The organism is Propionivibrio sp., assembly GCF_047602565.1.
Taxonomy (GTDB): domain Bacteria; phylum Pseudomonadota; class Gammaproteobacteria; order Burkholderiales; family Rhodocyclaceae; genus Propionivibrio.
Window position 1 is genome coordinate 2,459,746 of record NZ_JASGGX010000001.1, and the last position, 455,869, is coordinate 2,915,614.

The 455,869-nt window shown below is 67.1% G+C and carries 408 protein-coding genes, 2 tRNA genes, 21 pseudogenes and 4 riboswitches (2 of these 435 running past the window's edge); of the genes and pseudogenes, 190 read left to right on the top strand and 241 right to left on the bottom strand.

Annotation, left to right across the window (positions count from 1 at the left end; genetic code table 11):
* The 7 genes and pseudogenes from QM701_RS11530 to QM701_RS11560 form a co-directional block, all read right to left on the bottom strand.
* Positions 1-7,221, bottom strand: partial view of a retention module-containing protein gene (locus tag QM701_RS11530; protein ID WP_415167204.1) — the 5' portion only. Its footprint begins 2,361 nt before the window's first position; the window shows 7,221 of its 9,582 coding nt (coding positions 1-7,221); the start codon lies at positions 7,219-7,221; the stop codon falls past the left edge of the window.
* Positions 7,222-7,421: 200 nt separating this feature from the next.
* Positions 7,422-7,736, bottom strand: a complete 315-nt coding sequence (locus QM701_RS11535) for a type I secretion C-terminal target domain-containing protein (protein ID WP_415169387.1) — start codon at positions 7,734-7,736, stop codon at positions 7,422-7,424.
* A gap of 109 nt (positions 7,737-7,845) precedes the next feature.
* Positions 7,846-8,574, bottom strand: a pseudogene (locus tag QM701_RS11540) (PA14 domain-containing protein); the annotation flags it as partial.
* Positions 8,575-9,148: 574 nt separating this feature from the next.
* A pseudogene (locus tag QM701_RS11545) lies at positions 9,149-16,126 on the bottom strand (retention module-containing protein); the annotation flags it as partial.
* A gap of 293 nt (positions 16,127-16,419) precedes the next feature.
* A complete protein-coding gene (locus QM701_RS11550; protein ID WP_415167205.1) occupies positions 16,420-17,046 on the bottom strand; it encodes a helix-turn-helix transcriptional regulator in 627 nt (208 codons plus the stop codon).
* A gap of 2 nt (positions 17,047-17,048) precedes the next feature.
* Positions 17,049-18,467 (bottom strand): HlyD family type I secretion periplasmic adaptor subunit, encoded by a 1,419-nt coding sequence (locus tag QM701_RS11555; protein WP_415167206.1) that lies wholly within the window; start codon positions 18,465-18,467, stop codon positions 17,049-17,051.
* Entirely contained in the window at positions 18,464-20,641 is a 2,178-nt protein-coding gene (locus QM701_RS11560; protein WP_415169388.1) for a type I secretion system permease/ATPase, read from the bottom strand. The genes QM701_RS11555 and QM701_RS11560 overlap by 4 nt, the downstream gene beginning before the upstream one ends.
* A 440-nt stretch (positions 20,642-21,081) precedes the next feature.
* Here QM701_RS11560 and QM701_RS11565 point away from each other — a divergent pair, with 440 nt between their 5' ends.
* Together QM701_RS11565 and QM701_RS11570 are read left to right on the top strand one after the other, a co-directional pair.
* Positions 21,082-24,963, top strand: coding sequence for a DUF3683 domain-containing protein (locus QM701_RS11565; protein WP_415167207.1), 3,882 nt, complete (start codon positions 21,082-21,084; stop codon positions 24,961-24,963).
* A 108-nt stretch (positions 24,964-25,071) separates the two neighbouring features.
* A complete protein-coding gene (locus tag QM701_RS11570; protein ID WP_415167208.1) occupies positions 25,072-26,661 on the top strand; it encodes a hypothetical protein in 1,590 nt (529 codons plus the stop codon).
* Here the strand turns inward: QM701_RS11570 and phoR are convergent.
* Together phoR and phoB are read right to left on the bottom strand one after the other, a co-directional pair.
* On the bottom strand, positions 26,658-27,959 hold the full coding sequence (phoR, locus tag QM701_RS11575) for a phosphate regulon sensor histidine kinase PhoR (RefSeq protein WP_415167209.1): 1,302 nt from the start codon (positions 27,957-27,959) through the stop codon (positions 26,658-26,660). The genes QM701_RS11570 and phoR overlap by 4 nt on opposite strands.
* A gap of 19 nt (positions 27,960-27,978) precedes the next feature.
* On the bottom strand, positions 27,979-28,671 hold the full coding sequence (gene phoB / locus QM701_RS11580; RefSeq protein WP_415167210.1) for a phosphate regulon transcriptional regulator PhoB: 693 nt from the start codon (positions 28,669-28,671) through the stop codon (positions 27,979-27,981).
* Positions 28,672-28,854: 183 nt separating this feature from the next.
* Between phoB and QM701_RS11585 the strand changes: the two genes are divergently transcribed.
* The 4 genes from QM701_RS11585 (at position 28,855) to QM701_RS11600 (ending at position 31,637) form a co-directional block, all read left to right on the top strand.
* On the top strand, positions 28,855-29,286 hold the full coding sequence (locus QM701_RS11585) for a gamma-butyrobetaine hydroxylase-like domain-containing protein (RefSeq protein WP_415167211.1): 432 nt from the start codon (positions 28,855-28,857) through the stop codon (positions 29,284-29,286).
* Positions 29,287-29,325: 39 nt separating this feature from the next.
* Positions 29,326-30,066, top strand: coding sequence for a bifunctional demethylmenaquinone methyltransferase/2-methoxy-6-polyprenyl-1,4-benzoquinol methylase UbiE (ubiE, locus tag QM701_RS11590; protein WP_415167212.1), 741 nt, complete (start codon positions 29,326-29,328; stop codon positions 30,064-30,066).
* A 64-nt stretch (positions 30,067-30,130) separates the two neighbouring features.
* Positions 30,131-31,021 carry a Tim44 domain-containing protein gene (locus QM701_RS11595; protein WP_415167213.1) on the top strand — a complete coding sequence of 297 codons (891 nt, stop codon included), beginning with the start codon at positions 30,131-30,133 and terminating at the stop codon, positions 31,019-31,021.
* A 10-nt stretch (positions 31,022-31,031) separates the two neighbouring features.
* Entirely contained in the window at positions 31,032-31,637 is a 606-nt protein-coding gene (locus QM701_RS11600) for an SCP2 domain-containing protein (protein WP_415167214.1), read from the top strand.
* A gap of 77 nt (positions 31,638-31,714) precedes the next feature.
* Here QM701_RS11600 and QM701_RS11605 read toward each other — a convergent pair whose 3' ends face one another.
* From QM701_RS11605 to QM701_RS11625, 5 genes are all read right to left on the bottom strand, one after another.
* Positions 31,715-32,452, bottom strand: a complete 738-nt coding sequence (locus QM701_RS11605) for a PhnD/SsuA/transferrin family substrate-binding protein (protein WP_415167215.1) — start codon at positions 32,450-32,452, stop codon at positions 31,715-31,717.
* A 209-nt stretch (positions 32,453-32,661) separates the two neighbouring features.
* Complete coding sequence (locus QM701_RS11610; protein ID WP_415167216.1) at positions 32,662-33,024, bottom strand: roadblock/LC7 domain-containing protein; 363 nt, start codon at positions 33,022-33,024, stop codon at positions 32,662-32,664.
* Between the two features lie 102 nt (positions 33,025-33,126).
* Positions 33,127-33,777, bottom strand: coding sequence for a hypothetical protein (locus tag QM701_RS11615; protein ID WP_415167217.1), 651 nt, complete (start codon positions 33,775-33,777; stop codon positions 33,127-33,129).
* 14 nt (positions 33,778-33,791) lie between these two features.
* Positions 33,792-34,331 (bottom strand): GTP-binding protein, encoded by a 540-nt coding sequence (locus tag QM701_RS11620; RefSeq protein WP_415167218.1) that lies wholly within the window; start codon positions 34,329-34,331, stop codon positions 33,792-33,794.
* A gap of 42 nt (positions 34,332-34,373) precedes the next feature.
* On the bottom strand, positions 34,374-35,660 hold the full coding sequence (locus tag QM701_RS11625) for a hypothetical protein (RefSeq protein WP_415167219.1): 1,287 nt from the start codon (positions 35,658-35,660) through the stop codon (positions 34,374-34,376).
* A 229-nt stretch (positions 35,661-35,889) separates the two neighbouring features.
* On the opposite strand from QM701_RS11625, the gene QM701_RS11630 reads away from it, so the two are divergent.
* Positions 35,890-36,387, top strand: a complete 498-nt coding sequence (locus QM701_RS11630; protein WP_415167220.1) for a hypothetical protein — start codon at positions 35,890-35,892, stop codon at positions 36,385-36,387.
* A gap of 117 nt (positions 36,388-36,504) precedes the next feature.
* Complete coding sequence (locus QM701_RS11635; RefSeq protein WP_415167221.1) at positions 36,505-36,642, top strand: hypothetical protein; 138 nt, start codon at positions 36,505-36,507, stop codon at positions 36,640-36,642.
* 434 nt (positions 36,643-37,076) lie between these two features.
* On the opposite strand, the gene QM701_RS11640 is transcribed toward QM701_RS11635, so the two are convergent.
* The 13 genes and pseudogenes from QM701_RS11640 to mnmG all read right to left on the bottom strand — a co-directional run bounded on the left by QM701_RS11640 (position 37,077) and on the right by mnmG (position 48,315).
* Complete coding sequence (locus QM701_RS11640; protein WP_415167222.1) at positions 37,077-37,499, bottom strand: F0F1 ATP synthase subunit epsilon; 423 nt, start codon at positions 37,497-37,499, stop codon at positions 37,077-37,079.
* Between the two features lie 14 nt (positions 37,500-37,513).
* Positions 37,514-38,915 (bottom strand): annotated as a pseudogene (atpD, locus tag QM701_RS11645) (F0F1 ATP synthase subunit beta).
* Between the two features lie 34 nt (positions 38,916-38,949).
* Entirely contained in the window at positions 38,950-39,816 is an 867-nt protein-coding gene (atpG, locus tag QM701_RS11650; RefSeq protein WP_415167223.1) for a F0F1 ATP synthase subunit gamma, read from the bottom strand.
* Positions 39,817-39,835: 19 nt separating this feature from the next.
* Positions 39,836-41,374, bottom strand: coding sequence for a F0F1 ATP synthase subunit alpha (gene atpA, locus QM701_RS11655; protein ID WP_415167224.1), 1,539 nt, complete (start codon positions 41,372-41,374; stop codon positions 39,836-39,838).
* Positions 41,375-41,383: 9 nt separating this feature from the next.
* The gene (locus QM701_RS11660) at positions 41,384-41,920 is read right to left on the bottom strand and encodes a F0F1 ATP synthase subunit delta (protein ID WP_415167225.1); all 537 of its coding nucleotides are present in this window, start codon (positions 41,918-41,920) and stop codon (positions 41,384-41,386) included.
* A 5-nt stretch (positions 41,921-41,925) separates the two neighbouring features.
* On the bottom strand, positions 41,926-42,396 hold the full coding sequence (locus QM701_RS11665) for a F0F1 ATP synthase subunit B (protein ID WP_415167226.1): 471 nt from the start codon (positions 42,394-42,396) through the stop codon (positions 41,926-41,928).
* 48 nt (positions 42,397-42,444) lie between these two features.
* Entirely contained in the window at positions 42,445-42,687 is a 243-nt protein-coding gene (gene atpE, locus QM701_RS11670; protein ID WP_415167227.1) for a F0F1 ATP synthase subunit C, read from the bottom strand.
* A 63-nt stretch (positions 42,688-42,750) separates the two neighbouring features.
* A pseudogene (atpB, locus tag QM701_RS11675) lies at positions 42,751-43,624 on the bottom strand (F0F1 ATP synthase subunit A).
* Positions 43,625-43,626: 2 nt separating this feature from the next.
* The gene (locus QM701_RS11680; RefSeq protein ID WP_415167228.1) at positions 43,627-43,971 is read right to left on the bottom strand and encodes an ATP synthase subunit I; all 345 of its coding nucleotides are present in this window, start codon (positions 43,969-43,971) and stop codon (positions 43,627-43,629) included.
* A gap of 140 nt (positions 43,972-44,111) precedes the next feature.
* Complete coding sequence (locus QM701_RS11685; RefSeq protein WP_415167229.1) at positions 44,112-44,960, bottom strand: ParB/RepB/Spo0J family partition protein; 849 nt, start codon at positions 44,958-44,960, stop codon at positions 44,112-44,114.
* Positions 44,957-45,757 (bottom strand): ParA family protein, encoded by an 801-nt coding sequence (locus QM701_RS11690; RefSeq protein ID WP_415167230.1) that lies wholly within the window; start codon positions 45,755-45,757, stop codon positions 44,957-44,959. Before QM701_RS11690 ends, QM701_RS11685 begins: the two co-directional genes overlap by 4 nt.
* Before the next feature lie 33 nt (positions 45,758-45,790).
* Positions 45,791-46,423: a 16S rRNA (guanine(527)-N(7))-methyltransferase RsmG gene (rsmG, locus tag QM701_RS11695; protein WP_415167231.1), complete on the bottom strand. Its 633-nt coding sequence runs from the start codon at positions 46,421-46,423 to the stop codon at positions 45,791-45,793.
* Positions 46,420-48,315: a tRNA uridine-5-carboxymethylaminomethyl(34) synthesis enzyme MnmG gene (gene mnmG, locus QM701_RS11700; protein WP_415167232.1), complete on the bottom strand. Its 1,896-nt coding sequence runs from the start codon at positions 48,313-48,315 to the stop codon at positions 46,420-46,422. The genes rsmG and mnmG overlap by 4 nt, the downstream gene beginning before the upstream one ends.
* 156 nt (positions 48,316-48,471) lie before the next feature.
* Between mnmG and QM701_RS11705 the strand changes: the two genes are divergently transcribed.
* Positions 48,472-50,190: a response regulator gene (locus tag QM701_RS11705; RefSeq protein WP_415167233.1), complete on the top strand. Its 1,719-nt coding sequence runs from the start codon at positions 48,472-48,474 to the stop codon at positions 50,188-50,190.
* 33 nt (positions 50,191-50,223) lie between these two features.
* On the opposite strand, the gene mutY is transcribed toward QM701_RS11705, so the two are convergent.
* Positions 50,224-51,264: an A/G-specific adenine glycosylase gene (mutY, locus tag QM701_RS11710; protein ID WP_415167234.1), complete on the bottom strand. Its 1,041-nt coding sequence runs from the start codon at positions 51,262-51,264 to the stop codon at positions 50,224-50,226.
* A 128-nt stretch (positions 51,265-51,392) separates the two neighbouring features.
* Between mutY and QM701_RS11715 the strand changes: the two genes are divergently transcribed.
* Together QM701_RS11715 and QM701_RS11720 are read left to right on the top strand one after the other, a co-directional pair.
* Positions 51,393-51,956, top strand: a complete 564-nt coding sequence (locus QM701_RS11715) for a flavin reductase family protein (RefSeq protein WP_415167235.1) — start codon at positions 51,393-51,395, stop codon at positions 51,954-51,956.
* A gap of 76 nt (positions 51,957-52,032) precedes the next feature.
* A complete protein-coding gene (locus QM701_RS11720) occupies positions 52,033-52,482 on the top strand; it encodes a c-type cytochrome (protein ID WP_415167236.1) in 450 nt (149 codons plus the stop codon).
* 39 nt (positions 52,483-52,521) lie between these two features.
* On the opposite strand, the gene QM701_RS11725 is transcribed toward QM701_RS11720, so the two are convergent.
* From QM701_RS11725 to QM701_RS11740, 4 genes are all read right to left on the bottom strand, one after another.
* A complete protein-coding gene (locus QM701_RS11725; RefSeq protein WP_415167237.1) occupies positions 52,522-54,027 on the bottom strand; it encodes a tripartite tricarboxylate transporter permease in 1,506 nt (501 codons plus the stop codon).
* Positions 54,028-54,039: 12 nt separating this feature from the next.
* Complete coding sequence (locus QM701_RS11730) at positions 54,040-54,513, bottom strand: tripartite tricarboxylate transporter TctB family protein (RefSeq protein WP_415167238.1); 474 nt, start codon at positions 54,511-54,513, stop codon at positions 54,040-54,042.
* Positions 54,514-54,628: 115 nt separating this feature from the next.
* Positions 54,629-55,891 carry an FAD-dependent oxidoreductase gene (locus tag QM701_RS11735; RefSeq protein WP_415167239.1) on the bottom strand — a complete coding sequence of 421 codons (1,263 nt, stop codon included), beginning with the start codon at positions 55,889-55,891 and terminating at the stop codon, positions 54,629-54,631.
* A gap of 66 nt (positions 55,892-55,957) precedes the next feature.
* Positions 55,958-56,872: a Bug family tripartite tricarboxylate transporter substrate binding protein gene (locus QM701_RS11740; RefSeq protein ID WP_415167240.1), complete on the bottom strand. Its 915-nt coding sequence runs from the start codon at positions 56,870-56,872 to the stop codon at positions 55,958-55,960.
* A 142-nt stretch (positions 56,873-57,014) separates the two neighbouring features.
* Between QM701_RS11740 and QM701_RS11745 the strand changes: the two genes are divergently transcribed.
* Positions 57,015-57,938 carry a LysR family transcriptional regulator gene (locus QM701_RS11745; RefSeq protein WP_415167241.1) on the top strand — a complete coding sequence of 308 codons (924 nt, stop codon included), beginning with the start codon at positions 57,015-57,017 and terminating at the stop codon, positions 57,936-57,938.
* 4 nt (positions 57,939-57,942) lie between these two features.
* Here the strand turns inward: QM701_RS11745 and QM701_RS11750 are convergent, their stop codons facing one another.
* The gene (locus QM701_RS11750) at positions 57,943-59,001 is read right to left on the bottom strand and encodes an Ldh family oxidoreductase (protein WP_415167242.1); all 1,059 of its coding nucleotides are present in this window, start codon (positions 58,999-59,001) and stop codon (positions 57,943-57,945) included.
* A gap of 112 nt (positions 59,002-59,113) precedes the next feature.
* Here QM701_RS11750 and QM701_RS11755 point away from each other — a divergent pair, with 112 nt between their 5' ends.
* A complete protein-coding gene (locus QM701_RS11755) occupies positions 59,114-60,007 on the top strand; it encodes a DMT family transporter (protein WP_415167243.1) in 894 nt (297 codons plus the stop codon).
* A 33-nt stretch (positions 60,008-60,040) separates the two neighbouring features.
* Here QM701_RS11755 and QM701_RS11760 read toward each other — a convergent pair whose 3' ends face one another.
* Positions 60,041-60,367 carry a DUF2917 domain-containing protein gene (locus tag QM701_RS11760; RefSeq protein WP_415167244.1) on the bottom strand — a complete coding sequence of 109 codons (327 nt, stop codon included), beginning with the start codon at positions 60,365-60,367 and terminating at the stop codon, positions 60,041-60,043.
* Positions 60,368-60,486: 119 nt separating this feature from the next.
* Here QM701_RS11760 and gcvA point away from each other — a divergent pair, with 119 nt between their 5' ends.
* Entirely contained in the window at positions 60,487-61,377 is an 891-nt protein-coding gene (gcvA, locus tag QM701_RS11765) for a transcriptional regulator GcvA (protein WP_415167245.1), read from the top strand.
* An 11-nt stretch (positions 61,378-61,388) separates the two neighbouring features.
* On the opposite strand, the gene ugpQ is transcribed toward gcvA, so the two are convergent.
* Positions 61,389-62,141: a glycerophosphodiester phosphodiesterase gene (ugpQ, locus tag QM701_RS11770; protein WP_415167246.1), complete on the bottom strand. Its 753-nt coding sequence runs from the start codon at positions 62,139-62,141 to the stop codon at positions 61,389-61,391.
* A 267-nt stretch (positions 62,142-62,408) separates the two neighbouring features.
* Between ugpQ and ugpB the strand changes: the two genes are divergently transcribed.
* From ugpB to QM701_RS11790, 4 genes are all read left to right on the top strand, one after another.
* On the top strand, positions 62,409-63,716 hold the full coding sequence (ugpB, locus tag QM701_RS11775) for a sn-glycerol-3-phosphate ABC transporter substrate-binding protein UgpB (RefSeq protein ID WP_415167247.1): 1,308 nt from the start codon (positions 62,409-62,411) through the stop codon (positions 63,714-63,716).
* Between the two features lie 146 nt (positions 63,717-63,862).
* Complete coding sequence (ugpA, locus tag QM701_RS11780) at positions 63,863-64,750, top strand: sn-glycerol-3-phosphate ABC transporter permease UgpA (protein ID WP_415167248.1); 888 nt, start codon at positions 63,863-63,865, stop codon at positions 64,748-64,750.
* A gap of 29 nt (positions 64,751-64,779) precedes the next feature.
* A complete protein-coding gene (gene ugpE, locus QM701_RS11785) occupies positions 64,780-65,631 on the top strand; it encodes a sn-glycerol-3-phosphate ABC transporter permease UgpE (protein ID WP_415167249.1) in 852 nt (283 codons plus the stop codon).
* Positions 65,631-66,653 carry a sn-glycerol-3-phosphate import ATP-binding protein UgpC gene (locus tag QM701_RS11790; RefSeq protein WP_415167250.1) on the top strand — a complete coding sequence of 341 codons (1,023 nt, stop codon included), beginning with the start codon at positions 65,631-65,633 and terminating at the stop codon, positions 66,651-66,653. Before ugpE ends, QM701_RS11790 begins: the two co-directional genes overlap by 1 nt.
* Positions 66,654-66,661: 8 nt before the next feature.
* On the opposite strand, the gene QM701_RS11795 is transcribed toward QM701_RS11790, so the two are convergent.
* The 13 genes from QM701_RS11795 to QM701_RS11855 all read right to left on the bottom strand — a co-directional run bounded on the left by QM701_RS11795 (position 66,662) and on the right by QM701_RS11855 (position 82,116).
* Positions 66,662-67,585, bottom strand: a complete 924-nt coding sequence (locus QM701_RS11795) for a hypothetical protein (protein WP_415167251.1) — start codon at positions 67,583-67,585, stop codon at positions 66,662-66,664.
* Positions 67,586-67,604: 19 nt separating this feature from the next.
* Entirely contained in the window at positions 67,605-67,919 is a 315-nt protein-coding gene (locus QM701_RS11800; RefSeq protein ID WP_415167252.1) for a DUF4387 domain-containing protein, read from the bottom strand.
* A 17-nt stretch (positions 67,920-67,936) separates the two neighbouring features.
* Positions 67,937-69,289 (bottom strand): acyclic terpene utilization AtuA family protein, encoded by a 1,353-nt coding sequence (locus tag QM701_RS11805; protein WP_415167253.1) that lies wholly within the window; start codon positions 69,287-69,289, stop codon positions 67,937-67,939.
* Positions 69,290-69,291: 2 nt separating this feature from the next.
* The gene (locus QM701_RS11810) at positions 69,292-70,536 is read right to left on the bottom strand and encodes a methylaspartate ammonia-lyase (RefSeq protein ID WP_415167254.1); all 1,245 of its coding nucleotides are present in this window, start codon (positions 70,534-70,536) and stop codon (positions 69,292-69,294) included.
* Complete coding sequence (locus QM701_RS11815; RefSeq protein WP_415167255.1) at positions 70,533-71,978, bottom strand: methylaspartate mutase subunit E; 1,446 nt, start codon at positions 71,976-71,978, stop codon at positions 70,533-70,535. The genes QM701_RS11810 and QM701_RS11815 overlap by 4 nt, the downstream gene beginning before the upstream one ends.
* 16 nt (positions 71,979-71,994) lie before the next feature.
* Complete coding sequence (locus QM701_RS11820) at positions 71,995-73,356, bottom strand: glutamate mutase L (RefSeq protein ID WP_415167256.1); 1,362 nt, start codon at positions 73,354-73,356, stop codon at positions 71,995-71,997.
* Complete coding sequence (gene glmS, locus QM701_RS11825; protein ID WP_415167257.1) at positions 73,353-73,769, bottom strand: methylaspartate mutase subunit S; 417 nt, start codon at positions 73,767-73,769, stop codon at positions 73,353-73,355. Before glmS ends, QM701_RS11820 begins: the two co-directional genes overlap by 4 nt.
* 496 nt (positions 73,770-74,265) lie before the next feature.
* Positions 74,266-76,254, bottom strand: coding sequence for a UvrD-helicase domain-containing protein (locus QM701_RS11830; RefSeq protein WP_415167258.1), 1,989 nt, complete (start codon positions 76,252-76,254; stop codon positions 74,266-74,268).
* 81 nt (positions 76,255-76,335) lie between these two features.
* On the bottom strand, positions 76,336-77,868 hold the full coding sequence (gene ubiB / locus QM701_RS11835) for a ubiquinone biosynthesis regulatory protein kinase UbiB (RefSeq protein WP_415167259.1): 1,533 nt from the start codon (positions 77,866-77,868) through the stop codon (positions 76,336-76,338).
* Between the two features lie 183 nt (positions 77,869-78,051).
* On the bottom strand, positions 78,052-79,200 hold the full coding sequence (locus tag QM701_RS11840) for an ABC transporter substrate-binding protein (protein WP_415167260.1): 1,149 nt from the start codon (positions 79,198-79,200) through the stop codon (positions 78,052-78,054).
* An 85-nt stretch (positions 79,201-79,285) separates the two neighbouring features.
* The gene (locus QM701_RS11845; protein WP_415167261.1) at positions 79,286-80,074 is read right to left on the bottom strand and encodes an enoyl-CoA hydratase/isomerase family protein; all 789 of its coding nucleotides are present in this window, start codon (positions 80,072-80,074) and stop codon (positions 79,286-79,288) included.
* Between the two features lie 10 nt (positions 80,075-80,084).
* Positions 80,085-81,305, bottom strand: coding sequence for a CaiB/BaiF CoA transferase family protein (locus QM701_RS11850; protein WP_415167262.1), 1,221 nt, complete (start codon positions 81,303-81,305; stop codon positions 80,085-80,087).
* Between the two features lies 1 nt (position 81,306).
* The gene (locus QM701_RS11855; protein WP_415167263.1) at positions 81,307-82,116 is read right to left on the bottom strand and encodes an IclR family transcriptional regulator; all 810 of its coding nucleotides are present in this window, start codon (positions 82,114-82,116) and stop codon (positions 81,307-81,309) included.
* 381 nt (positions 82,117-82,497) lie between these two features.
* Between QM701_RS11855 and QM701_RS11860 the strand changes: the two genes are divergently transcribed.
* Positions 82,498-83,727, top strand: a complete 1,230-nt coding sequence (locus QM701_RS11860) for an ABC transporter substrate-binding protein (protein ID WP_415167264.1) — start codon at positions 82,498-82,500, stop codon at positions 83,725-83,727.
* 108 nt (positions 83,728-83,835) lie between these two features.
* Here QM701_RS11860 and QM701_RS11865 read toward each other — a convergent pair whose 3' ends face one another.
* From QM701_RS11865 to QM701_RS11885, 5 genes and pseudogenes are all read right to left on the bottom strand, one after another.
* On the bottom strand, positions 83,836-84,543 hold the full coding sequence (locus QM701_RS11865; RefSeq protein ID WP_415167265.1) for an ABC transporter ATP-binding protein: 708 nt from the start codon (positions 84,541-84,543) through the stop codon (positions 83,836-83,838).
* The gene (locus tag QM701_RS11870; protein WP_415167266.1) at positions 84,536-85,342 is read right to left on the bottom strand and encodes an ABC transporter ATP-binding protein; all 807 of its coding nucleotides are present in this window, start codon (positions 85,340-85,342) and stop codon (positions 84,536-84,538) included. The genes QM701_RS11865 and QM701_RS11870 overlap by 8 nt, the downstream gene beginning before the upstream one ends.
* Positions 85,329-86,574 (bottom strand): annotated as a pseudogene (locus tag QM701_RS11875) (ABC transporter permease subunit). The gene QM701_RS11870 and the pseudogene QM701_RS11875 overlap by 14 nt, the downstream one beginning before the upstream one ends.
* 4 nt (positions 86,575-86,578) lie before the next feature.
* Positions 86,579-87,487, bottom strand: coding sequence for a branched-chain amino acid ABC transporter permease (locus QM701_RS11880; protein WP_415167267.1), 909 nt, complete (start codon positions 87,485-87,487; stop codon positions 86,579-86,581).
* A gap of 196 nt (positions 87,488-87,683) precedes the next feature.
* Positions 87,684-88,805 carry a branched-chain amino acid ABC transporter substrate-binding protein gene (locus tag QM701_RS11885; protein ID WP_415167268.1) on the bottom strand — a complete coding sequence of 374 codons (1,122 nt, stop codon included), beginning with the start codon at positions 88,803-88,805 and terminating at the stop codon, positions 87,684-87,686.
* 221 nt (positions 88,806-89,026) lie between these two features.
* Here QM701_RS11885 and QM701_RS11890 point away from each other — a divergent pair, with 221 nt between their 5' ends.
* The 10 genes and pseudogenes from QM701_RS11890 (at position 89,027) to QM701_RS11935 (ending at position 97,493) form a co-directional block, all read left to right on the top strand.
* Positions 89,027-89,743, top strand: coding sequence for a DUF554 domain-containing protein (locus tag QM701_RS11890; protein ID WP_415167269.1), 717 nt, complete (start codon positions 89,027-89,029; stop codon positions 89,741-89,743).
* A 77-nt stretch (positions 89,744-89,820) separates the two neighbouring features.
* Positions 89,821-91,584: an arginine--tRNA ligase gene (gene argS / locus QM701_RS11895; RefSeq protein ID WP_415167270.1), complete on the top strand. Its 1,764-nt coding sequence runs from the start codon at positions 89,821-89,823 to the stop codon at positions 91,582-91,584.
* A 25-nt stretch (positions 91,585-91,609) separates the two neighbouring features.
* Positions 91,610-92,278, top strand: coding sequence for an SPOR domain-containing protein (locus tag QM701_RS11900; protein ID WP_415167271.1), 669 nt, complete (start codon positions 91,610-91,612; stop codon positions 92,276-92,278).
* A gap of 15 nt (positions 92,279-92,293) precedes the next feature.
* Entirely contained in the window at positions 92,294-92,962 is a 669-nt protein-coding gene (locus QM701_RS11905) for a thiol:disulfide interchange protein DsbA/DsbL (RefSeq protein ID WP_415167272.1), read from the top strand.
* 7 nt (positions 92,963-92,969) lie between these two features.
* Positions 92,970-93,743, top strand: coding sequence for an SDR family oxidoreductase (locus QM701_RS11910; RefSeq protein WP_415167273.1), 774 nt, complete (start codon positions 92,970-92,972; stop codon positions 93,741-93,743).
* A gap of 230 nt (positions 93,744-93,973) precedes the next feature.
* Positions 93,974-94,987 carry a ubiquinone anaerobic biosynthesis protein UbiU gene (ubiU, locus tag QM701_RS11915; RefSeq protein ID WP_415167274.1) on the top strand — a complete coding sequence of 338 codons (1,014 nt, stop codon included), beginning with the start codon at positions 93,974-93,976 and terminating at the stop codon, positions 94,985-94,987.
* A gap of 4 nt (positions 94,988-94,991) precedes the next feature.
* Entirely contained in the window at positions 94,992-95,915 is a 924-nt protein-coding gene (locus QM701_RS11920; RefSeq protein ID WP_415167275.1) for a U32 family peptidase, read from the top strand.
* Positions 95,912-96,376: a ubiquinone anaerobic biosynthesis accessory factor UbiT gene (ubiT, locus tag QM701_RS11925; RefSeq protein WP_415167276.1), complete on the top strand. Its 465-nt coding sequence runs from the start codon at positions 95,912-95,914 to the stop codon at positions 96,374-96,376. Before QM701_RS11920 ends, ubiT begins: the two co-directional genes overlap by 4 nt.
* A 312-nt stretch (positions 96,377-96,688) precedes the next feature.
* A pseudogene (locus tag QM701_RS11930) lies at positions 96,689-96,763 on the top strand (hypothetical protein); the annotation flags it as partial.
* A 55-nt stretch (positions 96,764-96,818) separates the two neighbouring features.
* Positions 96,819-97,493: a tripartite tricarboxylate transporter substrate-binding protein gene (locus tag QM701_RS11935; protein ID WP_415169389.1), complete on the top strand. Its 675-nt coding sequence runs from the start codon at positions 96,819-96,821 to the stop codon at positions 97,491-97,493.
* Between the two features lie 27 nt (positions 97,494-97,520).
* Here the strand turns inward: QM701_RS11935 and QM701_RS11940 are convergent, their stop codons facing one another.
* The gene (locus QM701_RS11940; RefSeq protein ID WP_415167277.1) at positions 97,521-97,907 is read right to left on the bottom strand and encodes a YajD family HNH nuclease; all 387 of its coding nucleotides are present in this window, start codon (positions 97,905-97,907) and stop codon (positions 97,521-97,523) included.
* 101 nt (positions 97,908-98,008) lie between these two features.
* Here QM701_RS11940 and QM701_RS11945 point away from each other — a divergent pair, with 101 nt between their 5' ends.
* Positions 98,009-98,914, top strand: a complete 906-nt coding sequence (locus tag QM701_RS11945; protein WP_415167278.1) for a DMT family transporter — start codon at positions 98,009-98,011, stop codon at positions 98,912-98,914.
* Between the two features lie 58 nt (positions 98,915-98,972).
* The gene (locus QM701_RS11950; protein ID WP_415167279.1) at positions 98,973-99,758 is read left to right on the top strand and encodes an enoyl-CoA hydratase-related protein; all 786 of its coding nucleotides are present in this window, start codon (positions 98,973-98,975) and stop codon (positions 99,756-99,758) included.
* Between the two features lie 277 nt (positions 99,759-100,035).
* On the opposite strand, the pseudogene QM701_RS11955 reads toward QM701_RS11950, so the two are convergent.
* Together QM701_RS11955 and QM701_RS11960 are read right to left on the bottom strand one after the other, a co-directional pair.
* Positions 100,036-101,019 (bottom strand): annotated as a pseudogene (locus QM701_RS11955) (diguanylate cyclase domain-containing protein); the annotation flags it as partial.
* Positions 101,020-101,129: 110 nt separating this feature from the next.
* On the bottom strand, positions 101,130-102,302 hold the full coding sequence (locus tag QM701_RS11960; RefSeq protein WP_415167280.1) for a M20 aminoacylase family protein: 1,173 nt from the start codon (positions 102,300-102,302) through the stop codon (positions 101,130-101,132).
* Between the two features lie 84 nt (positions 102,303-102,386).
* Here QM701_RS11960 and rapZ point away from each other — a divergent pair, with 84 nt between their 5' ends.
* Genes rapZ through QM701_RS11985 form a run of 5 tightly spaced genes read left to right on the top strand, consistent with a single transcriptional unit; the run spans position 102,387 to position 105,422 of the window.
* Entirely contained in the window at positions 102,387-103,244 is an 858-nt protein-coding gene (gene rapZ, locus QM701_RS11965; RefSeq protein WP_415167281.1) for an RNase adapter RapZ, read from the top strand.
* A complete protein-coding gene (locus QM701_RS11970) occupies positions 103,244-103,618 on the top strand; it encodes a NusG domain II-containing protein (RefSeq protein ID WP_415167282.1) in 375 nt (124 codons plus the stop codon). The genes rapZ and QM701_RS11970 overlap by 1 nt, the downstream gene beginning before the upstream one ends.
* A complete protein-coding gene (locus tag QM701_RS11975; protein ID WP_415167283.1) occupies positions 103,599-104,141 on the top strand; it encodes a Gx transporter family protein in 543 nt (180 codons plus the stop codon). The genes QM701_RS11970 and QM701_RS11975 overlap by 20 nt, the downstream gene beginning before the upstream one ends.
* On the top strand, positions 104,134-104,751 hold the full coding sequence (locus QM701_RS11980; protein ID WP_415167284.1) for a flavin prenyltransferase UbiX: 618 nt from the start codon (positions 104,134-104,136) through the stop codon (positions 104,749-104,751). The genes QM701_RS11975 and QM701_RS11980 overlap by 8 nt, the downstream gene beginning before the upstream one ends.
* Entirely contained in the window at positions 104,748-105,422 is a 675-nt protein-coding gene (locus QM701_RS11985; protein ID WP_415167285.1) for an LON peptidase substrate-binding domain-containing protein, read from the top strand. The genes QM701_RS11980 and QM701_RS11985 overlap by 4 nt, the downstream gene beginning before the upstream one ends.
* Here the strand turns inward: QM701_RS11985 and QM701_RS11990 are convergent.
* A complete protein-coding gene (locus QM701_RS11990; RefSeq protein ID WP_415167286.1) occupies positions 105,397-106,164 on the bottom strand; it encodes a sulfite exporter TauE/SafE family protein in 768 nt (255 codons plus the stop codon). The genes QM701_RS11985 and QM701_RS11990 overlap by 26 nt on opposite strands.
* Here QM701_RS11990 and QM701_RS11995 point away from each other — a divergent pair.
* Complete coding sequence (locus QM701_RS11995; RefSeq protein WP_415167287.1) at positions 106,157-106,285, top strand: hypothetical protein; 129 nt, start codon at positions 106,157-106,159, stop codon at positions 106,283-106,285. The genes QM701_RS11990 and QM701_RS11995 overlap by 8 nt on opposite strands.
* Positions 106,286-106,360: 75 nt before the next feature.
* Here the strand turns inward: QM701_RS11995 and mnmE are convergent, their stop codons facing one another.
* Genes mnmE through rpmH form a run of 5 tightly spaced genes read right to left on the bottom strand, consistent with a single transcriptional unit; the run spans position 106,361 to position 110,148 of the window.
* Positions 106,361-107,719, bottom strand: a complete 1,359-nt coding sequence (gene mnmE / locus QM701_RS12000) for a tRNA uridine-5-carboxymethylaminomethyl(34) synthesis GTPase MnmE (protein ID WP_415167288.1) — start codon at positions 107,717-107,719, stop codon at positions 106,361-106,363.
* Positions 107,685-109,382: a membrane protein insertase YidC gene (yidC, locus tag QM701_RS12005; RefSeq protein ID WP_415167289.1), complete on the bottom strand. Its 1,698-nt coding sequence runs from the start codon at positions 109,380-109,382 to the stop codon at positions 107,685-107,687. The genes mnmE and yidC overlap by 35 nt, the downstream gene beginning before the upstream one ends.
* A 27-nt stretch (positions 109,383-109,409) precedes the next feature.
* The gene (yidD, locus tag QM701_RS12010; RefSeq protein ID WP_415167290.1) at positions 109,410-109,616 is read right to left on the bottom strand and encodes a membrane protein insertion efficiency factor YidD; all 207 of its coding nucleotides are present in this window, start codon (positions 109,614-109,616) and stop codon (positions 109,410-109,412) included.
* Positions 109,613-110,017 (bottom strand): ribonuclease P protein component, encoded by a 405-nt coding sequence (rnpA, locus tag QM701_RS12015; RefSeq protein ID WP_415167291.1) that lies wholly within the window; start codon positions 110,015-110,017, stop codon positions 109,613-109,615. The genes yidD and rnpA overlap by 4 nt, the downstream gene beginning before the upstream one ends.
* Positions 110,014-110,148 (bottom strand): 50S ribosomal protein L34, encoded by a 135-nt coding sequence (gene rpmH, locus QM701_RS12020; RefSeq protein ID WP_091932639.1) that lies wholly within the window; start codon positions 110,146-110,148, stop codon positions 110,014-110,016. The genes rnpA and rpmH overlap by 4 nt, the downstream gene beginning before the upstream one ends.
* A 312-nt stretch (positions 110,149-110,460) precedes the next feature.
* Here rpmH and dnaA point away from each other — a divergent pair, with 312 nt between their 5' ends.
* From dnaA to QM701_RS12040, 4 genes are all read left to right on the top strand, one after another.
* The gene (gene dnaA, locus QM701_RS12025) at positions 110,461-111,843 is read left to right on the top strand and encodes a chromosomal replication initiator protein DnaA (protein ID WP_415167292.1); all 1,383 of its coding nucleotides are present in this window, start codon (positions 110,461-110,463) and stop codon (positions 111,841-111,843) included.
* 221 nt (positions 111,844-112,064) lie between these two features.
* Entirely contained in the window at positions 112,065-113,177 is a 1,113-nt protein-coding gene (dnaN, locus tag QM701_RS12030; protein WP_415167293.1) for a DNA polymerase III subunit beta, read from the top strand.
* Positions 113,178-113,231: 54 nt separating this feature from the next.
* Positions 113,232-115,700: a DNA topoisomerase (ATP-hydrolyzing) subunit B gene (gene gyrB / locus QM701_RS12035; protein ID WP_415167294.1), complete on the top strand. Its 2,469-nt coding sequence runs from the start codon at positions 113,232-113,234 to the stop codon at positions 115,698-115,700.
* A 176-nt stretch (positions 115,701-115,876) separates the two neighbouring features.
* Positions 115,877-116,794 carry a hydrogen peroxide-inducible genes activator gene (locus QM701_RS12040; protein ID WP_415167295.1) on the top strand — a complete coding sequence of 306 codons (918 nt, stop codon included), beginning with the start codon at positions 115,877-115,879 and terminating at the stop codon, positions 116,792-116,794.
* Positions 116,795-116,854: 60 nt separating this feature from the next.
* On the opposite strand, the gene QM701_RS12045 is transcribed toward QM701_RS12040, so the two are convergent.
* From QM701_RS12045 to QM701_RS12055, 3 genes are all read right to left on the bottom strand, one after another.
* Positions 116,855-119,413: a DNA topoisomerase III gene (locus tag QM701_RS12045; RefSeq protein WP_415167296.1), complete on the bottom strand. Its 2,559-nt coding sequence runs from the start codon at positions 119,411-119,413 to the stop codon at positions 116,855-116,857.
* Between the two features lie 222 nt (positions 119,414-119,635).
* On the bottom strand, positions 119,636-120,736 hold the full coding sequence (dprA, locus tag QM701_RS12050) for a DNA-processing protein DprA (protein ID WP_415167297.1): 1,101 nt from the start codon (positions 120,734-120,736) through the stop codon (positions 119,636-119,638).
* 3 nt (positions 120,737-120,739) lie between these two features.
* Complete coding sequence (locus QM701_RS12055) at positions 120,740-121,768, bottom strand: LysM peptidoglycan-binding domain-containing protein (RefSeq protein ID WP_415167298.1); 1,029 nt, start codon at positions 121,766-121,768, stop codon at positions 120,740-120,742.
* Positions 121,769-121,977: 209 nt separating this feature from the next.
* Between QM701_RS12055 and def the strand changes: the two genes are divergently transcribed.
* The 3 genes from def to htpX all read left to right on the top strand — a co-directional run bounded on the left by def (position 121,978) and on the right by htpX (position 124,335).
* Positions 121,978-122,481 carry a peptide deformylase gene (gene def, locus QM701_RS12060; protein ID WP_415167299.1) on the top strand — a complete coding sequence of 168 codons (504 nt, stop codon included), beginning with the start codon at positions 121,978-121,980 and terminating at the stop codon, positions 122,479-122,481.
* Complete coding sequence (fmt, locus tag QM701_RS12065; protein WP_415167300.1) at positions 122,478-123,410, top strand: methionyl-tRNA formyltransferase; 933 nt, start codon at positions 122,478-122,480, stop codon at positions 123,408-123,410. The genes def and fmt overlap by 4 nt, the downstream gene beginning before the upstream one ends.
* 70 nt (positions 123,411-123,480) lie before the next feature.
* On the top strand, positions 123,481-124,335 hold the full coding sequence (htpX, locus tag QM701_RS12070) for a zinc metalloprotease HtpX (RefSeq protein WP_415167301.1): 855 nt from the start codon (positions 123,481-123,483) through the stop codon (positions 124,333-124,335).
* Here the strand turns inward: htpX and QM701_RS12075 are convergent.
* Positions 124,326-125,279, bottom strand: coding sequence for a S1/P1 nuclease (locus tag QM701_RS12075; RefSeq protein ID WP_415167302.1), 954 nt, complete (start codon positions 125,277-125,279; stop codon positions 124,326-124,328). The genes htpX and QM701_RS12075 overlap by 10 nt on opposite strands.
* Positions 125,280-125,286: 7 nt before the next feature.
* Positions 125,287-126,186: a cation diffusion facilitator family transporter gene (locus tag QM701_RS12080; RefSeq protein WP_415167303.1), complete on the bottom strand. Its 900-nt coding sequence runs from the start codon at positions 126,184-126,186 to the stop codon at positions 125,287-125,289.
* A gap of 139 nt (positions 126,187-126,325) precedes the next feature.
* Here QM701_RS12080 and QM701_RS12085 point away from each other — a divergent pair, with 139 nt between their 5' ends.
* On the top strand, positions 126,326-127,174 hold the full coding sequence (locus tag QM701_RS12085; protein ID WP_415167304.1) for a hypothetical protein: 849 nt from the start codon (positions 126,326-126,328) through the stop codon (positions 127,172-127,174).
* Between the two features lie 4 nt (positions 127,175-127,178).
* Here the strand turns inward: QM701_RS12085 and murB are convergent, their stop codons facing one another.
* From murB to QM701_RS12130, 9 genes are all read right to left on the bottom strand, one after another.
* Positions 127,179-128,207 carry a UDP-N-acetylmuramate dehydrogenase gene (gene murB / locus QM701_RS12090; protein ID WP_415167305.1) on the bottom strand — a complete coding sequence of 343 codons (1,029 nt, stop codon included), beginning with the start codon at positions 128,205-128,207 and terminating at the stop codon, positions 127,179-127,181.
* 20 nt (positions 128,208-128,227) lie between these two features.
* Positions 128,228-131,908, bottom strand: coding sequence for a methionine synthase (gene metH, locus QM701_RS12095; RefSeq protein ID WP_415167306.1), 3,681 nt, complete (start codon positions 131,906-131,908; stop codon positions 128,228-128,230).
* Between the two features lie 70 nt (positions 131,909-131,978).
* Positions 131,979-132,056, bottom strand: a riboswitch (SAM riboswitch).
* 222 nt (positions 132,057-132,278) lie between these two features.
* Positions 132,279-132,539 carry a response regulator gene (locus tag QM701_RS12100; protein ID WP_415167307.1) on the bottom strand — a complete coding sequence of 87 codons (261 nt, stop codon included), beginning with the start codon at positions 132,537-132,539 and terminating at the stop codon, positions 132,279-132,281.
* Positions 132,512-132,979: a sensor histidine kinase gene (locus tag QM701_RS12105; RefSeq protein WP_415167308.1), complete on the bottom strand. Its 468-nt coding sequence runs from the start codon at positions 132,977-132,979 to the stop codon at positions 132,512-132,514. Before QM701_RS12105 ends, QM701_RS12100 begins: the two co-directional genes overlap by 28 nt.
* Positions 132,980-132,988: 9 nt before the next feature.
* Positions 132,989-133,624, bottom strand: a complete 636-nt coding sequence (locus tag QM701_RS12110; RefSeq protein WP_415167309.1) for a hypothetical protein — start codon at positions 133,622-133,624, stop codon at positions 132,989-132,991.
* Between the two features lie 210 nt (positions 133,625-133,834).
* Positions 133,835-134,842, bottom strand: a complete 1,008-nt coding sequence (locus QM701_RS12115; protein ID WP_415167310.1) for a COX15/CtaA family protein — start codon at positions 134,840-134,842, stop codon at positions 133,835-133,837.
* Between the two features lie 19 nt (positions 134,843-134,861).
* Entirely contained in the window at positions 134,862-135,785 is a 924-nt protein-coding gene (cyoE, locus tag QM701_RS12120) for a heme o synthase (RefSeq protein ID WP_415167311.1), read from the bottom strand.
* A 17-nt stretch (positions 135,786-135,802) separates the two neighbouring features.
* Positions 135,803-136,507 carry a hypothetical protein gene (locus QM701_RS12125; RefSeq protein WP_415167312.1) on the bottom strand — a complete coding sequence of 235 codons (705 nt, stop codon included), beginning with the start codon at positions 136,505-136,507 and terminating at the stop codon, positions 135,803-135,805.
* Positions 136,504-137,295 (bottom strand): SURF1 family protein, encoded by a 792-nt coding sequence (locus QM701_RS12130; RefSeq protein WP_415167313.1) that lies wholly within the window; start codon positions 137,293-137,295, stop codon positions 136,504-136,506. The genes QM701_RS12125 and QM701_RS12130 overlap by 4 nt, the downstream gene beginning before the upstream one ends.
* Between QM701_RS12130 and QM701_RS12135 the strand changes: the two genes are divergently transcribed.
* Positions 137,294-137,494 (top strand): twin transmembrane helix small protein, encoded by a 201-nt coding sequence (locus tag QM701_RS12135; protein WP_415167314.1) that lies wholly within the window; start codon positions 137,294-137,296, stop codon positions 137,492-137,494. The two genes, QM701_RS12130 and QM701_RS12135, sit on opposite strands and share 2 nt — an antisense overlap.
* Before the next feature lie 38 nt (positions 137,495-137,532).
* On the opposite strand, the gene QM701_RS12140 is transcribed toward QM701_RS12135, so the two are convergent.
* Genes QM701_RS12140 through coxB form a run of 4 tightly spaced genes read right to left on the bottom strand, consistent with a single transcriptional unit; the run spans position 137,533 to position 141,731 of the window.
* On the bottom strand, positions 137,533-138,114 hold the full coding sequence (locus QM701_RS12140) for a cytochrome c oxidase assembly protein (RefSeq protein ID WP_415167315.1): 582 nt from the start codon (positions 138,112-138,114) through the stop codon (positions 137,533-137,535).
* Between the two features lie 8 nt (positions 138,115-138,122).
* Positions 138,123-138,971 carry a cytochrome c oxidase subunit 3 gene (locus QM701_RS12145; protein ID WP_415167316.1) on the bottom strand — a complete coding sequence of 283 codons (849 nt, stop codon included), beginning with the start codon at positions 138,969-138,971 and terminating at the stop codon, positions 138,123-138,125.
* Positions 138,972-138,987: 16 nt separating this feature from the next.
* Entirely contained in the window at positions 138,988-140,571 is a 1,584-nt protein-coding gene (gene ctaD / locus QM701_RS12150; protein ID WP_415167317.1) for a cytochrome c oxidase subunit I, read from the bottom strand.
* A 14-nt stretch (positions 140,572-140,585) separates the two neighbouring features.
* The gene (gene coxB / locus QM701_RS12155) at positions 140,586-141,731 is read right to left on the bottom strand and encodes a cytochrome c oxidase subunit II (protein ID WP_415167318.1); all 1,146 of its coding nucleotides are present in this window, start codon (positions 141,729-141,731) and stop codon (positions 140,586-140,588) included.
* Positions 141,732-142,042: 311 nt separating this feature from the next.
* Here coxB and QM701_RS12160 point away from each other — a divergent pair, with 311 nt between their 5' ends.
* Positions 142,043-142,429 carry a DUF1840 domain-containing protein gene (locus QM701_RS12160; RefSeq protein WP_415167319.1) on the top strand — a complete coding sequence of 129 codons (387 nt, stop codon included), beginning with the start codon at positions 142,043-142,045 and terminating at the stop codon, positions 142,427-142,429.
* Positions 142,430-142,483: 54 nt separating this feature from the next.
* Here QM701_RS12160 and QM701_RS12165 read toward each other — a convergent pair whose 3' ends face one another.
* Positions 142,484-143,143, bottom strand: a complete 660-nt coding sequence (locus tag QM701_RS12165) for an EF-hand domain-containing protein (protein WP_415167320.1) — start codon at positions 143,141-143,143, stop codon at positions 142,484-142,486.
* Between the two features lie 357 nt (positions 143,144-143,500).
* Here QM701_RS12165 and QM701_RS12170 point away from each other — a divergent pair, with 357 nt between their 5' ends.
* Both QM701_RS12170 and QM701_RS12175 read left to right on the top strand, forming a co-directional pair.
* Positions 143,501-144,214, top strand: a complete 714-nt coding sequence (locus QM701_RS12170; protein WP_415167321.1) for a response regulator transcription factor — start codon at positions 143,501-143,503, stop codon at positions 144,212-144,214.
* A 16-nt stretch (positions 144,215-144,230) separates the two neighbouring features.
* Positions 144,231-145,448, top strand: a complete 1,218-nt coding sequence (locus QM701_RS12175) for a sensor histidine kinase (protein WP_415167322.1) — start codon at positions 144,231-144,233, stop codon at positions 145,446-145,448.
* Here the strand turns inward: QM701_RS12175 and pssA are convergent.
* The 3 genes and pseudogenes from pssA to QM701_RS12190 form a co-directional block, all read right to left on the bottom strand.
* Entirely contained in the window at positions 145,432-146,841 is a 1,410-nt protein-coding gene (gene pssA, locus QM701_RS12180; RefSeq protein WP_415167323.1) for a CDP-diacylglycerol--serine O-phosphatidyltransferase, read from the bottom strand. The genes QM701_RS12175 and pssA overlap by 17 nt on opposite strands.
* Positions 146,842-146,891: 50 nt before the next feature.
* Positions 146,892-147,386 (bottom strand): benzoate/H(+) symporter BenE family transporter, encoded by a 495-nt coding sequence (locus QM701_RS12185; protein ID WP_415167324.1) that lies wholly within the window; start codon positions 147,384-147,386, stop codon positions 146,892-146,894.
* A 97-nt stretch (positions 147,387-147,483) separates the two neighbouring features.
* Positions 147,484-148,050, bottom strand: a pseudogene (locus QM701_RS12190) (benzoate/H(+) symporter BenE family transporter); the annotation flags it as partial.
* Positions 148,051-148,147: 97 nt separating this feature from the next.
* Between QM701_RS12190 and QM701_RS12195 the strand changes: the two are divergent.
* From QM701_RS12195 to QM701_RS12225, 7 genes and pseudogenes are all read left to right on the top strand, one after another.
* Positions 148,148-148,729, top strand: a complete 582-nt coding sequence (locus QM701_RS12195; RefSeq protein ID WP_415167325.1) for a helix-turn-helix domain-containing protein — start codon at positions 148,148-148,150, stop codon at positions 148,727-148,729.
* A 43-nt stretch (positions 148,730-148,772) separates the two neighbouring features.
* On the top strand, positions 148,773-150,011 hold the full coding sequence (gene purT / locus QM701_RS12200) for a formate-dependent phosphoribosylglycinamide formyltransferase (RefSeq protein WP_415167326.1): 1,239 nt from the start codon (positions 148,773-148,775) through the stop codon (positions 150,009-150,011).
* A gap of 49 nt (positions 150,012-150,060) precedes the next feature.
* Positions 150,061-150,134, top strand: a tRNA-Gly gene (locus QM701_RS12205).
* Positions 150,135-150,465: 331 nt separating this feature from the next.
* The gene (locus QM701_RS12210) at positions 150,466-151,371 is read left to right on the top strand and encodes a methylated-DNA--[protein]-cysteine S-methyltransferase (protein ID WP_415167327.1); all 906 of its coding nucleotides are present in this window, start codon (positions 150,466-150,468) and stop codon (positions 151,369-151,371) included.
* A 239-nt stretch (positions 151,372-151,610) separates the two neighbouring features.
* Positions 151,611-152,513: an ROK family protein gene (locus QM701_RS12215; RefSeq protein ID WP_415169390.1), complete on the top strand. Its 903-nt coding sequence runs from the start codon at positions 151,611-151,613 to the stop codon at positions 152,511-152,513.
* Positions 152,514-152,608: 95 nt separating this feature from the next.
* Positions 152,609-153,286: pseudogene (locus QM701_RS12220) on the top strand (MFS transporter); the annotation flags it as partial.
* Between the two features lie 58 nt (positions 153,287-153,344).
* Entirely contained in the window at positions 153,345-153,740 is a 396-nt protein-coding gene (locus QM701_RS12225; RefSeq protein ID WP_415167328.1) for a hypothetical protein, read from the top strand.
* Here QM701_RS12225 and QM701_RS12230 read toward each other — a convergent pair.
* Together QM701_RS12230 and QM701_RS12235 are read right to left on the bottom strand one after the other, a co-directional pair.
* The gene (locus QM701_RS12230; protein WP_415167329.1) at positions 153,698-154,291 is read right to left on the bottom strand and encodes a hypothetical protein; all 594 of its coding nucleotides are present in this window, start codon (positions 154,289-154,291) and stop codon (positions 153,698-153,700) included. The two genes, QM701_RS12225 and QM701_RS12230, sit on opposite strands and share 43 nt — an antisense overlap.
* A complete protein-coding gene (locus QM701_RS12235) occupies positions 154,284-154,832 on the bottom strand; it encodes a hypothetical protein (protein WP_415167330.1) in 549 nt (182 codons plus the stop codon). The genes QM701_RS12230 and QM701_RS12235 overlap by 8 nt, the downstream gene beginning before the upstream one ends.
* A gap of 135 nt (positions 154,833-154,967) precedes the next feature.
* Between QM701_RS12235 and QM701_RS12240 the strand changes: the two genes are divergently transcribed.
* The 5 genes from QM701_RS12240 (at position 154,968) to QM701_RS12260 (ending at position 159,283) form a co-directional block, all read left to right on the top strand.
* Positions 154,968-155,852: a LysR substrate-binding domain-containing protein gene (locus QM701_RS12240; protein WP_415167331.1), complete on the top strand. Its 885-nt coding sequence runs from the start codon at positions 154,968-154,970 to the stop codon at positions 155,850-155,852.
* A 130-nt stretch (positions 155,853-155,982) separates the two neighbouring features.
* Positions 155,983-157,494, top strand: a complete 1,512-nt coding sequence (locus QM701_RS12245; RefSeq protein WP_415167332.1) for a UbiD family decarboxylase — start codon at positions 155,983-155,985, stop codon at positions 157,492-157,494.
* Positions 157,495-157,506: 12 nt separating this feature from the next.
* Positions 157,507-158,109: a UbiX family flavin prenyltransferase gene (locus QM701_RS12250; RefSeq protein ID WP_415167333.1), complete on the top strand. Its 603-nt coding sequence runs from the start codon at positions 157,507-157,509 to the stop codon at positions 158,107-158,109.
* Between the two features lie 13 nt (positions 158,110-158,122).
* On the top strand, positions 158,123-158,842 hold the full coding sequence (locus QM701_RS12255; RefSeq protein WP_415167334.1) for a DUF554 domain-containing protein: 720 nt from the start codon (positions 158,123-158,125) through the stop codon (positions 158,840-158,842).
* Between the two features lie 6 nt (positions 158,843-158,848).
* Positions 158,849-159,283, top strand: coding sequence for a pyridoxamine 5'-phosphate oxidase family protein (locus QM701_RS12260; RefSeq protein ID WP_415167335.1), 435 nt, complete (start codon positions 158,849-158,851; stop codon positions 159,281-159,283).
* Positions 159,284-159,292: 9 nt separating this feature from the next.
* On the opposite strand, the gene QM701_RS12265 is transcribed toward QM701_RS12260, so the two are convergent.
* The 6 genes from QM701_RS12265 to rsmB form a co-directional block, all read right to left on the bottom strand.
* Positions 159,293-161,311, bottom strand: coding sequence for a primosomal protein N' (locus QM701_RS12265; RefSeq protein WP_415167336.1), 2,019 nt, complete (start codon positions 161,309-161,311; stop codon positions 159,293-159,295).
* Between the two features lie 378 nt (positions 161,312-161,689).
* Positions 161,690-162,760, bottom strand: coding sequence for a uroporphyrinogen decarboxylase (hemE, locus tag QM701_RS12270; protein WP_415167337.1), 1,071 nt, complete (start codon positions 162,758-162,760; stop codon positions 161,690-161,692).
* A gap of 46 nt (positions 162,761-162,806) precedes the next feature.
* Positions 162,807-164,069, bottom strand: a complete 1,263-nt coding sequence (locus QM701_RS12275) for a sigma-54-dependent transcriptional regulator (RefSeq protein ID WP_415167338.1) — start codon at positions 164,067-164,069, stop codon at positions 162,807-162,809.
* Between the two features lies 1 nt (position 164,070).
* Positions 164,071-166,224 carry an ATP-binding protein gene (locus QM701_RS12280; protein ID WP_415167339.1) on the bottom strand — a complete coding sequence of 718 codons (2,154 nt, stop codon included), beginning with the start codon at positions 166,222-166,224 and terminating at the stop codon, positions 164,071-164,073.
* Positions 166,221-166,814 carry a DUF4390 domain-containing protein gene (locus QM701_RS12285; protein ID WP_415167340.1) on the bottom strand — a complete coding sequence of 198 codons (594 nt, stop codon included), beginning with the start codon at positions 166,812-166,814 and terminating at the stop codon, positions 166,221-166,223. The genes QM701_RS12280 and QM701_RS12285 overlap by 4 nt, the downstream gene beginning before the upstream one ends.
* Positions 166,792-168,165, bottom strand: coding sequence for a 16S rRNA (cytosine(967)-C(5))-methyltransferase RsmB (rsmB, locus tag QM701_RS12290; protein WP_415167341.1), 1,374 nt, complete (start codon positions 168,163-168,165; stop codon positions 166,792-166,794). Before rsmB ends, QM701_RS12285 begins: the two co-directional genes overlap by 23 nt.
* Positions 168,166-168,321: 156 nt before the next feature.
* Between rsmB and QM701_RS12295 the strand changes: the two genes are divergently transcribed.
* From QM701_RS12295 to QM701_RS12305, 3 genes and pseudogenes are all read left to right on the top strand, one after another.
* Positions 168,322-169,071 carry a pteridine reductase gene (locus QM701_RS12295; protein ID WP_415167342.1) on the top strand — a complete coding sequence of 250 codons (750 nt, stop codon included), beginning with the start codon at positions 168,322-168,324 and terminating at the stop codon, positions 169,069-169,071.
* A gap of 57 nt (positions 169,072-169,128) precedes the next feature.
* Positions 169,129-170,008, top strand: a pseudogene (gene ttcA / locus QM701_RS12300) (tRNA 2-thiocytidine(32) synthetase TtcA).
* Positions 170,009-170,067: 59 nt separating this feature from the next.
* Positions 170,068-170,964 (top strand): FHA domain-containing protein, encoded by an 897-nt coding sequence (locus QM701_RS12305; protein WP_415167343.1) that lies wholly within the window; start codon positions 170,068-170,070, stop codon positions 170,962-170,964.
* Between the two features lie 96 nt (positions 170,965-171,060).
* On the opposite strand, the gene QM701_RS12310 is transcribed toward QM701_RS12305, so the two are convergent.
* The 18 genes and pseudogenes from QM701_RS12310 to QM701_RS12395 all read right to left on the bottom strand — a co-directional run bounded on the left by QM701_RS12310 (position 171,061) and on the right by QM701_RS12395 (position 183,546).
* On the bottom strand, positions 171,061-171,381 hold the full coding sequence (locus tag QM701_RS12310; RefSeq protein ID WP_415167344.1) for a PsiF family protein: 321 nt from the start codon (positions 171,379-171,381) through the stop codon (positions 171,061-171,063).
* 49 nt (positions 171,382-171,430) lie between these two features.
* Positions 171,431-172,375 carry an HPr(Ser) kinase/phosphatase gene (hprK, locus tag QM701_RS12315; RefSeq protein ID WP_415167345.1) on the bottom strand — a complete coding sequence of 315 codons (945 nt, stop codon included), beginning with the start codon at positions 172,373-172,375 and terminating at the stop codon, positions 171,431-171,433.
* A gap of 21 nt (positions 172,376-172,396) precedes the next feature.
* Positions 172,397-172,840, bottom strand: coding sequence for a PTS IIA-like nitrogen regulatory protein PtsN (gene ptsN / locus QM701_RS12320; protein WP_415167346.1), 444 nt, complete (start codon positions 172,838-172,840; stop codon positions 172,397-172,399).
* Positions 172,841-172,944: 104 nt separating this feature from the next.
* Positions 172,945-173,268, bottom strand: coding sequence for a ribosome hibernation-promoting factor, HPF/YfiA family (gene hpf / locus QM701_RS12325; RefSeq protein ID WP_415167347.1), 324 nt, complete (start codon positions 173,266-173,268; stop codon positions 172,945-172,947).
* Between the two features lie 129 nt (positions 173,269-173,397).
* Complete coding sequence (locus QM701_RS12330) at positions 173,398-174,819, bottom strand: RNA polymerase factor sigma-54 (RefSeq protein WP_415167348.1); 1,422 nt, start codon at positions 174,817-174,819, stop codon at positions 173,398-173,400.
* Positions 174,820-174,901: 82 nt separating this feature from the next.
* Positions 174,902-175,648 (bottom strand): LPS export ABC transporter ATP-binding protein, encoded by a 747-nt coding sequence (lptB, locus tag QM701_RS12335; RefSeq protein ID WP_415167349.1) that lies wholly within the window; start codon positions 175,646-175,648, stop codon positions 174,902-174,904.
* A gap of 3 nt (positions 175,649-175,651) precedes the next feature.
* Positions 175,652-176,098, bottom strand: coding sequence for a recombination regulator RecX (recX, locus tag QM701_RS12340; protein ID WP_415167350.1), 447 nt, complete (start codon positions 176,096-176,098; stop codon positions 175,652-175,654).
* An 8-nt stretch (positions 176,099-176,106) separates the two neighbouring features.
* The gene (gene recA, locus QM701_RS12345; protein ID WP_415167351.1) at positions 176,107-177,126 is read right to left on the bottom strand and encodes a recombinase RecA; all 1,020 of its coding nucleotides are present in this window, start codon (positions 177,124-177,126) and stop codon (positions 176,107-176,109) included.
* A 141-nt stretch (positions 177,127-177,267) separates the two neighbouring features.
* Entirely contained in the window at positions 177,268-177,789 is a 522-nt protein-coding gene (gene pncC, locus QM701_RS12350) for a nicotinamide-nucleotide amidase (protein WP_415167352.1), read from the bottom strand.
* 79 nt (positions 177,790-177,868) lie between these two features.
* Entirely contained in the window at positions 177,869-178,372 is a 504-nt protein-coding gene (locus tag QM701_RS12355; protein WP_415169391.1) for a phosphatidylglycerophosphatase A, read from the bottom strand.
* Positions 178,359-179,336: a thiamine-phosphate kinase gene (gene thiL / locus QM701_RS12360; RefSeq protein WP_415167353.1), complete on the bottom strand. Its 978-nt coding sequence runs from the start codon at positions 179,334-179,336 to the stop codon at positions 178,359-178,361. Before thiL ends, QM701_RS12355 begins: the two co-directional genes overlap by 14 nt.
* 58 nt (positions 179,337-179,394) lie before the next feature.
* A complete protein-coding gene (locus QM701_RS12365) occupies positions 179,395-179,535 on the bottom strand; it encodes a transcription antitermination factor NusB (RefSeq protein ID WP_415169392.1) in 141 nt (46 codons plus the stop codon).
* Positions 179,536-179,620: 85 nt separating this feature from the next.
* A pseudogene (locus tag QM701_RS12370) lies at positions 179,621-179,899 on the bottom strand (transcription antitermination factor NusB); the annotation flags it as partial.
* Positions 179,896-180,378, bottom strand: coding sequence for a 6,7-dimethyl-8-ribityllumazine synthase (ribH, locus tag QM701_RS12375; RefSeq protein WP_415167354.1), 483 nt, complete (start codon positions 180,376-180,378; stop codon positions 179,896-179,898). The pseudogene QM701_RS12370 and the gene ribH, both read right to left, overlap by 4 nt.
* Positions 180,379-180,402: 24 nt before the next feature.
* Positions 180,403-181,530, bottom strand: a complete 1,128-nt coding sequence (ribBA, locus tag QM701_RS12380; protein ID WP_415167355.1) for a bifunctional 3,4-dihydroxy-2-butanone-4-phosphate synthase/GTP cyclohydrolase II — start codon at positions 181,528-181,530, stop codon at positions 180,403-180,405.
* Entirely contained in the window at positions 181,531-182,142 is a 612-nt protein-coding gene (locus QM701_RS12385; protein WP_415167356.1) for a riboflavin synthase, read from the bottom strand.
* A gap of 96 nt (positions 182,143-182,238) precedes the next feature.
* Positions 182,239-183,084, bottom strand: coding sequence for a fumarylacetoacetate hydrolase family protein (locus tag QM701_RS12390; RefSeq protein ID WP_415167357.1), 846 nt, complete (start codon positions 183,082-183,084; stop codon positions 182,239-182,241).
* 27 nt (positions 183,085-183,111) lie between these two features.
* On the bottom strand, positions 183,112-183,546 hold the full coding sequence (locus QM701_RS12395; RefSeq protein ID WP_415167358.1) for a GNAT family N-acetyltransferase: 435 nt from the start codon (positions 183,544-183,546) through the stop codon (positions 183,112-183,114).
* A 124-nt stretch (positions 183,547-183,670) separates the two neighbouring features.
* On the opposite strand from QM701_RS12395, the gene QM701_RS12400 reads away from it, so the two are divergent.
* Complete coding sequence (locus QM701_RS12400) at positions 183,671-184,288, top strand: carboxymuconolactone decarboxylase family protein (protein ID WP_415167359.1); 618 nt, start codon at positions 183,671-183,673, stop codon at positions 184,286-184,288.
* A gap of 300 nt (positions 184,289-184,588) precedes the next feature.
* Positions 184,589-187,645: an autotransporter outer membrane beta-barrel domain-containing protein gene (locus QM701_RS12405; protein WP_415167360.1), complete on the top strand. Its 3,057-nt coding sequence runs from the start codon at positions 184,589-184,591 to the stop codon at positions 187,643-187,645.
* 160 nt (positions 187,646-187,805) lie between these two features.
* Here the strand turns inward: QM701_RS12405 and QM701_RS12410 are convergent, their stop codons facing one another.
* The 5 genes from QM701_RS12410 to QM701_RS12430 all read right to left on the bottom strand — a co-directional run bounded on the left by QM701_RS12410 (position 187,806) and on the right by QM701_RS12430 (position 193,020).
* Positions 187,806-189,266 (bottom strand): lipopolysaccharide kinase InaA family protein, encoded by a 1,461-nt coding sequence (locus QM701_RS12410; protein ID WP_415167361.1) that lies wholly within the window; start codon positions 189,264-189,266, stop codon positions 187,806-187,808.
* Entirely contained in the window at positions 189,263-190,030 is a 768-nt protein-coding gene (locus tag QM701_RS12415) for a lipopolysaccharide kinase InaA family protein (protein ID WP_415167362.1), read from the bottom strand. The genes QM701_RS12410 and QM701_RS12415 overlap by 4 nt, the downstream gene beginning before the upstream one ends.
* Positions 190,027-190,857 (bottom strand): lipopolysaccharide core heptose(I) kinase RfaP, encoded by an 831-nt coding sequence (gene rfaP / locus QM701_RS12420; RefSeq protein ID WP_415167363.1) that lies wholly within the window; start codon positions 190,855-190,857, stop codon positions 190,027-190,029. Before rfaP ends, QM701_RS12415 begins: the two co-directional genes overlap by 4 nt.
* Positions 190,858-191,044: 187 nt before the next feature.
* Entirely contained in the window at positions 191,045-192,166 is a 1,122-nt protein-coding gene (locus QM701_RS12425) for a glycosyltransferase family 4 protein (protein ID WP_415167364.1), read from the bottom strand.
* Entirely contained in the window at positions 192,166-193,020 is an 855-nt protein-coding gene (locus QM701_RS12430; protein ID WP_415167365.1) for a lysophospholipid acyltransferase family protein, read from the bottom strand. Before QM701_RS12430 ends, QM701_RS12425 begins: the two co-directional genes overlap by 1 nt.
* A 207-nt stretch (positions 193,021-193,227) precedes the next feature.
* Here QM701_RS12430 and metK point away from each other — a divergent pair, with 207 nt between their 5' ends.
* From metK to QM701_RS12460, 6 genes are all read left to right on the top strand, one after another.
* Entirely contained in the window at positions 193,228-194,394 is a 1,167-nt protein-coding gene (metK, locus tag QM701_RS12435; RefSeq protein WP_415167366.1) for a methionine adenosyltransferase, read from the top strand.
* A gap of 348 nt (positions 194,395-194,742) precedes the next feature.
* Positions 194,743-195,975, top strand: a complete 1,233-nt coding sequence (locus QM701_RS12440) for an HD-GYP domain-containing protein (RefSeq protein ID WP_415167367.1) — start codon at positions 194,743-194,745, stop codon at positions 195,973-195,975.
* A 51-nt stretch (positions 195,976-196,026) separates the two neighbouring features.
* Positions 196,027-196,097: riboswitch (S-adenosyl-L-homocysteine riboswitch) on the top strand.
* Between the two features lie 94 nt (positions 196,098-196,191).
* Positions 196,192-197,592, top strand: a complete 1,401-nt coding sequence (gene ahcY / locus QM701_RS12445; RefSeq protein WP_415167368.1) for an adenosylhomocysteinase — start codon at positions 196,192-196,194, stop codon at positions 197,590-197,592.
* Positions 197,593-197,669: 77 nt separating this feature from the next.
* A complete protein-coding gene (gene metF, locus QM701_RS12450) occupies positions 197,670-198,500 on the top strand; it encodes a methylenetetrahydrofolate reductase [NAD(P)H] (protein ID WP_415167369.1) in 831 nt (276 codons plus the stop codon).
* A 468-nt stretch (positions 198,501-198,968) separates the two neighbouring features.
* Positions 198,969-200,150, top strand: coding sequence for a hypothetical protein (locus QM701_RS12455; protein WP_415167370.1), 1,182 nt, complete (start codon positions 198,969-198,971; stop codon positions 200,148-200,150).
* A 51-nt stretch (positions 200,151-200,201) separates the two neighbouring features.
* A complete protein-coding gene (locus tag QM701_RS12460; RefSeq protein WP_415167371.1) occupies positions 200,202-201,320 on the top strand; it encodes a toll/interleukin-1 receptor domain-containing protein in 1,119 nt (372 codons plus the stop codon).
* A gap of 564 nt (positions 201,321-201,884) precedes the next feature.
* Here the strand turns inward: QM701_RS12460 and QM701_RS12465 are convergent.
* Complete coding sequence (locus QM701_RS12465; RefSeq protein ID WP_415167372.1) at positions 201,885-202,286, bottom strand: hypothetical protein; 402 nt, start codon at positions 202,284-202,286, stop codon at positions 201,885-201,887.
* Positions 202,287-202,399: 113 nt separating this feature from the next.
* On the opposite strand from QM701_RS12465, the pseudogene QM701_RS12470 reads away from it, so the two are divergent.
* Positions 202,400-202,564, top strand: a pseudogene (locus QM701_RS12470) (conjugal transfer nickase/helicase domain-containing protein); the annotation flags it as partial.
* A 28-nt stretch (positions 202,565-202,592) separates the two neighbouring features.
* Here QM701_RS12470 and QM701_RS12475 read toward each other — a convergent pair.
* The 4 genes from QM701_RS12475 to QM701_RS12490 form a co-directional block, all read right to left on the bottom strand.
* Positions 202,593-203,096: a hypothetical protein gene (locus QM701_RS12475; protein ID WP_415167373.1), complete on the bottom strand. Its 504-nt coding sequence runs from the start codon at positions 203,094-203,096 to the stop codon at positions 202,593-202,595.
* 383 nt (positions 203,097-203,479) lie between these two features.
* A complete protein-coding gene (locus tag QM701_RS12480) occupies positions 203,480-204,775 on the bottom strand; it encodes a hypothetical protein (RefSeq protein WP_415167374.1) in 1,296 nt (431 codons plus the stop codon).
* Between the two features lie 227 nt (positions 204,776-205,002).
* Positions 205,003-205,218 carry a hypothetical protein gene (locus QM701_RS12485; protein WP_415167375.1) on the bottom strand — a complete coding sequence of 72 codons (216 nt, stop codon included), beginning with the start codon at positions 205,216-205,218 and terminating at the stop codon, positions 205,003-205,005.
* 186 nt (positions 205,219-205,404) lie between these two features.
* Complete coding sequence (locus tag QM701_RS12490; protein ID WP_415167376.1) at positions 205,405-205,845, bottom strand: helix-turn-helix domain-containing protein; 441 nt, start codon at positions 205,843-205,845, stop codon at positions 205,405-205,407.
* Positions 205,846-205,869: 24 nt separating this feature from the next.
* On the opposite strand from QM701_RS12490, the gene QM701_RS12495 reads away from it, so the two are divergent.
* From QM701_RS12495 to QM701_RS12580, 18 genes are all read left to right on the top strand, one after another.
* A complete protein-coding gene (locus QM701_RS12495) occupies positions 205,870-206,370 on the top strand; it encodes an SHOCT domain-containing protein (protein ID WP_415167377.1) in 501 nt (166 codons plus the stop codon).
* A gap of 393 nt (positions 206,371-206,763) precedes the next feature.
* On the top strand, positions 206,764-207,396 hold the full coding sequence (locus QM701_RS12500) for a hypothetical protein (protein ID WP_415167378.1): 633 nt from the start codon (positions 206,764-206,766) through the stop codon (positions 207,394-207,396).
* Between the two features lie 108 nt (positions 207,397-207,504).
* A complete protein-coding gene (locus tag QM701_RS12505) occupies positions 207,505-207,663 on the top strand; it encodes a hypothetical protein (RefSeq protein ID WP_415167379.1) in 159 nt (52 codons plus the stop codon).
* Positions 207,647-208,054, top strand: a complete 408-nt coding sequence (locus QM701_RS12510; RefSeq protein WP_415167380.1) for a hypothetical protein — start codon at positions 207,647-207,649, stop codon at positions 208,052-208,054. Before QM701_RS12505 ends, QM701_RS12510 begins: the two co-directional genes overlap by 17 nt.
* A complete protein-coding gene (locus QM701_RS12515) occupies positions 208,051-208,464 on the top strand; it encodes a hypothetical protein (protein ID WP_415167381.1) in 414 nt (137 codons plus the stop codon). Before QM701_RS12510 ends, QM701_RS12515 begins: the two co-directional genes overlap by 4 nt.
* Positions 208,465-208,756: 292 nt before the next feature.
* The gene (locus tag QM701_RS12520) at positions 208,757-208,945 is read left to right on the top strand and encodes a hypothetical protein (RefSeq protein ID WP_415167382.1); all 189 of its coding nucleotides are present in this window, start codon (positions 208,757-208,759) and stop codon (positions 208,943-208,945) included.
* Positions 208,946-209,090: 145 nt separating this feature from the next.
* The gene (locus QM701_RS12525) at positions 209,091-209,615 is read left to right on the top strand and encodes a hypothetical protein (RefSeq protein WP_415167383.1); all 525 of its coding nucleotides are present in this window, start codon (positions 209,091-209,093) and stop codon (positions 209,613-209,615) included.
* A 12-nt stretch (positions 209,616-209,627) separates the two neighbouring features.
* Complete coding sequence (locus tag QM701_RS12530) at positions 209,628-209,795, top strand: hypothetical protein (protein ID WP_415167384.1); 168 nt, start codon at positions 209,628-209,630, stop codon at positions 209,793-209,795.
* Between the two features lie 369 nt (positions 209,796-210,164).
* On the top strand, positions 210,165-210,584 hold the full coding sequence (locus QM701_RS12535) for an antirestriction protein (protein ID WP_415167385.1): 420 nt from the start codon (positions 210,165-210,167) through the stop codon (positions 210,582-210,584).
* Between the two features lie 396 nt (positions 210,585-210,980).
* Complete coding sequence (locus tag QM701_RS12540) at positions 210,981-211,361, top strand: hypothetical protein (protein WP_415167386.1); 381 nt, start codon at positions 210,981-210,983, stop codon at positions 211,359-211,361.
* 163 nt (positions 211,362-211,524) lie between these two features.
* A complete protein-coding gene (locus QM701_RS12545; protein ID WP_415167387.1) occupies positions 211,525-211,968 on the top strand; it encodes a hypothetical protein in 444 nt (147 codons plus the stop codon).
* A 159-nt stretch (positions 211,969-212,127) separates the two neighbouring features.
* Positions 212,128-212,661: a cold shock domain-containing protein gene (locus tag QM701_RS12550; RefSeq protein ID WP_415167388.1), complete on the top strand. Its 534-nt coding sequence runs from the start codon at positions 212,128-212,130 to the stop codon at positions 212,659-212,661.
* Positions 212,627-213,286 carry a DUF4230 domain-containing protein gene (locus QM701_RS12555; protein ID WP_415167389.1) on the top strand — a complete coding sequence of 220 codons (660 nt, stop codon included), beginning with the start codon at positions 212,627-212,629 and terminating at the stop codon, positions 213,284-213,286. The genes QM701_RS12550 and QM701_RS12555 overlap by 35 nt, the downstream gene beginning before the upstream one ends.
* 125 nt (positions 213,287-213,411) lie before the next feature.
* On the top strand, positions 213,412-213,684 hold the full coding sequence (locus QM701_RS12560; protein WP_415167390.1) for a hypothetical protein: 273 nt from the start codon (positions 213,412-213,414) through the stop codon (positions 213,682-213,684).
* Positions 213,685-214,727: 1,043 nt separating this feature from the next.
* Positions 214,728-215,462, top strand: a complete 735-nt coding sequence (locus QM701_RS12565; RefSeq protein ID WP_415167391.1) for a PEP-CTERM sorting domain-containing protein — start codon at positions 214,728-214,730, stop codon at positions 215,460-215,462.
* A gap of 655 nt (positions 215,463-216,117) precedes the next feature.
* A complete protein-coding gene (locus QM701_RS12570) occupies positions 216,118-216,870 on the top strand; it encodes a hypothetical protein (RefSeq protein WP_415167392.1) in 753 nt (250 codons plus the stop codon).
* 80 nt (positions 216,871-216,950) lie between these two features.
* Entirely contained in the window at positions 216,951-218,615 is a 1,665-nt protein-coding gene (locus QM701_RS12575) for a hypothetical protein (protein WP_415167393.1), read from the top strand.
* A 430-nt stretch (positions 218,616-219,045) separates the two neighbouring features.
* On the top strand, positions 219,046-220,233 hold the full coding sequence (locus QM701_RS12580) for a tyrosine-type recombinase/integrase (protein ID WP_415167394.1): 1,188 nt from the start codon (positions 219,046-219,048) through the stop codon (positions 220,231-220,233).
* Positions 220,234-220,703: 470 nt separating this feature from the next.
* On the opposite strand, the gene QM701_RS12585 is transcribed toward QM701_RS12580, so the two are convergent.
* On the bottom strand, positions 220,704-221,081 hold the full coding sequence (locus tag QM701_RS12585) for a hypothetical protein (RefSeq protein ID WP_415167395.1): 378 nt from the start codon (positions 221,079-221,081) through the stop codon (positions 220,704-220,706).
* A 364-nt stretch (positions 221,082-221,445) separates the two neighbouring features.
* Positions 221,446-223,086: a PucR family transcriptional regulator gene (locus tag QM701_RS12590; protein ID WP_415167396.1), complete on the bottom strand. Its 1,641-nt coding sequence runs from the start codon at positions 223,084-223,086 to the stop codon at positions 221,446-221,448.
* 66 nt (positions 223,087-223,152) lie between these two features.
* Here QM701_RS12590 and QM701_RS12595 point away from each other — a divergent pair, with 66 nt between their 5' ends.
* Positions 223,153-224,070, top strand: a complete 918-nt coding sequence (locus tag QM701_RS12595; RefSeq protein ID WP_415167397.1) for a DUF2877 domain-containing protein — start codon at positions 223,153-223,155, stop codon at positions 224,068-224,070.
* Between the two features lie 35 nt (positions 224,071-224,105).
* On the opposite strand, the gene arcC is transcribed toward QM701_RS12595, so the two are convergent.
* The 5 genes from arcC to QM701_RS12620 all read right to left on the bottom strand — a co-directional run bounded on the left by arcC (position 224,106) and on the right by QM701_RS12620 (position 231,104).
* Complete coding sequence (gene arcC, locus QM701_RS12600) at positions 224,106-225,065, bottom strand: carbamate kinase (protein WP_415167398.1); 960 nt, start codon at positions 225,063-225,065, stop codon at positions 224,106-224,108.
* Positions 225,066-225,207: 142 nt separating this feature from the next.
* A complete protein-coding gene (locus QM701_RS12605) occupies positions 225,208-226,629 on the bottom strand; it encodes a DUF1116 domain-containing protein (protein ID WP_415167399.1) in 1,422 nt (473 codons plus the stop codon).
* Position 226,630: 1 nt separating this feature from the next.
* The gene (gene fdrA, locus QM701_RS12610) at positions 226,631-228,175 is read right to left on the bottom strand and encodes an acyl-CoA synthetase FdrA (protein WP_415167400.1); all 1,545 of its coding nucleotides are present in this window, start codon (positions 228,173-228,175) and stop codon (positions 226,631-226,633) included.
* 25 nt (positions 228,176-228,200) lie between these two features.
* The gene (locus tag QM701_RS12615; RefSeq protein WP_415167401.1) at positions 228,201-229,565 is read right to left on the bottom strand and encodes a tetratricopeptide repeat protein; all 1,365 of its coding nucleotides are present in this window, start codon (positions 229,563-229,565) and stop codon (positions 228,201-228,203) included.
* A gap of 18 nt (positions 229,566-229,583) precedes the next feature.
* Complete coding sequence (locus tag QM701_RS12620) at positions 229,584-231,104, bottom strand: hypothetical protein (protein WP_415167402.1); 1,521 nt, start codon at positions 231,102-231,104, stop codon at positions 229,584-229,586.
* 405 nt (positions 231,105-231,509) lie between these two features.
* Here QM701_RS12620 and QM701_RS12625 point away from each other — a divergent pair, with 405 nt between their 5' ends.
* Positions 231,510-232,325, top strand: a complete 816-nt coding sequence (locus QM701_RS12625; RefSeq protein WP_415167403.1) for a ZIP family metal transporter — start codon at positions 231,510-231,512, stop codon at positions 232,323-232,325.
* Here the strand turns inward: QM701_RS12625 and QM701_RS12630 are convergent.
* From QM701_RS12630 to gdhA, 3 genes are all read right to left on the bottom strand, one after another.
* On the bottom strand, positions 232,317-233,726 hold the full coding sequence (locus tag QM701_RS12630) for an HD-GYP domain-containing protein (RefSeq protein ID WP_415167404.1): 1,410 nt from the start codon (positions 233,724-233,726) through the stop codon (positions 232,317-232,319). The genes QM701_RS12625 and QM701_RS12630 overlap by 9 nt on opposite strands.
* Before the next feature lie 248 nt (positions 233,727-233,974).
* Positions 233,975-234,310: a hypothetical protein gene (locus tag QM701_RS12635; RefSeq protein WP_415167405.1), complete on the bottom strand. Its 336-nt coding sequence runs from the start codon at positions 234,308-234,310 to the stop codon at positions 233,975-233,977.
* A gap of 154 nt (positions 234,311-234,464) precedes the next feature.
* Positions 234,465-235,808, bottom strand: a complete 1,344-nt coding sequence (gene gdhA / locus QM701_RS12640) for an NADP-specific glutamate dehydrogenase (protein ID WP_415167406.1) — start codon at positions 235,806-235,808, stop codon at positions 234,465-234,467.
* A 293-nt stretch (positions 235,809-236,101) separates the two neighbouring features.
* On the opposite strand from gdhA, the gene QM701_RS12645 reads away from it, so the two are divergent.
* Positions 236,102-238,684, top strand: coding sequence for a PEP/pyruvate-binding domain-containing protein (locus tag QM701_RS12645; protein ID WP_415167407.1), 2,583 nt, complete (start codon positions 236,102-236,104; stop codon positions 238,682-238,684).
* Here QM701_RS12645 and QM701_RS12650 read toward each other — a convergent pair.
* On the bottom strand, positions 238,641-239,573 hold the full coding sequence (locus QM701_RS12650; RefSeq protein ID WP_415167408.1) for a DMT family transporter: 933 nt from the start codon (positions 239,571-239,573) through the stop codon (positions 238,641-238,643). The genes QM701_RS12645 and QM701_RS12650 overlap by 44 nt on opposite strands.
* 81 nt (positions 239,574-239,654) lie before the next feature.
* Positions 239,655-241,183: pseudogene (locus QM701_RS12655) on the bottom strand (helicase HerA-like domain-containing protein).
* A gap of 135 nt (positions 241,184-241,318) precedes the next feature.
* Between QM701_RS12655 and QM701_RS12660 the strand changes: the two are divergent.
* On the top strand, positions 241,319-242,044 hold the full coding sequence (locus tag QM701_RS12660) for a YebC/PmpR family DNA-binding transcriptional regulator (protein ID WP_415167409.1): 726 nt from the start codon (positions 241,319-241,321) through the stop codon (positions 242,042-242,044).
* A 48-nt stretch (positions 242,045-242,092) separates the two neighbouring features.
* On the opposite strand, the gene QM701_RS12665 is transcribed toward QM701_RS12660, so the two are convergent.
* A complete protein-coding gene (locus tag QM701_RS12665) occupies positions 242,093-242,959 on the bottom strand; it encodes an alpha/beta hydrolase family protein (RefSeq protein WP_415167410.1) in 867 nt (288 codons plus the stop codon).
* A gap of 115 nt (positions 242,960-243,074) precedes the next feature.
* On the opposite strand from QM701_RS12665, the gene QM701_RS12670 reads away from it, so the two are divergent.
* On the top strand, positions 243,075-244,931 hold the full coding sequence (locus QM701_RS12670) for a DUF6600 domain-containing protein (protein ID WP_415167411.1): 1,857 nt from the start codon (positions 243,075-243,077) through the stop codon (positions 244,929-244,931).
* 10 nt (positions 244,932-244,941) lie between these two features.
* On the opposite strand, the gene QM701_RS12675 is transcribed toward QM701_RS12670, so the two are convergent.
* Together QM701_RS12675 and QM701_RS12680 are read right to left on the bottom strand one after the other, a co-directional pair.
* Complete coding sequence (locus tag QM701_RS12675; protein WP_415167412.1) at positions 244,942-245,262, bottom strand: AzlD domain-containing protein; 321 nt, start codon at positions 245,260-245,262, stop codon at positions 244,942-244,944.
* Positions 245,259-246,053, bottom strand: coding sequence for an AzlC family ABC transporter permease (locus QM701_RS12680; protein ID WP_415167413.1), 795 nt, complete (start codon positions 246,051-246,053; stop codon positions 245,259-245,261). Before QM701_RS12680 ends, QM701_RS12675 begins: the two co-directional genes overlap by 4 nt.
* Before the next feature lie 199 nt (positions 246,054-246,252).
* On the opposite strand from QM701_RS12680, the gene QM701_RS12685 reads away from it, so the two are divergent.
* From QM701_RS12685 to QM701_RS12705, 5 genes and pseudogenes are all read left to right on the top strand, one after another.
* The gene (locus QM701_RS12685; RefSeq protein WP_415167414.1) at positions 246,253-247,425 is read left to right on the top strand and encodes an efflux RND transporter periplasmic adaptor subunit; all 1,173 of its coding nucleotides are present in this window, start codon (positions 246,253-246,255) and stop codon (positions 247,423-247,425) included.
* Between the two features lie 15 nt (positions 247,426-247,440).
* Positions 247,441-248,655: pseudogene (locus QM701_RS12690) on the top strand (efflux RND transporter permease subunit); the annotation flags it as partial.
* 52 nt (positions 248,656-248,707) lie between these two features.
* Positions 248,708-249,520: pseudogene (locus QM701_RS12695) on the top strand (efflux RND transporter permease subunit); the annotation flags it as partial.
* A 121-nt stretch (positions 249,521-249,641) separates the two neighbouring features.
* Positions 249,642-250,601 (top strand): annotated as a pseudogene (locus QM701_RS12700) (efflux RND transporter permease subunit); the annotation flags it as partial.
* Between the two features lies 1 nt (position 250,602).
* Positions 250,603-252,066: an efflux transporter outer membrane subunit gene (locus QM701_RS12705; protein ID WP_415167415.1), complete on the top strand. Its 1,464-nt coding sequence runs from the start codon at positions 250,603-250,605 to the stop codon at positions 252,064-252,066.
* 109 nt (positions 252,067-252,175) lie between these two features.
* Here the strand turns inward: QM701_RS12705 and mnmH are convergent, their stop codons facing one another.
* Positions 252,176-253,246 carry a tRNA 2-selenouridine(34) synthase MnmH gene (gene mnmH, locus QM701_RS12710; protein ID WP_415167416.1) on the bottom strand — a complete coding sequence of 357 codons (1,071 nt, stop codon included), beginning with the start codon at positions 253,244-253,246 and terminating at the stop codon, positions 252,176-252,178.
* Between the two features lie 44 nt (positions 253,247-253,290).
* Here mnmH and selD point away from each other — a divergent pair, with 44 nt between their 5' ends.
* Together selD and QM701_RS12720 are read left to right on the top strand one after the other, a co-directional pair.
* Entirely contained in the window at positions 253,291-254,334 is a 1,044-nt protein-coding gene (selD, locus tag QM701_RS12715; protein ID WP_415167417.1) for a selenide, water dikinase SelD, read from the top strand.
* Between the two features lie 10 nt (positions 254,335-254,344).
* Positions 254,345-254,695 carry a DsrE family protein gene (locus tag QM701_RS12720; RefSeq protein WP_415167418.1) on the top strand — a complete coding sequence of 117 codons (351 nt, stop codon included), beginning with the start codon at positions 254,345-254,347 and terminating at the stop codon, positions 254,693-254,695.
* 16 nt (positions 254,696-254,711) lie between these two features.
* Here the strand turns inward: QM701_RS12720 and QM701_RS12725 are convergent, their stop codons facing one another.
* The 7 genes from QM701_RS12725 to QM701_RS12755 all read right to left on the bottom strand — a co-directional run bounded on the left by QM701_RS12725 (position 254,712) and on the right by QM701_RS12755 (position 262,499).
* On the bottom strand, positions 254,712-256,202 hold the full coding sequence (locus QM701_RS12725) for a diguanylate cyclase (RefSeq protein ID WP_415167419.1): 1,491 nt from the start codon (positions 256,200-256,202) through the stop codon (positions 254,712-254,714).
* 337 nt (positions 256,203-256,539) lie between these two features.
* Complete coding sequence (locus QM701_RS12730; RefSeq protein ID WP_415167420.1) at positions 256,540-257,820, bottom strand: TRAP transporter large permease; 1,281 nt, start codon at positions 257,818-257,820, stop codon at positions 256,540-256,542.
* 14 nt (positions 257,821-257,834) lie between these two features.
* Entirely contained in the window at positions 257,835-258,341 is a 507-nt protein-coding gene (locus QM701_RS12735; protein WP_415167421.1) for a TRAP transporter small permease, read from the bottom strand.
* Complete coding sequence (locus tag QM701_RS12740; RefSeq protein ID WP_415167422.1) at positions 258,338-259,333, bottom strand: amidohydrolase family protein; 996 nt, start codon at positions 259,331-259,333, stop codon at positions 258,338-258,340. Before QM701_RS12740 ends, QM701_RS12735 begins: the two co-directional genes overlap by 4 nt.
* Before the next feature lie 22 nt (positions 259,334-259,355).
* On the bottom strand, positions 259,356-260,345 hold the full coding sequence (locus QM701_RS12745; protein ID WP_415167423.1) for a TRAP transporter substrate-binding protein: 990 nt from the start codon (positions 260,343-260,345) through the stop codon (positions 259,356-259,358).
* A gap of 97 nt (positions 260,346-260,442) precedes the next feature.
* Entirely contained in the window at positions 260,443-261,459 is a 1,017-nt protein-coding gene (locus QM701_RS12750; RefSeq protein WP_415167424.1) for a TRAP transporter substrate-binding protein, read from the bottom strand.
* Between the two features lie 50 nt (positions 261,460-261,509).
* Entirely contained in the window at positions 261,510-262,499 is a 990-nt protein-coding gene (locus QM701_RS12755; RefSeq protein ID WP_415167425.1) for an amidohydrolase family protein, read from the bottom strand.
* Positions 262,500-262,614: 115 nt separating this feature from the next.
* Here QM701_RS12755 and QM701_RS12760 point away from each other — a divergent pair, with 115 nt between their 5' ends.
* On the top strand, positions 262,615-263,565 hold the full coding sequence (locus QM701_RS12760) for a LysR family transcriptional regulator (RefSeq protein WP_415167426.1): 951 nt from the start codon (positions 262,615-262,617) through the stop codon (positions 263,563-263,565).
* Between the two features lie 87 nt (positions 263,566-263,652).
* On the opposite strand, the gene QM701_RS12765 is transcribed toward QM701_RS12760, so the two are convergent.
* The 4 genes from QM701_RS12765 to QM701_RS12780 form a co-directional block, all read right to left on the bottom strand.
* The gene (locus tag QM701_RS12765; RefSeq protein ID WP_415167427.1) at positions 263,653-265,359 is read right to left on the bottom strand and encodes a dihydroxyacetone kinase family protein; all 1,707 of its coding nucleotides are present in this window, start codon (positions 265,357-265,359) and stop codon (positions 263,653-263,655) included.
* 19 nt (positions 265,360-265,378) lie between these two features.
* A complete protein-coding gene (locus QM701_RS12770) occupies positions 265,379-266,263 on the bottom strand; it encodes a sugar phosphate isomerase/epimerase family protein (RefSeq protein ID WP_415167428.1) in 885 nt (294 codons plus the stop codon).
* A 128-nt stretch (positions 266,264-266,391) separates the two neighbouring features.
* On the bottom strand, positions 266,392-267,177 hold the full coding sequence (locus tag QM701_RS12775; protein ID WP_415167429.1) for a triose-phosphate isomerase family protein: 786 nt from the start codon (positions 267,175-267,177) through the stop codon (positions 266,392-266,394).
* A 96-nt stretch (positions 267,178-267,273) separates the two neighbouring features.
* A complete protein-coding gene (locus tag QM701_RS12780) occupies positions 267,274-267,735 on the bottom strand; it encodes an RpiB/LacA/LacB family sugar-phosphate isomerase (RefSeq protein WP_415167430.1) in 462 nt (153 codons plus the stop codon).
* 243 nt (positions 267,736-267,978) lie between these two features.
* On the opposite strand from QM701_RS12780, the gene QM701_RS12785 reads away from it, so the two are divergent.
* Positions 267,979-268,935 carry a sugar-binding transcriptional regulator gene (locus QM701_RS12785; protein ID WP_415167431.1) on the top strand — a complete coding sequence of 319 codons (957 nt, stop codon included), beginning with the start codon at positions 267,979-267,981 and terminating at the stop codon, positions 268,933-268,935.
* Between the two features lie 18 nt (positions 268,936-268,953).
* Here QM701_RS12785 and QM701_RS12790 read toward each other — a convergent pair whose 3' ends face one another.
* Complete coding sequence (locus QM701_RS12790; RefSeq protein ID WP_415167432.1) at positions 268,954-269,646, bottom strand: GntR family transcriptional regulator; 693 nt, start codon at positions 269,644-269,646, stop codon at positions 268,954-268,956.
* A gap of 215 nt (positions 269,647-269,861) precedes the next feature.
* Here QM701_RS12790 and QM701_RS12795 point away from each other — a divergent pair, with 215 nt between their 5' ends.
* The 4 genes from QM701_RS12795 to QM701_RS12810 all read left to right on the top strand — a co-directional run bounded on the left by QM701_RS12795 (position 269,862) and on the right by QM701_RS12810 (position 274,073).
* On the top strand, positions 269,862-270,878 hold the full coding sequence (locus QM701_RS12795) for a 4-hydroxythreonine-4-phosphate dehydrogenase PdxA (protein WP_415167433.1): 1,017 nt from the start codon (positions 269,862-269,864) through the stop codon (positions 270,876-270,878).
* 78 nt (positions 270,879-270,956) lie between these two features.
* Positions 270,957-271,946, top strand: a complete 990-nt coding sequence (locus QM701_RS12800) for a tripartite tricarboxylate transporter substrate binding protein (RefSeq protein WP_415167434.1) — start codon at positions 270,957-270,959, stop codon at positions 271,944-271,946.
* 69 nt (positions 271,947-272,015) lie between these two features.
* The gene (locus QM701_RS12805) at positions 272,016-272,519 is read left to right on the top strand and encodes a tripartite tricarboxylate transporter TctB family protein (protein WP_415167435.1); all 504 of its coding nucleotides are present in this window, start codon (positions 272,016-272,018) and stop codon (positions 272,517-272,519) included.
* 39 nt (positions 272,520-272,558) lie between these two features.
* Entirely contained in the window at positions 272,559-274,073 is a 1,515-nt protein-coding gene (locus QM701_RS12810) for a tripartite tricarboxylate transporter permease (protein ID WP_415167436.1), read from the top strand.
* Between the two features lie 142 nt (positions 274,074-274,215).
* Here the strand turns inward: QM701_RS12810 and QM701_RS12815 are convergent, their stop codons facing one another.
* Genes QM701_RS12815 through QM701_RS12830 form a run of 4 tightly spaced genes read right to left on the bottom strand, consistent with a single transcriptional unit; the run spans position 274,216 to position 279,033 of the window.
* On the bottom strand, positions 274,216-275,436 hold the full coding sequence (locus QM701_RS12815; protein WP_415167437.1) for a multifunctional CCA addition/repair protein: 1,221 nt from the start codon (positions 275,434-275,436) through the stop codon (positions 274,216-274,218).
* A 16-nt stretch (positions 275,437-275,452) separates the two neighbouring features.
* Entirely contained in the window at positions 275,453-276,070 is a 618-nt protein-coding gene (locus QM701_RS12820) for a glutathione S-transferase family protein (RefSeq protein ID WP_415169393.1), read from the bottom strand.
* A gap of 31 nt (positions 276,071-276,101) precedes the next feature.
* The gene (locus QM701_RS12825) at positions 276,102-277,058 is read right to left on the bottom strand and encodes a complex I NDUFA9 subunit family protein (protein WP_415167438.1); all 957 of its coding nucleotides are present in this window, start codon (positions 277,056-277,058) and stop codon (positions 276,102-276,104) included.
* 37 nt (positions 277,059-277,095) lie between these two features.
* On the bottom strand, positions 277,096-279,033 hold the full coding sequence (locus QM701_RS12830) for a transglycosylase SLT domain-containing protein (protein WP_415167439.1): 1,938 nt from the start codon (positions 279,031-279,033) through the stop codon (positions 277,096-277,098).
* A 46-nt stretch (positions 279,034-279,079) separates the two neighbouring features.
* Here QM701_RS12830 and QM701_RS12835 point away from each other — a divergent pair, with 46 nt between their 5' ends.
* Positions 279,080-279,712, top strand: a complete 633-nt coding sequence (locus tag QM701_RS12835; protein ID WP_415167440.1) for a 5-formyltetrahydrofolate cyclo-ligase — start codon at positions 279,080-279,082, stop codon at positions 279,710-279,712.
* Positions 279,713-279,793: 81 nt separating this feature from the next.
* Here QM701_RS12835 and QM701_RS12840 read toward each other — a convergent pair whose 3' ends face one another.
* Genes QM701_RS12840 through ilvA form a run of 4 tightly spaced genes read right to left on the bottom strand, consistent with a single transcriptional unit; the run spans position 279,794 to position 287,049 of the window.
* Positions 279,794-283,357, bottom strand: coding sequence for an EAL domain-containing protein (locus QM701_RS12840; protein ID WP_415167441.1), 3,564 nt, complete (start codon positions 283,355-283,357; stop codon positions 279,794-279,796).
* Positions 283,358-283,415: 58 nt separating this feature from the next.
* Positions 283,416-284,543 carry a MalY/PatB family protein gene (locus QM701_RS12845; RefSeq protein ID WP_415167442.1) on the bottom strand — a complete coding sequence of 376 codons (1,128 nt, stop codon included), beginning with the start codon at positions 284,541-284,543 and terminating at the stop codon, positions 283,416-283,418.
* Positions 284,544-284,549: 6 nt separating this feature from the next.
* A complete protein-coding gene (gene cysK, locus QM701_RS12850) occupies positions 284,550-285,488 on the bottom strand; it encodes a cysteine synthase A (protein ID WP_415167443.1) in 939 nt (312 codons plus the stop codon).
* A gap of 49 nt (positions 285,489-285,537) precedes the next feature.
* On the bottom strand, positions 285,538-287,049 hold the full coding sequence (gene ilvA / locus QM701_RS12855) for a threonine ammonia-lyase, biosynthetic (protein WP_415167444.1): 1,512 nt from the start codon (positions 287,047-287,049) through the stop codon (positions 285,538-285,540).
* A gap of 483 nt (positions 287,050-287,532) precedes the next feature.
* On the opposite strand from ilvA, the gene dctP reads away from it, so the two are divergent.
* Complete coding sequence (gene dctP, locus QM701_RS12860; protein ID WP_415167445.1) at positions 287,533-289,548, top strand: TRAP transporter substrate-binding protein DctP; 2,016 nt, start codon at positions 287,533-287,535, stop codon at positions 289,546-289,548.
* Positions 289,549-289,564: 16 nt separating this feature from the next.
* Here the strand turns inward: dctP and QM701_RS12865 are convergent, their stop codons facing one another.
* The 4 genes from QM701_RS12865 to thiC form a co-directional block, all read right to left on the bottom strand.
* Positions 289,565-290,254 (bottom strand): ribulose-phosphate 3-epimerase, encoded by a 690-nt coding sequence (locus QM701_RS12865; RefSeq protein ID WP_415167446.1) that lies wholly within the window; start codon positions 290,252-290,254, stop codon positions 289,565-289,567.
* Positions 290,255-290,258: 4 nt separating this feature from the next.
* Complete coding sequence (locus QM701_RS12870; RefSeq protein WP_415167447.1) at positions 290,259-291,032, bottom strand: 5-deoxy-glucuronate isomerase; 774 nt, start codon at positions 291,030-291,032, stop codon at positions 290,259-290,261.
* 14 nt (positions 291,033-291,046) lie between these two features.
* Positions 291,047-291,382: a cupin domain-containing protein gene (locus QM701_RS12875; RefSeq protein WP_415167448.1), complete on the bottom strand. Its 336-nt coding sequence runs from the start codon at positions 291,380-291,382 to the stop codon at positions 291,047-291,049.
* Positions 291,383-291,634: 252 nt separating this feature from the next.
* Positions 291,635-293,551, bottom strand: coding sequence for a phosphomethylpyrimidine synthase ThiC (gene thiC / locus QM701_RS12880; RefSeq protein ID WP_415167449.1), 1,917 nt, complete (start codon positions 293,549-293,551; stop codon positions 291,635-291,637).
* Between the two features lie 88 nt (positions 293,552-293,639).
* A riboswitch (TPP riboswitch) is annotated at positions 293,640-293,752 on the bottom strand.
* Positions 293,753-293,971: 219 nt separating this feature from the next.
* Between thiC and QM701_RS12885 the strand changes: the two genes are divergently transcribed.
* From QM701_RS12885 to QM701_RS12900, 4 genes are all read left to right on the top strand, one after another.
* Complete coding sequence (locus QM701_RS12885) at positions 293,972-294,220, top strand: GlsB/YeaQ/YmgE family stress response membrane protein (RefSeq protein WP_415167450.1); 249 nt, start codon at positions 293,972-293,974, stop codon at positions 294,218-294,220.
* 58 nt (positions 294,221-294,278) lie between these two features.
* Positions 294,279-294,869 carry a DUF4126 domain-containing protein gene (locus QM701_RS12890; protein WP_415167451.1) on the top strand — a complete coding sequence of 197 codons (591 nt, stop codon included), beginning with the start codon at positions 294,279-294,281 and terminating at the stop codon, positions 294,867-294,869.
* 25 nt (positions 294,870-294,894) lie between these two features.
* Positions 294,895-295,416: a GNAT family N-acetyltransferase gene (locus QM701_RS12895; RefSeq protein ID WP_415167452.1), complete on the top strand. Its 522-nt coding sequence runs from the start codon at positions 294,895-294,897 to the stop codon at positions 295,414-295,416.
* A 63-nt stretch (positions 295,417-295,479) separates the two neighbouring features.
* Complete coding sequence (locus tag QM701_RS12900; RefSeq protein WP_415167453.1) at positions 295,480-296,241, top strand: methyltransferase domain-containing protein; 762 nt, start codon at positions 295,480-295,482, stop codon at positions 296,239-296,241.
* On the opposite strand, the gene QM701_RS12905 is transcribed toward QM701_RS12900, so the two are convergent.
* The 8 genes from QM701_RS12905 to QM701_RS12940 all read right to left on the bottom strand — a co-directional run bounded on the left by QM701_RS12905 (position 296,238) and on the right by QM701_RS12940 (position 303,906).
* A complete protein-coding gene (locus QM701_RS12905; RefSeq protein ID WP_415167454.1) occupies positions 296,238-297,269 on the bottom strand; it encodes an ABC transporter permease in 1,032 nt (343 codons plus the stop codon). The genes QM701_RS12900 and QM701_RS12905 overlap by 4 nt on opposite strands.
* Positions 297,262-298,767 carry a sugar ABC transporter ATP-binding protein gene (locus QM701_RS12910; protein ID WP_415167455.1) on the bottom strand — a complete coding sequence of 502 codons (1,506 nt, stop codon included), beginning with the start codon at positions 298,765-298,767 and terminating at the stop codon, positions 297,262-297,264. The genes QM701_RS12905 and QM701_RS12910 overlap by 8 nt, the downstream gene beginning before the upstream one ends.
* 57 nt (positions 298,768-298,824) lie before the next feature.
* Positions 298,825-299,760, bottom strand: a complete 936-nt coding sequence (locus tag QM701_RS12915; RefSeq protein ID WP_415167456.1) for a substrate-binding domain-containing protein — start codon at positions 299,758-299,760, stop codon at positions 298,825-298,827.
* Positions 299,761-299,999: 239 nt separating this feature from the next.
* A complete protein-coding gene (gene kduD, locus QM701_RS12920; protein WP_415167457.1) occupies positions 300,000-300,770 on the bottom strand; it encodes a 2-dehydro-3-deoxy-D-gluconate 5-dehydrogenase KduD in 771 nt (256 codons plus the stop codon).
* Positions 300,771-300,781: 11 nt separating this feature from the next.
* A complete protein-coding gene (gene kduI / locus QM701_RS12925; RefSeq protein ID WP_415167458.1) occupies positions 300,782-301,618 on the bottom strand; it encodes a 5-dehydro-4-deoxy-D-glucuronate isomerase in 837 nt (278 codons plus the stop codon).
* A gap of 15 nt (positions 301,619-301,633) precedes the next feature.
* Positions 301,634-301,972, bottom strand: a complete 339-nt coding sequence (locus tag QM701_RS12930) for a cupin domain-containing protein (protein ID WP_415167459.1) — start codon at positions 301,970-301,972, stop codon at positions 301,634-301,636.
* A 219-nt stretch (positions 301,973-302,191) separates the two neighbouring features.
* Positions 302,192-302,947 (bottom strand): IclR family transcriptional regulator C-terminal domain-containing protein, encoded by a 756-nt coding sequence (locus tag QM701_RS12935; RefSeq protein ID WP_415167460.1) that lies wholly within the window; start codon positions 302,945-302,947, stop codon positions 302,192-302,194.
* A gap of 215 nt (positions 302,948-303,162) precedes the next feature.
* Positions 303,163-303,906: a FadR/GntR family transcriptional regulator gene (locus QM701_RS12940; protein ID WP_415167461.1), complete on the bottom strand. Its 744-nt coding sequence runs from the start codon at positions 303,904-303,906 to the stop codon at positions 303,163-303,165.
* Positions 303,907-304,065: 159 nt separating this feature from the next.
* On the opposite strand from QM701_RS12940, the gene gudD reads away from it, so the two are divergent.
* The 11 genes from gudD (at position 304,066) to QM701_RS12995 (ending at position 315,879) form a co-directional block, all read left to right on the top strand.
* On the top strand, positions 304,066-305,415 hold the full coding sequence (gudD, locus tag QM701_RS12945; protein WP_415167462.1) for a glucarate dehydratase: 1,350 nt from the start codon (positions 304,066-304,068) through the stop codon (positions 305,413-305,415).
* Positions 305,416-305,426: 11 nt separating this feature from the next.
* A complete protein-coding gene (gene garL / locus QM701_RS12950; RefSeq protein WP_415167463.1) occupies positions 305,427-306,206 on the top strand; it encodes a 2-dehydro-3-deoxyglucarate aldolase in 780 nt (259 codons plus the stop codon).
* Positions 306,207-306,233: 27 nt separating this feature from the next.
* Positions 306,234-307,172: a 2-hydroxy-3-oxopropionate reductase gene (glxR, locus tag QM701_RS12955; RefSeq protein WP_415167464.1), complete on the top strand. Its 939-nt coding sequence runs from the start codon at positions 306,234-306,236 to the stop codon at positions 307,170-307,172.
* Between the two features lie 10 nt (positions 307,173-307,182).
* The gene (locus QM701_RS12960; RefSeq protein WP_415167465.1) at positions 307,183-308,460 is read left to right on the top strand and encodes a glycerate kinase type-2 family protein; all 1,278 of its coding nucleotides are present in this window, start codon (positions 307,183-307,185) and stop codon (positions 308,458-308,460) included.
* A gap of 95 nt (positions 308,461-308,555) precedes the next feature.
* Positions 308,556-309,512: a Bug family tripartite tricarboxylate transporter substrate binding protein gene (locus tag QM701_RS12965; protein WP_415167466.1), complete on the top strand. Its 957-nt coding sequence runs from the start codon at positions 308,556-308,558 to the stop codon at positions 309,510-309,512.
* Between the two features lie 110 nt (positions 309,513-309,622).
* Positions 309,623-310,084, top strand: a complete 462-nt coding sequence (locus QM701_RS12970) for a tripartite tricarboxylate transporter TctB family protein (RefSeq protein ID WP_415167467.1) — start codon at positions 309,623-309,625, stop codon at positions 310,082-310,084.
* 9 nt (positions 310,085-310,093) lie between these two features.
* Positions 310,094-311,593, top strand: coding sequence for a tripartite tricarboxylate transporter permease (locus QM701_RS12975; protein ID WP_415167468.1), 1,500 nt, complete (start codon positions 310,094-310,096; stop codon positions 311,591-311,593).
* Positions 311,594-311,630: 37 nt separating this feature from the next.
* Complete coding sequence (locus tag QM701_RS12980) at positions 311,631-312,464, top strand: aldo/keto reductase (RefSeq protein WP_415167469.1); 834 nt, start codon at positions 311,631-311,633, stop codon at positions 312,462-312,464.
* A 25-nt stretch (positions 312,465-312,489) separates the two neighbouring features.
* The gene (garD, locus tag QM701_RS12985; protein ID WP_415167470.1) at positions 312,490-314,037 is read left to right on the top strand and encodes a galactarate dehydratase; all 1,548 of its coding nucleotides are present in this window, start codon (positions 312,490-312,492) and stop codon (positions 314,035-314,037) included.
* Positions 314,038-314,123: 86 nt separating this feature from the next.
* The gene (locus tag QM701_RS12990) at positions 314,124-314,846 is read left to right on the top strand and encodes a TerC family protein (protein ID WP_415167471.1); all 723 of its coding nucleotides are present in this window, start codon (positions 314,124-314,126) and stop codon (positions 314,844-314,846) included.
* 40 nt (positions 314,847-314,886) lie between these two features.
* Positions 314,887-315,879 (top strand): SMP-30/gluconolactonase/LRE family protein, encoded by a 993-nt coding sequence (locus tag QM701_RS12995; protein ID WP_415167472.1) that lies wholly within the window; start codon positions 314,887-314,889, stop codon positions 315,877-315,879.
* A gap of 57 nt (positions 315,880-315,936) precedes the next feature.
* On the opposite strand, the gene QM701_RS13000 is transcribed toward QM701_RS12995, so the two are convergent.
* Positions 315,937-317,019, bottom strand: coding sequence for an NADH:flavin oxidoreductase/NADH oxidase (locus QM701_RS13000; RefSeq protein WP_415167473.1), 1,083 nt, complete (start codon positions 317,017-317,019; stop codon positions 315,937-315,939).
* Between the two features lie 90 nt (positions 317,020-317,109).
* On the bottom strand, positions 317,110-318,006 hold the full coding sequence (locus tag QM701_RS13005) for a glutamate cyclase domain-containing protein (RefSeq protein ID WP_415167474.1): 897 nt from the start codon (positions 318,004-318,006) through the stop codon (positions 317,110-317,112).
* Positions 318,007-318,355: 349 nt separating this feature from the next.
* On the opposite strand from QM701_RS13005, the gene QM701_RS13010 reads away from it, so the two are divergent.
* The 3 genes from QM701_RS13010 to QM701_RS13020 all read left to right on the top strand — a co-directional run bounded on the left by QM701_RS13010 (position 318,356) and on the right by QM701_RS13020 (position 321,492).
* Positions 318,356-319,321, top strand: coding sequence for a TAXI family TRAP transporter solute-binding subunit (locus tag QM701_RS13010; protein WP_415167475.1), 966 nt, complete (start codon positions 318,356-318,358; stop codon positions 319,319-319,321).
* Positions 319,322-319,453: 132 nt separating this feature from the next.
* Positions 319,454-320,119, top strand: a complete 666-nt coding sequence (locus QM701_RS13015; RefSeq protein ID WP_415167476.1) for a protein-L-isoaspartate O-methyltransferase family protein — start codon at positions 319,454-319,456, stop codon at positions 320,117-320,119.
* A gap of 35 nt (positions 320,120-320,154) precedes the next feature.
* On the top strand, positions 320,155-321,492 hold the full coding sequence (locus tag QM701_RS13020) for a TolC family outer membrane protein (protein WP_415167477.1): 1,338 nt from the start codon (positions 320,155-320,157) through the stop codon (positions 321,490-321,492).
* Between the two features lie 97 nt (positions 321,493-321,589).
* Here the strand turns inward: QM701_RS13020 and waaA are convergent, their stop codons facing one another.
* Positions 321,590-322,849 (bottom strand): lipid IV(A) 3-deoxy-D-manno-octulosonic acid transferase, encoded by a 1,260-nt coding sequence (gene waaA / locus QM701_RS13025; RefSeq protein WP_415167478.1) that lies wholly within the window; start codon positions 322,847-322,849, stop codon positions 321,590-321,592.
* Positions 322,846-323,811, bottom strand: coding sequence for a lipopolysaccharide heptosyltransferase I (gene waaC, locus QM701_RS13030; RefSeq protein ID WP_415167479.1), 966 nt, complete (start codon positions 323,809-323,811; stop codon positions 322,846-322,848). The genes waaA and waaC overlap by 4 nt, the downstream gene beginning before the upstream one ends.
* 165 nt (positions 323,812-323,976) lie before the next feature.
* Here waaC and QM701_RS13035 point away from each other — a divergent pair, with 165 nt between their 5' ends.
* Both QM701_RS13035 and QM701_RS13040 read left to right on the top strand, forming a co-directional pair.
* Complete coding sequence (locus tag QM701_RS13035) at positions 323,977-325,818, top strand: polysaccharide biosynthesis protein (RefSeq protein WP_415167480.1); 1,842 nt, start codon at positions 323,977-323,979, stop codon at positions 325,816-325,818.
* Positions 325,819-325,835: 17 nt separating this feature from the next.
* On the top strand, positions 325,836-326,657 hold the full coding sequence (locus tag QM701_RS13040; RefSeq protein WP_415167481.1) for a symmetrical bis(5'-nucleosyl)-tetraphosphatase: 822 nt from the start codon (positions 325,836-325,838) through the stop codon (positions 326,655-326,657).
* On the opposite strand, the gene QM701_RS13045 is transcribed toward QM701_RS13040, so the two are convergent.
* Positions 326,593-327,399, bottom strand: a complete 807-nt coding sequence (locus QM701_RS13045) for a lysophospholipid acyltransferase family protein (RefSeq protein ID WP_415167482.1) — start codon at positions 327,397-327,399, stop codon at positions 326,593-326,595. The genes QM701_RS13040 and QM701_RS13045 overlap by 65 nt on opposite strands.
* Positions 327,400-327,421: 22 nt before the next feature.
* Positions 327,422-328,357 carry a carbohydrate kinase family protein gene (locus tag QM701_RS13050; protein WP_415167483.1) on the bottom strand — a complete coding sequence of 312 codons (936 nt, stop codon included), beginning with the start codon at positions 328,355-328,357 and terminating at the stop codon, positions 327,422-327,424.
* A gap of 245 nt (positions 328,358-328,602) precedes the next feature.
* On the opposite strand from QM701_RS13050, the gene QM701_RS13055 reads away from it, so the two are divergent.
* The 4 genes and pseudogenes from QM701_RS13055 to QM701_RS13070 all read left to right on the top strand — a co-directional run bounded on the left by QM701_RS13055 (position 328,603) and on the right by QM701_RS13070 (position 332,953).
* Positions 328,603-329,295, top strand: coding sequence for a response regulator transcription factor (locus tag QM701_RS13055; RefSeq protein ID WP_415167484.1), 693 nt, complete (start codon positions 328,603-328,605; stop codon positions 329,293-329,295).
* 6 nt (positions 329,296-329,301) lie between these two features.
* Positions 329,302-330,957: a FecR domain-containing protein gene (locus QM701_RS13060; RefSeq protein ID WP_415167485.1), complete on the top strand. Its 1,656-nt coding sequence runs from the start codon at positions 329,302-329,304 to the stop codon at positions 330,955-330,957.
* A 129-nt stretch (positions 330,958-331,086) separates the two neighbouring features.
* Positions 331,087-331,749 (top strand): annotated as a pseudogene (locus QM701_RS13065) (CHASE2 domain-containing protein); the annotation flags it as partial.
* Between the two features lie 67 nt (positions 331,750-331,816).
* Positions 331,817-332,953, top strand: coding sequence for a sensor histidine kinase (locus tag QM701_RS13070; RefSeq protein ID WP_415167486.1), 1,137 nt, complete (start codon positions 331,817-331,819; stop codon positions 332,951-332,953).
* A 13-nt stretch (positions 332,954-332,966) separates the two neighbouring features.
* On the opposite strand, the gene QM701_RS13075 is transcribed toward QM701_RS13070, so the two are convergent.
* From QM701_RS13075 to QM701_RS13105, 7 genes are all read right to left on the bottom strand, one after another.
* Entirely contained in the window at positions 332,967-333,767 is an 801-nt protein-coding gene (locus QM701_RS13075; RefSeq protein WP_415167487.1) for an FHA domain-containing protein, read from the bottom strand.
* A 287-nt stretch (positions 333,768-334,054) separates the two neighbouring features.
* Positions 334,055-335,020, bottom strand: a complete 966-nt coding sequence (locus QM701_RS13080) for a DUF3426 domain-containing protein (protein ID WP_415167488.1) — start codon at positions 335,018-335,020, stop codon at positions 334,055-334,057.
* A 113-nt stretch (positions 335,021-335,133) separates the two neighbouring features.
* Complete coding sequence (gene prmA, locus QM701_RS13085; protein WP_415167489.1) at positions 335,134-336,027, bottom strand: 50S ribosomal protein L11 methyltransferase; 894 nt, start codon at positions 336,025-336,027, stop codon at positions 335,134-335,136.
* A 7-nt stretch (positions 336,028-336,034) separates the two neighbouring features.
* Positions 336,035-337,399 carry an acetyl-CoA carboxylase biotin carboxylase subunit gene (gene accC, locus QM701_RS13090; protein WP_415167490.1) on the bottom strand — a complete coding sequence of 455 codons (1,365 nt, stop codon included), beginning with the start codon at positions 337,397-337,399 and terminating at the stop codon, positions 336,035-336,037.
* A gap of 8 nt (positions 337,400-337,407) precedes the next feature.
* On the bottom strand, positions 337,408-337,869 hold the full coding sequence (accB, locus tag QM701_RS13095) for an acetyl-CoA carboxylase biotin carboxyl carrier protein (RefSeq protein ID WP_415167491.1): 462 nt from the start codon (positions 337,867-337,869) through the stop codon (positions 337,408-337,410).
* A 308-nt stretch (positions 337,870-338,177) separates the two neighbouring features.
* Positions 338,178-338,684 (bottom strand): TlpA disulfide reductase family protein, encoded by a 507-nt coding sequence (locus QM701_RS13100; protein WP_415167492.1) that lies wholly within the window; start codon positions 338,682-338,684, stop codon positions 338,178-338,180.
* Positions 338,681-339,277, bottom strand: coding sequence for a hypothetical protein (locus QM701_RS13105; protein WP_415167493.1), 597 nt, complete (start codon positions 339,275-339,277; stop codon positions 338,681-338,683). The genes QM701_RS13100 and QM701_RS13105 overlap by 4 nt, the downstream gene beginning before the upstream one ends.
* 132 nt (positions 339,278-339,409) lie before the next feature.
* On the opposite strand from QM701_RS13105, the gene mpl reads away from it, so the two are divergent.
* The 3 genes from mpl to rbsK are packed head-to-tail and all read left to right on the top strand — an operon-like array spanning position 339,410 to position 342,749.
* Entirely contained in the window at positions 339,410-340,783 is a 1,374-nt protein-coding gene (mpl, locus tag QM701_RS13110) for a UDP-N-acetylmuramate:L-alanyl-gamma-D-glutamyl-meso-diaminopimelate ligase (protein ID WP_415167494.1), read from the top strand.
* A complete protein-coding gene (locus QM701_RS13115) occupies positions 340,776-341,792 on the top strand; it encodes a LacI family DNA-binding transcriptional regulator (RefSeq protein ID WP_415167495.1) in 1,017 nt (338 codons plus the stop codon). Before mpl ends, QM701_RS13115 begins: the two co-directional genes overlap by 8 nt.
* A gap of 60 nt (positions 341,793-341,852) precedes the next feature.
* Positions 341,853-342,749 (top strand): ribokinase, encoded by an 897-nt coding sequence (gene rbsK / locus QM701_RS13120; protein ID WP_415167496.1) that lies wholly within the window; start codon positions 341,853-341,855, stop codon positions 342,747-342,749.
* 12 nt (positions 342,750-342,761) lie between these two features.
* Here rbsK and QM701_RS13125 read toward each other — a convergent pair whose 3' ends face one another.
* The 10 genes and pseudogenes from QM701_RS13125 to QM701_RS13170 form a co-directional block, all read right to left on the bottom strand.
* Complete coding sequence (locus QM701_RS13125; RefSeq protein ID WP_415167497.1) at positions 342,762-343,820, bottom strand: ABC transporter ATP-binding protein; 1,059 nt, start codon at positions 343,818-343,820, stop codon at positions 342,762-342,764.
* Between the two features lie 88 nt (positions 343,821-343,908).
* Positions 343,909-344,730, bottom strand: coding sequence for a carbohydrate ABC transporter permease (locus QM701_RS13130; protein ID WP_415167498.1), 822 nt, complete (start codon positions 344,728-344,730; stop codon positions 343,909-343,911).
* Positions 344,727-345,629, bottom strand: a complete 903-nt coding sequence (locus tag QM701_RS13135) for a carbohydrate ABC transporter permease (protein WP_415167499.1) — start codon at positions 345,627-345,629, stop codon at positions 344,727-344,729. The genes QM701_RS13130 and QM701_RS13135 overlap by 4 nt, the downstream gene beginning before the upstream one ends.
* 103 nt (positions 345,630-345,732) lie before the next feature.
* Complete coding sequence (locus QM701_RS13140) at positions 345,733-347,064, bottom strand: ABC transporter substrate-binding protein (protein ID WP_415167500.1); 1,332 nt, start codon at positions 347,062-347,064, stop codon at positions 345,733-345,735.
* Between the two features lie 141 nt (positions 347,065-347,205).
* Positions 347,206-348,141: a dihydrodipicolinate synthase family protein gene (locus tag QM701_RS13145; protein WP_415167501.1), complete on the bottom strand. Its 936-nt coding sequence runs from the start codon at positions 348,139-348,141 to the stop codon at positions 347,206-347,208.
* 28 nt (positions 348,142-348,169) lie between these two features.
* Positions 348,170-349,819 (bottom strand): hypothetical protein, encoded by a 1,650-nt coding sequence (locus QM701_RS13150; RefSeq protein ID WP_415167502.1) that lies wholly within the window; start codon positions 349,817-349,819, stop codon positions 348,170-348,172.
* Positions 349,820-349,850: 31 nt separating this feature from the next.
* A complete protein-coding gene (locus tag QM701_RS13155) occupies positions 349,851-350,888 on the bottom strand; it encodes an FGGY-family carbohydrate kinase (RefSeq protein WP_415167503.1) in 1,038 nt (345 codons plus the stop codon).
* A gap of 79 nt (positions 350,889-350,967) precedes the next feature.
* A pseudogene (locus QM701_RS13160) lies at positions 350,968-351,441 on the bottom strand (FGGY family carbohydrate kinase); the annotation flags it as partial.
* Positions 351,442-351,593: 152 nt separating this feature from the next.
* Complete coding sequence (locus tag QM701_RS13165) at positions 351,594-352,070, bottom strand: YhcH/YjgK/YiaL family protein (protein WP_415167504.1); 477 nt, start codon at positions 352,068-352,070, stop codon at positions 351,594-351,596.
* Positions 352,071-352,190: 120 nt separating this feature from the next.
* Positions 352,191-353,096: a LysR family transcriptional regulator gene (locus tag QM701_RS13170; RefSeq protein WP_415167505.1), complete on the bottom strand. Its 906-nt coding sequence runs from the start codon at positions 353,094-353,096 to the stop codon at positions 352,191-352,193.
* A gap of 144 nt (positions 353,097-353,240) precedes the next feature.
* Here QM701_RS13170 and QM701_RS13175 point away from each other — a divergent pair, with 144 nt between their 5' ends.
* From QM701_RS13175 to QM701_RS13185, 3 genes are all read left to right on the top strand, one after another.
* The gene (locus tag QM701_RS13175) at positions 353,241-353,684 is read left to right on the top strand and encodes a DoxX family protein (RefSeq protein WP_415167506.1); all 444 of its coding nucleotides are present in this window, start codon (positions 353,241-353,243) and stop codon (positions 353,682-353,684) included.
* Between the two features lie 37 nt (positions 353,685-353,721).
* The gene (gene gstA / locus QM701_RS13180; protein WP_415167507.1) at positions 353,722-354,330 is read left to right on the top strand and encodes a glutathione transferase GstA; all 609 of its coding nucleotides are present in this window, start codon (positions 353,722-353,724) and stop codon (positions 354,328-354,330) included.
* Between the two features lie 62 nt (positions 354,331-354,392).
* Positions 354,393-355,193, top strand: coding sequence for a DODA-type extradiol aromatic ring-opening family dioxygenase (locus QM701_RS13185; protein WP_415167508.1), 801 nt, complete (start codon positions 354,393-354,395; stop codon positions 355,191-355,193).
* Between the two features lie 50 nt (positions 355,194-355,243).
* Here QM701_RS13185 and rpoH read toward each other — a convergent pair whose 3' ends face one another.
* The 4 genes from rpoH to QM701_RS13205 all read right to left on the bottom strand — a co-directional run bounded on the left by rpoH (position 355,244) and on the right by QM701_RS13205 (position 359,251).
* Entirely contained in the window at positions 355,244-356,101 is an 858-nt protein-coding gene (rpoH, locus tag QM701_RS13190) for an RNA polymerase sigma factor RpoH (RefSeq protein WP_415167509.1), read from the bottom strand.
* A gap of 108 nt (positions 356,102-356,209) precedes the next feature.
* Entirely contained in the window at positions 356,210-357,679 is a 1,470-nt protein-coding gene (locus tag QM701_RS13195; RefSeq protein WP_415167510.1) for a gluconokinase, read from the bottom strand.
* Between the two features lie 313 nt (positions 357,680-357,992).
* Positions 357,993-358,796 (bottom strand): MurR/RpiR family transcriptional regulator, encoded by an 804-nt coding sequence (locus tag QM701_RS13200; RefSeq protein WP_415167511.1) that lies wholly within the window; start codon positions 358,794-358,796, stop codon positions 357,993-357,995.
* A 152-nt stretch (positions 358,797-358,948) separates the two neighbouring features.
* On the bottom strand, positions 358,949-359,251 hold the full coding sequence (locus QM701_RS13205; RefSeq protein ID WP_415167512.1) for a hypothetical protein: 303 nt from the start codon (positions 359,249-359,251) through the stop codon (positions 358,949-358,951).
* Between QM701_RS13205 and QM701_RS13210 the strand changes: the two genes are divergently transcribed.
* The 7 genes from QM701_RS13210 (at position 359,250) to QM701_RS13240 (ending at position 365,947) form a co-directional block, all read left to right on the top strand.
* Entirely contained in the window at positions 359,250-360,116 is an 867-nt protein-coding gene (locus QM701_RS13210; protein WP_415167513.1) for an NADP-dependent phosphogluconate dehydrogenase, read from the top strand. The genes QM701_RS13205 and QM701_RS13210 overlap by 2 nt on opposite strands.
* Positions 360,113-360,664 (top strand): SIS domain-containing protein, encoded by a 552-nt coding sequence (locus QM701_RS13215; protein WP_415167514.1) that lies wholly within the window; start codon positions 360,113-360,115, stop codon positions 360,662-360,664. Before QM701_RS13210 ends, QM701_RS13215 begins: the two co-directional genes overlap by 4 nt.
* Before the next feature lie 117 nt (positions 360,665-360,781).
* Complete coding sequence (locus QM701_RS13220; protein WP_415167515.1) at positions 360,782-361,792, top strand: TRAP transporter substrate-binding protein; 1,011 nt, start codon at positions 360,782-360,784, stop codon at positions 361,790-361,792.
* A gap of 92 nt (positions 361,793-361,884) precedes the next feature.
* Positions 361,885-362,481 carry a TRAP transporter small permease gene (locus tag QM701_RS13225; RefSeq protein ID WP_415167516.1) on the top strand — a complete coding sequence of 199 codons (597 nt, stop codon included), beginning with the start codon at positions 361,885-361,887 and terminating at the stop codon, positions 362,479-362,481.
* A complete protein-coding gene (locus tag QM701_RS13230; RefSeq protein ID WP_415166653.1) occupies positions 362,478-363,758 on the top strand; it encodes a TRAP transporter large permease in 1,281 nt (426 codons plus the stop codon). The genes QM701_RS13225 and QM701_RS13230 overlap by 4 nt, the downstream gene beginning before the upstream one ends.
* Before the next feature lie 88 nt (positions 363,759-363,846).
* Positions 363,847-364,794: a helix-turn-helix domain-containing protein gene (locus tag QM701_RS13235; RefSeq protein WP_415167517.1), complete on the top strand. Its 948-nt coding sequence runs from the start codon at positions 363,847-363,849 to the stop codon at positions 364,792-364,794.
* Positions 364,795-364,921: 127 nt separating this feature from the next.
* A complete protein-coding gene (locus QM701_RS13240; protein ID WP_415167518.1) occupies positions 364,922-365,947 on the top strand; it encodes a LacI family DNA-binding transcriptional regulator in 1,026 nt (341 codons plus the stop codon).
* 1 nt (position 365,948) lies between these two features.
* Here QM701_RS13240 and QM701_RS13245 read toward each other — a convergent pair whose 3' ends face one another.
* The 7 genes from QM701_RS13245 to QM701_RS13275 all read right to left on the bottom strand — a co-directional run bounded on the left by QM701_RS13245 (position 365,949) and on the right by QM701_RS13275 (position 372,738).
* Entirely contained in the window at positions 365,949-366,731 is a 783-nt protein-coding gene (locus QM701_RS13245; protein ID WP_415167519.1) for a glucosamine-6-phosphate deaminase, read from the bottom strand.
* 20 nt (positions 366,732-366,751) lie between these two features.
* On the bottom strand, positions 366,752-367,645 hold the full coding sequence (locus QM701_RS13250) for a sugar phosphate isomerase/epimerase family protein (protein ID WP_415167520.1): 894 nt from the start codon (positions 367,643-367,645) through the stop codon (positions 366,752-366,754).
* A 9-nt stretch (positions 367,646-367,654) separates the two neighbouring features.
* On the bottom strand, positions 367,655-368,707 hold the full coding sequence (locus tag QM701_RS13255) for a Gfo/Idh/MocA family protein (RefSeq protein ID WP_415167521.1): 1,053 nt from the start codon (positions 368,705-368,707) through the stop codon (positions 367,655-367,657).
* A 13-nt stretch (positions 368,708-368,720) separates the two neighbouring features.
* Complete coding sequence (locus QM701_RS13260) at positions 368,721-370,247, bottom strand: tripartite tricarboxylate transporter permease (protein WP_415167522.1); 1,527 nt, start codon at positions 370,245-370,247, stop codon at positions 368,721-368,723.
* Positions 370,248-370,259: 12 nt separating this feature from the next.
* The gene (locus QM701_RS13265; RefSeq protein ID WP_415167523.1) at positions 370,260-370,808 is read right to left on the bottom strand and encodes a hypothetical protein; all 549 of its coding nucleotides are present in this window, start codon (positions 370,806-370,808) and stop codon (positions 370,260-370,262) included.
* The gene (locus tag QM701_RS13270) at positions 370,790-371,827 is read right to left on the bottom strand and encodes a Bug family tripartite tricarboxylate transporter substrate binding protein (protein ID WP_415167524.1); all 1,038 of its coding nucleotides are present in this window, start codon (positions 371,825-371,827) and stop codon (positions 370,790-370,792) included. Before QM701_RS13270 ends, QM701_RS13265 begins: the two co-directional genes overlap by 19 nt.
* Before the next feature lie 83 nt (positions 371,828-371,910).
* Positions 371,911-372,738: a sugar phosphate isomerase/epimerase family protein gene (locus QM701_RS13275; RefSeq protein ID WP_415167525.1), complete on the bottom strand. Its 828-nt coding sequence runs from the start codon at positions 372,736-372,738 to the stop codon at positions 371,911-371,913.
* Positions 372,739-373,309: 571 nt separating this feature from the next.
* Between QM701_RS13275 and QM701_RS13280 the strand changes: the two genes are divergently transcribed.
* The 4 genes from QM701_RS13280 (at position 373,310) to QM701_RS13295 (ending at position 378,259) form a co-directional block, all read left to right on the top strand.
* The gene (locus tag QM701_RS13280) at positions 373,310-374,608 is read left to right on the top strand and encodes a citrate transporter (protein WP_415167526.1); all 1,299 of its coding nucleotides are present in this window, start codon (positions 373,310-373,312) and stop codon (positions 374,606-374,608) included.
* A gap of 75 nt (positions 374,609-374,683) precedes the next feature.
* The gene (locus QM701_RS13285) at positions 374,684-376,810 is read left to right on the top strand and encodes a hydantoinase/oxoprolinase family protein (protein ID WP_415167527.1); all 2,127 of its coding nucleotides are present in this window, start codon (positions 374,684-374,686) and stop codon (positions 376,808-376,810) included.
* Between the two features lie 2 nt (positions 376,811-376,812).
* Positions 376,813-377,466, top strand: a complete 654-nt coding sequence (locus QM701_RS13290; protein WP_415167528.1) for a hypothetical protein — start codon at positions 376,813-376,815, stop codon at positions 377,464-377,466.
* A gap of 73 nt (positions 377,467-377,539) precedes the next feature.
* Complete coding sequence (locus tag QM701_RS13295; RefSeq protein ID WP_415167529.1) at positions 377,540-378,259, top strand: GntR family transcriptional regulator; 720 nt, start codon at positions 377,540-377,542, stop codon at positions 378,257-378,259.
* Between the two features lie 4 nt (positions 378,260-378,263).
* On the opposite strand, the gene QM701_RS13300 is transcribed toward QM701_RS13295, so the two are convergent.
* Positions 378,264-379,700 (bottom strand): PLP-dependent aminotransferase family protein, encoded by a 1,437-nt coding sequence (locus QM701_RS13300; protein ID WP_415167530.1) that lies wholly within the window; start codon positions 379,698-379,700, stop codon positions 378,264-378,266.
* A gap of 144 nt (positions 379,701-379,844) precedes the next feature.
* Here QM701_RS13300 and QM701_RS13305 point away from each other — a divergent pair, with 144 nt between their 5' ends.
* Positions 379,845-380,468, top strand: coding sequence for a LysE family translocator (locus QM701_RS13305; RefSeq protein ID WP_415167531.1), 624 nt, complete (start codon positions 379,845-379,847; stop codon positions 380,466-380,468).
* Here the strand turns inward: QM701_RS13305 and QM701_RS13310 are convergent.
* The 4 genes from QM701_RS13310 to QM701_RS13325 form a co-directional block, all read right to left on the bottom strand.
* On the bottom strand, positions 380,445-381,761 hold the full coding sequence (locus QM701_RS13310; protein WP_415167532.1) for an RNA polymerase sigma factor: 1,317 nt from the start codon (positions 381,759-381,761) through the stop codon (positions 380,445-380,447). The two genes, QM701_RS13305 and QM701_RS13310, sit on opposite strands and share 24 nt — an antisense overlap.
* Before the next feature lie 13 nt (positions 381,762-381,774).
* Positions 381,775-382,623, bottom strand: coding sequence for a nuclear transport factor 2 family protein (locus QM701_RS13315; protein ID WP_415167533.1), 849 nt, complete (start codon positions 382,621-382,623; stop codon positions 381,775-381,777).
* A 10-nt stretch (positions 382,624-382,633) separates the two neighbouring features.
* Positions 382,634-382,996 (bottom strand): YciI family protein, encoded by a 363-nt coding sequence (locus QM701_RS13320; RefSeq protein ID WP_415167534.1) that lies wholly within the window; start codon positions 382,994-382,996, stop codon positions 382,634-382,636.
* 70 nt (positions 382,997-383,066) lie between these two features.
* Positions 383,067-383,483: a YciI family protein gene (locus tag QM701_RS13325; RefSeq protein WP_415167535.1), complete on the bottom strand. Its 417-nt coding sequence runs from the start codon at positions 383,481-383,483 to the stop codon at positions 383,067-383,069.
* Positions 383,484-383,881: 398 nt separating this feature from the next.
* Between QM701_RS13325 and QM701_RS13330 the strand changes: the two genes are divergently transcribed.
* The 7 genes from QM701_RS13330 (at position 383,882) to QM701_RS13360 (ending at position 391,029) form a co-directional block, all read left to right on the top strand.
* Entirely contained in the window at positions 383,882-384,769 is an 888-nt protein-coding gene (locus QM701_RS13330; protein ID WP_415167536.1) for a DMT family transporter, read from the top strand.
* Between the two features lie 148 nt (positions 384,770-384,917).
* Positions 384,918-385,709 (top strand): ABC transporter permease, encoded by a 792-nt coding sequence (locus tag QM701_RS13335; protein WP_415167537.1) that lies wholly within the window; start codon positions 384,918-384,920, stop codon positions 385,707-385,709.
* Between the two features lie 2 nt (positions 385,710-385,711).
* A complete protein-coding gene (locus tag QM701_RS13340) occupies positions 385,712-386,767 on the top strand; it encodes an ABC transporter ATP-binding protein (RefSeq protein WP_415167538.1) in 1,056 nt (351 codons plus the stop codon).
* Between the two features lie 21 nt (positions 386,768-386,788).
* Positions 386,789-387,865, top strand: a complete 1,077-nt coding sequence (locus QM701_RS13345; protein ID WP_415167539.1) for an extracellular solute-binding protein — start codon at positions 386,789-386,791, stop codon at positions 387,863-387,865.
* 281 nt (positions 387,866-388,146) lie between these two features.
* On the top strand, positions 388,147-388,695 hold the full coding sequence (locus QM701_RS13350) for an ABC transporter permease subunit (protein ID WP_415169394.1): 549 nt from the start codon (positions 388,147-388,149) through the stop codon (positions 388,693-388,695).
* Positions 388,679-389,308, top strand: a complete 630-nt coding sequence (locus QM701_RS13355; RefSeq protein WP_415167540.1) for a hypothetical protein — start codon at positions 388,679-388,681, stop codon at positions 389,306-389,308. The genes QM701_RS13350 and QM701_RS13355 overlap by 17 nt, the downstream gene beginning before the upstream one ends.
* A 158-nt stretch (positions 389,309-389,466) precedes the next feature.
* On the top strand, positions 389,467-391,029 hold the full coding sequence (locus QM701_RS13360; RefSeq protein WP_415167541.1) for a YiiX/YebB-like N1pC/P60 family cysteine hydrolase: 1,563 nt from the start codon (positions 389,467-389,469) through the stop codon (positions 391,027-391,029).
* Positions 391,030-391,097: 68 nt separating this feature from the next.
* Here QM701_RS13360 and ccmI read toward each other — a convergent pair whose 3' ends face one another.
* From ccmI to ccmA, 9 genes are read right to left on the bottom strand one after another with little or no spacing between them, the layout of a single operon-like run.
* Entirely contained in the window at positions 391,098-392,330 is a 1,233-nt protein-coding gene (gene ccmI / locus QM701_RS13365; protein ID WP_415167542.1) for a c-type cytochrome biogenesis protein CcmI, read from the bottom strand.
* Positions 392,327-392,815 carry a cytochrome c-type biogenesis protein CcmH gene (locus QM701_RS13370; protein WP_415167543.1) on the bottom strand — a complete coding sequence of 163 codons (489 nt, stop codon included), beginning with the start codon at positions 392,813-392,815 and terminating at the stop codon, positions 392,327-392,329. Before QM701_RS13370 ends, ccmI begins: the two co-directional genes overlap by 4 nt.
* Positions 392,812-393,396, bottom strand: a complete 585-nt coding sequence (locus QM701_RS13375; protein WP_415167544.1) for a DsbE family thiol:disulfide interchange protein — start codon at positions 393,394-393,396, stop codon at positions 392,812-392,814. Before QM701_RS13375 ends, QM701_RS13370 begins: the two co-directional genes overlap by 4 nt.
* Positions 393,393-395,390 (bottom strand): heme lyase CcmF/NrfE family subunit, encoded by a 1,998-nt coding sequence (locus QM701_RS13380; protein WP_415167545.1) that lies wholly within the window; start codon positions 395,388-395,390, stop codon positions 393,393-393,395. The genes QM701_RS13375 and QM701_RS13380 overlap by 4 nt, the downstream gene beginning before the upstream one ends.
* A gap of 21 nt (positions 395,391-395,411) precedes the next feature.
* Positions 395,412-395,876, bottom strand: a complete 465-nt coding sequence (gene ccmE / locus QM701_RS13385) for a cytochrome c maturation protein CcmE (protein ID WP_415167546.1) — start codon at positions 395,874-395,876, stop codon at positions 395,412-395,414.
* Positions 395,873-396,109 carry a heme exporter protein CcmD gene (gene ccmD / locus QM701_RS13390; protein WP_415167547.1) on the bottom strand — a complete coding sequence of 79 codons (237 nt, stop codon included), beginning with the start codon at positions 396,107-396,109 and terminating at the stop codon, positions 395,873-395,875. Before ccmD ends, ccmE begins: the two co-directional genes overlap by 4 nt.
* Positions 396,106-396,855, bottom strand: a complete 750-nt coding sequence (gene ccmC / locus QM701_RS13395; protein ID WP_415167548.1) for a heme ABC transporter permease CcmC — start codon at positions 396,853-396,855, stop codon at positions 396,106-396,108. The genes ccmD and ccmC overlap by 4 nt, the downstream gene beginning before the upstream one ends.
* A gap of 15 nt (positions 396,856-396,870) precedes the next feature.
* Positions 396,871-397,539 carry a heme exporter protein CcmB gene (ccmB, locus tag QM701_RS13400; protein WP_415167549.1) on the bottom strand — a complete coding sequence of 223 codons (669 nt, stop codon included), beginning with the start codon at positions 397,537-397,539 and terminating at the stop codon, positions 396,871-396,873.
* The gene (ccmA, locus tag QM701_RS13405) at positions 397,533-398,165 is read right to left on the bottom strand and encodes a cytochrome c biogenesis heme-transporting ATPase CcmA (RefSeq protein WP_415167550.1); all 633 of its coding nucleotides are present in this window, start codon (positions 398,163-398,165) and stop codon (positions 397,533-397,535) included. Before ccmA ends, ccmB begins: the two co-directional genes overlap by 7 nt.
* 258 nt (positions 398,166-398,423) lie before the next feature.
* Between ccmA and QM701_RS13410 the strand changes: the two are divergent.
* From QM701_RS13410 to hypF, 9 genes and pseudogenes are all read left to right on the top strand, one after another.
* Positions 398,424-399,632, top strand: a pseudogene (locus QM701_RS13410) (cache domain-containing protein); the annotation flags it as partial.
* Positions 399,633-399,711: 79 nt separating this feature from the next.
* Positions 399,712-400,413 (top strand): sensor histidine kinase, encoded by a 702-nt coding sequence (locus QM701_RS13415; protein WP_415167551.1) that lies wholly within the window; start codon positions 399,712-399,714, stop codon positions 400,411-400,413.
* On the top strand, positions 400,401-401,051 hold the full coding sequence (locus tag QM701_RS13420) for a response regulator transcription factor (protein ID WP_415167552.1): 651 nt from the start codon (positions 400,401-400,403) through the stop codon (positions 401,049-401,051). The genes QM701_RS13415 and QM701_RS13420 overlap by 13 nt, the downstream gene beginning before the upstream one ends.
* 200 nt (positions 401,052-401,251) lie before the next feature.
* Complete coding sequence (locus QM701_RS13425; RefSeq protein WP_415167553.1) at positions 401,252-402,214, top strand: DmsE family decaheme c-type cytochrome; 963 nt, start codon at positions 401,252-401,254, stop codon at positions 402,212-402,214.
* Positions 402,215-402,230: 16 nt separating this feature from the next.
* Complete coding sequence (locus QM701_RS13430; RefSeq protein ID WP_415167554.1) at positions 402,231-404,387, top strand: MtrB/PioB family decaheme-associated outer membrane protein; 2,157 nt, start codon at positions 402,231-402,233, stop codon at positions 404,385-404,387.
* 81 nt (positions 404,388-404,468) lie between these two features.
* Entirely contained in the window at positions 404,469-405,461 is a 993-nt protein-coding gene (locus QM701_RS13435) for a cytochrome c3 family protein (RefSeq protein WP_415167555.1), read from the top strand.
* Positions 405,454-406,068 (top strand): cytochrome b/b6 domain-containing protein, encoded by a 615-nt coding sequence (locus QM701_RS13440; RefSeq protein WP_415167556.1) that lies wholly within the window; start codon positions 405,454-405,456, stop codon positions 406,066-406,068. The genes QM701_RS13435 and QM701_RS13440 overlap by 8 nt, the downstream gene beginning before the upstream one ends.
* 50 nt (positions 406,069-406,118) lie before the next feature.
* On the top strand, positions 406,119-406,460 hold the full coding sequence (locus QM701_RS13445; protein WP_415167557.1) for a c-type cytochrome: 342 nt from the start codon (positions 406,119-406,121) through the stop codon (positions 406,458-406,460).
* Positions 406,461-406,659: 199 nt separating this feature from the next.
* Positions 406,660-408,984, top strand: a complete 2,325-nt coding sequence (hypF, locus tag QM701_RS13450; protein WP_415167558.1) for a carbamoyltransferase HypF — start codon at positions 406,660-406,662, stop codon at positions 408,982-408,984.
* A gap of 70 nt (positions 408,985-409,054) precedes the next feature.
* Here hypF and QM701_RS13455 read toward each other — a convergent pair whose 3' ends face one another.
* The 9 genes and pseudogenes from QM701_RS13455 to QM701_RS13495 form a co-directional block, all read right to left on the bottom strand.
* Positions 409,055-410,401, bottom strand: coding sequence for a sodium ion-translocating decarboxylase subunit beta (locus QM701_RS13455; protein ID WP_415167559.1), 1,347 nt, complete (start codon positions 410,399-410,401; stop codon positions 409,055-409,057).
* 7 nt (positions 410,402-410,408) lie between these two features.
* Positions 410,409-412,193 carry a sodium-extruding oxaloacetate decarboxylase subunit alpha gene (oadA, locus tag QM701_RS13460; protein WP_415167560.1) on the bottom strand — a complete coding sequence of 595 codons (1,785 nt, stop codon included), beginning with the start codon at positions 412,191-412,193 and terminating at the stop codon, positions 410,409-410,411.
* Positions 412,194-412,236: 43 nt separating this feature from the next.
* Complete coding sequence (locus QM701_RS13465; protein WP_415167561.1) at positions 412,237-412,476, bottom strand: OadG family protein; 240 nt, start codon at positions 412,474-412,476, stop codon at positions 412,237-412,239.
* 400 nt (positions 412,477-412,876) lie between these two features.
* Positions 412,877-413,884, bottom strand: a complete 1,008-nt coding sequence (locus QM701_RS13470; protein WP_415169395.1) for a septal ring lytic transglycosylase RlpA family protein — start codon at positions 413,882-413,884, stop codon at positions 412,877-412,879.
* Positions 413,884-414,990: a rod shape-determining protein RodA gene (rodA, locus tag QM701_RS13475; protein ID WP_415167562.1), complete on the bottom strand. Its 1,107-nt coding sequence runs from the start codon at positions 414,988-414,990 to the stop codon at positions 413,884-413,886. Before rodA ends, QM701_RS13470 begins: the two co-directional genes overlap by 1 nt.
* Before the next feature lie 4 nt (positions 414,991-414,994).
* Positions 414,995-416,903: pseudogene (mrdA, locus tag QM701_RS13480) on the bottom strand (penicillin-binding protein 2).
* 10 nt (positions 416,904-416,913) lie between these two features.
* A complete protein-coding gene (gene mreD, locus QM701_RS13485) occupies positions 416,914-417,435 on the bottom strand; it encodes a rod shape-determining protein MreD (protein ID WP_415167563.1) in 522 nt (173 codons plus the stop codon).
* A gap of 3 nt (positions 417,436-417,438) precedes the next feature.
* Positions 417,439-418,356 (bottom strand): rod shape-determining protein MreC, encoded by a 918-nt coding sequence (gene mreC / locus QM701_RS13490; protein WP_415167564.1) that lies wholly within the window; start codon positions 418,354-418,356, stop codon positions 417,439-417,441.
* 111 nt (positions 418,357-418,467) lie between these two features.
* Positions 418,468-419,511 carry a rod shape-determining protein gene (locus QM701_RS13495; protein WP_415167565.1) on the bottom strand — a complete coding sequence of 348 codons (1,044 nt, stop codon included), beginning with the start codon at positions 419,509-419,511 and terminating at the stop codon, positions 418,468-418,470.
* 102 nt (positions 419,512-419,613) lie between these two features.
* Between QM701_RS13495 and gatC the strand changes: the two genes are divergently transcribed.
* From gatC to gatB, 4 genes are all read left to right on the top strand, one after another.
* A complete protein-coding gene (gene gatC, locus QM701_RS13500) occupies positions 419,614-419,901 on the top strand; it encodes an Asp-tRNA(Asn)/Glu-tRNA(Gln) amidotransferase subunit GatC (protein WP_415167566.1) in 288 nt (95 codons plus the stop codon).
* A 61-nt stretch (positions 419,902-419,962) separates the two neighbouring features.
* A complete protein-coding gene (gene gatA, locus QM701_RS13505) occupies positions 419,963-421,417 on the top strand; it encodes an Asp-tRNA(Asn)/Glu-tRNA(Gln) amidotransferase subunit GatA (protein ID WP_415167567.1) in 1,455 nt (484 codons plus the stop codon).
* Positions 421,418-421,423: 6 nt separating this feature from the next.
* Positions 421,424-421,972, top strand: coding sequence for a hypothetical protein (locus QM701_RS13510; RefSeq protein WP_415167568.1), 549 nt, complete (start codon positions 421,424-421,426; stop codon positions 421,970-421,972).
* 19 nt (positions 421,973-421,991) lie between these two features.
* Positions 421,992-423,446 carry an Asp-tRNA(Asn)/Glu-tRNA(Gln) amidotransferase subunit GatB gene (gatB, locus tag QM701_RS13515; protein WP_415167569.1) on the top strand — a complete coding sequence of 485 codons (1,455 nt, stop codon included), beginning with the start codon at positions 421,992-421,994 and terminating at the stop codon, positions 423,444-423,446.
* Positions 423,447-423,461: 15 nt separating this feature from the next.
* On the opposite strand, the gene QM701_RS13520 is transcribed toward gatB, so the two are convergent.
* Together QM701_RS13520 and pyrE are read right to left on the bottom strand one after the other, a co-directional pair.
* Complete coding sequence (locus tag QM701_RS13520; RefSeq protein ID WP_415167570.1) at positions 423,462-424,109, bottom strand: hypothetical protein; 648 nt, start codon at positions 424,107-424,109, stop codon at positions 423,462-423,464.
* Complete coding sequence (gene pyrE, locus QM701_RS13525; RefSeq protein ID WP_415167571.1) at positions 424,093-424,740, bottom strand: orotate phosphoribosyltransferase; 648 nt, start codon at positions 424,738-424,740, stop codon at positions 424,093-424,095. The genes QM701_RS13520 and pyrE overlap by 17 nt, the downstream gene beginning before the upstream one ends.
* A 55-nt stretch (positions 424,741-424,795) precedes the next feature.
* On the opposite strand from pyrE, the gene QM701_RS13530 reads away from it, so the two are divergent.
* The 4 genes from QM701_RS13530 (at position 424,796) to QM701_RS13545 (ending at position 426,741) form a co-directional block, all read left to right on the top strand.
* On the top strand, positions 424,796-425,611 hold the full coding sequence (locus QM701_RS13530; RefSeq protein ID WP_415167572.1) for an exodeoxyribonuclease III: 816 nt from the start codon (positions 424,796-424,798) through the stop codon (positions 425,609-425,611).
* Positions 425,612-425,701: 90 nt separating this feature from the next.
* The gene (locus tag QM701_RS13535; protein ID WP_415167573.1) at positions 425,702-426,022 is read left to right on the top strand and encodes a DUF883 family protein; all 321 of its coding nucleotides are present in this window, start codon (positions 425,702-425,704) and stop codon (positions 426,020-426,022) included.
* A gap of 10 nt (positions 426,023-426,032) precedes the next feature.
* Positions 426,033-426,443 carry a phage holin family protein gene (locus tag QM701_RS13540; protein ID WP_415167574.1) on the top strand — a complete coding sequence of 137 codons (411 nt, stop codon included), beginning with the start codon at positions 426,033-426,035 and terminating at the stop codon, positions 426,441-426,443.
* Positions 426,424-426,741, top strand: a complete 318-nt coding sequence (locus QM701_RS13545; protein WP_415167575.1) for a YqjK family protein — start codon at positions 426,424-426,426, stop codon at positions 426,739-426,741. Before QM701_RS13540 ends, QM701_RS13545 begins: the two co-directional genes overlap by 20 nt.
* A gap of 37 nt (positions 426,742-426,778) precedes the next feature.
* Here the strand turns inward: QM701_RS13545 and QM701_RS13550 are convergent, their stop codons facing one another.
* From QM701_RS13550 to QM701_RS13595, 10 genes and pseudogenes are all read right to left on the bottom strand, one after another.
* Positions 426,779-427,513, bottom strand: a complete 735-nt coding sequence (locus tag QM701_RS13550; protein WP_415167576.1) for a uracil-DNA glycosylase family protein — start codon at positions 427,511-427,513, stop codon at positions 426,779-426,781.
* Positions 427,510-429,018 carry an AmpG family muropeptide MFS transporter gene (locus QM701_RS13555; RefSeq protein WP_415167577.1) on the bottom strand — a complete coding sequence of 503 codons (1,509 nt, stop codon included), beginning with the start codon at positions 429,016-429,018 and terminating at the stop codon, positions 427,510-427,512. Before QM701_RS13555 ends, QM701_RS13550 begins: the two co-directional genes overlap by 4 nt.
* 4 nt (positions 429,019-429,022) lie before the next feature.
* Positions 429,023-429,631, bottom strand: a complete 609-nt coding sequence (gene metW, locus QM701_RS13560; RefSeq protein WP_415167578.1) for a methionine biosynthesis protein MetW — start codon at positions 429,629-429,631, stop codon at positions 429,023-429,025.
* Positions 429,628-430,755: a homoserine O-succinyltransferase MetX gene (gene metX, locus QM701_RS13565; protein ID WP_415167579.1), complete on the bottom strand. Its 1,128-nt coding sequence runs from the start codon at positions 430,753-430,755 to the stop codon at positions 429,628-429,630. The genes metW and metX overlap by 4 nt, the downstream gene beginning before the upstream one ends.
* Positions 430,756-430,797: 42 nt before the next feature.
* Positions 430,798-430,876: riboswitch (SAM riboswitch) on the bottom strand.
* Positions 430,877-430,982: 106 nt separating this feature from the next.
* The gene (ptsP, locus tag QM701_RS13570) at positions 430,983-432,734 is read right to left on the bottom strand and encodes a phosphoenolpyruvate--protein phosphotransferase (protein WP_415167580.1); all 1,752 of its coding nucleotides are present in this window, start codon (positions 432,732-432,734) and stop codon (positions 430,983-430,985) included.
* A gap of 7 nt (positions 432,735-432,741) precedes the next feature.
* On the bottom strand, positions 432,742-433,011 hold the full coding sequence (locus QM701_RS13575; protein WP_415167581.1) for an HPr family phosphocarrier protein: 270 nt from the start codon (positions 433,009-433,011) through the stop codon (positions 432,742-432,744).
* A 96-nt stretch (positions 433,012-433,107) separates the two neighbouring features.
* Complete coding sequence (locus tag QM701_RS13580; protein ID WP_415167582.1) at positions 433,108-434,169, bottom strand: FAD:protein FMN transferase; 1,062 nt, start codon at positions 434,167-434,169, stop codon at positions 433,108-433,110.
* Positions 434,166-435,149 (bottom strand): glutathione synthase, encoded by a 984-nt coding sequence (gene gshB / locus QM701_RS13585; protein ID WP_415167583.1) that lies wholly within the window; start codon positions 435,147-435,149, stop codon positions 434,166-434,168. Before gshB ends, QM701_RS13580 begins: the two co-directional genes overlap by 4 nt.
* 2 nt (positions 435,150-435,151) lie before the next feature.
* Positions 435,152-436,436, bottom strand: a pseudogene (gshA, locus tag QM701_RS13590) (glutamate--cysteine ligase).
* A 57-nt stretch (positions 436,437-436,493) separates the two neighbouring features.
* Positions 436,494-437,765, bottom strand: coding sequence for an Eco57I restriction-modification methylase domain-containing protein (locus tag QM701_RS13595; protein ID WP_415167584.1), 1,272 nt, complete (start codon positions 437,763-437,765; stop codon positions 436,494-436,496).
* Positions 437,766-438,008: 243 nt separating this feature from the next.
* Here QM701_RS13595 and panE point away from each other — a divergent pair, with 243 nt between their 5' ends.
* Positions 438,009-438,929, top strand: a complete 921-nt coding sequence (gene panE, locus QM701_RS13600) for a 2-dehydropantoate 2-reductase (RefSeq protein WP_415167585.1) — start codon at positions 438,009-438,011, stop codon at positions 438,927-438,929.
* Between the two features lie 51 nt (positions 438,930-438,980).
* Here the strand turns inward: panE and ahpF are convergent, their stop codons facing one another.
* On the bottom strand, positions 438,981-440,543 hold the full coding sequence (ahpF, locus tag QM701_RS13605; RefSeq protein WP_415167586.1) for an alkyl hydroperoxide reductase subunit F: 1,563 nt from the start codon (positions 440,541-440,543) through the stop codon (positions 438,981-438,983).
* Between the two features lie 98 nt (positions 440,544-440,641).
* Positions 440,642-441,208 (bottom strand): alkyl hydroperoxide reductase subunit C, encoded by a 567-nt coding sequence (gene ahpC, locus QM701_RS13610; protein ID WP_415167587.1) that lies wholly within the window; start codon positions 441,206-441,208, stop codon positions 440,642-440,644.
* A 326-nt stretch (positions 441,209-441,534) separates the two neighbouring features.
* Between ahpC and QM701_RS13615 the strand changes: the two genes are divergently transcribed.
* Complete coding sequence (locus tag QM701_RS13615; RefSeq protein WP_415167588.1) at positions 441,535-442,857, top strand: diguanylate cyclase domain-containing protein; 1,323 nt, start codon at positions 441,535-441,537, stop codon at positions 442,855-442,857.
* A 99-nt stretch (positions 442,858-442,956) separates the two neighbouring features.
* Positions 442,957-444,576 carry an ABC-F family ATPase gene (locus QM701_RS13620; RefSeq protein ID WP_415167589.1) on the top strand — a complete coding sequence of 540 codons (1,620 nt, stop codon included), beginning with the start codon at positions 442,957-442,959 and terminating at the stop codon, positions 444,574-444,576.
* A 7-nt stretch (positions 444,577-444,583) separates the two neighbouring features.
* On the opposite strand, the gene mutM is transcribed toward QM701_RS13620, so the two are convergent.
* On the bottom strand, positions 444,584-445,414 hold the full coding sequence (mutM, locus tag QM701_RS13625; RefSeq protein ID WP_415167590.1) for a bifunctional DNA-formamidopyrimidine glycosylase/DNA-(apurinic or apyrimidinic site) lyase: 831 nt from the start codon (positions 445,412-445,414) through the stop codon (positions 444,584-444,586).
* A 92-nt stretch (positions 445,415-445,506) separates the two neighbouring features.
* Here mutM and QM701_RS13630 point away from each other — a divergent pair, with 92 nt between their 5' ends.
* From QM701_RS13630 to ychF, 10 genes are all read left to right on the top strand, one after another.
* Complete coding sequence (locus QM701_RS13630; protein WP_415167591.1) at positions 445,507-447,264, top strand: tetratricopeptide repeat protein; 1,758 nt, start codon at positions 445,507-445,509, stop codon at positions 447,262-447,264.
* A gap of 5 nt (positions 447,265-447,269) precedes the next feature.
* The gene (gene lolB, locus QM701_RS13635; protein ID WP_415167592.1) at positions 447,270-447,881 is read left to right on the top strand and encodes a lipoprotein insertase outer membrane protein LolB; all 612 of its coding nucleotides are present in this window, start codon (positions 447,270-447,272) and stop codon (positions 447,879-447,881) included.
* Positions 447,878-448,735, top strand: coding sequence for a 4-(cytidine 5'-diphospho)-2-C-methyl-D-erythritol kinase (gene ispE, locus QM701_RS13640; protein ID WP_415167593.1), 858 nt, complete (start codon positions 447,878-447,880; stop codon positions 448,733-448,735). The genes lolB and ispE overlap by 4 nt, the downstream gene beginning before the upstream one ends.
* Before the next feature lie 69 nt (positions 448,736-448,804).
* Positions 448,805-450,463 (top strand): fatty acid--CoA ligase, encoded by a 1,659-nt coding sequence (locus QM701_RS13645; RefSeq protein WP_415167594.1) that lies wholly within the window; start codon positions 448,805-448,807, stop codon positions 450,461-450,463.
* Between the two features lie 90 nt (positions 450,464-450,553).
* Positions 450,554-450,630 (top strand) — tRNA-Gln (locus tag QM701_RS13650).
* Between the two features lie 76 nt (positions 450,631-450,706).
* Positions 450,707-451,657, top strand: a complete 951-nt coding sequence (locus QM701_RS13655; RefSeq protein WP_415167595.1) for a ribose-phosphate pyrophosphokinase — start codon at positions 450,707-450,709, stop codon at positions 451,655-451,657.
* 53 nt (positions 451,658-451,710) lie between these two features.
* Complete coding sequence (locus QM701_RS13660; protein ID WP_415167596.1) at positions 451,711-452,334, top strand: 50S ribosomal protein L25/general stress protein Ctc; 624 nt, start codon at positions 451,711-451,713, stop codon at positions 452,332-452,334.
* 89 nt (positions 452,335-452,423) lie between these two features.
* Positions 452,424-452,990 (top strand): aminoacyl-tRNA hydrolase, encoded by a 567-nt coding sequence (gene pth / locus QM701_RS13665; RefSeq protein WP_415167597.1) that lies wholly within the window; start codon positions 452,424-452,426, stop codon positions 452,988-452,990.
* Positions 452,991-453,151: 161 nt separating this feature from the next.
* Positions 453,152-453,760: a CCXG family PEP-CTERM protein gene (locus QM701_RS13670; RefSeq protein WP_415167598.1), complete on the top strand. Its 609-nt coding sequence runs from the start codon at positions 453,152-453,154 to the stop codon at positions 453,758-453,760.
* 286 nt (positions 453,761-454,046) lie between these two features.
* On the top strand, positions 454,047-455,138 hold the full coding sequence (ychF, locus tag QM701_RS13675) for a redox-regulated ATPase YchF (protein ID WP_415167599.1): 1,092 nt from the start codon (positions 454,047-454,049) through the stop codon (positions 455,136-455,138).
* Positions 455,139-455,312: 174 nt separating this feature from the next.
* Here ychF and QM701_RS13680 read toward each other — a convergent pair whose 3' ends face one another.
* On the bottom strand, positions 455,313-455,869 hold the 3' portion of the coding sequence (locus tag QM701_RS13680) for an SDR family NAD(P)-dependent oxidoreductase (RefSeq protein WP_415167600.1). It continues 205 nt past the right edge of the window; only the last 557 of its 762 coding nucleotides appear in the window; its start codon lies beyond the right edge, outside the window — the gene reads right to left on this strand; the stop codon is at positions 455,313-455,315.

Sequence of the window (455,869 nt, forward strand, 5' to 3'; positions counted from 1 at the left end):
ATCGTTGATCGACGTGGTGGCGTCGGTCACCGCCGCGACGCCGATGGCGTAGGCGGTGTCGGCCGACCACGTGGTCACCGCCGCCAGGGTGCCGTCGTTCGACGGATCGGTGACCGCGTAGCGGACCGTGATGCTGCCGCCCGCGTTGCTGTTGGCGTCGCCCTGCACGTACACGTCGGCCGCCTGCGCCGCCGTCAGTTCGTACCAGCCGCCGGCGTTGGCGGTCAGGGCCGCGCTCAGCGGCGTGCCGCCCAGGTAGAGGGTGAACGGCTGGCCGGCCAGCGAATCGGCCTTGATCCAGAGCGCGCTCAGGGTCTCGTTGGCGTCGCCGTTCTGCGCCGCCAGGCCGAAGTCGACGTGGGTGCGCGTATCCTCCAGCGCGGCGGTCTGCGTCGCCAGCGTGGCCTCGGGCGACGGCGCCACCTGGACGGTGACCGTCTGCGCCGTGCCGGACAGGCTGTTGCCGTCGTTTTCGGTCGACACCGCGCGCACCGTGAAAGCGAAGGTGCCGCTGTAGTTGGCCTCGCCGACCACCAGCGCGGCGGCCGCGACCGCCGCCGGCGAACCGGACCAGACGCGGCCGGCGCCGGTCCCGCCCATGAAGGTCAGGCCTTCGATCGAGACGCCGGACGGCAGCCCGGTGATCACCAGGTTGACCGTCTCGGAGCCGTCCGCGTCGGTCGCGGCCGCGCTCACCAGGCCGGACAGCGCGATCTTGTGGTCGCCCGCATCGAGCACGGCTTCCGTGGTATCCAGGTTGGACACCACGAGGTTGACCGGATCGGCCACGCCGCGCACGTCGACCAGCAGGGGCAGCGACTTGGCGTCCGAAACGTCGGTGGTGAGGCCGGCCACGGCATCCACCGAGACCGCCGAAACCAGGAGCGGGATGTCGGCGTTGCTGTTGGCCGGCGGGGTGATGGTCAGCGACTTGGCCGAGCTGAAGTCGGTGATCGTCACGCTGCCGCCCGCGACGGCCAGATCGACGCCGTCGTAGGTGATCCTGGCGCCGGCGGGAATCCCCGACAGGGTGACGTTGAAGGTTTCCGAGGGGTCGGCGCTGGTCGGGCGGATCACCAGCGCGATGCTGGTGTCCTCCTTGCCCACGGCCGGCGCGTCAACCGCCAGGGTGACCGGATCGGCCACCGGTTGGACGAGGAGGTTGGTCAGCGTCGCGCTGCCCGAAACGGCTTCCACCACCGTGCCCGTATTGGGGTCGGTATCGACGGTGAGCGCCTGGATCTCGATCTCGAACGCTCCGGCGACGTTGGCGGCGGCCTTGAACCAGACCGTGTCCAGCGCCGCCACCGGAATCCGCACCGGCGTGCCGGTGTAGGTCAGGGTGTGCTCGCCGCTGCCGTCGGTGTACTTGAACTGCGAACCGATGGCCGAGGAGCCGCCCAGCACCGGCGTCAGCAGGGCGTAGGTCGTCTCGCTGCCGTCGGCGTCCTGGTTCGACCAGGGCGACTTGAGGTCGAAGCCGTTCTCGTTCAGGGCGAACCACTCGTCTTCCTTGCCCTGCGAGGTATAGACGAAATCGCCGTTCATGGTCAGGTCGGGCTCGCCGTCGTGGTTGCTGTCGCCGCCGACCACCTCGGCCACGGCGGTGACCGCGACCGTCTGCGCCCTGGACACCGTGACGACGCTCGTCACTGCCACGCTGTCGACCGTCACGGTGTCGGTCGAGGTGACATCGAGCGTCAGCGAGGCGTCCGCACTGCTGTGGCCCGGCGGCGTCAGCGTGTAATCCTTGTACGCGCCGCTGGTGACGTCGCCGGCCGGCAGCGTATAGGCACCGCCGGTAACGGTCAGCGTGTTGCCGGCGGCGTCCTTGAGCACCCAGCCCGCGGGAATGCCCTTGACCTCGATGCCGGTGATGCTCTCGCTGCCGTCGGTGTCGGTGACCGCGACGCCTTGCAGGAACTTGACCGCCGTGTCTTCCGGCGTGCTCGCGCCGGAGACGCCGATGTCGCCGGCAACCGGCGTCACGTGCAGGTCGAGCGTCACGGCGTCGGTCAGCGTGGCCGTGGTCACCGTCGAATCCGCGTCGGTATCCTGGGCGCTCAGGGTGACCGTGATCCCGTTCAGGTCGCCGCTGAAATTGCTGCCGCCCTGGATCGAGATGGCGGGGAAGCCGCTGGTCGAAGTTTCCAGATCGTTGCCGGCCGCGTTCCAGGCGATGGTGTAGGACCCGCCGCCCGCCACCGCCACGCCGTTGACGTAGATCGTGGCGTTGCCGTCCGGGTTGGCGATGATGATCGCTCGCTGCTCACTGCCGTCGAGGTCGGCGAAGGACGCCGACAGCAGCGGGGTCAGGTCGAGCGCCGTGTCCTCGGCGATGGTGGTGGCATACGAGGTGTCGCTGCCGCCGATTTTCAGGTCGGGCGTGTCGGTGACGGCCTGCACGTCGACCTGCACCGTGGTCGTGGACGTCGCGCCGAGCACCCCGGACAGCTGCACGCCGGACGCATCGACCTCGTACTCGGTCACGCTCATGCTCACGGTGAAATTAGCCGCGCTGTCGGCCACCGGCAGTATCCGCAGGGCCTCGAATTCGGCCGTGGTCATGGTCAGCGTGGCCGTGCCGTGGTCGGCGACCTGGTTCGCCGCGTCCGACAGGAAGATGGTGAAGGCCGCGCCGGTCGAGGTGTAGGTGGAAGAGCCGTAAAGCAGCTGCGCGCCGCTCGGGATGCCGGACAGGGTGATCAGCGACAGGCGCTCGGGGTCGTCGCCGGCGGCCGTGCCGTTCTGGTCGGTGGCGTCCGAGACCGTCGGCGCGTGCAGGCCGAGGGCGACCGCCGTGTCCTCCGGCGTGGTCACCGTCGCCGCGTCGGGCGTCACGCCCGGCGCGTCGGACACCGGGGATACAGTGAGCGTCAGGGTGGCGGTGGCGCTGTTGGTCGAACTGCCGGCGGTGTAGGTGACCACCGGCACCGGGCCGCTGTAGTTGCTCTCGTGCGGCGTGAAGGAATAGGCGCCGTTGGCGGCCAGGGTGAACACGCCGAGCGTGCCGCCGGACGCCGAGGTGATCGTCACCGAGTCTCCCGCCGAGTAGTTCTCCGCCATGCCGTCGCCGTTGGCGTCGAGCGAGAAGCCGGTCACCTGCGTCACCTGGCCGTAATCCTGGTCGAGCACGTCGTTGGTCAGCACGTTGCCGCTGCGGCCCGCCGCGTTGGCGTTTTCGGCGATCGTCCTGGCGTCGTCGTGCAGCGTGATGCCGTCGTTGGTGCCGGTGATGGTGATGGTCACCGGCTGGTCGTCGGATGCGCCGTGGTTGTCGGTGGCGCGTACGACGTAAGTCAGCGTCAGCGTCTCCCCGACCGGCAGGAAATTGAAGGCCTGCGACCCGGAGTCGAAGGCCCAGGCGATCCCGTGCGGATTGTCCTGCGCCGTGGTGCTCGACTCGCCGCCGGTCACCGACAGCATGGCCAGCAGCTGCGCGTTCGTCACCTGCGAGGACAGCGAGGCCAGGCCGGCGTAGGTGCCGCCGGCGGTGACCGAGAACACGCTCGGGGTGACCGTGTCCAGCGTATCGACGTCGCCGATGCTCAGCGTGCCGCCGGCGGTCAGGCCGGCGTCGGTCTCCGACAGTGCCGCGGCGGCGCTGTCACCCGCCTGCACGGTGATGTCGGGCGCGTCGTTGGTTCCGTTCACGGTGAGGGTGAGGGTCGTCGTGCTCGTGTCGCCGTCGGCGTCGGTGATCGTGTAGGTGAAGGTGTCGGTCACCGTCTGGCCGGTCGCCAGCGCCTGTATCGCCGCACTGGCGTTGTCCAGCACGTAGGTGTAGCCGCCGCCGCTGGCCAGGGTCAGCGTGCCGTAGGCGCCGGCCACGCCGCTGCCGACCTGGCCCGCCGCCGAGGCGTGCGTGCCGGCCGCCACGCCGGTCACCGTCGTGGCGGCATCGGCGCCCAGGGTGTCCGTGCCGGCGCCCAGCGTGATGACGTTGCCCGAGGCCGTCGGCGCCGTGTCTTCCGTCACTGCGTTGACGTCGGCATGCGCCACGGGGACGCTGTTGACGATCCGGACGGTGAGCGTCCCGGCGGCGATCGCGTCGGCCGCATCGGTCACGCTCAGGGCAATGGCGTCCAGGCTGTCCACCGCGCCCGGCTGGTCCAGCGCGCTCTTGAGCGTGTAGCTGTAGCTCAGCGTGCCGGTCGCCGGAGCGTAGCCGGTCAGGGTCAGCGTGCCTTCGCCGGTATCGACCGGGTGGCCGGCCAGATAGGCCGCGTCGGCCAGCTGCGCCGCGGTGAAGCTGATGCCGCCGACGGCGATGCTCTTGAGGCCGTCCGGGGCGCTGACGGCGATCGTGCCGGTGGTGGTTTCGCTGGTGTCGCCCACGCTGGCCAGACCCTGCTCGTAGACCGTGGCCTGGCCGTCGGCCGCGCCGTTGCCGTCGACCGGCGCGATGGCCGGTCCGCCGTCGGTGTGGCCGTGGATGGCGATGGTCAGGGTGACGGTGCTGGCGTCGCCGTCGGCGTCGGTGAGGGTGTAGGTATAAACCTCGGACAGGCTGTCGCCGTCCTTGAGCGCGTTCACCACCGGGTTGGCGTTGTCCAGCGTGTAGCCGTAGCTGCCGTCGGCGCCGAGCACGAGCGTGCCGTACAGGCCCGCGACCGTGGTGCCGCCGGCCGCGCTGGTACTGCCCGCCGCCACGTTGTGGCCCGGCGTGCCGGTGCCGGACACGATGCCCGTCACCGCCGCGGCGTCCGCCCCCAGGGTGTCCGCGCCGGGGCCGGCCGTGATGACGTTGCCCGTGACCGGGTTCGGCGCCGCGTCTTCGGTCACCGTGTTGGTGTCCGCATGCGCCACCGGCGCCGTGTCGGTGATCTCGATGGTCAGCGTGCCGCTTTGCGTTTCGCCGCCGTCGTCCCTGACCACGATGGCGATGTCGTCCAGCACGTCGCCGCCCGAATGGTCCTGGCTGGTGCCGCTCGGATCGTAGCCGTAGCTGACCGTGCCGGTGGCCGGATCGTAGCCGGTGATGGTCAGGGTGCCGTGCGTGGTGGCGATCGGGATCGGGACGCTGCCGCTGTTTTGCAGCGCGGCCAGGCTGACCGGCGTGCCGGCGACGGTCAGGGCGGCCGCCGGATCGAGCCCGTCCGGCGCGCTGATCGTGAAGCTGCCGGTGGTGACCTGATCCTCCGGCACGCTGGCCTGCCCGCCGGCCGCGCCGTTCGTATCCGGGATGGTCAGGCCGACGCCGTCGTCGGTGCCGGTGATGGTGATGGTCAGCGTGGCGGTACTCGTGTCGCCGTCGGCGTCGGTGAGGGTGTAGGTGAACACGTCGCTGGCCGTCTCGCCCGCGTTGAGTTCCTGCACCCCCCGGCTGGCGTTGTCGAGCGTATAGGTGTAGCTGCCGTCGCCGTTCAGCACCAGCGTGCCGTGGGCGCCGGCCACGCTGCTGCCGACCTGCCCTGCCGCCGAGGCCGGCGTGCCGGGCGCCACGCCGGTGACCGCCGTGGCGTCCGCGCCCAGGCTGTCCGCGCCGGGACCGGTCGTGATGACGTTGCCGGTGGCCGTCGGCGCCGTGTCCTCCGTCACCGTGTCGGTGTCGGGATGCGCCTGGGGCAGGCTGTCGATGATGCGGACGTCGAGCGTGCCGGCGGCCGTGGCGTTCGCCAGATCGGTGACGGACAGGGGGATGGCGTCCACGCTGGACGCGGCGCCCGGCTGGTGCTGCGCGCCGTTCAGGGTGTAGGTGTAGGCCAGCCGGCCGGTCGCCGGGTCGTAGCCGGTGAGCGTCAGCGTGCCGATGCCGGTGTCGACCGGATGGCCGGCCAGCCAGCCTGCGTCGGCCAGTTGCGCCGCCGTGAAATCCACGCCGCCGACGGCGATGCTCTTGAGCCCGTCCGGCGCGGTCAGCACGATGGTGCCGGCGGTGGTTTCGCCGGTGTCGGCCGCGCTGGTAAGGCCCTGCTCGTCGACGGTGGCTTCCGCGCCCACCACGCCCCGGCTGTCGAACGGCGCGATGTCCGGCGCGCCGTCGGTATGGCCGTCGATGGTGATGGTCAGCGTGGCCGCGGCGGTGTCGCCATCGCCGTCGGTCAAGGTGTAAACATGGCTGTCGCTCAAGGTCTGGCCGGTCTTCAGCGCATTGACCTCGGGGTTGGCGTTGTCCAGCGTGTAGGTGTAGCTGCCGTCGCCGTTGAGCACCAGCGTGCCGTACTTGAGGACGAAGGTGCCGGGCGTCACCAGCGCGGGATTGGCGTCGGCGCCGACCGAGTCGTTGCCCAGCACGCTGCCGGCGACCACGTTGGACACGGCGTCCTCGCCGATGCGCGCCGCGTCGTCGGCGGCGGCCGGCAGACTGTCGATGATGTCGATGGTCAGCGTGCCGCCGGCCGAGCCGCCGGGGCCGGCGACGGTCAGCGCGATGTCATCGGCGCTGTGCGCCAGCCCCGGCTGGTGCTGCGCCGCGTTCAGGGCGTAGGTGTAGGTCAGCACGCCGGTCGCCGGGTCGTAGCCGGTGAGCGTCAGCGTGCCGATGCCGGTGTCGACCGACTGCGGCGCCGTGGCCAGGGCGCCGAGCTGCGCGGCCGTGAAGGTGGCGCCGCCGACGCCGAGGCTGGTCAGTCCGCCAGGCGCGTGCAGGGTGATCGTGCCGGCGGCGCTGGCGCTGGTGTCGTCCGGGTCGAGCAGTCCGCGTTCGAGCACCGTGGCCTGGCCGACGTCCAGGCCGTTGCCGTCCGCCAGGTCGAGCGTCGGCGTGCCGGGCGTGGTCGGCCCGGTGTCGCCCCGGCCGCCGTTGAGCGGCTCGTCCACTCCGCCGCGGCGGGCGGTATCGAACTCGAAGCGCAGGGGATCGAGGTTCTCGACGATGCGCTGCAGGCGGACGAAAGTCGGGCCGCCGCCGGCGTTCTCCTCGGGCGCGGCGCGCGGCGCGGTGTCGTCGGCACGGCCGTCGAGGCGGCGCGCCTCGTCGAGCGCCGCGACGGTGCGTTGGAACTCGCCGCCGGCGGCCAGGGCCGCCGCCTCGGCGGCGCCGGACACGGCCGGGGCGGCGGCGCCGGCATCGATGGTCAGCGCCTCGTTGGCGCCCAGGGGGAACGGCTGTCCGTCCATCGTCGCGAGGTCAACGGCAGCGCCGCTGCCGGTGACGACGATCTCGCCCGTGTAGACGAGGTCGCCGGCATGCAGGGGGCGCAAGGCGCCGTCTTCGCCTTTGGCATAGGCCCGGCCTTGAACGGCGGCGACGCGGGCGACGGGAACGGGGGCGGCCATGATGTCGGGTACTTTCGGAGTGGTAATGACAGCCGGCACCTTAAGCCGGCCCGTGGCCCTTGCCTACTGTACCAAGGTACGATGGGGCCGGATCGCGCGGCCGCCCCGGAGGCGAGGCGCGCGCAGGCGCGGAGAACGCGGGGTTTTCCCCGTCTTTTCTCCGCGCCCGCCCGAGCCGGGGCATGCCTGCGCCGGCCGGCTCAGTCGGTGACCAGCTTGCCCTTGGTCAGCAGGTCCTGGATGATCTGCTGGTCGGTGCCGGCCGTGGTCAGATCGACGGCCTGCAGCACGATCTGGAGATTCTCCTTGCCGGCGACGGCGGCCGCCGAATCGGTGGCCGCGAACTGCCCGTCCGAGCTGACGTGCACGATGGTGTCGCTGCCGGACTTCTCGAAATGCAGGTAGTGGTCGAGGTTGCCGATGCCGGTGCCCGACGACGGATGCGTTTCGCCCTGCAGCAGATCCTTGAGGTTGAGAACGTCGTCGCTGCCCGCCGCGGTGGAACTTGCTGAAATCCGTGACGGTGTCCCGCGCCGGCGCGCCGGCCGTGCCCTGGTCGCCCAGGTGCCAGGCGAAGACGTCCGAGCCGAGGCCGCCGGTCAGCACGTCGTTGCCGGCGCCGCCGTCGAGCGTATCGTCGTTGGCGCCGCCGTTGAGCGTGTCGTTGCCGGCCCCGCCGTGCAGGATGTCGCGCCCGTCGCCGCCGGTGATGTGGTCGTTGGCGAGCGTGCCCGTGTATTCCTGCCCGGTGCGGATCAGGTACTGCCCGGCGTGGGCCGGGTCGGCGATGATGTCCTGCAGGGCGCTCAGGGCCACTCCTTGCTGCGACACCAGCGCCAGGTCGCCCGTGCCGAGATCCTGGTACGCGGAATCCGGCGCGCCGGTCGGCTTGAACTGGATGTGCAGGACCGCCTGTCCCGCCTGATCCCAATAGAGGATTTCGATCGGGTGCAGGCCACCGCTCAGGTCGACGTTGGTCACCACGCTGTTCCCCGGCGAACGGATGTTGTCGTAGCTGGCGACGGTGTGGCCGTCGATGCTCAGGCTGAAGCCGTCGTCGGAATAGATGCGGATGTCGTACGAGCCGGACGGGGAGTCGAGGTAGCCGATGAAGCGGATGCCCGCGTCGGTGGTGGTGCCGACCGAGCCGGACAGGCTGGCGGCGGCGGCCGCGTCGGCGTGCAGGAAATCGACGAGCTTGCCCGAGGCGAGGCTGGCGTTGGTGCCCAGGGAGCCGTTGATCTCGCCGTAATTGATGTCGGTTGCCCGGAACACCGCGTCGGGCGCCGTATCCGCCGCCTTGATCGTCCCCACCACCGTGCTTCCGTTGCGGCCGTCGATGATCGAGCGCATGTCGGAAATGCTGTCGAGGTTGCCGTACTTGGTGTCGTCGGCGTGCGTCTTGTTGCCGGAGGTGCGCGTCTCGTTGTAGCCGTAATACTCGGCGCGCAGGCCGGACAGCGACGCGGCCAGCACCGTCGAGGTTGACGCCAGCGTCACGTTGACCGGAGAGCCGACCGTGAGGGTGGTGACCGCGACGTTGGAATCGGCCGCGCCGTCGTTGACCGTCACCTCGACGTGGCGCTCGCTCGTGCCCGGCACGGCCGAGGCGCTGCTGAACAGGATGCCGCCCAGCGCCGCCTGGTAGGTCGCCAGCGAGGCGTCGCCGCTGAGCGTGAGCACGCCGGTGGCCGCGTCGTAGGCGCTGGCGTGCAGTCCCGGGGGCAGCGCGCCGGCGCTGAGCAGGTCGCCCGCCTGCGCGTCCGTGAGATGGATGGTGGCGCTGTGGATCAGCGTCGAGTTCGACGTCGGTGATCCGCGCGTCCGGCGCCGCGATGGCGACGCCCGCGCCGCTGCCCACGGCGTACGACGCCGCGTAGCCGGTGCCCGGCGCCGTGGAATCGTCGGCGTCCAGGTCGAGCACGGGCGCGTCGTTCACCGGATTGACGGTGATCGATGCCGTCGCCGGGGCCGAGGTGGCGCCGCCGTCGTCGGTCACGGTGAACGAGAGGTCCACCCTGCCGTTGAAGTCCGGCGCCGGCCGGAAGACGAGATGCGCCGCGTCGTCCGGACTCAGCACCGCGCCCGCCGCGACCGGCGTAACGCCATCCGGCAGGTAGAGCACGCCCTGGCCGGCCGGCGGCAGCGTGGTCACGGTCACGCCCCGGATCGTGCCGTCCTCGTCGGTTCCCGACAGGTTTACCGTGATCGGCGTGTCTTCGTTGCCGCCCGCCGGCGCGGCCACCGCGACCGGGACGTCGTTCACCAGCGTCACCGCCGGGGTGGCGCTGTCGTGGCCGGTCAGGCTGCCGTCGCTTGCCGTCAGCTCGATCGCCGGCAGCGTGTGGCCGGCATTGACGTAATCCGCGCCTGCCTGCGTCAGCAGCACGCGGCCGCTCGCCGCATCCAATGTATACAGGGCATGGCCGCCGCCGTCGGTCGGGCTCGCTCCGCCGGTCCAGCGCACCGTCAGCGCGTCGCCGTCCGGATCGTGCGTGGTGAAGGTGCCGGCCACCGCGCCGGCCACCGTCCCCGCCGCGTCTTCGGTGAAGGCGTTCGCCGCCACGTCGATCGTCGGCGCGTCGTTCACCGGATTGACGGTGATCGTTGCCGTCACCGGGGCCGAGGTGGCGCCTTCGTTGTCGGTCACCGTGAAGGGAATGCCGACCGTGCCGTTGAAGTCCGGCGCCGGCCGGAAGACGAGAATCGCCGCCTCGGCCGGCGTCAGCGCCGTCCCCGCCGCCACCGGCGTGGTGCCGTCCGCCAGGTACAGCACACCCTGGCTCGCCGGCGGCAGCGTGGTCACGGTCACGGCCTGGATCATGCCGTTAACGTCCCGCCCCGCGAGATTCACCATGATCGGCGTGTCCTCGTCGCCGCCCGCCGGCTTGAACACCGCGACCGGGGCGTCGTTCACCGGATTGACGTTGATCGTCGTCTTGCCGGTCACCGTGGCGATGCCGTCCGAAACGCTGTAGGTGAAACTGCCGGCCGGCGTTCCCGCCGCATAGTCCGCCGGCGCGTCGTATTGCAGCGACGCCAGCTGGCTGGCGGTCAGGGTCATGCCGCTGGTCACCGGCGTGCCATCCGCCAGGGTCACCCTGCCCACGTTCGGCAGGCCGGTGACCCTGATGGTCAGGGCCGCGCTGTCGACGTCGGTCGGCACGCCGAGGCCGAGCGGGGTGTCGACGCTTTCCTCGTTCACCGTGATCGTGCTGCTGGAGGCCACCGGCGCGTCGTTGGTGCCGGTGACCGTGATGCGCAGTTCGGCATTCTTCGTGTCGCCCAGGCCGTCGCTGACCGTGTAGGTGAACACGTCCTGCGCGGTGACGCCTTGCGCCAGGCTGTCCGCCTTGTTGGCGGCATAGGTGTAGCTGCCGTCGGCGTTGAGCGTCAGGGTCCCGTAGGCGCCCTGCAGGCTCTGGCCCACCACGCCGATCTTGCTCACCGCGGCGGCGTCGTTGTCCGCGCCGGTGCGTACGCCAGTCACCGTCAGCGCATGGCCGTCGGCGTCGACGTCGTTGCTCTCGACGCCCTGCGCCTTGCCGACGGCCAGACTGGCGTCCTCGTTCACCGCGCCCGTGTCGTCGCCGGCCGTCAGGCCCAGGTTCTGGTACGTCGCGGAACCGGAGGCGGTCGTCGTGTCCGCGCCGTCCTGAACCGTCGCGGTCGCCACGACTTCCAGCGATCCGGTATGGCCGCCCGGCACCGTCATCGTCAGGCCCGTGACGGTCACGGCGTGCGTCACCGGATCGACGCTTACCTGATAGGCGCCGCTGCCGGCAAGCGGCAGCGTCCAGGTGCCGTCGCCGTTGTCCGTGCCGGCCGACAGGGCGGCGCCGGCGGGAACCTTGACGATCAACGCCGTGATGGTTTCGGAGTGGTCGCTGTCCGTGGGCGCGGCGACGATCGTCAGCGGGAACGTCTTGCTTTCCACGAAGGTGACCGAATGGATCAGGAAATCGTCGCCCGCGCGCGGCGCCGTGAATTCGATGCTCTTGATCGACGCGCCGTTGTCGCCGACCAGCGTGAACGCCGGGTCGACGCCGTCGGTATTGCCCCACACCGTGCCCTCGCCGATCACCGCGCCCGCGGCGTCGTAGAGGACGTAATGGGCCTGCTCGCTCGAATTCAGCCAGGCCAGCTGGACCGTCACGCTGGACGCGCCCTGGTCGAAGCTGATGCTGATCTTTTCCGACGAGCCGCCGGCATAGCCGAGTTCGCTGTCGGCCCCGGAGGCGGCGCCGGCCACGCCGAAGCCGGCGGGCGAGGCGTTGGCGGCGAGCGCGGCGGGGGTGCCGTCGGCATGGTAGGCCGTCACCGTATACCCCGCGTGCGTGTCGGCGGCATTGCCGCTGTCGATGGTCACCGCATGCTCGCCCTGCGCGCCGATCGTGACCTGCACGGACGGCGTATCGGCCACCGGCGTCACCGTGATCGCCAGCGTGTCGCTCGCCGAACTCGTACCGTCCGTCGCCGTGTAGGTCACCGTCGGCACCGCGCCGCTCCAGTCCTTGGCCGGCGTGAAGGTATAGCTGCCGTCGCTGCTCATCGTCAGCGTGCCGACGCCAGCCAGGACAACCGTCGCGCTGCCGCCCGCGGGGACGGTATAGGTCGTGCCCGACACCTCGAACTGCGCGACGGTCAGCGGTCCGTCGGCGTCGCTGTCGTTGCCGAGGACGTTGCCGCTGGCCGTTGCCGAGTCTTCCGCCACCGTCAGGGTATCCGACGCGGTGAGCGTCGGATCGGGCACCGGATCGATGGTGATCGGAGTGATCGCCTGCGTCGAAGTGGCGCCGTCGTTGTCGGTCACGGTGAAGGGAATGTCGACCGTGCCGTTGAAGTCCGGCGCCGGCCGGAAGACGAGATGCGCCGCGTCGTCCGGACTCAGGACCGCGCCCGCCGCGACCGGCGTGGTGCCGTCCGGCAGGTAGAGCACGCCCTGGCCGGCCGGCGGCAGCGCCGTCACGGTCACGCTCTGGATCGTGCCGTCCTCGTCGGTTCCCGACAGGTTCACCGTGATCGGCGTGTCTTCGTTGCCGCCCGCCGGCGTGACCACCGCCACCGGCGGATCGTTCACCAGCGTCACTGGCGGGGTGGCGCTGTCCTGGCCGGTCAGGCTGCCGTCGCTCACCGTCAGATCGATCGGCGGCAGCGTGTGGCCGGCGTTGACGTAGTCGGCGCCCGCCTGCGTCAGCAGCACTTGGCCGCTCGCCGGGTCCAGCGTATACAGGGCGTGGCCGCTGCCGTCGGTCGGGCTCGCTCCACCCGTCCAGTTCACCGTCAGCACATCGCCGTCCTGATCGTGCGTCGTGAAGGTGCCCGCCACCGCGCCGGCTACCGTCCCGGTCGCGTCTTCCGTGAAGGCGTTCGCCGTCACATCGATTGTCGGCGCGTCGTTCACCAGCGTCACCGCCGGGGTGGCGCTGTCCTGGCCGGTCAGGCTGCCGTCGCTTACCGTCAGATCGATCGCCGGCAAGGTATGGCCGGCATTGACGTAGTTGGCGCCCGCCTGCGTCAGCAGTACCTGCCCACTCGCCGCGTCCAACGTATACAAGGCGTGGCCGCTGCCGTCGGTCGGGCTTGCTCCGCCCGTCCAGCTCACCGTCAGCGCGTCGCCGTCCTGGTCGTGCGTCGTGAAAGTGCCGGCCACCGCGCCGGCCACTGTCCCGGCCGCGTCTTCCGTGAAGGCATTTGCCGTCACGTCGATCGTCGGCGCGTCGTTCACCAGCGTCACCGTCGGAGTCGCGCTGTCCTGGCCGGTCAGGCTCCCGTCGCTCACCGTCAATTCGATCGCCGGCAGCGTGTGGCCGGCATTGACGTAGTCGGCACCCGCCTGCGTCAGCAGCACTTGGCCGTTCGCCGGGTCCAGCGTGTACAGGGCGTGGCCGCTGCCGTCGGTCGGACTCGATCCACCCGTCCAGCTCACGGTCAGCGTATCGCCGTCCGGGTCGTGCGTCGTGAAGGTGCCGGCCACCGCGCCGCCTACCGTACCCCGTGCATCTTCCGTGAAGGCATTCGCCATCACGTCGATCGTGGGCGCATCGTTGACCGGAGCGATCGGGCCGAAGCTCACCGTCGCCGACGTACCGTCCGTCGTGCCATCGTTCGGCGTGTAGGTCAGGTTCGGAACCGGCCCGGTGTAGTCGGCGGCCGGGGTAAAGGTCACATCACCGTTGGCATCCACCGTGATGGTGCCGATCGGTTTGCCGCTGCCGTTGACGATCGCCGTCGGCGTACCCAGCACCAGCGGATCGGGGGTGCCATCGCCATCGGTGTCGATCGACGCCGCCGCGATGGTCAGCGGATCGCCTTCCGCGTCGGTGTCGTTGCCCAGCACGTTCCGCGTGACCGATGTATCTTCCGTCACCGGAATCGTGTCGTTCACACCTACCGGCGGATCGTTCACCAGCGTCACCGCCGGAGTCGCGCTGTCCTGGCCGGTCAGGCTGCCGTCGCTTACCGTCAGATCGATTGCCGGCAATGTGTGGCCCGCATTGACGTAGTCGGCGCCCGCCTGCGTCAGCAGCACCTGGCCGCTTGCCGCGTCCAACGTATACAGGGCATGGCCGCTGCCGTCGGTCGGACTCGATCCGCCCGTCCAGCTCACCGTCAGCGCATCGCCGTCCTGGTCGTGTGTCGTGAAATTGCCCGCCACCGCGCCGGCCACCGTCCCGGCCGCGTCTTCCGTAAAGGTGTTCGCCGTCACGTCGATCGTCGGCGCATCATTCACCAGCGTCACTGGCGGAGTCGCACTGTCCTGGCCCGTCAGGCTGCCATCGCTTACCGTCAGATCGATCGGCGGCAGTGTGTGGCCCGCATTGACGTAGTCGGCGCCCGCCTGGGTGAGTAGCACCTGGCCGCTCGCCGGGTCCAGCGTGTATAGGGCATGGCCGCTGCCGTCGGTCGGACTCGATCCGCCCGTCCAGCTCACGGTCAGCGTGTCGCCGTCCTGATCGTGTGTCGTGAAGGTGCCCGCCACCGCGCCGGCCACCGTATCCTTCGCGTCTTCGGTGAAGGCGTTCGCCGTCACGTCGATCGTCGGCGCATCATTCACCAGCGTCACTGGCGGAGTCGCACTGTCCTGGCCCGTCAGGCTGCCATCGCTTACCGTCAGATCGATCGCCGGCAGCAGGTGACCGGCATTGACGTAGTCGGCGCCCGCCTGTGTCAGCAGCACTTGGCCGTTTGTCGCATCCAGCGTGTACAGAGCGTGGCCGCTGCCGTCGGTCGGACTCGACCCACCCGTCCAGATCACCGTCAACGCGTCGCCGTCCTGGTCGTACGTCGTGAAGGTACCGGCCACGGCACCGGCCACCGTCCCGGCCGCGTCTTCCGTGAAGGCGTTCGCCGTCACATCAATCGTCGGGGCGTCGTTCACCAGCGTCACCACCGGAGTCGCGCTGTCCTGCCCGGTCAGGCTGCCGTCGCTCACCGTCAATTCGATCGCCGGCAGCGTATGGCCGGCATTGACGTAGTCCGCACCCGCCTGCGTCAGCAGCACCTGCCCACTCGACGGGTCCAGCGTGTATAGGGCTTGGCCACTGCCGTCGGTCGGGCTTGATCCGCCCGTCCAGCTCACCGTCAACGCGTCGCCGTCCTGATCGTGTGTCGTGAAAGTGCCGGCCACCGCGCCGGCCACCGTATCCTTCGCGTCTTCCGTGAAGGCGTTCGCCGTCACATCAATCGTCGGCGCGTCGTTCACCAGCGTCACCAGCGGGGTGGCGCTGTCCTGGCCGGTCAGGCTGCCGTCGCTCACCGTCAGTTCGATTGCCGGCAGCGTATGGCCGGCATTGACGTAGTCGGCGCCTGCCTGTGTCAGCAGAACCTGCCCGGTCGCCGCGTCCAATGTATACAGGGCGTGGCCGCTGCCGTCGGTCGGGCTCGCTCCACCCGTCCAGTTTACCGTCAGCGCATCGCCGTCCGGATCGTGCGTGGTGAAAGTGCCCGCCACCGCGCCGGCAACCGTCCCGGCCGCGTCTTCGGTGAAGGCGTTCGCCGCCACGTCGATCGTCGGCGCGTCGTTGACCGGGGTGACGGTGATCGTCTGGTTGCCCGTGGCGGTGCCGCCGTGTCCGTCGCTGATGGTGTAGGGGATGTTGACCGTGCCGTGGTAATCGGCGTCCGGCGTGAAGGTGATGACGCCGGCGGCGCTGACCTCGACCGTGCCGCCGGTGACGGCGATCGACTGCGCCGCGCCTGGCGTCAGGGCGACGCCGGCAATGCTCGTCACCGTCAGCGCGTGGCCGTCCGGGTCGCTATCGTTGGCCAGGGGATCGAGAGTGAGCGGCCCGCCGTCCTCCCGCATGGTGTAGACGTCCGCGGCGGCGAGCGGCGAGCGGTTGGGCGCCGCGTCGGCAGCGGTATCAGTGCCGGTGCCGGCAGCGGTATCGTTCTCCGCCACGGTGCTCAGGGCCGCTCCCAGGCCTCCGGACAACGGGTCGTCGGTGGCGGCGGCGCGGGCGGTTTCGTAGGTGAAGCTCAGCGGGTTGACGCTTTCGCTGATGCGCAGCAGGCGCACGAAGGTCGGCCCGCCGCCGGCATCGCCCGACGCGCCGCCGGCGGCGGTCTCTTCGAGCAGGTCGTCGAGGCTCCGTCCCTGACTGAGCGCCGTGACGATGCGGCTGAATTCGTCGCCGGAGACCTTGACCGCCGAATCGGCGGCGTCGGGGGCGACCTGGGCGGCGACTTCGGCGTCCATGGTCATGCCTTCGTTGGCGCCCAGGTGGAACGGCTGCCCGTCCATGGCCGCCAGGTTGACGGAACTGGCGGCGCCGGTGACGACGATCTCGCCTGCGTAAACGAAGTCGCCGGCGTGCAGGGGACGCAGGAGGCCGTCCGCGCCCTTGGCGTGGGCCTGACCTTGAACGGCGGAAACGCGGGCGACGGGAAGGGGAGCGGCCATGATGGGAAATCCTCGCGACGGAATGACGATAGCCGGCACATTAAGCCGGGGCGAGGGCCTTGCCTACTGTACCAAGGTACGATGCCCGGGCGATCGCATGAACCCCCATGGCATCCAGGGCAACGCCAAAGTGCCGGCGCCGTCATTCCGGCGCAAGCCGGAATCCAGTGGCGGCGAGGGTGTCCGCGCAGCCGCTGGCGGTTCGGCAAGGTGGTTTCTGGATCCCGGCTTGCGCCGGGATGACGGAGGTCGCGCGAGCGCCCCGGGGACGATGCCCGGCCGCGGCGCGGCGCTCAGCGCGGCGCTTCGAGGCCGTTGAGGATCAGCGAGAGCTGCAGGCGGTCGCGCGCGCCGAGCTTTTCCAGCATGGCGCCGACGTGCGCCTTGACGGTGCGCTCGGTGATCGCCATGCGCCGGGCGATTTCCTTGTTGCTGGCGCCCTGGGCCAGCAGCGCGGCGGCTTCCTGCTCGCGCGCGGTGAGCCGCTCGCGCCAGGAGGCGGCGCCGGCTTCCTGGCCGGACGGCGCGGCGGCCAGGCCGCGTGCCGTCGCCGCGAGCAGGCGCTGCATCAGGCTCTGGCCGATCCAGATGCCGCCGTTGCCGACGGCCAAGGCGACCTGCGCCAGGACGGCCGGCGCGGCGTGGCCGTTGCAGTAGCCGGAGGCGCCGGCGGCCAGCGCGGCCAGCGCCTCGTCCTCGTCCGGCACGTCGGCGAGCAGGATCAGCGGCCTGCCGGCGGCCTGCCGGCGCAGGCCGGCGACCAGCGCGGCCGCGTCGCCGTCGGGCCGCGGCGGGCGCAGGGCCCAGACCAGCGTGGCCGCCGGCGGCACATGGGCCAGCGGCCCGGCGAGCAGGTCGGGAAATGCCGCTTTCCAGGTGTCCCGGACGCGGGCGTCGTGCGACAGGAAGGCCGAGGGCACGGTCAGCGTTCCGTGAACGCGCGCGCCTTGGCGCGCAGGACCGGCTTGAGCAGGTAGGTGAGGACGCTCTTCTCGCCGGTGATGATGTCCACCTCGGCGACCATGCCGGGGATGATCGGCAGGTCGCCGCCGAGCCGGGACTGGCTGGTGCGCACGCGCACGGTGTAGAAGGCGTTGCCCTTCTCGTCGACCACCGAGTCGGCGCCGATGTGCTCGAGCTTGCCCTCCAGCCCGCCGTAGATGGCGAAATCGTAGGCGGTGAACTTGACCATGGCCTTCTGGCCGGGGCGCAGGAAGGCGATGTCGCGCGGCTGCACGCGCGCTTCGAGCAGCAGGGTGTCTTCGAGCGGGACCACCTCGACGATGTCCTTGCCCGGCTGCACGACGCCGCCGACGGTGTTGACCAGCAGGCGCTTGACCGTGCCCTTGACCGGCGAGCGCAGCACCGCGCGGTCGACCTTGTCGGCCAGGCCGACGCTGCCTTCGGACAGGCTGTTGAGGCGGGCCATGGTCTCGGCGAGTTCCTTGCCGGCCTCGTTGCGGAAGGCCAGCGAGACTTCCTCGACCTTGTGGCTGGCCTCGCTGATCGCCGACTGGATGCGCGCGATCTGCGCCGCCGCCATGTCGCGCTCGCCGCGGAAGCGGCCGACGTCGCGCTCCAGGCGCAGTATTTCGACCTCGGACACCGCACCCGAGGCGATCAGCGGCTTGGTCACCGCGAGTTCCTTGGACGACAGTTCGAAGGCCTTGGCCGCCTGCTCGTGCCGCGCGCGCGCCTCGACCAGCTCCTGCTGGCGCTGGGACAGCTGCTGGCGGGCGATGGAGCGGTTCATCTCCAGCTCGTCGCGGCGCGATTCGTAGAGGCGGCGCTCCTCCGCCGCGGTCTTCGGGTCGTCCTTGACCACTTCGGGCGGCAGCACGAAGGGCACGCCCTCGGCCAGCGCCCGCAGGCGCGCGGCCTTGGCCTGCAGCGCCAGGGTCTGCGCCCGGCTCTCGCGCACCGAGGAGACGAAGCGCGTCTGGTCGATGCGCAGCAGGATCTGCTCCGGCTCGACCACGTCGCCCTCGCGCACCAGGATCTCCGACACCACGCCGCCGTCGAGGCTTTGCAGCACCTGCAGCTGGCGCGACGGGATGACCTTGCCCTCGCCGCGCGTCACCTCGTCGATGCGGCTGACCGCGGCCCACATCACGGCGATGGCGAAGGCGATGCCGACCGTGCGCAGCACGATGCGCGCGCGCAGCGGCTCCTGCTGCAGGATGGCGTAGTCGGTGTCGGCGGCGAAGCCCTGCTGCTCGCGCGCCTTCTCGGCCATGGAGAAACGTTCCAGCCAGGCGTCGATGCCCGGCTGCACGCGCCGGCGCACCGCCTCCAGCACGCCGATCAGGCGCCCGCCCGCGGCGACCAGGCGGGGCGTCATGCCGCGGCCCTCGCCACCTGGCCGGTCTGCAGGGCTTCGATCACCTGGTCGCGCGGACCGTCGGCGACGATGCGCCCGTCGTCGACCACGACGATGCGCGTGGCCAGATCGATCAGGCTGGTGCGGTGGGTGACGATCACCAGCGTCTTGTGCGCCGCGTGGCGCCGCAGGCGTTCCTTGAAGGCGCTCTCGGTGGAGAAGTCCATGGCGCTGGTCGGCTCGTCGAAGAGCAGCACCGGCGGGTCCATCAGCACCGCGCGGGCGATCGCCACCTCCTGGCGCTGGCCGCCGGAGAGCGATTCGCCGCGCTCGCCGATGAGCATGTCGAAGCCCTTCGGGTGGCGGTTGACGAACTGCGCCAGCCCGGCCACCTCGGCGGCGTGCACGATCGCCGAATCGTCGGCATAGGGCGCGCCGATGGCGATGTTCTCGCGCAGCGTGCCGTAGAACAGCATGGCCTCCTGCCCGACGTAGCCGACGTTGCGCCGCAGGTCGGCCGGGTCGAGCTGGCGCAGGTCGATGCCGTCCATGCGCACCGCGCCCTCGCCCGGCTCGTACAGGCCGAGCATCAGCTTCTGCAGCGTGGTCTTGCCCGAGCCGGTGCGCCCGAGCACGACCACGTGCTCGCCCGGCGCGATGCGCAGCGACACGTGCCGGAGCGCTGGCTCGCCCTGGTTCGGGTAGCTGAACGAGACGTCGCGGAACTCGATCTCGCCCGAGAGCTCGGGGCGATGGACGAAGGCCGAGGCGTCCGGGCGCTCGACCGGCTGCTCCATCAGCTTGTCGAGCGTGGACAGCGAAGTGCGCGCGTTCTGGAACTGCATCAGCAGGCCGACGCCCTGCGCCAGCGGCGCCATGGCGCGGCCGCCGAGCATGGTCACGGCGATCAGCCCGCCCATGGTCAGCTCGCGCTCGCGGATCAGGTAGACGCCGGCCACGATCAGCAGCACGTTCACCGCCTGGGCGATGATCGCCGCGCCGTTGCTGGCGGAGGCGGAGAGCAGCCGCAGCTGCGCGCCGGTGCGCGCCAGGAAGGCGGTGGTGCGCTCCCACTTGTTCTGCACCACGCCCTCGGCGCCCTGCGTCTTGATCGTCTCCAGCGCGGTCAGGCTCTCGACCAGCGCGGCGTTGCGCAGCGCGGCGGCGCGGTAGGTGGTCTCGGCCAGCTCGTGCATGCGGTGCTGCAGGATGTAGGCGTAGATCAGCCCGATGGCCAGCCCGACCAGCGGGATCAGCACCAGCGGCCAGGAAATCCACAGGATCACCAGCAGGAAGAGCAGGGCGAACGGGAAGTCGATCAGCGCGGTCACCGTCGCCGAGGCGATGAAGTCGCGCACCGATTCGAACGAGCGCAGGTTCGAGGCGAACGAGCCGACCGACGCCGGCCGGCCTTCGAGGCGCATGCCCAGCACGCGCTCCATGATCAGCGCCGACAGCTTGACGTCGATGCGCGCGCTGGCCAGGTCGATGAAATGGCCGCGCAGCAGGCGCATCATGAAATCCATGCCGAACACCAGGAACACGCCGAGCGCCAGCATCCACAGCGTGTCGGTGGCGTTGTTCGGGACCACGCGGTCGTAGACGTTCATCGAGAAGAGCGGCATGACCACGGCGAACAGGTTGATCAGCAGCGCCGCGCCGATCACGTCGCGGTACACCGGCGTCTGTTCGAACAGCGCGCCCCAGAACCAGTGGCGCCCGGCCACCTTGCCGACCTCCGGCGCGCGCGCGTCGAAGGCGAAGCGCGGCCGGGCGAACAGGGCGACGCCGAGGTAGCGCGCGGCCAGCTCGTCGCGCGCCAGCGTCACCTCGCCCTGGCCGGTTTCCGGGAAGAGCAGCCGCGCGCCGTCGCCGGCCGCGTTCCAGCCGAGCAGGATGCACGCCTGGTCGCCCTTGAGCAGCAGGATCACCGGCAGCAGGGCGGCGTCGATGCCGTCCAGCGCGCGCCGCACGATGCGGCTCGACAGGCCGGCGCGGGCGGCGGCGCGGGCGAACAGCGACGGCGTCAGGTTGCCGCCCTCCAGCGGCAGCCCCGCTGACAGCGCCGCGCGCGTGCTCGGGTGGCCGTGCAGCCGGGTCAGCTCGACCAGGCAGTCGAGCAGCGGGTCGTGATGCAGCACGTCCTCGCGCAGGTCGGCGGCCAGCGCGCGCCGTTCCGTGCCTCCCCGAGCCATCGCCGCCCAAGCGTTCGTCGCCAAGAAACCTCCTCCAAAACGGCGGGCGGACCGCCCGCGGACCCCGCCGTGCGAAAAACCCTTCGCGCAACCGGGAAAACGCGCATTCTAGCCTCCGGCCCCGCCTCCAGACAGGCAGGAATTCCTCATGGCGCGCGCTCAAATGTAAAAAAAAGACATCCACTGCTTTTTCGGCTTTTCCGGAGCCGCCTTGAGTGCACGGCGTGCCCTCCCCTTCAAGGGGAGGGTTGGGGTGGGGATGGGGTAAAAGTCGTACGTCGCCTTGCCTCCGCGCCGCACCCCATCCCCCTCCCGACCTCCCCCTTGAAGGGGGAGGGGCCGGTGGCACGGCGCGCGTACGGTTGCCTCGAAGCGCGCGCCGATGCGGCCCCCCGGATACGTTAGAATCCGCTTTCGCAACACGCCTGTGCACCGCCGCCATGACTGCTCGCCTGCGGGAAATCCCGTACAACTACACCTCCTTCTCCGACCGGGAAATCGTCATCCGCCTGCTCGGCCCCGAGAACTGGGCCGTGCTCGACGAACTGCGCAGCCAGCGCGTCACCGGCCGCTCGGCGCGCATGCTCTACGAGGTGCTCGGCGACATCTGGGTGGTACAGCGCAACCCCTATCTGGAAGACGACCTGCTGGCCAACCGCGAGCGCCGCGCCGCGCTGATCGAGGCCCTGCGCCACCGCCTGCGCGAGATCGACAAGCGGCGCATGGGCAACGCCCGGGTGTTCGACCTGTGCACCGCCGCGCACGCCGCGGTCGACGCCTTCGCCCGCCATTTCGACGAGACGGCGGCGCTGCGCCAGCGCGTGCTGAAGACGCTGTCGCGCCACACCCGCCGCGACAACATCGCCTTCGACGGGCTGGCGCGCGTCTCGCACGTCACCGACGCCACCGACTGGCGCGTCGAATACCCCTTCGTGGTGCTCCATCCGGATACCGAGGACGAGATCGCGCCGCTGGTGCGCGACTGCATCGCGCTCGGCCTGACGCTCATCCCGCGCGGCGGCGGCACCGGCTACACCGGCAGCGCGGTGCCGCTGACGCCGCTGTCGGCGGTGATCAACACCGAGAAGCTGATCGACCTCGGCCCGGTCGAGGAGCTGACGCTGCCCGGCTGCGACCGGCCGTACGCCACCATCCGCACCGGCGCCGGCGTGGTCACCGAGCGCGTGGCCGAAGCGGCGGCGGACGCCGGCCGGGTGTTCGCCGTCGATCCGACCTCGGCCAGCGCCTCGTGCGTCGGCGGCAACATCGCCATGAACGCCGGCGGCAAGAAGGCCGTGCTGTGGGGCACCGCGCTCGACAACCTGGCGTGGTGGAAGATGGTCGATACTGACGGCCTACCGATGGAGGTGACGCGCCTCGGCCACAACTTCGGCAAGATCCACGAGCAGGAGCTGGTCCGCTTCGAGATCCGCCGGTTCGGGAAGGACGGCGCCACGCCGCGCGGCGAACCCGAGCTGCTCGAAATCCCCGGCCGCACCTTCCGCAAGGCCGGCCTCGGCAAGGACGTCACCGACAAGTTCCTGGCCGGCCTGCCGGGCGTGCAGAAGGAAGGCACCGACGGGCTGATCGTCGCCGCGCGCTGGGTGCTGCACCGCATGCCGCCGGTGACGCGCACCGTCTGCCTGGAGTTCTTTGGCCAGGTGCGCGAGGCAGTGCCGGCGATCGTCGAGATCACCGACTACTTCAAGCCGGGCGGCGCCGGGCACGCCGAGGGCGTGCAGCTGGCCGGCCTCGAACACCTCGACGAACGCTACGTCAAGGCCATCGGCTACGCCACCAAGGCCAAGCGCCACGGCCGGCCCAAGATGGTGCTGATGGGCGACGTGGTCGGGCACGACGAGGCCAAGGTGATGGCCGCCGCCGCGGCCGTGGTGCGCCTGTGCAACCTGCGCTCGGCCGAGGGTTTCATCGCCGTCGATGCCGACACGCGCAAGAAATTCTGGCTCGACCGCTCGCGCACCGCCGCCATCTCCAAGCACACCAACGCCTTCAAGCTCAACGAGGACGTGGTCATCCCGCTGCCGCGCATGGGCGACTACTGCGACGGCGTCGAGCGCATCAACATCGAATTGTCGATCCGCAACAAGCTGGCGCTGTGCGACAACCTCGCCGCCTTCCTGCACGGCGACCTGCCGCTGCGCAGCACCGATTCGGACATCGACCACGCCGTGCTGATCGGCGACCGCCGCGCCGCCGCGCTGGAGGCCGTGGCCGCCGCGCGCGCCCGCTGGCAGTGGCTGCTCGACGGCCTCGACCTGCCGCTCGCCGACGCCGAGGCGCGCTTCGCCGTGTTAGGCGTCGAGGCCGGACCGCTGACCAACAAGGCGCCGTCGCCGACGCTGTTCCACCGCCTGCAGGACTACTCCGTGCGCGTGTCGTGGAAGCGCGAGCTGCGCCCGCAGCTGGAAACCATCTTCGACGGCAGCATCTTCCGCCCGGTGCTCGAACGCATCGACGCCGTCCACAAGCAGACGCTGCGCAGCCGCGTCTTCGTCGCGCTGCACATGCACGCCGGCGACGGCAACGTGCACACCAACATCCCGGTCAACTCCGACGACTACGCGATGCTGCAAACGGGCTACCGCGCGGTCGAGCGTGTGATGCACCTGGCCCGCGCGCTCGACGGGGTGATCTCCGGCGAGCACGGCATCGGCATCACCAAGCTCGAATTCCTGAGCGAGGAGGAAATCCGCCCGTTCCGCGAATACAAGGCGCGCATCGACCCCGACGGGCATTTCAACAAGGGCAAGCTGATGCCCGGCAGCGACCTCGCCGCCGCCTACACGCCCTCGTTCTCGCTGCTCGGTACCGAATCGCTGATCCTCGAACAATCCGAGATCGGCCGCATCTCGACGATGATCAAGGACTGCCTGCGCTGCGGCAAGTGCAAGCCGGTGTGCTCGACGCACGTGCCGCGCGCCAACCTGCTCTACTCGCCGCGCAACAAGATCCTCGCCACCTCGCTGCTGATCGAGGCCTTCCTCTATGAAGAGCAGACGCGGCGCGGCGTCTCGCTCAAGCATTTCGACGAGTTCAACGACGTCGCCGACCACTGCACGGTGTGCCACAAGTGCTTCAAGCCCTGTCCGGTGGACATCGACTTCGGCGACGTGTCGATCGCCATGCGCAACTTCCTGCGCGAGCAGGGCAAGAAGAAGTTCGTGCCGGGCAAGGCACTGGCCATGGCCTTCCTGACCATGAAGGACGCCGGCACGATCCGCATCGCGCGCAAGCTGATGACCACGCTGGCGTATCCCGGCCAGCGCCTGGCGCACCGGCTGGCCAGGACCTTCGGCCTGATCCAGCGCCAGACCCGGCGGCCGCCGGCGACGCTCGGCCAGCCGGGCGTGCGCGCGCAGGTCATCCACTTCGTCAACAAGCCGATGCCCGGCGGCCTGCCCAAGCGCACCTCGCGCGCGCTGCTCGACATCGAGGACGCCACCGTCGTGCCGGTGATCCGCGACCCGCAGCAGGTGGCCGCGCCCGACTACGACGGCGACGCCGTGTTCTACTTCCCCGGCTGCGGCTCGGAACGCCTGTTCTCGCAGGTCGGGCTGGCCACGCAGGCCATGCTCTACGCGGTCGGCGCGCAGACCGTGCTGCCGCCCGGCTACCTGTGCTGCGGCTACCCGCAGATCGCCGCCGGCGACTCGGACCAGGGGCAGAAGATCACCACCGACAACCGCGTGCTCTTCCACCGCGTCGCCAACACGCTGAACTACCTCGACATCAACACGGTGATCGTCTCCTGCGGCACCTGCATGGACCAGCTGCAGAAGTACGAATTCGACAAGATCTTCCCCGGCTGCCGCCTGCTCGACATCCACGAATACCTGCTGGAGAAAGGTGTGAAGCTCGACGGCGTGCAGGGCGTGCGCTACCTGTACCACGACCCCTGCCACACGCCGATGAAGACCATGCCCGGCATCAAGGTCGCCAACGCGCTGATGGGGCAGCGCGTCGATCTTTCCGACCGCTGCTGCGGCGAGGCCGGCACGCTGGCCATGGGGCGCCCGGACGTGGCCACCCAGGTGCGCTTCCGCAAGCAGGAGGAAATCGAGCACGGTGTCGCCCGGCTGCGCGCCGCCGACGCGGGCGACGGCGCGCCGTTCGCCGGCGAGGTCAAGGTGCTCACTTCCTGCCCGTCGTGCCTGCAGGGCCTGTCGCGCTTCAACGACGACGCCGGCACGCAGGCCGACTACATCGTCGTCGAGATGGCCCGGCACCTGCTCGGCGGCAACTGGCTGGCGGAGTACGTGGCCAAGGCCAACGCCGGCGGCATCGAACGGGTGCTGCTGTAGCTCCGGAACGCGGGGAACGTGATTTTTTTCCTTGAAAGCAGGCGCCCGCGGCCCTAGTGTGGCGCGTCGCCTGCCTTTGGCGCTTCGTCCACTCTCCGTTCCGCCGCCATGAGCGCTTTCTCACCGATGGCCATCAGTTTTCCCGACTTCCAGACCGGCAGCGAGATCATCGCGCGCATTCCGCTCGCCAATCCGCCGGCGGCGTTCCAGGACCTCGACCGGATTCTCGACGGCCTGCTCGCCGCGCCGCCCGATCATGAAACGTATTTCCGGCTGCTCGAACACGTGCGGCTGCCGGTCACCTTCGTCGCCGAGGAACTGGCCAAGCGCTATCTCAACAAGCCCATCCCGCTCGGCGACGCCGAGGACGCCTGGTTCCGCCAGGTGGTGCTGCTCCGCCTGAAGACGGCCAAGGCCTACGCGCACTGCGCCGAAAGAAGCTCGCCGGAATCGCCCCCCGAGCGCTTCGCCACGCTGCTGCACCGCTGCCTCCACTTCACCGGCATGGCCATCCTCGAACATCACCGCGCCCGCCGGGAAGTGCCATGGGGCCTGTGGCTCGACCTGCACGGCTACTACGGCACGGCGGAGGACATACACCTGGCGACCGTGGCCGTGCCGGACGTGCTCGAAGCGCAGGCCTGCAACACGCACTGCGCCGCCGCCTACCTGTCCTTCATCCTGTGCGACATGGCCGGCAGCTACAGCCTGGGGCTGCGCGACCAGGCGCTGGTCCGGCGCTGGGCGGCCGCCTGGTCCGCGCTGGTCGGCCTGCATCCGGTCGCCGTGGGCGAAACGCTGCCGCCGTTCGTGGTCAACCTGATGCAGGACGTGGCCCTGCGCCCGGTCGCCGAATGCCTGCACACCGACCAGATCCGGCGCCTCGACACCTCGCGCCTGGCCTTCCAGATCGGCCACGTGCGGCAGCAGCTGCGGCAGCGCGTACCGCCGTCCCAGCTCGCCCTCGGCAACGACTGCACGCCGCCGCAGTGCGCCCGCCTGCTCGACCACCTGGCGCGCCAGTGGTCGCAGGCGCGCGCCGCGCGCAAGTTCCGCCGCCACGCCACCTCGGGAATCACCCAGGTATGCACCGGCTTCGAGGAGATGCACTACTTCATCTCGGGCCGGGAGTTCCAGCAGCCGGAGAACGTGCGCATCTACTCGCGCGGCGACTTCGAAAGCCTGTTTTCCTTCCGCTTCCAGGAAAACCCGCAGCAGGCGCTGCAGATCCGGCAGGAGCAGATCGAGGCGGCCTACTGCGTGGATACCTGGGAAGTGGTCAACCAGTCGGCCAACGGCTTCCGCCTGATGCGCAGCGTCAGCGGCCGGAAGATGGCGCACGGCCAGCTGCTCGCCCTGCGCCCGCACGACAGCGGGCATTTCCTGCTGGCCCAGGCGACCTGGCTGATGCAGGAAAGCAAGGGCGGCCTGATCGCCGGCATCCGCGCCCTGCCGGGCCTGCCGGTGGCGGTCTGCGCGCGGCCGGTCGATCCGGCCGGCGAGCCGAACGAGCTGTACCGGCGCGCCTTCCTGCTGCCCGCGCTGGCCGACGCCGAACGCTCGCTGGTGCTGCCGGCCGGCTGGTTCCGGCCGGGGCGGGTGGTCGAGGTGTTCACCGACGGGGCCTGGCGCGTCCGCCTGAAGAACGTGCTCGACCTCGGCCCGGACTTCGAGCGCGTCGGCTTCGAGCCCTGCTAGGCCAGCAGCCGGGAGGCGGGGAAGCGGGCGGTGAAGCGGCTGCCCTTGCCGGGCTCGCTCTCGATTTCGAGCGTCGCCTGGTGGCGCGTCAGCACGTGCTTGACGATCGCCAGCCCCAGCCCGGTGCCGCCGGTTTCCCGCGAACGGCTGCGGTCCACGCGGTAGAAGCGTTCGGTCAGGCGCGGCACGTGCTGCGCCGCGATGCCGATGCCGGTGTCGGCCACCGCGAATTCGCCGGCCCCCTGGCGCACGCGCCAGACGAGGTCGATCCGCCCGCCCGGCGGCGTGTAGCGCACGGCGTTGCCGACCAGGTTGCCAAAGGCGCTGCGCAGCTCGCTGGCGCAGCCGGCCAGCGCCGACGGCGTTTCGACCGCCAGCGTGAGCTCGTGCTTGCCGCCGGACAGCGCCCGCGCTTCATCCAGCAGGCTGCGCAGCATCGGCTCGATCTCGATGCGCTCCTCGCCGGCCAGCCCGCCGCCCGACTCCAGGGCCGACAGCGTGAGCAGGTCCTGGATCAGGCGCTGCATGCGCCCGTTCTGTTCGCAGATCAGCGACAGGTAATGCCGGACCTCGGCGTCGCTGTACTCCTCGTAGCCGTCCACCAGCATCTCGGAGAAGCCGGCGACCACCGTCAGCGGCGTCTTGAGTTCATGCGAGACGTTGGCGATGAAGTCGCGGCGCATGGTTTCCAGGCGTTCGATCTGGGTGATGTCGCGCGACACCATCAGGCGGTGGTCGTCGCCGTAGGGAATCACCTGCAGCATCAGCACCAGGCCCTCGACCCGGCCGTCGCGGTAGATCAGCGGCTCGTCGAAGCGGCCGCTTTCCAGGTAGGCGACGAAATCGGGCTGGCGGATCAGGTTGGTCAGCGCCTGCCCGCGGTCGGTCAGCGCCGAGAGCGCGAAATGCACCTCGGCCCGCGCGTTGATCCATTCGATGTGCTGGTTGCGGTCGAAGGCGATCACCCCGTCGGGCAGCGCCTGGAAGGCGCGCATGAAGCGGTCCAGCGTCTCGGAGAGCGAGCGCTGCTGGCCGAGGCGCAGGCGCACCCGCCGGTGCAGGCCGGCGAAGGCGATCTCCCAGATGCCGCGGCCGCGCGGCAGCGGCGCGTCGAGCGGGCCGTCCTGCCAATCCAGCAGCTGCGCCAGGGAAAACAGGTGCCAGGCGAGCAGCAGCGCCAGGCCGCCGCTCAAGGCCACCAGGCTCCACGTCGCGCCGAACGCCGCCCGCACTGGCAGCACCACCAGGCAGACCAGCGCCAGCAGCCACCAGAAGGTGCGTACGCAGAGCGGCCTCATGCGCCGGCGCCGCCCGCGCTCAACCGGGCAGCGCCGAAAAACGGTAGCCGCTGCCGCGCACCGTCTGGATCAGGCGGTCGTGCCCCGTCGTTTCGAGCACCGCGCGCAGGCGCCGGATATGCACGTCAACGGTGCGCTCCTCGACGAACACGTGGTCGCCCCACACCTGGTCGAGCAGCAGGGTGCGGTTGAAGACGCGCTCCGGATGCGTCATGAAGAAGTGCAGCAGGCGGAATTCGGTCGGCCCCAGTTCGAGCTGGCGGCCGTTGCCGCTCACCCGGTGCGTCGCCGGATCGACGCGCAGGCCGTCCACCTCGACGCAGTCCTCGGTCATCTGCGGCGCGCGGCGGCGCAGTACGGCCTTGATCCGCGCCGCCAGTTCGCGCGGCGAAAACGGCTTGGTCAGGTAATCGTCGGCGCCGGCCTCCAGGCCCGCCACCTTGTCCTGCTCCTCCCCGCGCGCGGTGAGCAGGATGATCGGCAGGTCGCGGGTCCGTTCGTCGCCGCGCAGCTTGCGCGCGTACTGGATGCCGCTCATGCCCGGCAGCATCCAGTCGATCAGCGCCATGTCGGGCAGGGTCGCGTTGACCAGCCCGGCCGCCTCCTCGGCGGAAAAGGCGCGCATCACCCGATGCCCGGCGTGCTGCAGGGCGGCGGCAATCAGTTCCTGGATCGCGGGTTCGTCTTCGACGACAAGGATCGTGGCTGGCATTGCATGAACGCTCTCGATGATTTTCACGCTCCCAGTTTATTAAGGACGGGTTACAGTTTGATGACAGGTCCGCCCGTGCGCAAGCGCCGCCGGACGAGGCGCGGCGCTGCGGAGCGCCGGAAACCGGCGCCGCCTTTTGAGCTATGATAGCTTCCCTTTCCCACGAACCCAGCGAGCCCGACCATGGCTGGATTGCGCCCCGAAACCCCGATCCCCGTCGAGATCAAGCTGCACAGCAAATCGCGGCTGCTCGAAATCACCTTCGACAACGGCGACCGCTTCGAGCTGAGCTACGAGTTCCTGCGCGTGTTCTCGCCCTCCGCCGAGGTGCGCGGGCACGGCATCGGGCAGGAAAAACTGCAGATCGGCAAGCGCGACGTGGACATCCTGCGCCTTGAGCCGGTCGGCAATTACGCGATCCGCCCGGTGTTTTCCGACGGCCACGAAAGCGGGCTGTACTCGTGGGACGTCCTGCACGGACTCGGCGCGCATCGCGACGAACTGTGGCAGGCCTATCTCGACCGGCTCGCCGCCGCCGGCGGCAGCCGCGATCCGGCCGAGTGCCCCGAACTTCCCCCGGCGCCCGCGCCGAAGTGCGGCCCCGGCGCGCGCTGACGCGCCGCCCGCGAACCATCGCTCAGCGAGGCACTAAACATGGACACGCAAAACCAGACCCATTTCGGTTTCGAACAGGTCGCCGAAACCGACAAAGCCCGGCGCGTCGCCGGCGTCTTCGACTCGGTCGCCCAACGCTACGATCTGATGAACGACCTCATGTCCGGCGGCCTGCACCGGCTCTGGAAGGCCTTCACCATCGACCGCAGCGGCGTGCGCGAGGGCTCGCGCGTGCTCGACGTGGCGGGCGGCACCGGCGACCTGTCGCGGGCCTTCGCCCGCCGCGCCGGCAAGAGCGGGGAAGTCTGGCTGACCGACATCAACAACGCCATGCTGACCCACGGGCGCGACCGCCTGACGGACCGGGGCGTCCTGCTGCCGGCGGCGCAGTGCGACGCCGAAAAGCTACCTTTCCCCAGCGACTATTTCGACTGCGTGTCGGTCGCCTTCGGCCTGCGCAACATGACCCACAAGGACCGCGCCCTGGCCGAGATGTACCGCGTGCTGCGCCCCGGCGGCCGGCTGCTGGTGCTGGAGTTCTCGCACGTCTGGAAGCCGCTCGCGCCGCTCTACGACTTCTACTCCTTCAAGGTCATTCCGCGCTTCGGCGAACTCGTCACCCGGGACGAAGCCAGCTACCGCTACCTCGCCGAATCGATCCGCGTGCATCCCGACCAGGAAACGCTGCGCGCCATGATGGAACAGGCCGGCTTCGAGAAGGTCGAGTATTTCAATCTGGCGCTGGGCGTCGTGGCCCTGCACCGGGGATTCAAATTCTGAGAAACGGTCTTGAAAAAGGCGCCGGGCGCTGCCATTTTCGAGACGGTTTCCATAGGAGTGAACGATGAAACGATTGACGACCGTCCTGTTTTCCGTATTCGTCGCCTGCCTGGCCGTCGGCCTGAGCGCCGGCGAGGCGGAGGCCAAGCGGCTCGGCGGCGGCGGTTCGTTCGGGATGCAGCGCCAGTCGGTGGCGCCCCGTCCCGCGCCCGTGCCGTACCGGCAAGCCGCGCCGGCCGCGCCCGCGCCGGCCACCCCGGCCCCCGCGCCGGCCACGCCCAAGCGCAGCTGGCTCGGGCCGCTGGCGGGACTGGCCGCCGGCCTCGGCCTCGGCGCCCTGTTCTCGCATTTCGGCCTGGGCGAAGGGCTCGGCAACCTGCTGGTGTTCGCCGCGCTGGCCATGGCCGCGGTATTCGTGCTCAGACTGCTGACGCGGCGCGGCCCGCCCGCCGAGGCGCCGCCGATGCGCTACGCCGGCGCCGAGGGCGCCGTGCGGCCGCCGCCCATGGCGCCGCCGGACGTGTCGCCCGCGTCGCCCGCCGGCGGCGGCGCACCGGCGTGGCCCCATGCCGCGTCCCCGGCGCTCCCCGCCGGCTTCGACGCAGATGCCTTCCTGCGCGTGGCCAAGCTCAATTTCGTCCGCCTCCAGGCGGCCAACGACGCCGGCAATCTCGACGACATCCGCGAATTCGTCACGCCCGAGGTCTTCGCCGAGATCAAGCTGCAGCTGGACGAACGCGGCAACGCCCGGCAAAGGACGGACGTCGTCACGCTCAACGCCGAGCTGCTGGAAGTCGCCACCGAAGGCGGCCGGCACATCGCCAGCGTGCGCTTCAACGGCCTGATCCGCGAGACTGAGGACGGGCCGGCGCAGGCCTTCGACGAGATATGGAACCTGAGCAAGCCGGTCGACGATTCGCGCGGCTGGGCGGTCGCCGGCATCCAGCAGGCCTGAGTCCGCCGCCATGCTTTCCGGCGTGCTTCCCGGCATCTTTCCCGCCGCGCTGAATCACCTGCTCGCCGGGGAAGACTGGGCGCTGGCGCGCCTGCAACCTTTCGCCGGACAGACCGTGCGCCTCGAAGCGCCGCCCCTGGCGCTCGAACTGACGATCACCGAGGACGGCGGCTTCGCGGCGGCGGCGCGCGACGCCACCGCCGCCGTGACCCTCACCCTGCCGGCCGACGCCCCGCTCCGCCTGCTCGGCAGCCGCATGGACGCGGCGGCGCTGATGGCCCTGGCGCACATCCGCGGCCCGGCCGATCTGGCCGACAGCCTCGGCTTCGTGCTGCGCAACCTGCATTGGGACGTGGAGAGCGATCTGGCCGCGTTCGTCGGCGACATCGCCGCGCACCGGCTGACCCGCCTCGGCCGGCGCTGCGTCAACTGGCAGCGGGAACTGGCGCGCAACGTGGCGGAAAACGCGGCGGAGTACCTCGTCGAGGAGCGCCCGACGCTCGTCGGCCGGCGCGACGCCGACCGCTTCTCGCACGATGTCGGCGCGGCAGCCGCCCGGCTGGCGCAGCTCGAACGGCGCATCGACGCACTCGAAGCGGCACGGCGCCGGCAGTAACGGAACGCGGGCGAAGAAAATAAAACTTGGAAGAAAGGGGTCGCCCGGCGGCGACCCCACGCATGTGCTGTGGCGCTTTACGGCACCAGCTGACGCAGTTTATCCAGTGCATGCGAGTCGATCGCCTCCAGCCCCTGGAAACCCAGTTCGTCGAGAATGCTCTTGCCCGCCGGATCGTCGGTCATCCCGCACAGCACGGCCTGCACGGCGGCCGCCTTGTCCTGCCATTCCGGCCCAACCATGAAGCAGTGAAACGCCGCTCCCCCGGTGGTTTCCTTCACCACCTTGAGGCCGCCGCGCGTGGTGGCGTTCAGGCCGTTCCAGGTCTCGTTGAAGACGAAGGCCATCTGCGCGCTGCAGTTGATCAGCGCCTTGACGGCATTCATGTGATTGCCGCAGAAATCGAACTCCGTGTCGCCGGCGGACAGGCCCAGCGAGTCGAGCAGCGTCAGGCCCAGGTGATGGATGATGATCTGGTCGCTAGCGCTGGCGATCTTGACCGGCCGCGCGAGCTGTGCCGGATCGGTCTCGGTCAGGCAGACGAGTAGCGCCTCGTCGTTCAGCCCGGCCGGCCGCGCCACGGGAATGTAGCCCTGGCTGGCGAAGCGGCAGGCGCTGAACGGGTTGGCATAGACGACATGGTGCGGCGAGGCGAGCACGGCCTCGCGTTCGGCGAGGATGCTGTCCTTCGGCTCGAAACGGAGGCGCACGTCGAGCTTGCGCTGCAGGTAGGTGTTGAACGTGAACCAGCTGACCTGGTTCTTGGCCGTGTCGTGCGGACAGACACTGAGATAATTGAGCGTTTCGTTGGTCATGGCTTGGCCCTTCTTTGCGGGTTGGAAAACATGGATCGGAAAACGGGGCGGCACGCCCCCCGGCGGCGAGCCATCGGGCCGTCATGGCGGCCCGATGGCGGATCGCGCCAAGGAAACACCGATTTATTCGTCGCCCCGGCGAAAGCCGGGGTCCAGTGCGTTGGCTTCCTGGATTCCGGCGTTCGCCGGAATGACGAATCAGCGCCTCCCTAAAGGACCTGCTTGATGGACGCCGAAGCGCGCTTCACGTCGAGCAGGATCAATCCCAGCCGCGCCTGCGGCTTGGCGATGACGGAGAGGACGGCTTCGCTGCCGGCGCTGGTCATCAGCACGTAGCCGTTCTCGCCCTTGACCAGCACCTGGTCCAGTTCGCCCCGCGCCAGTTCCTTGGCGATGCGGCTGCCCAGCGAGAGCATCGCCGCGCTCATCGCGCCGACGCGGTCTTCGTCCAGCCCCGCGGGCAGCAGGGACGCCATGATCAGGCCATCGGTGGAGATGACCGCGGAGGCTTCGATGTCGGCCGAACTGCCGTTGAGTTCGCTGAGGATGGAAGTGAAGATGTCTTGACGCATGCTGATTCTCCTTTTGAGTTATATGACAGGGTTGCTCGGACACTGCTCTTGCGGGATGCATCGCGCACTCGTCATAAATAAATGCGCGGGGTTGGAAAATTGTCAGCTCTGCTGGCTGTACCGCCAGCTCAGAGACCACACCAGATCGCGGAATGCCCGCTGGTTGAGGTAGGGCACGCCGCCGACGATGAGGTTGAATTCGGTCCGCCCAATGTTCAGCGACCAGAAGCCGAGCTGGCTGCCGCCGTCTGCGAAGAGCAGCCCCCAGGCGTTCGAACGCAGCCCGAGGTTGTTGTTGATCAGGTAGCCGTGGCGGGCATGCAGCGCGGCGAGGTCCGCGCCCAGGGCGGAGAGTTCCTCGGCGGTTTCGTGGGTGAAGCCGGTGTTGGCGATGTACAGGCCCTGGCGATCCGTCAGGAGCGCGCAGCCGGTGCTGGACAGCTGCCTGAGCAGCGGCGGCAGCACTTTTTCCAGCGCGCCGGAAGGCGCCTGCGGCGGCCGCGGCAGCGTCTCGATGAATTCCGCCTGCTGCAGGGTGTAGAGCAGCCCCAGGAGTTCTTCGGGCTCCGCTTGCAGCGCCCGCGCCCAGGCGGCGACGAGCGTCTCGTCGAGCCTGGCGAGGCGTTCCTTTTCCATCAGCATGAAGAGCAGGCGTTGCACGCGCTCCGGCTGCGTGGTGCAGGCGGCGTGATAAACGCCCGACGGCGTCGGCATCAGGCATTCGCCGGGTCGTAGGTCGAGGCGGTAGGACATGGCCGCGGCGCTGGTCAGCCGGCGAGCTGGGGATCGAGCTGGTAGAGCAGCGCCTGCACCAGCATCATGGTGCTTTCGCGGACGCGGGCGTCGGCCTCGAAAACCGGGCTGCCGGCAAACCCGACGCCCGCCAGTTCCTGCCGGTAGGCGGACAGGTCGGGCAGCGGATGCGCATCCGTGCGCGTGACGCCGACGACCAGCGCCGTGCGGGCGATGAACTCGCGGAAGGATTTGACGAAGAAGTGCAGATCGTTGAAGGGCGCGGGACGGCTGTTGTCGATCAGCAAGATCAGCCCGAGGCTGCCTTCGCGCAGGATTTCCCACATGAAGTCGAAGCGTTCCTGGCCGGGCGTGCCGTAAACGTGCAGGCGTCCGCCATCGGGCAGCGCGATGCAGCCGTAGTCCAGCGCGACGGTGGTGGTGTTCTTGCGCAGCTTCGTCATGTCGGAGGCGGAGGCCTCCGTCGTCAGCAGCTCCCCATGGCAGAGCGACGCCACGGCCGTCGTCTTGCCGACGCCTACGGGTCCCGCGAAGATGAGTTTGTATTGGTCCATGCTTTCCTCTGGATGACGGGTGGTGGTATGGGCATGCGCCGGTCAGTGGCGGACGGCTCCGACGAATTGCATGAGCTTGCGCAGGAAGCCGCGCTGTTCGTCGCCGGGCGGCCGGACGTCGGGCGCCCGGGCGGGCAGGGATGCGTTGGACGCGGACGAGCGGACCGGGGAGACGTCGAGCAGATCGAGCATGTCGCACAGCACGTAGAAGGCGACGACATGTCGCTGCAATATCCCGGTGCGTTCCGCCGCTTCGGCCAGCGAGCAGGGGCGTTGCGTCCACAGCGCCGCGAGCCGCATGGCGCCGTACGTTCGCGGCAGATGCGGCAGGTTGGGCCAGTGGCGCAGCCGGATCGGCGCGAAGGGATCGACGTCCCGGGGCAGATGGCCGCGCGAGCACCACAGGCCGATCTGCGCCAGGATGAATTCGGCGCGATCGCTGCGCGCCTCCTTCGGCGCATCGCCGGGGCCGCCGCCCGCCGCGCTCCGGTTTTGCGGCGGCTCGGGCAGCAGGCGCAACTGCGGCGCGGCATGCAGCGGTTCGAGGCAGAGCGCGCGCAGCGCGTGTTCGTCGAGGCTGCCGGACCAGCGGTTGCGCTTGAAGTCCAGGATCAGGACGCGGCCCGCGATATTGACTTCGAGGATGGCCGCCTTGTCCGGAAGCTTCCGCACGGCCGTGCGTAGGTGCTGGCTGAGGAAATTCTCCGGGTTGAAATACAGCTTGTTCAGCTGGGCCTGATCATGGAAGTCGATGTTGCGGAAATAACCGCCCCGGTTTTCCAGCTTGCCGAGGTCGGCTTCGATCTGTTCCGCCGCATGCGTGACATTGCCTTTCGGTTCATCCTCTCGCGCCGGGACATGGGACTTCGCCCTGCCTGCGGCCGAGGCGGCGTTTCCGCCCTCTTTTTTCGGGACGAGGACGGGCGCCGGCGGCATGGCCTGTTCGGCGGCCGGGCGGGGGACGGTCTGCAACTGGTCCGCGAGATTCCACAGCGTCTGCATGAACGCCTGCGACGACAGGGAACTGGGCAGGTAGCAGGCGTCGGGGAAGGTGTCCCCTCTGCGCATGCCGACGATCACGGTCGGCCGAGGACGCTGGGCATGCAGGCGCTGCAGCGTGGCGACCGAATCGGGCAGGTCGCCGTTGACCAGCAGGATGTCGGCCTGATCCGGCGGCTTGAACCCGAACGAAACGCCGGGCCTGCGGTAGCAGCCCAGCACTTTCTCCAGCATCGAATGCGTGCGCTGCGTGAAGCCAATCGCTCCGAGCGCAAGATGCCGTTCCTGGTGTACGGAGGGGTCTTGCATGCTGGCGGCGTGCGTATTCATCTCGCGTTCTCCCCGGCGACGATGTCTAACCAGCGTTGTGTCTTGTCCTTTCTTTTTTTCCAGAGCCGATACCACCACGCATGGGAACGCGCCGGCCCGTCTTCCAGCCGGCGATATAGACGCGCCAGCTCGCGTGCTCCCTCTTCCCATTGATCATCGTGGGTTTCCAGCAGCCACTGCTCGAGCAGGGCGCAGGCTTCGGCGAGTTGGCCGCTGTGGATAAAATTACATGCAATCCGCCTGGCTGGCTGGCTGGCTGGCTGGCTGGCTGGCTGGCTGGCTGGCTGGCTGGCTGGCTGGCTGGCTGGCTGGCTGGCTGGCTGGCTGGCTGGCTGGCTGGCTGGCTGGCTGGCTGGCTGGCTGGCTGGCTGGCTGGCTGGCTGGCTGGCTGGCTGGCTGGCTGGCTGGCTGGCTGGCTGGCTGGCTGGCTGGCTGGCTGGCTGGCTGGCTGGCTGGCTGGCTGGCTGGCTGGCTGGCTGGCTGGCTGGCTGGCTGGCTGGCTGGCTGGCTGGCTGGCTGGCTGGCTGGCTGGCTGGCTGGCTGGCTGGCTGGCTGGCTGGCTGGCTGGCTGGCTGGCTGGCTGGCTGGCTGGCTGGCTGGCTGGCTGGCTGGCTGGCTGGCTGGCTGGCTGGCTGGCTGGCTGGCTGGCTGGCTGGCTGGCTGGCTGGCCAACGGTCCTTCGTACGGATTCGATGAAGTTGCTGCGGCCTTGCCGGCCGAGGGTTAACCGCGAGCGTCCGGGCAGCGGGGTGCGGGAATCGATTTCCCTGCCGCGCTTGAGCGTCTCCTGCCAGCATTCGGGAATATGCGGCCTGGCGTACTCCAGCATCCGTTCGCGCAAGGCTTGTCCCTGTGTTCCCAGCACGATGAAGAGGTCGGCGAGCGCTTCGGCCAGCGTTTCGGATGCATCGAGCGCGGCGGCGAGGCGTATGCGCTGCACGTGCAGGCGAAGATTCTTTTCCTGCCGGGTGACGGCGTATGAGTAGCGGGTGAGCAGGGCGGGCGATCTGCGGTTTTCCGGGAAGTCGAGACCGTTGGGCTGCGGCGCGACGAATGCAGGATCGATGAATATTCCAATAGAATTTACTGCCGATCCGCCCATTCTTACAGAATTTTTCATATGGCGCCCCCCTGACCACCGGATGAATCCGTTTCCGCCATGCGGTTATGAATTATGAAATATGACAGTATCGGGGCTTATGAGCAGCCCGGCCATCGGAGTTCTCCTAATTTGAAGGAATAAAGACATGGCACTACGATGGGATATTTCGCCCCCCCATGAGGAATGGCTCTGGCGGCATTTCCGGAGAAAGCGCGGCAGATCATCGGGAATCCATGACGAGGCACGGTATTCCTGAAGGATAAAAAAAGCCGGCGAGGCCGCCGGCTTTTATCACATACGGAACAGTACGGGCGTCAGCGCGTTTTCCGGTTTTTCCTGGCCGTGTGCAGCTGGGCGATCGACTGGGCCAGTTCGGCTTCGGCACTGGCGTAGCCGACGTCCACCGTGCGGTTGCGCTGCGCTTCCTCGGCCCGCTGCCTGGCCTTGATCGCCTCGGCCTCGTCGAGGTCCTTGGCCCGGATCGCCGTATCGGCCAGCAGGGTGATCAGCGTTGGCTGGACTTCGAGAAGCCCGCCGGAGACGTAAACCAGTTCGAACTCGTCGCGGTCCGGCATCTTCAGGCGCACGGCGCCCGGCCGGACGCGGGTGAGCAGCGGCGCGTGGCGCGGGAAGATGCCCAGTTCCCCCGCCTCGCCGGGGAACACGGCGAACTCGGCCTCGCCGGAGAAGATCTGCTCTTCGGCGCTGACCACGTCGACATGAACTCTGAGTGGCATGTTCTTCCCTTCGCCTAGAGGGTCTTGGCCTTCTCGAGCGCTTCCTCGATGCCGCCGACCATGTAGAAGGCCTGCTCGGGGATGCTGTCGCATTCGCCGTCGACGATCATCTTGAAGCCCTTGATGGTGTCCTTGAGCGGCACGTACTTGCCCGGCGCGTTGGTGAACACTTCGGCGACGTGGAAGGGCTGCGACAGGAAGCGCTGGATCTTGCGCGCGCGGTAAACGACCAGCTTGTCTTCCGGCGACAGCTCGTCCATGCCCAGGATGGCGATGATGTCGCGCAGTTCCTTGTAGCGCTGCAGGGTCATCTGCACCGCGCGCGCGACCTTGTAGTGTTCGTCGCCGATGACCTGCGGGTCGAGCTGGCGCGAGGTCGAGTCGAGCGGGTCGACGGCCGGGTAGATGCCGAGCGCCGCGATGTCGCGCGAGAGCACGACGGTGGAGTCGAGGTGCAGGAAGGTGGTCGCCGGCGACGGGTCGGTGAGGTCGTCGGCCGGAACGTAGAACGGCCTGGATCGAGGTGATCGAGCCGACCTTGGTCGAGGTGATGCGTTCCTGCAGGCGGCCCATTTCCTCGGCCAGCGTCGGCTGGTAGCCGACCGCGGAGGGCATGCGCCCGAGCAGCGCGGAGACTTCGGTGCCGGCCAGGGTGTAGCGGTAGATGTTGTCGACGAAGAACAGGATGTCGCGGCCATCGTCGCGGAAGCGCTCGGCCATGGTCAGGCCGGTCAGCGCCACGCGCAGGCGGTTGCCGGGCGGCTCGTTCATCTGGCCGAAGACCATCGCCACCTTGTCGAGCACGTTCGACTCCTTCATCTCGTGGTAGAAGTCGTTGCCTTCGCGGGTGCGCTCGCCGACGCCGGCGAACACCGACAGGCCGGAGTGCTGCTTGGCGATGTTGTTGATCAGCTCCATCATGTTGACCGTCTTGCCGACGCCGGCGCCGCCGAACAGGCCGACCTTGCCGCCCTTGGCGAACGGGCAGACCAGATCGATCACCTTGATGCCGGTTTCGAGCAGGTCGACCGAGGGGGAGAGTTCGTCGAACTTGGGAGCCGGCTGGTGGATCGAGCGGCGTTCGTCGGTGGCGATCGGGCCGGCCTCGTCGATCGGCCGGCCGAGCACGTTCATGATCCGGCCGACCGTGGCGTCGCCCACCGGCACGGAGATCGGCGCGCCAGTGCCGTTCACCTTCATGCCGCGGCGCAGGCCGTCCGAGGAGCCCATGGTGATCGTCCGGACCACGCCGTCGCCGAGCTGCTGCTGCACCTCGAACATCAGGTTCGCCTCGCAGCCGCCGTGCTCTTCGGATTCGTCGAGCTGCAGCGCATCGTAGACCCGGGGCATGGCGTCGCGCGGAAACTGGATATCCACCACGGCGCCGATGCACTGAACAATGTTTCCTTGACTCATCTCGTATCCTCAATCGATAGACTGGTTCGCGTAATCAGACGGCCGCGGCGCCGCTGACGATTTCCGTGAGCTCGGTGGTGATCGCCGCCTGGCGCGCCTTGTTGTACGCCAGGCGCAGCTCGCCGATCACGCTCTTGGCGTTGTCCGAGGCCGATTTCATGGCCACCATGCGCGCGCTCTGCTCGGAGGCCATGTTCTCGGCGACCGCCTGGTACAGCATGGCTTCCAGGTAGCGCAGCAGCAGATCGTCGATCACCGTCTTGGTGCTCGGCTCGTAGATGTAGTCCCAGCGGTTGCTGGTGCTGGCGCCGACCAGATCGCCGGAGAGCGGCAGCAGCTGCTCGATCACCGGCTCCTGCCGCATGGTATTGATGAAGCGCGTGTAGGCGAGATACACGACGTCGATGTCGCCGTTCATGTAAGCGTCGATCTGCACCTTGGCCGGGCCGATCAGCCTTTCCAGGTGCGGGCTGTCGCCGAGGCCGGTGACGTGCGAAATGACCTCGGCGCCGGCGCGCAGCATGAAGCCGAGCCCCTTGGTACCGATGGCGGTCACCTTCAGCCGCTGGCCCTGCGCGTCCCATTCCTTCATGTGGCCGAGGGCCAGCCGCAGGACGTTGGTGTTCAGGCCGCCGCACAGTCCCTTGTCCGAGGTGACGACGATCAGGCCGACGCCGTCGATCCGCTCGCGCTGTTCCAGAAAGGGGTGGCTGTACTCGGTCAGCGCGTGCGACAGGTTACCGGCCACGCGCCGGATCTTCTCGCTGTACGGGCGGGCCGCGCGCATCCGGTCCTGCGCCTTGCGCATCTTGGAGGCGGCGACCATCTCCATCGCCTTGGTGATCTTGCGCGTGCTCTCGACGCTCTTGATCTTGTTGCGAATCTCCTTGCCGCTTGCCATGGCAGTCCTCTCCCGGCGATCAGGCCAACGTCGCCTTGAACGCCTCGATCGCCTTGGAAAGCGCCTGCTCGGAATCCGCGTCAAGTTCCTTGGTGGCCTCGATCTTGTCGACGAGGTCGGCGTGCTTGTCCTTGATGAAGGCCTGCATCTGGCGTTCGACGTCGAGCGCCTTCTTCACCTCGATGCCGTCGAAATAGCCCTTGTTGACCGCCAGCAGGGTGATCGACATTTCGGCCACCGACATCGGCGAGTACTGCGGCTGCTTCATCAGTTCGGTCACCAGACGGCCGCGGTCGAGCTGCTTGCGGGTGGCTTCGTCGAGGTCGGAGGCGAACTGCGCGAAGGCCGCCAGCTCGCGGTACTGGGCCAGCGCGAGGCGCACGCCGCCGCCGAGCTTCTTGATGATCTTGGTCTGCGCCGCGCCGCCGACGCGCGAGACCGAGATGCCGGCGTCGATGGCCGGACGCACGCCGGAGTTGAACAGGTCGGTGTCGAGGAAGATCTGCCCGTCGGTGATCGAGATGACGTTGGTCGGTACGAAGGCCGAGACGTCGCCGGCCTGCGTCTCGATGATCGGCAGCGCGGTCAGCGAGCCGGTCTTGCCCTTGACCTCGCCGTTGGTGAAGCGCTCGACGTATTCCTCGTTGACGCGGGCGGCGCGTTCGAGCAGGCGGGAGTGCAGGTAGAACACGTCGCCCGGGTAGGCTTCGCGCCCCGGCGGACGGCGCAGCAGCAGCGACACCTGGCGGTACGCCCAGGCCTGCTTGGTCAGGTCGTCGTAGATGATCAGGGCGTCCTGGCCGCGGTCGCGGAAATACTCGCCCATCGTGCACCCGGCGTAGGGCGCGATGTACTGCAGCGCGGCGGACTCGGCCGCCGTGGCCGCGACGACGATGGTGTAGTCCATGGCGCCGTGCTCTTCGAGCTTGCGCACGACGTTGGCCACGGTCGAGGCCTTCTGGCCGATCGCCACGTAGATGCAGACGAGATCCTTGCCCTTCTGGTTGATGATGGTGTCCACCGCCACCGCGGTCTTGCCGGTCTGGCGGTCGCCGATGATCAATTCGCGCTGGCCGCGGCCGATCGGCACCATCGAGTCGATCGACTTCAGGCCCGTCTGCACCGGTTGGGAAACCGACTTGCGCCAGATCACGCCCGGCGCCACCTTCTCGATCTTGTCGGCCAGCTTGGCGTCAACCGGCCCCTTGCCGTCGATCGGCTGGCCCAGCGAATTGACCACGCGGCCGAGCAGTTCCGGACCGATCGGGACTTCCAGGATGCGCCCGGTCGTCCTGACCGTGTCGCCCTCGCTGATGTGTTCGTACTCGCCGAGCACCACCGCGCCGACGGAATCGCGTTCGAGGTTGAGCGCCATGCCGTAGGAGCCGCCCGGGAATTCGAGCATCTCGCCCTGCATCACGTCCGCCAGCCCGTGCACGCGGCAGATTCCGTCGGTCAGGGACACCACCGTGCCCTGCGTGCGGGTCTCGGCGCCGATGTCCAGACTCTGAATCTTGTTCTTGATCAGTTCGCTGATCTCGGAAGGATTCAACTGCATCAATTTCTCCTAGTTCTTGAGCGCCGCGGCCATGGCGTCGAGCTTGCCGCGCACGGAGGCATCGAAGATCCGGTCGCCGACCGCCACCCGCACGCCGCCGATCAGGGCGGGGTCGATCTCCACCCGCCCCTGCAGGCGGCCGCCGAAATGCGCTTCGAGTTGTTTCAGCAACTCGGCCAGCTGGGCCTCGTCGATCGGGAAGGCGCTGGCGATCAGGGCCTCCTGGACCCCGTCGTCCTCGCTTTTGAGGGTTTCGAAAATCGTGCTGATCTCCGCCAGCACGTCGAAGCGCCCGTTCTCGGCGAGCAGCGCGATGAAGGAAGCCAGTTCGCGGTTCTCCGGCTCACCCGACAGCGCCATGAACAGATCGGCGATCTGCCCGGCGGAGAATTTCGGGTTGCCGACGACGTTCCCCATCTCGGGGTCGGCGGCGATCGCCGCGAGGCGGCGCAGGCGGTCGGACCATGCGGCCAGCGACCGGCCCTCCTTGGCCAGGCGGAATATTGCCTGCGCGTAAGGTCGGGCAATGGTGACTGATTCGGCCATGAGGGTTACAGATCCAGCTTGATCGCCGCCAGCAGGTCGGCATGCGCCTTGGCGTCCACCTCGCGCCGCAGGATTTTCTCGGCGCCGGCCACCGCCAGATCGGCGACGCGCTCGCGCAGCGATTCGCGCATGCGCGCTTCCTCCTGCTCGATCTCCGCCTTGGCCGCGGCCACCACCTTTTCGGCCTCGATGCGCGCGTCGGCCTTGGCCTGCTCGATGATCCGCTCGGCGCGCCGTTCGGCCTGGACGATCACTTCGGTCGCCTTCTCCTTGCCTTCGCGCATCGTTTCCGCGGCATGCTTGGCCGCCAGGGCCATGCTCTGCCGCCCGCGCTCGGCCTCCGCCAGACCTTCGGAAATCTTGGCGGCCCGTTCGTCGAGCGCCTTCACGATCGGCGGCCAGACGAACTTCATGGTGAACAGCGCCAGGATGATGAACACAGAAATCTGTGCCAGTAGCGTTGCGTTCAGATACACGTCGGATACCTCTTCCGTGGAATGGACGGGATCGTCCTCAGACGGCGATTACTTGAGGAAGGTCGAGATGGCGAACCACACGGAAATCCCGGTGCCGATGATGAACGCCGCGTCGATCAGGCCGGCGAGGATGAACATCTTGACCTGCAGTTCGTTCATCAGCTCGGGCTGGCGGGCCGAGGCCTCGAGGTATTTGCCGCCCATCAGGCTGATTCCGATGCAGGCGCCGAGCGCGCCCAGGCTGATGATCATGCCGCACGCGATGGCAACGCTTCCGAATTCGATTTCCATGAATCTACTCCTCTGAGTTTATTTACAAACAAAAGCAACGAGCGAAAAGACGACTACCGTCGGCTAGTGGCTCTCGTGAGCCTGGCCGATGTACACCAGCGTCAGCATCATGAAGATGAAAGCCTGCAGCACCACGATCAGGATATGGAACAGCGCCCACAGCGTTCCCAGGATCAGATGGCCGAGCCAGAGCAGCGAACCGCCGACCAGCGGCAGCGAGGGAAAGGCCATGCCCATCAGGGCGATCAGCAGGAACAGCAGCTCCCCGGCGTACATGTTGCCGAACAGCCGCATGCCGTGGGAGACGGTCTTGGCCGCGAACTCGATGATCTGCATCACGAAGTTCGGGATGTAGAGCAGCGGATGGTTGCCGAACGGCGCGGTGATCAGTTCGTGCGCCCAGCCGCCGAGGCCCTTGATCTTGATGTTATAGAAGATGCACAGCAGCAGCACGCCGATCGACAGGCCGAGCGTGCCGTTGAGGTCCGCCGTCGGCACCACGCGCAGGTAGGCGTGCGGATCGCCTGAGGCCTTCTGCCAGAGTAGCGGCAGCAGGTCGAACGGGCAGGAAGTCCATCGCGTTCATCAGGAAGACCCAGATGAACACGGTCAGTGCCAGCGGCGCGACGAAGCGGCGCGACCGTTCGTTGTGCACGATCGCCTTGGCTTGGTTGCCGACCATCTCGATCAGGATTTCCAGCGCGGCCTGCCCCCGGCCGGGCACGCCGGAGGTCGCCTTGCGGGCGGCCAGCCACATGGCGAACAGGCCCGCCGCGCCGAGCGCGATGGAAAAGAAGAGGGTGTCGTAGTTGATGATCGAGAAGTTGACCATCGTGTTTTGCGGATGTCCGGATGAATTCAGGTTCGCCAGATGGTGAAGGACATACTCGCCGGCATTCGGCGCGCTCGCGGCAGCTTCATGACCTGTTGTCGACATGTTCAGTTCTTTTTCCAGAAACCCCAAAAAAACAATGCCTGCGTGGCGAGCACCAGACCGATCAGCAGAGAAGGCACGTGCAGATCGTCGTACTCCTGCGCGATCACGAACAGCAAACCGACAATGAACGCCAGCTTGAAAATCTCGCCGAGCAGGAAACTGGCGAGAAAACCGGCTCCCGGGCGGACGGCGGCGAATTTCAGGTACAGCGCCAGAAACAGATTGGGGAAAAGGCACACGCCTCCTCCCAACGCAGCGGAAATGCCTCCCGGGGAGCCGGCCATCAATCCGCCCACGGCCGATGCCATTGCCACTGCCGCTGTCTGCAACAGAATCACCCTGAACATTTTGGTCTAAGTGATGCTCCGAGGAATTCCCGCGACCCGGCGTGAAACGGCATAATCATTGCACGGCAGCCCTCCCTAACGCAACCATCGGAAATCCCCAATGGATCGCACGCGAACGGCGGGACAGGAATGGGAAGCACTCAGCGGAAGCGCTGCAGAATGCCGTCCAGCTGATCCAGGTCGCCGAACTGGATCTGTATCCTGCCCGCTCCTTTCTTGTTGGCCCGTATCTCGACGCGCGCGCCCAGGATGTCCGAAAGCTCCTCCTGCAGGCGCAGCACGTCGCGGTCGGGCGCTTTGACCTCGGCCGCCTTCGGAAGTTTCAGCGAATTCTGCGCCAGCCGCTCGGCTTCGCGCACCGACAATCCCTTCTGCACCACGCGCTGGGCGAGCTGGATCTGCAGGGCGCCGGCCAGGGGCAGCAGCGCGCGGGCGTGGCCCATGTCGAGTTCGCCGGACATCAGCAGTTCCTGCACCGGCGGGGCGAGTTGCAGCAGGCGCAGCAGGTTCGAAGCCGCCGGGCGGGAGCGGCCGACCGCGTCCGCCGCCTGCTGGTGAGTCATGGAGAATTCGTCGATCAGGCGCTGCAGACCCTGCGCCTCCTCCAGCGGGTTGAGGTTCTCGCGCTGGATGTTCTCGATCAGCGCCATGGCCAGCGCCGACTCGTCGGGAATCTCGCGGATCAGGGTCGGGACCTCGGTCATCCCGGCCATCTGCGCGGCGCGCCAGCGGCGTTCGCCGGCAACGATCTCGTAGCGTTCCTCGCCGGCCGCGCTGCCGAGCGGCCGCACCAGGATCGGCTGCATCAGGCCCTGGGCGCGGATCGACGCGGCCAGTTCCGCCAGCGATTCCTGATCCATGCGCGTGCGCGGCTGGTACTTGCCGGGCTGCAGGCTGCCCACCGGCAGCGTGCGCTGCTGCTCCCTGCCCGGCGCCTCGTTGCCGGCGAGCAGGGCGTCGAGGCCGCGGCCGAGTCCCTTCATTTTCATGCCTGTGCTCCTTGTTCGGCGGCGGGCTGCGCGGCGCCGTCGCGGCGGTCGAGCAGTTCCTGCGCCAGCGCGCCGTAGGCCTGCGCGCCCCTGGACAGGCGGTCGAAGGCGATCACCGGCTTGCCGTAGGACGGTGCTTCGGCCAGGCGCACGTTGCGCGGGATGATGGTGCGATAGACCTTGTCGCCGAAGTGCCCGACGAGTTCGCCGGAAACCTGCTGCGTCAGCGTCGAGCGCGGATCGAACATGGTGCGCAGCAGGCCTTCGATCTCCAGCCGGGGATTGAGCTTGGCGCGCACCTTCTTGAGCGTGGCCACGAGGTCGGTCAGGCCCTCCAGCGCGTAGTACTCGCACTGCATCGGGATCATCACGGCGTGCGCGGCGGCCAGTCCGTTGACCGTCAGCATGTTGAGCGCCGGCGGGCAGTCCATCAGGACGAAGTCGTAATCGGCGAGGACCGGCGCCAGCGCGTCGCGCAGGCGGAATTCGCGTCCGTCCATTTCGATCAGTTCGACTTCCGCGCCGGCCAGGTCGCGGTTGGCGGGCAGGATGTCGAAGCCGAACTCGGTGTGGAGGCGCGCCTTGGCGAGCGTGGAACGCCCGATCAGGATCTGGTAGACCGTCGGCAGCGCCTCGCGCTTGACCACGCCGCAGCCGGTGGTGGCGTTACCCTGCGGGTCGAGGTCGACCATCAGCACGCGCTGGCCGAGCGCGGCCAGGCACGCCGAGAGGTTGACGGCGGTGGTCGTCTTGCCGACGCCGCCTTTCTGGTTGGTCACTGCCAGTATTCTCGCCACCTTGTTGTTCTCCTGACATTCTCCCTGAACCGCTCAATCCGCCGCGACGCGGCGCATCACGACCAGGTGCCGCTCCCCGTCGATCCCGGGCACGCGCAGCGGATGCACCGCCTCGACGCGCACATCGCCGGGCAGGCGGGTGATTTCGCCGTCCGGCCGGACGCCCTTCATGGCCAGCCAGACGCCGTCGGCGGCCAGCAGATGCCGCGACAGCGCGGCGAAATCGGCCAGTTCGGCGAAGGCGCGGGACACGATCACGGCAAAGCCATCCGCCGGATGATACTGTTCGACGCGCCCGCCGTGAACGGCGACGTTCGGCAGTTCCAGTTCGATGGCCGCCTGCCGCAGGAACGCTGCCTTCTTGGAATTGCTGTCGAGCAGCGTCACGGCGAGGTCCGGCCGGGCGATGGCCAGCGGAATCCCCGGCGTGCCGCCGCCGCTGCCGACGTCGAGCAGCCGGCCGCCGGGAACGCAGGGCAGGATCGACAGCGAATCGAGCAGATGGTGGCTGACGGCCTGGTCCTCTTCCTTCAGCGCGGTCAGGCTGTAGGTGCGGTTCCATTTGTAGAGCAGCGCGAGGTAGGCGAGCAGCTTTTCGCGCGGCGCCGGCGGCACGTCCACGCCCATGGCCGCCAGCCCGCGCGCGAGTTCTTCCGCCAGATTCATGCGTTGCCGCGCGGCGCCGCGAGCGCGGCGCGCTTGAGGTGGACCAGCAGGATCGAGATCGCCGCCGGCGTCATGCCCTGGATGCGCGAGGCCTGGCCGATGGTCTGCGGCCGGTGCCGGATCAGCTTCTGGCGGATCTCGGCCGACAGGCCGCCGATGCGCATGTAGTCGATATCGTCCGGCAGCCGCGTGTCCTCGTGGGCCTGGTTGCGCGCCACTTCCTCGGCCTGCCGCTCGATGTAGCCGTGGTACTTGGCCTGGATCTCGACCTGCTCGACGACGAGCGGATCGGCCAGGCCTGCGCCGCCGATGCTCAGGGACATCAGGCCGGCGTAGCTCACGTCCGGCCGGCGCAGCAGGTCGAACAGCGTGTATTCGTGCTCGATCGGCTTGCCGAGCACCGCCGTCAGCGCAGCCATGTCCACCCGCTCCGGGTGCACCCAGGTGGACTTCAGGCGCTCCTGCTCGCGGGCGATCGCCTCGCGCTTCTCGCAGAACGCGGCCCAGCGCGCCTCGCCGACCAGCCCGAGCCGGCGGCCGGTCTCGGTCAGGCGCATGTCGGCGTTGTCCTCGCGCAGGGACAGCCGGTATTCGGCGCGGCTGGTGAACATCCGGTACGGTTCGGACACGCCGCGCGTGATCAGGTCGTCGACCAGCACGCCGAGATAGGCTTCGTCGCGGCGCGGCGACCACGCTTCCTTGCCCTGCGCCTGCAGCGCGGCGTTGGCGCCGGCCAGCAGGCCCTGCGCGGCGGCCTCCTCGTAGCCGGTGGTGCCGTTGATCTGCCCGGCGAAGAACAGGCCCTTGACGGCCTTGGTCTCCAGCGACGCGGAGAGCCCGGTCGGATCGAAATAGTCGTACTCGATGGCGTAGCCCGGCCGCAGGATGTGGCAGTTCTCCAGCCCCTTCATCGAGCGCACCAGCGCCAGCTGCACGTCGAACGGCAGGCTGGTCGAGATGCCGTTCGGATAGATTTCGTGCGTCCCCAGCCCCTCGGGTTCGAGGAAGATGTTGTGGCTGCTCTTGCCGGCGAAGCGGTGGATCTTGTCCTCGATCGACGGGCAGTAACGCGGCCCGACGCCTTCGATGACGCCGGTGTACATCGGCGAGCGGTCGAGCCCGCCGCGGATGATCTCGTGCGTGCGTTCGTTGGTGCTGGTCACCCAGCACGGCATCTGGCGCGGGTGCTGCGCCGCCCGGCCGAGGAAGGAGAACACCGGCAGCGGATCGTCGGAGTGCTGCTCCGGCAGCGCCGAGAAATCGATCGTCCGGCCGTCGAGGCGCGGCGGCGTGCCGGTCTTCAGCCGGCCCGCCGGCAGGTGCAGTTCGCGCAGGCGCGTGGCCAGCGACACCGACGGCAGGTCGCCCATGCGCCCGCCGACCGACTGCGACAGGCCGACGTGGATGCGCCCGTCGAGGAAGGTGCCGGCGGTCAGCACCACCGCGCGCGCCGAGAAGCGGATGCCGTGCTGCGTGACCGCGCCCGCGACGCGCTCGCCTTCGACGATCAGGTCGTCGCAGGCCTGCGCGAACAGCCACAGGTTCGGCTGGTTCTCCAGCCGCGAACGGATCGCCTGCTTGTACAGCACGCGGTCGGCCTGCGCGCGCGTGGCGCGCACCGCCGGCCCCTTGCTGGCGTTGAGGATGCGGAACTGGATGCCGGCCTCGTCGGTGGCCGCCGCCATGGCGCCGTCGAGCGCGTCTACCTCCTTGACCAGATGCCCCTTGCCGATGCCGCCGATCGACGGGTTGCAGCTCATCGCCCCGAGCGTGTCGAGGTTGTGCGTGAGCAGCAGCGTCCGGGCGCCCATGCGCGCGCTGGCCAGCGCCGCCTCGGTCCCGGCGTGGCCGCCGCCGACCACGATCACGTCGAAGGAATCGGGATACTGCATGGCAATGGAAGGGTTCGGAAGGTACTGGGGAATTGCCGCGAAAGGGTCTGGATTCTACGCCAATTCGCTGAAAAATAACAGGTTTCAGGCCGATTCCGGAGGCTGGCGCGCACATTGCTTGCCTGACGGCCCGCAGTCGCGTAACGTATTTATTCCATGAGCTTACCTGTCCCCCAGAACACTCCCGACCTGCTCCGGCGGTTGAACAAAGGCCTCGAACGCCTGCGCGTGCTGATCATCGACCGGCACAGCGGCGCGCGCAATTCCTTGCGCATCCTGCTGTTGACGCTGGGCATCACGGCCATCCACAACGCGGCGGCGTCGGCCGAAGTGCTGCGGCTGGTCAAGGCCTACGACTTCGACATCGTTTTCGCCGACTACGTGCTCGAGGACGGACGCGACGGCCAGCAGCTGCTGGAGGAACTGCGGCAGAAGCAGCTCATCTCGCTGTCGACGGTGTATATGCTGGTCACCGCCGAGCGCGCCTATCGGAACGTCGTCTCGGTCGCCGAACTGACGCCCGACGACTACCTGATCAAGCCGTTCACCGCCGAGCTGCTCGAAGCGCGCCTGATCCGGGCGCTCTACAGGAAGCAGTTCTTCGAACAGGTCTTCCGCCACCTCGACAACGGCGCCTTCGTCGACGCGCTGGCGGCGTGCGAGGCGCTGCTCGGCAAGGACGAACAGCTGCTGCCCGAGGTGCTGCGCCGGAAGGGCGCCATCCTCAACGCGCTCGGCCGCCACGAGGAGGCGCGGGCCGTCTACCGGCAGGCGCTCGAATTCACCGCCGCGCCGTGGGCGCGCATGGGGCTGGCCGCCGCCCTGCGCGGCCTCGACGATCTGGCCGAGGCGGAAAACATCGGCTCGGCGCTGATCGGCGAGTTTCCCGAATACCTCGCCGCCTACGACTTCGTCGCCAGCGTGTGCGAGGAGCAGGGCAAGCTCGCCAAGGCCCAGGAAATGCTGCAGAAGGCCGCGGCCATCTCGCCGAACAATTCGCTCCGCCAGCGCTTGGTCGGCGACGTGGCGGTGCGCAACAACGACCTCGACGCCGCCGAGCGCGCCTACGGCAAGGTGCTCGAACGGCGGCGCGGCTCCTCGCTGCGGGCCGTCGACGACTACACCAACCTGACGCGGGTGATGCTGGACCGCGGCCACACCGAGGGCGCCCGCCGGGTGACGCAGGAACTGCGCCGCGACTGGCGCGGCGATGCACGCGGCGAACTCGCCGCGCTGGTCATGGACAGCCTGTGCGCCGGCCAGGAAGGCGAGCCGGCCAAGGCCCGGCAGACGCTGGAAAAGGCCCTGGCCCTGCACGAGACGATGCAGGGCGACGCCGATCCGGCCGGGCCGGCGCAGAAAATCGCCGTCGATCTGGCGCACGCCTGCCTGGCGGCCGGCGACGAGTTCAGGGCGCAGGAAATCCTCGGCCGGGTCGCCGCCGAGCACCACGAGGACCGCGACACGATCGCCCGCATCCAGTCCGTTTTCGCCAAGACCGGCAAGGAGGACGTCGGCCAGGACCTGCTCGCCCGGGTCGGGCGGGAAATCGTCGAACTCAACAACCGGGGCGTGCTGGCAGCGCGCAGCGGCGACGACCGGGCCTCGGTGCAGACGCTGATCGAGGCGGCCGAGCGCGTGCCCAACCTGCAATTCCTGACCGACGCCTGCAAGGCCATCTACGCCCTGCTCGACCGCTCCGGCTGGAACGAGGAGCTGGCCGGCCGCGCCCTGCGCTACCTCCAGCTCGCCCAGGCCAGGGACGCGCGCAGCCCGAAGGTCGTCGCGGCGCGCGAGCTCTACTTCAAGGTGGCACGCAAGTACGGCATCGAGGCCGTGTCGCTGGGCGCGCCGCGCGGGCCGGCCGGACTCTGACCCCGGCGCCGGCGTACCCGCGGACGGCGGCCGTCACCCGGCGCGCCGCAGGATGCGCAGGATCGGCGCTGGCAGCGCCGCCGAATCGATCCCGGCGAGCGCCAGCCATTCCCAGCCGGGTTCGCCGGCCTGCGCCGCCGCCGCTTCGACCCGGCACAGCCACGGCCGCAGCGTCAGGCGGAAATGGCTGAAGGCGTGGCGCAGCGCCGGCAGCTCCCGCGCCTCCAGCAGGCGGAAGCCGCGCCGCCGGACGAACTCGCCGGGGTCTTCCCCGTCCAGTTCGGGCAGGGCCAGCAGGCCGCCCCAGATGCCGACCGGCGGCCGGCGTTCGAGCAGCACGCGCCGGCCGTCGGTGAGCACCAGCACCCGCGCTTCGCGCTCGGGCAGCGTCCTGGCGGGCCGGGCCGCTGGCAGCTCGGCCTGCCGCCCGTCCCGGTGGGCCACGCAGACCGCCTGCAGCGGACACGCGCCGCACGACGGGTTGGCGCGCGTGCACACGGTGGCGCCGAGATCCATCAGGCCCTGCGTATACGCCTCGATGCGCGCCGGCGGCAGCAGGGATTCGGCCAGCTGCCACAGCACCCTTTCGACCGGCGCGCTGCCCGGAAAACCCTCGACGCCGAAGCAGCGCGCGAGGACGCGCTTGACATTGCCGTCGAGGATCGCGGCGCGGGCGCCGTAGGCGAAGGCGGCGATCGCCGCCGCCGTGGACCGGCCGATCCCCGGCAATTCGGCGAGTTGCAGCGGATCGCGCGGGAACTGTCCGGCGTGTTCGGCGACGACCGCCTGCGCGCAGCGGTGCAGGTTGCGGGCCCGGGCGTAGTAGCCGAGGCCGGCCCAGGCTTCGAGCACCGCCCCGACCGGCGCGGCCGCCAGCGCGGCGACGTCGGGAAAACGCTGCAGGAAGCGCTGGTAATAAGGAATCACGGTGGCCACCTGGGTCTGCTGCAGCATGATCTCGGACAGCCAGATCCGGTACGCATCGCGCGTCCGCTGCCAGGGCAGGTCGTGGCGGCCGTGCCGGTCCTGCCAGCGGATCAGGCGTTCGGCGAAGGAATCGGAGGAATCACGCATCTGATCGGTGAGCACGGCGCATGACGCGAATATAATGGGGACAATCCGCCCCGGACGCGGAGAAATCCTGAACTTCCCCGGACCGCGCCGATCTTAGCATGCCGACTTCTCCCACCCCGGAACCAGCGATGAGCGAAACCACGGATTCCAAGCCCCCCAAGGCCTGCGCCGAATGCGGCAGCGGCGACGCGCTGACGGCGGCCGGACTGTGCTGCCGCGACTTCCGCGCCGCGCTCGGACGCTTCGCCACCGGCGTGACCGTGGTCACCGCCCTGGCGCCGGAGGGGCAGCCGATCGGCGTGACGATCAGCTCGTTCAACTCGGTCTCGCTCGACCCGCCGCTGATCCTCTGGAGCCTGTCGGTCAATTCGCCCAAGCTGGAGGCCTTCCGCCGGGCCAGCCGCTACGCGATCAACGTCCTGGCGGCGGACCAGCGCGGCCTCTCCAACCGTTTCGCCTCGCGCGCGGAGGACCGCTTCGTCGACGTGCCGATCCGCCGCGGACCGGGCGGCACGCCGCTGATCGAAGGCTGCTGCGCCTGGTTCGAATGCACGCAGCACGCGCACTATCCGGGCGGCGACCACGTCATCTTCGTCGGCCGCGTCGAGGGCTTCGCGCGCGGCGAGGCCACCTCCCCGTTGGTGTTCTTCGACGGCGCCTACTGCTGGGTGGACATGGACGAAGCCGATTGAATCGGCCGGAAGAAAAAAAGGTACGATGGCAAAACCGCCGAACGAACTCCAATCAACGGTTTTACAGGGACTCGACATGGAAAAACCCTCGGTGTATTCCTCCCGGACGATTCTGCTGATCACGATCGTCGTGGCGATCGCCCTGGTCGTCGTGGTGTGGCCGCTGTCGCAACTCGGCAAGGGGGACGCTTCGCCGGCCGGCGGCGCCGACGACGCCGAACTGCGCATCCTGCCGGTGGCGCGGGTGGAAATGCGGCAGGCGGGACCGGCGTCGGACGGCAAGCCGCGCAGCGCCGAGGCGATCTACAACACCATCTGTAAGGCCTGCCACGACGCCGGTGTGGCCGGCGCGCCGAAGACGGGCGACAAGGCGGCCTGGGCGCCGCGCATCGCCACCGGCCAGGCTGCCCTGCTCAAGTCGGCGATCAACGGCAAGAACGCCATGCCGCCGCGCGCGGGCGACCCGACGCTGACCGACGACGAACTGAAGGCGGCCGTCGAATTCCTGGTCGGCAAGGCCAAGTAATCCGGGACCGAAGCCGCCGGCCCGGCGGCCACCGCTTGCTCAATCGTCCTCGGCGAAGGCTTCCTCGCGCTTCTTGCGCAAGGCGGGGAGGAGAATGGTGGCCATGGCCAGCGCGGCGACGGCCAGCATGGCGGCGCTCAGCGGGCGGCGGAGGAAAACGCCCGGATCGCCCTTGGACAGCAGCAGCGCGCGGCGCAGGAACTCCTCCATCATCGGCCCGAGGATGAAGCCGAGCATCATCGGCGCCGGTTCGCAGCCGAGCTTGCGGAAAACGTAGCCGAGCAGCCCGAAGACGGCCATGAAATACACGTCGAACGCGGTGTTGGCCAGGCTGAACACGCCGATCGCGCAGAACACCAGGATCGCCGGGAAGAGCAGGTGGTACGGCACCGAGACCATCTTCACCCACAGCCCGATCAACGGCAGGTTGAGGATGACCAGGAAGACGTTGCCGATCCACATCGAGGCGACGATGCCCCAGAACAGCGCCGGCTGTTCGACCATCACCGACGGCCCGGGCTGGATGCCCTGGATGATCATCGCGCCGATCATCAGCGCCATCACCGGGTTCGACGGGATGCCGAGGGTCAGCATCGGGATGAACGAGGCCTGCGCGCCGGCATTGTTGGCCGATTCGGGCGCGGCCACGCCTTCGATCGCGCCCTTGCCGAAGCTGGCGGCGTTCTTCGAGACTTTCTTTTCCAGCGCGTAGGCGGCGAACGAGGAGAGCATGGCGCCGCCGCCGGGCAGGATGCCGAGGATCGAGCCGAGCGCGGTACCGCGCACCACCGGCGCGGCGATGGCCTTGAAGTCCTCCCTGCTCAGCATCAGCCCGGTGACTTTCCTGACCATCAGGCTGCGTTCGGCCTCATGCTCCAGATTGGCGATGATTTCCCCGAGGCCGAAGACGCCCATGGCCACCACCACGAAGTTGATGCCGTCGGTCAGTTCCGGCACGTCGAAGCTGAAGCGCGCCACGCCGGAATTGACGTCGGTGCCGATGATGCCGAGCAGCAGGCCGAAAACGATCATGCCCAGGGCGTGCAGCAGCGAGCCGTGCGCCAGCACGATCGAGGCCACCAGGCCGAGGACCATCAGCGAGAAGTATTCGGCCGGGCCGAACTTCAAGGCCACTTCGGCCAGCGGCGGCGAGAACAGGGCGATCAGGAAGGTGGTCACGGTGCCGGCGAAGAACGAGCCCAGCGCGGCGGTGGCCAGCGCCTTGCCGGCGCGGCCCTGCTTGGCCATTGCATGGCCGTCGAGCGCGGTGATCACGGAGGAGGCTTCGCCGGGCAGGTTGACCAGGATGGCGGTGGTGGAGCCGCCGTACTGGGCGCCGTAGAAGATGCCGGCGAGCATGATCAGCGAGGAGACCGGCTCCAGGCCGAAGGTGAGCGGCAGCAGCATGGCGATGGTGGCCACCGGGCCGAGGCCGGGCAGCACGCCGATGGCGGTGCCGAGGGCGACGCCGATCAGGCAGTAGAGGAGGTTGACGAAGCTGGCGGCGGTCTGGAAGCCGAGCAGGAGATTGGCGAAGACGTCCATGGCGGGATCTCCTCAGGCGCCGAACCAGGAACCGAGCAAGGGCATCGGCAGCCCCAGGCCCTTGACGAAGACGAACGCGCAGAAGGCGACCAGTCCGAACGCGAGCAGCGTGGCTTTCCATTCGAGGCGGAATCTGACGCTCGCCGCGGCGCTGCCGAAGATCAGCACGAGCAGGGCGACGACCAGCCCGGCGCCCTGCAGCAGGAAACCGAACGCCAGCGTCGATGCCAGCACGAGCAGCGCCGGTTTCCAGGCGAAGCCGCCGATCGCCGGCCCGTCCCGGCGCAGGCCGCGCAGCAGCGCCAGCAGGCCGAAGCCCATCAGCAGGCAGGACAGCACCGTCGGAAAGTAGCCCGGCCCCATGCGCCCCGCTGAGCCGAAGGAATACTCCCAATACTCCCGCGAGATCGCGAACGCGATCCCCCCGAACCCCGCATACATCACTCCCGTCCAGAAATCCTTCGGACCCTTGATCAACGATGACATGCCTGTCTCCCTCACGCAGATGCGGCGTCGCCGTGCCCGCCCGCCAGGGCGGACCGGGAGCGCGCCTCGCTATCGATGTTGTTGTTGCGATGCCGAAGGCGGGTCTCTGCCGCCCTCAGAAAATGGCGTTCTGGCGCCGCAGTTCGCGGCGCACGGCGTCCGGTGCCGGCGCGCCGCCGGCCTCGGCCTGGATGGCGGCGGCGATTCCCGCCGCGTGTCCGGTGGCGAAGGCGGTGCCCATGACGCGCAGCGAACCGTAGGCCTGCTCGTCGCAGCCGACGACGCGGCCGCCGACCCACAGGTTGTCGCGGTTCAGCGCCTGCAGCGCAGCCAGCGGGACATGGTAGGAACCGTCGCCGCCCACCGGTTGGAACTGCGGCCCGCCGTTCCCCTGATGCACCTCCGCCGGCCAGCAGCCGAGTGCCACGCCATCGTCGCGCAGCCGGCCCGCCAGCACGTCGGCGTCGCTGATCCGGTAGCGCGTCTGCAGCTGCCGGCTGTCGCGCACGCCGACCTGCGGGCCGGTGGCGGCGATGTGCGCCCCGGCGAAGCCCGGCAGGCGGGCGCGCAGCAGGCCGAGAAAGCGCCAGGCCAGCTCCCGGCCCGCCCGTTCGGCCCGGGCGAGATCAGCCGAATCGAGCCCGTCCGTGAGCAGGTCGATGCCCATCCACCACAGGTCGCCGGAGCCGGGCAGGCGGATGAAATGCCCGCCGTGCGGACGCACCTGGCCGACCTCGCCGTCATTGCGGAAGTCCGGCATCAATGCCGCCAGTTCCGCCCGATCGACGGCCACCTCCGGCGGCACGCCGCCGAAGCGCACCGGGAAGGACGCCACCTGCCGCGCCCGCTCCGGCTGAAGGTCGCGCATCGCCGGCACGCCGGCGGCGAAGCCGAGGTTGGCGTCGCCGCTCGCATCGACGAAGGCGCCGGCTTCCACGTCGCAGCGGCCGGCGCCGTCGTGCAGGCTGACGGCGTGGAGGCGGCCCGCGGCGGCATGCGCGCCGACCAGGCTGCAATGCAGGCGGCAATCGAGCCCATTCACGGCGGTAACCCGGTCGATGGCGTACTTGATCGCCTCGGGATCGAGCATGACGATCCAGTTGCCGCTCGGCGCGCGGATGGGCGCGACGTCGAAGCCGAGCGCCGCCAGCTCGGCCAGCACGGCGGCGCCGATGCCGCCGACCGCCATCCGGCATGCGTCGCCGCGCACGTAGAAGCCGCAATAGGACAACACGTTGGCGTTGGCCGCCTCGCCGCCGAGAAAGCCGTAGCGCTCCACCAGCAGGGTACGCGCCCCCCGGCGGGCGGCGCCCACCGCCGCCGCGACTCCGGCCGCGCCGCCGCCGACGACGACCACGTCGTATTTTTCCGTTCGCATGTCCGGGATTTCTCAGTCGAGGCTGACCTTGGCCTTGCGCGCGACTTCGGCCCACTTGGCCGCTTCCTACTTCATGAACTTCGCCAGCTCTTCCGCCGACCCGCCGCCCGGTTCCGCACCCAGGGCGGTCAGGCGGTCGCGCACGGATTTATCCTTGAAGGCTTCGTTGGCGGCCGTGTTGAGTTTGTTCACGATCTCCGGCGGCGTCCCCTTCGGCACCACCAGGGCCGCCCAGGAGAAGACGTCATAGTCGTCGAACCCCTGCTCGGCCGCCGTCGGGATATCCGGCAGCAGGCTGCTGCGCTTGCGGCTGGTCACGGCCAGCGCCTTCATGCGGCCGCCCTTGAGGTGGCTGGAGGCGGACACCAGCGTGCTGAACATCACCGAGATCTGTCCGCCCAGCGCGTCGCCGAGCGCCGGGCCTTCGCCCTTGTAGGCCACGTGCAGCATGGTGGTGCCGGTGCGCTGGGCGAACAGCTCGCCGGCGAAGTGGGCCACCGTCCCCGCGCCGCCGGAGCCGAAACTGATCGAATCGGGCTGGTCCTTGGCCATGCGCGCCAGTTCCTTCATGTTATTAGCGGGAAAGTCCTTGCTCGCCGCGACGACGAACGGCAGCGTCGCCAGCATGGTCACCGGCACGAAGGCCTTCTCCCAGTCGTAGGGCAGCTTGGTGCGCACGGCGGGATTGATCACCATCGTCGTCGGCGCGGCGAAGACGGTATAGCCGTCCGGGTCGGCGTGCGCCGCGAGGTCGGTGGCGATGACCGTCCCGCCGCCGCCCCGGTTGTCGATGATGACGGGCTGCTTGAGGTAGACGGACATTTTCTCGGCGACCGCGCGGGTCGCCAGGTCGCCGCCGCCGGCGGCGGCGAACGGCACGATGATGCGGATCGGCTTGCTCGGGTAGTTCTGCGCCTGGACGGAGCCGGCCATCGCGCCGACCGCCAGCGCGGCGGCGAGCCTGACTGCTTTCGACAACATGTGAGCCTCCTGGGAACGGTTGTTCTGGGTTTTCCGAAGAACGTGCATGGCCGCTCTTCACGCACGCAGTGTCCGCCGCGCCCATGGCTATTACAAATATTACTTTTGTAGATTATCCATATCATTTACGTATACTTGGCGCATGGAACTCCGTCATCTGCGCTACTTCGTCAGCGTCGCCGAATGCGGCAGCATCTCGCGCGCGGCGGAAGAGTTGTTCATCGCGCAGCCGCCCCTGTCGGTGCAGATCAGGCAGCTGGAGGACGAACTCGGCACACGGCTGCTGATCCGTTATCCGCGCGGGGTGCGGCTCACCTCGGCGGGCGAGCATTTCCTGCGTGAAGCCAAGGACCTGCTGGCCAGGGCGGACCGCGCCAAACGCCTGGCCCACGGCATCGGCGACGCCGAGGGCGGGCAACTGCGCATCGGCTTCATTCCCTCGGCGGGCCACATGGTGCTGCCGCGGCTGCTGCGCGAACTGCGCAAGCGGCGGCCGCAAAGCGACATCGAGGTCGTCGAGATGATTTCCGATGCGCAGCTGCAGGCCTTGCAGCGCATGGAAATCGATGCCGGGATCGTGCGCAATCGGTTCGCTGCGGTCGGCGGCCTGGAGACGATCGGGCTGGCCGATCCGTTCTGCCTGGCCGTTCCCGAAGGCCATGCGCTCGATGGAACCGCTCCGATCGAACTGCGCGCGGCGGCGCAGTGCGCTTTCGTCAGCTTCACCCGGCATCGCGGGCAGGCCTTCTTCGACCAGGCCATCAGCCTGTGCACGGACGCCGGATTCAGCCCGACCATCCGCTACGAGGCGAGCACGCTGTTCGGCGTGCTGGACATGGTTTCCGCCGGGCTCGGCGTGGCTCTGGTGCCGGCCTCGTCGGTAACGCTCAATCCCTTGCACGTCACCCTGCGCCTGCTGCACCGGCCGACCCGGCCGGGGCTTCTGTCGCTGGTGAAGCGGGCGGACGACCCGAATCCTGCCGTCACCGTGATCTCCGAACTGGCGGCGAGCGTCTTCGCCGAGCTCGGCGACGAGCTGCGGCGCGCCTTTCCCGACCTGCCCTAGCGCATCAGCCCAGCGGGGCCGGCAAGGCGACGCCGTAGCGTCCGGCGGCGGCCGAGAGCGCTTCCAGCACCTTGGGCGTGACCTCGATGCCCGCCGCCTCGGCGTCCCGCATGCGCCGCTGCGCCATTTCGCCCGGCATGCGCACCGGCTGCGCCGGGTCGATCGGGGCGTTGGCGTGGCAGCGCTCCGTCAGGAAATCTATCTGGCGCAGGAAGGCCTCGCGGCCGGCGAAGGCGGCGGGGTCGAGCACTTGCAGGAAGACGTTGGCGCCCCAGCGCTTCTCGCTGTCCAGGCGGCCGAAGCCGCCGAGGCCGTGCGTCAGCATTTCGATCATCAGCGACAGGCCGAAGCCCTTGTGCCCGTATTCGCGTCCGCCGAGCGGCAGCAGCGTGCCGCCGGCGCCGGGATCGAGGACGTGCGGGTCGTTGGTCGGCGTGCCCTGGGCGTCCATCAGCCAGGGATGCGCGAAGGGCTCGTCGGCGGCCGACTTCTGCCGCGTCATGCCGACCGTGGTGATCGAGGTGCTGACGTCGATCCACACCGGCGCTGCCGTGCCGGGGTAGCCGATGGCGATCGGATTCGGGGTGAACAGCGGCTCGCGGCCGCCGTACGGGGCGATGAAGCCGGACGCCGGATCGGATGAGGCGAGGATCATCGCCAGGCCGCGATCGGTGGCCTGCTTGATCAGCGAAGTCAGGCAGGCGATGTGGTGGCTGCGGCGGATCACGGCGGTAACCACGCCGTGCTGCCCGATGCGCCCGGCCGCCTGGTCGAGCGCCCGCGCGACCAGCCACGGGCCGGGCAGGTAGCCGCCGTCCCAGACGAACACCGCGCCCGCGTCGCGCACGACCTCCGGCTCGCCGCGGGTTGCCATCAGGCCTTTTTCGATCTGTTCGAGGTACTGCGGGCAGAGTGCCATGCCGTGCGTGCGCTGGCCGACCATGTCGCCGGCGACGAGCACGTCGGCTACCGCCCGCGCCTTGCCGGCATCCATGCCGGCCGCCGTGAACAGATTTTCGGCGAGTTGTCCGAGCGATTCCACCGTGTAGCGCTGCGTCGTCATACGATCTCCAGGAATGTGGGGCATGCGGCCCGAGCGGCCATGTGATCTGACCAAAGATGGTATTGTATCGCCCTTCCCCGGCTCCCTTCCCGTCCGCACGAAAGTCCCGCGCATGTCCGTCCCGGCCGCCTATCTCGGCATCATCCTGATCTGGTCGACGACGCCGCTGACGATCCAGTGGAGCACCCAGGGCGTCGATTTCGCGCTGGCCGTGCTGGCGCGCATGGCCATCGGGCTGGCCACCGCGCTGCTCATCCTGTTCGCCGGGCGCACCCGCTTTCCGGTGCATCCGCGCGCGCTGCTGGCCTACGGGGTCGGCGGCGTCGGCCTGTTCACCTCGATGGCGCTGACCTACTGGAGCGCCCGCTTCGTGCATTCCGGGCTGATTTCGGTGATCTTCGGACTGGCGCCGCTGATGGCCGGGATCATGGCGACCTTCCTGCTCGGGGAGAAGTCGCTGACACCGTGGAAGATCTTCGGCACGCTGCTCGGCGTGGCCGGGCTCGGCGTCATCTTCCTGCACGGCGGCAGCGTGGGCGGGGAACGCTTTCTTGGCGGACTCGCCGCGCTGCTCGGTTCGGTCTTCTTCTATTCCGCGTGCCTGGTATGGCTGAAGCGCATCGGCGACGACAGCCCGCCGCTGGCCACCACCGTCGGCTCGCTGGCCGTGGCGACGCCGCTGTTCGCCCTGCTCTGGTTCTCCGCCAGCGCCGGCCTGCCCACGGCGGTGCCGTGGCGGACGGGCGCCGCGATCGTCTACCTGGGAGTGTTCGGTTCGGCCGTCGCCTTCACCATGTACTACTACGTGATCAAGCACATGCGGGCCACCCGGATTGCGCTGATCACCCTGATCACCCCGGTCATCGCCCTGCTGCTCGGCAGCGTGTTCAACGGCGAGCGCGTCACGCCGAGCCTGGCGGCCGGGACAGCACTGATCCTGCTCGGGCTCGCCGCACACCAGCGCGAGGCGCTGCTGCCGATGCTGCGGCGCAATCGTCGGAAGTGAGCGGACGCGCCGCCGGCTGGCGGCGCATGGAATTCAGCCGCCGAGCACCAGGTGATAGCCCGGCTTGCCGGCCACGGCGTCCGGCAGCCAATGCCGCAGCAGCGCCAGCAGGCCGTACGGCGACCGCGCCAGGACCAGCCGGCATTGCGCGCCCTCGCCCAGCGACTGCACGATGGTTTGTCCCGGCCGCGTCAGGCGGCGGCTTTCACCCGCGCCGAGCACGATGTCCCGGCCGGAGTTTTCCTCGGTGATCCAGATTTTCCCGCTCAGGCAGCGCAGTTCGCAGTGCTTCGCGCAGCGCAGCGAAGCAGCTTCGTTGACCCCGAGGTCGATTTGCAAATAGGTCGATTGAGCTAACATGACGAAGGTCCTCCTTTTCAATCAACGCCTTCGCAAAGTGGCGCATGGGAATGATTCTGGACCCGTTGCCCCGAGACGACAATTGCGCAATTTTCCCTATTTATGTTAGTTTTTCTCACATGTCGCAACGCCTGCCCCCGCTCAATGCCCTGCGCGTCTTCGTCGCGGTCGTCCGCCTGGGCGGCGTGTCGCGCGCGGCCGAGGCGCTGCACCTGACGCACAGCGCGGTCAGCCACCAGATCCGCGCGCTGCAGGAAGAACTCGGCGTCACCCTGTTCGAGAAACAGGGGCGGGGACTGACGCTGGCCAGCGAGGCGTTCGCCTTCGCCTCCCGCGTCGAAGCGGCCTTCAACGAAATCGAGCAGGCCACGCGCGAGCTGGCCGCGCGCCGCCGCACGCGCCTGCGCATCAGCACGATTCCGTCGTTCGCGGCGCGCTGGCTGCTGCCCCGCCTGGGCGAGTTCATCGCCTCCAATCCGGAGATCGACGTCGAGGTGGAATCGTCGATGCGCCTGGCCGACGTCAAGGGCGGCGAGGTTGACATCGCGCTGCGCTTCGGCTTCGGGCGCTACCCCGGGCTGCACACCGAACTGCTGATGCGCGACTGGCTGTTCCCGGTCTGCTCGCCGGAATTCGCGCGCCGGCACGGCCTCGCCGATCCGCCGTCGATCGACGGCCTGCCGCTGCTGCATTCGGACAACGAACCGTGGTCGTGGTGGTTTCCCGCCGCCGGCATCGTCGCCGAGGAACCCGAGCCGGGGCTGGTGTTCAGCGATTCGGCGCTGATGCTGCAGGCCGCCGGCGCCGGCCAGGGGCTGGGGCTGGCGCGCCAGACGATCGCCTGGGACGCGCTGCGCGCCGGCCTGCTGGTGCGGCCGTTCAGCGCGCTCGCCGAATCGCCGCACGCCTACTACTTCGTGTGCCGCAAGGAAAAACTCGACAGCGCGCCGATGGCCAGATTCCGCCAGTGGGTCTTCGATCAGGCCGCCGAATTCCCCGTGCCGGGCTGAAATGATACCGGCTAGGCGGGCGGCGGCAGGCGGTTGACCGCGTCGGTGATCACGCTGTCCACGCCCCACTCGAAAAGCGTCTGCACGCGCTCGGGGTCGTTGACCGTGTAGCAGAGCACGCGGCGGCCGGCGGCGTGCGCGCGGGCGACGATCCCGGCGGACAGCGCCTTGTGGTTGGCGTCGAGCGCCGCGCAGTCGAGCCGTTCCAGGCGTTCCAGCCAGTCGGCCGGCAGCGCGTCGAGGAGCAGCGCGCGCGGCAGCTCCGGCACGGTGGCGCGCGCGGCCTCCAGCGCGGTTTCGCTGAACGAGGAGAGCAGGGGCACGACGGCCATGCCCTGCGCCATGGCCTTGACGTCGAGCGCCACCGCCGCGCCGGTCCGCCATTCGTTCCCCGGCGAGGGCTTGATCTCGACGTTGCACGAAAAGCCGTTGGCCCGCAGGTAGCGGAAGATGGCCGCGAGGGTCGCCGGCGGTTCGCCGGCGAACGCCGGGCCGTGCCAGCTGCCGGCGTCGAGCATGGCCAGTTCGCCCAGGGTCAGCGCGTCGGCGCGGCCGGCGCCGCTGGTAGTGCGTTCGAGCGTCGCGTCGTGCAGCAGGAAGCTCTTGCCGTCGCCCGACAGCTTGACGTCGCATTCGAAGACCGAATAGCCGAACGACGCGCCGAGCCGGAACGCCGCCAGCGTGTTCTCCGGCGCCAGCTTGCCGGCGCCGCGATGCGCCATCAGGCGTGGATACGGCCAGGGAGGAAGTGCCCGCTCACTCATGATCGAAATGCCTCCGTTTGAAAACCGGCCTAGTGTAGCGCGCCGGACAAAGGTGGGGACATGGCGGCCGGGCGGTGATCTTTTTTCCGGCGCCATTGACTAATCGCTGGCGAATGCCTAGCTTTACCGCCGTGGGTCAAGTAACGGTCGTGTAACGCTGTGGTAGTAGCCTTATCGATTTGGTGTAGCCGTATGGAATCGCCGGCACCCGCGCGACGGGACGTCCGGCGCTCATTACAACGAGCCGTAATCATCTTTGGGGACGTCATGAGACACAAAATCGCTGCTGCAGTATTCGCCGGACTTTTTTCGCTGGGCGCGTCGGCCCAGGTCGAAATCCAATGGTGGCATTCGATGACCTCCGTCAATGGCGAGTGGGTCAACGATCTGGCCAAGGACTTCAACGCCAGCCAGAACAAGTACAAGGTCGTGCCGACCTACAAGGGCTCGTACGACGAATCGATGACCGCGGCGATCGCCGCCTATCGCGCCGGCAACGCGCCGCACATCCTGCAGGTGTTCGAGGTCGGCACGGCGACGATGATGGCCAGCGGCAAGGCGATCAAGCCGGTCGGCGAAGTGATGAAGGAAGCCGGGCAGAAGTTCGATCCGTCCGTATACATCCCGGCCGTGGCCAGCTACTACACCGCGCCGAACGGACAGATGCTGAGCTTCCCGCTCAACAGTTCGACGACCGTTTTCTATTACAACAAGGACGCCTTCAAGACGGCCGGGCTCGATCCCGACAAACCGCCGACGACTTGGATCGAAGTGGCGCAGGCCGCCGCCAAGCTGAAAGCCGCGGGCCATGCCTGCCCGCTGACCATCGCCTGGCAGGGCTGGACGCAGCTGGAGAGCTTCTCGGCCTGGCACAACGTCGAGTTCGCTACCCGGAACAACGGGCTGTCCGGCCTCGACGCGCGCCTGAAGATCAACTCGCCGCTGCACGTGCGCCATATCGAGAACCTGGCCAACATGGCCAAGCAGGGGCTGTTCGTCTATAAGGGCCGCGCCAACACGGCGGAGCCGACGTTCGTTTCCGGCGAATGCGCGATGATTACCACCTCGTCGGGCTTCTACGGCAACGTCAAGAAGAACGCCAAGTTCAACTTCGGCCTGTCCACCCTGCCCTACTATGCCGACGTCGAAGGCGCGCCGCAGAACACGGTGATCGGCGGCGCCAGCCTGTGGGTGATGGGCGGCAAGAAGCCGGAGGAATACAAGGGCGTCGCCGAGTTCTTCAGCTTCATCTCCAAGCCGGAAATCCAGTCGGCCAGCCACAAGCGCACCGGCTACCTGCCGATCACCACGGCCGCCTTCACGCTGACCGAGCAGTCGGGCTTCTACAAGGAAAACCCCGGCACCGAGGTGGCGCCGAACCAGATGATCCGCAAGACGACCGACAAGTCGCGCGGCATCCGCCTCGGCAACTACGTGCAGATCCGCACGATCGAGGACGAGGAACTCGAACAGGTCTGGGCCGGCAGGAAGACCGCGAAGGAGGGGCTCGACGCCATCGTGAAGCGCGGCAACGAACTGCTCGAACGCTTCGAGAAGGCCAACAGCAAGAAGTGAGCTGACTGGCGGCGAGGCGCTTCTCCGGCGCCTCGCGGCAGACCGCCGGGTTACGCAGGCCCAAGCGCCATGCCGGGAAAGCCGGCTGCATGGGTAGCCGTGTCCCAGCGAGGCCAGGAAGAGAAAAAAAACGTCGGAACGGGGTCATGGCGGTCGAAAAAAGAGTCGTCTTCAAATCGAAGTGGTTGCCCTGGGTGCTGGTGGCGCCGCAGGTGTTCATCATCAGCGCGTTCTTTTTCTGGCCGGCGGCGCAGGCCTTGCTGCAATCCGTGCAGCAGTCCGACGCCTTCGGCACGTCGATCGAATGGGTCGGCCTCGAGAACTTCAGCAATCTGTGGAACGACGCAACTTACCTCGCGTCGTTCTACACCACCGCCATTTTCTCGCTCAGCGTCTCGGTGATCGGCATCAGCCTCTCGCTGCTGCTCGCGGTCTATGCCGACCGGGTGGTCAAGGGCGCGCTGTTCTACAAGACGCTGCTGATCTGGCCGTACGCGGTGGCGCCCGCCGTCGCCGGCGTGCTGTGGCTGTTCATGTTCGCGCCGAGCGTCGGCGTCGTGGCCTACGGCCTGCGCAGCATCGGCATTAACTGGAACCACCTGCTCGACGGGACGCACGCCATGATCCTGGTGGTCATGGCCGCGGTGTGGAAGCAGATTTCCTACAATTTCCTGTTCTTCCTCGCCGGGTTGCAGAGCATCCCGCGCTCGCTGATCGAGGCGGCGGCCATCGACGGGGCGCGGCCGTGGCGCCGCTTCTGGACCATCGTCTTTCCGCTGCTCTCGCCGACCACCTTCTTCCTGCTGGTGATCAACGTCGTCTACGCCTTCTTCGACACCTTCGCCATCATCGACTCGGCCACCCAGGGCGGCCCGGGCAAGGACACGGCGATCCTCGTTTACAAGGTGTATTACGACGGCTTCAAGGCCATGGACCTCGGGGGATCGGCGGCGCAGTCCGTGGTGCTGATGGTCATCGTCATCGCGCTCACCGTCGTGCAATTCCGCTTCGTCGAAAAGAAAGTCACCTACTGATATGAAGACCCGTTCCGGAGGACCGCGGCATGGTTGAACGCCGCCCCCTGCTCACCGTGCTGACGCACGTCGTCCTGATCCTCGGCGTGCTGGTCGTCGCCTTCCCGCTGTACCTGACCTTCGTGGCTTCGACGCACACCACGCAGGACCTGATGCAGGCGCCCATGCCGCTGCTGCCCGGCCACCACATGGTGCAGAACTACCTCGACGCTTGGTACGGCGCCGGCACCGGCGCCGGCGCCAAGGCGCCCGTCGCGCGCATGATGACGGTGAGCCTGATCTCGGCGCTGATCATCGCGCTGGGCAAGATCGCCATCTCGCTGCTCTCGGCGTTCGCCATCGTCTATTTCCGCTTCCCGTTCCGCAACTTCGTCTTCTGGGCGATCTTCATCACCCTGATGCTCCCCGTCGAAGTGCGCATCGGCCCGACCTACAAGGTCGTCGCCGACTTCGGCATGCTCGACACCTACGCCGGGCTGACCGTCCCGCTGATCGCCTCGGCGACCGCCACCTTCCTGTTCCGCCAGTTTTTCCTGACCGTGCCCGAGGAACTCGTCGAGGCGGCGCGCATGGACGGCGCCGGCCCGATGCGCTTCTTCAGGGACGTGCTGCTGCCGCTGTCGATGACCTCGATCGCCGCGCTGTTCGTGATCCAGTTCATCTACGGCTGGAACCAGTATCTCTGGCCGCTGCTGGTGACCACCAACGAGAGCATGTACCCGGTGGTGATCGGCATCAAGCGCATGATCTCGGGCGGCGACTCGGAGATGCAGTGGAACGTGGTCATGGCCACCGCGATGATGGCCATGATCCCGCCGGCGATGGTCGTCATCCTGATGCAGAAGTGGTTCGTCAAAGGTCTGGTGGATACGGAAAAATAATGGCTTCGATAACCCTCAAGAACGTCGTCAAGTGCTACTACGGCATCGGCAGGAAAACCGTCAACAAGGTCATTCACGGCGTCAATGCCGAGATCGCCGACGGTGAATTCATCGTCATCGTCGGTCCGTCGGGCTGCGGCAAGTCGACGCTGCTGCGCATGGTGGCGGGGCTGGAGGAGATCACCGAGGGCCAGATCTCGATCGGCGGCCGCGTGGTCAACGACCTCGAACCGTCCGAGCGCGACATCGCCATGGTCTTCCAGAACTACGCGCTGTACCCGCACATGAGCGTGTTCGACAACATGGCCTACGGCCTGAAGATCGCCAAAGTGCCGATGGAGGAGATCCGCCAGCGGGTGGACAAGGCGGCCAAGATCCTCGAACTCGGGCCGTACCTCGCGCGCAAGCCGCGCGAGCTCTCCGGCGGCCAGCGGCAGCGGGTGGCCATGGGCCGCGCCATCGTGCGCCAGCCGCAGGTGTTCCTGTTCGACGAGCCGCTCTCCAACCTCGACGCCAAGCTGCGCGCGCATACGCGCCTGGAAATCCAGAAGCTGCACCGCGAGCTCGGCATCACCTCGCTGTTCGTCACCCACGACCAGGTCGAGGCGATGACGCTGGCGCAGCGGATGATCGTGATGAACGCCGGCGTGATGGAGCAGTTCGGCACGCCGGAGGAAGTCTACGCCCGCCCGGCCACCACCTTCGTCGCCACTTTCATCGGCTCGCCGCCGATGAACCTGATCCGCAACGCTCCCGACGCCGAGCCCGGCGTGACCGTCGGCGTACGCCCGGAACACCTCGACATCACCCCGGACGGCTGGGCCCTGACCGTCAACGCGCTGGAAACCCTCGGCGCCGAACGCCTGGTCTACGGCCGCTGGCAGCACGGCGAAGGCGGCGAACTGGTGATCATCCGCACCGACGAGGGATTCCCCGCGCCGGCGCTGGGCAGCACCATCCACGTCACGCCGCGCCCGGACCGCCTGCACCACTTCGACACGGCGACGGGCAAGCGCCGCTGAGCGGGACGCTAGCCGACGATCTTCAAGATCCGGTCGAAGCCCGGTTCCTCGCGGGCGTCGCCGACCACGCCGACCAGCAGGTGCCGCTGATCGATCGGATCGAAGCGCAGCTCGGGCAGCAAGCGGAAGGATTCGATTTCGCCGGTCGATTTCATGTGCGTGCGAATCCCGGTGCATTCCATGACTTCGTCGCCGATGCGGATGTGCTCCTCGTCGGCCGGCATGATGGGCAGGTCGCGGCGGATGTAGTCGAGGACGTCGGCTTCCAGCTTCTTCAGGTCGATGGCGGGCGGGTCGGCGAAGCCGATCACGAAGCCGTGCTTGACGTCGGAATGCAGGTCGGGGATCGGGTAACCGTACTGCCTGGACAGGATCAGGCTGGTGATGTCCTCGGCCGAATGCGCCATCTTGCGGAACTTCACCGTGCGGTAGACGATTTCCCGGATGGTCTCGGGATGCGGGCCGAAGACGTTGGGCCGGGCGACGACGACCTCCTCGCCGATGCCGAGAATGACCTGCGCGTTGAAATTGAGGTGCGGGTAGAGCAGGTCGAAATGCTCGACGACCACGCGCCGCCGGTGGCGGATGGCCGTGGCGACCGCCTCGGCGATTTCCCAGAGCTGGTGGAAGGCCTGCTCGTAGCGCACGTCGATGTGATAGGTGTGCGGGCCGAAACGGTCGGCCTCGTCGAAATCGAAGAGCGGCGCCGCGCGCAGGTTGATGCCTTCGTCGTCGTTGGTCAGCTCCAGGCCGGGGAAGACGCCGCGAATCAGCGTCGATTTGCCGGCCCCCTCGGCGCCGATGATGCCGACCAGCAGATCGGTCGGAAACAGGTGCCGTTCGGCGATGTCGCGTCCCAGGCGATAGAGGCGGAGACGGCCGCGCGGCGCGTAATACACCGCGTAGATCAGCGTTTCATGCATCACCACCATGGCCGTTCCTCCCCGCCGGTCACAGGTCGAATTCCATGCCGAGCAGCGGCGCATGCTGCTGCGCGCCGTAAACGTCCGAATCCCCCGGCGCGCCGGAGACGATGCGGCGCGGCATGACCACCTTGACCGCGTTGGCCGGTTCGAACCAGACGATGTCGCGGATTTCGGACAGCTCCACGCCGTAGGCCGCCGCCAGCCGTTCAGGCGAGAACTGCCCGCTGGCGCGCAGCGCGTCGAACAGTTCGCGGTTCTTGAGCATGACGTCGAGGACCAGTTCGTAGGGCCCGGAGTTCTTGGAGCGGACCACGCGGGCGATGTCGAGTATCTTTTTCATGGCGGTTTCCTTTCCTCTCAGCCGACCTGTTCCATACGGAACGGGAAGGCCGTGGCCGGATCGATCGGCATCAGGTGATACAGCGAAAACTCGTACACGGCGCCGGCCTGCACGTCGGACGGCGAGAACGGGAAGGCCAGGTTGCCGGCCGTCGCCACGCGGCCCGGATAGCCGTAGTGCAGAAGCGTCGAGCGCGTCAGCGAACAGACCGTGTCGGCCTCCTCCTGCGTGTCGGCGAGGACTTCGATGACGATGCCGAGCTCGTGCGCGGCCGCGTCCTTGAGCGGTTCGAGCCCGCCCATCACGCCGTTCTTGCCGTAGATGTGGAAGAACACCCGCGCCTTCGCCGCATCGCCCAGGATCAGCGCGACGCGCGCCTTGACCGCGTCGATGATCGCGTCGATGGTCGAAATCATGATCGGATCGCGCGTGCCGGCGATCGAGAGGGTGCGGTAGCCGACCCGCGCGGCGCCCTCCAGCTTGACCTGGTAGGGCGTGTGCACGTGCCGCGAGCCGCGCACTTCGACCGTGCCGTCGCCGAGCTCGGTGAAGCTGCATCCGGTCAGGTCGAGCACGCCGCCCGGTCCGGGCAGGTGGTAGGGATCGGACTTCTCGTACAGCGTGTGCGCCGCCGCCGATTCGGCGGTGAACTTGCGGTCGTCGGATAGCGCCTTGAGCACGAAGGAGTCCTCGCGCAGGATGCCCATCGCGCAGTCCGAGCCGGAACCCGGCGAGGCGGCGATCGCCGCGCATTCGAGGATCTTGCCGCAGTGCAGCGCGAGGCCCTCGTCGTAGCCGCGCATGATCGGCAGCGCCGCGAAGCAGGCGGGGTCGTAGGCGCGGCCGGCCAGCACCACCTGCGCGCCGGCCTGCAGCGCGCGGATGAACGGCTCGACGCCGGCCTGGGCGACGATGTGCGGACTGGCGTCGATCGCCGCGTGCGTCAGCGGCGGCACCAGCGCGAGCGGCTCGATCCGGCCGGCGTCGAGCACGGCGTGGATGGTCGCCTTATCGACGTCGGTCGGGATCACCGCCATCCTGAAGCTCAGTTTTTCCTCCTCGGCGATTTCCAGGATGATGCGGCGGCACCATTCGAGGTGCGGCGCGGCGCCTGAGCCGCCGCCGGTACCGATCACCACCGGGATGCCGGCCTTGACGCCGTGGACCAGCATGTAGCGCAGGTCGCGCTTGACGCCGGTGCGGTCGGTGAAGGCCTTGCCGGCGCCGAGGTAGTACGGGCCGGGATCGGTCGAGCCGCCGTCGACGGCGATGAGGTCGGGCCGTTCGGCCATGCCGCGCAGGAAGCTGGCTTCCGGAAAGCCGTAGCCGAGAATCGCGGTCGGGGAAAGGATCTTAAATTCGGGTTTCATGGTCAGGCTCTCCTTGCCTTGAGCAGCGCCAGCGTGCGGTGCATCTCGTTGTAGACGATGTTCATGCCTTCGTCGAAGCCCATGCCGGGCTTGACCAGCATGCGCATCGGCCGGGCGGCCAGCGCCAGGTGGACGCAGGCGCGCGCCGAGACGTCGGTCTCGTTGCAGGTGCCGCCCTGGTACGCCTCCATGCCCTGGCGGTTGCAGTACAGCACCGACTCGACGACGTTGTGGATGCCGCCGAGGTCCGGGGTCTTGATCTGCACCATGTGGCAGCAGCGCGCGTCGGTGAAATCGACGATGTCCTCGTAGGTATTGCACCACTCGTCCGCCACCAGCTTGACCGGCGACCCGAGCTGCACGAGGCGCCGCGTGATCTTGTCCAGCTCCTCGATCTGCGCCTCCTTGCCGCCCGCGTCGACCGGCCCCTCGATGTACAGGTCGAGCGGTCCGGCGGCCTTTTCCAGCCCGGCGACGTAGTCGGCCACGCGCGCCGCGTCCTGGTCGAAGATCAGGCCGATCGTGCCATAGACGTCGATGTGCAGGCTGGGTTTGTAGTCCGGGCGGGTGCGCAGCTTCTCGACGCGCGCCACCAGCCAGCGGATGTACTCCTCCAGCTTCTCGCCCTTGTGCCCGAGCTTGTCCGGGACATTGTTGATCAGGCCGTGCGGCAGCGCGTCGACGCCCTTGAGCAGCATCTTGTCAACGGCGGCGTAGCGGTCGTCGCCGCTCTGCCCGAACAGCGGCACTGGCTCGGCGACCAGTGGCAGCCCGTATTCGTCGAGGATCACCTCGGCCTTGGTGACGTTGCGCGCCAGCGCCGCCGCGTCGAGCAGCGCCTGCGTCAGGCCGTAGCGGATCGCCGTGTGCAGCCGCCGGCCCTCGATTTCGAGCGTATCGAAGTAGCGGGCGTTGACCAGGAAGGCGTCGACCTCCCGGCCTTCGAGCAGCGGCCCGAGGTGCCTGTCGAGGAAGGGCGCGAAGTTGGCGCCGAGGAACAGCGGATCGCGCCCGCCGGCGCCGGAGTACTGCACGGCGGCGCAATCGCCGACGGCGACGGCGCCGTTCTCCAGCACCAGCAGCACCGACACGCATTCGCCGGCCTGGCGGATGTCGCGGAAGCCCGCGGTGACGGCCTGGCCGACATAGACGAAGCCGTCCTGCCCGGCGCCCTTCTTGATGGCCTGCTGGTCGTCGAAATAGAAAGAGGAATAGCCCGGAACGAAATGGGCCTGAACAATTTTCATCGCGGTCTCCCGATCAGTTTGCTCTTGGAAATGGCGTAAATGTCGTCCACCACCATCTGGAAGACGGGGGCCCGGTTCTCGGCCCTGGCGCGCTCGGCGATCTTCTCCTGGTGATAGGCCATCACGTCGTCCGGCAGCGGCACGCGGCCGGGTTCGAAGATGCGCACGGCGCCCTCGTTGTCGCGCACCGGCATCAGCTTGCCGGCGTTGCACGTGGCCGGCGCGAAGGGCACGTCGAGCACGCCGGCCTCGAAGGCGCGCACCGCGCCGGCGGCCACGTCGCCGTGGCCGAGTTCGAAGACCTTGGCCATCACCGCGCGCACCTCGCGCTTGATCAGCTCGATTTCGCGTTCGACCACCGGGCTCTGCGGGAAGACCTGCTCGCGCACCATGTTGAGCAGTTGCGTGGTGGCGTCGAGCCCTTGCCGGTTGGCTTCCTTGGTGGGGATGCCGCTCGCTTCGTGCGGCGTCTTGACGATCACCTTGGTCGCGCCGGAGAGCGCGGCCATGGCGCTGCCCCAGGCGATCACCGAGAAGGCCATCGCCTCGTTTTCCGGGAAGCCGCCCATCCATTGGTGGAAGACGGTGGACAGCGCGTAGTCGTCGTGGCCGGCGGCGCGGAAGAACTCGTGGCCGAGTTCGCGCAGCGAGCGGATCGCCGCGATGTCCTGCACGATGTTGCCCGCCTGGCCGTAGCCGAGCGTGATGCACTTGCAGCCCTGTTCGAGCGCCAGCAGGCCCTCGATGATCGCCACGCAGTGCGAGACGAAGGGCGGCACCAGCGTGCCGGAGAGCGGACCGAAGGGTTCGCGGTTGATGCGCACGCCGCGCTCCTCGTAGAGGCCGACGAGGCGGTCGCAGTACTGCCAGTGGCGGATCGAGAGATCGAGCGGCACCTTCTTGGCGTAGGGAATGTTGTACGAGATGCCGCCGCCCTCGTAGGCGGTGAACCCCGCGGCCAGCGTGATCTCGGCGAGCAGGCGGGCGTCCGGCGTGCCGTGGCGCACCTGCACCGGCTTCGTCAGCGCCTCGACCACGCGCCGGCACTCGGCCAGGCCGTGGTTCACGGCGGGGAAGCCGTTGAGCAGCGAGGTCCCGGCCTCGACCGAGCGGGCGATGCCCTCGGCGGCCTTCTCGTAGTGGTTGAGGCGGGTGTAGGCGTCGATGGTCGACGGCAGCAGGTCGCACGACGGTTCGAGGAACTGCAGCAGCCGGATGTGCTCGTCAACCAGCGCCACGCCGGCGCGTGGCTGGCGCAGCGTCCTGCCCTCGCGTTCCGCGGCGGCCAGCGCGCTGGAGAAGCGCTTGCTCTCCGGCAGCGCCAGTTGGTAGCGCACGCCTTCCTCAAAGTCAACGTCCTGGCCGGTCGGCCAGGTCCGCACGACGTCCTCGCGTTCCCGAAGGAAGGTGTCCATCGTCATCTTTTCGTTCTTCAATTCCATTACGGCTCCAGAGTCATCAGTTCTTCAGCATGCGAACGCCGGCCAGCGCCGCCGCCCGGGGATGCGCGCGCGCCAGATTGGCCAGCAGGGGAAACAGGCCGGCTTCGTCCCGGTAATAGGTGAACCGCCGCGGAAACAGCACGGCGCGGCCGCGCGCGTCCACCGGCTGGCGGGCGAACCACGGCGCCGGATCGAAGCCGGCGGCGCGCGACAGCCAGCCGCCGGAACCGATCACCCGCGCCACCTTCCTGAGATCGCGCCCGGTCTGCACGCCGACTTCGCCGTCCGGCGTGTACACCTTCGCCAGGCGGCCGACATGACGCGCGCAGGCGTGGCCGACGCAGAGGCCGGCCAGGGCCGCATCCAGTTGTTCCTCGTCGGGCGAGGCCGGCAGGAATTCCGGCCGGGCGGCGAGCCGTCCGGCGTACGCCCGCAGCGCGTCCCGCCCGCCGTCGCCGGCCTCGGCGCCGGACGGCGCGCCGCCGGCCTCCACCGCCGTGGCCGCCGAAACGCGCATGCCCAGATCGCCCTCGACGGTGCGCTTCACTTCCGGCTCCGGCAGTCCGCGCAGGATCGTGCCGGGTTCGGGCAGTTCCTGGTGCACCGAGTACACGTCGGTCGTGGCGCCGCCCATGTCGAGCACGATGAAGCTGTCCCAGCCCGGCGCGTATTCATGGATGGCGCGCGTGTATTCGAGCATGGCGAACGGCGTGGGCACCGGCGCGGCGCCGGTCGCCGTCATGATCCGGTCGAGGCCCTTGCCCTTGACGATCGTTTCGAGAAAGATCGCGCGGATCGCGTCGCGCGCCGGATCGGGGTTCGGCTCGTTGAACACGGGCATCAGATTGTCGACCACGCGCAGGCGCTTGCCGGCCAGCAGCGCCGCCACCTCGTCGGCTGCCGCGCGGTTGCCGGCATAGACGATCTCGCAGTCGATCGCCGAACGGCCGATCGCCGCGGCGTTGGCCAGCACGTAATTGGTGTTGCCTCCGTCGGTGCCGCCGGCGAACAGCAGGATGTCCGGCGGCGAGGCTTCGAGCTCGGCGATGTCCTGGCGGGTGAGGTGGAACGAGAACGCCCGGGTCAGCTTGGCGCCGGCCGACTGCGCGGCGATCCGGCCGATCTCCACGGTCATCTCCGGGACCAGCCCGACGGCCGCGACGGCCAGCCCGCCCTTGGCGGAGGAGGAGTAGTGCAGCGCCGCGTCCTCCGCACCCGGCCGGGCCACGCTCTCCAGGACCGCGAAGAAGCCTTCGGAGAGGTTGCCGGGCGTGGTCGGACGCGCGGCCCGTTCGAGAATCTCCACCGCGTCGCCGTCGACCCGGAACGCCGCGCCCTTGGTCCAGGTCGAGCCGATGTCGATGGCCACGGCGATCATGAGCGCGCCGCGACGTCCCGTTTCAGGCATTCGGCGACGTGGGGCAGCTCGACCGTGGGCGGAAACACCCGGTCGTAGCCCATGCCCTTGAACAAGGCTTCGACCTCGGCGAAATCGCGCTTACCGATCACCAGATTGCCGCCGACGTACAGCAAGACGCCGTCCAGCCCGCGCTCCAGGCAGCGCCCGCGCAGACCGTCGCAGTCGATTTCACCGTGCCCGTAGATCGACGAGACCAGGATCGCCTGCGCGCCCGTTTCGATGGCCGCGTCGATGAATTCGTCCTGGCTGACCATGACCCCGAGATTGACGACCTTGATGCCTTCGTGGCCCAGCGCGTGTTCCAGGATCTTGTTGCCGACCGCGTGGCAGTCGGAACCGATGACGCCGAGCACGGCGGTGATGTTGTCCATGTATCGAGAAGCCTTTCTGATTCAAGTGTTCAATCGCGAATTTTGAACCAACTACGCAAAAGTAAGGAAAATATAGTGCGATAAAAGAATATATTTCCATGAAAAATTAGAACACACCAGAAAACAATTCAATAATTACAGTATGTTAATAAAAATGCAAATGACAAATCTTCAATAGATCATTCATTTATGGAATGTAATGGAAATATTCATGCGTTTAACGCACAACAAAGCGCAGGCGGTGCACATGTCACGGACATGTCGGCACAGTGGCTTTCGCCGCAACGGGGGTTTTATCGGAGGCGCCGGGGCGGGGAAAATGCGGACGAAGGGATCGATCGGCCGGTGTTCGCGCCGGCCGGCGTGAGACGTTTGGAGAATGCGGGTCGGCTTCTTCCGGCGGCAGGCGCCAAAACCCGGCGCCGACGGCGCGATGCCGCACAGCCGGCTTCACGCCGCCAGGACGGCGGCCAGTACGCGAATCAGGAGCGCGGGATCACTTGCCCGCCAGCATCGCCCGCATCGCCGCCAGGCGGGCGGCGCCGGTGGCCTTGTCCGGCGCGGCGTCGGCCTTGCCGCCGGAGAAGCGCAGGTCGTCCTTGCCCATCTCGGCGATGAAGCGCGAGGGCTCGCAGGGGATCAGCTCGCGGCCCTGCTTGCGCTTCTCGGCGTAGCTCAGGTGCAGCGAACGCTGCGCGCGGGTGATGCCGACGTACATCAACCGGCGTTCCTCTTCGAGCTTGACCGGGTCCTGCGATTCGCGGTGCGGCAGCACACCTTCCTCGACGCCGATCAGGAAGACGTGCTTGAATTCCAGCCCCTTGGCCGCGTGCAGGGTCAACAGCTGCACGGCGTCGGGCCGCTTGCCGTCCTCCTGCTTCTCCAGCATGTTGATCAGCGCGATCATCTGGGTGAGTTCGAGCAGGGTCTTCTTGTCCTCCTCGCCCTTCTGCGTCAGCCAGTTCTTCAGTTCCTGCACGTTCTCCCAGCGCGTCTGCGCGGTACGCCGCTCTTCCTCGCCGTACAGCCAGGCCTCGTAGCCGATCGCCGACAGCATGTCCTCGATCACCTGGCCGGCCGGTTCGCGGGCGGCGCGGTTTTCGCAGCGTCCGATGAAACGGCAGAAATCGAGCAGCGGCGCGAGCTGGCGCGGCTGCACGCGATGCGCGAAGCCTTCCTCGGACGCTGCGGCGAACAGCGACAGGTGCCGTTCGCCGGCGTACTTGCCGAGCGCCTCCAGCGTGGAGCCGCCGACCCCGCGCTTGGGCGTGGTGACCGCGCGGATGAAGGCCGGATCGTCGTCGTTGTTGGCCAAGAGGCGCAGGTAGGCGGTGATGTCCTTGATCTCGGCCTTGTCGAAGAACGACTGCCCGCCCGAGATCAGGTAGGGCACCTTCTGGTCGCGCAGGTGCTGTTCCAGCGCGCGCGCCTGGAAGTTGCCGCGGTAGAGGATGGCGTAGTCGGAAAACTTGGCGCGGTGCTCGAAGCGGTGCGCCTGCAGCTTCATCACCACCTGCTCGGCTTCCTTCTCGTTGTCCCGGTACGCGCTCACGCTGATCGGGTCGCCCTGTCCGAGCTCGGACCACAGTTTCTTGTCGAACAGCTTTTCGTTGTGCGCGATCAGCGTGTTGGCGGCCTTGAGGATGCGCACCGTCGAGCGGTAGTTCTGCTCCAGCTTGATCAGCTTGAGGTTGGGATAGTCGCGCGGCAGGCCGCGCAGGTTTTCGACGTCCGCCCCGCGCCAGCCGTAGATCGCCTGGTCGTCGTCGCCGACCGCGGTGAACGCCGCGCGCGGCCCGGCCAGCAGGCGGAGCAGCTGGTACTGGCAGGCGTTGGTGTCCTGGTACTCGTCGACCAGCAGGTAGCGCAGGCGGTTCTGCCATTTGTCGAGCACCTTGGGATGCGCGCGGAACAGCTCGACCGGCAGCACGATCAGGTCGTCGAAATCGACGGCCTGGTAGGCCTTCAACGTCGCCGCGTAGCTGGCGTAGGCCTGCGCGGCGAGCTTCTCGGTATCGTTGGCGGCGTGCTTGCGCGCTTGGTCGGGCGTCACCAGCGCGTTCTTCCAGCCGGAGATCAGGCCCTGCAGGCGGCGGATCGTCGCCTTGTCCACGCTGCCCGCCAGGTCGGACAGGATGCCGTAGCAGTCAGTGGCGTCGAAGATCGAGAACTGCGGCTTGTAGCCGAGCGCCTTGGCTTCCTCGCGCAGGATGCGCACGCCGAGCGAGTGGAAGGTGGAGATGGTCAGTCCGGCCGGTTTTTCCCGGAGCAGCTGCCCGACGCGCTCCTGCATCTCGCGCGCGGCCTTGTTGGTGAAGGTGATGGCCGCGATGTTGGCCGGATTGAAACCGCAGTCGGAGATCAGGTAGGCGATCTTCTGGGTGATCACGCGCGTCTTGCCGGAACCGGCGCCGGCCAGGACCAGCAGGGGGCCGTCGAGGTAGCGGATGGCTTCACGCTGGGGAGGATTGAGTAGGGCGGACATCGATTTACAAAAACATTAACCACAACGGCACGACGGAAACCGGACAGCAACCTCGGGTTCCGCGGCCCGCCGTGGCAGGAATCAAAAATACTGGACGGCCAGCCAGACCAGCAGCAGCACGGTGATCAGCGCCAGCAGGCGGTTCTGGCGGCGCTGGCCGGCGGCCAGTTCGGCGAGGAGCGGCGCGAGCTGCGCAGCGCCTTCCCGCCGCAGCGCGTGATGCACCAGGCGCGGCATCTGCGGCAGGGCGCGCGCCCAGCCGGGCGACTCCTCCTTGATGCCGCGCAGCAGCGCCCGCCAGCCGAGCTGTTCGCTCATCCAGCGTTCGAGGAAGGGCTTGGCGGTCTTCCACAGGTCGAGATTCGGATCGAGCTGGCGGCCCAGGCCTTCGACGTTGAGCAGCGTCTTCTGCAGCATCACCAGCTGCGGCTGGATCTGGACGTTGAAGCGGCGCGAGGTCTGGAACAGGCGCAGCAGCACCTTGCCGAAGGAGATTTCGTGCAGCGGCCGGTCGAAGATCGGCTCGCAGACCGCGCGGATCGCCGCCTCGAACTCGTCCACGCGCGTGTCCGGCGGCGCCCAGCCGGCCTCGACATGCGCCTCGGCCACGCGCTTGTAGTCGCGCTGGAAGAAGGCCAGGAAGTTCTGCGCCAGATAGTTCTTGTCGGTATCGGTCAGCGTGCCGACGATGCCCAGGTCGAGCGCGATGTACTTGCCCTTGTTGGCGCCGTCCACGGCCACGAAGATGTTGCCGGGATGCATGTCGGCGTGGAAGAAGCCGTCCCGGAAGACCTGCGTGAAGAAAATCTCCACGCCCGCGCGCGACAGCTCGGTGAGGCTGATGCCGGCGGCCACCAGCGCGTCGTTGTGGCTGATCGGGATGCCGTGCATGCGGTCCATGACCATCACCGTGGTGCTGCAGAAATCCCAGTAAACCTCCGGCACCAGCAACAGCTTCGAGTCCTTGAAGTTGCGCCGCAGCTGCGAGGCGTTGGCCGCCTCGCGCATCAGGTCGAGCTCGTCGTACAGGTACTTGGCGAATTCGGCGACGACTTCGCGCGGCTTCAGCCGCTTGCCGTCGGACCACAGGGTTTCGAGCACGCCGGCCAGGGTGTCGAGCAGCGCCAGATCGTGGGCGATGATCCCGCCCATGTTCGGGCGCAGGATCTTGACCGCCACCTCGTGCCCGCCGTGTTCCGGGTGCAGCCGGGCGAAATGGACCTGCGCCACCGAGGCGCTGGCCACCGGCGTCTCGTCGAACTCGGCGAAGACCTGGGCGGCCGGCCGGCCGTAGGCCGCCTCGATCTGCGTATGGACCAGTCGCGCCGGGAACGGCGGCACGCGGTCCTGCAGCTTCGCCAGCTCGTCGGCGATGTCGAGCGGCAGCAGGTCGCGGCGCGTCGACAGCACCTGGCCGAACTTGACGAAGATCGGCCCCAGATCCTCCAGGAAACGCCGCAGGCGCACCGCCTCCGTATCGTCGTTGCGCCGCCAGAGATGCAGGAAGCGGCACAGCGCCGCCAGCTTGCCGGTCGGCTCGTGCTCGACGATGATCTCGTCGATGCCGTGGCGATGGGCGACGCTGAAGATCTTGGCGAGGCGGAAAAGACGCATGGGATGACGACGCAATCGGGCACAAGTTGGCAAAGGGAGAAGTTTAGCCCGATTCGGCCGAAATCAGCCGCTTCATTTCGCTACTCTCGATGCAGCCTGAAGCAAGGTGCTTGATTACCTTGGGGAAGTCGTGACGTCTCCGGTTGACCCGCCGCGGCTTCCGGCTCGGCCATCTCGGATGTGCTATTGATCGGCCACGAGTTCGGAGAATTCCGCGTTCAACCAGGCGATCAATTCGTCGGCACCCAGTTGGTTTCTGAGGAATGCATTCATACGCCCCCCGGCCTCCTCGAAAAAAGGGACGAAGCCAGGAATGCGCGGCCGCATGTAAGCGGATGTGACGCTGCGCAGGGTTCCGGAAAAAAACCCCCGGGTTGCCTTGTCGCAATCGGCATCCGCCCACGCCTGCATCATGCCGGGCTGACCGCCATCGGCAAAATAGTGGCGCCGCTGGTAATCCGGGCCGCATAGCCAGAGACCGTACGCGACCGCCTGTGCGACATGGCGGCATCGCGCGGTCACGCCGAAACCGGCCCCGCCAAGGATCGCTCCCGAACAGGCGCGATTCCCGGCGGCAACGATGTCGGTGAATTGGATACGTCTGTCCGCATCGTCGCGCGAGTAGTTCGAGTAGCCGAACGTATAGGGGGCGTAGGCGATTTCGTCAGTCTGGCTCATCAGGTCGAGCAGCCTGATCGGATTCAAGCCGACCGAATCAGGGTGGCATACATCGACCAGGCGCTTGAGCTGCGCAAGTGTTTTCAGTCCCGGCTCCGGAGCGATGAAGCCGCCGCCGCTGTCCGGGATGGGGAATCCCTGGTTGGAGGCAAGCGTCACGAACGTGCACATGGCGTCCGTCGGGCAGGCGGTCGCTCCCAGCCACATCTGCCGTTCCCGTAGCGCCCGCGCGAGAGGGAAGATTTGTGCAAAGGTGGCGGGTGGGTAATAGCCGATGCGTTCCAGCAAATCGGGCCGAACAGCGGCAACCTGGGCGGCCACGTCGATGGGCAGCCCAAAGATCGCATCCTGCCAGTGATATGCCATCCAGGAGGCGCCCACGGCGCCTTCCGTCAACGCCGTCAGCGCTGCCGCATCGATATGCGGCCGCAGATCGACCAGCAGTTCTTTTTTGGCGGCTTGTCCGATGAAAGGGTGATCGAAAATGATCAGGTCGAATTTTTCGGCAAGGACCTCCAGCGAGGCTTTGCCAAACTCCTTCAGGCTACGCGCCGTCCACTCGATTTCGAGATCGGGATGGAATTCACGATAGCGGGCGATGCTCGCTTTGAGAGGAGCCAGTCCACGCGGGTGGTCCCAGGTAATTCCCGACAAGCGTATAGGCATATTAAGGCCGTAAAAAGCTCAGGTTTCTTTGGTTGGGCCGGGGATACGCCATGGCTGCGCCTCCGCCGTATCCCTATTTCGGCTGCCTGGCCTTGCGGCGCTCGGAACGCTCGACGAAGGCGCGGATTCTTTCCATGCCGTCTCCGGTCAGGAACAGCGCGCACACCGCGTCACGTTCGGCGGCCAATCCTGCCTCCAGGCTTCCACCTTCCGTCCAGGCGCTCTGGTTGAGCCTCTTGATGCTGGCAACGGCGCCGGCGGGATGTTTGGCAATCTGTCCCGCCAGCGCCAGGGCTTCCTCAAGCACGTTCTCGGAAACGCGATTCACCACGCCCCATTGCAGGAGCTCCGGCGCCGCCACAAAGCGGCCGGTCATCAGGAGATCGGCGGCCCGATTGGGGCCGATCTTGCGGGCCAAGCGCTGGGTTCCGCCACCTCCCGGAACCAGGCCCAGCTTGACTTCCGGCAGGCCCAGGCTGGCCGCGGGATGCGCCACGATCAGGTCGCATGCCAGCGCGATCTCGAATCCGCCGCCCAGCGCATACCCTTCGACGGCGGCGATGACCGGGATCGCCATGGCTTCCAGTCTGGGGTAGATGCGCGCCGCGCTGTCCTGAAAACCCTGGAACGCCTGGCCCGATTGCTGCGCATAATCCTTGATGTCCGCTCCGGCCATGAAATTGCCGCCGCTACCGCAGAGTATGAGCGCGCGGCAATCGGCATTTTTTTCGATGGCATCCAGCGCGTCGATGATCTGCTCGACCATGCCGCCGGTCAGCGCGTTCATCTGGTCCGGCCGGTTGAAGCGCAATACGGCGATGGCTTCTCGCCATTCCAGCAGGACTGGGACGGTTGCCTCCATGGCCTGCTCCTCAAGCTTTCCTTGCTTCCGGCCGCCAGATGCCGATGACTCCGGCGGTCTCCAGTTTTCCGATGGCTTCATCGTCCATGCCGATTTCACGCAGGACCTCCTGCGTGTGCTCTCCGACCATGGGCGCGGAGCGCGTGATCTCTCCGGGCGTTTGCGACAGCGTGATCGGTACGTTGACCGCCTTGATCTCACCGATGACGGCATGCTGATAAGCCGTGAAGGCCTGCATGTGCCGGACCTGAGGGTCCTGGGGGACATCGCTTTGATCGACCACCTCTCCGCACCAGAGGCCCGCTTCGAGCATCGTCTCGACCCAGTATTTGGTCGGTTTGCGGGCGGTGACGGCTTCGATCGCCCGATGCACCTCGTCACGCTGGTCATACAGCGTCTTGGCGTCGTTGAACCGCATCAACGCGGGTTCGCCGAGAACCTCGACCAGCTTTTCGAACGGGTTCATCGCGATATTCATGAACCCGTCCGCCGTCTTGTAGACACCGAACGGCGCCGGCATCCCCGGATGGGCGATGCCGGAATCCGGGCGTTCGAAGGAGCGCCCGGTATTCAGCGTGGCCATGAATTCCTGCGACTGATGCGCCAGCATGACTCTCAGCAGATCGACTTCAACCTTCTGTCCGCACCCGGTTTTCTCGCGATGATAGAGCGCGGCGAGAATGCCATAGACCATGTGATACGAGCCCAGTTGATCCGCGATGGAAACGCCCAGCGGCGTCGGCGACTGGCTGGCCCGGCCCGTGACCGACATCAGCCCCGATAGGCCCTGCACCAGCAGGTCCTGGCCGGGGCGGTCGAGATACGGTCCGCTCTCTCCGTAGCCCGAACCCGAGCAGTAGATCAGGCGAGGGTTGATCGCCGACAGATCCTCATAGCCGAAGCCCAGCTTGTCCAGCACGCCGGGACGAAAATTCTGGACCACCACGTCCGCCTGCCTGGCCAGTTCCAGCACGAGCCGCTTGCCTGCCGGGTGCTTCAGATCAACGGCCAGGGATCGCTTGTTGCGGTTCCAGGCCAGGAAGCTGGGGTTTTCGACGCCGCCGATTTTCTGGTTGAAGAATGGCGGCAGATCGCGGTACAGGTCCCCGCTGCCGGGACGTTCGATCTTGATGACGTCCGCCCCCAGGTCGCCGAGCATCTGCGTCGCGAACGGGCCAAAGAGAAGATGGCTGAAATCCAGTATTTTCAAGCCGGAAAGCGCACCGCTCATGTCATTGCTCCTCTGTTCCACGTTGTACTTCCTGACCGGTCTCGTTTGGCGGGCGGTATCCCAACAGACGAGAAATCTCCAGGCTGCGCTTGCGCAGCAGCTGCTCGGCCGTATCGACGCCGACCACGGAACTGGTTTGCCGGAGATAAGGAATCGTCAGCGCCGCGACGACACCACGGAAATCGAAGACGGGAAAAGCGATGTTCAACACCCCCGCCACGACCAGGCTTTCCTTGACCTCGCCCCCTCTTGCCAGAATCTCCGCGATGCGCGGCTTCAGGCCCGCCACGAATTCCGGGGTGTTGGCCTGGATATCCGCCAGGATCGATTTTTTTTCGTTGTCCTGGGCATAGGCCAGCAGCACGGCTCCCGAGCTCGTCTCGGCGATCGGAAACTGGGCGCCCAGGCGGACGGAGTAGCGCATCGGCGTAGGCGCATCGACCTGGGCGACCACCAGCACATTCTGTCCGTTCAATATGACCAGATGGCATGACTGTTCCGTGCTTGCCACCAGTTTTTCCATCTCGGGCAGGGCGACGGCGACCAGCCGGTTGATCGGTGGAAATTCGTGCGCGAGCTCGAACAGCCGCAATGTCAGGGTATAGCCTTCGGTGGCGGGGTTCTTTCGAATGTACCCCCGGCTCTCCAGCGCCAAGGTGATCCGGTAGATCTCGCCCAGAGAGCGGTCCAGAGTTTGCGCGATCTGCGTCGCCGAAAGGCTGGCGGCCGACTTGGCGAGCAACTCAAGGATATCCAGTCCTTTTTCCAGAGCAGGAGCGCGATAGTTCGTCGCTTTTTCACCCGTTGCCATTATTCGTCTCTCGTCAAGATTGAGTTGATCAGGCCCTGAAGATTAGCGCCAATGCCCGGCCACTCAATCCGCTTTGCCCGTGGGCTCAATGAAAAATTTATTCGTGCCAATAAATGCAGCGCTCCACGGGAAAAGTATCGTTGACTTATTTCATACGTGCAAATATATTTTATATATGATTTTAAGGCAAGTTCCATGGCCAAAGCGATGCGGAAAAACGTTGTCGGGCAGTACGCTCCGGCCAAGGCGGCCGGCACCTCTCCGATCGAGATTCACGAGCGGAAGCCCATGAAATAAGACGTGTTTTACAGGTAGCTCAACCGAACAGGCGGCATCTTTTGTGGAGGTTCTATGAGAAAGACACTGGTCGTGGCATCTCTGTTGGCGCTCTCCTCGCTTTGCCTTCCTCTGAGCGGCGTGGCTCAGACCAAGGAAATCCGCGTCCTGGTCGCCAACCACCCGTACGGTGACCTGCTGAAGTCGGCCATCCCCGAATTCGAGAACGCCACGGGCATCAAGGTCAACGTGGAAAGCCTGCAGGAAGGCCAACTCGCCACGAAGCTGACGACTGAATTCGCCACCAGGTCCTCGTCCGTTGACGTGTTCATGACGCGCCCGCTGCAAGACGGGAAGCTGTTCTACAAAAACGGCTGGCTTGAGCCAATCGCCGACTACGATTTCTCGGATTATCCGAAGAACATCATGCGCATCGCGACTTTCGGCGCCAAGCCGTATATCGTTCCGCTGGTGACCGAATGGGCCGTTCTTTACTATCGCAAGGACCTGTTCAAGGAAGCCGGCATCAAGGTGCCGACCAACTTCACCGAACTCGAGGCGGCCGCCGGGAAACTCAATTCGGACGGCGTGGCCGGATTCGCGGCACGCGGCAAAGGAGCCGCCGCCGTCACCCAGCTGGCCAGCTACGTCTTCAACTATGGCGGGCAATACCTGGATAAGGGCGTTGCCGTTTTCGACGCCAAGCCCGCCGTCGAGGCCATCCGTTATTACGGCAAGCTGCTCGGCAATTATGGGCCGAAGGGCGTGGTCTCGATGTCCTGGGAAAACATCATGCCGTTGTTCCAGGCCGGCAAGCTTGCCATGTGGACCGACGGATCGGTGTTTTACGGCTCGATCGTCGATCCGGCCAAGACGCAGGTAGCCGCTGAAAACGTCGGTATCGCCAAATTCCCGGCCGGCCCGAAGATGGACGCCCCCAGCATCGTGCCGTCATGGGGCCTGTCCATCGCCAAGCAATCCAAGAACAAGGATCTCGCGGCCAGGTTCCTCGACTGGGCCACCAGCAAGGACCTCGCCTCTCGCGGCATGCTGGCGAACATCACCATGGCCCGCTCCTCGGTCTGGGAAGACAAGGAAATTCTTGCCAGGATCAATCCGGAGCTCGTCGAAACACGCGCTTATGCCGCCAAGCACGGCACCCCGCTGGATCGTCCCTACATGAGCGCGGTCGGCGAGGCGCGCGACCTGATCGGCGAATTGGTGATCGAATCGATCAATACCAAGGGAGCCTCAACCAGGCTGGACAGTCTGGCCAAGGAAAAAGCCAGGCAAGTGAATGAAATTCTCCAGGACACCGGCGAATACGGGCAATGATCGGATAGGGCACCGCCCGCCTGCCATCCGGGCGTGTCCGGGTGGCGGGAATTCACCCCCGGCCGAACGCGCCGCAGGCTTTCAACCGGAAGACTTCCCCGGTACCGCTCACATCCCGAGGTAGGCGCGCTTCACGTCCTCGTTGCTGAGCAGGTTTTCGGCGCGGTCTTCCAGGGTGATCACGCCGTTCTCCATGACGTAGCCGCGATGCGCGATCTTCAGCGCCTGGTTGGCGTTCTGCTCGACCAGGAACACCGTGGTGTTGTTCTCGGCGTTGATCTGCCTGATGATCTCGAAGATCTGCTTGATGATCAGCGGCGCCAGGCCCAGCGAGGGCTCGTCGAGCAGCAGCAGCGCCGGGCGCGCCAGCAGCGCGCGCGAGATCGCCAGCATCTGCTGCTCGCCGCCGGAGAGCGTGCCGCCGGCCTGGTGGCGGCGCTTGCCGAGGATCGGGAAACGCCCGAACACCTGTTCGATGTCGGCCTTGATGCCGGACTTGTCGGCGCGCAGGTAGGCGCCCATTTCCAGGTTTTCCAGCACGCTCATCTGCGGAAAGATGTGGCGGCCTTCCGGCACCTGGCAGATGCCCAGCTTGACGATCTGTTCGGCCGAAAGCTGCTGGATCGGGCGGCCGCGGAAGAGGATTTCACCGTGGCGCGGCGGCGTCACGCCGCAGATCGACATCAGCGTGGTGCTCTTGCCCGCGCCGTTGGCGCCGATCAGCGTGACGATCTCGCCTTCGCCGATGTTCAGCGAGACGTTCTTGAGCGCCTGGATGTTGCCGTAGTAGGTCTGGATGCCGCGCACTTCAAGCATGGGCTTCCTCGCCGAGGTAGGCTTCGATCACCTTCGGATTCTCCTTGATTTCCTGCGGCGTGCCCTGTGCGATCTTCTTGCCGTACTCCATCACGTAGATGCGGTCGGAAATGTTCATCACCAGTTTCATGTCGTGCTCGATGAGCAGGATCGCCACCTTCTCCTCGTCGCGGATGCGCGTGATCAGCGCGTCGAGTTCGTGCGTCTCCTGCGGGTTCATCCCGGCCGCCGGCTCGTCGAGCAGCAGCAGGAACGGATCGGTGGCCAGCGCACGGGCGATCTCCAGGCGCCGCTGCGCGCCGTAGGCGAGGTTGCGCGAGAATTCCCCGGCCACCTCGGCGAGGCCCACCTTCTTCAAGAGCTGGTAGCTCTTCTCCACGCATTCCTGCTCCTCGCGCGCGGCCTTGCGGCTGCCGAGGATGGCGTCGACGATGCTGGTGCTGGTGCGGCAGTGGCGGCCGATCATCACGTTCTCCAGCACCGTCATGGCCGGGAACAGGCGGATGTTCTGGAAGGTGCGCGCCATGCCCAGCGCGGTGATGCGGTTCGGCTTCATGCCGTTGATGCGCCGGCTGGCGCCGCCGGGCGGGTGGATGCGCACCTCGCCGAGGGTCGGCTCGTAGATGCCGGTGACGCAGTTGAAGAAAGTCGTCTTGCCCGCGCCGTTCGGCCCGATCAGCGCGACGATCTCGCCCGCGAAGATGTCCAGCCCGACGTCGTCGATGGCGCGCAGGCCGCCGAAATCCATGGTCAGGCCGCTCACCTCGAGCAGCTTGCCGCCGTGTTCATTTGCCGCCATCGTCGTCCTCCCGCCCGGCGGTGTCGTATTCGTACTTGCGCCGCATGTCGTTGATCAGCCCCTGCGGCCGGAAGATCATCATCAGCACCATCACCGCGCCGAACACCAGCATGCGGTATTCGGCGAAGGCGCGCAGGTATTCCGGCAGCAGCTTCAAGGCCAGCGAGGCGATGATCACGCCGAGGATCGAGCCCATGCCGCCGAGCACCACCATCGCCAGGATCATCGCCGAGTCCATGAAGGTGAAGCTGTCGGGGTTGATGAAGTTGTTGTGCGCGGCGAAGACCACGCCGACCAGCCCCGCCCAGAAGGCGCCGAGCGCGTAGGCCGAGAGCTTGGTGCGCGCCATGTCCACGCCCATCGCCACGCTGGCGATCTCGTCCTCGCGCAGCGCCATCCAGGCGCGCCCGATGCGCGAGTTCTTCAGGCGCGTGGTGACCACGATGGTCAGCGCCACCAGCGCCAGCACGATGTAATAGCTGTAGAACCGCCTTGCCCCGCCCGTCCAGCTCGATGCCGAAGAGGTCCGGCCGCGGGATGCCGGCGATGCCTGCGGCGCCGCCGAAGACCGTGTCCCAGTTCTCCAGCACGATCTTGGTGATCGAGGCGAAGCCGAGGGTGACGATCGCCAGGTAGTCGCCGCGCAGGCGCAGGATCGGGAAACCGAGCACGACGCCGAAGAGCATGCCCATCACCCCGCCGAGCGGCAGGCAGGTCCAGAAGCCGAGATCGAAATTCTTGCTGAGCAGCGCGTAGGTGTAGGCGCCGACGGCGAAGAAGGCGACGTAGCCCAGGTCGAGCAGGCCGGCGAGGCCGACGGTGATGTTCAGGCCCAGGCCGAGCACCACGAAGATCAGGGCGCTGACCATGACGTTGACGTGGTAGAAGTTCTGCCCGGTGGACACCACCCACGGAAAAACCAGCGCCAGCACGCCGACGCCGATCAGCACGCGGCGGCTGAGCACGGGATCGTCGGCCAGGCGCTGCGCCAGGGTGTGCCGCTCCAGCTGCGGGTGCGCCTCGGCCGAGGCGCGCGCGCGCTTGAGCTCCCGGCGCCGGATCGAGAACTGCCAGAACCAGGCGATGGCGAAGGCGCAGACGCCGACCCAGATCAGGTTCGCCCAGCGCCACTCCACTTCGCGGCTGACGGTATTCACCCGCACCACCATCAGCGGCAGGGTGAGGAACATGAACCACAGGCTGATGCCGAGGGAACGTTTCAAGTGCGTCATGGCGTTACACCTTCTGCTTGACGGCCTTGCCGAGCAGGCCGGCGGGACGCAGGACGAGGATCAGGACCAGCAGGCCGAAGGCGAACACATCCTCGTAGGCGCTGGAGATGTAGCCGGCGCCCAGGGTTTCCGCGACGCCGAGGACCAGCCCGCCGAGCACCGCGCCGGGAATGTTGCCGATGCCGCCGAGTACGGCCGCGGTGAAGGCCTTGATGCCGGCCATGAAGCCGATCGCCGCGTTGATCTGGCCGGAGCGCGAGGCGATCAGCACGCCGGCGATGGCGGCCAGCACCGAGCCGATGATGAAGGTCGCCGAGATCACCCGGTCAACGTTCACCCCGACCAGCCGCGCCATGACCATATCCTGCTGCGTGGCGCGCATGGCCTTGCCGATGCGCGTGTACTTGATCAGCACGGTGAGCGCCACCATGGTCAGCGTGGTGACCACCAGGATCACCAGGTCGACCGAGCTGATGAAGCGCGACGCCGCCTCCATGAATTCGAATTCGGGGATCAGTTCCGGAAAGGGCAGGAAGTCCGGCGTCTGCGCCAGCTGCACGTAGTTCATCAGGAAGATCGAGGCGCCGATGGCGCTGATCAGGGGCGAGAGCCGGGGCGCGCCGCGCAGCGGGCGGTAGGCGATCTTTTCCAGGGTGAACCCGTAGGCCGCCGCGTACACCACCGCCACCACCGCGGCCAGCACCAGCACCGACAGGCCGCTGTAGCCGCTCAGCGTGAGGACGCCGGAGACGATCAGCGCGACGAAGGCGCCGGTCATGTACACCTCGCCGTGGGCGAAGTTGATCAGCTGGATGATGCCGTAAACCATGGTGTAGCCGAGGGCGATCAGGGCGTAGATGCTGCCCTTGACCAACCCGCCGCACAGCAGCTCGAACAGATAGTCGAAATCCATGGGGAAACCGTGACTGATTGATGGAAAGGTTGAAGGGACGAAAGGGCGGCCGGCGCGTCTGCCTCGGAGGGTTCGCCTGCGGCCTTGCGTGGGGAGGGGTGTCCGCCGGTCCTTTGGGAATCGATGCGCAGATTCAAAAAACGGGAGGGGGTCTGCGACGACCCCCTCCCGGTCGGGTTACCGATGCGCGCCGCGCCTACTTGACCTCGCCGAACACGCCGTTCTTGACCTGGTAGACCGAGAAGCCCACGCCTTCGGCATCGCCCTTGGCGTTGAACTTGATCTTGCCGACGGTGGTCTCGACCTCGCTGCTCTTCAGGGCCTTGCCCAGCGCCTCGTAGTCGGTGCCGCCGGACACCTTGACGGCGTTCAGCGCGGCCAGCGTGGCGGCGTAGGCCTGGTCGAAGAAGGTGCCGGGCTCCTTGCCGTACTTGGCCTTGTACGCCTCGCGGGCCTTGGCGTTCAGCGGATACTTGGTGACGTCCATCGGGCCGGTGGCGTAGACGCCCTCGGCGTCCTTGCCGGCGATCTTCAGGAAGCCGTCGCCCTTGATGCCATCCGGGCCGATGAAGGCCACCTTGATCTTCTTCTTGTTCATCTGCGACAGCAGCTTCGACGCTTCCGGATGGTAGCCGCCGAAGATCAGCACGTCGGCCTTTTCCTTGTTCAGCTTCTGGATCACCGCCGAGTAATCCATGGCGCCGGGCTGGATGCCCTCGTACATCACCACCTTGGCCTTGCCGCCCTTCTCGATCGCCTCCTTGGCGAAATCGGCGAAGCCCTTGCCGTAGTCGCCCTTGTCATGCACCACGGCGACGTTCTTGGCCTTGAGCGTGTCGGTGGCGAATTGCGCCGCCAGCGTGGCCTGATCGTCGTCCGGCGCGATGGTGCGGTAGAAGTTCGGATAGTCGCCGCTCTTGGTCAGCGGCGGATTGGTCGCAGACGGGCTGATGGCGATGATCTTCGCGCCCTTGTAGATGCCCAGCGCCGCCTTGGTGGCGCCCGAACAGACGTGCCCGATGACGATGTTGACGCCTTCGGAGACCAGCTTGGTCGCCACGTTGGTGGCGACTTCCGGCTTGCACTGGTCGTCCGCGATCATCAGTTCGACCTTCTTGCCGTTGATCCCGCCCTTGGCGTTGACCTCGGCGACGATCATCTCGGCGGCGTCCCTGGTCGGCAGGCCGTACGGCGCGAGATCGCCGGTGTGCGGCCCGGCCAGGCCGATCTTGATCGTATCGGCGGCGAGCGACGGTGCGGAGACGAACGCCGCGGCAAGCGCGGCGGCGACGAGCTGCCCCAGGATCGATTTTGACATCAGAGCGATCTCCTTCAGTTCGGTAAGTGGTTGACGGTGAAAAACCGGCTGAGATTAGTTCAAAACCCCCGGCCGGTCAAGGAAAAACCCGTTTGTTTTCAGTGTCGAATGTCCGGTGAATACGGGCTCCCCGGCGACCCGCCGCGCCGGCCGCGGGGATGGACAGGAACGGCCGCGGCAGCTTAGGCTTGCGCGTTTTGTTTACCTCCGTGGGAGCTCACATGCAGGGTCCGTTGTTCAACAGCGCGGCGCTGGTCGTCGGCGGCGTCGCCGGCGCCATGCTCGGGCGCCTCGTCCCGCGCCGCGTCAAGGAGGCCCTGCCGCTGACCTGCGGCACCCTCTCGCTCGGCATCGGCGCCGTGCTGGTCAACAAGGTCAATGCGCTGCCGGCCGTGTCGCTGGCCCTGCTCGGCGGCGCGCTGATCGGGGAACTGCTGTGCCTGGAGCGCGGCCTCGAATTCATCCTCGGCTGGGCGCGCAGGCGCCTCGAACGGTTCCGCCCGCGGCATCAGGCCGATCCGCGCGCCGACGGCTTCGTCGTCAAGTTCGTGACCATCACGGTGCTCTTCTGCGCCAGCGGCATGGGCATTTTCGGAGCCACCCACGAGGGCATGACCGGCGATCCGAACATCCTGCTGGCCAAAGCGGTGCTCGACCTGTTCACCGCCATGATCTTCGCCACCGAACTCGGCTACGCGGTCGCCCTGATCGCCCTGCCCCAGTTCGCCATCCAGGGCGCGCTCTATCTCGGGGCCACCTCGCTGATGCCGCTGACCACCCCGGCCATGCTCGCCGACTTTTCGGCCTGCGGCGGCATCATCATGCTGGCCACCGGCCTGCGCATCTGCGGCATCAAGATCTTCCCCATCGTCAACATGCTGCCGGCGCTGGCGCTGGTGATGCCCGTCTCCGCCGCGTGGGCCCGCCTGTTCGCCTGACGCCGGGCGGCGGTCCAGCAAACGGGCATGGCATCGTATAATCGCCCCCTTGCCTCGTCATCCTGAAAAGCCATGCAATGACCGTCGACATCAAGACCCATCTCGCCGACCTGATGCGCGCCGCGCTGACCAGCCTCGCCCCGCAGCAGGCGGACACGGCCATCGTCCTGGAGCGGCCCAAGCAGGCCTCGCACGGCGATTTCGCCTGCAACCTGGCCATGCAGCTGGCGCGCGCGATGAAGCGCAATCCGCGCGAACTGGCGCAGCTGCTGCTGCCGGAGATTCCGCCGTCGCCGTTCGTCGCCAAGGTCGACATCGCCGGCGCCGGCTTCATCAACTTCCACCTGCACCGCTCGGCGAAGCTGGAGGTGGTGCGCGGCGTGCTGGAACAGGGCGCGGCCTATGGTCGTTCGACGCAGGGCGGCCGCCGGAAGGTGCAGGTCGAGTTCGTCTCGGCCAATCCGACCGGCCCGCTGCACGTCGGGCACGGCCGCGGCGCGGCCTACGGCGCCAGCCTGTCCAACCTGCTCGACTACGCCGGCTGGGACGTGACGCGCGAGTACTACGTCAACGACGCCGGGCGCCAGATGGACATCCTGGCGGTCTCCGCGTGGCTGCGCTACCTGGAGCTGCACGGCACGCGCATGCCCTTCCCGCCCAATGGCTACCAGGGCGACTACGTGCGCAACATGGCGATGGAGATGAAGATCGCCCACGGCGGCAAGTACGTGCGCGCCGCCGCGGAAGTGCTCGCAGGAACGCCCGGACTGCCGGCGGCCGACCGCGCCGACGACGCCGCCAAGGCGCAGCGCGAAACCCACCTCGACACGCTGATCGCCAACGCCAAGCGCCTGCTCGGCGACGACTGGAACTACGTGCACGACCACGTGCTCAGCGAACAGCTGGAGGACTGCCGCAGCGACCTCGAAGCGTTCGGCGTGCATTTCGACGTGTGGTTCTCGGAAAACTCGCTGTTCGACACCGAGCTCGTCGACCGCTGCGTCGGACGCCTGCGGGAGGCCGGCCACGTCTACGAGCAGAACGGCGCGCTGTGGTTCAAGTTGACCGATTTCGGCGACGAGAAGGACCGCGTGGTGCAGCGCGAGAACGGGCTGTACACCTACTTCGCCTCGGACATCGCCTACCACCTGAACAAGTACGAGCGCGGCTTCGACCGGATCATCAACATCTGGGGCGCTGACCACCACGGCTACATCCCGCGCGTCAAGGGCGCCATGCAGGCGCTCGGGCTCGACCCGGACCGGCTGGACATCGCCCTGGTCCAGTTCGCCGTGCTCTACCGCAACGGGCAGAAGGCCTCGATGTCCACGCGCTCGGGCGAATACGTCACGCTGCGCACGCTGCGCGACGAGGTCGGCAACGACGCCTGCCGCTTCTTCTACATCCTGCGCAAGTCGGACCAGCACCTCGATTTCGACCTCGACCTGGCCAAGAGCCAGACCAACGAAAACCCGGTCTACTACATCCAGTACGCGCACGCCCGCGTCTGCTCGGTGCTGGCGCAGTGGGACGGCGACGCCGAGGCGCTGGCCAAGGCCGATCTCGGCCGGCTCGACGGCGCGCACGAACTGGCGGTGGCCGCCAAGCTCGGCGAATTCCCGGAAATCGTCGAGACGGCGGCGAAGGATCTCGCCCCGCACATGATCGCCTTCTACCTCAAGGACCTGGCCGCCGAGTTCCACAGCTACTACAATGCCGAGCGCATGCTGGTTGACGACGCCGCGCTGCGGGACGCGCGGGTCGCGCTGGCCGCCGCCGTGCGGCAGGTCATCCGCAACGGCATGGCGATCATCGGCGTCGGCTGTCCGCAATCGATGTAATCCGGGAAACTGAAGGAACGCCACCATGAGTCGCGACATGAAACCGCGCAAGCGCGCCAACGGAACCCGCAGGAAGTCGGGCGGCGGTACGCTGCTCGGCCTGTTCGTGGGACTGGTCATCGGCGTGCTCGCCGCCGCCGCCGTCGTCTGGTACATCCACCGCACGCCGCCGCCCTTCTCGGCCAGGACGCAGCCGCCCGCCCCGCCGGCGGCGCAGCAACAGCAGGCGGCGCCCGCGCAGCCGGCTCCGGCGCCGCAGGCCTCCCAGCAGGCGCCGCTGGCGCTGCCCGGCAAGCCCGGCGACCCGATCCCCCAGCCGAGCGACAAGCCGCGCTTCGACTTCTACAAGATCCTGCCGGGCAACAGCGAGGCGATCCCCGACCCGAAACCCGCCGCCAAGCCGGGCGAACCAAAACAGGCCGAGGCGAACAAAGACAAGGAGACGAAGGAGACCGCGCTCAAGGAGCCGGTCTTCCTGCAGACGGGCTCGTTCCAGAACGCCGGCGACGCCGACAACCAGAAGGCCCGGCTGGCCATGCTGGGCGTCGAGGCCGCCATCCAGCAGGTCATGCTGCAGGACAAGGTGTGGTATCGCGTGCGGCTCGGCCCGTTCCGCAAGCTCGAAGAGGTCAATGCCGTGCGCGCCGAACTCGCGCGCCAGGGCATCGACGCCAACGTCGTCAAGAAGGATTGAGATCGAGGAGAAGAAATGAGGAAACATCTGGGTACCTGGCTGTCGGCGCTGATCGCCGCGCTCTGCCTGCTGTCGCTGCCGACGCACGCGCAGCCGGTCGCCGGCCGCGACTACAGCGTGATCGAACCGACGCAGCCCACCGACGATCCGGGCCGGATCGAGGTGGTCGAGTTCTTCTCCTACGCCTGTCCGCACTGCAACGATCTCAACCCGCTGATCCACAAATGGGCCGAGAAGCTGCCGCGCGACGTGGTCTTCAAGCGCGTCCCGGTCAGCTTCAATCCGTTCTATGAACTGATGGCCCGGCTCTTCTACACGCTCGACACGACCGGCGACCTGGCCCGCCTCGACGCCGCGGTGTTCAGCGCCATCCACGAAAAGGGGCTGAAGCTGGTCAGCGAGAAGAACATCACCGACTGGGCCGTGTCGCAGGGCGTTGACGCCCGCCGCTTCTCCGAGGCGTGGAACTCCTTCACCGTGAACAGCAAGGTCAAGCGCGCCGATCAGGCGGCGCGCAACCACCGCATCCAGGGCGTGCCCGCCGTCGCCGTTGACGGCCGCTACCTGGTCGGCGGCAAGAGCCTGCAGGAGCTGCTGACGCTGACCGATCAGGTCATCGAGATGCGGCGCGGCGAACGCAGCGGCAAGGCCAGCGCAACGGCCAAGCCCGCCGCGTCGAAGTAAGCGGCCCTTGACCGGCCCGCGCGTCTTCATCACCGGCGCGTCGTCCGGCATCGGCGGCGCGCTCGCCCATCACTACGCCCGGCAGGGCGCCACGCTGGGCCTCGCCGCGCGGCGCGGCGACCTGCTCCGGACGCTCGCCGCCGAACTCGCCGCCGCCGGCGCGGCCGGCGTCTCCGAATACCCGCTGGACGTCACCGACGCCGACGCGTTGCGCGATGCCGCCGCCGATTTCCTGACCGGCGGCGCGCCGGACATCGTGGTGGCCAACGCCGGCGTGTCGTCCGGCACGCTGACCGAATGCCGGGAGGACCTGGCGGCGATCCGGCGCATCCTGGAGATCAACGTTTACGGCCTGGCCGCCACCTTTTCCCCGTTCATCCCGGCGATGCGCGAGCGCGGGCAGGGCCGGCTGGCCGGCATCGCCTCGGTCGCCGGCATCCGCGGGCTGCCCGGCGCCGAGGCCTACAGCGCCTCCAAGGCGGCGGCGATCGCCTACCTCGAAAGCCTGCGCGTCGAACTGCGCGGCAGCGGCGTCAGGGTGGTGACCATCGCGCCCGGCTACATCGCCACGCCGATGACCGCGCACAATCCCTACCCGATGCCCTTCATGCTGCCCGCCGACGAGGCCGCGCGCCGCTTCGCCCGCGCCATCGCCAAAGGCACGAGCTACACGGTCATCCCCTGGCAGATGGGCATCGTCGCCAAGGGCCTGCGCCTGCTGCCGAACTGGCTCTACGACCGGCTGTTCGCCAACGCGCCGCGCAAGCCCAAGGTGCTGTGATGCGGCGGCCGGCTAGCGCCGTCCCGCGCGCAGGGTGACGGCGGCCCAGGCCACGCCGCCCCCCAGCTCCAGCGAACCGAAGGCCACCGTCAAGACCAGGGGTCGGGTCATCAAGATGCGCCGATTATCGCAGAGCCCGCCGGCGGCCGATCCCGCCATTTATTGATGGGAATCATGCACCTTGCACGACCGGCCGGTATACTTGGCGCCTTCGTCCTTCGAGAATCTTCATGCCGCAACCGAAACTCCCCGAACTCGTCTGCCCGGCCGGCGGCCTGCCGGCGCTGAAGGCGGCCGTCGACAACGGCGCCGACACCGTGTATTTCGGCTACAAGAACGACACCAACGCGCGCAACTTCGCCGGACTCAACTTCGACCAGAAGGCGATGGTCGAGGGCATCCAGTACGCCCACGCGCGCGGCCGGCACGTGCTGATGGCGATCAACACCTTCCCGCAGCCGGGACGCGAAGCCGACTGGCGGCGCGCCGTTGACGGCGCCGCCGACCTCGGCGTCGATGCCGTCATCCTGGCCGACGTCGGCCTGCTCGACTACGCCAGCCGGCGCCACCCGCAGCTGCGCCTGCACCTCTCGGTGCAGGGCTCGGCGACGAGCTACGAGGCGGTCAACTTCGCGCACCGCGAGTTCGGCATCCGGCGCGTCGTGCTGCCGCGCGTGCTGACGCTGGCGCAGGTCGAACTGGTCATCAAAAACACGCCGATCGAGATCGAGGTTTTCGGCTTCGGCAGCCTGTGCGTGATGAACGAGGGCCGCTGCTGGCTGTCCTCCTACGCCACCGGCGAATCGCCGAACACCGTCGGCGCCTGCTCGCCGGCCAAGTTCGTCAAGTGGGAGAAGAAGCCCGGCCAGATGAACACCCGCCTCAACGGCATCCTGATCGACCGCTACGGCGACAATGAGCCGGCCGGCTACCCGACGCTGTGCAAGGGCCGCTTCGAGGTGAACGGCTCGACCTACTACGCGCTGGAGGAGCCGACCAGCCTGAACGTGCTGGAACTGCTGCCGGAGATCGCCCGCATCGGCGTCTCGGCGATCAAGGTCGAGGGCCGCCAGCGCAGCCCGGCCTACGTGGCGCAGGTCACGCGCACGCTGCGCGCCGCGCTCGACGAGCTCGGCAAGGGCGCCGAACGCTTCGCGGTCAAGCCGGCCTGGCAGGCCGAACTGGGCAAGGTCGCCGAAGGCACGCAGGTGACGCTCGGCGCCTACAACCGTCCGTGGAGATGAGGCGATGAAACTCTCGCTCGGCCCGCTGCTCTTCTTCTGGCCCAAGGAAAGGGTGTTGGAGTTCTACGCCGAGATGGCGCGGATTCCGGCGCTCGACATCATCTACGTCGGCGAGGTGGTCTGCTCGCGCCGGCAGCAGCTGCGCACCGCCGACTGGATCGCGCTGGCGCGGCAGCTGACCGACGCCGGCAAGGAAGTGGTGATCTCGGCGCAGGCCCTGCTCGAATCGGAGAGCGACCTGAAGGCGCTGCGCCGGCTGACCGGCGAGCTGACCGAGATGCGCGGCTGCGCGCTCGAAGCCAACGACCTCGGCGCGGTCAACGTCGCCGCCGGCCGGCCCTTCGTCGCCGGGCCGCACCTCAATATCTACAACGCCGCCACGCTGGCCACCTTCCACCGCTACGGCATGCGCCGCTGGGTGCCGCCGCTGGAAGGCACGCGCGAACTGGTCGAAACGCTGCACCGGACGCGCCCCGAGGGCGTGGAGACGGAGGTCTTCGCCTTCGGCAAGCTGCCGCTGGCGTTCTCGGCGCGCTGCTTCACCGCCCGCCATTACGGGCTGAACAAGGACGACTGCCAGTTCAAGTGCATGGAGCACCCCGAGGCGATCACGCTGAAGACGCGCGAGGGGCAGCCCTTCCTGGCGATCAACGGCATCCAGACGATGTCGGCGCAGACCTACAACCTGCTCGCCGAAATCCCGGACATGCGGGCGATGGGCATCGACATCGTGCGCCTCAGCCCGCAGCCGCAACACACCGCCGCGATCGTCGCCGCCTTCGACGCCGCCCGCCGGGGCGACGCGCCGCCGCCCGCGGCGCGGGAATGGGCGCCGGAAGGCTTCGTTGACGGCTACTGGTTCGGCGAGGCCGGCATCGTCGCCCGCCACCAGACCGCGCTCGCGGAACTGCAAGGAGCTCGACCATGACCGACGGATTCTTCAAATCGTTCACCATCCCCAGCTTCGCGCTGCCGCCCCTGGTCGCCCGCGTCGGCGCGAGGCTGCCGCAATGGCCGCATGCCGTGGCCCTGACCGCCGCGCTCAACGCCGTGGTCCGGATGAAAGTGCTGCCCGAGGACGATCTGGCGCTGCTGGAGAACCGCAGCTTCCTGATCGACGTGCTCGACACCGGCGGCCGCGCCGCGTTCACCTTCCGCGGCGGCTGGTTCCGCCCGCTGTTCGCCGTGCCCGAAACGCCGGATCTGGCCTTCCGCGCCAATCTTTCCGCCTTCCTGCAGCTCGCCGCGCGCCAGGAGGACCCGGACACGCTGTTCTTCAACCGCGCGCTGGCCATCGAAGGCGACACCGAGCTCGGCCTCATCGTCAAGAACATGCTCGACGCGGTGGAGTGGCCGAGCCTGCCCTGGAAAACGGCATTTCATCACTGACCCGCCCGCCGCCGCTCCGCCCGGCGGCCTTGCGGACGGAATAGCCGCCGCGCGAACGATCGGGGTCTGGCCGTGTCCAATCGCCGCGCCTTGCGGGGCCCGGGCGAAATTCCACCACAGTCACTTGAGGAGACCGATGCGATGACGATGCTGCGCGGAGTCAGACTTTTCGCGGGAATGCTGGGAGTGTTGGCGTGTTCGTTGGCGGCCGCGCAGAGCTGGCCGGGCAAGAACGTCACGATCGTCGTGCCCTGGCCGCCGGGCGGCCCGTCGGACATCGTGGCCCGGCCGACGGCCAAGGGGCTGAGCGAGATGTTCGGCAAGACCTTCCTCATCGACAACCGCGGCGGCGCCGGCGGCAACATCGGCAGCGAGTACGCGGCGAGGTCGCCGGCGGACGGCCACACGCTGTTGATCACCTCGGGCGGACCGATCGTCATCAATCCGCACGTTCTACAAGAAGATGACCTACGATCCGCAGAAGGACCTGATCCCGATCACCAACATGCTGCGCGTGCCCCTGGTGCTGGCCGTCAATCCGGCCGTGCCGGCCCGGAACCTGCAGGAGCTGATCGCCTACATCAAGGAGCAGAAGGGCGGCGCGCAATGGGCCTCGGCCGGCAACGGCACGCCGCAGCACATGACCGGCGAGCTGTTCCGCACCACCGCCAAGCTGGAAATGATCCACGTCCCCTACAAGGGCTCGGCGCCGGCGATCACCGATCTCGTCGGCGGCCACGTGCCGATGATGTTCGACACCACCATCGCCATCATGCCGCAGATCAAGGCCGGCAAGGTCCGCGCCATCGCCGTCAGCGGCGCGCAGCGCTCGGCGCAGCTGCCCGACGTGCCGACCTTCGCCGAGGCCGGGCTGCCCGGCGTCGAATCCTACGGCTGGTACGGCTTCTTCGCACCGGCCGGCACGCCGCCGGAGATCATCGCCAAAATCAACGAAGCGACGCAGAAGTTCATGAAGACGCCGGAATTCCAGAAGGTGCTGACCGACACCGGCTCGGACTACGTCGGCGACACGCCGGAGCACTTCGCCGCCTTCGTCAAGGCCGAAGCGGCCAAATGGGGCAGGGTCGCCAAGGAAACCGGCGCCACGCTCGACTGATGCCGCTCCCGGCCGGACCGGCCGCGTTCAGCGGCCGCGCCGGGCGAGCAGTTCCTTGAGGTCGGCGAACGGCTGCGACGTCGCCCGCGCGCCCGCCGGCCCGCCCTCCGCCGCGCCGGCCCGGCGCGCCGCCTCGGCGTCGAGTTCGCGCGCGTGCTCGTTGTCGTGACAGTAGATGCACAGCAATTCCCAGTTGCTGCCGTCCTTCGGGTTGTTGTCGTGGTTGTGGTCGCGATGGTGCACGGTCAGCTGGTGTACGTTCTCGCGCGTGAATTCGCGGGCGCAGCGGCCGCAGATCCACGGATAGATCTTCAGCGCCTGTTCCCGGTATCCCTGCTCGCGCTGCTGGCGATTGCGGATCGTCTCGGCGATCATCCGGTCGGTATGCGCTCGCTTCGCCTCGTCGGTGGCCATCGTCTTCTCCTGGCGGACAACTCCGGCCGATTGTACGGTAGTTCGATCGCGGCGAAACGAAGTCGCCGCGGCCGGCCGTTTTTTCCCGGATAATCGCTCTCATGCAGACCGACTCCCGCCCCGGCACGCTCACGTTCGTCAAACTGGTCCTCACCGCCTTCTTCTGGGGCGGCACCTGGATCGCCGGGCGCAGCGCGGTGCAGGAAATGTCGCCGCTGGCCGTCGCCAGCTGGCGCTTCCTGCTGGCGACGCTGACCCTCGGCGCGCTGCTCTGGCGGCGCGAGGGGCTGCCGCGCTGGTCGCCGCGCGACTGGCTGGTCCTGGGCAGCCTCGGGCTGACCGGCGTGTTCCTCTACAACGTGTTCTTCCTCTACGGCCTGCAGCATGTCGAGGCCGGCCGCGGCGCCCTGGTCGTGGCCTTCATTCCGGCAATCATCGCGCTGGCGGACTGGCTGGTGTTCCGCCTGCCGATGCCGCCGAAGAAGGCGTTCGGCGTGGCGCTGGCGATGGCCGGCTGCCTGCTGGTCGTCACCCGCGGGCAGCCGGCGCGCCTGTTCCTCGGCGAAGTCGGCTTCGGCGAGTGGCTGCTGCTCGGCACTGCCCTGTCCTGGACCGCCTATACGCTGATCAACCGCGGCATCACCACGCGCTTCTCGCCGCTGGCCATGACCTTCGGCGGCTGCCTAGTCGGCTGGCTGCTACTCACCGCCTGCGCCCTGGCCGACCGTTCGCTGTTCGACTTCTCGGCGGCCACCTGGCGCGCGCCGACGGGGATCGCCTTCCTCGGCGTGTTCGGCACGGCCGTCGCCTTCACCTGGTATTCCGAGGCGATCGGCCACGTCGGCAGCACCCGCGCCGCCGCCTTCATCAACCTGGTGCCGGTGTTCGCCGTGCTGCTGGGCGCGCTGCTGCTCGACGAGCGGCTCGGCGCGGGCGTGCTCGGCGGCGGCGCGGCGGTGCTCGCCGGCGTGCTCATCACCCACCGCGCGGGCCGACCGGCCGCTTGATTGAACGCCGCGCGCGGAACGCATTAAACTCGGGACTTTTGCGGCATCCGGAGCATTCATGTACCAGTCGATAATCACCGAGGTCGACGACGGCGTCGGCATTCTGACCCTCAACCGCGCCGACCGCCACAACGTGCTGGACCGGACGCTGGTCGCCGAAATGACCGCCGGGCTGCTCGACCTGGACAGCGCGCCGGAGGTGCGCGTGATCGTGCTTTCCTCGGCGGGTAGAAGCTTCTGCGCGGGCACCGATCCGGCCTGGGTGCGCGAGACGATCAACGGCACGCCCGAGGACAATCTGCAGGACAACCGCGACCTGGCCCGGCTGCTGGCCACGCTGGCCGGCACCAACAAGCCGACCATCGCCCGCGTGCAGGGCTCCGCCTCGGGCATCGGCGTCGGGCTGATCGCCGCCTGCGACATCGCGTTCACCACCTACGACGCCTCCTTCGTGCTGAACGAAGTGCGCTACGGCCTGCTGCCCGCCGTCGCCGCCCCGTACCTGGCCGCCGCGCTGGGCGAACGGCATTGCCGCTACTACATGCTGACCGCGGAGCGCTTCTCCGGCACCGACGCCTACCGCATCGGGCTCGTGCATGAGATGGTTCCCGACGAGGAGCAGCTCGACGAGGCGATCGGGGAAACGGTCGAAGCGCTGCTGAAGAACGGCGTCAACGCCATGGGCGCCTGCAAGTCCCTGCTGCGCGCCCTCGGCGGCCGCCCTCTCGACGCGGCGGCGATGGAGGAAACGGCGCAAAGCGCGACGGTCGCCCAGTCGGGCACGGAAGGCCGCCAGGGCATGCTGGCGCTCGTCGAGAAGCGCAAGCCGGAATGGGCCGAATGATCTCCTGAAACGGCCGGCGCGCGGCAGGGTGAAACGTCAGGACGCCTTTGCCGCCTGACGGCGGGCCTTTGCCAGGCGCCGCTCGACGTCGGCCAGCGGCAGATCCAGCGCCAGCGCCGCGTTCGACCTTGCGCAGCAGCGGCAGGACGGCGAGGCCCAGCGCATTCCTTTCCTCCGGCTCCAGGACCTCGCCGCCGAGCAGGCGGAACAGCGCCAGCACGCTCTCGTCCCGGTCATGCAGCGGGCAGTCGGGATGAACTTCGGTGCATACGGTGTTGCCGCCGCACGCCATCGCCTGCCGCAGGCGCGCGTCCGCTAGGGCCAGCAGCTCCGCGGGCGACGCCACGCGATCGTCGGGCGTGGCGGCCACGCCGACGCTGGCGGTCAGCCGGACCTTCTGCCCCTGGATGGCGATCTGCCCCTGCGCCATGCTCTTGCAGACGCGCCGGCCGAAATGCCCGCCCGAGCGCAGGTCGACGCCGTGCGAGACGATGGCCACGCGGTCGTCCCCGCACCGCCCGAGCACGTCGCGCGGGTCGATCTTGGCGGCCAGCAGCTTGGCGATCCGGCCGGTCAGCAGGTCCGCGACGTCCGCGCCGAAACGGGCGATCAACTCGTCCAGGCGGTCGATCCCGAAGACGAGCACGCACAGGGATTCGTCCGAGTTCACCGCGTGCGGGAGCGCGGACACCGCCGCGGCGAAAGCCGCCGCGTCCAGCAGCGGGCCGGGCGCCGCCGCGCCGCTTTCGTGCGGTTCCGCCGGCGCCTCCCCGGCCGGTGTCGCGGGCGAGCCGTCCCGGGCCGGGTCCTGCGCCTCGGGCTGCGTGTCCTGGAGAGGCGCGGACAGCATGCTCTCCAGGCACTCCGCCATCGCCTCCTTGCTCATCGATTTGGTCATGAACCCGGCGATCCCCTGGCGCCGCCAGGCGTCGGTATCGACGTCGGGATTGTCCAGATCGGACACCAGCAGCACCACCGGCGTCTCGCGCAACCGGCGCAGCGCGCTGCCCCGCATGCGAGCCAGCAGGTCGCTCGCCTCCAGCCGCGGCGGGTGCGCGCCCGAGATGACCGCCACGATGTCGCCATCGAGCATCAGGCGCTGCCAAGCGGATTCGCCGTTGTTTTCCTCGACGATGCCGAAGTCGTCCTGCAGGCGCTTGACCAGCGTCGCGCGCACCACCCTGGAGCCGTCCACCACCAGAATCCGGCGCCTGCCCGCCGCCGGACCCGCCGCCGAATCGAGAAAATCCTGCCTACTCATCACTGACACGCGCTCACGTCCCGGAATGTTCAAACCAAGACAATGTAATACCAAACCAGCGCGTTGTGAACAGGACGGCCCGACGATTTACCGTACTTGACGGCGCCGGCTCACGGCGCGGGCAGCGCCGTCTCGACCAGCCTCACCCAGTAGCTGACGCCGATCGGCAGAATCCCGTCGTTGAAATCGTAGTGCGGGTTGTGCAGGGTGCAGCCGCCCGTCCCCGGACCGTTGCCGAGCCAGACGTAGCAGCCCGGTTTTTCCAGCAGCATGTAGGAGAAATCCTCGGCCGCCATCGACGGCGCCTCGTTCTTCCGCACCTGGTCGGCGCCGAGGACGCGCGCCGCGGCCGCGCGGCAGATTTCGGTCTCCGGCGCGCTGTTCACCGTCGCCGGATAGCGCTGGTCGAAGGAAATTTCCAGCTGCACGCCGAAGGTGCTCTCGATCCCAGCGCAGATGCGATGGATCGCCGCTTCGACCAGCGCCTGAATCTCCGGCTTGAAGCTGCGGACCGTGCCGCGCAGGACGGCGTCGTCGGGGATGACGTTCAGCGCGTCGCCGCCGTGGATCTGGGTGACGCTGACCACTGCCGCCTCGCAGGGCGGCACGTTGCGCGCGACGACGGTCTGCAGGGCCAGCACGAGATGGCTGGCCGCCACCAGCGTATCGATCCCCTGGTGCGGCATCGCGGCATGGCAGCCCCGTCCGTGCAGGCGGATCTCGAACACGCAGGTCCCGGCCATGACCGGCCCGGGCATCGCCGCCATCTCGCCGACCGGCATGCCCGGCCAGTTGTGCAGGCCGAACACGGCATCCATCGGGAACTGCCGGAACAGCCCGTCCTGGACCATGACCTCGCCGCCGCCTTCGGACTCCTCGGCTGGCTGGAAGATGAAGTGGACGGTGCCGTCGAAGGCCGCGCTGTCGACGTTTTCGGCCAGATAGCGCGCCGCGCCGAGCAGCATGGCGGTGTGCCCGTCGTGGCCGCAGGCGTGCATGCGGCCGGGATGCCGCGAGGCGTGCGGGAAGGTGTTCTTCTCCGGCATCGGCAGGGCGTCCATGTCGGCGCGCAGCCCGATCGCCCGCCGGCCGCCGCCCTTGCGCAGGGTGCCGACGACGCCCGTGCCGGCCAGGCCGCGATGCACCTCCAGGCCGTAGCCGGACAGCTCGCGCGCCACGATGTCCGCCGTGCGCGTTTCCTGGAACGCCAGCTCCGGGTGCGCATGGAAATCCCGCCGCACGGCGACGAGTTCGTCGAGGAAGGGAAGGGTCAACAGATTCATGGCAAAACGGGCGAAGACGTATAACGACGGTAGTGTATCAGCCCGGCTTGCCCGCGTTCTCCATCTTCCGCTATGCTCGAAGGCATGCGCATCGTCATCATCAGCGGGCTGTCGGGCTCGGGCAAGTCGATCGCCCTCAACATCCTCGAGGACGCTTCGTACTACTGTGTTGACAACCTGCCCTCGCAAATGTTGCAGCAGCTGGTGGACCACCTCGGGCAGCGCGGCTACGACAAGGTGGGCGCGGCCGTTGACATCCGCGGCGGCGACAGCATCGCCATGCTGCCGCAGCAGCTGGCCGAGCTGCGCGCGCGCGGCTTCGAGCTGGAGTTCCTGTTCCTCGACGCCAAGACCGACACCCTGCTCAAGCGCTATTTCGAGACGCGGCGCCGGCACCCGCTCGCCGACGAGCGGCACACGCTGACCGAATCGATCGCCGAGGAACGCCGCCGCCTGGAGCGCCTGGCCGAACTCGGCCACCACATCGACACCAGCGACCTGAAGCCGAACGCCCTGCGCGACTGGATTCGCCAGTTCATCATCCCGGGCACGCGCGGCCTGACGCTGCTGTTCGAGTCGTTCGGCTTCAAGCACGGCCTGCCGCTCGACGCCGAACTGGTCTTCGACGTGCGCTGCCTGCCCAACCCGTATTACGAGGTTCCCCTGCGCGCCCTGAACGGCCGCGATCAGCCGGTGATCGACTACCTCGAGGCGGAACCGGAGGTGCTGCGCATGCGCGACGACATCGCCCGCTTCATCGGCGACTGGCTGCCGTGCTACGTCAGGGACAACCGCAGCTATCTGACGGTCGGCATCGGCTGCACCGGCGGGCAGCATCGCTCGGTCTATTTCGCCGAATGGCTCGGCCGGCATTTCCGCGACCGGGCGCGGGTGCTGGTGCGCCACCGCGAGCTGTCGCCGGTCGCCGGCGGCCCGGCCTGATGCCCTGGCTGTCGCTGCTGCGCCCCGGTGACTGGCTGGTGGCGGTCGGCGGCGCGCTGCTGTGCGCCGTCTCCTTTCCCCTGGCCTGGCAGGGCGGCCGCGCCGAAAAGGCGGTGGTCCGGCGCGGCGGCGAGGTGTTCGCCGAGCTGGACCTGTCGCGCAACCGGCGGATCGAGGTGCCCGGCCCCCTCGGCACGACGGTCGTGGCCGTGGAAAAGGGGCGCGTGCGCGTGGTCTCCGATCCCGGCCCGCACCAGTATTGCGTGCGCCAGGGCTGGCTCGAACGCGCCGGGCAGATCGCCATTTGCGCGCCGAACGAGGTCAGCGTGCAGATCGCCGGCGGCCGGGAGGCGTATGACTCGCTCAGTTACTAGGCTGGTCACCACCCCCGAGGACCACCGCATCGCCCGCTTGGCCGCCGCGGCCATCGGGCTGGCGCTGATCGACGCGGCGATCCCGCTGCCCCTGCCCGGCGTCAAGCCGGGACTGTCGAACATCGTGACGCTGGTGGTGCTGGCGCGCTACGGCTGGCGCACGGCGGCCTGGGTGACCGGCTTGCGCGTGGTCGCCGGCGGCATCCTGCTCGGCCAGCTGCTTTCGCCCGGCTTCTTCATGAGCCTGACCGGGGCGCTGTCCAGCCTGCCCGTGCTGGCCGGCGCCGCCCACTTGCCGGCCCGCTGGTTCGGGCCGGTGAGCTGGAGCGTGCTGGCCGCCTTCGCCCACATCGGCGGGCAGCTGGCGCTGGCGCGGCTGTGGCTGATTCCGCACGACGGCGTGTTCTACCTGGCGCCGATTTTCGCCGTCGCCGCGCTGGCTTTCGGTATCATCAACGGTCTGATCGCGGCCCGCCTGCTGGCCGGCCCTTCATTCGCCAAGCCTGGAATGCGCCATGCCTAAGACCGTCTGCCTCGCCTTCACCGGCGCCTCCGGCATGCCCTACGGCATCCGCCTGCTGGAATGCCTGCTGGCGGCGGGCTGCCGCGTGCAGCTGCTGTATTCCCAGGTGGCCCAGATCGTCGCCCGCCAGGAGATGGCGCTGGAGCTGCCCGGCCGGCCGGCCGACGCCGAGGCGTTCTTCAAGGCCCGCTTCGCAGGGCTGCCGGGAACGCTGGCCGTGTTCGGCCGCGAGGAGTGGTTCGCGCCCGTGGCCAGCGGCTCCAATCCGCCGGACGCGATGATCGTCTGCCCGTGCACCATGGGCACGCTGGCGGCGATCGCCCAGGGGCTCGCGTCCAACCTGATCGAGCGGGCGGCCGACGTGGTGCTGAAGGAAGGCCGCAAGCTGGTCCTGGTGCCGCGCGAGACGCCGTTTTCGGCGATCCATCTGGAGAACATGCTGCGCCTGGCGCGCGCCGGGGCGGTCATCCTGCCGCCCAATCCGGGCTTTTACCATCACCCGCAGGGCATCGACGAACTGGTCGATTTCGTCGTCGCGCGCCTGCTCGACCAGGTCGGCGTCGACCATTCCCTGATGGCGCGCTGGGGCGGCGGCGGAGACGGCGCTTGAGCTGGCTCGACCGCCTGCGCGGCATTCCCCAGGCCGCCGCCGCTGCCGGCCCGGAGCGCATCGAGCTGCCGCTCTTCCCGCTCGGCAGCGTGCTCTTTCCCGGCGGCATCCTGGCGCTCAAGGTATTCGAGCAGCGCTATCTCGACATGGCCGCCGACTGCCTGCGGCGCGCGCAACCCTTCGGCGTGTGCCTGATCGCCAGCGGCAAGGAAGTGGGCGAACCGGCGACGCCGCACCCGGTGGGCACCCTGGCGCACGTGCGCGAGGCGGACATGGCGCAGCTGGGCATCCTCATGCTGAAGGTCCGGGGCGGACGCCGTTTCCGCATCGTGTCGAGCGCGCCCCAGCCGAACGGGCTGCTGCGCGCGACCGTCGAACTGCTCGAGGAAGCCGAGGGACGCGCCATTCCCGCCGCGCTGGCGGGCGTGGTGCCGCTGCTGGAGAAGGTGGCCGGCGATCTCGGGCCGGAGCGCATGCCCGAGCCGCATGCCTTCGGCGACGCGGCGTGGGTCGGCTACCGGCTGGCGGAAATCCTGCCCGTGCAGGTGCTGGCCAAGCAGAAGCTGCTCGAACTCGACGATCCCGTTTCCCGGCTGGAAGTCATCCACGCCTATCTCGCCCAGCGCCGGCTGGTCGAACTGAGCGTCAGAACGTATCCCAGGCGAACTTGACGATCAGCACGCCGACCACGGCCAGGAACACCCGCCGCACGAAGCCGCTGCCGTGGCGCAGCGCCAGGTGCGTGCCGACGAACGAGCCGGCGATGTTGGCCGTCGCCATGACGGCCGCGGCGAGCGGCAGGAAAAAGCCGTTGGGCACGAAGTAGCCGATCGCCGCCAGGTTGGTCGCGACGTTGACCACTTTCGACGCGGCCGAGGCATGCAGGAAGTCGAAGCCGAAAAAGCGGATGAACAGAAAGATCAGGAAGCTGCCCGCCCCCGGCCCGAAGAAGCCGTCATAGAAGCCCAGCGCCCCGCCGACGAGCACGGCATAGACGAACTCCCTGGCGCCGGCGTGCTGCGGCCGGTGGATGGCGCCGAAATCCTTGCGCCGGAACGTATACACCGCGGCGCCGATGAGCATGAACAGGATCATCGGCCGCAGCATTTCGCGCGGCAGCCAGGCCACCGCCATGGCCCCGAGGTAGGAGCAGGCGAACGCCGCCAGCGCCGCCGGCAGGATCGTCCGCCACGGCATGGACACCCGCCCCGCGTAGCGCCAGGCGGCATTGGTGGTGCCGAACACGCTGGCGATCTTGTTGGTGCCGAACAGCGTGGCCGGCAGTTCGCGGGGAAGCGCGGAGAACAGGACCGGCACCTGCACCAGCCCGCCGCCGCCGACCACCGAATCGATGAAGCCGGCGAACAGCGCACCCAGCGCAAGCACGGCCAGCTGGGACACTTCGATGGACAAGGAAAAACTCCTGGCTGGTGGGATAAAAAACTACCGGATCGGCGACGCCGTTTTGTCGTTCTTGAAATCAGGCACGCCACGGAGGCAGGAACCCGAATCGAAGGCAGCCGGCAGCAAATGATACCAGCCGGGAGCGGAAAAACGGTCGGGGGCATGCCGGCGGGGTGCCGGGGCGCCTATCTCCCATGGGTCCAGGTCACTTGCCGATGCAGAAACGGCCGAATATTTCCCCCAGCAGATCGTCGGCCGAAAATTCGCCGGTGATGGCGCCGAGCGATCTCTGGGCCATGCGCAGCTCCTCGGCGAACAGTTCCAGCTGCGCGAGGTGCGCGCTTGCCGACTCCAGATGCCCGAGCGTTTCGGCGAGCGCGCGCAGGTGCCGCTCGCGGGCGATGAACACGTGCTCGGTCGGGTGCCAGCCGGCGATGCGCAGCAATTCCCGCTGCAACAGGTCGATTCCGTCGCCGCTTTTGGCCGACAGGAAAATCGTCGCGCCGTCGGCGCCGTCGCGCCGCTCGGGCGGCTTTCCGGCCAGGTCGATCTTGTTATGCACGGTGATCCGGGCCGGCTCCGGCGGCAGCTGGGCGAGGATGGCCGCGTCCGCTTCGCCGACCCCCTGCCGCGCGTCGACCAGCAGGACCACGACGTCGGCTTTCTCGATTTCGCTCCAGGTGCGCGCGATGCCGATCCGTTCGATTTCGTCGCGGGTTTCGCGCAGACCGGCGGTATCGATCACGTGCAGCGGGATGCCCTCGACCTGCAGCGTTCCGCGCACCACGTCGCGCGTGGTCCCGGCCACCGGCGTGACGATCGCCAGTTCGTCGCCGGCCAGGCCGTTGAGCAGGCTCGATTTGCCGACGTTCGGCTGCCCGGCGAGGACGACATGCAGGCCGCCCTGCAGCAGGCGGCCTTGCTTGGCGCGCTCGGCGACTGCGGTCATTTTCGCGCGCAGCCGCTCCAGCCGGCCGAAGGCGTCGGCCGCTTCCAGGAAATCGATTTCCTCGTCGGGAAAATCGAGCGTGGCTTCCACCAGCGCCCGCAATTCGACGAGCTGATCGAGCAGCGCGCGTATTTCCCGCGAGAACTCGCCCTGCAGCGAACGCGCGGCGCTGCGCGCGGCGGCGGTGGTCGAGGCGTCGATCAGGTCGATCACGGCCTCGGCCTGGGCCAGATCGAGCTTGCCGTTGAGAAAGGCGCGACGGGTGAATTCGCCGGGTTCCGCCAGGCGCGCCCCGAGATCGAGGCAGCGGGCGAGCAGCATCTGCAGGACGATGGTGCCGCCGTGCCCGTGCAGTTCGAGGACGTCTTCGCCGGTGAAGGAGTGCGGCGCGGGAAAATACAGCAGCAGGCCGGTATCGATGACTTCGCCGTCGCCGGCCCGGAAGCCGGCCAGCGTGGCCGCGCGCGGCGGCGGGGTCTTGCCGGTCAGGGCCTGGGCCAGGGGCAGGAGGCCCCGGCCCGAAACGCGCACCACCCCGATTCCGCCACGGCCGGGCGCCGTGGCGATGGCGGCGATGGTGTCAGGCCTTGGCGTCGTTGGCGGCCTTTCCGCCACGTTCGATCATCCGCGTGATCTGCCATTGCTGGGCAATCGACAGGACGTTGTTGACCACCCAGTAGAGCACCAGGCCGGCCGGGAAGAAGAAGAACATGATGCCGAAGGCGAACGGCATGACCATGGCGATCTTGGCCTGGATCGGATCGGGCGGCGTCGGGTTGAGCCTGGTCTGGATCAGCATGGTGACCATCATGATCACCGGCAGGACGTAGTACGGGTCCTGCGACGAGAGGTCGTGAATCCACAGCACCCAGGGCGCGTCGCGCATTTCCACGGCGCCCAGCAGCGCCCAGTAGAGGGCGATGAAGACCGGAATCTGGATGGCGATCGGCAGGCAGCCGCCGAGCGGGTTGATCTTCTCCGTCTTGTAGAGATTCATCATCTCCATGTTCAGCTTCTGCTTGTCGTCACCGCAGCGTTCCTTCAGGGCCTGCAGCCGCGGCGTGATGGCGCGCATCTTGGCCATCGACTTGTAGCTTGCGGCGGAGAGCGGGAAGAACAGCGCCTTGATGAGGATGGTCAGCAGGACGATGGACCAGCCCCAGTTGCCGACCATCTTGTGGATCATTTCGAGCAGCCAGAAGATCGGCGCGGCGACGATGGTCAGCCAGCCGTAGTCGACCACCAGCGGCAGCCCCTGCGCGCCGATGCCGCCTTCCGCCGCCGGCTTGGACAGCCGCTCGAGGATCGACTGGATCTGCGGGCCGGCGTAGAGCGAGGCGGCATAGCTGAGCTTGCTGCCGGGTGCGACCGCCGGCACCGGCACGATCACGCCGGCGGCCACGGCCGGATTGGCGCCTTCGAGGTTGCGCACATAGAATTCGCGCGGCAGTTTTTCCTGCGGCACCCAGGCGGAAACGAAGTAGTGCTGGACCATCGCCATCCAGCCGTTGTCGGCCTTGGTCTCGAATTTGGCGCTGCCCTTTTCGATGTCCTTGAAATCGATCTTCTTGTACTTGCCCTGTTCGGTGAATTGGGCCGGGCCGGTGAAGGTGCTGACCATGCGGCTCTCGCCCGCCGGAGCCTGGGTGTCGCGCTGCAGCTGGTAGTAGGCATGCGCCGCGATGTCCTTCTGGCTGCCGTTGTCGATCTCGTAGGCGACGCCGACCAAGTAGCTGTTGCGCTTGAAGGTGTAGATCTTGGTCACCTTGACGCCGTTGGCGGCGGGCGCCTCCAACCTCAACTCGATGGCGTCTTCCCCGCCGGACAAGTCCCGCTTGCCCGGCAGCGGCGAATACACCGTCTTGTGGTTGGGCAGGCCCTCGCCGATCAGCCCGCTCTGCGCCGCGTACCGGTGCTGCACGTCGAACAGCTTGAAATTCCTGGACTTGTCTTCGGTCGCCTTGTAATTGGCCAGTTCCAATCCGACCAGATCGCCGCCGTGCGTGGACACCTGGGCGGTGAACAGATCGGTGCGGATGTCGATGATCTCGCCCTTGGTTTCCGCCGCGGCCGGGGCCGGCACGGCTGCCGGGCCTGCCGGCGCGGCGGGAGCCGGCGCGGTCGCCGACGGGACGGGCACGGCCGGCACGCTCGATGCAGACGGGGACGACGCCATCGGCGTCACATCCTTGGGATTACTGTATTTCTGCCAGGCATCCCAGAGCATGACCAGCGAGAAGAAGAAAATACACAACAGGATGAGGCGTCGATTGTCCATGAACGACCTGCTCGATGAATGAGTGTTTTAAGGAACGGGATCAAAACCGCCCGGATTCCAGGGATGGCAGCGGAGGATGCGTTTCAGCCCGAGGCACGCTCCCTTGCATGCGCCGTGCTTCTGTATCGCCTGGGCGGTGTACTCGGAACAGCTGGGGAAAAACCGGCAGTTCTGCCCCAGCAACGGGCTGATCGCGTACTTGTACCCGCGGATCAGTACCAGCAGCAGTTTCATGGCCTAACGTCCAATATGCACATTTTTTCCAGCAGCTTTCGGATTTCCCCGGCCAGAGCCCGCTTGTCGATGGGCAAGGCCGGCTTGGCCGCCAGACGAACGATCAGGTCGCAGGAAGGCAGTTCGGGGCGCCGGCGGCGAAAGGATTCGCGCACCAGCCGCTTGACCAGGTTGCGGTCGACCGAACGGCGAAGAAGGCGCTTCGCCACGACCAGCCCCAGCCGAACGCCGTCGGTTTGCTCACCTCCACGAGGGCGGTAATGTAACAGGAAATTTGTACTTCTAATTGCCTTCCTGAAACTAAAAACGGATGAAAAATCATCCGTTCTAGTCAATCGATAGCGTCTGGGAAATCCGGCTGGGCGCTCCCGGCTTTCCTTCCCGGGCGGGATGGCGTTCAAACGGCCAGGCGATGCCGACCCTTGGCGCGGCGGGCACGAATCACGGCGCGGCCGCCACGGGTGGCCATACGGACGAGAAAGCCATGGGTGCGCTTGCGGCGAACCACCGACGGCTGATAGGTGCGTTTCATGATAAAACCCTTGAAGTCATGGCAAATTGGACCGTGGATTAAATATTGGAAAGGCCAATCTTGTCAAGTCTTTATTTTTCCCGGTGCTGTGGATAAGTGGTCCCCCGCGGGTTAAAATCATGCGATTGGAGACACTCTCGGCCGTGGTCGTCTTTGCCGGAAAACGCCGAGGCAAAAAGGATTCTTCCATATCGCGGCGATGGGGATCAGGCAGTTCCCGTTTCAGGCGCCGTGTCGAGGCCATCTGTAGCGGATCGGTGCGGGAGCGGCGCACGGCCATTCTTTTTTTCGAGCTTTGTTGAAACGCAAGCAATGAGCAGCTTCTGGAATTCTTGTCTGAGTCAGTTCGAGCAGGAACTTTCGTCCCAGCAATTCAACACCTGGATCCGCCCCCTGCGCCTGGAGGGCGAGGATGCTCCGGACAAAGGGTTACGCCTCGTGGCGCCGAACGGCTTCATCCTGAAATGGGTGAAGGAGCGCTATCTCGGACGCATCGAGGAGCTCGGCAGCCAGTATTTCTCCGCGCCGGTCAGCATTTCGCTGGCGGTCGGCATGCGCGACGCGGCGCCTGTCGCCAGCGACGCCGGAAATCCGAAGCCGGCGCTCAAGGCCGCTCGTACCATTGCCGCCGAGCCGCCCGTGGCCAAGGCGTATCCGCTTCCCGCCTACGAGAAGACGCGCCTCATCCCGAGTTTCACCTTCGACAACCTGATCGTCGGCAAGGCCAACGATCTGGCGCGCGCGGCGTCGCTGCAGGTGGCGACCAATCCGGGCGGCGGCGCGTACAACCCGATGTTCATCTACGGCGGCGCCGGGCTCGGGAAAACCCACCTCATTCACGCCATCGGCAACCACATCGTCGAGCAGAGTCCGGAGAAGGTTGTCCGTTACGTTCATGCGGAGGACTATTACTCGGACGTGGTGCGCGCGTACCAGACGAAGTCGTTCGACGCCTTCAAGCGCTATTACCGCTCGCTCGACGTGCTGCTGCTCGACGACGTTCAGTTCTTCAACGGCAAGAACCGGACGCAGGAGGAGTTTTTCTTCGTCTTCAATGCCTTGATCGAGGCGAAAAAGCAGATCGTGATCAGCTGCGATACCTACCCGAAGGATATTTCGGGGCTCGAAGACCGCCTGATCACCCGTTTCGACTGGGGGCTGACGGTGCAGATCGAACCCCCGGAAATCGAAATGCGCGTGGCGATCCTGAAGAAGAAGGCGGAAATCGAAGGCGTCGCGCTCGACGACGAGGTCGCCTTCTACATCGCCAAGCATCTTCGCTCGAACGTGCGCGAGCTCGAGGGGGCGTTGAAGAAGGTCCTGGCCTATGCGTCCTTCCACGGACGCAAGATCGACCTCGAATTGGCGAAGGAGGCGTTGAAGGATCTGATCGGCGCGGTCAACCGCCAGATCACCGTCGAGAACATCCAGAAGACGGTCGCCGACTATTTCAAGATCAAGGTGGCGGATCTGTTCTCGAAGAAACGTTCGCGCCAGATAGCGCGTCCCCGGCAGGTCGCCATGTGGCTGGCCAAGAATCTGACCTCGCAAAGCTATCCGTCGATCGGCGAAGCCTTCGGCGGACGCGACCACACGACGGTCCTGCACGCCGTGCGGACGATCGACGCTTTGCGCGCCAAGGACAACGAATTGAATCACGACGTGCATGTGCTGTTGCAGGTACTGAAAGGCTGATTGGGGACAAGGGCTGTGTGTAATGCAATGAAGAAGCTGTGGTTAATACGTCGATAACCGACCGAATCGAGGCCTGTGGATAACTTGTCAAATTTCGTCCACAACACGGTACAGAAGTTCTACAGTCGCGAGTTTTGTATTTAATACTTTGATAAATAAGTATAATTTTAAGATATCCACAGAGTTGTTTCGAAGATTATCTTTATAGGATTTGTATAAATATGATTCTTGTAAAAACCCCGCGCGATTCGCTCCTCTCCCCGCTCCAGTCCGTTTCCGGGATCGTGGAGAAGCGGCACACCTTGCCGATCCTGTCCAACGTGCTCCTGGAAAAGAAGGGCAACAGGCTGACTTTTCTGGCGACGGACATCGAGATCCAGATCACCACCTCGGCGGAAGTCGCCGAGGGCGATGGTGACGGGGCGGTGACGGTTGGCGCTCGCAAGCTGCAGGACATTCTGCGTTCGCTGCCGGAGGGCGCCGAAATCACGCTCAGCCTTGAAGACAAGCGGCTGCAGGTCAAGGCCGGCAAGAGCCGTTTCAATCTGCAGACACTGCCGGCCGAGGATTTTCCGCGCATGGCGATCTCGGAAACCGAGCCGCGCAAGATCGAGGTGACGCAGAAGCAATTCCGGCATCTGCTGGGCCAGACGCAATTCGCGATGGCGGCGCAGGACGTCCGCTATTACCTGAACGGCCTGCTCCTGCTGGTCGACGGCGGCGAGTTGCGGGCGGTCGCCACCGACGGGCACCGCCTGGCCTATGCCAGCATGGCGCTCGGCGAAGACGTTTCCTTGCCGAGGCAGGAGCTCATCCTGCCGCGCAAGACGGTGCTCGAACTGAACCGCCTGCTGGCCGACAGTGAAGATCCGGTGCATATCGAGATGATGTCGAACCAGATCCGTTTCCAGTTCGGAAACATCATCCTGGTTTCCAAGCTGATCGACGGAAAGTTCCCCGATTACGAGCGGGTCATTCCCGCCAGTCCGAAGAACCTGGTGACCTTGAACCGGGCCGCGCTGCTGCAATCGATGGTCCGCGCTGCGATCCTGACCAACGAAAAATTCCGCGGAGTGCGCCTGATCGTGACGCCGGGCAGCCTGAAGATCGTGGCGGCGAACGCCGAGCATGAGGAAGCGCAGGAAGAGATCGAAATCGAATACGCCGGGGATGCGATCGACGTCGGATTCAATGTCGGCTACCTGCTCGACGTGCTCAACAACGCATCGTCGGAACTCATCGAGTGGGGATTCAACGACGCCAATTCGAGCGCCTTGCTGACCCTGCCGGGCAACGAGCGCTTCAAGTACGTCGTGATGCCGATGAGGATTTGAGCAGGACGAACAAGGTTTTATTGTTTCACGTGAAACACGATTATTGGAATGGGAATGATTGAAGACAAAGGCCAACCGGCTTACGACGAGTCCAGTATCCAGCAACTTGAAGGCCTGGAGGCGGTGCGCAAGCGTCCGGGCATGTACATCGGCGACACGTCGGACGGTACCGGCTTGCACCACATGGTATTCGAGGTCGTCGACAATGCGATCGACGAGGCATTGGCAGGGTTCTGCGACGACATCGTCGTCACGATCCAGGCCGACAACTCGATTTCGGTGACCGACAACGGGCGCGGCATTCCGACCGGCGTCAAGTTCGACGACAAGCACGAACCGAAGCGCTCGGCGGCGGAAATCGTGATGTGCGTGCTGCACGCCGGAGGAAAGTTCAATCAGAATTCCTACAAGGTGTCGGGCGGCTTGCACGGCGTCGGGGTGTCCTGCGTCAACGCGCTGTCGAAGTGGCTGCGCCTGACGATCCGCCGCGACGGCAAGAAATATCAGCTCGATTTCTCCCGGGGCAGCGTCGTCGATCGCCAGATCGAAATCCAGCACGGCGTCGAGGTCTCCCCCCTCAAGGTGGTCGGTAGCACCGAAAAACGCGGCACCGAAGTGCACTTCATGGCCGACGAGGAAATTTTCGGACAGGTCGAGTTTCACTATGAAATCATCGCTAAACGCCTGCGCGAGCTGTCCTTCCTCAACAACGGCGTCAAGATCCGCCTGGTCGACAAGCGCAACGGCAAGGAGGAGGATTTCGCCTTCCTCGGCGGGGTGAAGGGTTTCGTCGAGTACATCAACCGTTCCAAGACGGTATTGCATCCGAACGTCTTTCACGCCGTCGGCGAATCCGCCGTACCCGGCGGAACGATCGGCGTCGAAGTGGCCATGCAGTGGAACGACACCTACGCCGAGCAGGTGCTGTGCTTCACCAACAACATCCCGCAATCCGACGGCGGCACGCACCTGACGGGCCTGCGCGCGGCCATGACGCGGGTCATCAACAAATACATCGAGGAAAACGAAATCGCCAAAAAGGCGAAGGTGGACATCACCGGGGACGACATGCGCGAAGGCCTGGCCTGCGTACTGTCGGTGAAAATGCCGGACCCGAAGTTCGCTTCGCAGACCAAGATGAAGCTCGTTTCCTCGGAAGCGCGGCCGGCCGTCGAGGAAGTCGTGGCGGCCAAGCTGGCGGAATTTCTCGAGGAGCGTCCGCAGGACGCCAAGGTCATCACGGGAAAGATCGTCGAAGCCGCGCGCGCCCGGGACGCGGCCCGCAAGGCCCGGGAAATGACCCGGCGCAAGGGCCTGCTCGACGGCGTCGGCTTGCCGGGGAAGCTGGCCGATTGCCAGGAAAAGGACCCGGCCCTGTGCGAGCTGTACCTCGTCGAGGGCGACTCGGCGGGCGGCTCGGCCAAGCAGGGACGCGACCGGAAGTTCCAGGCCATCCTGCCGCTCAAGGGCAAGATACTCAACGTCGAGAAAGCGCGCTTCGACAAGCTGATCTCGTCGCAGGAAATCGCCACGCTGATCACCGCGCTCGGTACCGGCATCGGCAAGGACGAATACAAACCGGAGAAGCTGCGCTATCACCGCCTGATCATCATGACCGACGCCGACGTCAACGGCGCGCACATCCGTACCCTGCTGCTGACCTTCTTCTACCGGCAGATGCCGGAGCTGGTCGAAGGCGGGCATATCTATATCGCCCAGCCGCCGCTTTACAAGGTCAAGCACGGCAAGATCGAGCGCTACATCAAGGACGATCAGGCGCTCAACCAGTTCCTGTTGACGCTGGCGCTCGAAAACGCGGCGCTGATCCCGCGGCTCGGCGCATCGGAGATTTCCGGCACCGCGCTCGAGGAACTGGCGCGCGAGTACCTGCTTGCCGAGGCGGTGATCAACCGGCTGGCGCACGTGATCAACCCGGAAGTGCTGCATGCGCTGGTCGATGCCAATCTCGAAGTCGATCTGTCGAGCCAGGCAAGCGCCGAGGCGTGCGCCAAGGCCTTCATGGCGGCGATCGGGGACAAGGCGGACATTACCGTCTTCGCCCGGTTCGACGAGGCGGAGGAGTGCTGGCAGCTGCGGCTCGAAAAGATGCATCATGGCAATCTCCGCGTCTGCGCGATCGACGAAGATTTCGTCGCCAGCGGCGACTACGCGCAATTGCGCAAGACGGCGATTACGCTATCGAATCTCTTCGGACCGGGCGGATACGTCACGCGCGGCGAGAAGAAGCAGCCGGTCGCCGGCTTCGGCGACACCATGAGCTGGCTGTTGAACGAGGTGGAAAAGGGAATCTCCAAGCAGCGCTACAAAGGGCTGGGGGAAATGAACCCCGAGCAGCTTTGGGAAACGACCATGGACCCGCAGGTTCGCCGCCTGCTCAAGGTGCAGATCGAAGACTTGATCGGCGCCGACGAGATTTTCACCACCCTGATGGGCGAAATGGTCGAGCCGCGCCGCAGCTTCATCGAGAGCAACGCGCTCGCGGCACGCAATATCGACGTTTGAGCCGTTTCCCGGAGCGCCGCGTCGGAGCGGCGTCCGGAAGTTCCTGATCTCGCTTGGCATCGACCGGAGCCCGTAAAATTCCGGCTGATCGGACTCGTTTTGGACCTGGACGGGAAATGTTCTGCCAAATTGCGTAAGATGATAGTTTCCGGCTATCGCAACGTATCTTTGCTCACATGACCCTTACCGAACTTCGCTACATTGTGACCTTGGCCCATGAACGTCATTTCGGGCGGGCGGCGGAGAAATGCCATGTCAGCCAGCCGACGCTTTCGGTCGCGCTGAAAAAGGTCGAATCGCGTTTCGGCATTACCCTGTTCGAAAGAACCCCGGCCGACGTTCGCCTGACCCCGATCGGAGAACGTATCGCGCAACAGGCGGAGCGGGTGCTGCAGGAGGCCGAGCGCCTCAAGGATATTGCCGGCCAGGGCAAGGACCCCTTGGTCGGCCCGCTGCGCGTGGGCGTCATCTACACGATCGCGCCCTACCTTCTTCCCCGGCTCATTCCGGCCCTGCACGTCCATGCGCCGCACATGCCGCTGTTCATCAGCGAGAACTTCACCGTCAATCTGGCCGAGCAGCTGCGGCAGGGTGAACTGGACGTGATCATCGTCGCGCTCCCGTTCGAGGAGCCCGGCATCGTCGTCCGGCCAGTGTATGACGAGCCCTTCTGCGTCGCCCTGCCCGGCGGCCATCCGCTGGCCTCCAACAAGACGATCTCGAACGCGCAGGTGGCCGCCGAAAACCTACTGCTGTTGGGCAAGGGCAATTGTTTTCGCGACCAGGTGATCGAGGCCTGCCCCAAGCTCTCCGAGCCGGGCGGGATCGAAGGCGCGCTCGAAGGCAGCTCCCTGGAAACGGTCAGGCATATGGTCGCCAGCGGCGCGGGAATCTCGGTCGTTCCCATCTCGGCCGCGAAATCGTGGCCGCAGAATCCGGAGCTGCTCCAGATACGCCGGTTTTCGCCGCCTCAGCCGATGCGCCGGGTCGTGCTGGCGTGGCGAGTCACCTTCCCCCGCCCGCAGGTGATCGACGTTCTGCACGCCGCGATCGAGGATGCGCCGCCGTTCGGCGCGCTCAAAATCCCAAAATGAGCAAAGTCCCCATGTTTCACGTGAAACATGGGGACTTAACGTTTCGGGGTACGGGCGAGTCTATTCCTTGACGGATGCCTTGGCGACGGTCTTGCCCGTTTTCTTGCCGGCGGGCGATTTTGGCTTGGCTTCCTTTTTCTCGAACTCGAAGCCCACTTTTCCGTCGGCACCGCGAACGAGGAAGGCAGAGAATTTGCGCCGGGTGCGGGCCGAGATGAAGCCGGTGAGCAGATCCGTCCGTCCGGTCGCCAGCAGTTTCGTCATCTGCGCGCGGTCGACGGGCTGTTGAAGAATGACCTTGCCCGAACGGAAGTCGCAGCTTTTGGCGTTGCCCACGGCTTTCTCGCAGACGTAAGCCATGCCGTGCTCGAACACGCGGGCGCCGCATTTCGGACAGCTGCCCAAGGGCTCCTGGTCCGAAAAATCGATTTCGTCGGCGCCGCCGTCTTCTCCGTTCGCTTCCTGGCCGAAATCGAACTCCGGTTGGTGGTTCTCATTGAGCCGGATGATGGCGTTGAAGGGACGCCCCATCTTGTTGCGAAAACCCGTCAGCGGCCCGATGACCCGGTCGGCAAGCAATTGCTCGACTTCGGCCGCTTCGTATTGCCGTCCGGCGACGATTTTCCACAGCGAAAAATCGCAGCTCTGGCACTGGAATTTCTTGTACGTTTCCTTGATCTTGCCGCCGCATTTCGGGCAGGGCGTCGCCAGCTCGCCGAAATCGCCCGGAATGGTGTCGTTGTCGTAGCTCTTGGCGCGATCGACGATGTGCTGCGTCATGGCGGCAATTTCCTTCATGAAATCGTCACGGGACAGTTCGCCCCGCTCCATGCGCGCCAGCTTGTGTTCCCATTCTCCCGTCAGTTCCGGCGCGGTCAGTTCCGGCACACCGAGTCCGTTGAGCAAGGTCATCAGGGAAAAGGCCTTGGCGGTCGGCTGGAGTTCCCGCCCTTCCCGGTGCACGTACTGCTCGCCGATCAGGTTTTCGATGATCTGCGCGCGGGTTGCCGGCGTCCCTAGGCCACGTCCTTCCATCGCCGCTTTCAGCTCTTCGTCGTCCACCATCTTCCCGGCGCCTTCCATGGCCGACAGCAGCGTGGCTTCGGAGTAGCGCGCCGGAGGACGGGTTTCCGTGGCGTTGAGCACGATCTCTTCGGCCGTCACTCGTTCTCCGGGCTCGACGGCCACCAGGTTGCCCTCCTCCCCTTCCTGGCCGGCGCGCCCGTAAACGGCGAGCCAGCCGGGGTTGACCAGCACCTTGCCCTCGGTCTTGAACGGCTCCTGCTCGACGCGCGTGATGCGCGTGGTCACCAGATATTCCGCGGCGGGGTAGAAGACCGCCAGGAAGCGCTTGACCACCATGTCATAGAGCTTCTGCTCCGGTTCGGACAGGTGCTTGGGCGCCTGCAGCGTCGGGATGATGGCGAAGTGGTCGGAGATCTTGGCGTTGTTGAACACGCGCTTGTTCGGCAGCACCCAGTTGCGGGCGAGAACCTGATGCGCGAAGGCCGAATACCGGGACAGCAGCGCCTCGTCGTGTCCTTTGCCGACGCCCTCGCCGGTCAGCATGTGCAGAGTCTGCTTGACGTTGGCGATGTAGTCCTCGGGCAGCGCGCGCGAATCCGTACGCGGATAGGTCAATACCTTGTGTTTCTCGTAGAGCGCCTGCGCCAGCCCCAGCGTGTTCTTGGCCGAGAATCCGAAGCGGCCGTTGGCCTCGCGCTGCAGGCTGGTCAGGTCGTACAGCAGCGGCGAAAGCTGCGTCGTCGGCTTGGCCTCCTCGCTGACCTCTCCCGGCTTCCCGGCGCATTTTTCCTGGAGCGCCTTGGCGCGCTCCTCGTCCCAGATGCGCTCCGGGCGCAGATGCTCCTCTTCCTCGGTCTTGCCCTTCGAGAATTTCTCGTCGAACCAGCGCCCGCGATATTCGCCGGCCTGGCAGGCGAAGACGGCTTCCAGTTCCCAGTAGGGCCGGGGCTTGAATTTCCTGATCCGGTCCTCGCGGTTGACGAGCAGGGCCAGCGTGGGCGTCTGGACGCGGCCGACCGTGGTCAGGTGGAAGCCGCCGGTCTTCGAATTGAAGGCGGTCATCGCCCGCGTGCCGTTGATGCCGACCAGCCAGTCCGACTCGGAGCGGCAGACGGCGGCATCGGCCAGCCCGCGCATCTCGCTGCCCGCGCGCAGCCGGGAAAATCCCTCGCGGATGGCCTGCGGGGTCATCGATTGCAGCCACAGGCGCTCGACCGGCTTGTTCGCCTTGGCGTGCTGCGCGATGTAATTGAAGATCAGCTCCCCCTCGCGTCCCGCGTCGCAGGCGTTGACCAGGCTGGTCACGTCCTTGCGCTTGATCAGGCGGGTCAGCAGCTTGAGCCGCGATTCGGTCTTTTCGATCGGGCGCAGGTCGAAATGCGGCGGAATGACCGGCAGATGGGCGAAGGACCACTTCCCCCGCTTGACCTCGTAGTCCTCCGGACAGGCCAGTTCGAGCAGATGGCCGATGGCCGAGCAGATGATGTGCTCATCGCTTTCGAAATAGTCGTCATGCTTCGCGAATCCCCCCAATGCGCGCGCGATATCGGCTGCGACGGAAGGCTTTTCGGCGATGATCAGCTTCTTGCTCATGGATTATCTGCGCCCGTTGTTGCGGAGTGAAATATGCTTTCGGTATTTAATCGAAATGCGATGCGGCGTTGCATGATAAGAGTTCTCCGTGAAACTTGGCAAGCAACACGCTTTGATCGCGAGGGGGTCGGGAAGAGTTCCGCAGCGCCGTGCTCATCTGCGCGGCCCTCCTTTATACGCTCCCGGAAGGCACGGTGGGAAACGATCGCGGCGGCGGCGCGTTCAGCGCTGCCGCAGGCTCTGGTAGCGCCCGCCCGGCAGGCTGGCGACGCGCCCTTCCAGTTCGAGGTGCAGGAGAAGCACCGAAAGTGCGTCGGCGGCCAGGCCGGAGCGGTTGACTAGTTCGTCCAGGCTGCAGGGGTCGTGCCCCATGAGCGCCAGGATGCCCGCGCCGTCCTCGGTTGCGACGGCCGCGGGCGCCTCCGCACCGGGCGCGGCCGGTGCCGGCACGGTCCAACGCAGCTCCTCCAGAATGTCCCGCGCGGTTTCCACCAGCTTGGCGCCCTCCTTGATCAGCCGGTGGCATCCCCGCGCCTGTGGCGAGTGGATCGAGCCGGGAATGGCGAAGACGTCCCTGCCCTGCTCGCCGGCCAGCCGGGCGGTGATCAGCGAACCGCTTTCGACGGCCGCCTCGACCACCAGCACGCCGCGCGCGATCCCGGAAATCAGCCGGTTGCGCCGCGGAAAATTGGCGGCCACGGCCGGCGTGCCGAGGGGAAACTCCGAAACGATCACGCCCCGGGCGCCGATCTCATGCGCCAGCTCCCGGTTGCGCGCCGGGTAGACGCGATCGATGCCGGTGCCGATGAAGGCGATGGTGTCGCCCTGCGCCGCCAGGGCGCCCCGGTGCGCGGCCGCGTCGATGCCGAGCGCCATGCCGCTGGCGATGACCAGTCCCGCGCCGGCCAGCGCGGCGGCGAACTGCTCGGCATTGAGCACGCCCTGCGGCGTGGGGTTGCGGCTGCCGACGACGGACAGGACCGGCCGGTTGAGCAATTCGACGCGGCCGAGCACGTACAACAAGGTCGGCGGATCGGGGATTTCAAGCAGCGCCTGCGGATAGGCCGGATCGGCCAGCGTCACGATGTACCGGCCGGGGTCCTGCGCCCATGCCGTCGCGGCGGCGATCGCGGCGGCGTTGTCGGTGTCGAGCAGCAGCCGGGCCGCCTTGTCGCCGACGACCGCACGCAGGGAAGCAAAACCGGCGGCAAAAACCGCGTCGGGCAGGCCGAAGGCGGTGAGCAGCTTGCGCTGCGTCACGCCGCCGACGCCGGGAACGAGGGTGAGTCTGAGCCAGCCGGCGAGCGTCGCGGGCTCGATCATCGGCTACGGCGTGCGGAGGAAATCGTTGACTTCGATGGTTCCGTCGGACTGGACGGCCAGCGCATAGGAAACATGCTCGAAGATGCGGAACACGAAGACCAGCCCGAAGCGCACCGCCGGAATGACGACGTTCTGATGGCGGTCGTCCTCGTCGCGCTGCACGACGGTGCGGTTCCTTTCGAGGGCGAGGACGTGTCCGACTTCTACGCCGTCCGCGCCGCCGCGATTGAGCGCGACGATCGACAGCCTGCCGCCCGAACCGACGCCGCCGTAGACCGAGACGACCCGCCCCTCGATTTTCTGGTCGGGCGCGTGCGGCACGTAATCCACGAGTTCCGGGCGGACGGCGGGCACTAGGCGATCGCCATAGCCGATCTCCTGCTTGGCGGTATCGATCTCGAACACCGCCGGGTTGCCCGGCTTCATCTGCGTGGCCGAACCGAGATGGAAGGCTTCATAGCCGAGGATCCGCTTGGGGTCCTCCGGGTCGTACAGCGGCTGTCCGTTGCGGAACACCTGCCATTGTTTCTGCGCCGGGTCGGCGCCTGCCACGTAGGCCGTATCGCCCTTGCCGAGGAAGACGCGGTCCTGCTGCGTGGCCACGATGCGCGGCGCGGTCTGCAGCGTGTTCTGCTCGACGAACAGCGGCGTGGCGATGAAGGGATCGATCACGTTGGGCGGGATCGGCGGGATGGCCTGGGACAGCGACTCCGCGCGGATCTGCGGGCGCTGCTTCGATTCGAGGCGCAGGTAGGGAGCGCCGCCGGCATCCCGTTCGAGGACGATCACGTCGCCGGGGTAGATCCGGTGCGGATTCTTGATCTGCGCCCGGTTCATGCGCCAGATCTCGGGCCAGCGCCACGGCTCCTTCAGGAAGCGGGCGGAGATGTCCCAGAGCGTATCGCCGGGCACCACGACGTACTGGTTCGGGACCGCGTCGGCAAGCCGTGGCGCGGGATCGGCGGCGTTCGCCGAGCCGGCGGAAAGTGTGCCGAAAATGGCCAGAACGAACGCTGAAAGAATGCGGATCATCGTGTTATCCTCATACGAACGGGCGGCTGGGCGTCACGAACGACAGTCCGCGGCAAGGCCGCCATGGCGAACCTTGGGCGGTTGTGCTTGTCCCAGGATCGTTTGGCCGTCTTCCACAAAAGTCGCACGCACCGGTCGCGAATATTGCGCTGTATTCATAGATGTTGCATTAGATTCTGCACGTAATTACTTATTCGATCAAGCTTTTTATGCCCCTGCTGCCGATTCTCCGCTTCCCCGATCCGCGCCTGAAAAAGTTGGCGGAGCCCGTGCGGAATATTGACGAAAACATAAGGCGCCTGGCGCGCGACATGGCCGAGACGATGTACGAGGCGCCCGGCATCGGCCTGGCGGCGACCCAGGTTGACGTGCATAAGCGCGTGATCGTGATCGACATTTCGGAAACGCGCGACCAGCTGTTCACCCTGATCAACCCGGAAATCGTCGAGAGCGATGGCCAGCAGGTGTGCGAGGAAGGCTGCCTGTCGGTGCCGGGCATCTACGACAAAGTCGAGCGCGCGGAGAACGTCGTCGTGCGCTATCTCGACCTGGAAGGTCAGGAGAGGACGATCGAGGCCGACGGCCTGCTCGCCGTGTGCCTGCAGCACGAGATCGACCACCTGAACGGCAAGGTCTTCGTCGAGCACCTCTCGCAGCTCAAGCAGATGCGCATCAAGGCCAAGCTGGCCAAGCAGGCGAAGATCACCGCATGAAACTCATTTTTGCCGGCACGCCCGAGTTCGCGGCGCTTGCCCTGCACGCCATCCTGGCCGCCGGCCATCAAGTGACGTTAGTGCTTACTCAGCCGGACAGGCCTGCCGGACGCGGGATGGCGTTGCGGCCCTCGCCGGTCAAGGAGGTCGCGCTCGCCGCCGGCATCGAGGTGTTCCAGCCGCCGACGCTGAAGGACCCGGCCGCCTGGGAGCGTCTGCGCGCGGAACAGGCCGAGGCGATGGTGGTGGCCGCCTACGGCCTGATCCTGCCGCAGGCGGTGCTCGACGTGCCGCGTTTCGGCTGCCTCAACATCCATGCCTCGCTGCTGCCGCGTTGGCGCGGCGCGGCGCCGATCCAGCGCGCGCTCCTCGCCGGCGACGCCGAGAGCGGGGTGTGCATCATGCAGATGGAAACCGGGCTGGACACCGGCCCGGTCCTGCATTCCGGGCGGCTGCCGATCGAACCCGGCGAGACGGCAGGTTCTTTGCACGACAAGCTCGCCGAACTCGGCGCGCGGCTGATCGTCGAGACGCTGGCCGGGCTGCCCGGCACGCCGGCACCGCAACCCGATGCGGGCGTGACCTACGCGGCGAAGATCGACAAGGCCGAGGCGCAGCTCGACTGGCGCCTGCCGGCCGAGCGGCTCGACCGCCAGGTGCGCGCCTTCAATCCGTTCCCGGGCGCCGTGGCGCTCCTCGACGGCGTGCCGGTCAAGGTCTGGCGGGCCGCCTGCGCGACGGACGAAAACCCCGGGGCGGCGCCGGGCACTGTCGTGTCCGCCGGTGCGGACGGCATCGCGGTGGCCTGCGGTCAGGGCGTGCTGCGCCTGACCGAGCTGCAGAAGGCGGGCGGCCGCCGCCTGCCGGCCGCGCAGTTTCTTGCCGGCCATCCGGTGCGGCCCGGCGCGGCGTTCGCCCTGCCCGCTTGAATTATCCGGGCGGCGCCCAATCTAGGACGCAACGGAATTTTTTTCCGCTTCACTCGAGGAGACCGCAGCGATGCTTGGCAACTGGCTGAAGACGACTGTCCTGATGGCGGCCATCGTGGCCTTGTTCGGCGCCATCGGTTCCTACCTGGGCGGCACCAACGGCATGATCATGGCGCTCATTTTCGGCGGCGCGATGAATTTCTTCGCCTACTGGTTCTCGGACAAGATGGTGCTGCGCATGTACAACGCGCGGGAAGTCGATGCAACCTCCGCGCCGCAGTTCTACGCCATGGTGCGCGAACTGGCGCAGCGCGCCGGCCTGCCGATGCCGCGCGTCTACCTGATCGACGAGGCGCAGCCCAACGCTTTCGCCACCGGGCGCAATCCGGAGAACGCCGCCGTTGCCGCGACGACCGGCATCCTCAACCTGCTGTCGGCGCGCGAGATCCGCGGCGTGATGGCGCATGAACTGGCGCACGTGCGGCACCGCGACATCCTGATCTCGACGATCTCGGCGACCATGGCCGGCGCCATCTCGGCCCTGGCCAACTTCGCCATGTTCTTCGGCGGGCGCGATTCGGAAGGCCGTCCCGCCAATCCGCTGGCGGGCCTACTGGTCGCCCTGCTCGCCCCGCTGGCCGCCTCGCTGATCCAGATGGCCATCTCGCGGGCGCGCGAATTCGAGGCCGACCGCGGCGGCGCCGAAATCAGCGGCGATCCGAACGCGCTGGCCGACGCGCTGACCAAGATCGACCACTACGCGCGCGGCATTCCGATGATCGCCGCCGAGGAGCATCCGGCCACGGCGCAGATGATGATCATGAATCCGCTGCACGGCGGCGGCATCGCCAACCTGTTCAGCACGCACCCGGCGACCGAGGAACGGGTGGCCCGCCTGCGCGCCCTGGCGGCGGGCTATCGCTGATCCTGCGGCCTGGCGGCGAACGCACGGTTTAATACGGCGGCCAGCCGGAAGCCGGCCTGCGTCACGCGCCGGTCGGCGATCTCCCGGCTGGCGGCGTAGAACGCCTCGGTGATCTCCGGCACGTCGTCGCTGCCGGGCTGGACGGCGGGGTACGCCTTGTCCCGCGCCAGCCGCCAGCTTTCCTCGATCCAGCGTTCGGTGTCGACCGAGCGGTTGACCCGCGCATGCGCGCCCGCCAGCGCTTGTGCCGCCGCGTCGAGCCGGTCTCCGCGCAGCCACGGCGGACCCGGCAGGTCGTCCCAGAAAGCGTGCAGCGTCGACACCGGCTTGCGCGGATTGAACGGATTGCGCACCTGCAGGCCGTTGCCCAGCTTGTCCCACCTGCCCGTGCCGCCGGGCTGGGCGCTGGCGTGCAGCGGCTGATGCGAGTCGCCGGCTAGATGGATCATCCAGGGCAGCGCGTAGACCCGCTCCGCATCCGTCTGCGGACCCGCTTCGTCCAGCGTCCTGACCAGTTCCGGCAGGCGGCGGTCGAGCTGCCCCGAAAGCGGTTTGCCGTCGAAGCCGGCGTCGAGCGGAATGCTCACGTAATGCCAGTCGGAGCGGCGCTCCATGTCGGGAAATCCGGGCAGCGCCGGCGTCGGCTCGCCCTTGCCGGCGGAATAGAAGCGCGCGTCCTTGCGTATCTCGTCGGGCCAGGTCGAGGCTTCGATGAAGACCCGCCGGTCGGCGTCCTCCGCGCCGGCCCTGGCCAGCCAGCGCGAATAGTCGGGGTGGAGCCGCAGCAGCCGGGCGGCCTCCTCCCTGGCCTTGGGTTTCATTTCGTTCCAGGCGATGGCGGCGACCAGGCGATGGCCGGCGGCGTTCCACGCCCAGGCTCCGGACGGAGCGGCGCAGAAGACGGCCGCCAGGATGAAAAGTACGGCGCGGTTGATGGCTTTCACGGCGTCCCTAACGATCGAGGGCGATGTCCTCCTGGGAGAGCGGGTCCTCCAGGGGTTCGAGGTGGGTGATCACGGTAGTGCGCGGCAGCGCGCCGCGGATGTCGCTTTCGACGCGCTCCGCGAGATCGTGCCCGCGCCGCACCGACCACGTGCCGGGCACCAGCACGTGCACCTCGACGAAGCGGCGCGCGCCCGATTCCCGGGTGCGCAGCGCATGGTAGTCGATGCCCTCGGCGCGGTAGCGCGCGAGGATGTCCACCACCTGGGCGTGATCCTCCGGCGGCAGCGCGCCGTCCATCAGCCCCGCGGTCGAGCGGTAGACCAGCTTCCCGCCGGTCCACACGATGTTGGCGGCCACCAGCAGGGCGATCAACGGGTCCAGCCACGTGCGGCCGGTCAGCACCGCCGCGCCGACGCCGGCGATGACGCCGACGGAAGTCCACACGTCGGTCATCAGATGCTCGGCGTCCGCTTCGAGCGCCAGCGAACGATGCTCGCGTCCGGCCGCCCGCAGGATGCGTGAGACGGCCAGGTTGAGCACCGACGCCACGGCCGATACCGCGAGGCCGACGCCGACGTCGGACAAGGGCCTGGGATGCAGCAGGCGTTCGGTGGCGGAGATGCCGATGGCGATCGCCGCGATCAGGATCAGCAGGCCCTCGAAGCCGCCGGAAAAGTACTCGGCCTTGCCATGGCCGTAGGTGTGCTTGTCGTCCGCCGGCTGCTCGGCGACGGTCAGCATGAGCAGCGCCATCATCGCGCCGGCCAGGTTGACGAAGGACTCCAGCGCGTCCGAAAGCAGGCCGACCGAGCCGGTGAGCCACCAGGCCGTCCCTTTCAGGATGATGGTGCCGACAGCCGCGGCGATCGACAGCCAGGCGAAGCGTTTGAGCGAGGGAGAAGGCATCGCCTCATTATGGCAGAGCCCCGGGGAAGCGTAAAAAAGTGGGCGGCGGGGCAGGCGTACGGAATCGATGCCAATGGCCGCGCGGCGACTGTGGTTAAATAGTCGCCCCAGATACGGAGCACATGTTTGCGAGGTCGCCATGGATCAGGAAATCCAACCGCTCGACGCCGACGAACTGATGGGCCTCTCCGCGCGCATCGATCGCCTGCCGGCCGAGGATGCGGAATGGGTCGGCCGGCTCTTTCAGGAGTGCCTGCGCGCGCGGATGAGCGAGGCCGAACTGCTGGAGAGCCGCGGCGCGGAGGATGCTCCGGCCACGGGCGGCCCGGCCTTCGACGCGCAGCTGGCGCAGGTCGCGCTGGATACCGCCGAATGGCTGAAGACGCTGTGGAACGTCGGCTATATGGGCGCCGGCAGCTTCCCCTCGCAGCCGCGCACGGCGTTTCCGCTGATCGGCCTGGAGGACGTGCTCAAATCGTCGCTGTTCGCCCGCATCCGCGAAGGCAAGCGTCCGTTGCCGTTTCCGCCGCCGACGCGCAACGGCCTGCCGTGGCACGATCTCGTCGAGGGGCCGGCCGAGGCGCATGTGGTGCATGCCGAGGTGATCGGCGACGGCAACGGCGGGACGGCCGGCGCCATCGTCGAAGGCTGCGCCGACTGGCAGATCGTCGAGGAGGCCGGCAAGGCCGGCGAATACGTCGTCCAGTACCGCGGCAAGGGCCCCTTGTTCCGGCTTGCCGTGAATCCGTTCTTCAGCACCCTGCAGCGGCAGCCGCCGCAATGGGCGCGGCAGATCCGTGCCCTGGAGCGCGCGGGGATGCGCAGCTATCTCCTCCTCTGGCCCTCGGGCGACGGCGCGCCCGCGCTGGAAATCCCGCTGCCGGCCGCGACGTGGGAGCGCGCCGAATCGGAAGCCGCCTACTGGGTGGCGACGAACCATCCGGAAATGTACGGCCGCATCCGCTTCGAGCAGGTCGCCGCGGACTGAGCGTTCACAGGAACACCGGTTCCGGCGCCAGTTCGACGCCGAATTTCGCGCGCACGTCGCGCTGCACGGCGCGCATCAGCGCGATCACGTCGGCGCCCGTCGCACCGCCGCGGTTGACCAGCACCAGCGCCTGTTTCCCGTACATGCCGACCGGGCCGAGATCGCGGCCCTTCCAGCCGGCCTGTTCGATCAGCCAGCCGGCGGCGAGCTTGACGCGGCCGTCCGGCTGCGGGTAATGCGCCAGGCCCGGATGCGCCGCCAGCAAGCGTGCGGCCGTGGCCGCGTCGACCACCGGGTTGTGGAAAAAACTGCCGGCGTTGGGCAGCTCCGCCGGGTCGGGCAGCTTGCGCCGGCGCACCGCGACGACCGCGTCGGCGATCTGCCGGGCGTCGGGCCGCGCGATGCCGCGCGCGGCCAGTTCGCCGGCGACGTCCGCGTAGCCGGCGATCGGCCGCCAGCGCTTCGGCAGCCGGAAGGTCACCTCGGTGATGACGAAACGGCCGTCCAGATGCCAGCCTTCCTGCTTGAACACGCTGTCGCGGTAGCCGAAGCGGCAGGCCGCGCGGTCGAAGCGGACGGTCTCGCCGGCGCGCAGGTCGAAGGCGGTCAGCGCCTGGAAGCGGTCGCCGGCCTCCAGCCCGTAGGCGCCGATGTTCTGGATCGGCGCCGCGCCGGCCGTGCCGGGAATCAGCGACAGGTTTTCCAGCCCCGGCCAGCCCTGCGCCAGCGTCCATTGCACGAAGTCGTGCCAGTTCTCGCCGGCGCCGGCGCGCACGTACCAGGCGTCGGCATCCTCGCCGGCCAGCGTCCGGCCGGGCAGCGCCACGTGCAGGACGAGGCCGTCGAAGTCGCCGGCGAGCACCAGGTTGCTGCCGCCGCCGAGAACGAAGCGGCGCCGGCCGTCGCGCGCGCGGGCCAGCGCCGCCAGCTGTTCGAGCGCGGTGATCCGCGCGTACAGCGCCGCGCGGCCGGGCAGGGCCAGCGTGTTGCGCCGGCCGAGGTCGACCCCGCGCTCGACGAATTCCGGCAGCATGCCCGAGTCCATGCGCCGGCCTACAGGATCGGCGCCAGCCAGCGCGCGGCTTCGTCCACGCTCATGCCCGCACGGCGCGCCCAGTCTTCGAGTTGGTCGCGGCCGATCTTGTTGACCGCGAAGTACTGCGCCCGCGGGTGGGCGAGGTAGAAGCCCGACACCGAGGCGGCCGGCGCCATGGCGAAGGATTCGGTGAGTTCCATGTCGGCGTTGGCCGGCGCGTCGAGCAGGCGGAACAGGCCGCCCTTGGCGGTGTGGTCCGGGCAGGCCGGGTAGCCGGGGGCCGGGCGGATGCCGCGGTACTGCTCGCGGATCAGCGCCGCGTTGTCGAGCGTTTCGTCGGCCGCGTAGCCCCAGTAGCCGAGGCGCACCTCGCGGTGCAGCCACTCGGCGCAGGCTTCGGCGAGCCGGTCGGCAAGCGATTTGAGCATGATCGCGTGGTAGTCGTCGTGCGCCGCCGCGAACTCGGCGAGCTTCGCCTCGATGCCGATGCCGGCGGTGACGGCGAAGGCGCCGATCCAGTCCGGCGTCCCCTTTTCGGCGACGAAATCGGCCAGGCAGTAGTGCGGCTTGCCGGACGGGCGCTCGTGCTGCTGGCGCAGGTTGTGCCATGCCGCCTGGACGTGTCCGCGCGATTCGTCGGCGTAGATCTCGATGTCGTCGCCGACCGCGTTGGCGGGGTAGAGGCCGAACACGGCGTTGGCCGTCAGCCATTTTTCGGCGACGATCTGCTCCAGCATGGCCTGCCCGTCGGCGTAGACCGAGCGCGCCGTCTCGCCGACCACGGCGTCGTCGAGGATTTTCGGGAAGCCGCCGGCGAGGTCCCAGGTCTGGAAGAACGGGCCCCAGTCGACGTAGCGGACGAGCGTCGCCAGGTCGACGTCGCGCAGCACGTGCAGTCCGGGCTCGGCGGGCGCGGACGGACGGTAGTCCGGGTCGGCGTTCCAGGCGAAGCGGTTGGCCCGCGCCTCGGCCAGCGCGACCAGCGGCACCGCTTTCTTGTTGGCGTGCTGGCCGCGCACGCGCTCGTAGTCGGCGGCGATTTCCTGTTTGTAGCCGGCCGACTGCTCCACCGAGAGCAGCCGGGTGACCACGCCGACGGCGCGCGAGGCGTCCGGCACGTAGACCACCGTCCCCGCGTAGTTCGGCGCGATCTTGATCGCCGTGTGCGCGCGGCTGGTGGTGGCGCCGCCGATCAGCAGCGGCACGTCGAAGTTCTGGCGCTGCATTTCGGCGGCGACGTGGCTCATCTCCTCCAGCGACGGCGTGATCAGGCCCGACAGGCCGATCGCCTGCGCGCCGTGTTCCTTCGCCGCGTGCAGGATCTTGTCGCACGGCACCATGACGCCGAGATCGACCACCTCGTAGCCGTTGCAGCCGAGCACCACGCCGACGATGTTCTTGCCGATGTCGTGCACGTCGCCCTTGACCGTGGCCATGACGATGCGGCCCTTGCTGGCCGCGCCGGTGCGCCGCTTCTCCTCCTCGATGAACGGGATCAGGTGGGCCACCGCCTGCTTCATCACGCGCGCCGACTTGACCACCTGCGGCAGGAACATCTTGCCGGCGCCGAACAGGTCGCCGACGACGTTCATGCCGGCCATCAGCGGCCCTTCGATGACCGCCAGCGGCGGCTTGCCCGCCGCCGCCAGCGCGGCGCGGCATTCCTCTGTGTCGGCCACGACGAAGTCGGTGATGCCCTTGACCAGCGCGTGCTCCAGCCGCTTGTCAACGGACAGCGCGCGCCAGGAAAGATCCGGCCCGCTCTCCCTGGCCTTGCCCTCCTTCACCGTCTGGGCGAATTCGACGAGCTTCTCGCCGGCGTCCGGCGACGTGTTGAGCACCACGGCCTCGACCTTCTCGCGCAGCACCGGATCGAGATCGTCATACACGCCGAGTATGCCGGCGTTGACGATGCCCATCGACAACCCGGCCTTGACGGCGTGATAAAGGAAGACCGTGTGGATCGCCTCGCGTACCGGGTCGTTGCCGCGGAAACTGAAGGAGACGTTCGATACGCCGCCGGAAATCTGCGCGTGCGGCAGATTGGCGCGAATCCAGCGGCAGGCCTCGATGAAGTCGACCGCGTAGTTGTTGTGCTCCTCGATGCCGGTGGCGATGGCGAAGATGTTCGGATCGAAGATGATGTCCTCGGCCGGAAAGCCCAGGCCGGTGAGCAGCGTGTAGGCGCGCGCGCAGATTTCGATCTTGCGCGCGTAGGTGTCGGCCTGCCCCTGCTCGTCGAAGGCCATGACGATCACTGCCGCGCCGTAGCGCCGGGCCAGCGTGGCCTGCTCGATGAATTTGGCCTCGCCCTCCTTCATCGAGATCGAATTGACGATGCCCTTGCCCTGGATGCATTTCAGGCCCGCCTCGATGACCTCCCACTTCGACGAGTCGAGCATCACCGGCACGCGCGAGATGTCCGGCTCCGAGGCGATCAGCTTGAGGAAGCGCTCCATCGCGGCGACCGAATCGAGCATCGCCTCGTCCATGTTGATGTCGATCACCTGCGCGCCGTTCTCCACCTGCTGGCGGGCCACCGCCAGCGCGTCGTCGAAGCGGCCTTCGAGGACCATCCGCGCGAAAACGCGCGAACCGGTCACGTTGGTCCGCTCGCCGACGTTGACGAACAGCGACTCCGGCCCGACGTTGAACGGCTCCAGGCCCGACAGGCGCAGCTTCGGCGCGACCTCGGGAAGCGCCCGCGGCGCCACGCCGGCGACCTGCCGGGCGATCGCCGCGATGTGTTCCGGCGACGTGCCGCAGCAGCCGCCGACGATGTTGACCAGGCCGTGCCGCGCCCAGTCGGCGATCTCGTCGGCCAGCATCGCCGGCGTCTCGTCGTAGCCGCCGAAGGCGTTCGGCAGGCCGGCGTTCGGGTGCGCGGAAACGTAGCAGTCGCAGACGCGCGCGAGCTCCTCGACGTACTGGCGCAATTCCTTGGCGCCGAGCGCGCAGTTGAGGCCGAACGACAACGGCTTGATGTGGCGCAGCGAATTCCAGAACGCCTCCGCCGTCTGACCCGACAGCGTGCGTCCCGAGGCGTCGGTGATCGTGCCCGAGATCATCACCGGCCAGCGCCGGCCGGCCGCGTCGAAGAACCGCTCGATGGCGAACAGCGCCGCCTTGGCGTTGAGCGTGTCGAAGATCGTTTCCACCAGCAGGATGTCGGCGCCGCCGTCGGTCAGCCCGCGGATCGCCTCCGTATAGGCCTCGACGAGCTGGTCGAAGCTGACGTTGCGGTAGCCGGGGTCGTTCACGTTCGGCGAGATCGACGCCGTGCGCGATGTCGGCCCCAGCACGCCGGCGACGAAGCGCGGCTGGGCGGGGTCCCGCGCGGTGAATTCGTCGCACGCCGCGCGCGCCAGCTTCGCCCCGGCGACGTTCAGCTCATAGACGATGCTCTCCAGCCGGTAGTCCGCCTGCGACAGCGAGGTGGCGTTGAAGGTGCAGGTTTCCAGGATGTCGGCGCCGGCGGCCAGATAACCGGCGTGGATGTCGCGGATCACCTCGGGCCGGGTCAGCAGCAGCAGATCGTTGTTGCCCTTCAGGTCGTGCGGGTGGTCCCGGAAGCGTTCGCCGCGGTAATCGGCCTCCTGCAGCCCGTGCCGCTGGATCATCGTGCCCATCGCGCCGTCGAGGATCAGCAGGCGGCGTTGCAACAGGGCGGTGAGTTCGGCGGTGCGGTCGGGCTGCATAGATAAACCTCGAATAAAAAAACCCGTTCAGCGGGGTAGGCGAACGGGTTTCGGAAAACGTATCGGAAAAGACGTATCAAACCGCGCCGCTTTAGCCATATTTCTAACGCGCCTGCAAGCTGAACCTCAAATCGGCGCGGGCTGGAAGGCCAGCCGTGGGAAGAGCCGAATCTACGCGGCAAGCCCTTGATTGTCAATATTTTCGGGGAGTTCTTCCCGGATCGCCGCCCGCCGGGGCGTTTTTGGCGGCGTCGCGTCCCACGGACCGGCCCGGAAAAGCGCCTGAGGTTCCCGGCTTCTACGGACGGATTTGAAAGTAGGCAGAATGTCTGTGGAGGTGGATAAGCAGACGGCTTCCCCGTAACCCGAATCATCCCTGGCCGGATTTCGGTAGCCATTCAAGCAGCTTGGTATAAAGCTCTTCCAGCCGTACTGGTTTGGGAATGAAGTCATTCATGCCCGACTCCAGGCACTTCTCCTTGTCCTCCCGAAAGGTATTGCCGGTCATCGCCAGAATCGGCGTTCGCTTGTATCCCGGAAGCTGGCGAATCCGGCGAGTGGCTTCCAGGCCGTCCATGCGGGGCATGCGCATGTCCATCAGGATCAGGTCGTAGGTCGTCGCGGTGGACATCTCGACGGCTTCGATGCCGGTGAAGGCCATCTCCACAGGCAGTTGAGCAGCGCCTGGGTCACCCGCACGCCGTCGCCGAGCAGGCGCTCGGGCAGCGGATCGCTGTCCACTTTCAGCTCCAGGCCCTTGGCGCCCGCATCGCGCGACACCAGGGAGAGCACACGCTCGAGAATCTCGCCGACGGTGAAGTCGCTGGTGCCCAGGGTCATCTTGCCGGCCTCGATCTTGGACAGGTCGAGGATGTCGCTGATCACGCCCAGCAAGTGCTCGGCGGCCGTGTGAATCCGCGCCAGCTGCCCGGCCTGGCCCGGGCTTACGTCGCCGCGCCGCATCACCTGGGTGATGCCCAGGATCGAGTTGATCGGCGTGCGTATCTCGTGGCTCATGTTGGCCAGGAACTCGCTCTTGGCCTGCGAGGCCTGCTCGGCCCGGGCCAGCACCTCACGGGTCTACGCCAGCAGCGACAGCCGTTCGATGCCCAGGCGCGTCGAGGTAGCGAGGGCCTGGTGGAGTTGCCGGGCGCTGCCCAGCATCGCCACCGCGTACAGCACCGTACAGGCGGCGATCAGGTAATCCAGCCGGGTTCCCGCCATCACGGTCACCACGATCAGCGGCGCGGCGAGCAAGCCGAAGAAGATCTGCACGTAGGTCAGCGAGCCCGACAGCTTGGATACGGCTCCAGCGCCCATACCGGCCAGGATCGCCGTAAGAAAGAGGCGGAATTCGATGCCTCCCGACGGCGCATAGGCGACGATTCCGACCGTCCATCCGCCGCCCATGAAGATCGTTCCCCACAGTTCGACGCGCTCCGCCCGGTCGAGCGCTTCGTCGCCTTCCAGGCTCGAAGGGTTCCTCAGGAAGTGGCGCGTGATGAAATAAAAGGGCAGGTTGAGGATGGCAACGCCGGCAAGCCAGATCAGCGGAGACAGGACGTGACCGGCGCTTCCCTGTTGCAGGGCGACGAAGGCCAGGGCGCCGGAAACCAGCAGATTCTGCAGATAGGACGACAGCGAGTTGCGGAACAGAAGCATGAGCAACTGGCGTCGCGTTTCCGTCTCGATCGATGTCAGGTTTTCCGGAAGCATGCGGCGGCGGATCTCCCTTCCCACGGCTCTCCTTGGTCAGCCGGAAAGCTCTTGTTTGCGTAGTCTAAATAAATTACGCGCACAGTCGAGTTTAGGGAACGCCGGCGAATCCGACGAGCCATCGTCGCCGGTTTTTGGAGAAAGAAGAGGGGGCGGCCTGAACGGGTGGCGAGCCGGCAGACTTTCGCGGCTTTTTGCGCCGCCCTTCGCTTACCGGGCCGGCGCCCCGGCCTCGCCGGCCGCCAGCGCGATGTTGAGCGCCAGTACGACCGCCAGCAGGACCGCCGCGCCCAGGTTGTGCGCCACGGCAAGGTGCAGCGGCAGGAACAGCAGCACGTTGGCGATGCCCAGGGCGATCTGCGCCGCCAGTGACAGTCCGAGCCAGATGCCCCAGGCGCGCCGGGCCGGGCTCCGCCATAACCGCCAGGCCAGCGTGCCGGCGAGCGCCGCGACGACCAGCGCGCCGAGCCGGTGCGACCACTGGATGGCGACCAGCGCCGCGCCGGGCAGGAAGTCGCCGGCCCCGGTGCGTCCCAGTTCGCGGTGCAGGCTGAACGCCGTGGCGAAATCCATGTCCGGGACCCAGGTTCCCAGGCAGGTCGGGAAATCGTTGCAGATGAGCGCGGCGTAATTGCTGCTGACCCATCCCCCGAGCGCGATCTGGACGACCACGGCCAGCAGCGCGAGCGCCGCGTGCAGGCGCAGCGCAGCCGTTCCGCCGGGGCTCTCCACTTTGGCGGCCGCGCCGCTGGCCAGCAGCAGCCAGACGAGCAGGGCCAGCGTGGTCATGCCGCCGAGCAGGTGGGCGGTGACGACCACCGGCCGCAGCAGCAGGGTGACCGTCCACATGCCGAGCAGCGCCTGCAGGCCGACGATGCCGATCAGGCCGGTGGCGATCCACGGTGACCGGCCCGGCGTCCGCCGCTGCCGCCACGCCAGGACCGCGATCGCCGCGATCAGCAGGCCCAGCGTGCCGGCGAAATAGCGGTGCGTCATTTCCTTCCAAGCCTTGTGCGTTTCCACCGGGCTGCCGGGAAATGCCTGCTGCGCGGCGGCGTGCTCGTGCGCGGTGTCGGGCACGCCGAGCAGGTGGCCGTAGCAGCCCGGCCAGTCGGGGCAGCCAAGCCCGGCGTCGGACAACCGCACGTAGGCGCCGAGCGAGATCACGCCCAGGGCGAGCAGCGTCGCGGCGAGGAGCAGCGCGCGATAGAGGCGCATCGGCACGGCCCGGCGCGGCTCAGCGCAACTGCGCGAAATGGTCGACCAGCAGGGCGGCGAAGAGCAGCGTCAGATAGACGATCGACCAGCGGAAGGTGCGCCTCGCCAGCGCGTCGCTGTAGCGGCGGCAGAGAGCGATCGAATGGCCCAGGAAGATGGCGCCGAGGATCGCCGCGGCCGCCAGGTAGCCCGGCCCGCTCATGCCGATCGCGTAGGGCGCGGCCGATGCCGCGCACAGCAGCACGACGTAGATCAGGCTCTGCCGGCAGGTGAAGGCGATGCCGTGGGTGACCGGCAGCATCGGCAGGCCGACCTTGGCGTAGTCGTCGCGGCGGTAGCAGGCGAGCGCCCAGAAATGCGGCGGCGTCCACACGAAGATGATCAGGAAGAGCGCCAGCGCGCCGGCCGCAACCGTGTCCGTCATGGCGGCCCAGCCCAGCAGCGGCGGCATGGCGCCGGCCGCGCCGCCGATGACGATGTTCATCGGCGTCGCCGGCTTGAGCAGCAGGGTGTAGATCACCGCGTAGCCGAGGAAGGTGGCGAGCGTCAGCCACATGGTCAGCGGGTTGACCAGCGCATGCAGCAGCCACAGCCCGCCGCCGCCGACCAGCGCGGCCAGCGCCAGCGTTTCGGCGGCGGAGACGGCGCCGCGCGCCGTCGGGCGCCAGCTGGTGCGGTCCATCAGCGCGTCGGCGGTGCGTTCGACGAGGCAGTTGATCGCCGCCGCCGCGCCGGCGACCAGCGCGATCCCGGCCGACGCGGCGAGGAACAGCCCGAGCGGCGGGAAATCGGGCGAGGCGAGGAACATGCCGATCATCGCGGTGAACACGATCAGGCTGTTGACGCGCGGCTTGCACAGCGCGAAGAAGTCGGCGAGCCGCGCCCCGAACCGGCGTGGCGCGGCGGCGGCATTGACCGTGCTGTTTCGTGTCGCGGCGGACATGGCGTACCTCCCCTCGTTCAACGGACCCACGAATACTTCAGCAGACGCTCCATGTCCCTGAGAACGTGGCGGGCGTCGATTGGTTCGTCGTAGCGCATCATGACGTTGCCCAGCGGATCGGCGACGAAGACCGCCGGGGCATAGCCGTCGAGCGCGCGGCGCCAGGCCGCATCGTCGGCGGCCGGCGAGACGATCGTCAGGCCGGAAAACGGCGCCCGCGCTCCCTCCCCTTCAAGGGGAGGGCTGGGGTGGGGATGGGGTACAAGGCCGTCGGCGATGGCATCGGCCCCATCCCCCTCCCGGCCTCCCCCTTGAAGGGGGAGGAGGTCGGCAGGAATCCCGGCGCCGACGAGGACGCGCTGCACGCGGTCCCGCTCCTTGCCGAGCGCGGCGTGGGCCTGCCGCAGCCGGTGCAGCGTCTCCTGGCAGGCCGGCCCGCCGCCGTCCCGCGCGGGCACGATCAGCAGCCATTTGCCGTGCAGCGCCGCGACGCCCGCCGGCAGCGCGCGCGGCGGCTGCACCAGTTCGCCGTGGTTGCGCAGCGCGGCGGGACGCCAGCCCGACCAGAACAGGCCGGAACCGACGGCGAACGGCAGCACGAACACCGCGGCCAGCGCCAGCAGCATGACGCGGGACGCAACCCGGCCGGGCGGATCGGCGCGGCGCGCTCCGGCGCCTTGCAGTCCGACGCGGTCCACCAAATCTCCGGGCGCGGTCTTCACGTTTTTCTCCGGAAACCGAGATACAGCCAGAGCGCCACGGTGGTGGCGGCGAAGCTCCACCACTGGAGCGCGTAGCCGAGATTCATCAGGCGGCGGTCGTCTGGCTGCGGCCATTCGCGGACGAAGCCGCCGGCCGCGCTTTGCGGGTCGAGCCGGATGACCACCGGCTGGACCGGAAAGCCGGCCAGCGCCGCGTAGCGTTCCATGTCGAGGTTCTGCCAGACGCGCGGCCAGGCGCCATCGCCGCGCTCGTCCTTGAGCGTGAAGAAGCGGGAGCCCGGCACGACGGCCAGGCCCGACACCTCGACGGTTCCCGCCGGCGTGTCAACCTCCGGCACCCGGTCGTGTTCGGGGAGGCCGGGAATCCAGCCGCGATCGACCAGCACGCGCATGCCGCCGCCCTCGATGCGCAGCGGCGTGACGACCTGGAAGCCGGCGCGCTGCCGGTACGTCTGGTTGTCGATCAGGATCTGGCGCCCCGGCTCGTAGGTGCCGCGCGCCGCGACCCGGCGATAGCGCAGCGACTCGGCCGCGACCAGTTCGGCGGGAACCTGCACGGCCGGTCCGCTGCCCAGCGTCTCGTACTGCCGCTGCAGCTCGGCCTTGGCGCCGGCCTTGTGCCACTGCCACTGCCCGGCGGCGATGAACAGCGGGACGAGCAGGACCGCCGCCAGGGTCGGCAGCCAGCGGGGCCGAAAGCGGCGCGGCGGCGCCGCGGGCGGGCGGGTTGTCCCGCCGTCTCCCGAGCGCGCATAATCGTCGCTGCCCGCCCTATCGGAGCCGTTCATGCTGAAGCTGGTCATCGTTCTCATGCTGGTTGGCGTCATAGGCAGTCTGTTCTCGGCGCTGTTCTTCCTCCTCCGCGACCGGGGCGCCAGCCGCCGCAGCGTCAAGGCGCTGACCCTGCGGGTCGGGCTGTCGATGCTGCTTTTCGCGCTGCTGATGCTGGCCTTCCGCGCGGGGTGGCTGCCCGGCCACGGCCAATAGGAACGGCGAACGAGCGCCGGCGTCGCGGCCCGGCATGATCAGGGCGTCCCCGTCGCGGGCGCGGGCTGCGCCGCGTCTTCCACCTTGAAGAAGGCATACGCCAGCGTGATCGTGCGCACGTCCTTGTCCACGTCCGCCTTGACCGTGAATGCCAGCGGCAAGTCCTTGGTTTCGCCCGGTTCCAGCGGCTGGCGGCTGAAGCAGAAGCATTCGAGCTTTTCGAAGCTCGCGGCGGCGACGCCCGGCGAGACGCTCGGCACGGCCTGCGCCACGATGGGCTTGTCCGAGAGGTTGTGCACGCGATAGCTGACCTGGTGCAGTTCGCCCGGATGCACGTCGAGCCGCGCGGTCAGCGGCGTGATCGCCCAGGGCAGGCCGGGCATCGCGGTGTGGGTGAACTCGACCGTCAATACGCGGCGCGCATCGTTGGTCGCGCCGCCGGCCAATGCGGCGGCCACCTTGCCGGGGCCCGGCGTCTTGCCGTTCAGGCCGGTCAGCTCGCAGAACACGTCGTAGAGCGGCACCAGCGCGAAGCCGAAGGCGAAGGACGCCGCGATGACGCCGAGCAGCTTGAACGCCGTGCGGCGGTTGCTGGCCGTGGATGCGGATTGGATCGGCATGCCGGGGCCTACAGCCAGTAGACGAACACGAAGAGCAGCAGCCAGACCACGTCCACGAAGTGCCAGTACCACGCCACCGCCTCGAAGGCGAAATGGCGCCGCTCCGTGAAGTGCTCCAGCATGGCGCGGAAGAAGATGACGATCAGCATGGCCGTGCCGAGCATCACGTGGAAGCCGTGGAATCCCGTCAGCATGTAGAACGTGGCGCCGTAGATGCCGTCCTTGATCGAGAAGGCGGCGTCGCCGTATTCGTGGATCTGCAGGCCGAGGAAGGTGATGCCGAGGAGGATGGTCAGCGCCAGCCCGAAGGTGAGCTGGCCCTTCCGCCCGCGCAGCACGCCCCAGTGCGCCCAGGTCACCGTGGCGCCGGAGGTCAGCAGGATCAGCGTGTTGATCGCCGGCAGGCCCCAGGCCGGCACGGGCGTGATCGCCGCGTGCGCGCCGGGGCCGGCGGTCGGCCAGGCGGCCGAGAAGCCCGGCCACAGGATCTGCGCCTCGGCCAGCATCGGCACCGCGAGGTTGCGGGCGTAGAAAAGCGCGCCGAAGAATCCGGCGAAGAACATGACTTCCGAGAAGATGAACCACACCATGCCCCAGCGGAACGACGTCTCGACCTGGCTGGCGTATTTGCCCGACAGGGTTTCGTCGATCACGTCGCCGAACCAGCCGATCAGCATGATCAGCAGGATGCCCGCGCCGATGGCGACCAGGTACGGCCCCACGGCCTGCTTGTTGAGCGCCAGGGCGAAGCCCCCGCCCAGCAGGAGCAGGGCGAACGAGCCGACCAGCGGCCAGATCGAGGAGGCCGGGACGTAGTAGGTGTCCGGCGCGGCGTGCGGATCGGAATGTGCCTGCATGATGGCCTCCCGCTGGCTATCTCACCGTCGGCGGCGTGACGAAGGAGTGGTACGGCGGCGGCGAACTGAGCGTCCATTCCAGCGTGTCGGCGCCCTCCCACGGGCGGTCGCCGGCCGGCGCGCCGCGCCGGATGCACTGGATGACGTTGTACAGGAACAGCAGCTGGCTGGCGCCGAGCAGGAAGCCGCCGAGGCTGGAGATCATGTTGAAGTCGGCGAACTGCAGCGCGTAGTCCGGAATGCGCCGCGGCATGCCGGCGAGGCCGAGGAAGTGCATCGGGAAGAAGGTGATGTTGAAGGCGATCGCCGTCAGCCAGAAATGCACCTTGCCCAGCGTTTCGTTGTACATGTGGCCGGTCCACTTCGGCAGCCAGTGGTACACGCCGGCCATGATGCTCATCGCCGAGCCGGAGAAGAGCACGTAATGGAAATGGGCGATGACGTAGTAGGTGTCCTGCAGCTGGATGTCAACCGGCACCAGCGCCAGCACCAGCCCGCTGAAGCCGCCGATGGTGAACAGGCAGACGAAGGCGATCGAGAACAGCATCGGCGTCTCGAAGGTGATCGCCCCGCGCCACAGCGTGGCCACCCAGTTGAACACCTTCACGCCGGTGGGGATGGCGATGAGCATCGTGGTGTACATGAAGAACAGCTGCCCGGCGATCGGCATGCCGGTGGTGAACATGTGGTGCGCCCAGACGATGAACGAGAGGAAGGCGATCGAGGCCACGGCGTAGACCATCGAGACGTAGCCGAACAACGGCTTGCGGGCGAAGGCCGGGATGGTCGTCGAGATGATGCCGAAGGCCGGCAGGATCATGATGTACACCTCGGGATGGCCGAAGAACCAGAAGATGTGCTGGAACATCACCGGGTCGCCGCCGCCCGCCGCGTTGAAGAAGTGCGTGCCGAAATGCCGGTCGGTGAGCAGCATGGTGATCGCCGCGGCCAGCACCGGCATCACCGAGACCAGCAGGAAGGCGGTGATCAGCCAGGTCCACACGAACATCGGCATCTTCATCAGCGTCATTCCCGGCGCGCGCATGTTGAGCACGGTGGTGATGATGTTGATCGCGCCCATGATCGACGAGATGCCCATGATGTGGATGGCCAGGATCGATATGTCATAGGCCATGCCGCCCTGGATGTAGAGCGGCGGATACATCGTCCAGCCGCCGGCGACCGCCCCGCCGGGCACGAAGAAGCTGCCGATGAGCAGCACCCCGGCGGCCGGCAGCAACCAGAAGCTCCAGTTGTTGAGGCGCGGAAAGGCCATGTCCGGCGCGCCGATCATCAGCGGAATCTGCCAGTTGGCGAAGCCGACCAGCGCCGGCATGATCGCCCCGAAGATCATCATCAGGCCGTGCATCGTGGTCAGCTGGTTGAACACTTCCGGCTGGAATAGCTGCAGGCCGGGCTGGAACAGCTCGGCGCGGATCAGCATGGCCAGCGCGCCGGCGAAGAAGAACATGAACAGGCTGAACCACAGGTACAGCGTGCCGATGTCCTTGTGGTTGGTGCTGGCCAGCCAGCGCATGATCCCGGCGGGCGCGTGTTCCCCGTGGTGGGGCGCGGTGTCGGATACTGCCGTCGTATTCATTCCCGGACTCCTGTTCACTTGCGCCGCGCGGCGACGTCGGCGGGCTGGATCGCGTCGCCGGTGCGATTGCCCCAGCTGTTGCGCTCGTAGGTGATCACCGCCGCCAGGTCAACGTCGGAAAGCTGCTTGCCGAAGGCCGCCATGGCCGTGTTCGGCTTGCCGTTCAGGACGATGTCGATGTGCGCGTTCCTGTCCCCGGTGGCGATCGGCGAGCCGGCCAGCGCCGGGAAGACGTTGGGAATGCCCATGCCGTTGGCCTGGTGGCAGACCTGGCAGGTGGACGCGTAAACCTTTTCGCCCATGGCCTTGAGCTCCTCCGGGGCGAACGTCTTGGCCGCGTTGGCGGCGGCCGCCGCCAGCAGCTGCTTCTGTTCCTGCTTCCAGGCCTCGAATTCCTCCGGCGTGACGACGCTGACCACGGCCGGCATGAAGCCGTGCCCGACGCCGCACAGCTCGGTGCATTGCCCGCGGTAGACGCCCGGCTTGTCGGCCCTGAACCAGGTGTCGCGGATGAAGCCCGGAATCGCGTCCTGCTTGATGCCCAGGGCCGGAACCGCCCACGAATGGATCACGTCGCTGGCCGTGGTGATCAGGCGGATCTTCTGCCCGACCGGGACCACCAGCGGGCGGTCAACCTCCAGCAGATAGTGCTCGCCCTTGGGCTGCGTCCCCTGGATCTGCTCCCTCGGCGTCAACGTGTTGCTCATGAAGCGGATGTCTTCGCCGAAGTATTCGTATTCCCACTTCCACTGGTGGCCGGTGACCTTGATCGTCAGGTCCTCCTTGTCCGTGTCCTTCATCGCCACGACCAGGCGCGTCGCCGGCCAGGCCATGCCGATCAGGATGAGGGTGGGCACCACGGTCCACACGATCTCCACCGTGCGGTTCTCATGGAACGTCGCCGGTTCGCGGCCGAGCGACTTGCGGTGCCGGACCAGGGCGATGCCCATCGGCACGAACACGACCACGAAAATGCCCAGGATGATCCACAGGATCAGCGCATGCAGGTCGTGGACGTCGCGGGCGAGGCCGGACGCCGGCGGCGGCAGGTTGACCGCATACTCCGCGCGGGCCGGCAGCGCCGCCAGCGCGAAAAGCGGGACGAGGCTCCCGCGGGAAAACGGACCGATCCTCCGCTTGGAGGAGTTCCAAATCTCCAAAGCGCTCCCTCCCAGTCATGACGTGATCCCACCGCCAAATCGGGAATGACCCTGTGGACTTCGCGTGGCCGCGATGCGCCTTCGTGTCACTGGCGATTTATGAATGGAATAACTTGGGGCAACAGATGAAGCAGGCTCAACGACTCTGACCGCGCTTGCCGGGAAAGTTCAGCGGGGGCGCGGCGGCTCCGGGCGGGCGGCCCGGAAGGCCCTGCGCGGCTCCGGGGAATGCGGCGGCGCCCGCTCCCGGCCGCCTCGCGCCGACAGGGGTACAATCGTCGCGGTTTCCAAACGACCCCCTGGGAGGCGGCATGCTGGTCCGACTGACATCGAGCACTTCCGGCGAAATGATCATGTTCGCCGAACATGCCCGGGTTTTCTTTGGATGGATCGGCAAGGAGTGCACCGCGCGCGGCGTTTTCCTGAAGGAGCAGCTGCCGGAGGCGATCGCCCGTCTGCGCCAGGGCGTGCGGGAGGAAAGCGTGGCGATCCAGCAGCGGCTGCAGGAAAAGGCCCGCGAAGCCCGCGAAAAACAGCGCGCCGGCCACGGGGAAGACGGCAAGGCCGGGGAGCGCAAGGACGACGCCCCGACGGAGGACGTCACGCTGGTGCAGCGGGCGCAGCCGCTGATCCACCTGATGGAGTGGACGCTGAAGGAGGGCGGCTTCATCCTCTGGGAAGCGCCCGGAGATTTCTGACGGGCGCAGCGGCCGGAATTTCTCCGCCCGCCGCGGACGCCCCCGGTGCGGCCGTCAGGCGCTGGTCGAAATCGTCGAGCTCAGGGTCGATGCGAAATCGCTGCCGCCGGCCGGAACGCCGTAGGCGCGCATCAGTTCCATGATCTGCTGGAAAACCTTGGCGTCGGCGACGCTCGTGCTGCCGGTGCTGGAACTGGCCGTGGCCGAGGCGTCGTCTGACGCGGACGTGGCGATGTCGTTGGTCTGCGCATAGGCCATCGCCTCGGCGTTGCTGACGGTGCCGTCCTGGTTGGTGTCCGCCGCGTCGAAATTCTCGACGATGCTGCTGATCAGCGTCGAGCGCGCCGAATCCGTGTCGCCGATTTCCTCGAGCTGGCTGCTCAGTTCCTCCTTGGTGAACCCGGTGTCGTCAGCCGGCGGCGGCGGGAGCGGCGGCATCGCGCCCTGCATGCGCGAGGCATCGTACTGGCTGTTGAGCGTCTCGCTCAGCTGCTGCAGGGCGGTGGAGAACTCGCTCTCCGTGACCTTGCCGTCGCTGTCGCCGTCGAGCTGGGTGAAGACGTCGCTGGCGTCCGTTCCTTCCGTGGACGACAGGCTGGAAAACGCCGACACCAGATCGTCTTCGTCGATGTAGCCCTTGCCCGACGTGTCGAGCCTGGAAAACAGATAGCTGGCGGCGCTGCTGTAGCTGCTGATGCTGGTCAAGGTACTCATGATGGATTCCTGTGAAGTAGTTGAATGGGGAACATGGCGCGTTTGCCCGCCGGCCATATCCGGTCGTCTACGGGCAAGATATCGGCCAGAACGCCCGGCCAACGACGGCGTTTCGCGTAAAACGCGGTAAAAGTCCGTGAAGAAAAATGCCCTTCGGGGCACGGCGGGATGCCGTCATGCCGGCCCTTCGTCCCGGCGTGCCGCGCCGGCTCGTTCCGGCGGCGGGAACGACGATAAAAACCTTTGTCAAATCAGCCTGTTGCGTGTTTATTGCCGGTTCTCCGGCAAGAATTTCCGGCGGGTGTAAATCCCGGTAAACTCCACGGTTCGCGCCGTTCCCGCGGTTACCATTGCGCCATGTCCGATACGCCGATCAACATCAACCCGGTTCCCGCCTCCGTCCTGCTGGTCGACGACGACGTCGAGCTGGTCGGGCTGTTGCGCGACTACCTGACCAGCGACGGCTTCAACGTCACGGTGGCGCACGAGGGGGAAGCCGCCCTGCGGCAGTTCACCGCGCAGCCGCCCGACATTGCCGTCGTCAACGTGATGATGCCCGGGTTCAGCGGCATCGAGGTGCTGCGCCGGATTCGCGCGCGCGGCAGCCTGCCCGTGCTGATGCTGACGGCGCGCGGCGACGATGAAAGCCGCATACTCGGCCTGGAGCTCGGCGCCGACGACTACGTCGCCAAACCCTGCTCGCCGCGCGAGCTGAGCGCGCGCCTGCGCGCGATCCTGCGCCGCACCCAGGCGCGCGCCGCCGTGTCCGATTCCATCATCATCGGCGAGCTGGCGCTGTACTCCGCGCAGCGGCGGATCGCCTGGGCGGGCAAGGACATTCCGCTGACCAACGCCGAATTCAACCTGCTCGAACTGCTGATCCAGAACGCCGGCCAGGTGGTGAGCAAGAGCCTGCTGTCCGAGCAGGGGCTGGGGCGGCCGTTCCAGCGCTACGACCGCAGCATCGACGTGCACCTGAGCAGCATCCGGCACAAGCTGCCCTGCCTGGCCGACGGCCGGCCGCGCATCCAGGCGGTCCTGCGCAAGGGCTACCAGCTGCTGACCGACTGAAGTCAGGAGCCTCTTCATGCGGCCTTTTCCGCGGGGACGCCTGTTCTGGAAGATCCTCTTCTTTTTCTTCCTGGCCCAGGCGGTCACCGTCATCGGCACGGGCCTGGCCATCTGGGCGGCGATGCCCGACGGCGGCATGCCGCCGCTGGCTCCGCCGGGGAGGGAAGGGCGTCCGCCGGCGCCCATGCCCGGCGCCCACCCGCCGCCGGACGGGCGGCCCGAGCGGGCGGGCGAGCCGGGCGGCCCGCCGCCGCGCGACAGGCCGTTCGAGCGGCGCGGCGAGCCGCTGGCGCCCCGGCTGCTCGATCCGCCGCTGCTGCATCTGGCGGCCGGCGCGGTGGTCAGCCTGGTTTTCGCCGCGCTGCTGGCGGCCTACATCGCCCGCCCGGTGAGGCGCCTGCGCGAGGCGCTGCAGGCCGGGGCCAGCGGCCAGCTGGTCACCGATCTGGCCGAGGCGATGGGACACCGGCGCGACGAACTGGCCGACCTGTGCCGCGACTTCGACCGCATGGCGCACCATATCGACCAGCTCATGCAGGGGCAGCGCCGCCTGCTGCACGACGTTTCGCACGAGATGCGCTCGCCGCTGGCGCGCCTAAGCGCCATCGTCGGCCTGGTCCGCCAGCAGCCGGAGCGGCTCGACGATTGCCTGAACCTGCTGGAGCACGAATCGGCGCGCATGGACCGGCTGGTCAGCGAACTGCTCACGCTCTCCCGCCTCGAATCGGGCATGCTCGATCCGGGCGAAGAGATTTTCGATCTGGCCGAGGTGCTCGCCGACGTGGTCGCCGACGCCGCGCCGGAAGCCGGGCAGACGGGGTGCCGCGTCGAGCTGGCGGCGAGCGCCGAGGCGCCGGTACGCGGCGACGCCGAGATGCTGCATCGCGTCTTCGACAATCTGCTGCGCAACGCGCTGGCCTACGCCTCGGGCGGTGGCTGGATCGGCCTGCGCCTGGAGGCGCGGGCGGAGGCGATCGAGGTCTGCGTGGAGGATCGGGGCCCCGGCGTGCTCAGCGCCGACCTGGACCGGCTGTTCGAACCCTTCTTCCGCGGCAGCCAGGCGCCGGCCAGGAAGGGGCACGGGCTCGGCCTGGCCATCGCGCGCCAGATCGTCGCCAACCATGGCGGCAGCATCCACGCCGAGAATCGCCGCGAGGGCGGCCTGCGGGTCTGTGTCCGCCTGCCGCGCGCTACCGTCGGCAGCCCCGCCGGAGCGGTCAGAGCACCTGATTGACCAGCCGGTCGGCACGCACGCGCGCCAGCCGCTTGATCAGCCGCTGCGCGGGTTCCGGATAGGCTTCGACCGGGTCCAGGGCTTCATGCCCCGGCAGCCGCTGCGCGTGCGCCAGGACGCGCTCCAACTCGGCCTGATGCTGCTCGACCAGCAGCCTGTTGGGATCGTGGATCAGCAGCCCGTTTTCCAGGTCGAGCCGCCAGGCGCGCGGGTTGATGTTGTTGCCCGTCAGCAGGGCGTAGCGGTCGTCGACCAGCAGGCCCTTGAGATGGAAGGTGTTGTCGCCGTGCCGCCAGAGGCGCACGTCGAGCTGGCCGGTGTCGATGAATCTCTGGCGCGCCTTGCAGAAGCGGCGCAGGTTGGCCTCGTAGAGATACGGCAGCGCGCCGATGGCCTTGAACGGCTCGTCGGGCGGGATGTAGAAGTCGTTGGCGGTCTTGTCGCCGAGCACGATCATCACCTGGCAGCCGGCCCGCAGGCGGGCGTCGAGCGCGCGCTGCACCGGCCCCGGCGGATTGAAGTAGGGCGTGAACAGGACCAGCCGGGTCTGCGCCTGGCGGATCAGTTCGACGATCGTCCGATTGAGCTCGTTGTCGCGGATGCCCAGGCCGAACAGCGGCGTCACCCCGATCTCGCCCTGACGGATGCGGTCGCCCGCGAAGCGGTAGCGGGTGCGGGCGAGTTCGCGGCGAAAGGCGATGATCGCCGGCCGGATCTCCGCGGTCTTCGGCGCGCCCGGCGTGTTCAGCGGATGCACGGCCGGGCTCCGGCGCAGCGTCCGGTCGAGCACGCCGGCCAGGCAGTCGGCCAGCGCGCGGCTGCGGATCAGATGGTAGCGGTCGAGGCGGTAGCGGTCGTGCCGCTGCAGGTAGACGTCGTTCAGGCTGGCGCCGCTGTAGAGCACGGCGTTGTCGACGACGAAGCCTTTCAGATGCATGACGCCCATGAACTCGCGGCGCTGCACCGGCACTCCGAAAATCTGCACGCCCGGCCCGAAGCGTTCGGCCAGCGCGCGGTACATCGCGGCGTTCCCCGCCGAGCGGGCCTTGCCGATCAGGCCGCGCTGCGCGCGGTGCCAGTCGACGAAGACCGCCACGTCCAGTTCCGGACGCGCCGCCTTGGCGGCGTGCAGCGCCTCCAGCACCTCCCGTCCGCCGTCGTCGTCCTGCAGGTACAGCGCGGCGAGCAGGATGCGCTGGCGCGCCCCGGCAATCAGTGAAAGCAGGGTGCGGCGATACGCCTCGGGACCTTCCAGGACCTCGAAATTCTCGGCCATGACCGGAATCGCCGGCAGGTTGTCCAGGGCTTTCCAGTGCCGGGTCTTTTCCCGCCAATTGCGCCAGACGGCAGGCAGGCTGCGAGGGCCGGGCGGTTGCGCTTGAGTATTTTCCACGTACGGATTATACCGGCAGCCGCCGCCGCACGCCGAAATCCCGGTCCGTTCTAGGTACGGCCGGGAAGGGCCCGCCGCACCGCCAGTCCGAGCACCAGGCCCCAGAAAGCGCCGCCGATCCCGAACAGCGTCAGCCCGGACGCGGTCACCAGGAAGGTGACCAGCGCCGCTTCGCGCTCCTTCTCCTCGGCCAGCGCGCCGGCCAGGCTGCCGCCGATCGTGCCGAACAGCGCGATGCCGGCGATCGCGGCGACGAGCTCCCCGGGCAGCGCTGTGAACAGGCTGGCGACGGTGGCGCCGAGCAGGCCGGTGATGACGTAGAAGATGCCGGCCCACACCGCCGCCAGGTAGCGGCGCTGCGGATCAGAATCGGCCTCCGGGCTCATGCAGATGGCCGCCGTGATCGCCGCCAGATTGAACTGGTAGCCCCCGAACGGTGCGAGCACGAGCCCGGCCAGGCCGGTCCAGGCGATCAGCGGCGAGGCCGGCGTCCGGTAGCCATTGGCGCGCAGCACGGCGAGGCCGGGCACGTTCTGCGAGGACATGGTGACGATGAACAGCGGCAGTCCGACGCCGATGGCCGTTGAACAGGCTGAAGGTCGGCGCGGTGAACACCGGCGCCGCCAGGGCCAGGTCGACCGCGTCGACGCGGATCAGGCCGTTCGCCCCCGACCACGCCAAGCCGGCGAGGAAGGTCAGCGGAACCGTGTAGCGCGAACGCAGACGGCGGCCGGCGAGATAGACGGCCAGCATCAGGCCGACCAGCGCGGACTGCCGGCCGAGCGCGGTGAACGCGTCGATGCCGAAGCGCAGCAGCACGCCGGCCAGCATGCCGGCGGCCAGCGCCTTGGGAATGTGCCGCATCAGCGCCTCGACCCAGCCGGTGACGCCGCACAGCGCGATCAGGGCCGAGGCGAAGAGGAAGGCGCCGACGGCCTCGCCCATCGGCAGGCCGACGAGCGACGTGGCGAGCAGCGCGGCGCCCGGCGTCGACCACGCCGTGAGGATGGGGCTGCGAAAACGCAGCGACAATCCGATGCAGGTGACGCCCATTCCCAGGCCGAGCGCCAGCAGCCAGGAACTCACGTGCGCCGGACCGGCTCCCGCCGCGGAGGCGGCCCGGAAGACGATGGCCGCCGAGCTGGTATAGCCGACCAATACGGCGATGAAGCCGGCGGAAATGTGCGAAAGCCCGAAAAATCTGCGCATGGCGGCTCCGGCGTGTGGTGTAATGACGCAGCGTGCGCTTTAACGCACGTCCGTGCCATGTTAATGCCGTGCGCTATAACGTACAAGTGCTTTCGCCATGCCGGAAATCTTCGACGAACCCACTCACCATCTGCCGACTGCGTTGCGCGCGTTGCGCCAGGCGCGCGGCTGGAGCCTGGACAGGACGGCGGCCGAGACCGGCGTGAGCAAGGCCATGCTCGGGCAGATCGAACGCGGCGAGTCGAGCCCGACGATCGCCACGCTGTGGCGGATCGCCAGCGGCTTCCACGTTTCGCTCTCCAGTTTCCTGCAGCCGTTGCCGCCGTCGGCCGGCGAGGGTGCCGTTTTCCGCAACGCCGATGCCCTGCGCTACACGCCGGGCGCCGACGGCATGCTCGTCGCGCCGCTGTTTCCCTACGAACCGCGCTTCGGCTTCGAACTGTTCGAACTGACCCTGCCGCCGGACTACGAGCGTCGTTCCGAAGCGCACGAACCCGGCGTCACCGAGACCGTCGTCGTTCTGCACGGCGCCATGGAGGTCCTGGTCGACGGCGACTGGAAGCCGTTGAGCGCGGGGGACGCCGTGCGCTTTCCGGCCGACCGGCCGCACGGCTACCGCAACCCGGGCGGCGCGCCGGCGGTGTTTCACAATCTGATCCATTACCGCACGCCGAGTTGATAGAATCGCGCCTTCCGTGACGCCTTCCAGGATGCCTTACGCCATGCCCGACACCCTTTCCGCCGGACTCCAGCCGGCCCTGCGCCGTCTCGGCACTCCGCTCAGTCCGTCCGCCACGCGCGTGATGCTGCTGGGCGCCGGCGAACTCGGCAAGGAAGTGCTCATCGCCCTGCAGCGCCTGGGCGTCGAGACGATCGCCGTCGACCGCTACGCCGACGCACCGGGCATGCAGGTGGCGCACCGCGCGCACGTGGTGGCGATGACCGACGGCCCCGCCCTGCGCGCGCTGATCGAGCGGGAACGGCCGCATCTCGTCGTCCCCGAAATCGAGGCCATCGCCACGGACATGCTGCTCGACGTCGAGCGCGAGGGACTCGCCGAGGTGATCCCGACGGCCCGCGCCACGCGCCTGACCATGGACCGCGAAGGCATCCGCCGGCTGGCCGCCGAGGAACTCGGCCTGTCCACCTCGCCCTACGCCTTCGCCGGTTCGCTCGCCGAACTGCAGGCCGCGATCGACGCCGGCATCGGCTACCCGTGCCTGGTCAAGCCGACCATGTCCTCGTCCGGCAAGGGGCAGTCGCTGCTGCGCGGCCCTGAAGACGTGGCCAAGGCGTGGGACTACGCCATGCAGGGCGGCCGCGTCGCCCGGGCGCGGGTGATCGTCGAGGGCTTCATCGATTTCGAATACGAGATCACCCTGCTGACGGTGCGCGCGCTCGGCGCGTCCGGCGCGGTGGAAACGCATTTCTGCGAGCCGGTCGGCCATCTCCAGGTCAACGGCGACTACGTCGAATCCTGGCAGCCGCAGGCCATGAGCCCCGTCGCGCTGGCACGGGCGCGCGCCGTCGCCGGGGCGGTCACCGGCAATCTCGGCGGACGTGGCCTGTTCGGCGTCGAGCTGTTCGTGCGCGGCGATGAGGTCTGGTTCTCCGAGGTCAGCCCGCGTCCGCACGACACCGGGCTGGTGACGCTGGCCTCGCAGCGCTTCTCCGAATTCGAACTGCACGCCCGCGCCATCCTCGGCCTGCCGGTGGACACGTCGCTGCGCGCGCCGGGCGCCTCGGCCGTGATCTACGGCGGCGTGGACGCCAGGGGCATCGCCTTCGCCGGCGTTGCCGAGGCCTTGAGCGTGCCGGGTGCCGACCTGCGCCTGTTCGGCAAGCCCGAGAGCTTCAAGAAGCGCCGCATGGGCGTCGCCGTGGCCACCGGCGACGACACCGACGAAGCACGCAGCCGCGCCCGGCAGGCGGCCGGCAAGGTCCGGCCGGTGGCCGGTTGAAGCGGAACGATTGAAGCGCGGCGCCCAAACGCATAAAATAGGCGCCGTTGCGGGCGTCGTATAATGGTAATACCCAAGCTTCCCAAGCTTGTGCCGTGGGTTCGATTCCCATCGCCCGCTCCACCCCGACTTTCCGGGGTTTTCTGTTCCACTCCGCAGAATGTTGCCAGCCATCGCCACGGTTCAAATTTTTCCGGGGTATTGAGCCTGTGACGTCCGGCAAAATCCGCTGACACCCGGCCCGGACTGCTCTCGGCAACATGCGGGATTTCCGCACTTGGGCCGCCTGCCGGCTGAACCAATGCCCATGCTCGTTCGTCATCGGCTTTTTCTCGCGGCGGCCTGTCCGGTTTCAAGTTCGCAAGAATCGGATTGAAGCGAGCCGAGACGGTGACATACTGCGGTCGTATCCGGCCTTTTCCGGAAATCACGTCTATCCACCGGAGGCAACGCCATGCCCGATACGACTGAACAATCGCGCCATTACGACACCGTCGCGCAAGCCATCCGCTACATCCGCAGCCATGCCGGAGGACAGCCCCGGCTGGAGGAAATCGCCGCCGCCGTGCACATGAGCCCGCATCACCTGCAACGGGTTTTTTCCGACTGGGCCGGCATTTCGCCGAAACGTTTTCTTCAGTATCTGACCAAGGAATACGCCCGGCAGCGGCTCGGCGCGGCGGACGACACGCTGTCGGTGGCCATCGAGGCGGGTTTGAGCGGCACCGGCCGCCTGCACGACCTGATGGTCAGCTGCGAGGCGATGACGCCCGGCGAGATCCGTGCCGCCGGCAGCGGATTACGTATCGGCTACGGCTTCGCGCCGTCCCCGTTCGGGGAGGCGCTGGTCGCCTGGACCGGGCGCGGCGTCTGCCATTTCGCCTTCTGCACCGGTGGGCGGGAAGAAATGATCGCCGCGCTGGCGGCACGCTGGCCGGAGGCGACGCTGACGCCGGACGACGGGCACGCGGCGGTGCTGCTCGGACAGATCTTTCCGGAAAAACCGACGCGGGGAAGAATCCATCTGGTGCTCAGGGGCACGAATTTCCAGATCAAGGTGTGGGAGGCGCTGATCCACACGGAATTCGGCCAGGTGATCTCGTATAGCCAGCTGGCGCGGCGACTGGGGATGCCGCGCGCCCAGCGCACGGTCGGCAGCGCCGTCGCCGCCAACAGCATCGGCTTCCTGATCCCATGCCACCGGGTCATCCGCGAAGGCGGCGTGGTCGGCGACTATCGCTGGGGCAGCGAACGGAAGCTGGCGTTGTTGGGCTGGGAAGCCGCGCAGGCGGGCGAACGGAGTGCGGGCAGGGCCGCGCCCGGCGACGGGCGGGAGGCCGCACTGCGCGCCGCCCCGTAGCGCACGGCGCGCCGGCCGCCGGGGCGAGTGCCGGCGGCGGTACCGATGTCCGCCGCCGGACTCCGGCCGCGATGCGCGCCCCGGAATCCAGCAAAAGCGGCCGGGGCCACGTAAAATACGCGCTTTGCACTGCCGCCATGACGGCCGCCGCGCCGATGCGCGGCAGGCACGGTTCCTCCCGCGCGACGGGCGGCATCGCCGGAAAACGTACAACAACCCGCTTGCCCTCTTACGACGACATGATTCGTTTCGGCATCGACCTCGGCGGCACCAAGATCGAAATCATCGCCCTCGATGCCGCCGGCCGCGAACTGCTGCGCCGGCGGATCGCGACCCCGCAGGGCGATTACGCGGGCACGCTGCGCGCCATCGCGGCGCTGGTCGCGGCGGCGGAAAGCGAGCTCGGCGAGCGCGGCCGCATCGGCGTCGGCATTCCGGGCGCCGAGTCGACCATCGACGGCCGCATCAAGAACGCCAACTCCACCTGCCTGAACGGCCAGGCGCTGCGCCTTGATCTGCAGGCGCTGCTGCGGCGGGACGTGCGCGTCGAGAACGACGCCAACTGCCTGGCGCTGTCCGAAGCCACCGACGGCGCGGGCGCCGGCGCGCCGACGGTCTTCGCGGTGATCCTCGGCACCGGCGTCGGCGGCGGGCTGGCCGTGCAGGGCCGGGTGCTCTCCGGCGCGAACCGGATCGCCGGCGAATGGGGGCACAATCCGCTACCCTATCCCGAGGAGGACACGCTGGCGCCGCCGCGCTGCTATTGCGGCCGCCAGGGCTGCATCGAAACCTGGCTGTGCGGGCCGGGGCTGGCCGCCGACCACGTCCGTCACGCCGGCGACGCGCTGCCGCCGCCGGCGATCGTCGTGCGCGCGGAACAGGGCGACGCGGCCTGCGAAGCCACGCTGCAGCGTTACGAGCGGCGCCTCGCCAAGGCGCTGGCGGTGGTGATCAACATTGTCGATCCGGACGCGGTGGTGCTCGGCGGCGGGCTGTCCAACGTGGCGCGGCTGTACCGGAACGTGCCCGCCCTGTGGCCGGCCTACGTCTTCTCGGACGCGGTGCACACCCGCCTGCTGCGCAGCCTGCACGGCGACTCGTCGGGCGTGCGCGGCGCGGCCTGGCTGTGGGGGCGCGAGTGACGCCGCAGGCCGCCTGGTTCCGCCTCTTCCTGCCCTTTGCCGGCGGCTATTTCCTGTCCTACCTCTACCGCACGGTGAACGCCGTCGTCGGCCCCGTGCTGAGCAACGAACTGTCGCTGGGCGCCGCCGACCTCGGCTTGCTGACCAGCACCTACTTCATCGCCTTCGGCTCGACCCAGCTGCCGCTCGGCCTGCTGCTCGACCGCTTCGGCGCGCGCCGCGTCGAGGCGGCGCTGCTGCTGGTCGCCGCGGCGGGCGCGGCGATCTTCGCGGTCAGCGACGGCATCGGCATGCTCGCCGTCGGCCGGGGACTGATCGGCCTGGGCGTCTCGGCCTGCCTGATGGCCGCCTTCAAGTTCTTTTCGCAGTGGTTCCCGGCCGAACGGCAGGCTTCGCTGACCGGCTGGATCATGACCTCCGGCTCGCTCGGCGCGCTGATGGCCTCGGCGCCGCTGGACGCCGTGCTGCACGTCGCCACCTGGCGCGAGGTGTTCGCCGGGCTGGCCGTGATCACCGCGGGCGTCGCCTGGTGGCTGTGGCGCGGCATCCCGGAAAAACCGCCGGCCGCGCCGCCGCAGTCGTTCTCGCAACTGGCCGGCGGCCTGCTGCAGATCGTCGCTCACCCCCACTTCTGGCGCTTCGCCTCGCTCGCCTTCGCCCAGACCGGCGGGTTCATGGCCGTGCAGAGCCTGTGGTCCAGCGCCTGGCTGATCCACGTCAACGGCTATCCGCGTTCGGAGGCCGCCGTTTACCTGACGGTGATGAACGCCGCCATGGTGGCCTCCTATTTCCTGATCGGGCTGCTGTTCGACCGAACTCGCCCGGCGCGGCGTGCGCACCGTGCATCTGCTCGGCGGCGGCCTGACGCTGGCGCTGCTGACGCTGCTGGCGATCGTCACCCAGGCCACCGACCGGCACTATCTGCTGTGGGCGGCCTACGGGCTCTTTTCCAGCACCGGCACGCTGAACTACGCGGCGGCGGCCGCCGGCTTCCCGGTGGCGCTGTCGGGGCGCGTCAATACCCTGCTCAACCTGCTCGCCTTTGCCGGTGCGTTCAGCCTGCAGTGGGGCATGGGCATCCTGATCGACGCGCTGCAGGCGGGCGGCCGTTCGGCGGCGGACGCGCACACCGGCGCCTTCGTCCTGCTCTTCGCCCTGCAGGCCGCTTCGCTGGTCTGGTTCTATTACTGCGGCTGGCGGGCCGCCGGCAGGTCGCGGCCGAGGTAGCGCAGGACCGGGGCGAGCAGCTCGATCCTCGGCGCCGACCGGCACACGGCCTCGGCCGACGACCACGGGTAGTCGAGCGCCAGCAGCCATGCCAGGATCTCCGGCAGGCGCCGCGCGGGCAGCGTCTGCATGGCCTCGATGGTGATCGCCAGGCGTTCCGCGCGGCACGGCGGCTGCTGCCGGAAGACCCACTCGTAGCGGCCGCAGCCGACGCGCACGGCGCCGCCGTCCTTCTCCGACATGCCGACCAGCCAGTCGCAGGCGAACACCGGCGGCCAGTCCGCCGCCTTCCCCGGCCCGGCCGCCGGCCGGTCGAGGTAGAAGGTGTAGATGTTCTCGTAAGTCTGGTTGAAGCGCCGGGCCAGCACGTCGGCGATCGCCGCCGCGCCCTGCGACACCGCCGGGAAACGGATGTCCGCCGTCTTCACCCGCATTTCCAGGCACGCCGAGGCGCAGAACACGGAATCGATCAGGTGCGCCCGGTTCTCGTCCTTGGCGCGGACGTAGTCGCGCAGCAGGGCTTCCGGCGTGCCGTGCCGCGCTTCACTCATGCGCGTCTCCCGTCTTGCCGGCCTCGTTCGCGTCGGCGTCGAGGCATTTGCGAATCCGCGCCTTGATCGACGCCTCCTCGTCGCGCAGGCCGGCTTCCAGGATCGCCGCCGCTTCCCCGGCGAAGCGGGGGTGCCGGCCGGCCAGCCAATGGAAGCCGTTGTACGCCCAGGCGCGCACGAACTTGTTGCCGTCCGCCAGGCAGGTGCGCAGGAACTGCTCCACCGCCGCCACGCCGTCGTCATCGTCGTCGAGCGGCAGATGGGGCAGGCACTGCAGCACGTTGAGGCGGCATTCCCAGTGTTCGAGCTTGTCGAGCCGGGCGAACAGTGCGCGGGCCACGGCGTGCGGGTCGGGCAGCGGAATCTCCGCTTCGAGGTGGCGTTTGAGCAGGCGGGTGGCGGCCATGCGGTAGCGCAGCGAACCGATCAGTTCGACCAACTCCGGCGCCAGTTGCGGATCGTCCCGGTGCGTTTCGTGGATGCGGCAAAGCGCGGCGGCCGATTGCCCGTCCCACGCTTCGATATCGGACTTGAGACTCATCGTTGGGCTCCTTGCGTTCTGGAATCCGACAATCGCCGGAGACACGATGTTGAGGTCCGATTATGCAAGCCGAGGCGGGAGGCGGCAAGTCGGGACGCCGACGCTACAATGGCGCCTCACCCCGGGGGCACGATCTTGGACCTCAAACGACTGCGTTATTTCTGCGTGATCGTCGAGCAAGGCTCGATCAGCAAGGCGGCACAGCTCCTGTGCATGTCCCAGCCGCCGCTGAGCAAGCGGCTGCAGGAACTGGAGGAGGAAGTCGGCACGGAACTGATCGTGCGCACCGGGCGCCGGCTGGAACCCACCGAGGCCGGGCAGTTCCTGTATCAGAAGGCGTGCGAGATCCTGCGCGGCGTCGAGGACGCCAAGCGCACCGCCGTCAAGATCGCCAGCACCGAACGGCGCATGCTGCGCGTGGGCATCTCCTACCTGTTCCTGCGCCACTTCCTGCCGCTGGCCAAGGCGCTCTATCAGCAGAATCCGCGTGCCGAGATCAGCGTGTCGGTTTCGGATTCGAGCCACCTCGAACAGCTGCTGCACCGCGGCCGCCTGGACATCGCGCTGATCCAGCGCCCGCGTTCGCCGGAGGGCTTCGACCTGATCGAGTTCGCCCCGCTGCGGCTCAAGGCGCTGGTCGCGCGCAGCCTGCTGCCGGACGGCACGGCGGACGCGCTGCCGCTCGCCGCGCTCGGCCGGCACCCGCTGATCCTGCTGCGGCGCGTCGAAGGCGTCGGCACCTTCGAGGCCTTGCTCGGCCACTTGCGCAAGTCCGGCATCCAGCCTAACGTCAAGATGCACGTCTCCGATCCGGCGATCGCCATCGAAATGCTCGATGCCGGCGTTGACGCCGTGGCCTTCGTGCCGGAATCCGAGGCCGTCGCCTCGCGCAGCGGCCGCTATGCGTGCGTGCACATCCGGCCTAATCCGCTGCAGTTCCATCCGGTCGCCGCGCGCCTGTCTACCAGCATCGAGATTCCCGAGGTCACGGCGACCCTGGCGGGGTTCCTCAAGCATTGAACGCCTCCCGCCCTTACCGGATACCGCAACTTTTTTGGTATGGGCGGCGCAATGAAAACGGTATTTCCCCGGCTCTCCCGACGCGGCCTATAGTTCGGCCCGCTAAAAAACCACGTCTTCAGGAGAGATGATGAACCGCGTGACCGAAGGAAACCTGGACGCAGTCGCGTCCGGGATCGCCGTGACCGACCTGCGCTCCGCCCTGCAGTTTCTCGCATCGCTGCCGGGCGAGCTGGTGAGCACCGACGTCGAGATCGACGCCAACGCCGAGATTTCCGGCGTCTACCGCCACGTCGGCGCTGGCGGGACCTGCATGCGCCCGACCCGCAAGGGGCCGGCCATGCTGTTCAACAACGTGAAAGGCTATCCGGGGGTGCGCGTGGCCATCGGCCTGCTGTTGACGCGCCAGCGGGTCGGCCGCCTGCTCGGCTGCGCGCCGGAACGGCTGGGCTTCCTGCTCAAGGATTCGGTGCAGCATCCGGTGCCGCCGGTGACCGTCGGGGCGGACCGGGCGCAATGCCAGGAAGTCGTGCACCTGGCCAGCGATCCCGCGTTCGACCTGCGTACCCTGCTGCCCGCGCCGACCAACACGCCGGACGACGCCGGCCCCTACGTCACCATGGGCATGTGCTACGCCTCCGACCCGGACACCGGCGAATCCGACATCACCATCCACCGCCTGTGCGTGCAGAGCCGCGACGAGCTGACCATGTGGCTAACGCCGGGCCGCCACATCGACGCCTTCCGCCAGAAGGCCGAGGCCGCCGGCAAGCCGCTGCCGATCTCGATCAGCATCGGCGTCGATCCGGCGATCGAGATGGCCGCCTGCTTCGAGCCGCCGACCACGCCGCTGGGCTTCGACGAACTGAGCGTGGCCGGCGCCATCCGCGGCCGCCCGGTCGAGATGGCCAGGTGCCTGACCATCGACGAGCGCGCCATCGCGCACGCCGAGGTGGTGATCGAGGGAGAACTGCTGCCCGACGTGCGCCTGCGCGAAGACCAGAATACGCACACCGGCAAGGCCATGCCGGAATTCCCCGGCTATACCGGCGAAGCCAAGGCCGAACTGCCGGTGATCAAGGTCAAGGCCGTCACGCATCGCCGCAACCCGATCCTGCAGACCACCATCGGCCCGAGCGAGGAGCATGTGAACATGGCCGGGATTCCGACCGAGGCCAGCATCCTGGACATGGTCGGCCGCGCCATGCCGGGCCGGCTGCAGAACGTGTACGCGCACTCGTCCGGTGGCGGCAAGTTCCTCGCCATTTTGCAATTCAGGAAGGCCTCGCCGGTGGACGAGGGCCGCCAGCGCCAGGCCGCCCTGCTCGCCTTCTCGTCGTTCCCGGAGCTCAAGCACGTGATCCTGGTGGACGAGGACGTCGACATCTTCGATACCGACGACGTGTTGTGGGCGATGCAGACCCGCTACCAGGGCGACGTGAGCACCGTGTTCATCCCCGGCGTGCGCTGTCACCCGCTCGATCCGTCGCAGACGCCCGCGTTCAGCCCGTCGATCCTGCAGGAAGGCATGTCGTGCAAGACGATTTTCGACTGCACCGTACCGTTCCATCTGAAGACGCAGTTCCGGCGCTCGCAATTCCTGGAGGTGGACGTGAAGCGTTTCCTGCCCGACTTCGCCTGAGGAGCAACCGCCATGAAGCCACGGCGCATCATCGTCGGCATCAGCGGGGCCTCGGGCTTCCAGTACGGCCTGAAAGCCCTGCAACTGCTCTCCGGCATGGACCTGGAAACGCACCTGGTGATCTCCAAGGGCGCGGAACTGACCCGCGCGCTGGAAACCGGCATTTCCCGCGAGGAAGTCCTGGCGCTGGCCGACGTCGCGCATCCGATCGACGACCTGGGCGCGGCGATCTCCAGCGGCTCGTTCGCCACGCTGGGCATGCTGGTCGCGCCGTGCTCGATGCGCAGCCTGGCGGCGATCGCCCACAACCTGTCCGACAATCTGCTCACCCGCGCCGCCGACGTCGTCCTCAAGGAACGGCGCCGGCTGGTGCTGCTGGCGCGCGAAACGCCGCTCAACCTCGGCCACCTGCGCAACATGGCGCTGGTCACCGAAATGGGCGGCATCGTGTTCCCGCCCGTGCCGGCCATGTACCAGCGGCCGGCCTCGCTCGACGAAGTCGTCACGCACAGCGTCGGGCGGGCGCTGGATCTGTTCGGGCTGGAACTGCCGCAACTGCCGCGCTGGGGAGAACCCGCCGGGCGCGCCCGGCCGCTGCCCGAATCCATCAATTGAGGAAAAAAACACCATGCTGACTCTCGTTGGACCTTACGTAAACGGCACCGCCGTGGCGGTGGGCGGACTCGCCGGCGCCTTCCTGGGCACGAAACTGCCCGAACGCCTGCGCGTCGCGCTGCCGCAAACCTTCGGGCTGGCGTCCATGGCGCTCGGCGTGTCGATGATCGTCAAGGTCAAGTACCTGCCGGCCGTCGTGCTGGCGCTGATCGTGGGCGCGATCATCGGGGAACTGATCCTTCTGGAAGGCAAGATCGGCCGCCTCGGCACCCGAACCAAGGGCGTGGTCGAGCGCGTGTTTCCCCCGCAAGGCGATCTGAGCCACGAGGAATTCATCGAGAAATTCGTCGCCATCCTGGTGCTGTTCTGCGCCAGCGGCACCGGCATCTTCGGCGCCATGAACGAGGGCATGACCGGCGACCCGCAGATCCTGCTGGTCAAGTCCATCCTGGACTTCTTCACCTCGGGCATTTTCGCCACGGCGCTGGGTTACGCGGTCGCCGCGATCTGCATGCCGCAACTCGCCATCCAACTGGTGCTGGCGTTCACCGCCGGCTGGATACTGCCGATGACCACCCCGGCGATGATGGCCGACTTCTCCGCGGTGGGCGGGATCATCATGCTGGCGACCGGCTTCCGCATCTGCGGCATCAAGCCGTTTCCGGTCGCCAACCTGCTGCCGGCGCTGGTGCTGGCCATGCCGTTCTCGCACCTGTGGTCGCTGGTCGTCTGATCCGCCATGCCCCCGCTGCCCGACGCCGTCCGGCGCTTCCTCCTGCGCCACCACGTGGTCGGGCTGGCCACGTGCGACGCGCGGGGCGAACCCTGGGCCGCCAGCTGCTTCTACGCCTTCGATCCGGCCGATGTTGACCTGATCGTCCTGACCGACCCGTCCACCCGCCACGGACGGGCCATGCTCGCGCATCCCCGAGTGGCGGGCACCATCGCCGGCCAGCCGCGCACGATCGCGAAAATCCGGGGCGTCCAGTTCAGCGCCTATGCGACGCTCCTGGCGGGCGACACCGCCGAGGCCGCCTACGCGCTTTACTGCCGGCGACATCCGGTCGCCCGGCTCAAGCGCGGCGAGGTATGGCGGCTGGCGCTGCGGCAGGTCAAGTTCACCGACAACGCGCTGGGCCTGGGAAACAAGACGCACTGGCAACGCGGCGCGTAGGCGCGTGCCTCAAAACTCCAGCGGATCGACCTCCAGGTGCCAGCGCAGCCTCGACGGCGCCTTGATCGCGTCGAGCAACTCGCCCCAGCCGCAGAGAAAGGCCTGCAGCGCCCGGCGCGACGGCGATTCGACGAGCAGTTGCGCGCGTTCCAGGTTGGCGAGCCGCGCCAGACGCATCGGTACCGGGTCGTACAGCGTCACGTCGGCATGCCCGGCGGCCGCCGGCCAGGCGCGCGCCGTGGCCAGGAAGGCGATGGCGTCGGCCATCTGCGGCGCCTCGGCGCGCAGCATGGCCTGATAGGCGTACGGCGGAAAGCCGGCCTGCCGCCGCTCGTCCAGCTGCGCGGCGGCGAACGCCGGGTAGTCGTGGCGCACCAGCGCGGCGTAGAGCGGATGCTCCGGGAACTGGGTCTGGATCAGCACTTCGCCGGGCAGGTCGGCCCGCCCGGCGCGGCCGGCGACCTGCATCAGCTGGGCGAACAGGCGTTCCGGCGCGCGCCAGTCGGCGGCGAACAGGGCCGCGTCGGCGCCGAGCACGCCGACCAGCGTCAGCTTCGGAAAGTCGTGCCCCTTGGCCAGCATCTGCGTGCCGACCAGGATGTCCGCCTCGCCGGCGTGGATGCGCGCGAGCAGGGCTTCCCACTGCCGGCGGCTGCGCGCCGAATCGCGGTCGACGCGCAGGATGCGCGCCTGCGGAAAGCGTTCCGCCAGCACTACTTCCAGGCGCTGGGTGCCGCGTCCGAACGGCTGGATGTCCTGGTTGCCGCAGGTCGGGCAGGCGCGCGGCACGCGGCACTCGAAGCCGCAGTGGTGGCAGCGCAGCCGCCCGTCGGCGAGGTGCAGCACCAGGTTGGCCGCGCAGCGCCGGCAGCGCGAGACCCAGCCGCACTGGGCGCAGGCCAGTACCGGCGCGTAGCCGCGCCGGTTGAGGAAGACCAGGCTCTGTTCGCCGCGGCCGAGGCGCTTTTCGATGGCCTGCAGCAGCACGCCGGAGAAGCCGTCCTGCAGCCTTTCCGTCCGCGTGTCGATGCGCTGCACGGCCGGCAGCCGCGCGCCGGACACGGCGCGCTCGCGCAGCGTGAGCAGGGCGTAGCGCGCCGGCGTGCGCGGATCGGTGGCGTTGGCCCAGCTTTCCAGCGACGGCGTGGCCGACCCCAGCACGATCGGAATCCCCCGCTGGTGCGCGCGGAAGACCGCCACGTCGCGCGCCGAGTAGCGCATGCCGTCCTGCTGCTTGAACGAGGCGTCGTGCTCCTCGTCGACGATGATCAGGCCGAGCTCCGGCATCGGCGTGAACACCGCCAGCCGCGTGCCGAGCACGATGCGCGCCCGGCCCTCCAGCGCCGCCTTCCAGTTGCGCGTGCGCGCGGCCTCGGCCAGCTCGCTGTGCAGGCCGACCAGCCCGGCGCCGGGAAAGCGCGCCGCGACGCGCGCCTCCAACTGCGGCGTGAGGTTGATCTCGGGCACCAGCAATAGCGCGCTGCGGCCGGCCGCCAGCGCGCGTTCGATCAGGCGCAGGTAGATTTCGGTCTTGCCGCTGCCGGTGACGCCGTGCAGCAGGTAGGCGTGGAAGCCCGGCCCGTCGGCGGCGATGCGCTCCAGCACCTGCCGCTGCTCGCCGGTCAGCTCCGGCGCCTCCTGCGCGGCGCCCGGCTTCGCCGCGCGCCGGGCCGCGCGCGCCTTGGGCGGATCGACGCGGCGCAGGCCGGCGGGCAGCGTGGACAGCATCACCTCGCCGAGCGGTGCCTGGTAGTACGAGGCGCAGAACTCGGCCAGCCGGAACCAGTCCGCCGGCAGCGGCGGCACGTCGCGCAGCACGGCCTCGACCGGCTTGAGCTGCGCGTCGGGAATCTCGGAGGCGTCGGCCAGGGCGGCGATGACGCCGATGCAGGCGCGCGTGCCGAAGCCGACGCGCACGCGCAGCCCGACGTCCGCCGGCGTCAGCGTCTCCTCCGGCGGCGCTCGGTAGTCGAACAGCCGGTGCAGGGGCACGGCGAGCGCGACGCGGACGATGGACGCTACGGGCATCGGGCGCCTTGCGTCTTCCGCGCGGCAGGGCGTGGCCTTGCGCATCTAACTTTCGTCATAGGCCGCAGGCGACTTGGCGTAACTTGCTCGTCTAATTTCTGTAAAGTCACTGTAACTTCTTAGCCTGTCAGGCGATTCCGGGTTGTGCACATTTTCTGTGGATAAGTCTGTGGACCGTCCATGGCGAAACCATCCGAAGCCGCTCGCCGCAAGGATTCGCCACACTTTGCCGCAAAAAGCGGCAACCATAAAAACCAATAAAATCAACGAGATAAAAATAAGTCTCTGATTTTCCTGGTTTCCCGTGACAATCGGTAACGGCTGCACGACTTCTGTGCATAAGTCAACCCCGAGATTGACCGCGCAGCGATTTTTCCGCTAGTTCCCGCGCAGGCGCCGGCTGTGCTCATGCACCGTGTTGACCAGCGCGGTCACGTGCTCGGGCGGGGTGAACTGCGAAATGCCGTGCCCGAGATTGAAGACGTGCCCGGTGTCGGCGGGCCCGAAGCTGTCGAGCACCGCCCGCGTCTCGCGGGCGATGGCCTCCGGCGAGGCGAACAGCACGTTCGGATCGAGGTTGCCCTGCAGGGCAACCCGCTCCCCGACCCGGCGCCGCGCCGCGCCGATGTCGATCGTCCAGTCCAGCCCGAGCGCGTCGCAGCCGCAATCGGCGATGGCTTCCAGCCACAGGCCGCCGCCCTTGGTGAACACGATCGACGGGATGCGCTGCCCGTCCTTTTCCCGGATCAGCCCGGCGACGACGCGCCGCATGTAGGCCAGCGAAAACTCGCGGTACGCCGCGTCCGCCAGACAGCCGCCCCAGGAATCGAAGAGCATCACCGCCTGCGCGCCGGCCTCGATCTGCGCGTTGAGGTATTGCGTGACCGCCTCGGCGTTGATCGACAGGATGCGGTGGGCGAGGTCCGGCCGGTCGTAGATCATCGTCTTGAGGTGCCGGAAGTCGCTGCCCGAGCCGCCCTCGACCATGTAGCAGGCCAGCGTGAACGGGCTGCCGGCGAAGCCGATCAGCGGCACCGAGCCGGCCAGCGCCCGGCGGATCTCGGCGACCGCGTCCATGACGTAGCGCAGACGATCGTACGGGTCCGGCACGGCGAGGTCGCGGATGGCCCACTCCTCGCGCAGCGGCCGCTCGAAGCGCGGGCCCTCGCCTTCGGAGAAGTACAGGCCGAGCCCCATCGCGTCCGGCACCGTCAGGATGTCCGAGAACAGGATCGCCGCGTCGAGGGGATAGCGCGCCAGCGGCTGCAGCGTCACCTCGCAGGCCAGCGCCGGACTCTTGCACAGCTGCAGGAAGCTGCCCGCCCGCCTGCGCGTCTCGCAGTATTCGGGCAGGTAGCGTCCGGCCTGGCGCATCAGCCAGACGGGCGTGTACTCGGTCGGCTGGCGCAGCAGCGCGCGCAGGAAGGTGTCGTTGCGGGGTCGATTCACCGGAATGCCTCCAGGAAGGGCCGTCGGCCGGCCGTGCGCGGGCGGATCATTGCTCGGACTCTTCCAGGCGCCGCCCCAGGTTCAGCCCCAGCTGCTTGAGCTTGCGGTAGAGGTGCGTGCGTTCCAGCCCGGTCTTCTCCGCCACGCGCGTCATGTTGCCGCGCTCGTTCTTCAGGTGGTGCTCGAAATACTGGCGCTCGAAGGCCTCGCGCGCCTCGCGCAGCGGCTGGTTGAACAGCGGCAGCGCCGGCACGGCGCGCGGCGCGGCGTCGGCGTCGCGCTGCAGGACGCCCTCGACGTCCTCGGCGGTGATCTCGTCTTCCAGCGCGGCGATGGCCAGGTTCTTGACCGTGGCCAGCAGCTCCATCCATTCGCCCTGCCAGTGATGCAGGCGCAGCGCGTTGAGCGCCGCCGTGGAGAAGCGCCGCGGCGGCATGCCGTGGCGCTCGACCAGGTGCGAGAGGACCAGCGTGGCGATCTCCGGGACCTCGTCCACGTGCCCGGACAATTGCGGCAGGGCGACCCACACGTCGCCCAGCCGGGCGATCAGCGAGGGGTCCCAGCCGGCCTCGGCCAGCGCGTTGAGCGGCCGCGACATGGCGGCCACCAGGCGCAGGTTGTATTTCTCCAGCCGTTCCAGGGCGAACGCCAGGTTTTTCTGCTGCAGCCGGCCGAACAGCATCAGGTCGGCGATGAACAGCATGCCGCCGGAGGCGTTTTCCAGCATTTCCTGGGTCAGCGGCGCGCTCGACGCGGACAGGTCGAGCCACGGCGTCTTCGGCGCCTGCAGGGTGCGCGCGCAGATTTCGGCGATGCTGCCGGTGGCGCTCTTGAGCAGCAGCACCGGGGTGTTGGCCGCGGCCTGCTCCAGCCGCTTCTTCAGGTCCTTGAGCAGCGGCGAGCGGGCGAAGGCGTCGAGCGTCAGCGGCGAGCGCGACGAGGCCACCTCGTGCTTCAAGGCCTTCTTGACCGTCTGCAGCAGCTTCTGCAGGGCGATCGGCTTTTCCAGGAAGTCCACCGCGCCGACCCGCGTCGCCTCGACCGCCGAATCGATCGTGCCGTGCCCCGACATCATCACCACCGGCATGGTCAGCAGGTTGGCGGCCGACCATTCCTTGAGCAGCGAGATGCCGTCCGTGTCCGGCATCCAGATGTCCAGCAGCACCAGGTCCGGCCGCTTGTCGCCGCGCGCCTTGCGCGCCGCCGCCGCGTTCTCGGCCAGCGCCACGCTGTGCCCTTCATCGGTGAGGATTTCCGAAAGCAACTCGCGGATGCCCATTTCGTCGTTGACGACCAGTATTTGCGCCATGTCAATTCTCTTCCGATGTTTCCCTGAGACTCGATTGTGTCACGCGATCCGGCGCGAGCGGCAGCCGCAGGCTGACCTCGGCGCCGGCCGGGGGACGGTTGTTGATGCGGATCTGGCCGCGATGCTCGTCGACGATCTTCTTGACGATCGCCAGCCCCAGCCCGGTGCCGCCGGCCTTGGTCGTGACGTAGGGCTCGAAGACCCGCGCCATCATCTCCTCCGGGAAGCCCGGCCCGGCGTCGGTCACCGCGAATTCGGCCATGTCGCCGACCCGCCGCGTGCTCAGGCGGATGGACGGCGCGGCCGTGGCGACCTGCGCGTCCTCCGCGTTGCGCAGCAGGTTGTGGATGATCTGCCGCAGCTGCGTGGCGTCGCCCAGGATCGGCGGCAACGCCGCGTCGAGGTCGAGCGTGATGACCGCCTGCGACGTCTCGTACAGGCCCAGCACCTCGCGGATCAGCGCGTTGAGGTCCAGTTCGGCCAGCGTCGGCGCGGGCAGGCGGGCATAGTCGGAGAACTCGTTGACCATGCGCTTCATCGCCAGCACCTGGTTGATGATGGTCTGCGTCGAGCGCTTGAGGATCTCGCCGTCGCCCTTGACCAGCTTGTCGGCCAGCTTGAGCTGCAGGCGTTCGGCGGAGAGCTGGATCGGCGTCAGCGGGTTCTTGATCTCGTGCGCCAGGCGCCGCGCCACCTCGCCCCACGCCGCGCTGCGCTGCGCCGCGACCAGGCGCGTCACGTCGTCGAAGACCACCACGAAGCCGCCGCTGGTGCCCTCCGGCAGCTGCGTGCCGCGCAGCGAGAGGATCTGCGGCAGGCCGCCCGGCCGCGCCAGCTCGATCTGCGTCTGCCATTCCTTGCGCCCGAACTCGGTGAACGCCTTGCGGATCGCCTGCCCCACCGCCTGCTGCCGCCCCCAGGCGTCGACCACCTCGCCGAGCAGCCCGTTGAAGGCGTCGTCCAGGATGGTCTGCGCGCCCTCGTTGACCGTGCGCAGCCGGAACTGCCGGTCGAACACCAGCACCCCGGCGGACAGGTTGGCCAGGATCGATTCCAGATAGGCGCGCGCCGATTCGACCTCGGCGCGGTGCCGCTCGGTGTCGCGGCGCGCGTCGTCGAGCTGGCGGGTCATGCGGTTGAACGACTGGGTCAGGATGCCCAGTTCGTCGTGGCTGTAGATCGCCTGGCGCGGCGTGAAGTCGCCCGCCGCCACGGCCTGCGTGCCCTCGGCCAGGATGGACAGCGGCGCTGACAGGCGCCGGGCCAGCACGAAGGCCACGGCGATGGCGGTGAACAGGGCGAACAGCACGGTCAGCGTCAGCGTCATCGCGTAGATGCGGGTCAGCCCCTGCCGGCCGAGCGAGAGCTCCTGGTAGTCGCGGTAGACGTCCTGCACCCGTTCGGCGTTGAGCGCCAGGTTGCTCGGCACCGGCTGGGTGAGCTGCAGGATGCGCGTCTCCATGCCCAGGCCCGAGGGAATCACCGGCACCAGCACGCGCAGCACCAAGTCCTGGCCGCCGGCGCTTTCGATCTCGCGGTAGCCGCGCCCCGCGCGCGCCTGGCGCAGCGTGTCCGGCGACGGCGCCGGCGGCAGGAAGACGGACAGGTCGCTGGTCGCCGTGGCCAGCAGCTGCCCCGACACGGAGAACAGCGCGATGTACTGCACGCCGATCTGCTCGCGCAGGCGGGAGAGCGCGGCGCGGCGCTGCGGTTCGGGCAGATCGCTCAGCTCCAGCGCGATGGTGCGCCCTTTTTCGGAAAGGTCCTCCAACAGCGAATCGAGCGCGCTGCGGCCGAGGTTGAGGCCGGATTCGAGCGCCTTTTCCACGCGCACGTCGAACCAGCTTTCGATGCTCTTGGTGACGAACTGCACGGAGACGGCGTAGATCAGCACGCCGGGCAGCACCGCCATCAGGCCGAAGACCACCATCAGCCGGAGCTTCAGGCGCGAACCGAACATCTTGGCCCGGTGTTCCTGCCACAGCAGCCGCACCTGCCAGACGATCAGCGCGAACAGCGCCAGCGCGACGACCGCGTTCAGCCCGAGCAGCCACGGATAGTGCTTGGCGAACAGCGCGGTGTTGGCGCTGGCCGAGGCGAGCAGGAAGAGCAGGATGCCGCCGAGCGACGAGGCGATGACGATCAGCGTCTTCACTTGCCGTCCCCGCTTGCCGCGGCCGCCGCCTCGGACGGCGAGAAATCCCACACCAGCCAGTCGGACGACTGGCTCCAGTCGCGGTTCGACAGGGCGCTGACCTGGAAGGTCTTGGGCATCTGCGACGGGTCGAGCCGCAGGCGGGTGCTGGCCACGTACTCCACCTCGGCGGCGACCTCGCCCTTCTCGATGACCTGCCAGTGGCGCAGGTGGGAGAGCACCTGCAGGGCCTCCTCCAGCGACGGGAAGCTCTGGTGCAGCGCGCCGGAGGACAGCCGGTACTGCCGGGTCAGTGCGTGGTAGGACAGCTGGAAGGTCTTGCTGCGCCGCACCACCGCCTGGTCGAACCAGTACCAGCGCGAGCGCGTCAGTTCGAAATCCGCGGTGAAATAGAGCACCACGCCCTTGTTGACGGCCTCCTCCAGCCGCTGGTTCAGGCTCAGCTTGAAGTCCGCGGACAGGCTGTAGCCGTCGTCGCCGGCGACCAGCCGCGCGTTGCCGGCGACGATGTCGGCGGCGTGCGCCGCGCCGACCGCGAACAGCAGCGCCAGGCCGAGGAGGAAGGCTTCAAGCTTTTTGCAGCAGCGCATAATAGAAACCGTCGTGCCCGTCGTCAGGCAGCCATTGCTCCTCGCCGACGCGCCGCGCCTCGGTCCGCCGCGCCAGGAACGCATCGATCTGGCCCGCGTTCTCCTCGACGAACACCGAGCAGGTGGCGTACAGCAGCCGGCCGCCCGGCTTGAGCAGCGGCCACAGCGCGTCGAGCATCGCCGCCTGCGTGTGCACCAGCTTGCGGATGTCGCTCTCGCGCCGCAGCGTCTTGATGTCCGGGTGGCGGCGCGCCACGCCGGAGGCGGAGCACGGCATGTCGGCCAGGATGGCGTCGAAGGGCCGCCCGTCCCACCACGTGTCCACGGCCAGGCAGTCGGCCGCGCGCACTGTTGCCGTCAGGCCCAGGCGTCGCAGGTTGTCCTCGATGCGCCGCGTGCGCGCGGCGTTGACGTCCAGCGCCAGCACGTCCGCGTCGGCGCGTTCGAGCAGATGCGCCGTCTTCCCGCCGGGCGCCGCGCAGGCGTCGAGAATGCGCATGCCGGGCGCCGGATCGAGCAGTTCGGCCGCGCGCTGGGCGCCGGCGTCCTGCACGGACACCCAGCCCTCGGCGAAGCCGGGCAGGCGATCCACCGGCAGCGGCGCCGCCAGCCGCAGTCCCGCGCTGCCGACCGTTGCCGCCGCGATCCCCGCCGCCTGCAATTGGCCGAGGTAATCGCCGACGGCGATGCGGCGCGCGTTGACGCGCAGCGTCATCGGCGGCGGACTGTTGCCCGCCGCGACGATGCGCGGCCAGTCCTGCGGATAGGCGCGGCGCAGGCGCGCCAGCCACCACGAGGGATGCTGGCAATGCGCCACGTCGTCCCGTTGCACTTCCGCGAGCAGTTCTTCGCGCCGCCGCAGGAAATTGCGCAGCACGCCGTTGACCACGCCCTGCAAGGCGCGGCCCGTCAGTTCGCCGGCCGCCGCCACGGCTTGGTCGACCACCATCGGCGCGGCGTCGGGGCGCGTTTCCAGGCGGTACAGCGCGGCCAGCAGCAGCGCCTGCGTCTCGGCATGGGACAGCGGATGCGCCATCAGCCGGCCGAGGATGAATTCGCCCCGCCCGTAGCCGCGCAGCACGCCGTAGGCCACGTCCTGCGCCGCCGCGCGCGCTGCCGCCGGTTCGCCAGCCAGCCGGGCAAGCGCTTCGTTCAGGCTCCTGCCGGCATGCACCGCGGCGAGCGCGCGCGCCGCCAGCAGCAGGCTGTAGCCGAGCGCGTCGGCGGCCAGCGCGGCGGGCACGGCGCTTCCGGTCGTCTGCGGGGTTTCCGATTCCCGGCCCGGCTTGCGGATGCGGACGATGCGTTTGCCGGACGGGCGCTGCGGCGCGGACGAAGAGGATGAAGACAAGGTCGGTAAAAAATAATCGTTTATTTTTCGGAGTTTAGCACGGCTCCACCGAGCGGACGCCAGGGAAGGCCGGCGCGCGCCGGCGAAAAACGAAATCCCGGTGAAATCCGCTAGAATTTCCACGGTTGCCAAATCGATTTTTCTCGGGAGCGGATCTTGATCGGAAAGACGGTGCTGATCACCGGCGCGGCAAAGCGCGTGGGCCGTTCGATCGCCCGGGAACTGCACGAGGCGGGCGCCAACGTGGTGGTGCACTACCGGGCGGCGGCCGATACCGCGCGGCTGCTGGTCGGCGAAATGAACGCGGCGCGCGCCGGCTCGGCGCTCTGCCTGCAGGCCGATCTGCTCGACCGCGGCGCGCTGTCGGCGCTGGTCGAGCAGGCCGTGGCGCACTTCGGCCGTCTCGACGCGCTGGTCAATAATGCGTCGAGCTTCTTCGCCACGCCGCTCGGCGCGATCGACGAGGCGGCCTGGACCGACCTCGTCGGCAGCAACTTCAAGGCGCCGCTGTTCCTGACGCAGGCCGCCGCGCCGCATCTCCGGCAAGCCCGCGGCGCCGTGGTCAACATCACCGACATCCACGCCGAACGGCCGCTGGCCGGCTATCCGCTCTATTGCGCCGCCAAGGCCGGGCTGCTCGGCCTGACCCGCGCGCTGGCCGTCGAACTGGCCCCGGAGGTGCGCGTCAACGCCGTCGCGCCCGGGCCGATCCTGTGGCCGGACGACGCGGCGTTCGACGAGGCGTTCGACGAGGCGGCGCGCGCGCGCATCGTCGACCACACCCTGCTCAAACATGCCGGTAGTCCGCAGGATATTGCGCGCGCCGTGCGTTTCCTGTTCAATGACGCACCTTACGTCACCGGCCAGGTGATCAACGTCGATGGCGGCCGGACGACCCACCTGTAATAACGCAATTCTCATGGAGCCGCTCGCGGTTCCGCTTTCTGCCTCATTCGCATCAAGATGCCCGTGGATACATCGAAGAACCTGCAACGCTTGAAGCGTCGCCTGGAAAGCGACGTCGGCAAGGCAATCGCCGATTACAACATGATCGAAGCCGGCGACACCGTGCTGGTCTGCATTTCCGGCGGCAAGGATTCGCACGCCCTGCTGTCGATCCTGATGGCGCTGCAGCGGCGGGCGCCCGTTCAACTTCCGGCTGATCGCCATGAACCTCGACCAGAAGCAGCCCGGCTTCCCCGCCGACGTGCTGCCGCGCTACCTGGCCGGGCTCGGGGTCGAGTACCGCATCGTCGAGCAGGACACCTACTCGATCGTCAAGGAGAAGATCCCCGAGGGGAAAACGACGTGCTCGCTCTGTTCCCGCCTGCGGCGCGGCGTCATCTACCGGACGGCGAAGGAGCTCGGCGCCAACAAGATCGCGCTCGGCCATCACCGCGACGACATCGTGCACACGCTGTTCCTCAACCTGCTCTTCGGCGGCAAGCTCAAGGCCATGCCGCCCAAGCTGGTGACCGACGACGGCGCGCACATCGTGATCCGGCCGCTGGCCTATTGCGGCGAGGCCGACATCGCCCGCTTCGCGCGCGGCATGGAATTCCCGATCATTCCCTGCAACCTGTGCGGTTCGCAGCACAACCTGCAGCGCCAGAAAATCCGGGAGATGATGGCCGAATGGGACCGGCGCTATCCGGGACGCACCGAATCGGTGTTCACCGCCCTGCAGAACATCGTCCCGTCGCATCTGGCCGACGGGTCGCTGTACGACTTCAAGGGGCTGAGCGTCGGCGAGGTCGGCGAGGACATGGACGGCGGCGACATCGCCTTCGACGATCCCCGGCTCGACGCGCCGGCGTCCCTGCTCAAGTTCGTCGCGGCGTAGGACGCCTTGGCCATGCTCTCTTCAATGCTCGAAAACGAGGCTCCGACACGGAAATGACGATGAATTCCACGAATCCGTTCCTCTCCGTGCTGGCCGTCGGCATCTCCGGCAGCGCCCGCCTGCACGAAAAACTCGGCGGCTCGGAGGCCGCGCGCGCCGTCGATCGCTGTCTCAAGCGGATCGAACGCGCCGTCGAAGCCTGCGGCGGGCGCGTCGTCCGCCTCGGCAGCGACGAGGCGATGGCCGCGTTCGACGCTGCCGACGCCGCGGTCCAGGCCGCCATCGAAATGCAGCAGCGCATCGCCGACCTGCCGCCCGTGTCCGGCGTGAAGACCGCCATCCGCGTGGGCATCGCCTGCGGCTGCGCCACCTGTCCCGGCCCGTCGGCCGAAGACGGCCTCGCCCGGGAAGCCGCCCGGCTGGTCGGCGTGGCGAAATCCGGACAGGTCCTGGCCGTCGCCAGGATTCGCGAGGCGCTGCCGGAAACGCTGCGGGCGCTGGCGATCGATACGGGACTGGCGCTGCCGGACGAAGCGGCCGGCGGCATCGTGGAAATATCGCTCGCCGAAACGCCCGGCGCCGCCTCGGCGGGCAGCGCTCCGTGGCGGGAAGCGGATGCCGCCTGTCCCGCGAACGGCTGGCTGCGCCTGCGCTACGGCGGGGACACCCTGGTGCTCGACGAGCGCCGGCCGGTCGTCGACATGGGCCGGGACGGCGCCTGCGATCTGGTCATCCGCGACCGCCGCGCCTCCCGCCGCCACGCCACGATCAAGCGCCGGGGGAACCTCACCGTGCTGGTCGACCGCAGCACCAACGGCACCTACGTGACCATCGGCAGCGGCGCCGAGCAATTCGTCAAGCACGGCGAATGCGTGCTGTCCGGCAGTGGCATCATCACCTTCGCCGCGTCGTCGTCCGCGCCCGACGCCGACTACGCGGAATTCGAGTGTTCCTGAAGCGGCACGTCGCCGCACCGGCCGGGTAAACGAAAAACGCCCGGCGCGGCAACCGCGCTGGGCGATTCGATCGTCCGGAAAGGAACGGCGGCGGAGTTACTTGCCGGCCTTGAGGCACTCGCTCATGAACTTCTTGCGTTCGTCGCCTTTCAGCGCCTGCTTGCCGGCCTCGGCGTTGCAGGTCTTCATCTTGTCCTGCTGAGTGGCCGGCGCGGCCTTGGCGCCGAGGCAGTCGCTCATGAATTTCTTGCGTTCGTCACCCTTCAGTTCCTGTTTGCCGGCTTCGGCATTGCAGGTCTTCATTTTTTCCTGCTGCGCTTTCTGGGCCGGGGAAGGCGCTTTCTTCTCCGCGTCCCCCGCCCCCCAGGCCAACCCCGTCAACAGCACGAATACGGCTACGGCAGCCATGACTTTCATTCTTATCTCCTTGAAAGGATTATGAATCGAGCCCCGACTATCACGCGATTCAGATATTCCCGTCAAGAACGGCCTGCTGCTGGCGGTTGATGAACTCGCTCATGCTGTCGATTCCACGCAACTGGAGGATGCAGTTGCGCACCGCCGCTTCCAGCAGGACCGCCAGATTGCGGCCCGGCGCGACGTGGAAGCAGACCTTGCGCACCGGAATGCCGAGGATTTCCTGCGACTGCGCGTCGAAGGGCAGGCGTGCCATGTCGTCGTTGGGCATGTTCCGTTGCAGATGGACGATCAGTTTCAGCTTCATCTTGCGGCGCGCGGCCGTCTCGCCGAAGATCGTGCGGATATTGAGCAGCCCCAGTCCACGCACTTCCAGATAGTCCTTGAGCATGCCCGGGCAGCGCCCCTCGATGGTGGTCGGCGCGGTTCGCGCCAGTTCGACCACGTCGTCCGCGACCAGGCCGTGCCCGCGCGACACGAGTTCGAGCGCCAGCTCGCTCTTGCCGATCCCGGAATCCCCGGTGATCAGCACGCCCATGCCGAAGACGTCCATGAACACGCCGTGCGCCGACACCGTGTCGGCGAAGCGCCGCGCCAGGTACAGGTGCAGCAGGTCGATGACCGCCGAACACGCCTTCGGACTCTTGAACAGCGGCGTGCCCGTCGCCTCGCAGGTTTCCTGCAGGCCGGGCATCGGTTCGAGGTCGTCGGCCAGGATCAGCGCCGGCGGCTCGCAGGCCATCAGGTCCTCGATCTGCCGGCGCCAGCGTTCCTCGCCGACGCGCGCCGCCCAGTCCTGCTCGGCCTTGCCGATGACCTGGACGCGGTGGCTGTAGATCAGGTTGAGGTGGCCGACCACGTCCGGGCCGTAGGTCTCCATGTCCTTGAGTTCCACCTCGCGTTCGACGCCGACGGCGGCGATCCAGATCAGCTTCAGCTTCTCGAGATGGTCCTGGTAGAGTTGGGTGATGCTCAGCTTGCGCGTGGAGATCATGCTCGCAGGCCTCCGGGGTCGTCAGGCGAAGGTCTGGCGGACGGCTTCCGCGTCGCGTGCCGCCGCCAGGGCTTCGCGGCAGGAACGTTCGGAGAAGCGCTCGGCCAGTTCGGAAAGAATCTGCAGATGCTGCTCGGTGGCCTGCTCGGGCACGAGCAGGACGAACAGCAGCGATACCGGCTCGCCGTCCGGCGAATCGAACGGGATCGGCGTCGCCAGCCGGATGAATGCGCCGCAGGCCTTCTTCAGGCCCTTGATGCGTCCGTGCGGAATGGCGATGCCGCGCCCCAGTCCGGTCGACCCCAGTTTTTCCCTTGAAAACAGGCTGTCGAAGACGGTGCTGCGCGCCACTCCCTGGTTGTTCTCGAAAACCAGTCCGGCGTGCTCGAAGACGCGTTTCTTGCTGCTTGCCTCGAGGTCGAGAACGACGTTCTCCGGAGGCAATAATTGGGAAATCTGGCTCATGGAATTACGATTGAGAGGTTTGGAAAAGGCGGATGGAGACCCGGCCGGTTTAGTCAAAAGCGGATTTGACCACGGCGGTCAAATCCGCTTCGTACCGGCGACGCTTATTCAGCGGCGGTATGGCCGAGTTTCTGCCCGCGATGGTGATCCTGCAGTTTCTGCTTGTGCTTCTGGACCTGCCGGTCGAGCTTGTCGGCCAGGATGTCGATCGCCGCGTACAGGTCCTCGTCGATCGATTCCACGTAAATGTCCTTGCCCGACAGGTGCACCGTGACTTCGGCCTTCTGCTTCAGTTTTTCCACGGACAGGATGGCGCTCACGTCGATGACATGATCGAAATGGCGCGTCACCCGCTCGAGCTTGCCACTCACGTAGTCGCGCAGAGCCGGCGTTATTTCGAGATGGTGTCCACTGATTTGCAGGTTCATGGTGTAACTCCTTTCAAAAGATGGCCGCACGGGCGACCGTCGATATCCCTCCCCGCACGCTGGCGCGGGCGCGGAGGGGTAAGGGGGTGAGGGCCGAGGTCTTCATGGTCGGCGGCAGAGTGAAAGAGGCTAGAGCGTCTTGCGCAATTTGACGGGAGGGATGCCGAGCGATTCGCGGTACTTGGCGATCGTCCGGCGGGCGACGACGATGCCCTGCTGGCCCAACAGGTCGGCGATTTGGCTGTCGGACAGCGGCTTCTTCGCGTTCTCCGCGCCGACCAGCTGCTTGATCAGCGCCCGGATGGCGGTGGCCGAGCAGGCGCCGCCCGCCTCGGTGGCCACGTGGCTGCCGAAGAAGTATTTCAGCTCGAAGATGCCGCGCGGCGTGGCCATGTACTTCTGCGTCGTCACGCGGGATACCGTCGATTCGTGCAGACCCAGGATGTCGGCGATCTCGCGCAGCACCAGCGGCCGCATGGCCACCTCGCCGTGGTCGAAGAACTGGCGCTGGCGGTCGACGATGGCCTGCGCCACGCGCAGGATAGTGTCGAAGCGCTGCTGCACGTTCTTGATCAGCCAGCGCGCCTCCTGCAGCTGGCCGGACAGGCCGGAGCCGCGCTGCCGCGACAGGATCTGGGCGTACAGGCTGTTGATGCGCAGGCGCGGATAGGCGTCGGAATTGATGTTCACGGTCCACTGCCCGCGCACCTTGCGCACCACCACGTCGGGCGTGATGTAGCGCGCGTCCAGCGCCGCGTACTTGGCGCCCGGCCGCGGGTTCAGGCTGCGGATCAGGAACTGCGCCTCGCGCAGCCGTTCGTCGTCGCACTCGACGCATTTCTTCAGCTTGGCGAAGTCCCGCCCGGCCAGCAGGTCGAGATGGCCGGAGACGATGCGCAGCGCCAGCATCTGCGTGTCGTCCGCGGGCAGGGCCCGCAGCTGCAGGGCCAGGCATTCCTGGGCGTTGCGCGCGCCGACGCCGGTGGGGTCGAAGTGCTGCAGGTGGCGCAAGGCGATCTGCAGTTCGTCGGTATCGATCTCCAGCTCGGGCGGCAGCGCTTCCGCCAGATCCTCCAGCGACTGGGTCAGGTAGCCGTCGTCGTCCAGCGCCTCGATCAGGCACTGCACCAAGGTGCGGTCGCGCGGCGGCAGGCCCATCAGGCCCAGCTGCCACGACAGGTGCTCGCGCAGCGAGGTGGTCGCCGCCTGGACATCCTGGAAATCGTTGTCGTCGTCGTCGAACGACCCCGACGAGTTCGCGTACCCGCCGTCGGGCTCGCCCAGCCAGCTTTCCTCCTCGCCGGACGACGAGGCCACCGGCTCCGTCTCTTCGGGCGCCTTCTCCCCGTCGCCGGCCGGCGCCGTCGGCGGCTCGGCAGCCACCGGCGCGTAGGCGTCGTCCTCGCGTTCGAGCAGCGGATTTTCCAGCAGGTACTTCTCCAGCTCCTGTTCGAGTTCGAGCGTGGACAATTGCAGCAGCTTGATCGATTGCTGCAATTGCGGAGTGAGCGCCAGGTGCTGGGAAAGCTTGAGCTGGAGGGATGGCTTCATTTACCGGGAAGAACGGCCGCCGTGAAAGGATGGATCACACCGTTTCGTTCTGCAAAACGCCTGAGGAAACGCAGCGCCTGCACTACAGGCGGAAATTCTCGCCAAGATAGACCTTGCGTACGTTTTCATTATAAATGATTTCATCAGGCCGGCCAGCCGCCAGCACCCCGCCTTCGTTGAGGATGTAGGCATGATCGCAGATGCCCAGCGTCTCGCGCACGTTGTGGTCGGTGATCAGCACGCCGATGTTGCGCTCCTTGAGAAAGCGGATGATTTTCTGGATGTCCAGCACCGCGATCGGATCGACCCCGGCGAACGGCTCGTCGAGCAGGATGAAGCGCGGATCGGTGGACAGCGCCCGGGCGATCTCCACCCGCCGCCGTTCCCCGCCGGACAGCGACGCCGCCGAGCTGTTGCGGATGTGCGCGATGTGCAGCTCCTCCAGCAGCTGCTCGGCGCGCTGGTCGACCTCGTCGGCGGGCAGCCGGCGCAGTTCGAGCACGGCCTTGATGTTCTCGATCACCGTCAGCTTGCGGAACACCGAGGCTTCCTGCGGCAGGTAGGAGACGCCGAGCTTGGCGCGCTGGTGGATGGGCAGATGCGTGATCTTGCGGTCGTCGAGGTACACGTCCCCCCCGTCGCAGGCGATCAGGCCGACCACCATATAGAAGCAGGTGGTCTTGCCGGCCCCGTTCGGCCCCAGCAGGCCGACCACTTCGCCGCTGCGCACTTCGAGCGAGGCGTCCTGGACCACGGTGCGCTTCTTGTAGCGCTTCCTGAGGTTGTGCGTGGTCAGCGTGCTGCTCTGGGTGGAATTCGTTTCGGCCATCGTTCAGTCGTCTTCATGGCCGCCGCGCAGGACGCGGCGGATCGTTTCGCCGGAAAAGCCCCGGCGCATCAGGAAATTCGTCTGGCGCGCCCGGCCGGCGGTGTCGGCGGGCAGGCCGACACTGCCGTACTTGCGTTGCCACACCTCGCGGGCGCGCGCCAATTCATCCTCGGCGGCGGCCAGGCCGCTTTCCACCAGTTCGCCATCGACCCCCGCCGCGCGCAGTTCCTGGGCCAGCCGCGCGTTGCCGTAGCGCGCGCCGCGCGCCGCCACGCGCATCTCCACGTAGCGCGCGTCGGAAAGCAACCGGCGCGCCGCGAGGTCGTCGAGCAGCGCGTCGAGTTCTGCGGCCGATTCGGCGTGGGGCGCCAGCTTTTTCGCCAGCTCCGCGCGGGCGTGCTCGCGCCGGGCCAGCAGCCGCAACGCCCGCTCGCGCAGCGTCGGGTCCATCGGACGGGTTATTCGGCGGCGCTGCGCGGCTGCGGCGAGGGCACGTTCACCGCGGCGCGGATTTTCGTCTCGATCTCCTCGGCGATCTGCGGATTGGCCTTGAGGAATTCGCGGGCGTTGTCCTTGCCCTGGCCGATCTTCTCGCCGCCGTAGGCGTACCAGGAACCGGATTTCTCGACCAGCTTGTGCGCCACGCCCAGCTCGATGATCTCGCCCTCGCGTGAAATCCCCTCGCCGTACAGGATGTCGAAGATCGCCTCGCGAAACGGCGGTGCCACCTTGTTCTTGACCACCTTGACCTTGGTTTCGTTGCCGATCACCTCGTCGCCCTTCTTGATGCCGCCGATGCGGCGGATGTCGAGGCGCACGGAGGCGTAGAACTTGAGCGCGTTGCCGCCGGTGGTGGTCTCCGGGCTGCCGAACATCACGCCGATCTTCATGCGGATCTGGTTGATGAAGATGACCAGCGTGTTGGTCCGGTTGATGTTGGCCGTCAGCTTGCGCAGGGCCTGGCTCATCAGGCGGGCGTGCAGGCCGGGCAGCGAATCGCCCATTTCGCCTTCGATTTCGGCCTTGGGCACCAGCGCCGCGACGGAGTCGATGACCACCACGTCCACGCTGCCCGAACGCACCAGCATGTCGGCGATTTCCAGCGCCTGCTCGCCGGTGTCGGGCTGCGAGATGAGCAGGTCGTCGAGCTTCACCCCGAGCTTCTGGGCGTAGCTCGGATCGAGCGCGTGCTCGGCGTCGATGAACGCCGCCGTGCCGCCCAGCTTCTGCATCTGCGCCACCACCTGCAGGGTCAGCGTGGTCTTGCCGGACGATTCCGGGCCGTAGATCTCGACGACGCGGCCGCGCGGCAGGCCGCCGACGCCGAGCGCGATGTCCAGGCCGAGCGAACCGGTGGAGACGACCTGCAGGTCTTTCTCGACGCTGCCCTCGCCCATCTTCATGATCGATCCCTTGCCGAACTGCTTCTCGATCTGGGCCAATGCGGCGGCCAGTGCCTTTGCCTTGTTGTCGTCCATTGCGCTTCCTTTTTGAAATTGCGGGGATTATCTCATGTTCGACGCGCGTCCATGCGCACGGGCGCGGCGTCGGATACTGTGATTATATACAGTCTTTACGGGCGGCGATACGGCGGGAGAGACGCCGCTCGCAGCGAACGTTCAGGCCAGCAGGCCCTCGGCCGGCGGCGTCAGCCGCTCGATCAGCCCGGCCAGCGCGCAGGCCGCCGACTGCGCCCGGACCGCCTCGCGGCCGCCGGCGAAATGGCGGGTCTCGGTGGTCGTGGCGCCGCCGCGCACCGCCCAGGCGAAGCAGACCGTGCCCACCGGCTTTTCGGCCGAGCCGCCGTCGGGACCGGCGATGCCGGTGACGGCCACCGCCCAGTCGGCGCGGCTGTGGCGCAGCGCGCCTTCGGCCATGGCCACGGCGACGGGCTGGCTGACCGCGCCGTGCGCGGCCAGCGTCGCCTCCGCCACGCCGAGCATCTCCTGCTTGGCGGCGTTGGAGTAGGTCACGAAGCCGCGCTCGAACCACGCCGAGCTGCCGGCGATCGCCGTCAGGCACTGGCTCACCCAGCCGCCGGTGCACGATTCGGCGGTGGCCAGCATCAGGTGCTCGGCGAGCAGGGCCGCGCCGACGCGCGCGGCCAGCGCCTCCAGGGCGGATTGCTCGGGAAAGCTCACTGGACTACCCTCCTGTCGCTACGCGACATCCTCCCCCAGGGAGGCAGAGCGCCTCCTGCGGGCGGCCGGGCGGCGGCGCTCATGCGCCGAACCACGCCAGGACGTGGCGCAGCACCGCCAGCGCCAGCACGGTGTACAGGCCCGCGACGAAGTCGTCGGCCATGACGCCGAAGCCGTTCTTGACCCGCTCGTCGAAGAAACGCGCCGGCGGCGGCTTGACGATGTCGAAGAAGCGGAAGGCCGCGAACGCCGCCGCCTGCCACGCCCAGCCCGGCGGGCAGACGAACAGCACCAGCCAGAACGGCACGATCTCGTCCCACACGATGCTACCGTGGTCGACCGCGCCGAGGTCGTCGCCGGTGCGCCGCACGACGAAGATGCCGATTACAGCGCAGACCAGCAGGAAGGCCAGCAGTTCGGCATCCGCCATGCCGTTGCGCAGCAGCGGATAGGTCGCCCACGCGAGGAGCGTGCCGGCGGTGCCCGGCGCGAACGGCGACAGGCCGCTGCCGAAGCCGCAGGCCACCAAGTGCGCGGGGTGCGAAAAGAGAAAGCGCAGCGACGGCGCCTTACTGGTCTTGATCTTGGCCAAAGTGATCGAATCCTTTCCGGCCGACCGCCACCGGTTCGCCTCGCTCGCCGATCAGGCGGACTGCTCCCCGGCCCGCGGCGGCGACGAGCCGGCCGATGCGCCACAGGGGCAGGTCGAGTTCGGCCGAGAGGGCGGACAGTTCGTCGCGCTGCTCCGGCGCCGCCGAAAACACCAGTTCGTAATCGTCTCCTCCGGCCAGCTGGCACTGGCGGGCCAGCGCGGCGTCGACGCCCGCCGGCAGTTCCGGCAGCTGCGCGACGAAAACCTCGGCGTCGAGCGTCGAGCGTTCGCAGATATGCCCGAGGTCGGCCAGCAGGCCGTCCGAGACGTCGATCGCCGAGCGGGCCAGCACGCGCCGCTGCAAGGCCAAGCCCAGCTCGACGCGCGGCAGCGGCTGCTGCAGCAGGCCGACGCACAGCGCGCCGAGCTCGCCCGGCAGCGCGGTGCGGCCCTGCAGGTGCGCGAGGCCGAGCGCCGCCAGGCCAGGGCGTCCGGACACCCAGACGTCGTCGCCGACACGCGCGCCGTCGCGGCGCAGGGCGCGGCCGGCGGGCACTTCGCCCAGCGCGGTGACGCACAGGTTGAGCGGCCCGCGCGTGGTGTCGCCGCCGATCAGGTCGACTCCGTAGCGTCCGGCGCAGGCGAAAAAGCCCCGGCTGAACGCGCCGAGCCACGCCTCGTCGGCCGCCGGCAGGCTGCCGGCGAGCAGCGCCCAGCGCGGCTGCGCGCCCATCGCGGCGAGGTCGGAGACGTTGACCGCGAGCGTCTTCCAGCCCAGCTGGAACGGGTCGGTGTCGGCGAAGAAGTGCGTTCCCGCCACCAGCATGTCGGTGGTCGCGGCCAGCTCCATCCCCGGCGACGGCGCCAGCAGAGCGCAATCGTCACCCGGCCCGAGCACGGCCTGCGGCGTCGGGCGGGCGAAATGGCGGTCGATCAGGTCGAATTCGGAAGGCATGGGAGGAAAACCTCTTCCGGCACGGAGCAGGCTTCGCGGAAGAAGGCAGCGGCGGCGGCTAGCTGCGTCCGCGCTGCTGCCGCTTGGCCTCGACCTCGACCGGGCGGACCTTCGCCGCCAGCTTGTCGAGCACGCCGTTCACGTACTTGTGGCCGTCGGTGCCGCCGAAACTCTTGGCCAGCTCGATGGCTTCGTTGATGACTACGCGGTAGGGCGTCTGCGGGCAGTTCGACCAGCTCGTAGGCGCCGGTCAGCAGGACGCTGGCCTCGACCGGCGAGAGCTCGGCAAAGGGCCGGTCGAGGTAGGCCTGGAGCTGTTCCTGCAGGCCGCCGTGCTGCGCCAGCACGCCGCGCAGCAGGCCGACGAAGAACTCGCGGTCGGCCCGGTCGAAACCGTCGCTGTCGGCGAGGTGCGCCTCGATGGCCGCCTCGTCGCTGCCGCCGACCCGCCACTGGTACAGCCCCTGCAGGGCGAATTCGCGGGCGCGGCGGCGCGGCGACTTGGCCGGTTTCTTCGCCGCCGCCGGGGCGTTCGCGTTCACCGCATCCGTCGCGCCGCTCATGGCCGGCGCTCCCCGATGGCCCGCATCAGCCGCGCCATCTCCACGGCCGCCTGGGCGCAGTCCGTGCCTTTCTGGCGCGTGCGCGCCAGCGCCTGGTCGTCGTCCTCGCAGGTCAGGATGCCGTTGGCGACGGGCACGCCGGAATCGAGCTGCACTTCCATGACCGCCCGGCAGGAATCGTTGGAGACCACCTCGAAATGATAGGTGTCTCCGCGAATGACCGCGCCGAGGGCGACCAGCGCGTCGAAGCGGCCGGTCTGCGCCAGGGTCTGCAAGGCCAGCGGAATCTCCAGCGCGCCGGGCACGGTGGCGATCTCGACGTCGCCGGCAGCCACGCCCAGGCGCGTCAGTTCGGCCACGCAGGCGGCCAGCAGGCCTTCGCAAGCGTCCGGATTGAAGCGGCTCATCACGATGCCGACGGACAATCCCCGTCCGTCGAGATCGCTCTCGTATTCATAGATGTCGTCGAAGCGGGGCATGGGAAATCCAATCCAGCAAACGGGTTATTCGAGTCCGGCCGTCGGGGGGACGAAGCCGGTGATTTCCAGGTCGAAGCCGGTCATGCTCGGCATGCGGCGCGGGCTGGCGAGCAGCCGCATGCGGCGCACGCCGAGGTCGCGCAGAATCTGCGCGCCGATGCCGTAGATGCGCGGGTCCCACTTGGCCGCCGGGTGCGCCGGCGCGTCCGGTTCGGCGAGCGTGGAGAGGATGTCCTGCCCGGTCTCGGGGCGGTGCAGCAGCACGGCCACGCCCGTCTCGGCCTGCGCCAGCGCCTGCAGCGAGGCATCGAGCGAAAAGGTATGGCGGCCGCCGCCCGGATTGAGGAAGTCGAGTACCGACAGCGGCTCATGCACGCGCACCAACGTCTCCTGCTCGGGGCGGATGTCGCCCTTGGCCAGCGCCAGGTGCACCTCGTTCGACGTGAGGTCGGTGAAGGCGTGCAGCGTGAACTCGCCGAACGCCAGCGCGACCGGGCGCGAGTGGCTGCGCCGGACCAGCGTTTCGTTGCGGCTGCGGTAGTGGATGAGGTCGGCGATGGTGCCGATCTTCAGGCCGTGCGCGCCGGCAAATTCGATCAGGTCCGGCAGGCGCGCCATGGTCCCGTCGTCCTTGAGGATCTCGCAGATCACCGCCGAGGGTTCCAGGCCGGCGAGCTGGGCCAGGTCGCAGCCCGCCTCGGTGTGCCCGGCGCGCACCAGGACGCCGCCCGGCCGCGCGGTGATCGGGAAGATGTGCCCCGGCTGGACGATGTCCTCCGGCCGCGCGTCGCGCGCCACCGCCGCCTGCACCGTGCGCGCGCGGTCCTGCGCGGAGATGCCGGTGGTCACCCCCTCGGCCGCTTCGATCGAAACGGTGAACGCCGTGCTGTACGGGCTCTTGTTGTCGCGCGCCATCGGCGTCAGGCCGAGCTGCCGGCTGCGCGCCTCGGTGATCGTCAGGCAGACCAGCCCGCGCGCGTGCGTGACCATGAAATTGATGGCTTCGGGCGTCACGTGCTCGGCGGCGAGGACCAGATCGCCCTCGTTCTCGCGGTCCTCCTCGTCGACGAGAATGACCATGCGGCCCGCGCGCATCTCGGCGACGATTTCCTCGGTCGGCGAGATGGACGACGACTGGTTCAAGGGACTCATTTACCGCTCCTGCGAAGCGTCGGGATTCAGCATGCGTTCGACGTAGCGCGCGATCAGGTCGATTTCGAGATTGACGCGGGCGCCGGGCTGCAGGCCGCCGAGCGTCGTCGCGGCGAGCGTATGCGGAATCAGGTTGATGGAAAAACACGCGCCGTCGACCGCATTGGTCGTCAGGCTGACGCCGTTGACGGTGATCGATCCCTTGCGCGCGATGTATTTGGCCAGCGCCGCCGGCGCGCGGATTTCCAGCAGGCGGTTGTCGCCCAGCGCATCGAAGCGGAGGACTTCGCCGACGCTGTCGACATGGCCGGCGACCAGGTGCCCGCCGAGCCGGTCGGCCAGGCGCAGCGCCTTTTCCAGATTGACCGGGCCCGGTGCGGACAGGCCGACGGTACACGACAGCGTCTCCGGCGACACGTCGACGCAGAAGCTGTGCTCTCCCTTGTCGACGACGGTCAGGCAGACCCCGTTGCAGGCGATCGAGTCGCCTAGCGACACGTCGCCGAGTTCCAGCCGGCCGGCGTCGATCGACAGGCGCACGGTCGGCGTGCCGTCGTTGCGCGGGGTCGATGCGATGATGCGGCCCACGGCCGCGACGATTCCAGAGAACATGGCGGGGATCGGTCCGATTGGTACGGGAAAGGGGCTGCCATTTTAGCACGCCGGCCGGGTTCCCCGCCGGCACTGCCGAACCGGCCCGCGTCGCAATCAGCCCGCCACCACCCGCTGCCGCTGCTTCCCCAGCCCGGCGATGCCCAGTTCGACCACGTCGCCGATCTTGAGGAACTGCGGCGGCTTGCGGCCGAGGCCGACGCCCGGCGGCGTGCCGGTGATGATCAGGTCGCCCGGCTCCAGCGTCATCACCCGGCTGCAATAGCTGACCAGGTGGGCGCAGGGGAAGATCATCTTCACGGTGTTGCCGGTCTGCATGCGCTCGCCGTTCACGTCCAGCCACATGTCGAGGTTCTGCGGATCGGGGATTTCGTCGCGCGTCACCAGCCAGGGGCCGACCGGGCCGAAGGTGTCGAAGCCTTTGCCCTTGCTCCACTGCCCGCCGCTGCGGTCGAGCTGGTAAGCGCGCTCGGAGACGTCGTTGGCCAGGCAGTAGCCGGCCACGTAGTCCAGCGCCTCGGCCTGCGGCACGTTGCGCGCCCGCCGGCCGATCACGATGCCGAGTTCGACCTCCCAGTCGAGCTTGGTCAACTCCGGCGGCATGATCGTGTCGTCGTCCGGCCCGCACACGCAGCTCAGCCACTTGGTGAACATCGTCGGCTCCTGCGGCGGCGGCATGCCCGATTCGGCCGCGTGGTCGCTGTAGTTGAGGCCGATCGCCACGTACTTGCCCATGCCGCTCCACGGCACGCCCAGGCGCGGGCTGCCGTCGACCTTCGGCAGGCGCTCGGGATCGAGCGCGCGCAGCACGTCGAGCGCCGCGGGCGAGAGCGTGCGCGGGCAGAAGTCGTCGAGCAGTCCGGACAGGTCGCGGACGTTCCCGGCAGCGTCGAGCAGCCCCGGCTTTTCCCGGCCCGGCGGGCCGTAACGCAAGAGTTTCATGGTTTTCCTCCGTCGGTTGAAAAGCGTTCAGGCGTTCGGCCCGCCGCCGCGCACGATCGAAAAGCGGTACGTGTCGTCGCGCCGCGACCAGCCGGCATTCCGCCAGAAAGCGTTGCCCGCCGCGTTGTCGCGATAGACGTCGATGTGCGTCTTGCGGATGCCCTCGCATTCGAGAGCGGCCAGGCAGCGCTCGACCAGCTCCGCGGCGACGCCCCGGCGGCGGCATACGGCGTCAACGGCCAGGTGGTGCAGATGCCCGCGCCGGCCGTCGTGCCCGCCCATCAGGCAGCCGATCAGCCGCCCGTCCAGCTCGGCGACGAAACTGAGCCCCGGATTGCGCGCCAGGAAGCGCGCGAGCCCCTCCGGCGTGTCGGCGTCGCGCACGGACACGCCGGGCGTGCAGCGCATCAGGTCGAGCAGCGCCGGGTAGTCGTCCGGCGCCATCGCGCGGAAGGAGAGCATGGGTTTCCGTTCCATGGTCGTGGCGGGAAATGCACGTATTTTGCCACCGCGCCGGGAAACGGCGCCTTGAATTACACTTCGTTCCTGTCCGCCGGCGTCCGGTCCGCTGCAGCGAGGAGCATTCATGAGCCAATCCGCACACCTCCCAGGATTCCCACAGGGATTCGGTCCGTCGACGGCGGAGCGCCTGCCCGTCCCCGAACGCGACGCCATGAGCGAGGCCCAGCGGGCGGCCGCGGACGCGATCATCAACGGCCCCCGCAAGGCGCTCTTCGGCCCCTTCGTTCCCCTGCTGCAAACGCCCGAGCTCATGGAGCGCATCGGCAAGACGGGCGAAGCCCTGCGCTTCGCAGGAACGCTGTCCGACCGGGTCCGGGAACTCGTCATCTGCGTCGTGGCGAGGGAAACGGGCAACCAGTTTGAGTGGCAGACGCATGCGCCGCTGGCCATCAAGGCCGGAGTGGCGGCGCCGGCGATCGATGCGCTGGCGGCCGGCCGGCGCCCCCGCCAACTGGCGGCCGACGAGGAGTGCGCGGTCGATTTCGTCGGCGAGCTGATGCGCCGGCACGGCGTCAGCGACGAAACCTATGCCGACGCCGCGAGCCGCTTCGGCGAGCCGGGGACGGTGGAACTCACCGCCCTCGCCGGCCACTTCGCCATGGTCTGCTGGATCATGAACGTCGCCCGCACTCCCGGTCCCGCCGGTTCGGCCACGTCCGGACTGAGCTCCTTCCCGGGGTAGTCGCGCGGGCGACAACAGCCCGGACGTTCTCCAGCACGCCAGCGACACGCGCCCGCGCCGTCCCGCGCAGCAATCCGGAACGGCGGCGCCGCGCGTCCCCCTGCGCCATTCGCCGCATTCCCGGATGCGCCGCTCTCGCGGGTTCTCTAGCCAGGAACCGGCCTGTAATGATATAGGATTATTCTTATATCATTAAAAAGAGGGTCGGCGGTATGATCCGGCGCAGCCCGCAGCAGATGCCCAACGGCACATATTTCCCTTGGAAATACTGGTCAAGCGCGGGAAAAGGGGAGGCGGCAAATGACCCATCAATCCACGCGGCGGCACCGCGGATTCCGAACGGCCCTGCTGGTATCGGCCGTCAACATGGCATCGGCGGCATTCAATGCCAACGCGCAATCGGGCGCGGTCAGCGTCACCGACGGCTCGACATTGAATCTGCCCAATCCAACCTATCCGAACCCGGGGTACGACGTCAGCAGCGGGCACGGATTTTACGTGAGCGGAACAGGCAGCACCATCATCGGGCAAAGCCTGTCGATGACCACAGGCCCTTCGGGCTACCCCGCCTATGTCCGTAACGGCGGCACGCTGATACTGCACGACAGCAGGCTGCAAGGCAGGTCAGGGGTGGTTGTCGACGGGGCCGGAGCCTATGCCGAACTGAACCGGGGTTCGATCACCGCGTCGGAAGAGGCCGTCCGCGTATCCGCTGGCGCAAGGGCATCGCTCAACGGCACGACCGTCGAGATAGGCAAACAGACGAACTTTCTGAGTGTCGACGGCAGCGGCTCGGTGCTGACGGTACGCGATGCCCGGATCACCGCCAGGCAAGGCGGCTCCCTCGGGGCCTACACCGGCGGCAAGCTGGTGCTCAGCGGCGGCCGCCTGCACATCGGGCAGGACGCCCCGGACGCATACAGCGGCATCGTCATAATCGACAGCACGCTGGAAATCGACGGCACGACGATCGAGATCTGGAGCCGGTATAAAGATGCGATCAATCTGACCAGTCACGCGCATGCAACCCTTCGCAATGCTTCCGTCACCACGCATGGCGAAAGCGCGAGCGTCTTGTCGGTGCCATCGACCAAGGCGTCGGCGACCGTCACCAACACCCGCTTCGAGACATTCGGCGCACGGGCGGTGGGCGTCGATGCGCGTACGGGCGCGCAGGTGACCTGGGATGGCGGCAGCATCGTCACCCACGGCGACGCCGCGCACGGCCTGTATGCCTCGACCGTATTTTACGATTGGCAGACGCAGGGGATTCAGGCATCGATCCGCGCCAGAAACCTGGACATCACGACGACGGGGGCGGGCGCCTACGGCGTCATCTCGCGCACCAGGGACGCCAGAATCGAACTGGACGATGTGCGCGTCACCACCATGCAGGACCGGAGCACCGCGCTGTACGCCGGCCTCCAGGGCGCGGACCTGCACGTGCGGAACAGCACCGTGCGCACCTACGGCGCTCAGGCCTACGGCATCGATGTGAACGACCGTGCCACTTTGAGCGTCGCCGATTCGCAGCTGTACACCTCCGGCCGCAACGCCGCGGCGCTGATCTCGCGCATCACCACCACCGATGACCATACCAACGAGATCCCCGTCACCGGCAGCGTGCTCGATACGCAAAATGCCCCGGCCGTGCTGGTGCTCGGCGGCGGCATGGAGCTGACGCTGCGCGACTCCCGGGTCATTGGCCGCAGCAACGGCGGGGACGGCACGGCCATTCTGGCGGACGACGCCATCTACACCAACGGCACCGTCATCCCGTTCAACAAGGCGATCGTCACCGCCGACACCAGCCGTTTGACCGGCGACGTCCTCGTCCGCTCCGGCAACGCCGCCAGCACCTTCAGCCTGTCGCTGCGCAACGCCTCGACCCTGACCGGCGCGGTCAAGGCGCGCAACGGCACGCTGACGCTGGACGATAGTAGCCAATGGCACGTGCGCGGCGATTCGACCCTGGGCACGCTGGACAACGGCGGCACCGTCCATTTCATGGCCCCAGCCGGCGGCATCTTCAAGACGGTGACGGTGAATGGCAATTACACCGGCCACGGCGGCCTGCTGGTGATGAACGCCGCGCTGGGCGGCGACAATTCGGCCACCGACCGGCTGGTCGTCGCCGGGGATACCGCCGGCAGCACCCGGGTAAGGATCAACAATGCCGGCGGCAGTGGCGGGCTGGCGGGGAACGGCATCGAACTGGTCCATGTCGACGGCCACTCGGCCGGGGTCTTTGCGCAGCAAGGCCGCGTCATCGTCGATGGTTATGAATACACGCTCTACAAGGGCTCCCTGAGCGATCCCGGCGACGGCAACTGGTACCTGCGCTCGGTCGCCCTGCCGACGCCGCCCGCGCCGGGCGGCGGCACCGACCGGAAATGGGCGTCCCCGCTGGTGGGCGCCTATCTGGGCAACCAGACCGCCGCCGTCAGGATGTTCGATCATTCGTTGCGCGACCGCATGGCCGCGCCGCATCCGACGGAAAGCGACAAAAGCGGCGACGGCCGCGCGGTCTGGCTGCGGGTCATCGGCAACAGGGTGGACAGCGAGGCCGCCCGGCGGGAGCTGGACCTGCGCACCGATACCGCCATCGTCCAGTTCGGCGGCGATCTGGCGCAATGGTCCGGCAATGGCGACGACCGCTGGCATCTCGGGCTGATGGCCGCGTACGGCCACGGCACGACCGACGCGACCAATCCGGTGGATTACGGCAACAGCCGCCTGCGCAAGGCCCGCGGCAAAGTCGACGGCTACGGCGTCGGCGCCTACGCCACGTGGTACGGCGACGCCGCCCTATCCGCCGGGCCTTACGTCGATGCCTGGCTGCACTACGGCTGGTTCGACAACGAAGCCTCCGCGTCGGGTGGGAAAGCCGACAGCTACAGGAGCCGCAACCTGAGCGCCTCGTTAGAGGCCGGCCATGCCTTCACGCTCAGCGACGACGGCAGCCGGCAGTTGATGATCGAGCCGCAGGCGCAAGTGATCGTCAACCGCTACAGGGCCGACGACCACCGTACCGCGCATGGCGCTGAAATACACCATGCGGACGGCGACGGCGTCACTACCCGCCTGGGCGCCAGGATGCATGGCAAGACGACGACGGGCCACGGCGTGCTTCCCTTCGTCGAACTGAACTGGCTGCATGGCGGCGCGGACGATTCGCTACGTTTCGGCGGCGGCGCATTCGCCCATGACGTGCCGAAAGACCGTTATGAAATCAAGGCGGGGTTGCGGGCGCGACTGGCCGGAAACTGGCAGGGCAGGGCCAGCGTCAACTGGCAGACCGGCAATGACGGCTACCGCCGCCTGGGCGGTCTGGTTGGGCTGCGATACGCTTGGTAACGAGTCGGTCCGAGTTTACAAAAATAGTCATTGTGGTGGTTTCCTCTGCGGCCATTGCAAAACCCGCATGCTCTTTGCGCCAGTACCTCCGACTCCAGGACTTCCGCGCCTGCTTTCAGCGCCAGGAAATCGTGGTGCTCGATGATGCCCGGCCGGTGCGTCATCCCCCCTCCGGCAGGTTGGCGTCCAGCCAGCGGTAGAGCGCCGAGTGCGCCGGCCAGTTGCGCAGGAAGCGCAGCCGGTCGCGGCGCCAGTCGCGTGCGAAGGCGGCGTGGCTGTCGTGCTGGACCATGGCGTCGAGGTCGATGAGCGCGAGGCGCCCTGCGTGCCAGATGAAGTTCGTCGCTTTCGTGTCGCCGTGCGAAATCCGCAGCCGGCAGAGCGCACCGAACAGTTCCAGGATCGCCGCGGCCTCATCCACGTCGGGCTCGCGGTCGGGCGAGAGGCGCTGCATGAGGCTTTCGCCCGGACAGAACTCGGTGACCAGGAACGCGCGCCGCCGCAGCGGCCCGACGCGCTCTTCGAGCATGGCCAGCGGCGCGGGCGTGGCGATGCCGTAGAACGCCAGGCGGTGCCCGGCCACCCAGGAATGCCACGCGCGGCTCGGACGCCAGAAGCGGGAAAGGGCGTGGCGGAAGCTCTTCAGGTTGTAGCGCTTGACCACCAGCGCCCGCCCGCCGAGCTCGACGCGCGCGACGGTGCTGGTGTTGCCGTCCTTGAGCATCTGGCCGCGCGTGATCGCGCCGTCCGGATAGGCGAGCAGTTCGGCCAGACGCTGCTTTTCGGTCCGGACCACCGCCGAGAACAGGCTGGTCGTCGAGCGCACGGCGAACTGGCCGCAGTCGCGCAGCGTCTTGCCGAGAAAATGCGTCAGGCGCTGCGCGCGCGCGTCCTCGACGGCCCGCAGCAGGGTTTCGCGATCGGGCCGCAGGCGGTCCTGTTCGGACTCGTAGGCCGTGGCCAGCACGTCGAGGCAGGATTCCCACGCGAGCGGCAGCTGGGCGACCAGCAGCGCCAGGTTGTCCAGCGTCTGCCGCTCCTGCGCGGTCGGGCCCTTCGCCACGTGCTCGATGCCGTCGCCGTCGATCAGGAACAGTTCGTTGCCGTGTTCGAGGAAGTTGCCGAGGTGCAGGTCGGTCTGCACCAGTCCCGCCGCGTGCAGGCGGCCGAGCAGCGCGCAGGCCGGCTGCAGGATTTCCAGGGCCGGCGGGGCGCCGGCGGGCAGGGCTGCCACGGCCGACCAGCGTTCGGCCAGCGTGCGCGAGCCGTCGAGGAATCCGGTCAGCAGGAAATGGCCGCCGCCGGCGATCCGCCCGGCGCACACCACTTCGGGCGTCGGCAGACCGGCGGCCTGCAGGGCGGCGATGCCCTGCCGTTCGCGCTCCCAATGGCGGCTGTTGCGCCGGGCGACGAACAGCTTGGCCAGCACCCGCCGGCCGCGCCATTGCGCCTCGCCGACGATGCGCTTGCCCGGCAGGACGCGCAGCAGGCGCAGCACGGTGATGGTCGTTCCGTCCTCGCCGCGCACGTGGAAGGGTAGCGCCGGCGCGCGCCCCTGGTGGCGCAGCTCGGCGGCCTGCAGCAGGGGGATTTCCGCCGCGCCCACGGCCTGATCGGTCATTCCCGCCCCTCGAAGAACCGGACGATCCGGCGCACGCGCCGCTTGTCGCCGGCGTTCAGCCTGTCGCGCCCGGCGTAGTCGAGATAGAAACGCAGGCGCTGGCCGCGCGTGAGATGGTACTTGCCCACCTTGTCGAGGCAGGCGAGGTCCTTGACGATACGATGTTGGAGGAAAGGTCCCCACCAGAATCTGCCGCTCGGACAGTCGATCAGGTATACCACTGGCGCGTCGCCGTTGGTCACCAGCAGGTTACGCCACATAAGGTCGTTATGCACGAAGTTCAAATCGTGCATGCGCCGCGCGATGCGCGCGACTTGCGCCGACACCTCGGCCACCCAGCGCCGGTCGCGCAAGCGGGGATCGCATCGTTGAGCCAGCTTTGCAAGGTCGGTCGTGTTTGGAATTTCCTCCGTCACCACGGCGCCGCGCCGGAATCCGCCGCAGCGGCGTTCAAGGCCGTATGCGGCTAGTTGCGCAGTCGGGATTTCCCAGTCATGAAAGAGTAATAGATTCTGCCATTCCTTTTTTACGCGCGGAGGCGCCAGCCACTGGCGTAGGCCGAACCAACGCTTCCGAGCATTCTTGCCGTTGCCCGAATATCGCTTGACGTAGTAACGCCGACCTTCGCGTTCGAGAAGCAGTACCTCGCTCAGCGAGTCTTGCGTAATGCGTTCCCCCTCCAGCGAAAACACCTGCTCCAGGTCGGCGAACGCGCGCCCGGCAACGCCGCCGTTCAGCTCCGGGTCGAACCACCACGAGCTCATCCCGGCGCCTTCCGGGCGTACTTGCGCAGGTAGCGTTCCCGCAGCCGCTCGGCCTCGGCGGCGAGCCGCAGCAGCAGGGGCGCCTCATCGCGCAGGACGGCGCGCACGGGACGGTCGAAGTACAGCCGCAGGAAGCGCAGGACGTCCCGGCGGGTCAGGCCGATGTCCAGCGCCGAAAAATACAGCGCGGCGAGGTCCTTGTCGCGCCAGCGGCGGGGCGTCTTTTCCCGGATCTGCGCGCGGTGCAGGTCGATCAGCGACAGCTTCAGGTCGTCGGGCGTCGGCGCCGGATCGAGGTGCAGCAGGAAATGGCAGATGTAGAAGTCGCGATGATTGACGCCGCCCTGGTGCATGCGCCGCGCCATGCCGGCGACGCGGTGGATCAGGGCGCGCTTCATCGCCGGCGGGGGCGGCTCGGCCGGCCAGCCGCGGCAGTAGTCTTCCAGGCTGATCGTCGGCGCCAGGTCCTCGGTGACGATGAACGAATGCCGCGTCGCCGGATCGCGGCCGCGCTGCCCGAAGGCGATGCCGCGCATGGTATCGACGCCGAGCCGCCGCAGCCGCGCGATCGCCCGCCATTCGTTCTCCGCGCCGAGCACCGGCAGGCGCAGGCAGAGCAGGTTCTTGACGATCTCGGCCCAGCCGACGCCGCGGTGGATTTTGACGAAGTAGCTGCGCCCGGCGACCTCGGTGCGCAGCGTGCGGCGCGCTTCGAGTTCGCGGAACACTTCCCCCGTCAGGGCTTCGACGGCGACGAACGGATCGCGCCCGGCCCACAGCGAGCGGAAGGGTTCTTCCAGGATCACGGTCGGTTCGTTCGCCGTCACTGCGTAACCTCCACACCAAGGCAGTCGCAAGAATGCCCGGCCGGCGGCCGCTCCCTCCCCTTCAAGGGGAGGGATGGGGTGGGGATGGGGTAATGGGCTCGATCCCGCGACGGCGCTACTCCCATCCCCCTCCCGGCCTCCCCCTTGAAGGGGGAGGAGCGGTGGACGGGCGATCGCGTTAAGGCGTTCACGCGCGCTCTCCGAGGATCAGGTCGGCCGCGCGCTCGGCGTTGCTGTAGATGTCCGCTGTCTCGGCGAAGCGCAGCGCATTGGCCCGCCAGCGCCGCCGCGCCGCCGGGTCGGACAGCATCTGCGCCAGCGCGGCGTCGAGCGCCTCCTGCGCGAACGGTTCGCCGACGACGCGGCCGCCGTCCGCCTCCTCGATGTAATGCGCGTAGCCGCACACTGCGGTCGCCAGCACGGGCAGGCCGGCGACCAGGGCTTCGAGCAGCACGGTGCCGGTGTTCTCGTTGTACGCCGGGTGGATCAGCAGGTCGGCGCCGAGCAGGAAGCGCGGGATGTCGCTGCGCCCCGGCAGGATGGCGACGCGCTCGGCGACGCCGAGCGAACGGGCCAGGCGCAGGAACGGCGCCGGGTCGTCCTGGCCGATGACGATCAGCCGCGTGCGCGCGCGCAGCGCCTCCGGCAGGCCGGCCAGCGCCTTCAGGCTGCGGTCGAGCCCCTTGGTCTTGAAGCCCGAGCCGACCTGCAGGAGCAGCAGGTCGTCCTCGCCCAGGCCGAACTCGCGGCGAAAGTCCGCGCGGATTCCGGCGGCGTTGGCCGGCGCGCGGCGGTCCGGCGAGATGCCCGGCGGCAGCAGATGGAAGCGCGCCTGCGGCGTGCCGTAGTGCCGCTCGAAAAAGGGTTGCTGGACCTGCGAGATCATCAGGATTTCGGTCCGGCTCTCCGGCGCGAAGACGGCGCGCTCGTGCGCGGCGAAATGGCGGTAGCGCGCCGAGAGCCGGTAGAGCGGGTTGCGCAGCGTGCGCGCCTTCTCCTCGTAGCAGGGATCGGCGGCGAAATAGACGTCCAGTCCCGGCATCTTGTTGAAGCCGATCACGCGGTCGGCCGGGCGGCGGGCGAGATCGCGCGCCACCCAGTCGCCGAAGCGCGCGTAGCGGCGCACGTTGCTGAACGCGGTCACCGGCACGACGACGAGTTCGAAGCCGTTCGGAACCTCGCCCTCCCATGCGAGCGTGTAAACGCGAATCGCGTGCCCGCGCGCCTGGCAGGCCAGGGCGATGCGCAGGAAGTCGCGCTGCAGCCCGCCGAAGGGGAAATACTTGTAGAGGCAAAAGGCCAGTTGCATCAGTCTCTTTCCGGTGGCGCTTCGACGCCGCGCGGGCGCTTGTAGCGGTTGTAACCCCACAGGTACTGCTCCGGGCATTGCAGGATCAGGCGCTCGATCTCCTGGTTGATGCGCCGGGCGCGTTCTTCGAGCGTCCCTTCGATCGGCTGCGCGGGCGCCTGCACGTGCACGTGGTAGCCGGCGCCGCCGGGCATCCGCTCGGCCCAGATCAGCAGCACCGCCGCGCCGCTTTCGCTGAGCCGCGCGGCCAGGGTCATGGTGTAGGCCGGCCGGCCGAAGAAATCCAGCCAGCGCCCTTCGCCGCGCCTCGGCGCCTGATCCGGCAGCATGCCCACCGCTTCGCCGCGCTTCAGCGCCTTGAGCAGCGCGCGCACGCCGGAAAGGTCGGCCGGCGCGATGCGCAGCTGCGCGCGCACGCGCCCGGTCTCGATCATCGTCTGCAGCCACGGCTGCTTGGGCGGCCGGTAAAGCACGGTGATCGGCGCCTGGGTCGACAGGTATTGCGCGGTGATTTCGAAGCAGCCCAGGTGCGGCGTCAGGTACAGGATGCCGCCGCCCGCGCGCCTGGCCGCCTCCACCAGCTCCCAGCCGGAGACCTTGGCGACGCGCCCGGCGACCTCCTCCAGCGGCCGCAGCCAGATCTTCGGCAGTTCGAAGGACTGCCGGCCGGCGTGCGCGACGGCCGCCGCGCAGGTACGCTTCTCGCCCTCCCTGCCCAGCGCCAGCCGCATGTTCCGGCGCATGTTGCGGCGGTAGGTCGGCGAGAAAAGCCACGAGAGCCAGCCGACCGCCGCACCGAGCCGGTGCAGCCAGGCCAGCGGCAGATGGCTCAGCAGACGAAAAACCAGGATCACGCGGTCACTCCAATAACCCTACCGGCCGTGGGTTTGACCCGTGCCGGCCGAAAAAATACAATTATCCCATTCGCCGAGTTAATCAGGACAACTTGCAGGGCGAAAGACACCTTCCCAGGTGCCGTGAAATACTGCTAAAGCGTCGTCTGCTCAAACCCCGGAGCCGGCCACGCCGCCGTACCGGGGTTTTTGTTGGAGCAGACATCAATGTCCAGAGAGCATCTCTTCACGTCGGAATCGGTCAGCGAAGGCCATCCCGACAAAGTCGCCGACCAGATTTCGGATGCCGTCCTCGACGCCATCCTGGCCGAGGACCCGCACGGCCGCGTCGCCTGCGAAACGCTGGTTTCCACCGGTCTGGTGGTGATTTCCGGCGAGATCACCACCCGCGCGCACATCAACTACCGCGAGCTCGCCCAGGAGGTCGTGCGCCGCATCGGCTACGACGCCTCCGAGATCGGCTTCGATTACAAGAGCTGCGCCATCCTCACCGCCATCAACCGCCAGTCGCCGGACATCGCCCAGGGCGTCAACGAAGGACAGGGGATCGACCTCGACCAGGGCGCCGGCGACCAGGGCCTGATGTTCGGCTACGCCTGCCGGGAGACGCCGTCGCTGATGCCCTTCCCGATCTACTACGCGCACCGCATCATGCAGCGCCAGGCCGAGGTGCGCAAGGACGGGCGCCTGCCGTGGCTGCGCCCCGACGCCAAGAGCCAGCTCTCCGTACGCTACGTCGACGGCCGGCCGGTGGCCATCGACACCGTCGTGGTGTCCACCCAGCATGACCCGGACGTCTCGCACGCGCAGATCACCGAGGCGGTGATCGAGGAAATCGTCAAGCCGGTGCTGCCGAAGGAGATGCTGACCGAGGCGACCCGCTACCTGATCAACCCCACCGGGCGCTTCGTCGTCGGCGGCCCGCACGGCGACTGCGGATTGACCGGACGCAAGATCATCGTCGATAGCTACGGCGGCACCGCCCGGCACGGCGGCGGCGCCTTCTCCGGCAAGGACCCGTCCAAGGTCGACCGCTCGGCCGCCTACGCGGCGCGGCACGTGGCCAAGAACATCGTCGCGGCGGGCCTCGCCGAGCGCTGCGAAGTGCAGATCGCCTACGCCATCGGCGTCGCCCGGCCGGTGTCGCTGATGGTCGACACCTTCGGCACCGGGCGGATCGCCGACGAGAAGATCGTCGAACTGATCGGCCAGCATTTCGACCTGCGGCCGAAGGGCATCATCCAGGCGCTCGACCTGCTCCGCCCGATCTACGCCAAGACCGCGGCCTACGGCCATTTCGGCCGGGAAGAGCCGGAATTCACCTGGGAAGCCATCGACAAGGCCGCCGCCCTGCGGGCCGACGCCGGACTCTGAGGCGCCGGAGCGTCAGCCACGGCCGGCGGGCGACGAGCCCGCCGGCTTTTTTACAATCTTTGTACGGCCCGGCGTATCGGCCAGGATGGCAGAAGCGGCGGTTTTCTGATAAAAGTGCCTGGCTCGACCGGGGCTGCACGCTACCCCCGATCAGGCTCCCTGGAACTTCCCCGCGCCCGGCGGTTGCGTAGTCGTCTTGCTCGGGCGGTTCGCAGGAAAGGAAATTGTTCGAATACGCCGGCGGGCGCTTCGGGTCGCGGGCATCGCACGCAGGCGCGTCAACGGACGCCGGCCCTGCCGTCCGTCCGTTCGAAGTCCGCACCGACCGACTGAACGGTAAAAAGCGCCATGCTCAAGAAAATCAGCGTCAAGCAGCTCACCGTGGGAATGTATCTCAAGGAATTCTGCGGGTCGTGGATGGAACATCCCTTCTGGCGCAATTCCTTCGTGATTTCCGACCCCAAGGACATCGAGCGCATCCTGGCCAGCAGCATCCAGGAAGTCTGGATCGATTCCGCGCAGGGGCTCGACGTTTCTCCCCATGAACCGGCGATTTCCGAGGCGGAGACGGAGGCCCAGGTCAACGCCGAGCTCGACGCCGCGGCGCGGGCGGCACGCGACGTCGCGCCGGTATCGATGCAGAAGGAAATGGTGCGGGCGGCGAAAATCTGTGCGCAGGCCAAGCAGGCCGTCACCTCGATGTTCAAGGAAGCGCGCATGGGCAAGGCGGTGGACGCCGGCAACGCGCGCAAGCTGGTCGAGGAAATCTCGGATTCGGTGACGCGCAATCCCGGCGCGCTGATCAGCCTCGCCCGCCTGAAGACGGCCGACGATTACACCTACATGCATTCCGTGGCGGTCTGCGCGCTGATGATCGCCCTGGGCCGCCAGTTGCGCCTCGACGAGGCGCTGATCCGCCGGCTGGGCATCGCCGGCCTGCTGCACGACCTGGGCAAGGCCATGATGCCGCTCGAAGTGCTGAACAAGCCGGGCAAGCTGACCGACGAGGAATTCCGGATCATGAAGAGCCATCCGGAAGAAGGCTGCAAGCTGCTGCGGGAAAGCCAGGGCGTGGACGAGATCACCTTCGACGTGGTGCTGCACCACCACGAGAAGACCGACGGTTCGGGCTACCCCAAGGGGCTCAAGGACGGCGAGATCAGCCTGTACGCCAAGATGGGCGCGGTCTGCGACGTGTATGACGCGATCACCTCGAACCGCCCCTACAAGGCCGGCTGGGACCCCGCCGAATCGCTGCGCAAGATGGCCGAATGGGCCAACGGCCACTTCGATCCGACCGTCTTCCAGGCGTTCGTCAAGAGCCTGGGCATCTATCCGATCGGTTCGCTGGTCCGGCTCGGCTCCGGCCGCCTCGGCATCGTCGTGGACCAGTCGCCGAAGTCGCTGCTGACGCCGCGCATCAAGGTGTTCTTCTCCACGCGCAGCCTCGCGCGCATCCTGCCGGAGCTGATCGATCTCTCGGCGCCCGGCTGTACCGAAAAGATCGCCAGCCGCGAAGATCCGGCCAACTGGAATTTCCCGGACCTCGACGAACTCTGGTCGGCGCACATCGGCGCCTGAGGGCCGCCGAAATCTCGACCGGTTCGTGAAAACCCGCGTATAATCCGCGTCTTATCCGAGGAGCGCTGCAAAACCGCCGCCGGCGGTTTCAGGCTCGGAATCACCAACGGCGCTCACCTGACCAACCCGTGCCGGCACGGGGAGACGGGTGGGCCGCGCGAAGTCCGTTCCGCCCCATCTCTTCCCGCTCCGGCTACAGCTTCAAGGAGAACTGCTGTGGCTGAATTCCAAGATTGCGTCGTCGCCGACCTCTCGCTCGCCGACTGGGGCCGCAAGGAAATCCGCATCGCCGAAACCGAAATGCCCGGCCTGATGGCCATCCGCGAAGAGTTCGCGGCCAGCCGTCCGCTACAGGGCGCGCGCATCACCGGCTCGCTGCACATGACCATCCAGACCGCCGTGCTGATCGAGACGCTGACCGCGCTCGGCGCCGAGGTGCGCTGGGCCTCGTGCAACATCTTCTCGACGCAGGACCACGCCGCCGCGGCGATCGCCGCGCAGGGCATCCCGGTCTTCGCGGTCAAGGGCGAGTCGCTGCAGGACTACTGGGACTACACGCACCGCATCTTCGAATGGCCGGACAGCGGCCATTCGAACATGATCCTCGACGACGGCGGCGACGCGACCCTGCTGCTGCACCTGGGCGCGCGGGCCGAAAAGGACCTCTCGGTGCTGGACAAGCCCGACAGCGAGGAAGCCACGGTGCTCTTCGCCGCGATCAAGGCCAAGCTGGCGAAAGACCCGGGCTGGTACTCGACGCGCCTCGCGCAGATCAGGGGCGTCACCGAGGAGACGACCACCGGCGTGCACCGCCTCTACCAGATGCACGAGCGCGGCGAACTCAAGTTCCCGGCGATCAACGTCAACGACTCGGTCACCAAGTCCAAGTTCGACAACCTCTACGGCTGCCGCGAATCGCTGGTCGACGGCATCAAGCGCGCCACCGACGTGATGATCGCCGGCAAGATCGCCGTCGTCTGCGGCTACGGCGACGTGGGCAAGGGCTCGGCGCAGGCGCTGCGCGCGCTTTCGGCGCAGGTGTGGGTCACCGAGGTCGACCCGATCTGCGCGCTGCAGGCGGCGATGGAAGGCTACCGCGTGGTGACCATGGACTATGCCGCCGACCGGGCCGACATCTTCGTCACCTGCACCGGCAACTACCACGTCATCACGCACGAGCACATGCTGCGCATGAAGGACCAGGCCATCGTCTGCAATATCGGCCACTTCGACAGCGAAATCGACGTCGCCTCGATCGAGCAGTATCCGTGGGAAGAGATCAAGCCGCAGGTCGATCACATCGTCATGCCGTCGGGTAACCGCATCATCCTGCTCGCCAAGGGACGGCTGGTGAACCTCGGCTGCGCCACCGGCCACCCGAGCTACGTCATGTCCTCCTCGTTCGCCAACCAGACGATCGCCCAGATCGAACTGTTCACGCAGGGTGACAAGTACCCGGTCGGCGTCTACACGCTGCCCAAGCATCTCGACGAGAAGGTCGCCCGCCTGCAGCTGAAAAAGCTCAACGCCCAGCTGACCGTGCTCACCGAGCAGCAGGCGGCCTACATCGGCGTGCCGGTGGCGGGACCGTACAAGGCCGACCACTACCGTTACTGACAGATCGGCCACGGCCGGCGCGGCGTCCGCCATCGCGGCGTGCCGCCGCCCCGGCCGGACCGCTTTCCGGGATACCCATGAAAACCGAAATCTCGATCGAGTTCTTTCCGCCGCAGACGCCGGAGGGTGTCGAAAAATTGCGCGCGGTGCGCGAACGGCTCGCCGTGCTCAAGCCGGAATTCTTCTCCGTCACCTTCGGCGCCGGCGGCTCGACGCGCGAACGGACCTTCGCTGTCGTCAAGGAAATCGTCGCCGAGGGCCACCAGGCGGCGCCGCATCTCTCGTGCATCGGCTCGACGCACGCCAACATCCGAGAAATCCTCCACGACTACATGGACGCCGGCATCCGCCGCATCGTCGCGCTGCGCGGCGACCTGCCGTCCGGCATGGCCGAGGCCGGCGAATTCCGCCATGCCGACGAACTCGTCGCGTTCATCCGCGCCGAAACCGGCCGCCATTTCCGCATCGAGGTCGCCGCCTATCCGGAATGGCACCCGCAGGCCCGCACCCCGGACGATGACCTGAAAGCCTTCGTGGGCAAGATCAAGGCCGGCGCCGACTCGGCGATCACGCAGTATTTCTACAACGCCGACGCCTATTTCCATTTCGTCGACGCCGTGCGCGCGCGCGGCGTTGACGTCCCGATCGTCCCCGGCATCATGCCGATCGGCGGCTTCTCCAAGCTCGCCCGCTTCTCGGACGCCTGCGGCGCCGAACTGCCGCGCTGGATGCGCCGCACCTTCGAAGGCTTCGGCGACGACGCCGAGTCCATCCGCGCCTTCGGCCTCGACGTCGTCACCGAACTGTGCGAGCGCCTGCTGGCCGGCGGCGCGCCGGGCCTCCACTTCTATGCCATGAACCAGTCGGGTTTGGTGCTAGAGATATGCCGGAGACTCGGCTGGAAGTAGCTTTGGCTGGGTATCTTGAGAGGTACTGCGAACGGGCTTTCGGAAGGGAGTCCGTTTTTCTTTGGTGGAAGCGGGTTTGGCGGGGCAATGTTGCTCTACTTACGATAGGGGCTCTGTGTCTAGTCGCTGCAACAGCGTTCGGTGAATCATGCGGTGGACATTTTACGCATATCACTAGAACGAAGTACCAAATAAAGGCTCCGATTGCAATGAGCATTGAAGTACTCAGGAGAAAGGCCAGTCGTTACGTACAAAAGTAAGAATCGGATAGTCTCCTTGACATGCAGCACGCTGCACCCCTAACCTAGTAATTGACCCATATATTAGAAATGTCATAAGACATTCACAGCAGACTTTTGGGAGTTCATTGTGACATCAGAAACGATACACCGAACTGCGGACGTCTATGGAATCGGACGCGAGTTGCCGCTCAACTATGTGTCTCGAAAAGAAGTAGACGAGTATTTCGTGGCGAACCTCACCCGCGACAAACATGTCATCATTTATGGCAGTTCTAAGCAAGGCAAGACATCTCTGCGCAAGCATTGTCTCCATGATGACGACTATATCGTTATCCACTGCTCCAATAAATGGGGTATTGCTGATCTTCACGCCGCAATTCTAAAGCGTGTTGGTTACGAAGTAACGCAATCGTCAACGCGCACGACTTCTGGTCGAAATAAAATCGTTGCAGCATTCAAGGCTGGCATTTTCGGTGTCGGAGTAGATACAGCCGGCGAGAAGGAAATGTCTAATACTAATGCGGTCACTACGTCTCCACTCGAACTCGACCCAGAAGATGTGAACGACATCATCTCTGCCCTTAAGGGTTTTTCGAAGTTCATAGTGTTGGAAGATTTTCACTACCTATCTATTGACACCCAGAAGGATTTTTCGGTCGCCCTCAAGGCCTTCCATGAACAGTCGAAGCTTTGCTTCATAATCGTTGGCGTTTGGTTAGAAGAAGGGCGCCTTACTGTTTACAACGGCGACTTGACAGGCCGTCTTGTTGGCGTAAATGCAGACAAATGGACCAACGAAGAGCTTCGAGAGGCTATTGCCCTAGGAGAAGCGCTTCTTAACATTTCCTTTGCATCCTCTTTTAAAGATGCTCTCATCGACGGTTGCCTGGATAGTGTTTACATTGTTCAAGAGGCTTGCTTTCAAGCCTGCATAAAAAAGGGGATTAACTTTACTCAGGGTACGCTACGCGAAAACATCGGAATAGACATAGACGTTCCAGAATTAATTCGTGAGGTTGTAAACCAGCAAACTGGGCGATATAACTCGTTCATCACACTCTTCGCGAGCGGTTTTCAAGAAACAACTCTCCATATGCACAAGTGGCTTCTGTATCCTGTGCTTACGGCAGCGATTGACAACCTTGAGTCCGGCTTAACTTACCGCCACTTGCGTGACGACTTACGTCATCACCACCCAGAAGGCAATGCGCTCAATATCGGAAACCTCACTCAGGCACTTCAATCAACAGCTTCGCTTCAAGTTAAAAAGGAGATAAAACCAATCGTGCTTGATTATGATCAGACAAACCTTAAACTTAACGTGGTTGATCGTGGTTTTCTCATTTGGCTAGAAAATCAAAATCGGCTTGATCTGCTGGAACTTGCAGACCTCCCCATGCTTGCGTAGCCAGAGAGATTGTGCCCTTCTGTTTTCATTACTCACTGGTGAGGCAGCGCGATGCTCGGAAAGAAATCTACCGCAAATAAACCAGCGCTTGAGCCAAGTGAACCGATTCCACAAGCGACCTTATCGAAACGCGGTAGAGTTCTAGTTTTCATTAGCCATGATAGTAGAGATGCAGACTTAGCAGAAGCATTCGCAAATTTACTATCTGACGTCAGCGCAGGGACACTGAAGTCATTCCGTTCATCAGATAAAAGGGGAAGTTCTGGCATTGAGTTCGGAACTGAATGGTATAAGGCCATTATGTCTCAATTGGGTGACGCTACCGATGTTGTTGCCCTACTCACTCGACATAGCATTGACCGCCCGTGGATTTTATATGAGGCAGGTGTTGCCAAAGGGAAACTTGACACAAACGTCCTTGGTGTCGCTTTAGGGGTTCCCCTGGAAAAAGTTAGTACTGGTCCATTTGGTCAATTTCAGAATTGTGGGGATGATGAAGATTCGTTCACCAAGTTAGTCATCCAGTTGCTTCAACGTAATCCAGATGCATCTCCCCGAGAAGAAGCTGTGCGCCTGCAGGTCCGCGTCTTTCTCGACGGAGTAAAGAATCTACTTGCTGCAAAAGGTAAGGCAATGACCTCTACTGGGACTGATGAAACCAGTGTCGCCAGACTTTTTGAAGAAGTAAAAGTAATGGTTCGAGAATTGCCGGAACGTATGGAAGATCGTATTCGCTCTGCTACAAAGCGTACCTCACAGAAGCGTATCCATCGTTTTCACCCTATGATGTTTGAAGAGCTTTTGTTCCACCCCGCGCTGACCGAGACACGTCATGGTCCAGCAACGGCTTGGCTACTCTTCATCTCTATCCTCCGGGACGATTTACCGTGGATTTATGAATTGGGACTTGAGTTATATCAAGCATTGCGAAGCGGTGATCCCCATAAAATATCTGAAACTCGGAAAGAATTGATAGCCATCATCGAAGCGACTGCCCAAGGCCCCTTCCTCCATGAAATCCTTCGCCCCGATGATGAAGAGCTATATTTTATGGTTAGGCATTTGCCCGAGATGATTCAAGGATTTCTCGAACACGTCCCTATCCGAGTTGAACGGCGTCCTCGCAGAAGAAAAATCTCTGAAGCCCCCGGTAATCCTCCCGGCCAATAGAGGTGGTTAGAAGTAGAATTTTCTCGTTAAGAGGGAGTTCTGCATGGAGAAGTCGAAATTTTCGGACAGCCAGATCATTGAGGCGTTCGAAGCTAGTGCATCGCCGAGGGGCGAAAGCGCATCGCCGTGAAATCTTCTAACCGATAATACTCACTCTCACCCGATCCAGTCAGCCGCACGGTTGGATCGGGTGGCGAGCTTGATTTTTTCCTAAAGGAGACGTTTATTTCTTTGGCTTACTAGGCTTAAGAGCAGGCGTATTGCCAGGAGTTTCCTTGTTGTCGCGACGACGTTGATCAGGCTTGCCAGTTGATTTGGCGATTGGCTTTGGACCAGGCTTAAGTGTCATGAGTACTCTCCTTTAAACAGCCGTAATACATAGTAACTATTAGTAGATTCCATTGCAAACACCGAATCGCCCCGGGAATGGCCAACCGCTATTTTGGCTTGATGCGACGTCTCTCCGCCTTGACCGAACCGAAGTCCGGTTGATTTGCAAAGTAAAAGGCATCGCTGTTTCTAAGCGGAGCGTATAGGCAGCTCTCAACGTGCTTAGGTCAATGCTTACTGACAAGGCTGTACAAGTAGCAGGCTAATGTTGACCATCTGTGCCATGTCGTCGGTTGCCGTATGTTCAGGCAGGCTGCGCCAGTTGACTGTCAGGCAAACTGCAGTGAGATTTTGCGTGCCTTCAGCACCGACGACCCGTGGCGCAAAGTCATGCCGATAAATCGCCTGTGTACGTCTATTGGATTGCACGTCATGGGCATCGCGTAGGGTGGTGGCGACCAGTTTCGGGATCTCTTGCATTGGTAGGGTAAAGCGCCTTTGCACGCTTTCCTGCTGGAAGCAGCCTTCCGCTCGGGTGCGTCGCCATAGTTGCTGCCATTGGCTGCTGTCGGCAGCGTTGGCGAGAGACTGGCCATAGGCTTTGAGGGTTTTCTCAGACAGGTTTTCCGTGTCCATGGCGTGGCTCACTCCGCTGGCCAGGATTAGTACGAAAGACAGGTTACGTATCAGTATGATCAAGCCCCGTAAGGTAATGGAATAGGTACATTGCCTAAGAGGCCGTTCACAACAGTCCTGGCGTATTCCAGCGCTATGCGCAGGAGGCCCCCATCGAGACGCTCGCCAAGCAAGAACAGCTTACTGACTGGCAGCTGATGCAGAAATATTTCGCGACGCTGCAACAGCACCGCAAGCAGCAGGATGGCCTAAATATCTGGACCTGTGAAGTCACCGGGGTAAGTAACGGTAATGAATACGGCCATATCACAGCTGATTATCCTTGGAGTATTGCCAAAGCGCACTGTCCAAGCGTCGCATTGAAATCCCGTTATGTTCAGCAAGAACACGGCAATAGTCAGTGTATTTCTTCCAAAAATCAAATGTATAACTAGGGACATCGTCGATGGACAATGACCAAAGCGCTCGGTAATCGATAATTGGATAATGGCGCTTGCTGCAAAAATGGAGAATGTAGGAAGCAGTGGGCCAACTGACGCCAGTTAAGATAGTAAGAGACTGAATTTCAACTTGCTCGGACTTTGCGCTAAACGAAATAGTAGTTACCTCCTTGACCAATTCAGGAAGGTTTTTTTCACAGAGCGATGTTGACCGGAATGATTTGACATTACAGAGTTTCATAAACTCATTTTTTGTCAGATAGCCTCTTGAACGAGCGCTCTGCCCAATGCTCTGTAAGCGCGCGAGATCTGGTGCACGATCAGCCCAATAGGCGATTCTCTTTTCCGGAAAACGGAGCTTAAATTTCATCTCTTTCCCCAAAAACAGATATTAAACGTTCGATGTGATCAACGAAGAGATAGGAGGCCTCAATGCGAGATCGGCGACTCACATAGACCCGCATTAATGATAAATGCAAATGCATACTGAAAGGGCAGTTTTGGCCGACCAAGAGAACCATCAAGCCAGCGCCGCCAAGAACTCCCTCACCTGCGACTCCCTTGCTCGCCCATCCAAGCCATGCAGCTTCAAGAGCAGTTCCGCAGTACTGTCATCGTCACAGTATAGGGGCATTCAAGGCGTTCGCAATCAACCTCCCCGTCGGCAACGGCGGTTCATATGAGCGGCAACCCAAAGGCTAGCCTTTGTAAAGTCAGGCCCATGGAATTGTTAAGCTATACGGTCGCTTAGGCTCACAGTTTCCGCAAGCGGATGTACTGACGCAGCACAGGATTAACAAACTCGTATACCCCCTGCCGTTCCGGTACACGCTCTAATATTGGACCGTACCTTTTCTCCACAAGTCGCGGGATCAACTGGTTGACAAACTGAATGTCAAGTTCCTCTGCAACCTGTCGTGTGTTCTTGAGAACGACACGGCCGATTTCATCTGAGAAGAGAGATTGCTCCGTAGGTTGCTCAGCCAATAGGTGAAGAAGTATCTGCCTCCCCTCGGATTCGCCAATCGCCCGTTGATAGGCAGATTCAAGGGTTGGAAAAGCCTTGCCAGAGCGAAGGTCGTCGAGAACCTTCGTAAGTACGGAATCATCGACTAGATTGGTGCCACGCGCATTCGCCTCGTTGACACACTGTTTACCGATCAACTGCACAAAATATGGATATCCTTGGCCTAGCTCGGCGAGCCTCGCCGCTATGCCCGGCTCGAACCTCATTTCGCCTGAAAATAATTCTGCTGCGCGGTGGATGATGCCCTCCGCCTCAGCAAGGGGCATCGGCTTGACGGCGAGGACACCTTGTTCAATTAGTCGCTCGACGGAAGCATGATCTTCGATGATATCTGCGAGGTCTCGTCCAACACCACAGACTGCGAATTTGACATCTGCGGTCGTGAGCGATTTGATGAGGGAACCAAGCCCTTCTTTATTTTCAATTACATCGAATTCATCAAGAATGATCAGTAGTCCGTCCCGTTTCATTCGGTTGTGAACTTGATGAACGACAACGGAGGTAACAAAATTGCGAAAAGTCTGAACGACGTCGTCCGCCACAACTCTCGCATACTTGGACGATTCGACCCCTCTAGCTCCCCAGTTAACTACTTTCAGGTCAGCACCTGCAGACACCTCTTTGCTGCGAGTGAATTCCACGATTTCTTTCCCGTCATTGGGGATAAGTCGAAGGAGGCTGTCGTCAGCGTTCTGATCATTGCACAAACGAGCCAAAAGATCCTTGCCGTCCTTGATCAAGGAATCGCAGGAGTAATAAACAGTAAGGTATGTGCGAGGACGAGCGGGGATCAAATGTGCAAGACCGGCGCGCTTTGCTAAGGTGTACTCACCCAGCGCCATCTGCTGGATTTGGCGTAAGAGGGACGACTTTCCGACTCCTCGTTTGCCAAAGACAGAGATCAGGCCAGTTGCAGAATTTAAAGCACTGATACAATCCCGGATTAGTTCGGTTCGCCCGACGAATCGACTAGGGTCACGAATAACATCGGCAGTAAAGCCCACCTCTGGATCAACGGCCATATAAAAACCTTCAGAATTAATTGCGAGGCAATCTTATTTTTGGGCGATTTTCTTGCTGTATAAAATCGACCATCACGTTCTTGTAACATCTGTTAACACAATAACTTCGATGTATCTCGCTGGCAGATATCCATTGCTGGCACCTATTCTCAGGGTCTGCTCTTAGCTGACTTCAGTCTATTTGGGAATATCCTACTCCGAATCGTGTTCCTCAGCTGAAAGTAACTTCAGCTACGTAGCGGTTTTTTGACGATATGTGCTATTTCTTGTGCTAAGCATTTACCTACCTCTTTTCCTCGTTGTCTGCTTTCTTCGTGTCCGTTCGACGTGTGATTTATAGGGGTTCTAGCTAATTCAAGCAAAGAATCAGCTATGCCCTTCTTAAAGGATGTGCCATGCCCTTGGGGCAAAATGTCTGGAATTTCTATCTGTATCATCATCATTCGATCCTCATTGAGGATTGCCTAATAGTGTTTATACGGACGCTGGGGCTAGTACAAAAATTGATATTGACTAGTGCTTAGCCTCTACAACTAGTGAAGCATGGTCCCATCCCATCGAAGCCATCCAAAAACAGCATCCGACTGCAACACTATCCAGTACAGAAAGCACCAAAGCGCTCAGAGCCGTCAGGCCAGCGCAGCCAAGAACTTTCTTATCTGCACCTCCCTTACCTTCCCATCCAGGCTATGCAGCTTCAAGAGCAGTTCCGCAGTACTGTCATCGTCACAGTATAGGTGGGCAACAGGGGCATTCAAGGCGTTCGCAATCAATCTCACCGTCGGCAACGGCGGTTCATGCACGCCTAGCTCATACCGGCTGATTCGCGCCCTGGCGCTGGATTCATCAATCCCGATCGCTACCCCTAGCTTTTCTTGAGACCAGCCACGCCCTTCCCGCAACGCACGAATCCTGCGTCCAGCGATGTTCTGAGGGGAAATTTGTTTCGCACGAGACATGTTGCGAGTCTCGTGACAAAACGCAATAATGTTGTCACGGTAGTCGTTACAACACGTGTAATCGGTAGTTGATAGCAGTTCATCAGTCGTTTCGCCTTCAATGCAGATCAACTGAGGCTCAGGGAGAGGTGTTCAGTGAAGCGCATCCTCGATAAGACAGCTACGTCAGTTTCCGACGCCGCCAAAAAGACATCCCAAGTAGTTACGGACGCCATTACGCATAAAAACACCCAGGCCGTTTTGGACTGGGCAAAAGAGGCCGCTGGCTCCGCAGCAGCCGAGGTTGGAGCTCTTGCGAAAGAAGTAGCCCGGTCTGACATGGTTAAAGATGCAGCCGTCGGGGCGGCGATTGGGGCTGTTGTAGCAATTCCCGTTCCACTAATTGGTCCCGCTGCGGGGGGTGTTGTGGGGGCTGGGGTGGGCCTCTATAAGAATCTGACTAAGCAAGAGACGAGAAGCCATCCAGCGCCTTCCGACAAGGCAAGAACCGGTGACCTCCTCGAATCGACCGACACCACATATGAACAACTCCTCAAACTCGATGAGTTGCGGATAAAAGGAATCCTTACGGAAGAGGAGTTTCAGGAGCAAAAAAGCAAGTTGTTGAATGGAAGCCGATATAAAGAAAAGCCATAAAAATGGAGAAACTATGGAAAAGAAAACACCCCAGCGGAGATATCTCGTAGTAGTGCTAGCAGCTGGCATGACTCTTTCGGGATGCATGAACATGCCCACGCCTCCAGCACAAATCACCAGTGCCTACGTGTCACCCGTCAAATACGACGGCCTTGAGTGTCCTCGCTTGGCTACAGAACTCGCCGCTCTAGCACGGAGAGAGAATCAGTTAGTAACGGCACAGACCCAGCGAATCAAAACCAGTGAAGTCCAGGCATTCTGGTATGGGTACGGCCAGGGCGATGGCGTCGAAGCCAGCGAGTTAGCGAATGTCCGGGGAGAGCACGAAGCCGTGCTCCACCAGATGGCTGTCAAGTCCTGCGGGAATGCGAAGTAGCTTCGTCGAGGGAAAGCATGAGAACCGTCATCAAGTCCGTGTTGATCATCATTTTGGCGATGGGATCATTTGCGGCGGGGTACTACGTCTCGAAAAGGAATACGCCCCAGCCGCCTGTAACAACTGTTCTCAGCGAACCTATCATCATGAGAACGGAAGGCGGTCTGCTGGAAGTCTCGACGGCCAAGGCGAAGGAGAAGATCACCGAGGTATTTCCGGGACTTTTCTTCGACACCATCGTTACCGTCACGGTGCCTGCAACGTATCGCTATAACGTCGAGTTGGCTCCGGAATGGAAGTTTATGCGTCAAGACAAGCTGTTTGTCGCTGTCGCGCCGCCTGTCAAACCCGCATTACCAGTCGCCATCGACACCACGGGGATGACCGTGAACATGAACTGGCCCTTCGGCACGAAGGAGCGGCAGCAGGTCATACAACGCACCACCCCGGCGCTGCAGGACAAGGCCAACAGCTACCTGCGGAATCAGAGGGAGCAGGCGCGCAAGACCATTGCCGAATTCGTCACAAAATGGGTACTCAGCCAGGAGAAATGGAAAGACGCCAAGGGCCTTAAGGTGGTGGTTCTGTTCCCGGACGAATCCATCAATGATGCCCTGAAAGCCGGGCTGTACCCCATTCCAGTTCCGTAGAAGAGATCAGCCATCACTGGCTTGATCCTGTAGCACCCGTAGTTCCATCAACGCCCCCTGGAGAAATCCTCGGGGCGTTTTCTTTTGTTCATCTCCAAGGAGTCAATCATGCAAATGCGCAGCATCGAAATCCCCGATATCACCTATCAGCCCTCTCCCTTCCAGCCCTTCGGTCTCACCCGCCGGCAGCATCGGCGCAGCCGCTTGCCCAGCTACCGCCGCCATCATCCTTTCAAGGAGCTTCCTCTCTATGCTGATCCTGAATGACCCTGAAACCGTCGCTAGACTGACGAACGCCCAAGTCCGGCAACTTATCGAGCAGCGCATCGAGGAAATCAGTGCGTCCTGCCCCTGGGACGCTGACGAACTTGGTCCGTTCGTCGTCGTTGAGCCCGGAGATACGGCGGCCGATCTGGAGACTGTGATGGGATTCTCCATCCTGCGCGGCCTCTATGATGATTCCCGCTTCGGCGATGCGGCGTTCGCTCCTGCATTCGAATTCGCCGAATCCCACGACGATCAGTTGTTCGAGTTGGTGTACATCGTCGGCGATGGAGGCTACGGCTACAACCTCATCGTGATCAATGCGCCAGGGATCGACCCCACGCTGCTGGCGTTCTGCCGGACCTATGCCATCCCGGTCAAGGAGACCTCATGATCGTCTTGCGTGAGCCCGGCGACGTGGCCGGCGTTGCCCATCCGTTTATTCGGCGTTTGGCTGCGCTGAAATTCTCGCAAATCGGCCGGCCCGGTGACGACGAACGGTATGGACACATGATCGTGGTCGAGGCCGGCGATTCGGTCGAGCAGTTGGAACAGGAAGTCGGTTTGCCCATTCTGCGTAGCTTGATCGACGACACCGTTTTCGGACAGCCCGATTTTTCACCTTGCTTCGAAACCCCGGAGGAACATAGCGATGAACACGGAAACATCGTCTTCGAACTGCTGTTCATTACCCATGAGGATGGGACTGGTAGCACGCTCTTCATTCCGCAAGTCGAAGGTATCTCGGGAGATTTGCTGGCTGTGTGCCAAGCCTACTCAATGCCAGCCTTGAAACGTCCTTGACGTCGATTCCTGAGTCAACTCCTCCAATCAGCCGCCATGTGCCTTCCCGGACGTGGCGGTTTTTCTTACTGGAAGGGCCTGTCCGGACGTTCGATTTCCATAACCATGGAAATTAGCGCAACCGCAAAACGCAAAGTAGCGCGCAAAACCACGCCACCCCGCTTTCCTCGTGGCGCAAGGGAGTCATTTTCAAAATTGTGACGTGCCAGTTCTGACCCGCGCTGCTCTTCCCAATGTTCACCATCGCCCTCGGTAGATCCATCGCCGGGGGCTTTTTCTATGAAGGAGCCCTATGCCCAATGCTGTCCCTGAGGAATTTTCAATCGTTGCCGACATGGCTGCTCGGTTGAACGTCGTTCAGCGTGAGTGCTACGAAGAGCGCGCCGGAATCCTGGAGTTCGATGCCGGACTCGACCGTCCCCTTGCTGAAGCACTGGCCTTGTTGGAAGTCATTCGGCGGTACGACTGGCCGCCCACGTGAGGTGGCCTGACGTGACATAAAGTTCGGGAGATTCGCCATCTTATATGAGGGCCATTTTCTTACCTACGTACCCAATCCTTCATCCACGTACCACACCTGCCTTTTTTCTTCATTTCCTTTTCTTCACCACCATGAGGAAGTCTGTATGTCCAAGCAAACCACTGTTCCTATCGCCGTTCCTGTCGTCGCTCCTGTCGGTCCGCGCATTGTGAAGATTGGTACCTGCCCCAGCCTGTCGGGGTATTCGGAACTGACCTATCACATCGGTTGCGACGCTAAAGGGGCGATCCACCTACGTGTTGTCGGGAACTCCGGCTCCGGCAAGTTCAATCCGGACTGGGTGTCTCTGTCACGTATCGAGTCGTTGATTGCCGAGCGTCCCGACCGTACCACCCTGAGCGCTGCCGCACTGCGCCCGGTGTTCCAGGGCAAGAGCCGCAACAGCCCGTCCTTTCTTTTTGCTGCGCTGCTGTCGGAATCGATCGTCCGAGGCGGACCAGACAAAGACAGCGGTTATCTGCTCGGCGAGGTGAAGGCGTTCAAACAAACCATCGCCCCGTTGATTGCGGACGGTACTGATCTGTCGGAGCCATCGGATTCAGCCGATCACTCTGATACCTCCGTATCTCCTCCCGAAAAGGCGCGACCCCGAAAGCAGAAGGAGTCCTGATTGACCGGAGGCATGACTACCGCTCTCGTCACCATTGCGGTCCTAGGCATGTGTTTCGGACCGACGCGGTGGTTGGGCATTATCGCCACGGCCTTGCTCACGTTTGACCGTCCCTGGCTCGTGGTCGTGGTGATCCTTGCCGCGGCCGTCCTGTTTTATGTCCTGAAGCTTCGCAAGTAAGCCTGAACCAAACCCCTGAAAGGAGCATCGCCATGTATGAGTATCACCTGATCAACGCCATCGAGACCGTTCTGGACTGGGAATTCACCGAGAGCGCCATAAGCACCACGCACATGTTGGCCAATCTGTATTTCGAGTAGGCCGCGTCACCCATAGTCCCGTACTGACATCCCTGTAGTCCGCATCATCCTCGCCTGACACAGCGCAGGCTGTTCCATCCAAGCTGCCTCCCCTCCCTCCCCTGTAGCCCCCCCATCTCCTTGAGTTCCCCTGCGTCTATCCGGTGCCTCCGGAGGATGCCGCTCGCCCTGGAATTTTCGCGGGGGGTGGGGAGGGGGGAGCAGTTTTCCACAACCCTATGGAGTCTCTATGCCCGCACGCAAAACCATCGTCACCGCCCAACTGGTCCCGGAGTCCAAGCGCTTGGACGTCGCCGATCGCCATTTCGGCATCCGCTTTCCGCTGCAGTTCGAACCCATGGTGTATCGCTTCGCTGAGCAATTGGCGGAGAGCTATACCGGCGGCTACTGGCAGTTCTACACCTTATCCAACGGCGGCTTCTATATGGCGCCGGATTCCGAAGAGAGCTTCAGTGTCGTTGCTGACAACGGATACTCGGGCAAGTTCTCCGCTGACGCCCTGGGGATCACCGCCTGTCTGTACGCCTACAGCAACCTGTCCTTCTCTGAGGATAATTTCGGCCGGCGGTGCGCCAAGAACTACGGCCGGCTTCTGAACTTCGCCTTGAAGCATCCGGAGGCAAGCGCCATCCGGGCGGCAATCGACTAGGATCATCCGACACACCTGACGAACCCGACGCCGCAACCTTTCCGCAACGCCCTGCACCTTTCCCTTTATGGCAGTTGCGGCGTTGCGGATTTTCCACGGACACGCAGAGGATCAGCATAGCCACTTGCAATTATTTCCTGCCAAAGACCACTATCAGGAGTAGGATATTTTCAAACAGGCTGTAATCGGCCAAAAGCAGACCTACATGCAAGCTCCCCAAAGCAGCCATAGATCCTCGCTTCCGTGCGGCATATTGATGTTGTTATACTGACAGAAAAATTAGCAAGTGACTGAAAATAATAAACTTAAGACAACATATTCGTTATCATCAATATGAATTGTTATACGGATCCAGCTGTCCGTGTAAACACTGTTCTGCATAACGAGGGCGCCCGCATGCCGATTCTTAACCGCTGGAAATCGAAGAGCACCAATTCATCTTCGTATCGGGCATACATGAATGCCACGCTGGAAGTCACGGGCATGATGGCTGGCCAAAGATTTCCGCTGGAAAAGTTTATGGGAAATATGGCGACTCATCTAGCTCCGAAGGAAGGGATAGAAATCGGTCCGGTCCTAGAAAAACTTCCGGACGGCAACTACATACTCACCAATGATGGGCGTGAATTCTTTACCAGACGTCTTACCGATCAGCCTATGCAACGTGGAAAGGGTACGACCAGAGAAGAGATTGTTGAGATGATTCGCCGCATTGTTGCAACCGTGCCACCTGAAGGCTGGGAAGCGTTTGAAGTTGAGTTCCCGTCCAATGCATAACCCGGCGCTCATGGGCCGACGCACAGGGTGTCCTACAGCACTTTCTGATGAGCATTCCCAGAGAACACAGCGATCTGCTCTTTGGGCAATGATGCCGCGCTAGGTCCGGTGACTTCAGACGTCCCTCGGTGCAGGGAAGTCCCTCTCATTCGTTAGGCTTCATATGAACGACGGCAAAGACTTCTACCTACAAGTAGCGTTTGCCCTTTCTGGGTGCCAGCTTGTTGAACAGCAACTGAAGCTCTACATCTCCGAAGCGTTGAAGCTCGCGCAGAAATGCATAGGAAAGCGTATGCCATTCAAAATGTGTGGCGATGACTATGAAGATGCATCGCTTGAAAGGCTGATTGACGTTTTCAAGAAGCTCAGCAACAACCGAACGCTTGTTGCCGAACTTCACCGCTTCAAAAATGAAAGGAATTTTTTGAGCCACAAAGGGATCTCGCACTGTCTAGACCCAGAGGGTGAACTGTTCGAGACCACGGCGGCTGAGTTCCAAGAGCGGCTTCAAACCATACAGCAAGAAGCTAATCGCCTTTACCTGGTGATCCATGAAGAAGCCAACAATTTCCGTGGCTATCTTTACTTCGAGGAGTTTCCACAATGAAGCCAAACCCATCCCATCATTCGAGAGGGACGCTTCGCCGGCAAGACGGCCCCGCGCCCCTCAACTTGAACGTTCGAACGTCTGCTTCCAAAAATTCTGAAGGTTGGCTCAGTCGATACTGACCGTTCTGACTGATAGTTTTTCCAACGCTTCTTCTGTATGCGAATAGAAGGCCAACTCAAAAAGTGGAACGAAGATCGAGGCTTTGGGTTTATTGCCTCGGTTCAAGGTGGCCCGGAGATATTCGTACATGTTTCCGCATTCCCGAGAGATGGTCAGCGCCCAAGAATCGGCGAACGCTTGTCTTTTGAAATAGAAACCGACAACAACGGAAAGCAGCGTGCCATACATCTCGTCTGCCTGGATCGCCAAGTGCGACGCCAAAATCCACAAGGAAGAACAGCCCGCCGTGGCAGCGGGGGTATTGTTATGCGTATTTTTCAGCTTGCCATCGTAGTGGCCTTGGCTGCTTACGGTTATGCCGAATATTCCAACCGTACATCCTCTAGACCGATTGCTACCGTTCAATCAGCAATACAAGCGAGCTCAGCTAGCTTTCGGTGCGACGGTCGGACTCATTGTTCGCAGATGACTTCTTGCGCTGAAGCTATGTTCTTCCTGAAGAATTGCCCTAACGTCAAAATGGATGGGAATAACGATGGTATCCCGTGCGAGCAGCAGTGGTGCAAGTGATAAGCATCCGAAGTATTTCATCTTTAGCGCAATCGCCCTTGGTCTCGTCGGGATATGGCATTTCTGTATGAAATCGCCGCCTCCGCCTCTGCCACCGTCTCAACCACCACTGATGTCACTTGAGCAAATGGGGCATCTGGTATCGGTGAAGGTCAAATACGCAAACGTAATCGCGTTCACGAAAAAAATCACCCAAGATATCCCTTGGACACAATGGGAGTTGCGGTTCGGTGGAACTAAGGTTCTCTTGGTGGCGCGTGGCGACTGTCTGGTCGGTACGGATTTTCGATTGGCCAAGTACCAGGAGGTAAACCAAGAGCTAAGGTCCGCTGTTTTGGTGTTGCCAAAACCCCAGGCAATTTCAGCACGAGTTAACCACGATCCGCAGGACAAAGGCGGCTCTTATTTCTATGAAGTCACGGGCACCGGTATCGAGCCGATCATCCCGGGGTCGGCCAACCGCACAAAAGCACTGGATGCTGCATTAGGCATAGCTCAACAAGACATAGCTCGGGTTTGTGGTAGCCCCGAGGTGCTTGCCACGGCTAGGAAGAATACGGAGGCGACGCTCTTGCCGGCGTTCTCCGCAACCGGTTGGAAAGTCAACGTTCGCTGGGAGCAGTAGATGTCGTCGTTTGCTGATGCCCAAGCATCGCTTCGAGTGGAACGCTTTCAACAGCCGGTTTTCGAACTGCATCTTGAGCTGTCGCTTTTATCAGCGGCACAACCCTATTTTTAAGGGAGATATGTATGTCAAACGAAGCGACAGTCCCAGAAGAAAAAACAAGTGCAACTAGTGCCGTAGAGGGTTTTGGCAGCGCCTCAAGATTTTTTTGCATCATCGGTGGTGTCATTGCAATTTGCGGAGGAATAAGCCTCGCCGGATTACGCGCAGCAAGCGAAAACAATCTTTTTGCGGCGATCGCTAATGGAATTGGTTGGTATTGCATCGGCAAGGGAGTTTTTATGATCGCAATAGCATTCCAAGCAAAAGGCGCTGTATTGCGGCTGCTTCGGCGTTAACCGCCTAACAATTCCGTCGAGAGGGACCGCCCACAAGCTGCGCTTGTGGGTTCCCTTCGCGGCTTCGCCGCTACGGCGGCCTCTCACGTCAAACGTTGGGCATCGCCATGATTCTGCACCTTTCGACCGCTGCCACCATTTGCGCCATTTGCACTAGTGTCGCTGCTGCTGGCGAAGCGGCAAACGCATCTGCCATTTCCACACTTCGCAAAGCACAGCCCTCCGTTCGCTGGGATGAAAAGTCCGTGGTCGTTGCTGACATCACCTGTGATGGAAAGCCTGACCGAATAGCTGTCGGTTACGGGAAAGACGAGAGTGTTTGGGTCGGGTTTATGCAGCGTGGCGCTCGTCCCATAACAATGCAGTTCCCCCTGGGAAGGCACAGCCAAAATTCCTTCTGCTCAACTCCTGTACGTCTTGAAACATCATCACTCGCTTGCTCCGACGAAGAGATCGGCGATCTCCCTGGGTGCAAGGAAGTAAAGGGCTGTTCAGCATTCTCAGTTACCGACGGTAGCTGTGATTCATTCCACTTCTACTGGAATGCTTCGCGCAAAGAGCTTGTTTGGTGGCGCCGGTGAGCACCCGAGCCCAACCCATCATTCCACCAGACCGTGCGCATAAAGCCGCGCAAGGCCGGCGAATTCAGACGTTCATGAACGGCTGCTTTGCCTTTTCTTGAGGGTCCGGAACGGGGCGATACTGACCGTTCTGACTGATAATTCTTCCAATCTCCCTTTCGTATGCGAATAGAAGGCCAACTCAAAAGATGGAACGGTGATCGGGGCTTTGGTTCACATCCAAGCATGATCTTCAGCAAACGTCGATTGACTTAACAGACGGTACTGGCCGACCGCTTACACCGATAACGGCTTTGAAAGCACAATCCAGTCTCTCAAAGGCGTGTCGAAAAATCTTACACATATCAAGAATAAAGAAAAACGAAACAATAAATATTTAATAATTACATATAGTTATGTTGTTCTGGATCAATTATTGCTTGCATATGACATCTTCCATCAATTGAGTATAGGGAGCACAAAATGAAAAAAATTAGGTTGAGCCTATTTGCCTTGACGCTCATATGGGGTACGGGGCAAGCACTCGCAACCCAGCTAATTAGTAATTACTCATTCACCACAACCGCTACTTCTGCTGCCCCATCACAAGTCGCTTTTATTAGTGTCAATCCGTTTGATACATCACTAGGCTCACTTAACTCGGTAAACATATCCATCGCAGGCACGTTATCAACAATCATTAGAGCCAATCTCATTTCGGATGGAGCAGGGGGCTATCAAATACTCCCGTTCGTATCTTATGACAATCAGAAATTTGTTGGGGCTAACAATCAATATTTTCAATTCGATACGCCAGCAATATTCAGTCATATGGGTGTTACTGGAGTGGGATCGAGTTACCAATTTGATGACACATTCAATTACACCCTCTCTTTTGACAAATCTGGTTCAAGCTCGTTTTTTCTTGTCTCATCTGACGCTAGCCATACATCTCCAATATCGATAACAGGGTCTTTAACCAATTTTTTGCCAAGCGCTTCCTATCAAAATAAGCTCATGTTCTTTGATACGCTTACGTCAATGAGTGGCATTGGTTTTGATTTTTATGACTTCACCAACACCGTAAGCGGAACGATGACTGTTACCTATGATTTTGAAAATAATCAGAGTAACAACTCAGTTCCTGAGCCAGCCAGTCTTGCTCTTTTGGGCCTTGGCATCACCGGTATGAGTGTGATTCGTCGCCGCAAAAGATAGGCAGCATCATCAAACCGTAAAGCCCCGGTCTATCGAGAATTTTTCTTTCATGACTAACAAGTATTCAATCCAACAATGTGGCTTTAACGTAAGCGTCCCGAGATCGTCTTGACCGTTAAATTTTGAGGCTGTGGTCGGCTGGGAGCAGTAAATGTTCATCGCTTAGTGACCCCAGGCATCGCTTCGAGTGGGATGTCCACAACAACCGGCTTTCAGGCTGCACGTTGAACGATCGCTTCCCAAATTGGCAATTTTCTGTGCCGAATCGAAATGGAGTGAATCCATGCGCTGCCGCCGGGTACCTTCCCAAAAAATCTACCTTTTCTACCTGGGTGGGAAGAGTGGACTTTTCCCGGCGGGCGAGTTGGCCGTCGAGCGTGAAGCTACCGAGCAGCTCCTCACCCCTTTCCACACACCATAGCGCCAGTGATCCGACGCATCTGACGCCACAAACCCCAGTTGCTCATTTTTCCTCACGGCGTCGAGTCGTCGGGTGCGTCGAGTGCCGTATTCATTTGTGCCAATGAGGTACGCGAGATGCGGCCCGAGCGCAGTCAAAAGTCCTCTCAGATACAATCCTCTTCTCCCAAACCCATATCGCGTTTCAGTTCAGGAGCTACCGGGACTCCCCTGAACGTTCAAGAGGACAAGCACAATGATCAATCCAGAGGACGAGGTCGGATACGACGATCGGGGCAGTTGTACAGAAGAAGAAGCATCCGCCATGCTGCTCGGATGGATGCGGAATGCCGTGCGGAAACCTTACGTCCGGATATCCAATGACGGTTCCATCGACATTTCCCAGTTACCCGACCTCCTGGCATTGCCATGTTCGGCGCTAGAGCTTATTGGTGAGGAGAGAGAGCAGACTAGGGCTAAATTCGTAGGGGCAGTCGTTTCCGGCGACTTTGGCGAAGCACAGAGGCGGGAGGAGAAAATATCTCAATTGGATAGTATTGTTGAAAAAATGGTGCGTTACAAAATGGCAATTCAGCAGGAACTGGCGCGCTCCAACTCCAAACTCAAGCTCGACCCCGTACTGACCGGACAGACGGGAGTCCGGCATATCACCCTGCCAAGCCTGGATACCTGGGCCAGGATCACGTTTGGATTCGGCATCCTGGGAGAAGATAAGGTTACCGGCGCTACAAATCAACGCAGCTTGAAACAACCGAGAACAAAAACACAGCAGCAGGAGGCCGCGATTCTCGAAAAACTCCGCGAACTAGGCTTTGACCCAATGAAGCTGCCCAAGTGGCAACCCAATGCGCCGGGAGCCAAGGCGACGGCGCGAAAGGCATTGGGAATACCAAGTTTGCTGTTTCCTTCAGACAAGGCATTCAACAAGGCGTGGGGCAATTTACGGAAATCCCAGCAACTCGCAGAGGGTATCCCCCCAAATAGTTGAAGGGGGATACTTGCGAGGGGGGATAGCCTCCCCTTCAGTATTCGCGTCGCCCCACTAACTTTATGAAAGGAGAGGCGACGTTGGAAAATCAATCCGATACCACGCAACACAATGTAGCACCGGCAGTGACCCGTCCCAAACCCGGGACCTTGCATTTTAAGATTCCCGGCAAACCCAAGGCGGACATTCCCGCCACGCCCGATACCACCCCGCAGAAAGCCCACTCATCTCCAAGGGTGGGCGATATCCCGAAAAACCAGGATCAGCTCCCTGTTGCGCAAGGGAAGGACTCGGCTGCCCCATCCCGCCCGAAAACGGCAACGGCTGAGGTGTTGCCATACGATCTCCATGACCAACTGAAGCTGGTCAGGAACCCCGCAGGAAAAGCGTATGCGGTGGTGCAGCACGCAGGAAACTCCGTTGCTTTGCCCATCGGCTCCAAAAGACTCAACGCGATTATTACGACGTGCGCCGCTCAGAAGGGAAAATCGTTGCAGCCGAGACAGATCGATGAAGTCAATCAACAACTTGAGGCGCACGCAGAACAGTACGGAAAACCCCAAGACGTCTGGTACCGAGTGGCCAAGAGCGAGGGCGGGATCGAACTTGACCTGGGCGACGAAAACCATACGCGGGTGCGTATCACGGCCGGCCGCGTCGAGATTCCGTTCGTTGGGTCAGATGTTGTGTTTCAGAGGACACCGAACATCCAGCCGATGGTTATGCCGGCAGCCGAGGGTGATGTCGATCTTCTGAGAAAATACTTGAATGTGGGCGCTCCTGAGCAGTTGATGCTGATCGCCTGGATCACCTACACGCTCGCCCACCCCAAGGTGCCTTCCAGCAAGTACGTTTTCTTGGTGCTGAATGGAAACGAAGGCAGCGGGAAATCAAGCTTGTCCAGGCTACTGCTGCGGCTCATCGATCCGAGCGCCTTTGGCGTCCAGACTTTTCCGCGCAACGAAAAAGACCTGGCGATCGCTGGGCAGAGTGCCCATGTCCTTGCGTTCGACAACTTGAGGTCGTTCAAATCGGAGATGGCCGATCACCTGTGTATCGCCTCGACGGGCGGCACAATCACCTCGCGCCAGTTATACACCGACGATGCTCAACAGGCGATTTCCTTGCATGTTGCGCTGATTCTCAACGGGATTCACTCCTTTATCGGACAGCCGGATTTGGCACAGCGGTGTCTGCCGATCTCCCTGCGACCAATCGATCCGTCAAAGCGCAAGACCGAGGAAGCTCTCATGGCGGAATTGGAGGCCGACATGCCGAAAATCATGCGTGGCCTGTTTGACCTGATAGCGAAAGTATTTGAACAATTGCCCCATGCCGAAGCAACGAACCCCGAGCGGATGATTGAATTCTCCCAATGGCTCGCCGCTATGGAAAGGGTTGATGGCGTGCCTGCAGGAATAAACCCGTATCAACGACTTTACAGCGAAATATTGCAGCAAGGCCAACTCGACACGCTGATGGACAATCCGCTGGCGGCCGCAATCATCGAGTTCGCAGAAGCACTCGAAGAGAATGCTTGGTCGGGAACACCGGCAGATTTTCTGGCGAGGCTGAACATCTGTACCAGTCATGGCTCTGGATTTTCTCGCGACTGGCCGCAGAACGCTATTGCCCTGTCCAAACGTATTGGCCCATTGCAGGCGGGCTTACTGTCCCAGGGAATCCGGATCGAGCTCTCGCGTGGCAAAGAACGTGTAGTGACGCTAACCAAGGAGGACTCATGAAGACCACGGCTAGCGTCTATACCAGGAGCTGACCGAAGTGGCCCCGCCTGACAGTTTGAGGTAGCCCGACCGGCAGAATCGACGCACCCGACGACTCGACGCCCACCTGCAGCGGTATTGCTCCGGCGGCGACGGGTTCGTCGGGTATTTCGAGACTTCCGGGGTGGCTGCTGCGCTTCTCGCGCCTCGGCCGCTTGAGACGCCCCTATGACGCCCCCATCCGGCCCCGCCCGTCGTGCCCCTGCGGCCCCAGGCGGTGCCCTCTCGGGACATTTTTGGACCACCCCCGGCCGCCCGCCGGCAGTTGCGCGCCAGCAGCCGATAACGCACTTCCGCATCAATAAACTCGCAGTACCGACAACCGGCCCGTGGGGTCATCCCGGTGATTCACCGGGCCGATTGCTCAATACACGCATAAAGGAGTACCCGCATGCCGATCATCCACCTCGACGCGGCCGTCGTCCGCAACGCAAAATGTCCGGAAGGAAAGAGCCGCATCGATTTCTTCGATACCCACATCAAGGGCTTTGTCCTTGAAGCCCGCAGCACCGGAGGAAAAACCTACTATCTTCGTTACCGCGATGCACATGGCCGCCAACGCCAGAAAAAGATCGGCGACGCCCAATCCATCAGCTTTGATAAGGCACGCACAGCGGCCCAACGGTTGCGTTCCCAAGTCGTTCTGGGCGGGAATCCCGCCGAAGAGAAGAAGATCAAACGTTCCATCCCCACCATTGCCGAGTTCTACCGCGATACCTATCTGCCGTACCTGCAAAGCTACCGCCGCAATATGGAGTCCGACTACAGCTTTAACCTAACCCATCTCCTGCCCCGATTCGGGTCCAAGCACCTGGACGAACTGACCCAAGAGGAGGTGATCTATGCCCAGCAGTCGATGCGGGAGGCCGGGTATGCCGCAGGAACCGCGAACAAGTTCGTCGTCCAAATCCGCTACATGTATAACGTTGCCAAGAAGCGGGGCATTCCGGGAGCAGAGTTCAATCCTGCCGCCGGCGTGAAGCAATATCCCGTCCAAGGGCGTGAGCGCTTCCTGACCCAGGAGGAAATCCAGCGTTTGCGCAGCGCGGTGGAAAAGAGCGCGAACACGCAGCTTAAGTTTATTGTTGCGCTGCTCTTGATGCTCGGTTGCCGGAAATCGGAGTTGTTGAACGCCCAATGGGCTCATATGGACCTGACGCGCCGCATCTGGACAATACCGCTCTCCAAGTCCGGCAAGACGCGCTATGTGCCGCTCTCGATTGAAGCCGTGGAACTGCTCAAGGTACTCCCGCGTTGGGACGGCTGCCCCTATGTCCTGCCCAATCCGAAGACGCGCAAGCCCTTTCGGGATTTCCATGAGCCGTGGCACACCGCGTGCCGCCGGGCAGGCTTGAAGGATGTCCGGATTCACGACCTCCGACACACATTCGCCAGCAACCTTGTGAATGCCGGGTATTCCCTCTTCGTAGTCAGCCGAGCGCTCGGCCATGCGAACATCAATCAGACAGCACGCTATTCGCACCTTGCCGACGATACCCTGCTGGCAGCGGCTGATGCAGCGGCCGACGCCATGGGCGACACGTGGAACGAACTGAAAAAAGTCAGCGCACCATCCTGAAACCGGGCAAAATCTAAGCCTTCACCACGACTCCGCCACTCACTGAAAGGTGGGTGGTTGGGTGGGTGATGGGGCGGAAATCTATGCGCATCCTAACGAAAACATTTTGGCTAGGTCACGGTGGGCGCAGCATTCATTTTCCGGTTGGGAAATTGGTGGGTGATGACGATGTCCGCATAAAATCTGCCATAGTTTGTAGGGAATAATAGGGCTGCAGGCGCTCCGAAAGAAATGCCATGAACCAGTCGGGTTTGGTGCTTGAGATATGCCGGAGGCTCGGCTGGAAGTAGCTTTGGCCGGGTATGTTGAGGAGGCTGCGAACGGGCTTTCGGAAGGGAGCCCCGTTTTCCTTTGGTGAAAGCGGGTTTGGTGCGGCAGGCTTGTCCGGCCTGCGAAGGTGGCTTGACTAGGGGCATAGCAGATCACGCATAACCCCGAATCATCAGATCAATTCAGAACCACAGACAATCCTACTTTGCACAGGCGTCACCACCCGAACCTGACCCAACCGACACACCGACGCCTCCAGGCGCTACCGCTGAAACAGGTGGCGCCAAGGCCTTGGATTTCAATTGTGCTTTTGCTTCTGTTGAGAGCTTGACTGGTGACTGCGTATCGAGCAGTTCCACTGCCCAATCCCGCAATGCCGCAGTCTCTGGAGACGGAGAACTGCGTAATTGAGTGATAGCCAACTCGACATATCGAATCCGGTTCTCTGATTCTTTCATTGCCGAATTCACGTCACCGCCGATCTTTGCAACAATGACTGGAATAGCAATTGCGGAGACAATGAATGCTAGCTCTTTTGCACCCTGCAGCCATTGAAGCGTAAGCTCGCCCCATCCCATCACGACTCTCCCCGAAGCGGTCAACGGCATCAACATTACTCCAGTAGCCAGAACGCCGCCTAAGTCAAGGCACGTCAGGCTAATGCAGCCAGAAACGCCCTTACCTGCGCCTCCCTCGCTCTCCCATCTAGGCTATGCAGCTTCAAGAGCAGTTCCGCAGTACTGTCGTCGTCGCAGTATAGGTGAGCAACAGGGGCATTCAGGGCGTTCGCAATCAATCTCACCGTCGGCAACGGCGGTTCATGCACACCTAGTTCTTACCGCCTGATCCGCACCCTGGCGCTGGATTCATCAATCCCGATCTTCACCCCCAGCATTTCCTGAGACCAGCCATGCCCTTCGCGTAACGAGCTCGGTGCTTGTCTCAGAACGCTCCCCGTAGAGGCGCTTTTTCCGCATCGAGCAAGCTCAGGATTTTCAGGCCGATTTGCAAGTGCAGGATTTCGTCGGGGTCCGTCAGGGAGAGTCCCGTCAGTTTCTTGATGCGTTCGATCCGATAGGCGACGGTCTTGACGTGTACGAACAGATTTTTCGCCGTGCTGCTCATGTTCCTGTCGCACTGCAGGTAGGTTTTCAAGGTCTTCATCAACGTCGGTCCGCCCTGCTTGACGAGCGTGAGCTGTCCGAACGCCTTCGGTATGAATTCGGCGAGGCTCTGCCGGCCCGCCAGTTGCAGCAGCAGGCGATAGACACCGAGATCCTGGTAGGCGTTGACCTGGTGCGCGAAGGACATGCTCTTGGCGATGCGCAGGGTGTCTTCCGCCTCCTGGAAACTGCGTGCCAGGTTGACGGGCTCGTTGGCCATGTTGCCGATGCCCATGTACAGCGCCGCCTTACCCTGCTTTTCCCACTTCAGCCCGATTTTCTCCAGGGGAGCGCGCACCTTGGCGAGCCATTTCTTGTCGCTCGAATCGTCCAGCGGCCAGAGCATGATCAGCTTGTCCGTACGCACCTGGATCGGGCAGTGGGGAAACTGCGCGCTCAGCATTTCGTAGAGGCGATCGTAGGCCCGCCGTTCTCCGTCGAGTCCCTTTTGCGCCAGTGAGAATGTCTTGTCGGAGAGCGCAAAGGAAATCACGGCATGGGGCTTTTTCAGATCCCACTGCAGCAGGCTGGCCCGTTCCAGAACGCTGGAAAGCGAGGTGGCGTTGCCGCTCAGGAGATCGCTCAGCACGTCGCTGTGAAAACGCTTTTCCACTTCGCCGACGGCCTGCTGCTTGATCAATTCGATGACCAGGGCATTGATGGCGTTCTTGACGGCGATGTGCTGCATTCCCGTCAGTTCATGGTTGATGCAGACTGCCGCCAGACTGAGGCGCACGTGTCCGACGATTTCGACGGGGAAGACGATCTGTTTCAGCCGCTCATCATTGTCCAGTTCGATCTGGCCTTCGAAATGCGATGCGGGCTTTTTGTCCGTCGGCCGATCGACGAATCGTGCCGATAAAAATCGCGGGGAAGAGGCGCGGATAGGGATGTAGTCCCGGTCGTAAATGACGACCGGATTCTCTATGAACTGCGCGAGCGCCTCGACGATTTCCTGGGTTCCCGCGCCCAGGATCGACAACTGCACGAATCGCTCGTGCGCTTCCTCGATGTATTTGAACAGCGCGAAGCGTTCGTCGAGCAGCCTCGCCGTAACGGCGAAAGCGATGTCGCGGTAAAGCGTGTCGCGGCTGACCTCGATGATCGGCAGATGGTAGCGTTCGGCGGCGCGGATCAATTCCGGAGGAATGGCATCGACGAAAACGCCCACCTTGACGATCAGCGCGCCCAACCCTTTCTTGGCCAGCGCCTTGACGAACGCCGGCAAAGGCTCCAGGGCCTTCAAGGAATACAGGTTGGTCAATAAGACCTCGCCGCCCTGAATCCACTGGGCGACGTCGGGGGCTTCGATGATGTTGATCCCCGTAATCGGGTTCTCCAGCCCCTTCTTGCCGCACATGAGACGCGCGTCTTCGAAAAGGGGCAGTTTCAGAAGATCCGCCACGCAGAATTGTTTCATTTCGTGTTTCGCCCCACCAATATAATCAGAGTTTTTCCAGCCCCATTCTAATACGGGTTCAATCCGATGCTTGACGAAGAATCATCAGAAATACAAAGCGTTATCTCAGGAGACGCGGCATTTCTCGAGCGGCTGCGCGCCGACGGATTCCGCGGCGGCGTGCATAGCGTCTTCAAGCAGGTGGTCAATATCGAGGATGGACACGGGGAACTGCATACCCTGGCCTGCCGCCGCTGCGACGATGCGCCCAATACGCTGCGTCTTGCCGCGGATGAATTGGGTACGGACTGGTTTGTCGCCGGCGATCCATGCTTCAGCCTTCCGGAAAAATCGCTGCTGTGTTTTTCCTCGGGGATGCACGTGCGCTACTCCCAGGCGCTTCCTTGGGAATGCCGGCTGCCCGCGTATCCCGCGCGCCTTTCCAATCTGCCCGGGAAAATCGCCCGCATGGAACGCGCGCTGCAGGCAGAAGCGGTTTCGCCGCCGGCGGGCGCGGGCCGATACCAGCAGGCCGTCGAGGCGATGCTGCGGGAGAAGGCGGAGCGGCTGCTGCATCTCCTGCTGCACGACGATTTGCCGGGCGCCACGGAGTGCGCGGTCGGAATGATCGGATTGGGGCCCGGCCTGACGCCCTCGGGCGACGATTTCCTGACCGGCCTCTTTGCCGTGTTGAACATCGAGGGCAGTCCCGCCCGGCGCTTGCGCCGCATCTGCGGAGACATCCTTGAACGGGCCGCGCCGCTGACCCACCCGATCAGCCTGGCGGCGTTGAAGACCTCGGCCCGGGGCAGGGTCCGGCAGTCCATCGTCGACCTGCTGGACAACCTGTTCGACGAGGACGTTCCGCTGGACGATGCCGTCCTGTCGCGGGTCATGCGCATCGGCTCGACGTCGGGGCGCGACATTCTGGCGGGCGTGCTGTGCGGCGCGCGGCTCGACGACGCGCTTTCGGCGCAAGGAAAGCGCGGCCTCCCCGCAGGATAGCCGGGCCGGCCTCGCGCGGCGGCCCGGCAGGCCGATCAGGGGCAGATCGTCGTTCCCGTTTCGCCGGCCAGGGCTTCGGTCGCCTTTTCGAGGCGGGTGATGATCGCCTTGCCGCCGCTGCGTTCGACGAAGTTGATGGCCGCGGCCATTTTCGGCCCCATGCTTCCCGGCGGGAAATGTCCCTCGGCGAAATAACGCTTGGCCTCCGCGACGCTTATCCTGCCCAGCTTGCGCATGTCCGGCTTGCCGAAATTGACGGCCACCTGCTCCACGGCGGTCAAGATCATCAGGGTATCCGCCTGCACGCATTCCGCCAGCATGGCCGACGAAAGGTCCTTGTCGATGACCGCGTCGATTCCCTCCAGGAGCCCGCCCTCCTTCCTGACCACCGGGATGCCGCCGCCGCCCGCCGCGATGACGGATCGGCCCGTGGCGAGAATCTCCCGGATCAGGTCGATTTCGACGATCTCGACCGGCTTGGGCGAAGCGACGACCTTGCGATACCCCCGGCCGCTGTCTTCGATGTAGTTGAAGCCCAGGGCCTTGGCCAGCGTGTCGATCACTTCGATGCTGTAGAACGGGCCGACCGGCTTGGTCGGCTTCTTGAGTCCGGGGTCGGCGGCGTCGACCACCACGCGCGTCAACACCGTGGCGATGGAGTTCCGCAGCCCTTTGCGCGCAAGCTTGTTGGACAGGCTGTTCATCAACTGGAAGCCGATCTGCCCTTGCGATTCCGCGTTGTAGATGTACAGGGGCATCGGCGGTATCACGGCGCCGGGGTAGGAGTCGCGCAGCATGATCAGGCCGACCTGGGGGCCGTTGCCGTGCGTCAGGACCAGCTGGAAGCCGGCGCTGACGATCTTGACCAGGCATTCGGAGCACGTTTCCACGTTCGCGCTCTGCTCGGCGATGGTTCCTTTCTGGTCCTCGCGGAGCAGGGCATTGCCGCCGATGGCCACGACGACCAGGGGATTCTTACGAGAATGGGTTGTCATCGATCCTCCTGCCGATTATCGGTTGCTGCAAGGTTGCATACGGGCTTCGGCGCCGTCCGCGCCTCCCCGCGCGGCCATCCGCCGCGCATGACGAGCGCGCCGCCTCGACCGGACGGTGGCGCCCGCCATCCCGCGTCCTGGTTTACTGGATGTTTTCCGCCAAGGCGAGGATCGCCTTGTCGAAACACTCCGCGGGCGGGAAGGTGATGCCGGCGCCGATCATGCCGATGCCGGCCTCCTTGTGCGCGATCGCGGTATTGATGACCGGCAGAATGCCCGTCTCGACCACTTTCAGCACGTCGATGCCCGTCGAAACCCCGCGGAAATCCAGCAGCGGGATCGTGACGTTGGGATTTTCCCCCAGAGTGATCTCGCGCATCTTGACGGAGTATTCGATGGCTTCCTGGACCGTGCCGCCGACGATGGCCACGATCGCCGGCGCGGCCGCCATGGCGAAGGCGCCGATGCCGAAGGTTTCGGTGATCGCGCTGTCGCCGATGTCCAGGCCGGAATCTTCCGGCTTGTAGCCGGCGAAGAGCGGTCCGACGACGCGCTGCGCGGGACCGGTGAACCAGGTGTTGCCCGGCATGCCGCTGACGCGCACGCCGAACTCGACGCCGTTCCGGCACATGGTGGTCACCACCGTGCTGTTCTCGATGCCGTGCGCCGCGTCCATCGCGCACTTGCACAGCGCCATCCAGGTGGGGCCGGAGAAATAATCGCTGCTGGCGACGAAATCGAAGAGCTCGCGCTTCTCCCGGGTGGAGAAGGAGGTCTCGACGATGTAGGGCGTGAGCGCCTGGACGAGCAGGCTCGTACCGGCGTTGTTGCGGTTGTGGCACTCGTCGCCCATGTGCAGGGCCTGCGACAGGAGCAGGCGCAGGTCGATTTCCTTGGCCAGCTTCATGGCTTCGGAGAGGATCGGGCCGAACACGTCGCGCATCCAGTTCAGGCGGGCGATCACGGTTTCGTCGTTGGCCCCCATGCGCAGAATCCTGGCGAGCTGTTCGCTCAGGTTGGTGTAGGCGACGTTGCCATACGTCTTGTTCTCGACGACGTGCATGAACATCGAGGCCGAGGTCACGCCGGCCATCGAGCCGACGCAGGCGTGCTCGTGGCAGGGGGAAAAGGTGATCTCGCCGGAGGCCGCGACTTCCTCCGCTTCCTTGATGTTCCGGGCCAGCCCTTCGAAAACGATGGCGCCGGTGACGGCGCCCTTCATGGCGCCGCACATGCGTTCCCAGGTGATCGGCGGTCCCGCGTGCAGGATGGTTTTCCTGGTCATCCCCGGAACGACGTCCAGGGCGCGGCCGAAGCCGGTCAGCACCGGGTGCGACTTGACGATGCGCTCGACGGCCAGGGCGTTGGCCTGGGCGATTTTTTCGGCGCGCGCGGCGTCGGTGAGGTAATCGAGCGCCTTGACGATCGCGGGCTTGCCGCCGCCGGGTGGCATCCAGTCGACGTGCGTCACCGGGACGCGCTGCGCCGCGAGGTCGTCCCGGAAGAGGGAGATCCCGACGTTGATGACATTCAGTTCAGAGAAGATCGATTTTCTGTCGTCCATTTCATTCCCCCTTTGCGACAAAGCCACGAGCCAGGAGCCCCGAGTTCGTGCAACTGCTGGCGTGCGTCACGCCGGCATCGACCAGCTTCTTGATTTGTCCGGCGTAATCCTGCGGATCGAGATCGGTGCCCAGGACGTAGCCGAGAATCTCCAGGTGGCGCCCGGCGCGCGCCGCGTGCTCCTTGGCCTCGCGAATCGCGGGCAGGAGCATGCCGACCGGGTCGGCGTGAGCGCCGTAGCCCAGGATGAAATCGAGGATGATGACGCCGACCTCCGGCTTTTTCGCCTCTTCGACGAAGCGCGCCGTGCGCAGCGAAGGATCGATCATCGGGTGCGGCCGGCCGCGCGTGAATTCGTCGTCGCCGAAATCGATGAAGCAGTGCCCTTCGCTGACGTGGATGTCGCGCATGCGATGGGCCGGGTCCTTGGCGATGTTGGAATACACCTCCGGCAAGGTCTCCTTGGCCAGGAGCATCATTTCCTCGCACAGCGTGCCGCCGCAAAGCAGCGCACGGATGTACTTCTGCTCGGGCTGCAGCTTGGCCCTGACCTCCGCGATCAGCGGCAGGTTCAGCGCGCGCTTGTTGATTTCCCCCTCGGGCTTGCCGCCCAGGATGACCGCCTGCAAGGCGGTTTCCTTGGTCGTCTTGCCGTAGATGCCGCCGGCCGCCTCGATCGTGGCCTTGTCGCCGCCGAGGAAGCAGACCAGCACGGGTTTCCTGCAATTCTTGATTTCGCCGAGCACCTTGGCTTCGACCGACGGCGCGGGCTTCTTGGAAACGAGCACGATGATCTGCGTGGCCGGGTCCTGCTCCAGCAGGCGGATGCCGTCGATCATCATGATCCCGCCGACCCGTTCGTGCAGGTCGCGGCCGCCGACGCCGATGATCTGGGTGATGCCGCCGCCGAAATCGTGGATGCGCGCCGCGACTTCCTGGCTCCCCGTGCCCGAGGCGCCGACGATGCCGATGTTGCCCTCGCGGATGATGTTGGCGAAGCAGAGCGCCTTGCCGCCTATGTAGGCCGTGCCGCAGTCGGGCCCCATTACCAGCAGCCCTTTCCCGTGCGCGTACTGCTTCAGGGCGATCTCGTCCTCGATGCTGACGTTGTCGCTGAAGATCATCACGTTGACGTTCTTGTCGAGCGCCTTTCTGGCCTCGCGCGCGGCGAACTCGCCGGGAACGGAAATGATGGCCAGGTTGGCACCGGGCACGTTGGCGATCGCGGAATCGGTCGTCGCATAGTTGATCGGCCCGCTTTTCGCGCCCTCGCTCTTCTTGTCGAACAGCGCCTCGATGTCCCGCACGGCCTGCGCGCAGGAGTCGGAACTGCCGGTTTCGACGACGATCAGCAGGTCGCCCGTGCCGGCCGCCTCGATCTCGTCGGTCATTAGGCCGATGTTGCGGATGACTTCCTTGTTCAGGTCGGTCCCCATGGCCACCACGGCCTGCTTCACGTCCGGCAGGGTGTTGGCCTTCGCGCTCAGGACCATCAGCGACACGGAGTCGTGATACGTATTCTTCTTGATGATGACTTTAACGGTCATATTCATCTCCTTTACATGACATCGTTCAGGCAAGCGACGCTTGCAGCGCCCGGGCGCGGGCATTGCGCGGGTCCTTGCCGAGCACTTTTTCGATCGACGCGCGGGCCTCGGCCTTGCGTCCGAGCGCGATGAGCACCGCGGCCCGCTCGTTCAGGCAGTCGGCACCTTCCGGAGCCAGGCGCACCGCCGCCTCGATGACGCACAGCGCCTCGTCGAAGCGTTTCAGCAGCGCCAGCGACTGGCACTTGTGCAGGAGGTACAGCGGATTCGTCGCGTCGCTGCGGATCGCGATCTCGATCGCCACGATCGCCGCCTCGTGCTGGCCGAGCGAGCGCAGGCTGTTCGCCTTGTGGAAGGCATAGTCGTAGCGCGCCGGGTCGTAGGACAGCAGCGTATCCATCACGGCCACCGCTTCGACGTGGCGTCCCAGCTCGCGCAGGTAGTTCGACATGTGGTAGCGGTAGATCGGGTACGCCGGCCGGGCGGCGACGGCCTGCGCGTATTCGGCCAGCGCCTCGTCGGGCTTTTTCATCAGGCGCAGGCAATTGGCCGTGTAGAAGTAGAACTCGATCTGCCCCGGATTCCTGTCCAGCCCCTGCCGGTAGGCTGCGAGGGCTTCGTCGAGGCGCTTCGCCGACTGCAGGCAATACCCCTTGTAATACCAGGCCGCCGGGTCCTTGGCGTCCTGCGCGAGGATCTGGTCGAGATCGGCCAGCGCGCCCGCGTAGTCGTCGGCGAAGATCTTTGCGCGGGCCGCCGCCACGGCGCCGGCCTGCCCGCCGGGTTCGCCCTTTTCCCTGTTCAGGATGCGCACGACGTGCTCCTGCCCGAGCGCCCGCGCATGATCGAGCGAGGATTTGCCGTCCCGGTCCTGCAGATCGACGTCGGCGCCGGCGTTGACCAGGGCCGAGACGATGTCGGCGTAGAGATAGCCCCCGTCGCCGAGGATCACCGCTTCGAGCAGGGCGGACCAGCCGAGATGGTTGGCGTGGTTGACCGGGACGCCGCTTCTCAGCGCGACCTGTACGGTCTTCAGGTAGCCCTTTTCGCTCGACGGCAGCAGCACCGTGCCGCCGAAGCGGTTGACGCTCTTCACGTCGGCGCCGTGCGCGAGATAGAGGGCCATGAGCTCGTGGAAGCCGTTGGCGCCGGAGCACAGGTAGGGGCTGAGCAGGGTGACGTCGCGCTCATTGACGTCGCTGCCGGCGTTGACCAGCGTCCTGGCCAGCGCCAGATCGTTCTTCTGGGTGGCGATCATCAGCGCCGTGCGGCCGCCGCCGTCCTTCCAGGAAACGCTGGCGCCTTCGGCCAGCAACGCGGCCGCCCGGGCGGCGTCGCCCGCCTCGCACGCGGCGTGCAGCGCGAGGTTGCGCACATTCTGATCCCTCATTTCGTTTTACTCCTTGCGTCAGTCTTTGATGGGTTCGGTCTTCTCGACCAGCGCGCGATAGAGGAAAAGCGCGACGAGCATCCCGTACGCATAGACGAACTTCATCGCGAGCGGTTGCGCGAAACCGACGGTGGGCGTGTGGATGAAGCCGAAAAGCACCAGCAGCAGGGCCACGGCGGCCGAAATGGCGGCTTTCATCATGTCGTTGCGGATGGCGAAGATGGCGATGCAGCCCCACAGCATGCTGGCAATCGGCGCGCCGTTGCCCAGGTGCAGCAGGCCCATGTAATAGACGCCTTTCTTCTCCAGCATGTCGAAGCCCAGTTTCGCCGCGCTGGTCCCGGCCACGCCCAGGGCGTTGTTGATGAGCGTCAGGCACCAGTTGGCGATCCAGGGGAAGAAGCAGATGAAGATGACCGGCACCTCGTTCTTCGGCGTCTCGCGCACCACCTGGTTGCAGGTCACGATGCCGATGAAAATCAGGATCGGCGCCAGCGCGTAGATCGGAATCACCGCCAGCAGGAAGGCGCCGGCGCCGAAGAGCGAAATGAGCAGCATGGCCGTGCCCGTGGCCATGGTGTAGCCGATGCTCGCGCCCAGGGCTTTCCAGCCGGGGTGGCCGACGTAGACCGTGACCGGGAAGGGGTTGCCGCAGAAGCAGCCGAGGATGGACGAAATGCCGTTGGCGAACATGACTTTGCGGGTCGGATAGGCGTCGCCCGCCGCATGCGCGCTCTCGATGTTCTCCAGGTCGAAGATGTAGTTCGCCAGCCCCAGCGGCACCGCGGAGGCGAGGTACGGCAAGGCGTTCGGCAGGCCGCTGAGGAAGTCGTTGACGTGCACGCCGGGCGGATTGAAGCCGAAGTTGTTCATCGCCTTGGTGATTTCCTCGGGGTTTTGCAGGCCGAACAGCCAGGCCAGCGCCGAGCCGACGACGATCAGCAGGAGCCCCGTCGGTATCCTGGCGAGAAAGGGCGCGCGCCCGAACCAGTTCATCAGGATGATGGCCAGCACCACGAAGGCGACCGTCGGCGCCTGGAAGGATTGCAGCATCGGGTTCATGGCCAGCAGCATCAGCCCGAGGCCGGCCAGGCAGGACAGAAGCACCGTGCGCGGGATCATGGTCCGGATTTTTTCGCCCAGGAAGGAGCCGACCACCAGGATCATCGCTTCCAGGAAACACCAGACCAGCGCGATCTGGAAGGCGAATTCCGCGTTCTTCGTGGTCTGGTAGACCGGCAGCAGGACCAGGAAGGTCACGGTGAAGATGGACGGCGCGCTCGGCCCCGACGGCAGGGCGGTGACGTCGGTGCGCCCGCTCGCCTTGGCCAGGTGAATGGCGAAATAGCCGTAGAACATGCTGGCCGCGAACACCGCCAGGCCGAAGGCCGGCGCGATGCGCCCATAGACCATGTCCTTGGGCAGGCCGACCACGAAAAGCAAAAGCGCGATCATGGTCAGCAGGTTGGTCAGATTATTGACGAGCAGACCGAAGAAAGCCGCCCAGTCCCCTTTTTTCCACAAGATTCCGTTTTCCATGAACTCCCCTTGCAATTCAAATTTTTCTGGAAGACCCGTTTGTCCATGCCGGATAAAAACAAGTGCACCGATTCTTCATGGCACGGCCAGGGCGCCTGCCCGGTAGAAAATGAAACTATTCCTTATTGCGAGCAAAATTATAGGGAGCGCCGGAGGCAATAACATTGGCCTGACGGACCAAAAAAGAGAGGGAATATTTATCCGTCACGGATAGTTTTCTGCCGATCAAATGGAGGCGGCGCCCAGGCGCGGAGCCCGCGATACGGCGATGAAAGGGACAGACCCGCGTCCGAACCGCGATTCCCGAAACCAAGTCGGATCGAAGCCAGCCATCCGATTCACGGCGCCAGGAGTCCATCAAGACATTTCGTTGTCTACGGCTTCGTCGAGCGGAAAGGAAAAGCGATGGCGGACCAACTTCAACTGTACAGCCCGGTCACTCAGGCGTTTCTTGCCACGTTATTCACATGGGGTGTCACGGCGGCCGGCGCGGCGCTGGTTTTCTTCGTGAAGAGGGTGGAACCCAAGCTCATGGACTGCATGCTCGGCTTCGCGGCCGGAGTCATGATCGCCGCCAGCTTCTGGTCGCTGCTGGCGCCGGGCATCGAGATGGCCGAGCAGCTGGGCGGTACGCCGTGGCTGACGGCGCTGCTCGGCTTCATGGGCGGCGGGATTTTCATGCGGCTGACGGACAGCCTCCTGCCGCACCTTCATCCCGGCCTGGAGATGAGCCAGCGCGAAGGGATCAAGACGTCCTGGCAGCGGAGCACGCTGCTGGTGCTGGCGATCACGCTGCACAACATTCCCGAAGGGCTGGCCGTGGGCGTCGCCTTCGGGGCCGTGGCCGCCGATCTGCCTTCCGCGACGATGGGCGGCGCCATCGCCCTGGCCATCGGCATCGGCCTGCAGAATTTCCCGGAAGGCGCCGCGGTATCGCTGCCGCTGCGCCGGGAGGGCATGGGGCGGATGAAGAGCTTTATGATGGGGCAGGCCTCGGGACTGGTCGAGCCGGTCGCGGGCGTGCTCGGCGCCATGTTCGTGATCCACATGCAAAGCGTCTTGCCCTACGCGCTGTGTTTTGCCGCGGGCGCCATGATCTTCGTGGTCGTCGAGGAATTGATCCCGGAGTCGCAGCGGGTGGACGCGCACATCGACATCGTGACCATGGCGACCATGACCGGTTTCTCGGTGATGATGATTCTCGATGTCGCGCTAGGCTGAGCAGACCACGCCCGCGCCGGCTCTTTCATCCTGCGGTCCGATTTTTCCGCCGTGCTCGGCGGCCTGCGCGACCAGCTTTTGATCGGTCAGGCCCAGCCATTCGAGCACGTGCAGCTGGATCTCCCGGCCGGACTCCGCGATTTCCGTGGCCAGCCGATAGGCTTCATGCACGATTTCGCGCAGTTGCCAGCGGGTTTCGTGGAGCAGGGTGTCGAGTTCCACCAGCGCCCGGAGATCGTCCCGCAGGATGGCGACCAGGGAGGCGGGGGCTTCCAGATCGAAGCCGGCGTCCTGCAGGTCGCGCACCAGGGACTGGATGCGTTCGTGGATCAGGGTGAGCACGGGGCAGGCGGCTTCCTTGCCGGAGTTGCCGTTCACCGCGTCCGCGACGGTCTGCCAGTCCCGGAAGATTTCCACGACGCCGCCCAGTTGGGATTCGATGTACAGGGTCGAGGCCATGGCGGCCGACTCTTCGTCGATGCACGGCTGGTCGAGCGCCATCTGCTGGATCAGCGTAATCAGCTGGTCGCTCAGCTTGCGATTGAATTTGTTGTGATTCAGGCGGAGCAGCACGGAGAAGCGGGTGAGGCCTTGCGAGGCCGGAGTCCGCTCGAAAATCGTGTTGGCCACCTCGGCCAGCATCAGGACCTGCGCGGTGAGGGAAATCTCGCCGTTCTTCAGGCCGCGCGGATAGCCGCTGCCGTCCAGGCGCTCGTGGTGTTCGAAGACGGCCTTGCTGATCTTCGGGTGGTATTCGGGGAAGTCGCGGAGAATCAGATACGCGGTGATCGGATGCGCATACAGGTGGTGCCGTTCCGATTTGTCGAGGACGCGCCCGGGTTTCAGCAGGTCGGGAGCGACGTGCAGTATGCCCAGATCGTGGAATACGGCGGCCGTCGCCAGATCGACGAGTTCCTTTTCGGAATGGAAGTAGGCCTTCAGGGCGATATAGACGGCCACCAGCGTCACGCGCAGCGAGTGGTCGAAGACTTCCGGCCGCTGGCAATGCGCCACCGTCAGCTTGAAGGCGAGCGGCGGCGCCAGGTGGATGCCGGAGATGGCGCGCAGGACGCGCGACCTGTACCGCTCGTCCTGGCGCAGCATGTACATCGCGGCGTCGTTGTCGAGCAGCTCCTCGGCATAGGCCCGCAGGTGGTCGGAGGTGATCCCGTCCTCCACGGTCAGGCACTGATCGATCCTGGGGATCAGCTTGTGCCGGACCAGCCGCTCGAACATCGACGAGTTGACCTTCGTGCCGGGGTCGACCAGCTTGATCCTGTTTTTCGTGAAAATCGGCTGGTTGGTGACCACGTTGCGCGAGTCACCCATGGTCGTGATCGCGCGCACATACGACGCATCGTACGACGGCTGTGCTACCTCGGTTCCGGTCTGCGTGTTCATCTTGTCGTTATCCGGACTTCTTTGACGGCTTTTGCCGCCCCTCCGGCAATACCGTTGCCAAGCCCGATTCTGCCCCCGGCATCGTCCAATGACAAGAACCTCCGCGCTTTCGAAAAGGAGACCGTCAAGCTCGTCGCCCCGGCAAGGCCGGCCGCGCCGGCCGTTTCGGGCGAACGATGGAAAAGGAAAAGGCGGGTCAGGCCTGGGCGGCCGCCTCCGCCAACAGGAAACCGCTGCGGCGGTCCGTCTCAGTTGCCGCGGCAGTGCGAACCGGCGTCCGGCTCGATCTCGGGCAGTCCGTGGCGCGCCGAATACTCGCGCAGGTCGTTGACCAGGATGACCGCCTCGCGCAGGGCGTCACCGACCGGGTAGCTGTGCGGAGCGAGGGTGAGCGGGTCCCGGGCGCGCAGGTCCCCGAGCTCGACCGCGCGCGCCAGCTTGCGGTCCACGGCGCCGTAGGCCGTGGCGTAGGCGGAGCGGGGGTCGCCATGCGGCGCGGGCGAGCACATGGCCCTGGCGAAGAGGTGGGTGATGACGGAATACTTGACGTATACCGTCCCGGACGGCAAGGCGATCGTTGTCATGCGGTTCTCCCTCAAACGTTCCCATTACCTGCCGGCCGGGCATCCATCCGGCCGGTGCTCCGGTGCGCGACGTCGTAGTCGGGTGTTTCCCGCCCGGCCGGCGGCCTGGAGGCGTCCGCCGGCCGGATTCCCGCGCCGATCGGGCGGGCGCGCCTTAGATGATTCCCTGCGCGATCATCGCGTCGGCGACCTTGGTGAAGCCCACGATGTTGGCGCCGTGCACGTAGCTGACCGTGCCGTCCGGCCGGCGGCCGTGCAGCAGGCACTCCTCGTGGATCTTGTGCATGATGCCGTGCAGGCGCTGGTCGACCTCCTCGCGCTTCCAGGCAAGGCGCATCGCGTTCTGGCTCATCTCCAGGCCCGAGGTGGCCACGCCGCCGGCGTTGCTGGCCTTGCCCGGCGCGAACAGCACGTTGTTGTGCTCGAACAGCTTGGTCGCCTCGATCGTGCTCGGCATGTTGGAGCCTTCGCACACGGCGATGACGCCATTCTTGATCAGCGCGGCGGCGTCGCTCTCGTCGATCTCGTTCTGCGTGGCGCAGGGCAGCGCCAGATCGACCGGCACCGCCCACGGCCGGATGCCGGGGTGGTACTCGGCGCCGACCCACCCGGCGTACTCGCTGATGCGGCCGTACTCGACGTTCTTGATCTGCATGAGCGTGGCCAGCTTGTCGGGGGTGAACCCCTTCTCGTCCACCACCGTGCCGCCCGAATCGGACACCGTGACCACCTTGGCGCCGAGCGCCATGGCCTTCTCGATGGCGAACTGCGCGACGTTGCCCGAGCCCGACACCGAGACGCGCAGGCCGTCGAAGGTGCGTCCGCGCTGCAGCAGCATTTCCTGCGCGAAATAGACGACGCCGTAGCCCGTCGCTTCCGGACGGATCAGCGAACCGCCGTAGGACAGGCCCTTGCCGGTGAACACGCAGTCGGTCTTGTTGCTCAGCTTCTTCATCATGCCGGTCATGTAGCCGATCTCGCGCGCGCCGACGCCGATGTCGCCGGCCGGCACGTCCGTGTCGGAGCCCAGGTGGCGGAACATCTCGGTCATGAAGGCCTGGCAGAAGCGCATGATCTCACCGTCGCTCTTGCCCTTCGGATCGAAGTTCGAGCCGCCCTTGCCGCCGCCCATCGGCAGCATGGTCAGCGAGTTCTTGAAGGTCTGTTCGAGCGCCAGGAATTTCATGATCGACAGGTTGACCGACGGGTGGAAGCGCATGCCGCCCTTGTACGGGCCGATCGCCGAGCTGTGCTGGACGCGGTAGCCGCGGTTCACCTGCACTTCGCCCTTGTCGTCCACCCAGGCCACGCGGCAGATGATCATGCGTTCCGGCATCAGCAGGCGTTCGAGCAGCGCATGCTCGGCGTAGTGCGGATTCTTCTGCACGAACGGCCAGATGCTTTCCATGACTTCGGTGACCGCCTGCAGGTACTCCGGCTGATGGTCGCTGCTCTGGCGGACTCCTTCCAGAAAATCTTCGAGTGACTTGTATTTCATGACTTATCTCCATAGGGTCAAAATTTTTGGAGTCCCGATTCTGCCACTAGAGTGGGGCATCTTCGTTCCTAAAGCACATAAGTTGTGCATAAAAAGGAACAATGTTGTCCAAAAACCACAACTTCATCGGAAAGTCATAATTTTCTGCACAATAATTGCACCAAAAAGGTGCGTATGCACCTTTTTGGGCACTTCACCGCCGGAAAACGGAGATCGGGAGCGTTGCCATGCCGGGTTCGCGCTATCATCGGCGCGCAGCGCGCACCGAACGCCGCCCGACCGGGTAACACGCCATGGCAGCCGACACCACCGATTTTTCTCCGACCACGGGACTGCCCGAACTCGACGCCGTGCTGCGCGGCGTGCGGCGCGGGGACAACATCGTCTGGCAGATCCAGTCGCTCGACGAATACGCCGCCCTGGTGGCGCGCTACGTCGAGGCCGCCCTGGCGCGGCAGCGGCGCCTGATCTACTTCCGCTTCGCCGAACACTGGCCGCTGCTCGAAGAGGACTCCGGCGCGGAAATCCACCACCCGCGCCCGGCCGACGGGTTCGACGCCTTCGTCGATCAGGTGCACTCGGTGATCGAGGCCGCCGGGCCGGAGACGATGTACGTCTTCGACTGCCTGTCCGACCTGGCGGAAGCGTGGCAGTCGGACCGCATGATGGGCAATTTCTTCCGCCTGACCTGCCCCCGGCTGTTCGACCTGGACACCGTGACCTACTTCGGCATCTTCCGGAACACGCACGCGGCGTCGGCGCTCGGGATGATCACCGAGACGACGCAGTTCCTGCTCGACGTGTTCCACTGCCGCGAGCGGCTCTACGTCCGGCCGGTCAAGGTGCAGCACCGCTCGGCGGCGGCGATGAACCTGATCCACGCCTGGGAGGACGGCGACCATTTCCGGCCGGTGACCGACAGCGGCACCGTCTCCGAAATCCTGGCCGGCTCCGGCTGGCGCGGCCTGCAGGACGACCTGCGCACCGACCATTGGCAGCGCCATTTCGCCGCGGCGCGCGCCGTGGCCGATGCCCGCCGCGCCGGCGCGCCCGACCCGGCCGCGGAAGACGAGTGGTTCGCCTGCCTCGCCCGGCTGCTCTTCCCGGACGACCCGGCCATGTCGCCGCTGATCCGCCGCTACCTGACGCTCGACGACCTGCTCGCCGTGCGCGAACGCATGATCGGCATCGGCAGCGTCGGCGGCAAGGCGCTGGGCATGCTGCTGGCGCGCGCCGTCCTGCGGCGCGACGCCCCGGCGCTGCATGCGCGGCTCGAAGCGCACGATTCCTTCTACGTCGGCACCGAAGTCTTCGACACCTTCCTGGTGCGCAACGGCGTCTGGTGGCTCCGCCGGCAGCAGCGCGACCCGGCCACCTTCCTGCACCAGCTCGACGAGGCGCACGCGCGCATCATGCGGGGCACGTTCACCAGCCAGACGCTGCGCCAGTTCGAAGGCATGCTCGACTACTTCGGCGAATGGCCGTTCATCGTGCGCTCCAGCTCGCGGCTCGAAGACCAGTACGGCAACGCCTTCGCCGGCCAGTACGAGAGCGTCTTCTGCGCCAATCGCGGGCCGCGCGGAGAACGCCTGGAGAGCCTGCTCGACGCGGTGCGCCGGGTCTACGCCAGCGCGCTGTCCGAAGGCGCGCTGCGCTACCGCCAGCGGCGCGGCCTGCTCGACGCCCACGAACAGATGGCGCTGCTGATCATGCGCGTCTCGGGCACCGCCGGCCATCGCTACTTCCACCCGCACGCGGCCGGCGTCGGCATGTCGTTCAACCCCTTCCGCTGGCACCCGCGCATCGACATGCGGGCCGGCGTCGTCCGCCTGGTGGCCGGGCTCGGCACGCGCGCGGTGGACCGCGCGGACGACGACTACACGCGCCTGATCGCGCTCAACGAGCCCGAACTGCGCCCCGAGACGACCTTCGGCGCGATCGCCCGCTACGCGCAGCGGCGGATGGACACCCTCGACCTGGAGGACAACCGCGTCGTCACCGGCCCGTTCGCCGCGCTGACGGCGGACCAGGAGGATTTCCCGCTCGACCTGTTCACCCGCCGCGAGCAGCCCGACCGGCCGCCGTTCCTGACCTTCGACGGCCTGCTCGGGAACACCGCCTTCGTCGAGCACCTGCGCGTGCTGCTCGACTGCCTGCAATCCGCTTACAACCATCCGGTGGAGATCGAATTCGCGCTCAACGTGCTGGACGGCGCCAATCTCCGCATCAATCTCCTGCAATGCCGCCCCATGCAGGTGCGCGGTTCGGACGGCGCCGCGCGGGCCGAGCCGCCGGCCTACGCGCCGAGCCTGATCGCCGCGCAGGGTGCGGTCATCGGCCCCAGCCGCGTGATCCGCCCCGACCGCATCGTTTACGTCACGCCGGAGCTGTACGGCCGGCTCGGCCAGGAAGGGCGGCTGGCCGTCGCGCGCATCGTCGGCCGCATCAACCGGGCCAGCGCGGGGCGCACCGTGCTCCTGCTCGGCCCCGGCCGCTGGGGATCGCGGGACATCTGGCTCGGCATCCCGGTGTCCTTCGCCGACATCAATAACGTCACCGCGCTGTGCGAGATCGTCGCCATGCACGACACGCTGGTCCCGGACGTCTCGCTCGGCACGCATTTCATCAACGAACTGGTCGAGGCCGACATGCTGTACTTCGCCCTCTTCCCGAAGGAAGAAGGCAACCGGATCAACGAGAAGGCGATCCGGCGCCAGCCCAACCGCCTCGCCCGCATCCTGCCCGACGCCAGGGAATGGGCCGGCGTCGTGCGCGTGGTGGACATCAAGTCGCGCACCCTGGTGCTCTACGCCGACGCGGAGCGCCAGCGCGTCACGCTGACCGTCGAGGCCCCGCCGGCGCCGAAGAACGGCTGACCAGCAGCACCCCGGCCAGCACCAGCCCGGTGCCGGCCGCCTGCGCCAGCGACATCGGCTCGCCGAGAATCCACCAGCCGAAAAAGATGGTCAGCACCGGGCCGATGGTGCCGATCAGCACCGAACGCGCCGCGCCGATGCGCGCGATCGACGCCGACTGCATGAACATCGGCAGCACGGTCGAAAACGCCACGATGGCCACCACGTAGGTATACATGCGCAGCGGCAGCCGATACGCCGCCAGCGGCTGGCTGGCGAAGAAATGCGCCTGCGCCGCCACGGTGGAGACGGTCATCACCAGCGCGGTGAAGCGCATCGCCCCGAGGCGCCGGATCATCGGCGCGCTGCCCGACAGATACAGCGCGTAGGTCAGCGACGAGGCGAAGACGAAGGTGCCGCCGATCAGCACGTGGCGCGTGTCGCCCGAAAGCTCCAGGTCGTGCGCGAAGGCCAGCCCGATGCCGGCGTAGGAGAACAGCAGCGAATACAGCTCGTTGCGCTGCAGCGGCCGGCCCATGAACACGACGCCGATCAGGATGGTCAGCGTCGGATAGGTGAACAGGATCAGCCGTTCGAGGCCGGCGGAGATGTACTGCAGGCCGAGGAAGTCGAACAGGCTGGCCCCGTAGTATCCGACCAGCCCGAGCACCAGCAGCATGCCCCAGTCGCGCCGGGTCAGCGGCGGCGCCGAGCGGCCCGCGCGCAGCGCGACCCACAGGAAGACCGGCAGGGAGAACGACATGCGCAGCGAGAGCAGCGTCACCGGGTCGACCGGCACCGCCATCGGCACGGCATAGGCCAGCTTGATCAGGATGGCCTTGAAGGAAAAGCCGAAGGCGGCGAGCACGGCGAGGACGACGCCGAGGCGCTCGGGGGACCAGTGTTTCACGGGGATCGGGACAAAAGAAGGAATGGCGCGGCCGGGCCTCGGCCCGGCCGGAGAGGCGATTCGGCGCGGCGCGGCGCCGCGTCAGCGCCGCTTGGCGCCTCCGAGGATCGAGCCCAGCACGCCGCGGATGATCTCGCGGCCGACCTGCGAGCCGATGGCGCGGGCGGCGGACTTGGCCAGCGCCTCGGCCACGCCCTCGCGATGCCCGCCGCGCGGCCCGGTCGAGCCGCCGAGCAGGTCGCCCAGTTCCACCGAACAGGCCGCCGCCGGAAGAGTCCTCCGGCGCCGGGGCCGGCGCGCCGGTCCGCGCGCCCGTTGCCTGCGCCGCGCCGCCGGCCGGCGCCTGGCGGAGCTTTTCATAGGCCGACTCGCGGTCGAGCGCCTTCTCGTAGACGCCGTAAACCAGCGACGCGCGGATCACCGCCTGCCGCTCCTGCGCGTCGAGCGGGCCGATGCGCGACGCCGGCGGCAGGATGAAGGCGCGCTCGACGACGGCGGGACGGCCCTTCTCGTCGAGGAAGGAGACCAGCGCCTCGCCGACGCCCAGCTCGGTGATCGCCGCCGCCGCGTCGAAGGCCGGGTTGGCGCGCAGCGTCTCGGCCGCCGTGGTCACCGCCTTCTGGTCGCGCGGGGTGAACGCGCGCAGCGCGTGCTGCACGCGGTTGCCGAGCTGGCCGAGCACCTTGTCCGGGATGTCGAGCGGATTCTGCGTGACGAAATACACGCCGACCCCTTTCGAACGGATCAGCCGCACCACCTGCTCGATCTTCTCCAGCAGCGCCGGCGGCGCCTCGTTGAACAGGAGGTGCGCCTCGTCGAAGAAGAACACCAGCTTGGGCTTGTCCGGATCGCCCACCTCCGGCAGCCGCTCGAACAGCTCGGAGAGGAGCCAGAGCAGGAAGGTCGAGTACAGGCGCGGCGCTGCCATCAGCGTGTCGGCGGCGAGAATGTTGATCACGCCCTTGCCGTTCAACGGTCTGCATCAGGTCGTTGATATCGAGCATCGGCTCGCCGAAGAAACAGTCGCCGCCCTGCTGCTCCAGCGCCAGCAGGCCGCGCTGGATGGCGCCGATGGAGGCGGCGGAGACGTTGCCGTACTCGGTGGTGAAGGACTTCGCGTTCTCGCCGACGTACTGCACCATCGCGCGCAGATCCTTGAGGTCGAGCAGCAGCAGGCCGTCGTCGTCGGCGATCTTGAACACCAGCTGCAGCACGCCGGACTGCGTGTCGTTGAGGTTGAGCAGGCGGGCGAGCAGCAGCGGCCCCATGTCCGAGATCGTCGCGCGCACCGGGTGGCCCTGCGCGCCGGCCACGTCCCAGAACGCCGCCGGGAATGGCGCCGGCGCCCAGTCGGAGATGCCCAGCAGGTCGAGCCGCTGGCGCAGCTTCGGACTCTCCGTCCCGGCCGCGGCGAGGCCCGACAGGTCGCCCTTCACGTCGGCCATGAACACCGGCACGCCGATGCCGGAAAAGCGCTCGGCCAGCACCTGCAGGGTGATCGTCTTGCCGGTGCCGGTGGCGCCGGTGATCAGTCCGTGCCGGTTGGCCAGCGCGGGCAGCAGACAGCATTCGGTTCGTTGGTTCCTGGCGACGACGAGGGGATCAGGCATCGAAAGCTCCGCGGGAAGAATCATCGGGAAGTGATAAAATGCGCCGCCTTATTATCAACCATTTGCATTGCGCTTTGTTGCGCCGGAAGACTCTCGCGGCAGCGCGCATCCCCAGCATCCACACGAGGTAAGACCATGGCCGGACATTCCAAATGGGCCAACATCCAGCACCGCAAGGGCCGCCAGGACGAAAAGCGCGGCGCCGCGTTCTCCAAGGTGGCCAAGGAAATCACCGTGGCCGCCAAGATGGGCGGCGGCGACCCGGCGTTCAACCCGCGCCTGCGCATGGCCGTCGACAAGGGCAAAGCCATCAACATGCCCAAGGACAAGATCGACAACGCGATCAAGAAGGGCACCGGCGAGCTTGAGGGCGTCGATTACATCGAAATCCGCTACGAGGGCTACGGCATCGGCGGCGCGGCGATCATGGTCGACTGCCTGACCGACAACCGCACGCGCACCGTCGCCGAAGTCCGCCACGCCTTCGCCAAGCACGGCGGCAACATGGGCACCGACGGCTGCGTGGCCTTCCAGTTCAAGCACTGCGGCCAGCTCATCTTCGCGCCCGGCACCGACGAAACGGCGCTGATGGACGCCGCCATCGAAGCCGGCGCCGAGGACGTGATCTCCAACGATGACGGCTCGATCGAGGTGGTCACCCCGCCCGCCGACTACATGACGGTCAAGGAGGCGCTCGAAGCCGCCGGCTTCACCGCCGAGTTCGGCCAGGTCACCATGAAGGCCGAGAACGAGACCGAGCTGACCGGCGAGGACGCCGCCAAGATGCAGAAGCTGCTCGACGTGCTGGAAAGCCTTGACGACGTACAGGAGGTTTACACCAGCGTGGTGATCGACGAGTGAGGCCTCGGCCGATTCCGCCCGAAACGGCGCCGCGGCGCCGTTTCTTTTTCAGAAGCCGACGCGCGTCAGGAACGCCTCGAAGGCCGGCTTCCATGCCGCCGGGTTCTTGGTGAACGTGCTGTGGCCGTCCTCGCCGAGCGGCGGCAGGGCAACGAATTCACCCTTGCCGCCCTTGGCGATGAAAGCGTCGAACCACTCACGCGGGTATTTCTGCCCGAAGAAGCGGTCGTTCTCGCTGTACAGCCAGAGCGTCGGAATCCCGGTCGCCGCGCCGTAGGCCGCAAACGTCTCTTCCAGCCGGTCGGCGCGGCAGGGGTTGCCCGGCCGGTTCTCCGGATTGCCGCCGCTGCCGCCCACGAAATTCACCGCCGCGACGACGCCAGGAATGCGCATCGCCGCCAGGGCCAACGACGTGGCGCCGCCGAACGATTGGCCGACGACCAGGCCCCGCCCGGCATCCACGAACGGCAGGCCGCGTGCGTATTCGATGACCGCCAGCCCCTGCCGCGCGGCCGCTTCAAAGACAAGAGGATAATTAGGGGACGAGCAATTGCCGGAATACTCGACGTCCTCGCCGCCGCTGACGCCATAGCCGATCCGGGTCGGCACGAGCACCACGAACCCCTTGGAGACGAAATAACGGGCGTTCTCCGAATACCTCACGCGCCCGTACTCCGCCCTGTTCAACGATCTTCCGTGATTGAGCAGAAGAAAGGGGGCGCGCGCTCTGTCCTCGTCGCGGAAGACGGTCACGGTGATCTCCTGCGCCACTTCCTTGCCGAAGATGTTCCTGGCCTGCACGGGAACCGTGACCACCTCTTCGAGAATCCCCGCCGCGCATTCCGCCGCCGGCGTCAGCAGCAGCCCCAGGAAAAGCGCCGCGCAGCGTACCCATGCCGCATCGTCCCATCGCATTGTCGTATTCTCAGATAGGGTTCCGGCCCGCATTCTGAAACAAATTGTTTCCCCGGTACACCGTTTCCCGCCGGGGCCGTTGTTCGTTCGAGGCCCACTGAACAGGATCACCGCCATGCCCGACCTCCCCGCCCTTTTGCGACGCGGCCGCTGCCTGCTGCTGGCGCTGCTCGCCGCGTTGCTGGCGCTGCCGGCGCTGGCCCAGAGCGATCCGCCCGGCCGCATCGGCCGCATCGCCTGGACCTCCGGCGACGTCTACCTGAACAACCCGGACACCGGTGAACTCGGCGCCGCGCCGCTCAACCAGCCGCTGACCAGCGGCGACGTGGTGACCACCGGACCCGGCGCGCGCGCCGAAATCCAGATCGGCGCGATGACCCTGCGCCTCGACGCCGACACCCGGCTGGTGCTCGACCGCATCGACGACGCGCAGGTGCGCGTGGTGCTGGACGGCGGCCGGATCATCGCCAAGCTGCCCACCGAGGATACCCGGCGCGATTTCGTGCTCGACGCCGGAAACGGCCATTTCCTGCCGCGCGCCACGGGCATCTACCGTTTCGACCGCGACGCCGCCGGCACCGTCGCCACGGCCTACTTCGGCACCCTGCGTTTCGAAGGCCCGGACACGGCGTTCGACGTCAATGCCGGGGAAAGCGCCCGCGTCTGGAACGACGGCGCCGGGCGCCTCAACTACCGCATGGCGCAGGGCGTGCGCGACGAATTCACCCAATGGAGCGCGGCGCGCGACCAGCAGCAGCGCGCCACGGCCACGGCGCGCTACGTCTCGCCCGAAATGACCGGCGTGCAGGATCTGGACGCCTACGGCGAGTGGTCCGAGACGCCGGATTACGGCGCCGTATGGTTCCCGCGCGCGGTGGCCGCCGACTGGGCGCCCTACCGCGACGGGCACTGGGCCTGGGTCGCGCCGTGGGGATGGACCTGGGTCGGCCGCGAGCCCTGGGGCTTCGCGCCGTTCCATTACGGCCGCTGGGCATGGGTTCGCGGCGCCTGGGCCTGGGTGCCGGGAACGCGCATCGCGCGTCCGGTCTACGCCCCGGCGCTGGTGGCCTGGGTCGGCACGCCGGGCGGCGGCGTCGCGGTGGGCGTCGGCGCGCATCCGCCGGTCGGCTGGTTCCCGCTGGCGCCGCGCGAGGTCTACGTACCTTTCTACCGCGCCAGCCCGGCGCACGTGCGGTTCGTCAACGCCCCGCACGTGCCGCATCTCGAACATGCCGACCGGATTTCCTCTCATCCGCAGGACGCCGTGCGCGGCCGCCAGTTCGTCTATCGCAACGACCCGCGCGCCTTCACCACCGCCCCGCCGCAAGCGTTCGACCGGCCGCGTCCCGGCGTCCGCATCGCGCCGCGGCCCGGCGGCGAGCCGGCGCCGGCCTTCCGCGAACCGCGCCGCGAGGAACCCCGGCCGGTGCAACGTCCCGATTGGCAGCCCGCGCAAAGGCCTCCGCGCATGGAGTCGCTGCCGCGCGGGCCGGGACCCGGATCGGCAGACGGGGCGCCGCTCCGCCGCGACCGCCCGGATGCCGGCGCCGCTTCCCGGCAGATGCCGGCGCCGCAATCCGACGTGGCCGCGCCGCGCCGCGATGCGCGCCCCGATCGCGGGTCTTTCTCCGACTTCCGCCGTGAAAGGCGCGAGGATGCCGCGCCCCGGCCGGCCGTGCCGGCGCCCGCGCCGACGACCACCCGGCCGCAGATGCCCGCGCTGGAACGCCCGGCGCAGCGGAGCGCGCCGTCCATCGAGCGCGAACGGGCGGTCGAGCGGCCGCGCGAAATCCAGCGCCCGCCGGAGCAACGGATGGAAATGCGCGGCGCGCCCCAGCCGCGGATCGAGCGCCACGAGGAACGAGCGCCGTCGCCGCGCATGGAGCGTCCGCAGGAATCGCGCGGCGAGGGCCGGCGCGAGGGACACCGCGACGCGGACCGCCGGCCGGGAGGACCGCCGGACCGGCGCTGAAGCCCGGCCGTCAGAACGGCCAGCGCAGGGCGCCGAAGACGGCGAAGCTGACCAGCACGGCGAGCAGGGTGCGGCCGCTCTTCCAGGCCACCAGCCCGGCCACCAGCGTGCCGACGAGATAGGGATTGGCCGGCGAGAGATCGAGCTGGCCGCCCGGCGCGATGGCCTCCGGCACCACGATGGCGGTCAACACGGCGACCGGCACGTGGCCGAGCGCCTCCACCACCGGCGGCGGAAAACGCAGCCGCTGCCCGAAGACGATGAAGCTGGCGCGCACCGCGTAGGTCGCGGCGAACATGCCCAGCACGGCCGCCCACAAGGTCTCGCTCACCGGCTGGCCCTCCCGTCGCCGCGTGACGTCCCCTCCGAGGCAGGCAGCGCGCCCCCTTCGGGCGGCCGGGCGGGAGCGCTCGCGCTCTCCCCGGCCGCGAGCCGGCGCCGCCGGCAGTCGAGCAGCACGCCGACGGCCACGCCGGCCAGCGTCGCCAGCATCAGCCCCAGCTTGTACGGCAGCCCCTGCGCGGCCCAGGCCACGCTGCCGGCGGTGGCGGCGACGGCCACCGGCGTCAGGGCCTTGAGCTGCGGCGCGATCATCGCGGTGAACGTGGCGATCATGGCGAAATCCAGCCCGAGCGTGGCGACGCCCGGAATGCGGTTGCCGAGGTAGGCGCCGATCGCGGTCCAGCCGATCCAGTTCGCATAGAACGGGATGGCCGCGCCCAGGTAGTAGGGCAGCGAGTTCTTCTCCCCGCCGGCCTGCATGCGCTGCTCGAACACGGCGAAGCATTCGTCGGTCAGCCAGAAGGCGCCGACGATCCGCCACGGCAGCGGCCAGGTCTTGGTCACCGGCTGCACCGTCGCGCTGTACAGCGCGTGGCGCAGGTTGACCACGAAGGTGGTCAGCCAGATCACCGGCAGCGCGGCGCCGCCGCCGATCAGGCTGATCGAGATGAACTGCGCGGAACCGGCGAAGACGATCGCCGAGAGCGCGAGCGCCATTTCCGGCGGCAGCCCGGCCGAGACCACCAGCGTGCCGAAGATGATGGCGAACGGCGTGGTGCCGACGGTGAGGGGAATCGTGTCGCGGAAGCCGGCGAAGGCGGCGGAGAGCGGGGTGGACATCCCGGCGAGGATAGCAAAAACCCGCAGCCCCGTCAGTCCGTCAAGCCGGAACCGACGCCCCGCCGGAGGACGATCGGGAATTTTCCGCGCCCTCCTTTCAGGGGCTTCTTCCGTGATCGCAGTTCAGCGTAATATTGAACCGTTCGCGCAAGGCCGGTCGTCAGCAGGTTGATCAAAAAAGCAATCAGCGGAGGTCGTCATGGTTCCAGTGCTGCGCTCGTTCACCCTTGTTTCGCTTGTCCTGATGGCCGCCTGCTCGCCCGACAAGCCGGCCGTCACGGCGCCGCCGCCCGAGGTCGGGGTGGTCACCGTGGCGCCGCGCCCGGTGCCTTACTCGGCCAGCTTCGTGGCGCAGACGGAAAGCTCGCGCCAGGTCGAGATCCTGGCGCGCGTGGCGGGCTTCCTCGACCGCATCGCCTACGCCGAGGGCGATTTCGTCAAGGAAGGGCAGCTGCTCTTCCAGATCGATCCCAAGCCGTTCAAGGCGCAGCTCGACGCCGCGCAGGGTTCGCTGGCCGCGCAGAAGGCGCGCCTGAGCACGGCGGAGGCGACGCTCAAGCGCGTCAGGCCGCTGGCCGAGCAGAACGCCCTGTCGCAGGCCGATCTCGACCGCGCGGTCGGCGACTTCGAAATGGCCGAGGCCGCCGTGCATACGGCGATCGCCAAGCTGCGCGAGGCCGAACTGAACCTGGACTACGCGACCATCCGCTCGCCGGTCAGCGGGTCGGCGGGGCGCGCCCTGCAGCGCGAAGGCGCCTACGTCGGCGGCTCGGCCGAAACCGCCAAGCTGACCTACGTCGCCGCGCTGGACCCGATCTGGGTCACCTTCAGCATCTCGCAGAACCAGTCGGCGACGCTCGCCGAGATGGTCGAGAAGAAGCTGCTCACCCCGCCCGAGCGCAACAGCTACGAGGTCGAGCTCGTCCTGCCGGGCGACAAGATCTATCCCTATCGCGGCCGGATCAACTTCGCCGATCCGTCGTTCAGCCAGGAAACGGGCGCGTTCATGGTCCGCGCCTCGGTGCCGAACCCGAAGAAGGAGCTGCGGCCGGGCATGTTCGTGACGGTCAACATGCACGGCGCGATCCGCCCCGACGCCGTGGTGGTGCCGCAGCTGGCGCTGCAGCAGGGAGCCAAGGGCCATTTCGTGCTGGTCGCCAACGCCGAGGACAAGGTGGAGATCCGGCCGGTGGTGGTCGGCAGCTATGCCGGCGACAAGGAGATCGTCGTCGAGCAGGGCCTGCATGCCGGAGACCGCGTCATCGTCGACGGCTTCGCCCGCCTGACGCCGAACGCGCCGGTCAAGCCGGTGCCCGCCGCCGCGGCGCCGACCACCGCCCAGGCGGCCGGGCAGGCGCCCGCGGCGAAATAGGACGGGGGAGACGACATGTTCACCCACTTCTTCATCGCCCGGCCGATCCTGTCGTCGGTCATCTCGCTGCTGATCGTGCTGGCCGGAGCGGTCGCGATGACCGTGGCGCCGATCGAGCAGTATCCGGACATGGCGCCGCCGCAGATCCAGGTGTCGGCGCGCTATCCGGGCGCCACCGCCGAAGTCATCGCCAACACCGTGGCCGCGCCGCTGGAAGCGCAGATCAACGGGGTCGACAACCTGCTCTATTTCCAGTCGGCGAGTTCGTCGAGCGGCAACCTGACGATCAGCGTGTTCTTCACGCCGGGCAGCGATCCGGACATCAACCAGGTCAACGTGCAGAACCGCGTCAGCCAGGCCACGGCGCAGCTGCCACAGACCGTCGTGCAGCAGGGCGTGACGGTGGACAAGAAGTCGTCGAGCTTCATGATGGTGTTCTCCATCTACTCGCCGGACGACAGCTACGACGCCACCTTCATCGACAACTACGCCAACCTCAACGTCCTCGACGAACTGAAGCGCATTCCCGGCGCCAACCGCGCCAGCGTGTTCGGCCTGCCCGACATCGCCATGCGCGTGTGGCTGCGCCCGGACCGCATGGCCGAGCTCGGCGTCACGGTCAGCGAAGTGGGCAAGGCCATCCAGAACCAGAACCAGACCTTCGGCATCGGCCAGATCGGCGCCGAACCGATGCGGCCGGACGTGCAGCAGTCCTTCGTGGTGACGGCGCAGGGCCTGCTGACCAAGCCGGAGGAATTCGAGAACATCATCATCCGCGCCGCGCAGCAGGGCTCGGCGATGGTCCGGCTGAAGGATATCGGGCGCGTCGAGGTGGCCAAGCGGGACTACAGCGTCGCGGGGCGGATCAACGGCAAGCTCGGCACGACCATCGCGGTGTACCAGCAGCCCGGCGCCAACGCCGTCGAGACCGCCCGGGCGGTGCGCGCGCGGCTCGCCGAACTCAAGCAGTCCTTCCCGCCCGGCCTGGACTACCGCATCGTGCTCGACACCAGCCTGTTCACCATCAACTCGATCGACAAGGTGGTGCATACGTTCTTCGAAGCGGTGATCCTCGTCGTGCTGGTCGTCTTCGTCTTCCTGCAGACGCTGCGCGCCACTGTCATCCCGATCCTCGCCGTGCCGGTGTCGATCATCGGCACCTTCGTCGGCATGCACCTGCTCGGCTTCTCGGTCAACATGCTGACGCTGTTCGGGATGATCCTGGCCATCGGCCTCGTCGTCGAACGACGCCATCGTCGTCGTCGAAACCGTCGAGGCCAACATGTCGGCCAAGCGCCTGTCGGCGTTCGAGGCGTCCAAGGCGGCGATGACCGAGATCGCCGGCGCGCTGATCTCGATCGTCCTGGTGCTGCTCGCCGTGTTCCTGCCGGTGGCCTTCCTCGGCGGCGTCACCGGCACCCTGTACAAGCAGTTCGCGGTGACCATCGCCATCTCGATGGTCATCTCCGGGATCATGGCGCTGACCCTCTCGCCGGCGCTCGCGGCGATCATCCTGAAAGTGCACCACGGCGAGAAGAAAGGCTTCTTCCGCTGGTTCGAGAACACTTTCGAGCGCGTGCGCCGGGGATATGCCGGCGGCGTTGCCCGGGTCATCGGCAACCCGGTCAAGGGCATGGCGGCGTTCATCGCCGTGCTGGCGGCGATCCTGGCGCTGTTCCGCATCGTGCCGTCGAGCTTCGTGCCGGACGAGGACCAGGGCTACTTCTTCGTCGCCGTGGGCGCGCCCGACGCGGCCAGCCAGGCCGTCGTCGGTCGGCTGACCGGCGAGGCGGAGAAGATCCTGCTGGCCGATCCGGCGGTGCAGGACGTGGCGACGGTCAACGGCTACAACCTGGTCGACGGGCAGATCCAGAACAATTCGGCGGTGATCTTCGTCTCGCTCAAGCCCTTCGAGGAACGCAAGCAGCCCGAGCTGCTGTCCTTTGCCGCCCTGCCCCGCCTCAACGCGGCCTTCGCGAAACTGCGCGACGGCTTCGTCTTCGCGGTCAACCCGCCGTCGATTCCCGGCATGGGCACTACCGGCGGCTTCGAGTTCTACCTGCAGAACCGCGGCGGCGGCGACATGGCGGCGACCCAGGCGAAACTGCAGGAATTCCTCGCCAAGGCGCGCCAGCGGCCGGAGCTGCAAGGCGTCGAACAGCACCTTCCGCTCGACCTCGCAGCAGCTTTTCGTCGATCTCGACCGGAACAAGGCCGAGCTGCTCGGCGTGCCCGTCTCCGACGTCTTCCAGACCATGCAGGCCTACTTCGGCTCGCAGATCGCCGGGCAGTTCAGCCAGTTCAGCCGCGTGTGGTGGGTGATGCTCCAGGCCGACGCCGACTACCGCGCGCGTCCCGAGGACTTCGACAAGGTCTACCTGCGTTCGCGCAGCGGCGCGATGGTGCCGCTGTCCACCTTGATCCGCACGCGGTACGTCGCGGCGCCGAAGATGGTCACCCGCTTCAACGGTTTCCCGGCAGTCAAGATCACCGGCAATCCGGCCGAAGGCTACAGCTCCGGCCAGGCCATCCAGGCCATGGAGGCGGTGGCCGCGGAAGTGGTCGGCGACGGCGGCTTCTCCTACGCCTGGGCCGGGCAGGCGCTGCAGGAGAAGGCCTCGGGCAGCACTTCCTCGTCGGCCTTCATCTTCGGCATCATCGTCGTCTTCCTGCTGCTCGCGGCGCAGTTCGAGAAATGGACGCTGCCGGTCGCCGTCGTCCTGACCGTGCCCTTCGCCATCCTCGGCGCGCTGCTGCTCACCTGGGCGGTCGGGCTGGAGAACGACGTCTACTTCCAGGTCGGGCTGGTCACCCTGGTCGGCCTGTCGGCGAAGAACGCGATCCTGATCGTCGAATTCGCCATCGAGCGCGTGCACAAGGGCATGGCCGTGCGCGAAGCCGCGATCGAAGCCGCCGGCCTGCGCCTGCGCGCCATCGCCATGACCTCGTTCGCCTTCGTCCTCGGCTGCGTGCCGCTGGCCATCGCCAGCGGCCCCGGCGCCAACAGCCTGCGCGCCATCGGCACCGGGGTGATCGGCGGGATGCTGGTATCGACGACGGTGGCGATCTTCTTCGTGCCGCTCTTCTTCGTCCTGCTCGAAACGTGGAGCGCCCGCTGGTCGAAATCCGGCGCGCCGGAACGCGGCGCCCTGGAGGCTCACGAGGAGGGACACTGACATGCGCCACGCGATGAAGCGCCTCGGCACCCCGCTGCGGGCGGCAGCCCTCGCCGGCGCAGCGCTGCTGCTGCCCGGCTGCGCCGTCGGCCCGGACTACCAGCGCCCGCCGTTCGACGCCCCGGCGGCCTGGCGGCTGGATTACGCGCAGGCCGCCGAACTGGCCAACCTGCGCTGGTGGGAACAGTTCCAGGACCCGACCCTCAATGAACTGATCGCCACCGCGCTGCGCCGCAACCAGGACATCCGCATCGCCGCCGAGCGCGTCGAACAGTTCCTCGGCCAGTTGCAGAGCACGCGCGCGCAATTCTTCCCGCAGCTCGGCTACGGCCTGGAAGCGAGCCGCAACCGCACCTCGGAGCGCAATTTCAGCGCGCTGCCCGCCGGCAAGGACCCCTGGTACAGCCTGTACCAGGGCACGGTCAGCGCCGACTGGCAGATCGACCTGTTCGGCCGCGTGCGCCGGCAGAGCGAGGCCGCGCAGGCCCGCGTCTACGCCAGCGAGCAGGGGCGCCGGGGCACGCTGCTCACCGTCGTCTCCGGCGTCGCCGCCGGCTACGTCACGCTGCGCTCGCTCGACCGCCAGCTCGAGATCGCCCGCGCCACGGCCGACAATTACGCCGGCACGCTGCGCATCTTCCGGCTGCGTTTCCAGGGCGGCGTGGTGTCGCAGGTCGAACTCTCGCAGGTGGAATCGCAATACCGGCAGGCGATGATCGCCATCCCGCAGCTCGAACAGCAGATCGCCGTGCAGGAAAACCTGCTCTCGGTGCTGCTCGGACAGCCGCCCGGCCCGATTCCGCGCGGCCGTGCGATCGGCGAACTGGCTCTGCCGGTCGTGCCGCCCGGACTGCCGTCGTCGCTGATCGAGCGCCGGCCCGATGTGTTGCAGGCCGAGCAAAACCTGATCGCCGCCAACGCCGACATCGGCGCGGCGCGCGCGCAGTATTTCCCGGCGCTGTCGCTCACCGGCATGCTCGGCTCGCTCAGCACGGCCGCGTCCGACTTCCTGAGCACGCCGTCGCGGGTCGCAACGCTCGCCGCCGGCCTCTCGGGACCGATCTTCACCTTCGGCGGTATCGAAGGCCAGGTGCGCGCCAGCGAGGCGGGCGCGCGCGCGGCCACGGCCGATTACCAGCGGACGATTCTCTACGCCCTGCGCGACACCGACGACGCGCTCATCGGCGCCCGCAAGAGCGCCGAAGCGTACTTCGAACAGGAGTCGCGCGTGCGGGCCTTGCGCGAATACGCCCGGCTGTCCCGCCTGCGTTTCGAGAACGGCTCGGCCAGCTACCTCGAAGTGCTCTACGCGGACAACGAACTATTCAGCGCCGAACTGGCCGCCGTCGGCGCCGGCTCCGAGCGGCTGGTCCAGCTGATCGGCGTGTACCGCGCCCTGGGCGGCGGTTGGGTGGATGAGGCCGATACGCTGAGCGGCGTGGATAAAAAGAACGGCTCCGGCTGATTACTGCTGGGAAAAATTAACCACGGCGATACGGCGGGCACGGCGAAAAGGCAAATCCCTGTTTTTCCGCCGTGCCCGCCGTGTCGCCGTGGTTGAACCGGATTCTGGATCAGGAACTCCGCTGGCGGTCGTCCTCATCCATCTGTGCCAGCAGCCGTGCCGCCTCCGCCGCGAGGTCGGCGGCGTTCGGGCGGAAGGCGAAGGGGCGGGCCTGCGGCAGGCGGCGGAACAGGCCGTGGCTGCTGCGCCGGTAGGCCGGGTCGTAGTGCCGTTCGATCAGTTCGCGGAACAGTTCCGCCCTGGCGCCCGCGTCGATCAGGGCGTGCCAGCGGCCGACGACCTGGCGCCCGTGCAGATCGACGAGGCAGGCCAGCAGGTCCTTGAACCGTTCCGGCGCATCGAACAGATTGGCGTAGTCCTCGCACAGGAAAGCCACCCGGTCGTCGATGCCGGCTTCGACGCGGATGCACTCGGAGTCGGCCAGCGCGCGCATCAGCGATTCCGGCACCTGCAACTGGCCGATCTTGCGGCTCTCGGCCTCGACGAACACCGGCCGCGCCGGATCGAGTCCTTCCAGCGCCTGCAGCAGGCGGGTGTCGAATCCTTTCTGGCTCGGCTGCGCTGCGCCCGGCAACGCGCCGAGGAGCGAGCCGCGGTGCCGGGCGATGTCCTCCAGGTCTAGCACCTGCGCGCCGCACCCGGCCAGCGCGCGCAGCAGGCGGGTCTTGCCGCTGCCGGTCAGGCCCGCCAACACCCGGAACGAGAAGCGCTCCGGCAGCTCGGCCAACCGTTCCAGGACGTGATGCCGGTACACCTTGTAGCCGCCTTCGAGCTGGCACGCCTTCCAGCCGATCAGCCGGAACCACGTCGTCATCGATCCCGAGCGCTTGCCGCCGCGCCAGCAGTAGATCAGCGGCTTCCAGTTGATCGGCCGGTCGGCGAACAGCGTTTCGAGGTGCGCGGCGATGTTCTTCGCCACCAGCGCCGCGCCATATTTGGTGGCCTCGAAGGGCGACACCTGCTTGTACATGGTGCCGACGACGACGCGCTCCTCGTCGCTCAGCACCGGGGCGTTGATCGCGCCGGGGATATGATCCTCGGCGAATTCGGCGGGCGTACGCACGTCGACGATGCTGTCGAAACGGCCGAGGTCGGCCAGCGGGGCGAGCTGGTTTCTCATGAAAGTCAAACGGCGGATAATTGGCGAATTGTATAGGAGCCACCATGGACAACGTTCGCCTGACCCAGCTTTCCCACGGCGGCGGCTGCGGCTGCAAGATCGCGCCGGCCGTGCTCGCCGACATGCTGCGCGCGCTGCCGCAGACGCAGTGCTTCCCCGACCTGCTGGTCGGCACGGAGACTGCCGATGACGCGGCCGTCTACCGTCTCAACGACGAGCAGGCGCTGGTCGCCACCACCGATTTCTTCATGCCCATCGTCGACGATCCGTTCGACTTCGGACGCATCGCGGCGACCAACGCCATTTCCGACATCTACGCCATGGGCGGGCGTCCGATCCTGGCGCTGGCCATCGTCGGCATGCCGATCAACGCGCTGCCGATGGCGGCCATCCAGCAGATTCTGGCCGGCGGCGCCAGCGTCTGCGTGCAGGCCGGCATCCCGCTGGCCGGCGGCCATTCGATCGACGCGCCGGAGCCGATCTACGGGCTGGTGGCGCTCGGGCTGGTACATCCGGACAAGGTCAAGCGCAACAGCAGCGCCCGCGACGGCGACGTGCTGATTCTCGGCAAGCCGCTGGGCATCGGCATTCTCGGCAGCGCGATGAAGAAAGGCGTGCTCGGCGCCGAAGGCTACCGGCAGCTGATCGACACTACCACGCAGCTCAACGCCGTCGGCAGCGAACTCGCCGCGCTCGACGGCGTGCATGCGCTCACCGACGTCACCGGCTTCGGCCTGCTCGGGCACCTGCTCGAACTGTGCCGCGGCGCCGGGCTCGGCGCTGTGGTCGAATCCGGCAGGCTGCCGCTGCTGCCCGCCGCCGTGGGCTTCGCCAAGGAAGGCATCGGCCCCGGCGCCATCGCCCGTAACCTCGCCAGCTTCGGCGCCGACGTGGCTTTCGCCGAGGCGGTGCCGGACTGGCTGCGCCGCATCATGGCCGACGCGCAGACCAGCGGCGGCCTGCTCGCCGCCGTCGCGCCGGAGAGCGTCGACGACGTGCTGGCCCGCTTCCACGCGCAAGGCTTCGCCGCGGCCGCCGTGATCGGCCGGATGCAGGCCGGCGCGTCCATCGTTACCGTTGCCACCTGAGGGAGGCGAGATGAACGACCCGTTTTCCGGCACCGCCATCGTCTTCAACAACGACGGCCTCGGGCATGCCGACGAGGCCTTGCGCCATAAGCTGGCGACCAATTACCTGCGCACGCTGACCGAGCTCGGCTACCGTCCCCGCGCGGTGCTGTTCTATGCGGCGGGGGTCAGGCTGGTGGCGGAAGGTTCGCCGTGCCTGCAGGAGCTGGCGGCGCTGGCCGACGCCGGCGTGCCGCTGATCGCCTGCCGCACCTGCCTCGATTACTACGGCTTGACCGGGCAGGTGCGGGTCGGCGAAATCGGCAACATGCTGCGCATCGTCGAGGAGCAGGGCCAGGCGCAGAAGGTCGTGACGGTCTGATCCCGCAGCCCGGCGCTCAGCCCATTTCCAGCCGGTTTCGCCCGTTGTCCTTGGCGCGATAGAGCGCCTTGTCGGCGCGCGCCAGCGCGGATTCGAACGTGTCGTTGCCGGCGTCCAGCGCGGTGACTCCGATGCTCACCGTCACCTTCACCGGCTCGCCGTTGTCGGTCGTGGCCAGCACCGCGTCCCGGACGGCGGCCAGGGTACGCTCGGCGATGGCCGCTGCGCCCGCCCGGTCGGTCTCCGGCAGAATCGCGGCGAACTCCTCGCCGCCCAGCCGTCCGAGCGTATCCTGATCGCGTACGGCGGTGCGCATCACCCCGGCCAGCGTCCGCAGCACGCAATCTCCCGTCGGATGCCCCCAGGTGTCGTTGATGTGCTTGAAACGATCCACATCGATGAGCATCAGCGCCATCGTGCTGCCGTAGCGGCGCATGCGCGCCAGTTCGTGGCTCCCGGTTTCCAACAGATGCCGCCGGTTGTACAGGCCGGTCAGCGCGTCCACGGCCGCCAGCCGCTCCAGTTCCTGTGTGTTCTCGCCGAGCCGCCGCAAGGCGTCGACCAGCTGCCCGCACAGCAGCGCCCCCCAGATGGAGACGACGACCAGGACCACGGCCGCCATGGTCATCTGGTTCCGCCACGGGCGCAGCATGTCTTCCCGCGTCGCCGTGACCAGGACGACGGCCGGCAGGTCGCCGATGCGCCTATGGCCGACGTAGCGCTCGACGCCGTCGATCGGCGCGTCGCGCGATAGAAAGACGCCGTCGGGGTGGCGGGTGATCATTTCCAGTTGCGCGGACCCCGGCGTCATCAGTTGCCGGCCGATGAAGCCGGCGGCATGCGGCGCGCGGGCCAGCAGAATGCCGTCGTCCCGCCACAGCGAAATGGACCCGCCCGGCTTGGGCCGTTCCGACTCGAAGGTCTCGATCATTCCGCTCAGATCGATCGAGGCGTTGATCACCGCGAAACCGTGATCCGTGCGCGTCATGCGCGTGGTCACGGGCAGGCGCCATTGCCCGGTGACGCGGCTTTCGACCGGAATGCCCACGTGGCGCCGGCCGGCCGGCGCCCGCATGGCCGCCTGGAAATATTCGCGATCGGCCACGTTGTCGAGCGGCGTGCCCGGAGCGTCGGGGAAACAGAAGAGATCGCCGCTCGGCGTCACCAGGCGGATTTCGATCAATCCACCGGTCCTTTGCCGGAACTCCTCGATCAAGGCCCGGAATCCGTGATCGGCGCACGGATTGACGGCATCGTTCCGCTCCAGCCAGTGCTCGGCGCTCACCTGGAAGATCTCGGCCATCTTGATCATGTTGCGTACGTACTGCTCGACCGCGTGGGTCATCTGCAGCAGTCCGCTTTCGGTCATGGCAATGGCGTCCTGGCGGCTGGAATACGCCCAATAGCCGAAACCGCCCCACAAACCGGCCAGAAATACCGCCACCAGCGCGGCCACGTTACGGATGGCCCGCCGGTTCTCTCCCCGCGGCGGCACGCTTTCACCCATTCTGTCCCCGTCACCGAACCTGTCGATTCCCGGAATGGAGCGTGCGTCGCATCGGCGCCCGCACGATCCGCCGTCGTCCTGCGTAAAGCGGTTTTTACATTGACATCCTGGACGGCCGCCGCGTTCCACGCGGCGCATGGCGGCGGGAAATCGCGGCAAAAAAAATCCCGAACCGGTGTGGTTCGGGATATAAATCCCATCGTTGCGATGGGTCAGGGAGGGTCAAACATTGTCAGCGGGGGACGCTGAAGCAACAGTTGCAGAATACCGAGCGCCCAGAAGCATGTCTGTGCATGTTGTTGGAAAGTTTTGTGACGGAATGTAATCCTCTGAATCCTTACCAAAACCACTTCATTGGCACGGTGACGAGCTGGGGGAAGAGGACGAGGAGGAACATGAGGGCGGTTTCGGCGAGGAGGAAGGGCCAGACGCCGATGATGACCTTGTCGAGGGATTCCTTGGAGACGCCGGCGACGACGTTGAGGACGGTGCCGACGGGCGGGGTGAGCAGCCCGAGGGCGTTGTTCATGATGAAGAGCACGCCGAAGTAGTAGGGATCGATGCCGGCCTGCTTGACCACGGGGACCAGGATCGGGCCGAGGATCAGCACGGTGGGCATCAGGTCGAGGGCGGTGCCGACGATGACCACCAGCACCATGATCACGAACATCAAGAGGATCGGGCTGTCCATGAACGGCTGCAGCATGGCGATGGCCTGGGCCGGGATGTTGGCGATGGTGATCAGCCAGGCCGAGACCATGGCGCAGGCGACCAGGAACATGATCGTGCTGGACGTTTTGAGGGCGGCGAGCATCAGGCTGGGGATCTTGCGATAGTCCAGCTCGCGGTAGATGAACAGGCCGGCGAAGGTGGAATAGAAGACCGCGACCACGGCCGCCTCGGTGGGGGTGAACACCCCGGCGCGCATGCCGCCGATGATCACGAAGGGCAGCACCAGCGCCCAGATGCCCTGGCGCAGGGACGCGAGCAGGCGGCCCAGGTCGAAGCGGTGATGGCTGGCGCCGCCCGGCTCCTTCTTGGACACGAACCACCAGGTGAGCGCCAGGGTCAGGGCGAACAAGACGCCCGGGAAGATGCCGGCCATGAACAGCTTGGTCACCGAGAGCTGGGTGGTCACCCCGAACACCACCAGCGGGATCGACGGCGGGATCACCGGGGCGATGCAGCCGGCGGTGGCGATGAGCCCGGCCGAGCGCGGCACGTCGTAGCCGCCGTTGCGCATCATCGGGATGAGCAGGGCGGCGACCGCGGCGGTGTCGGCGACCGCCGAGCCGGAGATGCTGGCCACCACCGCGGCGGTGATGATCGCCACGTAGCCGAGCCCGCCGCGCACGTGCCCGGCCAGGGCGTCGGCCACGGCGACGATGCGCTTGGAGAGCCCGCCGGCGTTCATCAGCTCGCCGGTGAGCATGAAGAAGGGCACGGCCATGAGCGGATAGTTGTTGGCGCCTTCGAGCAGATTCTGGGCGATGATCTGGGTGTCGAAGTTGTCCATCTGGATCATCAGGGCGACGCCGCAGATGAGCAGGGCGAAGGCGATCGGGGCGCCAAGCGCCATGGCGCCGAGCAGCGAGAAGAGGAAGGTGGCGATGGTCATGAAGGTCTCCTGGCTTACTCGCCGACGCTGCCGCTGTAGGGCACCAGTTCGTCCTTGCCCATCCGGCCGGTGAGCTGGCGCCAGAGGCCGTAGGCCAGCACCAGGGCCATGCCGACACTGGAGATCAGCAGCGAGGTCTGGATGATGCCCATGGGGATGCCGGTGACCGGGGCGTGGTCGTCCATGCCGATGATCACCTGCTTCCAGGTGCCGTGGGCGAGCAGCAGGCAGCAGACCAGGGTCAGGAGGTCGGCGGTGAAGCGGCAGACGCGCTGGCCGCGTTCGCCGAGGCGGTCAACCACGCTGCTCATGCCCAAATGCCCGTGGTCCTTCATCACGATCAGCGCCCCGATCAGCGTCAGCCACATGAACATGAAGCGCGAGGCTTCCTCCGAGAACACGATCCCCGAATTGAACCCGTACCTCAGCACCACGTTCCCGAACACCAGCACCGCCATGATCCCGAACATCACGATCAGCACCACTTCCACACCCTTGATTATCTTGCCAAGAAAACTCATTGCCGGCTCCTTGCATCCATGTTGATGATTGCCGCATTCGCGGAGGCCGGTCCGGCCTCCGCCGGGGTCCCTGCCCCCGGAAGTCTTATACGATAGAACGCCGCGGCGTTGTCGCACCAGATGGCCTGCCGCGCTTTTTCGTCGAGGTGCGCCAGCGCCTCGGCCATCGCCCGGACCAGCGCCGGATAGCTGATGCGCAGTCCGGCCACCGGGAAATTGCTGCCGAACATGGCGCGCTGCCAGCCGAAGATGGCCACGGCGTCGCGCACCACCGGCAGGTTGTCCTGCAGCCGCCAGGGGCGGTCGCGCAGGCCCAGTTCGGACAGGCGCACGTGCACGCCGGGCAGCGCCGCCAGGGCTTCCATGCCGCGCCGCCAGGCGGCCAGGCCGGCCGCGCTGCGGTCCCACGGCAGGCCGGTGTGCTGCAGCACGACGGGCAGGCCCGGGAAGTCGCGCAGCACGGCGGCCGCTTCTTCGAGATGCCAGAACGGCACGCGCAGGTCCCAGGCCAGGCCGTGCTGCCGCAGGCGGTCGAGCGCCGCGGGCCAGCGTGCGTCCTGCAGCGCGCCGGGGCGGTCCGCCACGCTGTCCTGCGGCCGGCGCGCGGTCACCGGCTTGAAGCGGATGGAGCGCACCAGCGGATGCGCGGCCTGTTCGGCGAGGCGTTCGCCGGCGTCCTCGGCGAGGAGGTCAACGTGCGCCACCACCGCGCTCGGCAGGCCGCTCGCCGCCGCCTGCTCGTGCAGCCAGCGCGTTTCGGCCAGCGCCTGGCTGCGCGCGCATTCGGCCTCGATGTGCACGCTGGCCACGACCGGCATGCCGCCCCAGGCCTCGCGGAAATCGCGCGGCAGGAAGTCGCGGCAGAGCGCGTAGTACTCGCCGAGGATGAAGGCCGAGGCGTCGTACTGCTCGCCCAGCCACGGGTAGTCGATGCGCGAGAGATCCCAGAGATGATGGTGCGAATCGACGATCGCTGCGGGTAGCGCGGTCATGGCATGGCTCCTGGCGCCGGCCTCAACGCAGGGCGTCGATGGCCTTGAGCAGTTCGTCGCCGTTCTTCTCGATGAATATCTTGCGCGTTTCGTCGGCGACGATCTTCTTGATGCCCGCGACGTCCGGGTTATCCACGATCTGCATGCCGTTCTTGCGCAGTTCCGCAAGCGCCGCCGCTTCGCCCTTGGCGTTGAGGTCGCGCTGGAATTTGGCGGTGTTGACGGCTTCCTGCAGCAGGATCTGCTGGTACTCGGGCTTCAGCGCGTCGAACTTGGCCTTGTTCATTATCACGACGAGCGCCGTGTAGGCATGCTTGGTCAGGGAGAGGTACTTCTGGACTTCATGCATCTTGGTCAACAGCATGACGCTGGGCGGATTCTCGTGGCCGTCGATGGCCTTCGTCTCCAGCGCCGAATAGACCTCGGAGAACGGCATCGGCTGCGGCGCCGCGCCGAGGAGCTGGAACGCCTTGATGTGCGCGGGGTTCGGGGTGGTGCGCAGCTTCAATCCTTTGATGTCCTCGGCCTTGTTGACCGGGCGCCGGCTGTTGGCCAGGCTGCGGAAGCCGATTTCCCAGAAGGCCAGGCCCTTCATCTGCTTGGATTCGAGGTCGTTGAGCAGCGAGCGGCCGATCGATCCGTCGAGCACCTTCGCCACGTGGGCGATGTCGTCGAAGAGATACGGCAGGTCGAGCACGTTGAGCTTGGGTTCGATGCCGGTGAAATAGGGGTTGCCCGACATCTCGATGTCGATGGTGCCGCCGCGCACGCCGGCGATCATGGTGTTGTCGTTGCCGAGCTGGTTGCTGGGGAACACCTGGATTTCGATCCCCCCCTGCGTGCGTTCCTTGACCTTCTTGGCGAATTCGAGCGCGGCGACGTGCTGCGAGTCGGTCGTGGGATGCGCGTGGCCGAAGCGGAGCTTGACCGGGGCGGACTGCGCCCAGGCGGAACTCGCCAAGACTCCGAACAAAACGGCGATGGCGGCACGTGCCAGTACATTTTTTTGCATATGATCCTCCTTGGAATAAAACGCCATGTCTGATGTCTGAACGGTCGGCAGGACGGCTTACCGAGCCGCCCTGTCCGAAAAACCGTGGAAGAGCGCGTTATTTCGGCGTTTTGGCTATTACGTCGTAAAACTCTTTCACCGTATCCTCGCCGAGGACGCTGCGGTATTTGGCGATGACCGGCTGGAGCTTTTCGCGCATGCGTTGCCGTTCGGCATCCGAAACATCGTTGATCTGCATGCCATGCTCCGCCATCACCTTCCGCGAATTGGCGTTCAGCTCGCGGATGGCCTGCCGCTGGTACAACGTGGCCTCGCGCGCGGCCTCTTTGATCAGCGCCTGGTCGGCGGCACTCAGCTTGTCCCAGAAAATCTTGGAAGCGATCAACATCTGGGCATCATACGAGTGCCGTGTATCCGAATAGTATTTCTGCACATCGTAGAATTTCTGGATGTCCGCGACGGCGGGAGGATTTTCCTGACCGTCAACCGACCTGGTTTCCAGCGCCGAATAAAGCTCGTTGAGAGGCATCGGCAAGGCGTTGGCGCGGAGCGCGGTGAACATGTCGATGTACAGGCTGTTCTGCATCACGCGGATTTTCAGGCCGCTGATGTCTTCCGCTTTCACGATCGGATGCTTGCTGTTGGTGATGCCCCGGAATCCGTGTTCCCAATAACCCAGTCCGATCAGACCCTTGTCGGCCAACATGCCCATGATTCGCTGGCCGAACGGACTATCCAGAACGCCCTCGGCCTGCTTTTCGGAGGCAAACGCAAAAGGCAGCGCGAACACACTGATTTCCTTGACCATGCCGGCCAGGGTCGCCGTCGAAGGCACGGCGAACTCCTGCGTGCCGCCGCGCAGCGCGGCCTGCATCTGCATGTCGCTGCCGAGTTGCGCCGCGGGAAACACCGTGATTTCTATGCGCCCGTTGCTTTTCTGTTTGACCAATTCGGCGAACTTGTAGCAGCCCTTGGCTTGCGGATGCTCGGCAGGGTTCCCCGTGCCGCATCTTGCCTTGATGATTTCTTCAGCGGCGGAGGCAGGCGCCGCAAAACAGAATACAGCCGTGGTAATCGCCAGCACGTTCAGCGACAGGTTGTTCAGTGCTTTCATGTTAAACCTCCTGAATTTCGAGTCTAGTTGGTTACGACGTACAGCATGCATCAACGCAGACCATACAGGGCGGCTGCGTTATCACAGAACAACGCCAGGCGTTGCTCGGGAACCAGTGCGCGGGTCAGCGCCTTGAAGCCGGACCACAGGGCCTCCAGCGTGACGACGATCGCGTCGACCGGGTGATTGCTGGCGAACAGGCAGCGTTCCACGCCGAAGTCCGCGATCAGCGCGTCGACCACCGGCGCCTGCTGCTCGACGGTCCACGCCTCGCCGCGCACGCCGATGCCCGAGATCTTCACCACCACGTTGGGGTACGGGACCAGCCGCGCCATCGCCGTGCGCCATTGCGCCAGCGTTTCGGGGTCGCGGGTGGCGGGCAGGCCGGCGTGATTGACGATGATCGACGTCTCGGGAAAGTCGCGCGCCAGCTCCGCCGCCTCGGCCATGTGCCACCACGGCGCCTGCAGCTCGAACATCAGACCATATTTGGCCAGCAGCGCATAGCCGTCACGCCAGCGCGGGCAGCGCATCGAGCCCGGTTCGGTCCAATCGGGCCGGTAGTCGGCGCGCTGGGTACAGCGCGGCTTGTGCCGGACGCTGCGCACGAAGCCCCCCAGCGGCGCGAGCACATACGTCTGCATCAGGGTTTCCGCGTCGTCCCGGTCCAGCCAGATCTGGGCCGCCATCGCGTGCGGCTTGCCGCAGCGATCGGCCAGCGCTTTCATCCAGAACGCCTCGCCGGCCGGGTCGTGCGGCGTCCACTCGCCCTCCATCACCACGTGGCGCAGCACGCGATGCGCGCCGCACGCGGCGGCGTAGTCGGCGGGCAGAAAATCCTGGCAGATCGCCTCGTAGTCGCCGTAGCGGAAAGGGATGCGCGGCAGTTCGGTCAGCCAGGGATGTGGGTTGCGCAGGTCCCAGAAATGGTGGTGCGCATCGACGATCGGCAACAGCGCCTCGTCGCCGGCGGCAAGGAATTCGGCACGAGCCTGGGTCAGGTCGGGCAGCGGATCGCGGTTCATGAAATGGAAAGGCACGGATCGTCAGGGCGTGGCAGGAAGTGACAAATCCTAGCAATGCCATTGATTCCCGAATACTGAAAGTATTTGATATATTGATATCTTCAGGTTATCAATTTCGGCGCCACCGATCGTGACCGCGCTTCCTTCCAGCACCGACCAGTTGCTGAACCGCCTGCGCATGCGGCAGGTGGCGCTGATGCTGGCCATCGACGAGTTCCGTACCCTGCACGCCGCCGCACAGCACCTCGGCATGACCCAGCCGGCGGCCAGCAAGATGCTGCACGAACTGGAGGAAGCCCTCGGCGAACCTCTGTTCACTCGAGTGGGCCGTGGATTGGCGTTGAACATGGCCGGACAGGCCGTGCTGACCACCTTCCGCGGCCTGCGCAACAGCATGGCATCGCTGAAACGCGAATTGCACCAATTGAGTCTCGGCAGTTCCGGCAAGTTATTGATCGGGGCCATAGACGTCGCCACCCCCACGCATCTGAGCGCGGCCATGCTGGCGCTGAAGGAAGCGTATCCGCTGCTCTCCATCGAGCTTCACGTCGGCACCAGCGATCGCCTGATCGAACTGCTGCGCGATGGACAGCTGGATATCGTGATCGGCCGGATGCCGGAACCGACCAGCCGTGCCAACCAGGATTGCGTGTTCACGCCCATCGGCGAAGAAGCGGTGTCGGTCATCGCGGCATACGACCATCCGCTCGCGCAGGCGCCGCGAAAGAAGCGCCTCGAATTCCAGGCCCTGCTGGACTATCCGTGGATTCTCCAGCTACGCGGCAGCCCCTTGCGCGAGATCATCGAGCAGGAATTCCGCAGTCGCCACACGGCAATGCCTCCCGGATTGGTGGAAACTTCTTCGTTCCTCACGATCACCGATCTGGTCGCGCACAGCCGGATGATTGCCGTCATCCCCGAGTCCATGGCCAGCCGCTTCGCGCGCCACAACCTGCTGCGCATCCTGCCTTACACCTTCACCCACTCGCTGACGTCCTGGGGCAGCCTGGTGCACCGCGACCGGCACATCAACACGGTTATGCGGCGCTTTCTCGATTTGATGCACGGCACGCCGGACTGACGAAAAAAGAGGGCGGCCGCGGCAAGAAGGTATCGGATTTCTTGCCGGGACCGCCCAGGTCAGGAGATCGGGAATTCTGTTAAGCGGTCACCCCTTGATCGCCGCGGCGACGACGCGCGCGCAGAGCGCCAGCGAGACCGCGCCGGCGTCCGGATGGCCGAGGCTGCGCTGCGTGTGCGACTTGGCGCGGCCGAGTTTGGGCGTGAGCTGGGCGGTCGCTTCCGCCGCCTTGGTCGCCACGTCCGCCGCGATCGACCAGGCTTCGGCCAGCGTCTTGCCGTTGGCGACACCTTCGTTCAGCGAGCTGGCGAAGGGCACGAACGCGTCGACCAGCGTCTTGTCGCCGACCTTCGCGCCGCCGAGACGCATGATCGCTTCCAGGCCGGCCTGCGCGCCCTTGGCGACGGCGTCGGCGGTCAGCGCGGCGTCGTCGCTCAACTGGTTGCTCCAGATGCGCAGGGCCAGACCCCACAGCGCACCGGAAGCACCGCCGGCACGGTCCGCCCAGGCGTTGGCCGCGGCCGCCAGCACGCTGGCCGCGCCGGCGCCGGCCGCCACCGCTTTTTGGGCCGCCTCGGCCGCCGCGGCCGAGCCGCGCGTCATGCCCTGGCCGTGATCGCCGTCGCCGGCGCGGGCGTCGATCCGCCCCAGCTCCGCTTCGGCTTCGCGCAGCGCGGCGGCGACCTTGCCCACCACGCCGGCGATGCACTTGCCGTCTTCCTTCGACGCGGCCGAGGCCGGGCCGAACTTGAGCTCTTCCTCCTCGTCGATCAGCGCCGGCGCGGGCTGCGTCGGGATGATCGCGCCGCGGCGCAGCACCGGCGCGTCGGACGGCGCGCACCACAGTTTTTCCAGCTCGTCGTCGAGCCAGGTCAGGGTCAGCGAGCAGCCGGCCATGTCCATGCTGGTGACGTATTCGCCGACTTCCGGCTCGACCGGCGTGAGGCCCGCCTTCTTCATCTCGGCTTCGACGCTGACCCACAGCACGAACAGTTCCTCGTACTTGGTGCTGCCCAGGCCGTTGAGGATGACCGCGACGCGGCCGTTGGAGCCGGCGGGTTTTTCGGCGGCCAGCTTGTTCACCAGCATCTTCGCCAGCTCGCTCGCCGGCATCATGTCTTCCTCGCTGATCCCCGGCTCGCCGTGGATGCCGAGGCCGACGCCGATGCGCTGCGGCGGCACGGTGAACAGCGGTTCCAGGGCGCCCGGCAGCGTGCAGCCGCTGAAGGCCACGCCGAACGAGACGGTGTTCTTGTTGGCCTTGATCGCCACGCGCTCGACGTCGTCGAGCTGCATGCCGGCTTCCGCCGCGGCGCCGGCGATCTTGAATACCGTCAGGTCGCCGGCCACGCCGCGCCGGTCGTTGGCCTTCTCGGCCGGCGCGCTGGCCACGTCGTCGGTCACCGGCAGCACGCGCACGTCGATGCCTTCGGAGATCAGGCGTTCCGCCGCCAGGCCGAAGTTGAGCACGTCGCCGGCGTACTTGCCGAAACCGAGCAGCACGCCGCCGCCGCGGTGCGCCTTGCGGCAGACGTTGGCGACGAGATGCGTCGACGGCGAGGCGAAGACGTCGCCGGCCACGGCCGCGTCGGCCAGGCCCGGTCCGACGAAGCCGGCGAAGGCCGGGTAGTGGCCCGAACCGCCGCCGACGATCACGGCGACCTTGCCTTCCGGCGTGGCGGTCGAGCGCACGACGCCGCCGATGACGGGCCGCACGGTGCGGGAATAGACGGAAGCGAAGCCCGCCAGGGCGGTCTTGGCAAATTCTTCCGGGTTGTCGAATACGCAGGTCATGTTTGGCTCCCAGTGATGTTTATCGTGGCAGGATGGTGCGCAGGTAATCGCGGTTCATGGCGCAGACGGAGAGGCCGTCGCCGCCGTAGTGTTCGCAGAGGAAGGCGCTCTGGAAGCCGCAGGCGAGGACCTTCTGGATGGCCAGGCGGTAATTGATGACGCCCAGGGCCAGCGAGGTCGGATACGCGCAGATCAGCTTCTGCACCGGGTCCTCGATGCGCATGTAGTTCTTGACGTGCCAGTACTTGGCGTAGGGCGCGATCTTGTCGATCATCGCGGCCCAGTGCTCGACCGGCCGGTGCAGGCGCACCAGGTTGCCGATGTCGGCATTGATGCCGACCGCCGGCACATCGACGTCGTTGACGAATTTCACCGCGCCGTCGGCCGTGCCGATGTAGGTATCCTCGTACATCTCCAGCGAGACTTCGAGGCCCACTTCCGCGGCGTGCCGGCCGAGTTCGCGGATGCGGGTCACGGCCTTCTGGTAGATCGCCGGGTCGTCCGGGTTCTTGACGCCGTCGGCGGTCCAGAACCAGAGGTGCTTCTTCTGCTCCTCGGACAGCTCGCCGAACAGGCCGAAGGAAACGGCCTGGGCGCCGATCTCGGCGGCGGCGTCGATGACGCGGTGGTTGTAGGCGAGATACTCGTCGGCATGGACGGGGTCGATGACGCTGCTCGTGCGCGTCGTGGAAATGGCCGGAATGGTCAGCCCCAGGGTCTTGACGAGGTACATGAACTCGCGCCGGCGGCTCGGCGAGAGGTCCGCCACGCGCAGCCAGCTGTCGCTGGGGTCGAATTCGGTGAAGCCGGCGTCGACCACCTGCTGCAGGGTCGCCGCCCATTGATCGACCGACTGGTCCTGCACCCGGCTGCCGTCCGGCAGCACGCCCGGAAAGCCGTTCATCGCCGCCGCGATCGGCCAGGTGTCACGATTCCACTTCGTTGCACAGCATCCTGTTTGCATTGTCTGCGACATCACTGATTCTCCATTCACTTACTGTTTATCTGTCTGCCGGAGCGGCACTTGGCGCTTCAGGCCTGTTTGCGTCTGGCCGCGTCGGCGACCAGCTCGACGATGCGGGCGAAACCTTCGGGCCGCCATGCCGCGCGCCCGACGAACAGGCCGTTGACGTCCTCGATGTCGAGGATGGCCCGGCCGTTTTCCGGCGTCACCGAGCCGCCGTAGATGATGCGCGTCCGCCCGGCGATCTCTTCCCCGCAGTGCTTCTTCAGGATGGCGCGCAGCGCGCGGTGTCGCTCCTCGACGTAGTCGGGCGACGCCGCTTCCGCCGCACCGATCGCCCAGCGCGGCTCGTAGGCCAGGATGATCTCCGGGATGCGTTCGTCCGGCTGGCCGTCGATCGAGGTCAGCACCTGGTCGGCCAGCACCTGGTCGGAACGGCCTTCCGCCTTCTCCTGCGCCGTCTCGCCCAGGCAGACGACGGGGATCAGCCCGGCGTCCATGGCCTTGTCGACCTTGCGCCGCACCAGCTCGTAGGTCTCGCCGAAGTGCTGCAGGCGCTCCGAATGTGCCAGCTCCACGTAGCGGCAGCCCGCTTCGAGCAGCATCGACGCGGAGATTTCGCCGGTCCAGCTTCCGGCATCCTCCCAGTGCATGTTCTGCCCGCCGACGGCCACCGGCGAACCGGCGAAGGCCTGCGCCGCCGTCGCCAGCGACGTGAACGGCGGCAGCACGTAGATGTCGATCGCCGACGTGTCGAGCGGCGCGATCCGCGCCTTCAGTTCCTCGGCATAGCGGATCGAGTCCGCGATGCCGTTGTTCATTTTCCAGCCCGTTCCGGCCACCAGCCTGCGCATCAGTTATCGTCCCCGCCAAAAAAAGTCGCCCCGACGGCATCGTCGGCAGGCCGCCATGGCCGCCGGACGAGGTCGCCGAAAAAAGCGTTGCCGTGATTACTTGCGGTACTTCCGGTCCAGCTCGTTGACCGCCGCGACGTTGCCGGCCGAGGGGCCTTGCGGGTCGAATTCGGAGGCCAGCCAGGCGTTGACCACGGTCTTCGCCAGCTCGGGCCCGATCACGCGGGCGCCGAAGGTGATGATGTGGGCGTTGTTGCTCTTGGCCGCGCGCTCCGCCGAGAAGGTGTCGTGCGTCTGCGCCGCACGGATGCCTGGCACCTTGTTGGCCGACATGGCCACGCCGATGCCCGTCCCGCAGATCAGGATACCGCGGTCGTACTGCCCGGCGAGGATGGCCTGCGCCACGCGCTCGGCGATGTTCGCATAGTATTCGCCCGTCGCCCCGGTGGGCGATTTGCTCAGATCCGTCACCTCGACGCCGGGGGTGTTCTTCAGATGCGGAACGAGAACGTCCACCAGGGAAACCCCGGCGCTGTCGCCGGCGATTGCAATCTTCATGTCACTCCTGCCTTTCCTGAATGGGCCGATCGGTGATCGGCCGAACGCAGGGCAGTATATAGTACTTTTGTATTTTTTGTACAACATTTGTGCGAGGCCCGAAACATGGCTATAGTGCCTGCAGGCGGGCGGCTTGCTTTTTTTCTGGAAAATTGTCTAATGCCGCCCTGATGCAGGGGGACGTGCGTGGGCTCCCCGTGCCGCCGTCTCCGATCGAAACGTCGCATAGCGGATAGAACAGCAATGAGCACTACTCTCGAATCGAGCCACCTCGCCGGCGAACAGCTGCGCGCCCGGATCGCGTGGTATTACTTCGTCGCCGGACTGACCCAGCAGGAGATTTCCGACCGCCTGGGCATCGCCCGGGCGCGGGTCAACAAGATCGCCGGCCAGCTGCGCGCGGACGGCTCGGTGGTCATCGACATTCGCCTGCCCCTGGCGAGCTGCGTGCAGCTCGAGGAAAAGCTGAAGGAAATCTACGGCTTGAAATCGGCAGTGGTCGTGCCGGCGCTGGACGACGACGAGCAGCAGCGGCGCATGCTCGGCGAAGCCGCCGCGTCGATCCTCGACGAGATGATCGCGGACGGGCAGGGCATTTCGGTTGGCTGGGGCCGCACCCTGAGCGCCACCATCAAGCAGCTGCGTTCGCGCCGGCTGCGCGACAGCTCGGTGGTGTCCCTGATGGGCGGCCTGACGCGCGGCTCGGAAACCAACACCTTCGGGGTGTCGACGGAGCTGGCCAAGACGCTCGGCGCCGACTGCTACTACATCACCGCGCCGGTCTATTGCCCGTGCGTCGAAAGCCGCGAGTTCCTGCTCCAGCACAGCGGCGTCAACGAAGTCATGGAGCGCGCCCGGCGCTCAGACCTGTCCATCGTCTCGTGCGGCGACCTGACGTCGCGGACGCCGCTGACGGCCATCAACAGCGTGCACGAGCGCCTGCCGCAGCTGAGGAAATGCGGGGCGATCGGGGAAATCCTGGGCACCTTCCTCGACGCGGACGGCGCGCCGGTCGCGCACGAACTGAACGACACGGTGATCGCCATGTCCCCGTCCGACCTGAAGAAGGTGCCCAACAGCGTGCTGATCTCCGGCGGCCTGTACAAGGCCGACATCATCCACGCCATCCTGGCCGCGGGCTACGTCAACAATCTGGTCACCGACGAGGCGGTCGCGCAAAGGCTGCTGCAGCGCGGCTGAGGCCGGGTGCGGCGGGATTCAGATCGCGCCCTTGATCCGTTCCCAGCTGCCCAGCAGGTGATCGACCATGGCGGCCGAGAGACGCGCGCCGTCGCGCGCTTCGAGCGCCTGGACCATTTCCTCGTGGTCGGTGACGGCGGCGGCCCATGACTCCTCCTTCTTGTCGCCGATGAAGCGGATGCGCTTCATCCGGGTCTGCAGGATGTCGTGCACCAGGCACAGCGAATCGTTGCCGGTCAGCGCGATCAGCATCGAATGGATCCGCTGGTTGAGCTTGAAGTATTGCAGGCGGTCACGCGCGGCGTAGAACCTGAGCATCTCGTCGTGCAGGCGGCGGATTTCCCGGATGTCTTCATCGGACGCATTCTGGCAGGTGAGCGGACCGGCCATCTCTTCGAGATGCGCCAGCACCTTCATCATGTCGTGGGCATCCTTGCGGGTCAGCCGGCGCACCACGGCGCCGCGGCTGGGCACCAGTTCGACCAGGCCTTCGGACGCCAGCACCTTGAGCGCCTCGCGCAGCGGCGTGCGCGAAATGCCCAGCTGCTGGCAGAGCTGCCCCTCGTGGATGCGGGCGCCGACCGGGATGAATCCTTCGATGATCATGTCGCGAATGCGCGTGACCACTACGTTGTGCAGGCTGGCGCGCTCGATCCGCACGGCCTCGGAGGAAGTTTCCGCTTCCGGCAGGGTAATCAGTTCAGCGCTCATCTCAGGCGATCCGTTTTCAAATGGCCCGGAATATGACTCCGGAAACAACAATCGTCAATACGCGCGGCGACCGCGCGGACCGTCTCGCCCGCCGTCCACCGCGCACCAGAATTCTGAATTCAGAATTTTACATCCTTGATTTGACATTCTAGGTAATTTAGTAGCACCATGCACCGGAATCAAGTAATCAAGTACTTCAGGAGGAGACGGAGCCCATGCAAACCCAACTGCCCACCATCGCCCTGGCCATGGGCGATCCCGCCGGCGTCAGCCCGGAACTCACCGCCAAGCTGCTGGCCAACGACGAGGTGCGCGCCGCGGCCCGCTTCGTGGTCTTCGGCGACCGGCGCATCCTCGACGACGGCGCCCGCATCGCCGGCGTGACGCCCGACATCGCGGTCGTCGCGCCCGGCGCGTCCTACGACGCCACCGCCAAGCCGGTGCTGATCGACCTCGCCCATCTCGCGCCGCAGGACGTCAAGCGCGGCGAGGCCACCCCGGAAGGCGGCGCCTTCGCGCTGGAGAATTTCCGCCAGGCGCTGCTCATGGCCAACGAGGGACGCGCCGACGCGGTGTGCTTCACGCCGTTCAACAAGAAGGCCATGCGCTACGTCTATCCGGGCTACGACGATGAAATCCGCTTCGCCGCGGACGTCACCGGCTTCAAGGGCGCCGCCCGCGAATTCAACGTGCTGGACAATCTGTGGAACTGCCGCGTCACCTCGCACATCCCGCTGTCGGAAGTGGCTGCGGCTCTGTCCGTCGAGGGCATCCTCGCCGAACTCGAACTGGCCGAGCGGTGCATGCGCGAATCGGGCATCGAGAAGCCGCGCATCGCGGTGGCCGGCCTCAATCCGCATGCCGGCGACGGCGGCAATTTCGGCCAGGAGGAAATCGACATCATCGAGCCCGCGGTCAAGCTGGCGATCCTCAAGGGTTTCAACGCCTCCGGCCCGTATCCCGCGGACACGGTGTACGTGCGTGCGCGCAACGGCGAGTTCGACGGCGTGCTGACCATGTATCATGACCAGGGCCAGATCGCCATGAAGCTGATGGGCTTCGACCGGGGCGTCACCATGATGGGCGGCTTCCCGTTCCCGATCTGCACGCCGGCCCACGGTACCGCCTACGACATCGCCGGGCGGGGCATCGCCAACCTGGGCGCGAGCAAGGCGGCGGTCCTGCTGGCCGCGCGCATGGCCGCCCGCAACCTGGCGGCGAAGAACAAGTAGAAAAACAAAAACCACCGCAGTGGTTTGCATATGTTGTTGTTTTCATCACGTTTCACTTCAACTATGAGGAGTCATGCAATGTTCAAGACCAAACTGATCGCCACCGTGCTGGCCAGTGCGTTTTATGCGGCGGGGGCAAGCGCGGCGTGGACACCGGAGAAGCCGGTCGAATTCGTCGTCACCAGCGGCGCCGGCGGCGGCACCGACACCTTCGCCCGTACCATCCAGTCGATCATCGTCAAGAACAAGCTGATGGATGCCCCGATCGTGGTGGTCAACAAGGGCGGCGGCGCCGGCAGCGAAGGTTTCGTCTACGGCGCGAGCGAGCAGACCAACCCGTACCGCGTCACCTTCGGCACCAATAACGAGTACCTGCTGCCGCTGGTGGCCAAGATGGGCTACGCCGCCGAGGGCTTCGTGCCGGTCGCGGCCATGGCGCTCGACGAATTCCTGATCTGGGTCAACGCCAATTCGCCGCTCAAGGACGCCAAGAGCTACATCGAGGCGGCCAAGAAGGGCGACGGCCTGCGCATGGGCGGCTCGCAGTCCAAGGATACCGACCAGACCCTGGTCAGCATCATCAGCGAAGCCACCGGCGGCAAGTTCACCTACATCCCGTTCAAGAGCGGTGGCGAAGCGGCGATCCAGCTCGCCGGCGGGCACATCGACTCCAACGTCAACAACCCGAACGAGAACATCGGCCAGTGGAAGGCCAGCATGGTGCGGCCGCTCTGCGTGTTCAGCACCAAGCGCATGGCCGCGGGGCCGAAGGTCACCAAGGACATGAGCTGGGCCGACATCCCGACCTGCCGTGAAGCCGGCGTGCCGATCGACACGTACCAGATGCCGCGCACGATCTGGCTGGCGGCCGGCGTGCCGCAGGACGTCATCGCGTTCTACTCCAACGTGATGGCGAAGGTGCGGCAGACGCCCGAATGGAAGGCCTACATCGAGCGGACCTCGCAGACCGAGACCTTCATGACCGGCGACGAGCTGCGCAAGTACATCACCCAGGACACGGCCCGTGCCTACGGCGTGTTCAAGCGCGAGAAGTGGCTGGCCCAGTAAGCCACCGTCGATGCCGGGGCGGCCGTTAGCGGCCGCCCTTTTTTACACAAGGATCTGGAGGTTGCATCCATGCGCACCGCGTCCGGAACGTTGTTGTCCCGCTTCACCATGGAAGTGGCGACGGCGCTCTTCACCGGCCTGCTCGGCTCTATCGTCTGCTACGGATCGCTCGAATTCGGTACGGGCTGGGGGGACGCCGGTCCCGAGCCGGGCTATTTCCCGTTCTATGTCGGACTGATCATCATCCTGGCCAGCGCCTTCAATCTGGGCATGGCCTTCCTGCACCACCGGCACGACCTCGCCGAAGCGTTCCTCACTTACGAACAGGGCCATCGCGTCCTTTCCTTCTTCGGCCCGATGTTCCTGTTCGTCCTGGTGTCCTCGTACCTCGGCATCTATGTCGGCATGGTCCTGTACCTGTTCGGCGTCATGGTTTTCCAGGGCGGCTACCGCGTGCCGAAAGCCGCGGCCATCAGCCTGATCACCGCCGTCGTCAATTACTTCCTGTTCGAGGTCTGGTTCCAGGTGCCGCTGCTCAAGGGGCCGGTCGAAGCGCTCCTGGGAATCCACTGACCGACAGACCGACAGCCAACCATTCAAGGGAGTCATACGTTGGATAACTTCAGCAACCTGATGGACGGATTCGGCATCGCCTTTTCCATGTTCCATCTCCTGCTCATGGCGGGCGGCGTGCTGCTCGGCATCCTGGTCGGCGTGCTGCCCGGCCTCGGCGCGCCGAACGGCGTGTCGCTGCTGCTGCCGCTGACCTTCACCATGGACCCGGTGTCCGCGATCATCCTGCTCACCAGCATGTACTGGGGCGCGCTGTTCGGCGGCTCGACCACCTCCATCCTGTTCAACATCCCCGGCGAGCCGTCGTCCGTGGCCACCACCTTCGACGGCTATCCGATGGCGCAGCAGGGGCATGCCACGCACGCGCTGACGCTGGCCTTCATGTCGGCCGGCACCGGCGCGCTGTTCGGCGTGGTGGTGATCACGCTGCTGTCGGGCTGGGTCACCCAGTTCGCCCTGAAGTTCAGCTCGCCGGAATACTTCGCCGTGTTCCTGCTGACCTTCGCCAGCTTCATCGGCATGGGCAGCGGCTCGGCTTTCAAGGCCATCGTCTCGATGATGCTCGGCTTCGCCTTCGCCACCGTCGGCATGGACGGCATCTCGGGCAACATGCGCCTGACCTTCGGTTTCTCGGAACTGGTCAAGGGCATCAGCTTCCTGGTCGCGGTGATCGGCCTGTTCGGCCTCGGCGAACTGCTCCAGACGATGGAGGAAGGGCTGCGCTTCGACGGCATCCACGCGCGCATCCGCGTGCGCGACGTGCTGAAGGCGGTCGCCTCGATGCCCAGCCACTGGCTGACGCTCCTGCGCAGCGCGCTGATCGGCTGCTGGATGGGCATCACGCCGGGCGGCCCGACCGCCGCCTCGTTCATGAGCTACGGACTGGCCAAGCGCTTCTCGCGCAAGAAGGACGGGTTCGGCAAGGGCGAACCGGCCGGCGTGGTGGCGCCGGAAACCGCCGACCATTCGGCCGGCACCTGCGCCATCCTGCCGATGCTGGCGCTCGGCGTGCCCGGCTCGGCGACCTCGGCGGTGATGATGGGCGGCCTGATGATCTGGGGCCTGACGCCCGGCCCGATGCTGTTCATCGAGCGGCCGGACTTCGTCTGGGGCACCATCGCCAGCATGTATCTGGGCAACGTGATGGCCGTCATCCTGGTGCTCGCCACCGTGCCGATGTTCGCCGCCATCCTGCGCATTCCGTTCTCGATCATCGGCCCGATGATCGTCGTGGTCTGCTTCATCGGCGCCTACACCATCAGCGGCGCGCGCCTCGACCTGTGGCTGGCGCTGCCCTTCGGCATCCTCGGCTACGTGTTCAAGAAGCTCGGCTACCCGATCGCGCCGATGGTGCTGGCCATGGTCCTGGGCGACAAGGCGGAGGACGCCTTCCGACAGTCGATGATCATGTCCAAGGGCTCGCTGTCCATCTTCTGGACCAACTCCACGCTGGTCGCCTGGATCATGGGACTGGCCATGCTGCTGCTGTTCTGGCCGATGGTCAGCATGATCATCAAGCGCCTGCGCGGCAACCCGGTCGCGGCGTCCACCTGAGGCAGCGCGCCGAAGAAACGATCCGACAGATCCCCGTCAACGGAGCCGGCAGGAAACAGATTGCCTCCGGTTCCGTTTTTTTTTCGCCGTCCGACGGTCATCAGCCGTCGCCTCGATCAGGCCGTGACGGCCGCCGGGGATATCACTCGCGCCGGCCCAGCCGGGACGCCACCGCCGCCACGCGCGCGGCGTGCAGGCGGCCGGGAATGTCCTCCTTGCGCTCGCAGGCGCGCGCGATCGCCGCGGCGTCCACCGACTGCGCGGCCTCCAGCGCCGCCGGAAACAGCTCCCGGCCCGGCACCGGCCGGTCCTCCCAGCCGAGCCGGCCGTGGAAATCGCAGTCGCAGGCCTGCAGCAGCTGCTGGAAACGCTGCGGACGGCGCAGGGCGTCGGCCTTCTCCAGCAGGCGCACGATCGTCGAGGCGCGCATCTCCGGGCCGCGCCGGATGTCGCCGTGGTAGCGGGCCACCAGCAGCGCCAGATCGCGGCATTCCACCGGCGCCTTGAGATAGGCGCACACCTCTTCCACCAGGCGCAGGCCGCGTCCCTCGTGGCCGGGATGGCGCGGCAGGTCGGCCGCCGGCGTCAGCCCCTTGCCCAGGTCGTGCAGCAGCACGGCGAAGCGCACCGGCAGGGCGAAGCCCTCCCGCGCCGCGCAGTCCAGCGCCATCAGCACGTGCACGCCGGTATCTATCTCGGGATGGTAGTCCGCCCGCTGCGGCACGCCGAACAGCCGGTCGAGCGCCGGCAGGATGCGGCCCAGCGCGCCGCACTCGTGCAGCGCGCGGATCATGCGCGAGGGCGTCGCCTCCATCAGGCCGCGGGCCAGCTCCTGCCAGACGCGCTCGGCGACCAGATGATCCACCTCGCCGCTGGCCGTCATCCGGCGCATCAGCGCCAGCGTCTCGGGGGCCAGCGAGAAATCGGCGAAGCGCGCGGCGAAGCGCGCCACGCGCAGAATGCGCACCGGGTCCTCGACGAAGGCCGGGCCGACATGGCGCAGGATGCGCGCCCGCAGGTCGGCGACGCCGCCGAACGGATCGATCAGCGTGCCGTCCTCGGCCCGGGCGATGGCGTTGATGGTCAGGTCCCGGCGCGCCAGATCCTCCTCCAGCGTCACCTCCGGCGAGGCGTGGAAGGCGAACCCCTTGTAGCCGTGTCCCGCCTTGCGTTCGGTGCGGGCGAGCGCGTATTCCTCGTGCGTGCGCGGATGCAGAAAGACCGGGAAGTCCTTGCCGACCGGCCGGAAGCCGCGCGCCAGCATGGCCTCGGGCGAGGCGCCGACGACGACGAAATCGCGGTCCTGGACCGGCAGGCCGAGCAGCTCGTCGCGCACGGCCCCGCCGACCGAAAAGATCCGCATGCGGGAACCGCGCCGCTCAGCTCGCCTCGTCGATGGAAGCCTGCCGCCACTCCTGCATCGCGGGCAGCGCGGCCATGGTCTCCACCCATTTGCGCGAGGCCTCCGGCAGCTCCACGTGGTAGGTCAGGAAGCGGAAGACGATCGGCGCGTACATGGCGTCGGCATTGGTGAAATGCCCGAACAGGAAGGGCCCCTTGTGGCCGTAGTGCTGCCGGCAGTCTTCCCAGATGGCGACGATGCGCGCCACGTCCGCCTTCACGTCCACCGACGGCTGCAGGAACGGCTGCGAAGCCCGCACGTCGAGCGGCATGCCCTGGCGCAGCGCGGCGAAGCCGGAATGCATTTCACAGGCGATGGAGCGGGCCTCGGCGCGCGCCTTGCGCTCCGACGGCCACAGCGTGTGCGCCTTTTCGGCCAGATACTCGCAGATGGACAGCGATTCCCAGACCACCGTCTCGCCGTCGATCAGGCAGGGCACCTTGCCGGAGGGCGAATAGTTGAGGATTTCCGCCTTGGTCGTGGTCTGGCGCAGAGGAATCTGGATTTCCTCGAAGGGCAGGCCGGACTGCTTCAGCGCGAGCCAGGGGCGCAGGCTCCACGACGAATAATTGCGGTCTCCGATGACAAGTTTCAACATGGAAAAATCTCCGTAATTTAGTTGATGGCTATCGGGCGGCACGGCGACGCAGTTCGTCGTAACGCGACCCGGCACCGATACGCGACAGATAGGTAGGTGCCACCGCTTCCAGCGGTTGCGGCCGCCAGCCTGGAAAATCGTGCTGCCCGTCGGTCACGTTGTCCACCTGCAGCGAACGCAGGTTGTCCGGCGACATCGGCGGATTCGGCAACAGGCCGAGCATGCAGGCCTGCAGCCGCGCCAGCGGACCGGGCAGATCAATCACCGGGCGCGGCCGGCCAATCAACGATCCCACATATTCCACCAGTTGCCGCAAGGTGTAAACCTTCGGACCGCCTAATTCGTAAATCGTGCCGTAAGTTGCGCGATCGTCCAGCGCCGCCGCGCAGGCCTCGGCCACGTCGCCCACGTAGACCGGCTGGAAACGGGTGCCGGCGCCGGCGATCGGCAGGACGGGGAAGACGCGCAGCAGGGAGGCGAAGCGGTTGAGGAAGGCGTCCTCCGGCCCGAAGACGACCGACGGCCGGAAAATGGTGGCGTCGATCGCGCCGGCCGCCTCCAGCACCACGGCTTCCCCGGCCGCCTTGGAGCGCAGATAGGCCGACGGCGCCGTGTCGGAGGCTTTCAGCGCGCTCACGTGCAGCAGGCGGCGCACGCCCGCCGCGCGCATGGCCGCCACCACCTTGCGCGGCAGTTCCACGTGCGCGGCGGCGAAGCGCCGGCCGTACGGCCGCACGGAATCGCCGTCGTGCAGGATGCCTACCAGGTTGACCACCGCGTCCGCGTCGGCGAACAGCCGCGCCAGTTGCCGGGGATCATGGACGTCGCAGGCGACCAGCCGGACGCCGGGCAGCAGCGCGAGCGCCGCGCGGGCGCCGGGCCGCCGCGTCGGCACCGTGACCTCGAAGCCGGGGCCGGCAAGCCGCCGGGCCAGGGATTTTCCGATGAAGCCGCCACCGCCGAGCAACACCACTCGTGTAGACATGATGGTCCTCCGTCGAACAGAAAATCAGGAGACGATTCTAAGGCAATTCCTCGACCTTCGCGTCGGCCGCGCGCGGGCCGACGATGCCCAGCCGGCGCTTGATCGACTGCGGCTGGCCGTTGAACAGCGCGGAATAGTAGACGGCGTTGCTCATCACCTTCTTGACGTAATCGCGCGTCTCGCTGAACGGGATCGTCTCGGCATAGACCGCGCCCTCCAGCGGCCGGTCGGCCTGCCACTTGCGCGCCCGGCCCGGTCCGGCGTTGTAGCCGGCCGAGGCCAGCACCGGATGGTTGTCGAGGCGCTCCATGATCATGCGCATGTAGCTGGTGCCCAGCAGCACGTTGGTCTCGGTGTCGTTCACCTGGCCCGGCTGGAAGTTCTTCAGCCCGATCTTGGCCGCCACCCAGCGCGCGGTCGCCGGCATCAGCTGCATCAGTCCCGACGCGCCCACCGACGAGCGGGCGGTGCTCACGAAGCGGCTCTCCTGGCGCATCAGCCCGTACACCCAGGCGTCGTCCAGCGCCTGCCCGCTGGCGGCGGGACGGATCTGCTCGCTGTAGGGCGACAGGTAGCGCATGCCGTAGTCGTGCTCCTCGCGCGTGCGGTCGGCGGCGGCGATCGCGCGGTCGTACACGCCGGCCTTCTCGGCGACCGCCGAGGCGGCCAGCAGCTCGCGGTCGCTCATGCCGCGCAGCGCCCAGTTCCATTCGCGCACGCCCTCCGTGCGCAGGTTCAGGCGGAACAGCGCCAGCGCGCGCCGCACCGAGCCGTCGGCCGCGACCCGCGCCATCTCGGCCGCGGTCGGCGGCACGGCGCGGGGCGGCGGCATGATCGTGCGCCCCAGTTCCTCGTCGGCGAGATTGCCGTAGAAATTCGGCTGCCCGGCGACGCGGGCGAACAGCGCGTCGGCCTCCTCGACGCGGCCGCCGGCGCGGTAGGCGCGCCCCAGCCAGTAGGTCCATGCCGGCTGCGCGGCCAGCGCCGGCGGCATCTTCTCGATCGCCGCGCGCACCGCGCCCCAGTCCTGCACGCGCAGCGCGGCGCGCACCCGCCATTGCGCGACTTCGTCGGACATCGGCGCGTCGCCGGCCTGGCGGTACCAGTCGAGCGCCTCGGGCATGTGCCGCTGCGCGGCCTGCCAGCCGATCTGGCTCCAGGCCCAGCCCTTCTCGCCGGCATGCAGGCGCGCCTCCAGGCGTTCCAGCCGCTCGGCGGCCATGCGCGGGTCGCTGCGGGCGATGCGGGCGATGGCCAGCGCCGCCAGCTCGCGGTGCATGCGGCTGCCGGTCAGGTTGGTCTTGACCAGCCAGGGCATCGGCGCGTCGGTCACCGCCAGCGCCGTCTTGGGGTCGGGCGTCTGGCTCTGCGGCAGGTAGTTCATGCTGTAGCGGGCGCCGGCCAGGCGATTGGCCTCGACCTGCCGGCGGATGCGCGCCCACACGTCGTCGGCCAGCACGCGCTTTTCGAGGATCAGCGCCTCGAGCAGCGGATAGCAGGATTCCGGCGGCTCGATCAGGTTCAGCCAGAGCGGCATGGCCTCGTCGAGCACGCCGGCGTCGCCGCGCGCGCGCCGGCTTTGCAGCGCGTAGCAGGCCAGTTCCTGGTCCGGCTGTGCCAGCGCCGGATACTCGGGGTCGAACAGGGACCACTGCCCCTGCTTGCCCAGTTGCCGGAGCCAGTCGCCGCGCATCCGGTCGGCCAGCACGGTGCCCTCGTTGGCGGCCAGGAAGGCGCGCACGGCCGCCGGATCGAGGTCGTTCTTCAGGTCCAGCTGCAGGCGCCAGTACTCGGCGTAGGCCGCCAGCTCATGACCTTGCAGTTCGCCGGCCAGCCGCTCGACCCGCACGCGGTCGCCCAGCCGCGCGGCATCCTTGGCGGCCAGGAGCGTGTCGTCGAGGGAATCGGCCGCCGCCGGCTGCTGGCAGAACAGGAGGACGAGCAGAGGCAGGAGGGCGGCGGCACGGAACTTCATGATAAGCTGGAAAACCCGTGAATACTGGCTTTGCAGCATAGCACACATGCACCCCGACCCGACCGCGGAACGATGCGGCGAACGCCCGGATGACGACGTTCGCCGGGCCGCGCTGCGGCGTGCGCTGCGGCGCGAGGCCATCGCCCGCCGCATGGCGCTGGCGCCGGACGATTACGCGCGGCGTTCGGCGGCGGTGTGCCGGCATCTCCTGGCGGATTTCCCGCAGCTCGCCGCGCTGCGGGTCGGTTTCTGCTGGCCGGTGCACAACGAGCCGGACATGCGTCCCGCGCTGGCGGCGTGGCGGGCCGCCGGCCACCCAGCCTTCGCCGCGCTGCTGCCGGTGGTGGTCGATGCCGGCATCGCGCTGGCTTTCCGCGCCTGGCGGCCGGGCGCGGCGCTGGCGGCTGACCGCTACGGCATCCCGGCGCCGGCCGCCGGCGAGTTCGTGCAGCCGCAGGCGCTGCTGATCCCGCTGGCCGCCTTCGACGCCGCCGGCTTCCGGCTGGGCTACGGCGGCGGCTACTTCGACCGCACGCTGGCCGAGGCGCGTCCCCGGCCGCTGGCCATCGGCGTCGGCTTCGAACTGAGCCGCGTGGACAGCATCCATCCCGAGCCGCACGACGAACGCCTCGACGCGGTGGTCACCGAGGCCGGGGTGGTCGCTTTCGGGGGTTTATAAAAACAACCACGGCGACACGGCGGGCACGGCGGAAAAACAAGGAATTGCCTTTCGCCGTGCCCGCCGTGTCGCCGTGGTTACCTACTTTTGCTTTTCTCCGTGGTTCCCGCCGACGTAGCCGCGCACGAAGGCTTCGAGCTCGTCGGCCGGCAGCGGGCGGGCCAGCCAGTAGCCCTGGACTTCGTCGCAGCGGAACAGGCTCAGCAGGTTGCACAGTTCTTCGCTTTCGACGCCTTCGGCGATGGTCTTCAGCTTCAGGCTGTGCGCCATCTGGATGATGGCGCGGACGATCGCCGCGTCGTCGGGGTCGGTCAGCAGGTCGCGCACGAAGGAGCGGTCGATCTTCAGCTTGTCGACGGCGAAGCGCTTGAGGTAGGCGAGGCTGGAGTAGCCGGTGCCGAAGTCGTCGACCGACAGCTTCAGCCCGAGCGCCTTCAGGCGGCGGACGGTGTCCAGCGTGGCCTCGGTGTCCTGGAGCAGGATCGATTCGGTCAGTTCGAGCTCCAGCCACTGCGAATCGAGGTCGGACAGCACCAGCGCGTCGATCACGGTGTTGACCAGGTCCAGCCGCCGGAACTGGATCGCCGACAGGTTGACCGCCACCACCAGCGGCGGCAGCCCGGCGTCCTGCCAGGCCTTGGCCTGCCGGCACGCTTCGCGCAGCACCCAGGCGCCGATGTGCACGATGAGCCCCGACTCCTCGGCCACGGGAATGAACTTGGCCGGCGGCACCAGCCCGTTTTCCGGGCTGTTCCAGCGCACCAGTGCCTCGATGCCGACGATGGCGCGCTCCTGCAGGTCGAGCTGCGGCTGGTAGTGCAGGACGAATTCGCCCTTGTCCAGCGCATGCCGCAGGCGCGTCTCCAGGGTCATGTGCTCGACCACCTGCAGGTTCATCTGCTCGGTGAAGAAGCGGTGGCTGTTGCGGCCGGCTTCCTTGGCGTGGTACATCGCCGTGTCGGCCTTCTGCAGCAGGGCGTCGAAATCCTCGCCGTCGTCCGGGAAGAGCGCCACGCCGATCGAGAACGAGGTGATCAGCGAATGGTTGCCGACCGCGAACGGCTGCCCCATGAGCTGATGGATCTTGTCGGCGACGCGCGCCACGGCTTCCGAGTCGCGCACGTCGCCGAGCACGATGATGAACTCGTCGCCGCCCTGCCGGCTGATGGTGTCCGATTCGCGCACGCAGCCCTTGAGCCGTTCGGCGATGGCCTTGAGCAGCGCGTCGCCGACCGGGTGGCCGAGCGAATCGTTGATCTTCTTGAAGCGGTCGAGGTCGAGGAACATCAGGGCGGCGCGGGTGCGCGTGCGCGAGGCGCGGGCCATGGCCTGCGCCATGCGGTCGCGCAGCAGCAGGCGGTTGGGCAGCTCGGTCAGCGGGTCGTGATGCGCGAGGAACTCGATGCGCTTCTGCGCCGCCTTGCGCTCGGTCATGTCGGAGAAGATGTGCACGTAATACCGCGCCCGGCCGTCCGCCTCGCGCACCGCCGAGATGCCGAGCCATTCGGGATAGACCTCGCCGTTGCGGCGCCGGCTCCACACCTCGCCCTGCCAGTGCCCGGCGCTGTCGAGGCTGTGCCGCATCTCGTCGAGGAAGCCTTCCTGCTGGTGGTTGGCGAAGAGGATTTCCGAGGTCTTGCCGATGACTTCCGCGGCGGCGTAGCCGGTCATCGCCTCGAACGCCGGGTTGGCCGAGATGATGCGCCGGTCGGCGTCGGTCATCACGATGCCCTCGCCGCTGTGGCGGATGGCCTCGAAGGCCAGCCGCGACTTTTCCTCGCTCTCCCGGCGCTCGGTGATGTCGGAAAAGGTCGCCACCATGCGCGGCTGGCCCTCGTCCGTGCGCAGCGGCGACGTGCTGACTTCGAGCCAGCGCACCGCCCCGTCCCGGAAACGCAGCCCGACCACGCGGTTGCGCAGCTCGCGCCGCGCGCACAGCGCCGCCATCAGCCGGCCGTTCTCCAGCGGACTGGGCATGGCGTCGCCGTCGGGGTCCAGGAACTGCACGGGCAGCCGCCGCGCCTCCAGCCGCTGCAGGCCCCTTTCCGGATGGCGCAGGATCGCCGCCGCCGCCCGGTTGGCGAAATAGCAGACGCCGTCCCGCGAGAGCACCGCCAGCCCTTCCGCCATGACCGTCATGGCGCCGCGGAAGCGGTTCTCGCTTTCCTGCAGGCGGGCCATCAGCCCGCGCAGCTCGGTGATGTCTTCGCCGATCGCCATGACGTGGGTGGTGTCGCCGTCGGGGTCCCGGATCGGCGCCACGATGGCCCGTTCCCAGAAGATGCGCCCGTCGCGCCGGCGGCCCGGCAGTTCGCCGCGCCAGGTGCGGTTGGCCAGGATGGCCTCGTGCATTTCCCGGTAGGCGCCGTCGCTCTCGCCGGAGGCGTCGAGCAGGGTCGCCGGCTTGCCGATCGCCTCGTCGCGCGCATAGCCGGTCATTTCAATGAACATGTCGTTGACGTACTCGATGCGGCCGCGCAGGTTGGCGATCATGATCGCCGCCGGGCTCTGCTCGACGACCATGGCCAGCATGCTGGCCCGGTTCTCGGCGGCGCGCTGCCGGTTCAGCACGTCGCCGTGCGAACGTTCGAGCCGCTCGGCAAGCGCGCTGCGCCCGAGCAGCCGGCGCAGGGTGAAGAAGGCGAGCAGCGACAGCAGCAGCCCGGCGGCCGCGACGTAGTGCGCCCGGTTGTTGGTGTTGGCGGCGAGCCAGGCGGCATCGGCCTCGACCCGCACGTTCCAGAGATGGCCGGCCAGCTCGAACACCCGGGAGTACTTCGGAAAATCGGGCGGTTCCGCCGGGGCGTCGTCGACGTCGGTGGGCGGCCAGCGGCGCACGGCCTGCTCCGGCCGTGAGAAATCGAACAGGCCGACGTGCAGTTCGCCGTGCCCGAAGGCCAGCGCCACGTCGAACAGGTCGACGATGTCCAGCGTGGCGACGAGCAGGCCGCGGATCGCCTTGCGCCGTTCCTCGCGGTGCAGTGGAATCCGTTCCGTGGCGTAGACCGGCACCAGCAGCGCGACCATTTTCCGGTCCGAGAACGGTTCCAGCGCGGCGGGAATGTAGCCGCTGGAAAGCGGCGTTCCTTCCTCGATCGCCTCCTCGATCAGCGGGCGCAGTTCGGGCAGCGATTCCAGGTCCAGCCCGACCACGCTCCGGCGCGGGTCGGACAGCGTGCCGAACTCGACCGGAAACCAGCGTTCGCGCGGCGGCGCGCGGCCGAGCCGCCGCTGGGCGTCGAGCGCGGTGATGGCAAACGACCTGCCCCAGCGCGCTTTCCCCCGGCGCTCGAACTCGGCCTGTTCGGCGGCCGCGACGCGCGGCGCCCAGGCAAATCCGCGCAGGCCCGTGCCGTGGCTCAGCGGGTCGAGGATGCGGGTCAGGGTCGCCTCGTCGAGCGGGGCGACGGTGTGCAGCATCCGCTGCACGATTTCCAGCGTGGACAAGTGCTCGGTGAACGGGCGGGTGATCGATTCCGCCTGTTCCTGCGCTTCGCGCTGGAAGCGATGGTCCCGCCGGGCGAGGTCGTCGAGCTCGACCTCGCGCGCCAGCCACACGGTCAGCAAGGCGCCGGCCAGCGCCACGGCGTAGGGAATCGCCGTCCGGTAAACATGGCTGAGCAGGGGAAAGCGGAGGCTGGCCATCCGGTTTTCAGCGGTGCCGGCGGTGGTCGTCCGGCGTCCGGTCGGGGCGGTCCATGCCTTAGCCGGCGCAGGCGGCGGCCATCCGCCTTAGGGCGGCATCGAGCGTCGCGCACGGGCAGCCGAAGTTGAGCCGCACCCAGCCCGGCGCGCCGAAATCGGCGCCGTCCGACAGCCCGGCGCCGGCGTCCTCGAAAAAGCGCGCCGGATCGGCGACGCCCAGCCCGCGCGCGTCGATCCAGGCCAGGTAGGTGGCCTCGACGTGCGTCATCGACAGCCCCGGCATCGCGGCGACGGCCGCCTCGACGCGGTCGCGGTTCCGGCGCAGGACGCCGAGCAGGGCGTCCCGCCAGTCGTCGCAGTCGCGGAACGCCGCCTCGGCCGCCACCAGCCCGAGCACGTTGGCGTCCGGCACGATGCCGCGCATGGCCCCGGTGAAGCGACGGCGCAGCGCGGCGTCCGGGACGATCGCCAGCGAGCAGGCTAGGCCGGGAATGTTGTAGGTCTTCGACGGCGCCATCAGGGTGATCGTGCGCCGCGCCATGTCCGCGTCGAGCAGGGCCAGCGGGATGTGCGGCTGCGCGTCGAGGATCAGGTCGCAGTGGATGTCGTCGGAACAGACGATCAGGTCGTGGCGCCGGCAGAATTCGGCCAGCGCGGCCAGTTCGTCGGCGCGCCAGGCGCGGCCGACCGGGTTGTGCGGGTGGCAGAGCAGCAGCAGGCGCGTCTCCGGGGTCACCGCCGCCTCCAGCCGCGCGAAGTCCCAGCCCCAGGCGCCGCCGGCCAGCGCGAGCGGCACCGCCGCCAGCTGCCGCCCGGCCAGGCGGGGCGCGGAGAGGAAGGGCGGATAGACGGGGGTGGCCGTCAGCACGTCGCCGTCGACGGTGCGGCAGGCCGCGTTCAGGCCGGTGACCAGTCCGGGCAGCCAGACCAGCCATTCGGGCGCGACCTGCCAGCCGTAGCGGCGTCGCAGGTAGTCGAGCGCGGCGTCCTCCAGGCTGGCCCACGGCTTGGCGTAGCCGAAGACGCGGTGCGCGACCCGTTGCTCCAGCGCGGCGACGACGGCCGGCGGCGCGGCGAAATCCATGTCGGCCACCCACAGCGGCAGCACGTCGCGGCCGGCGTACTTGTTCCATTTTTGCGAATCGCCGCCGCGGCGGTCGATCACGCGGTCGAAATCGAAATCCATGGTCGTTCAGGCGTCCAGATGCGCGTAAAGCTGCGTCAACAGATAGCGCTCGCCGAAGGAGGGCACGACGGCCACGGTCAGCTTGCCGGCGTTCGCCGGCCGGGCCGCCACCTGCAGGGCGGCCCACACGGCGGCGCCGGAGGAAATGCCGGCCAGGATGCCCTCGTCGGCGGCCAGCCGCCGCGCGGTGGCGAAGGCGTCGTCGGCGGTCACGCGCACGACCTCGTCGCAGATCGCTGTGTTCAGCACCTTCGGCACGAAGCCGGCGCCGAGGCCCTGCAGCGGATGCGGCCCCTTCTGCCCGCCCGAGAGCACCGGCGAGGCGTCCGGCTCGACGGCGATCACCTGCACGCCGGGCTTGCGGGCCTTGAGCACCTCACCGACGCCGGTGAGCGTGCCGCCGGTGCCGACGCCGGCGACGAAGATGTCCACCTGCCCGTCGGTGTCGCGCCAGATCTCCTCGGCCGTGGTCGCGCGGTGGACGGCCGGATTGGCGGGATTCTCGAACTGCTGCGGAATCACGTAGCGCGGGTCGGCGGCGGCCATTTCCTCGGCGCGCCGGATGGCGCCGGCCATGCCCTCCGCGCCGGGCGTCAGCACCAGCTCGGCGCCGTAGGCCTTGAGCAGCACGCGCCGCTCGCGGCTCATCGTCTCGGGCATCACGAAGCAGCACTTGATGCCGCGCGCCGCGCAGACCATGGCCAGGCCGATCCCGGTATTGCCCGAGGTCGGCTCCAGGACGATCGAAGCGGGGCCGAGGCGGCCGTCGGCCAGGGCGGCGTCGACCATCGCCGCGGCGATGCGGTCCTTGACGCTGTGCGCGGGATTGTAGAACTCGAGCTTGACCGCGACGGTGCCGGCAAGTCCGGCCGGCAGGCGGTTGAGCCGGACGAGCGGCGTGTTGCCGATCAGTTCGGTCACGTTGCTGGCGATCCTCAGGGACATCGTCTTCTCCTTGTCGTCGTAAAAGCCTGTGCGCGCCGGCCGCCGGCGCTCAGCCGAGGAACAGCCGGTAGGCGGCGCTGCCGGTCTCGTTCCAGTGCGCGTAGCCCAGGTTCTTCAGGAAGGCCTTGAACTGGCCCATCTCGTCGGGCGGCACCTGCATGCCGACCAGCACCCGCCCGTAGTCGGCGCCGTGGTTGCGGTAGTGGAACAGGCTGATGTTCCAGCCGGAGCTCATCTGGTTGAGGAAATGCATCAGCGCGCCCGGCCGCTCGGGGAATTCGAAGCGGTAGACGATCTCGTGGTCGACCCGCGGCGCGTGGCCGCCGACCAGGTGCCGGATGTGCAGCTTGGCCATCTCGTCGTCGGTCAGGTCGAGCGTGGGATAGCCGTGCCGCTGCAGCAGCTCGACCAGCTTGAGCGATTCGGCGCGCGAGGCGACCTGCACGCCGACGAACACGTGCGCCTCGCGCGGATCGTTGTAGCGGTAGTTGAATTCGGTGATGTTGCGCCGGCCGATCAGCGCGACGAATTTCTTGTACGAGCCGGGGCGCTCGGGCAGCGTCACCGCCAGCACCGCCTCGCGCCGCTCGCCGACCTCGGCGCGCTCGGCGACGAAGCGCAGGCGGTCGAAATTGAGGTTGGCGCCGGAGGCCACCGCGACCAGCGTCCTGCCCTGCAGGCGATTGCGGGCGGCGTACTCCTTGGCGCCGGCGATGGCCAGCGCGCCGGCCGGTTCGAGCACCGCGCGCAGGTCCTCGAAGACGTCCTTGATCGCCGCGCAGATGGCGTCGGTGTCGACGCGCACGATTTCGTCGACGTACTGGCGGCACAGGCGGAAGGTCTCCTCGCCGACGTATTTCACCGCGGCGCCGTCGGCGAACAGGCCGACCTGCTTCAGGCGCACGCGCCGGCCGGCTTCGAGCGACTGCGCCATGGCGTCGGCGTCCGTCGCCTCGACGCCGATCACCCGCGTCTCCGGACGCAGGCGCTTGATGTAGGCGGCCACGCCCGAGATCAGCCCGCCGCCGCCGACGGCGCAGAACACGGCGTGGATCGGCTTGGCGTGCTGGCGCAGGATTTCCATGCCGATGGTGCCCTGCCCGGCGATCACCTCCGGATCGTCGAACGGATGCACGAAGGTGAGCTTTTCCGCCTTTTCCAGCTCCAGCGCGTGCGCGTAGGCCTCGTCGAACGAATCGCCGGCCAGCACCGCCTCGCCGCCGAGGTTCTTCACCGCGTCGACCTTGATCGCCGGCGTGGTCGTCGGCATCACGATCACCGCCCGGCAGCCGACCTTCGCCGCGGCCAGCGCCACGCCCTGCGCGTGATTGCCCGCCGAGGCGCAGATCACGCCGCGCTTCAGGCGCTCGGACGAGAGCCCGGCGATCTTGTTGTACGCCCCGCGCAGCTTGAACGAGAACACCGGCTGCATGTCCTCGCGCTTGACCAGCACCGTGTTGCCGGAGCGCGCCGAAAGCCCCGGCGCCGCATCGAGCGGCGTTTCCACGGCGACGTCGTAAACCTGGGCGTTGAGAATCTTCTCGAGGTAGTCGGTGGACATGGCGGGGCGGCCTGCGCGGGCAAAGCGGAGATTCTAGCAGCCCGCCGAACCGTCAGGGTCGGCGCGGGATGGCGCGCAGGGCCGTCGCCTGAACGTGCACCCTCCCTCCCCCTTCAAGGGGAGGGCTGGGGTGGGGATGGGGCAAATGCCGGCAAACAGCGGAATTCCCCGCACCGAATACCCCATCCCCCACCCGGCCTCCTTCTTGAAGGGGTAGGAGTCGAACCCCGGCGGGCGCGGACTTTGATACTTTTTCGGTATTGAACGGCGATTTAAATGGTATTTGTCTTTCCCTGCCGCCAAGACAAGAATCGACCTCATGCCGGCAGCGGCCGGACGCACGCGGGACGGGCGATCCGCCCCGCGCCGGCCGGAGCGACCACGCGCACGGCACGCAGCGTTTCGCGCTCCGCCATCAGCCCGGAAGCCAGAAAAGGGCGGCGGCGAAGCTTGGTTGTGTCCAACTTGATGCTGGGAGGAACGATGGAAATCCGCAACATGCTGTGCGTCTCATTCACATCCGCCATGCTTCTGGCGGGAGCGTCCGCTTCGGCCCGCGACTTCCGCGCCGCGGACAATCAGCCGATGGACTATCCGACGGTGCTGGCCATGAAGTTCATGGGCAGCCAGATTGCGGCGGCGACCAACGGCAAGTACGACGTCAAGGTCTATGGCAACAGCTCGCTCGGTTCCGGCAAGGACGCCATCGAGCAGGTGAAGATCGGCGCGCTCGACATGACCCGCGTATCGACCTCGGAGTTTCACGGCATCGTGCCGGAATCGCTGGTGCCTTCGTTCCCGTTCCTGTTCCGCGACATCGAGCATTTCCGCAAGGTGATGTACGGCCCGCTCGGCGACGAGATGCTGCAGGCCTTCGACAAGGCCGGCTGGGTCGGGCTGTGCTTCTACGAGGCCGGCGCCCGTTCGCTCTACGCCAAGAAGCCGATCCGCACGCTGGCCGACGCCAAGGGCCTGAAGGTGCGGGTGCAGCCGTCGGACCTGTGGGTGTCGATCGTCTCCGCCATGGGCGGCAGCGCCACGCCGATTCCCTACGCCGAGGTGTATACGGCGCTGAAGACCGGCCTGGTCGACGCCGCCGAAAACAACTATCCCTCCTACGAGACGTCGAAGCACTACGAGGCGGCCCCCATCTACAGCGAAACGCAGCACGTCATGGCGCCCGACGTCATCGTCTTTTCCAAGAAGACCTGGGACACGCTGTCCAAGGACGAGCAGGCGATCATCCGCAAGGCTGCCAAGGACTCGGTGGGCTACTTCACGAAGCTGTGGACGGAAAAGGAACTGGCCGCCAAGGAATCCGCCAAGAAGTCCGGCGCGACCTTCGTCGACGACGTCGAACCGCGCGGAATTCGTCACCGCCATGAAGCCGGTGTGGGACCGCTTCTCGCCGACGCCCGAACTCAAGGCGCTGGTGCAGAAGATCGTCAATACCCAGTAACCCGGCCGATCCCCGGCGGCTCAGGGGCTTCGCGCCCCGGGCCGCCGCACGCCTGCGGAGGCGCCGGCCTTTTGAGTTCCGTCCGCGAATATGGTATCTACTCCGGCCGGGACTGCCGGCCGCGCTTCCCGAGCCGGGCGGAGCGGGCCGGTCCCGCCGGGCGCATGAGCATGGACATACGACAGCTGAAATATTTCATCGCGGTCGCCGAGGAGCAGCACATCGGGCGCGCCGCCGAACGGCTGCACATCTCGCAGCCGCCGTTGACGCGGCAGATCCACGCGCTCGAAGAAGAACTCGGCGTCCTGCTGTTCACCCGCACGAAATGGGGCGTGACGCTGACCGAGGTCGGCGCCTACCTGCTCAATCACGCCCGCGACATCAAGTCGCACGTGGAACTCGTCAAGGAGCACGCCAGGCAGGCGGGGCGCGGCCGCGTCGGGCGGATGGACGTCGGCGTCTTCGGGTCGGCGATGCTCAACATCATCCCGGAGATTCTCAACACGTTCACGGCCAGGAACCCCGAGGTCAAGGTCGTGCTGCACACGCTCAACAAGGGGCGCCAGATCGAGGCGCTGCACCGCGGCCAGATCCTGATCGCCTTCGAACGCTATCTGCCGGAATCGCGGGGGCTGCGCATCGAGCGCGTCTACAGCGAGCCGCTGTGCGTCGCCCTGAACGCGCGCAACCCGCTGGCCGCCTTGCCCTGCCTCGACATGGAACAGCTGCGCGACGAGCCGATCATCGGCGAGGTCATCCCCAGCGTGGCGGTGAAGGCGCTGTTCGAGAAGCACCGCTTCGATCCGATCGTCGTGCAGAAGTCGCGCGACATGATTTCGGCGGTGGTCATGGTCGCGGGCGGCTTCGGCACGGCGATCGTACCCACCTCGCTGAAGAACCTGCAGCTGCCGAACGTCGTCTATCGCCCCCTGCGTTCCGGCGCCGAGTCGCCGATCGAACTGCAATGCGCCTACCGCAACGACGAACAGTCGCCGCTCCTGCGGGCGCTGCTGGAAACGGTGCGCGAATTCCGCACCTGAGCGCGGCGCCGGCGGGTCAGAGGCCGACCGCGGCTTCGAGCGTGCGCTGGAAGCGCCGGCAGGCCTCGACGATGCCGTCCGGCTGGCGGAAGACCGTGAATATTCCGGTGATGTATACCTCGGCGCCCCGCCGCGCGCATTCGATCGCGTTGGGGTAGTCGACGCCGCCATCGATCGAGATCAGGAAATCCAGGCCGTGCTTCTCGCGCAGCGCCGCCAGCTCGGACACGCGCGGCAGGCTGTCGACCATGAACTGCTGGCCCGGATAGCCGGGCTCGACGGTCATCAGCACCACGTAGTTGACGTGGTGGATGACCGGCTCGACGACACCGACCGGCTGGCTGGGGTTGATGACCACGCCGGCCTTCATGCCCATCTCGCGGATCGTGGCGAGCGTGCGGCGCGAGAAATTCGTCGCGTCCATGTGGAAGCTGACCCAGTCCGTGCCGTTGGCCTTGAGCTGCGGCAGATAGCTCATCGGATCGGTGACCATGAGGTGCACGTCGGTCTGCATCGCCGGGTAGCGCTGCTTCAGTTCGCCGACCACCCGCACCGGGTAGCAGAGGTTCGGCACGTAGTGCCCGTCCATGACGTTGACGTGGAACCAGTGCGCGCCGCCCTGCGCCAGTTCCTCGACCTGGCGGCCGAATTCGATGAAGCTGCAGTTGGCCAGCGAGGGCGCGTTGATGATCCGGGAGGCGTTCACGCGGTCACTCCAGTCGTTCGCCGAAAATCCGCTGCGTGCGCAGGTCCATGAAATTACGGTCCTCGGCCTGCAGGCTGACCATGCAGTACACGTAGCGGATGCCCGATTTCGGGCAGCCGACGTTCGGATGGTAGCCCTGCGGGATGGCCACCACGTCGCCGTCGCGGACCAGCGCGACGGCCTTGGCCCCATCCATGTCCTCGTACACGCATTGCAGTCCGAAACCGTTGCCCATGTCGAAATAGACGTAGGTCTCCTCGCGCTTGTCGCCGTGCTCGTGGGGCGGCCAGGCGGTCCAGCCGCCGGGCGCGCCGTGGCAGATGCCGACCAGGAAGCGGCTCGAATCGAACTGCTCGTCGATGAAGTTCCAGACGTCGCGCCGCGTGCCCGATGCCGGCGTCCCGTAGACCTTGTGCCGCTCGTCCGCATCGACCTCGCTGAACGGCACGTGGACGAAGCGCGTCATGCGCGCACACGGCGCGCCGAAGCGGACGACCGCGGCCGGTCCGCCGGACAGCTCGATGCGGCTGTCGATCGGCAGGTACAGCACATCGCCCAGCGCCGCGGCACCGGCCCGATCCTGGTGGCGGTACGCCAGCCGGCCGGCCACGACGACGAGGCAGAGCTCTTCGCCGGTGCTCTCGATCCGCACGCTGTCCGGTCCGCCGGGCTGGCCGATCTCGAAGCGCTGCAGGCTGGTGTACTTGAGCCCGAGATCGGCGGGCTGCAGACGTTCGAAAGTCTCGCCGGCGGTGAAGTGGAATTTTTTCGTGGCCATGATTCGTTCCTGATTCACTTCGGGAAGTGGTAGATGAAGACGCGCAGGTCCTCGTCGCCGACCTTCCTGATCGCGTGGCGCACGCCGGCCGGCGCGACCATCGCGCTGCCGGGCGCCAGCTCGTATTCGACGCCGTCGAGCATCATCCTTCCGCGCCCGCCGACGACGAAGAAGCCTTCGTGATCGTCGTGCACGCCGGGCTCGGGATAGTCCTCGCTGAAGAAGACGTTCAGCATCGCGGAGAACGCGGCGACCGCCGTGTTGTGCTCGTCGAATATCGGATCGCTGTACGCTCCGGGGAAAAGCCGGCGCTGCGTCGCGTCCGCCTGCGCAACATACGTGGAAACCACTGCCTCCTCCTGTCCTGGTCCGCGCGGCTCGATGGAACCGTCATGCCGCCATTCTTGTTTCTCGGCCGGAGGAGATCAAATACCATTTTGGGGCCGCTCGATACTGAAAAGGTATCAGTGGCGGGATCGCGCCCCGGCCGCCGGACAGCCGGGTTTCATGCGTGTTTCCGGCGCCCTGTCCGGATGCTTCCGGAGCCCGGAAACGACGCGGGCCGCATGCGCGGCCCGCATCCTCTTTTCACGCCAAAGGCTTCACACCGGGCGATAGACCTCCGCGCCCGATTTCACGAACTCCACCGCCTTCGTTTCCATTCCCTTCTCCAGCGCCGCCTTCTCGTCGAGCCCCTGCGCCGCCGCGAAGTCGCGCACGTCCTGGGTGATCTTCATCGAGCAGAAGTGCGGGCCGCACATCGAGCAGAAGTGGGCGACCTTGGCCGATTCCTTGGGCAGCGTCTCGTCGTGGAAGCTCTTCGCCTTGTCCGGGTCGAGGCCGAGGTTGAACTGGTCGTCCCAGCGGAATTCGAAGCGCGCCTTCGACAGGGCGTTGTCGCGGATTTGCGCGCCGGGATGGCCCTTGGCCAGGTCGGCGGCGTGCGCGGCCAGCTTGTAGGTGATGATGCCTTCCTTGACGTCGTCCTTGTCCGGCAGGCCGAGGTGCTCCTTGGGCGTCACGTAGCAGAGCATGGCCGTGCCGTACCAGCCGATCATCGCCGCGCCGATGCCGCTGGTGATGTGGTCGTAGCCCGGCGCGATGTCGGTGGTCAGCGGGCCGAGCGTGTAGAACGGGGCTTCCTTGCAGTACTTGAGCTGCAGGTCCATGTTCTCCTTGATCAGGTGCATCGGCACGTGGCCGGGGCCCTCGATGAACACCTGGCAGTCGTGCTTCCAGGCGATGTCGGTGAGCTCACCGAGCGTCTTCAGCTCGCTGATCTGCGCCTCGTCGTTGGCGTCGTAGATCGAGCCGGGGCGCAGGCCGTCGCCGAGGCTGAAGGCCACGTCGTAGGCCTTCATGATCTCGCACATCTCCTCGAAGTGCGTGTACAGGAAGCTCTCCTTGTGATGCGCGAGGCACCACTTGGCCATGATCGAGCCGCCGCGCGAAACGATGCCGGTCATCCGGCTGGCGGTCAGCGGCACGTAGCGCAGCAGCACGCCGGCGTGGATGGTGAAGTAGTTGACGCCCTGCTCGGCCTGTTCGATCAGCGTGTCGCGGAAGATTTCCCAGGAAAGCTCCTCGGCCTTGCCGTTGACCTTTTCCAGCGCCTGGTAGATCGGCACCGTGCCGATCGGCACCGGCGAGTTGCGGATGATCCACTCGCGCGTCTCGTGGATGTTCTTGCCGGTGGAAAGATCCATCACCGTGTCGCCGCCCCAGCGGATCGACCAGGTCATCTTCTCGACTTCCTCCTGGATGCTGGAGCCGAGCGCCGAGTTGCCGATGTTGGCGTTGATCTTGGTCAGGAAGTTGCGGCCGATGATCATCGGCTCGGCTTCCGGGTGGTTGATGTTGGCCGGGATCACGGCGCGGCCGCGCGCGACTTCCGAGCGCACGAATTCCGGCGTGATTTCCTCGGGGATCGAGGCGCCGAAATGCTGGCCGGGATGCTGGCGGGTCATCAGCGCCGCCAGCCGGGCGCCCTGCGGGCCGCTAGCCTTGAGCGACTCGACGTAGGCGCGGCGGTTGTTGTTCTCGCGGATGGCGATGAACTCCATCTCCGGCGTGACGATGCCCTGCCGCGCGTAGTGGATCTGCGTGACGTTGCGGCCCGCCTTGGCGCGGCGCGGTTTCCGGTGCAGGCCGGGGAAGCGCAGTTCGTCGAGCGAGGTGTCGGCCGCGCGCTGGCGGCCGTATTCGGAAGTCAGGTCCGGCAGCTCCTCGGTGTCGCCGCGCTCGGCGATCCAGCCGGCACGCAGCGCGGGCAGGCCGTGGCGGACGTCGATCGCGGCCTGCGGGTCGCCGTAGGGGCCGGAACAGTCGTAGACGAAGACCGGCGGATTCTTCTCCCCGCCGAAGGCCGTCGGCGTGTCGGCCTGCGCGATCTCGCGCATCGGCACGCGGATGTCCGGCCGGCTGCCCTCGACGTAGATCTTGCGCGAGTTGGGCAGCGGCGTGATGACGGCTTCGTCCACGTGGGCCGAGGCCGCCGTGAATTTTTCGTTGGCGTTCATGAATGTCTCCTTGCAAAACGACGCGCTACGCGCACGTCGAGATCGATAACACGCAAGGGATGGCGAGGCAGGAGCAAAAGAATGCGATGACGCGATGGCTTTCTTTCCCTACAACGGCATTACCCGTACAGGTTCAAAGGGACTGTCTCAGCTGCGCCGGAATGGAACGAGGAAACCGGCGCGGCACCCCTAAAGAGCCACCTAAGTTAAAGGAAATGCACCCCTCAGGCAAGGCTCGGGCCGTTCGACCCGCGCCTGGCCCGCCGGGTTCATCGAAATGGCGCCGGGAGCGGCGGCAGGCGTATGCTGGTCGGCGACGCCCGCCGGCCGGGGCCGGCAAGAACCTTTGGCCGGGCGCAATGTCATCGTTAGCGTCGCGTGCGCCCGTCGCGGCACTCTTCTCAACTTCGGAGGCCTCCTATGAGCATTCTGTGGACCATCGTTCTCGGTTTCGTGATCGGCGTCATCGCCAAATTCATCCATCCGGGCAAGGAAAACATGGGCTTCGTCATGACGATCCTGCTCGGCATCGGCGGCTCCTTTTTCGCGGGCGTCATCGGGCAGTACTTCGGCTGGTATCAGGCCGGCGAGGGCGCGGGGTTCATCGCCTCGGTGGTCGTCGCCATTCTGCTGCTCGTGATCTATGGGAAGCTGCGGCAGACCTCCTGAGCCGGGGCGGCGGTCGCCGGCCGCCGCGGGCCCAGTTCGCCATCGGGAGTCCTGAATCGTGGATCTGGTGCAATCCGTCGCCCTCGCCGGCGGCATGGCCTGGGCCAGCGGCCTGCGTCTCTATGCCGTGATCCTGGCGGCGGGGCTGCTTGGCCGCCTGGGCTACCTGCAGCTCCCGGAGACCTTGCAGATCCTCCAGAATCCATGGCTGCTGGGGCTGGCAGGCCTGCTGTTCGTGGTCGAGTTCCTGGCCGACAAGATTCCGGCCGTTGACTCGGCGTGGGACGGCATCCAGACCTTCATCCGGATTCCGGCCGGCGCGCTGCTCGCCGCGCTGGCCCTGGGCGATCACGATCCGGTCTGGATGGCCGCCGCCGGCCTGCTGGGCGGCACGCTGACGGCCGGCACGCACGTGGCCAAATCCGGCGGGCGCGCGCTGATCAACACCTCGCCCGAGCCGTTCTCGAACCTCACCGCGTCCCTCGGCGAGGATGCGCTGGTCGCCTCCGGGCTGTGGGCGGCCATCGCCCATCCGGTGGCGTTCATCGTCGTCCTGGGGCTGTTCGTCCTGTTCCTGGCGTGGTTCCTGCCGCGCGCCTTCCGTGGCGTGCGCGCGCTCTGGCGCGGCGTGTTCGGCGTCCGGCAGTGACGGTCCGTCCACGCAAGGAGCAGCCATGAGCGCGCCGGAGCCGGTGGTCAGGGACTTGCGCTGTTTCTCCGCTGAAGACCTGCATGCGCTGTTCGCGGACGTCTATGCGTCGTCGGATGCGATGAGCGAAACCCTGGAGGAGAAGTATCCGGACCCGCGCAGCCTCGCGGGCGACGTGGCCGCGCTCGGCCACGTGCCCGGCGCGGTGGCGCTGGCGGCGGAGGTGGACGGCCGGCCGGTGGCCTACGTCGTCGTGCGGCCCCGCAAGCAGGCGAGGTTGCGGCATACCGCGGACCTCGGCATGGGCGTCGCCCGCGCGGCGCGGGGACGGGGCCTCGGGGAACTCGTCCTGCGCGCGGCCCTCGACCGGGTCCGCGCCGCGTCGGTGATCGAGATCGTCTATCTCATGGTGCGCGCGGACAACGCGCCGGCGCGCCGGCTGTACGAGAAGGCCGGTTTCGCAACCATGGCGGTGCTCGACCGCGACACCCGGATCGGCGACCGGTATTTCGACGGCATCCTGATGCGCAAACACATGGCCGGCTGAGCTCCTCCGCGCGGCGGGCGGTATCATGAGCGCCGTCGATTGCGGATACCGAGAGGACGAACCATGTGGAATCCCGAGCAGTACCTGAAATTCGCCGCGCCGCGCTTCCGTCCGGCGCAGGATCTCCTGGCGCGCGTGGCGGTCGCGGCGCCGGCCACGGTTTACGACCTCGGCTGCGGTGCCGGCAACGTCACGCGCATGCTCGCGCAGCGCTGGCCCGCGGCGCGGATCGTCGGCGTCGACGATTCGGAGGCGATGCTCGCCCAGGCGGCCAGGGAGGCGTCGGGCATCGTCTGGCAATGCCGCAGTATCGCCGCATGGACGCCCGAACAGCCGGCGGACGTGATCTACTCCAACGCGGCCCTGCACTGGCTGCCCGATCACGCGGCGCTGTTCCCCCGGCTGATGCGCCAACTGGCGCCGGGCGGCGTGCTGGCCGCGCAGATGCCGCGGAATTTCGGCGAGCCGTCGCACACGCTGATCTGGGAAACGCTGCGCGCCGGTCCGTGGCGCGACCGGCTGGCGCATCTCGTCCGTCCGTCGCCCGTGGCGCCGCCCGAGTATTACTACGACCTCGTCGCCCCGCTGGCCTCGGAAATGGACGTATGGGAGACGCAGTACCTGCAGGTGCTGGAAGGCCGTGACCCGGTGAAGGAATGGACCAAGGGCACGTGGCTCAAGCAGTTCCTCGACGCGCTGGACGAGACCGACCGCCCGGTGTTCGAGGAGGATTACGCCCGGCGCCTGCGCGAGGCCTATCCCGTCCGGCCGGACGGCCGGACGCTGTTTCCGTTCCGCCGGCTGTTCCTGGTGGCGCGGCGCTAGCCGTCCTTGCGCAGGAAGCGGCGCGACAGCGCGTCCACCGAGATGGCGACGACCACCACGGCGCCGCTGACGCCGCTTTGCCAGTAGGTGTCGATGCCGACCAGGATGATGATGTTCTCGATGATGTTGACGATGGCCGCGCCCAGGATCGCGCCGATCGGTCCGCCGACGCCGCCGGTGGTCGACACGCCGCCGATGACCGACGCGGCGATCGAGGGCAGCACCCAGTTTTCGCCGATCGACGGCTGCGCCGTGCCCATGCGCGCGACCATCAGGATGCCGGCCAGGGCCGCGAGCATGCCGGCGCAGACGAAGACGACCACGCGCACGCGGTCGACGCGGATGCCCAGGATCTGCGCCGCCGCCTTGTTGTTGCCGACGGCGTACATGTAGCGGCCGAAGGGCGTCCGGGCCAGCACGAAGGCGACGATCGCCAGACATAGCAGCATGATCAGCGTCGGCAGCGGCACGGCTGCCAGCGCGCCCTGCAGGAACGGCGAGGCGGCCAGCGCTTCTTGCAGGCTTTCCGGCAGCAGGTCGAACAGGCTGGACTGGCCAAGAAAGTAGATGTTTTCGGGAATGCCGGTGATCGCCGCGCCCTTGGTGAAGCCGAGCTTGAAGGCCAGGTAGACGCCGCTCATGCCGATGGTGAGCACCAGCGAATGCAGGCCCAGGCCGGTGACCAGCAGGCCGTTCGCCAGCCCGCACAAGCCGCCGACCGCCAGGCAGAGCAGGATCGCCGCGGCGGGCGGCAGGCCGCCGTCGACCATCAGCAGGCCGCCGGCCACGGCCGACAGGCCGGCGATCATGCCGAGCGAGAGGTCGAGTTCGCCGAGGACCAGCAGCATCGACTGGCCGAGCGTGATCAATCCGACGAAGGCCAGCGCGCGGGCGATGATCGACAGGTTGTAGGCGTCGAGGAAGGCCTCGGAAAGCAGACTGGAGGCGACGAAGATCAGCAGCAGGGCGCCGACGACGCCGCTCAGTGGGTTGCGCATCAGCCGTTGCGGAAAGCTGTTTTCAGGCATGGTCCGGGTGTTCCTCCCGCGCCCCGAGAATGGCGGCGACGAGTTGCTGGTTGGTGGTGGCCGCCGTGACGTATTCGCCGTTGACGGTGCCGCGGTACATGGTGACGATGCGGCTGGCGCACTTGCGCAGTTCTTCCATGTCGGACGAGACGAGGATGATGCCGACGCCCTGCTCGGCCAGCTGCTTCATCAGCCGGTAGATTTCGGCCTTGGTCCTGACGTCGATGCCCTTGGTCGGCTCGTCGAAGATCAGCAGCCGGGGCCGCCGCAGCATGGCGCGGCCGATGATGACTTTCTGCTGGTTGCCGCCGGAGAGGAACATGATCGCCTGGTCCAGGGAGGCGGTCTTGACCGCGTAGGTGTCGATCACTTCCCGCGCGGCCCGGGTTTCCTTCTCCCGCGAGATGACGCCGGGCGCGCCGCACAGCCGGTCGAGGAGCGCGATGCCGACGTTCTCGCGCACGCCGAGCAAGGGAAAAATGCCGTGCATGCGGCGTTCCTCCGAGAGATAGAGCACGCCGTTGCGCGTCGACCGGCTAGTGTCGCCCAGCGGCCACGGTTTCCCCTCGACCTCGACCGTGCCGCCCCGTGCGGGAAGAAAGCCGAAGATCGTCTGCATCACCTCCGAGCGGCCGGCGCCGACCAGCCCGGCGAAGCCGAGGATTTCGCCGCGGCGCAGCGCGAACGACACGTCGTGGAAACGCGGCCCGCAGAGATCGCGTACGCGCAGGATTTCCTCGCCCGGTGCGGCCTGCGGCTGGAACTGCCGGTCGATCGCGATCTCCTCGCCGGACATCATGCGGATCAGTTCGCGCGCGTCGAGGTCGCGCATGGCGCGCGTGCCGACGTTCTCGCCGTTGCGCAGCACGGTGACCACGTCGCCCAGGGCGAAGATCTCGTCCATCTTGTGCGAGATGAAGACGACGGCATGGTTCGTGTCGCGCAACTGCCGGACAATGCCGAACAGGCGCTCGGTCTCCTTCGCGGTCAGCGACGAGGTCGGCTCGTCGAGGATGATCGCCTTGAACCTGCGCTGGGTCGAGGCGCGGGCGATCTGCACGAGCTGCCGGTCGGCCACCGGAATGTCCTTCACCCGCTGGCCGGGGCGCGCGCCGATCTCGAAGCGCTCGATGTACTCCGTCGCCGCGCGGTTCAGCGCCGCGTAGTCGATGCGCAGGCCGCCCGTGCCGGACTTGCCGAAAGGCATGAACAGGTTCTCGGCCACGGTCATGTGCTCGAACAGGCTGAGTTCCTGCGGCACGTAGGCGACGTAGTCGAACAGTTCCGGATGCGCCAGCGGGTCGCCGCCGTCGATCCGGAGCGATCCTTCGCTCGGGCGGTAGGTGCCGGTCAGGATCTTGACCAGCGTCGATTTGCCGGCGCCGTTCTCCCCCGCGAGGACGTGCACCTGCCCCAGTTCGATGGCCAGGCTGACGCCGTTCAGCGCGACCACGCCGGGAAAGCGGCGGACGATGCCGCTCGTCTCGATGAACGCCATGAGGACTCCTGTCGTGCGCGTCCCGGCCCGCCGGGCTGCGGCGGGCCGGGAGCGGTTTTACTTGTACGTCTTCAGGTTGTCCTTGGTGATGACCGCGATGCCGGTGTCGATGTACTTGGGCGTCTTCATGCCGAGCGCGTTCTGCCAGAGCGTGACGACCGACCAGTAGCCCTGCATTTCCGGCTTGGAAGACGAGGATGATTCGGCCACGCCGTCCTTGATCAACTGCACCATCTCGGGCAGGTCGTCGAGGCCGACCTCGATCACCTTGCCGACCTTGCCCGCCTCCTTGATCGCCTGGCCGATGCCGACCGGTCCGGCCGCGTCGCAGGCTACCCAGCCCTTCAGGTTCGGATGCGCCTGCATGATCGCGGCGGCCTGCTTCTGCGCGGTTTCGATGTCGTCGTTGTCGATGCCCTTGGCGACCACCTTGATCTCCGGGTATCTGGCGAAGGTCTTCTCGTGGCATTGCGCGCGGATGGCGTGGTTGGGCGCGGTCGGCACGCCCATCATGATCGCCACCTCGCCCTTGCCGCCGATCAGCTTGACCAGGCGTTCGGCGGCGATGTTGGCCTGCTCGCAGAAGTCGGCGCCGATGCTGGTCAGCTCCATGCCCTCGGGCGGCACCGAATCGAAGACGCCGACCGGAATCCTGCGCTTGAGCGCCTCCTGCAGCACGGCCTTGTTGCCCTTGCCGTCGAGCAGGTCGACGATGATGCCGTCCGGCTTGGTGGCGATGGCGCGCTCCAGGATCTGGTTCTGCTCCACGACGTCCGCCTTCTGCGGCGCCCGGTAGTCGATGGTCACCTTGGCGCCCGTCTGCTCCTCGATCATCTTCGCCGCCGCCTTGGCGCCCGTGTTGACCGCGTCGAACCAGGGATGCACGACCTTGGGCACGACCACGAAGCGGTAGCTGGCCTTTTTCTGGGCCTGTTGGGCGAATGCCGGAGACATTGCCAGGGACAGCAGCAGGGGGACGAGGAATCTTTTCATTTGCGGACACTCCACGGTGATTATGACGAAAGGCGCTGATGATGCTGCCATCGCACTATATATTACATTTGTGTTATGTCAACAACATTTGTTTGGCGAGCGTCATTTCCGGCATGCGCCGATCGTCGTTCGGGCGGTGCCGGCGCGGAGGCTTGTCCAGGCAAAAAAAACGCCGGGCGGGTGCCCGGCGCTGCGCTGACGGCCTGGCGGCCGCCAGCCGTTTTGCGGTTGCAGACGTGTCAGCGGGCGAGCCAGCCGCCGTCGACCGCGATGGTGTAGCCGTTGACGTAGTCGGCGGCTTTCGACGCCAGGAAGACGACCGCGCCGCCGAGGTCTTCCGGCAGGCCCCAGCGCCCGGCCGGGATGCGGCCGAGGATTTCCGCGCTGCGCGCTTCGTCGGCGCGCAACTGGGTGGTGTTGTCGGTGGCCATGTAGCCCGGCGCGATGGCGTTCACGTTGACGCCGTGCTTGGCCCACTCGTTGGCCAGCAGCATGGTGATGCCCTTCACGCCGCTCTTGGACGCCGTGTAGGACGGCACGCGGATGCCGCCCTGGAACGAGAGCATCGAGGCGACGTTGACGATCTTGCCGCCGCTTCCCTGCTTGATGAACTGGCGCGCCACCGCCTGGCACATGAAGAAGGCGGCCTTCAGGTTGATGTTCATCACGTCGTCCCACTCCTTCTCGGTGAAATCGACCGAGTCGTTGCGGATGATGATGCCGGCGTTGTTGACCAGGATGTCGATGTGGCCGAACTCCTGCAGCGCGGTGTCGACGATGCGCTGGATCGGTTCGAGGCTCGACAGGTCGGCCTGCACGTGCAGGTAGCGCCGGCCGGCGGCCTGCACCGCGGCGGCGGTTTCCGGCGCGTCGGCCACGTAGGTCACGCCGACGATGTCCGCGCCGGCCTGGGCCAGCGCGGTGGCCATGCCGCGCCCGAGGCCGCGTTCCGAGCCGGTGACGATGGCGACTTTGCCGTCGAGCTTGAAGGCGTCGAGAATTCCGTTCATGAAGGCGTCCTTTATCTGAGGTCGTTGGGGCCGAGCGTGTCCATGTCGTCGAAGGTCTGGTTCTCGCCGGCCATGCCCCAGACGAAGGAGTAGGCGCCGGAGCCGACGCCGGAATGGATCGACCACGACGGCGAGATGACGGCCTGCTCGTTGGCCATCACGATGTGGCGCGTCTCGGTCGGCTGGCCGTGCATGTGGAACACGCGGGTGCTCTCCGCCATGCCGAAGTAGAGATAGACCTCCATGCGCCGCTCATGGGTGTGCGGCGGGTAGGTGTTCCACACGCTGCCCGGTTCGAGCACGGTGACGCCCATGACCAGCTGGCAGCTCTTGCACACCGCCGGATGCACGTACTGGTAGATGGTGCGCACGTTGCTGGTTTCCGGCGAACCCAGCTTCTTGGGGTTGGAGTTGGCGCGGGGGATGTGCACCGTCGGGTACGTGGCATGCGCCGGGCAGCTGATGAGATAGAACTTGGCGGGCTGCGCGGGGTTGTCGCTCTCGAAGGCGACGGTCTTGGCGCCCATGCCGACGTACATCCCGTCGCCGTTGGCCAGCGGTTGCGCTTTGCCGTCGACGATGACGCGGCCCGGTTCGCCAAGATTGACGACGCCGAGTTCGCGGCGGTCGAGGAAGTTCGGCGTGCCGAATTCCTTGCCGCCTTCCAGCGCCAGCGCCTGCGTGGTCGGCACGGCGCCGCCGAAGACGACGCGGTCGACGTGGGTGTAGACGAGCGTCAGCTCGCCGGTGACGAAGACCTTCTCCACCAGGAAGTGGCGGCGCAGGGCCTCGGTGTCGTAGTGCTTGACGTCTTCGGGATGATGCCCGTAACGCATGTCGAGTTTCATTGATCGTCCTCCGGGTTATTTCTTGAGAAAGTCCTCGCGCTGCGGCGTGAACACGTCGAGCAGGCGGCCTTCGCCGAGGCAGACCGTGCCGTGCAGCACGGACGGGGGGATGTACACCGAGTCGCCCGGCCGCAGGCGGGTGGTCTGCCCCTCGATGGTGAATTCGAATTCGCCCTCCAGGCAGTAGCAGACCTGCTCATGGACGTGGCGGTGCTCGTAGCCGATCGCGCCCGACTTGAACATCACCTCGACCATCATCAGGCCGCCGTCGTGCGCCCGGATTTTCCGGCTGACGCGGCCTTCTTCAAGCGTTTCGAGATCGATCTCGGCGTCGTGAAAGAAAAATTTGCTCATCGTTGCTTCGTCCAAAATGAGATCACCGTGATAAGACACTCCGCGCCGGCGGGAAGTGCGGGCGCGGGCGGCATGGTGGCAGCACTCCGCGAACGGACGCCTTGGCCTGACCACCTGACAGACGGAACTTTACACCAGGTTTGCCGTGTGTTCAATGATTTCGGAACGATGTTCCATTTTTTATTTTTAGCGGCACATCGACCGCGCGGCGTGCCGCCGTTACCGCGCTTCGCAACCCAGGGTGGCGGAAATGCGTGCGGCCGCCGCCTTGACGTGCTCGATCTTTTCCGCCTCGTCGCCGCGCTCGTAGCGGAAGCTCGGCCAGGACACGGAAAGCGCGGCGACGATGGCGCCGGTGTAGTCGAAGATGGGCGCGCCGATGCAGTGCAGCCCCTCCTCGCGTTCGGCGTTGTCCAGCCCGTAGCCCTGCCGGCGGATCTGCGCGATCTCGGCGTCGAGCGCCGCGTGCGAGGTGATGGTGTTCTGCGTCATGGGCAGCAGCTTGACGCCTTTCAGCGCGGCCTCGCGCTCCTCGTCGGTCATGTGGGCCAGGAGCACCTTGCCGATCGCCGTGCAATACAAGGGCATGCGCCGCCCGACGCGCGAGTACATGCGGATGTGGTATTTCGATTCGATCTTCAGCACGTACACCGCGGAATCGCCGTCCAGCACGCCCATGTGGATCGTTTCGCCGAGTTCCTCCGCGAGCTCCTCGGCCACCGGGCGCGCGGCGGCGTGCAGGTCCAGGTGGTCGAGCGCGCGCGAGCCGACGTTGAACATCCTGAGCGTGATCGCCCAGCGGTCGTTCTCGGTCCGGCGCGCATAGCCCAGCTCCTGCAGGGTGAGCAGGAAACGGTACACGGTCGGCTTGGCCAGCTTGATCTCGCGCGACAGTTCTTCCAGGCCGATCATCCGCTGATGGGAGAGTTTTTCCAGCACGGCAAGCACCCGCACCGCCGCGCTGACGAGGGGCACGGCGGGTTTCGACGGAGCTTTTTTCGCCATTGTGGACTCGCATTCCATTTCGGTAAGCGCGAATTCTAATCCGTTCGCCTGCGGCCGTATATCGTTTTGTTGGCTGGCGCGGGACCCGGATTCCAAGGCTTCCTGGCGGACGCCGGCCGCCTGCGCGAGGGGAAATCCGGCTGGTCAAGTCATCAGACGACTGATTTTATGCGGACCGACGGCCGTCACTCCAGTCCGGCGGCTTCGCTGGCGCGCTTGAGGCGTTCGCGGCTGTTGGTCAGGTGCATGCGCATCGCGGCGCTGGCGGCCTGCGGGTCCTGGCGGGCGATGGCGTCGAGGATGTTCTCGTGCTCGCGGTTGGTGCGGAAGAGATAGCTCTGGCCGGGCTCGGCCGAGAACTGCGAGGTGTCGAGTCGGGTGCGCGGGATCGTCGAGGTGCCGAGGTGGCGGTAGAAATCCTCGAAGTACTTGTTGTGCGTGGCCAGCGCGATCTGCAGGTGGAACTGGTAGTCCGCCTCGACCGAACTTTCGCCGCGGGCGACGCCTTCCTCGAAGGCCTGCACGGCCTCGCGCATGCGCTGCAGCTGCTCGTCGGTGCGCCGGCTGGCGGCCAGTCCCGCGGCCTCGGTCTCCAGGCTGATGCGCAGTTCGAGCATGGCCAGCACGTCGCGGATGGTGACGACGGTCGAAAAATCCAGCGGGTGCGCCCCCTGGCGCATGGCCGGCAGGACGAAGGTGCCGACGCCGTGCCGCGTCTCGACCAGCCCGGCCGCCTGCAGGCGGGAGATGGCCTCGCGCACGACGGTGCGGCTGACGCCCTGTTCGGCCATCACCTCCGGCTCGGTGGGCAGCTTCTCGCCCGGCTTGTAGCGGCCGCTGCGAATCCTCTCCTGCAGGTCGTTCATGACTTCGTGCGCCAGGCTGACCGAGCGCCGGCGCGGCAGGGTGGGGGTCTTGAAGGCGCTCATGATGATTCCCGTGTCGATGAGTGGCGGTGGACCTATTGCAATTCTCCTGGCGCTCATTATACTGCGAAATACGTCGTCTGACGACCTACGACGAGGCGGCCACAATAAAAACATCGGCTCGCCAGGCCAGCAACCGAAAACCGAATTCCGGAGGGCAACTTGAGTTCAGCACAGCAACGGATCAGCGGCGCGCCGACCATCACCGGACTGCGGGTCATCCCGGTCGCCGGGCAGGACAGCATGCTGCTCAACCTGTCGGGCGCGCACGGTCCGTTCTTCACCCGCAACATCGTCATCCTCACGGACAGCGCCGGGAACACCGGCCTCGGCGAGGTGCCGGGCGGCGAGAAGATCCGCCAGACCATCGAGGACGCGCGTGCCCTGATCGTCGGCAAGACGCTCGGCGAGTACAACGCCATCCTCAACGCCATGCGCGCCGCGTTTGCGGACCGCGATGCGGGCGGCCGGGGCCTGCAGACCTTCGACCTGCGCATCGCCATCCACGCAGTGACCGCCGTCGAATCGGCGCTGCTCGACCTGCTCGGCCAGTTCATGAACGTGCCGGTCGCCGCGCTGCTCGGCGAAGGCATGCAGCGGCAGGCCGTGGAAATCCTCGGCTACCTGTTCTACGTCGGCGACCGCCACAAGACCACGCTCGGCTACCGCGGCGAGCCGGACGCGGACAACGCCTGGTTCCGCGTGCGCAACGAGGAGGCGCTGACGCCGGAGGCCGTCGTCCGCCTGGCCGAAGCCAGCCGCGAACGCTACGGCTTCAACGACTTCAAGCTGAAGGGCGGCGTGCTCTCCGGCGACGCGGAGATGGAGGCGATCGTCGCCCTGCACGAGCGCTTCCCCGAGGCACGCATCACGCTCGATCCGAACGGCGCCTGGTCGCTGGCCGAGGCCGTCCGCCTGTGCCGCGACAAGCACGGCATCCTGGCCTACGCCGAGGACCCGACCGGCGCGGAAGCCGGCTTCTCGGGCCGCGAGGTGATGGCCGAGTTCCGCCGCGCCACGGGGCTGCCGACCGCGACCAACATGATCGCCACCGACTGGCGGCAACTGGCCCATTCGATCCAGTTGCAGTCGGTCGACATCCCGCTCGCCGACCCGCATTTCTGGACCATGCAGGGCTCGGTGCGCGTCGCCCAGTTGTGCGAGATGTTCGGGCTGACCTGGGGCTCGCACTCGAACAATCACTTCGACATCTCGCTGGCGATGTTCACCCACGTCGGCGCCGCCGCGCCGGGCAAGGTTACCGCCATCGACACGCACTGGATCTGGCAGGACGGCCAGCGCCTGACCAAGGCGCCGTACCCGATCGAGGGCGGCCTGATCCGCGTGCCGGATAAGCCCGGCCTGGGTTTGGAAATCGACCTGGCCGAAGTGGACAAGGCGCATCAGGCCTACCGGGCCATGGGCCTCGGCGCGCGCGACGACGCGGCGGCCATGCAGTTCCTGATCCCCGGCTGGAAATTCGACAACAAGCGCCCGTGCCTGGTGCGCTGAGGGAAATCACCATGAGCGAGAAACCACCCTACACCGCCTTCCCGAACAAATTCCGGCAGGACCTGATCGCCGGCAAGAAGCTGATCGGCTGCTGGAGTTCGCTGGGCAGCCCGATCACCACCGAAGTGCTCGGTCTCGCCGGCTTCGACTGGCTGCTGATGGACGGCGAGCACTCGCCCAACGACGTGCTCAGCCTCGTGCCGCAGCTGATGGCGCTGAAGGACAGCCCGAGCGCGCCGGTGGTGCGGCCGCAATGGAACGACACGGTGCAGATCAAGCGCCTGCTCGACGCCGGCTTCCACAATTTCCTGATCCCCTTCGTGCAGTCGGCCGACGACGCGCGCGCGGCGGTGGCGGCCACGCGCTACCCGCCGCAGGGCGTGCGCGGCCTGTCCGTGTCGCAGCGCAACAACCGCTACGGGACGGTGAAGGACTACTTCAAGGTGGTCAACGACAACATCGCGGTGATGGTGCAGATCGAGAACATGGCCGGCGTCGAGGCGATCGACGCGATCTGTGCCGTGGAGGGTGTTGACGGCGTGTTCATCGGGCCGGGCGACCTGTCCGCCACCATGGGGCACATCGGCAATCCCGCGCATCCGGAAGTGCAGGAGGTGATCCGGCGCGTCCATGCCAGCGTCCGCGCGCACGGCAAGCCGGTGGGCATCCTGGCGCCGGCCGAGGCCGACGCGCGCCGCTACCTCGAAATGGGCATTTCCTTCGTCGCCGTGGGCAGCGATCTCGGCGTCTTCCGCAACGCCACGCAGGCCCTGCGCGACAAGTTCGCCTGATCCCGGACGACGCGCGCAGCACATGTTTTGAACACCCGCGGCGAACGCCGCGCTTTACTTGAACAGGAGCAGACGATGAGCAAGGTAGGATTCGTGGGACTGGGCATCATGGGCACGCCGATGGCGGAACATCTGATCAAGGGCGGGCACGAGGTTTTCCTGTACAGCATCCCGAGCATTCCGGAGGCGCTGGTGCAGGCCGGCGGTAAAGCCTGCACCTCGGGCAAGGAGGTCGCCCAGCACGCCGACGTGATCATCACCATGGTCCCCGACACCCCGCACGTCGCCGCCGCCCTGTTCGACCCGAACGGCATCGCCGAGGGTCTCTCGGCCGGCAAGATCGTGGTCGACATGAGTTCCATCTCGCCGGTGGAAACCAAGAAATTCGCCGCACGCATCAACGCGCTCGGCTGCGACTACATCGATGCGCCCGTCTCGGGCGGCGAGGTCGGGGCCAAGAACGCCACGCTCTCGATCATGTGCGGCGGAGAAGAAGCGGTGTTCGAGAAGGTCAGGCCGCTGTTCGATCTGATGGGCAAGAACATCACCCTGGTCGGCGGCAACGGCGACGGACAGACCTGCAAGGTGGCCAACCAGATCATCGTGGCGCTGAACATCGAGGCGGTCGGCGAGGCGCTGCTCTTCGCCTCGAAGATGGGCGCCGATCCGGCCAAGGTGCGCGCGGCGCTGATGGGCGGCTTCGCCTCGTCGAAGATCCTCGAAGTGCATGGCGAGCGCATGATCAAGCGCACGTTCAACCCGGGCTTTCGCATCGAACTGCACCAGAAGGACCTCAACCTGGCGCTGTCGAGCGCCCGGGCCATCGGCGTGTCGCTGCCCAACACCGCGACGGCGCAGGAACTGTTCAACAGCTGCGCCGCGCACGGCGGTGCCGCCTGGGACCACTCCGGCCTGGTGCGCGCCCTCGAACTGATGGCCGATTTCGAGATCGGGCAGAAAGCCTGACGCGACCGGCATGAGCACCCAGAATCCGCGCGCGCTGCTGCGCAGCCTGTTCGATGCGGCCATTGCGGCCGCCCAGCCGGCGCTGTGCCTGCCGAAGTTCCTGCCCGAGCCGCCGCGCGGACGGCTGGTGGTGATCGGCGCGGGCAAGGCTTCGGCGGCGATGGCCCGGGTCTTCGAGGATCACTGGCCCGGTCCGCTGTCCGGCGCGGTGGTCACCCGCTACGGCTACCGCGTGCCGTGCCGGCGCATCGAAATCCTCGAAGCCGCGCACCCGGTGCCGGACGAGGCGGGACTCGCGGCCTCGCGGCGGATTCTCGGCGCGGTCGCCGGCCTGACGGCGGACGACACCGTCGTCTGCCTCGTCTCCGGCGGCGGCTCGGCGCTGCTCACCCTGCCGCTCGACGGCATTTCGCTCGCCGACAAGCAGGCGGTCAACCGCGAACTGCTGCGCTCGGGCGCCAACATCTGCGAGATGAACACCGTCCGCCGCCACCTGTCGGCGATCAAGGGCGGGCGGCTGGCCGCGGCCTGCCATCCGGCGCGCGTGGTCACGCTGCTGATCTCCGACGTGCCCGGCGACAACCCGATCGACATTGCTTCCGGCCCGACCGTGCCCGACCCGACCACCTGCGCGGACGCGCTGGCGCTGGTGAAGCGTTACGGGATGAACCTGCCGGCCAGCGCCATGGAAGCCCTGGAGAGCGGCCGCGGCGAATCGGTCAAGCCCGGCGATCCGCGCCTCGCGCGCGCCGAGACGCATCTGATCACCACGCCGCAGATCGCGCTCGAAGCCGCCGCCGACGCGGCGCGGGCGGCCGGCGTCACGCCGTACATTCTCGGCGACGCCATCGAGGGCGAGGCGCGCGACGCGGGCAAGGTGCTGGCCGGGCTGGCGCGCCAGGTGGCGACGCGCGGGCAGCCGTTTGCCGCGCCCTGCGTGCTGCTCTCCGGCGGCGAAACCACCGTCACCCTGCGCGGCCAGGGCCGGGGCGGGCGCAACGTCGAATTCCTGCTGTCGCTCGGCATCGCGCTCGACGGCCTGCCGGGCGTGCACGCCCTGGCCGGCGACACGGACGGGGTCGACGGCGTCGAGGAGATCGCCGGCGCCTACCTCGCGCCGGACTCGCTCAAGCGCGCCTGGGAGCGGGGCATCCGGCCCAAGGACGCGCTGGCGGACAACGACGGGCACGGCTTCTTCGGCGCGCTCGGCGATGCCATCGTCACCGGACCGACGCTGACCAACGTCAACGACTTCCGGGCGATCCTGATCGACGGCGGCGCGCCATGAACGGCAAGGCATCAAGGTAAAAAAGAAAGGCGCGCCTTGTATCCCGAGGGCGCGTTCAAGGCAAAACGGGATTTTTACTGGAGAGGAGCAACAGCATGAGAAAAACCATCATGGCCCTGCTCGCGGGGCTCGTCGTGACGGGGGCGCACGCCGCCTATCCGGACAAGCCGGTGACCATCATCGTGCCCTTCCCGCCCGGAGGCTCGACCGACATGGTGGCGCGCATCATGACGCCGAAGATGTCGGAAAAACTGGGCCAGCCCGTGGTCGTCGAGAACAAGCCGGGCGCCACCGGCGCCATCGGCGCCACCCAGGTCAAGCGTTCGGCGCCGGACGGCTACACGCTGCTGTGCGCCTCGATCGGCATGTGGGCGGCCAACCCCTTCCTGCAGAAGAACCTGGCCTACGATCCGGCCAAGGACTTCGACCTGCTGACCGTCGCCGTGAAATCGCCGAACGTACTGGTGACGCACCCGAGCGTGCCGGCCAAGGACGTCAAGGAACTGGTGGCCTACCTCAAGCAGAAGCCCAACAAGGTGACCTTTCCCTCCTCGGGCGCGGGTTCGTCCGACCACCTGACGGCCGCGCTGTTCTGGATGTCCACCGGCACCACCGGCATCCACGTGCCGTACAAGGGCGGCGGTCCGGCCATCGCCGACCTGGTCGCCGGCCACGCCGAAGTGTCGTTCCAGAACCTGAACAACGTGATCGGCCACATCAAGGCCGGCAAGCTCAAGGCGCTGGCGGTGACCAGCGAGAAGCGCGCGCCGCTGCTGCCCGACGTGCCGACCATGGTCGAACTCGGCTACCCGGACGTGGTGGTGACCTCGTGGCAGGCGCTCGGCGCGCCGAAGGGGCTGCCGGCCGACGTGAAGAAGACGATCCACGACGCCATGATGGCCGCGCTCAAGGACCCGGAAACCGCCAAGAAGCTGACCGATCCGGGCTTCGAGGTGAGCGCCACGTCGCCCGAGGAGTTCGCCAAGTTCCTGCAATCCGAACTGGCCAAGTGGAAGACGGTCATCGAGGTCGGCAAGATCACGCTGGATTGATTCATTCCGCCGCGTCCGCGCGGCCGCCGACGACAAGCGGAGCACGAGAACCCGGCTGAAATGCCGGCCGGGTTCCCGTCGGCGCGCGGACGGCGAATCGAGGATTGCATATGAGTTTGTTGATCAAACATCCCAAGGATTTCTATTCCGGCCTGATGTACGCCGCGGTCGGCGCCGGGGCGATCGTGGTGGCCGGGGGGTACAACATGGGTTCCAGCGTGCGCATGGGGCCCGGCTATTTTCCGACCATCCTGGGCGCGCTGCTCGTCCTGGTCGGCGTTGTCTCGATGGCCCGGGCGTTTACGCGCCGAGGCGAGCGGATCAACCCGTTCTTCTGGAAGGAAATCGCTCTCGTGCTCGGCAGCGTAGTGCTGTTCGGCGTGACGGTGCGCGGCGCCGGCCTGCTGCCGTCGCTGATCCTGCTGGTCGTCGCCAGCGCCTGGGCCAGCGACAAGTTCAAAATCGGGACGGCCCTGCTGCTGGCCGTGCTGACCGCCGCGTTCAGCGCCCTGATCTTCGTCAAGGGGCTGGGGCTGCCGTTCGCCATCATCGGCCCCTGGTTCGGCATGTAAGGGGGCCCCATGGATATCCTGGCTAATCTGACGCTCGGCTTCACCACGGCGTTTTCGCTCGCCAACCTGTTCTATTGCTTCGTCGGCGTCGTGCTCGGCACGCTGGTTGGCGTGCTGCCCGGCCTCGGCCCGGTGGCGACGATCGCCATGCTCCTGCCGGTGACCTTCAGCTTCCAGCCGGTCACCGCGCTGATCATGCTCGCCGGCATCTTCTACGGCGCGCAGTACGGCGGCTCGACCACGGCCATCCTGGTCAACCTGCCGGGCGAGGCGTCCTCGGTGATCACCGCGCTCGACGGCCACGCCATGGCCAAGCGCGGCGAGGCCGGCAAGGCGCTGGCCACGGCGGCGATCGGCTCGTTCATCGCCGGCACCATCGCCACCTTCGTGATCGCGCTGTTCGCGCCGCCGCTCGCCGAAATGGCGCTCAAGTTCGGGCCGGCCGAGTATTTCTCGCTGCTGGTCCTCGGCCTGGTGGTGTCGATCGTGCTCGCGCACGGCTCGCTGCTGCATGCGCTGGGCATGATCTTCCTCGGCCTGCTGCTGGGCATCGTCGGCACCGACGTCAACTCGGGGGCGGAACGCTTCACCTTCGGCCAGGACTGGCTGGCGGACGGCGTCAACTTCGTGGTGCTGGCGATGGGCATTTACGGCCTCGGCGAGATCATCAACAACCTCGAAAAGAAGGAAACGCGCGACCTGATGCTCAAGTCGGTGTCCGGCCTGCGGCTGTCCTGGCGGGAATTCAAGGGAATCCTGCCGTCCGTGCTGCGCGGCACGGCTGTGGGGTCCTTCCTCGGCATCCTGCCGGGCGGGGGCGCCGTCCTGTCCTCCTTCGCCTCCTACGCGGTCGAGAAGAAGCTGTCGAAGAACCCGATCCCCTTCGGCGAAGGCGCCATCGAGGGCGTCGCCGGGCCGGAATCGGCGAACAACGCCGGCTCGCAGACCTCCTTCATCCCGATGCTCACGCTGGGCATCCCGTCCAACCCGACGATGGCGATCATGATCGGCGCGATGATGATCCACAGCATCCAGCCGGGCCCCTCCGTGCTGACCGAGCAGCCCGCGCTGTTCTGGGGGCTGATCGCCTCGATGTGGATCGGCAACCTGTTCCTGATCGTGCTCAACCTGCCGATGATCGGGATGTGGGTGAAGCTGATCACCGCGCCGTACCACCTGCTGTTCCCGGTGATCATCGTGTTCTGCGCGATCGGCGTGATCAGCATCAACAACACCGAGTGGGACGTCTTCCTGATGGCCTTCTTCGGCTTCGCCGGCTACCTGTTCAGCAAGCTCGACTGCGAGCCCGCGCCGATGCTGCTCGGCTTCATCCTCGGCCCGATGATGGAGGAGTACCTGCGGCGCGCGCTGCTCATGTCGTCGGGCGACTTCTCGGTGTTCGTCACCCGGCCGCTCAGCGCCACGCTGCTGGTGGTCGCCGCCGTGGCCATGGTCGTCGTGCTGCTGCCAGCGATCAGCCGCAAGCGCGAGGAAACGTTCAAGGAGTAGACTCGGTCCGTCGCACGCCGCCGGGAGGATGAAGCCGATGAAACACGTCACGCTGCCGACGGGCGAGCAGGTTCCCGCCCTGGGCATGGGCACCTGGATGATCGGCGAGGACCGGGCGTCCCGCGCCGGGGAGATCGCCGCGCTGCAGCGCGGCATCGACCTCGGCATGACGCTGATCGACACCGCCGAGATGTACGGCGACGGCGCCTCCGAGCGCCTGGTCGGCGAGGCGATCAAGGGGCGCCGCGAGCGCGTCTTCCTGGTCAGCAAGTTCTATCCGCACCACGCCACCGTGCGCGGCGCGCGGACGGCCTGCGAGGGCAGCCTCGGCCGCCTCGGCGTCGACTGCCTCGACCTGTACCTGCTGCACTGGCGCGGCGAGGTGCCGTTCGAGGAAACCATCGAGGCCGTCGAACGGCTCCGCGAGCAGGGCAAGATCCGCCACTGGGGCGTCAGCAACCTCGATATCAGGGACATGAAGGAACTCCGCGCGCTGCCCGGCGGCGAGCGCGCGGCGGTGAACCAGGTGCTGTACAACCTGTCGCGCCGCGGCGTCGAATGGGACCTGCTGCCGTGGTGCGAGCAGGCCCGCATTCCCCTGATGGCCTACTCGCCGGTCGAGCAGGCGCGCCTGCTGCGGCATCCCGGCCTGCGCGCCCTGGCCGCGCGGCACGGCGCCACGCCGGCGCAGCTGGCGCTGGCCTGGCTGCTGACCCGCGAGCAGGTGATCGCCATCCCCAAGGCGTCGACGCGCGCGCATCTGGAGGAGAACTTCGCCGCGCTCGAATGCCCCATCGACGCCGCCACGCTGGCCGAGCTCGACCGCCTGTTCCCGCCGCCGCAGCGCGCCACGCCGCTCGAAATGCTCTGACCGGACCACGAGGATTCGCATCGCCATGAAACCGCAAGCCAAGCCCCTGACCATCAAGGTGCATGCCACCGACAACGTGGCGATCGTCGTCAACTCCGGCGGCCTGCCGGCCGGGACGGTGTTCGACGACGGACTGACGCTGCGCGAGCACGTGCCGCAAGGCCACAAGGTGGCGCTCGCCGACCTGGCGCAGGACGCGCCGATCGTGCGCTACGGCGAGGTCATCGGCTACGCCGTCAGGCCGATCCCGCGCGGCAGCTGGATCGAGGAATCGCTGGTGCGCCTGCCCGAGGCGCCGCCGCTCGACGCGCTGCCGCTGGCGACCAGGGTGCCGGCGCCGCTGCCGCCGCTGGAAGGCTACACCTTCGAGGGCTACCGCAACCCGGACGGCACTGTCGGCACCAAGAACCTGCTGGCCATCACCCAGACCGTGCAGTGCGTCGCCGGCGTGGTCGACTACGTGGTCAGGCGCATCAAGGCCGAGCTGCTGCCGAAGTACCCGCACGTCGACGGCGTGGTCGGCCTCAACCACATCTACGGCTGCGGCGTGGCGATCAACGCGCCGGCGGCGGTGGTGCCGATCCGCACGCTGCACAACCTGGCGCTCAACCCCAACTTCGGCAACGAGGTCTTCGTGGTCAGCCTGGGCTGCGAGAAGCTGCCGCCGGAGCGCCTGCTCAACGAGGGCGGCATCCCGATCAAGGTGGCGGGCGACGCCGTGGTCTGCCTGCAGGACGATCGCTTCACCGGCTTCCAGTCGATGGTCGAGGCGATCATGCGGCAGGCCGAGGCGCACCTGGAGCGGCTCAATCGGCGCCGGCGCGAGACCTGCCCGGCGTCCGACCTGATCGTCGGCCTGCAGTGCGGCGGCAGCGACGCCTTCTCGGGGGTGACCGCCAACCCGGCCGTGGGCTACGCCGCCGACCTGCTGGTGCGCGCCGGCGCCACGGTGATGTTCTCGGAAGTCACCGAGGTGCGCGACGCGGTGCACCTGCTGACCCCGCGCGTCGCCGACGCGGAGGTCGGCCGCGCGCTGCTGCGCGAGATGGCCTGGTACGATGACTACCTCGCGCAGGGCCAGACCGACCGCGCCGCCAACACCACGCCCGGCAACAAGAAGGGCGGACTGGCGAACATCGTCGAGAAGGCCATGGGCTCGATCGCCAAGTCCGGCAGCAGCGCCATCGTCGACGTGCTAGCGCCCGGCGAGCGGGTCAGGCGCAAGGGCCTGATCTACGCCGCCACGCCGGCCAGCGACTTCGTCTGCGGCACGCAGCAGCTGGCCTCCGGCATGACCCTGCAGGTGTTCACCACCGGCCGGGGTACGCCCTACGGCCTGGAAGCCGCGCCGGTGATCAAGGTGGCCACGCGCCGCGACCTCGCCGCGCGCTGGCACGACCTGATGGAGGTCGACGCCGGCACCATCGCCACCGGCGAGGCGACCATCGAGGAAGTCGGCTGGGAAATCTTCCGCCTGATCCTCGACGTCGCCAGCGGCCGCAAGCAGACCTGGGCCGACCGCTGGGGCCTGTTCAATTCCCTGGCCGTGTTTAACCCCGCGCCGGTGACCTGAACGCCCGGCGCCGTCGATGGCCGAAAGGCGAATCTTCGGCTAGTCTTCATTCTTCGGACAAAAAAAGGGAGTGTGCCGAAATGGACGTGGGCGGGTTTCTGGGGGGGCTGCTGCAGATCATCATGGTCAACATCGTGTTGTCCGGCGACAACGCGGTGGTGATCGCGCTGGCCGCCCGCAGCCTGCCGGCCCGGCAGCAGAAACAGGCGATCCTGTGGGGCAGCGGCGGCGCGCTGGTGCTGCGCATCGTGCTGACCGTCGCCGCCGTGGTCCTGCTGAAGATTCCCTTCCTGCAGTGCGCCGGCGCCCTGCTGCTGATCTGGATCGCCATTCAACTGCTCATCGAGGAGGACGAGCACGACGGCCCGCACCACGCGCACGACAACCTGCTCGGCGCGGTCAAGACCATCCTCGTCGCCGACGTGGTGATGAGCCTGGACAACACCCTGGCCATCGCCGGCGTGGCCAAGGGCGACTGGGTCCTGCTGATCATCGGGCTGGCGCTGTCCGTGCCGCTGATCATTTTCGGCAGCACGATCATCATGCGCATGATCGAGCGCTTCCCGATCATCGTCTATATCGGCGCCGGGCTGATCGCCCACACCGCGGGCGAGATGATCGATTCGGACGCGGCGGTGCAGCCTTACCTGCCGCACGTCTTCCACGGCACGCCGTACCTCGGCATCCTGCTGGCGGCTGGCGTGATCGCCTACGGCTGGTGGCACAACACCGCGCGCGGACGCACGCCGGAGGACGTGCTGCGCGCCGACGAGCACGCGGCGGAACGGCTGGAGGACGAAATCGATTGAACGCTCCCGCCGCCACGCGCGTTGCCGCCGGGAGAGCCGCATGACCGCGCCTGTCGATCCGACCGGCGCGGCGGCCGCCGGCTGCGTCAGCCTGCGCTATCCGGAGCCGGCCATCGAAGTGCTCGATCCCGCCTTCCTGCGCTACCGGCTGTTCAACGCCTCGCTCGAACGCCTGGGCACGGGCCTGCGCTGGGCCGAGGGGCCGCTGTGGTTCGGCGACGGGCGCTTCCTGCTGTGCAGCGACATTCCCAACAACCGCATGGTGCGCTGGGATGAAACGACGGGCGGGCTGTCCGTCTTCCGCCAGCCGGCGAACCACTCGAACGGCCTGGCGCGCGACCGCCAGGGGCGGCTGATCGCCTGCGAGCACCTGACCCGGCGCGTCACCCGCACCGAATACGACGGATCGGTCACCGTGCTGGCCGACGGCTTCGGCGGCAAGCGCCTGAATTCGCCCAACGACGTGATCTGCGCGTCCGACGGCTCGATCTGGTTCTCCGACCCGACCTTCGGCATTGCCGGCGAATGGGAAGGCGAGCGGGCCGAGCCCGAGCTGCCGCAGGCGGTGTACCGCATCGACGGCCGCACCGGCAAACTGGCGCAGGTGATCGCCGATCTCGCCGCGCCGAACGGCCTGTGCTTTTCCCCCGACGAGCGGACCCTCTACGTGGTCGATTCGCGCGCCACGCCGCACCGGCGGATCTGGGCCTACCCGGTCGCCGGCGACGGCCGCAGGCTCGGACGCCGGCGGCTGCACGTCAACGCCGGCGGCCCCGGCGCGCTCGACGGCATCAAAGCCGACGTCGACGGCAACCTGTGGTGCGGCTGGGGCAGCAACGGCGCGCTCGACGCCGATCCGGCCGCGCTCGACGGCGTGATGGTCTTCGATCCGCAGGGCCGGCCGCTGGCCCACATCCATCTGCCCGAACGCTGCGCCAACCTGTGCTTCGGCGGCGCCAAGCGCAACCGGCTGTTCATGGCCGCCAGCCATTCGCTGTACGCGCTGTACGTGGCGACGCGCGGAGCCGTATAAGAGAAACGCAACGCCGGCGCGACGCTCTGGCGGCGTCGCCTCTCCCGGCCGTTTTCGTCAGCGCGCCACCGATCCCCGCGGCGCGGCGCGCAAATACTGAACGGGCCAGGCGGCGGCATGGCCGAGTTCATGCGCGGCCTCCATCGGCCAGTACGGGTTGCGCAGGATTTCGCGGCCGAGCAGGACCACGTCGGCCTGGCCGCTGCGGACGATGTGATCGGCCTGGGCTGGCGCGGTGATCAGGCCGACGGCTGCGCTGGGAATGTCCGCCTCGCGGCGCACACGTTCGGCGAACTCGGTCTGGAAGCCTGGACCGGCCGGAATTTTCGCATCCGGCAGGATGCCGCCCGTCGAGACGTTGATCAGGTCGACGCCGTGCGTTTTCAGCACGCGGCACAGGGCGGCCGTCTCGTCCGGCGTCCAGCCGCCGTCGATCCAGTCGGTCGCCGACAGGCGCACGATCAGCGGCAGCCGCTCCGGCCACACCATGCGTACCGCATCGACGACGTCGAGGGTAAGCCGCGTGCGGTTGGCGAAGCTGCCGCCGTAGCCGTCGGTGCGCCGGTTGGCGAGCGGCGAAAGGAACTGGTGCAGCAGGTAGCCGTGCGCGGCATGGATTTCGATCGCGGAAAATCCCGCGGCGTGCGCGCGCCGCGCGGCGTCGGCGAACCGGCCGGCGAGCGCGCCGATGCCGTCCGCGTCGAGCTCGACCGGCACCGCATGCGCGCTGGAGAATGGGATCGGCGACGGAGCGACGACCGGCCAGCCGCCGTCGCTCGCCGGAAGCGACGCCGCCGGTTCCCAGCCGCGCCCGACGCTGGCCTTCCTGCCGGCGTGGGCGAGCTGCACGGCCATCGGGCAGCCCTGCTCGTGGGCGAAGCGCACGATGCGCGCCAGGGGTTCGATCTGACCGTCGTTCCACAGGCCGAGATCGGCGGGACTGATGCGGCCCTCCGGAACGACGGCGGTCGCTTCACTGATGATCAGCGCGGCGCCGCCGACGGCGCGCGAGCCGTAGTGTACGAAATGCCAGTCGTTGGCCAGGCCGTCACGGGCCGAATACTGGCACATGGCGGGGACGGCGATGCGGTTGCGCAGGACGAGGTCGCGCAGCGCGAGCGGTTCGAACAGATGGGCCATGACGGTTTCCTTGCCGGGCGGTGGCGAAGAACGGTGGGTCGTCAAGATAGCATGGCCGCTGCCGGGAGCAGCGGATTCCGCCGCCGGGATTCAGCAATCCGCCAGGCCGGCGCGGGTTTCGCGGTAGATGGCCTCCAGCGTGTCCGCGTAGCCGTCCCAGGCGATTCCGTCCACCGAGAGCGCGCGCTGCTTCGTGCAGCCATCCACGGCGCCCGCCGCGACCATCGCCGCGAGCACTTGGCGCTCATGTCGCGGCGTGCCGATCAGGAGTCGGCCGGCGAGCAGCGACAGGCCCGCCGCCAGCGCGTAGGCGCCCCAGTTCGAGATGCCGGCGGGCACGGCGTGGTCGGCCGCCGTGGCGCAGAAGATCGCCTCGCCCCGGTCGACGTAGCCGCTGAGCGCGGCCCGCAGGCCGCCGAGCCCCAGCTCGTTGCCGCCGTCGCCCACGGCCAGCGTCGCGTAGCCGCGTCCTCCGGGCGGCGCGAAGAGCCGGTCGGCCGAGGCCACCAGATCGTCGAGCATCTCGCCGCGCATCGAATAGCGATGCCCGTCCGCCGCGTCGCCCGGCCGCTCGATGGCCACCACGTGCGTCGGCGCGAACGAGGCGACCAGCGCGTCGATGGTCGCGTCGGCGGCCACCTGCGACGGCTCCAGCAGCACCACCGGCACGCCGCTCGCATCGACCGCCTGTCCGGCGGCCAGCAGGGGCGCGCTGAACTCGTCGGTCAGCAGGACCACGTCCCGTCCCAGCCGGCGCAGCGCGCCGGCCAGCGCCAGCGCGCCCGGCGGGCCGTCCGTTTCGCCGATCAGCCCCGAGCGGATGCAGAACCCCGTGGCGATGATCACCCGTTCTCCTTTGACCAGCGCCTCGGCGGCCGGCGCCAACAGGCTCGGCGGCGCGTGCGCGGCCAGCCCCCGTCCGCCCGGATCGCGGCGGGAAAGGCGTTCGATCCGGTCGAGGGTTGCGCGAATGCGTTCTGTGGCCATTTTCTTGATGTTCAGCCGGTGCGGTGCAGCGGGCGGTTTCTGGAAAGGCAATGTAGCACGGAGGTCAGCAAATCCCGTGCCGCCCCTTGGCGCCGCGGGCCGGGTCGGGCGGCCGCCCGTCGCCGCGCGGGATGCGGCGGAGCGCGGACGTTCCTGCCGTCCGCGCGGCATGCACGCTTCCGGTGCGCGGCGGCCCGAACTGGCGCGTTAGAACTAAAGTAATAGCCGAAGCAATGCGATATGCGATATTCTGAAAAATAGTGTTAATCGCCTCCGGAGCGTCCGCTGGAGACAGGCGGGATGGCTTCCGGTTCGGCCATCGCATCGTTCATAACTCAGGGTCAAGACAGTGAGGATAATCGCGGCGGCGGCAGCCGCGCTGGCGGTGGGGCTCTCATCGGCAAGTCCGGCGGTTGTTGCTCAACAGAACGCGGCCATCGGCACGGGCGGGGTGACGGGCGTCTATTACGCCGCCGGCAGCGCCATCTGCCGCCTGCTGAACAAGGAGCGGGTGAAGTACGGCGTGCGCTGCTCGGTCGAACGGAGCGGCGGGTCGGTCAGCAACGTCAACGCCATCCGCTCCGGCGCGGTCAATTTCGGCATCGTCCAGTCCGACGTGCAGTATTACGCCGTCAAGGGGCTGTCGCACTTCCGCGAAAACGGCCCCCATGCCGACCTGCGCGCCGTCTTTTCGATCTATCCCGAGGCCTTGACCGTGGTCGCGCGCAGGGACGCGAACATCCGCCGGTTCGAGGACTTCAAGGGCAAGCGCTTCAACATCGGCAACCCGGGTTCCGGCACGCGCGAGACGACGGCGATGCTGATGAGCGCGCTGGGCATGAAGCCCGGCGATTTCGCGCTGGCCTCGGAATACAAGCCCGACGAGCACGGCACCGCCCTGTGCGACGGCCGGATCGACGGCTTCGGCTACATGGTCGGCAACCCGGCGGCCAACATCCAGGAACTGATGACGGCGTGCGGCGGGCATCTGGTGCCGCTGGCCGGCCCGGCCATCGACCGGCTGATCCGGGAGCGGCCGTATTTCGCCCGCGCCACGATCCCCGGCGGCATGTACCTGGGCAATCCGGAGCCTACCCGGACCTTCGGCGTGGTGGCCAGCCTAGTGACCTCGGCCCGGGTGCCGGACGAGGTGGTCTACGCCATCGTGGCGGCGGTGTTCGACAACCTCGAGGAGTTCAAGAAGCTGCACCCGGCGTTCGCCAACCTCGATGCCGAGGAAATGATCCGCAGCGGCATGTCGGCGCCCCTGCATGAGGGCGCGGTGCGCTATTACCGGGAGAAGGGCTGGATGTGAGCGGGCGCGCGGCCGCATCGGCCGGAGCGTGTGAAGGCCGCCTGCCTCAAGGTATAATCCCTCTCCTGTTTCAACGACAATCGATTCGTCCAGACGAATATTCAGACGGGGAATGAGGTGGCGGCCGTGGCGATGAATACCGAACAAGCGCGTTTCAACATGATCCAGCAGCAGATCCGGCCCTGGGAGGTGCTCGATCCGGGCGTCCTGGCGCTGTTGAGCGTGGTGAAGCGCGAGGATTTCGTGCCCGCCGAGCACCGGGAGCTGGCCTTCGCCGACGTCGAGATTCCCCTGAAGCCCGGCGCCCGGCCGGGGCAGACCATGCTTCCCCCGCGCGTCGAGGCGCGGCTGCTGCAGGAACTGGCGGTCAGGAACACCGACAAGGTGCTGGAGATCGGCACGGGCAGCGGCTACATGGCCGCGCTGCTCGCCGCCAAGGCCGAATTCGTCTATTCCGTCGAGATCGATCCGGAACTGGTGGAACGGGCGCGCCGCAACCTGCAGCAGGCCGGCGTCGCCAACGTCAGCGTCGACCTGGGCGACGCCTCGCGCGGCTGGGACCTCTACGCGCCGTATGACGCCATCGTCGTGTCCGGTTCGCTGCCGGTGCTGCCCGAGGCGCTGCTGCGCCAACTGAAGATCGGCGGCCGGCTGATCGCCGTCGTCGGCGAGGCGCCGACGATGGAGGCGCGGCTGATCCGGCGCCCCGACGAGGACGCCTTCAGCAGCGAAAATCTGTTCGAAACCGTGGTGGCCCCCCTGGACAACGCGCTGCAGCCCGAAAAGTTCGTCTTCTGAACGGACCGGACACCCAGACACCTCAAGGGGTTTTCATGCGATCGAGGCCATCGGCCCTCCGGTTGTCCGTCCTGGCGGGGCTGGCCTGCCTCTCCTTCCAGGCGGCGTCCGCCGATCTGCTGCAGGTGTACCGCGAGGCGCTGGCCAACGACGCGCAGTACGCCGCCGCGCGCGCGACGGCCGAGGCGGGGCGGGAAAAGCTGCCGCAGGGACTGGCCGGCCTGCTGCCGGTGATCGGCGCGACGGCCGGGTCGGTGTGGAACGAAAACCGCTATCGCATGGCAGGCCAGCCGGCCTGGAACAAGGATTACAACACGCACAGCTACAACGTCAGCCTGACCCAGCCGCTGTTCCGCTGGCAGAACGTCGTCCAGTACGGGCAGGCCAAGTGGCAGGTCGTCCAGACCGAGGCGGTCTTCGCGCAGGCGGCGCAGGACCTGATCCTGCGCGTCGCGCAGGCGTATTTCGACGTGCTCTACGCGCAGGAGAATCTCGCCGCGGTGCGCGCCAGCAAGCAGGCCATCGCGCAGCAGCTGGCGCAGGCCAAGCAGAATTTCGAGGTCGGCACCGCGACGATCACCGACACCCATGAGGCGCAGTCGCGTTTCGATCTGGCCAGCGCGCAGGAACTGGCGGGCGAGAACGATCTGGAGGTCAAGCGCTACGCCTTGCGCGTGATCGTCGGCAAGGAGCTCGGCGAACTGGCCCGCCTGCGCGCCGACGCGACGTTGCTGCCGCCGCAGCCGGCGAGCATGGAGCCATGGGTCGTGGCCGCCGAGAACGACAGCTTCCAGGTCCAGGCGCAGCAGGCCGCGCTCGAAGTGGCGCAGCGCGAAATCGAACGCATGCGCGCGGGCCATTACCCGACGCTCGACGTGGTCGCCAATTACGGCAAGAGCGACTCGGCGTTGTCGATCTCCAGCGATACCAGCCTGGAGACCGGCACGCGCAACATCGGTGTGCAGCTCTCGATCCCGATCTACCAGGGCGGCGCCGTCAATTCGCGCACCCGCGAGGCAATCGCCAACCGCAGCGCGGCCTTGGCGGGACTGGAAAACGTCCGCCGCACGGCGACGCTCAACGCGCGGCAGTCGTATCTCGGCGTGGTGAACGGGCTGGCGCAGGTCCAGGCGCTCAACGCCGCGCTGGTGTCGAGCGTCAGCGCGCTGGAATCCAACAAGCTGGGCTACGAGGTCGGCGTGCGCATCAACATCGACGTGCTCAACGCCGAGCAGCAGGTTTACGTCACCCGGCGCGATCTGGCCAAGGCGCGCTTCGACACGCTGCTCGCGCAGCTCAAGCTCAAGGCCGCGGTCGGCACGCTCGAAGAAAGCGACCTGGAGCAGATCAATCCGCTGTTCGAGACGCCGTAGCCGGGATCAACCACGGCGATCACAGCGAAAAGCAAGAACCGGATTCCGCATCACCCACTGAACCTCGCCGGACGGCAGGTCTGCCGCCGCACCTTGTTCAGGCCACGAATTCCTTGATGAGCGCGATCGTCCGCGCGGTCGCGCCGCGGTGCGACCGGCTGAATTCCGCCGCCGCCTCGCGCATCGCCGCCAGCGTGGTTTTTTCAATCAGCAGCTGCTTGGCCGTGGCGGCGGCGTCCGGGGCGTCGGCGACGCGCCGCGCCGCGCCGCAGGCCAGCGCGTCCTCGGTGGCCTGGGCGAAATTGTAGGTGTGCGGCCCGACCAGCACCGGACAGCCGCAGGCGGCCGCCTCGATCAGGTTCTGGCCGCCGAAGGGCAGCAGCGTGCCGCCGATCAGGGCGACGTCGGCGGCCGCGAAATAGGCCGGCATCTCGCCCATGCTGTCGCCCAGCCAGACGCGCGTTTCCGGCCCGGGGAACTGCCCGGCGCTGCGCCGGCAGAATGGCAGCCGGCGCTCCCCGACCGCCGCCGCCACCTCGTCGAACCGCTGCGGATGGCGCGGCACCAGCAGCAGCAGCGCATCGGGCAGGTCGAGGCGGGCGAAGGCGTCGAGAATGAAGCCTTCCTCGCCCTCACGCGTGCTGGCGGCCAGCCACACCGGGCGGTTGCCGAGCGCCTGCCGCCAGTCGGCGCCGAGCCGCAGTTTTTCCGGGGCGGGCGTGACGTCGAACTTGAGATTACCGGTGACGCGCACGCCCTGCGCGCCGATGCCCTGCAGGCGTTCCGCGTCGGCTGAGGTCTGCGCCGCCACGGCCGCCAGGCCGGCCACGGCGGGCCGGATCAGCGGCAGGAAGCGCCGGTAGCCGCGCTGCGACCTGGCCGACAGGCGGGCATTGACCAGCAGCATCGGCACATCGCGGGCGCGCGCGGCGGCGATCAGGTTCGGCCAGATTTCCGTTTCCATCAGCAGCCCGGCGCGCGGCTGGAAGTGGTCGAGAAAGCGCGCGCAGGCGCCGGGCAGGTCGTAGGGCAGGTAGGCCTGCAGCAGGCGCGGCCCGTACTTGCCGATCAGTTCGGCGCCGACGGCGCGGCCGGTCGGCGTCATGTGCGTGAGCAGCAGCGCATGGTCCGGGTATTCGGCGAGCAGCGCCTTGATCAGCGGCTCGGCGGCGCGCGTCTCGCCGACCGAGACGGCGTGCAGCCAGATGAGCGGCGCCGGCGGCCGCCCGGCGTGCAAGCCGTAGCGTTCGCCGAGATGGCGCAGGTACTCGGGCTGCCGGCGCGCCCGCCAGGCGAGCCGGCCCCAGACCAGCGGCTGGGCGAGCCGGAACAGCAGCGAATAGGCGAAGCGGATCATCGGCGCAACTCCTGGGCGACGGCGGCGAGAACCGCGTCCACGCCGGGGGCGCGGCCGGGTCCGCCGAGATTGCGGAAATTCCGGGTGCCGTAGACGCCGGTCAGCGCCGGGTCGGTCGCCACGTACAGGGCGACGGTGGGGACGCCGAGCGCCGTGGCCAGATGGACCAGCCCGGTATCGACGCCGACGGCCAGCTCGGCATGCCCGATCAGCGCGGCCAGTTCGCGCAGCGACAGCGGCGGCGCGACGACGGCGGCGGCGCACGCGGCGGCGATGCGCTCCGCGCGCTCGCGCTCGCGGGCGCTGCCCGACGGCAGCACGGGCGTCAGCCCGCGTTCGGCGAGTTGCCGGGCGACGGCGATCCAGCGGTCGTCGTCCCAGAGCTTGTCGTCGCGGCTGGTGGCGGTGAGCAGCACGGCCCGGCGCCCTTCCCGCCCTTCCGGCAGCCAGGGAAAATCCGCTGCGGGCGCGCGGATGCCGTAGTCGAGCGGCAGGTCGACCGGGTAGTCGAACGCCGCCGCGCTCAGCCAGCGGTTGCGCTCCACGGCGTGCACATTGGGCGGGATGACGAAGGTCCGGTCGTAGAAATAGGAGGCCAGCGGCTCGCGCGCCGCTTCGGCGGCGTAGCCGTAGCACGGCCCCTTGGCGAGGAAGGTGATCAGTCCGCTCTTGACCAGGCCCTGCGTGTCGAGCACCGCGTCGTAGTCCCGGCCGCCGAGCCGTCGCCGGAAGGCGCCGATCTCGCGCCAGGTGGCGCCGCTGCACAGCGCCTTGCGCCAGCGGCGGATGGCGACCGGGATGACCTCGGCGACCGCCGGATGCAGGCGGGGAATGTCGGTGAAGGCCTCCTCGACGCACCAGTCGATGACCGCGTCGGGAAAGCGCCGCCGCAGGTCGCTGGCGACGGGAAGGTTGTGGATGACGTCGCCCAATGACGACGTTTTGACCAACAGGATGCGCATCGGCGGGTGGATTGGGCGCGCTGGCGGAAGGGCCGCATTATACGCCGCTCCCCCGGCCGGTTTTCCCGCTTCTTCGCGGCGATGCTTACCGGAACAGGCGCTTAAAACAGGCGCTTAAAGTAGAATAGCCATGAGCATATCCCCATCACCCTGGACTGCCATCCGATGATTTTCCACTTGCTGCTCAAGCGCACGCTGGTCCTGCTGCACGACCTCGCCGCCGTCGCCGTGTGCTGGCTGCTGGCGTATTGGCTGCGTTTCAACCTGGTCGTCCCGGAATTCCTCGTGGAAGGCGCGCTGCACACGCTGCCCGCGGTCTTGGTCGTCTACGGTCCGGCCTGCTGGCTGTTCGGGCTGTATCGCGGCATCTGGCGCTATGCCAGCATGATGGACATGCGCCGGATCATCCTGGCCGTGGCGACGGCGGCGGTCATCTCGGCCGCGGCGATCTACATGTTCCAGCTGGAACCGGTGCCGCGCTCGGTGCTGATCCTCCATCCGCTGCTGCTGATCCTGGTCATGGGCGGCAGCCGTTTCGCCTACCGCGCCTGGCGCGACCGCGCGCTGTACGGGCGCGTGGTGCTGGCCGGCGAGCCGGTGCTGGTGCTCGGCTCGGGCGACGCCGCCGACCAGCTGCTCCGGGAACTGGCGCGTTCGCCCGACTGGTGCGTGGTCGGCCTGCTCAGCGAGGACGAGCGGCGCATCGGCCATGAAATCCAGGGCGTGAAGATCCTCGGCCCGCACGAGGACCTCTCGGCCTGGGCGGAAAAGCTGTCGGTCAAGCGGGCGATCGTGGCCATGCCCGAGGCGTCGCCGCGCAAGCGGCGGCACGCCATGGAACTGGCGGTGCAGGCGGGCCTGTCGGTGATGACCGTGCCCAGCCTCGAAGACATGCTGGCCGGCAAGGTGGCCGTGTCCCGGGTGCGCCAGGTGCAACTGGAGGATCTGCTCGGCCGCGAGCCGGTGCAGCTCGACGACGCCGGCCTGCGTGCGTGGTTCGACGGGCAGGCCGTGCTGGTGACCGGCGCCGGCGGCTCGATCGGCTCCGAGCTGGCGCGCCAGCTCGCCCGCTTCACGCCGCGCCTGCTGATCCTGCTGGACGTTTCCGAGTACGCGCTGTACCGGCTGGAGCAGGAGTTCCGGCGGGCGCATCCGCAGGCCGCGTGCGTCTTCGTCGTCGGCGACGTGAAGGACGTGGCCTGGCTCGACCGGATCTTTGCGCTGCACCGGCCGTCTGTGGTGTTCCACGCCGCCGCCTACAAGCACGTGCCCCTGATGGAGGGCGAGAACGCCTGGCAGGCGGTGCGCAACAACGTGGTCGGCTCGAAGCGGCTGGCCGAGGCGGCGCGGCATTACGGCGTCGACAAGTTCGTCCTGGTATCCACCGACAAGGCGGTCAACCCGACCAACGTCATGGGCGCCACCAAGCGCCTGGCCGAACGCATCCTGGCGGCGATGCAGGAGGAGCGCGGCGAGGGCGGCACGCGCTTCATCACCGTGCGCTTCGGCAACGTGCTGGGCAGCAACGGCTCGGTGATTCCCACCTTCCGCGAGCAGATCGCGCGCGGCGGGCCGGTGACCGTCACGCACCCGGACATCATCCGCTATTTCATGCTCATCCCCGAGGCGGCGCAGCTGGTGATGCAGGCCGGGCTGATGGGCCAGGGGGGCGAGATCTTCGTGCTCGAAATGGGCGAGCCGGTGCGCATCGCCGATCTGGCGCGCGACATGATCCGCCTGTCCGGCTTCACCGAGAACGAGATTCGGATCGAGTTCACCGGCCTGCGGCCGGGCGAAAAGCTCTACGAGGAACTGCTGGCCGATAGCGAGCAGACGCTGTCCACGCCGCACCCCAAGCTGCGCGTGGCGCTGGCCGAGGCGGCGCCGGACGCCGTCTGGCGGCGCGAGCTCGAAAACTGGCTGCGCGAGCCGGTGCCGGAGACCAACGGCGATCTCAAGCTGCGCCTGCACCGCTTCGTGCCCGAGTATTCCCCGCAACTCGGCTGACGCCCGCCCGAAAAGCCATGTCCACCTACGCGATCGGCGACATCCAGGGCTGTTTCGCCTCGTTCATGCGGCTGCTCGAACACTGCCGTTTCGATCCGGCCGCCGACCGCCTGTGGCTGGTCGGCGACCTGGTCAATCGCGGGCCGCGCTCCCTCGAAACCCTGCGTTTCGTGAAGGCGCTCGGCGCCGCGGCGATCGTCGTGCTGGGCAACCACGACCTGTCGCTGCTGATGGCCGCCGAGGGCTTCGGCAAGCGCGGCAAGGACGACACCTTCGACGACATCCTGCAGGCGCCGGACCGCGAGGAGCTGCTGTTCTGGCTGCGCCACCAGCGCCTGTGCCACGTGGAAAACGGCCATTGCCTGGTGCATGCCGGCCTGCTGCCGCAATGGACGGCAGCCGCCGCCCGGGCGCTGGCGGGCGAGGTCGAGGCGGCGCTGGCGGCGCCCGGCTGGCGCGAATTCCTGGCCCACCTGTGGGGCAGCGAACCCGCCTCTTGGCGCGACGACCTGACCGGCTGGCCGCGCCTGCGCGTGATCGTCAACGCCATGACGCGCATGCGTTTCTGCACGCCGGACGGGGTCATGGACTTTCGCGCCAAGGGCGAAGTCGGCAACGCGCCGCCCGGCTACCTGCCCTGGTTCGAGGCGCCCGGCCGGCGCAGCGCCGACACCACGCTGGTGACCGGGCACTGGTCGGCGCTCGGGCTGAAGATGCTGCCGAATCTGCTGGCGCTCGATTCCGGCTGCCTGTGGGGCGGGCCGCTGACGGCGGTCAGGCTGGAAGATCGGGCGCTGTTCCAGGTGCCCTGTTCGGTTGAAGAAATCCGAGTCTGGTAGCGATCGCCTCGTGGGCCGCGCGCGACACGTCGCGGCGCGAGCGGCCGGCCGTGGCCATCGGCGGCAGCGGCGCCAGCCGCACGGTCAGCGAACGGCAGGCGAGGATCGCGGCGAAACACCGCGGCAGGCTGACCCCGGCGAACGACGGCGCCAGGCTGCGCCGCCCGTGCGCGTCGTGGTAGGAGAGCGCCAGCGGCCACACCGGGCGCCCGGTTTCGACGGCCGGCTGCAGCAGCGCGGCGTGGAAATCGAGCAGGCGCGCGCCGTCGGTCGTCCCGCCTTCGGGAAAGACGGCGATGTCGCAGCCGGCCTCCAGCCGCGCGTCGATCTCCGCGTTGACCCGGCGGGCGTGTTGGCGGCTGCCGCGATTCAGGAAGACCGTGTCGTTGCGCGCGGCCAGCCAGCCGATCAGCGGCCAAGCGCGGACTTCCGTCTTGGCGATGAAGGCGGCGGGACGCAGCGCGTTGATCACGAAAATGTCCAGCCAGGAAACATGGTTGGCGACGATCAGGCAGCCGGCCGGCGCCTCCGCCGGCCCGGCGTCCAGGCGGATGGCGAGGAGGTCCAGCAGCCGGCGCGACCAGCGCTGCCTGAACGCCAGGCGCTGCCGCGCGTCCCAGCGCCGGTACGGCAGCGCGGCGGCCAGCAGGGCCCGGAGCAGATGCAGGGCGACCCGCGCCGCGCGGACGAGGCGCAACGGATACGGCGTCGGCGGGAGGGAAGGCGCCGGGGCGGGGTTCACGCCTGGATCGCGTTCGGAGACGCTACCAGGGCGCGCGGCCGAAGGCGGCGGCAAAGCACCCGGCGATCTCGCCGCGGCTGGGAACGTGATTCTGCCCGCCGCGGCTGGCGACCTTGATGGCGCCCATGACGGCGGCCAGCCGCCCGGTCCGCTCCCAGTCCCACTGGCGGGCGATGCCGTACAGCAGCCCGGCCCGGTAGGCGTCGCCGCAGCCGGTCGGATCGACCACCGCCTTGGCCGGCGCGCACGGAATGTCGAGGCGGCGCCCGCCGGCGTAGATGTGCGAGCCCTCGGCGCCGCGGGTGACGATCAGCGCCTCCAGCCGGCCGGCCAGCTCGTCCAGGGAACGGCCGGTCCGGTCGCAGGCCAGCCGCGCCTCGTAGTCGTTGAAGCAGGCATAGCGCGCGAGGTCGAGGAAATGCAGCACTTCATCGCCGGAAAACATCGGCAGGCCCTGGCCCGGATCGAAAATGAACGGAATCCGTGCCGCGGCGAGGTCCTCGGCGTGTCGCAGCATGCCGTCCCGTCCGTCCGGCGCCACGATCGCCAGCGTAGCCTCTGCCGCGTCGGACGCGCGGTTGTGGTGCGAAAAGCTCATCGCGCCGGGATGGAAGGCGGTGATCTGGTTGTCGTCGAGATCGGTGGTGATGAACGCCTGCGCGGTGTAGCTGCCCTCGACGTGGCGCACGTGCGCCCGCGACAGGCCCAGGCGGTCGAGCCGGTCGAGGTAGGGGCCGGCGTCGTCGCCGACGGTGGCCATGATCAGCGGGGCGTCGCCGAGCAGCTTGAGGTTGTAGGCGATGTTGCCGGCGCAGCCGCCGAATTCGCGGCGCATCTCGGGCACCAGGAAGGCGAGGTTCAGGATGTGGATCTGTTCCGGCAGGATATGATTCTTGAACCGGTCGTGGAAGACCATGATCGTATCGTAGGCGATCGATCCGCAGATGAGCGTTGTCATGACTGGAAGGGCGAAACGGCGACTGCCGATTGTATCATCGCGCCAGGAGCATGCCGACAAGGCGGCGCCGTCCGAAGTTCCGGCGCGTTTTGTCTTTTGAAGAACGTTAATTCTTTTTTACAGTCTGCTTCCTCTTTAGCGGGGAAAATAGCATATCGAAAAAAATTTCCCTGTGAATCAAGATGATAAGTCGCAGGGCCTGGCTGGCGGTATAAATCGGTCAACAAAGAACAGTCAATAGAAGCATGAGAATCGCCTACCTCGAAGATGATGCCGAGTCAGCAACAACCGTCAATGAGTGGTTACGCGAGGCCGGCTATGACGTGAAGTGGTTCGCCAGCGGGGTGGAGTGCGCGCGCGTCGTCGCTTCCGAGCGTTACGATGCCTGCCTGTTCGACTGGGTGGTGGAAGACCTCGCCGGGATCGAGGTGATGGCCCGCCTGCGCATCAAGCTGCGCCAGGCCATGCCGCCCGTATTGTTCGTGACCGGGCTGGACAGCGAACAGGACGTGGTCGAGGCGCTCAACGCCGGCGCCGACGATTACCTCGTCAAGCCGCTTTCCCGGCCGATCCTGCTGGCGCGCCTGCAGGCCGTGCTGCGGCGGCGCGGGGTGAACAGCGGCCTGCCGCAGATCCAGGATTTCGGGCGGCTGGTCGTCGACCATGCCCGCCGGCAGGTTTCGCTGGACGGCCGGGTCGTCTCGATGACCGAGCGGGAAACCGATCTGGCGCTGCATTTCTTCCAGAACATTGGCCGGCTGCTGACGCGCGATCACCTGATCAAGGTCGTCTGGGCGCTGTCCGCGGACGTCAACACGCGCACGGTCAACGTGCATGTCAGCGCGCTGCGCCGCAAGATCGGCATCACGCCCGAGTTTGGGTGGCGTCTGGTTTCCGTGTATGGTCACGGCTATCGACTCGAGAAGCTGAAAGAATAAAAAGCCATGCGCAGTCCTTCCCTTGCCGGTTGCCTGGCGGCCGCGATCCTGGCGGCGGCCGCGTCCTGCGCCGGCGCCGCGCCCGCCGGCAGCGACGAAACGATTCCCGTCTGGCGCTATACCGTCAAGCCCGGCGACACCCTGATCTCCATCGCCCAGCGCTATCTGGCGCAGGCCGGGGACTGGCCGAAGATCCAGAAAAGCAACCGCATCGCCGATCCGTTCCGCATGCTGCCGGGCACGGCGGTGCGTATCCCCGCCTCGATGCTGCGCAAGGAGCCCGGCGCGGCGCGCCTGGAAAAGATCAGCGGCAGCGTGCGCTGGCACGGCGGGGACGGCGAGTGGCGCGCCGCGGCCGCCGGGCTGCGGCTGGCCGCCGGGGCGGCGGTGGAAACCCTGGAGGATTCGAGCGCGCTGCTGGTGCTGGCCGACGGCAGCCGGATCGTCGTCGCTCCCGGTTCGGTGCTGGCGCTCGACACGCTGAGCGTCTACGCCGGCGGGCTGATGGCCGACACGCGCCTGCATCTGCCGCGCGGCCAGGCCGAGATTTCGGCCAATCCGGACAATCTGCCGCAGCAGAATCTGCGCATCCGCACGCCGTCCGCGCAGGCGGTCGTGCGCGGCACGCGCTTCCGCGTCGAGGCCGACGCGGCGGCCTCGCGCGAGGAAACGCTGGCCGGGCTGGTCGGCGTGGCGGCCGCCGGGGCGCGCGTCGCCGTGCCGGCCGGCAAGGGCACGCTGGCCCGGGCCGGGGAGCCGCCGATAGCGCCCGTCGCCCTGCTCCCCGCCGCCGACGTCTCACGCCTGCCGGCGCGCTTCGAATACCTGCCGATGCGCTTCGACCTGCCGCAACTGCCGGGCGCTGTGGAATGGCTCGGGCTGATCGCGCCGGACCGCGAGCTGCTGTCCATCCTGGCCAGCAAGCGCACGCGCGCCGGCCAGCTGACCTTCGCCGACCTGCCGAACGGCGACTACGTTTTGGCCTTGCGCGCCGTCGACGCCAACGGGCTGCGCGGGCACGACGCGCTGCATGGCTTCACCGTTTTCGCGCGGCCGTTCCCGCCGGGGCTGAACGCGCCCGGCGACGGCTCGACCGTGCGCACCGCCCGGCCGCGCTTCGCCTGGGGGAACGTGGTCGACGCCGCCCGCTATCGTTTCCAGGTATCGGCTGATGCCGCCTTCGCCGCGCCGCTGCACGATGCGGTGGTGACGGAGGAAAGCGGCGAACTCGGCGCGGACCTGCCGCCGGGCGCGCTGTTCTGGCGGGCGGCAACGCTCACCGGTACGGGCGAGCAGGGGCCGTGGAGCCGGCCGGCGGCGTTCACCTACAAGCCGGGCCCCGGACCGGCCGACCTCGGCAAGGCCGCGCTGCAGGCGGATCATGAGCGCGTGGTGTTGAACCTGCCGCCGCCGCCGGCGGGAATGCGCTACGAAGCGGCGCTCGCGGCGGACAAGGGCATGCAACCGCCGCTGGCGCAGGTGCAGGCGGATGAAGGAACCCTGGAACTGGCCAGCCCGGGCAGCGGCACCTACTATCTCGGGGTGCGGCTGGTCGATACGTCCGACGGCACGCCCGGACCGATGTCCGTGCAAAGAATCGACATTCCGGTGGACGGCAGGCTGTGGCTGCTGTTGCTGCTGCCGCTGGCGCTGCTGCTGTAGCCGCTCGCGCGGGCGACGCCGATGCCCGGCCGTTTCTTCGCCTCCCCTCAGGCCCGGGGCAAGCTGGCGGTGGCGCTGATCCTGCTGTCGATCGCGCTGGCGGGGAGCCTGAGCAGCGTCTTCCGGCGGATGGATCACCTGGTCTTCGACCTCGGGCAGCTGGTGTCGCGCCGGCCGGTCGCCGACGATATCGTGCTGATCACCGTCGATGAGGAAAGCCTTGGCCGCCTGGGCCGCTGGCCCTGGTCGCGCGAAATCCACGCCGCCCTGATCGATGCGCTGTGCGCGGCGCGGCCGGCGGCCATCGGTTTCGACGTCGCCTTCTCCGAACCGCAGTCGCCGGCGGCCGACGAGGCGCTGGCGCAGGCCATCCGGCGCTGCGGCCGGATCGTGCTGCCGCTGGTGCTCGAAACGGCGCGCGCGGGCCGGCAAGTCGTCGAATCGCCGCCGATTCCGAGCCTGCGCGACGCGGCGGCGGGGCTGGGGCGCGTCGGCGTGCGCATCGACGAGGACGGCATGGCGCGCAGCGTGGATCTGAGCGAGGGCGTGGGCGTCGCGGCGTGGCCCCTGTTCGCCGAGGAACTGCTGCGGGTCGGCGGCGCGGCGCCGGCGCGGGCGTCTGCCGGCGGCGAGCGCGCGCCGGAGCTGCAGGAGGCGATCTACGGACTCGTGCAGGGCGAACGGCGGCGAGTGCAGTTCGCCGGCCCGCCGGGCACCTTCCCGCACGTCGCCTACGCCGACGTGCTCGACGGCCGCGTCCCGGCCGCCTCGTTCGCGGGCCGGACGATCATCGTCGGCGCCACCGCCGTCGGGCTCGGCGACCTCTTCCCGACGCCCGTTTCCGTCGAACGCGCAGCCCATGGCGGGCGTGGAGATCCAGGCCAACATCTGGTCCGGGCTGCGCTCGGACACCCTGGTCCGGGAACTCCCGGCCGGCGTGACGGCGCTTTTTTCCGGGTTGCTGGCGCTGGCGCCCCTGCTCTGGCTGCCGCGCCTGATGCCTTCCGCCGCGCTGTTCGCCTCGCTGCTGTGGATTTTCGTGCCGGTGGCGCTCTCGGTGTTCTCGCTGGCCTTCCTGCAGCTGTGGCTGCCGCCGGCGGGGGCCGTGCTGTCCGGCCTGTTCGCCTACCCGTTGTGGAGCTGGCAGCGCCTCGAAGCCGCGCGCCGGCACCTGGACCTCGAATTGCGGGAGCTCGGCGAAGCCATCCCCGGCGAGGGCGGCGACGATGCGACGACGACGGTCGGCAGGATGGGGTTCGAGCAGCGCATCGCCCGCGTCCAGGCGGCGCGGCGGCGGGTGCAGCACCTCGAGGAGCAGCGCCGCGAGGCGCTGGCCTTCATTTCGCACGACTTGCGCGTGCCCTTGGCCAACGCCGTGCAGCGGCTGGAAAACGAGCCCGATTGCCGTCCCGGCCAGTTGCTGCCTTCGCTGCGGCGGGCGCAGGCGATGGCTCAGAACTTCCTCGGCCTGGCGCGGGCCGAGGCGCTCGACCGCCGGCACATGAAGACGATCGACCTGCTTTCCGTCCTGCATCAGGCCGCCGACGAAATGTACTTCGCCGCGCAGCGCCGGGAGATGCGCATCGAACGGCGCCTGCCGGACGAGCCGGCCTGGATCGTCGGCGACTTCGAGGCCATCGAGCGCTGCGCCATCAACCTGCTGCAGAACGCGGTGGCGTACGGATCGCCCGATGCCGCGATCATCCTGGGCGCGGACCTCAAGCATCCGCACGGCTCGCCCAGGGATTTCGTGCGCTTCTGGGTCGAGAACACGGGCGCGGAATGGCGTCCGGAGGAGCTGGACCGCCTGTTCGAAAAATTCCGCCGGGGCGAGCCCGCCGGGCAGGGCGGCCGCCGGCCGGAAGGTTCCGGGCTGGGCCTCTACTACGTGCGCACGGTGGCCGGCAAGCACGGCGGGCGGACCGGCGTGGACGGCGGCGCCGGCGGCAGAATCCGCTTCTGGGTCGAGCTGCCCCTGAGCGGAACGGGGGCCTGACGGCCCGCCGGCGCTAACCGGCGCCGTTCACGCGGAACTCGATGACGCTTGAGGCGTTCTTGCTGGCCGCCTGGCCGAGGCTGATGCGGCCGCGCCCTTCGAGGAGGTAGCTCTCGTTCTTGACCAGCACCTCGTAGCCGCTGTGGAAGACGATGTTCGTGCCGTTGGTGCTGTGGTCGGTCAGGATGCAGCCTTCCGGGCGGATTTCGATCGAGGCGTGCTCGCGCGAGACGAGCTTGTCGGCAATGGTTACGTCGCAGGCCGGATCGCGGCCGAAGGTGGTCACGGTGTGCAGGCGGTCGAGCACCAGCCGGCTGGCGCCGATGCGCAGCACCACCTGTTTTTCGCTGAGCGTCGGCGGCGAGGCGAGCAGGGATACGTGCGTCTGCAGCGACAGCGTCTTGTTCCAGTCCAGATCGTAGACCGGGATGCCGACGGAGGCGCCGTTGCGCGGGCTGCACTGTTCCCGGACGCTCGGCGTCAGCGTGCGGTAAACCAGGCCGGAGACGAGAATGCCATCGGCGGCCGCCTTGCCCGCCAGGAACATGGCGATGCCGAAGCCGAAGCGGCGATCGTTGTCGCGCCTTTCCTTGGCGCCCGCGGGGGGCGCGCGGCGCGGGCGCGGCCGCGCGACGCGGTGGATTCCGATGTGCAGCGACAGCGGGCGGTCGACCAGCCGGGGCATGCCGAAGCACCGCCGCTGCATTTCGCAGGCCGCCAGCGACGCGGCGTCGGCCGTCGCGAAGCTGGCCAGCAGCATCCTCCTGTCCTTGCGCACGAGTTTGCCACCGTAGGCCAGAGCAACCCGTTCCATCCGGTTGATCCGGCGGCTTTCGGGTTGTCCGGCCACGGTGTCAAGTGCTTCAGCCTTGGAAACGGCAGGACCCAGAAGTCTTGCGCAGACCGCATAGGCGCCTTGTTCTTGGCTCATCGGGACGACTTTCACGATTCGTGATGCAACGGAACCTAGAGGAGTTCCCGGTCGCGCAGGCGCGTGGACGCCGGCCGCCGGGGACCGACGCAAGGCTAGAGGATCGCCGCCCGGCGGGCAAAGACTATGAACGGCTTTTTACAGAGGAAAGGGCGGCGGCGCCCGCCGGCTCAGGGATAGAAGACGAACAGCCGGTATCCCGCCGCGCCGAGGTCCTCGGCCTCGATCCACAGGCGCACCGCGACGTCGGCATTGCCGGGAAAGACGGGATCGGCGGCCGTCTTCGCCGGCAGGTAGTCCGCCGGGCCGAAGAGGCGGCGGGCGATCACCGTGTCCTGCGTGTCGGTGAGCGCCAGCTCCAGCGACGGATAGGCTTGCCCGTAGGGCGCCTTGTTGCGCAGCGTGGCGTTGAGGACGAGCAGCTTGTCCCGGCCCGGATCGATCTGCAGGTCGGACGTTTCGATGCTCACCAGCTCGACGTGCCGCGGCAGCGGCAACGGGTGGCCCAGGGCGAGCGAGAAGGTTTCGAGGGCGGGGCGCAGGGCAGGCATGGCGACCGCCAGCTCGCCGCGGAAGTGGAACAGCGCCTGACCGGCCAGCGCCAGCACCAGCACCCCCGCGGCCAGCTTGAACGGCCAGTGCGACGGCTTTTCTTGGGCCAGCGCGATGGGCGATGCCATGACGCCTTCGGCCCACTTGCTGTAGCCGGGGATCTCGGTGGTTTCGCGCGGCAGGATCAGCCCGGCGGCGGGGTCGGCCACCGGCGTTTCGGGCGGCTCGTCCGGGCCGGTCGACTCGTCCGGGCCGCTTGGTTCATCCGGGTCGGATGGCTCGTCGGACGCAGCGGGCGTGCCTGGCGCGGGCTTCCACATTTCCGGCTCGCCGGCCGGCAGGGAAGGCGGGGTTTCCGGCGCCGTTTCGAAGGGTTCCGGTTCGCTCCAGGCGGCCGCCGGCACCGGTGCCGGGTGCTCTTCGGCCGGAGGCGGCTCGGCGGCGGGATGGCGCTCTTCGAGCAGGCTGTCGAGCGCGTTGAACACCGCCTGGCAATGGCCGCAGCGAACCTTGCCGGCCCGCGCCCGCAGCTGTTCCGGGGTGACGCGGAAGACGGTCTGGCAATCCGGGCAGCGGGTTTTCATGGAAGGGAATTTTAGCCTGAAAACTCCGGACGGCTTCGCGCTTTGCGAAGAATGCGAAGAAAAACAGTTGCTTGTATGACGTTTGCGGTCCGCGTGCGCAGCGCGGCGACGGGTTACGCCGCTTTCTGGCCGGCCAGGCAGACCCAACCTTCGCGGCTGTCGGCCACCGCCAGCGGCAGCCACGGGGCGTAGGCGGCGATCAGTTCCTCGGTCTGCGCCGCCAGGATGCCCGACAGCGCCAGCCGCCCGCCGGGCCGGACGTGGGCGCAGATCGCGGGCGCCAGGGCCTTGAGCGGATTGGACAGGATGTTGGCGACCACCAGGTCGAACTGCCCGCGGATCTCCGCCGCCGAATCGTCGAAGCGGACGTGCACCCCGTTGCGCTCGGCGTTGTGGCGAGCGGCGGTGACCGCCTGCGGGTCGATGTCGACGCCGAGCACGTCCGCCGCGCCGAGCCTGGCGGCGGCGATGCCCAGGATGCCCGAACCGCAGCCGTAATCGAGCACGGAGACGCCCGGCGTCACGCTGCGCTCCAGCCATTCGAGGCACAGGCGGGTGGTCGGGTGCGAGCCGGTGCCGAAGGCCATGCCCGGGTCGAGGACCAGGACGATGGCCTCCGGGTCCGGCGCGGTGTGCCAGGACGGCACGATCCACAGGCGGCCGGAGACCCGGATCGGCTCGAACTGCGACTGGGTGAGCCGGACCCAGTTCTGCTCTTCCACCTTCTCCAGCGCGTAGGCCGGCACGCCGTCGAGGCCGGCGGTGGCGGCGCAGGCGGCGAGCAGCTCGTCGACGTCGGTGCCGGCGTCGAGCAGGGCGACGACGCGCGAGCGCGTCCAGCCGGGCGTCGTGGGCGAGCCGGGCTCGCCGAACTGCGGCGTCTCCTCCGGCGTGCCGGCGTCGGCGTCCTCGATGCTGGCGGAGAGCGCCCCGGCGTCGAGCAGCGCGTCGGCCAGCGGCTCGGCGTGGCCGCAGTCGGTGTCGATGGTCACGGAAAGCCAGGACATGGACGCCTCAGTCGTTCTTTTTCACTTCGTCGAGCGCGGCGAGCTTCTTTTCCAGGTAGTGGATGCTGGTGCCGCCGTCGACGAAGTTGGCGTCGTGCAACAGTTCCTGATGCAGCGCGATGTTCGTCTTGATGCCCTCGATGCTCATCTCCGACAGCGCGATGCGCATGCGCTGGATGGCCTGCTGGCGCGTGTCGCCGTGGGCGATCACCTTGGCCACCATCGAATCGTAGTGCGGCGGCACCGTGTAGCCCTGATAGATGTGCGAATCGACCCGGATGCCCGGTCCGCCGGGCGGGTGGTACAAGGTGATCCGGCCGGGAAAAGGCACGAACGTGTAGGGATCTTCGGCATTTATGCGGCATTCTATGGCATGCCCGCGCACGTCGATCTCGCGTTGCCGGAAGCGCAGCTTTTCGCCGGCGGCGACGCGGATCTGTTCCTGCACGATGTCGATGCCGGTGATCAGCTCGGTGACCGGGTGCTCGACCTGGATGCGCGTGTTCATCTCGATGAAGTAGAACTGCCGGTTCTCGTACAGGAATTCGAAGGTGCCGGCGCCGCGGTAGTTGATGCGCCGGCAAGCGTCAGCGCAGCGTTCGCCGATGCGCGTGACGTGCCGCGACAGGACGCCCGGCGCCGGCGACTCCTCGATGATCTTCTGGTGCCGGCGCTGCATCGAGCAGTCGCGCTCGCCCAGGTAGACCGCGTTGCGGTGGCTGTCGGCGAGCACCTGGATTTCTATATGGCGCGGATTCTCCAGGTACTTCTCCATATAGACGTTGGGATTGCCGAAGAAATTGAGCGCCTCGGCGCGGGTCATGGTCACCGCGTTGACCAGCGCGGCCTCGGTGTGCACCACGCGCATGCCGCGCCCGCCGCCGCCGCCCGCCGCCTTGATGATCACCGGATAGCCGATGGCCTTGGCGGTCTTCAGGATCTCCTTGGGGTCGTCCGGCAGCGCGCCTTCCGAACCGGGGACGCAGGGCACGCCCGCCGCCCGCATCGCCGCCTTGGCGAAGACCTTGTCGCCCATCAGGCGGATGGTCTCGGGACGCGGGCCGATGAAGACGAAGCCGGAGGATTCCACGCGCTCGGCGAAGTCGGCGTTCTCCGAGAGGAAGCCGTAGCCGGGATGGATCGCCTCGGCGTCGGTCACTTCGGCCGCCGAGATGATCGCCGGGATGTTCAGGTAGCTCTGGCTCGACGCGGCCGGCCCGATGCAGACCGACTCGTCGGCCAGCTTGACGTACTTCGCGTCCCGGTCGGCCTCGGAGTGGGCGACGACCGTCTTGATGCCCAGCTCGCGGCAGGCGCGCTGGATGCGCAGGGCGATTTCGCCGCGGTTGGCGATGAGTATCTTGCCGAACATGGCGCGCCCTAGCCGATGATGAACAGCGGTTCGCCGTATTCCACGGGCTGGCCGTTGTCCACGAGGATGGCCTTGACCGTCCCGGCGTACTCCGATTCGATCTCGTTGAGCAGCTTCATGGCCTCGATGATGCACAGCCGGTCGCCGACCTTGACCGTGCTGCCGACCTCGATGAAGGGATCGGCGTCGGGGCTGGCGGCGCGGTAGAAGGTGCCGACCATCGGCGACTTGACGGTTTCGCCTTCGGGCTCGTCGGGTTCCTCGTCCAGGTCGTCGTCGAAGACGGACGATTTTTCGCGCGGCGCCGGCGCGGCGGCCGGCAGGGCGCCCGGCTGGATCGTGTACGTCTGCGGCACGGCGACCGCCTGCTTGACGATGCGCACCTTTTCTTCGCCTTCGGTGACTTCGAGTTCGGTGATGCCCGATTCCTCGACGAGATCGATCAGCTTCTTGAGTTTTCTCAAATCCATCCGTGGTGTCTCCGCTGAGCCGGGCAGATCGGTTTCGGCGAAGAAAAACACGGGAGCCGAAGCCTGGCCGAAGCCGGCGCGTTATATATCGATTTTGGTGTCTGGATGACGTGAATGGCGGCGAAAATTCGCCAAACGTGTCGCTAAGTTGAAACTTCGAATAAGGATTTTTGACGATCCGGCAGGCCGGTATTTCTTGGAAACATCTATCGCGAAAGCGGCAAGTTTGCTGCAATTCGCGGTAATTTGTCCAGATGTCAGCGTTTTGCGGCGGCTTCGAGCAGGCGTTCGAGTTCGGTTTCGGGGAGTCAACCGGTGCGGGTCAGCAGAGGTTCCCCGGCGCGGCCGAGGATGAGCGTGTAGGGCAGGCCGCCCGGCCGGTTTCCCAGCGCCTTGCTGAGTTCGATGGCGCCGGGGCCGGCGATCAGCAGCGGGTAGGACACCGGGTGCGCCGCGGCGAACGCCGCCACGGCCTCCGGCGGATCGGTCGAAATGCCGAGGAACTGCACGCCCTGCGCGGCGTATTTTTCGTTGAGCCGCGAAAAATAGGGCATTTCCTCGCGGCACGGCTGGCACCAGCCTGCCCAGAAATTGACCACGAGAATCTTGCCCTTCCACTGGGACAACGGCTGCCGGCGCCCGCGATGATCGTTGAGCTCGCCGTCCAGGAAGCCGCGCAGCGTGGCCGCTGAAATGGGCTGTACCGTGGTGGCCGGCGCGGCAGACCCGCCGGCCGGCACGGCGGCCGCACAGGCGAGCGCGGTGGCGGCGGCGCCCGCCGCGATCAGCCGGCGCAGGACGGGCCGGGCGGTCACGCGGCTTCCCCCTGCCCGGCCAGCAGGCGCCGGACCGCGTCGATGCGCGCGCGCGGGCGGACCCGGCCGTCGTGCGTGCGGAACACCACGCGCTCGTCCTGGCGGGAATAGACGACCAGGTTGATCGCCGTGTCGTCGTCGTAGAGCGTCAGCACGGCTTCGGCGCGTTCCGAGCGGGGCGTGCTGTGCCGGTAGTCGATGCGCTCGTTGATCAGGAAGATTTCCACGTCCTTGGCGCTGTCGGTGAACAGCTGGATGTCGATCTCGGCGTTGCGTCCGGCCGTGCCGTCGAGCACGGCGCCGGCGAGGTAGGGGTTGAATTGCCGCACGATCTCCATGCAATCGACGGCTTTTCGCCGAAGATCGGCGAGCCTTTCCTCCTGTTCGCGTTCCTGGAAGAGCCGCTGGTAGAGCCGCAGCTCGGCTTCGACCTCGGCGTTCTCGGGCAGGCGCGCGTTGGCCGGCAGGCCGAGGACGGACGCCGCCTTGCGCTTGGCGACCGTGTAGTCGTCGATGCCGTCTTCCGCCATCAGCTTGGCGGCGAGGCTGGCGAGGTGCGGGTGCGGGGAGGGGAAAGCGCGGTCTTTGCTCATCGCTCCGTTCCGGTGAAAAGTCGCGGGACCTGGCACGCGTGCCAGCGGGGCGCGGGGAGTAAAATCCGCCTGGCGGATCGCGCCGTCGAGGCTGCTCTGGCTGTTCGGACAATTCTAACGCGGATTCATTTCATGCATATTCACATCCTCGGTATCTGCGGCACCTTCATGGGAGGCGTCGCCCAGCTGGCGCGCGCGGCGGGCCACCGGGTCACCGGCTGCGACGCCGGCGTCTATCCGCCGATGAGCACCCAGCTGGAGGCCGCGGGGATCGAACTGATCGAGGGCTACGGCGCCGAACAGGCGGCGCTGGCGCCGGACTGTTTCGTGATCGGCAACGCCGTTTCCCGGGGCAATCCGCTGCTCGAGGCGATCCTCGACCGCGGCCTGCCTTACGTGTCCGGCCCGCAGTGGCTGGCCGACCACGTGCTGAACGGCCGCTGGGTGCTGGCGGTGGCCGGGACGCACGGCAAGACGACCACGGCGTCGATGCTGGCGTGGATTCTCGAAGATGCCGGCCTGAGCCCCGGCTTCCTGATCGGCGGCGTGCCGATGAACTTCGGCGTGTCCGCGCGCCTGCACGGAGAACGGACTTCGCCGTTCTTCGTGATCGAGGCCGACGAGTACGATACGGCGTTCTGCGACAAGCGCTCCAAGTTCATCCACTACCGCCCGCGGACCGCGGTGCTGAACAACCTGGAGTTCGATCATGCGGACATCTTCGCCGATCTGGCGGCGATCGAGACGCAATTCCACCATCTCGTGCGCACCCTGCCGCGCCAGGGGCTGATCGTCGCGAATGCGGCGGAGGCGAGTCTCGAACGGGTGCTGGCGCGCGGCTGCTGGACGCCGGTCGAGCGTTTCAACGCGGCCGGCGGATGGCGCGCCGAAGGCGACGATGCCTCGGGCGAGCTCCGCCTGATGCGGGGCGGCGCCGCGATCGCGCAGACCCGCTGGGCGCTGACCGGCGAGCACAACCGCGCCAACGCCGTCGCCGCGCTGCTCGCCGCCCGCCATGCCGGTGTGTCGCCGGAACGCGGTCTGGACGCGCTGTCGCGCTTCGGCAACGTCCGGCGGCGGATGGAATTGCGCGGCACCGAGCGGGGCGTCAGCGTCTACGACGACTTCGCGCACCACCCGACGGCGATCGCCACCACGCTGGCAGGCCTGCGGCGGAAGATCGGCGGCCGGGCGGACGGGCGCATCCTGGCCGTGCTCGAACCGCGTTCGAACACCATGAAACTGGGCGTGATGAAGGCGCAGCTGCCGGGCAGCCTGCGCGACGCCGACCGCGTGTATTGCTACGCCGCCAATCTCGGCTGGGACGCGGCCGAGGCGCTGGCGCCGCTCGGCGAGAAGGCGGCGGTGGCCGGCGACCTGGAGGCCCTGGTCGGCGACGTCGCGCGCGAGGCGCGGGCCGGCGACCACATCCTGGTGATGAGCAACGGCGGCTTCGGTGGCATCCACGGCAAGCTGCTGGCCGCGCTGCGGGGCGGCCATGCCTAAGACCGTCGACGAGATTTCGCGGGAAACCGGCTTTTCGGTGACCACCGTCCGGTTGGTGATCAACGGCCAGTCCGAGAAATACCGGATCAGCGACAAGACGCGGCGGATCATCGAAGACTACGTGGCCCTGCACGGCTACTCGCTCAATCACGCGGCGCGCAGCCTCAAGCTCAACCGCAGCGATACCGTCGGTTTCGTGGTGCCGGACCTGTCGAACGCCTTTTTCGCGCGCCTGATGGCCGCGCTCGAAAGCCTTTGCCGCGCGCGCAACCTGCTGCTGCTGACCGTCGCCTCGCACGAGGACCCGGTGCTGGAGAACCGCGCCATCGCCAGCCTCCTGGCGCGCGGCGTGGACGGGCTGGTGGTGGCGCCGTGCCAGGCCGCCATCCTGCCGCAGCTCGTCAAAAGCCGGAGCAGGACGTCGATCGTGATGATCGACCGGGATTTCGCCTCCGGGCTCTTCCCCACCGTCGTCAGCGACAACTTCCGGGGCGGGCTGGCGATGACCCGCCGCATGCTGCAGGCCTCGCGCGGCGAAACCTTCCCCTTCCTGTGCGGCCACGCCGAATCGCCCAGCATCCGCGACCGCATCCGCGGTTTTGCGGAGGCCTGCGGGGACGCGGCGGAAAACGGCGAGGAGCGGGTGCTGCTGGAGGCGGACGACGACATCGCGGCCGGCAGCCGCATGATGCGGCGGCTGATCGACCGCGCCGGGGGCACGCCGCCGCGCGCTTTCATGTGCTCGTCGCTGCTGATCCTGGAGGGGGCGTTGCAGCAGATCAAGAACCAGATCGGCCGGATCGACCCCAGCATCCTGATCGGCACGTTCGACGATCACACCATGCTCGACCTGCTGCCCAATCCCGTCTTTTCGATCCGCCAGAACGAGAAGGCGCTGACGGCGAGGATTTTCGACTACCTGACCCGGCCGCGCGCCGAGGAAAAGAAGGCCGTGTGCGAATCCTCGGTCATCGCGGCGGAACTGGTATGCCGCAACCTCGACGCCTAGCCATGCCCCACCGGCCTGGGGGCTGACCATTCAACGCATTGAGCCAAGACCGGGAGGAACATGAACAGGGTTCTCGTCGTAGGCAGCATCAACATGGATCTGGTGGTGGAAACCGACGAATTCCCCGCGCCGGGGGAGACGCTGCTGGGCCGGCGTTTCGCCACCTATCCCGGCGGCAAGGGGGCGAACCAGGCGGTGGCCGCGCGGCGGCTGGGCGCGCAGGTCGCCATGCTGGGCTGCGTGGGCCGCGACGCCTTCGGCCGCGAGCTTTCCGACCGGCTGGCGGCCGAGGGCATCGACCTGTGCCACCTGCGCACGGACGGCGAGGCGTCAACCGGCGTGGCGGCGATCACGGTCAGCCGCGCCGAGAATTCGATCGTGGTCGTGCCGGGCGCCAATCACCGGCTGTCGCCGGACGACGTCGCCGCCGCCGGGGAGGCGTTCGCCGAGGCCGACGTGGTTCTCTGCCAGCTCGAAATCCCGCTGGCCACGGTGGCGGCCGCGGCCGGACTGGCGCAGCGCCACGGCAAGCCCTTCCTGCTCAATCCGGCGCCGGCGGCGAGCCTGCCGGCGGACCTGTCCGAACGGATCGCGCTGCTCACGCCGAACGAGCATGAACTTGCCGTCCTGTCTGCCGGCGCAGGGGACGGCACCTGGCAGGCGCGGCTGGCGCGGCGCCCCGGGCGCGTGCTGATGACGCGCGGCGCGGACGGCGCCTGGTTCGCCGGCCGCGATGGCCAGCTGCACCACCAGCCGGCCTTCCGGGTGACGGCGGTGGATACCACCGGCGCGGGCGATACGTTCAACGGCGCGCTGGCGGCGTTCTGGGGCCGGCCCCTGGCCGAACTGGCGCGGCTGGCGTGCGCGGCGAGCGCGCTGTCGGTGACGCGCGCGGGCGCCCAGGGCGGGATGCCGACGCGCGACCAGCTCGCCAGCTTCCTCGGCGAGGCGCTCTGACGCGGCCGCGCCTCAGATCCTTTTGCCCGTCGCCTTCTCGAACAGGTGGATCGTCGCCGGGTCGATGCCGATGCCGAGCGTCTGGTTGAAGCGGATATCCATCCGCTCGCGGAACAGGCAGTCAACCGGCTGGCCTTCGCAGTTCAGCTTGACGTAGATTTCCGAGCCCGTCCCCTCGACGAAATCGACCGTGCCGCGGATGCCGCCGGCGTCGGCCCGGATGTGTTCGGGGCGGACGCCGTAGACCAGCTCGACGCCGGCGAACCTGTCCGCGGGGAAGCCTGCCGGCAGCGGCAGCGCCAGCCCGCCGCGCGCCCGGAAGACGCCGTCCTCGACGTGCCCGTCGATGAAGTTCATCGCCGGCGAGCCGATGAACCCGGCCACGAAGACGTTGGCCGGACGGTCGTAGATTTCGAGCGGCGAACCGATCTGCTCGACCAGGCCGTCGTGCAGCACGACGATCTTGTCGGCCATGGTCATCGCCTCCACCTGGTCGTGCGTCACGTAGATCGTCGTGGTGCCGATGCGCCGGTGCAGCGAGCGGATTTCACCGCGCATCTGCACGCGCAGCTTGGCGTCCAGGTTGGACAGGGGCTCGTCGAACAGGAAGACCTGCGGATCGCGGACGATGGCGCGGCCCATGGCGACCCGCTGGCGCTGGCCGCCGGAGAGCTGCCGGGGAAAGCGTTCGAGCAGGTTTTCGAGGCCCAGGATGGCGGCCGCCTTGGCCACCTTGTCGCGCATCTCCTGCCCGGCGGCCCGTTTCAGCTTGAGCGCGAAGCCCATGTTGTCGGCGACCGTCATGTGCGGGTACAGCGCGTAGTTCTGGAAGACCATGGCGATGTCCCGGTCGCGGGCGCGCAGCCGGCTGACTTCCCGTGAACCGATGTAGATCTCGCCGCCGCTCACTTCCTCCAGGCCGGCGACCATGCGCAGCAGGGTCGACTTGCCGCAGCCCGAGGGGCCGACGAGGACGACGAACTCGCCGTCGGCGATGTCGATGTCAACGCCGTGGATGACCTTCACCGCGCCGAAATTCTTTTTGACTCCAACGATTTTTACAGAGGCCATGAGCAAGTTCCCCGCATGTTTCCGAATCCGGAAGAGTGATTGATGTTTTTGGCCGCGTTCCCGCGGGCGCGGCGGATTCCGGCGCCGCCTAGCCTCCCTTCACCGCCCCGGCCGTCAGGCCGGCGACGATCTGCTTCTGCGCGAACATCGTCAGCACCAGCACGGGCAGCGTGACGATCAGGGCGGCGGCGGCCAGCGGCCCCCAGCTCACCTGCTCGAACGAGAGCATGTTGTAAACGGCGACGGGCAGGGTCCGCGTCTCGCGGTTGGCGAGCACCACGCCGAACACGAAGTTGTTCCAGGAAAAGATGACCGACAGGATGAACGAGACGACGATGCCCGGCTTGGCGATGGGCAGGGCGACCAGGCGGAAGACCTGCCAGCTCGTGGCGCCGTCGATGCTGGCTGCTTCCTCGAGTTCGAGCGGCGTGGTTTCGAAGTAGCCCATCATGATCCACACCACCAGCGGCACGGTGACCACGAGGTGGATGATGATCTGCGGCCACAGCGTGCCGATCAGGTTGAGCCACTGGAAGAGCAGGAACATCGGGATCAGGTAGGACAGTCCCGGCGTCATGCGCGCGATCATGATCACGATGGCCGATTTCTCGGCCTTCAGGCGGGCGATGCCGTAGCCCGCCGGCACGCCGATCAGCAGCGCGAGCAGGGTCGCCGCGCCGGTTACCAGCAGCGAATTCCAGAAATACAGGAAGAAATTGTTCTCGGCGAACACCTTGACGTAGTTCGACCAGGCGAACTGCTCGGGAATGAAGATCGGCGGATAGGTGGCGTTGTCGATCTCGAACTTGAGCGACAGCGAGAGCATCCAGAAGAAGAACAGCGCCACCGGGGAGACGAAGACCAGCGCCGCGAACAGCGCGCCGATGCGGTTGAGCAGCCTGTGGGTCATTGTTCGTCTCCCGACTGCGCCCAGTGGGTCCGCTGCCTGACGATCAGCAGGACGAACGAGAGCACGACGATCAGGATGAAGAAGACGATCGCCATCGCCGAGCCGTAGCCGATGTTGTAATAGGAAAAGGCGACGTTGTAGAGATAGATGTTGATGGTTTCGGAGGCGGTGCCCGGCCCGCCCTGGGTCATCGCGTAGATGATGTCGAAGCTCTTCAGGGCGTCGATGGTGCGGATGATCACCGCGATCATCAGGAACGGTCCGATCATCGGCAGGGTCAGGTAGCGGAACTTCTGCCAGCCGTTGGCGCCGTCGATCTCGGCGCTCTCGTAGGGCTCGCGTGGCACGGCGGCCAGCCCGCCGAGCACGATCAGCATGACCAGCGGCGTCCATTGCCAGGTCTCGACCAGCACCAGCGACGGGATGACCGTCGCCTGGTTGTAGATCCACGCCTGCGGCTCGATGCCGGCGAGCGAGAGGAAATAATTGAGGATGCCCAGCTGCGGATGGAACATCATGGTCCACACCAGGGCGATCGCCACGGGCGTGGCCATCATCGGCATGACGAAGACGCCGCGCAGGAAGCCGCGCAGGGGGAACTGCGCGTCGAAGATCAGCGCCGCGACGGTGCCCAGGAAAAGCGGCAGCACCACCGACAGCGTCGTGTAGTAGAGCGTGTGCCACAGGGATTCCCAGAAGCGCTCGTCCTGGAACAGGTGCAGGTAGTTCTCCATGCCGACGAAGCTGCTGGCCTGGCCCAGCGTCCAGCTGTTGGCGCTCATCCACAGCGTGAAAGCCCACGGAAAGATGATCACCGCGCTCACCACGAGCAGCGCGGGCAGGACGAACGGCCAGTAGTTCGGCGTCAGCCTGAACGGCCGCACCTGCGTGGTATCCATAGCATCTCCCATGGTTGCGTCTATAAAAGACCCATGAACGCGCGGCGGCGCTCATGGGTCCGTGGGCCGTCCGCGGACGGCCCGGCCCCGCTGTCGGACAGGATTATGCTTCGCTCTTGGCCAGGACGGGCGCGAACTGGGCGGTGGCCTTCTTCAGCTCGGCGGCGGGATCGGCGCCGCTGATCATGTTGGTCAGGGCGACGCCGTAGATGTCGCGGAACTCGGTCACCGGGATGATCACCGGCAGCGACAGCTTGGAGATCTTGCCGCTCTCGATCACCGCGTCGAGCCATTCCTTCGGCATCTTGACGCCCTTGCGCACTTCGGGATCGGAGACGACCGAGTTGCGGAACGGCACGCCCGAGCCGGTCTGCAGCAGCCCCGCGCCCATCTTGTGCGAGACCACCCACTGGCAGAAGAGGTAGGCCGCTTCCTTCTTGGTGCTCTTGGCGGTGACGCCGATGCCGTCGCCGGTGGTCGCCGCCGCCTGGTCCTTCGGTCCCCTGGGCAGGATGCTGTAGCCGACCTTGCCGACCACACGCGACTTGGTCGGGTCCTCGATCGGCGGCGCGAAGCCGAGCCCGTCGAGCCACATGCCGATCTTGCCCTGCAGGAAGGCCGACTGCGCTTCCGCCCAGTTGAAGCCGGAGACGCCCGGCGGGGCGGACTTCGACATTAGCCGCTGATAGTACTTGGCGGCCTGGATCGCTTCGTCCGAGTCGGCCAGGATCTTGCCGTCCGGGCCGATCGACGGCGTGCCGCAGCCGAGCATCAAGGCGGTCCACACCGGCACGTTGGCGTTCTTCAGCCCGCGCGCCACGAAGCCGTAGGTGCCGGTAGCGCGGTCGGTCAGCGCCTCGGCGGCGTCGACCATTTCGTCGAAGCTCTGCGGATAGCGCAGGCCCTTCTTCTCGAACAGCTCCTTGTTCCAGTAGAGGATGAAGTAATCGACGGAGAACGGCAGGGACAGCAGCCGGCCCTTGGCGTCGTTGGCGAACATCCAGCCGGCCTGGCCGAAGTCGCCGGACGTCATGGACGGATCGGTCAGCAGCGGGTCCTTGAAGAAGCCCGAAATGTCGGCCAGCCAGTCGCCTTTCTCGAACTGGCGCTTCTGCACGTGATAGCTCATGTGCACGACGTCGAAGCTCGGCTTGCCGGAGCTCAGTTCAATGGTCGTTTTCTGGCGCTGCTGCTGCTCGGGCGTCGCCTCGGCATTGACCTTGATGCCGGTCAGCGCCTCGAACTCGGGCAGGTTCTTCAGAATCCATTCGCTGCGCGGGCTCTTGGTCAGGTTGGCCTCGATGGTGGTGCCGGCGAACCGCTTCCACTCGACGCCGGCGGAAAAGGCCGGCCGGGTTCCCAAGAGCGCCGAGCCTCCGAGTGCCGCGCTGGTGAGCAGAAATTCGCGGCGCGATAGTTGCAGTTTCGAGTTCATGTTTGTGTCGCCTCCTTGTTTTGCGTGGTTAGGATTTCCCCGCTTCGTGCCCGGCTCTCCTGGCGTCCGGTTTTCAGTTCGCTACCGTGTCAAAGAATAACACCTCCTCGTTTCATGCCATTGCCCGTTTCGCCCGGCCGTCTAGACCGGGATTCCCAGTTGCCGCCCGACCATGTCGCCGAGCCGCATGGCCTGCTGCATGGCGCTCGGGCCGTGCGCCGCATAATAATCCTCCGTGCCGCGCACGCGGCAGGCGGCCGTGCTGAAATTGCCGAGCGACTTCTGGAAATCCTTGGCGCAGACCGGGTAGTCCAGGCATTCGATGAACGAGGCCGTCGAGAGATAGGCGGCCAGCAGCTCGGCCTTCTCCGGTTCGTTCTGCCAGTTGTCGCACAGCCAGACGTACAGCGCGGGGTGGAAATTGGCCATCACGCCGCTGTAGCCGTGCGCCCCGGCCTGCAGCGAAGGCAGCAGGGTCTGGCCGTTGGCGTTGGCGATGTGCAGGCGGCTGCCCCGGGCCAGTTCGACGCGGCGGGCGATCGTGTCGAGGCGGCAGCAGGTGTCCTTGATGAAGGTGTAGCGGCCGCTGCGGGCGCACCAGTCGACCACCTCGTCCGAGAGCAGGCGCTTGTACGGGTACGGGCATTCGTAGATGCCCAGCCCGACGGTATCCGGCAGCGCGGTGGTGACCTTGCGCAGGTTTTCGAGGACCACGTCGTCGCCTTCCTCGGGCAGCGCGAAGCGGTTGCTGATCATGATCACGCTGTCCACGCCGGTTTCCGCCATGGCGCCGAGCTGGTCGATCTGCTGCGACAGGCCGCAGGCGGTGTGGCCGGAGGCGACGACGGGCACGCGCCCGGCGGTGTGGTCGAGCACGAAGCGGGTCAGCCGCAGCGATTCGGCCTCGGACAGGAAGAACATCTCGCTCGACTGGCAGTTGGCGAACAGGCCGTTGACGCCGGCCCGGATGTACCAGTCGATCAGCTTTTTCAGCGATTCCCAGTCGATTTCGCGGTCGTCGTCGAAGGGCGTCAGCATCACCGGCCAGACGCCGCGGTAGGGATCGTTGATGTTCATGGCCCGTCCGGAAAGAGAGAGGAAGCGGTCACAGCAGCCCGAAGGCGTCGCCGGCCACATAGACCTGGATGCCCTGCGTGACGGCCTGCGCCACGAAGGCGCGCAGCACGTCCCGCAGCGTGTCCTCGGCGACGTAGGCCACCGTGATGTGGTTGCTCTGGTGGCCGGCCATCAGGTCGTCGCGGCCGACGCCGTCGAGCGTGCAGTTGAGCAGCGGCCATTCGTAGGTGGTCGCCCGGCGCCGGCGCTCGAATTCCGCCGCCGGCAGTTCGACGGCGGTGCCGGTGCCGATGTGCATCACCACCCGCGTGCCCTCGTAGTGCGCGCGCGCCCAGATCAGGCGGCCGGCCTTGCCCTGGCCCTGGATGGTGGCGCCGCCCTTGGGGAAGTACATCGCCGGCTGGCGGTAGCCGGTGGCGCCGGCGATGCCGCCCTTGAGATGCTCGAACGGCACCGCGCCGGAAATCTCCAGATCCCAGTAGAAGGTGCCTTGGTAGTCGCTGCCCCAGCGGATGTCGTGCAGCGTGGTCTCCGACGGCAGGCCGAGCGAGTCGAGCAGGCGGAAGAGCATGGTCTGCGGAATCGCCGTGCCCATGTCGACCTCGTTGATGCAGGTGATCGGCTTGCCCGGACGGATGATCCGGCCGTTCTCGTCGGGGATCGGGAAGCGTTCGGTCGAGCCGATCGCGCCTTCCGCGAAGTCCGACGCCGCGCAGGAATGCGCCAGCCCCTGCTGGTACTGCACGCCGACGGCGGTGAGGCCGAAGCGCTGCGTGAAGCGCGCCATGGCGATCATCATCGCGCATTGTTCGAGCACCTGCTCGCGGGTCAGCTCCGTCGCCGGATCGCTGCCGAACTCGAATTTCATGCCGCGCGCCTCGTACCACCGCAGGCATTCCTCGCGCAGCGCCGCCGGCACCTTGGCCATCTCGACCAGCAGCGCCGACTGCGACAGGCTTTCCATCGGCATGCCGATGTCGACCAGCGCCTTCTGCGGGAAGACACCGTTGATCATGCCCATGCAGAAGCTGTCGAACAGCCCCATGATTTCCTTGTTGCGCAGCACGAACTCGCCGACCTGCCGGCCGACGGCCCAGGCCTGGGTGTTGCTTGCCGCATGCGCGGCGTCGACCGGGCGCAGGTACGAGGTGTCGTGCTCGATGGCGCCGGTCTTCAGCCAGGATGCCAGGCCCTTGAAGAAGAATTCGTCGTCGAATTCGGCCGACCACAGGCGCGCATAGGTCTTGCCCAGGCTGGTCAGCGTGCCGGCCATGCACAGCATGCCGACGAGGCCCGGCCAGGTGCCGTCGAAGTTGGCCAGCAGCAGCACCGGGCCGCGATGCCGGGCGAGACTCGGCGCGAGGTGGTGCGAATACTGCCAGGCGGTGAGCAGCACGATGACCGGCGCGTCCGGATCGATGGCGGCGAACAGGTCGCTGCCTTCGCGCTGGCTGCTGATGAAGCCGTGGCCCTGGTCGTCCTTGACCGGGTGGGCGCGCCGGGCCTTGAGGCCGAAGCGGCCGGCGAGCGCCCGTTCCAGCTTGTCCTCGAATTTCTTCTCCACCGGCCAGCAGGCGACGTTGGCGGATTCGCGCAGGTCGGCGTTGGTGACCAGCAGCACTTCCTGGTCGCCGGCCTTGATCAGCGGTTTGGATGCGGGAAGGGTCAGGGTAAGCATGGCAGTGTCCTTTTCGGTTGAAATGGGCGGCCTAGCGCCACGCCTGCATCGCGGCACGGCAGCGTTCCATGTCGTCGTAAAGCTGCAGGTAGACGGCGTACTTGGCGTCGTGGAACGCCTTGGCCTCGGGGCGCGCCTTGACGCTGCCGCCGGGGCGCACGAGGCCGGCGGCGGCGTCGGGCAGGGTCGGGAAGGCGCCGCAGGCCACGGCGCCGAGCAGCGCCGCGCCGAGCGTCACCGCGTCCTCCTCGCCGACCAGATGGATCTCGCAGCCGGTGGCGTCGGCGTTCTCGCGCAGCCAGTACGGGTTCTTGGTGCCGCCGCCGCACATCACGATGCGCCCGATGCGGTGGCCGGCGGCGTTCATGCTCTCGATGATGTGCCGCGTGCCGTAGGCCAGCGCCTGCAGCGTGGCGAGGTAGAGCCGCGCCAGCGCGTCCTGGCCCTGTTCCAGCGTCAGCCCGACGACGGCGCCGCGCGCGTGCGGATTGGCGCGCGGCGAGCGGTTGCCGTGGTGGTCGGAAAGTACGTGCAGGTCGCGCGTGGGCCACTTTTCGCGGCTTTCGAGGTCGGCCAGCCAGTCGTTGAGCACGGCGTATTCGTTGCGCCCTGCGGCCTTGGCCGTGCTTTCCAGCAGCGGCCAGGCGTCGCTCTGGCGCAGCGTCCAGTCGAGCAGCGCGCCGGCCGCGCTCTGGCCGCCCTCGCCGAGCCACCAGCCCGGCAGCATCGCGCCGTAGTACGGGCCCCACACGCCGGGCACCATGATCGGCTCGGGATTGACCACCATGTGGCAGTTCGACGTGCCGCCGATGATCGCCAGGCTGCCCAGGGGTTCCGTGCCGACCAGCGCCAGACCGCCGGCATGGGCGTCGATGATGCCTGTGGCGACGACCACGCCGGGGGGCAGTCCCAGTTCGGCAGCGGCCCGAGGACTCAGTTGGCCGGCGGCGGAACCGAGCGGGAGGACCCGCGGCGGCACCTTGCCGGCGATGTCGGAGAGGCCGACCGCGGCGAGCAGCGTCTCGCTGAAGCGGTGCTCGTGCGCCAGGTAGTTCCACTTGCACGTCAAACGTACACACGCTGGCGACGTCGGCGTCGCACAGGCGCCAGACCAGGTAATCGGCGAGGTCGAAGAAGCGCCACGCGGCGGCGTAGCGCTCGGGAAAGTGCTGCTTGAGCCAGAGGACCTTGGGCAGCTCCATCTCGATGCCGACTTCGCCGCCGACGTAGGCCAGCGCGGCATCGTGCGTGGCGTTGAGCGCCGCCGTCTGCGCGCCGGCGCGGTGGTCCATCCACATGATGATGTCGCGCTCGGCCTCGCCCGTCTCGGCGACGGAAACCGGCTGCCCGCCGGGGCCGACCGCCACCAGCGAGCAGGTGGCGTCGACGCCGATCGAGGCGATGCGCGCCGGGTCGATCGCCGTGGCGGCGACCGCTTCGCGCACGGCGGCGCCAATCTGCGTCCAGATGTCGGCGGAGGACTGTTCGACGAACAGGGGTTTCGGGTGGAATTGCCGGATCGGGCGCACGGCAAAGGCCAGCCGCCGGCCGTGCGCATCGAACAGGCCCGCGCGCACGCTGGCCGAACCGATGTCGATCCCCAGGAATACCCGATCGCCCATGTTTACCCCCGTTTTTTATCTGCTAATTCGAGTTAGCAATATAGTCAATATGTGTCGGCAAAACAAGGGGAGGCGGGTTGCGGCCGCCGCAAAAACAAAAAGCCTCCCGGCAACGGGAGGCTTCCTGGCGGGCGGTGGCGCGCCGGCGGGACTTACATGCCGAGCAGGCTGGCGTGCACCTTGACCACGGCCTTGCGGATCGTCGCCTTGTCCTTGATGGCCAGGCAGGGGCGATGCAGCTCCGTGGGCAGGAAAACCAGATAGGTGCCCGGTGCGGCGTCAACGAAACATTCGCCGGCCGGCGTCGGGTAGAACGCCAGGTCCTTGGCTTCGAGCTGGTCGTCGCTCGGCGCCAGCTCCGGCTGCGGCAGGGCGAAGCCGTAGCGTTCCGCGGTGCTGAACGGGATCTGGATGTCGGCGTACTTCTGGTGCGCTTCGGCGCGGCTTTCTTCCATCGTGCGCAGTTCGACGTCCTGGACCAGGTAGAACAGCTTGTCGCCCTCGATCTCGTAGCGGCCCGGCTCCAGCGCGCCGAGATCGACCTTCTGCAGCGCCTCCAGGGCCCGGACGATGGCGCCGGGCAGGGCGCCGCGCTGCGTCGCGATATCGGAAATGCGGCCTACGATCATGTGACTCTCCTTTTTTATGGTTGGAAAAGGCGCGTCCCCAGGCCGGGAACGCGCCATGAAAGCCCAGCGATTATCCTCCGAACCGGCGGTGGCCGCGCGGCATCCCGCGCCGCTGCCGTTTCAGGCCACGGTGGCCGCGTGCTGCGCGTACCACCGGGTCAGGAAAGCGGTCATCGCCTGTACCTTGGCGGAGAGGTGCCGGCGCGTCGGATAGACGACGTGGATCGGCAGCCGGCGCAGCGTCCACTCCGGCAGCACGCGCACCAGCCGGCCGGCAGCGAGCAGGGGCGCCAGCACGAAGCACGGCGCCTGCACGATGCCGGCGCCGGCCGCGGCCATCTCGGCCAGCAGCATGCCGTTGTTGGCGTTGACCGGGCCGCCGACGCGCACCTCGGCCGTCTTGCCGTCCGCGTTTTCGAAGTGCCACTGGTTTCCCGATGCCGCGTAGCTGTAGGTGAAACATGCGTGGCGGGAGAGGTCGCCGGGATGAGCGGGTTCGCCGGCACGCGCCAGATACTCGGGCGCGGCGGCGACGAACAGCGCGGTGTCGCCGATATGGCGGGCGACGAGGTTGTCGCTGCCGACCCGGCCGACGCGGATGGCGAGGTCGAGCCCTTCCTCGGCGAAGTCCGCGACGTTGTCCGAGAGCACGATGTCCAGCGTGATCTCCGGGTAGGCCTGGCCGAACTCGGCGAAGGCCGGGGCGAGCCGCAGCGTGGCCAGCGCGATCGGCGCGGTCAGGCGCAGGCGTCCGCGCGGCCGGCGCGCCTCGCCGGCGACACCGGCCTCCGCTTCCTCCAGATCGGCCAGCAGCTGGGTGCAGCGCTCGAAATAGGCGAAGCCTTCCTCGGTCGGACTCATGCGCCGCGTCGTGCGGTTGAGCAGGCGCACGTTGAGATGCGTTTCGAGCTGCGCCACGAAACGCGAGACCGCGGTGGTGGACAAGCCCGTGCGCTCCGCCGCCGCGACGAAGCTGCCGGCTTCGACGACCGAGCAGAAGACGCGCATCGCTTCGAATCTGTCCATTGATTGTCCCGAATACTGGAATAGAGATTAAATCTATCACATGTTTATTCCATTAATCGCAGGATTTAAAGTCGCTTCAACGTCAATCGGGTGATTGACGGATGCCCTCATCGATCCGCATCGCACCTTTCAAGGAGAACTCACATGACCGCCGTTGCCGCCCAGCTCCCTTCGACGACCCGCAGCGGGTCCACCGCCGCCGATTACGGCACCGCGCTGTTGCGCCTCGCGCTCGGCGCCATGTTCCTGTCGCACGGGCTGCTCAAGGTCCTCGTCTTCACGCTGCCGGGGACGGCCGCCTTTTTCGCTTCGATCGGTTTTCCGGGGTTCCTCGCCTACATCGTGGCGCCGGCCGAGGTGCTGGCCGGCGTGGCGCTGCTCCTCGGCTACCGGACGCGGCTGGTCGCCGCGCTGACCGTGCCGATCCTGATCGGTGCCGCCTCGGTGCACCTGGGCAACGGCTGGTCTTTCAGCGCGCCCAAGGGCGGTTGGGAATATCCGGTCTACCTGATCGTCGCCGCCGTGGCGCAGAGCCTGCTCGGCGGCGGCGCCTGGTCCGTGGATAAATCCCGTTCCACTGCTGTCTGACAGGCTTCCTTTCACCCCTGAGACAGGAGAAAAACCCATGAAACTGTACTTTTCCCCCGCTGCCTGCTCGTTTTCTCCGCATATCGCCTTGCGCGAGGCGGGGCTCGATTTCGAACTGGTCAAGGTCGACCTCAAGAATCACCGGGTCGCCGCCGACGGCAGCGACTTCACCCGGATCAATCCCAAGGGCTACGTTCCCGTCCTCGAACTCGACAGCGGCGAGGTGCTGACCGAGGGACCGGCCATCGTCCAGTACATCGCCGACCTCAAGCCCGAAACCGGCCTGGCGCCGAAGGCCGGAACGCTCGAACGCTACCACCTGCAGGAATGGCTCGGGTTCATCAACTCCGAGCTGCACAAGGGATTCGGTCCGCTGTTCAAGCCGACGACGCCGGAAGACTACAAGGCCGTGGTCCGCGAAAACCTGCAAAACCGGCTGGCGTTCGTGGCGGACCACCTGACGAAGAACGATTTCCTGCTCGGCGCCCAGTTCAGCGTCGCCGACGGCTATTTGTATACCATCCTCAACTGGACCCAATGGACGGGCATCGACCTCGCGCCGTGGCCGTCGCTGGTGTCCTTCCAGGCACGCGTCGGCGCCCGCCCAAGCGTACAGGCGGCGCGCGCGGCCGAGGCCGCGGCGTGAAACACCGGGATGGCGCCGACGCCGGTGCCATCCCCCGATGAAACGGATTTCTGGAGCAAACCATGCCCGCCGCACAACCGGTCCTCTTTCTCTCGCACGGTTCGCCGATGACCGCGCTCGGCGGCGACGAGCTCAACCGCGCCTGGGAGCGGCTGGCGCCCCGCCTGGCGAAGCCGTCGGCGATCCTGATGGTTTCCGCCCACTGGAACACGCGACTGCCGGTCCTCTCCGGCAGCCGGCAGCCGGAAACCATCCACGACTTCGGCGGCTTTCCGGCGGAACTCTATGCCCTGCGCTATCCCGCCCCGGGCGCTCCGGAACTGGCGCAGCACATCAAGCGGCAATTGTCCGAGGCGGGCATCGCGGCCGGAATCGACGCCTCGCGCGGCCTCGATCATGGCGCGTGGGTGCCCTTGCGCACGCTGTTTCCCGCCGCCGACGTGCCGGTGCTCCAGCTGTCCGTCCAGCCGGAACGCTGCGCCCGCCATCACTACGCGTTGGGCGCCGCGCTGGCGCCGCTGGCGGCGGAGAACGTGCTGATCGTCGGCTCCGGCCACCTGACCCACAACCTCATGGACTACCTGCGGCCCGGCGGCGAACGCCCCGCCGCCGAGTCGCGCGCCTTCCGCGACTGGGTGCATGCGCGGCTGATGGAGGATTCGCCGGAGGGCATGGAGGCGCTATTCGACTGGCAGCAGGCGGGGCCGGGGGCGCGTTTCGCGCATCCGACGCCCGAGCACTTCCTGCCGCTGTTCGTCGCACTCGGCGCGGCGGGGGAGCATCGCCGCACGGAATGGCTGGGCGGCGGCTGGGTGGAGGACGCGCTGGCGGCAGACAACTACCTGTTCCCGCCGAACGATTGAGCAAAAAAAACCGCCCGGCGCGCCGGGCGGTTTTTCGATCTACGAACCGATCAGTTCGCGCCGAGCAGCGGCAGCAGGCGCGTCTTCATCTTCTGCATCGCCTTCGCCTCGATCTGGCGGATGCGCTCGGCGGAGACGCCGAATTCGTCGGCGAGGTCATGCAGAGTCGCCGGGTCCTCGCTCAGCCAGCGCGCCTCGACGATGCGGCGGCTGCGCTCGTCCAGGCCTGCCAGGGCGGTCTGCAGGCCTTCGCTCTGCAGGTAGTCGCGGTCCCGCACTTCGAGTACGCGCGTCGGTTCGCTGCGATTGTCCTCGAGATAGGCGATCGGCGCGAAGCCGTCCTCATCCTCGCTGCCGGCTTCGAGCGCGATGTCGTGGCCGGACAGGCGGGTCTCCATCTCGACGACTTCTTCGGGCTTCACGTTCAGGCGATACGCCACGTCGTCCACCTGCGCGGGAGTCAGCGTCTCGCTGCCCGGCTTCATGCTGCGCAGGTTGAAGAACAGCTTGCGCTGCGCCTTGGTCGTCGCCAGCTTGACCAGCCGCCAGTTGCGCAGCACGTACTCGTGGATCTCCGCCTTGATCCAGTGGATGGCGAACGAGACGAGGCGCACGCCCTGATTCGGATCGAAGCGCTTGACCGCCTTCATCAGGCCGATGTTGCCTTCCTGGATCAGGTCGGCATGCGGCAGGCCGTAGCCGAGATAGCCCCGGGCGATGGAAATGACCAGACGCAGGTGGGAGAGAACCAGTTGGCGCGCCGCTTCCAGATCGTCTTCGTCCCGGAAGCGCGTCGCCAGGCGAAACTCCTCCTCCTCGCTGAGGATCGGAAAGCGCTTCGCCGCGGCAATATAGGCATCGATGTTGCCTACCGCCGAGATCGTCGGAAAAGCCAGAGCTTGCGTCATGTGGGTCTTCACCTCCTTCAGAAAGAGTCCGCATAAATTTTAGCACTCGCGTCTTGAGAGTGCTAAGCGGCGGAGAAGTTTCTTGTATCGGTTTGTAAGCCGGCGAGGTCAGCCTGCCTGCTGAAGGTGGAGCAACCGATCGAAGGCTTCCTGCCGTTCCATGGCTTCGGCGTACCTGGAGTGTGCTTCCGCGTCCGGCGAGACGACTCTGTCGATGGGGTAGCCGAACCGGCCGAGAGGCGCCGCGCCGAGCCGTTCCCAGGCCAGCAGCGCGGCGCCGCGAAGAGAGCCTTCCTCGACGCCGGACAGCTCGATTTCCCGGCCGAGGCAGTCGGCGACGATCTGGCTCCACACCGGGGAACGCACCAGGCCCGCGCCGGTGGCGACAATGCGTTTTTCGTCGGGCCAAGCCCGATCGAGCCGTTTTTTCAGCACGGCGAAGCGCAGACCGATGCTTTCCAGCGTGGCGCGATAGATTTCGAGAGGCGTCGTGGCGGCGGTGATGCCGGCAATGCACGCGGTGCGCCCGTCGATCCAGTCCGGGCTGCGGGCGCCGAGAAAAAACGGCAGGACAGTCAGGCCGTGCGCGTCGGGCGGCATGGCGGCTATTTCCTCGTCTACGTCGCGGCGAGCCTCTTCGGCCACCAGCCTGCGCGCCCAGGCGGCGGACGCACCGCCTTCCGACAAGGCCATACCTCCGGCGAAACGCTTGGCGTCGAGGCGAAAACACCAGAGAGCCGGGTCCGGCAGCCGCGGTCTGCCCGCATCCCACAGCATCCGCATGGAACCGCTGGTGCCCAGCATGAGGACCAGCGAATCCCTGGTGTGGCAGCCGCTGCCGATATTCGAACAGGCGCCGTCGCCGGCCGCGGGAAACCAGGGAATACCGGCCAGCTGCGGCCAGCGCCCGGCATATTCGGATCGCAGGCCGCGATAGGGGGAATCGGATACCTCCGGCAGGCTTCCTTCTCCGATCTCCGCCACGGACAGGGCCTCAGCGTTCCAGCGCGGCTGATCCAGGTCAAACAAACCCGTGCCGGACGCCATGGACACGGAGGTTTTCAATTCGCCGAAAAGCCGGTGCATCAGAAAATCGATGGCGGAACACCACGTGGCGGTGGAGGCGTAGGTGTTTTTGTCGGAATCCCTCAGCCACGGCAGGCGCGACAGCCAGAAACTCGAATGAATCGGGCATCCCGTCGATTCATGCAGCCCGCTGCCAAGGCGCGCTCTCAACGAGCGCGCCCGGTTGGCTGCCCGGCGGTCGGCCCACGTCCATACCGGCGTGGTCGGAGCCGTACGCTCGTCCAGCCCGACGAGGCTGTGCCAGAAGGTGCTCAGTCCCACGGCGTCGATGGCGAGCTTGCCTTCCTTGGCGGCGAGGGCTTCGTCGATGACCCGGCAAAGCTCCTTCAATAGTTCATCCGGCTGGATGGTTGCGCTGCCGTCATGGCCCGTGGCCAGCGGATAGCCATGCTGGGCGCAGGGGCCGATTTGTCGTCCGCAAGTATCGAAGATGGCGGCGCGTACCGACGACGTGCCGATATCGATGGATAGAACGCAGGACTTTTCATTCATGGGCAGTTCAAAGACCGGGGACAACGGGAGTCAGCAAGAATATCCGGGAGGGCTCCGGAAAGAAGCGGTAAATTTGTTTCAGCACTGTCCGCCGCCTTGAAAACAACTATCAGACAGGCCCCGGCTGCGTGAAACGGCAGGTTTTTCCGCCAAAAGGAGTGGATGCCAGGGTTTATCCCGCCGCTTCCCCGTGTTTCGTCCTCTGCTTTTCACGGCCTTGCGAGGGGATGGCGGACCGGCAGTGTCCCATTAATTCGTGTGCCTCGGCCCCAAAGGGCATCCTCGCTGCAAAGCTCGACAACCGCCGGAGCTTCTATCTCAGACGCCGCTTGTTGGCCAGGGCGTTGGCCTGATCGATCAACTGCGCCGAACGGTCGAAGCTCGAAAATGCGATCAGGGTGTAGAGCAGGTCGGCGATCACCAGCTGGGACAAACGGCCGGACAGGGAATCGTTGGAAAATGCCGTTGGACGGGCCGCGTACTGCAGCACCAGGTCGGACGACTTGGCCAGGGGCGACAGGGGATTGTGCGTCAGCGCAATCGTCTTCGCGCCGCCCGTTTTCGCCCGCCGGATGGCGTCGACCACGGATTCGGTACGGCCGGTATGGCTGACGCCGATCGCCAGATCGCGGCTTGACAGCATCGCCGACGAGATCGACATCAGGTCGACGTCCGAGTACGCCACGATGGCGATCCCCAGTCTCAGGAATTTGTGGCAGATGTCCTGGGCGACGCAAGCGCTCCCGCCAATGCCGTAGACATCGATCCGGCCGGCCCGCGCGATACACGCCGCGCTTCCGCACAGCGCCTCGACGTCGAGTGTGTAGCGGGTATCGGAGATGCTCTGCACCGAGGCGGCGATGAGTTTGTCCCGGATGTCGTCCGCCGCGTCGGTCACTCTGAGCTCGCCGCTGTTCATCTGCTGGGGATTGGCCAGATCGCGGGCCAACAGGACGCGGAATTCGGGATAGCCGTGATAACCGACGCTCTGGCACAGGCGGGTCACCGTGGCGTCGCTGACTCCCGCCGCCTTGGACAACTCCGAGATGGTGAAATGAATGACCTTTTCGGGATACTGAAGGGCGAAATCGCAGACGCGCTGTTCTGTCGGCGTCAACGATTTGTAGAACGGCTTCGAGCCGAAGCCGGACGTGTGTTTTGGCGACCTGTTTATCCATCTGCAAGAAGACATCGCCGGAGGCGGAAAGAACCAATGATATCGGCTCGGCGGCGGGTTATACCAGACTCGTTCCCGCCGGCACGGCGCATTTATCGCACGTATTTTCGGGACAAATGGCGTCGGCACGTCAAAGGCAATCCTTGTCCGATGCACTGCAGAATTTGAACGGCATGCCTGCCAAAAATAAATAACAGGTTGTTTATAAGGAAAAATAATCGCCGTTCAGGTTTCTCTCGGAGCTGTAATTCGTTTTCAGAAGACTGCCGTTCCTGAAACAAATTTACGTCTTCGCCCCGTAAATCGACCTCGGTAGCCTTGCCCATCACTTCAACGGAAAAAGGCAAGGCTATGGAACTTGGGTTTATCGGATTGGGCAGGATGGGCGGCGCCATGATCGCGCGCCTGCATGCCGCGGGGCACGGTGTCGTCGGCTTCGACATGAACGCGGAATGCGCGCGCGGCGTGAAGGAGAAAGGCATCGACGTGGCGGATTCGCTGGGGGCGCTCGTCGCCGCGCTGAAGCCTCCGCGTGTCGTGTGGACCATGACGCCGCCGGGTGCGGCGACCAGTGCGCTCATCCGGACGCTCTCTTCGCTGCTGAGCGCGGACGATCTGGTCGTCAACGGCGGCAACTCCGACTTCCGCGATTCGCGAAAGCTCGCCTCGGAATTGAAGGCTAAGGGCATCGGATTCGTCAACGCCGGCGTCAGCGGCGGAACGCAAGGCGCGAAAAACGGCTGCGGGCTGCTCGTCGGCGCGGAACGCCGGCACTTTGAACGCCTCGTGCCGGTTTTCGAAGCACTGGCCGCGCCGGGCGCGTATGCGCTGGTCGGAGGGACCGGCGCCGGGCATTTCACCAAGGCCGTGCATAACGGCGTCGAGTACGCGCTCATGCAAGCCTACGGAGAAGGCTACGAGTTGCTGGCCGCGTCCGACATCGGGGTCGACGTCGAAGCCACGCTCCAGGCCTGGCAGCGCGGGTGCTCCATCCGGTCGCACCTGCTGGAAAAGCTCTGCCAGGCCATCGACGGAAATCCCCGGCTCGACGGCATCAAGGGCTTCGTCGCCGACTCCGGCATGGGGCGCTGGACCGTCGAGGAGGCGATCCGCCTGCGCGTGCCGACGCCGACCATCTCCATCGCCCTGCAGGCGCGCTTCGGATCGCAGCAGGACGATTCGCCGACCATGAAGAGCATTGCCGCCCTGCGCGGCGTGATCGGCGGCCACGCGGTCATGAAAACGGGAGGCGCGGCATGAAAAGGGAAGACACGAATCCCGTCGTGGACCGTCTGGCCGTCATCCTCGACGAGCACTGCCGCCTGATGGAGGCGCTGGATGCAGCCGAGATCGATGCGCTCGCCGGCGCCATCGTCGATGCGAGAAGCGTCTTTTTCAGCGGCCAGGGGCGTTCCGGCCTGATGACGCGCGCGCTGGCCATCCGTCTCATGCACCTCGGCATCAAGGTGCATGTCGCGGGGGAACCGAGCACGCCAGCCATCGGCGCGAAAGATCTGCTCATCGCCGTATCCGCTTCCGCCGGCACCAAGGCGACGCTCGAGCACGTGCGGATCGCGCGCAACAGCGGCGCCCGTGTTGCGCTCGTCTCCTCGAAAAAACCAGAGCCCGACGCCGCCGACCTGGGGTTGACGCTGCCGGCCCGCTCGGCGATCCCCACGGTTCAACACGCGGGGTCCTTGTTCGAGCAGGCGTTTCTGCTCGTGGGGGATGCCCTGGCCTGGCACATCCAGACGCAGCTCGGCGTCGACGAGCGCCTGATGAACGAGCGGCACGCGAATCTCCAGTAGGAACGGGGCGGTCGGTCTCGATCGCCGAATCACCGCGGAGAGCCATGCCGTCGTGCAAGCGCCGGCGAAGCATCCATTGACGCTGCAACGCAGCAATTTCGACCAGAAGGGGCAGACATGATGAAAAAATCGGCATGGAAACACATCGTTCTTGCAGGCGCATTGAGCCTTTCGGGCGCGAGCGGCGCGCTCGCCGCGGTAACGGCAAGGCTGGGGCACGCGATGCCGGACACGCATCCGCAGGCCGTGGCCATGAACAGGTTCGTCGAACTGGCGGCGAAGTACACCAACAACAACGTGCAGATCAAGGTCTACCACAGCGCCCAGCTCGGCAGCGATGAGAAGCAGCTGCAGGCGGTGCAGTCGGGCACGCAGGAGTTCTACATCGGCAGCGTCGCGGCATTCTCGACGCGCATCAAGGAAGTCCAGATCTGGGATATGCCGTTCCTGTTCGCCAATAACCAGGAGGTCTACGCGCTGCAGGACGGACCGACCGCCCAGAAGATCTTCAAACAGATGGAACCCGCCGGAGTCATCGGGCTGGGATGGGGAAACATCGGCTTTCGCAACATCTCGAACAGCAAGCGCCCGATCACCAAGGTCGAGGACCTCAGCGGCCTGAAGATCCGCGTGACTCCCAATCCGCTGGCCATCGACATCTGGAAGACGCTGGGCACGAACGCTACGCCGATGGCCTTCTCGGAGGTGTTCACCGCGCTCGAGATCAAGGCCATCGACGGCCAGGAAAATCCGTTGATGCACATGTACGCCAACAAGATGCAGGAAGTGCAGAAATTCATCTCGCTTTCCAACCACGCCTATGTGACCGTCGGCCTGGTCGCCTCCAAGAAATTCTGGGACGGCCTTCCGGACGCCGACAAGGCCGGCATCCAGAAAGCGGCCGACGAGGCCAAAGCCTTGCAGCGGCAGTTGCTGGAGCAGGCCGACAAGGACGTGATCGCGAAATTCATCGAGGCGGGCGTCAAGGTCAATGCGATTGCCGATGAAGAGCTGCTGAAATTCAGGGAACGGGTCAAGCCCGTCGTCGAACGCTTCTCGGCACAGATCGGCGAATCCTTCGTCAAGGAATTCCAGGCCGAGATCGAAAAAGTGCGTTCGGGCAGTTAGGCGAGGATCATCCGGGCGGCGGGGAAAGGCGGACAGGGCCTTTCCCCGTTTTTTGCGCAATTCTCTCGCCGGTCTTTGCAGAGGAACCATCTATGAAACGAGAGTTAAGCCGGGTGCACGACGGGTTTTACCGTCTGCTGGAAGTGATCATGGTGGTGTGCCTGCTGGTGATGTTTGTGCTGGTGTTCATCAACGTGATGATGCGGATTTTTATGAACAGCGGGATAGACGTATCGGAAGAGCTGCCGCGGTACGCCTTTGTGTGGATGACGTTCATTGGGGCGGTGGTGGGGATGCGCAAGCACGCGCACCTGGGGGTGGACATGGTGGTGGCGGCGCTGCCGGTGCTGGGGCGGAAGGTGTGCTGGGGCATCAGCCAGGCGATCATGGCCCTGTGCAGCCTGTACATGCTGTACGGCACGTGGCTGCAACACGACATCATTGCGGCGAACGCCTCGCCGGTGATGCAGATGAGCATGCTCTGGGCGTTCGGGGTGAGCTACCTGACGGGCGCCGCGATCACCCTCATCTGCATCGCCAACCTGGCGCGCCTGGCCTTCGGGCAGGTGGCCGAAAGCGAACTCATCGACGTGCAGGAAGAAGGCCTGGAAGAAGCGCACGAAGTCGAACGCGAACTTGACGCCCAGGAAAAAAGCCACGCCGTCCGTCCCGGAGGACCCCAAGCATGACCGTCTTTGTCTTTATCGCCTCGCTGCTCGCGCTCATGGCCCTCGGCATGCCGATCGCCTTTGCGCTGATCGGCTGCGGGCTCGCCATGATGTACTACATGGGGATGACCGACCCGCAGATCGTCATCCAGAACATGTGGGACGGGGCCAACAGCTTCCCGCTCTTGGCCGTGCCCTTCTTCATGCTGGCCGGCGAATTCATGAACGCCGGCGGCATGACACGGCGGATCATCACCATGTCCATGGCCTGGGTGGGACACATCCGGGGCGGGCTGGGCTACGTGGCGGTGGTCGCGGCCATCGTCATGGCCTCGCTGTCGGGCTCGGCGGTGGCCGACACTGCCGCGCTGGCCGCGGTCCTGATCCCCCTGATGCGCAACGCCGGCTACGACGTCAACCGCTCGTGCGGGCTGATCTCCTGCGGCGGCATCATCGCCCCGGTGATTCCGCCGTCGATCGCCCTCATTCTGTACGGCGTCACGGGGGGCGTGTCGATCACCAAGCTGTTCATCGCCGGCATCGTGCCGGGGGTGCTGATGGGCCTGTCGATCATGCTTGCCTGGCGGTGGTGCATCAAGCACGACGAAATGCGCATCGAAGCCAAGCGGAGCCAGGCCGAACGCTGGCAAGAGACGCGCAGCGCCTCCTGGGCGCTGGTGCTGCCGGTGGTCATCATCGGCGGACTGAAGACCGGCATGTTCACCCCCACCGAGGCGGCGGTGATCGCGGCGGCGTACTCCCTGTTCGCGGGCACGGTGATCTACCGGGAGATCAAGTTCAAGCAGCTCTTTGGGCTGTGCCTGCGGGCGGCGGAGACCACGGCGGTGATCATGTTTCTGGTGTCGGCGGCGGGGGTGTCGGCGTGGCTGATCACGGCGGCGGACATTCCGGGACAGCTGGCCGAGATGGTCGCCCCGTTCATGGGCAACAAGATGCTGATGACCTTCGTGCTGATGATCCTGGTGCTGCTGGTGGGGACGGCGCTGGACATGACGCCGACCATTCTGATCATGACGCCGGTGCTGATGCCGGTGCTGAAGCAGGCGGGGATCGACCCGGTGTATTTCGGGGTGCTGTTCATCATGAACAACGCGATCGGGCTGGTGACGCCGCCGGTGGGGACGGTGTTGAACGTGGTCTGCGGGGTGGCGCGCATTCCGATGAGCGGGGCCATCAAGGGCGTCGTTCCCTTCATGATCGCCCAGACCATCGTGATGTTCCTGCTCGTCCTCTTCCCAGATATCGTCATGTTGCCTCTGCACTGGATGACGCGGTAGAGAACGATTGGATCGGGAGCGCGGCAGCCGGATAGAATCCCAGGCCAGGAGGTGATACAGCGTGCCGGGACGACCTAAAGCAGCGCTCTTGCTCAGTGGCAGTGTCCGCGCACAACTGCAATCGATGGCGGGGTCGGATTCGCTGCGGCCGGCGCTGGCCATGCGCGCCGGAATCGTCCTGGCCTGCGCGGCGGGCGAAACGAACACGGAGATCGCGAAACGGCTTTCGCTGTCGGAAGCCACCGTCGGGAAGTGGCGCCGACGCTTCCTCGAAGCGGGATGCCCGGGCCTCGATGATCGTGCGCGCCCCGGAAAGCCCCCCGCGTACGATCGTGCAACGATCGCCGCCCTGCTTGACAAGGCGCGCAGCGCCCAGGATGCCATCGGCAGCGTGCGTGGCCTGGCGAAAGAGCTGGGGCTGCCAAAAAGCAGCGTGCATCGCTACTTGCGGCAAATCGAATTCCGGCAATGCCTCGGCGATGGAAGCGGCGTCCTTGGCGATCCACGATTCCTGCGAAAAGCGCAACAGGTGATCGGTTTATACCTGAATCCGCCCGACGGCGTTTTCATCCTCGGTGTTGAAAGACAGGGAAAGAGCGTTGCGGCAGACAGGGACGGCAAGGATATGGCGATACTCGCCGCCGCGCTGAACGTTGCCTCCCGAACGCCAAAGCGCAAATCCGTGGCACGCCAGAGACACTACGAATTGCTGGAGTTTTTCAAGCAGACGGAAGGCGCCGTTCCCGATGACGTGGACATCCATGCAGTCGCGAACAACAAGCTCATGTGCGCCCACCCGAGAATAGCCACGTGGCTGGCGGCGCGGCACAGATGGTCCGTCCACGCAGTCCAGGCTCCCGAGGGATGGCTGCGTTTTCTTGAACAGGTGTTCCGTACCGGAGAGAAAGGCGCCGGCCGCCGCAAACGGCTCGTTTCAGCGCAGGAAATCGTGGACAGAATCCGCCTGTTTGCAGCGGCTTCCGGCAGAAACGGCGACCCGTTTCTATGGATGAAATCTTTCGGAAATGTCTTCTGAGTTGGAACGCCGACGGAGTCGGGGTTTCGGCTGCGATGGGCAGGAACGGCGCATGTGCCGGGAACGGCGGCGCCTTTGGTACACTGACGATCCCAGCGTGGGAATCTCGTCGGAATAGTCCGCTCCCGTGACCAAGGCCAAGCGTTCGGTAACCATCAAAGATGTCGCCGCCAGGGCGGGTACCTCCGCCGCGACGGTGTCCTATGTGCTCAGCAACCGGCAGCGGTATCTGCGCCAGGAGCTGCGCGAGCGGGTGCTGCGGGCCGCGGCGGAAATCGGCTACGTGAAGAACGCCGCCGCGAGCAGCATCAAGGGCCAGCGGCGCGGCATCCTGGCGGTCGTGGTCGCCCAGTTCGGCAATACCTTCTTCACCCGGATGTGCGTCGAGATCGTCTCGATCGCGCGCCAGGAGGGGTTCGTCGTTTCGCTGTGCAACAGCGACGAGGACCCGCAGCAGGAACGGGTGATCATCGAACGGCTCATCTCGCAGCAGATCGACGGCTGCATCCTGAGCCCGGCGCTGTCCAGGGAGGAGAACACCGAGCTGCTCCGCCGGCATCGCATCCCCTACGTGATTCTGGAACGTTCCTTCCCCAACATGGAGGAAACGCACAACTTCGTGGGCCACAGCAACTTCCAGACCGGCTACCTGGCGACGCGCCATCTGCTGGCCGCCGGCCACCGGCGGATCGCGTACTCCGGCTGGGACTCGCCGATTCCGAACGTCGGCGACCGGATCGACGGCTATCGCACCGCGCTGCGCGAATTCGGCCTGCCGGAATCGCGGCAGATCGTCCTGCTCGACGAGCTGAGCGAGGCCGGCGGATACCGCATGGCGGGGCAGCTGCTGCAGGCCGGGGTGAGCGCTGTCGTCTTCGGCCACCATGAAACCGCCAAGGGCTCGCTGCTCTGCTTCCAGGACCGGGGAATCCGCTGGCCGGACGACATCTCGTTCGTGATGATCGGCACGCCGGACTGGATCGGCGTGCTGCGGCCCAAGGTCACCTGCATCCTGCGTCCCGAGCACCGCATGGCGGCGGCCGCTGCCAATCTGCTGCTCAGCCGGGTCGAGGACCCGGACGCGCCGCCGGCGCAGCAATTGTTCGAGAGCACCCTGCTGGACGGCGATTCGGTCCGCGCGATCGCCGGTTAGATCACCGCGTGCGCAGCCACTCCGCCGCCGAGTCGGCGTCGAGGTACAGCGTGCAGGACGGGTGCCGGCGCAGGATGCTGGCGGGGCACGAGGCGCCGATCGGCCCGGTGAGCATCGACCGCACCGCCGGCGCCTTGCGTCCGCCGGGGACCACGCACAGCAGCGTCTCGCCACGCAGCAGGGCCGGGATGGTGAGCGTCAGGGCGCGCTCGGGCACCGCCGCCAGGTCGGCGAAGGCGCCGTCGTGCACCTGCTGGCGGCGGCAGGCCTCGTCGAGCCGGACTTCCTTGACGGTGAGCGGATCGTCGAAATCCGCCGCGTGCGGGTCGTTGAAGGCGATGTGCCCGTTCTCGCCGACGCCGAGGCACACCAGGTCGATCGGCGCGGCCAGCAGCAGGTCCGCGTAGCGCGCGGCCTCGTCTACGGCGGAGGGTTCCGAGGCGTCCAGGTAGTGCGCGGCCCGCAACGGCACGTGCCGGAACAGCGCGCCGCGCAGGAAGCTGGCGAAGCGGCTGGGGGAATCGGCGGGCAGCCCGCAATATTCGTCCATGTGGAAGGCTTCGACGCGGGGCCACGGCACGTCGTCGGCGCGGCGCAGTTCGGCCAGCAGTTCGTTCTGGGAGGGGGCCGCCGCGAAGATCGCCCGGCATGCGCCGCGCCGCGCGATCGCCTCGCGCATCGTCCGCCGGGCGGCGAGCGCTGCGGCTACGCCGAGCGCCGTTCTGTCCGCATGGACCTCGATCCGCAGTCGATCCACACGGTCGACGTGAATGGCCTCGTCCATCGCACGTTCTCCGTTGCGGGTCAGGTCCGGCCGCCGGTTTCCAGCACGGCCGCGTCCAGCATCCTCTGGAAGCGCCGCCCGTATTCGACGTAGTTGTCGAAGCGCAGCCGTTCGGGGGAAGACACTCCGGCGTCGTGGAAGACGACGGCCATGTGCGGCTCGATGCTGAAGTCGCCGTCGTAGCCGCTGCGCAGCAGTTCCCTGACGATCGCCGCCACCTGGCAGCGGCCCTCGTCCGGGAAGAAATAGCGTTCCTTGCCCGTGGCCGGGTCGCGCACGCCGTCCTTGATGTGCACGTGGGCGACATGCGCGCGCAGGTGCGCGTAGCATTCCATGACGTCCTGGTTGGGATACGGAAACGGGCGGCGGAAGTCCGGCGTGATGCCCGGATTCCCGGTGTCGAAGACCAATTGCAGGCCCGGCACCGCCGCCAGCATTTCAAGCGAGTGCTCCCAGCTCATGCCGCCGAAGTTCATGCAGTTCTCGTGCACCGGCGTGATGCCGGCGTCGAGGAAGCGGTTGCAGATCTCGCGCAGGCGGCGGAAGCGTTCCTCCTTCTTCTGGTCCGGCAGCGCCCGGCCGGCGGCGTCGAGCAGGATCGCGTAGCTCATGATGCGCACCAGGGGCACGTCGAGGGCGCGCATCCGCCGGATCGCGCGCTCGACCACCTCCAGCGTCCCGGCGAACGGCTCGTCGACGCTCTTGCTCCAGTTGGCGATCGTCGAGCCGAAGCAGTTGACGCGCATCCCGGCCTCGTCCAGCGTGCGCCGGACGGCGTCGAAATCGCGGTCCGGCAGGTCGTGGATATTCACCCCGCCGATGCTGCGCGCCTCGATGCACGACCAGCCGAGCGCCCGCGTGGCCCCGATCTGGCCTTCCAGGCCGTCGGCCGCTTCGTCCGCAAACCCGCTCAATCTCATAGGCTACCTCGCGAAAATATAGGGCCGGCCCGTTTGCATCGACGTATAGATGCCGCAGATCAGTTCGACGGGAATCTTCGCTTCCGCGCCGTCGATGGCCGGCTGCCCGCCGGCGAGGATGGCGCGCGTCATGTCGGCGATCTGCAGCCGGTGTCCCTCGACATTGATCGCCTTCGGGTCGCTGGCGCCGCTGCCGAGCTTTTTTTCGCCGATCCCGGCCAGGATCGCCTCGTCGCCCGCGTCGGTGTCGGCGAAGCGCCACTCGGTGAGCGCGTCGCCTTCGAGCGCCGCCGTGCCCCGCTCGCCGGAAACCTCGATGCGCGCCGGAAAACCCGGCGCGCACGCGGTGCTCGACTCGATGACACCCATGGCGCCGCTCGCGAAGCGCAGCACGGCGCAGGCGCAGTCCTCGACCTCGATGCCGGTGTGCGTGCGCGTCGCCGTGTAGCCGAACACCTGCTCGGGCCGGCCGCCGAAGTGCAGCATCAGGTCGATGGTGTGGATCGACTGGTTCATCAGGCAGCCGCCGCCGTCCAGGGCCCAGGTGCCGCGCCAGGCGCCGGAATCGTAGTAGTCCTGGCTGCGCCACCATTTGATCCGGCCGCTCAAGTGCAGCAGCCGCCCGAAGCGGCCCGCCTCGATCGCCCGCTTGAGCCGGATCGCCCCGCCGCCGAAGCGGTACTGGAACACCGGCACGAGCAGCACGCCGGCCTCCTTGCAGGCGTCGATGATGGCCTGTGACTTTTCCGCCGTGACGTCGAGCGGCTTCTCGCACAGCACGTGCTTGCCCGCCCGCGCGGCGGGAATGGCCACCGCGCCGTGCAATCCCGTCGGGGTGGCCACGGTCACCGCGTCGATCGGCGCCCGCGCCAGGAAGTCCGCCAAATCCGTATGGCATTCGATGCCATGCTTGCGCGCGAAGGCCGCGGCCCGTTCGGCGTCCGTGTCGCACACGGCGGCGAGGCGCGCATCGGGCACGGACCTGATCGCTTCCGCATGGAAATCGGCGATCGTGCCCGCGCCGATGATGCCGAATCTGACGTAGGGTTTTTCCATTTCCGCGTTTCCTTCAGCGCACGGACGATGCGTTCCGGCCGGATCTGCGCAGCGAGAGCCGCCGCTTGATCCATTGCCCGGCCGGCGTGGACCAGACGACCGACAGCGCCAGCAGGATGCACAGGGCCATCGAGACGGGCCGGGTGAAGAACGGCGACGGGTCGCCGCCGGTGATCATCAGGCCGCGCCGCAGGTTGTCCTCGGCCATCGGGCCGAGGATGAAGCCGAGCACGAGCGGCGCCACGGGGTAGTCGAGTTCGTTCATCACCACCCCCAGCAGCCCGAAGCCGAACATCACGTAGATGTCGAACAGCCGCCCCGACAGCGCGTAGGTGCCGGTCACGCAGATGATGAAGACCGTCGGCATCAGCACGTAGCGCGGAATCAGCAGGATCTTCACCATCTGGCGCGTCCAGGCCAGGCTGAGGACGAACACCGCCAGCGTGGCGACCATGGAGATGGCGATGATCTGGCCCACCACTTCCGGCTGTTCGGCCACCAGCAGCGGTCCCGGCCGCAGGTTGTGGATGGTCATGGCCGCCAGCAGGACGGCCGCCGGGGCGCTGCCGGGAATCGCCAGCGTGAGCGTCGGGATGATGTCGCCGCCGATGCAGGCATTGTCGCCGGCTTCCGCGGCGACGAAGCCTTCGATGGAGCCGTGGCCGAACTGCTCGGGCGTCTTGCTGCTTTTCTTCGCCGCGAAGTAGGACAGCCACGAGGCGGTATCGCTGCCCACTCCCGGGACGATGCCGATGACGATGCCGATCAGCGCCGAGCGCAGGATCACCCACTTGTGCCGCAGCACTTCGAACAGGCGCGGCACCACGCGCCCGACCTCGGTCTGGATCTGGATGTGCTGCTTCTTGCGCAGCGAATCGAGCACTTCGGGAATGCCGTAGGCGCCGATCAGCACCGGAATCAGTGCGAAGCCGCCGGACATGGCGCTCACGTGGAAGGTGAAGCGGTCCACCGCGTGGATGTTGTCGTCGCCGACGGTCATCAGCACCAGGCCGAGAAATCCGGCTATCCAGCCCTTGATCGGGTCGTTCGGCGCGCACAGGCTGCCGGCGATGACCACGCCGAACACGGCCAGCCAGAAGAATTCGTAGGTGCCGAAGCTCAGCGCGGCGCTGCCGATCAGCGGCGTGAACAGCGCCAGGCAGATGAAGCCGAGCAGGGTGCCGATGGTCGACGCGGTCACCGACAGGCCGATCGCCTGCGCCGCCTTGCCCTGCTTGGCCAGCGGATAGCCGTCCAGGCACACCGCCGCCTGCGCCGGCGTGCCGGGAATGTTCACCAGGATCGCCGAGCGGCTGCCGCCGGTGACCGAGCCGACGTAGGCGCCGAGAATCACCGCGATGGCCTTGTCCGGCGCCAGGGAAAAGGTGAGCCCGGTGAGCAGGCTCAGGGCCGTCGTCGTTGTGAGTCCCGGCATCATGCCGAAGATGATGCCTGCCTGCCCACCGATGAAGATGTACGCGATCGTCACCGGGTCGAGGAGCAGTTTCCACATGCCGTTAAGGATGCTCAGGATGTCCATGGCCGATCCAGATCAAGGGAACACGATGCCGAAGACCGTGCTGATGGCGAACAGGAAAACCACGATGAAGATCGCCGCCACCGCCGCCGACCGGGCGGCCTTCGGCCACGGATCGCTCCTGAACAGCAGCCCGAAGACCAGTACCGCGCCGGGCGCCAGGACGTAGAAGTCGATCTTGCCCAGCAGGAAGACGAGGACGCCGATCAGGCAGGCGCCGCCGAGGAAGCGCGGCATGCCCCAGGCGCGCGCGCTTGCCGCGAGATGCAGCGGCGGCAGCGAGGCGGCCCGCGCGCGCCATTCCAGGAGCGCGCGCAGCGCCACGAACACCGCGCACAGGCCGAGGCCCAGGGCCATGCACAGCGGAAAGATGTTCGGCGCCGTATACCATTCCCAGGAGGTGTCCTTGAACGGCATGCCCAGCGCCTGCACCACGAAGGCCGCCGCGAGCGCCAGCAGGAACAGCGCGCCGAAGAACTCCCGGCGCGGCCGCCGCTCGCCGCCGCCCGCATCCGGAGGAAGCAGGACCGCCGCCTCCTCCGTGTTTACGCGCTGATCGTGCATGCCGGGTTCACCGCGGAATCTTCAGGTCGTTCGGCGACTTGGCGGCCGTGCCCGAGTCGAACAGAATCCAGGCTTCCTTGCGCGCCAGGCGCTCGGCCAGCTCCGTCGCCTCCTTGCCGTAGAGGGCGATCGGCATGGCGCCCTTGGTCTTCGCATAGTCCTTCACGGCCTGGGACGAGGCGGCCTTCACGAAGGCCTCGTCGTAGGTGGCGACGACGTTCTTCGGCAGGTCGGCCGGGGCGATGACGCCGAAATAGGAACCGTAGTCGGGGAAGGACGGGATGTATTTCTGGATCGGCGGGATTTCGCCGTAGCCGTTGAACGTTCAACGGCTCCTTCGACGAAACGGCCAGCGCCCGCAGCTTGCCGCTGCGCAGCAGCTCGGCCACTTCGACCGACAGCTGCATGACCACTTCCGCCTCGCCGGAGGCGACCGACATCACCGCGGGCACGCCGCCGGCATACGGCACGTGCCGGTAGGTGACGCCGGTGGCCGCCTTGAACAGCTCCGCCGCGAAGTACCCGGAGCTGCCGATCCCCGCCGAGGCCAGCACGACCGCGTTGGGCTTGGCCTTCATCGCGGCGACCAGATCGTCGATCGACTTGATCGGCGAATCGGCTTTCACGCAGATGACGTTCGGGGTGAAGATCGGCAGGTAGTAGATCCAGTCGCGGTGGGTCTGGTCCATCTTGCCCAGCACCGCGTAGCTGCCCACGCTCACCGTCGAGTTGGCGGTCAGGGTGTAGCCGTCGTGCGGCTTGTCCCACACTTCCTTGGTGCCGATCGCGCCGGCGCCGCCCGGGGTGTTGACCACCACCATGCGCTGCCCGACCGCCTGCTCCATGACCCCGCTGATCATCCGGGCGACGGTGTCCGACGCGCCGCCCGCCGGCCACGGCACGACCACCGAAATGGTCTTGGCCGGTTTCCATTTCTCCTGCGCGAACACGCTGCCCGCGCCCATCCCCAGAGCCGAAACCGCGACGACCGATGCCAGCAAAATCTGTCTTCTTTTCATGTTCAACACCTCCGCTTGGTCAAGTTTTCAGGTAGTCATGCAACGCCGGTCTTTCCCCCAACCTCCTGCAACGGCCCCGCGCGTCATTCGATGCGCGCCTCGATGTCCCCGATGAACGCCGCGGTCTGGCGAAGCACCTCGGCCGGATCTTCGGGCACGGAAAATATCTCCAGCGACACCCAGCCGTCGTAGCGCAGCTCGCGCAGCCTGGCGAACGCCGGCAGATACGACATGTCGCCGGGCTGCGGGGGATCGCCGTGCGGATCGTTCAGATGCACGTGGCGGATCATGCCGATGTATCTGTCGATCAGCGCCGCGTGCGGGCTCGCTTCGTCCGCGCAGTTGTGGAAGTCGAACATGCCGTCGACGCCGCCGCGCTGGCCGACCCGCCCGACGATCGCCTCTACTTCGGCCAGCAGGTTGACCACGTTCGTCTGGTCCGAGGAAAGCGCCTCCAGAAGGATCGGCGAGCCGCGCTCGGCCGCGAAGGGCGCGATCGCCGCCAGTTCGTCGGCAAGGATGGCGATCGCCTCGCGCGGGGTTCGGCCCGGCACCGTGCCGCGCTGCTTCGGCGAACCGAGGATCAGGTTGCCGCCGCCCAGTTCGGCCGCGGCGTCGATCAGGCGGCGCAGGTGGTCCCAGGATTTCCGGCGCAGCGCGGCGTCGGGAGTGGTGATGTGCAGGCCGTCGGGCTTGGCCAGCAGCCAGTGGAAACCGGCGAAGCGCAGCCCCGCAGCGTTCAGCGCCTGTTTCGCCTCAAGGATGCCGTGCTGGATGGCGGCGGGGCTGAAGTCGCCGAAGACGGTGAAGGGCGCCAGCTCGATCCCGCCGAAGCCATGCCGGCGCGACAGGGATGCGGCCTCATCCAGCGAAATCGGGCCGAAGAGTTCGTTGCAGACCGCCAGCTTCATGCACGTCCCCCGAAAACGTCTGATCCGGCCGCGCAGGCGGCCGATTCAGGCCAAAACGCCATATGTAATCGTTTGCATGTTTACGAACCATAGCCCAAAGCGCCTCAACTTTTCAAGGGCTGCGTCGCCGGTTCGCCGTATCGGGCACGAAAACGGCATCGGAAGCCAGGCATTCCCCGGATCGGCAGGGCCATCGCACGAACGCCTCGGGGCTCGCTCATGGTGATGGCCAAGCACGATTTCGTGCGGACATCGTCGTCCCGGCGCAAGCCGGGACCCAGCAACCACCTTTGCCGAACCGCCAGCGGCTGCGCGGACCCCCGCGCCGCCGCTGGATTCCGGCTTGCGCCGGAATGACCGCACTATTTCAGTCCGCCCGGGACTGTTGCGCCGTTGCCACGGAGTTCAGGGTTTCCGTCTACGACCAATCTACTGGTATGGCAGTAGATTGGTATGCATGCTACGATCGCCGCGACCTGGAAGCACAGGCCGTGGCGCGCCGGCAGGAAAAAGAAGCGCCGAATGGTTTCCGGCGGTAGTCGTTTTCACACTATGACGAAGAGGAGGGGTAATGGATACACTCGTGGGTGTCTTACTGGTCGCGACGTTCGTCGCCATGATCGCGTACTGCATGAAAGGAGGGAACCTGCTCGTCGGGTTCATCGTCACCGCCGTGCTGTGGTGCGTCATCGGCATGGTGCCGATGGAAAAGGTGGTCACGGACGTGTTCCAGACGTCCGTCGACACCTACGGCAAGACCATCGCCATCATCGTCTTCGGCGCGTGGTTCGGCCGGGTGCTGGTCGACACCGGCATCGCCGGCTACATCATCAAGAAGACCGTGGAGCTGGCCGGCGACAAGCCGCTGGTCACCACGCTGCTGCTGAGCGTGGTCTGCGCGCTGATCTTCACCAGCGCGTTCGGCGTCGGGTCGGTGATGGCCATCGGCATGATCGTGCTGCCGATCCTGTTCTCGCTCGGCATCGACAAGAAGACGGCGGTCGGCGCCTACCTGCTGGCCGTGGCCGGCGGGATGTACCTGAACATCGCCTACGTCAACCAGTTCTTCGTGGTGTTCAAGACCGTCAAGTACGACGACAACTACATCCAGTTCGCCGTGTGGGCCACCGCGGTGCACATCGTGATCATGATCGCCTTCATCCTGTTCTATTACTTCCGCGATCACCGCGGCAACCGGGCGCGCGCCTGGACGCCGGCCAGCGCGGCCACGATCAGCGACATCAAGCCGCTGAGCTGGTACTGCATCGTCGTGCCGTTCCTGCCCATCGTGATGGTCTCCTTCTTCAAGTGGCAGCCGGTGCCCTCGTTCCTGCTGGGCATCGTCACCGGCCTCTGGCTCACCCACAACCTGAGCTCGTATTCGCTCGGCGTGGAAAAGCTGCAGAAGACCCTGTACGACGGCGTGGCCGACAGCGGCCTGCTGATCGGGATGCTGTACAGCGTCAACATCTTCCAGGCCGCCGCCAAGCAGGTGGCCCCGTATCTGCAGCACCTGCTGGGCGGCGTCATCCCGACCTCGCCGACGGCGCTGCTGATCAGCTTCTGCGTGCTGGCGCCGCTGGCCCTGTTCCGCGGGCCGCTGATGATCTGGGGCTCGGGCATCGCGCTGGTGACGATCCTCCAGGCGATGGGCACGTTCAACGAGATGTTCCTGTTCGCCCTGTTCCTGATCCCGCCCGTGGCGATGGTCGCCAGCTCCTGCCCGACCCAGTCCTGGACCATGTGGGGCCTGAGCTACGCCAAGCTCGAACCGAAGCTGTACATCAAGACCAACCTGCCGTTCGCCTGGGCGTCGCTGGTGATCATCGAAATCATCGCCTGCACCATGCTGGGCAAGGTCACGCTCTAGTCTTTTCGCAGATCTCCCGTTCCCGCGCATCATGCGCGGACGGGAGATGTTTTCCCGTCATTTGGAGTTCAAGCTATGAGCGGAAGAGCCATTCGCATCGGCATCGACGTGGGGGGCACCCACACCAAGGCCGTGGCCATCGACAACGCGACCAACGAGATCGTCGGCAAAGGGTCGGTGATGACCACCCACCACCATGAAAGCGGCGTGGCCGCCGGCGTCGTGGCCGCGTTCCAGAAATGCCTCGCCAGGAACGACATCCGTCCCGAGGAAGTCATTTTCATCGCGCACAGCACGACCCAGGCCACCAACGCGCTGCTCGAAGGCGACGTGGCGCGCGTCGGCGTGGTCGGCATCAGCGGCGGCTTCATCGAGGGCTTTCTCGCCAAGCGCCAGACCAGGATCGCGCCGATCGACCTGGGCACGGGCAAGTTCATCGAAACCGATCACGTCCATGTGAATATCAAGGACATGACGCCCGAGAACCTGCCGGGCATCGTCAAGGGACTGGTCGCCAAGGGCAGCAGCGTCATCGTCGCCAGCAAGGCCTTCGGCGTGGACAACATGCGCGAGGAGCGCATGGTGGCCGAGGAAGCGGAGCGCCAGGGCATTCCCTGCACGCTCGCCTCGGACATCACCAAGCTCTACGGCCTGACCACGCGCACGCGCACGGCGGCGCTCAACGCCTCCATCCTGCCGAAGATGCTCGACACGGCCAATTCCACCGAGCGCAGCGTGCGCAGCGCGGGCATCGACGTGCCGCTGATGATCATGCGCGGCGACGGCGGCGTGATGGAAATCAACGAAATGAAGAAGCGGCCGATCCTGACCATGCTGTCCGGTCCGGCGGCGAGCGTCATCGGCGCGCTGATGTACCTGCGCGCCTCGAACGGCATCTACTTCGAGGTCGGCGGCACGTCGACCAACATCGGCGTGATCAAGAACGGCCGGCCGGCGGTGGACTACTCGATCATCGGCGGCCATCGCACCTACGTGAACAGCCTCGACGTGCGCGTGCTCGGCGTTGCCGGCGGCAGCATGGTGCGCGCCGGCAAGGGCGCCGTCATCGACGTCGGCCCGCGCTCGGCGCACATCGCCGGCATGGGCTACGCCTGCTTCACCGATCCCGGACTGCTGGACGGCGCCACGCTCTACCACGTGCAGCCGCGCAAGAACGATCCGGCGGACTACGTCGCCCTGCGCCTCACGAACGGCGAGAGCGTCACCATCACCAACACCTGCGCCGCCAACGTGCTCGGCATCCTGGAAGAGAACGACTACGCGCGCGGCAACCTCGAATCGAGCCGCAAGGCGATGGCCCTGCTGGCCGCCGAAGTGGGCCTGTCGATCGAGGAGACGGCGCGGGCGATCCTGCAGAAGGGCAGCGAGAAGATCATCCCGGTCATCGAGGACCTGATCGCCAAGTACAAGATCGAACGCGAGCAGGTCGTGCTGGTCGGCGCGGGCGGCGGCGCCGGCACGCTGCTGACCTTCACCGCCAACGCCATGGGCTTCAAGTACCAGATTCCGGAGAACGCCGAGGTCATCTCGTCGATCGGCGTCGCGCTGGCGATGGTGCGCGAAATGGTCGAGCGCACGATCCCGAACCCCACGGCCGCCGACATCGCCGCGCTGAAGAAGGAAGCCAAGGAACTGGCGATGAACAGCGGCGCGGTCGAGGACTCGATCGAGGTCTACGTGGAAATCGACGATCAGGCGCAGCGCGTCACGGCCATCGCCATGGGCTCCACCGAGGTGAAGACCACGGACCTGATGAAGAACTGCGACCGGGAGGAGGCGGTGGAGATCGCCGCCGAGTCGATCGGGCTGGACAAGGCAGCAACCACCCTGGCCGCCGAGAACGGACAGGTCTACGTGGTCACCGCCAGCAGGAACGGCCGGCAGCCGGTGCGCGTCATCGACAAGAAGGGATTCGTGAAGGTCCAGCGCGCCAACGGCTGGGTGGAGACCACCACCCTGGAACGCATCCGCGAGGTGCTGGAAAAGCTGTGGCACGGCGCCAGCAACTTCTCCAGCGAAATCCGCATCAATCCCGACGTCTACGTGGTCGCCGGATCGCGCGTCATGGACTATTCCGGCATCCCGGAACTGTCCCAGGTGTCCGGCCTCATCGAAGCGGAGCTCGGCGACTGGAGCCAGGACGATCCGTTGATCCTGGTGCTGGCGCGCAACGAGCTGTAGCGATGCGGCCGAGCCGGGACGCGCTGCATGCCGGCGTCCGCCGGGCGCTGGCCTGCCCGGACGAGACGTGGTACCGGCACATGCTGCGGCAGGACGCCAGCGGCTGTCCGCTCGGCGAGGCCGAAATCGCCGGCGTCCTGCGCGGCGCGCTGGCGGCCGCGGCCGCGGTCGCGCGCGAGATCGGACAGGCCCATCCGGCGGCGTCGCCCGGCGAACTCGCCTCGGCATTGGGGCTGGACGTCGTGCCGCTGGACGAGCACGGCGGCATGGGACCGCTGCCGCTGCTCGGCCTGTACCAGCCCGCCGGGCGCCGGATCATGCTGAATGAAAGCGGCCTGAACGCCATCGAGGAGCTCATCGCCGCGCATGGCCTGGAGACGCTCACGCCAACAAAGGACCTCCGCGCATGCGTCCTGTATCACGAAATCTTCCATGCCCTGGAGGACGCGCGGCCCGGCATCTTCACCCGCAGCGCCATGCTGCGGCGCACGCTGTTCGGGCTCATTCCCCGGCGGCGCGGGCTGGCCAGCGCGAGCGAGATCGGCGCGGTGCACTTTTCGCGCCTCATGGCGGGGATTGCCTATTCTCCGTGTATATTCGGGCATTACCTGCTGCTGGCCGAGGGACGCATCGGTGCGGATGCGTTTCCCGGCTGAAGCCGCCCGCCGGACGGCCTCCGCGCGGGTGCATTACGATAACCCTTTGCGCCCTTTCGACTAGAATCGACCGATGAACGCCGCCAGTAGCTCATTGAACCCGACCTTCCCGCTGCAGGATCAGGTCTCGCTGGGAAGCCGATTCCGCCAGTTCCTGCGCGCGGCGATCGTGCGGGCGGAGCTGCTGCCCGGACAACTGATCTCCGAAATCGAGATGAGCAAGCGTTTCGCCATCGGCCGGCAGCCGGTGCGCGAAGCCTTCATCTCGCTGGCCCACGAGCAGCTCATCGAGGTGCGGCCGAGCCGGGGCACCTATGTCCGCAAGATCTCGATGAAGGAAGTGGTCGACGCCTGGCACGTCCGCGAGCCCATCGAAGTCTCGATCGTCCGGCAGGTTGCCAAGAAGCACGATGCGTCGATGATCGCCAAACTGCGCGAACTCGCCGCGCAGCAGCGCCAGATCGCGCCGGCCGACAACGAAGGCTTCCTGGCCTCGGACCAGGAGCTGCACTTCACGCTGGCGCTGCAGGCCAACCGCGAATTCGCGTGGCGCGTCCTGGACAGCGCCAAGGCGCAGATGGACCGCGTGTGCTATCTCTCCTACGACATCGCCTCGCCGATCCACGAGCTGGTCGACGATCACGACGTGCTCATCGACGCGATCGAGGCGGGCAATCCCAAGCTGGCCGTGCGCGCCATGGAGGCCCACCTGCGGAAAATCCTGACGGCCCTGCCGCTGGTCGCGGAAAAGTATCCCGACTACTTCCTGGACGAATCGCCGCGCGACTGGTAGCGCCTCAGCCGAGCTGGCCCTTCGCCAGTTCGCCGAGCGTCAGCAGCGCGTGCACCTGCCGCTCGGAAAAATGGTGGCAGGCCGACAGCCGGATGTGCCGGGCGTGCCGGCCGGAGGGCGAGAACAGGCTGCCGGGCGTGAGGGTGATGCCGCGTGCGAGCGCGTCGTCGCACAGGCGGTCGCCGTCGCAGCCCTCGGGCAGCTCGACCCACACCAGGAAACCGCCGTCCGGGTCGGTGGCGCGGGTGCCGGCGGGAAAGAAGGCGTCGATCAGGCCGCGCAGGCGGTCAACCTGGGCGGCATAGACGCGGCGCAGGCGGCGCAGGTGCTGGGCGTAGCCGCCGGTCTCCAGGAAAGCGCCGAGCACTTCGCCGAGGAACGCCGGCTGCGCCAGCGAACCGCTGAGCTTGAGCGCGGCGACGCGGCGCCGGAAGCGTCCGGCCTCCAGCCAGCCGACGCGGAAACCCGGCGCGAGCGTCTTGCTGTAGGACGTGCAGAGGATCACCCAGCCGTCGCGGTCGAAGGCCTTCACGGTCGGCTGCAGCGGCGTCGCGTACTGCAGCTCGGCATAGAGCGCGTCCTCGATCACCGGCACGCGCCAGGTCTGCGCCAGCGTGGCCAGCCGCTCCTTGGCGGCGGTCGGCATGCTGGTGCCGAGCGGGTTGTGCACGCTCGGCATGGTGACCACCGCCTGCACGCGCTTCTCCGAGAGCAGCAGTTCGAGCGCGTCGAGCGACATGCCCTGGCCCGGATGCGTCGGCACCTCGATCGCGCGCAGGCCGAGATGGTCGGCCAGCGAAATCAGGTTGAAATAGGTCGGCGATTCGAGCGCGATCGCGTCGCCCGGCCGGGTGACACCGCGCAGCGCCAGTTGCAGCGCCTCCATGCAGCCGTTGGTGAGGAGCACGTTCTCCGGCGCCAGCGTCATGCCCAGGTCGTGCGCGTGCCGGCAGATCTCGCGGCGCAGGCGCAGCGGGCCGGGCGGCAGGGAATAGTCGGTCAGCAGTTCGGGCTGGCGCCGGGCGGTGTCGGCGGCGAGCCGGCTCAACTGCTTGCCCGGATAGAAGTCGCTGCTTTTCGCGCAGGCCAGCGACAGGTCGATGGTCGCCGGGTCCGACTGCGCGGCGAACACCGCCTCGATCCGGTCGAGCACCGCCGCCTCGGCCGGCTGGGCCCGCGCGGAGCGGGCCGACATCGGCGGCGCGGCCGGTTCCGCCAGCCGCGAACGCACGAAATAGCCCGACTGCGGACGCGCCTCGACCTGGCCGCGCGCTTCGAGCTGCCGGTAGGCGGCCAGCACCGTATTGATCGAGAGGTTGCGGTTGCGCGCCGTCTCGCGCACCGACGGCAGCCGCGACCCGGCCGGCAGCCGCCCGTCGCCGATGGCCGCGCGCAGCTCCTCGGCCAGGGAGCGGTAAAGGGAAGGGGGAATGTCCGGCATGGCGTGGATACAGCAGAGGAAAGGATTGCTGGTTACAGTTCTACGATAAACAAACTGTGACCAGTATAGTCGTGAAAATCTGAATCTATAACCTTTATCCGGAATTCCCTAAAGTACAGGCTCGACGACCGCCAGGAGCCCGCGATGCCCGATCTTCCCCTGTTGACCTACGTGGCCACGATGTCCGTGACGCCCGGCCCGAACAACCTGATGCTGGCGGCGAGCGGCGTCAATTTCGGCTTTCGCCGTACCGTGCCGCACATGCTGGGCGTCAGCCTGGGCCACGGTTTCCAGGTGGCGGTCGTCGCCGGCCTGCTGGCCTGGGCCATGGCGTGGCTCGACGGTCTCCGGCTCGTGCTGGTGGCCGCAGGCTGCTCCTACCTGCTGTGGCTGGCCTGGCGCCAGGCGCGCGCCGGCCAGCCGGGCGGGGGGCGGAGCGCGCAGCCGCTCGGCTTCCTCGGCGCCGCCCTGTTCCAGTGGGTCAATCCGAAAGCCTGGATGATGGCGCTCAACACCGCGATCCTCTTTCTGCCGCGCGGCGGCGGCTGGGGCGCGGCGCTGTCGCTGGCGCTGATCTGCACCGCCGTCAATCTGCCGTGCGTCGCTGTGTGGGCGGGCGCCGGCGGCAGACTGCGCCACCGCCTGCGCGAGCCGCACATGCTGCGGCTGTTCAATTACGCGATGGCGCTGCTGCTGGCGGCGACCGCGGCGTGGATCGCGGCCGACGAGATCGCGCAGGGCGGCTCAGTCGGGGTCCATCGGATGTGACGGTCCGGGCGTTCCGGCCGCGTTCGCCCGCCGCATCAGCAGCGCGTGTTCGCGGCCGTTGCGCGTCAGCGCGGCGGCGCGGGTGAATTCCGCGCGCGCTTCGGCGAACCGGCCCAGGCGCAGCAGCAGATCGCCGCGCACGGCCGGCAGCAGGTGGTAGCCGCGCAGCGCCGGTTCGTCGCCCAGCGCGTCGACCAGTTCGAGCGCGGCCGCCGGCCCGTAGGCCTGCGCCACGGCGACTGCCCGGTTGAGGCGCACCACCGGCGACGGGGCGAGCTGGTCGAGCGCGTCGTACAGGCCGACGATGCGCGGCCAGTCGGTGTCCTCGACGCGCGCCGCGCGGGCGTGGCACGCGGCGATGCCGGCCTGCAGCGTATAGACGCCGGGGCCGGCGCCGCCGGCCAGCGCCTCGGCGCGCGCCAGGGCGTCCAGGCCGCGGCGGATGAGCAGGCGGTCCCAGCGCCGGCGGTCCTGGTCGAGCAGCAGCACCGGCGCCCCGTCGGGCGCGACGCGGGCGGCGAAGCGCGAGGCCTGGATTTCCATCAGCGCGACGAGGCCGTGGACCTCGCTTGCGCCGGGCATCAGGCCGGCGAGCACGCGGCCGAGGCGCAGCGCCTCCTCGCCCAGCGCCGGGCGCAGCCAGTCGTCGCCGGCGGTGGCGGCGTAGCCTTCGTTGAACATCAGGTAGATGACTTCGAGCACCGAGGCCAGGCGCGCGCGCAATTGCCCGCCGGGCGGGAGCTCGCAGGGAATGCGCGCGGCGGCGAGCGTGCGCTTGGCGCGCACGATGCGCTGGGCGATGGCCGCCTCCGGCTTGAGGTAGGCGCGGGCGATCTCCGGCGTGGTGAGCCCGCCCATCACGCGCAGGGTCAGCGCCGCGCGCGACTCGGGCGGCAGCAGCGGATGGCAGGCGGTGAAGATCAGGCGCAGCAGGTCGTCGCCGATCGCGTCGTCCAGCCGGGCGTCGACCGCCTCCGCCTGATCGTCGCTGGCGGCTGCGTGCAGGAAGTCGAGCTCGCGGCCGAGCTCGCCCGCCTTGCCGGCGGCCAGCCGGGCGCGGCGCAGCAGGTCCAGCGCGCGCCGCTGCGCGGCCGTCATCAGCCAGGCGGCGGGATTCACCGGCATGCCGTCGCGGGGCCAGGTTTCGAGCGCGGCGACCAGCGCGTCCTGCGCGGCTTCCTCGGCCAGGCCGATGTCGCGCAGGAGGCGTCCCGCCCGGCCGATGACGCGCGGCGCTTCGAGGCGCCACACCGCCGCGATGGCGCGGCGGACGTCGTCGGGCGGGTGCGGCATCGTCGCGGCCGGGTTACTGCATCGAGTGCAGCCCGATCAGATTGCCCTCGGTGTCCTTGACCAGCGCGATGTGGCCGTACTGGCCGATGGCGGACTTCGGCCTGACCACCTCGCCGCCCGCCGCTCCGACGCGCGCGGCTTCGACCGCGCAATCGGCGCAGTGGAAATAGACGACGACGCTGTTGCCGCCGGGCTCGACGCCCCCCATCCTGACCAGCGCGCCGCTGGCGCCGTAGCCGGCCGACTGCATCGGGAAGGACCACAGCTCGACCAGGCTGTCGGCGACCGGGTTTTCGAGCCGGGCGAGCTCGACGCCGAGGACCGCCTGATAGAACGCCCTGGCGCGCCCCATGTCGGCGACGTAGATCTCGAACCAGCCGACCGGGTTGGCGTCGCCGCCGCACGTGCCCGTCGCGGCCGCGTCGCCGGCGGCCGCGTCCGCCGGGGCCGGGACGACCTTGCCGGTGTGGGGATCGAAAGGCGCGGAGCAGTGATCGTGGATGATCAGCCAGCGTCCGTCGGGCTGCTTGCGCCACGTGAAGGAACTGCGCACCCAGTTGCCGCAGGCCGGATTGCCCGGCGGCAGGTCGGTGAAATGCCACAGGTGATGCGCGCAGGCCAGCTCGCCGCCGACCGCGAACGTCAGGCCGCGGCTTTCCACGGCGAAGGTCTCCGGGAAGTACCGGAAGCAGCCGACCAGCTTCCGGCGCATCTCCTCGACGCTCTCGGCGAACGGCGGGATGGCGTCGAAGAAAACGGCGTCGGGCGCGTACAGCGCCATCAGGCGGTCGACATCCCGGGCGCAGAAGGCGGCCTGCCACTCGGCGAGGGCGGCGCGGATCAGGTTTTCGTCCTTGTTCATGGTGAATCTCCTATGGCAGATGGCACGGCGCGCACTCGCGGACTTCGACGGCGGCGAAACCGACGGCCGGGCAGCGCCCGGCGACGGCGATCGCTTCCTCGCGGGTGGCGACGTCGATCAGGAAAAAGCCGCCGACCATTTCCTTGGCCTCGGCGAAAGGGCCGTCGACCAGCGACGTGCCGGCGCCCGGCGCCGGGCGGCTGACGCGCACGGCGTGGTCGTCCGGCCGCAGCGACTCGGCGCGCAGCAGGACGCCTTCCCGCTGCAACTCCTCGGCAAACGCCGTCATCGCCTCGTAGCGGCGGCGCGCCTCGTCCCGCGGGCAGGCGGCGCGCTGGCCGCGGGGCTCGACGATCAGGAGCAGGTAGGGCATGGCGGATTTCCTCCTCGGGGCGTCGGCGGCGGATGGTGTCCGGTCGACCCTGGCGGGCGTCCGTTCGTTCTCATCCGGGCAGGCCGATGGCCCGGAAGCGCTCGATGGCCGGCGAGGGCGCGAAATCGTCGAGGTCGTGCAGCGGGCGCACCTCGATCTCGGCCGGCAGGCCGGCGCCGTTCGGGTTGGGGTAGCGGCGGCTCCACGCGAGCGCTTCCTCGCGGCCGCGTGCCTGGATCAGCGTGTAGCCGGCGACCAGTTCCCCGGTCGCGGCGAACGGTCCGTCGATCACGGTGCGGCTGTCGCCGTCGTAGCGGACGCGCCAGCCCGCCGCCGACGGCTTGAGCCCGGCGGCGTCGAGCAGCGCGCCGGCGCGCGCCAGTTCCTCGTGGAATTCCGCCATTCCGGCGAGCATGGCCTCGTCCGGCGCGGGGCCGGTTGCGGCTTCCGACGCGGGCGTGGCTTTGACGATGATCAGGTAGCGCATGGTGTCCTCCTTGGTAAAACGCGGGCTTGCATGTCTACGACGCGCGGGGATTGGCGATTTCGACAGCCGGGACGTGTTTTTTTCGTGCGCGCCTCAGCACGGGCACTCCTCCCCCTTCAAGGGGGTGAGGACGGGGTTTCGCAGAGCACCGCTCTGCGCCGTCCGAACGGGCTGGCTGTGCAAAGCCAGCCCTGGAATGGCCGGGTGGGGGATGGAGTGTTCCCGCGAAGCCAGGACTTTGACCCCATCCCTCCCCTTGAAGGGGAGAGCGACAGGCATTCGTGCGATCGTCCCGGTCTCCTACAGTTGCGGGAAGCGCCGAAAAACGGCATGGTGTCCGCTTTTTCCTTTTTCCCATTCCGGGCCGAACCGCCCGGATCGCGCAGGTTCCGATACCCATGATTCAAAGTCCACACGACCGCCTGCCCCGCCAGGGGCTGTTGCTGCTGGCGGCGCTTTCCCTGTGCTGGGGCGCCAACTGGCCGATCATGAAGGTGGTGCTGTCCGAGGTGCCGCCGTTCTACTTCCGCGCCGTCTGCCTGCTGCTCGGCGGCGTCGGCATGCTGGCGCTGGCCGGCGCCGGCGGCGTGCCGCTCAGGGTTCCCGCCGGGCAATGGAACCGGGTGTTCTGGCTGTCGGTGTTCAACATCACCGGCTGGAACGGGCTGATCGTCCTCGGCGTCTCGCTGCTGCCGTCGGGCCGCGCGGCCCTGCTCGGCTACACCATGCCCCTGTGGTCCACGCTGCTGTCCATCCGCTTCCTCGGCGACCGGATGACGGCGCGCTCGGTGATCGGCCTGCTGCTCGGCCTGTCGGGGATCGTGGTGCTGGTCGGCGGCAGCCTGGACGGCCTGCTGCAGGCGCCGGCCGGCGTGGTCTGCATGCTCCTCGGCGCGTGGTCCTGGGCCATCGGCGTGGTGCTGTTCAAGAAGCTGCCGGTGGCCATGCCGATTTCCGCGCTGACCGGCTGGACCATGCTCATCGGCAGCCTGCCGCTGCTCGCGCTGGCCGTGCCATTGGAGACCTCCCGCCTGACCATGCCGAGCTTCTGGCCGCTCTTCGGCATGCTCTACAACGTCTTCATCGCCTTCATCTTCTGCTACTGGGCGTGGAACCGCATCATGCAGATGGTGCCGGTGGCCGTGTCCTCGCTGTCTTCGCTGTCCACGCCGCTGATCGGCGTGCTCGGCGGCGTGGTCTTCCTCGGCGAACCGCTCGGCTGGCGGGAGATCGTCGCCTCGCTACTGATCGTCGGCGCGGTGGGCAGCGTCTCGCTCAAGCGCTGAACCGCCTTCACGAAACGGTCACGCCGGCCGGCTAGCATCGCGCTTCCGGCGGTCGGGGAAAATTCCGGTCCGGTGCAAGCCGGATCGAATTGTGCTTCGCCGCTGTCTATACTCACTCCAACGCAAGGCTTTTCCTCGGGGGGCGCGCATGTTGTCTCGCTGGGTTACCGTGGCCTATCTCGCCTATCTGGCGCTGCCGATCGCCTTGCTGTTCACCGGCTCGTTCGGCGACCTGTGGCTGAACACGCTGCTGCCGACGGGATTCACTTTCCGCTGGTACCAGGAAGTCGCCGCCGATCCGAGTTTCCGCCGGGCGTTCTCGGCCAGCCTGTCGGTGGCGCTGGCGACCTCCGCCGCCTGCCTGCTCATCGGGCTGCCGCTGGCCTACGCGGTGTACCGCACGCAGAGCGCGAAGATCCGCGCCGCCGCGCGCGTGCTGTACCAGCTGCCCGTGGCGCTGCCGCCGCTGGTGCTGGCCTTCGGCTTCATCCTGGTCTTCTCCTCGGACACGCTGCCCTGGCTCGGCAGCATCTGGCTGCTGATCGCCGGGCACATCGTGCTCTGCCTGCCGTACTTCCTGCAAACGGTGGTCGCCGACATGCAGCGGCTGGGCCTGCGCGCGCTGGAGGACGCCGCCGAATCGCTCGGCGGTTCGGCGCCGCAGCGCTTCGCGCACATCGTCGTGCCGGCGCTGCGGCATTCGATGCTGTCCGGGCTGATCGTGGTCACCGCGCTGTCCATCGGCGAGTTCCAGTTCTCGAACCTGGTCGCGGGCTTCCTCAACCGCACCTATCCGGTGGTGCTGCTGCAAGCCTTCTACGGCGCCACGGGATTCGCCTGCGCCGCCACGGTGATCCTGCTCACGCTGGCGCTCGCCGCCTCGCTCAGCGCGGCGTACTCGGCGCGCGGCGCGGCCCGCGTGTCGGTGGCGGGAGGCTGAGCATGGACGGGACGCCATCGGTGCGCATCGCCAGCGCCTCGTTCACTTATCCGGGCGGGAAGGCGGGCGTCTTCGACGTCTCGCTGGACATCGCGCCGGGCGAGCTGGTGGTGTGCATCGGGCCGAGCGGCTGCGGCAAGACCACGCTGCTCAAGCTGATCGCCGGCTTCCTGCCCTGCGCCTCGGGCCGCGTGCTGCTCGACGGCGAGGACGTCACCGGCGTGGCCGTGCGCGAGCGGCAGTGCGGCATCGTCTTCCAGTCCTACGCGCTGTTCCCGCACATGCGGGTGTGGGAGAACGTCGCCTATCCGCTGCGCGTGCGCGGCGTCGCGTCCGGCGAGCGGCGGCGCCGTGCCGGGGAAATGCTGGAAATGGTCGGGCTCGGCGGCTACGGCGAACGGTTGCCCGCGGCGCTGTCCGGCGGCCAGCAGCAGCGCGTGGCGCTGGCGCGGGCGCTGGTGTTCAAGCCGCGCGTGCTGCTCCTCGACGAGCCGCTCTCGGCGCTCGACGCGGCCACGCGCGTGTCGATGCGCGACGAGATCCGGCGCATCCAGAAGCAGCAGAACATCGCCGCGCTGCTGATCACCCACGACCAGGACGAGGCGCTGTCGCTGGCCGACCGCATCGCCATCCTGCGCGACGGCCGGCTGGTCCAGGCCGCCCCGCCGCGAGAGATGTACGACCGGCCGGCCGACGGCTTCGTGGCGGGCTTCATCGGCCGCGCCAACCTGCTCGACGGCACGGCCGCCGGGCCGGACGCCGTGGATACCCCGATCGGGCGGCTCGCCACCGCCGGCCATGCGCTCGCCGAGGGCGCGGCGGTGCGCCTGCTGGTGCGCCCGGAGAAGATCGCGCCGGTGCGCGTCGACCCGGCGGCCGGCGCGCCGGGCGAAAACGATTTTGCGGTCAGGGTGCTCCATGACCGTTTTTTCGGGGCCAGCCGCGAGGTCGAGCTCGCCGTCGGGCATGGCTTCCTGAAAATCGACACCGCCTCGCGCGAGGACATCACCCATGTCCACATCCCGCGCGAGGCGGTGCAGTTCCTCCCTGTGGCCTGAACGAAAAGAAAGGAGTTGACGATGCAAGCCAGACGATGGATTCTCGCGGCCGCGGCCGTACTGTGCGCTACCGGCGCGGCGGCGCAGACGGTGCTCGATTCGCCCGAGCTCTATGCCGGCGAAAAGACGCTCTACGAAGCGGCGAAGAAGGAGGGCATGGTGGTGAGCTTCGACACCGGCCCGACCTGGGCCAACTGGGCGGCGCAGTTCGCCGCGTTCAAGAAGCGCTACCCGGAGGTGGAGATCGTCTACAACGACCTCGGCTCGGGAGCCACCGTCGTCGCGCTGGAGAAGGCGCGCAACCGCCCGCAGGCCGACACCGCCTACTATTTCGCCGCCTCGGCCGTTGACGCGGTCAACAAGGGCGTGGTCGCGCCGTTCAAACCGGTCAACTTCGACAAGCTGCCCGAGGTGTTCCGCGATCCCGACGGGCGCTGGTTCACCATCCATTCGCTGACCGTGGCCTTCGTGGTCAACACCAAGCTGGTGAAGAACGTGCCGCAGTCGTGGGCCGACCTGCTCAAGCCCGAGTACAAGAATTCGATCGTCTATCTCGATCCGCGCTCGACGGGCGTCGGGCAGGTGCTGGCCTTCGCCGCCAACTTCGGCGCCGGCGGCGACATGAGCAACGTCCAGCCCGGCCTCGACTACCTGGGCAAGCTGCACCAGTCCGGCAACGTGCTGCGCGTGCTCGGCACCACGCCGTACGCGCAGTTCATCAAGGGCGAGATCCCGATCTGGATCTCCTACGAGAACGACGGGCTGAAGGCCAAGCACGTCGACGGCCTGGGCGACGCGGTGGCCGTGGTCATCCCGAAGGAGGCTTCGGCGGCGGCGCCCTACGGCATCAGCCTCGTCGAGAAGGGGCCGAATCCCAACGCCGGCAAGCTGTGGCTCAACTTCATCATGACCGATTTCGGCCAGGGCATTTTCGCGCAGGGGTTCGTGCGGCCGTCGGTGCCCGGCGTCAAGCTGCCCGACCCGGTGGCCGACAAGCTGCCCGCCGCGCCGCAGGTGCGCCCGCTCGACGTGCGCGCGGCGGCGGCGAAGAAGGCCGAAGTTGACAAGGGCTGGGCAGCCGCGACCGGCACGAAGTAGGTCCGGACCGATGCGGCTGCGCTCGCGTCTCCTGCTGGCCGCCCCGGCGGCGCTCTTCCTGGCGGCGTTCTTCGCGCTGCCGGTCGCCGGGGTGGCGGTCGACGCCCTGCGCGAGGGGAGCGCCGCCTTCGCCCGGGTGCTCGCGCTGCCCGCCTTCCGGGCCTCGCTGGCGGGCAGCCTGTCGCTGACGCTGGTGGCGGCGGGCGTGTTCGACCGCCGTCGGCTTCGCCGTCGCGCTGTACCTGGCGCGGCTGCCCGAGCGGCGGCGCACGCTGTATTCGCTGGTCATCGCCCTGCCGCTGACCTTCTCGGGGCTGATCGTCGCCTACGGCTTCATCCTCGGCTACGGCCGCGCCGGCTTCGTGACGCAGCTGCTCGGCTACGCCGGCTTCGATCCGGGCGCCATCGGCAAGGCGCTGTTCACCGCCTGGGGGCTGGCCTTCGCCTCGTCGTACTACCTGATTCCGCGCGTGGTGATGGGCCTGCTGCCGGTGCTGGTCAACTTCGACCGCGCGCAACTGCAGGTCGCCGAGTCGCTCGGCGCCACGCCGGGGCAGGCGCTCAGGCAGGTCCTGCTGCCGCAGGTGGCCGCGCCGCTGGCCGCCGCCTTCTGCCTGGTCGCGGCGGTGGTCTTCGGCGCCTACGGCACGGCGCTGGCGCTGGTCGGCACCCAGCTCGACATCCTGCCCCTGCAGCTGTACAGCCTGATATCCGAGTCCGGCACGGACTTCCCCGCCGCGGCGGCGCTGGCCCTGATGATCACCGCCGCGTGCGCCTCGATCATGACCGTCGGAGAATGGTTTGGAACCCGCCATGAACGCCATCTATAAACTCAACCGCGCCCTCGGCCTGCTCTTCGACGCGCGCGGCCGCTGCTTCGATCCGCGGCAGCGCACCTGGAACGCCTCATCGTCAACGGCCATCGGCGAGCCCGTCGACGGCCGCTCCGCCACCGCCTGGCTGCAACGTGAGAGCCGCTTTCCGGTGCGCGTCCCGGTCGGCGTGATCGGCCCGCGCGAAGCCTCCGACGCGCAGCTCGCCGCCGCCGAGGCGGTCGGCCGGGGGCTGGCCGGCATGGGCCTGACGGTGATCTGCGGTGGGCGGCACGGGGTGATGGAAGCCGTCTGCCGCGGCGTCTCCGCCGGCGGCGGCACCAGCGTCGGCCTGCTGCCCGACGCCGACCCGTCGTTCGCCAATCCCTACGTTGACGTGGTCATCGCCACCGGCATCGGCGAGGCGCGCAACGCGCTGATCGCGCGCGCCGCGCTGTGCCTGGTGGTCGTCGGCGACAGCTTCGGCACGCTCTCGGAAGTGGCGCTCGGCCGCCAGTTCGGCAAGCGCGTGATCGGGCTGGAAGGCGCGGCGCGCGTCGAAGGCGTCGAGCACGTCGAATCGGTCGAACGCGCGCTGGACGAAGTGGCGCGCTGCGCGCTGGCGATCTGAACCGCCGCGCGTCCGCCGGGCGCGGTCCGCGTTGCCGGCGGCTGCTCCGGATTTGACATCGGCGTATTCAAAACGCTTGGCCTGGAGCGGGGAGAGCGGCTACCATCGCGCCCATGCACGAAATCAGCCGATCGACAAGAATCCACGAGGGAGTAGCGATGCGAGGTTTTCTGCGGGCCTGCGGGCTGGCGGTGTGCGTTTTCGCCGGCCTGGCCGCCGGCATGGGGCGGGCGGCGGCCGAGCCGGAGATGGAGGGTGCTCCGCGCGCGGACGATCACGCGGCATGCGTGTCGCATCGCGCGCAGGTCCATGCCCGGACCGAGGCGGGGAGCCCGGCCGAGGCGATGGCCGGCGAGATCGCCGCGTTCCAGTCGCTGTCCGAGGAGGCGCTGGCGATGCGGGCGCAGGCGATTGCGCTGTACCACGAGCTGCGCGAGAAGGATCGGCGCGGCGAGCCGTTTTCCGGAGACGATCTCCTGCGCCTGAATCGCGGCGCGGCGGCGATGCTGGAGCAGCGCGAGGCCCTGCTCGCGCTCGCCATGGCGCATGAATGCTGGATGGACGATCCGCGTCCGGCCGACGCGGTCGAGGCGCGGGTGCAGGCGTCCGGGATCGCCCTGTCCTTGTCCGCCGCCCTGCTGCTTTATGACAACTATCTTTCCGCGATCGCGCTCTATCGCGGCGATCACGCCCTGCGCCGGCATCTCAATCGCGCCGACAAGGCGTTCGGCCTGCAGGAGGGCCGCCTGAACCGGATCGCCCTGTCGTTCGCCTCGCCGCAGAACCGCGCCCGCGTGCGCCGCGCCATCCGCTGGTTCGAGGAGCGGGGCTACGGCGACGCCGATGGCGACGAGGGGTATCGCTATCTGGTACAGCTCATCGAGCAGAGCCCCGCGCGCAACGCCGTGCGCGAGGCGCAGCCGGTGCGCTTCGTCGGGCGCCTCGCCGGCTTCTTCTCGGTGGCCAGCCTCGACACCCTGATGGAGTTGAAGGATCAGGGCGTCTTCGTCCCCAGCATGCTGTTCGGCAACGCCGTGGGACTGGTGGAAAGCCGGCGCGGCAAGCTCGACGGGCAGCCGGAACTGGAGGCGCAGGTGGGCGGCGCCCTGCGGGCCGGCGACATCCTGCTCGAAAAGACGCCGTTCCGCCTGACGGACAGCTTCATTCCCGGACATTGGGGGCACGTGGCGATCTGGATCGGGACGCCGGGCGAATTGCGCGAACTCGGCATCTGGGAGCATCCGGTCGTGCGCAGGTACCACCGGGAGATCGAGGCCGGCCGCAGCGTCGTCGAGGCATTGCGCTCCGGCGTGAAGATGAATCCGCTGCGGCACTTCATGAACATCGACGATCTGGCCGTGCTGCGCGAGCCGGCGTTGCCCGCGGCGCAGCGCGCGCAGGTGATCGTGCAGGCGCTGCGGCAGGTCGGCAAGGGGTACGACTTCAACTTCGACGTCGTGTTGACCGACCGGATCGTCTGCTCCGAGCTGGTCTACCACGTTTACAGCCACCACCAATGGCCGACCGCCCGGCATCTCGGCCGGGTGACGATCAGCCCGGACAACGTCGCGTTGCGCGCGCTGCCCGGCGACGTGCTCGACGTCGTGCTGTTGTTCCACGACGGCCGGGCGGTCAACGGCGACCTGCCGGGCTTCATGGCCCGGCTGTTGAAGAAACCGGCCGAGGGCGGCCGGGAGGTGATGGCGCTGTCCGGCCGGTAGGGAAGAATCTGCGGACTACCCGCCGGCGCCAGGCCCAGGTACGCTGATCCGCGCTTTCGCCGCGCCGCCTAAGGCTGCACCTGATCGATGACGAGGCGGACGTTCTGGCTGCCGACCGGCGTCTTCTCCGCCACGCCGAACAGGTCGCCACTCGAGCGCGTGGCCATGCCGGCCCGGGCGATGCGCGCTTCGAGCGCGACCGCCGCCGCCTCGGAGAGCTTCTGCCCGCCCTGCATGGCCGTCGAGTCGTCGAGGCGGAAGCGGAACGGCAGGTCGGCCACGGTCACGCGCAGCACGGCGAGCGGCATGCGCGACGAGCCGTCCGCCGGGCGGGCGAAAATGAACACCGGGTCGTTCGGCTGCACCTGCGCCGCGAGCTTGCCGCTCAGGATGACTTCGCCCGAGATGGTCTTGGCGGCGGCCTGCGGGAGCGTTTTGGCGGCCGGCTTGCCGCCCTGGGCGGCGAGCAGCTCCTTCGCCTGGTCAACCGCGGCGCCCAGCGTGCGCGCGTCCTGCGAGTCGGGCTCGACCTTCAGCAGCAACCGTCCCCAGTAATCGACGACGGCGGCGTAGTCCCGCCGCTCGTTGGCCGACTGGCCGGCGACGAACAGCGCCATCGCCTCGTCGGGGTTGGCTTTCAGCGCACGGGCGATCAGTTCGTCGGGCTTGCCGGCGAATTTGCCGCGGGCTTCCGCCAGCGCCTCGGCATATTCGGCGAGCAGCACGGCATCGCCGTCGAGCGCCGCCTCGGCGCGGCCGAACGCTTCGGCGGATTCGGCGGAACGGCCGAGCGCCTTGTACGAGCGGGCGAGTATGACCCACCCCTGCATGTCGTCCGGGTTGGCCTTGAGCCGGTCGACCAGGCGCTGCAGCAGCGCGTCGATTTCCTGCGGGCTCATGCGCGCCTGCGTGTGCGCCGGGTCCAGCCCCTGCGGGGTGCCGAGCGCGGCGTACCCCGCAGCGGCGGCGAGCGGGACGGCGATCAGCAGGGCGAGCGCGGTGCGCTTGCCGCCTGCAGCCGGGGCGGCAACCCGCGCCGGCCGGTCCGCCGGCTCGACTTCCTCCAGCAGGCGGCGCTGCAGTTCGCGCCGCGCCTGTTCGAAGTCGCTTTCGTTCAGCGAGCCCTCGGCGCGGCTGCGTTCGAGTTCGCGCAGTTCGTCGCGCAGGATGTCCAGGTTGGCCTGCCGGCGGTCGACGGCCGAGGTCGCGGCGTCCTTGCGCAGCAATGGGCGCAGCAGGATGGCCAGCACGGCCAGCAGCAACAGGCCGGCGGCGAGGAGGAATCCGGTCGGTCCGCTCATGGCCGCGGCTCGTCGGAATGCAGCAGTTTTTCGGCCTCGCGCCGCTCGGCCTCGCTCAGCGGCCGGTCGTCGATGGCGCGCGCGCGCCGGCGCAGGAACACGAACAGCCCGCCGACGCCGACGGCGAACAGCAGCGCCGGCCCGAACCACAGCAGCAGGGTGGTGCCCTTGAGCGGCGGGCGGTAGCGCACGAAGTCGCCGTAGCGGCTGACCATGAAGTCCATGATCTCGGCGTCGCTCTTGCCGGCCTGGATCATGCCGCGGATTTCGCGGCGCAGGTCGTGCGCCAGCTCGGCGTTGGAGCCGGCCAGCGATTCGTTCTGGCAGACCAGGCAGCGCAGTTCGGAGGAGATCGCGTTGAGCCGCTTCTCGGCCGCCTCGTCCTGCGCCAGCGGCGCGGCCTCCCTGGCGTGCAGGGGGAGCGCGAGCAACAGCGCGGCCAGGAGGCCGCCGAGCAAGCGCCGGAAGGATATCGTGCCGATCATTTGTTCAGCTCCGCGACGAGCGGCAGGATCTTGCCGGAGAAGACGTCGGGCGTGATCGGCCCGATGTGCTTGAGGCGGATCACGCCGGCCTTGTCGATGACGTAGGTTTCCGGCACGCCGTAGACGCCGTAGTCGATGCCCACGCGCCCGTCGAGGTCGAGCACGGACAGCGCGTACGGATCGCCGTGGCGCTTGAGCCACGCGCCGGCCCGGTCGATGGCCATGCCTTTCTCGCTCTCGGCGGAAATCTTGTCCATGTCGAAGCCGCCGTCGCCGCGTACTTCCTTGTAGTTGAGGCCGACCAGGGTGATCGCCTTGTCCTTGGCGATCTCGACGAGGATCGGGTGCTCCTGCCGGCAGGAGACGCACCACGACGCCCACACGTTGAGCAGCCATACCTTGCCCTGCATGTCCCTGGGCGAGAAGGTCTGCTCCATGGCGCCGAGCCTGGGCAGCGCGAACGCCGGCGCCGGTTTGCCGACGAGCGGCGAGGGCACCTCGCGCGGGTTGAGCCGGAGCCCGACCGCGAGCAGTAAAACGAGGACGACGAAGCCGACCAGCGGCCAGACGAAACGGTTCATGCGCGGGCCTCCCGGGCGTTGGCGGCGACGGTTTCCTGCCGGACGACGCGATAGCGGCGGTCGCTCATGGCCAGCAGGCCGCCGAGCGCCATCAGCACGCAGCCGCCCCAGATCCAGTCGACGAAGGGCTTGAAATAGACGCGCACCACCCAGGCGCCGTCGGGGCGCGCCTTGTCGATCGGCTCGCCGAGCGAGACGTAGACGTCGCGCAGGATGCCGACGTCGATCGCCGCCTCGGTCATCGGCATGCCCGAGGTCGGGTAGATGCGCTTCTCCGGCAGCAGCTTGCGTTCGCTGCGTCCGTCGCCCCCGTCACGAATGAGGTCGAGGTCGCCGACCAGCGCCGTGTAGTTCGGCCCCTTCTCCTGGCGGATGCCGTTGAACTGGAAGGTGTAGCCGGCCAGCGCCACGGTGTCGCCGACCTCCATCTTCACGTCCTTTTCCTGCTGGTAGCCGTTGACCACGGCCACGCCGATGACGAAGGCCGCGACGCCGGCGTGCGCCAGATGCATGCCGAGGAAGCTGGCCGGCTGGCCGGCGAGGCCGGCCAGGAAGGACTGGCCGCCGCGCGTGGCCTGCACGCGCTGGACGATGTTGAGCAGGCCGGAAAGGACGATCCACGCGGCGAGCAGCAGGGCGAGGGCGACCAGGGGCTTCCACTCGCCGAGCGCGAACGGCGCGGCGACGCCGACCACGGCGGCGCTGGCGAACGCCCAGCGCAGCACGCGCGCCAGCTCGCCCAGGCTGGCCTGCTTCCAGCGCGCGAACGGCGCCACGCCGACCAGGAACAGCGCCGGGATCATCAGCGGCGCGAACACCGCGTCGAAGTAGGGCGGGCCGACCGACAGCTTGCCCAGGCCCAGCGCGTCGATCAGCAGCGGGTACAGCGTGCCGAGCAGCACCGAGCCGCAGGCCACCACCAGCAGCACGTTGTTGGTGAGCAGCAGCGATTCGCGCGAGACGAGGCCGAAGCGCCCGCCCAGCCCGACCTTCGGCGCGCGCCAGGCGAACAGCGCCAGCGAGCTGCCGATGACAGCGACCAGGAAGGTGAGGATGAAGATGCCGCGCGTCGGGTCGGTGGCGAAGGCGTGCACCGAGGTGAGCACGCCCGAGCGCACCAGGAAGGTGCCGAGCAGCGACAGCGAGAACGCCGAGATCGCCAGCAGCACGGTCCAGTTCTTGAAGCTGCCGCGCTTTTCGGTGACCGCCAGCGAGTGCACCAGCGCCGTGCCGACCAGCCAGGGCATGAACGAGGCGTTCTCCACCGGGTCCCAGAACCACCAGCCGCCCCAGCCGAGTTCGTAGTAGGCCCAGCCGGAGCCGAGGGCGATGCCGAGCGTCAGGAAGATCCAGGCGGCGGTGGTCCACGGCCGCGACCAGCGCGCCCAGGCCGCGTCGAGCTGGCCCGAGATCAGCGCGGCGACGGCGAAGGCAAAGGCCACGGAAAAGCCGACGTAGCCCATGTACAGCATCGGCGGGTGGATGACCAGGCCGGGGTCCTGCAGCAGCGGATTGAGGTCGCGCCCTTCCTCGGCGCCGGGCAGCATGCGCTCGAAGGGGTTGGAAGTGAGCAGGATGAACAGCAGGAAGCCGGCGGTGACCAGGCCGAGCACGGCGATCACGCGGGCCACCATGGCGTCGGGCAGGGCCTTCGAGAAGGCCGCGACGGCCAGCGTCCACAGCCCCAACATCACCACCCACAGCAGCAGCGAGCCCTCGTGCCCGCCCCATACCGCGGCGATGCGGTACTGCAGCGGCAACTGCGTGTTCGAGTGCTGGGCGACGTAGAGCACGGAAAAATCATTCTGCACGAAGGCCGCCATCAGGCAGCCGAAGGCGACCAGCAGCAGCAGGTTCAGCGCGCCGGCGGCCGGGCGCGCCAGCGCCATCCAGCGCGCGTTGCGCGACTGCGCGCCGACGAGCGGCAGGGTGCCCTGGGCGAGCGCCACGCACAGCGCGACGATGAGGGCGAAATGGCCGAGTTCGGGAATCATCTTGGTTCGTGCTCCTCGCGCCTAATGGCTCAGGGTTTCCTGCGCCTTCTTGGTCAGCGCGCGCGCGTGCGCCTCGCCGACCGCCTGCGCGGCCTCCGGCGGCATGTAGTTCTCGTCGTGCTTGGCCAGCACCTCGCTGGCCACGAAAATGCCGTCGTCGCCGATCCTGCCCTGCGCGACGGCGCCTTTGCCCTCCTTGAACAGGTCGGGCAGGATGCCCTTGTAGCGCACGGCCATGTCCTTTTCCGTGTCGGTCACCACGAAAACCAGGGTCACGCCGTCGGCCTCGCGCCGGATCGAGCCTTCCTTGACCATGCCGCCGATGCGGAACGGCTTGCCCTTCGGCGCCTCGCCGGCGGCGACCTGGGTCGGCGAGAAGAAGAAGACGAGGTTGCTCTGGAAGGCGTTGAGTACCAGCGCCGCGACGGCGCCGAGCACGGCCAGCCCGGCCAGGATGAGCAGCAGGCGTTTGTGACGGGTCTTCAATGGCTTTCCTCGAGCATCGTGGAATGACTGGCACTGCTGGCGCCGGCGGCGCGGCGGTCGAGCTTCTCGGCCCGGTACTGGCGCTTGAGGCGGGCGATCAGGCTTTTCCGGCCGCGCACCAGCAGCACCGGCTCCAGGATCATCAGCGCCGCCATGACGATGAACGATCCCCAGACGTAGAGGCCGTGGCTGCCCATGGCCAGGAAATCGGACAGGCTGTGCCAGTAGATCATCGCGCCTCCCCGGCGAGTTCCTCGCGCACCCACAGCGTGTCCTTCTCGCGTTCGAGCATGATCCGGCGCACGCGCATCAGCGCCACGGCGATGGCGTACATCCAGCAGGCCAGCGCGCACAGCAGCATGCCCCAGAGCATGGTCGTGGCCATCGACGACTTGGTCAGGTTGACCGACGAGCCCTGGTGCAGGGTGTTCCACCACTTGACCGAGAAATAGATGATCGGCACGTTGACCGCGCCGACCAGCGCCAGGATCGCCCCGGCCCTGTCCGCGCGGCGCGGGTCGTCGATCGCCGACTGCAGGGCGATGAAGCCGACGTAGAGGAAGAGCAGGATCAGCTCCGAGGTCAGGCGCGCGTCCCACACCCACCAGGTGCCCCACATCGGCTTGCCCCATAGCGCGCCGGTCCACAGCGAGAGAAAGGCGAACAGCGCGCCGGTCGGCGCCAGCGCCTGGGCCATCATGCCCGACAGGCGGAAGTTGAAGGCCAGCCCGAGCCCGGCCCAGAAGGCCATCACCAGATAGATGAACATCGACATCCAGGAAGCCGGCACGTGCAGGAAGATGATGCGGTAGCCCTCGCCCTGCTGCGCGTCGGTCGGCGCGACGAGGAAGCCGACGTACAGGCCGGCGATGCCGAACACCGCGGCCAGCGCCCAGAACCACGGGATCATCTTCCCGGCCAGCGGATAGAAAGCCTGCGGGCCGGCGAAACGGTACCAGTTGATCGTTCGCTTGCTCATGATCGGTTCATTCCTTCATTCCAGCGCAATCCGTAGGGCGGCCGCGGTCGGCCAGGGAGCGAAGAACACGCCGGCCAGCGCGAGCGCGGCCAGCAGGGAAAGATGGGCCTGCGCGCCGGTGCCCGCCACCGACGCATCGACGGCGCCGGCGCCGAAGATCAACACCGGAGTATATAGGGGCAGGATCAGCAGCGATACGAGCACGCCGCTGCCGCGCACGCCGAGCGTCAGCGCCGCGCCGATGGCGCCGATCCCCGACAGGGCGGGCGTGCCGATCAGCAGCGAGCCGGTGAGCACGGCGAGCGCGTCGGCCGAGAGGTCGAACTGGATGCCCAGCACCGGCGCCAGCAGGGTCAGCGGCAGGCCGGAGATCAGCCAGTGGGCGAGCACCTTGCCGAGCACCACCAGCCCGAGCGGCTGCGGCGCCAGCGCCAGCTGTTCGAGCGTGCCGTCGCGGTGGTCGTCGGCGAACAGGCGCGGCAGCGAGAGCATGGTCGCCAGCAGCGCGGCGACCCACAGCACGCCGGGGGCCATGCGGCGCAGCTGTTCGGGCTCCGGGCCGACGCCGAGCGGGAACAGGCTGACCACGATGATGAAGAAGAAGAGCACCGAAGCGATGTCCGAGCGCCGCCGCAGCGCCAGCCGCAGGTCGCGCCCGATGACGGCCATGATCGGCGTCAGCATGGGGCCGCCTCGTGAGCGAGCACTAACTGGCGTACCGTGCCGGCGGCGATCTCGACCGGCTGGTGGGTGGTCAGCACGGCCAGTCCGCCGCGCTGCAGGTGGGCGCCGATCAGCCCGGCGACGAGTTCGACCGCCGCCGCGTCGAGCGCCACGAACGGCTCGTCGAGCAGCCACAGCGGGCGCCGTTCGGAGGCCAGCCGGGCCAGCGCCACGCGGCGCTTCTGCCCCTGCGACAGGTAGCGGCAGGCCAGTTCCTCGCGCCCGGCCAACCCGAGCAGTTCGAGCGCGTCCAGCGCCGCGCCCGCGTCGAGCGTCTCGCCGGCCAGCGCGGCCGAGGTGGTGAGGTTTTCGAGCGGGGTCAGCTCTTCCTTGATCGCGTTGTGGTGGCCGAGGAAGCACAGTTCGCGCCGGTAATCCTCGCCGAGCTTGCCGATCGGCCGGCCGCGCCAGCGGATTTCCCCGGCCGCGGGCGGCAGCAGCCCGCACAGCATGCGCAGCAGGCTGGTCTTGCCCGAACCGTTGCGGCCCTGCAGGTAAAGCAGCTCGCCGGCGCCGAGGCGAAACCCGATCCCGGCGAAAAGTCGCCGGTCGCCGCGGAGGCATTCGAGGTCGGACGCTGCGAACATGAGGGGATGGTTGAAACGGTCAAGTCGGATTGTGCAGGCGCGAGTTTAGCCGGGGATTGACCTGAGTCAAACAAATCGAAAGAAATCGCCGCCGGCGCTATGATGTGCCGCCCGGAAAAAAATGAGGCCCGGCGGGCGGCGTCCGCCGTCGGCCGGAAATCGCGCATGGGAGAGTCCCGGATGTCTCGTCTCGCTGGTCTGCGGCAGTTGCCGCATCGTTTCCCGCCGGTCCGGGCGGTGCTGCTGCTGGCCGCGGTGATGATCGTCGCGACGGTGGTCGCCACGGCCGTCCTGCTGGCGGAACTGCGCCAGGAGAACGTGCGCCGGGCGCGCAGCGAGATCGTCACGCTGACCCGGGTGCTGGCGGAGCAGACCACGCGCACCTTCGAGGGCGTGTCGCTGACCTTGAACGGCATCAAGGAACGCCTCTCCGATGAGGTCGGCCTGCATCTGGATCTGGACAGCGACCTGGTCCGCTTCCTGCTGCTGGCGCGCAGCGCCGGCCTGCCGCAGGTCAAATCGATCTTCGTGGTCGATGCCCACGGGCGCGGCGTCAACTCCTCGCGCCCGGATTTCATCCCGCGCCTGGACGTCACCGCCCGCTCGTTCTACCGCAGCGTCGTGGACGAGGGCGCGGACACGCTGTTCATCAGCGCCCCCGAGATCGCGCGCGTCGACGGCCAATGGACCTTCTACGTGAGCACCCGGCTGGTCTATCCGGACGGCCGTTTCCGCGGCGTGCTGGTGGCCGCGATCAACCTGGAGTATTTCGAGGCGCTCTACGAGAGCGTGCGGCTCGACTCGGTCACCTGCATCCAGCTGCTCGACCTCGACGGCGCCCTGATGGCCGGCAAGCCGCACGACGAACAGGGCGTCGGCAAGCCGCCGGAGCAGCCGGCCGCGCGCGTCGACCTGCGCGCGCTGCCGCTCGGGGAGGTCGTCGAGAGCGCGGAACGCTTCGCCGACGGCCTGCGCTTCGCGGCCTACCGGCGGGCGGGCGAGTTTCCGCTGGCGATGCGCGCGGCCATCGACGAACGGACGGCGCTGCTGCCGTGGCAGCGCGCCATGCGGCCGATCGTCGCCGGCGTGGCGGTGCTGCTGTTCTTCGTGCTCGGCACGACCTTCCTGCTGGCCAGGAACCTGGCGCGCAAGGGAACGCTGGAAACCGCGCTGAAGGAGCGCGACGAGCAGCTGCGCAACATGGTGCACTCGGTCAAGGACGCCATCCTGACGATCGATCCGGCCAACCGGATCGTGCTGTTCAACCGCGCCGCCGAGCGCATGTTCGCGGTGCAGGCCGGCGACGTGCTCGGCCGCGAGATCGGCACGGCGCTGTCCGCCTGCCTGGCGCCGGACCGGCTCCGGGAACTCCTCGGCCGCCTGGACGACGGCTGGAAATCCTCCAGCGCCTCCGATCCGCCGTGCATCGTCGAACTGGCCGGGAACGGCCAGGAGATCCCGGTCGAACTCAGCCTGTTCGACCTCGGCCGTGCGCGGCGAGCAGCTGCTGACGGCGATCTTCCGCGACCTCACCGAGCGCCGGCGCGTGGAGACCCAGCTGCGCGAAACCAACCACCAGCTCCAGCAGCTGTCGGCGACCCTGCAGAACTACCGCGAGGAGGAGCGCGCGCGCATCGCCCGCGAGCTGCACGACGAGCTCGGCCAGCAGCTGACCGGCATCCGCATGGAGGTGTCCTGGCTCGGCGGGCGCATGCAGCCGGAGCAGGGCGCGCTGGTCGACAAGGTCGCCTCGGTCAAGGAGCAGATCGACCAGACCATCGCCACGGTGCGCCGCATTTCCTCGGAGCTGCGGCCGCTGGTGCTGGACGACCTCGGCTTCGGCGCGGCGGCGGCCTGGTACGTCGAGCAGTTCCGCGGCCGGACCGGCCTGCAGGTTGACCTCGCGCTGCCGGACGCCGATCCCGCGCCGGGCGACGCGGCCGCCTCGGCGCTGTTCCGCATCCTGCAGGAATCGCTGACCAACGTGGCGCGGCACGCCCATGCCAACCGCGTCGACGTGCGGCTGGCGCTGGCGGAAAACGCCTGGGTGCTGAGCGTCGCCGACGACGGGGTCGGCTTCGCGGCGCGCGCGGAAAACGGCAAGGACATCGGCCTGGCGGGCATGCGCGAACGCGCCCGCAATCTCGGCGGCCGGCTGGCGGTGACCTCGGCGCCCGGCCGGGGCACCACGGTCGAGGCGGTCATCCCCGTGAATACCCTGTGCGAAGGACAGTCATGGAAAAACTGAACGTGCTGCTGGCGGACGACCACGCCATCATCCGCGACGGCCTGAAGCAGATCCTGGCCGACACCGACGACCTCGTCGTCGCCGGCGAGGCGGCCAACGGGCTCGACGTGATGCAGAAGGTGCGCGAGCGCGACTGGGACGTGCTGGTCCTCGACATCTCCATGCCCGGCCGCAACGGCCTGGAACTGATCCGGCTGATCAAGGAGGAGCGGCCCGAGCTGCCCATCCTGATCCTCAGCATGCACCAGGAGGAGCAGTACGCCGTGCGCGCCCTGAAGGCCGGGGCGCAGGGCTACCTGACCAAGGAAAGCGACAGCGAGCTGCTGGTCGCCGCCATCCGCCGGGTGGCCCGCGGCGGCGTGTACATCAGCGACAAGGTCGCCGAGCTGATGGTGCGCGGCATGCGCCCCGCCGGCGAGCCGCAGCCGCACAACCTGCTGTCCGACCGCGAGTTCCAGGTCTTCAACATGCTGGTCATGGGACGCAGCCTGACCGAGATCGCCGCGGAACTGTCGCTCAGCGTCAAGACCATCAGCACCCACAAGACGCACATCCTGCAGAAGATGAACCTGGCCGGCACCGCCGAGCTGATCCGCTACGCCGTCGCCCACAACCTGGCGGGCCCCTCGCACTTCTGAGGGGGCGGCGGCCTAGGGCGGTAGGAATCTTCCTATGCCCAATTTAAGCCCCTGCCGATGGTGGGGGTATTGCCCGCCACTTTACACTCCTTAACGGCTTCGCCAAGGGTCGGCGAAGCCGTCCGAACGGACCGACAACGACATCCGCCCGCCGGCGGCAAACCGGGGGGCGACGGGCGGCAGCCTGACAGGGGGAGTGTATGAAGCGTCTTCAGCGAATCTGCGTCGTGCTGGGGCTGATCGTGGCGTGCCTGGGAGCGGGCGCGGCCCGCGCGGCGGAGCCGGCCGAGGATCTGGTCCTCAAGGGCGACGCCAAATGCACCGGCTGCCACGACGAGACCGACGACGCCAAGCCCACCATGCTCGAACTGCATCCGTCGGTGCTGTCGATCGGCAAGACGCGCCACGGTACCCGCGCCGACGGGCGCACGCCGAGCTGCGTCGATTGCCACGGCGAAAGCGAAAAGCACCTCAAGTACCGCGGCGCCGGCACGCCGCCGCTGACCGACCGCGATTTCCGCAAGCAGACCAAGACGCCCGCCGAGGAGCGCAACCAGGCCTGTACGGGCTGCCACCAGGGCGGCAACCGCATCGCCTGGCAGACCAGCGCGCACGGCGCGCAGGACGTCGCCTGCACCTCCTGCCACCAGGTGCACGTGCGCCAGGACAAGGTGCTCGACAAGCGGGCGCAGCCGGCCGTCTGCTTCACCTGCCACAAGGAGCAGCGCGTCCAGGTGAACAAGCCGTCGCACCACCCGATCGTCGAGGGCAAGATGACCTGCTCGTCCTGCCACGCGGTGCATGGCGACAATCCGAAGCAGCTGGTCAAGTCCAGCACCAACGACACCTGCTACACCTGCCACATGGAAAAGCGCGGGCCCTTCGTGCACAACCACCAGCCGGTGTCGGAAGACTGCTCGATCTGCCACCAGCCGCACGGCACCAACGTCGACAGCCTGCTGCGGGCGCGCGCGCCGATTCTCTGCCAGGAGTGCCATTCGCACGAGAGCCATCCGGGCCAGGCGATGGCCCTGCCGAACGCGCCGAGCAACAGCACCTCGCTGGTCGGCACGGTCGGGCGGGCGTGCATGAACTGCCACACCAACATCCACGGCGGCAACAGCACGGTCAACAGCGCGACCTCCGGGCGCTTCCGCCGCTGAGCGAAAGGGGAGAATCATGAAAACACTGCACCGCTCGTTCAGGCTGGCCGTGCTGCCGGCGACGCTGATGGCCGCCTTCGGCTGCGCCCTCGCCGAGGAGCCCGACGTCGACGAACTGACCAAGCCGGACAGCTCGGTGTCCGTCGGCGTCGGCAGCTGGTCCGCCGACCGCCGCCAGCAGGGCATCTACGACGGCATGCGCGAGGGCAAGGCCTACGGCCTGCTCGACGCCGACATCGTCAAGCGCGACGAGGAAACCGGCACGTGGCTGAAGCTGAAGGCGACCGACCTCGGTCTGGACACCCGCGAACTGCGCGGCGATTACATCCGCCAGGGCGACTTCGGCGGCTTCCTCGAATACAACCGCACGACGCGGGAGAATCCGCTCACCTACAACACCCGCCTGCAGGGCATCGGCTCGGACAACCTGACGCTGGGCACGGGGCTCGGCTCGTTCCCCAGGCGCGACGTGGAGCTCGGCACCACCCGCGAAATGACCCGGCTGGGCGGCTTCAAGACCCTCGTCCCGGGACTCGAACTGAAGATCGACTTCAAGAACGAGGAAAAGACCGGCACGCGGCAGACGGGCTGGGGCAGCGCCGCGCTGTTCTCGGTCGAGCCGGTCGACAGCACGACCCGGCAGCTCGAAGCCATCCTGCAGTACACCGGCACCAAGCTGCAGCTGTCGGGCGGCTACTACGGCAGCTGGTACGACAACCACGAGACGATGGTCCTGCAGCGGTTCAACGGCGTGAGCGGCGGCACCAGCGCCAGCCTGAACTCCGTCACGCCGCTGTCGCTGCCGCTCGGCAACCAGGCGCACCAGGCGTTCTTCGAAGGCGGCTACGCGTTTACGCCGACCACCCGCGGCACGTTCAAGCTGGCCTACACGCGGGCGACCCAGGACGAGACGCTGCCGTCCTACGGGCTGGGCGGCGCCAACGCCCCGTTCATCAACGCGCCGTCGAGCCTGAACGGGCGCGTCGACACCACGCTGGTGCAGCTCGGGCTGAGCTCGCGGCCGCTGCCCAAGCTGTCGATCACCGGCAGCCTGCGCTATTACGACGTCGACGACAAGACGCCGCTGCGCGGCTTCGTCGGCAGCAACGCCACGGGCGTGGCCACCGTCTTCAACACGCCGCAGTCCTACACCACCACCTCCGGCAAGCTCGAGGCGACCTACCGGCTGCCGCAGAACTTCAGCCTGACGGGCGGCGTGGAGTACTCGGACCAGGATCGCTCCCGGCCGACCGTGGGCACGGTTTACGTGCCGTTCCGCAGCCGCGTCCAGGAAAGCACCTACAAGGTCCAGGTCAAGCGTTCGCTGGCCGACAGCCTGAACGGCTCGCTGGCCTACCTGCGCAGCGACCGCGACGGCTCGGCGTACTCGGAAGCCGAGAGCGCCGTGGAAAACCAGATCAACCCGATGCACATCGCCGACCGCCAGCGCGACAAGTGGCGCGCGGCGTTCGATTGGGAACCCGCCGAGAGCCTGTCGCTGCAGTTCCGCGTCAACGTGGCCGACGACCGCTATCCGCGCGACGGCCGGCAGTACGGCCTGCGCGACGGCAGCGCCCGCATCTACGCCATCGACGGCACCTACGTCATTTCCGACGACTGGAAGGTCTCCGCCTGGTATTCCTACGACGTGACCCGCGCCCGCACCGTCGGCTACCGCGCCTCCGGCACCGGCGCGGCCACCGCCGACAAGGAAACGCGGATCAAGGACGTCGGCGACTCGTTCGGCTTCAGCGTGCGCGGCAACCTGAGCGCGCGGATGGAGGTTGGCGCCGGCTTCGACTGGTTCAGGAACACCAGCAGCTATCCGCAGAGCTTCGTGCTGTCCGGCGCCGGCAACGCCTATCCGACCGGCGCCACCGGCCCGGTGCCCGACGTCAGCAACCGGCTGCTGCGCCTCCGGCTGGACGGCAAGTACGCCATCGACAAGACCTCCGAAGTGCGCCTGGACCTGATCCACGAACGCTGGCGGACCAACGACTGGTCGTGGAGCCTCGCCGACGGTTCGCCGTTCTCCTATTACAGCGGCAACGTCACCTGCACGGGCTGCTCGCCGAGCGCGACGGTGAACGTGCAGGATGGGACCACGGTGAGGTACGATCAGCGGCAGACTGATACTTTCGTCGGCATCCGCTATATTTACAGGCTGCGATAAAAAATACCGATCGGCGCGCGGCGCGATCTCCCGGTCGGACGGAGGCGAAGGAATACAAGAAAGACGGGGGGCACGGGCGGCATGAGAAAAATACTGCGCGAGGCGCGGCGGGCGTTGGGCGTTTTCCTGGTGGCGGCATGGCCGGCGTGGTCGTTCGCCCAGGCGCCGCAACCGCCGTCCGGAGTGCCGGAGAAGGTCCGGCAGGCCAACGAGGAATGCTTCGCCTGCCACAGCGAGGCCGGCCTGCACGCGCCGCCGCGGGAAGGCCTGGACCTGAAGAAGCTGCGCGGCCTGCTGCAGGACCCGGAAGCGTTCTACCAGGCCGATCACCAGAAACAGCTGTGCACCAAGTGCCACAACGAGGGCTACGACGAATTCCCGCACGCCGAGGACGCCAAGGACTCGACCAGCACCTGCGTCAACTGCCATTCCAAGAAGGCCGACGTGATCGAGAAGCAGTTCGAGAAGTCGGTGCACGCCGACCTCGCCGACAAGATCAGCTGCCCGACCTGCCACGACCCGCACCGCATGCGCATCGCCGACAAGCAGAACGACCCGGCGCGCATCGTCGCCCAGGACAACCGCGTGTGCCTCGGCTGCCATGATTCAGACGAACAGTTCGCCCGCTTCGCGCCCGAGAAGAAGGGCCGCCCGCCGATCGACGACATCCACGCCTGGCTGCCGAACACCCGCCTGCACTGGAAGTCCGTGCGCTGCGTCGAATGCCACACCCCCGAAGTCGCCGCCGGCGAGATGATTTCGCACGAAATCCTCAGCAAGGAGAAGGCCGAGAAGGACTGCCTGGCCTGCCACAGCGCCAGCAGCACCCTGAAGACCCGGCTCTACCGCCACCTCGTCAAGGAGGAGCAGGAACGGCTCGGCTTCGCCAACAGCGTCATCCTCGCCACCTCCTACGTGCCCGGCGCCACCCGCCATCCCCTGCTCGACACGCTGGTGCTCGGCGCCTTCGCCGCCATGATCGTCGGCCTGCTCGCGCACGGCCTCGGCCGCTTCCTCACCCGCCGGCGCGGCAAGGGGTCCGACGACGGAGAACACGGAGACCGCCATGGCTGAACGCGAATACCTCATCGCCCCCTGGATTCGCGTCTGGCACTGGACCAACGCCGCGCTCATCCTCACCCTCGGCGTCACCGGCCTGAGCGTGCACTTCGCCGATCCGGCGCTGCCGCTGGTCAACTTCGCGCTGGCCGTGCGCATCCACAACACCGCCGGCGTGCTGCTGATCGCCGCCTACCTCTTCTTCGTCGTCGCCAACATCGTCACCGGCAACTGGTGGCAGTTCGTGCCCAAGCCGCCCGGCGTGCTGGGGCGCATCATCAGACAGGCGATGTGGTACGGGATCGGCATCTTCCGCGGCGAACCGCATCCGCACGAGCCGTCCAAGGAAGAGCATTTCAACGCCCTGCAGGCCGTCACCTACTGGAGCGTGATGTACCTGCTGCTGCCGGTGGTGCTGCTGTCCGGGCTGATGTACCTGTATCCTGAACTGGCGCCGGACAAGCTGTTCGGCTTCGACGGACTGCTGCCGGTCGCCCTGACGCATTATCTTGCCGCGGTGGCCGTGCTGCTGTTCATGCTGTCGCACATCTACCTGGGCACCACCGGCAAGACCGTCGGGCAGATGTTCAAGATGATGTTCACCGGCTGGCACGAGCACTGAGCCGGTTTTTTCAACCCAACCCTGATCGATAGCCGAGAGGAGAGAACGAGATGACGATCCGACTGACCCTGGGGGCCGCCGGCGTGGCGGCGATGCTGGCGTCCGCGCCGATGGCCCACGCCGTCAACGCCGAGGCCGCGCAGGCCCTGGCCAAGAAGGAAGGCTGCCTGAAATGCCACGCCCTGGACAAGCGCAAGGAAGCCGCCACGCTGAAGGAAATCGCCAAGAAGTACGCGGGCAAGCCCGATGCCGAGGCCACCATCCTCAAGCAGATCACCACCGGCGTGAAGGTCAAGTTCGAGGACGGCACCGAGGACGAGCACAAGACCGTCCGCACCAAGGACAAGGCCGAAATCGACAACCTGATCCAGTGGATACTCTCGGTCAAGTGACCCGCTGAAGGCGGTCTCCGCCGGAATCAGCCACAGCCCCGGCCCGGCCGGGGCTGGTCGTTTTTGCCTCCGGGGACGCGGCGGCCCGGTTTCCGGGGCGCCGGTCCGCGCGTGGCAAGCGGATTCATTTCGTCAATGCAACGTCATGCGTTAGAATCCGCGGCGTCGCAGTGAACCGCCAGCCAGATTGAAAACGTCCGTGTCCAGTTCCGAAAGCCGAAACAAGGTACCCTGCCAGCGCATCCGCCTGACCGGGGTGGTCCAGGGCGTGGGCTTCCGTCCCTTCGTCTGGCGGCTGGCCAAGGAATTGCGGCTGTCCGGCTGGGTGCGCACCGACGCCAGGGGCCTGGAGATCGAGGCGCGCGGCCCGGAGCAGAAGATCGACGCGCTGGTCGAGCGGCTGCAGCGCGAGGCGCCGCCGTTTTCCCGCATCGATTCGGTGCATCGCCGCATGGCCGAGACGCAGGAGACCGAGGAGGGCTTCGCCATCCTCAACAGCCTCGGCGGCCGGGCGGCGACAATGATCGGCCCGGACACCGCCGTCTGCCGCAGCTGCCTGCAGGACATGTTCGACCCCAAGGGCCGGCGCTGGCGCTACGCCTTCACCAGCTGCGCGCATTGCGGCCCGCGCTACGCCGTCTGCCGGGAACTGCCCTTCGACCGCGCGCGCACCAGCTTCGCGGGCTTCGCCATGTGCAGCAAGTGCCAGGCGGAATTCCAGCGCGCGCACGACCGCCGGCTGCGCACCGCCGGCATCGGTTGCCCGAAATGCGGCCCGCGGCTGGCGCTGGTCGACCCGGCGGGCAACGCGCTGGCCGGCGACCCGGTGGCCAACGCCCTGGCCTTGCTCCGGGAAGGGAAGATCCTGGCGGTCAAGGGACCGGGCGGCTTCCAGCTGATGTGCGACGCGCGCAACGTGGCCGCCGTGGCCGCGCTGCGCACGCGCAAGCGGCAGCCCGCCGCGCCGTTCCCGGTGATGTTCGCCAATGCGCTGTCGGCGACCGCGCTGGTGCACGTCAGCGTCGGCGAACCGGGGCTGCTGAACCTGCCCGAGCGCCCGATCATCCTGCTCAAGAAGCGCAACCGCTGCGACGCGGCGCTGCCCGGCGTGGCGCCGGATCTGGCCTGGCTGGGCGTGATCCTGCCGGTCTCGCCGCTGCACTACCTGCTGTTCCACGAAGCGGCCGGACGGCCCGAGGGGACCTCCTGGCTGGACCGGGCCGAGGAACTGGCGCTGGTGGTCACCAGCGGCAACCCGGCCGGCGAGCCGCCGGCCATCAACAACGCCGAGGCGCTGCGGCGCCTCGTTGGCATGGCCGACGCCTTCCTGCTGCACGACCTGGAACTCGCGGTCGGCGCCGAGGACAGCGTCGCCTGCTCCGGACCGGGCGGGCTGCAGCTGGTCCGCCGTTCGCGCGGCTACGCGCCGCGTTCGGTGAAGCTGCCGTTCTCGACGCCGCCGATCCTGGCCTTCGGCGTGCACGACAAGAGCACGGTCTGCGTTACCCGCGGCAACGAGGCGTTTCTTTCCCACCATCTCGGCAACCTGTTCAATCCCCTGACGGCCGAGGCGCTGCGGGAAACCGCCGAGCGCCTGCTGGCGGTGCTGGACGCCTCGCCGGCGCTGGTCGTCCATGACCGCGATCCGGACAATCCGGCCACCCGCCTGGCCCGCGAGTTCGCCGCCCGGCGCGGCGTGCCGCAACTCGCGGTGCAGCAGCACCACGCGCACATCGCCGCGGTCCTGGCCGAGCACCACCGCGACGGGCCGGCCTACGCGCTGGCGCTGGACGGCTTCGGCCTGGGCGACGACGGCAAGGCCTGGGGCGGCGAACTGCTGCGCGTCGATGGCGCGTCGTATGCGCGCCTCGGGCACCTGCTGCCGCTGCGGCTGGCGGCCGGCGACCATGAATCGGGGCAGCCGTGGCGCTTCGCCGCGGGCGTGCTGCACGCCCTCGGGCGGGGCGGCGAGATCGAGCGGCGCTTCGCCGACCAGCCCGACGCCGGCGCGGTCGCGGCACGGCTGAGCGCCGGCGCGGACGTCGAGGAAACCACCAGCATGGGCCGGCTGCTCGACGCCGCCGCCGGGCTGCTCGGCATCTGCGCCGTGACCCGCTTCCGCGGCCAGGCCGGGCTGCTGCTCGAAGGGCTGGCCGAACGCCACGGCGAGGTGCGGCCGCTGTCCGGCGGCTGGGCGATCGAGGCCGGCTGCCTCGACCTCCGGCCGTTGTTCGCGGTGCTGGCCGACGAGAAGAATCCCAAGGTCGGCGCCGCGCTGTTCCACGCCACCCTGGCCGCCGCGCTGACCGACTGGCTGGTCGCCGCCGCCCCGCCGGACGCCATGGTGGCGGCCGGCGGCGGCTGCCTGCAGAATCAGGTGCTCGGGCGCGGGCTGCGCACCGGCCTGGCCGACGCCGGGCTGCGCCTGCTCGAAGCGCGCCGCATTCCGCCCAACGACGGCGGCATCGCGCTCGGCCAGGCGTGGGTCGCCCAGCATCATTTGCAGGGAACGCCTTCCAGATAGCGGAAGCCGGCGTGCCCCAAATGAAAAAACGGGTGGCCGCGGCCACCCGTTTTGCTTCGGTCGGTGACGCTCAGTAGCCGAAGATCGCCAGGATCACCCCGGCGGCGACCACCGAGCCGATCTGGCCGGCCACGTTGGCGCCGAGCGCGTGCATCAGCAGGAAGTTGTGCGGATCGGCTTCCAGGCCGAGCTTGTTGGAGACGCGCGCGGCCATCGGGAAGGCCGACACGCCGGCCGAGCCGATCAGCGGGTTGACCGGGTTCTTCGGCCAGACGACGTTCATGATCTTGGCGAAGATCACCCCGCCCGCCGTGCCCAGCGAGAAGGCCAGCATGCCGAGGATGAGGATGCCGATCGTCTCCAGGTTCATGAACTTCTCTGCGGACATCTGCATGCCGACGCCGAGGCCCAGGAAGATCGTCGCCAAGTTCATCAGTTCGTTCTGCATGGTCTTGGACAGCCGGTCGAGGCAGCCGGATTCCTTGACGAAGTTGCCGAAGGCGAAGCTGCCCATCAGCGGCAGCGCGGACGGCAGGATGAAGATGACGAGGCCGGTGACGAACAGCGGGAACAGCACCTTTTCCATCTTGTGCACCGGGCGCACCTGGTGCATCTTGATCTTGCGCTCGGCCTCGGTGGTCAACGCGCGCATGATCGGCGGCTGGATCAGCGGCACCAGCGCCATGTAGGAATACGCGGCCACCGCGATCGAGCCCATCAGGTGCGGCGCGAACAGCGAGGAGACGTAGATCGAGGTCGGCCCGTCGGCGCCGCCGATGATGGCGATCGCGCAGGCTTCCATCAGGCTGTAGTCGAAGCCGGGGACGAGGTTCAGCGCCATCACCCCGAGCAGCGTGCCGAACACGCCGAACTGCGCGGCGGCGCCGAGGATGGCCATGCGCGGGTTGGCGAGCAGCGGGCCGAAGTCGGACAGCGCGCCGATGCCGATGAAGATCAGCAGCGGCAGCAGTTCGTTCTTCAGGCCGAACTCGAAGATCATGTAGAGCAGGCCGTGCGGCGGCTCGCCCATGCCGGCGAAGGGCACGTTGACCAGGATGGTGCCGAAGCCGATCGGCACCAGCAGCATGGGCTCGAAGTCCTTGACCACGCCGAGGTACAGGAGCACGGCGCCGATGACGATCATGAACAGCGATTTCCAGCCGTCCTTGGCCAGGAATCCGGCGATGCCGGTGCGCTCGGCGATGCTGGTGACGCCTTTGACGATGGAGATTTCCCGCGCCTCGGGCTTTTTCACCGCCTCGGCCGCCGTGGCGGTTGCCGGCTGCGCCTGGGCGACGGCCGTGGCCGCCGGCGCGCCGTTGCTGGCTTCGGCGAACGAGCCGAGGGCGCCCAGCCCGGCGATGAAGGCCAGGCAGCAGGCGATGGTGAGGAAGATTTTCTTGAGTGTCGTAGGCATGATCACCTCAGCGGACGACGGCAAGGATCTGGCCGGCCGCGACCGTCGCGCCGGTTTCCGCCTTGAAGGTGACGACGCCGGCGGCCTTGCTCCTGACCTCCAGTTCCATCTTCATCGATTCCATGATCAGCACGGTCTCGTCCTTGGCCACCGTGTCGCCGTTGGCGCGCACGAACTTGAGCACGACGCCGGCGACCGGCGCTTCCACCGGCGTCTCGACGCCGGACGAGGCGGGGACGGCGGCGGGCGCGGCCGCCGGGGCGGCGCCCGCGTCGCGCACGGCGACGGCGTAGTCCCGGCCGTCGACCTTGACCGTGCCGTCGCCGACCACCACCGTGTAGTCCCGGCTGTCGACGTTGATCACGTAGCTGGCGGGGCCGGCGGGCGCCTTGGCGGCGGGCGCGGCCTCCTTGGCCTTGGGCGCCGCGAAGGCGACCGGGCCCTGGGGGCGGGTCTCGAAGAACTTGAGCGCGACCTGCGGGAACATCGCGTAGGTCAGCACGTCGTCGATGTCAACGGTGTTCGTGCCGAGCTTCTGCTTGAGCTCGTCCTCGATCCTGGCGAGTTCGTTGGGGATCAGGTCGGCCGGGCGCTCGGTCACGGGCTTGTCCATGCCGAGCCCGGCGAGCGCCAGCTTGACGAGTTCGGGGTCCGGCGCGGCCGGGGTCTTGCCGTAGTTGCCGACGAGCAGGTTCTTCGACTCGGCGGTGAGGTTCTTGTAGCGGCCCATCAGCACGTTGAGCACGGCCTGCGTGCCGACGATCTGCGAGGTCGGGGTGACCAGCGGCGGATAGCCGAAGTCCTTGCACACGCGGGCGTTTTCCTTGAGCACCTCGTCGAGCTTGTGGAAGGCGTTCTGCTGGCGCAGCTGGCTCTCCAGGTTGGAGAGCATGCCGCCGGGGATCTGCGCCTGCAGGATGCGCGTGTCGGCGCCGGCGAAGGAGCTTTCGAACTGCGCGTACTTCGGCCGCACCACGTCGCGGAAGTAGGCGGCGATTTCGAGCAGCAGGGGCATGTCGAGGCCGGTGTCGTATTCGGTGCCGCGGAAGATCTCGACCAGCGATTCGGTCGGCGAATGCCCCGGCCCCATCGACATCGACGAGATCGAGGTGTCGATCAGCCCGGCGCCGGCCTCGACCGCCTTGACCAGCGTGGCGACCGACATGCCGGTGGTCGAATGCGAGTGCACGTGGATCGGCAGGTCGACGGCCTGCCTGAGCGCCTTGACCAGCTCATACGCGGCGTAGGGCGTGAGCAGCGAGGCCATGTCCTTGATGCAGATGCTCTCGGCGCCCATGCCGGCGAGTTCCTTGGCCAGCTTGACGTAGTTCTCGACGGTGTGCACCGGCGACACCGCGTAGCTGATCGCGGCCTGGGCGTGCTTGCCGGCCTTCTTGACGGCCTTCATCGGCACCATGAAGTTGCGCGGATCGTTCAGCGCGTCGAACACGCGGAAGACGTCGACGCCGTTGGCCGCCATGCGCTCGACGCACTTCTCGACCACGTCGTCGGCGTAGTGCCGGTAGCCGAGAATCGACTGGCCGCGCAGCAGCATCTGGTGCGGCGTGTTCGGGATCGCCTTCTTCAGCTGGCGGATGCGTTCCCACGGATCTTCGTTCAGGAAGCGGATGCACGAATCGAAGGTGGCGCCGCCCCAGGTCTCCAGCGACCAGTAGCCGACGGCGTCGAGTTTTCCGGCGATCGGCAGCATGTCGCCGGTGACCATGCGCGTGGCGAGGAGGGACTGGTGCGCGTCGCGCAGGACGTTCTCGGTGATCTTGATTTTTGCCATGACTTTCCCCAGTGAATTGGCGTGTTGCGGGTAACGCGGCTGCTTATTGTTTTGGCGAGCGCCGGTGCAGCGCCATGGCGATGGCGGCGACCACGGCGCCGTCGTTCGCCGCCGGCGGCGCGGCGGCCGGCGAAGCCGCCGCGGCGTCCTCGTCGGGGTAGTTCGCCAGAATGCGCGCCGAACACCGGATCAGCACGATCAGCGTGGAGACGAACAGAAACACCAGTCCCATGCCGAGGCACATGATCACGGTCGCTTGAACGAAATTGTCCATCCAGGTCATGCGGAGTTCTCCCAGTGCGCCGGCCTCGGCGCGCCTCGCCGCCGCCGGCATGTCAGCTCGACCGGAGTCGGCTTCCCCCGCGCTGCGGGGTGGCGCGCCGCCCTCCGTTGCCTGCTTCCCTTTGCGTCGCTCCGGCCGGAAAGCGGCCGAAAGACAGGGATAGTTTGTGTCTTTGTGTCATTACCTTGTGACGTAATGACACAAGGGGGCCAGATTATCGATAGCGCGCGGCTTTTCGTCAAGTCCTCGTTACCGATATGGTTATGTTTTGCTAGTCGGTGGCGCGATTGTGCGGAAGCACACCCTTCGGGCGCCCTTCACGGCCGAGCTTCCGGCAGGCGGAGGATTGAGCGGGCAGCGGCAGGGGCGGGAGGCGGCGCGCCGCCGTCGGCCCGGCCGGTCAGCGGGTGACGAAGGAGGGCCGGTAGCCCAGCGCGAGGCGGATTTTCTCGGCCACCTTTTCCGCGTCGCCGCGGCTGGCGTACGGGCCGAGGTGCACGCGATGGATGCCGCCGCTGGCCTGGACCTGGATGCTTTCGCTCAGCCAGTCGAGCTCGCGCGACAGGTGGGCGCGCAGGCTTTCGGCGTTGTCGGCGCTGGAGAAGGCGCCGAGCTGGAGGAACACGCCCCGGGCGACGGGCGCGGCGGCCGGCGGCTCGGCGGGCCGGGCGGCCGCCGCGTCGTCCTGCGCCAGCTGCGCCATGAGCGAATCGAGCTCGTCGCGCTCGGGCTTGCTCGCCGCCGGCTTGGCCGGCAGGACCGGCGGCCGGGCCTCGGCGTACAGCGGCGAGGTCGATTCGGTGGGCAGCAAGGCCTCGACCTCGACGCGCGTGCTGCCTTCGTTGACGTAGCCGAGGCGGTAGGCGGCGGCGTACGACAGGTCGATGATCCGGTCGGCGTGGAACGGGCCGCGGTCGGTCACGCGCACCACCACCGACCTGCCGTTGCCGGGATTGGTCACGCGCACGTACGAGGGAAGCGCCAGCGTCGGGTGCGCCGCGGTCATGGCGAACATGTCGTAGGGTTCGCCGATCGAGGTCTTCTGGCCGTGGAACTTCTTGCCGTACCAGCTGGCGATACCGGTCTGGCGGAAGGGCCGGAGCGAGGTGTTGGGCACGTAGGAGCGGCCCAGCACCACGTACGGGTTGTTGGCGAAACGGTGCAGCGGTTCCAGGCGCGGCTGCGCGTCGGGAATGTCGTCGAGGTTGTTGGGGATTTCGTCGGCCGGGCCGTCGTCCTTGTAGTAGCCGCCGCCGCGCTTCTGCACGATGGTGCCGGGCTTGCGCGGCGCGGACGGCTGCGCGCCCGGTCCCGAGTCGGCGACGCGCGCGGGCTGCCCGCCGCAGCCGGCGAGCACGAGCAGCAGGCACGCCGCGCCGGCGAGCAGGCAGCGTTCCGTTTTTCGCATCACTGCTTGACCAGCATCCGGTGCGACTGGATGCTCATCAGGATGCCGACGCCGAGGAACAGCGTGACCAGCGCCGTGCCGCCGTAGCTCATGAACGGCAGCGGCACGCCGACCACCGGCAGGATGCCGCTGACCATGCCCATGTTGACGAACACGTAGGTGAAGAAGCTGAGCGTGATCGAGCCGGCCAGCACGCGGGCGAACAGGGTGGAGGCGTTGGCGGTGATCATCAGCCCGCGCGCGATCAGCAGCAGGTAGAGGATCAGCAGGATGCTGTTGCCGACCAGTCCGCGCTCCTCGGAAAACACCGCGAAGATGAAGTCGGTGTGCCGCTCGGGGATGAACTCCAGGTGCGTCTGCGTGCCCTGCAGCCAGCCCTTGCCGAAGGGGCCGCCGGAGCCGATGGCGATGGTGGACTGGATGATGTGGTAGCCCGAGCCGAGCGGATCGGTGCTCGGGTCGATCAGCGTCAGTATCCGCTTGCGCTGGTAGTCGTGCAGCATGCTCCAGACGAAGGGCGTGGCCGCGGCGCCGGCGGCGATCATGCCGACGATGACCTTCCAGGGCAGCCCGGCGAAGAAGATGACGTAGAAGCCGGCCGCGCCGACCAGGATGGCGGTGCCGAGGTCGGGCTGCTTGGCGATCAGCGCGAACGGCACGGCCAGCAGCAGCCCGGCGACGGCGTAGTGGCGCATCCTCAGCACGGCCTCGTGCTTGTGGAAATACCAGGCCAGCATCAGCGGCATGGCGATCTTGAGGATCTCCGCCGGCTGGATGCGCGTGACGCCGAGCGACAGCCAGCGCCGCGCGCCGTTGACCTTGATCCCGAGCGGAAAGACGAGCACCAGCAGCACCACGCCGATGATGTAGAGCGGCACGGCGAAGCGCATCAGCTTCTGCGGCGGCAGCTGGGCGACGAGCCACATGGCGAGCAGGCCGGCGCCCATGTTCATCAGCTGGGCGGCGGTGCGGTCGCTGGCGTAGACCGTGGCGCTGTAGATGGTGGCGAGGCCGAAGCCCATGATCGCCAGGGTGACGGCCAGCAGCGGCCCGTCGATGTTGTCGACCAGGCGTTTGCGCAGGCGGCGGATCAGATGCGGGTCCATGGCGTTACTCCTCGTCGCTTTCCACGGCGGCTTCGTCCTCCTTGGCCGGACCCTTCGGCAGCTTGCCGAGCAGGTAGTAGTCCATGACCATGCGCGCGATCGGCGCCGCCGACTGCGCCCCGAAGCCGCCGTTCTCGACCAGCACGGCCAGCGCGATGCGCGGCTTGTCGGCCGGCGCGAAGGCGATGAACAGGGCGTGGTCGCGCAGTTCCTGCTTGAGCTTGTGCGCCTTGTAGTCGGCGCCCTTCAGGCTGAACACCTGGGCCGTGCCGGTCTTGCCCGCGGAGACGTACTCGGCGCCGGCGAAGGTGCGGGCGCCCGTGCCTTCCTTGTTGACCCCGATCATCGCCTTCTTGACCACGTCGATGTTCTGCTGCTTCCACGGCAGCGTGCGCAGCGGCTCGGGCTCGATCATCGTTTTCTCCCCGGTGCGGCTGTCGGTGATGTACTTCACCAAGTGCGGGCGGAACAGCACGCCGTCGTTGGCCAGCGTCGCCGTCGCCTGCGCCAGCTGGATCGGCGTGTAGGCGTTGTAGCCTTGGCCGATGCCGATGGAGATGGTCTCGCCGCCGAACCACTTCTGCTGCTCGGGCCGCTTGAAGCGCTTCTTCTTCCACTCCGGGGAGGGCAGGACGCCCTCGGATTCGCCGTCGATGTCGATGCCGGTCCTGCTGCCCAGGCCGAGCGGCTTCATGAAGCGGGCGATGGCATCGATGCCCATGTCGTTGGCCAGCATGTAGTAGTAAGTGTCGCAGGACTGCACGATCGACTTGTACATGTCCACCATGCCGTGGCCGCCCTTCTTGTCGTCGCGGAAGGTGTGGCCGCCGAAGGTGAAGAAGCCCGGATCGGCGATGGTCTGGTTCGGCGTGCGCTTGCCGGTCTCCAGCGCCGCCAGCGCCATGAACGGCTTGAAGGTCGAGCCGGGCGGGTAGGCGCCGTTGAGCGCGCGGTTGCACCATCGGCCGGTCCGGCGAGTTGTTGAGCTGGTCCCAGTCCTCCGAGCGGATGCCGTCGATGAACAGGTTCGGATCGAAGGTCGGCGTGGACACCAGCGCCAGGATGCCGCCGGTCGCCGGCTCGATCGCCACCAGCGCGCCGCGCCGGTCGCCGAAGGCCTTCTCCGCCATCTCCTGCAGCTTGACGTCGAGCGTCAGGGTCAGCTTGCTGCCCGGCGTCGGCGCGGTGCGCGACAGGCTGCGCACCGCGCGGCCGCCGGCGTCCGTCTCCACCTTCTCGTAGCCCGTCTCGCCGTGCAGCTGGAACTCGTAGGTCTTTTCCAGCCCGGTCTTGCCGATGTGCTCGGTGCCCTTGTAGTTGGAGCTCTGTTCCTTTTCCTCGATGGATTCCAGGTCGGCCTTGTTGATGCGGTTGATGTAGCCGATGGCGTGCGCGGCGATCGGGCCGAGCGGGTACTGGCGGAACAGGCGCGCCTTGACCTCGACGCCGGGGAAGCGGTAGCGGTTGGCGGCGAAGCGGGCCACCTCCTCGTCGGACAGGCGCGTGCGGATCGGCAGGCTCTCGAACGAGCGGCTTTCCTCGAGCAGCTTGCGGAAGCGCCGCTTGTCCTTGGGCTGGATTTCGACCAGCTCGCCGAGCGCGTCGATCGTCTCGTCGAGATCCTCGACCTTGGACGGCGTGATCTCCAGGGTGAAGGCCGAGTAGTTGCGCGCCAGCACGACGCCGTTGCGGTCCTCGATGATGCCCCGGTTGGGCGGGATCGGCACCAGTGAGATGCGGTTGTCCTCGGCGCGGGTGGTGTAGTACTCGTGCTGGAACACCTGCAGGAAGACGAAGCGGCCGACCAGCAGGGCGAAGGCCAGCACCACCGCGCCGGCGGCGCAGGCGATGCGGAAGCGGAAGCGGTCGAGATCGCCGTCCTGCGGCTTCTGCGGCGTGGTGCGGATCAGCACGCGGCGGCCCTCAGATCGGACGGTTCTCGTCGCGCTCCACCGGCTGGTACTGCGGCAGCAGGAGCACGAAGGTCAGCGGCGCCCACAGCACCGCGCCGACGAGCGGGCCGAGGAAGTAGGTCAGGCCGGGCAGCACCACGCCGGGCATGGCGCGGACCAGAAACTGCACGCCCTGCACCACCAGCAGCAGGGGCAGCACGTGCAGCGCCTGCTGGGCGAGCGGGAACCACAGGATGCGCCGGGAGATGGCGGCGCCGGCGTAGGCGACCAGCACGTAGGCCAGCGCATGCTGCCCGAGCAGGCTGGCGTCGGCCACGTCCATGATCAGCCCGAGCAGGAAGCCGGCGCCCATGCCCACGCGCCGCGGTTCGCGGATGCTCCAGAAGACCAGGACCAGCGCCACCCAGTCCGGCATCCACGGCCAGTCCGAGGTGGGCAGGAAGTTCAGCAGCAGCGCGGCGAACAGGCTGGCGGCGATGAACCACGGCCGGACCGGCAGGAGAATGCGCGACGAATGGAAGGTCGGCTGCATCGGTCACTCCTTCTTCAGCCGCCGCTTGGCGCCCGTCTTCACGGCCGGCGCCGGGGCCAGCGGCCGCTTGATCTGTTCGGGGATGGCCAGCGCCTCGCGCGGATCGAGCACCATCACCTCGCCGAAATTCTCGACCCCGGCCAGCGGCAGGCAATAGATGCGGGCGAAGGTGTAGGAGGTGTCGCGCTCGATGTGCGCCACCTTGGCGACCGGCAGGCCGCGCGGAAAGACGCCGTCGAGCCCCGAGGTCACCAGCACGTCGCCGTTCTGCACGTCGGCGTTGGCCGGCAGGAAGCGCAGTTCGAGCCGCCCGTCGCCGAGGCCGAAGACCACGGAACGCTGCCCGGTGCGCATGATCTGGACCGGCACGGCCTGGTCCTTGTCGGTGATCAGCGTGATCTCGGAGACGAACGGGAAGACGCGGGTGACCTGGCCGACCACGCCCGCGTCGTCGACCACCGGCTGGCCGGCCGAGAGCCGGTCCTGCTGCCCCTTGTCCACCACCACGCGCCGCGAGAACGGATCGCGCACCGCGTAGATGATCTGCGCCACGCGGCCGCCGATCTTCTGCCGCTCGCGCACTTCGAGCAGCTTGCGCAGCCGCTCGTTCTCGGCCTCCAGCTGCTGCATGCGCAACAGGGTGTCGGCGCTGGCCAGCCGCGCCCGCCTGAGCTGGGCGTTTTCCTCCTCGAGGCGGGACAGGCTGGAAAAATAGTCGCCCGACTTCTGCAGGAACTCGATCGGCGCGTGCGCCGCCTGCTGGAGCGGGTGGGTGAACAGCGACACGCCCTGGCGCAGCAGTTCCAGCGTCTGGAAGCGCGAATCGAAGAACAGCAGGGCGAGCGAGAGCATGGCGTAGAACGACAACCGCGCCAGCGGCGCCGGCCCGCGTTTGAAGAACGGTGGCGGCTGATGATCCATGCGATCGGAGCGAAGGGGTTCGGGACGACGGACGACGAAACGGCGGGATTATCCCACAGTCCCGCGCTTTGCTCGTGTTTTGACGGACTCGGCGAAGCCGGCGGCGGCCGGCTAGTCGGACGCGAAGATGCTGCCCAGCTTGTCCATGCGTTCGAGCGCCATGCCGCAGCCGCGCGCCACGCAGGTCAGCGGCTCCTCGGCGACGATCACCGGCAGGCCGGTTTCCTCCATCAGCAGGCGGTCGAGGTCGCGCAGCAGCGCGCCGCCGCCGGTCAGCACCATGCCCTTGTCGGCGATGTCGGCGCCCAGTTCGGGCGGCGTCTTTTCCAGCGCGGACTTGACCGCCGAGACGATGCTGTTCAGCGGCTCGGTCAGGGCTTCGAGGATTTCGTTGGAGGAAATCGTGAACTTGCGCGGGATGCCCTCGGCCTTGTTGATGCCCGAGACCTCCATCTCGCGCACCTCGGCGCCGGGGAAGGCCGAGCCGATGTTCTTCTTGATGCCTTCGGCGGTGTTCTCGCCGATCAGCATGCCGTAGTTGCGGCTGATGTAGTTGATGATCGCCTCGTCGAGCTTGTCGCCGCCGACGCGCACCGAGCCGGAATAGACCATGCCGCCGAGCGAGATGACGCCGACCTCGGTGGTGCCGCCGCCGATGTCGACGACCATCGAGCCGGTCGGCTCGGACACCGGCAGGCCGGCGCCGATCGCCGCCGCCATCGGCTCCTCGATCAGGAACACCTGGCTGGCGCCGGCGCCGATCGCCGATTCGCGGATCGCGCGGCGCTCGACCTGCGTCGAGCCGGACGGCACGCAGATGATGATGCGCGGGCTCGGCGAGAGCAGGCGCGAATCGTGCACCTTGCGGATGAACTGCTTCAACATCTGTTCGGTGACTGTGAAGTCGGCGATGACGCCGTCCTTCATCGGGCGGATCACGGTGATGGCGCCCGGCGCCTTGCCGAGCATTTCCTTGGCGCTCTGGCCGACGGCCTGGATCGTCTTGCGGGCGTTGGGGCCGCCCTCCATGCGGATGGCGACGACCGAAGGCTCGTCCAGGACGATGCCGCGTCCGCGCACGTAGATCAGCGTGTTGGCGGTGCCGAGGTCGATGGCCAGGTCGTTGGAGAAGTAACTGCGCAGAAAACTGAACATGCGTGTCTATCCGTGGAAAAGTCTGCGGGCGGCTGCGGAGAGCAAAGCGTTTATGATACCTTATAAGGCTTCCCGATTTTACATCCTGTTGATTTGTCGACCATGTCGCTCTCTTTGGAACAAGTCCGGCGCATCGCCCAACTCGCCCGGATCGAAATCAGCGACGCCGAGGCGGAAAGCACCCTCGGCCACCTGAATGGAATATTTTCCCTGATCGAAAAAATGCAGGCCGTCGACACGCGCGGCGTCGAGCCGATGGCGCACGCGCAGGATCTGGCGCAGCGCCTGCGCGACGACGCAGTCACCGAAACGAACCGGCGCGAGGCCTACCAGGCCGTGGCGCCTGAAACCGAAGCCGGCCTCTACCTGGTGCCGAAGGTGATCGAATAACACGCAAGGAGGGAGGAGCGCGGGCGCGGCGTCCTGCCGGGCCGCCATCCTCCGACGGACCATGATCGACAAAACGCTCAAGCAACTATCGCAGGCCCTGGCGGCCGGGGAAATCTCGTCGGTCGAACTGGCGCGGCTGTACCTCGACCGCATCGCAAGGCTCGACCCGCGGATCAACGCCTACATCACCGTCGACCCGGAGAAGACCCTGGCGCAGGCCCGGGCCGCCGACGCCCGCCGCGCGGAGGGCCAGGCCGGGCCGCTGACCGGCATCCCGCTGGCCCAGAAGGACATCTTCTGCGCCGAGGGCTGGCCGACCACCTGCGGCTCGCGCATGCTCGGCAACTTCGTCAGCCCCTACGACGCCGCGGTGATCGAACGCTGCAACGCCGCCGGCGCGGTCATCCTCGGCAAGACCAACATGGACGAGTTCGCCATGGGCTCGTCGAACGAAACCTCGCATTTCGGCCCGGTGCGCAATCCGTGGGACACCGGGCGCGTGCCCGGCGGTTCCTCGGGCGGCTCGGCCGCCGCCGTCGCCGCCGGGCTCGCGCCGGCGGCCACCGGCACGGACACCGGCGGTTCGATCCGCCAGCCCGCCGCGATGTGCAACCTGACCGGCCTGAAGCCGACCTACGGCGTGGTTTCCCGCTACGGCATGATCGCCTACGCCTCGTCGCTCGACCAGGGCGGGCCGCTGGCGCGCTCGGCCGAGGATTGCGCCCTGCTGCTCAACGTCATGGCCGGTTTCGACGCGCGCGACTCGACCAGCCTCGACCGCCCGGCCGAGGATTACGCGCGCGACCTCGAAAAGCCCCTGGCCGGCCTGAGGATCGGCCTGCCGCGCGAGTTCTTCGGCGACGGCTGCGACGCCGGCGTGATGCGCTGCGTCGAGGACGCGCTCGCCGAATACCGCAAGCTCGGGGCGGAGACCGTCGAGGTCGGCCTGCCGAACATGAAGCTGGCGGTGCCGGCGTACTACGTGATCGCCCCGGCGGAGGCCAGCTCGAACCTGTCGCGCTACGACGGCGTGCGCTACGGCTACCGCGCGCCGGCGTATGCCGATCTCAACGACATGTACGCCAGGACGCGCGCGCAGGGCTTCGGCGACGAGGTCAAGCGGCGCATCCTGATCGGCACCTACGTGCTCTCGCACGGCTACTACGATGCCTACTACCTGCAGGCGCAGCGCATCCGGCGGCTGATCGCCGAGGACTTCGCCGCCGCCTTCGAGCAGTGCGACGTGATCATGGGCCCGACCAGCCCGAGCACCGCCTTCCGCCTCGGTGAAAAAGCGTCCGACCCGGTGCAGATGTACCTCTCGGACATTTACACCATCGCCGTCAACCTCGCCGGCCTGCCCGGCATGGCCGTGCCCGCCGGCTTCGCCGACGGCCTGCCGGTCGGACTGCAGCTGATCGGCGGCTATTTCAGCGAGGCGCGGCTGCTCAACGCGGCGCACCGCTACCAGCAGGCCACGGACTGGCATCTGCGGCGTCCGGCCGGGCTGGACTGAGCGTTCGTGAAGCCCGCCGCGCTGTTCGTGCCGGTCCTGCTGCTGGCGTCCTGCGCCACGCAGGCGCCGCCGCCCGCCGCGCCGGACAAGGCGGCGGCAGCCGAAACGAAGCCCGCCGGCGAACAGGCGCGGCGTCAGGAAAAGAGCCAGGAGCGGATCGAATCGCAGCCGCTCAAGCACTTGGCCGGGCGCAAGCTCAAGCCGATCCCGGACAAGGAGCTCGACGTGCGCACCCGCTGCAGCTTCAAGGACGTGCAGGGCGGGCGCGGCAGCCTGGACCTGCAGGTGGCGAAGGCCGAGGTCAAGCGCTTCGTCGCGGAAGTGGCGATCCCGCGCCAGGGCCTGTGCCGCTTCGACATGAAGAACTTCGCGCAGACCGCGCGCATGCCCAACGTGGTGCTGAGCGACCGGGACAGCGCCTGCACGGTGCGCATGTGGGAGCAGGAAAGAGGCGTCACGGTGGCCTTCAACGGCTGCCAGGCGCGCTGCAGCGGCGATGCGTTCAGCTACCTGTGGCCGATTCTGATCGACAGGCGCAGCGGCCGCTGCGCGTGATACGGATGGATGACAAGCGATGAAACAATGGGAAGTGGTGATCGGCATCGAGACGCACGCGCAGCTCTTGACGCGCTCGAAGATTTTCTCCGGCAGCTCGACGGCCTTCGGCGCCGAGCCGAACGCGCAGGCCAACGCGGTCAACCTGGCGCTGCCCGGCGTCCTGCCGGTGCTCAACCGCGGCGCCGTCGAATGCGCGATCCGCTTCGGCCTGGCGGTCGGCGGCGAGGTGGCGCCGAAATCGGTGTTCGCCCGCAAGAACTACTTCTACCCCGATCTTCCCAAGGGCTACCAGATCAGCCAGTACGAACTGCCGGTGGTGGTCGGCGGCCAGCTGGCGATTTCCTTGGGCGACGGCGCGGCGGAAAAGACGGTGCGCCTGACGCGCGCGCATCTGGAGGAAGATGCCGGCAAGTCGCTGCATGAGGACTTCCACGGCAAGTCGGGCATCGACCTCAACCGCGCCGGCACGCCGCTGCTCGAAATCGTCACCGAGCCGGACATGCGCTCGTCGGCCGAGGCCGTGGCCTACGCCAAGGCGCTGCACGCGCTGGTGCGCTGGATCGGCATCTGCGACGGCAACATGCAGGAAGGCTCCTTCCGCTGCGACGCCAACGTCTCGGTGCGCCCCGTCGGCCAGCAGGAATTCGGCACGCGGCGCGAGATCAAGAACCTCAACTCCTTCCGCTTCCTGCAGCAGGCCATCGACTACGAGGTGCAGTGGCAGATCGCGCATATCGAGGACGGCGGGCGCATCGAGCAGGCGACCGTGCTGTTCGACCCCGGCACCGGGGAGACGCGCGCGATGCGCTCGAAGGAGGACGCGCACGACTACCGCTACTTCCCCGATCCCGACCTGCTGCCGCTGATCATCGACCGCGCGTGGGTCGAGCGCGCGCGCGCGGCGCTGCCCGAGCTGCCGGCGGCCAGGAAGCGGCGCTTCATCGACGAATTCGGCCTGTCGGACTACGACGCGACGACGCTGACCGCGTCGCTGGAGGTGGCCGGCTACTTCGAGGCCGCCGTCGCCGCGGCCGGCCGCAACGCGGCCAAGCCGTGCGCCAACTGGGTGATGGTCGACCTCGCGGCGCGGCTCAACAAGGAAGGCCGCGAACTCGCCGACTCGCCGGTCACGGCGGCGCAGCTCGGCGGCCTGGTCGCGCGTATTGCCGACAACACCCTGTCCAACAACATCGCCAAGAAGGTGTTCGACGCGCTGTGGAACGGCGAGGGCCGCTCCGCCGACGAGATCATCGAAAAGCAGGGGCTCCGGCAGATCACCGACGCCGGCGCCATCGAAGCGTTGATCGACGCGGTGCTGGCCGCCAACCCGGCGATGGTCGCCGAATTCAGGGCCGGCAAGGAAAAGGCGTTCAACGCGCTGGTCGGCCAGGCGATGAAGGCGACCAAGGGCAAGGCCAACCCGCAGCAGGTCAACGCGCTGCTGCGCGAGAAGCTGGCGAAACTGGCGTAGGGGAGCGGCGGGCCGCTATTGCGGCTTGCCCGCCTTGCGGCGCTGCAGGTCGAGGAAACGCTTGCGGTCGTCGTCGTACTTGGCCTGGAGCGTCACCATGTCCTTGCGTTTGGCCTCGATGATCGACTCCTGCGCCTTGATCTCGAACTCGGTGTCGGCCAGCCCCTTCTGGATCTCGGGCGGCATGGCCTTCTTCTTGTAGAACTCGGCCTCGTCCTCGAATTTCTTGCGCAGGCCCTTGATCTCGGCGATGCGGATCTCGGCGTTGCGGATGGACTGGCGCGCCTCGTCGAGCGCGCGCTTGCGCAGCACCTCGATGTCGTCGAGGCTGATGTAGGTGTCGAGCAGCGCCTGGTCCTTGCGCTGCTGCTCCTTCTGCCGGATCGCGTCCTGCCGGCGCTCTTCCTCCTCGGCGGCCCGGCGCGCGCGCTGCTCTGGGGTCAGCGGCGCCTCGATCTCGCGCACGGTGCGCCCGTCCGCGCCCAGCTCGCGATAGGCGCGTCCGTAGCAGGCCTGGGGCAGGATGTCCCCGCAGACGTACTTGCCGGTGGGGTCGGCGCAGCAATAGAACTTCCCGCCTCCCGCGGCCGGCGCCGCGCCGGCCGGTGCGGCGAGCAGCAGCAGGACGCCCGCGAGGACGAACGGTTCAGCGCGTCCGCGCAACGCCGTATTCCTGCCGGTAGCGCGCCACGGCCGCTTCGTGCTCCGCGAAGTCGGGGCGCTGCTTGAGGAACGCCATCAGGTCGTCCAGCGTGGCCACGGAAACGACCGGCAGGCCGTAGTCCTGCTCGACTTCCTGTACGGCCGACAACGCGCCGGTGCCGCGTTCCATGCGGTCGAGCGCGATGACCACGCCGCAGGGCACGGCGCCGGCGGCGCGGATGATCTCTACCGATTCGCGCACCGAGGTGCCGGCCGAGATCACGTCGTCCACGATCAGCACGCGCCCGGCCAGCGCCGTGCCGATGATGTTGCCGCCCTCGCCGTGATCCTTGGCCTCCTTGCGGTTGAAGGCGAACGGCAGGTTGCGGCCGGCGCGCGCCAGCGACAGGGCGGTCACCGAGACCAGCGGAATGCCCTTGTAGGCCGGGCCGTAGAGCACGTCGACGGCGATGCCGCTGGCCAGGATGGCCTGGGCGTAGAACTGCGAGAGGCGGTCGAGCGCCCGGCCGTCGTTGAACAGCCCGGCGTTGAAAAAGTAGGGGGAAAGCCGTCCGGCCTTGGTTTTGAATTCACCGAATCGCAAGACGTTCTGCGCGAGGGCGAATTCGATGAACTCCTGGCGAAAATCCATTGCTAAACTGCCTCTTTTTTTGATGATCGCGGCCGTGATCGGCCGCGCCGCCGATATGTTACGCATCATTACCGCAAACCTCAACGGAATCCGTTCGGCATGGAGCAAGGGTTTTTCCGCCTGGGCCGCCGGGCAGGGCGCCGACGTCATCTGCCTGCAGGAGCTCAAGGCGCAGGCCTGCGACCTCTCGCCGGAGATGCGGGCGCCGGCAGGATTCCACGCCTACTACCATTGCGCCGCGAAAAAAGGCTACGCCGGCGTCGGCCTGTGGTGCCGGCGCCAGCCCGACGCCGTCGTGGAGGGCATCGGCAACGCCGAGTTCGACGCCGAGGGGCGCTACCTGCGCGCCGACTTCGGCAGGCTGTCGGTGATTTCCCTCTACGTGCCGTCGGGCTCCAGCTCGCCCGAGCGCCAGGAAGCCAAGTTCCGCTTCCTCGACGTCTTCTATCCGCATCTCGTCAACTTGGCGCAATGCGGCCGGGAAATCGTGATCTGCGCCGACTGGAACATCGCGCATCAGGAAATCGACCTGAAGAACTGGCGATCGAACCAGAAGAACTCGGGTTTCCTGCCCGAGGAGCGCGCCTGGATCGGGCGCGTCCTGGCCGAGGCCGGCTGGACCGACGTCTATCGCCGCCTGCATCCGGAAGCGACGGAGGCGTGTTACACGTGGTGGTCGAACCGCGGGCGGGCCTGGGCCAAGAACGTCGGCTGGCGGCTCGATTACCAGCTGGCGACGCCCGCCCTGGCCGCCTCGGCGATCGCAGCCGCGGTCTACAAGCAGCAGCGCTTCAGCGATCACGCGCCGCTGAGCATCGACTACGACTGGCACGACGAGCGATCGTCCATGCCGGCCGGCTCTTGTCATTGATTCAGGGCTGCAAATTGGATACCCTGAACGCGAGGAACGCATTTTGCGTTCCTCGTCGTGCCAACCCCGCAAAAAACGAAGAGGTATGCCATGTCCGACGTGACCGATTTCCCCAGCAACAGCAAAGAAAAACTCGTTTCCGACATGAAGGTCGTGGTGTCGGACGCCGAAGAAATCCTGCGCGCGACGACCGGCGTCGCCGGCGACAAGATCGGTGAACTGCGCGAGCGCATCGCCGAACGGCTGCGCGACGCCAAGGTGCGCATCGCCGATGCCGAGGACATGCTGGTCAACCGGACCAAGGCCGCCGCGCGCGCCACCGACGACTACGTGAACGACAACCCGTGGCGGGCCGTCGGCATCGCGGCCGGTGTCGGGCTGTTGCTCGGCATCATCATCGGCCGCCGCTGAGCGGTCCGGCATGGGAGAAACAGAAGGCGGAGCGTCGGCCGGCCTGCTCTCCGCCTTGAAAAGCATCGCCGCCACCCTGCTGGCGAGCGGTAAGACGCGCCTGGAACTGCTCTCGAACGAAATCGAGATCGAGAAGCTGCGCGCCATCCAGCTGATGCTCACGGCCCTGGCCATGGCGTTCTGCTTCGGCGTCGGCGTCATCCTGGCCGTCGCCTTGCTGGTGGCGTCGTTCTGGGAGCAGCGGGTGGTGGTGCTGGCCGTCTGCACGCTGGCGTTTTTCGTGGCCGGCGGCGTCCTGCTGGGGCAGTTCAGGCGGCGGGCCCGCCGTCCCGACCGGATTTTCGCCGCCAGCATGGCCGAGTTGGAGCAGGACCTGCATCAGTTGAAGGCGATGGCCGGCCATGAACCGCCGGCTCGATGATCTGCTGCTGCAGCGCGGCCGGCTGCTCGAGCGCATCGCCGGCCAGCGCGACGCGCTGCGCCGCGATTTCGCACCGCTGGCGGCGGCGCTGGGCAAGATCGACGTCGCCGTCGCCGGCGTCCGGGCCGGCGTCAACTACCTGCGCCGCCATGCGCTGGCCGCCTCGGCGGTCGCCGGCGCGTTCATGCTCTTCAAGGGCAAGGCGGCGCTGCGCTGGGGCGCACGGGCCTTTTCGCTGTGGAAATCCTGGCGCGTGCTGCAGAGCACGCTGCTCAACCTGAGCGGCCGTTCGCGTTGAGCGTGCGGGGAAACGCGGCTGGCCGCGGTTTCCCCGATCAGTCCCAGATGCCTTGAGCGACCAGCTGCCGGGTCGCGGCTTCGGCCCAGCCGCGGTTGGCGGCCGGACTGGCCGGGCTGGGGTGCAGCACCCTGCCGATGCGCGTTGCCGTTCCCCGCAGCGCCTCGGCGGCGCGCGCCTCGGCGAAGCCGCCGACGCCGACGATCCACTCCGGTTCCAGCGCCGCGACCAATGCGCGCAGATGCGCGTCGCAGGCGGCGTAGAGCGGCCCGGCTTCGCGGGCCGGCAGCTTGTCGGGCGTGAGGTTGCGCCCGCCGTCGAAGAACGCCAGCGGGCAGTAGTTGGCGACGAAGTGCTCGGCGAAGAAGGCCTCCGCGCTGCCGAAGCGTTCCTGGAACAGGCCCCACAGGCGCCTGCCGCTCACTTCGGAGCGCGGGCAGCCGAAGCCTTCGACCGGCCGCTTGGGATTCTCGCGCGCCGGCTTGCCGACCGGCGCGTCGATGCCCAGCCAGTCGCGCGCCGCGGCGATCTCGCCGAACGGGATGCCGCATTGCACCATGCCGAACGGGCCGGGGTTCATGCCGAGAAAGACGATCCGTTTGCGGCCGCCGCCGAAACGCCGCAGATACTGTTCGTGCGGCGCCCAGGCGTAGTCCAGCGGATTGTAAACGTGGGTCACGGGCGGCGAGAATTCCATCCGTCCGACCGCCAGCGAAAGTTTCCGCGCCGCCGCGACGAGGACGGAGACGGTATCCGTTTGGGTGGGTTTCATGTCTGCATCCTTTGCTCGCCGGCGAGCGCCAGCAGCGGCGCGCGCATCCGGCGGACCATGACCACGCCGGGCACGGCCACGGCGATCGAGAAGAGGTAGAACGCCGGCCAGCCGATGGTCTCGGTGAGCACTCCGGCGACCGGGCTGACGTAGATGCGCCCGACCGCGGCCAGCGCCGAGAGCAGCGCATAGTGCGTGGCCGTGAAGCGGCTGTTGCACAGCGCCATCAGCAGGGCGACCAGCGCCACGGTGCCCATGCCGCCGGTGATGTTCTCGCCGGCGACCACGGCGAGCAGCAGGAAGTCGAGCGAGGCGGCGTCGCGCAGGGAGACGACGACCCAGTCGAACGGCGGCACGGCGATGCTGCCCCAGGCGCCCTTGCCGAGCACGGCGATCAGGTAGAAGCCGAAATTCGACGCCAGCTGCAGGATGCCGAACAGCAGCAGCGCGCGGTACAGGCGCAGGCGCAGCATCAGCGCGCCGCCGACCAGGGCGCCGACGATGGTCAGCCAGATGCCGATGATCTTGTTGGCGATGCCGACCTCGGCCTGCGAGAAGGCCAGCCCCTTGAGCAGGAAGGCGGTGGTCAGGCTGCCGGCGAAGGCGTCGCCGAGCTTGTAGAGGACGATCAGCAGCAGGAACAGGGCGGCGCCGGGCTGCGCGAAGTAGGCGGCGAGCGAGGCGTTGAGCGTCTCGAAACGGGCCAGCCGGGCGAACCACCAGGCCAGCGGCAGGGCGGCGGCGATCTCGGCCATGACGAAGAGCAGCTGGACCCAGTGGTTGGCGCTGTCCGGGTCCAGCCCGACCAGGCGCAGCGCGTTGCGGGCCAGGAAATACCCGGCGAAGACGCCGGCCAGCATGGCCGCGAAGCCTTTCAGCTCGCCGCCGGCGCTGGACGACAGCGGCCGCGACGCGCCGCGCACCGGCGGCAGCACGCACAGCGAGAGCACCGCCGAGGCGGCCATGAGCATGCCCATCAGCGCGTAAACCCGTGGCCACGAGCGCCACTGGTCGGCCCAGATCAGGGCAACGCCGCCCGAGACGATCATCGCCATGCGGTAGCCGAAGACGTGCAGCGACGCGCCCAGGCCGTGCTCGGCCTTGTCGGCCAGCACGTCGGCGCGGTAGGCGTCAACCACCACGTCCTGCGAGGCCGAGAGGAAGGCCAGCAGCACGGCCCATTGGGCGAAGAGCAGCGGCCGCTCGTGCGGCGAGAGGCCGGAAAGCATGAACAGGATCAGCGCCAGCGCGCCCTGCGTAAGCACCAGCCAGCCGCGCCGGCGGCCGAGCCAGGGCGGCTCGAAGCGGTCCATCAGCGGCGCCCACAGGAACTTGAAGGTGTAGGGCACGCCGACCAGGCCGAAGAAGCCGATGGTGGCGAAGTCCACGCCGTCGGTTGCCAGCCAGGCCTGCATCGCCTGCCCGGTCAGCGCCAGCGGCAGGCCGGAGGCGAAGCCCAGCAGAAGTATCGCCGCGAGGCGATGGCTGCGCCCGAGATCCGGCATCCGGTTAAGGCCGGCCGAGCCGGTAGAAGGCCAGGCTGCCGTTCAGGTTGGGGTCGTCGGCGACCGGCTGGCCGTAAACGTCGAAGGCCAGGCGCTCGCGGATGGCGATGCCGAGCTTGGCGCACAGCGCCTCGAAGTCGACGATGGTGAAGAAGCGCACGTTCGGCGTGTCGTACCACTCGTAGGGCAGGTCCTCGGAAACCGGCATGTGCCCGGCGGCGATCGCCTCGCGGTTCACCCGGTAGGCGAAGTTGGGAAAACTGACGATGGCCTCGTCGGCCACGCGCAGCATTTCGCCGAGGATGCGCTCGGTGCTGTGCATCGTCTGCAGCGCCTGCGAGATGATGGCGTGGCTGAAGGCGCCGTCCTCGAAGCCGGAGAGGCCGCCCTCGATGTCGATCTGGATCACGTCCACGCCGTTGCGGATGCAGCCGAGCACGCTCTCGTGGTCGATTTCCACGCCGTAGCCGCTGATCGATTTGGTCTCGGCGAGATAGCGCAGCAGCCGGCCGTCGCCGCAGCCGAGGTCGAGCACGTGCCTGCCGGCGGGAATCCAGCCGGCGATCACGGCGAAGTCGAAGCGTTCGCGCTCCTTGGGGGTCAGCGGGCTCATACCTTGATGTTCTCCAGATAGGCGCGCAGCACCGCGTGATAGTGCGCGTCGTCGAGCAGGAACGAATCGTGGCCGGCGTCGCAGTCGATCTCGGCGTAGGCCACGCGGTGCCGGTTGCGCATCAGGGCGAAGACGATCTCGCGCGAGCGGGCCGGCGAGAAGCGCCAGTCGGTGGTGAAACTGGCGACCAGGAAGTTCGCCCGGGCCGGCGCCAGCGCGGCGGCCAGGTCGCCGCCGCAGGCGTAGGCCGGATCGAAGTAGTCCAGCGCCTTGGTGGTCAGCAGGTAGGTGTTGGCGTCGAAGAAGCCGGCGAACTTGTCGCCCTGGTGGCGCAGGTAGGATTCGATCTGGAAGTCGATGCCGTAGCTGAAGCTGCGCGCGCCGTTGCGCAGTTCCCGCCCGAATTTCTCGTTCATCTGGTCGTCGGACAGGTAGGTGATGTGGCCGACCATGCGCGCCAGGCGCAGGCCGCGCGTCGGCACCACGCCGTGCTCGGCGTAATGCCCGCCGTGGAAATCCGGATCGGAGAGGATGGCCTGGCGGGCCACCTCGTTGAAGGCGATGTTCTGTGCCGACAGCTTGGGCGCCGAGGCGATGGCCACGGCGTGGCGGATGCGCTCGGGGAACTGCAGCGACCATTCGATGGCCTGCATGCCGCCGAGGCTGCCGCCGATCACCGCCGCCCAGGTGTCGATGCCGAGGTGGTCGGCCAGCCGGGACTGGGCGAGCACCCAGTCCTCGACGGTGACCAGCGGGAAATCGGCGCCGTAGCGCCTGCCCGTCTCCGGGTTCGGCGACAGCGGCCCGGTCGAGCCGTAGCAGCCGCCGAGGTTGTTGACCCCGACGACGAAGAACTTGCGCGTATCGAGCGGCTTGCCCGGTCCGACCAGGTTGTCCCACCAGCCGAGGCTGTTCGGCGTGCCGGCGTAGACGCCGGCGACGTGGTGGCTGCCGGACAGTGCGTGGCAGACCAGCACGGCGTTCGAGCGCGCGGCGTTGAGCGTGCCGTAGGTTTCGAAGACGAGTTCGAACGACGGCAGCCGGCCGCCGCCCTTGAGCGCTATCGGTGCGTTGTGGCAGAAGCGTTGCGGGGCAACGGTGCCGACGGAATTCTCGAGTGACATGACGTTCCGCATCAAAAAAACAAAGCCCAGCCGGCTGTACAGGGCGGACTGGGCGACGCCGCTTTAGCCGTATTTGTTGAGCGCCCGCAAGCTGATCGTTCAAATCGGCGCTGTCGGCGGAAGTTACCGCCCGGTACGGCAAATGTCAAATGACCGGGGCGTCTCGCCCTTCCCTTATTACCCCATCCCCCTCCCGACCTCCCCCTTGAAGGGGGAGGAGCCAGCGGCTACTGCCGCCAGGCGTTGAGCCGCTCGACCTGCTCCTCGATCTTGGCCGATTCCTCCAGGCGCACGATGCGGCGCACGACCGGCTCGATTTCGGCAATGTCGCTTTGCTTGATGCGCTGCTTGACCGCCGGAATCTGCGCCGGAAACATCGAGAACTGGCGCAGGCCCAGGCCGAGCAGCAGGCGGGTGAAGTTCGGGTCGCCGGCCATCTCGCCGCACATCGATACCGGCACGCCGGCTTTCTCGGCGCTGCCGATGACGTGCGACAGCAGCATCAGCACGGCCGGGTGCAGCGGATCGTAGAGATTGGCCACCTGCTCGTCGGCGCGGTCGATCGCCAGGGTGTACTGGATCAGGTCGTTGGTGCCGATCGACAGGAAATCGAGCCGCCGCAGGAACAACCCGACGGCCAGCGCCGCGGCCGGCACCTCGATCATGCCGCCGATCTCGATCTTCTCGTCGAACGGGACCTTTTCGCCGCGCAGGCTGGACTTGGCCTGTTCGAGCAGGGCCAGGGTCTGGTCCACCTGGAAGGCGTGCGAGAACATCGGCACCAGGATTCTCACCTTGCCGTAGCGCGAGGCGCGCAGGATGGCGCGCAGCTGGGCCAGGAAGACCTTCGGCTCGGCCAGCGACAGGCGCACCGAGCGCAGGCCGAGCGCCGGATTCTCGCGCCGGCGGTCGCCGGGGGCTTCCTCGACATGCAGTTCCTTGTCGTTGCCCAGGTCGAAGGTGCGGATGACGATCGGACGCCCTTCCATGCCCTTGACCGTCTTGCGGTAGGCCTCGAACTGCTCGTCCTCGCTGGGCATGTCGCCGCGGCCGAGGAAGATGAACTCGGTGCGGAACAGGCCGACGCCGTCCGCGCCGGAGTCGAGGACGTCCTCGACGTCGTCCGGGCCCTCGATGTTCGCCAGCAGGTCGATCTTGACCTTGTCCAGCGTCGTCGCGCGCGCCGTCTTGAGCAGCTTGAGCTTGGAGCGCTCCAGTTCGTGCTGCGTCTTTCTCAGCTCGTACTCTTCGAGGATGCGCCGGTCCGGATTGACGATGACCACGCCCCGCGTGCCGTCGACGATCAGGGTTTCCCGGTCGCGGATCAGCTGCCGCGCGTTGTGCAGGCCGAGCACGGCGGGAATGCCCATGCCGCGCGCCAGGATCGCCGTGTGCGAGGTGGCGCCGCCGACGTCGGTGACGAACGAGGCGAAGTCCTGGTCCCGGAACGCCATCACGTCCGCCGGCGAGAGGTCGTGCGCGACGACGATCAGGTGCTCGCCCTTGATGCCCTTGAGCCGGCCGCCACCCGCATGGTCGGGGTGCCCGCTCAGCTCGCGCACCACGCGCTCGACGGCCTGGCGCACGTCGTAGCTGCGTTCGCGCAGGTAGGGATCGTCGATCCGCTCGAACTGCTCGACCAGCAGTTCCATCTGCTGCACGATGGCCCACTCGGCGTTGCAGCGCCGCTCGCGGATGATCTGCTTGGGCACTTCCGACAGCTCGGGATCGTCGAGGATCATGCGGTGCAGGTCGATGAACGCGCGCATGTCGGCCGGCGACTTCTCCAGGCTGTTCTTCATCGCGTCGAACTCGGCCCGCACGCGGGCCATGGCCGCCTCGAAGCGGGCCACTTCCTTTTCCACCATGCGCGGGGCGATGACCAGGTGCGAAACCTCCAGCGTCGCCTGCGAGATGAGGTGCGCCTGGCCGATGGCGATGCCGCCCGAGACGGGCAGCCCGTGCAGGGTGAAGCTCATGGTGTGCCTACTCTCCTTCACCGAACTTGTCCGCGATGAGTTTGAGAAGGGCGTCCAGGGCTTCTTGCTCGTCCTCGCCGGTGGTCTCGATCACCACCTTGGAGCCCTTGCCGGCCGCCAGCATCATCACGCCCATGATGCTCTTGGCGTTGATCCGGCGGGAATTCCGTTCCATCCAGATATCCGATTCGAAGCTGCCGGCCAGTTGGGTCAGCTTGGCCGAGGCGCGGGCATGCAGGCCCAGCTTGTTGATGATTTCCGTTTCAGCGCGTGCCATTGGGGAGTCCTGTCGAGCGGTGGTCGTTATCCCGGCGGTATCGGGCGAGAACCCTCATTCTAAGGGATTCCGGTCGATTCGGAAGCCTTCGCGGGGCTATTGCGCGGCCGGCAGCGGAACTTCCTCCGGTTGCGGGATGCCGGCGGCGAATTCGAGACGCGCGCGCATTCTCGGGCTGACCGCCACGTTGCCGGCGGCGTCCACCCGCAGCACCCGGTCGACGCCGAGCTTTCCGGCCAGTTCGGGCCAGCGGCCGCCGGCGATGAACAGCGGCTTGGTGGCCGCGTCGGAGAGCGTGCCGGCGCCGGCTTGCGGCGGGATCAGCACGGTCAGCGCCTGGGTGTGCGCCGCCGGTTCGCCGCTGCGCGGGTCGAGCAGGTGGCAGTAGCGTTTGCCGTCGAGTTCGAAGAAACGCTGGTAGTCGCCGGACGTGCCGATCGCCTCGCCGTCGTGCAGTTGCAGCGTGGCCAGCGGCTCCGGCCGGCGCGGATGCTGGATGCCGACGCTCCACGGCTCGCCGTTCTTGCTGCCGAGGGCCAGGATGTTGCCGCCGATGTTGATCAGCGCGTCGTGGACGCCGTGCTCGCGCAGGATCGCCGCGGCGCGGTCCAACGCGTAGCCTTTCAGGTAGCCGCCGAGGTCGATGGCGACGCGGCGCGAGCGGCTGCCGACGCGCTGTCCGTCGATCAGGAGGTCGGCGATGCCGGCGCGGTGCGCGCGCCAGTCGGCCAGGAACGCGGGGTCGGGCAGGGCGGCCTGGAATTCGTCGGACTGGAAGCCCCAGGCGGCGATCAGCCGGCCGATGCCGGGATCGAACAGGCCATCGCCGAGCACGGACAGCCGCTTGGCGTCGGCCAGCAGCGCGGCCATTTCGGGGGTGACGTCCAGCGTTTTTCCGGCGGCCAGCGCGTCGTTGAGGCCGCTCAGCTCGGAAGGACGCCAGGCGTGATAAGTGCGATGCAGACGGTCGAACTCGCGCAGGACGGCCGCCGCGGCCGGGCGCGCCCGCGCCTCGTCAACGCCGGCCACCAGGATCTCGACGCGGGTACCGAAGACGAAGGATTCCTGGCGGTGCGGCGCGGGCCGGCCGCAGGCGGCGAGGAAGAGCGCGAGCAGCGCCGGGATGAGGAGCGGAAAAGCGGCGGCCGCGCGTCTCACGACGGCTCGGGAACGGCCGCTCCGCCCTGCGGCGCGCCGCCGCAGGCGGCCTCGACCGCCTCGATGAACAGGGCGGCGGCGTCGAAGCCGGTCTGCTGGTGGATCTCGACCATGCAGGTCGGGCTGGTGACGTTGATCTCGGTCAGCCAGTCGCCGATCACGTCGATGCCGACGAACAGCAGCCCCCGCTCGGCGAACACCGGCGCCAGCGTCTCGGCGATCTCCCGGTCGCGGAAGGTCAGCGGCCGCGCCTCGCCGCGCCCGCCGGCCGCCAGGTTGCCACGCGTCTCGCCGGCCATCGGGATGCGCGCCAGGCAATGGGGAACGACCTCGCCGCCGACGATCAGGATGCGCTTGTCGCCGCTGGCGATTTCCGGGATGAAGCGCTGGGCCATGATCGTGCGCCCGCCGTCGCGCGTCAGCGTCTCGATGATCACGTTGCGGTTGGGGTCGTCCTCGCGCACGCGGAAGACTTGGCTGCCGCCCATGCCGTCGAGCGGCTTCAGCACCACGTCGCGGTGCGTGCCGATGAACTCGCCGAGCCGGGCCGCGTCGCGCGCGACCAGCGTCGGCACGGTGAACTGGGCGAATTCGGCGATGGCGAACTTCTCCGAGTGGTCGCGCAGCGCGCGCGGGCTATTGAAGATGCGCGCGCCTTCGGCCTCGGCGCGTTCGAGCAGCCAGGTGCTGGTGACGTACTCCATGTCGAACGGCGGGTCCTTGCGCATGATCACCGCGTCGAAATCGCGCAGCGGCCCGATCGTGCTTTCGCTTTCCACGTACCATTCGCTGTCGGTTTCGAGCAGGACCAGATGCACGGCCTCCGCGCAGACGCCGTGCTGCGTCGTCCAGTGCAGCGAGGGCTGCTGGACGGCGAAGACCGAATGTCCCGCCGCCTGCGCCGCGCGCATCATGGCGACGCTGGAATCCTTGTAGGGTTTGAGCACATCGAGCGGGTCGACGATGAAGGCGATGCGCATGGTCACTCCTCCTTGGGTTCGGTCCGTTCCAGTTCGAGCGACGCGGCGAGCAGCGCCAGCCGGGCGACCACGCCGTAGGCGTAGAAGCGGTTCGGCGGGGCGTCCGGCGTCTGGCAAAGATCCGGCAGGCAACAGCTGGTCTCGAACGCCAGCGGCTCGAAATGCATGCCCGGCGCGTTGAGATTCTCGTCCTTGCCGCGTTCGGCATGCACCCGGTAGAAGCCGCCCACGACGTAGCGGTCGATCATGTAGAACCACCGGCTCGGCGACGCCGTCGCCGACGCGCTCGCGCGTATGCACGCCTTCCTGGATGATCACCTGGGTGACACTCATGCCTTCCTTGATCACCGACATCTTGTTGCGCTGCCGGCGGTTCAGCCCGACCACCTCGGAGGCGTCCTTGACCGTCATCACGCCCATGCCGTAGGTACCGGCGTCGGCCTTGACCACCACGTAGGGCGTTTCCTCGATGCCGTATTCCCGGTATTTCCCGCGCATCTTGGCGAGCACCGCGTTGACGTTGGCGGCCAGGCAGTCCTCGCCCTGCCGGTCGTGGAAATTGACGCTGCCGCAGACGCCGAAATACGGGTTGATCTGCCATGGGTCGATGCCGACGAGTTGGGCGAACTCCTCGGCCACTTCGTCGTAGGCGGCGAAGTGATTGGACTTGCGGCGCACCGCCCAGCCGGCGTGCAGCGGCGGCAGGACGAACTGCTCGTTGAGGTTCTGCAGGATGTCCGGCACGCCCGCGCTCAGGTCGTTGTTGAGCAGGATCGCGCAGGGATCGAAGTCGGCGAGGCCCAGCCGGTAGCGGGTGCGCACCAGCGGTTCGAGCAGCAGCGAGGTGCCGTTGGGCAGGTCGATCGGCGTCGGCTGGTCGATTTCCGGCAGCAGCGAGCCGACGCGCACGTTCAGGCCCGTCATGCGCAGGATGGTCACCAGCTGCGCGACGTTCTGCAGGTAGAAGGTGTTGCGCGTGTGGTTCTCCGGGATCAGCAGCAGGCTCTTGGCCATCGGACAGATCTTGTCGATCGCCGTCATCGCGGCCTGCACGCACAGCGGCAGGAAGGCCGGATTGAGGTTGTTGAAGCCGCCGGGGAACAGGTTCATGTCCACCGGCGCCAGCTTGAAGCCGGCGTTGCGCAGGTCCACCGAGCCGTAGAACGGCGGCGTGTGCTCCTGCCACTTGCCGCGCAGCCAGCGCTCGATGTCCGGCGTGGCGTCGAGGAATTTGCGTTCGAGTTCGAGCAGCGGGCCGTTCAGGGCCGTCGTCAGGTGTGGGACCATCTTCGTTCTCCAATCATGCCGGGGCGGCGGGAAACGGCCGCCCCGGTGTTCCGGCCGTCAGACCAGCTCTTTCAGCTTGTCCCACCAGGACTTCGCGCTTTCCGGCAGGAAAGAACGGAAGACTCCGGGCAGCGGCGTTTGTTCTAGGCTGCGCTGGGTGAACAGGAAGCGGCCGTCGCAGACGAAACCGAGATCCTCCCAGTCTACCCGATTGAGGGCGGACGCCAGCGCGCGCGTGTCTATCGTGGGGTTTTTGGGGAAAATCGCCAGCACCGAGCCGTCGTAGTGCGGGCAGTCGTGCACGAAAAAGGGCTCCGGGCGCCGGGTCTTGCCGTTGACGTACACCCTCGGCAGGTCCGACTGGTAGTAGCCGCGGCCCCATTGCCACCAGTTCGTCTCGTCGTAGCGGCGGATGCGGCGGGCGATCAGCCGGTCCTTGTGCGGCTCCAGCGGCGCCGGCGGCGGATCGCCGGGTTCGCACCAGATCATGCGCCGGGTCTTTCCGTCCGTCAGGGTCGTCGAGCAGATGAAGTCGCGGTTGCCGCGCGTCTCGCTGGTGTAGATCTCGTCCGCGCCGGAAACGGCGCCGACCTTGACGAAGGCGATGTCCGACAGGTGCAGCGGGTACTCGTGGCGGGTGAACAGCAGGTGCCCGCCTGCCTCGACGAAGCGCCGCCGTTCCCAGCGCGGCTGCTGCAGCCCGTCCGCCCCTTCGCCCTGGCCGAGCGCCGCGTAGCGGGCGTGGCGCGACAGGTCGCCCCGCTCGAAGCGCCAGATCGCGCAATTCGGCGTGGCGTCGTCGAACAGGTGCGTGTCGCCCAGGTCGATGAAATCGGTGATCGTCCCCGCGGCGTGCAGCAGCCGGTTGAGCGGCACGGCCGAGGTGGCCTTGAGCAGGTCGCGCGGGGTGATGAAGATCAGCTCGCCGCCCGGTGCGAGGTGGCGCAGGCATTTTTCGACGAAGAACAGGTACAGGTTGGCGCGCCCGTCGAGCACCGAGCCGCGCGCCAGGCGCCGCGTGCCGGGCGAGATGTCCTGGTAACGCACGTAGGGCGGGTTGCCGATGATCGTGGCGAAGCGCTCGTCGTCCGGCAGTTCGAAGAAGTTCATCACCTCGGCGCCCGGCGGCGCGTGGCGCGGATCGATCTCGATGCCCAGCGCGCCGGGAAAGTGCCTCAGGAAGGCGCCGTCGCCGCAGGCCGGTTCGAGCACGCGCCCCCGGTTGCGCACGAGCGCCAGCATGCAGTTGACGATCGCCGGCGGCGTGAAGATCTGGCCCAGGGTGGCTATTTCGTATTCGCTGGGCGGAGCGGTGGCGGCAACTGGCATGGCTGGACGGCGGAGCGCGAAAACCCGGTCGCCGGAGTATATACTGCCTTCAGGGGCTGTAGCCGCGCCGCGGGATGACGGGAAGCGGCGGGCACGGTGGCCCCGGCCGCGATGCATGGCGGCGGTTCGTGGGTTTTTCAGGCGGCGGTTAGACAAAGCGACCGGTACGCTGCCGGAGCGGGAAGGCGGTCCGCAAGGTTCCAGGCTCCAGCGGCAGACCGGAGACGATCCGGGAGACGAAAAATGCGCATACTGATATTGGGAGCCGGAGCCATCGGCGGTTATTTCGGGGCGAGAATCCATGCCGCGGGCGGCGACGTCACTTTTCTCGTGCGGCCGGCGCGGGCGGCGCAGATGCGCCGGCAGGGCTTGCACGTGTCCAGCGCGTTCGGCGATCTGCAGATCGCGCCCGCGGTCGTCACCCGCGACGAGTTGGCCGAGGCGTTCGACGCCATCATCCTGTCCTGCAAGGCCTTCGATCTCGATTCCGCGATGGAGGCGATCGCCCCGGCGGTCGGCGAGCGGACGCTCGTCGTGCCGCTGCTCAACGGCGTGCGCCACATCGACACGCTGATCGCGCGTTTCGGCGGCGAGCGCGTGCTCGGTGGCGTGGCGCTGATCTCGGCGGGGCTGGAGTCGGACGGCGGCATCCGGCATCTGAACAAGCTGCATGGCCTGACCATCGGCGCCCTCGGCGGCACGCCGCCGCCGGAACTCGAAACGCTGTCCAAGGTGCTGGCCGGGGCGGGGTTCGATTTCGTGCTGTCCGGCGATATCGTGCAGGCGATGTGGGACAAGATCGTCTTCCTGGCCACCCTGGCCGGGGCGACCTGCCTGATGCGCGCCAGCGTGGGCACCATCATGATGACGCTGGAGGGCGAGAGCTACGTCAGCGGCCTGCTCGGCGAGTGCGCGGCGATCGCCGAGGCCAACGGCCACGGGTTGTCCGAGGCGCAGCTCGCGGTCTACCGCAACATGCTGACCAACCGCACGTCGCCGCTGGTCGCCTCGATGCTGCGCGACGTGGAAACCGGCCGGCCGACCGAGGCCGGGCACATCCTCGGCGACATGATCAACTGGGCGAATGCCGGAAAGGTCCCGGCGCCCCGGCTGGGCCTGGCCTATTCGCATCTGCAGGCGTACGAGCGGCGCCGCGAGGCCTGATCGGCCGACCGCCGCGGCGCCGGCCTGGCGCCGCGGCGAACCGGCCCGGAATCACTCCGGCGCCGAGGAGCGGATCAGGTAGTCGAAGGCGGCGAGCGAGGCCTTCGCGCCTTCGCCCATGGCGATGACGATCTGCTTGAACGGCACCGTGGTGCAGTCGCCGGCGGCGAAGACGCCTTCCATCGACGTCTGGCCGCGGCTGTCGACCTCGATCTCGCCGCGCGGGGAAAGCTTGAGCGTGCCCTTCAGCCACTCCGAGTTGGGCAGCAGGCCGATCTGCACGAAGATGCCTTCCAGTTCGACGCGGTGCGTCTCGCCGCTGGCGCGGTCCTTGTAGACGAGGCCGTTGACCTTCTCGCCGTCGCCGGTCACTTCGGTCGTCTGCGCCTGCGTGAGGATGGTCACGTTGGGCATGCTGCGCAGCTTCTTCTGCAGCACGGCATCGGCCCGCAGGATCGGGTCGAATTCGAGCAGGGTCACGTGCGCGACGATGCCGGCGAGGTCGATCGCCGCTTCCACGCCGGAGTTGCCGCCGCCGATCACCGCCACGCGCTTGCCCTTGAACAGCGGGCCGTCGCAGTGCGGGCAGTAGGCCACGCCGCGCGCCTTGTACTCCTGCTCGCCCGGCACGTTCATGTTGCGCCAGCGCGCGCCGGTGGACAGGATCACCGCCTTGCTCTTGAGCGTCGCGCCGCTCGCCAGGCGCACCTCGGTCAGGCCGTCGGGGCTGGCGGCGAGGCTTTCCGCGCGCTGCAGGTTCATGATGTCCACGTCGTATTCGCGCACGTGCTGTTCCAGCCCGGCGGCGAGGCGCGGGCCTTCGGTTTCCTTGACCGAGATGAAGTTCTCGATGGCCAGCGTGTCGAGCACCTGGCCGCCGAAGCGCTCGGCGACGATGCCGGTGCGTACGCCCTTGCGCGCCGCGTAGATGGCCGCCGCCGCGCCCGCCGGGCCGCCGCCGACGACGAGCACGTCGAACGCCGCCTTGGCCGAGATCTTCTCGGCTTCGCGCGCCGCCGCGCCGGTGTCGAGCTTGGCGACGATCTCCTCGATGGTCATGCGGCCCTGCCCGAAGGGCTGGCCGTTCAGGAAGACCGTCGGCACGGCCATGATCTGGCGTTCCTCGACCTCCTTCTGGAACAGCGCGCCGTCGATCATCGTGCTGGCGATGCCGGGATTGAGCACGGCCATCAGGTTGAGCGCCTGGATGACGTCGGGGCAGTTGTGGCAGGACAGCGAAACGAAGGTTTCGAAGCGGAACGTCCCGGACAGCGCGCGGATCTGCTCGGCGACCGCGGCTTCGATCTTCGGCGGATACCCGCCGGTCTGCAGCAGCGCCAGCACCAGCGAGGTGAATTCATGGCCCAGCGGGATGCCCGCGAAGCGGATGCGCGCGAGTTCCTCGCCGGGGCGGCCGACGGAGAATGACGGACGACGGGCGTCCTGGCCGTCGAGGCGGATCTGGACCTTGTCCGACAATCCGGCGATATCGTCCAGCATCGCATGCAGTTCGTTCGATTTGGCGCCGTCGTCGAGCGAGGCGACGAGTTCGATCGGCTGCTGCAGGCGTTCGAGATAGGACTTCAGTTGTGTTTTTATGGCTGCGTCAAGCATTGCGTTCTCCCGTGGAGGCGTAGAAATGCCGACGCGGCGAAGTGGCTTGTTTCCTTCGCCGCGTCAGTCGGTACGCCTCGTGAATCGAGGCTGTTTCCTTAGATCTTGCCGACGAGGTCGAGCGAGGGGGCCAGCGTGGCTTCGCCTTCCTTCCACTTGGCCGGGCAGACTTCGCCCGGGTGCGAGGCGACGTACTGGGCGGCCTTGACCTTGCGCAGCAGTTCGGACGCATCGCGGCCGACGCCGCCGGCGTTGATTTCGATGATCTGGACCTTGCCCTGCGGATCGATCACGAAGGTGCCGCGATCGGCCAGGCCGACTTCCTCGATCATCACGCCGAAGTTGCGGCTGATCGTGCCGGTCGGGTCGCCGATCATCACGTACTGGATCTTCTTGATCGCTTCGGACGTGTCGTGCCAGGCCTTGTGCGTGAAGTGCGTGTCGGTCGAGACGCTGTAGATCTCGACGCCCAGCTTCTTGAACTCGGCGTAGTTGTCGGCGAGGTCGGCCAGTTCGGTCGGGCACACGAAAGTGAAGTCGGCCGGATAGAAGAAGACCACGGACCACTTGCCGCGCAGATCGGCGTCGGACACCTGAACGAACTTGCCGTTGTGGAAAGCGGTGGCGTTGAACGGAAGAACCTCGCTGTTGATCAGGGATTTCATCGTTTTGACTCCTTGTGAGCGGTTGAAGAAATGGTATGGGGATGAATGATAGATATAATTCTTGTATTTGGAAAATTGATTGTGACTATATCTTTGATAGCTTAAAGCTATTATGTAGCGCCGGCGACGTCCGTATCGAACGCCCGTCGGCGTATCATGCCGGAGGCAAGCGCGGTCATTATCCCACCGGCGGCGGGCATTTTCCGGTGGCGGCGAATGATATCCAGCAAGGGCGGGCAGGCGACGTGAAAAGCGATTCGACATTCTTCGGGAAACACGGTTCCCTCGGGAAATACGCTGCCGGGCGTTCGTGGCGCGAACGTTCGATGAGCGTCCGTTTCGCCTGGTGCGTCACCGCGCTGGTGTTCGCCATCGTGCTGCTGTCGGGCGAAACGGTCTTCCGCCTGCGCGAGGCCGAGCAAGCTTCGCAGCGGCACGCCGCGGCGCTGGCCTTTGCCTCGGAACTGCGCGCCCGGGTGGAGCGCGAGCTCAATCCGGCGCTGTATCTGGGCAGCGGCATCGTCGGTTATCTGGTGGCGCGCCACGACCGCATCGACGCGCTGGACGTCGAGCGCATCCTGCAGGAGGTCTACGGCTTCGGCCGCCATGTCCGCAACCTGGCGATCGGGCTCGGCTATCGGATCGCCTACATCTACCCGCTGGAGGGCAACGAGGGCGCGCTGAACCAGGACTACCGCGAGAACGCGGAGCAGTGGCCGGCGGTGAAGAAGGCGATCGAATCCGGCCAGGGCGTGCTGACCGGTCCGGTGCGGCTGATGCAGGGCGGCACCGCGCTGATCTACCGCATCCCGGTGCGCGCGGAAGGCCGCTACCTGGGGCTGGTGTCGACCGTCATCGACATGCGTTCCTTCGAACGCGCCGTGCTCGGCGAACTCGAACCGGGACGCTTCGAGTTCGCCGTTCGCGGCAACGAACTCGCCGGTCCGGCCGGGGGATTGCTGTTCGGGCGCGCCGAGCTGTTTGCCGACCCGTCGTCCGTCCGGGTCGAAGCCGCGATGCCGAGCGGGAAATGGGACTATGCCGTCCGTGCCGCGGGACGGCCGGACAAGGCGTCGGCCTGGGGCCTGCGCGTCGCCGGCTGGCTGCTCGCCGCGCTGGCGGCGGCCGGCGTGCATACGGTGCTGCGCCAGCGCAGCGAACTGGCGCGGCACGCCGGCCTGGACAGCCTGACGGGATTGCCCAACCGCCGCCTGTTCGACGACCGGCTGGCCCAGGCCATCCGCCGCAAGGCCAGGGGCGGCGCCGCGCAGATGGCCATCGTCTTTCTCGACCTGGACGGCTTCAAGCGGATCAACGACCGGCACGGGCACAAGTTCGGCGACGCGGTGCTGAGCAAGGTGGCGGCGCGCATCCGCGACGAAGTGCGCATCGGCGACACCGTCGCCCGCTGGGCCGGCGACGAGTTCGCGGTGATCATCGACGAGGCGGGCGAAGCCCGCGTCGGGCAACTGATCCAGCGCCTGCGCCGCCGCATCGCCCGGCCGTTCGAGGTGGACGGCGTCACGCTCGGCGTCACGGCGTCGATCGGGACGGCCTTCTATCCGGGCGAGGCGAAGACGGCGGCCGGCCTGCTGGAACTTGCCGACCAGCGCATGTTCGCAGAGAAACAGCGCGCGGGCCGCGCCTGAGCCGGACGCCTTCGTTCCGGGTTTCCCCGGCCCGGACGCGGGCGCATTCGTCGGGTACAATGCGCGCCTTTTCGAATCAACGACTTCCGAGGTTTTCGAGTGCTCGTCGCCGCCAACATCACCATGCAGTTCGGGGCCAAGCCCCTCTTCGAGAACGTTTCCGTCAAATTCGGCGAAGGATTTCGCTACGGCCTGATCGGGGCCAACGGCTGCGGCAAGTCGACCTTCATGAAGATCGTCGCCGGCGAACTGGAGCCGAGCGCCGGCAACATCTCCCGGGACGCGCACGAGCGCATGGCCTACCTGCGCCAGGATCAGTTCGCCTACGAGGACCGGCGCGTGCTCGACGTGGTGCTGATGGGCCACCGCGAGATGTGGGCGTGCATGCAGGAGAAGGACGCCATCTACGCCGACCCGGAGGCGAGCGAGGAGGATTACCTGCACGCCGCCGAGCTGGAGCACCGCTTCGCCGAGTACGGCGGCTACACGGCCGAGGCGCGCGCCGGCGAACTGCTGCTCGGCGTCGGCATCCCGTCGGACAAGCATGCCGGGCCGATGAGCGAAGTCGCGCCCGGCTGGAAGCTGCGCGTGCTGCTGGCGCAGGCGCTGTTCGCCGATCCCGACATCCTGTTGCTCGACGAGCCGACCAACAACCTCGACATCGCCACCATCCGCTGGCTGGAAAACGTGCTCAACGAGCGCAACAGCACGATGATCATCATCTCGCACGACCGCCACTTCCTGAACCAGGTGTGCACGCACATGGCCGACCTGGACTACGGCACGATCACCGTCTATCCCGGCAACTACGACGATTTCATGGAAGCCTCGTCGCTGGCGCGGCAGCAGCAGAAGACGGCCAACGAGCGCGCCAAGGAGCGCATCGCCGAGCTGCAGGACTTCGTGCGCCGCTTCTCGGCCAACAAGTCCAAGGCCCGGCAGGCGACCAGCCGGATGAAGCTGATCGACAAGCTGAAGCCGGAGGACGTCAAGCCGTCGTCGCGCCAGTATCCGTGGATACGCTTCGAGTACGACGAAAAGGAAAAGCTGCACCGCCAGGCCGTCGAGATCGAGGGGCTGTCGTTCGGCTACGCCGGCGGACGGAAGCTCTTCGACGGCTTCAGCCTGGCGCTCGGCGCGGGTGAGCGGCTGGCGGTGATCGGCGAGAACGGCGTCGGCAAATCGACCTTCCTGAAACTGCTGGTCGGCGACCTCGCGCCGCAGCGCGGCGAGATCCGCTGGGCCGAGAAGGCGCGCTTCGGCTACTACGCGCAGGACCACGCCGACGACTTCAAGAGCGACCTCGCCCTGACCGACTGGGTCGCCGGGTACGCCCGCGCCAACGCCGCCGACGGAGAGGACCTGGAAACGCTGATCCGCGGCACGCTCGGCCGCCTGCTGTTCTCCGGCGACGAGGTGAAGAAGCCGGTCAAGGTGATCTCCGGCGGCGAGCAGGGCCGCATGATCTTCGGCAAGCTGATGCTGCAGAGGCCCAACGTGCTGGTGATGGACGAGCCGACCAACCACCTCGACATGGAATCGATCGAGTCGCTGAACACCGCGCTGGAGAAGTACAAGGGCACGCTGGTCTTCGTCTCGCACGACCGCGAGTTCGTCTCCTCGCTGGCGACGCGCATCCTGGAGCTGCGCGGCGACGGCACGTTCGTCGACTACCCCGGCAACTACGAGGACTACCTCGCCAGCCAGGGCATCGAGTAGGCGCGGCTCAGCGCTGGCAGCGCGGACAGTGGAAGGTGGTGCGGCCGGCCTGGCGCAGCGCGCGGATCGGCGTGCCGCAGACCCGGCAGGGTTCGCCGACGCGGCCGTACACGGCGCACACCACCTGGAAGCTGCCGGCACCGCCGTCGCTGTGCACGTAGTCGCGCACGCTGGTGCCGCCGGCGGCGATCGAATCCTGCAGCGTGGCGCGGATCGCCGCGGCCAGCGCGTGGCAGCGCTCCCGGCCGATGCGCCCGGCCGCGCGCGTGGGCGCGATGCCGGCGCGGAACAGGGCTTCCGAGGCGTAGATGTTGCCGACGCCGACCAGCAGGTGGCTGTCCATCAGCATGGGCTTGATCGGCGCGGCGCGGCCGCGCGTGGCCGCGTACAGCCACTCGCCGTCGAAGCCGGGCGACAGCGGTTCGATGCCCAGCACGGCGAGCGACGGATGGCGTTCGACGTCCGCGCCGGCATGCCACAGCACGGCGCCGAAGCGGCGCGGATCGCGGAAGCGCAGGACCGTGCCGGGAAAGACCAGGTCGACATGGTCGTGCTTCTGCTCCGGCGTGCCGGCGGGGACCAGGCGCAGGCTGCCGGACATGCCGAGGTGGATGATCAGCCAGCCGCCGTTTTCGCCGTCGCCCGTGCAGTCGAAGAGCAGGTATTTGCCCCGCCGGAGGATGGCGCGCACGCGCTTTCCGGCCAGTTCCGCGGCCAGTTCGGGCGGCAGCGCGTGGCGCAGCTTCGGGATGCGGAAGATCGCCCGGACGATGGGCTGTCCCGGCAGGTGGGGCAACAGCCCCAGGCGGCTGACTTCGACTTCGGGGAGTTCGGGCATTTGCTGCGCGCACCAAAAGTTCATAACATGAGCAAACCATTATGGCGCAAAAGACTCTAATCGGTTCCCCGTTGGCCGAATACGACAATTCCATGAAATCCAAACCCCGCGTAGTTTTTCTCGCCGCGCTTGCCCTCCTGCTCGGCCCACTGGCATATGCCGGCGAGGCGGCCGCCGCTCCCGCCAAGCCGCCGGCGCGCGAAGCCAGGCGTCCGGCGCCGCCGCCGGAAAAAGTGGCCGCGCCCGAGGCGGACGGGGACGAAACGGCGCTGGGCCAGGTGGTCTACCAGCTGCTGCTGGCCGAAATCGCGCTCCAGCGCGGCGACGTCGAACTCGCCGTGAAGGCCTACGCGGACCTCGCGGCGCGCACGCGCGACCCGCAGATCATGGAACGCGCCATCGAGGTGGCGGGATTCGCGCGGCGCTTCGACATCGCGGCGGAAATCGCCCGCCGCTGGCTCGAAGACGATCCGTCTTCGCCGCGCGCCCAGAAGATGCTGGCCGGCGTGCTGGTCATGAGCAACCGGCTCGACGAACTGGCGCCGCACCTGATCCGCATGCTGGAAAGCGACAAGGCGGCGCTGCCGGACAACCTGCTCGGCCTGAACCGCATGTTCGTGCGCAACCCCGACCGCGCGGCGGTCTTCCGCCTGATCGACACGGTCTGCCGGCCGTTTTTCGGGCTGGCCGAAGCCCACTACGCCGTGGCGCTGGCGGCGAGCGGCGCCGGGCAGGGCGAACGCGCCAAGCAGGAAGCCCGCCGGGCGCTCGAACTGCGTCCGGAATGGGAAATGGCGGCGTTCCTGCTGGCTCAGGTGCTGATGCGCGAATCGCGCGACGGCGCCCTCGATTTCATGGACAGCTTCCTGGAGCGCAACCCCGGCGCCAACCAGGTCCGCCTGCTGTACGCCCGCTCCCTGGTCGCGGAGCGCCGCTATGGCGACGCCAGGAGCCAGTTCGACCGGCTGCTGCAGGCCTCGCCGGACAATCCCGAGATCGTCTATTCGGTCGCCGTGCTGGCGCTCCAGTTCGACGACAAGGCGCTCGCCGAGGCGCAGCTCAAGCATTTCGTCGCGCTCGACAGCGTGCCGGACCGGAGCGCCGCGTACTACTATCTCGGCCAGATCGCCGAGGAGGACAAGCGCATCGACGAGGCCCTGTCGCGCTACGCGCAGGTCGTCTCCGGCGAGCACTACCTGCCGGCGCAGATGCGCCGGGCCCGCCTGCTCTTCGAACAGGGCAAGCCCGACGAGGGGCGCGCCCTGCTCAGGAGCGTGCGGACCGACAAGTCCGAGGAGCGCGTCCAGATGCAGATCGCCGAGGCGGCGCTGCTGCGCGAGGCCGGCCGCGTCCAGGAGGCGTTCGACTTCCTCGAACTCAAGCTCACCGAAAATCCCGAGCAGCACGACCTGATGTACGAAACGGCGCTGCTGGCCGAACGGCTGAACAAGATGGCGCTGATGGAGACCCGCCTGCGCCGCCTGATCGAACTGCGTCCGGACAATCCCCAGGCCTACAACGCGCTGGGCTACGCCTATGCCGACCGCGGCGAGCGCCTGCCCGAGGCGCGGCAACTGATCGAGAAGGCGCTGGCGCTGGCGCCGGACGACGCCGCCATCCTCGACAGCATGGGCTGGGTGCTTTTCCGCCAGGGCGACCTGCCGGGGGCGCTGTCGTATCTCGAACGTTCGTACGGCCAGCGCGAAGATCCCGAGATCGCCGCGCATCTCGGCGAGGTGCTGTGGTCGATGGGGCGCCAGGACGATGCCCGGCGCCTGCTGCTCGGCGCGCAGCAGAAATTCCCGGCCAACGCGGTCCTGTCCGAAACCGTGCGCAGGCTGGCGCCCTGATCCCGATGGCGATGGAATCGGGCGGCCGGCGGCGCCTGCTGCGCGCGGCGGGTTGCGCGCTGTGCGCCGCGCTGCTGGCCGGCTGCGCGGCGATGCCGCCAACGGCCGGCCCGACGCCGGCGTCGCGCCACGCGCTGGAGTCCTTCCTGCTCGAAGGGCGCTTCTCCCTGCGCCAGGAGGCGCAGAATCATTCGGGGCGCCTCAACTGGCGCCATACGGCGGCGGGCGATGAAGTGCTGCTGGCCTCGCCCTTCGGGCAGGGCGTCGCCGAGATCGTGGCCACCGCCGGACAGGCCACGCTGACCACCAGCGACGGCCGGATCTATGCGGCTCCCGACGTGCCGTCGCTGACCGAACGGGTGCTCGGCTATCGCCTGCCGCTGCAGCGGCTGACCGACTGGGTGCGCGGCCGCGCCGCGGGCGCCGAAATCGTCGCGCGCGACGCGCAGGGGCGGCCGCTGCAGCTGCGCCACGAGGACTGGCGCATCGAGTACGCCTACGACGGCGACGACGCGGCGGCGCTGCCCGCGCGCCTGTTCGCCGAGCGTGCTGGCGCGTTCGAACTGCGGCTGCGCATCGACGGATGGAGTGCCCTGCCGCCGGAGGCGGCGCCATGAACGCCGGGTCGCGCTGGACCTGGGACAGCGCCTATCCGGCGCCGGCCAAGCTCAATCTGTTCCTGCACGTGGTCGGCCGGCGCGACGACGGCTACCACCTGCTGCAGACGGTGTTCCGCTTCGTCGGGTACGGCGACAGCCTGCGTTTTTCCCCCGATGGCGACGGCCGGGTGACGCTGGCGCGGCCGCTGCCCGGCGTGCCGCCCGAGAGCGACCTGACCGTGCGCGCCGCGCGGCTGCTGCAGGAGGAAACCGGCTGCCGGGACGGCGTGCGCATCGACATCGAGAAACGCCTGCCGCTGGGCGGCGGCCTCGGCGGCGGCAGCTCCGACGCGGCCACGGTGCTGCTCGCGCTCAACCATCTGTGGGGAACCGGCGTGCCGCGCCGCCGCCTGCAGGAGATCGGCCTCGCGCTCGGCGCCGACGTGCCGGTCTTCGTCGCCGGCGACAACGCCTTCGCCGAAGGCGTGGGCGAGGCGCTGCGGCCGGTGGACCTGCCGCCGGTCTGGTACGTGGTGCTCGAACCGCCGGTGCAGGTGCCGACGGCGCTGATCTTCAAGGATGCCGGGCTGCGGCGCGACACGCCGCCGGTATCGGCCTCCGCGTGGCGGCCGGGATGCGGCGGCAACGACCTGCAGGCCGTCGCCGTCCGGCTGTTTCCCGAGGTTGCACGGCATCTCGACTGGCTGGCGCGCTTCGGCGAGGCGCGCATGAGCGGCTCCGGCGCCTGCGTGTTCGCCGAATTCGCCACGGAAGACGCGGCGCGCGAGGTCCTCGCCCGGCTGCCCGGCGGCATGCGCGGCTGGGTTGCCGCCGGACTCGGCGCGCATCCGCTGCGCGCGCTGGGCGGATGACGCGCGCGGTTGCCAGCCCCGGCGCCGGCGCATAAGATTGCGCCGCCCATCTCAACGTCAGGGAAAAACATGCCGGTCAAAATCATCGAGGGGACGCCGTCGGCGTACGCCTATCCGCTGCTGATCAAGCAGCTCCTGCATACGCCGCTGGCGACCGCGCCGGAGCAGGAGATCACCTACCAGGGGAAGATCCGCCACACCTACCGCACGCTGCGCGAGCGCATCGGGCGCCTGGCCTCCGGCCTGGCCGGCCTCGGCGTCGGGCCGGGACAGACGGTGGCGATGATGGACTGGGACAGCCACCGCTACCTGGAGGCGTTCTTCGCCGTGCCGATGATGGGCGCCATCCTGCAGACGGTGAACGTGCGCCTGAACGCCGAACAGATCCTGTACACGCTCAATCACGCCGGCGCCGACGTGCTGCTGGTCAACCGCGAATTCTTCCCGCTGCTCGCGCCGATCGCCGAGCGGCTGGAAAGCGTGCGCCGTTTCGTGCTGATCGACGACGAGCAGGGCTCGCTCGCCGGGCCGGTGGAGTTCGCCGCCGAGTACGAGGCGCTGCTGGCCGCCGCCAGCCCGGACTACGCCTTCGCGGACTTCGACGAGAACGCGCAGGCCACGGTGTTCTACACCACCGGCACCACCGGCCTGCCGAAGGGCGTGCGCTTCAGCCACCGCCAGCTGGTCCTGCACACGCTGGGCGTCGCCACCTCGATCGGCACCGCGGCGGCCGGCGCGACGATGCGCACCGGCGACGTCTACATGCCGATCACGCCGATGTTCCACGTGCATGCCTGGGGCTTCCCCTACGTCGCCACGCTGCTCGGATTGAAGCAGGTCTATCCCGGCCGCTACCTGCCGGCCAGCCTGCTGAAGCTGATCGTCGGCGAGCGGGTCACGTACTCGCATTGCGTACCGTCGATCATGCAGATGCTGCTCAGCCACCCGGATTCGGCGTCGTACGATCTCACCGGTTGGAAGGTGCTGATCGGCGGCTCGGCCATGTCCGAAACGCTGGCGCTGGCCGCGCTGCGGCGCGGCATCGAGGTGGCTACCGGCTACGGCATGTCGGAGACCTGTCCGGTGGTGAGCATCGCCCATCCGGGCGCCGGGGATGCCGAGGCGCCGATCGAGGAGCGGGCGCGCCTGCGCTGCAAGACCGGCCTGCCGCTGCCGCTGACCGACCTGCGCGTGGTTACGCCGGAAATGACGGACGTCGCGCACGACGGCGTGGCGACCGGCGAGGTCGTGCTGCGCACGCCCTGGTTGACCCAGGACTATCTGTACGCGCCGCAGGCCTCGGAGAAACTGTGGGCCGGCGGCTACCTGCACACCCAGGACATCGGCCACATCGACGCGCGCGGCTACCTGAAGATCACCGACCGCATCAAGGACGTGATCAAGACGGCCGGCGAGTGGATTTCGTCGCTGCAGCTCGAAGACATCCTGAACAGCCACCCGGCCGTCCAGGAGTCGGCGGTGATCGGCCTGCCCGACGAGAAATGGGGCGAGCGGCCGGTGGCGCTGGTGGTGCTCAAGCCGGACCAGGCGGGCAAGGTGAGCGAGCACGAGATTCGCGGCTACGCCGTCCGCCTCATCGAGGCGACTCACATATCGCGCCACGGCATCCTGCTGCAAGTGCGCTTCGTGCCGGAACTGATCAAGACCAGCGTCGGCAAGCTGAACAAGCGCGCGATGCGGGAAGCCGGCCTGGGCGCGGCCTCCTAGGCGTTTCCGTTTGCGCGGGCCTGTTGTTTTTTGCGAAAGCCCTGTATAATCCGCGCCTCGCTCGCCAGGATGCCTCAGGCGGGCGACCGCTGGGGAGTCGCCAAGTTGGTTAAGGCACCGGATTTTGATTCCGGCATTCGAAGGTTCGAATCCTTCTTCCCCAGCCACGCGATTTCCTCCAGCCCGGCCAGGTAGCGACTACCTGCCCGGGCTGCTTCCAAGAGGCGCCTCGGGATTCACGCTATGGCTTACGACAGCCTGATGGTCTTTACCGGCAATGCCAACCCCAAACTGGCGGCCGACGTCGTCAGACGCTTGAACATTTCGCTGGGTCGGGCCAAGGTCGGGCGCTTCTCCGACGGCGAGGTGTCCGTCGAAATCCAGGAACACGTGCGCGGCCAGGACGTCTTCATCCTGCAGTCCACCTGCGCGCCGGCCAACGAAAACCTGATGGAGCTGCTGATCATGGTCGATGCGCTGAAGCGCGCGTCGGCCGGGCGCATCACCGCGGCCATCCCCTATTTCGGTTATTCGCGCCAGGACCGGCGCGTGCGTTCGGCGCGCGTGCCGATCGCCGCCAAGCTGGTGGCCGACCTGCTGACCGCCGCCGGCGTGCAGCGCGTGCTGACCATGGACCTGCACGCCGAGCAGATCCAGGGCTTCTTCAACATCCCGGTGGACAACATCTACTCGCTGCCGATCATGCTGGCGGACGTGTGGAAGCAGGACTTCCAGAACCTGATGGTCGTCTCGCCCGACGTCGGCGGCGTGGTGCGCGCCCGCGCGCTGGCCAAGCGCCTGGAGTGCGATCTGGCGATCATCGACAAGCGCCGCCCGAAGGCCAACGTCTCCGAAGTCATGAACATCATCGGCGATGTGCGTGGACGCACCTGCGTGCTGATGGACGACATGGTCGACACCGCCGGCACGCTGTGCAAGGCGGCTTCCGCCCTGAAGGACAACGGCGCGAAGAAGGTGCTGGCCTACTGCGTGCACCCGGTGCTGTCGGGCGCGGCGGTCAGCCGCATCAGCGAGTCGGCGATCGACGAGTTGGTGGTGACCGACACCATCCCGCTGTCCGACGACGCGCAGAAGTGCAAGACGATCCGGCAATTGTCGGTGGCCGACGTGCTGGCCGAGACGATCCGCCGGATCAGCAACGAGGACTCCGTGTCCTCCCTGTTCATCGAATAGTTTTTTTCACCCCGCCTGGTCGCGGGCGGGTTTTCAACTCACCAGGAGTCATCATGCAATTTGAACTGAACGCAGCAGCGCGTGTACAGCAGGGGTCCGGAGCGAGCCGCCGCCTGCGCCGCGCCCACAAGGTGCCGGGCATCGTCTACGGCGGCTCGGCCGCCCCGGAATTGATCGAAATCGATCACAACGACCTGCTCCTCGCCTTGCGCAAGGAAGCCTTTCACTCGTCGCTGATCGCGCTCAAGGTGGGCGGCAAGGCGCAGACCGTGCTGCTGCGCGACGCGCAGATGCACGCCTACAAGCCGCTGGTCCTGCACGTCGATTTCCAGCGCGTTGACGCCACGCACGTCCTGCACCAGAAGGTGCCGCTGCACTTCGTCAACGCCGAGCTCGCGCCGGGCGTCAAGCTCGGCGGCGGCACGGTTTCGCACGCCATGACCGAAGTCGACGTGAGCTGCCTGCCGAAGGACCTGCCGGCCTTCATCGAAGTCGACCTGAAGGATCTGAACGCCGGCCAGTCGCTGCACGTCTCGCAGCTCGTCTACCCGCAGGGCGTCAAGCCGGTGGTGCACGGCAGCGATGATCCGCTGGTCGTGTCCATCACCGCCAAGAAGGCGGCGGCCGAAGGCGCCGAGGGCGACGCGGAAGGCGAAGCCGCCGCTCCCGCCGCCTGATCCCTCGCCATCAGGATGCGACAAGCCGTCGCCGGTTCGCGCCGCGACGGCTTTCCATTTTCCGGATTCCGTTTCGTGAGTAGGCACGCATGCCCGCCCCGCGCCTGATCGTCGGCCTCGGCAACCCCGGCGCCGAGTACGAGGACACCCGCCATAACCTCGGTTTCTGGTTCGTCGACCGGCTGGCGGCCGAGCTCAAGGCCACGCTGTCGCCGCAGGGCAAGTTCCGCGGCTTCGTCGGGCGGCAGGGCGAGCTGTGGCTGCTCGAGCCGACGACCTTCATGAACCGTTCCGGCCTGGCGGTACTGTCGCTGGCGAATTTCTACAAGATCCTGCCGGACGAGATCCTGGTCGTCCATGACGACCTCGACCTGCCGCCCGGCGGCATCCGCATCAAGCAGGGCGGCGGGAACGGCGGACACAACGGCCTCAAGGACATCCAGGCGCATCTCGGCACCCCGGATTTCTGGCGCCTGCGCCTCGGCATCGGCCACCCCGGCGACCGCAACGAGGTCATCAACTACGTCCTCAAGGCGCCCCGGCGGGAAGAGCGGGAGCCCATCGACCGCGCCATCGAGCGCTGCCTGCTGGCCTGGCCGAAGCTGGGGGCGGGCGACTACGCGGCCGCGCAGCAGACGCTCCACGGCAAGGTCTGACCGCCGGCGGTCATGCCGCGGCAGTGTCGAAGAGCTTTACACACCGTCAGGGTTTTTTGCATGCCCGGCGGGAAAATCCTTTTCCCACTGTAGGGTTATTGAGTCTGGCATGGTCCATGCTTATTGCTGGAAACCATAATTTCCAATTAGAAACGAACAAGATGAATACGAAAAACCTGCTCACGCTGCTGGTCGCTGCCGGGGAGCTGTGTTCTACGGCCGCCGGGGCCTCCACGATCACGTATGACGTGCGCTCGATCACCGCCGGCACTTTTTCCGACTACGCGGCCGGTTGGGCGTCGCAAGCCTCGTCGGTGAATTCTTCGTCGCTGACTTCGTTTACGAACGTGCTGGGCGGCAATTCCAGCTACGATCATCTTTCGATCAGCTTCACCGTCTCGCAAGCCAACGCCGGCGCGGCGCTGGCCTTCCAGCTCGCGCCCGACGCCGGCTATGGCGGCGCGCTCTACCTGAACGGCACGTTGCTGGACGTCAATGCCACGGATCTGTGGTGGGCGGGCAGCTGGACCGCTTCGGAACTGCTGACCGGCAGCCTCGTCCTGGCCGAGGGAACCTATACCCTCGACGCCTATTGGGCGGAAGACTGCTGCAACGGCGGTCAGTCGGCCCGCTTCAGCGTCAATGGCGGCGCCTGGCAGGAACTCTCGGTGAGCAATCTCGACCAGCTCGCCGTGCCCGAACCCGGCACGCTGGCGCTGCTCGGTCTCGGTTTCGCCGGGCTCGGTCTCGGGCGCCGCAGAAGCGCCTGAAGCACTCTTTCCTCCCGGATGGACCCCGCTGCGGCGGGGTTCGTCGTTTACGCCGGACCGGGCCGCCGGGGTGATACGAAGAACGGCCCGGCGCTCCTCGCGCGACGCTGGATCGCGCATATCGGGAGGCCTTTGGAACAAGGACTCCGACGAGGGTACAATTGCCGCTTTTTGAGGCAAGACAAGTACGGAATCGTCGAGGCTCCGTCGTTTTTTGCCCTCGTCATCCGGATACCCGCCAGCGCCGCCGGCGCTGGCGGGCGCCTCGAATACCAAGGATCAATGCATGAGCCTCAAATGCGGAATCGTCGGCCTGCCGAACGTCGGCAAGTCCACCCTCTTCAACGCGCTGACCAAGGCCGGCGTGGCGGCGGAAAACTACCCCTTCTGCACCATCGATCCGTCGGTCGGCGTCGTCGAAGTGCCGGACAAGCGCCTCGCGCAGCTGGCGGCGATCGTCAAGCCGCAGCGCGTGGTGCCGGCGGTGACCGAGTTCGTCAACATCGCGGGCCTGGTCGCCGGCGCGTCGAAGGGCGAAGGGCTAGGCAACAAGTTCCTCGCCAACATCCGCGAAACCGACGCCGTCCTGCACGTGGTGCGCTGCTTTGCCGACGACAACGTGGTGCACGTGTCCGGCGGCATCGATCCGCTCCGCGACATCGAGGTGATCGACACCGAACTGGCGCTGGCCGATCTGGCCACGGTCGACAAGGCCCTGAACCGCTACCGCAAGCCGGCGAGCGCCGGCGACAAGGAAGCCAAGATTCTCTGCTCGGTGCTCGACAAGTGCTTCGCGCAGCTCGATCAGGGCAAGCCGGTGCGCGCGCTCGATCTGTCCAAGGAGGAATGGCTCAATCTGAAGCCGTTCTGCCTGATCACCGCCAAGCCCGTGCTGTACGCGGCGAACGTCGCCGAGAGCGGCTTCGAGAACAATCCGCACCTGGACGCCGTGCGCGCCCATGCCCGGACCGAGAACGCCGAGGTCGTCGCCGTCTGCGCGGCGATCGAGGCCGAGATCGCCGATCTCGACGACGAGGAGAAGCAGCTCTTCCTCGCCGACCTGGGGCTGGAAGAGCCGGGGCTGGACCGCCTGATCCACGCGGGCTACCACCTGCTCGGCCTGCAGACGTACTTCACCGCCGGCGTCAAGGAAGTGCGCGCGTGGACGATCCACAAGGGCGACACGGCGCCGCAGGCGGCCGGCGTCATCCATACCGACTTCGAGCGCGGCTTCATCCGCGCGCAGACGATCGCTTTCGACGACTTCATCGCTCACGGCGGCGAGCAGGGCGCCAAGGAGGCGGGCAAGATGCGCGCGGAAGGCAAGGACTACGTGGTGAAGGACGGCGACGTCCTCAACTTCCTGTTCAACGTCTGACGGTTTTCCGAATTCAGTGGCGCTCGGTAGCGCTCGGTGGATTGAACGGGTTTTTGAAATCAACGATCCAAGCCGGCCGGCGGCAAGCTCTGGCGGTGGAAGCGCCGCCTGCAAGGCAAGGAAAGCCGGTTTGCCGTCGGCTGCTTTTTCCCGTAGGGGATTTCGTAGGTGCCGTCACGCCAGCGTCGTGCCGGTGGCGCGCGCGAGTTCGGCCAGCAACAGATCCTGGAACCGGGGATCGTTGACGGCGGGATGCGGCGTCTGGCGCTGTTGGTGGTGCCAGTACCCGCCGCTGGTCAGCGCCTCGGGGTCGTCGCTGGCGGCGAGCCACTCCTGGGTCAGGTGCCCCAGGCGCAGGTCGTCCGGCGCGTTCGGGCCGCCCATCTTGGTCGGCACCCAGCCTGGATCGACGGCGTTGCTGAAAACGTCGGGCCACAGCCGCGCCACGGCTGCCGCCAGCGTGGTGACGAACAGTTTGCTGTCGGAGTAGCTGCCCGTGGACGCGCGGCCGGACCAGTCCATGCCGGCCAGGCTGGCATTTCCGCCCCGGTGCATGCCGCTGCTCAGGTAGATCAGGCGCCGGGGGCGCTGGACCAGGGCGGTGAGCAGGTAGGGTGCGACGACGTTGACCACCAGCAGTTGCGCGCCGGAGAGGACCCCAGCGTTGTGGATGACGGCATCCATCCGGCCGGTCGCATTGACCTGGCGGGCGAGGTCGCGGATTTGCGCGA

Bases quoted from the DNA above. Each gene is read 5' to 3' on its own strand.
- QM701_RS11555 (WP_415167206.1), bottom strand. From the start codon at position 18,467: ATGACGCCCCGCCTGGTCGCCGCGGGCGGGCGCCTGATCGGCGTGCTG.
- QM701_RS11560 (WP_415169388.1), bottom strand. From the start codon at position 20,641: ATGGCTCGGGGAGGCACGGAACGGCGCGCGCTGGCCGCCGACCTGCGC.
- QM701_RS11565 (WP_415167207.1), top strand. From the start codon at position 21,082: ATGACTGCTCGCCTGCGGGAAATCCCGTACAACTACACCTCCTTCTCC.
- QM701_RS11570 (WP_415167208.1), top strand. From the start codon at position 25,072: ATGAGCGCTTTCTCACCGATGGCCATCAGTTTTCCCGACTTCCAGACC.
- phoR (WP_415167209.1), bottom strand. From the start codon at position 27,959: ATGAGGCCGCTCTGCGTACGCACCTTCTGGTGGCTGCTGGCGCTGGTC.
- phoB (WP_415167210.1), bottom strand. From the start codon at position 28,671: ATGCCAGCCACGATCCTTGTCGTCGAAGACGAACCCGCGATCCAGGAA.
- QM701_RS11585 (WP_415167211.1), top strand. From the start codon at position 28,855: ATGGCTGGATTGCGCCCCGAAACCCCGATCCCCGTCGAGATCAAGCTG.
- ubiE (WP_415167212.1), top strand. From the start codon at position 29,326: ATGGACACGCAAAACCAGACCCATTTCGGTTTCGAACAGGTCGCCGAA.
- QM701_RS11595 (WP_415167213.1), top strand. From the start codon at position 30,131: ATGAAACGATTGACGACCGTCCTGTTTTCCGTATTCGTCGCCTGCCTG.
- QM701_RS11600 (WP_415167214.1), top strand. From the start codon at position 31,032: ATGCTTTCCGGCGTGCTTCCCGGCATCTTTCCCGCCGCGCTGAATCAC.
- QM701_RS11605 (WP_415167215.1), bottom strand. From the start codon at position 32,452: ATGACCAACGAAACGCTCAATTATCTCAGTGTCTGTCCGCACGACACG.
- QM701_RS11610 (WP_415167216.1), bottom strand. From the start codon at position 33,024: ATGCGTCAAGACATCTTCACTTCCATCCTCAGCGAACTCAACGGCAGT.
- QM701_RS11615 (WP_415167217.1), bottom strand. From the start codon at position 33,777: ATGTCCTACCGCCTCGACCTACGACCCGGCGAATGCCTGATGCCGACG.
- QM701_RS11620 (WP_415167218.1), bottom strand. From the start codon at position 34,331: ATGGACCAATACAAACTCATCTTCGCGGGACCCGTAGGCGTCGGCAAG.
- QM701_RS11625 (WP_415167219.1), bottom strand. From the start codon at position 35,660: ATGAATACGCACGCCGCCAGCATGCAAGACCCCTCCGTACACCAGGAA.
- QM701_RS11630 (WP_415167220.1), top strand. From the start codon at position 35,890: ATGCAATCCGCCTGGCTGGCTGGCTGGCTGGCTGGCTGGCTGGCTGGC.
- QM701_RS11640 (WP_415167222.1), bottom strand. From the start codon at position 37,499: ATGCCACTCAGAGTTCATGTCGACGTGGTCAGCGCCGAAGAGCAGATC.
- atpG (WP_415167223.1), bottom strand. From the start codon at position 39,816: ATGGCAAGCGGCAAGGAGATTCGCAACAAGATCAAGAGCGTCGAGAGC.
- atpA (WP_415167224.1), bottom strand. From the start codon at position 41,374: ATGCAGTTGAATCCTTCCGAGATCAGCGAACTGATCAAGAACAAGATT.
- QM701_RS11660 (WP_415167225.1), bottom strand. From the start codon at position 41,920: ATGGCCGAATCAGTCACCATTGCCCGACCTTACGCGCAGGCAATATTC.
- atpE (WP_415167227.1), bottom strand. From the start codon at position 42,687: ATGGAAATCGAATTCGGAAGCGTTGCCATCGCGTGCGGCATGATCATC.
- QM701_RS11680 (WP_415167228.1), bottom strand. From the start codon at position 43,971: ATGTTCAGGGTGATTCTGTTGCAGACAGCGGCAGTGGCAATGGCATCG.
- QM701_RS11685 (WP_415167229.1), bottom strand. From the start codon at position 44,960: ATGAAAATGAAGGGACTCGGCCGCGGCCTCGACGCCCTGCTCGCCGGC.
- rsmG (WP_415167231.1), bottom strand. From the start codon at position 46,423: ATGAATCTGGCGGAAGAACTCGCGCGCGGGCTGGCGGCCATGGGCGTG.
- mnmG (WP_415167232.1), bottom strand. From the start codon at position 48,315: ATGCAGTATCCCGATTCCTTCGACGTGATCGTGGTCGGCGGCGGCCAC.
- QM701_RS11705 (WP_415167233.1), top strand. From the start codon at position 48,472: ATGAGCTTACCTGTCCCCCAGAACACTCCCGACCTGCTCCGGCGGTTG.
- mutY (WP_415167234.1), bottom strand. From the start codon at position 51,264: ATGCGTGATTCCTCCGATTCCTTCGCCGAACGCCTGATCCGCTGGCAG.
- QM701_RS11715 (WP_415167235.1), top strand. From the start codon at position 51,393: ATGAGCGAAACCACGGATTCCAAGCCCCCCAAGGCCTGCGCCGAATGC.
- QM701_RS11720 (WP_415167236.1), top strand. From the start codon at position 52,033: ATGGAAAAACCCTCGGTGTATTCCTCCCGGACGATTCTGCTGATCACG.
- QM701_RS11725 (WP_415167237.1), bottom strand. From the start codon at position 54,027: ATGGACGTCTTCGCCAATCTCCTGCTCGGCTTCCAGACCGCCGCCAGC.
- QM701_RS11730 (WP_415167238.1), bottom strand. From the start codon at position 54,513: ATGTCATCGTTGATCAAGGGTCCGAAGGATTTCTGGACGGGAGTGATG.
- QM701_RS11735 (WP_415167239.1), bottom strand. From the start codon at position 55,891: ATGCGAACGGAAAAATACGACGTGGTCGTCGTCGGCGGCGGCGCGGCC.
- QM701_RS11740 (WP_415167240.1), bottom strand. From the start codon at position 56,872: ATGTTGTCGAAAGCAGTCAGGCTCGCCGCCGCGCTGGCGGTCGGCGCG.
- QM701_RS11745 (WP_415167241.1), top strand. From the start codon at position 57,015: ATGGAACTCCGTCATCTGCGCTACTTCGTCAGCGTCGCCGAATGCGGC.
- QM701_RS11750 (WP_415167242.1), bottom strand. From the start codon at position 59,001: ATGACGACGCAGCGCTACACGGTGGAATCGCTCGGACAACTCGCCGAA.
- QM701_RS11755 (WP_415167243.1), top strand. From the start codon at position 59,114: ATGTCCGTCCCGGCCGCCTATCTCGGCATCATCCTGATCTGGTCGACG.
- QM701_RS11760 (WP_415167244.1), bottom strand. From the start codon at position 60,367: ATGTTAGCTCAATCGACCTATTTGCAAATCGACCTCGGGGTCAACGAA.
- gcvA (WP_415167245.1), top strand. From the start codon at position 60,487: ATGTCGCAACGCCTGCCCCCGCTCAATGCCCTGCGCGTCTTCGTCGCG.
- ugpQ (WP_415167246.1), bottom strand. From the start codon at position 62,141: ATGAGTGAGCGGGCACTTCCTCCCTGGCCGTATCCACGCCTGATGGCG.
- ugpB (WP_415167247.1), top strand. From the start codon at position 62,409: ATGAGACACAAAATCGCTGCTGCAGTATTCGCCGGACTTTTTTCGCTG.
- ugpA (WP_415167248.1), top strand. From the start codon at position 63,863: ATGGCGGTCGAAAAAAGAGTCGTCTTCAAATCGAAGTGGTTGCCCTGG.
- ugpE (WP_415167249.1), top strand. From the start codon at position 64,780: ATGGTTGAACGCCGCCCCCTGCTCACCGTGCTGACGCACGTCGTCCTG.
- QM701_RS11790 (WP_415167250.1), top strand. From the start codon at position 65,631: ATGGCTTCGATAACCCTCAAGAACGTCGTCAAGTGCTACTACGGCATC.
- QM701_RS11795 (WP_415167251.1), bottom strand. From the start codon at position 67,585: ATGGTGGTGATGCATGAAACGCTGATCTACGCGGTGTATTACGCGCCG.
- QM701_RS11800 (WP_415167252.1), bottom strand. From the start codon at position 67,919: ATGAAAAAGATACTCGACATCGCCCGCGTGGTCCGCTCCAAGAACTCC.
- QM701_RS11805 (WP_415167253.1), bottom strand. From the start codon at position 69,289: ATGAAACCCGAATTTAAGATCCTTTCCCCGACCGCGATTCTCGGCTAC.
- QM701_RS11810 (WP_415167254.1), bottom strand. From the start codon at position 70,536: ATGAAAATTGTTCAGGCCCATTTCGTTCCGGGCTATTCCTCTTTCTAT.
- QM701_RS11815 (WP_415167255.1), bottom strand. From the start codon at position 71,978: ATGGAATTGAAGAACGAAAAGATGACGATGGACACCTTCCTTCGGGAA.
- QM701_RS11820 (WP_415167256.1), bottom strand. From the start codon at position 73,356: ATGATCGCCGTGGCCATCGACATCGGCTCGACCTGGACCAAGGGCGCG.
- glmS (WP_415167257.1), bottom strand. From the start codon at position 73,769: ATGGACAACATCACCGCCGTGCTCGGCGTCATCGGTTCCGACTGCCAC.
- QM701_RS11830 (WP_415167258.1), bottom strand. From the start codon at position 76,254: ATGTCCGCCCTACTCAATCCTCCCCAGCGTGAAGCCATCCGCTACCTC.
- ubiB (WP_415167259.1), bottom strand. From the start codon at position 77,868: ATGCGTCTTTTCCGCCTCGCCAAGATCTTCAGCGTCGCCCATCGCCAC.
- QM701_RS11845 (WP_415167261.1), bottom strand. From the start codon at position 80,074: ATGGAGGCAACCGTCCCAGTCCTGCTGGAATGGCGAGAAGCCATCGCC.
- QM701_RS11850 (WP_415167262.1), bottom strand. From the start codon at position 81,305: ATGAGCGGTGCGCTTTCCGGCTTGAAAATACTGGATTTCAGCCATCTT.
- QM701_RS11855 (WP_415167263.1), bottom strand. From the start codon at position 82,116: ATGGCAACGGGTGAAAAAGCGACGAACTATCGCGCTCCTGCTCTGGAA.
- QM701_RS11865 (WP_415167265.1), bottom strand. From the start codon at position 84,543: ATGCTTGAAGTGCGCGGCATCCAGACCTACTACGGCAACATCCAGGCG.
- QM701_RS11870 (WP_415167266.1), bottom strand. From the start codon at position 85,342: ATGGCGGCAAATGAACACGGCGGCAAGCTGCTCGAGGTGAGCGGCCTG.
- QM701_RS11880 (WP_415167267.1), bottom strand. From the start codon at position 87,487: ATGGATTTCGACTATCTGTTCGAGCTGCTGTGCGGCGGGTTGGTCAAG.
- QM701_RS11885 (WP_415167268.1), bottom strand. From the start codon at position 88,805: ATGTCAAAATCGATCCTGGGGCAGCTCGTCGCCGCCGCGCTTGCCGCG.
- QM701_RS11890 (WP_415167269.1), top strand. From the start codon at position 89,027: ATGCAGGGTCCGTTGTTCAACAGCGCGGCGCTGGTCGTCGGCGGCGTC.
- argS (WP_415167270.1), top strand. From the start codon at position 89,821: ATGACCGTCGACATCAAGACCCATCTCGCCGACCTGATGCGCGCCGCG.
- QM701_RS11900 (WP_415167271.1), top strand. From the start codon at position 91,610: ATGAGTCGCGACATGAAACCGCGCAAGCGCGCCAACGGAACCCGCAGG.
- QM701_RS11905 (WP_415167272.1), top strand. From the start codon at position 92,294: ATGAGGAAACATCTGGGTACCTGGCTGTCGGCGCTGATCGCCGCGCTC.
- ubiU (WP_415167274.1), top strand. From the start codon at position 93,974: ATGCCGCAACCGAAACTCCCCGAACTCGTCTGCCCGGCCGGCGGCCTG.
- QM701_RS11920 (WP_415167275.1), top strand. From the start codon at position 94,992: ATGAAACTCTCGCTCGGCCCGCTGCTCTTCTTCTGGCCCAAGGAAAGG.
- ubiT (WP_415167276.1), top strand. From the start codon at position 95,912: ATGACCGACGGATTCTTCAAATCGTTCACCATCCCCAGCTTCGCGCTG.
- QM701_RS11940 (WP_415167277.1), bottom strand. From the start codon at position 97,907: ATGGCCACCGACGAGGCGAAGCGAGCGCATACCGACCGGATGATCGCC.
- QM701_RS11945 (WP_415167278.1), top strand. From the start codon at position 98,009: ATGCAGACCGACTCCCGCCCCGGCACGCTCACGTTCGTCAAACTGGTC.
- QM701_RS11950 (WP_415167279.1), top strand. From the start codon at position 98,973: ATGTACCAGTCGATAATCACCGAGGTCGACGACGGCGTCGGCATTCTG.
- QM701_RS11960 (WP_415167280.1), bottom strand. From the start codon at position 102,302: ATGAATCTGTTGACCCTTCCCTTCCTCGACGAACTCGTCGCCGTGCGG.
- rapZ (WP_415167281.1), top strand. From the start codon at position 102,387: ATGCGCATCGTCATCATCAGCGGGCTGTCGGGCTCGGGCAAGTCGATC.
- QM701_RS11970 (WP_415167282.1), top strand. From the start codon at position 103,244: ATGCCCTGGCTGTCGCTGCTGCGCCCCGGTGACTGGCTGGTGGCGGTC.
- QM701_RS11975 (WP_415167283.1), top strand. From the start codon at position 103,599: ATGACTCGCTCAGTTACTAGGCTGGTCACCACCCCCGAGGACCACCGC.
- QM701_RS11980 (WP_415167284.1), top strand. From the start codon at position 104,134: ATGCCTAAGACCGTCTGCCTCGCCTTCACCGGCGCCTCCGGCATGCCC.
- QM701_RS11995 (WP_415167287.1), top strand. From the start codon at position 106,157: ATGGACAAGGAAAAACTCCTGGCTGGTGGGATAAAAAACTACCGGATC.
- yidC (WP_415167289.1), bottom strand. From the start codon at position 109,382: ATGGACAATCGACGCCTCATCCTGTTGTGTATTTTCTTCTTCTCGCTG.
- yidD (WP_415167290.1), bottom strand. From the start codon at position 109,616: ATGAAACTGCTGCTGGTACTGATCCGCGGGTACAAGTACGCGATCAGC.
- rpmH (WP_091932639.1), bottom strand. From the start codon at position 110,148: ATGAAACGCACCTATCAGCCGTCGGTGGTTCGCCGCAAGCGCACCCAT.
- dnaA (WP_415167292.1), top strand. From the start codon at position 110,461: ATGAGCAGCTTCTGGAATTCTTGTCTGAGTCAGTTCGAGCAGGAACTT.
- dnaN (WP_415167293.1), top strand. From the start codon at position 112,065: ATGATTCTTGTAAAAACCCCGCGCGATTCGCTCCTCTCCCCGCTCCAG.
- gyrB (WP_415167294.1), top strand. From the start codon at position 113,232: ATGATTGAAGACAAAGGCCAACCGGCTTACGACGAGTCCAGTATCCAG.
- QM701_RS12040 (WP_415167295.1), top strand. From the start codon at position 115,877: ATGACCCTTACCGAACTTCGCTACATTGTGACCTTGGCCCATGAACGT.
- QM701_RS12045 (WP_415167296.1), bottom strand. From the start codon at position 119,413: ATGAGCAAGAAGCTGATCATCGCCGAAAAGCCTTCCGTCGCAGCCGAT.
- dprA (WP_415167297.1), bottom strand. From the start codon at position 120,736: ATGATCGAGCCCGCGACGCTCGCCGGCTGGCTCAGACTCACCCTCGTT.
- QM701_RS12055 (WP_415167298.1), bottom strand. From the start codon at position 121,768: ATGATCCGCATTCTTTCAGCGTTCGTTCTGGCCATTTTCGGCACACTT.
- def (WP_415167299.1), top strand. From the start codon at position 121,978: ATGCCCCTGCTGCCGATTCTCCGCTTCCCCGATCCGCGCCTGAAAAAG.
- fmt (WP_415167300.1), top strand. From the start codon at position 122,478: ATGAAACTCATTTTTGCCGGCACGCCCGAGTTCGCGGCGCTTGCCCTG.
- htpX (WP_415167301.1), top strand. From the start codon at position 123,481: ATGCTTGGCAACTGGCTGAAGACGACTGTCCTGATGGCGGCCATCGTG.
- QM701_RS12080 (WP_415167303.1), bottom strand. From the start codon at position 126,186: ATGCCTTCTCCCTCGCTCAAACGCTTCGCCTGGCTGTCGATCGCCGCG.
- QM701_RS12085 (WP_415167304.1), top strand. From the start codon at position 126,326: ATGGATCAGGAAATCCAACCGCTCGACGCCGACGAACTGATGGGCCTC.
- murB (WP_415167305.1), bottom strand. From the start codon at position 128,207: ATGCTGCCGGAATTCGTCGAGCGCGGGGTCGACCTCGGCCGGCGCAAC.
- metH (WP_415167306.1), bottom strand. From the start codon at position 131,908: ATGCAGCCCGACCGCACCGCCGAACTCACCGCCCTGTTGCAACGCCGC.
- QM701_RS12100 (WP_415167307.1), bottom strand. From the start codon at position 132,539: ATGTCCACCGCGACGACCTACGACCTGATCCTGATGGACATGCGCATG.
- QM701_RS12110 (WP_415167309.1), bottom strand. From the start codon at position 133,624: ATGCTTCCGGAAAACCTGACATCGATCGAGACGGAAACGCGACGCCAG.
- QM701_RS12115 (WP_415167310.1), bottom strand. From the start codon at position 134,842: ATGCGCCTCTATCGCGCGCTGCTCCTCGCCGCGACGCTGCTCGCCCTG.
- cyoE (WP_415167311.1), bottom strand. From the start codon at position 135,785: ATGTCCGCCGCGACACGAAACAGCACGGTCAATGCCGCCGCCGCGCCA.
- QM701_RS12135 (WP_415167314.1), top strand. From the start codon at position 137,294: ATGCTGAAGCTGGTCATCGTTCTCATGCTGGTTGGCGTCATAGGCAGT.
- QM701_RS12130 (WP_415167313.1), bottom strand. From the start codon at position 137,295: ATGAACGGCTCCGATAGGGCGGGCAGCGACGATTATGCGCGCTCGGGA.
- QM701_RS12140 (WP_415167315.1), bottom strand. From the start codon at position 138,114: ATGCCGATCCAATCCGCATCCACGGCCAGCAACCGCCGCACGGCGTTC.
- QM701_RS12145 (WP_415167316.1), bottom strand. From the start codon at position 138,971: ATGCAGGCACATTCCGATCCGCACGCCGCGCCGGACACCTACTACGTC.
- ctaD (WP_415167317.1), bottom strand. From the start codon at position 140,571: ATGAATACGACGGCAGTATCCGACACCGCGCCCCACCACGGGGAACAC.
- QM701_RS12160 (WP_415167319.1), top strand. From the start codon at position 142,043: ATGCTGGTCCGACTGACATCGAGCACTTCCGGCGAAATGATCATGTTC.
- QM701_RS12165 (WP_415167320.1), bottom strand. From the start codon at position 143,143: ATGAGTACCTTGACCAGCATCAGCAGCTACAGCAGCGCCGCCAGCTAT.
- QM701_RS12170 (WP_415167321.1), top strand. From the start codon at position 143,501: ATGTCCGATACGCCGATCAACATCAACCCGGTTCCCGCCTCCGTCCTG.
- QM701_RS12175 (WP_415167322.1), top strand. From the start codon at position 144,231: ATGCGGCCTTTTCCGCGGGGACGCCTGTTCTGGAAGATCCTCTTCTTT.
- QM701_RS12185 (WP_415167324.1), bottom strand. From the start codon at position 147,386: ATGTCCTCGCAGAACGTGCCCGGCCTCGCCGTGCTGCGCGCCAATGGC.
- QM701_RS12195 (WP_415167325.1), top strand. From the start codon at position 148,148: ATGCCGGAAATCTTCGACGAACCCACTCACCATCTGCCGACTGCGTTG.
- purT (WP_415167326.1), top strand. From the start codon at position 148,773: ATGCCCGACACCCTTTCCGCCGGACTCCAGCCGGCCCTGCGCCGTCTC.
- QM701_RS12210 (WP_415167327.1), top strand. From the start codon at position 150,466: ATGCCCGATACGACTGAACAATCGCGCCATTACGACACCGTCGCGCAA.
- QM701_RS12215 (WP_415169390.1), top strand. From the start codon at position 151,611: ATGATTCGTTTCGGCATCGACCTCGGCGGCACCAAGATCGAAATCATC.
- QM701_RS12230 (WP_415167329.1), bottom strand. From the start codon at position 154,291: ATGAGTGAAGCGCGGCACGGCACGCCGGAAGCCCTGCTGCGCGACTAC.
- QM701_RS12235 (WP_415167330.1), bottom strand. From the start codon at position 154,832: ATGAGTCTCAAGTCCGATATCGAAGCGTGGGACGGGCAATCGGCCGCC.
- QM701_RS12245 (WP_415167332.1), top strand. From the start codon at position 155,983: ATGAACCGCGTGACCGAAGGAAACCTGGACGCAGTCGCGTCCGGGATC.
- QM701_RS12250 (WP_415167333.1), top strand. From the start codon at position 157,507: ATGAAGCCACGGCGCATCATCGTCGGCATCAGCGGGGCCTCGGGCTTC.
- QM701_RS12255 (WP_415167334.1), top strand. From the start codon at position 158,123: ATGCTGACTCTCGTTGGACCTTACGTAAACGGCACCGCCGTGGCGGTG.
- QM701_RS12260 (WP_415167335.1), top strand. From the start codon at position 158,849: ATGCCCCCGCTGCCCGACGCCGTCCGGCGCTTCCTCCTGCGCCACCAC.
- QM701_RS12265 (WP_415167336.1), bottom strand. From the start codon at position 161,311: ATGCCCGTAGCGTCCATCGTCCGCGTCGCGCTCGCCGTGCCCCTGCAC.
- QM701_RS12275 (WP_415167338.1), bottom strand. From the start codon at position 164,069: ATGGCGCAAATACTGGTCGTCAACGACGAAATGGGCATCCGCGAGTTG.
- QM701_RS12285 (WP_415167340.1), bottom strand. From the start codon at position 166,814: ATGCGCTGCTGCAAAAAGCTTGAAGCCTTCCTCCTCGGCCTGGCGCTG.
- QM701_RS12305 (WP_415167343.1), top strand. From the start codon at position 170,068: ATGAATTCCACGAATCCGTTCCTCTCCGTGCTGGCCGTCGGCATCTCC.
- QM701_RS12310 (WP_415167344.1), bottom strand. From the start codon at position 171,381: ATGAAAGTCATGGCTGCCGTAGCCGTATTCGTGCTGTTGACGGGGTTG.
- hprK (WP_415167345.1), bottom strand. From the start codon at position 172,375: ATGATCTCCACGCGCAAGCTGAGCATCACCCAACTCTACCAGGACCAT.
- ptsN (WP_415167346.1), bottom strand. From the start codon at position 172,840: ATGAGCCAGATTTCCCAATTATTGCCTCCGGAGAACGTCGTTCTCGAC.
- hpf (WP_415167347.1), bottom strand. From the start codon at position 173,268: ATGAACCTGCAAATCAGTGGACACCATCTCGAAATAACGCCGGCTCTG.
- QM701_RS12330 (WP_415167348.1), bottom strand. From the start codon at position 174,819: ATGAAGCCATCCCTCCAGCTCAAGCTTTCCCAGCACCTGGCGCTCACT.
- lptB (WP_415167349.1), bottom strand. From the start codon at position 175,648: ATGGCCGAAACGAATTCCACCCAGAGCAGCACGCTGACCACGCACAAC.
- recX (WP_415167350.1), bottom strand. From the start codon at position 176,098: ATGGACCCGACGCTGCGCGAGCGGGCGTTGCGGCTGCTGGCCCGGCGC.
- recA (WP_415167351.1), bottom strand. From the start codon at position 177,126: ATGGACGACAACAAGGCAAAGGCACTGGCCGCCGCATTGGCCCAGATC.
- thiL (WP_415167353.1), bottom strand. From the start codon at position 179,336: ATGCCTTCCGAATTCGACCTGATCGACCGCCATTTCGCCCGCCCGACG.
- ribH (WP_415167354.1), bottom strand. From the start codon at position 180,378: ATGCCCCGCTTCGACGACATCTATGAATACGAGAGCGATCTCGACGGA.
- ribBA (WP_415167355.1), bottom strand. From the start codon at position 181,530: ATGAGTCCCTTGAACCAGTCGTCGTCCATCTCGCCGACCGAGGAAATC.
- QM701_RS12385 (WP_415167356.1), bottom strand. From the start codon at position 182,142: ATGTTCTCTGGAATCGTCGCGGCCGTGGGCCGCATCATCGCATCGACC.
- QM701_RS12390 (WP_415167357.1), bottom strand. From the start codon at position 183,084: ATGAAACTCTTGCGTTACGGCCCGCCGGGCCGGGAAAAGCCGGGGCTG.
- QM701_RS12395 (WP_415167358.1), bottom strand. From the start codon at position 183,546: ATGCTCTCCTTCCGCGCGATGGCGCCGGACGACTACCCGGCGCTGCTC.
- QM701_RS12400 (WP_415167359.1), top strand. From the start codon at position 183,671: ATGAGCCAATCCGCACACCTCCCAGGATTCCCACAGGGATTCGGTCCG.
- QM701_RS12405 (WP_415167360.1), top strand. From the start codon at position 184,589: ATGACCCATCAATCCACGCGGCGGCACCGCGGATTCCGAACGGCCCTG.
- QM701_RS12410 (WP_415167361.1), bottom strand. From the start codon at position 189,266: ATGACCGATCAGGCCGTGGGCGCGGCGGAAATCCCCCTGCTGCAGGCC.
- QM701_RS12415 (WP_415167362.1), bottom strand. From the start codon at position 190,030: ATGAGCTCGTGGTGGTTCGACCCGGAGCTGAACGGCGGCGTTGCCGGG.
- QM701_RS12425 (WP_415167364.1), bottom strand. From the start codon at position 192,166: ATGCAACTGGCCTTTTGCCTCTACAAGTATTTCCCCTTCGGCGGGCTG.
- metK (WP_415167366.1), top strand. From the start codon at position 193,228: ATGTCCAGAGAGCATCTCTTCACGTCGGAATCGGTCAGCGAAGGCCAT.
- QM701_RS12440 (WP_415167367.1), top strand. From the start codon at position 194,743: ATGCTCAAGAAAATCAGCGTCAAGCAGCTCACCGTGGGAATGTATCTC.
- metF (WP_415167369.1), top strand. From the start codon at position 197,670: ATGAAAACCGAAATCTCGATCGAGTTCTTTCCGCCGCAGACGCCGGAG.
- QM701_RS12460 (WP_415167371.1), top strand. From the start codon at position 200,202: ATGCTCGGAAAGAAATCTACCGCAAATAAACCAGCGCTTGAGCCAAGT.
- QM701_RS12465 (WP_415167372.1), bottom strand. From the start codon at position 202,286: ATGGACACGGAAAACCTGTCTGAGAAAACCCTCAAAGCCTATGGCCAG.
- QM701_RS12475 (WP_415167373.1), bottom strand. From the start codon at position 203,096: ATGAAATTTAAGCTCCGTTTTCCGGAAAAGAGAATCGCCTATTGGGCT.
- QM701_RS12480 (WP_415167374.1), bottom strand. From the start codon at position 204,775: ATGGCCGTTGATCCAGAGGTGGGCTTTACTGCCGATGTTATTCGTGAC.
- QM701_RS12485 (WP_415167375.1), bottom strand. From the start codon at position 205,218: ATGATGATGATACAGATAGAAATTCCAGACATTTTGCCCCAAGGGCAT.
- QM701_RS12500 (WP_415167378.1), top strand. From the start codon at position 206,764: ATGAGAACCGTCATCAAGTCCGTGTTGATCATCATTTTGGCGATGGGA.
- QM701_RS12505 (WP_415167379.1), top strand. From the start codon at position 207,505: ATGCAAATGCGCAGCATCGAAATCCCCGATATCACCTATCAGCCCTCT.
- QM701_RS12510 (WP_415167380.1), top strand. From the start codon at position 207,647: ATGCTGATCCTGAATGACCCTGAAACCGTCGCTAGACTGACGAACGCC.
- QM701_RS12515 (WP_415167381.1), top strand. From the start codon at position 208,051: ATGATCGTCTTGCGTGAGCCCGGCGACGTGGCCGGCGTTGCCCATCCG.
- QM701_RS12520 (WP_415167382.1), top strand. From the start codon at position 208,757: ATGCCCAATGCTGTCCCTGAGGAATTTTCAATCGTTGCCGACATGGCT.
- QM701_RS12525 (WP_415167383.1), top strand. From the start codon at position 209,091: ATGTCCAAGCAAACCACTGTTCCTATCGCCGTTCCTGTCGTCGCTCCT.
- QM701_RS12530 (WP_415167384.1), top strand. From the start codon at position 209,628: ATGACTACCGCTCTCGTCACCATTGCGGTCCTAGGCATGTGTTTCGGA.
- QM701_RS12535 (WP_415167385.1), top strand. From the start codon at position 210,165: ATGCCCGCACGCAAAACCATCGTCACCGCCCAACTGGTCCCGGAGTCC.
- QM701_RS12540 (WP_415167386.1), top strand. From the start codon at position 210,981: ATGCCGATTCTTAACCGCTGGAAATCGAAGAGCACCAATTCATCTTCG.
- QM701_RS12545 (WP_415167387.1), top strand. From the start codon at position 211,525: ATGAACGACGGCAAAGACTTCTACCTACAAGTAGCGTTTGCCCTTTCT.
- QM701_RS12550 (WP_415167388.1), top strand. From the start codon at position 212,128: ATGCGAATAGAAGGCCAACTCAAAAAGTGGAACGAAGATCGAGGCTTT.
- QM701_RS12555 (WP_415167389.1), top strand. From the start codon at position 212,627: ATGGTATCCCGTGCGAGCAGCAGTGGTGCAAGTGATAAGCATCCGAAG.
- QM701_RS12560 (WP_415167390.1), top strand. From the start codon at position 213,412: ATGTCAAACGAAGCGACAGTCCCAGAAGAAAAAACAAGTGCAACTAGT.
- QM701_RS12565 (WP_415167391.1), top strand. From the start codon at position 214,728: ATGAAAAAAATTAGGTTGAGCCTATTTGCCTTGACGCTCATATGGGGT.
- QM701_RS12570 (WP_415167392.1), top strand. From the start codon at position 216,118: ATGATCAATCCAGAGGACGAGGTCGGATACGACGATCGGGGCAGTTGT.
- QM701_RS12580 (WP_415167394.1), top strand. From the start codon at position 219,046: ATGCCGATCATCCACCTCGACGCGGCCGTCGTCCGCAACGCAAAATGT.
- QM701_RS12585 (WP_415167395.1), bottom strand. From the start codon at position 221,081: ATGGGATGGGGCGAGCTTACGCTTCAATGGCTGCAGGGTGCAAAAGAG.
- QM701_RS12590 (WP_415167396.1), bottom strand. From the start codon at position 223,086: ATGAAACAATTCTGCGTGGCGGATCTTCTGAAACTGCCCCTTTTCGAA.
- QM701_RS12595 (WP_415167397.1), top strand. From the start codon at position 223,153: ATGCTTGACGAAGAATCATCAGAAATACAAAGCGTTATCTCAGGAGAC.
- arcC (WP_415167398.1), bottom strand. From the start codon at position 225,065: ATGACAACCCATTCTCGTAAGAATCCCCTGGTCGTCGTGGCCATCGGC.
- QM701_RS12605 (WP_415167399.1), bottom strand. From the start codon at position 226,629: ATGGACGACAGAAAATCGATCTTCTCTGAACTGAATGTCATCAACGTC.
- fdrA (WP_415167400.1), bottom strand. From the start codon at position 228,175: ATGACCGTTAAAGTCATCATCAAGAAGAATACGTATCACGACTCCGTG.
- QM701_RS12615 (WP_415167401.1), bottom strand. From the start codon at position 229,565: ATGAGGGATCAGAATGTGCGCAACCTCGCGCTGCACGCCGCGTGCGAG.
- QM701_RS12620 (WP_415167402.1), bottom strand. From the start codon at position 231,104: ATGGAAAACGGAATCTTGTGGAAAAAAGGGGACTGGGCGGCTTTCTTC.
- QM701_RS12625 (WP_415167403.1), top strand. From the start codon at position 231,510: ATGGCGGACCAACTTCAACTGTACAGCCCGGTCACTCAGGCGTTTCTT.
- QM701_RS12630 (WP_415167404.1), bottom strand. From the start codon at position 233,726: ATGAACACGCAGACCGGAACCGAGGTAGCACAGCCGTCGTACGATGCG.
- QM701_RS12635 (WP_415167405.1), bottom strand. From the start codon at position 234,310: ATGACAACGATCGCCTTGCCGTCCGGGACGGTATACGTCAAGTATTCC.
- gdhA (WP_415167406.1), bottom strand. From the start codon at position 235,808: ATGAAATACAAGTCACTCGAAGATTTTCTGGAAGGAGTCCGCCAGAGC.
- QM701_RS12645 (WP_415167407.1), top strand. From the start codon at position 236,102: ATGGCAGCCGACACCACCGATTTTTCTCCGACCACGGGACTGCCCGAA.
- QM701_RS12660 (WP_415167409.1), top strand. From the start codon at position 241,319: ATGGCCGGACATTCCAAATGGGCCAACATCCAGCACCGCAAGGGCCGC.
- QM701_RS12665 (WP_415167410.1), bottom strand. From the start codon at position 242,959: ATGCGATGGGACGATGCGGCATGGGTACGCTGCGCGGCGCTTTTCCTG.
- QM701_RS12670 (WP_415167411.1), top strand. From the start codon at position 243,075: ATGCCCGACCTCCCCGCCCTTTTGCGACGCGGCCGCTGCCTGCTGCTG.
- QM701_RS12680 (WP_415167413.1), bottom strand. From the start codon at position 246,053: ATGTCCACCCCGCTCTCCGCCGCCTTCGCCGGCTTCCGCGACACGATT.
- QM701_RS12685 (WP_415167414.1), top strand. From the start codon at position 246,253: ATGGTTCCAGTGCTGCGCTCGTTCACCCTTGTTTCGCTTGTCCTGATG.
- QM701_RS12705 (WP_415167415.1), top strand. From the start codon at position 250,603: ATGCGCCACGCGATGAAGCGCCTCGGCACCCCGCTGCGGGCGGCAGCC.
- mnmH (WP_415167416.1), bottom strand. From the start codon at position 253,246: ATGAGAAACCAGCTCGCCCCGCTGGCCGACCTCGGCCGTTTCGACAGC.
- selD (WP_415167417.1), top strand. From the start codon at position 253,291: ATGGACAACGTTCGCCTGACCCAGCTTTCCCACGGCGGCGGCTGCGGC.
- QM701_RS12720 (WP_415167418.1), top strand. From the start codon at position 254,345: ATGAACGACCCGTTTTCCGGCACCGCCATCGTCTTCAACAACGACGGC.
- QM701_RS12725 (WP_415167419.1), bottom strand. From the start codon at position 256,202: ATGGGTGAAAGCGTGCCGCCGCGGGGAGAGAACCGGCGGGCCATCCGT.
- QM701_RS12730 (WP_415167420.1), bottom strand. From the start codon at position 257,820: ATGACCATCGCCACCTTCCTCTTCTCGCTGCTCGGCGCCATGGCGCTT.
- QM701_RS12735 (WP_415167421.1), bottom strand. From the start codon at position 258,341: ATGAGTTTTCTTGGCAAGATAATCAAGGGTGTGGAAGTGGTGCTGATC.
- QM701_RS12740 (WP_415167422.1), bottom strand. From the start codon at position 259,333: ATGACCGCGCTACCCGCAGCGATCGTCGATTCGCACCATCATCTCTGG.
- QM701_RS12745 (WP_415167423.1), bottom strand. From the start codon at position 260,345: ATGCAAAAAAATGTACTGGCACGTGCCGCCATCGCCGTTTTGTTCGGA.
- QM701_RS12750 (WP_415167424.1), bottom strand. From the start codon at position 261,459: ATGAAAGCACTGAACAACCTGTCGCTGAACGTGCTGGCGATTACCACG.
- QM701_RS12765 (WP_415167427.1), bottom strand. From the start codon at position 265,359: ATGACCTGCGTATTCGACAACCCGGAAGAATTTGCCAAGACCGCCCTG.
- QM701_RS12770 (WP_415167428.1), bottom strand. From the start codon at position 266,263: ATGAACGGCTTTCCGGGCGTGCTGCCGGACGGCAGCCGGGTGCAGGAC.
- QM701_RS12775 (WP_415167429.1), bottom strand. From the start codon at position 267,177: ATGCGCAGGCTGGTGGCCGGAACGGGCTGGAAAATGAACAACGGCATC.
- QM701_RS12780 (WP_415167430.1), bottom strand. From the start codon at position 267,735: ATGAAGATTGCAATCGCCGGCGACAGCGCCGGGGTTTCCCTGGTGGAC.
- QM701_RS12785 (WP_415167431.1), top strand. From the start codon at position 267,979: ATGAGCACTACTCTCGAATCGAGCCACCTCGCCGGCGAACAGCTGCGC.
- QM701_RS12790 (WP_415167432.1), bottom strand. From the start codon at position 269,646: ATGAGCGCTGAACTGATTACCCTGCCGGAAGCGGAAACTTCCTCCGAG.
- QM701_RS12795 (WP_415167433.1), top strand. From the start codon at position 269,862: ATGCAAACCCAACTGCCCACCATCGCCCTGGCCATGGGCGATCCCGCC.
- QM701_RS12800 (WP_415167434.1), top strand. From the start codon at position 270,957: ATGTTCAAGACCAAACTGATCGCCACCGTGCTGGCCAGTGCGTTTTAT.
- QM701_RS12805 (WP_415167435.1), top strand. From the start codon at position 272,016: ATGCGCACCGCGTCCGGAACGTTGTTGTCCCGCTTCACCATGGAAGTG.
- QM701_RS12815 (WP_415167437.1), bottom strand. From the start codon at position 275,436: ATGCGGATCTTTTCGGTCGGCGGGGCCGTGCGCGACGAGCTGCTCGGC.
- QM701_RS12825 (WP_415167438.1), bottom strand. From the start codon at position 277,058: ATGTCTACACGAGTGGTGTTGCTCGGCGGTGGCGGCTTCATCGGAAAA.
- QM701_RS12830 (WP_415167439.1), bottom strand. From the start codon at position 279,033: ATGAAGTTCCGTGCCGCCGCCCTCCTGCCTCTGCTCGTCCTCCTGTTC.
- QM701_RS12835 (WP_415167440.1), top strand. From the start codon at position 279,080: ATGCACCCCGACCCGACCGCGGAACGATGCGGCGAACGCCCGGATGAC.
- QM701_RS12840 (WP_415167441.1), bottom strand. From the start codon at position 283,357: ATGGCCAGCCTCCGCTTTCCCCTGCTCAGCCATGTTTACCGGACGGCG.
- QM701_RS12845 (WP_415167442.1), bottom strand. From the start codon at position 284,543: ATGGATTTCGATTTCGACCGCGTGATCGACCGCCGCGGCGGCGATTCG.
- cysK (WP_415167443.1), bottom strand. From the start codon at position 285,488: ATGTCCCTGAGGATCGCCAGCAACGTGACCGAACTGATCGGCAACACG.
- ilvA (WP_415167444.1), bottom strand. From the start codon at position 287,049: ATGTCCACCGACTACCTCGAGAAGATTCTCAACGCCCAGGTTTACGAC.
- dctP (WP_415167445.1), top strand. From the start codon at position 287,533: ATGGAAATCCGCAACATGCTGTGCGTCTCATTCACATCCGCCATGCTT.
- QM701_RS12870 (WP_415167447.1), bottom strand. From the start codon at position 291,032: ATGGCCACGAAAAAATTCCACTTCACCGCCGGCGAGACTTTCGAACGT.
- thiC (WP_415167449.1), bottom strand. From the start codon at position 293,551: ATGAACGCCAACGAAAAATTCACGGCGGCCTCGGCCCACGTGGACGAA.
- QM701_RS12885 (WP_415167450.1), top strand. From the start codon at position 293,972: ATGAGCATTCTGTGGACCATCGTTCTCGGTTTCGTGATCGGCGTCATC.
- QM701_RS12895 (WP_415167452.1), top strand. From the start codon at position 294,895: ATGAGCGCGCCGGAGCCGGTGGTCAGGGACTTGCGCTGTTTCTCCGCT.
- QM701_RS12900 (WP_415167453.1), top strand. From the start codon at position 295,480: ATGTGGAATCCCGAGCAGTACCTGAAATTCGCCGCGCCGCGCTTCCGT.
- QM701_RS12905 (WP_415167454.1), bottom strand. From the start codon at position 297,269: ATGCCTGAAAACAGCTTTCCGCAACGGCTGATGCGCAACCCACTGAGC.
- QM701_RS12910 (WP_415167455.1), bottom strand. From the start codon at position 298,767: ATGGCGTTCATCGAGACGAGCGGCATCGTCCGCCGCTTTCCCGGCGTG.
- QM701_RS12915 (WP_415167456.1), bottom strand. From the start codon at position 299,760: ATGAAAAGATTCCTCGTCCCCCTGCTGCTGTCCCTGGCAATGTCTCCG.
- kduD (WP_415167457.1), bottom strand. From the start codon at position 300,770: ATGAACGGAATTCTCGACGCCTTCAAGCTCGACGGCAAAGTCGCCATC.
- kduI (WP_415167458.1), bottom strand. From the start codon at position 301,618: ATGAAACTCGACATGCGTTACGGGCATCATCCCGAAGACGTCAAGCAC.
- QM701_RS12930 (WP_415167459.1), bottom strand. From the start codon at position 301,972: ATGAGCAAATTTTTCTTTCACGACGCCGAGATCGATCTCGAAACGCTT.
- QM701_RS12940 (WP_415167461.1), bottom strand. From the start codon at position 303,906: ATGAGCGCCTTCAAGACCCCCACCCTGCCGCGCCGGCGCTCGGTCAGC.
- garL (WP_415167463.1), top strand. From the start codon at position 305,427: ATGAGCGAGAAACCACCCTACACCGCCTTCCCGAACAAATTCCGGCAG.
- QM701_RS12960 (WP_415167465.1), top strand. From the start codon at position 307,183: ATGAGCACCCAGAATCCGCGCGCGCTGCTGCGCAGCCTGTTCGATGCG.
- QM701_RS12965 (WP_415167466.1), top strand. From the start codon at position 308,556: ATGAGAAAAACCATCATGGCCCTGCTCGCGGGGCTCGTCGTGACGGGG.
- QM701_RS12970 (WP_415167467.1), top strand. From the start codon at position 309,623: ATGAGTTTGTTGATCAAACATCCCAAGGATTTCTATTCCGGCCTGATG.
- QM701_RS12975 (WP_415167468.1), top strand. From the start codon at position 310,094: ATGGATATCCTGGCTAATCTGACGCTCGGCTTCACCACGGCGTTTTCG.
- QM701_RS12980 (WP_415167469.1), top strand. From the start codon at position 311,631: ATGAAACACGTCACGCTGCCGACGGGCGAGCAGGTTCCCGCCCTGGGC.
- garD (WP_415167470.1), top strand. From the start codon at position 312,490: ATGAAACCGCAAGCCAAGCCCCTGACCATCAAGGTGCATGCCACCGAC.
- QM701_RS12995 (WP_415167472.1), top strand. From the start codon at position 314,887: ATGACCGCGCCTGTCGATCCGACCGGCGCGGCGGCCGCCGGCTGCGTC.
- QM701_RS13000 (WP_415167473.1), bottom strand. From the start codon at position 317,019: ATGGCCCATCTGTTCGAACCGCTCGCGCTGCGCGACCTCGTCCTGCGC.
- QM701_RS13005 (WP_415167474.1), bottom strand. From the start codon at position 318,006: ATGGCCACAGAACGCATTCGCGCAACCCTCGACCGGATCGAACGCCTT.
- QM701_RS13015 (WP_415167476.1), top strand. From the start codon at position 319,454: ATGAATACCGAACAAGCGCGTTTCAACATGATCCAGCAGCAGATCCGG.
- QM701_RS13020 (WP_415167477.1), top strand. From the start codon at position 320,155: ATGCGATCGAGGCCATCGGCCCTCCGGTTGTCCGTCCTGGCGGGGCTG.
- waaA (WP_415167478.1), bottom strand. From the start codon at position 322,849: ATGATCCGCTTCGCCTATTCGCTGCTGTTCCGGCTCGCCCAGCCGCTG.
- waaC (WP_415167479.1), bottom strand. From the start codon at position 323,811: ATGCGCATCCTGTTGGTCAAAACGTCGTCATTGGGCGACGTCATCCAC.
- QM701_RS13035 (WP_415167480.1), top strand. From the start codon at position 323,977: ATGATTTTCCACTTGCTGCTCAAGCGCACGCTGGTCCTGCTGCACGAC.
- QM701_RS13040 (WP_415167481.1), top strand. From the start codon at position 325,836: ATGTCCACCTACGCGATCGGCGACATCCAGGGCTGTTTCGCCTCGTTC.
- QM701_RS13050 (WP_415167483.1), bottom strand. From the start codon at position 328,357: ATGACAACGCTCATCTGCGGATCGATCGCCTACGATACGATCATGGTC.
- QM701_RS13055 (WP_415167484.1), top strand. From the start codon at position 328,603: ATGAGAATCGCCTACCTCGAAGATGATGCCGAGTCAGCAACAACCGTC.
- QM701_RS13060 (WP_415167485.1), top strand. From the start codon at position 329,302: ATGCGCAGTCCTTCCCTTGCCGGTTGCCTGGCGGCCGCGATCCTGGCG.
- QM701_RS13070 (WP_415167486.1), top strand. From the start codon at position 331,817: ATGGCGGGCGTGGAGATCCAGGCCAACATCTGGTCCGGGCTGCGCTCG.
- QM701_RS13075 (WP_415167487.1), bottom strand. From the start codon at position 333,767: ATGGAACGGGTTGCTCTGGCCTACGGTGGCAAACTCGTGCGCAAGGAC.
- QM701_RS13080 (WP_415167488.1), bottom strand. From the start codon at position 335,020: ATGAAAACCCGCTGCCCGGATTGCCAGACCGTCTTCCGCGTCACCCCG.
- prmA (WP_415167489.1), bottom strand. From the start codon at position 336,027: ATGTCCTGGCTTTCCGTGACCATCGACACCGACTGCGGCCACGCCGAG.
- accC (WP_415167490.1), bottom strand. From the start codon at position 337,399: ATGTTCGGCAAGATACTCATCGCCAACCGCGGCGAAATCGCCCTGCGC.
- accB (WP_415167491.1), bottom strand. From the start codon at position 337,869: ATGGATTTGAGAAAACTCAAGAAGCTGATCGATCTCGTCGAGGAATCG.
- QM701_RS13105 (WP_415167493.1), bottom strand. From the start codon at position 339,277: ATGAGCAAAGACCGCGCTTTCCCCTCCCCGCACCCGCACCTCGCCAGC.
- mpl (WP_415167494.1), top strand. From the start codon at position 339,410: ATGCATATTCACATCCTCGGTATCTGCGGCACCTTCATGGGAGGCGTC.
- QM701_RS13115 (WP_415167495.1), top strand. From the start codon at position 340,776: ATGCCTAAGACCGTCGACGAGATTTCGCGGGAAACCGGCTTTTCGGTG.
- rbsK (WP_415167496.1), top strand. From the start codon at position 341,853: ATGAACAGGGTTCTCGTCGTAGGCAGCATCAACATGGATCTGGTGGTG.
- QM701_RS13125 (WP_415167497.1), bottom strand. From the start codon at position 343,820: ATGGCCTCTGTAAAAATCGTTGGAGTCAAAAAGAATTTCGGCGCGGTG.
- QM701_RS13130 (WP_415167498.1), bottom strand. From the start codon at position 344,730: ATGACCCACAGGCTGCTCAACCGCATCGGCGCGCTGTTCGCGGCGCTG.
- QM701_RS13135 (WP_415167499.1), bottom strand. From the start codon at position 345,629: ATGGATACCACGCAGGTGCGGCCGTTCAGGCTGACGCCGAACTACTGG.
- QM701_RS13140 (WP_415167500.1), bottom strand. From the start codon at position 347,064: ATGAACTCGAAACTGCAACTATCGCGCCGCGAATTTCTGCTCACCAGC.
- QM701_RS13145 (WP_415167501.1), bottom strand. From the start codon at position 348,141: ATGAACATCAACGATCCCTACCGCGGCGTCTGGCCGGTGATGCTGACG.
- QM701_RS13150 (WP_415167502.1), bottom strand. From the start codon at position 349,819: ATGCTTACCCTGACCCTTCCCGCATCCAAACCGCTGATCAAGGCCGGC.
- QM701_RS13165 (WP_415167504.1), bottom strand. From the start codon at position 352,070: ATGATCGTAGGCCGCATTTCCGATATCGCGACGCAGCGCGGCGCCCTG.
- QM701_RS13170 (WP_415167505.1), bottom strand. From the start codon at position 353,096: ATGGACAGATTCGAAGCGATGCGCGTCTTCTGCTCGGTCGTCGAAGCC.
- QM701_RS13175 (WP_415167506.1), top strand. From the start codon at position 353,241: ATGACCGCCGTTGCCGCCCAGCTCCCTTCGACGACCCGCAGCGGGTCC.
- gstA (WP_415167507.1), top strand. From the start codon at position 353,722: ATGAAACTGTACTTTTCCCCCGCTGCCTGCTCGTTTTCTCCGCATATC.
- QM701_RS13185 (WP_415167508.1), top strand. From the start codon at position 354,393: ATGCCCGCCGCACAACCGGTCCTCTTTCTCTCGCACGGTTCGCCGATG.
- rpoH (WP_415167509.1), bottom strand. From the start codon at position 356,101: ATGACGCAAGCTCTGGCTTTTCCGACGATCTCGGCGGTAGGCAACATC.
- QM701_RS13195 (WP_415167510.1), bottom strand. From the start codon at position 357,679: ATGAATGAAAAGTCCTGCGTTCTATCCATCGATATCGGCACGTCGTCG.
- QM701_RS13210 (WP_415167513.1), top strand. From the start codon at position 359,250: ATGATCGCGCGCCTGCATGCCGCGGGGCACGGTGTCGTCGGCTTCGAC.
- QM701_RS13205 (WP_415167512.1), bottom strand. From the start codon at position 359,251: ATGGCGCCGCCCATCCTGCCCAATCCGATAAACCCAAGTTCCATAGCC.
- QM701_RS13215 (WP_415167514.1), top strand. From the start codon at position 360,113: ATGAAAAGGGAAGACACGAATCCCGTCGTGGACCGTCTGGCCGTCATC.
- QM701_RS13220 (WP_415167515.1), top strand. From the start codon at position 360,782: ATGATGAAAAAATCGGCATGGAAACACATCGTTCTTGCAGGCGCATTG.
- QM701_RS13225 (WP_415167516.1), top strand. From the start codon at position 361,885: ATGAAACGAGAGTTAAGCCGGGTGCACGACGGGTTTTACCGTCTGCTG.
- QM701_RS13230 (WP_415166653.1), top strand. From the start codon at position 362,478: ATGACCGTCTTTGTCTTTATCGCCTCGCTGCTCGCGCTCATGGCCCTC.
- QM701_RS13245 (WP_415167519.1), bottom strand. From the start codon at position 366,731: ATGGACGAGGCCATTCACGTCGACCGTGTGGATCGACTGCGGATCGAG.
- QM701_RS13255 (WP_415167521.1), bottom strand. From the start codon at position 368,707: ATGGAAAAACCCTACGTCAGATTCGGCATCATCGGCGCGGGCACGATC.
- QM701_RS13260 (WP_415167522.1), bottom strand. From the start codon at position 370,247: ATGGACATCCTGAGCATCCTTAACGGCATGTGGAAACTGCTCCTCGAC.
- QM701_RS13265 (WP_415167523.1), bottom strand. From the start codon at position 370,808: ATGCACGATCAGCGCGTAAACACGGAGGAGGCGGCGGTCCTGCTTCCT.
- QM701_RS13270 (WP_415167524.1), bottom strand. From the start codon at position 371,827: ATGAAAAGAAGACAGATTTTGCTGGCATCGGTCGTCGCGGTTTCGGCT.
- QM701_RS13275 (WP_415167525.1), bottom strand. From the start codon at position 372,738: ATGAAGCTGGCGGTCTGCAACGAACTCTTCGGCCCGATTTCGCTGGAT.
- QM701_RS13280 (WP_415167526.1), top strand. From the start codon at position 373,310: ATGGATACACTCGTGGGTGTCTTACTGGTCGCGACGTTCGTCGCCATG.
- QM701_RS13285 (WP_415167527.1), top strand. From the start codon at position 374,684: ATGAGCGGAAGAGCCATTCGCATCGGCATCGACGTGGGGGGCACCCAC.
- QM701_RS13290 (WP_415167528.1), top strand. From the start codon at position 376,813: ATGCGGCCGAGCCGGGACGCGCTGCATGCCGGCGTCCGCCGGGCGCTG.
- QM701_RS13295 (WP_415167529.1), top strand. From the start codon at position 377,540: ATGAACGCCGCCAGTAGCTCATTGAACCCGACCTTCCCGCTGCAGGAT.
- QM701_RS13300 (WP_415167530.1), bottom strand. From the start codon at position 379,700: ATGCCGGACATTCCCCCTTCCCTTTACCGCTCCCTGGCCGAGGAGCTG.
- QM701_RS13305 (WP_415167531.1), top strand. From the start codon at position 379,845: ATGCCCGATCTTCCCCTGTTGACCTACGTGGCCACGATGTCCGTGACG.
- QM701_RS13310 (WP_415167532.1), bottom strand. From the start codon at position 381,761: ATGCCGCACCCGCCCGACGACGTCCGCCGCGCCATCGCGGCGGTGTGG.
- QM701_RS13315 (WP_415167533.1), bottom strand. From the start codon at position 382,623: ATGAACAAGGACGAAAACCTGATCCGCGCCGCCCTCGCCGAGTGGCAG.
- QM701_RS13320 (WP_415167534.1), bottom strand. From the start codon at position 382,996: ATGCCCTACCTGCTCCTGATCGTCGAGCCCCGCGGCCAGCGCGCCGCC.
- QM701_RS13325 (WP_415167535.1), bottom strand. From the start codon at position 383,483: ATGCGCTACCTGATCATCGTCAAAGCCACGCCCGCGTCGGAAGCCGCA.
- QM701_RS13330 (WP_415167536.1), top strand. From the start codon at position 383,882: ATGATTCAAAGTCCACACGACCGCCTGCCCCGCCAGGGGCTGTTGCTG.
- QM701_RS13335 (WP_415167537.1), top strand. From the start codon at position 384,918: ATGTTGTCTCGCTGGGTTACCGTGGCCTATCTCGCCTATCTGGCGCTG.
- QM701_RS13340 (WP_415167538.1), top strand. From the start codon at position 385,712: ATGGACGGGACGCCATCGGTGCGCATCGCCAGCGCCTCGTTCACTTAT.
- QM701_RS13345 (WP_415167539.1), top strand. From the start codon at position 386,789: ATGCAAGCCAGACGATGGATTCTCGCGGCCGCGGCCGTACTGTGCGCT.
- QM701_RS13355 (WP_415167540.1), top strand. From the start codon at position 388,679: ATGAACGCCATCTATAAACTCAACCGCGCCCTCGGCCTGCTCTTCGAC.
- QM701_RS13360 (WP_415167541.1), top strand. From the start codon at position 389,467: ATGCGAGGTTTTCTGCGGGCCTGCGGGCTGGCGGTGTGCGTTTTCGCC.
- ccmI (WP_415167542.1), bottom strand. From the start codon at position 392,330: ATGAGCGGACCGACCGGATTCCTCCTCGCCGCCGGCCTGTTGCTGCTG.
- QM701_RS13370 (WP_415167543.1), bottom strand. From the start codon at position 392,815: ATGATCGGCACGATATCCTTCCGGCGCTTGCTCGGCGGCCTCCTGGCC.
- QM701_RS13375 (WP_415167544.1), bottom strand. From the start codon at position 393,396: ATGAACCGTTTCGTCTGGCCGCTGGTCGGCTTCGTCGTCCTCGTTTTA.
- QM701_RS13380 (WP_415167545.1), bottom strand. From the start codon at position 395,390: ATGATTCCCGAACTCGGCCATTTCGCCCTCATCGTCGCGCTGTGCGTG.
- ccmD (WP_415167547.1), bottom strand. From the start codon at position 396,109: ATGATCTACTGGCACAGCCTGTCCGATTTCCTGGCCATGGGCAGCCAC.
- ccmC (WP_415167548.1), bottom strand. From the start codon at position 396,855: ATGAGCAAGCGAACGATCAACTGGTACCGTTTCGCCGGCCCGCAGGCT.
- ccmB (WP_415167549.1), bottom strand. From the start codon at position 397,539: ATGCTGACGCCGATCATGGCCGTCATCGGGCGCGACCTGCGGCTGGCG.
- ccmA (WP_415167550.1), bottom strand. From the start codon at position 398,165: ATGTTCGCAGCGTCCGACCTCGAATGCCTCCGCGGCGACCGGCGACTT.
- QM701_RS13420 (WP_415167552.1), top strand. From the start codon at position 400,401: ATGGAAAAACTGAACGTGCTGCTGGCGGACGACCACGCCATCATCCGC.
- QM701_RS13425 (WP_415167553.1), top strand. From the start codon at position 401,252: ATGAAGCGTCTTCAGCGAATCTGCGTCGTGCTGGGGCTGATCGTGGCG.
- QM701_RS13430 (WP_415167554.1), top strand. From the start codon at position 402,231: ATGAAAACACTGCACCGCTCGTTCAGGCTGGCCGTGCTGCCGGCGACG.
- QM701_RS13435 (WP_415167555.1), top strand. From the start codon at position 404,469: ATGAGAAAAATACTGCGCGAGGCGCGGCGGGCGTTGGGCGTTTTCCTG.
- QM701_RS13440 (WP_415167556.1), top strand. From the start codon at position 405,454: ATGGCTGAACGCGAATACCTCATCGCCCCCTGGATTCGCGTCTGGCAC.
- QM701_RS13445 (WP_415167557.1), top strand. From the start codon at position 406,119: ATGACGATCCGACTGACCCTGGGGGCCGCCGGCGTGGCGGCGATGCTG.
- QM701_RS13455 (WP_415167559.1), bottom strand. From the start codon at position 410,401: ATGCCTACGACACTCAAGAAAATCTTCCTCACCATCGCCTGCTGCCTG.
- oadA (WP_415167560.1), bottom strand. From the start codon at position 412,193: ATGGCAAAAATCAAGATCACCGAGAACGTCCTGCGCGACGCGCACCAG.
- QM701_RS13465 (WP_415167561.1), bottom strand. From the start codon at position 412,476: ATGACCTGGATGGACAATTTCGTTCAAGCGACCGTGATCATGTGCCTC.
- QM701_RS13470 (WP_415169395.1), bottom strand. From the start codon at position 413,884: ATGCGAAAAACGGAACGCTGCCTGCTCGCCGGCGCGGCGTGCCTGCTG.
- rodA (WP_415167562.1), bottom strand. From the start codon at position 414,990: ATGGACCCGCATCTGATCCGCCGCCTGCGCAAACGCCTGGTCGACAAC.
- mreD (WP_415167563.1), bottom strand. From the start codon at position 417,435: ATGCAGCCGACCTTCCATTCGTCGCGCATTCTCCTGCCGGTCCGGCCG.
- mreC (WP_415167564.1), bottom strand. From the start codon at position 418,356: ATGGATCATCAGCCGCCACCGTTCTTCAAACGCGGGCCGGCGCCGCTG.
- QM701_RS13495 (WP_415167565.1), bottom strand. From the start codon at position 419,511: ATGTTCAGTTTTCTGCGCAGTTACTTCTCCAACGACCTGGCCATCGAC.
- gatC (WP_415167566.1), top strand. From the start codon at position 419,614: ATGTCGCTCTCTTTGGAACAAGTCCGGCGCATCGCCCAACTCGCCCGG.
- gatA (WP_415167567.1), top strand. From the start codon at position 419,963: ATGATCGACAAAACGCTCAAGCAACTATCGCAGGCCCTGGCGGCCGGG.
- gatB (WP_415167569.1), top strand. From the start codon at position 421,992: ATGAAACAATGGGAAGTGGTGATCGGCATCGAGACGCACGCGCAGCTC.
- pyrE (WP_415167571.1), bottom strand. From the start codon at position 424,740: ATGGATTTTCGCCAGGAGTTCATCGAATTCGCCCTCGCGCAGAACGTC.
- QM701_RS13530 (WP_415167572.1), top strand. From the start codon at position 424,796: ATGTTACGCATCATTACCGCAAACCTCAACGGAATCCGTTCGGCATGG.
- QM701_RS13535 (WP_415167573.1), top strand. From the start codon at position 425,702: ATGTCCGACGTGACCGATTTCCCCAGCAACAGCAAAGAAAAACTCGTT.
- QM701_RS13540 (WP_415167574.1), top strand. From the start codon at position 426,033: ATGGGAGAAACAGAAGGCGGAGCGTCGGCCGGCCTGCTCTCCGCCTTG.
- QM701_RS13545 (WP_415167575.1), top strand. From the start codon at position 426,424: ATGAACCGCCGGCTCGATGATCTGCTGCTGCAGCGCGGCCGGCTGCTC.
- QM701_RS13550 (WP_415167576.1), bottom strand. From the start codon at position 427,513: ATGAAACCCACCCAAACGGATACCGTCTCCGTCCTCGTCGCGGCGGCG.
- QM701_RS13555 (WP_415167577.1), bottom strand. From the start codon at position 429,018: ATGCCGGATCTCGGGCGCAGCCATCGCCTCGCGGCGATACTTCTGCTG.
- metW (WP_415167578.1), bottom strand. From the start codon at position 429,631: ATGAGCCCGCTGACCCCCAAGGAGCGCGAACGCTTCGACTTCGCCGTG.
- metX (WP_415167579.1), bottom strand. From the start codon at position 430,755: ATGTCACTCGAGAATTCCGTCGGCACCGTTGCCCCGCAACGCTTCTGC.
- ptsP (WP_415167580.1), bottom strand. From the start codon at position 432,734: ATGAGCTTCACCCTGCACGGGCTGCCCGTCTCGGGCGGCATCGCCATC.
- QM701_RS13575 (WP_415167581.1), bottom strand. From the start codon at position 433,011: ATGGCACGCGCTGAAACGGAAATCATCAACAAGCTGGGCCTGCATGCC.
- gshB (WP_415167583.1), bottom strand. From the start codon at position 435,149: ATGCGCATCGCCTTCATCGTCGACCCGCTCGATGTGCTCAAACCCTAC.
- QM701_RS13595 (WP_415167584.1), bottom strand. From the start codon at position 437,765: ATGCCAGTTGCCGCCACCGCTCCGCCCAGCGAATACGAAATAGCCACC.
- panE (WP_415167585.1), top strand. From the start codon at position 438,009: ATGCGCATACTGATATTGGGAGCCGGAGCCATCGGCGGTTATTTCGGG.
- ahpF (WP_415167586.1), bottom strand. From the start codon at position 440,543: ATGCTTGACGCAGCCATAAAAACACAACTGAAGTCCTATCTCGAACGC.
- ahpC (WP_415167587.1), bottom strand. From the start codon at position 441,208: ATGAAATCCCTGATCAACAGCGAGGTTCTTCCGTTCAACGCCACCGCT.
- QM701_RS13615 (WP_415167588.1), top strand. From the start codon at position 441,535: ATGAGCGTCCGTTTCGCCTGGTGCGTCACCGCGCTGGTGTTCGCCATC.
- mutM (WP_415167590.1), bottom strand. From the start codon at position 445,414: ATGCCCGAACTCCCCGAAGTCGAAGTCAGCCGCCTGGGGCTGTTGCCC.
- QM701_RS13630 (WP_415167591.1), top strand. From the start codon at position 445,507: ATGAAATCCAAACCCCGCGTAGTTTTTCTCGCCGCGCTTGCCCTCCTG.
- lolB (WP_415167592.1), top strand. From the start codon at position 447,270: ATGGCGATGGAATCGGGCGGCCGGCGGCGCCTGCTGCGCGCGGCGGGT.
- ispE (WP_415167593.1), top strand. From the start codon at position 447,878: ATGAACGCCGGGTCGCGCTGGACCTGGGACAGCGCCTATCCGGCGCCG.
- QM701_RS13645 (WP_415167594.1), top strand. From the start codon at position 448,805: ATGCCGGTCAAAATCATCGAGGGGACGCCGTCGGCGTACGCCTATCCG.
- QM701_RS13655 (WP_415167595.1), top strand. From the start codon at position 450,707: ATGGCTTACGACAGCCTGATGGTCTTTACCGGCAATGCCAACCCCAAA.
- QM701_RS13660 (WP_415167596.1), top strand. From the start codon at position 451,711: ATGCAATTTGAACTGAACGCAGCAGCGCGTGTACAGCAGGGGTCCGGA.
- pth (WP_415167597.1), top strand. From the start codon at position 452,424: ATGCCCGCCCCGCGCCTGATCGTCGGCCTCGGCAACCCCGGCGCCGAG.
- QM701_RS13670 (WP_415167598.1), top strand. From the start codon at position 453,152: ATGAATACGAAAAACCTGCTCACGCTGCTGGTCGCTGCCGGGGAGCTG.
- ychF (WP_415167599.1), top strand. From the start codon at position 454,047: ATGAGCCTCAAATGCGGAATCGTCGGCCTGCCGAACGTCGGCAAGTCC.